The sequence below is a fragment of the Paracoccus actinidiae genome (genome assembly GCF_030863885.1).
GTDB lineage: Bacteria > Pseudomonadota > Alphaproteobacteria > Rhodobacterales > Rhodobacteraceae > Paracoccus > Paracoccus everestensis.
Window position 1 is genome coordinate 111,031 of sequence record NZ_CP132956.1, and the last position, 447,046, is coordinate 558,076.

Annotated in this window: 434 protein-coding genes, 1 tRNA gene, 4 pseudogenes and 1 riboswitch (2 of these 440 running past the window's edge); of the genes and pseudogenes, 193 read left to right on the forward strand and 246 right to left on the reverse strand. The window is 65.4% G+C overall.

Annotated elements, in window-relative coordinates:
* The 8 genes from acpS to recO all read left to right on the forward strand — a co-directional run.
* Positions 1 to 339 carry the 3' portion of a holo-ACP synthase gene (acpS, locus tag Q5701_RS00595; protein ID WP_306755484.1) on the forward strand. 72 nt of this gene lie to the left of the window's left edge, so only the last 339 of its 411 coding nucleotides appear in the window; its start codon lies off the left edge, out of view; it ends in the stop codon at positions 337 to 339.
* Between the two features lie 75 nt (positions 340 to 414).
* Entirely contained in the window at positions 415 to 1,209 is a 795-nt protein-coding gene (lepB, locus tag Q5701_RS00600) for a signal peptidase I (RefSeq protein ID WP_306753248.1), read from the forward strand.
* Positions 1,206 to 1,895 (forward strand): ribonuclease III, encoded by a 690-nt coding sequence (rnc, locus tag Q5701_RS00605; protein ID WP_306753249.1) that lies wholly within the window; start codon positions 1,206 to 1,208, stop codon positions 1,893 to 1,895. Before lepB ends, rnc begins: the two co-directional genes overlap by 4 nt.
* On the forward strand, positions 1,892 to 2,827 hold the full coding sequence (gene era, locus Q5701_RS00610; RefSeq protein WP_234854966.1) for a GTPase Era: 936 nt from the start codon (positions 1,892 to 1,894) through the stop codon (positions 2,825 to 2,827). The genes rnc and era overlap by 4 nt, the downstream gene beginning before the upstream one ends.
* Entirely contained in the window at positions 2,820 to 3,155 is a 336-nt protein-coding gene (locus Q5701_RS00615; protein WP_306753250.1) for a DUF1491 family protein, read from the forward strand. The genes era and Q5701_RS00615 overlap by 8 nt, the downstream gene beginning before the upstream one ends.
* A 22-nt stretch (positions 3,156 to 3,177) precedes the next feature.
* On the forward strand, positions 3,178 to 4,095 hold the full coding sequence (rarD, locus tag Q5701_RS00620) for an EamA family transporter RarD (protein WP_373568597.1): 918 nt from the start codon (positions 3,178 to 3,180) through the stop codon (positions 4,093 to 4,095).
* Between the two features lie 52 nt (positions 4,096 to 4,147).
* Positions 4,148 to 4,579, forward strand: a complete 432-nt coding sequence (locus Q5701_RS00625; protein ID WP_306755485.1) for a VOC family protein — start codon at positions 4,148 to 4,150, stop codon at positions 4,577 to 4,579.
* A complete protein-coding gene (gene recO, locus Q5701_RS00630) occupies positions 4,580 to 5,317 on the forward strand; it encodes a DNA repair protein RecO (RefSeq protein ID WP_306753252.1) in 738 nt (245 codons plus the stop codon).
* A gap of 9 nt (positions 5,318 to 5,326) precedes the next feature.
* Here the strand turns inward: recO and Q5701_RS00635 are convergent, their stop codons facing one another.
* The gene (locus Q5701_RS00635; protein WP_306753253.1) at positions 5,327 to 5,803 is read right to left on the reverse strand and encodes an META domain-containing protein; all 477 of its coding nucleotides are present in this window, start codon (positions 5,801 to 5,803) and stop codon (positions 5,327 to 5,329) included.
* A gap of 78 nt (positions 5,804 to 5,881) precedes the next feature.
* On the reverse strand, positions 5,882 to 7,489 hold the full coding sequence (locus Q5701_RS00640; protein WP_373568598.1) for an acyl-CoA dehydrogenase family protein: 1,608 nt from the start codon (positions 7,487 to 7,489) through the stop codon (positions 5,882 to 5,884).
* Between the two features lie 160 nt (positions 7,490 to 7,649).
* On the opposite strand from Q5701_RS00640, the gene Q5701_RS00645 reads away from it, so the two are divergent.
* Genes Q5701_RS00645 through rnr form a run of 4 tightly spaced genes read left to right on the forward strand, consistent with a single transcriptional unit; the run spans position 7,650 to position 12,220 of the window.
* Positions 7,650 to 8,414 (forward strand): sulfite exporter TauE/SafE family protein, encoded by a 765-nt coding sequence (locus Q5701_RS00645; protein ID WP_306755487.1) that lies wholly within the window; start codon positions 7,650 to 7,652, stop codon positions 8,412 to 8,414.
* 1 nt (position 8,415) lies between these two features.
* Entirely contained in the window at positions 8,416 to 9,552 is a 1,137-nt protein-coding gene (gene dapE / locus Q5701_RS00650; protein WP_306753254.1) for a succinyl-diaminopimelate desuccinylase, read from the forward strand.
* Positions 9,549 to 9,965 carry a GNAT family N-acetyltransferase gene (locus Q5701_RS00655; RefSeq protein WP_306753255.1) on the forward strand — a complete coding sequence of 139 codons (417 nt, stop codon included), beginning with the start codon at positions 9,549 to 9,551 and terminating at the stop codon, positions 9,963 to 9,965. Before dapE ends, Q5701_RS00655 begins: the two co-directional genes overlap by 4 nt.
* A gap of 11 nt (positions 9,966 to 9,976) precedes the next feature.
* The gene (gene rnr / locus Q5701_RS00660; protein ID WP_306753256.1) at positions 9,977 to 12,220 is read left to right on the forward strand and encodes a ribonuclease R; all 2,244 of its coding nucleotides are present in this window, start codon (positions 9,977 to 9,979) and stop codon (positions 12,218 to 12,220) included.
* 65 nt (positions 12,221 to 12,285) lie between these two features.
* On the opposite strand, the gene Q5701_RS00665 is transcribed toward rnr, so the two are convergent.
* Together Q5701_RS00665 and Q5701_RS00670 are read right to left on the reverse strand one after the other, a co-directional pair.
* Complete coding sequence (locus tag Q5701_RS00665; protein ID WP_373568599.1) at positions 12,286 to 13,791, reverse strand: HlyD family type I secretion periplasmic adaptor subunit; 1,506 nt, start codon at positions 13,789 to 13,791, stop codon at positions 12,286 to 12,288.
* Entirely contained in the window at positions 13,788 to 15,539 is a 1,752-nt protein-coding gene (locus Q5701_RS00670; RefSeq protein WP_306753257.1) for a type I secretion system permease/ATPase, read from the reverse strand. The genes Q5701_RS00665 and Q5701_RS00670 overlap by 4 nt, the downstream gene beginning before the upstream one ends.
* 131 nt (positions 15,540 to 15,670) lie before the next feature.
* Here Q5701_RS00670 and Q5701_RS00675 point away from each other — a divergent pair, with 131 nt between their 5' ends.
* Positions 15,671 to 16,438 carry an MlaA family lipoprotein gene (locus tag Q5701_RS00675; RefSeq protein WP_306753258.1) on the forward strand — a complete coding sequence of 256 codons (768 nt, stop codon included), beginning with the start codon at positions 15,671 to 15,673 and terminating at the stop codon, positions 16,436 to 16,438.
* Positions 16,428 to 17,027 carry an MlaC/ttg2D family ABC transporter substrate-binding protein gene (locus tag Q5701_RS00680; RefSeq protein WP_306753259.1) on the forward strand — a complete coding sequence of 200 codons (600 nt, stop codon included), beginning with the start codon at positions 16,428 to 16,430 and terminating at the stop codon, positions 17,025 to 17,027. Before Q5701_RS00675 ends, Q5701_RS00680 begins: the two co-directional genes overlap by 11 nt.
* 19 nt (positions 17,028 to 17,046) lie before the next feature.
* On the opposite strand, the gene Q5701_RS00685 is transcribed toward Q5701_RS00680, so the two are convergent.
* The 4 genes from Q5701_RS00685 to Q5701_RS00700 all read right to left on the reverse strand — a co-directional run bounded on the left by Q5701_RS00685 (position 17,047) and on the right by Q5701_RS00700 (position 23,889).
* Positions 17,047 to 18,501 carry a M10 family metallopeptidase C-terminal domain-containing protein gene (locus Q5701_RS00685; protein WP_306753260.1) on the reverse strand — a complete coding sequence of 485 codons (1,455 nt, stop codon included), beginning with the start codon at positions 18,499 to 18,501 and terminating at the stop codon, positions 17,047 to 17,049.
* Positions 18,502 to 18,881: 380 nt separating this feature from the next.
* A complete protein-coding gene (locus tag Q5701_RS00690; protein WP_306753261.1) occupies positions 18,882 to 21,134 on the reverse strand; it encodes a transglycosylase domain-containing protein in 2,253 nt (750 codons plus the stop codon).
* A gap of 161 nt (positions 21,135 to 21,295) precedes the next feature.
* Entirely contained in the window at positions 21,296 to 22,699 is a 1,404-nt protein-coding gene (locus Q5701_RS00695) for an ammonium transporter (RefSeq protein ID WP_444875303.1), read from the reverse strand.
* A gap of 188 nt (positions 22,700 to 22,887) precedes the next feature.
* A complete protein-coding gene (locus tag Q5701_RS00700; protein ID WP_306753263.1) occupies positions 22,888 to 23,889 on the reverse strand; it encodes a polyprenyl synthetase family protein in 1,002 nt (333 codons plus the stop codon).
* Positions 23,890 to 23,963: 74 nt separating this feature from the next.
* Here Q5701_RS00700 and Q5701_RS00705 point away from each other — a divergent pair, with 74 nt between their 5' ends.
* From Q5701_RS00705 to Q5701_RS00715, 3 genes are read left to right on the forward strand one after another with little or no spacing between them, the layout of a single operon-like run.
* A complete protein-coding gene (locus Q5701_RS00705) occupies positions 23,964 to 24,173 on the forward strand; it encodes a putative signal transducing protein (RefSeq protein WP_234854981.1) in 210 nt (69 codons plus the stop codon).
* Positions 24,166 to 24,924 carry a tRNA1(Val) (adenine(37)-N6)-methyltransferase gene (locus Q5701_RS00710; protein ID WP_306753264.1) on the forward strand — a complete coding sequence of 253 codons (759 nt, stop codon included), beginning with the start codon at positions 24,166 to 24,168 and terminating at the stop codon, positions 24,922 to 24,924. Before Q5701_RS00705 ends, Q5701_RS00710 begins: the two co-directional genes overlap by 8 nt.
* 60 nt (positions 24,925 to 24,984) lie before the next feature.
* Positions 24,985 to 25,149, forward strand: coding sequence for a YdcH family protein (locus tag Q5701_RS00715; RefSeq protein ID WP_234854983.1), 165 nt, complete (start codon positions 24,985 to 24,987; stop codon positions 25,147 to 25,149).
* A gap of 72 nt (positions 25,150 to 25,221) precedes the next feature.
* Here Q5701_RS00715 and Q5701_RS00720 read toward each other — a convergent pair whose 3' ends face one another.
* The 3 genes from Q5701_RS00720 to Q5701_RS00730 form a co-directional block, all read right to left on the reverse strand.
* A complete protein-coding gene (locus Q5701_RS00720; RefSeq protein WP_234854984.1) occupies positions 25,222 to 25,947 on the reverse strand; it encodes a beta-ketoacyl-ACP reductase in 726 nt (241 codons plus the stop codon).
* An 86-nt stretch (positions 25,948 to 26,033) separates the two neighbouring features.
* Positions 26,034 to 27,206 (reverse strand): acetyl-CoA C-acetyltransferase, encoded by a 1,173-nt coding sequence (locus tag Q5701_RS00725; protein ID WP_234854985.1) that lies wholly within the window; start codon positions 27,204 to 27,206, stop codon positions 26,034 to 26,036.
* 102 nt (positions 27,207 to 27,308) lie between these two features.
* The gene (locus Q5701_RS00730) at positions 27,309 to 28,079 is read right to left on the reverse strand and encodes an EAL domain-containing protein (RefSeq protein WP_306755489.1); all 771 of its coding nucleotides are present in this window, start codon (positions 28,077 to 28,079) and stop codon (positions 27,309 to 27,311) included.
* 149 nt (positions 28,080 to 28,228) lie between these two features.
* Here Q5701_RS00730 and Q5701_RS00735 point away from each other — a divergent pair, with 149 nt between their 5' ends.
* Positions 28,229 to 28,807, forward strand: coding sequence for a DNA-3-methyladenine glycosylase I (locus Q5701_RS00735; RefSeq protein WP_306753266.1), 579 nt, complete (start codon positions 28,229 to 28,231; stop codon positions 28,805 to 28,807).
* Here Q5701_RS00735 and Q5701_RS00740 read toward each other — a convergent pair.
* Positions 28,782 to 29,330, reverse strand: coding sequence for a TlpA disulfide reductase family protein (locus Q5701_RS00740; RefSeq protein ID WP_306753267.1), 549 nt, complete (start codon positions 29,328 to 29,330; stop codon positions 28,782 to 28,784). The two genes, Q5701_RS00735 and Q5701_RS00740, sit on opposite strands and share 26 nt — an antisense overlap.
* Before the next feature lie 23 nt (positions 29,331 to 29,353).
* Between Q5701_RS00740 and argH the strand changes: the two genes are divergently transcribed.
* From argH to Q5701_RS00760, 4 genes are read left to right on the forward strand one after another with little or no spacing between them, the layout of a single operon-like run.
* The gene (gene argH / locus Q5701_RS00745) at positions 29,354 to 30,757 is read left to right on the forward strand and encodes an argininosuccinate lyase (protein ID WP_306753269.1); all 1,404 of its coding nucleotides are present in this window, start codon (positions 29,354 to 29,356) and stop codon (positions 30,755 to 30,757) included.
* Complete coding sequence (locus Q5701_RS00750) at positions 30,754 to 30,903, forward strand: hypothetical protein (RefSeq protein WP_306753270.1); 150 nt, start codon at positions 30,754 to 30,756, stop codon at positions 30,901 to 30,903. The genes argH and Q5701_RS00750 overlap by 4 nt, the downstream gene beginning before the upstream one ends.
* A complete protein-coding gene (lysA, locus tag Q5701_RS00755) occupies positions 30,903 to 32,168 on the forward strand; it encodes a diaminopimelate decarboxylase (protein WP_306753271.1) in 1,266 nt (421 codons plus the stop codon). The genes Q5701_RS00750 and lysA overlap by 1 nt, the downstream gene beginning before the upstream one ends.
* Positions 32,159 to 34,699, forward strand: a complete 2,541-nt coding sequence (locus Q5701_RS00760) for a DUF4175 domain-containing protein (RefSeq protein WP_306753272.1) — start codon at positions 32,159 to 32,161, stop codon at positions 34,697 to 34,699. Before lysA ends, Q5701_RS00760 begins: the two co-directional genes overlap by 10 nt.
* On the opposite strand, the gene Q5701_RS00765 is transcribed toward Q5701_RS00760, so the two are convergent.
* Positions 34,700 to 35,410: a zinc-ribbon domain-containing protein gene (locus Q5701_RS00765; protein ID WP_306753273.1), complete on the reverse strand. Its 711-nt coding sequence runs from the start codon at positions 35,408 to 35,410 to the stop codon at positions 34,700 to 34,702.
* 85 nt (positions 35,411 to 35,495) lie between these two features.
* On the opposite strand from Q5701_RS00765, the gene Q5701_RS00770 reads away from it, so the two are divergent.
* Genes Q5701_RS00770 through Q5701_RS00780 form a run of 3 tightly spaced genes read left to right on the forward strand, consistent with a single transcriptional unit; the run spans position 35,496 to position 37,875 of the window.
* Positions 35,496 to 36,170, forward strand: a complete 675-nt coding sequence (locus Q5701_RS00770) for a cell division ATP-binding protein FtsE (protein ID WP_234854992.1) — start codon at positions 35,496 to 35,498, stop codon at positions 36,168 to 36,170.
* Positions 36,167 to 37,093, forward strand: a complete 927-nt coding sequence (locus Q5701_RS00775; RefSeq protein WP_306753274.1) for a cell division protein FtsX — start codon at positions 36,167 to 36,169, stop codon at positions 37,091 to 37,093. Before Q5701_RS00770 ends, Q5701_RS00775 begins: the two co-directional genes overlap by 4 nt.
* Positions 37,090 to 37,875, forward strand: coding sequence for a lysophospholipid acyltransferase family protein (locus Q5701_RS00780; RefSeq protein WP_306753275.1), 786 nt, complete (start codon positions 37,090 to 37,092; stop codon positions 37,873 to 37,875). Before Q5701_RS00775 ends, Q5701_RS00780 begins: the two co-directional genes overlap by 4 nt.
* A gap of 8 nt (positions 37,876 to 37,883) precedes the next feature.
* Here Q5701_RS00780 and Q5701_RS00785 read toward each other — a convergent pair whose 3' ends face one another.
* The 3 genes from Q5701_RS00785 to Q5701_RS00795 all read right to left on the reverse strand — a co-directional run bounded on the left by Q5701_RS00785 (position 37,884) and on the right by Q5701_RS00795 (position 40,688).
* A complete protein-coding gene (locus Q5701_RS00785; RefSeq protein WP_306753276.1) occupies positions 37,884 to 38,846 on the reverse strand; it encodes an acetyl-CoA carboxylase carboxyltransferase subunit alpha in 963 nt (320 codons plus the stop codon).
* A gap of 121 nt (positions 38,847 to 38,967) precedes the next feature.
* Positions 38,968 to 39,507 carry a L,D-transpeptidase family protein gene (locus tag Q5701_RS00790; protein ID WP_306753277.1) on the reverse strand — a complete coding sequence of 180 codons (540 nt, stop codon included), beginning with the start codon at positions 39,505 to 39,507 and terminating at the stop codon, positions 38,968 to 38,970.
* A complete protein-coding gene (locus Q5701_RS00795; RefSeq protein WP_306753278.1) occupies positions 39,504 to 40,688 on the reverse strand; it encodes a MalY/PatB family protein in 1,185 nt (394 codons plus the stop codon). Before Q5701_RS00795 ends, Q5701_RS00790 begins: the two co-directional genes overlap by 4 nt.
* 77 nt (positions 40,689 to 40,765) lie before the next feature.
* On the opposite strand from Q5701_RS00795, the gene def (Q5701_RS00800) reads away from it, so the two are divergent.
* The 3 genes from def (Q5701_RS00800) (at position 40,766) to fmt (ending at position 42,745) form a co-directional block, all read left to right on the forward strand.
* Positions 40,766 to 41,293, forward strand: a complete 528-nt coding sequence (gene def, locus Q5701_RS00800) for a peptide deformylase (RefSeq protein ID WP_306753279.1) — start codon at positions 40,766 to 40,768, stop codon at positions 41,291 to 41,293.
* Positions 41,290 to 41,790, forward strand: coding sequence for a peptide deformylase (def, locus tag Q5701_RS00805; protein ID WP_306753280.1), 501 nt, complete (start codon positions 41,290 to 41,292; stop codon positions 41,788 to 41,790). Before def (Q5701_RS00800) ends, def (Q5701_RS00805) begins: the two co-directional genes overlap by 4 nt.
* A gap of 61 nt (positions 41,791 to 41,851) precedes the next feature.
* Positions 41,852 to 42,745 carry a methionyl-tRNA formyltransferase gene (gene fmt, locus Q5701_RS00810; RefSeq protein WP_306753281.1) on the forward strand — a complete coding sequence of 298 codons (894 nt, stop codon included), beginning with the start codon at positions 41,852 to 41,854 and terminating at the stop codon, positions 42,743 to 42,745.
* A gap of 69 nt (positions 42,746 to 42,814) precedes the next feature.
* Here fmt and secA read toward each other — a convergent pair whose 3' ends face one another.
* Positions 42,815 to 45,532: a preprotein translocase subunit SecA gene (secA, locus tag Q5701_RS00815; RefSeq protein WP_306753282.1), complete on the reverse strand. Its 2,718-nt coding sequence runs from the start codon at positions 45,530 to 45,532 to the stop codon at positions 42,815 to 42,817.
* 198 nt (positions 45,533 to 45,730) lie between these two features.
* On the opposite strand from secA, the gene Q5701_RS00820 reads away from it, so the two are divergent.
* From Q5701_RS00820 to Q5701_RS00835, 4 genes are all read left to right on the forward strand, one after another.
* A complete protein-coding gene (locus Q5701_RS00820; protein ID WP_306753283.1) occupies positions 45,731 to 46,570 on the forward strand; it encodes a peptidylprolyl isomerase in 840 nt (279 codons plus the stop codon).
* On the forward strand, positions 46,570 to 47,823 hold the full coding sequence (gene argJ / locus Q5701_RS00825; protein ID WP_306755490.1) for a bifunctional glutamate N-acetyltransferase/amino-acid acetyltransferase ArgJ: 1,254 nt from the start codon (positions 46,570 to 46,572) through the stop codon (positions 47,821 to 47,823). The genes Q5701_RS00820 and argJ overlap by 1 nt, the downstream gene beginning before the upstream one ends.
* Positions 47,824 to 47,845: 22 nt before the next feature.
* Positions 47,846 to 48,244, forward strand: a complete 399-nt coding sequence (gene mutT / locus Q5701_RS00830; RefSeq protein ID WP_306753284.1) for an 8-oxo-dGTP diphosphatase MutT — start codon at positions 47,846 to 47,848, stop codon at positions 48,242 to 48,244.
* Positions 48,245 to 48,366: 122 nt separating this feature from the next.
* The gene (locus Q5701_RS00835) at positions 48,367 to 48,495 is read left to right on the forward strand and encodes a hypothetical protein (RefSeq protein WP_256445641.1); all 129 of its coding nucleotides are present in this window, start codon (positions 48,367 to 48,369) and stop codon (positions 48,493 to 48,495) included.
* Between the two features lie 88 nt (positions 48,496 to 48,583).
* Here the strand turns inward: Q5701_RS00835 and infB are convergent, their stop codons facing one another.
* From infB to pip, 6 genes are all read right to left on the reverse strand, one after another.
* The gene (gene infB / locus Q5701_RS00840; protein WP_234855004.1) at positions 48,584 to 51,166 is read right to left on the reverse strand and encodes a translation initiation factor IF-2; all 2,583 of its coding nucleotides are present in this window, start codon (positions 51,164 to 51,166) and stop codon (positions 48,584 to 48,586) included.
* Positions 51,167 to 51,174: 8 nt separating this feature from the next.
* The gene (locus tag Q5701_RS00845) at positions 51,175 to 51,795 is read right to left on the reverse strand and encodes an RNA-binding protein (RefSeq protein ID WP_306753285.1); all 621 of its coding nucleotides are present in this window, start codon (positions 51,793 to 51,795) and stop codon (positions 51,175 to 51,177) included.
* A gap of 18 nt (positions 51,796 to 51,813) precedes the next feature.
* Complete coding sequence (gene nusA, locus Q5701_RS00850) at positions 51,814 to 53,433, reverse strand: transcription termination factor NusA (protein ID WP_306753286.1); 1,620 nt, start codon at positions 53,431 to 53,433, stop codon at positions 51,814 to 51,816.
* Between the two features lie 3 nt (positions 53,434 to 53,436).
* Complete coding sequence (gene rimP, locus Q5701_RS00855) at positions 53,437 to 54,054, reverse strand: ribosome maturation factor RimP (RefSeq protein ID WP_306753287.1); 618 nt, start codon at positions 54,052 to 54,054, stop codon at positions 53,437 to 53,439.
* A gap of 128 nt (positions 54,055 to 54,182) precedes the next feature.
* A complete protein-coding gene (locus Q5701_RS00860) occupies positions 54,183 to 55,019 on the reverse strand; it encodes a glycosyltransferase 61 family protein (RefSeq protein WP_306753288.1) in 837 nt (278 codons plus the stop codon).
* Positions 55,020 to 55,327: 308 nt separating this feature from the next.
* Entirely contained in the window at positions 55,328 to 56,302 is a 975-nt protein-coding gene (gene pip, locus Q5701_RS00865; RefSeq protein WP_306753290.1) for a prolyl aminopeptidase, read from the reverse strand.
* A gap of 48 nt (positions 56,303 to 56,350) precedes the next feature.
* Between pip and ubiG the strand changes: the two genes are divergently transcribed.
* Positions 56,351 to 57,085, forward strand: coding sequence for a bifunctional 2-polyprenyl-6-hydroxyphenol methylase/3-demethylubiquinol 3-O-methyltransferase UbiG (gene ubiG, locus Q5701_RS00870; protein WP_306753291.1), 735 nt, complete (start codon positions 56,351 to 56,353; stop codon positions 57,083 to 57,085).
* On the opposite strand, the gene Q5701_RS00875 is transcribed toward ubiG, so the two are convergent.
* From Q5701_RS00875 to Q5701_RS00885, 3 genes are all read right to left on the reverse strand, one after another.
* Positions 57,082 to 57,555 (reverse strand): MarR family winged helix-turn-helix transcriptional regulator, encoded by a 474-nt coding sequence (locus Q5701_RS00875; protein ID WP_306753292.1) that lies wholly within the window; start codon positions 57,553 to 57,555, stop codon positions 57,082 to 57,084. The genes ubiG and Q5701_RS00875 overlap by 4 nt on opposite strands.
* Before the next feature lie 115 nt (positions 57,556 to 57,670).
* A complete protein-coding gene (gene grxC / locus Q5701_RS00880; RefSeq protein ID WP_234855012.1) occupies positions 57,671 to 57,940 on the reverse strand; it encodes a glutaredoxin 3 in 270 nt (89 codons plus the stop codon).
* Positions 57,941 to 57,968: 28 nt separating this feature from the next.
* Positions 57,969 to 58,706 (reverse strand): double zinc ribbon domain-containing protein, encoded by a 738-nt coding sequence (locus tag Q5701_RS00885; protein WP_306753293.1) that lies wholly within the window; start codon positions 58,704 to 58,706, stop codon positions 57,969 to 57,971.
* A 29-nt stretch (positions 58,707 to 58,735) separates the two neighbouring features.
* On the opposite strand from Q5701_RS00885, the gene Q5701_RS00890 reads away from it, so the two are divergent.
* Positions 58,736 to 59,575 carry a methyltransferase domain-containing protein gene (locus Q5701_RS00890; protein WP_306753294.1) on the forward strand — a complete coding sequence of 280 codons (840 nt, stop codon included), beginning with the start codon at positions 58,736 to 58,738 and terminating at the stop codon, positions 59,573 to 59,575.
* Positions 59,572 to 60,603, forward strand: a complete 1,032-nt coding sequence (hemH, locus tag Q5701_RS00895) for a ferrochelatase (RefSeq protein ID WP_306753295.1) — start codon at positions 59,572 to 59,574, stop codon at positions 60,601 to 60,603. The genes Q5701_RS00890 and hemH overlap by 4 nt, the downstream gene beginning before the upstream one ends.
* Positions 60,604 to 60,645: 42 nt before the next feature.
* Here hemH and Q5701_RS00900 read toward each other — a convergent pair whose 3' ends face one another.
* Together Q5701_RS00900 and Q5701_RS00905 are read right to left on the reverse strand one after the other, a co-directional pair.
* Positions 60,646 to 61,296 carry a VPLPA-CTERM sorting domain-containing protein gene (locus Q5701_RS00900; RefSeq protein WP_306753296.1) on the reverse strand — a complete coding sequence of 217 codons (651 nt, stop codon included), beginning with the start codon at positions 61,294 to 61,296 and terminating at the stop codon, positions 60,646 to 60,648.
* A gap of 261 nt (positions 61,297 to 61,557) precedes the next feature.
* The gene (locus Q5701_RS00905) at positions 61,558 to 62,211 is read right to left on the reverse strand and encodes a L,D-transpeptidase (protein WP_306753297.1); all 654 of its coding nucleotides are present in this window, start codon (positions 62,209 to 62,211) and stop codon (positions 61,558 to 61,560) included.
* 221 nt (positions 62,212 to 62,432) lie between these two features.
* On the opposite strand from Q5701_RS00905, the gene dalA reads away from it, so the two are divergent.
* A complete protein-coding gene (gene dalA / locus Q5701_RS00910) occupies positions 62,433 to 62,945 on the forward strand; it encodes a divisome-associated lipoprotein DalA (protein ID WP_306753298.1) in 513 nt (170 codons plus the stop codon).
* Positions 62,946 to 63,002: 57 nt separating this feature from the next.
* Here the strand turns inward: dalA and Q5701_RS00915 are convergent, their stop codons facing one another.
* The 6 genes from Q5701_RS00915 to hslO form a co-directional block, all read right to left on the reverse strand.
* The gene (locus Q5701_RS00915) at positions 63,003 to 63,518 is read right to left on the reverse strand and encodes a L,D-transpeptidase family protein (RefSeq protein ID WP_306753299.1); all 516 of its coding nucleotides are present in this window, start codon (positions 63,516 to 63,518) and stop codon (positions 63,003 to 63,005) included.
* A gap of 62 nt (positions 63,519 to 63,580) precedes the next feature.
* Entirely contained in the window at positions 63,581 to 64,819 is a 1,239-nt protein-coding gene (locus tag Q5701_RS00920) for a class I SAM-dependent RNA methyltransferase (protein ID WP_306753300.1), read from the reverse strand.
* Positions 64,816 to 66,660 carry an ABC transporter ATP-binding protein gene (locus Q5701_RS00925; RefSeq protein WP_306753301.1) on the reverse strand — a complete coding sequence of 615 codons (1,845 nt, stop codon included), beginning with the start codon at positions 66,658 to 66,660 and terminating at the stop codon, positions 64,816 to 64,818. Before Q5701_RS00925 ends, Q5701_RS00920 begins: the two co-directional genes overlap by 4 nt.
* Positions 66,657 to 67,796, reverse strand: a complete 1,140-nt coding sequence (locus Q5701_RS00930) for a CCA tRNA nucleotidyltransferase (RefSeq protein WP_306753302.1) — start codon at positions 67,794 to 67,796, stop codon at positions 66,657 to 66,659. The genes Q5701_RS00925 and Q5701_RS00930 overlap by 4 nt, the downstream gene beginning before the upstream one ends.
* Positions 67,793 to 68,338, reverse strand: a complete 546-nt coding sequence (locus Q5701_RS00935) for a CoA pyrophosphatase (RefSeq protein WP_306755491.1) — start codon at positions 68,336 to 68,338, stop codon at positions 67,793 to 67,795. The genes Q5701_RS00930 and Q5701_RS00935 overlap by 4 nt, the downstream gene beginning before the upstream one ends.
* Before the next feature lie 44 nt (positions 68,339 to 68,382).
* Entirely contained in the window at positions 68,383 to 69,396 is a 1,014-nt protein-coding gene (gene hslO, locus Q5701_RS00940) for an Hsp33 family molecular chaperone HslO (RefSeq protein ID WP_306753303.1), read from the reverse strand.
* Between the two features lie 143 nt (positions 69,397 to 69,539).
* Between hslO and Q5701_RS00945 the strand changes: the two genes are divergently transcribed.
* Entirely contained in the window at positions 69,540 to 69,983 is a 444-nt protein-coding gene (locus Q5701_RS00945) for an NUDIX domain-containing protein (RefSeq protein ID WP_306753305.1), read from the forward strand.
* On the opposite strand, the gene Q5701_RS00950 is transcribed toward Q5701_RS00945, so the two are convergent.
* Both Q5701_RS00950 and ilvA read right to left on the reverse strand, forming a co-directional pair.
* Positions 69,980 to 71,281, reverse strand: coding sequence for a PP2C family protein-serine/threonine phosphatase (locus Q5701_RS00950; RefSeq protein ID WP_306753306.1), 1,302 nt, complete (start codon positions 71,279 to 71,281; stop codon positions 69,980 to 69,982). The genes Q5701_RS00945 and Q5701_RS00950 overlap by 4 nt on opposite strands.
* Positions 71,282 to 71,342: 61 nt before the next feature.
* Positions 71,343 to 72,599, reverse strand: a complete 1,257-nt coding sequence (gene ilvA / locus Q5701_RS00955; RefSeq protein ID WP_306753308.1) for a threonine ammonia-lyase IlvA — start codon at positions 72,597 to 72,599, stop codon at positions 71,343 to 71,345.
* Positions 72,600 to 72,713: 114 nt separating this feature from the next.
* Here ilvA and Q5701_RS00960 point away from each other — a divergent pair, with 114 nt between their 5' ends.
* Both Q5701_RS00960 and mog read left to right on the forward strand, forming a co-directional pair.
* Complete coding sequence (locus Q5701_RS00960) at positions 72,714 to 73,940, forward strand: argininosuccinate synthase (protein WP_234855027.1); 1,227 nt, start codon at positions 72,714 to 72,716, stop codon at positions 73,938 to 73,940.
* A gap of 99 nt (positions 73,941 to 74,039) precedes the next feature.
* Complete coding sequence (mog, locus tag Q5701_RS00965; protein ID WP_306753309.1) at positions 74,040 to 74,585, forward strand: molybdopterin adenylyltransferase; 546 nt, start codon at positions 74,040 to 74,042, stop codon at positions 74,583 to 74,585.
* Between the two features lie 33 nt (positions 74,586 to 74,618).
* Here the strand turns inward: mog and Q5701_RS00970 are convergent.
* The 4 genes and pseudogenes from Q5701_RS00970 to Q5701_RS00985 all read right to left on the reverse strand — a co-directional run.
* Positions 74,619 to 74,777: pseudogene (locus tag Q5701_RS00970) on the reverse strand (hypothetical protein); the annotation flags it as partial.
* 43 nt (positions 74,778 to 74,820) lie between these two features.
* Positions 74,821 to 75,546 (reverse strand): restriction endonuclease, encoded by a 726-nt coding sequence (locus tag Q5701_RS00975; RefSeq protein ID WP_306753310.1) that lies wholly within the window; start codon positions 75,544 to 75,546, stop codon positions 74,821 to 74,823.
* A 97-nt stretch (positions 75,547 to 75,643) separates the two neighbouring features.
* The gene (locus tag Q5701_RS00980) at positions 75,644 to 76,360 is read right to left on the reverse strand and encodes an LrgB family protein (protein WP_306753311.1); all 717 of its coding nucleotides are present in this window, start codon (positions 76,358 to 76,360) and stop codon (positions 75,644 to 75,646) included.
* Positions 76,353 to 76,733: a CidA/LrgA family protein gene (locus Q5701_RS00985; RefSeq protein WP_306753312.1), complete on the reverse strand. Its 381-nt coding sequence runs from the start codon at positions 76,731 to 76,733 to the stop codon at positions 76,353 to 76,355. The genes Q5701_RS00980 and Q5701_RS00985 overlap by 8 nt, the downstream gene beginning before the upstream one ends.
* 142 nt (positions 76,734 to 76,875) lie before the next feature.
* On the opposite strand from Q5701_RS00985, the gene Q5701_RS00990 reads away from it, so the two are divergent.
* The 4 genes from Q5701_RS00990 (at position 76,876) to Q5701_RS01005 (ending at position 82,832) form a co-directional block, all read left to right on the forward strand.
* Positions 76,876 to 80,328, forward strand: coding sequence for a chromosome segregation SMC family protein (locus Q5701_RS00990; RefSeq protein WP_306753313.1), 3,453 nt, complete (start codon positions 76,876 to 76,878; stop codon positions 80,326 to 80,328).
* Positions 80,329 to 80,378: 50 nt separating this feature from the next.
* Positions 80,379 to 80,834, forward strand: coding sequence for a RidA family protein (locus Q5701_RS00995; protein WP_306753315.1), 456 nt, complete (start codon positions 80,379 to 80,381; stop codon positions 80,832 to 80,834).
* Positions 80,831 to 81,586 carry a glycerophosphodiester phosphodiesterase family protein gene (locus Q5701_RS01000; RefSeq protein ID WP_306753316.1) on the forward strand — a complete coding sequence of 252 codons (756 nt, stop codon included), beginning with the start codon at positions 80,831 to 80,833 and terminating at the stop codon, positions 81,584 to 81,586. Before Q5701_RS00995 ends, Q5701_RS01000 begins: the two co-directional genes overlap by 4 nt.
* Positions 81,587 to 81,701: 115 nt before the next feature.
* Positions 81,702 to 82,832 (forward strand): GNAT family N-acetyltransferase, encoded by a 1,131-nt coding sequence (locus Q5701_RS01005; RefSeq protein ID WP_306753317.1) that lies wholly within the window; start codon positions 81,702 to 81,704, stop codon positions 82,830 to 82,832.
* Between the two features lie 40 nt (positions 82,833 to 82,872).
* Here Q5701_RS01005 and Q5701_RS01010 read toward each other — a convergent pair whose 3' ends face one another.
* Positions 82,873 to 83,358, reverse strand: coding sequence for a peroxiredoxin (locus Q5701_RS01010; protein ID WP_306753318.1), 486 nt, complete (start codon positions 83,356 to 83,358; stop codon positions 82,873 to 82,875).
* Between the two features lie 80 nt (positions 83,359 to 83,438).
* Here Q5701_RS01010 and Q5701_RS01015 point away from each other — a divergent pair, with 80 nt between their 5' ends.
* The 3 genes from Q5701_RS01015 (at position 83,439) to copM (ending at position 85,730) form a co-directional block, all read left to right on the forward strand.
* The gene (locus tag Q5701_RS01015) at positions 83,439 to 84,641 is read left to right on the forward strand and encodes an NAD(P)/FAD-dependent oxidoreductase (RefSeq protein ID WP_306753319.1); all 1,203 of its coding nucleotides are present in this window, start codon (positions 83,439 to 83,441) and stop codon (positions 84,639 to 84,641) included.
* A 70-nt stretch (positions 84,642 to 84,711) separates the two neighbouring features.
* The gene (locus tag Q5701_RS01020) at positions 84,712 to 85,278 is read left to right on the forward strand and encodes an RsmD family RNA methyltransferase (RefSeq protein WP_306753320.1); all 567 of its coding nucleotides are present in this window, start codon (positions 84,712 to 84,714) and stop codon (positions 85,276 to 85,278) included.
* A gap of 80 nt (positions 85,279 to 85,358) precedes the next feature.
* Positions 85,359 to 85,730 (forward strand): CopM family metallochaperone, encoded by a 372-nt coding sequence (gene copM, locus Q5701_RS01025; protein WP_306753321.1) that lies wholly within the window; start codon positions 85,359 to 85,361, stop codon positions 85,728 to 85,730.
* 3 nt (positions 85,731 to 85,733) lie between these two features.
* Here the strand turns inward: copM and Q5701_RS01030 are convergent, their stop codons facing one another.
* A complete protein-coding gene (locus Q5701_RS01030; RefSeq protein ID WP_306755492.1) occupies positions 85,734 to 86,906 on the reverse strand; it encodes a pyridoxal-phosphate-dependent aminotransferase family protein in 1,173 nt (390 codons plus the stop codon).
* Between the two features lie 143 nt (positions 86,907 to 87,049).
* Here Q5701_RS01030 and Q5701_RS01035 point away from each other — a divergent pair, with 143 nt between their 5' ends.
* Positions 87,050 to 88,807, forward strand: a complete 1,758-nt coding sequence (locus Q5701_RS01035; protein ID WP_306755493.1) for an ABC transporter ATP-binding protein — start codon at positions 87,050 to 87,052, stop codon at positions 88,805 to 88,807.
* Positions 88,804 to 89,523 (forward strand): CAF17-like 4Fe-4S cluster assembly/insertion protein YgfZ, encoded by a 720-nt coding sequence (gene ygfZ / locus Q5701_RS01040; protein ID WP_306753322.1) that lies wholly within the window; start codon positions 88,804 to 88,806, stop codon positions 89,521 to 89,523. Before Q5701_RS01035 ends, ygfZ begins: the two co-directional genes overlap by 4 nt.
* Here ygfZ and Q5701_RS01045 read toward each other — a convergent pair.
* Both Q5701_RS01045 and efp read right to left on the reverse strand, forming a co-directional pair.
* A complete protein-coding gene (locus Q5701_RS01045; protein WP_306753324.1) occupies positions 89,515 to 90,069 on the reverse strand; it encodes an MOSC domain-containing protein in 555 nt (184 codons plus the stop codon). The genes ygfZ and Q5701_RS01045 overlap by 9 nt on opposite strands.
* A 60-nt stretch (positions 90,070 to 90,129) precedes the next feature.
* Positions 90,130 to 90,693, reverse strand: coding sequence for an elongation factor P (gene efp, locus Q5701_RS01050; RefSeq protein ID WP_234855043.1), 564 nt, complete (start codon positions 90,691 to 90,693; stop codon positions 90,130 to 90,132).
* A 350-nt stretch (positions 90,694 to 91,043) separates the two neighbouring features.
* Here efp and Q5701_RS01055 point away from each other — a divergent pair, with 350 nt between their 5' ends.
* On the forward strand, positions 91,044 to 91,370 hold the full coding sequence (locus Q5701_RS01055) for a DUF6280 family protein (protein ID WP_042251710.1): 327 nt from the start codon (positions 91,044 to 91,046) through the stop codon (positions 91,368 to 91,370).
* A gap of 51 nt (positions 91,371 to 91,421) precedes the next feature.
* On the opposite strand, the gene Q5701_RS01060 is transcribed toward Q5701_RS01055, so the two are convergent.
* Both Q5701_RS01060 and Q5701_RS01065 read right to left on the reverse strand, forming a co-directional pair.
* On the reverse strand, positions 91,422 to 92,390 hold the full coding sequence (locus Q5701_RS01060; protein ID WP_306753326.1) for a 1-phosphofructokinase family hexose kinase: 969 nt from the start codon (positions 92,388 to 92,390) through the stop codon (positions 91,422 to 91,424).
* Entirely contained in the window at positions 92,387 to 92,794 is a 408-nt protein-coding gene (locus Q5701_RS01065; RefSeq protein ID WP_234855045.1) for a metallopeptidase family protein, read from the reverse strand. The genes Q5701_RS01060 and Q5701_RS01065 overlap by 4 nt, the downstream gene beginning before the upstream one ends.
* A gap of 79 nt (positions 92,795 to 92,873) precedes the next feature.
* Between Q5701_RS01065 and gltX the strand changes: the two genes are divergently transcribed.
* From gltX to Q5701_RS01080, 3 genes are all read left to right on the forward strand, one after another.
* Positions 92,874 to 94,199 (forward strand): glutamate--tRNA ligase, encoded by a 1,326-nt coding sequence (gene gltX, locus Q5701_RS01070; protein ID WP_306753327.1) that lies wholly within the window; start codon positions 92,874 to 92,876, stop codon positions 94,197 to 94,199.
* Positions 94,200 to 94,311: 112 nt separating this feature from the next.
* Positions 94,312 to 94,388 (forward strand) — tRNA-Met (locus Q5701_RS01075).
* A 180-nt stretch (positions 94,389 to 94,568) separates the two neighbouring features.
* On the forward strand, positions 94,569 to 95,156 hold the full coding sequence (locus Q5701_RS01080) for an outer membrane protein (protein ID WP_306753328.1): 588 nt from the start codon (positions 94,569 to 94,571) through the stop codon (positions 95,154 to 95,156).
* Positions 95,157 to 95,213: 57 nt separating this feature from the next.
* On the opposite strand, the gene iscR is transcribed toward Q5701_RS01080, so the two are convergent.
* Positions 95,214 to 95,672 carry a Fe-S cluster assembly transcriptional regulator IscR gene (iscR, locus tag Q5701_RS01085; protein WP_234855048.1) on the reverse strand — a complete coding sequence of 153 codons (459 nt, stop codon included), beginning with the start codon at positions 95,670 to 95,672 and terminating at the stop codon, positions 95,214 to 95,216.
* Positions 95,673 to 95,836: 164 nt separating this feature from the next.
* Between iscR and Q5701_RS01090 the strand changes: the two genes are divergently transcribed.
* Together Q5701_RS01090 and Q5701_RS01095 are read left to right on the forward strand one after the other, a co-directional pair.
* Positions 95,837 to 96,499 carry an alpha/beta hydrolase gene (locus Q5701_RS01090; RefSeq protein ID WP_306753329.1) on the forward strand — a complete coding sequence of 221 codons (663 nt, stop codon included), beginning with the start codon at positions 95,837 to 95,839 and terminating at the stop codon, positions 96,497 to 96,499.
* 3 nt (positions 96,500 to 96,502) lie between these two features.
* The gene (locus Q5701_RS01095) at positions 96,503 to 97,630 is read left to right on the forward strand and encodes an HD domain-containing protein (protein ID WP_306753330.1); all 1,128 of its coding nucleotides are present in this window, start codon (positions 96,503 to 96,505) and stop codon (positions 97,628 to 97,630) included.
* Between the two features lie 3 nt (positions 97,631 to 97,633).
* On the opposite strand, the gene Q5701_RS01100 is transcribed toward Q5701_RS01095, so the two are convergent.
* Positions 97,634 to 98,779 carry a Hint domain-containing protein gene (locus Q5701_RS01100; protein WP_306753331.1) on the reverse strand — a complete coding sequence of 382 codons (1,146 nt, stop codon included), beginning with the start codon at positions 98,777 to 98,779 and terminating at the stop codon, positions 97,634 to 97,636.
* Positions 98,780 to 99,013: 234 nt separating this feature from the next.
* Here Q5701_RS01100 and Q5701_RS01105 point away from each other — a divergent pair, with 234 nt between their 5' ends.
* From Q5701_RS01105 to Q5701_RS01120, 4 genes are all read left to right on the forward strand, one after another.
* Positions 99,014 to 100,225 carry an NADP-dependent isocitrate dehydrogenase gene (locus Q5701_RS01105; protein WP_306753332.1) on the forward strand — a complete coding sequence of 404 codons (1,212 nt, stop codon included), beginning with the start codon at positions 99,014 to 99,016 and terminating at the stop codon, positions 100,223 to 100,225.
* Positions 100,226 to 100,371: 146 nt separating this feature from the next.
* Positions 100,372 to 101,040, forward strand: a complete 669-nt coding sequence (purQ, locus tag Q5701_RS01110) for a phosphoribosylformylglycinamidine synthase subunit PurQ (RefSeq protein WP_306753333.1) — start codon at positions 100,372 to 100,374, stop codon at positions 101,038 to 101,040.
* A gap of 168 nt (positions 101,041 to 101,208) precedes the next feature.
* Complete coding sequence (locus Q5701_RS01115; protein ID WP_306755494.1) at positions 101,209 to 102,894, forward strand: sensor histidine kinase; 1,686 nt, start codon at positions 101,209 to 101,211, stop codon at positions 102,892 to 102,894.
* 22 nt (positions 102,895 to 102,916) lie between these two features.
* The gene (locus Q5701_RS01120; RefSeq protein ID WP_306753334.1) at positions 102,917 to 104,242 is read left to right on the forward strand and encodes a sigma-54-dependent transcriptional regulator; all 1,326 of its coding nucleotides are present in this window, start codon (positions 102,917 to 102,919) and stop codon (positions 104,240 to 104,242) included.
* 129 nt (positions 104,243 to 104,371) lie between these two features.
* On the opposite strand, the gene Q5701_RS01125 is transcribed toward Q5701_RS01120, so the two are convergent.
* The gene (locus Q5701_RS01125; RefSeq protein ID WP_306753335.1) at positions 104,372 to 104,566 is read right to left on the reverse strand and encodes a hypothetical protein; all 195 of its coding nucleotides are present in this window, start codon (positions 104,564 to 104,566) and stop codon (positions 104,372 to 104,374) included.
* A 297-nt stretch (positions 104,567 to 104,863) separates the two neighbouring features.
* Here Q5701_RS01125 and metZ point away from each other — a divergent pair, with 297 nt between their 5' ends.
* A complete protein-coding gene (gene metZ / locus Q5701_RS01130) occupies positions 104,864 to 106,051 on the forward strand; it encodes an O-succinylhomoserine sulfhydrylase (RefSeq protein ID WP_306753336.1) in 1,188 nt (395 codons plus the stop codon).
* A gap of 99 nt (positions 106,052 to 106,150) precedes the next feature.
* Positions 106,151 to 107,113 (forward strand): GTP cyclohydrolase FolE2, encoded by a 963-nt coding sequence (gene folE2, locus Q5701_RS01135; RefSeq protein ID WP_234855056.1) that lies wholly within the window; start codon positions 106,151 to 106,153, stop codon positions 107,111 to 107,113.
* Here folE2 and Q5701_RS01140 read toward each other — a convergent pair.
* The 9 genes from Q5701_RS01140 to Q5701_RS01180 form a co-directional block, all read right to left on the reverse strand.
* Positions 107,110 to 109,437 (reverse strand): aldehyde dehydrogenase family protein, encoded by a 2,328-nt coding sequence (locus Q5701_RS01140; protein WP_306753337.1) that lies wholly within the window; start codon positions 109,435 to 109,437, stop codon positions 107,110 to 107,112. The genes folE2 and Q5701_RS01140 overlap by 4 nt on opposite strands.
* 8 nt (positions 109,438 to 109,445) lie before the next feature.
* Positions 109,446 to 110,387: a deoxyribose-phosphate aldolase gene (gene deoC / locus Q5701_RS01145; protein WP_306753338.1), complete on the reverse strand. Its 942-nt coding sequence runs from the start codon at positions 110,385 to 110,387 to the stop codon at positions 109,446 to 109,448.
* Positions 110,384 to 110,947, reverse strand: coding sequence for a DUF1523 family protein (locus Q5701_RS01150; RefSeq protein ID WP_306753339.1), 564 nt, complete (start codon positions 110,945 to 110,947; stop codon positions 110,384 to 110,386). Before Q5701_RS01150 ends, deoC begins: the two co-directional genes overlap by 4 nt.
* A 13-nt stretch (positions 110,948 to 110,960) precedes the next feature.
* Positions 110,961 to 111,242 (reverse strand): hypothetical protein, encoded by a 282-nt coding sequence (locus Q5701_RS01155; RefSeq protein WP_306753340.1) that lies wholly within the window; start codon positions 111,240 to 111,242, stop codon positions 110,961 to 110,963.
* 59 nt (positions 111,243 to 111,301) lie between these two features.
* Entirely contained in the window at positions 111,302 to 113,677 is a 2,376-nt protein-coding gene (locus Q5701_RS01160) for an ATP-dependent helicase (RefSeq protein WP_306755495.1), read from the reverse strand.
* A 69-nt stretch (positions 113,678 to 113,746) separates the two neighbouring features.
* Positions 113,747 to 114,742 carry an ABC transporter permease gene (locus tag Q5701_RS01165; RefSeq protein ID WP_306753342.1) on the reverse strand — a complete coding sequence of 332 codons (996 nt, stop codon included), beginning with the start codon at positions 114,740 to 114,742 and terminating at the stop codon, positions 113,747 to 113,749.
* On the reverse strand, positions 114,735 to 115,742 hold the full coding sequence (locus Q5701_RS01170; protein WP_234855063.1) for an ABC transporter permease: 1,008 nt from the start codon (positions 115,740 to 115,742) through the stop codon (positions 114,735 to 114,737). Before Q5701_RS01170 ends, Q5701_RS01165 begins: the two co-directional genes overlap by 8 nt.
* Positions 115,743 to 115,761: 19 nt before the next feature.
* Entirely contained in the window at positions 115,762 to 115,920 is a 159-nt protein-coding gene (locus Q5701_RS01175; RefSeq protein ID WP_306753343.1) for a hypothetical protein, read from the reverse strand.
* 107 nt (positions 115,921 to 116,027) lie between these two features.
* A complete protein-coding gene (locus tag Q5701_RS01180) occupies positions 116,028 to 117,728 on the reverse strand; it encodes a peptide ABC transporter substrate-binding protein (protein WP_306753344.1) in 1,701 nt (566 codons plus the stop codon).
* A gap of 255 nt (positions 117,729 to 117,983) precedes the next feature.
* On the opposite strand from Q5701_RS01180, the gene Q5701_RS01185 reads away from it, so the two are divergent.
* The 3 genes from Q5701_RS01185 (at position 117,984) to purU (ending at position 122,060) form a co-directional block, all read left to right on the forward strand.
* Positions 117,984 to 119,816: an ABC transporter ATP-binding protein gene (locus Q5701_RS01185; protein ID WP_234855066.1), complete on the forward strand. Its 1,833-nt coding sequence runs from the start codon at positions 117,984 to 117,986 to the stop codon at positions 119,814 to 119,816.
* 75 nt (positions 119,817 to 119,891) lie between these two features.
* Positions 119,892 to 121,058, forward strand: coding sequence for a M20 aminoacylase family protein (locus tag Q5701_RS01190; protein ID WP_306753345.1), 1,167 nt, complete (start codon positions 119,892 to 119,894; stop codon positions 121,056 to 121,058).
* 117 nt (positions 121,059 to 121,175) lie between these two features.
* Positions 121,176 to 122,060 (forward strand): formyltetrahydrofolate deformylase, encoded by an 885-nt coding sequence (purU, locus tag Q5701_RS01195; protein ID WP_306753346.1) that lies wholly within the window; start codon positions 121,176 to 121,178, stop codon positions 122,058 to 122,060.
* A gap of 242 nt (positions 122,061 to 122,302) precedes the next feature.
* On the opposite strand, the gene Q5701_RS01200 is transcribed toward purU, so the two are convergent.
* From Q5701_RS01200 to Q5701_RS01215, 4 genes are read right to left on the reverse strand one after another with little or no spacing between them, the layout of a single operon-like run.
* A complete protein-coding gene (locus tag Q5701_RS01200) occupies positions 122,303 to 123,382 on the reverse strand; it encodes a BMP family ABC transporter substrate-binding protein (protein ID WP_306753347.1) in 1,080 nt (359 codons plus the stop codon).
* Positions 123,383 to 123,410: 28 nt separating this feature from the next.
* On the reverse strand, positions 123,411 to 124,301 hold the full coding sequence (locus tag Q5701_RS01205; protein WP_306753349.1) for an ABC transporter permease: 891 nt from the start codon (positions 124,299 to 124,301) through the stop codon (positions 123,411 to 123,413).
* Entirely contained in the window at positions 124,298 to 125,374 is a 1,077-nt protein-coding gene (locus tag Q5701_RS01210) for an ABC transporter permease (protein ID WP_306753350.1), read from the reverse strand. The genes Q5701_RS01205 and Q5701_RS01210 overlap by 4 nt, the downstream gene beginning before the upstream one ends.
* Complete coding sequence (locus Q5701_RS01215; protein ID WP_306753351.1) at positions 125,371 to 126,891, reverse strand: ABC transporter ATP-binding protein; 1,521 nt, start codon at positions 126,889 to 126,891, stop codon at positions 125,371 to 125,373. Before Q5701_RS01215 ends, Q5701_RS01210 begins: the two co-directional genes overlap by 4 nt.
* 97 nt (positions 126,892 to 126,988) lie before the next feature.
* On the opposite strand from Q5701_RS01215, the gene dnaE reads away from it, so the two are divergent.
* From dnaE to ruvB, 5 genes are read left to right on the forward strand one after another with little or no spacing between them, the layout of a single operon-like run.
* On the forward strand, positions 126,989 to 130,459 hold the full coding sequence (gene dnaE, locus Q5701_RS01220; RefSeq protein WP_306753352.1) for a DNA polymerase III subunit alpha: 3,471 nt from the start codon (positions 126,989 to 126,991) through the stop codon (positions 130,457 to 130,459).
* Positions 130,460 to 130,518: 59 nt separating this feature from the next.
* Positions 130,519 to 131,016, forward strand: a complete 498-nt coding sequence (gene ruvC / locus Q5701_RS01225) for a crossover junction endodeoxyribonuclease RuvC (RefSeq protein WP_306753353.1) — start codon at positions 130,519 to 130,521, stop codon at positions 131,014 to 131,016.
* Entirely contained in the window at positions 131,013 to 131,699 is a 687-nt protein-coding gene (ruvA, locus tag Q5701_RS01230) for a Holliday junction branch migration protein RuvA (RefSeq protein WP_306753354.1), read from the forward strand. Before ruvC ends, ruvA begins: the two co-directional genes overlap by 4 nt.
* 10 nt (positions 131,700 to 131,709) lie before the next feature.
* A complete protein-coding gene (htpX, locus tag Q5701_RS01235) occupies positions 131,710 to 132,612 on the forward strand; it encodes a zinc metalloprotease HtpX (RefSeq protein ID WP_306753355.1) in 903 nt (300 codons plus the stop codon).
* Complete coding sequence (gene ruvB, locus Q5701_RS01240) at positions 132,609 to 133,640, forward strand: Holliday junction branch migration DNA helicase RuvB (RefSeq protein ID WP_306753357.1); 1,032 nt, start codon at positions 132,609 to 132,611, stop codon at positions 133,638 to 133,640. Before htpX ends, ruvB begins: the two co-directional genes overlap by 4 nt.
* 189 nt (positions 133,641 to 133,829) lie before the next feature.
* On the opposite strand, the gene folD is transcribed toward ruvB, so the two are convergent.
* From folD to tldD, 17 genes and pseudogenes are all read right to left on the reverse strand, one after another.
* Positions 133,830 to 134,705 carry a bifunctional methylenetetrahydrofolate dehydrogenase/methenyltetrahydrofolate cyclohydrolase FolD gene (folD, locus tag Q5701_RS01245; protein ID WP_306755496.1) on the reverse strand — a complete coding sequence of 292 codons (876 nt, stop codon included), beginning with the start codon at positions 134,703 to 134,705 and terminating at the stop codon, positions 133,830 to 133,832.
* 14 nt (positions 134,706 to 134,719) lie between these two features.
* Entirely contained in the window at positions 134,720 to 135,019 is a 300-nt protein-coding gene (locus tag Q5701_RS01250) for a chorismate mutase (protein WP_234855078.1), read from the reverse strand.
* Positions 135,020 to 135,114: 95 nt separating this feature from the next.
* Positions 135,115 to 137,004 (reverse strand): ATP-dependent zinc metalloprotease FtsH, encoded by a 1,890-nt coding sequence (ftsH, locus tag Q5701_RS01255; protein WP_256445644.1) that lies wholly within the window; start codon positions 137,002 to 137,004, stop codon positions 135,115 to 135,117.
* A gap of 56 nt (positions 137,005 to 137,060) precedes the next feature.
* Positions 137,061 to 138,296, reverse strand: coding sequence for a tRNA lysidine(34) synthetase TilS (tilS, locus tag Q5701_RS01260; protein ID WP_306753359.1), 1,236 nt, complete (start codon positions 138,294 to 138,296; stop codon positions 137,061 to 137,063).
* Between the two features lie 7 nt (positions 138,297 to 138,303).
* Positions 138,304 to 139,185: a tol-pal system YbgF family protein gene (locus Q5701_RS01265; protein ID WP_306753361.1), complete on the reverse strand. Its 882-nt coding sequence runs from the start codon at positions 139,183 to 139,185 to the stop codon at positions 138,304 to 138,306.
* Positions 139,182 to 139,718 (reverse strand): peptidoglycan-associated lipoprotein Pal, encoded by a 537-nt coding sequence (gene pal, locus Q5701_RS01270; RefSeq protein ID WP_306753363.1) that lies wholly within the window; start codon positions 139,716 to 139,718, stop codon positions 139,182 to 139,184. Before pal ends, Q5701_RS01265 begins: the two co-directional genes overlap by 4 nt.
* Before the next feature lie 25 nt (positions 139,719 to 139,743).
* Positions 139,744 to 141,060: a Tol-Pal system beta propeller repeat protein TolB gene (gene tolB / locus Q5701_RS01275; protein ID WP_306755497.1), complete on the reverse strand. Its 1,317-nt coding sequence runs from the start codon at positions 141,058 to 141,060 to the stop codon at positions 139,744 to 139,746.
* 41 nt (positions 141,061 to 141,101) lie between these two features.
* Positions 141,102 to 143,003, reverse strand: coding sequence for a cell envelope integrity protein TolA (gene tolA, locus Q5701_RS01280; RefSeq protein WP_306753364.1), 1,902 nt, complete (start codon positions 143,001 to 143,003; stop codon positions 141,102 to 141,104).
* Between the two features lie 4 nt (positions 143,004 to 143,007).
* On the reverse strand, positions 143,008 to 143,463 hold the full coding sequence (locus Q5701_RS01285; RefSeq protein WP_234855083.1) for an ExbD/TolR family protein: 456 nt from the start codon (positions 143,461 to 143,463) through the stop codon (positions 143,008 to 143,010).
* A 1-nt stretch (position 143,464) separates the two neighbouring features.
* The gene (gene tolQ, locus Q5701_RS01290; RefSeq protein WP_234855084.1) at positions 143,465 to 144,157 is read right to left on the reverse strand and encodes a protein TolQ; all 693 of its coding nucleotides are present in this window, start codon (positions 144,155 to 144,157) and stop codon (positions 143,465 to 143,467) included.
* A gap of 145 nt (positions 144,158 to 144,302) precedes the next feature.
* Positions 144,303 to 144,698, reverse strand: a pseudogene (ybgC, locus tag Q5701_RS01295) (tol-pal system-associated acyl-CoA thioesterase).
* The gene (locus tag Q5701_RS01300) at positions 144,695 to 145,270 is read right to left on the reverse strand and encodes a hypothetical protein (protein WP_306753365.1); all 576 of its coding nucleotides are present in this window, start codon (positions 145,268 to 145,270) and stop codon (positions 144,695 to 144,697) included. The pseudogene ybgC and the gene Q5701_RS01300 overlap by 4 nt, the downstream one beginning before the upstream one ends.
* A gap of 98 nt (positions 145,271 to 145,368) precedes the next feature.
* On the reverse strand, positions 145,369 to 145,995 hold the full coding sequence (locus Q5701_RS01305; RefSeq protein ID WP_306753366.1) for a CoA transferase subunit B: 627 nt from the start codon (positions 145,993 to 145,995) through the stop codon (positions 145,369 to 145,371).
* The gene (locus Q5701_RS01310; RefSeq protein ID WP_306755498.1) at positions 145,995 to 146,699 is read right to left on the reverse strand and encodes a CoA transferase subunit A; all 705 of its coding nucleotides are present in this window, start codon (positions 146,697 to 146,699) and stop codon (positions 145,995 to 145,997) included. The genes Q5701_RS01305 and Q5701_RS01310 overlap by 1 nt, the downstream gene beginning before the upstream one ends.
* A gap of 327 nt (positions 146,700 to 147,026) precedes the next feature.
* Positions 147,027 to 149,702, reverse strand: coding sequence for a type I DNA topoisomerase (gene topA, locus Q5701_RS01315; protein ID WP_306753367.1), 2,676 nt, complete (start codon positions 149,700 to 149,702; stop codon positions 147,027 to 147,029).
* Positions 149,703 to 149,796: 94 nt separating this feature from the next.
* A complete protein-coding gene (dprA, locus tag Q5701_RS01320; RefSeq protein WP_306753368.1) occupies positions 149,797 to 150,885 on the reverse strand; it encodes a DNA-processing protein DprA in 1,089 nt (362 codons plus the stop codon).
* Positions 150,886 to 150,991: 106 nt separating this feature from the next.
* The gene (gene tldD, locus Q5701_RS01325) at positions 150,992 to 152,413 is read right to left on the reverse strand and encodes a metalloprotease TldD (protein WP_306753369.1); all 1,422 of its coding nucleotides are present in this window, start codon (positions 152,411 to 152,413) and stop codon (positions 150,992 to 150,994) included.
* Positions 152,414 to 152,621: 208 nt separating this feature from the next.
* Here tldD and coxB point away from each other — a divergent pair, with 208 nt between their 5' ends.
* The 10 genes from coxB to Q5701_RS01375 all read left to right on the forward strand — a co-directional run bounded on the left by coxB (position 152,622) and on the right by Q5701_RS01375 (position 161,481).
* Positions 152,622 to 153,509 carry a cytochrome c oxidase subunit II gene (gene coxB, locus Q5701_RS01330; RefSeq protein WP_373568600.1) on the forward strand — a complete coding sequence of 296 codons (888 nt, stop codon included), beginning with the start codon at positions 152,622 to 152,624 and terminating at the stop codon, positions 153,507 to 153,509.
* 40 nt (positions 153,510 to 153,549) lie between these two features.
* Positions 153,550 to 154,470, forward strand: coding sequence for a heme o synthase (cyoE, locus tag Q5701_RS01335; protein ID WP_306753370.1), 921 nt, complete (start codon positions 153,550 to 153,552; stop codon positions 154,468 to 154,470).
* The gene (locus Q5701_RS01340) at positions 154,470 to 154,664 is read left to right on the forward strand and encodes a cytochrome c oxidase system small membrane protein (protein WP_306753371.1); all 195 of its coding nucleotides are present in this window, start codon (positions 154,470 to 154,472) and stop codon (positions 154,662 to 154,664) included. The genes cyoE and Q5701_RS01340 overlap by 1 nt, the downstream gene beginning before the upstream one ends.
* Complete coding sequence (locus tag Q5701_RS01345) at positions 154,661 to 155,233, forward strand: cytochrome c oxidase assembly protein (protein WP_306753372.1); 573 nt, start codon at positions 154,661 to 154,663, stop codon at positions 155,231 to 155,233. The genes Q5701_RS01340 and Q5701_RS01345 overlap by 4 nt, the downstream gene beginning before the upstream one ends.
* 26 nt (positions 155,234 to 155,259) lie before the next feature.
* A complete protein-coding gene (locus Q5701_RS01350; protein WP_306753373.1) occupies positions 155,260 to 156,090 on the forward strand; it encodes a cytochrome c oxidase subunit 3 in 831 nt (276 codons plus the stop codon).
* A 73-nt stretch (positions 156,091 to 156,163) separates the two neighbouring features.
* A complete protein-coding gene (locus tag Q5701_RS01355; protein WP_306755499.1) occupies positions 156,164 to 156,835 on the forward strand; it encodes an SURF1 family protein in 672 nt (223 codons plus the stop codon).
* 10 nt (positions 156,836 to 156,845) lie between these two features.
* On the forward strand, positions 156,846 to 158,222 hold the full coding sequence (gene thrC / locus Q5701_RS01360) for a threonine synthase (protein ID WP_306753374.1): 1,377 nt from the start codon (positions 156,846 to 156,848) through the stop codon (positions 158,220 to 158,222).
* The gene (locus Q5701_RS01365) at positions 158,219 to 159,493 is read left to right on the forward strand and encodes a M16 family metallopeptidase (RefSeq protein ID WP_306753376.1); all 1,275 of its coding nucleotides are present in this window, start codon (positions 158,219 to 158,221) and stop codon (positions 159,491 to 159,493) included. Before thrC ends, Q5701_RS01365 begins: the two co-directional genes overlap by 4 nt.
* Positions 159,493 to 160,074, forward strand: coding sequence for a GNAT family N-acetyltransferase (locus Q5701_RS01370; RefSeq protein ID WP_306753377.1), 582 nt, complete (start codon positions 159,493 to 159,495; stop codon positions 160,072 to 160,074). Before Q5701_RS01365 ends, Q5701_RS01370 begins: the two co-directional genes overlap by 1 nt.
* 9 nt (positions 160,075 to 160,083) lie before the next feature.
* Positions 160,084 to 161,481 carry an FAD-binding oxidoreductase gene (locus Q5701_RS01375; protein WP_306753378.1) on the forward strand — a complete coding sequence of 466 codons (1,398 nt, stop codon included), beginning with the start codon at positions 160,084 to 160,086 and terminating at the stop codon, positions 161,479 to 161,481.
* Between the two features lie 57 nt (positions 161,482 to 161,538).
* Here Q5701_RS01375 and Q5701_RS01380 read toward each other — a convergent pair whose 3' ends face one another.
* A complete protein-coding gene (locus tag Q5701_RS01380) occupies positions 161,539 to 162,072 on the reverse strand; it encodes an adenine phosphoribosyltransferase (RefSeq protein WP_234855100.1) in 534 nt (177 codons plus the stop codon).
* Entirely contained in the window at positions 162,069 to 162,671 is a 603-nt protein-coding gene (locus Q5701_RS01385) for a flavin reductase family protein (protein WP_234855101.1), read from the reverse strand. The genes Q5701_RS01380 and Q5701_RS01385 overlap by 4 nt, the downstream gene beginning before the upstream one ends.
* 123 nt (positions 162,672 to 162,794) lie before the next feature.
* On the opposite strand from Q5701_RS01385, the gene Q5701_RS01390 reads away from it, so the two are divergent.
* Entirely contained in the window at positions 162,795 to 163,400 is a 606-nt protein-coding gene (locus Q5701_RS01390; protein WP_306753379.1) for a GNAT family N-acetyltransferase, read from the forward strand.
* Positions 163,360 to 164,148 (forward strand): EcsC family protein, encoded by a 789-nt coding sequence (locus Q5701_RS01395; RefSeq protein WP_306753380.1) that lies wholly within the window; start codon positions 163,360 to 163,362, stop codon positions 164,146 to 164,148. Before Q5701_RS01390 ends, Q5701_RS01395 begins: the two co-directional genes overlap by 41 nt.
* Positions 164,149 to 164,232: 84 nt before the next feature.
* On the opposite strand, the gene Q5701_RS01400 is transcribed toward Q5701_RS01395, so the two are convergent.
* Positions 164,233 to 165,756, reverse strand: coding sequence for an ATP-dependent DNA helicase (locus tag Q5701_RS01400; RefSeq protein WP_306753381.1), 1,524 nt, complete (start codon positions 165,754 to 165,756; stop codon positions 164,233 to 164,235).
* Between the two features lie 70 nt (positions 165,757 to 165,826).
* Positions 165,827 to 167,188, reverse strand: coding sequence for an NADP-specific glutamate dehydrogenase (gene gdhA / locus Q5701_RS01405; protein WP_306753382.1), 1,362 nt, complete (start codon positions 167,186 to 167,188; stop codon positions 165,827 to 165,829).
* 175 nt (positions 167,189 to 167,363) lie between these two features.
* Here gdhA and Q5701_RS01410 point away from each other — a divergent pair, with 175 nt between their 5' ends.
* Together Q5701_RS01410 and Q5701_RS01415 are read left to right on the forward strand one after the other, a co-directional pair.
* Complete coding sequence (locus tag Q5701_RS01410) at positions 167,364 to 167,570, forward strand: hypothetical protein (RefSeq protein ID WP_306753383.1); 207 nt, start codon at positions 167,364 to 167,366, stop codon at positions 167,568 to 167,570.
* Between the two features lie 170 nt (positions 167,571 to 167,740).
* Positions 167,741 to 167,944 (forward strand): hypothetical protein, encoded by a 204-nt coding sequence (locus tag Q5701_RS01415; protein ID WP_306753384.1) that lies wholly within the window; start codon positions 167,741 to 167,743, stop codon positions 167,942 to 167,944.
* Positions 167,945 to 168,014: 70 nt separating this feature from the next.
* Here the strand turns inward: Q5701_RS01415 and ccrA are convergent, their stop codons facing one another.
* Positions 168,015 to 169,307, reverse strand: a complete 1,293-nt coding sequence (ccrA, locus tag Q5701_RS01420) for a crotonyl-CoA carboxylase/reductase (RefSeq protein ID WP_306753385.1) — start codon at positions 169,305 to 169,307, stop codon at positions 168,015 to 168,017.
* Between the two features lie 209 nt (positions 169,308 to 169,516).
* Here ccrA and Q5701_RS01425 point away from each other — a divergent pair, with 209 nt between their 5' ends.
* Positions 169,517 to 171,475: an ethylmalonyl-CoA mutase gene (locus Q5701_RS01425; protein ID WP_306753386.1), complete on the forward strand. Its 1,959-nt coding sequence runs from the start codon at positions 169,517 to 169,519 to the stop codon at positions 171,473 to 171,475.
* 133 nt (positions 171,476 to 171,608) lie between these two features.
* Here the strand turns inward: Q5701_RS01425 and rpmE are convergent, their stop codons facing one another.
* The 8 genes from rpmE to Q5701_RS01465 all read right to left on the reverse strand — a co-directional run bounded on the left by rpmE (position 171,609) and on the right by Q5701_RS01465 (position 176,621).
* The gene (gene rpmE, locus Q5701_RS01430; RefSeq protein WP_234855110.1) at positions 171,609 to 171,830 is read right to left on the reverse strand and encodes a 50S ribosomal protein L31; all 222 of its coding nucleotides are present in this window, start codon (positions 171,828 to 171,830) and stop codon (positions 171,609 to 171,611) included.
* 11 nt (positions 171,831 to 171,841) lie between these two features.
* Positions 171,842 to 172,225 carry a 50S ribosomal protein L19 gene (gene rplS, locus Q5701_RS01435; protein ID WP_234855111.1) on the reverse strand — a complete coding sequence of 128 codons (384 nt, stop codon included), beginning with the start codon at positions 172,223 to 172,225 and terminating at the stop codon, positions 171,842 to 171,844.
* Complete coding sequence (gene trmD, locus Q5701_RS01440) at positions 172,222 to 173,109, reverse strand: tRNA (guanosine(37)-N1)-methyltransferase TrmD (protein WP_306753387.1); 888 nt, start codon at positions 173,107 to 173,109, stop codon at positions 172,222 to 172,224. Before trmD ends, rplS begins: the two co-directional genes overlap by 4 nt.
* Positions 173,106 to 173,606 (reverse strand): ribosome maturation factor RimM, encoded by a 501-nt coding sequence (gene rimM, locus Q5701_RS01445; RefSeq protein ID WP_306753388.1) that lies wholly within the window; start codon positions 173,604 to 173,606, stop codon positions 173,106 to 173,108. Before rimM ends, trmD begins: the two co-directional genes overlap by 4 nt.
* A gap of 48 nt (positions 173,607 to 173,654) precedes the next feature.
* A complete protein-coding gene (gene rpsP, locus Q5701_RS01450) occupies positions 173,655 to 174,011 on the reverse strand; it encodes a 30S ribosomal protein S16 (RefSeq protein ID WP_234855114.1) in 357 nt (118 codons plus the stop codon).
* 43 nt (positions 174,012 to 174,054) lie between these two features.
* Complete coding sequence (locus tag Q5701_RS01455; RefSeq protein WP_234855115.1) at positions 174,055 to 174,363, reverse strand: chorismate mutase; 309 nt, start codon at positions 174,361 to 174,363, stop codon at positions 174,055 to 174,057.
* Positions 174,360 to 175,856, reverse strand: coding sequence for a signal recognition particle protein (gene ffh / locus Q5701_RS01460; protein WP_306753389.1), 1,497 nt, complete (start codon positions 175,854 to 175,856; stop codon positions 174,360 to 174,362). The genes Q5701_RS01455 and ffh overlap by 4 nt, the downstream gene beginning before the upstream one ends.
* A 177-nt stretch (positions 175,857 to 176,033) precedes the next feature.
* Positions 176,034 to 176,621 carry an FMN-dependent NADH-azoreductase gene (locus Q5701_RS01465; protein ID WP_306753390.1) on the reverse strand — a complete coding sequence of 196 codons (588 nt, stop codon included), beginning with the start codon at positions 176,619 to 176,621 and terminating at the stop codon, positions 176,034 to 176,036.
* A 101-nt stretch (positions 176,622 to 176,722) separates the two neighbouring features.
* On the opposite strand from Q5701_RS01465, the gene Q5701_RS01470 reads away from it, so the two are divergent.
* From Q5701_RS01470 to Q5701_RS01500, 7 genes are all read left to right on the forward strand, one after another.
* A complete protein-coding gene (locus Q5701_RS01470) occupies positions 176,723 to 177,568 on the forward strand; it encodes a LysR family transcriptional regulator (protein WP_306753392.1) in 846 nt (281 codons plus the stop codon).
* 55 nt (positions 177,569 to 177,623) lie between these two features.
* A complete protein-coding gene (locus Q5701_RS01475; protein WP_306753393.1) occupies positions 177,624 to 178,193 on the forward strand; it encodes a peroxidase-related enzyme in 570 nt (189 codons plus the stop codon).
* Between the two features lie 32 nt (positions 178,194 to 178,225).
* Positions 178,226 to 179,110, forward strand: a complete 885-nt coding sequence (locus Q5701_RS01480; protein ID WP_306755500.1) for a DMT family transporter — start codon at positions 178,226 to 178,228, stop codon at positions 179,108 to 179,110.
* A gap of 108 nt (positions 179,111 to 179,218) precedes the next feature.
* Complete coding sequence (locus Q5701_RS01485; protein WP_306753394.1) at positions 179,219 to 179,989, forward strand: division plane positioning ATPase MipZ; 771 nt, start codon at positions 179,219 to 179,221, stop codon at positions 179,987 to 179,989.
* An 81-nt stretch (positions 179,990 to 180,070) separates the two neighbouring features.
* Complete coding sequence (locus tag Q5701_RS01490) at positions 180,071 to 181,240, forward strand: efflux RND transporter periplasmic adaptor subunit (protein WP_306753395.1); 1,170 nt, start codon at positions 180,071 to 180,073, stop codon at positions 181,238 to 181,240.
* A complete protein-coding gene (locus Q5701_RS01495) occupies positions 181,237 to 184,290 on the forward strand; it encodes an efflux RND transporter permease subunit (RefSeq protein WP_306753396.1) in 3,054 nt (1,017 codons plus the stop codon). Before Q5701_RS01490 ends, Q5701_RS01495 begins: the two co-directional genes overlap by 4 nt.
* Positions 184,291 to 184,347: 57 nt before the next feature.
* Positions 184,348 to 184,866, forward strand: coding sequence for a type 1 glutamine amidotransferase domain-containing protein (locus Q5701_RS01500; protein WP_306753397.1), 519 nt, complete (start codon positions 184,348 to 184,350; stop codon positions 184,864 to 184,866).
* A 114-nt stretch (positions 184,867 to 184,980) separates the two neighbouring features.
* Here Q5701_RS01500 and Q5701_RS01505 read toward each other — a convergent pair whose 3' ends face one another.
* From Q5701_RS01505 to ubiE, 8 genes are all read right to left on the reverse strand, one after another.
* Positions 184,981 to 186,333, reverse strand: a complete 1,353-nt coding sequence (locus tag Q5701_RS01505) for a pyruvate dehydrogenase complex dihydrolipoamide acetyltransferase (protein ID WP_306753398.1) — start codon at positions 186,331 to 186,333, stop codon at positions 184,981 to 184,983.
* A gap of 12 nt (positions 186,334 to 186,345) precedes the next feature.
* Positions 186,346 to 187,716, reverse strand: coding sequence for a pyruvate dehydrogenase complex E1 component subunit beta (locus Q5701_RS01510; RefSeq protein WP_306753399.1), 1,371 nt, complete (start codon positions 187,714 to 187,716; stop codon positions 186,346 to 186,348).
* A 15-nt stretch (positions 187,717 to 187,731) separates the two neighbouring features.
* Positions 187,732 to 188,766 carry a pyruvate dehydrogenase (acetyl-transferring) E1 component subunit alpha gene (gene pdhA, locus Q5701_RS01515; protein ID WP_234855126.1) on the reverse strand — a complete coding sequence of 345 codons (1,035 nt, stop codon included), beginning with the start codon at positions 188,764 to 188,766 and terminating at the stop codon, positions 187,732 to 187,734.
* Positions 188,767 to 188,867: 101 nt separating this feature from the next.
* A complete protein-coding gene (locus Q5701_RS01520; RefSeq protein ID WP_306753400.1) occupies positions 188,868 to 189,161 on the reverse strand; it encodes an FtsB family cell division protein in 294 nt (97 codons plus the stop codon).
* A gap of 66 nt (positions 189,162 to 189,227) precedes the next feature.
* Positions 189,228 to 190,007, reverse strand: coding sequence for a 23S rRNA (adenine(2030)-N(6))-methyltransferase RlmJ (gene rlmJ / locus Q5701_RS01525; RefSeq protein ID WP_306753401.1), 780 nt, complete (start codon positions 190,005 to 190,007; stop codon positions 189,228 to 189,230).
* A gap of 38 nt (positions 190,008 to 190,045) precedes the next feature.
* Positions 190,046 to 190,264 (reverse strand): hypervirulence associated TUDOR domain-containing protein, encoded by a 219-nt coding sequence (locus Q5701_RS01530; RefSeq protein ID WP_306753402.1) that lies wholly within the window; start codon positions 190,262 to 190,264, stop codon positions 190,046 to 190,048.
* Between the two features lie 334 nt (positions 190,265 to 190,598).
* A complete protein-coding gene (gene ubiB, locus Q5701_RS01535) occupies positions 190,599 to 192,137 on the reverse strand; it encodes a 2-polyprenylphenol 6-hydroxylase (RefSeq protein WP_306753403.1) in 1,539 nt (512 codons plus the stop codon).
* Entirely contained in the window at positions 192,134 to 192,880 is a 747-nt protein-coding gene (ubiE, locus tag Q5701_RS01540) for a bifunctional demethylmenaquinone methyltransferase/2-methoxy-6-polyprenyl-1,4-benzoquinol methylase UbiE (protein ID WP_306753404.1), read from the reverse strand. Before ubiE ends, ubiB begins: the two co-directional genes overlap by 4 nt.
* Before the next feature lie 105 nt (positions 192,881 to 192,985).
* Here ubiE and mutM point away from each other — a divergent pair, with 105 nt between their 5' ends.
* The 8 genes from mutM (at position 192,986) to Q5701_RS01580 (ending at position 202,781) form a co-directional block, all read left to right on the forward strand.
* Positions 192,986 to 193,831, forward strand: coding sequence for a bifunctional DNA-formamidopyrimidine glycosylase/DNA-(apurinic or apyrimidinic site) lyase (mutM, locus tag Q5701_RS01545; protein ID WP_306753405.1), 846 nt, complete (start codon positions 192,986 to 192,988; stop codon positions 193,829 to 193,831).
* 68 nt (positions 193,832 to 193,899) lie between these two features.
* Positions 193,900 to 194,676, forward strand: coding sequence for an enoyl-CoA hydratase (locus Q5701_RS01550; RefSeq protein WP_306753406.1), 777 nt, complete (start codon positions 193,900 to 193,902; stop codon positions 194,674 to 194,676).
* Positions 194,677 to 194,832: 156 nt separating this feature from the next.
* On the forward strand, positions 194,833 to 195,102 hold the full coding sequence (gene rpsT, locus Q5701_RS01555) for a 30S ribosomal protein S20 (RefSeq protein WP_234854319.1): 270 nt from the start codon (positions 194,833 to 194,835) through the stop codon (positions 195,100 to 195,102).
* Between the two features lie 575 nt (positions 195,103 to 195,677).
* Positions 195,678 to 197,060 (forward strand): chromosomal replication initiator protein DnaA, encoded by a 1,383-nt coding sequence (gene dnaA, locus Q5701_RS01560; RefSeq protein WP_306753407.1) that lies wholly within the window; start codon positions 195,678 to 195,680, stop codon positions 197,058 to 197,060.
* 99 nt (positions 197,061 to 197,159) lie between these two features.
* Positions 197,160 to 198,278: a DNA polymerase III subunit beta gene (gene dnaN / locus Q5701_RS01565; protein ID WP_306753408.1), complete on the forward strand. Its 1,119-nt coding sequence runs from the start codon at positions 197,160 to 197,162 to the stop codon at positions 198,276 to 198,278.
* Positions 198,275 to 199,351, forward strand: coding sequence for a DNA replication/repair protein RecF (gene recF / locus Q5701_RS01570; protein WP_306753409.1), 1,077 nt, complete (start codon positions 198,275 to 198,277; stop codon positions 199,349 to 199,351). The genes dnaN and recF overlap by 4 nt, the downstream gene beginning before the upstream one ends.
* A gap of 94 nt (positions 199,352 to 199,445) precedes the next feature.
* Positions 199,446 to 201,884 carry a DNA topoisomerase (ATP-hydrolyzing) subunit B gene (gene gyrB, locus Q5701_RS01575; protein ID WP_306753410.1) on the forward strand — a complete coding sequence of 813 codons (2,439 nt, stop codon included), beginning with the start codon at positions 199,446 to 199,448 and terminating at the stop codon, positions 201,882 to 201,884.
* Positions 201,885 to 202,040: 156 nt separating this feature from the next.
* Positions 202,041 to 202,781 carry an outer membrane protein gene (locus Q5701_RS01580; protein WP_306753411.1) on the forward strand — a complete coding sequence of 247 codons (741 nt, stop codon included), beginning with the start codon at positions 202,041 to 202,043 and terminating at the stop codon, positions 202,779 to 202,781.
* Between the two features lie 48 nt (positions 202,782 to 202,829).
* Here Q5701_RS01580 and pdeM read toward each other — a convergent pair whose 3' ends face one another.
* The 7 genes from pdeM to Q5701_RS01615 form a co-directional block, all read right to left on the reverse strand.
* Positions 202,830 to 203,495, reverse strand: coding sequence for a ligase-associated DNA damage response endonuclease PdeM (gene pdeM, locus Q5701_RS01585; protein WP_306753412.1), 666 nt, complete (start codon positions 203,493 to 203,495; stop codon positions 202,830 to 202,832).
* A complete protein-coding gene (locus tag Q5701_RS01590; protein ID WP_306753413.1) occupies positions 203,492 to 205,864 on the reverse strand; it encodes a ligase-associated DNA damage response DEXH box helicase in 2,373 nt (790 codons plus the stop codon). The genes pdeM and Q5701_RS01590 overlap by 4 nt, the downstream gene beginning before the upstream one ends.
* Positions 205,861 to 207,411 (reverse strand): cisplatin damage response ATP-dependent DNA ligase, encoded by a 1,551-nt coding sequence (locus tag Q5701_RS01595; RefSeq protein WP_306753414.1) that lies wholly within the window; start codon positions 207,409 to 207,411, stop codon positions 205,861 to 205,863. Before Q5701_RS01595 ends, Q5701_RS01590 begins: the two co-directional genes overlap by 4 nt.
* Positions 207,408 to 208,400, reverse strand: coding sequence for a ligase-associated DNA damage response exonuclease (locus tag Q5701_RS01600; RefSeq protein ID WP_306753416.1), 993 nt, complete (start codon positions 208,398 to 208,400; stop codon positions 207,408 to 207,410). The genes Q5701_RS01595 and Q5701_RS01600 overlap by 4 nt, the downstream gene beginning before the upstream one ends.
* A 64-nt stretch (positions 208,401 to 208,464) precedes the next feature.
* Positions 208,465 to 209,370, reverse strand: coding sequence for a DMT family transporter (locus Q5701_RS01605; protein WP_234854332.1), 906 nt, complete (start codon positions 209,368 to 209,370; stop codon positions 208,465 to 208,467).
* A 122-nt stretch (positions 209,371 to 209,492) separates the two neighbouring features.
* Positions 209,493 to 209,792 carry an HU family DNA-binding protein gene (locus Q5701_RS01610; protein WP_089386943.1) on the reverse strand — a complete coding sequence of 100 codons (300 nt, stop codon included), beginning with the start codon at positions 209,790 to 209,792 and terminating at the stop codon, positions 209,493 to 209,495.
* A gap of 149 nt (positions 209,793 to 209,941) precedes the next feature.
* Positions 209,942 to 211,420 (reverse strand): AMP nucleosidase, encoded by a 1,479-nt coding sequence (locus tag Q5701_RS01615; RefSeq protein ID WP_306753417.1) that lies wholly within the window; start codon positions 211,418 to 211,420, stop codon positions 209,942 to 209,944.
* Positions 211,421 to 211,512: 92 nt separating this feature from the next.
* Here Q5701_RS01615 and Q5701_RS01620 point away from each other — a divergent pair, with 92 nt between their 5' ends.
* The gene (locus tag Q5701_RS01620; RefSeq protein ID WP_373568601.1) at positions 211,513 to 212,418 is read left to right on the forward strand and encodes an SDR family oxidoreductase; all 906 of its coding nucleotides are present in this window, start codon (positions 211,513 to 211,515) and stop codon (positions 212,416 to 212,418) included.
* Positions 212,372 to 213,631, forward strand: a complete 1,260-nt coding sequence (locus Q5701_RS01625) for a UbiH/UbiF/VisC/COQ6 family ubiquinone biosynthesis hydroxylase (protein WP_306755502.1) — start codon at positions 212,372 to 212,374, stop codon at positions 213,629 to 213,631. The genes Q5701_RS01620 and Q5701_RS01625 overlap by 47 nt, the downstream gene beginning before the upstream one ends.
* A gap of 65 nt (positions 213,632 to 213,696) precedes the next feature.
* Here Q5701_RS01625 and Q5701_RS01630 read toward each other — a convergent pair whose 3' ends face one another.
* Both Q5701_RS01630 and Q5701_RS01635 read right to left on the reverse strand, forming a co-directional pair.
* Positions 213,697 to 215,106 carry a UdgX family uracil-DNA binding protein gene (locus tag Q5701_RS01630; RefSeq protein WP_373568602.1) on the reverse strand — a complete coding sequence of 470 codons (1,410 nt, stop codon included), beginning with the start codon at positions 215,104 to 215,106 and terminating at the stop codon, positions 213,697 to 213,699.
* A complete protein-coding gene (locus Q5701_RS01635; protein WP_306753418.1) occupies positions 215,103 to 216,335 on the reverse strand; it encodes a putative DNA modification/repair radical SAM protein in 1,233 nt (410 codons plus the stop codon). Before Q5701_RS01635 ends, Q5701_RS01630 begins: the two co-directional genes overlap by 4 nt.
* A gap of 138 nt (positions 216,336 to 216,473) precedes the next feature.
* On the opposite strand from Q5701_RS01635, the gene Q5701_RS01640 reads away from it, so the two are divergent.
* The 3 genes from Q5701_RS01640 to Q5701_RS01650 all read left to right on the forward strand — a co-directional run bounded on the left by Q5701_RS01640 (position 216,474) and on the right by Q5701_RS01650 (position 219,173).
* On the forward strand, positions 216,474 to 217,067 hold the full coding sequence (locus Q5701_RS01640; RefSeq protein ID WP_306753419.1) for a LolA family protein: 594 nt from the start codon (positions 216,474 to 216,476) through the stop codon (positions 217,065 to 217,067).
* Positions 217,068 to 217,183: 116 nt separating this feature from the next.
* Positions 217,184 to 218,431: an MFS transporter gene (locus Q5701_RS01645; protein WP_306753420.1), complete on the forward strand. Its 1,248-nt coding sequence runs from the start codon at positions 217,184 to 217,186 to the stop codon at positions 218,429 to 218,431.
* Between the two features lie 52 nt (positions 218,432 to 218,483).
* A complete protein-coding gene (locus tag Q5701_RS01650; RefSeq protein WP_306753421.1) occupies positions 218,484 to 219,173 on the forward strand; it encodes an HAD family acid phosphatase in 690 nt (229 codons plus the stop codon).
* Here the strand turns inward: Q5701_RS01650 and Q5701_RS01655 are convergent.
* From Q5701_RS01655 to pedA1, 7 genes are read right to left on the reverse strand one after another with little or no spacing between them, the layout of a single operon-like run.
* Positions 219,170 to 219,763: a hypothetical protein gene (locus tag Q5701_RS01655; protein WP_306753423.1), complete on the reverse strand. Its 594-nt coding sequence runs from the start codon at positions 219,761 to 219,763 to the stop codon at positions 219,170 to 219,172. The genes Q5701_RS01650 and Q5701_RS01655 overlap by 4 nt on opposite strands.
* Positions 219,760 to 220,581 carry a lanthanide ABC transporter permease protein PedC gene (pedC, locus tag Q5701_RS01660; RefSeq protein ID WP_306753424.1) on the reverse strand — a complete coding sequence of 274 codons (822 nt, stop codon included), beginning with the start codon at positions 220,579 to 220,581 and terminating at the stop codon, positions 219,760 to 219,762. Before pedC ends, Q5701_RS01655 begins: the two co-directional genes overlap by 4 nt.
* On the reverse strand, positions 220,578 to 221,339 hold the full coding sequence (pedB, locus tag Q5701_RS01665) for a lanthanide ABC transporter ATP-binding protein PedB/LutE (RefSeq protein WP_306753425.1): 762 nt from the start codon (positions 221,337 to 221,339) through the stop codon (positions 220,578 to 220,580). The genes pedC and pedB overlap by 4 nt, the downstream gene beginning before the upstream one ends.
* A complete protein-coding gene (locus Q5701_RS01670; protein WP_234854347.1) occupies positions 221,332 to 221,592 on the reverse strand; it encodes a hypothetical protein in 261 nt (86 codons plus the stop codon). The genes pedB and Q5701_RS01670 overlap by 8 nt, the downstream gene beginning before the upstream one ends.
* An 11-nt stretch (positions 221,593 to 221,603) precedes the next feature.
* A complete protein-coding gene (locus Q5701_RS01675) occupies positions 221,604 to 222,173 on the reverse strand; it encodes a cupredoxin domain-containing protein (protein WP_306753426.1) in 570 nt (189 codons plus the stop codon).
* Between the two features lie 35 nt (positions 222,174 to 222,208).
* Positions 222,209 to 223,174 carry a YVTN family beta-propeller repeat protein gene (locus Q5701_RS01680; protein ID WP_234854350.1) on the reverse strand — a complete coding sequence of 322 codons (966 nt, stop codon included), beginning with the start codon at positions 223,172 to 223,174 and terminating at the stop codon, positions 222,209 to 222,211.
* Between the two features lie 8 nt (positions 223,175 to 223,182).
* Entirely contained in the window at positions 223,183 to 224,376 is a 1,194-nt protein-coding gene (gene pedA1, locus Q5701_RS01685) for a lanthanide ABC transporter ABC transporter substrate-binding protein PedA1 (protein ID WP_373568603.1), read from the reverse strand.
* 159 nt (positions 224,377 to 224,535) lie between these two features.
* Between pedA1 and Q5701_RS01690 the strand changes: the two genes are divergently transcribed.
* Both Q5701_RS01690 and Q5701_RS01695 read left to right on the forward strand, forming a co-directional pair.
* Positions 224,536 to 225,093 (forward strand): SRPBCC family protein, encoded by a 558-nt coding sequence (locus tag Q5701_RS01690; RefSeq protein WP_373568604.1) that lies wholly within the window; start codon positions 224,536 to 224,538, stop codon positions 225,091 to 225,093.
* A gap of 20 nt (positions 225,094 to 225,113) precedes the next feature.
* Positions 225,114 to 226,019 carry a Vgb family protein gene (locus Q5701_RS01695; RefSeq protein WP_306753427.1) on the forward strand — a complete coding sequence of 302 codons (906 nt, stop codon included), beginning with the start codon at positions 225,114 to 225,116 and terminating at the stop codon, positions 226,017 to 226,019.
* Here the strand turns inward: Q5701_RS01695 and Q5701_RS01700 are convergent.
* The 11 genes from Q5701_RS01700 to hrcA form a co-directional block, all read right to left on the reverse strand.
* Positions 225,994 to 226,524: a PQQ-dependent catabolism-associated CXXCW motif protein gene (locus Q5701_RS01700; protein WP_306753428.1), complete on the reverse strand. Its 531-nt coding sequence runs from the start codon at positions 226,522 to 226,524 to the stop codon at positions 225,994 to 225,996. The two genes, Q5701_RS01695 and Q5701_RS01700, sit on opposite strands and share 26 nt — an antisense overlap.
* A complete protein-coding gene (locus Q5701_RS01705) occupies positions 226,521 to 227,333 on the reverse strand; it encodes a quinoprotein dehydrogenase-associated putative ABC transporter substrate-binding protein (protein ID WP_306753429.1) in 813 nt (270 codons plus the stop codon). The genes Q5701_RS01700 and Q5701_RS01705 overlap by 4 nt, the downstream gene beginning before the upstream one ends.
* A gap of 1 nt (position 227,334) precedes the next feature.
* Positions 227,335 to 227,985 (reverse strand): c-type cytochrome, methanol metabolism-related, encoded by a 651-nt coding sequence (locus Q5701_RS01710; protein ID WP_306753430.1) that lies wholly within the window; start codon positions 227,983 to 227,985, stop codon positions 227,335 to 227,337.
* Positions 227,986 to 228,102: 117 nt separating this feature from the next.
* Positions 228,103 to 229,980 carry a methanol/ethanol family PQQ-dependent dehydrogenase gene (locus Q5701_RS01715; protein ID WP_306753431.1) on the reverse strand — a complete coding sequence of 626 codons (1,878 nt, stop codon included), beginning with the start codon at positions 229,978 to 229,980 and terminating at the stop codon, positions 228,103 to 228,105.
* Positions 229,981 to 230,148: 168 nt separating this feature from the next.
* On the reverse strand, positions 230,149 to 230,982 hold the full coding sequence (gene fghA / locus Q5701_RS01720; RefSeq protein ID WP_234854357.1) for an S-formylglutathione hydrolase: 834 nt from the start codon (positions 230,980 to 230,982) through the stop codon (positions 230,149 to 230,151).
* Entirely contained in the window at positions 230,972 to 231,487 is a 516-nt protein-coding gene (locus Q5701_RS01725; protein WP_306753432.1) for a GNAT family N-acetyltransferase, read from the reverse strand. Before Q5701_RS01725 ends, fghA begins: the two co-directional genes overlap by 11 nt.
* A complete protein-coding gene (locus Q5701_RS01730) occupies positions 231,484 to 232,125 on the reverse strand; it encodes an ATP-dependent Clp protease proteolytic subunit (RefSeq protein ID WP_234854360.1) in 642 nt (213 codons plus the stop codon). Before Q5701_RS01730 ends, Q5701_RS01725 begins: the two co-directional genes overlap by 4 nt.
* A 78-nt stretch (positions 232,126 to 232,203) precedes the next feature.
* Positions 232,204 to 233,334 carry an S-(hydroxymethyl)glutathione dehydrogenase/class III alcohol dehydrogenase gene (locus tag Q5701_RS01735; RefSeq protein WP_234855859.1) on the reverse strand — a complete coding sequence of 377 codons (1,131 nt, stop codon included), beginning with the start codon at positions 233,332 to 233,334 and terminating at the stop codon, positions 232,204 to 232,206.
* Positions 233,335 to 233,439: 105 nt separating this feature from the next.
* Positions 233,440 to 234,024: an S-(hydroxymethyl)glutathione synthase gene (gene gfa, locus Q5701_RS01740; RefSeq protein ID WP_306753433.1), complete on the reverse strand. Its 585-nt coding sequence runs from the start codon at positions 234,022 to 234,024 to the stop codon at positions 233,440 to 233,442.
* A 109-nt stretch (positions 234,025 to 234,133) separates the two neighbouring features.
* Positions 234,134 to 234,664 (reverse strand): nucleotide exchange factor GrpE, encoded by a 531-nt coding sequence (locus Q5701_RS01745; RefSeq protein WP_234854363.1) that lies wholly within the window; start codon positions 234,662 to 234,664, stop codon positions 234,134 to 234,136.
* A 7-nt stretch (positions 234,665 to 234,671) separates the two neighbouring features.
* Positions 234,672 to 235,727, reverse strand: coding sequence for a heat-inducible transcriptional repressor HrcA (gene hrcA / locus Q5701_RS01750; RefSeq protein WP_234854364.1), 1,056 nt, complete (start codon positions 235,725 to 235,727; stop codon positions 234,672 to 234,674).
* A gap of 71 nt (positions 235,728 to 235,798) precedes the next feature.
* On the opposite strand from hrcA, the gene rph reads away from it, so the two are divergent.
* Genes rph through Q5701_RS01780 form a run of 6 tightly spaced genes read left to right on the forward strand, consistent with a single transcriptional unit; the run spans position 235,799 to position 239,595 of the window.
* Positions 235,799 to 236,512: a ribonuclease PH gene (rph, locus tag Q5701_RS01755; RefSeq protein ID WP_306753434.1), complete on the forward strand. Its 714-nt coding sequence runs from the start codon at positions 235,799 to 235,801 to the stop codon at positions 236,510 to 236,512.
* Positions 236,509 to 237,117 carry an RdgB/HAM1 family non-canonical purine NTP pyrophosphatase gene (gene rdgB / locus Q5701_RS01760; protein WP_306753435.1) on the forward strand — a complete coding sequence of 203 codons (609 nt, stop codon included), beginning with the start codon at positions 236,509 to 236,511 and terminating at the stop codon, positions 237,115 to 237,117. Before rph ends, rdgB begins: the two co-directional genes overlap by 4 nt.
* The gene (locus Q5701_RS01765; protein ID WP_306753437.1) at positions 237,110 to 237,484 is read left to right on the forward strand and encodes a RidA family protein; all 375 of its coding nucleotides are present in this window, start codon (positions 237,110 to 237,112) and stop codon (positions 237,482 to 237,484) included. Before rdgB ends, Q5701_RS01765 begins: the two co-directional genes overlap by 8 nt.
* A complete protein-coding gene (gene hemW / locus Q5701_RS01770) occupies positions 237,481 to 238,680 on the forward strand; it encodes a radical SAM family heme chaperone HemW (RefSeq protein ID WP_306753438.1) in 1,200 nt (399 codons plus the stop codon). Before Q5701_RS01765 ends, hemW begins: the two co-directional genes overlap by 4 nt.
* Positions 238,680 to 239,033, forward strand: a complete 354-nt coding sequence (locus tag Q5701_RS01775) for a YbaN family protein (RefSeq protein WP_306753440.1) — start codon at positions 238,680 to 238,682, stop codon at positions 239,031 to 239,033. The genes hemW and Q5701_RS01775 overlap by 1 nt, the downstream gene beginning before the upstream one ends.
* A gap of 43 nt (positions 239,034 to 239,076) precedes the next feature.
* Positions 239,077 to 239,595: a DNA-3-methyladenine glycosylase gene (locus tag Q5701_RS01780; protein ID WP_306755506.1), complete on the forward strand. Its 519-nt coding sequence runs from the start codon at positions 239,077 to 239,079 to the stop codon at positions 239,593 to 239,595.
* Between the two features lie 75 nt (positions 239,596 to 239,670).
* Here the strand turns inward: Q5701_RS01780 and lhpI are convergent, their stop codons facing one another.
* The 9 genes from lhpI to Q5701_RS01825 all read right to left on the reverse strand — a co-directional run bounded on the left by lhpI (position 239,671) and on the right by Q5701_RS01825 (position 247,781).
* Positions 239,671 to 241,353 carry a cis-3-hydroxy-L-proline dehydratase gene (gene lhpI, locus Q5701_RS01785; RefSeq protein WP_306753441.1) on the reverse strand — a complete coding sequence of 561 codons (1,683 nt, stop codon included), beginning with the start codon at positions 241,351 to 241,353 and terminating at the stop codon, positions 239,671 to 239,673.
* Positions 241,350 to 242,390, reverse strand: a complete 1,041-nt coding sequence (locus Q5701_RS01790) for a proline racemase family protein (RefSeq protein WP_306753443.1) — start codon at positions 242,388 to 242,390, stop codon at positions 241,350 to 241,352. The genes lhpI and Q5701_RS01790 overlap by 4 nt, the downstream gene beginning before the upstream one ends.
* Before the next feature lie 3 nt (positions 242,391 to 242,393).
* Positions 242,394 to 242,600 (reverse strand): tautomerase family protein, encoded by a 207-nt coding sequence (locus Q5701_RS01795; protein WP_306753444.1) that lies wholly within the window; start codon positions 242,598 to 242,600, stop codon positions 242,394 to 242,396.
* 26 nt (positions 242,601 to 242,626) lie between these two features.
* Positions 242,627 to 243,631: a 4-hydroxyproline epimerase gene (locus Q5701_RS01800; RefSeq protein WP_306753446.1), complete on the reverse strand. Its 1,005-nt coding sequence runs from the start codon at positions 243,629 to 243,631 to the stop codon at positions 242,627 to 242,629.
* Complete coding sequence (locus Q5701_RS01805) at positions 243,628 to 244,857, reverse strand: NAD(P)/FAD-dependent oxidoreductase (RefSeq protein WP_373568605.1); 1,230 nt, start codon at positions 244,855 to 244,857, stop codon at positions 243,628 to 243,630. Before Q5701_RS01805 ends, Q5701_RS01800 begins: the two co-directional genes overlap by 4 nt.
* Complete coding sequence (locus Q5701_RS01810) at positions 244,857 to 245,579, reverse strand: amino acid ABC transporter ATP-binding protein (RefSeq protein ID WP_306753447.1); 723 nt, start codon at positions 245,577 to 245,579, stop codon at positions 244,857 to 244,859. Before Q5701_RS01810 ends, Q5701_RS01805 begins: the two co-directional genes overlap by 1 nt.
* Complete coding sequence (locus tag Q5701_RS01815) at positions 245,572 to 246,225, reverse strand: amino acid ABC transporter permease (protein WP_306753448.1); 654 nt, start codon at positions 246,223 to 246,225, stop codon at positions 245,572 to 245,574. The genes Q5701_RS01810 and Q5701_RS01815 overlap by 8 nt, the downstream gene beginning before the upstream one ends.
* A gap of 12 nt (positions 246,226 to 246,237) precedes the next feature.
* Positions 246,238 to 246,903 carry an amino acid ABC transporter permease gene (locus Q5701_RS01820; protein WP_306753449.1) on the reverse strand — a complete coding sequence of 222 codons (666 nt, stop codon included), beginning with the start codon at positions 246,901 to 246,903 and terminating at the stop codon, positions 246,238 to 246,240.
* A gap of 65 nt (positions 246,904 to 246,968) precedes the next feature.
* Entirely contained in the window at positions 246,969 to 247,781 is an 813-nt protein-coding gene (locus tag Q5701_RS01825; RefSeq protein WP_306753450.1) for an ABC transporter substrate-binding protein, read from the reverse strand.
* Between the two features lie 153 nt (positions 247,782 to 247,934).
* Between Q5701_RS01825 and Q5701_RS01830 the strand changes: the two genes are divergently transcribed.
* On the forward strand, positions 247,935 to 248,966 hold the full coding sequence (locus Q5701_RS01830) for an Ldh family oxidoreductase (RefSeq protein ID WP_306753451.1): 1,032 nt from the start codon (positions 247,935 to 247,937) through the stop codon (positions 248,964 to 248,966).
* A 37-nt stretch (positions 248,967 to 249,003) separates the two neighbouring features.
* Here the strand turns inward: Q5701_RS01830 and Q5701_RS01835 are convergent, their stop codons facing one another.
* From Q5701_RS01835 to Q5701_RS01845, 3 genes are all read right to left on the reverse strand, one after another.
* Positions 249,004 to 249,966: a dihydrodipicolinate synthase family protein gene (locus tag Q5701_RS01835; protein ID WP_306753452.1), complete on the reverse strand. Its 963-nt coding sequence runs from the start codon at positions 249,964 to 249,966 to the stop codon at positions 249,004 to 249,006.
* A gap of 99 nt (positions 249,967 to 250,065) precedes the next feature.
* Complete coding sequence (locus Q5701_RS01840) at positions 250,066 to 250,764, reverse strand: GntR family transcriptional regulator (RefSeq protein ID WP_306753453.1); 699 nt, start codon at positions 250,762 to 250,764, stop codon at positions 250,066 to 250,068.
* Positions 250,765 to 251,098: 334 nt separating this feature from the next.
* On the reverse strand, positions 251,099 to 251,479 hold the full coding sequence (locus tag Q5701_RS01845; RefSeq protein ID WP_306753454.1) for a hypothetical protein: 381 nt from the start codon (positions 251,477 to 251,479) through the stop codon (positions 251,099 to 251,101).
* 93 nt (positions 251,480 to 251,572) lie between these two features.
* Between Q5701_RS01845 and Q5701_RS01850 the strand changes: the two genes are divergently transcribed.
* A complete protein-coding gene (locus tag Q5701_RS01850) occupies positions 251,573 to 251,707 on the forward strand; it encodes a hypothetical protein (RefSeq protein ID WP_306753456.1) in 135 nt (44 codons plus the stop codon).
* Between the two features lie 31 nt (positions 251,708 to 251,738).
* Here the strand turns inward: Q5701_RS01850 and Q5701_RS01855 are convergent, their stop codons facing one another.
* The 6 genes from Q5701_RS01855 to Q5701_RS01880 all read right to left on the reverse strand — a co-directional run bounded on the left by Q5701_RS01855 (position 251,739) and on the right by Q5701_RS01880 (position 257,455).
* Positions 251,739 to 252,380 (reverse strand): response regulator, encoded by a 642-nt coding sequence (locus tag Q5701_RS01855; RefSeq protein WP_306753457.1) that lies wholly within the window; start codon positions 252,378 to 252,380, stop codon positions 251,739 to 251,741.
* Positions 252,377 to 253,741 carry a sensor histidine kinase gene (locus tag Q5701_RS01860; protein ID WP_306753458.1) on the reverse strand — a complete coding sequence of 455 codons (1,365 nt, stop codon included), beginning with the start codon at positions 253,739 to 253,741 and terminating at the stop codon, positions 252,377 to 252,379. Before Q5701_RS01860 ends, Q5701_RS01855 begins: the two co-directional genes overlap by 4 nt.
* Before the next feature lie 211 nt (positions 253,742 to 253,952).
* Positions 253,953 to 255,191, reverse strand: coding sequence for a cysteine desulfurase-like protein (locus Q5701_RS01865; protein ID WP_306753460.1), 1,239 nt, complete (start codon positions 255,189 to 255,191; stop codon positions 253,953 to 253,955).
* Between the two features lie 12 nt (positions 255,192 to 255,203).
* Entirely contained in the window at positions 255,204 to 255,941 is a 738-nt protein-coding gene (locus tag Q5701_RS01870; protein WP_306753461.1) for an amino acid ABC transporter ATP-binding protein, read from the reverse strand.
* 1 nt (position 255,942) lies between these two features.
* The gene (locus tag Q5701_RS01875) at positions 255,943 to 256,614 is read right to left on the reverse strand and encodes an amino acid ABC transporter permease (RefSeq protein ID WP_234854394.1); all 672 of its coding nucleotides are present in this window, start codon (positions 256,612 to 256,614) and stop codon (positions 255,943 to 255,945) included.
* Between the two features lie 61 nt (positions 256,615 to 256,675).
* Positions 256,676 to 257,455 carry a basic amino acid ABC transporter substrate-binding protein gene (locus Q5701_RS01880; protein ID WP_306753463.1) on the reverse strand — a complete coding sequence of 260 codons (780 nt, stop codon included), beginning with the start codon at positions 257,453 to 257,455 and terminating at the stop codon, positions 256,676 to 256,678.
* 146 nt (positions 257,456 to 257,601) lie between these two features.
* Between Q5701_RS01880 and Q5701_RS01885 the strand changes: the two genes are divergently transcribed.
* Complete coding sequence (locus tag Q5701_RS01885) at positions 257,602 to 258,297, forward strand: FadR/GntR family transcriptional regulator (protein WP_306753465.1); 696 nt, start codon at positions 257,602 to 257,604, stop codon at positions 258,295 to 258,297.
* A gap of 194 nt (positions 258,298 to 258,491) precedes the next feature.
* Here Q5701_RS01885 and tpa read toward each other — a convergent pair whose 3' ends face one another.
* On the reverse strand, positions 258,492 to 259,871 hold the full coding sequence (gene tpa, locus Q5701_RS01890; protein WP_306753466.1) for a hypotaurine--pyruvate aminotransferase Tpa: 1,380 nt from the start codon (positions 259,869 to 259,871) through the stop codon (positions 258,492 to 258,494).
* 161 nt (positions 259,872 to 260,032) lie between these two features.
* Between tpa and Q5701_RS01895 the strand changes: the two genes are divergently transcribed.
* On the forward strand, positions 260,033 to 260,233 hold the full coding sequence (locus Q5701_RS01895) for a hypothetical protein (protein WP_234854401.1): 201 nt from the start codon (positions 260,033 to 260,035) through the stop codon (positions 260,231 to 260,233).
* An 85-nt stretch (positions 260,234 to 260,318) separates the two neighbouring features.
* On the opposite strand, the gene Q5701_RS01900 is transcribed toward Q5701_RS01895, so the two are convergent.
* The 3 genes from Q5701_RS01900 to Q5701_RS01910 form a co-directional block, all read right to left on the reverse strand.
* Positions 260,319 to 260,468 (reverse strand): hypothetical protein, encoded by a 150-nt coding sequence (locus Q5701_RS01900; protein WP_306753467.1) that lies wholly within the window; start codon positions 260,466 to 260,468, stop codon positions 260,319 to 260,321.
* Between the two features lie 68 nt (positions 260,469 to 260,536).
* A complete protein-coding gene (locus Q5701_RS01905; protein ID WP_306753469.1) occupies positions 260,537 to 260,671 on the reverse strand; it encodes a hypothetical protein in 135 nt (44 codons plus the stop codon).
* 3 nt (positions 260,672 to 260,674) lie between these two features.
* A complete protein-coding gene (locus Q5701_RS01910) occupies positions 260,675 to 260,917 on the reverse strand; it encodes a hypothetical protein (RefSeq protein ID WP_234854405.1) in 243 nt (80 codons plus the stop codon).
* A gap of 109 nt (positions 260,918 to 261,026) precedes the next feature.
* Between Q5701_RS01910 and Q5701_RS01915 the strand changes: the two genes are divergently transcribed.
* The 7 genes from Q5701_RS01915 to Q5701_RS01945 all read left to right on the forward strand — a co-directional run bounded on the left by Q5701_RS01915 (position 261,027) and on the right by Q5701_RS01945 (position 267,164).
* Positions 261,027 to 261,650, forward strand: coding sequence for a phosphatase PAP2 family protein (locus tag Q5701_RS01915; RefSeq protein WP_306753470.1), 624 nt, complete (start codon positions 261,027 to 261,029; stop codon positions 261,648 to 261,650).
* Entirely contained in the window at positions 261,640 to 261,945 is a 306-nt protein-coding gene (locus Q5701_RS01920) for a hypothetical protein (protein WP_306753471.1), read from the forward strand. Before Q5701_RS01915 ends, Q5701_RS01920 begins: the two co-directional genes overlap by 11 nt.
* 108 nt (positions 261,946 to 262,053) lie before the next feature.
* The gene (locus Q5701_RS01925; RefSeq protein WP_234854409.1) at positions 262,054 to 262,578 is read left to right on the forward strand and encodes a 2Fe-2S iron-sulfur cluster-binding protein; all 525 of its coding nucleotides are present in this window, start codon (positions 262,054 to 262,056) and stop codon (positions 262,576 to 262,578) included.
* Positions 262,575 to 263,543, forward strand: a complete 969-nt coding sequence (locus tag Q5701_RS01930; RefSeq protein ID WP_306753472.1) for an FAD binding domain-containing protein — start codon at positions 262,575 to 262,577, stop codon at positions 263,541 to 263,543. The genes Q5701_RS01925 and Q5701_RS01930 overlap by 4 nt, the downstream gene beginning before the upstream one ends.
* The gene (locus Q5701_RS01935) at positions 263,540 to 265,720 is read left to right on the forward strand and encodes a xanthine dehydrogenase family protein molybdopterin-binding subunit (RefSeq protein WP_306753474.1); all 2,181 of its coding nucleotides are present in this window, start codon (positions 263,540 to 263,542) and stop codon (positions 265,718 to 265,720) included. The genes Q5701_RS01930 and Q5701_RS01935 overlap by 4 nt, the downstream gene beginning before the upstream one ends.
* The gene (locus Q5701_RS01940) at positions 265,717 to 266,640 is read left to right on the forward strand and encodes an XdhC family protein (RefSeq protein ID WP_306753476.1); all 924 of its coding nucleotides are present in this window, start codon (positions 265,717 to 265,719) and stop codon (positions 266,638 to 266,640) included. Before Q5701_RS01935 ends, Q5701_RS01940 begins: the two co-directional genes overlap by 4 nt.
* Entirely contained in the window at positions 266,637 to 267,164 is a 528-nt protein-coding gene (locus Q5701_RS01945) for a nucleotidyltransferase family protein (protein WP_306753477.1), read from the forward strand. The genes Q5701_RS01940 and Q5701_RS01945 overlap by 4 nt, the downstream gene beginning before the upstream one ends.
* Positions 267,165 to 267,176: 12 nt before the next feature.
* Here Q5701_RS01945 and Q5701_RS01950 read toward each other — a convergent pair whose 3' ends face one another.
* The 7 genes from Q5701_RS01950 to Q5701_RS01980 all read right to left on the reverse strand — a co-directional run bounded on the left by Q5701_RS01950 (position 267,177) and on the right by Q5701_RS01980 (position 274,410).
* Positions 267,177 to 268,061, reverse strand: coding sequence for a ParB/RepB/Spo0J family partition protein (locus Q5701_RS01950; RefSeq protein WP_306753478.1), 885 nt, complete (start codon positions 268,059 to 268,061; stop codon positions 267,177 to 267,179).
* On the reverse strand, positions 268,061 to 268,843 hold the full coding sequence (locus Q5701_RS01955; RefSeq protein WP_306753479.1) for a ParA family protein: 783 nt from the start codon (positions 268,841 to 268,843) through the stop codon (positions 268,061 to 268,063). Before Q5701_RS01955 ends, Q5701_RS01950 begins: the two co-directional genes overlap by 1 nt.
* A complete protein-coding gene (gene rsmG, locus Q5701_RS01960) occupies positions 268,833 to 269,426 on the reverse strand; it encodes a 16S rRNA (guanine(527)-N(7))-methyltransferase RsmG (protein ID WP_306753481.1) in 594 nt (197 codons plus the stop codon). Before rsmG ends, Q5701_RS01955 begins: the two co-directional genes overlap by 11 nt.
* The gene (gene mnmG, locus Q5701_RS01965) at positions 269,423 to 271,282 is read right to left on the reverse strand and encodes a tRNA uridine-5-carboxymethylaminomethyl(34) synthesis enzyme MnmG (protein WP_306753483.1); all 1,860 of its coding nucleotides are present in this window, start codon (positions 271,280 to 271,282) and stop codon (positions 269,423 to 269,425) included. Before mnmG ends, rsmG begins: the two co-directional genes overlap by 4 nt.
* 9 nt (positions 271,283 to 271,291) lie before the next feature.
* Entirely contained in the window at positions 271,292 to 272,557 is a 1,266-nt protein-coding gene (mnmE, locus tag Q5701_RS01970; protein WP_306753484.1) for a tRNA uridine-5-carboxymethylaminomethyl(34) synthesis GTPase MnmE, read from the reverse strand.
* Between the two features lie 10 nt (positions 272,558 to 272,567).
* Positions 272,568 to 273,839: a transcription termination factor Rho gene (gene rho / locus Q5701_RS01975; protein WP_234854424.1), complete on the reverse strand. Its 1,272-nt coding sequence runs from the start codon at positions 273,837 to 273,839 to the stop codon at positions 272,568 to 272,570.
* Between the two features lie 127 nt (positions 273,840 to 273,966).
* Positions 273,967 to 274,410, reverse strand: a complete 444-nt coding sequence (locus Q5701_RS01980; protein WP_306753485.1) for a CopD family protein — start codon at positions 274,408 to 274,410, stop codon at positions 273,967 to 273,969.
* A gap of 460 nt (positions 274,411 to 274,870) precedes the next feature.
* Between Q5701_RS01980 and Q5701_RS01985 the strand changes: the two genes are divergently transcribed.
* From Q5701_RS01985 to Q5701_RS02000, 4 genes are read left to right on the forward strand one after another with little or no spacing between them, the layout of a single operon-like run.
* Positions 274,871 to 275,722 (forward strand): shikimate dehydrogenase, encoded by an 852-nt coding sequence (locus Q5701_RS01985; RefSeq protein ID WP_306753486.1) that lies wholly within the window; start codon positions 274,871 to 274,873, stop codon positions 275,720 to 275,722.
* Entirely contained in the window at positions 275,719 to 276,306 is a 588-nt protein-coding gene (gene coaE, locus Q5701_RS01990; protein WP_306753487.1) for a dephospho-CoA kinase, read from the forward strand. Before Q5701_RS01985 ends, coaE begins: the two co-directional genes overlap by 4 nt.
* Positions 276,299 to 277,000 carry a DNA polymerase III subunit epsilon gene (gene dnaQ / locus Q5701_RS01995; RefSeq protein ID WP_306753488.1) on the forward strand — a complete coding sequence of 234 codons (702 nt, stop codon included), beginning with the start codon at positions 276,299 to 276,301 and terminating at the stop codon, positions 276,998 to 277,000. The genes coaE and dnaQ overlap by 8 nt, the downstream gene beginning before the upstream one ends.
* Positions 277,001 to 277,058: 58 nt before the next feature.
* Positions 277,059 to 277,949, forward strand: a complete 891-nt coding sequence (locus tag Q5701_RS02000) for a YihY/virulence factor BrkB family protein (protein ID WP_234855862.1) — start codon at positions 277,059 to 277,061, stop codon at positions 277,947 to 277,949.
* Between the two features lie 30 nt (positions 277,950 to 277,979).
* Here Q5701_RS02000 and Q5701_RS02005 read toward each other — a convergent pair whose 3' ends face one another.
* Positions 277,980 to 278,786, reverse strand: coding sequence for a response regulator (locus tag Q5701_RS02005; RefSeq protein ID WP_306753489.1), 807 nt, complete (start codon positions 278,784 to 278,786; stop codon positions 277,980 to 277,982).
* A 97-nt stretch (positions 278,787 to 278,883) separates the two neighbouring features.
* Between Q5701_RS02005 and Q5701_RS02010 the strand changes: the two genes are divergently transcribed.
* From Q5701_RS02010 to Q5701_RS02040, 7 genes are read left to right on the forward strand one after another with little or no spacing between them, the layout of a single operon-like run.
* On the forward strand, positions 278,884 to 279,030 hold the full coding sequence (locus Q5701_RS02010; protein WP_234854434.1) for a NepR family anti-sigma factor: 147 nt from the start codon (positions 278,884 to 278,886) through the stop codon (positions 279,028 to 279,030).
* Between the two features lie 44 nt (positions 279,031 to 279,074).
* A complete protein-coding gene (locus Q5701_RS02015) occupies positions 279,075 to 279,641 on the forward strand; it encodes an RNA polymerase sigma factor (protein ID WP_234854436.1) in 567 nt (188 codons plus the stop codon).
* Positions 279,642 to 279,650: 9 nt separating this feature from the next.
* A complete protein-coding gene (locus tag Q5701_RS02020) occupies positions 279,651 to 281,432 on the forward strand; it encodes a sensor histidine kinase (protein ID WP_306753490.1) in 1,782 nt (593 codons plus the stop codon).
* Positions 281,433 to 281,472: 40 nt separating this feature from the next.
* Positions 281,473 to 282,153, forward strand: a complete 681-nt coding sequence (locus Q5701_RS02025) for a paraquat-inducible protein A (protein WP_306755508.1) — start codon at positions 281,473 to 281,475, stop codon at positions 282,151 to 282,153.
* Positions 282,154 to 282,179: 26 nt separating this feature from the next.
* Positions 282,180 to 282,818 carry a paraquat-inducible protein A gene (locus Q5701_RS02030; RefSeq protein ID WP_306755509.1) on the forward strand — a complete coding sequence of 213 codons (639 nt, stop codon included), beginning with the start codon at positions 282,180 to 282,182 and terminating at the stop codon, positions 282,816 to 282,818.
* Positions 282,819 to 282,825: 7 nt separating this feature from the next.
* A complete protein-coding gene (locus tag Q5701_RS02035) occupies positions 282,826 to 284,868 on the forward strand; it encodes a PqiB family protein (protein ID WP_306753491.1) in 2,043 nt (680 codons plus the stop codon).
* Position 284,869: 1 nt separating this feature from the next.
* Positions 284,870 to 285,502 carry a PqiC family protein gene (locus tag Q5701_RS02040; protein WP_234854441.1) on the forward strand — a complete coding sequence of 211 codons (633 nt, stop codon included), beginning with the start codon at positions 284,870 to 284,872 and terminating at the stop codon, positions 285,500 to 285,502.
* A 66-nt stretch (positions 285,503 to 285,568) separates the two neighbouring features.
* On the opposite strand, the gene Q5701_RS02045 is transcribed toward Q5701_RS02040, so the two are convergent.
* The 4 genes from Q5701_RS02045 to Q5701_RS02060 all read right to left on the reverse strand — a co-directional run bounded on the left by Q5701_RS02045 (position 285,569) and on the right by Q5701_RS02060 (position 289,272).
* Positions 285,569 to 286,033, reverse strand: a complete 465-nt coding sequence (locus tag Q5701_RS02045; RefSeq protein WP_306753492.1) for a hypothetical protein — start codon at positions 286,031 to 286,033, stop codon at positions 285,569 to 285,571.
* Positions 286,034 to 286,187: 154 nt separating this feature from the next.
* Positions 286,188 to 287,951 (reverse strand): S8/S53 family peptidase, encoded by a 1,764-nt coding sequence (locus Q5701_RS02050; RefSeq protein WP_306753493.1) that lies wholly within the window; start codon positions 287,949 to 287,951, stop codon positions 286,188 to 286,190.
* Positions 287,948 to 288,166: a hypothetical protein gene (locus Q5701_RS02055; protein ID WP_306753494.1), complete on the reverse strand. Its 219-nt coding sequence runs from the start codon at positions 288,164 to 288,166 to the stop codon at positions 287,948 to 287,950. The genes Q5701_RS02050 and Q5701_RS02055 overlap by 4 nt, the downstream gene beginning before the upstream one ends.
* On the reverse strand, positions 288,163 to 289,272 hold the full coding sequence (locus Q5701_RS02060) for a phosphatase PAP2 family protein (protein WP_306753495.1): 1,110 nt from the start codon (positions 289,270 to 289,272) through the stop codon (positions 288,163 to 288,165). The genes Q5701_RS02055 and Q5701_RS02060 overlap by 4 nt, the downstream gene beginning before the upstream one ends.
* Before the next feature lie 123 nt (positions 289,273 to 289,395).
* On the opposite strand from Q5701_RS02060, the gene Q5701_RS02065 reads away from it, so the two are divergent.
* Positions 289,396 to 290,913: an SARP family transcriptional regulator gene (locus Q5701_RS02065; RefSeq protein WP_306753496.1), complete on the forward strand. Its 1,518-nt coding sequence runs from the start codon at positions 289,396 to 289,398 to the stop codon at positions 290,911 to 290,913.
* Here the strand turns inward: Q5701_RS02065 and Q5701_RS02070 are convergent.
* The 4 genes from Q5701_RS02070 to Q5701_RS02085 all read right to left on the reverse strand — a co-directional run bounded on the left by Q5701_RS02070 (position 290,910) and on the right by Q5701_RS02085 (position 295,881).
* Positions 290,910 to 291,974, reverse strand: a complete 1,065-nt coding sequence (locus Q5701_RS02070) for an endonuclease/exonuclease/phosphatase family protein (protein WP_306753497.1) — start codon at positions 291,972 to 291,974, stop codon at positions 290,910 to 290,912. The genes Q5701_RS02065 and Q5701_RS02070 overlap by 4 nt on opposite strands.
* Positions 291,975 to 292,084: 110 nt before the next feature.
* Positions 292,085 to 292,864: an inositol monophosphatase family protein gene (locus tag Q5701_RS02075; protein WP_306753498.1), complete on the reverse strand. Its 780-nt coding sequence runs from the start codon at positions 292,862 to 292,864 to the stop codon at positions 292,085 to 292,087.
* On the reverse strand, positions 292,851 to 294,200 hold the full coding sequence (locus tag Q5701_RS02080; RefSeq protein ID WP_306753499.1) for a TldD/PmbA family protein: 1,350 nt from the start codon (positions 294,198 to 294,200) through the stop codon (positions 292,851 to 292,853). Before Q5701_RS02080 ends, Q5701_RS02075 begins: the two co-directional genes overlap by 14 nt.
* Positions 294,201 to 294,270: 70 nt before the next feature.
* A complete protein-coding gene (locus Q5701_RS02085) occupies positions 294,271 to 295,881 on the reverse strand; it encodes a DUF2125 domain-containing protein (protein ID WP_306753500.1) in 1,611 nt (536 codons plus the stop codon).
* 76 nt (positions 295,882 to 295,957) lie between these two features.
* Between Q5701_RS02085 and Q5701_RS02090 the strand changes: the two genes are divergently transcribed.
* The 4 genes from Q5701_RS02090 to Q5701_RS02105 all read left to right on the forward strand — a co-directional run bounded on the left by Q5701_RS02090 (position 295,958) and on the right by Q5701_RS02105 (position 298,873).
* Positions 295,958 to 296,569 carry an enoyl-CoA hydratase/isomerase family protein gene (locus Q5701_RS02090; RefSeq protein ID WP_306753501.1) on the forward strand — a complete coding sequence of 204 codons (612 nt, stop codon included), beginning with the start codon at positions 295,958 to 295,960 and terminating at the stop codon, positions 296,567 to 296,569.
* A 134-nt stretch (positions 296,570 to 296,703) separates the two neighbouring features.
* Positions 296,704 to 297,465 (forward strand): amino acid ABC transporter substrate-binding protein, encoded by a 762-nt coding sequence (locus tag Q5701_RS02095; protein WP_306753502.1) that lies wholly within the window; start codon positions 296,704 to 296,706, stop codon positions 297,463 to 297,465.
* Positions 297,462 to 298,136 (forward strand): amino acid ABC transporter permease, encoded by a 675-nt coding sequence (locus Q5701_RS02100; RefSeq protein ID WP_234854459.1) that lies wholly within the window; start codon positions 297,462 to 297,464, stop codon positions 298,134 to 298,136. Before Q5701_RS02095 ends, Q5701_RS02100 begins: the two co-directional genes overlap by 4 nt.
* Positions 298,133 to 298,873 carry an amino acid ABC transporter ATP-binding protein gene (locus tag Q5701_RS02105; RefSeq protein WP_306753503.1) on the forward strand — a complete coding sequence of 247 codons (741 nt, stop codon included), beginning with the start codon at positions 298,133 to 298,135 and terminating at the stop codon, positions 298,871 to 298,873. Before Q5701_RS02100 ends, Q5701_RS02105 begins: the two co-directional genes overlap by 4 nt.
* A 199-nt stretch (positions 298,874 to 299,072) precedes the next feature.
* Here Q5701_RS02105 and Q5701_RS02110 read toward each other — a convergent pair whose 3' ends face one another.
* Positions 299,073 to 299,504, reverse strand: a complete 432-nt coding sequence (locus Q5701_RS02110) for a hypothetical protein (protein WP_306753504.1) — start codon at positions 299,502 to 299,504, stop codon at positions 299,073 to 299,075.
* Positions 299,505 to 299,660: 156 nt separating this feature from the next.
* Here Q5701_RS02110 and Q5701_RS02115 point away from each other — a divergent pair, with 156 nt between their 5' ends.
* The 5 genes from Q5701_RS02115 to Q5701_RS02135 all read left to right on the forward strand — a co-directional run bounded on the left by Q5701_RS02115 (position 299,661) and on the right by Q5701_RS02135 (position 309,488).
* The gene (locus tag Q5701_RS02115) at positions 299,661 to 300,587 is read left to right on the forward strand and encodes a glucokinase (RefSeq protein ID WP_306753505.1); all 927 of its coding nucleotides are present in this window, start codon (positions 299,661 to 299,663) and stop codon (positions 300,585 to 300,587) included.
* 115 nt (positions 300,588 to 300,702) lie between these two features.
* Complete coding sequence (locus Q5701_RS02120; protein ID WP_306753506.1) at positions 300,703 to 302,559, forward strand: autotransporter assembly complex protein TamA; 1,857 nt, start codon at positions 300,703 to 300,705, stop codon at positions 302,557 to 302,559.
* Positions 302,559 to 307,043 (forward strand): translocation/assembly module TamB domain-containing protein, encoded by a 4,485-nt coding sequence (locus tag Q5701_RS02125; protein WP_306753507.1) that lies wholly within the window; start codon positions 302,559 to 302,561, stop codon positions 307,041 to 307,043. The genes Q5701_RS02120 and Q5701_RS02125 overlap by 1 nt, the downstream gene beginning before the upstream one ends.
* A 335-nt stretch (positions 307,044 to 307,378) precedes the next feature.
* Entirely contained in the window at positions 307,379 to 308,638 is a 1,260-nt protein-coding gene (locus tag Q5701_RS02130; RefSeq protein ID WP_306753508.1) for a CAP domain-containing protein, read from the forward strand.
* Positions 308,639 to 309,014: 376 nt separating this feature from the next.
* A complete protein-coding gene (locus tag Q5701_RS02135) occupies positions 309,015 to 309,488 on the forward strand; it encodes a gluconokinase (RefSeq protein WP_306753509.1) in 474 nt (157 codons plus the stop codon).
* A 157-nt stretch (positions 309,489 to 309,645) separates the two neighbouring features.
* On the opposite strand, the gene cysN is transcribed toward Q5701_RS02135, so the two are convergent.
* The 3 genes from cysN to Q5701_RS02150 form a co-directional block, all read right to left on the reverse strand.
* Entirely contained in the window at positions 309,646 to 311,565 is a 1,920-nt protein-coding gene (cysN, locus tag Q5701_RS02140) for a sulfate adenylyltransferase subunit CysN (RefSeq protein ID WP_306753510.1), read from the reverse strand.
* The gene (gene cysD / locus Q5701_RS02145; RefSeq protein ID WP_306755510.1) at positions 311,565 to 312,494 is read right to left on the reverse strand and encodes a sulfate adenylyltransferase subunit CysD; all 930 of its coding nucleotides are present in this window, start codon (positions 312,492 to 312,494) and stop codon (positions 311,565 to 311,567) included. The genes cysN and cysD overlap by 1 nt, the downstream gene beginning before the upstream one ends.
* A gap of 118 nt (positions 312,495 to 312,612) precedes the next feature.
* On the reverse strand, positions 312,613 to 313,866 hold the full coding sequence (locus Q5701_RS02150; RefSeq protein ID WP_306753511.1) for an Hsp70 family protein: 1,254 nt from the start codon (positions 313,864 to 313,866) through the stop codon (positions 312,613 to 312,615).
* 148 nt (positions 313,867 to 314,014) lie between these two features.
* On the opposite strand from Q5701_RS02150, the gene Q5701_RS02155 reads away from it, so the two are divergent.
* Positions 314,015 to 315,148, forward strand: coding sequence for an AI-2E family transporter (locus Q5701_RS02155; protein WP_373568606.1), 1,134 nt, complete (start codon positions 314,015 to 314,017; stop codon positions 315,146 to 315,148).
* Positions 315,149 to 315,259: 111 nt separating this feature from the next.
* On the forward strand, positions 315,260 to 316,447 hold the full coding sequence (gene nhaA, locus Q5701_RS02160; protein WP_306753512.1) for a Na+/H+ antiporter NhaA: 1,188 nt from the start codon (positions 315,260 to 315,262) through the stop codon (positions 316,445 to 316,447).
* Here the strand turns inward: nhaA and Q5701_RS02165 are convergent, their stop codons facing one another.
* The 5 genes from Q5701_RS02165 to Q5701_RS02185 all read right to left on the reverse strand — a co-directional run bounded on the left by Q5701_RS02165 (position 316,448) and on the right by Q5701_RS02185 (position 322,420).
* Positions 316,448 to 318,223, reverse strand: a complete 1,776-nt coding sequence (locus tag Q5701_RS02165) for an SLC13 family permease (protein ID WP_306753514.1) — start codon at positions 318,221 to 318,223, stop codon at positions 316,448 to 316,450.
* Positions 318,224 to 318,568: 345 nt separating this feature from the next.
* Positions 318,569 to 319,372 (reverse strand): ABC transporter ATP-binding protein, encoded by an 804-nt coding sequence (locus Q5701_RS02170; RefSeq protein ID WP_234854478.1) that lies wholly within the window; start codon positions 319,370 to 319,372, stop codon positions 318,569 to 318,571.
* The gene (locus tag Q5701_RS02175; protein WP_306753516.1) at positions 319,369 to 320,397 is read right to left on the reverse strand and encodes a FecCD family ABC transporter permease; all 1,029 of its coding nucleotides are present in this window, start codon (positions 320,395 to 320,397) and stop codon (positions 319,369 to 319,371) included. Before Q5701_RS02175 ends, Q5701_RS02170 begins: the two co-directional genes overlap by 4 nt.
* Entirely contained in the window at positions 320,394 to 321,437 is a 1,044-nt protein-coding gene (locus Q5701_RS02180) for a FecCD family ABC transporter permease (RefSeq protein ID WP_373568607.1), read from the reverse strand. The genes Q5701_RS02175 and Q5701_RS02180 overlap by 4 nt, the downstream gene beginning before the upstream one ends.
* The gene (locus Q5701_RS02185) at positions 321,434 to 322,420 is read right to left on the reverse strand and encodes an iron-siderophore ABC transporter substrate-binding protein (RefSeq protein ID WP_306753517.1); all 987 of its coding nucleotides are present in this window, start codon (positions 322,418 to 322,420) and stop codon (positions 321,434 to 321,436) included. The genes Q5701_RS02180 and Q5701_RS02185 overlap by 4 nt, the downstream gene beginning before the upstream one ends.
* A 282-nt stretch (positions 322,421 to 322,702) precedes the next feature.
* Here Q5701_RS02185 and Q5701_RS02190 point away from each other — a divergent pair, with 282 nt between their 5' ends.
* Entirely contained in the window at positions 322,703 to 324,820 is a 2,118-nt protein-coding gene (locus Q5701_RS02190; RefSeq protein WP_306753518.1) for a TonB-dependent siderophore receptor, read from the forward strand.
* Positions 324,821 to 324,826: 6 nt separating this feature from the next.
* Here Q5701_RS02190 and Q5701_RS02195 read toward each other — a convergent pair whose 3' ends face one another.
* The gene (locus Q5701_RS02195) at positions 324,827 to 325,720 is read right to left on the reverse strand and encodes a helix-turn-helix domain-containing protein (protein WP_306753519.1); all 894 of its coding nucleotides are present in this window, start codon (positions 325,718 to 325,720) and stop codon (positions 324,827 to 324,829) included.
* Positions 325,721 to 325,791: 71 nt separating this feature from the next.
* Here Q5701_RS02195 and Q5701_RS02200 point away from each other — a divergent pair, with 71 nt between their 5' ends.
* Complete coding sequence (locus tag Q5701_RS02200) at positions 325,792 to 326,763, forward strand: siderophore-interacting protein (protein ID WP_306753520.1); 972 nt, start codon at positions 325,792 to 325,794, stop codon at positions 326,761 to 326,763.
* Here Q5701_RS02200 and Q5701_RS02205 read toward each other — a convergent pair.
* The 4 genes from Q5701_RS02205 to Q5701_RS02220 form a co-directional block, all read right to left on the reverse strand.
* A complete protein-coding gene (locus Q5701_RS02205) occupies positions 326,760 to 328,460 on the reverse strand; it encodes an ABC transporter ATP-binding protein (RefSeq protein ID WP_306753521.1) in 1,701 nt (566 codons plus the stop codon). The two genes, Q5701_RS02200 and Q5701_RS02205, sit on opposite strands and share 4 nt — an antisense overlap.
* A 115-nt stretch (positions 328,461 to 328,575) precedes the next feature.
* Entirely contained in the window at positions 328,576 to 329,874 is a 1,299-nt protein-coding gene (glcF, locus tag Q5701_RS02210) for a glycolate oxidase subunit GlcF (RefSeq protein ID WP_306753522.1), read from the reverse strand.
* A gap of 1 nt (position 329,875) precedes the next feature.
* Positions 329,876 to 330,970: an FAD-binding protein gene (locus tag Q5701_RS02215; RefSeq protein WP_306753523.1), complete on the reverse strand. Its 1,095-nt coding sequence runs from the start codon at positions 330,968 to 330,970 to the stop codon at positions 329,876 to 329,878.
* Entirely contained in the window at positions 330,967 to 332,409 is a 1,443-nt protein-coding gene (locus Q5701_RS02220) for an FAD-linked oxidase C-terminal domain-containing protein (RefSeq protein ID WP_306755513.1), read from the reverse strand. The genes Q5701_RS02215 and Q5701_RS02220 overlap by 4 nt, the downstream gene beginning before the upstream one ends.
* A 99-nt stretch (positions 332,410 to 332,508) precedes the next feature.
* Between Q5701_RS02220 and Q5701_RS02225 the strand changes: the two genes are divergently transcribed.
* The 3 genes from Q5701_RS02225 to Q5701_RS02235 all read left to right on the forward strand — a co-directional run bounded on the left by Q5701_RS02225 (position 332,509) and on the right by Q5701_RS02235 (position 334,567).
* Positions 332,509 to 333,285 carry a FadR/GntR family transcriptional regulator gene (locus tag Q5701_RS02225; RefSeq protein ID WP_306753524.1) on the forward strand — a complete coding sequence of 259 codons (777 nt, stop codon included), beginning with the start codon at positions 332,509 to 332,511 and terminating at the stop codon, positions 333,283 to 333,285.
* Positions 333,286 to 333,387: 102 nt separating this feature from the next.
* Complete coding sequence (locus tag Q5701_RS02230; RefSeq protein WP_306753525.1) at positions 333,388 to 333,627, forward strand: hypothetical protein; 240 nt, start codon at positions 333,388 to 333,390, stop codon at positions 333,625 to 333,627.
* A 268-nt stretch (positions 333,628 to 333,895) separates the two neighbouring features.
* Positions 333,896 to 334,567 (forward strand): Crp/Fnr family transcriptional regulator, encoded by a 672-nt coding sequence (locus Q5701_RS02235; RefSeq protein WP_306753526.1) that lies wholly within the window; start codon positions 333,896 to 333,898, stop codon positions 334,565 to 334,567.
* Here Q5701_RS02235 and Q5701_RS02240 read toward each other — a convergent pair whose 3' ends face one another.
* The 7 genes from Q5701_RS02240 to Q5701_RS02270 are packed head-to-tail and all read right to left on the reverse strand — an operon-like array spanning position 334,568 to position 342,499.
* Entirely contained in the window at positions 334,568 to 335,749 is a 1,182-nt protein-coding gene (locus Q5701_RS02240; protein WP_306753528.1) for a phenylacetate--CoA ligase family protein, read from the reverse strand.
* Between the two features lie 9 nt (positions 335,750 to 335,758).
* Positions 335,759 to 336,547, reverse strand: a complete 789-nt coding sequence (locus Q5701_RS02245) for an ABC transporter ATP-binding protein (protein WP_306753529.1) — start codon at positions 336,545 to 336,547, stop codon at positions 335,759 to 335,761.
* A gap of 4 nt (positions 336,548 to 336,551) precedes the next feature.
* Entirely contained in the window at positions 336,552 to 337,781 is a 1,230-nt protein-coding gene (locus tag Q5701_RS02250; RefSeq protein ID WP_306753530.1) for an ABC transporter substrate-binding protein, read from the reverse strand.
* A 39-nt stretch (positions 337,782 to 337,820) separates the two neighbouring features.
* Positions 337,821 to 338,894 carry a branched-chain amino acid ABC transporter permease gene (locus tag Q5701_RS02255; RefSeq protein ID WP_306753531.1) on the reverse strand — a complete coding sequence of 358 codons (1,074 nt, stop codon included), beginning with the start codon at positions 338,892 to 338,894 and terminating at the stop codon, positions 337,821 to 337,823.
* 4 nt (positions 338,895 to 338,898) lie between these two features.
* Positions 338,899 to 339,777 carry a branched-chain amino acid ABC transporter permease gene (locus Q5701_RS02260; RefSeq protein WP_234854499.1) on the reverse strand — a complete coding sequence of 293 codons (879 nt, stop codon included), beginning with the start codon at positions 339,775 to 339,777 and terminating at the stop codon, positions 338,899 to 338,901.
* Complete coding sequence (locus Q5701_RS02265) at positions 339,778 to 341,727, reverse strand: AMP-dependent synthetase/ligase (protein WP_306753532.1); 1,950 nt, start codon at positions 341,725 to 341,727, stop codon at positions 339,778 to 339,780.
* Entirely contained in the window at positions 341,717 to 342,499 is a 783-nt protein-coding gene (locus tag Q5701_RS02270; RefSeq protein ID WP_234854501.1) for an ABC transporter ATP-binding protein, read from the reverse strand. Before Q5701_RS02270 ends, Q5701_RS02265 begins: the two co-directional genes overlap by 11 nt.
* Before the next feature lie 154 nt (positions 342,500 to 342,653).
* Between Q5701_RS02270 and Q5701_RS02275 the strand changes: the two genes are divergently transcribed.
* Complete coding sequence (locus Q5701_RS02275) at positions 342,654 to 343,574, forward strand: LysR family transcriptional regulator (RefSeq protein ID WP_306753534.1); 921 nt, start codon at positions 342,654 to 342,656, stop codon at positions 343,572 to 343,574.
* On the opposite strand, the gene Q5701_RS02280 is transcribed toward Q5701_RS02275, so the two are convergent.
* From Q5701_RS02280 to Q5701_RS02340, 13 genes are all read right to left on the reverse strand, one after another.
* Positions 343,555 to 345,354, reverse strand: a complete 1,800-nt coding sequence (locus Q5701_RS02280; protein WP_306753535.1) for a peroxidase family protein — start codon at positions 345,352 to 345,354, stop codon at positions 343,555 to 343,557. The two genes, Q5701_RS02275 and Q5701_RS02280, sit on opposite strands and share 20 nt — an antisense overlap.
* A 256-nt stretch (positions 345,355 to 345,610) precedes the next feature.
* The gene (locus Q5701_RS02285) at positions 345,611 to 346,393 is read right to left on the reverse strand and encodes an SDR family NAD(P)-dependent oxidoreductase (RefSeq protein WP_306753536.1); all 783 of its coding nucleotides are present in this window, start codon (positions 346,391 to 346,393) and stop codon (positions 345,611 to 345,613) included.
* Positions 346,390 to 347,226 (reverse strand): PCC domain-containing protein, encoded by an 837-nt coding sequence (locus Q5701_RS02290; RefSeq protein ID WP_306753537.1) that lies wholly within the window; start codon positions 347,224 to 347,226, stop codon positions 346,390 to 346,392. The genes Q5701_RS02285 and Q5701_RS02290 overlap by 4 nt, the downstream gene beginning before the upstream one ends.
* Complete coding sequence (locus Q5701_RS02295; protein WP_306753538.1) at positions 347,223 to 348,800, reverse strand: acyl-CoA synthetase; 1,578 nt, start codon at positions 348,798 to 348,800, stop codon at positions 347,223 to 347,225. Before Q5701_RS02295 ends, Q5701_RS02290 begins: the two co-directional genes overlap by 4 nt.
* On the reverse strand, positions 348,797 to 349,966 hold the full coding sequence (locus Q5701_RS02300; RefSeq protein ID WP_306753539.1) for an acetyl-CoA acetyltransferase: 1,170 nt from the start codon (positions 349,964 to 349,966) through the stop codon (positions 348,797 to 348,799). The genes Q5701_RS02295 and Q5701_RS02300 overlap by 4 nt, the downstream gene beginning before the upstream one ends.
* A complete protein-coding gene (locus Q5701_RS02305; RefSeq protein ID WP_306753540.1) occupies positions 349,963 to 350,751 on the reverse strand; it encodes an IclR family transcriptional regulator in 789 nt (262 codons plus the stop codon). The genes Q5701_RS02300 and Q5701_RS02305 overlap by 4 nt, the downstream gene beginning before the upstream one ends.
* Complete coding sequence (locus Q5701_RS02310) at positions 350,751 to 351,767, reverse strand: TRAP transporter substrate-binding protein (protein WP_306753541.1); 1,017 nt, start codon at positions 351,765 to 351,767, stop codon at positions 350,751 to 350,753. Before Q5701_RS02310 ends, Q5701_RS02305 begins: the two co-directional genes overlap by 1 nt.
* 34 nt (positions 351,768 to 351,801) lie before the next feature.
* A complete protein-coding gene (locus tag Q5701_RS02315) occupies positions 351,802 to 353,676 on the reverse strand; it encodes a TRAP transporter large permease (RefSeq protein ID WP_306753542.1) in 1,875 nt (624 codons plus the stop codon).
* A 222-nt stretch (positions 353,677 to 353,898) separates the two neighbouring features.
* Complete coding sequence (locus Q5701_RS02320) at positions 353,899 to 355,671, reverse strand: acetyl/propionyl/methylcrotonyl-CoA carboxylase subunit alpha (protein WP_306753544.1); 1,773 nt, start codon at positions 355,669 to 355,671, stop codon at positions 353,899 to 353,901.
* Complete coding sequence (locus tag Q5701_RS02325; protein ID WP_306753545.1) at positions 355,668 to 357,209, reverse strand: 5-oxoprolinase subunit B/C family protein; 1,542 nt, start codon at positions 357,207 to 357,209, stop codon at positions 355,668 to 355,670. Before Q5701_RS02325 ends, Q5701_RS02320 begins: the two co-directional genes overlap by 4 nt.
* Before the next feature lie 2 nt (positions 357,210 to 357,211).
* Positions 357,212 to 357,994, reverse strand: a complete 783-nt coding sequence (locus tag Q5701_RS02330) for a putative hydro-lyase (RefSeq protein WP_306753546.1) — start codon at positions 357,992 to 357,994, stop codon at positions 357,212 to 357,214.
* Entirely contained in the window at positions 357,994 to 358,761 is a 768-nt protein-coding gene (locus Q5701_RS02335; RefSeq protein ID WP_306753547.1) for a LamB/YcsF family protein, read from the reverse strand. The genes Q5701_RS02330 and Q5701_RS02335 overlap by 1 nt, the downstream gene beginning before the upstream one ends.
* A gap of 10 nt (positions 358,762 to 358,771) precedes the next feature.
* Positions 358,772 to 360,004 (reverse strand): NRAMP family divalent metal transporter, encoded by a 1,233-nt coding sequence (locus Q5701_RS02340; protein WP_306753548.1) that lies wholly within the window; start codon positions 360,002 to 360,004, stop codon positions 358,772 to 358,774.
* A 265-nt stretch (positions 360,005 to 360,269) separates the two neighbouring features.
* On the opposite strand from Q5701_RS02340, the gene Q5701_RS02345 reads away from it, so the two are divergent.
* Entirely contained in the window at positions 360,270 to 360,917 is a 648-nt protein-coding gene (locus tag Q5701_RS02345) for a GntR family transcriptional regulator (protein WP_234854523.1), read from the forward strand.
* Between the two features lie 5 nt (positions 360,918 to 360,922).
* Here Q5701_RS02345 and Q5701_RS02350 read toward each other — a convergent pair whose 3' ends face one another.
* Positions 360,923 to 362,497 (reverse strand): PAS-domain containing protein, encoded by a 1,575-nt coding sequence (locus Q5701_RS02350; protein ID WP_306753551.1) that lies wholly within the window; start codon positions 362,495 to 362,497, stop codon positions 360,923 to 360,925.
* Positions 362,498 to 362,558: 61 nt separating this feature from the next.
* Positions 362,559 to 363,926, reverse strand: a complete 1,368-nt coding sequence (locus Q5701_RS02355; RefSeq protein WP_306753553.1) for an ActS/PrrB/RegB family redox-sensitive histidine kinase — start codon at positions 363,924 to 363,926, stop codon at positions 362,559 to 362,561.
* A gap of 36 nt (positions 363,927 to 363,962) precedes the next feature.
* On the opposite strand from Q5701_RS02355, the gene Q5701_RS02360 reads away from it, so the two are divergent.
* The 3 genes from Q5701_RS02360 (at position 363,963) to Q5701_RS02370 (ending at position 365,609) form a co-directional block, all read left to right on the forward strand.
* Positions 363,963 to 364,592: an SCO family protein gene (locus Q5701_RS02360; protein ID WP_306753554.1), complete on the forward strand. Its 630-nt coding sequence runs from the start codon at positions 363,963 to 363,965 to the stop codon at positions 364,590 to 364,592.
* Positions 364,593 to 364,660: 68 nt separating this feature from the next.
* On the forward strand, positions 364,661 to 365,221 hold the full coding sequence (locus Q5701_RS02365) for an ActR/PrrA/RegA family redox response regulator transcription factor (RefSeq protein ID WP_234854529.1): 561 nt from the start codon (positions 364,661 to 364,663) through the stop codon (positions 365,219 to 365,221).
* Between the two features lie 76 nt (positions 365,222 to 365,297).
* Positions 365,298 to 365,609: an H-NS histone family protein gene (locus Q5701_RS02370; protein ID WP_306755514.1), complete on the forward strand. Its 312-nt coding sequence runs from the start codon at positions 365,298 to 365,300 to the stop codon at positions 365,607 to 365,609.
* Between the two features lie 42 nt (positions 365,610 to 365,651).
* Here Q5701_RS02370 and Q5701_RS02375 read toward each other — a convergent pair whose 3' ends face one another.
* Genes Q5701_RS02375 through Q5701_RS02385 form a run of 3 tightly spaced genes read right to left on the reverse strand, consistent with a single transcriptional unit; the run spans position 365,652 to position 367,374 of the window.
* Positions 365,652 to 366,260: an HD domain-containing protein gene (locus tag Q5701_RS02375; RefSeq protein WP_306753557.1), complete on the reverse strand. Its 609-nt coding sequence runs from the start codon at positions 366,258 to 366,260 to the stop codon at positions 365,652 to 365,654.
* A gap of 6 nt (positions 366,261 to 366,266) precedes the next feature.
* Positions 366,267 to 366,782 carry a protein-export chaperone SecB gene (gene secB, locus Q5701_RS02380; protein WP_306753558.1) on the reverse strand — a complete coding sequence of 172 codons (516 nt, stop codon included), beginning with the start codon at positions 366,780 to 366,782 and terminating at the stop codon, positions 366,267 to 366,269.
* Positions 366,783 to 366,840: 58 nt separating this feature from the next.
* Positions 366,841 to 367,374 carry an FxsA family protein gene (locus tag Q5701_RS02385; RefSeq protein WP_306753559.1) on the reverse strand — a complete coding sequence of 178 codons (534 nt, stop codon included), beginning with the start codon at positions 367,372 to 367,374 and terminating at the stop codon, positions 366,841 to 366,843.
* Between the two features lie 108 nt (positions 367,375 to 367,482).
* Here Q5701_RS02385 and Q5701_RS02390 point away from each other — a divergent pair, with 108 nt between their 5' ends.
* Positions 367,483 to 368,139 carry a Tim44/TimA family putative adaptor protein gene (locus tag Q5701_RS02390; protein ID WP_234855870.1) on the forward strand — a complete coding sequence of 219 codons (657 nt, stop codon included), beginning with the start codon at positions 367,483 to 367,485 and terminating at the stop codon, positions 368,137 to 368,139.
* Positions 368,139 to 368,720, forward strand: a complete 582-nt coding sequence (locus tag Q5701_RS02395; RefSeq protein ID WP_306753560.1) for a Smr/MutS family protein — start codon at positions 368,139 to 368,141, stop codon at positions 368,718 to 368,720. Before Q5701_RS02390 ends, Q5701_RS02395 begins: the two co-directional genes overlap by 1 nt.
* 32 nt (positions 368,721 to 368,752) lie before the next feature.
* On the opposite strand, the gene Q5701_RS02400 is transcribed toward Q5701_RS02395, so the two are convergent.
* The 3 genes from Q5701_RS02400 to hslU form a co-directional block, all read right to left on the reverse strand.
* Complete coding sequence (locus Q5701_RS02400; protein ID WP_306753561.1) at positions 368,753 to 369,820, reverse strand: alpha/beta hydrolase; 1,068 nt, start codon at positions 369,818 to 369,820, stop codon at positions 368,753 to 368,755.
* Between the two features lie 74 nt (positions 369,821 to 369,894).
* Positions 369,895 to 370,071, reverse strand: coding sequence for a PLD nuclease N-terminal domain-containing protein (locus Q5701_RS02405; protein ID WP_234854539.1), 177 nt, complete (start codon positions 370,069 to 370,071; stop codon positions 369,895 to 369,897).
* Between the two features lie 54 nt (positions 370,072 to 370,125).
* Complete coding sequence (gene hslU / locus Q5701_RS02410; protein ID WP_234854541.1) at positions 370,126 to 371,433, reverse strand: ATP-dependent protease ATPase subunit HslU; 1,308 nt, start codon at positions 371,431 to 371,433, stop codon at positions 370,126 to 370,128.
* 147 nt (positions 371,434 to 371,580) lie between these two features.
* Here hslU and Q5701_RS22795 point away from each other — a divergent pair, with 147 nt between their 5' ends.
* Genes Q5701_RS22795 through Q5701_RS02425 form a run of 4 tightly spaced genes read left to right on the forward strand, consistent with a single transcriptional unit; the run spans position 371,581 to position 373,208 of the window.
* Positions 371,581 to 371,892, forward strand: coding sequence for a BrnT family toxin (locus Q5701_RS22795; RefSeq protein ID WP_373568608.1), 312 nt, complete (start codon positions 371,581 to 371,583; stop codon positions 371,890 to 371,892).
* Positions 371,828 to 372,115, forward strand: coding sequence for a BrnA antitoxin family protein (locus Q5701_RS02415; protein ID WP_306753562.1), 288 nt, complete (start codon positions 371,828 to 371,830; stop codon positions 372,113 to 372,115). Before Q5701_RS22795 ends, Q5701_RS02415 begins: the two co-directional genes overlap by 65 nt.
* 6 nt (positions 372,116 to 372,121) lie before the next feature.
* Positions 372,122 to 372,700, forward strand: a complete 579-nt coding sequence (locus tag Q5701_RS02420) for a GNAT family N-acetyltransferase (protein ID WP_306753564.1) — start codon at positions 372,122 to 372,124, stop codon at positions 372,698 to 372,700.
* Between the two features lie 16 nt (positions 372,701 to 372,716).
* Entirely contained in the window at positions 372,717 to 373,208 is a 492-nt protein-coding gene (locus Q5701_RS02425) for a pyridoxamine 5'-phosphate oxidase family protein (protein WP_234854545.1), read from the forward strand.
* A 49-nt stretch (positions 373,209 to 373,257) separates the two neighbouring features.
* Here the strand turns inward: Q5701_RS02425 and hslV are convergent, their stop codons facing one another.
* From hslV to tsaE, 6 genes are all read right to left on the reverse strand, one after another.
* Positions 373,258 to 373,815 (reverse strand): ATP-dependent protease subunit HslV, encoded by a 558-nt coding sequence (hslV, locus tag Q5701_RS02430; protein ID WP_306753565.1) that lies wholly within the window; start codon positions 373,813 to 373,815, stop codon positions 373,258 to 373,260.
* Between the two features lie 74 nt (positions 373,816 to 373,889).
* Entirely contained in the window at positions 373,890 to 374,210 is a 321-nt protein-coding gene (gene trxA, locus Q5701_RS02435) for a thioredoxin (RefSeq protein ID WP_234854548.1), read from the reverse strand.
* A gap of 54 nt (positions 374,211 to 374,264) precedes the next feature.
* Positions 374,265 to 377,636 (reverse strand): double-strand break repair helicase AddA, encoded by a 3,372-nt coding sequence (gene addA, locus Q5701_RS02440; RefSeq protein WP_306753566.1) that lies wholly within the window; start codon positions 377,634 to 377,636, stop codon positions 374,265 to 374,267.
* Positions 377,629 to 380,589, reverse strand: coding sequence for a double-strand break repair protein AddB (gene addB, locus Q5701_RS02445; RefSeq protein ID WP_306753567.1), 2,961 nt, complete (start codon positions 380,587 to 380,589; stop codon positions 377,629 to 377,631). The genes addA and addB overlap by 8 nt, the downstream gene beginning before the upstream one ends.
* Positions 380,582 to 381,250 (reverse strand): nucleotidyltransferase family protein, encoded by a 669-nt coding sequence (locus Q5701_RS02450; RefSeq protein ID WP_306753569.1) that lies wholly within the window; start codon positions 381,248 to 381,250, stop codon positions 380,582 to 380,584. The genes addB and Q5701_RS02450 overlap by 8 nt, the downstream gene beginning before the upstream one ends.
* Positions 381,238 to 382,638, reverse strand: a complete 1,401-nt coding sequence (gene tsaE / locus Q5701_RS02455) for a tRNA (adenosine(37)-N6)-threonylcarbamoyltransferase complex ATPase subunit type 1 TsaE (RefSeq protein WP_306753571.1) — start codon at positions 382,636 to 382,638, stop codon at positions 381,238 to 381,240. Before tsaE ends, Q5701_RS02450 begins: the two co-directional genes overlap by 13 nt.
* Before the next feature lie 103 nt (positions 382,639 to 382,741).
* Here tsaE and Q5701_RS02460 point away from each other — a divergent pair, with 103 nt between their 5' ends.
* On the forward strand, positions 382,742 to 383,344 hold the full coding sequence (locus tag Q5701_RS02460; protein WP_306753572.1) for a COG3650 family protein: 603 nt from the start codon (positions 382,742 to 382,744) through the stop codon (positions 383,342 to 383,344).
* Positions 383,345 to 383,373: 29 nt separating this feature from the next.
* Here the strand turns inward: Q5701_RS02460 and dapB are convergent, their stop codons facing one another.
* On the reverse strand, positions 383,374 to 384,210 hold the full coding sequence (gene dapB, locus Q5701_RS02465) for a 4-hydroxy-tetrahydrodipicolinate reductase (protein WP_306753574.1): 837 nt from the start codon (positions 384,208 to 384,210) through the stop codon (positions 383,374 to 383,376).
* Between the two features lie 72 nt (positions 384,211 to 384,282).
* Here dapB and rbfA point away from each other — a divergent pair, with 72 nt between their 5' ends.
* The 3 genes from rbfA to truB are packed head-to-tail and all read left to right on the forward strand — an operon-like array spanning position 384,283 to position 386,393.
* The gene (gene rbfA / locus Q5701_RS02470) at positions 384,283 to 384,702 is read left to right on the forward strand and encodes a 30S ribosome-binding factor RbfA (protein ID WP_306753575.1); all 420 of its coding nucleotides are present in this window, start codon (positions 384,283 to 384,285) and stop codon (positions 384,700 to 384,702) included.
* Entirely contained in the window at positions 384,692 to 385,447 is a 756-nt protein-coding gene (locus Q5701_RS02475) for a phosphodiester glycosidase family protein (RefSeq protein WP_373568609.1), read from the forward strand. The genes rbfA and Q5701_RS02475 overlap by 11 nt, the downstream gene beginning before the upstream one ends.
* 52 nt (positions 385,448 to 385,499) lie before the next feature.
* Positions 385,500 to 386,393 (forward strand): tRNA pseudouridine(55) synthase TruB, encoded by an 894-nt coding sequence (gene truB, locus Q5701_RS02480; protein WP_306753577.1) that lies wholly within the window; start codon positions 385,500 to 385,502, stop codon positions 386,391 to 386,393.
* Here the strand turns inward: truB and Q5701_RS02485 are convergent.
* Genes Q5701_RS02485 through Q5701_RS02495 form a run of 3 tightly spaced genes read right to left on the reverse strand, consistent with a single transcriptional unit; the run spans position 386,390 to position 389,578 of the window.
* Entirely contained in the window at positions 386,390 to 387,082 is a 693-nt protein-coding gene (locus tag Q5701_RS02485) for a thiamine ABC transporter ATP-binding protein (RefSeq protein ID WP_306753578.1), read from the reverse strand. The two genes, truB and Q5701_RS02485, sit on opposite strands and share 4 nt — an antisense overlap.
* The gene (locus tag Q5701_RS02490) at positions 387,075 to 388,622 is read right to left on the reverse strand and encodes a thiamine/thiamine pyrophosphate ABC transporter permease ThiP (protein ID WP_306753579.1); all 1,548 of its coding nucleotides are present in this window, start codon (positions 388,620 to 388,622) and stop codon (positions 387,075 to 387,077) included. The genes Q5701_RS02485 and Q5701_RS02490 overlap by 8 nt, the downstream gene beginning before the upstream one ends.
* Entirely contained in the window at positions 388,598 to 389,578 is a 981-nt protein-coding gene (locus tag Q5701_RS02495) for a thiamine ABC transporter substrate-binding protein (RefSeq protein WP_306753580.1), read from the reverse strand. Before Q5701_RS02495 ends, Q5701_RS02490 begins: the two co-directional genes overlap by 25 nt.
* A 31-nt stretch (positions 389,579 to 389,609) precedes the next feature.
* Positions 389,610 to 389,706, reverse strand: a riboswitch (TPP riboswitch).
* A gap of 59 nt (positions 389,707 to 389,765) precedes the next feature.
* Between Q5701_RS02495 and mutS the strand changes: the two genes are divergently transcribed.
* The 8 genes from mutS to phoB all read left to right on the forward strand — a co-directional run bounded on the left by mutS (position 389,766) and on the right by phoB (position 399,551).
* On the forward strand, positions 389,766 to 392,402 hold the full coding sequence (mutS, locus tag Q5701_RS02500; protein ID WP_306753581.1) for a DNA mismatch repair protein MutS: 2,637 nt from the start codon (positions 389,766 to 389,768) through the stop codon (positions 392,400 to 392,402).
* Positions 392,399 to 393,514: a chorismate synthase gene (gene aroC, locus Q5701_RS02505; RefSeq protein WP_306753583.1), complete on the forward strand. Its 1,116-nt coding sequence runs from the start codon at positions 392,399 to 392,401 to the stop codon at positions 393,512 to 393,514. Before mutS ends, aroC begins: the two co-directional genes overlap by 4 nt.
* 125 nt (positions 393,515 to 393,639) lie before the next feature.
* Entirely contained in the window at positions 393,640 to 394,668 is a 1,029-nt protein-coding gene (locus Q5701_RS02510; RefSeq protein ID WP_306753584.1) for a substrate-binding domain-containing protein, read from the forward strand.
* Positions 394,669 to 394,731: 63 nt separating this feature from the next.
* The gene (gene pstC, locus Q5701_RS02515; RefSeq protein WP_306753585.1) at positions 394,732 to 395,937 is read left to right on the forward strand and encodes a phosphate ABC transporter permease subunit PstC; all 1,206 of its coding nucleotides are present in this window, start codon (positions 394,732 to 394,734) and stop codon (positions 395,935 to 395,937) included.
* Positions 395,934 to 397,292 carry a phosphate ABC transporter permease PstA gene (pstA, locus tag Q5701_RS02520; protein WP_306753586.1) on the forward strand — a complete coding sequence of 453 codons (1,359 nt, stop codon included), beginning with the start codon at positions 395,934 to 395,936 and terminating at the stop codon, positions 397,290 to 397,292. Before pstC ends, pstA begins: the two co-directional genes overlap by 4 nt.
* A gap of 19 nt (positions 397,293 to 397,311) precedes the next feature.
* Entirely contained in the window at positions 397,312 to 398,112 is an 801-nt protein-coding gene (gene pstB, locus Q5701_RS02525; protein WP_234854577.1) for a phosphate ABC transporter ATP-binding protein PstB, read from the forward strand.
* A gap of 21 nt (positions 398,113 to 398,133) precedes the next feature.
* The gene (gene phoU, locus Q5701_RS02530) at positions 398,134 to 398,859 is read left to right on the forward strand and encodes a phosphate signaling complex protein PhoU (protein WP_306753587.1); all 726 of its coding nucleotides are present in this window, start codon (positions 398,134 to 398,136) and stop codon (positions 398,857 to 398,859) included.
* 2 nt (positions 398,860 to 398,861) lie between these two features.
* Positions 398,862 to 399,551 (forward strand): phosphate regulon transcriptional regulator PhoB, encoded by a 690-nt coding sequence (phoB, locus tag Q5701_RS02535; RefSeq protein WP_306753589.1) that lies wholly within the window; start codon positions 398,862 to 398,864, stop codon positions 399,549 to 399,551.
* Here phoB and Q5701_RS02540 read toward each other — a convergent pair.
* The 8 genes from Q5701_RS02540 to Q5701_RS02575 form a co-directional block, all read right to left on the reverse strand.
* Positions 399,548 to 400,438 (reverse strand): ribokinase, encoded by an 891-nt coding sequence (locus Q5701_RS02540; protein ID WP_306753590.1) that lies wholly within the window; start codon positions 400,436 to 400,438, stop codon positions 399,548 to 399,550. The two genes, phoB and Q5701_RS02540, sit on opposite strands and share 4 nt — an antisense overlap.
* Before the next feature lie 115 nt (positions 400,439 to 400,553).
* The gene (locus tag Q5701_RS22800; RefSeq protein WP_373568643.1) at positions 400,554 to 401,366 is read right to left on the reverse strand and encodes a cytochrome c1; all 813 of its coding nucleotides are present in this window, start codon (positions 401,364 to 401,366) and stop codon (positions 400,554 to 400,556) included.
* Between the two features lie 640 nt (positions 401,367 to 402,006).
* Positions 402,007 to 403,329 carry a cytochrome b gene (gene petB / locus Q5701_RS02550; protein WP_234854583.1) on the reverse strand — a complete coding sequence of 441 codons (1,323 nt, stop codon included), beginning with the start codon at positions 403,327 to 403,329 and terminating at the stop codon, positions 402,007 to 402,009.
* An 11-nt stretch (positions 403,330 to 403,340) separates the two neighbouring features.
* Entirely contained in the window at positions 403,341 to 403,904 is a 564-nt protein-coding gene (gene petA / locus Q5701_RS02555) for a ubiquinol-cytochrome c reductase iron-sulfur subunit (protein WP_306753594.1), read from the reverse strand.
* Between the two features lie 307 nt (positions 403,905 to 404,211).
* The gene (gene radC, locus Q5701_RS02560) at positions 404,212 to 404,979 is read right to left on the reverse strand and encodes a RadC family protein (RefSeq protein WP_306753595.1); all 768 of its coding nucleotides are present in this window, start codon (positions 404,977 to 404,979) and stop codon (positions 404,212 to 404,214) included.
* Between the two features lie 46 nt (positions 404,980 to 405,025).
* Positions 405,026 to 406,186 (reverse strand): molecular chaperone DnaJ, encoded by a 1,161-nt coding sequence (gene dnaJ / locus Q5701_RS02565; protein ID WP_234854588.1) that lies wholly within the window; start codon positions 406,184 to 406,186, stop codon positions 405,026 to 405,028.
* Between the two features lie 81 nt (positions 406,187 to 406,267).
* Positions 406,268 to 408,184 carry a molecular chaperone DnaK gene (gene dnaK, locus Q5701_RS02570; RefSeq protein WP_306753596.1) on the reverse strand — a complete coding sequence of 639 codons (1,917 nt, stop codon included), beginning with the start codon at positions 408,182 to 408,184 and terminating at the stop codon, positions 406,268 to 406,270.
* A gap of 164 nt (positions 408,185 to 408,348) precedes the next feature.
* The gene (locus Q5701_RS02575) at positions 408,349 to 409,233 is read right to left on the reverse strand and encodes an ABC transporter permease (RefSeq protein ID WP_306753597.1); all 885 of its coding nucleotides are present in this window, start codon (positions 409,231 to 409,233) and stop codon (positions 408,349 to 408,351) included.
* A 67-nt stretch (positions 409,234 to 409,300) separates the two neighbouring features.
* On the opposite strand from Q5701_RS02575, the gene cysQ reads away from it, so the two are divergent.
* The 8 genes from cysQ to Q5701_RS02615 all read left to right on the forward strand — a co-directional run bounded on the left by cysQ (position 409,301) and on the right by Q5701_RS02615 (position 418,229).
* Positions 409,301 to 410,098 carry a 3'(2'),5'-bisphosphate nucleotidase CysQ gene (cysQ, locus tag Q5701_RS02580; protein ID WP_306753598.1) on the forward strand — a complete coding sequence of 266 codons (798 nt, stop codon included), beginning with the start codon at positions 409,301 to 409,303 and terminating at the stop codon, positions 410,096 to 410,098.
* Positions 410,098 to 410,898 carry a 3-deoxy-manno-octulosonate cytidylyltransferase gene (locus tag Q5701_RS02585; protein WP_306753599.1) on the forward strand — a complete coding sequence of 267 codons (801 nt, stop codon included), beginning with the start codon at positions 410,098 to 410,100 and terminating at the stop codon, positions 410,896 to 410,898. The genes cysQ and Q5701_RS02585 overlap by 1 nt, the downstream gene beginning before the upstream one ends.
* 192 nt (positions 410,899 to 411,090) lie before the next feature.
* On the forward strand, positions 411,091 to 411,987 hold the full coding sequence (locus Q5701_RS02590; RefSeq protein WP_306753600.1) for a UTP--glucose-1-phosphate uridylyltransferase: 897 nt from the start codon (positions 411,091 to 411,093) through the stop codon (positions 411,985 to 411,987).
* Positions 411,988 to 411,990: 3 nt separating this feature from the next.
* Positions 411,991 to 412,977, forward strand: a complete 987-nt coding sequence (gene galE, locus Q5701_RS02595; protein WP_306753601.1) for a UDP-glucose 4-epimerase GalE — start codon at positions 411,991 to 411,993, stop codon at positions 412,975 to 412,977.
* Positions 412,974 to 414,023 (forward strand): glycosyltransferase family 2 protein, encoded by a 1,050-nt coding sequence (locus tag Q5701_RS02600; RefSeq protein WP_306753602.1) that lies wholly within the window; start codon positions 412,974 to 412,976, stop codon positions 414,021 to 414,023. The genes galE and Q5701_RS02600 overlap by 4 nt, the downstream gene beginning before the upstream one ends.
* Positions 414,024 to 414,115: 92 nt before the next feature.
* The gene (locus tag Q5701_RS02605) at positions 414,116 to 415,144 is read left to right on the forward strand and encodes a glycosyltransferase family 2 protein (RefSeq protein WP_306753603.1); all 1,029 of its coding nucleotides are present in this window, start codon (positions 414,116 to 414,118) and stop codon (positions 415,142 to 415,144) included.
* Entirely contained in the window at positions 415,141 to 416,835 is a 1,695-nt protein-coding gene (locus tag Q5701_RS02610; protein ID WP_306753604.1) for a DUF5927 domain-containing protein, read from the forward strand. The genes Q5701_RS02605 and Q5701_RS02610 overlap by 4 nt, the downstream gene beginning before the upstream one ends.
* The gene (locus tag Q5701_RS02615) at positions 416,832 to 418,229 is read left to right on the forward strand and encodes a hypothetical protein (RefSeq protein ID WP_306753605.1); all 1,398 of its coding nucleotides are present in this window, start codon (positions 416,832 to 416,834) and stop codon (positions 418,227 to 418,229) included. Before Q5701_RS02610 ends, Q5701_RS02615 begins: the two co-directional genes overlap by 4 nt.
* Here the strand turns inward: Q5701_RS02615 and Q5701_RS02620 are convergent.
* A complete protein-coding gene (locus tag Q5701_RS02620; RefSeq protein WP_306753606.1) occupies positions 418,226 to 419,614 on the reverse strand; it encodes a phosphohexomutase domain-containing protein in 1,389 nt (462 codons plus the stop codon). The two genes, Q5701_RS02615 and Q5701_RS02620, sit on opposite strands and share 4 nt — an antisense overlap.
* A gap of 137 nt (positions 419,615 to 419,751) precedes the next feature.
* Here Q5701_RS02620 and Q5701_RS02625 point away from each other — a divergent pair, with 137 nt between their 5' ends.
* From Q5701_RS02625 to Q5701_RS02650, 6 genes are all read left to right on the forward strand, one after another.
* Positions 419,752 to 420,153, forward strand: coding sequence for a ketosteroid isomerase-related protein (locus Q5701_RS02625; RefSeq protein ID WP_306753607.1), 402 nt, complete (start codon positions 419,752 to 419,754; stop codon positions 420,151 to 420,153).
* Positions 420,150 to 420,734, forward strand: coding sequence for a GNAT family N-acetyltransferase (locus Q5701_RS02630; protein ID WP_306753608.1), 585 nt, complete (start codon positions 420,150 to 420,152; stop codon positions 420,732 to 420,734). Before Q5701_RS02625 ends, Q5701_RS02630 begins: the two co-directional genes overlap by 4 nt.
* Complete coding sequence (locus Q5701_RS02635) at positions 420,731 to 421,603, forward strand: carbon-nitrogen hydrolase family protein (RefSeq protein WP_306753610.1); 873 nt, start codon at positions 420,731 to 420,733, stop codon at positions 421,601 to 421,603. The genes Q5701_RS02630 and Q5701_RS02635 overlap by 4 nt, the downstream gene beginning before the upstream one ends.
* A gap of 64 nt (positions 421,604 to 421,667) precedes the next feature.
* A complete protein-coding gene (gene arfB, locus Q5701_RS02640; RefSeq protein ID WP_306755327.1) occupies positions 421,668 to 422,090 on the forward strand; it encodes an alternative ribosome rescue aminoacyl-tRNA hydrolase ArfB in 423 nt (140 codons plus the stop codon).
* Positions 422,087 to 422,539 (forward strand): NUDIX hydrolase, encoded by a 453-nt coding sequence (locus Q5701_RS02645; RefSeq protein WP_306753611.1) that lies wholly within the window; start codon positions 422,087 to 422,089, stop codon positions 422,537 to 422,539. Before arfB ends, Q5701_RS02645 begins: the two co-directional genes overlap by 4 nt.
* A gap of 9 nt (positions 422,540 to 422,548) precedes the next feature.
* Positions 422,549 to 423,991 carry an inorganic phosphate transporter gene (locus tag Q5701_RS02650; RefSeq protein WP_306753612.1) on the forward strand — a complete coding sequence of 481 codons (1,443 nt, stop codon included), beginning with the start codon at positions 422,549 to 422,551 and terminating at the stop codon, positions 423,989 to 423,991.
* A 3-nt stretch (positions 423,992 to 423,994) separates the two neighbouring features.
* Here the strand turns inward: Q5701_RS02650 and pncB are convergent, their stop codons facing one another.
* On the reverse strand, positions 423,995 to 425,287 hold the full coding sequence (pncB, locus tag Q5701_RS02655; protein ID WP_234854618.1) for a nicotinate phosphoribosyltransferase: 1,293 nt from the start codon (positions 425,285 to 425,287) through the stop codon (positions 423,995 to 423,997).
* Between the two features lie 4 nt (positions 425,288 to 425,291).
* Positions 425,292 to 425,888 carry a bifunctional nicotinamidase/pyrazinamidase gene (gene pncA, locus Q5701_RS02660; protein ID WP_306753614.1) on the reverse strand — a complete coding sequence of 199 codons (597 nt, stop codon included), beginning with the start codon at positions 425,886 to 425,888 and terminating at the stop codon, positions 425,292 to 425,294.
* A gap of 95 nt (positions 425,889 to 425,983) precedes the next feature.
* On the opposite strand from pncA, the gene trhO reads away from it, so the two are divergent.
* Entirely contained in the window at positions 425,984 to 426,883 is a 900-nt protein-coding gene (gene trhO / locus Q5701_RS02665; RefSeq protein WP_306755328.1) for an oxygen-dependent tRNA uridine(34) hydroxylase TrhO, read from the forward strand.
* Between the two features lie 120 nt (positions 426,884 to 427,003).
* Here trhO and Q5701_RS02670 read toward each other — a convergent pair whose 3' ends face one another.
* From Q5701_RS02670 to Q5701_RS02690, 5 genes are all read right to left on the reverse strand, one after another.
* Entirely contained in the window at positions 427,004 to 429,283 is a 2,280-nt protein-coding gene (locus tag Q5701_RS02670; RefSeq protein ID WP_306753615.1) for an NADP-dependent malic enzyme, read from the reverse strand.
* A 105-nt stretch (positions 429,284 to 429,388) separates the two neighbouring features.
* Entirely contained in the window at positions 429,389 to 430,114 is a 726-nt protein-coding gene (locus Q5701_RS02675; protein ID WP_234854624.1) for a proteasome-type protease, read from the reverse strand.
* A gap of 162 nt (positions 430,115 to 430,276) precedes the next feature.
* Positions 430,277 to 431,119 carry a transglutaminase family protein gene (locus Q5701_RS02680; protein ID WP_306753616.1) on the reverse strand — a complete coding sequence of 281 codons (843 nt, stop codon included), beginning with the start codon at positions 431,117 to 431,119 and terminating at the stop codon, positions 430,277 to 430,279.
* The gene (locus Q5701_RS02685) at positions 431,119 to 432,075 is read right to left on the reverse strand and encodes an alpha-E domain-containing protein (protein WP_234854628.1); all 957 of its coding nucleotides are present in this window, start codon (positions 432,073 to 432,075) and stop codon (positions 431,119 to 431,121) included. Before Q5701_RS02685 ends, Q5701_RS02680 begins: the two co-directional genes overlap by 1 nt.
* Positions 432,076 to 432,085: 10 nt before the next feature.
* On the reverse strand, positions 432,086 to 433,495 hold the full coding sequence (locus Q5701_RS02690; RefSeq protein ID WP_234854629.1) for a circularly permuted type 2 ATP-grasp protein: 1,410 nt from the start codon (positions 433,493 to 433,495) through the stop codon (positions 432,086 to 432,088).
* A gap of 275 nt (positions 433,496 to 433,770) precedes the next feature.
* Here Q5701_RS02690 and Q5701_RS02695 point away from each other — a divergent pair, with 275 nt between their 5' ends.
* Both Q5701_RS02695 and Q5701_RS02700 read left to right on the forward strand, forming a co-directional pair.
* On the forward strand, positions 433,771 to 434,094 hold the full coding sequence (locus tag Q5701_RS02695) for an STAS domain-containing protein (RefSeq protein ID WP_234854630.1): 324 nt from the start codon (positions 433,771 to 433,773) through the stop codon (positions 434,092 to 434,094).
* Between the two features lie 30 nt (positions 434,095 to 434,124).
* The gene (locus Q5701_RS02700) at positions 434,125 to 434,643 is read left to right on the forward strand and encodes an ATP-binding protein (protein WP_306753617.1); all 519 of its coding nucleotides are present in this window, start codon (positions 434,125 to 434,127) and stop codon (positions 434,641 to 434,643) included.
* On the opposite strand, the gene hspQ is transcribed toward Q5701_RS02700, so the two are convergent.
* The 10 genes and pseudogenes from hspQ to Q5701_RS02745 form a co-directional block, all read right to left on the reverse strand.
* Positions 434,616 to 434,948 carry a heat shock protein HspQ gene (gene hspQ / locus Q5701_RS02705; RefSeq protein ID WP_234854638.1) on the reverse strand — a complete coding sequence of 111 codons (333 nt, stop codon included), beginning with the start codon at positions 434,946 to 434,948 and terminating at the stop codon, positions 434,616 to 434,618. The genes Q5701_RS02700 and hspQ overlap by 28 nt on opposite strands.
* A gap of 121 nt (positions 434,949 to 435,069) precedes the next feature.
* A complete protein-coding gene (locus Q5701_RS02710) occupies positions 435,070 to 435,534 on the reverse strand; it encodes a CreA family protein (protein WP_306753619.1) in 465 nt (154 codons plus the stop codon).
* Positions 435,525 to 436,262 (reverse strand): metallophosphoesterase, encoded by a 738-nt coding sequence (locus tag Q5701_RS02715; RefSeq protein WP_306753621.1) that lies wholly within the window; start codon positions 436,260 to 436,262, stop codon positions 435,525 to 435,527. The genes Q5701_RS02710 and Q5701_RS02715 overlap by 10 nt, the downstream gene beginning before the upstream one ends.
* A 56-nt stretch (positions 436,263 to 436,318) precedes the next feature.
* Positions 436,319 to 437,908, reverse strand: a complete 1,590-nt coding sequence (gene serA / locus Q5701_RS02720) for a phosphoglycerate dehydrogenase (protein WP_306753622.1) — start codon at positions 437,906 to 437,908, stop codon at positions 436,319 to 436,321.
* 103 nt (positions 437,909 to 438,011) lie between these two features.
* The gene (locus Q5701_RS02725) at positions 438,012 to 439,160 is read right to left on the reverse strand and encodes a phosphoserine transaminase (protein WP_306753624.1); all 1,149 of its coding nucleotides are present in this window, start codon (positions 439,158 to 439,160) and stop codon (positions 438,012 to 438,014) included.
* A gap of 760 nt (positions 439,161 to 439,920) precedes the next feature.
* Entirely contained in the window at positions 439,921 to 440,328 is a 408-nt protein-coding gene (locus Q5701_RS22805; protein ID WP_373568610.1) for a DNA methyltransferase, read from the reverse strand.
* The gene (locus tag Q5701_RS02730; RefSeq protein WP_306753625.1) at positions 440,249 to 440,704 is read right to left on the reverse strand and encodes a DNA methyltransferase; all 456 of its coding nucleotides are present in this window, start codon (positions 440,702 to 440,704) and stop codon (positions 440,249 to 440,251) included. The genes Q5701_RS22805 and Q5701_RS02730 overlap by 80 nt, the downstream gene beginning before the upstream one ends.
* A gap of 150 nt (positions 440,705 to 440,854) precedes the next feature.
* Positions 440,855 to 440,980, reverse strand: coding sequence for a hypothetical protein (locus Q5701_RS02735; RefSeq protein WP_306753626.1), 126 nt, complete (start codon positions 440,978 to 440,980; stop codon positions 440,855 to 440,857).
* A 38-nt stretch (positions 440,981 to 441,018) separates the two neighbouring features.
* Positions 441,019 to 441,781, reverse strand: a pseudogene (locus Q5701_RS02740) (IS5 family transposase).
* A 57-nt stretch (positions 441,782 to 441,838) separates the two neighbouring features.
* A complete protein-coding gene (locus Q5701_RS02745) occupies positions 441,839 to 442,291 on the reverse strand; it encodes a DUF2721 domain-containing protein (protein ID WP_306753628.1) in 453 nt (150 codons plus the stop codon).
* A 281-nt stretch (positions 442,292 to 442,572) separates the two neighbouring features.
* Between Q5701_RS02745 and Q5701_RS02750 the strand changes: the two are divergent.
* Positions 442,573 to 442,876: pseudogene (locus Q5701_RS02750) on the forward strand (DDE-type integrase/transposase/recombinase); the annotation flags it as partial.
* A 125-nt stretch (positions 442,877 to 443,001) separates the two neighbouring features.
* Here the strand turns inward: Q5701_RS02750 and Q5701_RS02755 are convergent.
* Together Q5701_RS02755 and Q5701_RS02760 are read right to left on the reverse strand one after the other, a co-directional pair.
* Positions 443,002 to 443,283: a hypothetical protein gene (locus Q5701_RS02755; RefSeq protein WP_306753630.1), complete on the reverse strand. Its 282-nt coding sequence runs from the start codon at positions 443,281 to 443,283 to the stop codon at positions 443,002 to 443,004.
* 225 nt (positions 443,284 to 443,508) lie between these two features.
* Positions 443,509 to 443,832, reverse strand: coding sequence for a COG3415 family protein (locus Q5701_RS02760; RefSeq protein WP_306753631.1), 324 nt, complete (start codon positions 443,830 to 443,832; stop codon positions 443,509 to 443,511).
* An 84-nt stretch (positions 443,833 to 443,916) separates the two neighbouring features.
* On the opposite strand from Q5701_RS02760, the gene Q5701_RS02765 reads away from it, so the two are divergent.
* Positions 443,917 to 444,306 (forward strand): ATPase, encoded by a 390-nt coding sequence (locus Q5701_RS02765; RefSeq protein ID WP_306753632.1) that lies wholly within the window; start codon positions 443,917 to 443,919, stop codon positions 444,304 to 444,306.
* Positions 444,307 to 444,525: 219 nt separating this feature from the next.
* On the opposite strand, the gene guaB is transcribed toward Q5701_RS02765, so the two are convergent.
* The gene (gene guaB, locus Q5701_RS02770) at positions 444,526 to 445,974 is read right to left on the reverse strand and encodes an IMP dehydrogenase (RefSeq protein ID WP_306753633.1); all 1,449 of its coding nucleotides are present in this window, start codon (positions 445,972 to 445,974) and stop codon (positions 444,526 to 444,528) included.
* 248 nt (positions 445,975 to 446,222) lie between these two features.
* On the opposite strand from guaB, the gene Q5701_RS02775 reads away from it, so the two are divergent.
* A protein-coding gene (locus Q5701_RS02775; protein ID WP_306753634.1) for an OmpP1/FadL family transporter crosses the window boundary here: on the forward strand, positions 446,223 to 447,046 show its 5' portion. 352 nt of this gene lie beyond the right edge of the window; only the first 824 of its 1,176 coding nucleotides appear in the window; the start codon lies at positions 446,223 to 446,225; its stop codon lies beyond the right edge, outside the window.

Below are 447,046 nucleotides of genomic sequence, written 5' to 3' on the forward strand. Positions count from 1 at the left end.
CGCTTCCGCACCCGCGTCTTCACGTCCACCGAACTGGCCAAGGCCGCGCGCCGCAGGGACGAGGCAGGCACCCTGGCGAAACGCTGGGCCGCGAAAGAGGCGTGCAGCAAGGCGCTGGGCACCGGGCTGGCCATGGGGATCAGCTGGCGCGACATGGCGGTCAGCAACCTGCGGTCCGGCCAGCCGGTGATGGAACTGACCGGCTGGGCCGCCGACCGGCTGGCGCGGATGACGCCGCCGGGCCACCATGCCGTCGTTCACGTCACCTTGACCGACGATCACCCCTGGGCGCAGGCTTTCGTGGTGATCGAGGCGCGGCCCGGGCCTGCCCAATCTTGACTTTTCCCCCCGCCGGGGACCATGAACACGCCGATGCGGCCATTCGCCCGCGCTTGATGACGAAGGACGACGCTTATGGCCGACAGCACGGCGGGCAAGAAAAAGGAAGGTGTGTGGGAAACGGTCAAGACCGTGTTCTGGGCGCTTGTCATCGCGGGCATTTTCCGCACGCTGTTCTTCCAGCCCTTCTGGATCCCGTCAGGCTCGATGAAGGACACGCTGCTGATCGGCGACTTCCTGTTCGTCAACAAGATGGCCTATGGCTACTCGCAGTATTCCTGCCCCTTCTCGATCTGCCCAATCAGCGGCCGGATCCTGGGGTCCGAACCCGAGCGCGGCGACGTGGTCGTGTTCCGCCACCCCACGCGCGGCGTCGATTTCATCAAGCGGCTGATCGGCCTGCCGGGCGACACGATCCAGATGCGCAATGGCCGGTTGTGGATCAACGACCAGGAAGTCCCCATCACGCCCGCCAGCGATTTCGTGGAAATCAAGCAACAGCAAGGGCCGCAAGGACTGATCCCGCGCTGCGTGAACGAGCCGGTGCCCGAAGGGGGCGAATGCATCAAGCAGCGCTTCACCGAAACCCTGCCGAACGGACGCAGCCACGACATCCTGAACATCCAGGACGGCGCCTTCGCGGACGACACGCCCACCTTTACCGTGCCAGAAGGCCAGTATTTCTTTATGGGCGACAACCGCGACAATTCCGAGGATTCGCGTTTCCCCCAGGAAATCGGCGGCCTGGGCTTCGTGCCCGCGCAGTACCTGATCGGGCGCGCCGACCGGATCATGTTCTCCTCGGCGGGGCGGTCGCTTCTGTATTTCTGGACCTGGCGGGCCGACCGCTTCTTCAAGGCGGTCGATTGAAACCCGGAGCCGACATCCGTGCCTTCATGGCCCGGCTGGGGCACGACTTCACGCGTCCCGAACTGCTGGTGCGCGCGCTGACGCATGGCTCCATCGCCTCCGCCACGCGGCCCGACAACCAGCGGCTGGAGTTCCTGGGCGACCGCGTCCTGGGCCTGGTCATGGCCGAGGCCTTGTTCGACGCCGACAAATCAGCCAGCGAGGGCCAGCTTGCGCCGCGATACAACGCGCTGGTCCGGGGCGAAACCTGCGCCGCCATTGCCCGAGAGATCGGTTTGGGCGATGTGCTGAAGCTGGGCCGGTCCGAGATGATGTCGGGGGGCCGCCGCAAGGAAGCCCTGCTGGCCGACGCGATAGAGGCCGTGCTGGCCGCCGTCTATCTGGACGCAGGTTTCGACGCCGCGCGCCGGATCGTGATGCGCTTGTGGGCGGGCCGCCTGGACAGCCTGGAGGACGATCCCCGCGATGCCAAGACGGCGTTGCAGGAATGGGCGCAGGCCAATGGAATGCCGCCCCCCGCTTATATCCAGACCGAACGCAGCGGCCCGGATCACGCGCCCATCTTCCTGATCACCGCACGCCTGGCCGATGGCCGCGAGGCGCAGGCCCAGGGCGCGGGCACCAAACGCAGCATCGAACAGGCGGCGGCGCAAACGCTGCTGGACCGGCTGGAGGGCCGCGCATGACCGATACCACACCAACCGCCACCGGTCCGACCCGCGCCGGTTTCGTCGCCCTGATCGGCGAACCCAATGCCGGAAAATCCACGCTGCTCAATCAGATGGTCGGCGCCAAGGTCAGCATTGTCACCCACAAGGTGCAGACGACACGCGCGCGCATCCGGGGCATCGCGATCCACGAGGCGGCGCAGATCGTCTTTGTGGACACGCCCGGCATCTTTCGCCCGCGCCGCCGGCTGGACCGGTCCATGGTCAAGGCCGCCTGGGGCGGGGCAGCCGACGCCGATATCGTCCTGCTGCTGGTCGAGGCGCATCGGGGGCTGACCGAAGGCGCCAAGGCGATCATCGAGTCGCTGAAGGCCTTGGATGGCCAGACTCCGGTGGGGCTGATCATCAACAAGATCGACCGCGTCAGGGCCGAAACGCTGCTGGCATTGTCGGCCGAACTGAACGCGGCCTATCCCTTTGTCAGCACCTTCATGATTTCCGCCGAAAAGGGCTATGGCTGCGACCAGTTGCGCGACTGGCTGGCCGCGACCCTGCCCGAAAGCCCCTGGCTGTATCCCGAAGACCAGATCGCGGACCTGCCGATGCGGATGATCGCGGCGGAAATCACCCGCGAAAAGCTGACCCTGCGCCTGCACGAGGAGATCCCCTATCAGTTGACGGTGGAAACCGAGGCTTGGGAAGAACGCAATGACGGATCCGCAAAGGTGGACCAGATCGTCTATGTGTCGCGTCCCGGCCACAAGGGCATCGTTCTGGGCAAGGGCGGAGAGACGATCAAGGCCGTGGGCCAGGCCGCCCGCGCCGAGCTTGAGGAGTTCATGGGCCGCCGCGTCCATCTGTTCCTGCAGGTGAAGGTCCGGGAAAACTGGCTGGACGAGGCCGAGCGCTATAACGAAATGGGCCTCGATTTCCGCGACGGCGATGCCTGAACCAAGGCTTGCGTCGGGCATCTGGGTTTCGGCCTATCTGGCGCGTCTGGGACTTGCCAATATCCCCGCCTATGTGACCGCGCGCGGCGACGCGACCGCCGGTGCGGTGCTGGTGAAATGCGCCTTGCTGGACGGGACCGCCATGCTTTACGGGCGCGAATGGGATATGGATACCGACAGCCGCCCCTGGCAGGTGCTGGCCCAAGGGCCGGAACGCGATGTGGACGGGGCCATTGCCCGGCAGCGTGGCTTCGACCCCGACCTGTGGGTGATCGAGATCGAGAGCCGCGATGGCCGCACCTTGCTGGACAAGCCGGGACTGGCGTGATCCCGGTTTGCAGCCTATGCAAATGGGCATGAGCAACACGCCCCCTTCCGGTGATTCCCTGCGCGGCCTGATCCTGGCCACCGCGACCTATGTGTTGTGGGGCTTTCTGCCCTTGTTCATGAAGGAACTGGCCCATGTCCCCCCGTCCGAGGTGATCGCGCATCGCGTGCTGTGGTCGCTGCCTATCGCGCTTGCCGTCCTGATGCTGCAGCGACGCTGGGCCGAGGTGGCGGGCGCCCTGCGCCAGCCGCGCCTTCTGGGCATGGCGATGGTGACGGCGGCGCTGATTTCCGTGAACTGGATGATCTATGTCTGGGCAGTGGGCAACAACCACGCGCTTGACGCCGCGCTTGGATATTACATCAACCCGCTGTTCAGCATCCTGATGGGCGCCACCCTGCTGCGCGAAAAGATGAGCCGGGCGCAGATGGCGGCAGTCGCGCTTGCTGCGCTGGCGGTGGTGGTGCTGACGGTGCAGCTTGGGCGGCTGCCGCTGGTCGCGATCGGGCTGATGCTGACCTGGGGCTTTTATGCCTATTGCAAGAAAAGCCTGCCGCTGGGTCCGACCCAGGGCTTCACGCTCGAGGTGCTGCTGCTGACGCCGCCGGCCCTGGCCTATGTGATCTGGCTGACAGCCAGCGGCGGGTCGCATTTCGCCACCGGCAATGCCTGGGACACGGTCCTGCTGATCGGCTGCGGTCCTGTCACTGCCGTGCCGCTGATCTGCTATGCCACCGCGGCCAAGCAGTTGCGGCTGTCCACCATCGGCATCCTTCAATATATCGCGCCGACGATGATCTTTTTGACCGCCGTCTTGGTCTTTGGCGAGTCCTTCGGGGCGGCGCAGATGATCGCCTTTCCGATGATCTGGGCGGCCCTTGTCATCTATACCTTGTCGATGCTGCGCGGGGCAGGGGCGCGGCGCCGGGCCATGTCCTGACTTGGCAGCGCCCCGGCCCCGTGCCAATCTGCCCGCCGGAGGTGCCATGTCCCTGTCCCGTCAGCGCATCACGCTTGTCACCCTTGGCGTGGCCGACATGGACCGCGCACGGGCCTTTTACGAAGCCTGGGGATGGTCGCCCCATGCCGGTTCGCAGCCGGGCGTGACATTCTATCAGATGAACGGCGCGGTGCTGGCCCTGTTCGGGCTGGCCGATCTGGCCGCCGATCAGGGCAGGCCGGGCGCGGGCCTGGGAACCGGGGCGGTCACGCTGGCGCAGAACTGCGCCGATGACAGGGAAACCGACACGGTGTTCCAGGCAGCCCTCGACGCCGGCGCCACGGTTCTGAAGCAGCCCGAAAAGGTCTTCTGGGGCGGCTATTCGGGATATTTCGCCGATCCCGATGGCCATGTCTGGGAGATCGCCACCAACCCCTTTTGGCCGCTGGCCCCCGACGGGTCGCTGGCCCTGCCGGATGCGTGAATGGAGTGGCAGGCCGAGGGCACCGTCCTGGCGCGGCGCCAGCATGGCGAGACGGCGGTGATCCTGGACGTGCTGACCGACCTGCATGGCCGCCATTCCGGGCTGGTGCCGGGGGGCGTATCCCAGAAACGGGCGGCGATGCTGCAACCGGGATCACGGCTGGATCTGCGGTGGCGGGCGCGGCGGGACGACCAGCTTGGCACATTCGCGGTCGAACCGGTGCGGCTTCGGTCAGGGCTGATGGCCGATCCGCTGGCCTTGGCGGGGCTGAACGCGGTCTGTGCGCTGCTGGTCTTTGCCCTGCCCGAACGCGACCCGCATCCGGCACTGGTGGCCGATACGGAACGCCTGCTGGACCTGATGGAAACCGGCACCGATTGGGGCGCCGATTACCTGCACTGGGAAATGCGCCTGCTGGAGGAGATGGGCTTTGGCCTGGATCTGTCCGCCTGCGCCGTGACGGGCGGGCAGGAAGGCCTGGCCTATGTCAGCCCGAAATCGGGCCGCGCCGTCAGCCGCGAAGGGGCGGGGGAATGGGCTGACCGGCTGCTGCCCCTGCCAGGCATCCTGGGCGGGGCGGGCGACAATCGCGGGCATGGCCTGGCCGAAGGGCTGGCGATCACCGGGCATTTCCTGACCGCGCGCATCGCGGGCGAACTGGTGGGCCGCGCGGTTCCGGCCGCCCGCCAGCGTCTTGTGGACCGCCTGACGCGCGGCCAGCCGAAGAACGGTTACTGACCCGCCTCTTTATTGGCCGGCTCGTGCCTGATCGACCGCCGTGACCTGGGCCTGCGCCCCGGTCACGCCGCGTTCGAAGATCAGCCAGGTTTGGGGGGATTTCACCTTCAGCACGCCGCCGTAATACTCCATCTCGGTCGCCGATTGCAGGACCGAAAAGAAGCGGTTCTCGATCGTGGTGTTCTTGCCGCAGGGGACGTTGGTCTTTTGCAGCGGCGACAAGGCGACCAATGGCAGTTCCGCGTTGTTCTTGGCGCCATAACCGTTGCAGGGGCCGCGGCCCGACACGGTGGTCTCGGCAATGGTCAGCGTCATGTTGCGCAAGGGCACGGTCGCGCCATCCATGCCGACCAGGGCATAATCGCCCCCCGGGATGAAGCCCCGGTCGTTGACCGGATCCACGGCGGGCGCGGGTTCGCAGGCGGCAAGAACAAGGGCTGCGGCGGTCAGCGCGCCGAATGTGCCAAGTCGGGCAAGGCGGGGCATGAGGGAAACTCCTGTGGGCGATCGTCGAAGGGAATGCGGCAAAACCGCTTTGGTTGCAGCACCCTAGACGAAATGCGATCAGCCTAACAGACGCCGGGCGATCACTTGCGCCTGAATCTCCGCTGCACCTTCGAAAATATTGAGGATGCGTGCATCGCACAACACCCGGCTGATCTGGTATTCCAGCGCAAAGCCGTTGCCGCCATGGATTTGCAGCGCATTGTCGGCACTGGCCCAGGCCACGCGGGCACCCAGCAGCTTGGCCATCCCGGCCTCCAGGTCGCAGCGGTGGCCGTGGTCCTTTTCCCAGGCGCTGAAATAGGTCAACTGCCGCGCGACCATGATTTCCACCGCCATCATCGCCAGCTTGTCGGCCACACGCGGAAAGGCGATCAGGGGCTTGCCGAACTGCTTGCGGTCAAGCGCATATTGCAGGCCCAGTTCCAGGGCGTTCTGCGCGACCCCGATGGCCCGCGCCGCTGTCTGGATCCGCGCGGATTCAAAGGTCTGCATCAACTGCTTGAAGCCCTGGCCGGTGACGCCGCCCAGCAGGTTTTCTGCCCGAACGGCAAAGCCGTCAAAGCCAAGCTCGTATTCCTTCATGCCGCGATAGCCCAGCACCTCGATTTCCCCGCCCGTCATGCCGGGGGTGGGGAAGGGATCGGCGTCCGTGCCCGGCGTCTTTTCGGCCAGGAACATCGACAGCCCTCGATAATCGGTGGTGTCGGGATCGGTCCGCGCCAGCAGCGTCATCACATGGGTGCGCGCGGCATGGGTGATCCAGGTCTTGTTGCCGGTGATGGTCCAGGTATCGCCATCCAGAACCGCCCGCGTGCGCAGGCTGCCCAGGTCGCTGCCGGTGTTTGGTTCGGTAAACACCGCCGTGGGCAGGATTTCACCGGACGCAAGGCGGGGCAGCCAATAGGCCTTCTGCGCCTCGGTGCCGCCGCCCCCGATCAGTTCGGCCGCAATTTCGCTGCGCGTTCCCAGCGAACCCACACCGATATAGCCGCGGGACAGTTCCTCGGACACGACAACCATCGCCGCCTTGGACAGGCCCAAGCCGCCGAACTCCTCGGGGATGGTCAGGCCGAAGACGCCCAGCTCGGCCAATTCCGCGATGATCTCCATCGGGATCAGCTCGTCCCTCAGGTGCCATCCATGGGCGTGCGGGACCACCTTGTCGTCGGTCCAGCGGCGGAACTGGTCGCGGATCATCTCCAGATCCTCATCCAAGCCCGAGGCGCCGAAGGTGGCGCTGCCCTTGTTTTCCGCAATCAGCGCGGCCAGCCGGGCGCGGGCCTCGCGGGTGTTCCCCCCCATCAGGGCGCGGGCCGCCTCTGACGGCTCCCACTCCACCCCCAGGTCGGACAGCCGGGCGAATTCCGTCTGGCTCATCGGGATGCCGCCTGCGATCTGGGTCAGGTATTCGCCAAATCCGATCTGGGTGATCAGGCCTTCGATTTCGCCACCCACGCGGGCGGACCAGGCGGCAAGCTGGCGCAGCGCCTCGACATAGGTTGCCAGCCAGGACAGCGCATGGGCTGCGTGCTGGTGCGTTTCCATCGCCTCGGCATCGAGCTTGCCGTTGACGGTAACCAGGCCGCGCAAGGATTCGGTGGCGCGCGATTGCAGTTGGGCCAAGTCGGACAGGACAGAGTCGGTCTGGTGCGGCATGTCTTTCATGGTCTGAACCCCTTTTGCGGCATTGCGGCATGGGTAGCGCCTTCGCAGGCGCAGCGCAACAATTATGCGCAGGAAACCCTCAACAGGAACGAAAGTGTCCGTGCGGGAATGGCGCCAAGCGGCATTTTCATTTCCTGCCGGGGCGTTTAGCGTGGCCCGGATGTTTGGATTGGATCCCTGGCAGTTCTGGACGATCTTTGCCGTCACGGCCTTTGCAGGCTTTGTGAAGGGCGCCATCGGATTCGCCATGCCGCTGATCATGGCCTCGGCCTTCGCCTCTATCCTGCCGCCGCAAACGGCGCTTGCGGCATTGATCCTGCCAGTGCTGACGACGAACCTTCACCAGGCCCTGCGGCAGGGATCTGCAGCGGCGATCCAGTCCATCGGCAACTTCCGCTGGCACATCGCCATGGTGCTGGTGGCGATGGCGATTTCGGCAGGATTGGCGCGGTCGATTCCGCAAGGGCTGATGTATGCGCTGCTGGGCGGGCCGATCCTGGCCTTTGCCTTGTGGCAACTGGCGGGCAAGCCCCTGGCCCTGTCCATCCATCACCGCCGCCGGGTCGAGATCCTGACCGGCATCATCGGCGGGCTTTACGGCGGCATCTCGGGCATCTGGGGACCGCCGCTGATCGTGCTGCTGCTTTCCCTGGGCGTGCCGAAGCAGGAACAGGTGCGGGTGCAGGGCGTCGTCTTTCTGCTGGGCGCGATGGGGCTGACGGTGGCACATCTTCTGTCCGGCATCCTGAACGCGCAAACGATCCCCCTTTCGGCGGCGCTGTGCATCCCGGCCTTCGCGGGGATGCTGGCGGGCTTTGCCTTGCAGGACCGCATGGATGCCGCACAATTCCGCCGCTGGACGCTGGTCCTGCTGGTCATCACCGGCCTGAACCTTGTCCGCCGCGCCCTTTCAGACTGGATTTGACATGATCGACGCCGCCGACCTGACCGCCCGCCTGATCCGCTGCCCGTCGGTGACGCCCAATGAAGCGGGCGCCCTTGTCCTGCTGGGCGACCTGCTGGCGGAAGCGGGGTTCGAGGTTCACCGGGTGGACCGCAACGGCACGCCCAACCTGTTCGCCCGCTGGGGCCGCAAGGGGGCGCGCGCCCTGGGCTTCAACGGCCATACCGACGTGGTCCCGCCCGGCGACCTGGGATCCTGGACCCATCCCCCCTTCAGCGGCCATGTCGAGGACGGCATCATCTGGGGACGCGGCGCGACCGACATGAAGTCCGGCGTCGCGGGTTTTGTCGCCGCCGCCATCGACTTCGTGCGCGAGACGCCCCCCGACGGCGCGGTGATCCTGACCATCACCGGGGACGAGGAAGGCCCGTCCCGCGACGGCACCATCGCCATCCTCGACTGGATGGAGGCGAACGGCGAACGCATGGATGCCTGCATCGTCGGCGAACCCTCGAACCCGGAAATCATGGGCGAGATGATGAAGATCGGCCGGCGCGGATCGGCCACCTATACGGTCACCGCCAAGGGGGTGCAGGGCCATGCCGCCTATCCGCACCGGGCGAAAAACCCGCTGCACGCGCTGACGGCATACCTGAACGACCTGATCGCCGCGCCGCTGGACGGGGGGACCGATCATTTCGACCCGACCGGCTTGCAGATCACCAGCATCGACTGCGGCAATCCGGCGTCCAACGTGATCCCGGAAACCGCGCGGGCGGTGGTCAACATCCGCTTCAACGACCTGCATACCGGCGCCAGCCTGGAAGCCGAGTTGAAATCCCGCGCCGCCCGGGTGACCCAGGCCACCGGCGTCGCCCTGACCATCGACAGCCAGATCAGCGGCGAGGCCTTCCTGACCCAGCCCGGCCCCTTCGTGGATCTGGTCCGCAGCGTGGTCACGCAGGAAACCAACCGCCAGCCGGTCCTATCCACCACGGGCGGCACTTCGGACGCGAGGTTCATCAAGAACCATTGCCCGGTGGTCGAATTCGGCCTGGTCGGCGCCTATATGCACCAGGTGGACGAACGCGTGCCGGTGGCGCAGGTCCAGCAGCTCAAGACCATCTACCAGCGGATTCTGGAAAAATATTTCGAATGAAGATCGAACAGACCAACGACCTTGCCGCCTGCCTTGCCCTGCGCCGCACCGTGTTCATCGAGGAACAGCGCGTTCCCGAGGATCGAGAGATCGACGACCTGGACGGCGGCGCCATCCACCTGCTGGCCACTCACGAAAACGAGCCGATCGGCAGCGCCCGCATCCTGCTGGACGGCGACACGGGCAAGATCGGCCGCGTCTGCGTGCTGCCCCGGGCGCGCGGTACCGGCCTGGGCGCGGCGCTGATCCGGGCGGCGCTTGACGTGCTGCGCGTACAGCCGGGCATCACCCGCGCCAAGCTGGGGGCGCAGACCCACGCGCTCGGATTTTACGAAAAGCTGGGCTTTACCGCATATGGTCCCGTTTACGACGATGCCGGAATCCCGCATCGTGACATGACCCGCGACCTTTGAAGGACCGACACATGGCCCAGATTCCCAGCAAGGAACAGATCATGGAATGGGTCGCGGAGCATCCCGACGCCAATTCCAAGCGCGACATCGCCAAGGCCTTTGGCATCAAGGGCGCCGAACGGATCGAGCTGAAGCGCCTGCTCAAGGAGCTTGAAGCCGAAGGTCAGCTTGAACGCCGCCGCCGTCATTATCAGGACGCCGAGCGTCTGCCCCCCGTCACGGTTCTGGAACTGCTGCCCCCTGACGGGTCCGGCGACCTGTTCGCCCGGCCCCTGGAATGGCAGGGTGAAGGCCCGATGCCGCGCATCCATTACGCCCCCCGCGACACCGATCCGGCCCTTGGTCGGGGCGACCGCTTCCTGGGCCGCCTGGTCGAGGTGCAGGGCGAGGATTACCAATACCAGGCCCGCCTGATCCGCCGCATCACCGCCGCGCCCCACCGCATCACCGGCATCTTCCGCAAGGAGGCCGAGGGCGGCCGCATCGTCCCCATCGACAAGGGTCAGGACCGCGAATGGCGCGTCCGCCCCGACGCCACCCAGGGCGCGCAGAATGGCGAACTGGTTCAGGCCGAACAGGTCGGACCCAAGGGCCGGCTGGGCCTGCCGATGGCGCGGATCATCGACCGGCTGGGCGACCCGTCCGCCCCCCGCGCGGTCAGCCTGATCGCCATCCACCAGCACGGCATCCCCGACGATTTCCCCGATGCCGTGATCGCCGAGGCCGAGGGCGCCAAGCCCGCCACCATGAAGGGCCGCGAGGATCTGCGCGACCTGCCCTTGGTGACCATCGACCCGTCAGACGCGCGCGACCACGACGACGCGGTCGCCGCCCATATCGAGGAGGACGGCGGCGCGACCATCTGGGTCGCTATCGCCGATGTCGCCCATTACGTCACCCCCGGTTCGGCCCTGGACCGCGAAGCCTGGCTGCGGGGCAATTCCACTTATTTCCCCGACCGCGTTGTCCCCATGCTGCCCGAGGCGCTGTCGGCCGACCTGTGTTCGCTGCACGAGGGCGTGGATCGCCCGGTAATTGCCGTCCGGATGCGGCTGGACGCGCAGGGCAACAAGATCGGCCATAACTTCCACCGCGGCATGATGAACAGCCGCGCCAGCCTTGCCTATGAACAGGCGCAGGCGGCGGCGGACGGCAACCCGGATGCGCAGACCGAACCGCTGCTGGACAGCGTGATCCGTCCCCTGTGGCACGCTTACGCCCTGCTCAAGGACGCGCGCGCGCGCCGGCAGCCGCTGGACCTGGACCTGCCGGAACGCCGGATCGAACTGACCCCGGACGGGCGCGTCAAGGCGGTCAATTTCCGCGAACGCTTCGACGCCCATCGTCTGATCGAGGAGTTCATGGTCCTGGCCAATGTTGCCGCGGCCGAGGAACTGACCCGCCGCCAGCGCCCGCTGCTGTTCCGCGTCCACGAGGAACCGAGCCTCGCCAAGATCGACGCGCTGCGGGAGGTGGCCCAAGCATCAGGCTTCACGCTGGCCAAGGGGCAGGTGCTGCATACCAGCCACCTGAACCGCCTGCTGGCCCAGTCGGAAGGCACCGATTTCGACGAGCTGATCAACATCAGCACGCTGCGGTCGATGACCCAGGCCTATTACCACCCGGAAAACTTCGGTCATTTCGGGCTGGCATTGAAAAGCTATGCGCATTTCACCTCGCCCATCCGGCGCTATTCGGACCTGGTGGTGCACCGCGCGCTGATCAGCGGGCATGGCTGGGGCAAGGACGGATTGTCGGGCCAGGATCTGGACCGTTTGTCCGAAACGGCCACCCATATCAGCGAAACCGAACGCCGCAGCATGGCGGCCGAGCGTGACACGACCGACCGCTATCTTGCGGCATACCTCTCCGAACGCGTGGGGACCGAGATGACGGGCCGCATCAGCGGCGTCCAGAAATTCGGCGCCTTTATCAAGCTGGACGAAACCGGAGCCGACGGCCTTCTGCCGATCCGCGCCATCGGGCAGGAATATTTCCACTTCGATCCCGACGCGCAGATGCTGATCGGCAGCGATACGGGTCTGGAAATCGGCTTGGGCCAGCGCGTCACCGTGCGCCTGGCCGAGGCGATCCCGATGACCGGCGGCTTGACGCTGGATCTGCTGGAACTGGACGGCCAGCCGCTGCCGCGCGGCCCGCAAAAGGGGCGGCGCGGCCGTGGTCCCCGGCCCATGTCCACCAAGTCCCGGCTGGCCGAAATCAAGCGCGCCACCAAGCGGCGCCGCAAGCGCTGACCTTGTCGGCATCCATCCTGGCCTAACTGTCCCGCAGGGTGTGGGGGCGCGAAGCCCCCACCGTCTCAGCTTTCGCGGAACGCCCGGTTGAAGTAATCCGTCAAGGGCTTCATCAGATAGGCCATCGGGCTGCGCTCGCCTGTCTGAATAAAGACCTCGACCGGCATCCCCGGGATCAGGGCCAGGTCGCCCAGCTTGGCCAACTGGTCGGCCGGGATGGTTACTTCGGCCCGGTAATAGGGCATCTGCGTTGCCTCGTCCATCATGGCATCGGCCGATACCCGGCCCAGCACGCCGTCGATTTCCGGCGTGGTGCGAGAGGAAAAGGCCGAAAACCGCAGCACGACCGGCTGGCCTGCCTGCACTTCGTCCACGTTGATCGTGGCCAGGCGCGCGCTGACGACCAGCGGGCGATCCTGCGGGATCACATACAGGACCGGATCGGCGGGGCGGACCACCGACCGGGGCGTCGTGACCTGCATGTTATAGACGATCCCCGCGGCGGGCGACCGAATGTCCAGGCGGTTGATCTGCTCGATCAGCCCCCGGCGGCGTTCGGCCAGTTCCAACTCGCGATAGCCCAGGTCGCGCAGTTCAGTTTCCGCCTCCTCGCGCCGTTCGGCGCCAAGGCGCAGGCGCTGAATATCCAGTTCGGTCTGGCGCGTCTCGGCGGCAGCGCGGCTGGCCTGCAATTCGCCAACTTGGCCGTCGAGGCTGGCCGCCTCGCGCTGCAGGGCCAGGACGCGGGACGCCTGTGCCAGGCCACGATCCAGCAAGGATTGCTGGTCTTCCAGTTCCTCGGCGATCAGGTCGCGCTGCCGGTTCAGGGCCGCGATCTGCGCGTCGATGCCATCGACCTGCTGGCGGACCTGTTCGGATTGCTTTTCCAATTGCTGGATCGACTGGCGCAGTGTGTCGCGGCGGGTTTCGAACAGGCTGCGCTGTCCCGCGATCAAGGCTTGCAGATCGTCATTCCCTTCGGCGGCAGTCAGCAATTCCTGCGGGATCTGCATCGTTCCTGAATCGCCGCGTTCAGCTTCCAACCGGCCACGACGGGCGAGGATTTCGAAATATTGCCCTTCGACGATGGCGTGTTCCGTGCGCAGCAGGCTGCCGTCCAGGCGGATCAGGGGCTGGCCTGACTCGACCGATTGGCCGTCCTTGACCAGGATGTCCTCGACCACGCCGCCATCGGGATGCTGGACGATCTGGCGCTGTTGTTCGACCTCGACCTGGCCCGATGCGACGACCGCCCCTGCAATCCGGCTTTGCATCGCCCAGACGGTAAAGCCGCCCAGCAGCACAACAACGGCCAGCAGCCCGGTCAGCAAGGTGCCGCGCACCGACCAGCGGGATGGATCGGGGGGCGCGATGGGCCGGGGCGGTGCGGGGGGCGAGGGCGGCTGCACCGGGGGATTCGGCTGGGCCGGGGTCGTCTGCCGTGGGGCGGAGCCGGGAACGGCCGCACCTGCCGGGGGTGCGATGCGGCTGGACAGGATGCCGGTCTGGATCCCCGACGGCCGCGGCGCGGGGTTCCCGTCGCCTTCGGGCTTTTTCGGATCGTCGCTCATGATACGCCCCCTGTGCGTCCGGTTTCCTGCGATTTCAGGATCTGCGCGGAATTCTGCACCATTTCCTGCAACACCTTGTCGCGTGGCCCGAAGGCGCGGCGGATGCCCTGTTCCATGACCAGCAGCAGGTCGCATTCGTTGATGGCCGCAGGCCGGTGCGCCATGATGATCACGCAGCCGTTCTGCGCCTTGATCCGCCGGATCGCCACGTTCAGCGCCATCGACCCTTCGTTGTCGAGGTTCGAGTTCGGTTCATCCAGAACCAGCAGCACCGGATCGGGATAAAGCGCGCGCGCCAGCCCGACCCGCTGGATCTGCCCGCCCGACAGCCGTCCCGTCGCCTGGCTGATGCGGGTGTCATAGCCTTGCGGCAGGTCCAGGATCATCTGGTGCGCCGCAGCAGCCTGCGCTGCGCGCACCACGCGGGCCGGATCCATGTCGGGCGACAGGCGGGCGATGTTTTCGGCAATGGTGCCGTCGAACAGCGTCACCTGCTGGGGAAGATAGCCGATCATGTTGCCCAGCACGTCGGGGTCGTATTGATCCAGCGTCGCTCCCCCCAGCCGGATTGACCCGGCACCTACCGGCCACGCACCGATCAACGCCTTGGCGAGCGTTGATTTTCCCGCGCCCGACGGCCCGATCACGCCAAGCGCCTGGCCCGGCGCCACGGCAAAGGACACGCCGCGCACGGTTGCCACGTTCTGGCCCGGAGGGGCGACGGACAGTTGGCGAACCTCCAGCACGGCATCGGGCCGGGGCAGGGGGGTGTGGCTCACCTGCGCAGGCTGCCGGGACAAGAGCCGGGCCAGCCGCTCCCACGCGTCCTGGGCGGATTGCACCATGGGCCAGCCTCCGACCAGTTGTTCGACCGGGGCAAGCGCCCGGCCCATCATGATCGAACTGGCGATCATCCCGCCCGGTGTCATCGCCTGCTGCAAGACCAGCCAGGCCCCCGCGGCCAGCATCGCGCTTTGCAGGAACAGGCGAAAGCTTTTGGAAAACACCGTGAAGCCCGAGGACAGGTCGGCGCCCTTGACGGATTGCTCCTGCGCCTCGGCCCGCGCCTTGCGCCAGCGGGCATAGGTGGCGCCGCGCATCCCCAAGGCCCCGATCACCTCGCCCTCGTCCCGATACAAGTCCGCCATGCGCTGCGCCTGGGCCGAGGCGACGTTGGCTTGTTGCAGGGGCGTCCTGGTCAGCGTCCGGTTGGCCAGGGTGGCGACCACCAGGATCGCCCCGCCGATGGTCGCGACCACGCCCAGCAGCGGATGAAAGATGTAAACCGCCGCCAGGAACAGCGGTGCCCAGGGCAGGTCGAATGCCGCCAGAAGCACGGGCGAGGCGATCAGCCGCTGGACCCCGTCCAGATCGCGCATCCCGCTGGCCGCTGCTGCCGATTCGTCGCCAGAGATGGCGCCTTCGCGAAGGGCCGCGGTAAAGACCCGCCCCTCCATCCGGTCCTGGAACCGCGCGGCGATCCGCCCCATCACGCGGGCACGGATGAAATCCACGAAACCCATTAGCAGGAACAGGAACACCACCAGTACGAACAGCGCCGTCAGCGTTTCCACCGAACGGGATGCCAGCACCCGGTCATAGACCTGCAACATGAACAGCGGTCCGGTCAGCATCAGCAGATTCACGACTGCCGAAAACAACGCGACCGCGCCGAACAAGGGCAGGCCGGCTGCACGCGCCCTGCGCAGTTCCTTGGCGCCTTCCTGGAAAGCGGGCGACTTGCTCATTCATTCATCCTTCATCGTTCAGCCATCGTGGCGGCCTTGCCGCAGGCCCCGCGCGCCAGTATGCGATGATCGCTGGCTGCCGTCATGCGTCCTGTTTTATCCCGAAAAGGTTAGGAGATCCTTTGCGTCCCTTGTCCCTTGTCGTTCCGCTGGCCCTGGGCGTGATTCTGGCGGGCTGCGCGTCGGAACCTGTGATGCAGGACGGCATTCGCGTCAACGACCCGTTCGAGGCAGAGAACCGCCGCGTTCATGCCTTCAACAAGGGATTTGATCGACGGGTGGTCGCCCCCGTGGCCAGGCTCGCCTCGTCTGGCAACGATACGGGGGACGGACCGGGCGCGATGGATCTGGTCATCAATGCCGGGTCGAACCTGTCGCTGCCCGGCAAGGTGGTGAACAGTGTCCTGCAAGGCCGCCCCGAACCCGCGATCAAGAACTTTTTCCGCTTTGCGGTCAATACGACGCTGGGAATAGGGGGTCTGCTCGATCCTGCCGGCCAGGATTTCGGGCTGCCCGAACAGGATACGGATTTCGGCGAAACGCTGGCCGTCTGGGGCGTGCCCGAAGGAGCCTATTTGGAGCTGCCGATCCTGGGGCCTTCGACCCAGCGGGACGCGGTGGGCAAGGTCGTGGATCTGGTCATCGATCCGCTGAATCACCTGTTGCACCGGGATGGAGCATGGGCGGCATTTGGCCTACGCGCCGCCTCAAAAGCCGGTGATCGGGCGCGATTCGGCGACACGGTGGATAGCGTTCTGCAAGACAGTGCGGATAGCTATGCCCAATTGCGGCTGATCTATCTGATGCACCGCCGCCATGAACTGAACGAAGGAGGGACCGACATTGACCCCTATGCCGACGCAGCCGCAGTTGATGCCATCGACCCCTATGACCCGTGACCGCCGCGGCGTCCTGGCGCTGTTCGGATGCGCGGCGGCGCTGTCCGTGGTCCCCATGCATGGCTGGGCTCTCGACTCGGGCCAGGCCCGCGCCTTGATCGATACCGCCTTGGGCGAGGTGTACCAGGTCATCAATTCAGGCCAGCAGCCCGCCCGGCTGTATCGCGATTTCGAGGCGATCTTCGTGCGTTACGCCGATGTCGATGTGATCGCCCGGTCCGCCCTCGGGCCCGCCGCGCGGCAGGCGGACCCCCGCGCCTTGTCGGATTATACGCAGGCTTTCCAAGGCTATATCGGCCGCAAGTACGGCAAGCGGTTCCGCGAGTTCGTCGGATCCAGGATCGAGGTGACGGATGCGCGGCCGCTGAAAAGTTTCTATGCCGTCACCTCGGTCGCCTATCTGAACGGCCGCGCCCCGATGGAGGTCGAATGGCACGTATCGAACAAGTCCGGCCAGGACAGGTTCTTCAACATCATCATCGAGGGCGTGAACATGCTGGCCAGCGAACGCGCCGAGATCAGCGCCATGCTGACCGCGCGGCGCGGCGATCTGGCGGCGCTGACGGCGGATTTGCAGGCGGCGGGCTAAGGGCCGCCTGCAACGGACATCACAGCAGGAAATCGCCCGCACTCAGGGCGTTCTGCCCCAGAACCACGATTTCGAAATCCGCCACCTTGTCGCCGGTGACATCGGCTCGGACCATCAGATTCGCCCCCGTCTTGAGATACCAGACCGAATTGGCGGCAGCCGTCGTGCCCGAGAAGTCAAACACCTGATTACCCGCGGTCCGCGTATTGGCGTCCAGGGCGCGCAGGTCGATGTCGTCCACCCCCGTGCTGAAGTCCGCGATGCGGTCGCGGCCCGCGCCAGCGGTGCTGTCGGACAGGGCGTTGAAGATGAACACGTCTCGTGCTGGATCCAGACCGCCGGCAAGTCGATCAGCGCCCGTGCCGCCGTTGAGCGTGTCCCGCCCGGCCCCGCCGTTCAGGATGTCGTTCCCCGCCCCACCCATCAACAGGTTGGCTGCGGCATTGCCTGTCAGGCTGTTGTTCAGCGCGTTTCCTGTTCCGCTGATCGCGGCCTTGCCGGTCAGGATCAGGTTCTCGACCTCGCCCCGCAATTTGAACGATGCGCTGGCCTGCACAAGGTCGATGCCCCGTCCCGCGGTCTCGGCCACCTGGTCCCCGGTATTGTCGGCGATATAGATGTCATTGCCAGCGCCGCCGCGCAGCAGGTCAATGCCCGTGCCGCCGTCCAGCCAATCCGCGCCCTCGCCGCCTGTCAGGGTGTCGTTGCCCGCCCCGCCCTCCAGCCGGTTCGCGCCCGCAGTTCCGGTCAGGATGTTGTTCAGGCCATTGCCCTTGGCATTGAGATTGTCGGTGCCCACCAAGATCAGGTTTTCAAGCTGGTATCCAAGGATCGTGCTGAACGTGGCGCGGACCGTGTCGGTGCCTTGGCCCATCGCTTCGGCAATCGCATCCGCCGCGTTGTCCAGGACATAGACATCATCGCCCGCCCCGCCGCGCAGGGTATCGGCCCCGGCGGCGCCATCCAGCCAGTCATTGCCGATTCCCCCGTCAAGCAGGTCATTGTCGATCCCGCCCAGCAAGGTGTCGCTGCCGCCGTTCCCGAACAGGCTGTCGGCGCCGGTGCCGCCCACCAACTGGTTGGCCGCGCCGTTTCCGGTCAGGCGGTTCGCAAGCAGGTTGCCGGTCCCGTTGATCGCGGCACTGCCGGTGAGGGTGAGGTTTTCGACGTTCGAGGCGAGAGTGTGTGTGAAACTGGCGTTGACGGTATCACTGCCGCCGCCCGCAAGCTCAGCCACCGTGTCGCCCAAGGTGAGGTGATAAGTATCGTTGCCTGCCCCGCCGGTCAGGACTTCAGCCGCGCCTGTACCGCGGAGAATGTCGTTCTCGCTGCCGCCCGTGGTCAGGTTGTCGTCAAGGATACGGATTTCTATTGTCTTGTAGTTACTTCCATCCTCGAATGAAAAGCCCCCCGTGCCGTTGACTTGAACGACCAGATACGCAGTTTCGACAGCTTCCTGGATGTCGTCCTGCATTGCAGAAATTGAAAAAGGCTCTCTCTCTGTTTGGGGGAAGTTGCTGACGATCATCATCGAGCCGCTGCCTGACGCTCCGCCGATATCAGAGTTCTGTGCCGTTCCTCCGGTAACCGTCGTGTAATAGGACCAAGTGATCTGATGATTGAACAACTCTAGAAGTTCGAGGCTTATCGAACGTGTCTGACCTTCGCGAATTGTGATAGTGTCAGGAACTGTAAGTCTGGCATATGCCACGGGAAGCCCTCATTAAATATCGCGCTTGAACATTGTCGCGGAATATTCAGTAAGGACCTCCCGGCATGAAGCAACTCTTTGCGCGCATCTTGGATTCAGTACTGCAAGATGTACCGCATCCGCCACAGGCAGGCCAAAGGGGATCAATTTCCCCCCAAGATCCCGTTCAACGCCCGGCTCAGCGCATCGTCTGAACTGGCAGTGCTGCTGTCGCCCGGTGTCTGGGGGGCCGTGACCTGCGTCGGCGTACCTGCCGCAGGATTGGCCGAGTTCACCGCACCGGCCAATGCCGCCGCCAGCGGGTCGTCGGCGGAACCGGAGGTCACGACCTTGGGCGCGCCGTCGTTCGACAGCAGGATGCCGCTGCCGTCCGGGGACACCGTGGACAGGGGCAGTTCCGGCAAGCCCTCGTGGATGTCGGTCATCACCGCCTGCCAGATCTCGGCGGGCAAACCGCCGCCGGTGACCCCCTTCAGGGGCGTGTTGTCGTCATAGCCCATCCAGACGCCAACCACGTATTGTTCGGAAAAGCCCACGAACCAAGCATCGCGATAGCTGCTGGTGGTGCCGGTCTTGCCCGCGACCGGGCGTGAGCCCATCTTGGCGCGCCCGCCGGTGCCGCTTTCGATCACCTGCTGCATCATGTAGATCAGCTGTCCTGCGGCGCGCTGGCTGATGACGCGGCCGCCCAGGCCGCCCGACTGGCCCATCAGCGGCTGGTCGTCGCCCGCGATGCGCAGTTCCACCAGGCCGTAGGGCGCGACCGAGGTGCCGCCGTTGCGGATGCCCGCATAGGCGCCGGTCAGTTCCATCAGCGTGGCCTCGGACGCGCCAAGGCCCAGCGAGGGGCTGGTGGTCAGGTTGCTGACGATGCCGAAGTCATGGGCGATGCGGCGGACCTCGTTGCGGCCCACCGCCTCTTGCAAGCGGATCGTCGCGGTGTTCAGCGATTGCTTCAGCGCGGTCGTCAGCGTCACTGCCCCGGAATAGCGGCGGGTATAGTTCTGGGGCGACCAGGGTTTGCCGCCGGGGATGCGGATGGTCAAAGGCCCGTCCTCGACCCGGTCGCCGGGACCGTAGCCTGCTTCAAGGGCTGCGGCGAAGACAAAGGGCTTGAAGCTGGACCCGGTCTGGCGCTTGGCCTGGACGGCGCGGTTGAAGGCGCCGTTCACGATGCTGTCGCGCCCGCCGATGATGGCACGCACGGCGCCGTCGGCGGACATCACCACGACCGCAGCCTCGGCCTTGCTGTTGTCGCTGACCTTTTCGTCGAAGATCCGTTTCAGCGCCCGTTCGGCGGCCGTCTGGATGCGCGGGTCGAAGGTGGTGCGGATCGTCACGTCCTCGGTCGTTTCGCTGGTCAGGAAGCCGGGACCGGACTCCATCACCCAGTCGGCGAAGTAACCGCCTGCCCGCGCCTCGGCCGCCTGCGACAGGCGCGCGGGGTTGGCGCGGGCCTGGGCGACCTCGTCGGCGGTCAGATAACCTTCCTCGGCCATCAGGCCCAAGACGACATTGGCGCGTTCCTGGCTGCGCTTGAGGTTCGCGGTCGGGGCGAAATAGCTGGGCGCCTGCAAAAGCCCGGCCAGCATCGCGGATTCGGCGGCGTTCACATCAGAGGCGGGCTTGTTGAAATACCGCTGGCTTGCCGCCTGGAACCCACGAGAGCCGCCCCCCATGTAGGAGCGGTTCATGTAGATATTGAGGATGTCGTCCTTGGAATACTTGGCTTCCAGGGCCAGCGAATAGGGGACTTCCTTGATCTTGCGCCACAGCGAACCGACGCGGCAGTCCTGTTCGAACGCGGCCTCGTTCTTCCAGCGGATCGGATCGAAGGTCTCGCCCAGGCACAAGAGCTTGGCGACCTGCTGGGTGATGGTCGATCCGCCATGGCCCTCCAGCGGGCCGCGCCCCTCGGCCAGGTTGATGCGCACGGCACTGGCGATGCCGCGCGGGCTGATGCCCAGATGGCCGTAGAAGCGGCGATCCTCGGTCGCGATCACGGCTTCCTTCAGCACCGGGGCGATCTTGTCGCTGGTCACGGCGCCATAGGTTTCGCCACGCCAGGCAAAGACCTTGCCGTCATTGTCCAGCATGGTGACGGACCCGCGTGCGCGGGCGTCGAACAACGCCTCGGGCGCGGGCAGGCCGGCATAGAAATAGGCGGTGGCGGCCCCCACGATGAGGGCCAGGACCATGGCCAGGCGCCAGGCCGATCCCCACAGGATGCGCCAGATCAGGCTGACCGTGCCGGCAATGGTGCGCACCACCACATTGCCGCGCCGGACGCGGCCCTTATGGCGGCGGACGGCCGGCTTCGCCTCGGCCTCGGCCGCGCGTTTGTCGGCAACGGGGCTGCGGCCCGTGCGCTTCGGGGTGCCGGTCGGTCGTTTCATGCGTCAGGGTGCCCGCGTTCTGCCAAGGCCATTTTTCGGCCAAATTGCGCGTCACCCTATACCAAGAATTGTCTGGGGGGAATTGGCCTGACCAATCCGTGATTTGCACAAGGAAAAGGCCCGGCAGGGGTGCCGGGCCTTTGCGATGCTGCGGGATGCCTTCAGTTATAGGCGTTTTCCCCGTGGGTCGTGATGTCCAGGCCCTGGCGTTCGTCATTGACGGTGACGCGCAGCCCGATCAGCGCCTTGACGACATGGATCGCGACAAAGGACACGACGCCCGACCAGACGATGGCGATCACCACGCCCAGGGTCTGGTTCCAGACCTGCCCGCCCATCGAGAATTCCGCCACCGCATTGGCGCCGTAGTCGAAGACGCCCGTCCCGCCCAGCGACGGGGCCGCAAAGACGCCCGTCAGGATCGCCCCCACGATGCCGCCGATGCCGTGGATGCCGAACACGTCCAGGCTGTCGTCGATGCCCATGCGCGGCTTCATGCTGATGACGAACCACATGCACAGCAGGCCCGCGATCAGGCCAATGGCGATGGCGCCCATCGGGCCTACGAAACCGGCCGCCGGGGTGATGCCCACCAGGCCTGCGATGGCACCCGAGATGCCGCCCAGAAGGCTCGGATGGCCGCGGAACGCCCATTCGCCAAAGGACCAGGCCAGCACGCCTGCAGCGGTGGCGACGGCGGTGTTGACCATGGCAAGCGCAGTCAACCCGTTGGCCTCGAGGTTGGAACCGGCGTTGAAGCCGAACCAGCCGATCCACAGCAGGCAGCCGCCAATCAGCGTGAAGGTCAGGTTGTGCGGGGCCAGCAGTTCCTTTTTATAGCCGATGCGGGGACCGGCGACCATGGCGGCGACAAGGCCCGCCACGCCTGCGTTGATGTGAATGACCGTGCCGCCCGCGAAATCCAGGGCGCCATGGCCGAACAGCAGGCCCGAAGGCGCGTCATAGGCCGACGGCCCGCCCCACCACCAGACCATGTGGGCCATGGGCAGATAGGACAGGAAGAACCAGATCACGATAAACAGCAGGATGGCGCTGAACTTCAGCCGCTCTGCCGTCGCCCCCACGATCAGGGCGGATGCGATGCAGGCGAAGGCCATCTGGAAGATCACGAAGGACAATTCCGGGATCACGACGCCTGCCGAAAACCCTTCGATGTTGGACCCGGTTGTCACGCCCGACAGGAACATCTTGGACAGCCCGCCGATATAGGGGGTGAAGACTGTCACGTCCTCGGCGGTGCCTGCGCCGGTAAAGGCCAGCGAATATCCAAAGGCCACCCACAGGATCGCCATCACGCTGAACACGGTCAGCACCTGCATCAGCACCGACAGCATATTCTTGGCGCGCACCAGCCCGCCATAAAACAGCGCCAGCCCCGGCAGCGTCATCATCATCACCAGGATGGCCGAGATCAGCATCCAGGCCGTGTCGCCCTTGTCGGGCACGGGGGCGGCGGCCTCGACCGCGACCACGGCGTCCTGCGCGAATGTGGGTGCCGCGAGCAAAATCGCGGCACCGGCAATAAAGGGAGCAGCCCTTGTCATCATCATATCCCCTTCCATGCGGCGCCGGCGCGCCGCGACGCCCTTTCATGGGGCGGCGTGCCAGGGCTTGCACAGATATCGGACAGGCACGGGACGGGTTCAGACAGCGATTGCCCGTTTCATGGGCGGAATGGGCAGGCTGCGCCCGAAAGTCAGGCAGGTTCGGTTCAGGGTTGCCAACCGCAGGGTCAGGCGACGCGGCTAACGACGAAATCGGCCAGGTCGGACAGCATATCGCGGATGAGATGCGGCGGCAGCTTGGTCAGCGCCGCCTTGGCGGTGGCCGACCAGCGAAGCGCGTCGGCCCGCGCGGCGTCCATCGCGCCGTGGCGGGCCAGCAGCGACAAGGCCTGCTCCAGATCGCCGTCGCGCTGGTCGCCCGCCTCGATGGTACGCGACCAGAAGGCGCGTTCCTCGGGCGTGGCAAGGGCCACGGCCTTGATGACCGGCAGGGTCAGCTTGCGTTCGCGGAAATCGTCGCCCACGTTCTTGCCGATGGCTTCCGTGGCGCCGCCATAATCCAGCAGGTCATCGACGATCTGAAAGGCGATCCCCAAGGCATCGCCATAATCGAACAACGCCTGCACCTGATCGGCAGGCGCGCCCGCGATGACGCCCCCCACCTCGGTCGCGGCGGAAAACAGGGCGGCGGTCTTGCCGCGCACGACTTGCAGATAGATGCCTTCGTCGGTGCGCAGATCCTGGGCGGCGGTCAGTTGCAGAACTTCGCCCTCGGCAATGGTGGCGCTGGCATTGGCCAGAATCTCCAGCGTGCGCAGGTTGCCGGGTTCCACCATCAACTGGAAACTGCGCGCGAACAGGTAATCGCCCACCAGCACGCTGGACTTGTTGTCCCACAGCAGGTTCGCGGTGGGGCGCCCGCGCCGCTGGCGGCTTTCGTCCACCACGTCGTCGTGCAACAGCGTGGCGGTGTGGATGAATTCGACCGTCGCGGCCAGGTGGATGTGATAAGGACCGGAGTAATCCAGCATCCGGGCCGCAGCCAGCGTCAGCATCGGACGCAGGCGCTTGCCCCCGGCCTCGATCAGGTGGGCCGTCACCTCGGGGATGCGGGGGGCGTGCCTGCTGGCCATGCGGTCGCGGATCAGGGCGGCCACCGCCTCCATCTCGGCGCTCAGCGCCTCGGACAGCCGGTCCAGCGGTTTCTGGACGTTTTCCTGCACACCCATGGCCTTATCCTTCTGAAGCGCCCGACCCTTGCCACGCCCTCGACAATTGCGCAACCGCCGCCTAGCGTTTCCCCATGAAAGAGCTTTTCCGCAGCAACGATCCCGTCCGTATGTCCCGTGCCCTTGGATTGCTGGAAGACGAGGGGATCCCGGCCTTCCACCTGGACCAGCACACAAGCATTCTGGAAGGATCGCTGGGCATCCTGCCGCAACGGCTGATGGTGGCGGACCGCGACGAATTCATGGCCCGCGCCATCCTGCGCGACGCCGGCCTGGATGAGTGATCTGTCAGACGACGGCTTTTTGGACGGCCGATTGCGGATCGCCCAACCCCGGCGGGGCTTCCGGTCGGGCGCCGATGCGGTGATGCTGGCTGCGGCCTGCGCAGCCGCGCCGGGGCAGTCGGTTCTGGAACTGGGATGCGGGGCGGGGGTTGCCAGCCTGTGCCTGGGCTGGCGCGTTCCCGGCCTGCGGCTGGTCGGGCTGGAAGCCCAGGCGGATTATGCGGAACTGGCGCGCGGGAATGCGGCGGCGAATGGCATTCCCATGCAGGTGCTGACGGGGAACGTGGCCTTTCCGCCTGCCAGGCTGCGCGGCATGGCCTTCGATCATGTCATTGCCAATCCGCCCTATTTCCTGGACGGAACGCCTGCGCCCGATGGAGGCAGGGACATGGCGCGGCGCGAGGATACACCCCTGGCCGCCTGGATCGACGCGGGCCTGCGCCGCTTGCGGCCCGGCGGCATTTTGACGCTGATCCAGCGGGCCGACCGGCTGGACGCGATACTGGCCGCGCTGGGGGGGCGTGCCGGATCGGTCGCGATCCTGCCTTTGGCGGCACGGGCCGGGCGCGAGGCCGGGCGGGTGATCCTGCGCGCGCAAAAGGGCGGGCGGGGGCCGCTGCGATTACTGGCCCCTTTCGTCATGCACCACGAGCCGGCCCATGCGGGCGACCGCGAGGATCTGACCGATGCGGCATCGGGGGTGCTGCGCAAGGGTCTGCCGCTTGAAGCGTTCTTTGCAAAAGTCCCGTGACAGAATCGAATGCCTGTGCTGCAATCGCCCTGTTCGACTCAACCTATACAGGAGGACGCGATGTCGGTTGCTTCCCACGTCGAGGAACTGCGCAAGAAACACCAAGTGCTTTCGGATGCTGTTGAAAAGGAACAAAGAAGTCCCGGATCCAGTGATACTCAGATCAAGGCCATGAAGCGCGAGAAACTTCGAATCAAGGAAGAGATTTCCCGACTGTCCCACTGACCCGTTGAACGGTGACGGATTTGAAACGGCCCGCGCGATTTGCGCGGGCCGTGTTCTTTTGCCGCAGGCGGTTCAGACGAAATACTGCCCGCCGTTTGCGCTGATGGTCGATCCGGTGATGAAGCCCGCATCGTCGGATGCCAGGAACACGACGGTCCGGGCGATCTCCTCGGGTTCGCCCAGGCGGCCGACGGGGATCTGCGGGATGATCTTTTCGCTCAGCACCTTTTCGTCGATCGCCTTGACCATCTCGGTCGCGATATAGCCGGGACAGATCGCGTTGACGGTGATGCCCGCCCGTGCGCCTTCCTGGGCAAGCGCCTTGGTGAATCCCAGGTCGCCCGCCTTGGCCGCGCTGTAGTTCGCCTGGCCCGCCTGGCCCTTTTGCCCGTTGATCGAGCTGATGTTGATGATCCGCCCGAACTTGCGGTCGCGCATCCCCGACCAGACGGGATGGGTCATGTTGAAGACGCCGGTCAGGTTGGTGTCGATGACCTCTTTCCACTGCTGGGGCGTCATCTTGTGGAACATTGCGTCGCGCGTGATGCCCGCGTTGTTGACCAGGACGGCGATCGGACCCAGGTCTTCCTCGATCTGCTTGATACCCGCCGCGCAGGCATCGTAATCTGCGACCGACCATTTATAGGTCTTGATCCCGGTTTCTTCCGTGAACGCCTTTGCCGCATCGTCATTGCCCGCATAAGTGGCGGCGACGGTATAGCCAGCATCCTGAAGCGCCTTGGAAATTGCCGCGCCGATGCCGCGCGACCCGCCGGTGACAAGTGCTACCTTGGACATTGATCCTCCCCCTTGAAAATGATCGGCTCTGAAATATTGCTACAAGGCAAGTTTGTGGCGCGCAACATCATTGCGCGCCATTCCGCCTAGCGTTCGACACACAAGGCAACGCCCATGCCGCCGCCGATGCACAGCGTGGCCAGCCCTTTTTTCGCGTCGCGTCGCGCCATTTCGAACAGCAGGGTGTTCAGCACGCGCGCGCCGGATGCGCCGATGGGATGGCCGATGGCAATCGCTCCGCCGTTCACGTTCACAATGTCGGGGTTCCAGCCCATGTCCTTGTTAACGGCGCAGGCCTGGGCGGCAAAGGCTTCGTTCGCCTCGACCAGATCCAGATCCTGGACGGACCAGCCCGCCTTTTCCAAGGCCTTGCGGCTGGCCGGAATCGGGCCAGTGCCCATGATCGCCGGATCCAGTCCCGCCGTCGCATAAGAGGCGATGCGCGCCAGCGGCGTCAGGCCGCGGCGGTTCGCCTCGTCCTCGGTCATGACCATGACCGCCGCCGCACCGTCGTTCAGGCCCGATGCGTTGGCCGCGGTGACCGAGCCTTCCTTGGAAAATGCGGGCCGCAGCTTCTGCATGGCCTCCATGGTGGCGCCGTGGCGGATGTATTCGTCCTTGTCCACCACCGTGTCCCCCTTGCGGGTCTTCACCGTGAAACCCACGATTTCGTCGTCAAAGCGGCCTGCCTTTTGCGCGGCTTCGGCCTTGTTCTGCGAGCCCAGCGCGAATTCGTCCTGCTGGTCGCGGCTGATCTGCCATTTCTGCGCGACGTTTTCCGCCGTGGTGCCCATATGGTAATTGTTGAAGGCGTCCCACAGCCCGTCGCGGATCATCGTGTCAATGAACTGCATGTCGCCCATCTTCTGCCCGGCGCGCAGAAAGGTCGCGTGCATGGACATCGACATGCTTTCCTGGCCGCCCGCCAGCACGACCTTGGCATCGCCCCCGATCACCTGCTGGGCTGCAAGCGCCACCGCGCGCAAGCCCGATCCGCAGACCTGGTTGAGCAGCCAGGCTGACGATTCCTGCGGCAGGCCTGCCTTGATATGCGCTTGGCGGCCGGGGTTCTGGCCCTGGCCTGCGGTCAGAACCTGGCCCAGGATCGTCTCATCGACCTCGGCGGGGTCGATGCCCGCGCGGGCCACGACCTCCTTCAGAACGGCGGCACCCAGGTCATGGGCCGGGATATTGGCGAATGATCCCATGAAACTGCCGACCGGGGTGCGGGCGGCGGAAACGATTACGGCTTTGGTCATGACGGGTTCCTTCCCTCGAAGCCAGACAAGTGGCGAATCGTGGACAGGATGCGGGTTCATGCCGTGGCGTCAAGCACATCGCCCAAAAGTATGGCACGACATCTAGCGCAAAACGGCCGAAGGCGGTGATTTCCACGGTGGCGCAATGGTCGGTGCCCCGAAGTAATAGCCCTGCAGGCAGTCGATGCCGCTGTCGATCAGGAAACTGGCGTCGTCCGCCGTTTCGACCATTTCCGCCACCGTGAACATATCGAAATGCTGGGCGATGGACATCAGCGCCTGCGTCAGCACCTGATTGTCGGGATGGATCGAGATTTCGCGGATGAACTGGCCGTCGATCTTGATCATGTCGAAGCAGAAATCCCGCAGATACCGGAAAGATGTATAGCCCGCGCCAAAATCGTCAAGCGCAAGGCTGATCCCGTATCGCTGCACTTCCCGCATGAACGTCTTGACCTCGTCCGGCAGGCCCATGGCCGAGCTTTCGGTGATTTCCAGGATCAGCCGTTCGCCCGCCTGCGGATCGTCAGCCACCCCCCGGCGCAGGGTATCCATCCAGGCGGGATAGCCGATGGACCGCGCCGACATGTTGATGGACAGCCGCAGCGACGGCTCCTCGGACAGCGCCTTCAGGCCCAGCGACAGCGACAGGCAGTCGATCTGCCGGCCCAGTTCGGTGGTTTCGGCCACCGGCATGAAGTCGCGCAAGGGCACCATGCGGCCCGATTCGTCGATGATGCGGATCAGCCCCTCGTAAAAGGCCGGGCGGTTGGTCCGCTGCGCCTGAACGACAGGCTGGAAGGCCAGCACCCCGTTGCCCTTTTCGACCGCAAGCCTGACCAAGGGCATGGTCAGCCTGCTTTGCCGGTCCATCGCATATTCCAGCGGAGAGCCTTTTCCAGGCGGGTTCGCGTTGGTCACGTCAGCCCCTTGTCACGCAATCATTCCGTGTTCAGTGATAATGATAATCGCCTAATTTGCGGTAAACAGGCAGGGATTTCTGGGTAAAGGGTTAACAGGTGATGACCGACCGCTGTTCCTGGTGCGGGACCGACCCGCTTTATGTCGCCTATCACGACAGAGAATGGGGCGTTCCCGAACGCGACCCCCGCGCCTTGTGGGAAAAGCTGGTGCTGGACGGCTTTCAGGCAGGGCTGTCCTGGATCACCATCCTGCGCAAGCGCGACGCCTTCCGCGAGGAGTTCGAGGGCTTCGACCCCGAACGCGTGGCCCGCTGGGACGATGCGCGCATCGACCGCGCGTTGCAAAACCCCGGCATCATCCGCCATCGCGGCAAGATCGAATCAGCCGTGCGCGGCGCGCGGCGGTTCCAGGAGATCGAGGGGCAGGAGGGTTTCACCCCCTTCCTGTGGTCCTTCGTGGGCGGCGGGCCGATCCAGAACCGCTTCGCCAGCATGGCCGAAGTGCCGACCGCCACCCCGGAATCAACCGCCATGTCGAAGGCGTTGAAAAAGCGCGGCTTCAACTTTTGCGGGCCGGTCATCACCTATGCCTTCATGGAGGCGACGGGGATGGTGAACGACCATGTCACCACCTGCCATCGTCACGCGGCACTCAGTCGGCCACAAGCTGCCGGATGACGTCCTTGGCGGGCTCGCTGCTCCAGTCGGCCTCACCCAGCAGGCGGGCGACCTCGCGGCCCTCGCGGTCGATCAGGACGGTCACGGGCAGGCCCACGACGCCCATGTCGCGGGCCAGTTGCTGGCGCGGGTCCAGCAGGACGGGCAGGTTCTGCAACCCGGTCTCGTCATAGAACTTGTCGATGCGGTCAGGGGCGTTGCGGCCCGTCGCCACGGCCACGACCTCGAAATCCTCGCCCCCCATTTCGGACTGCAGGGCGTCCAGCGACGGCATCTCCTCGCGGCAGGGGGCGCACCAGGTGGCCCAGAAGTTCAGCAGCACGACCTTGCCCTTGTAATCGGCAAGTGTATGCGTGCCGCCCTTGGGGTCGGTGAATTTGACATCTGACACCGGCGCCGGTTCCTCGGTCGGGACCAGCTTGACCAGGCCCGCGTCCTTGGCGGCTTGCCAGTCCACCGCGCCCGCGAAGGCGGCGTTTGCACCGAAAAGCAGTGCCGTATAAAGCAGGGCGGAACGCAGCATGAAGACCTCCGAAGGACGCGCCTATGACCGACCGGCCGCAACAGGATTCCGCCAACAGCATGTGGGGCGGGCGCTTTGCCGCAGGTCCCGACGCGATCATGGAGGCGATCAACGCCTCGATCGGCTTCGACCGGCGGCTCTACGCCCAGGACATCCGGGGCAGCCGTGCCCATGCCGCCATGCTGGCTGCACAAGGCATCATCAGCACTAGCGATGCCGAGGCGATCAGGGAAGGCCTGCTCACCGTCTTGTCAGAGATCGAAGCGGGCGATTTCCCCTTTCGCACCGAACTTGAAGACATTCACATGAATGTCGAGGCGCGCCTGAAAGAGATCATCGGAGAGCCTGCGGGCCGTCTGCACACGGGCCGGTCCAGGAATGACCAGGTGGCGACGGATTTTCGCCTGTGGGTGCGCGACCAGTGCGACGGGGCCATCGAGGCTTTGCAGACCCTGATCCGCGCCGCCTTGTCGCAGGCCGAGGCGGGCGCGGATTGGGTCATGCCAGGCTTTACCCATCTGCAGACCGCGCAACCGGTGACCTGGGGCCATCACATGATGGCCTATGTGGAAATGTTCGGCCGGGACCTGTCGCGGTTCCAGGACGCTCGCAAGCGGATGAACGAATCGCCCTTGGGTGCCGCGGCACTTGCCGGGACCGGCTATCCCATCGACCGCCATGCGACCGCGCAGGCCCTGGGCTTTGACGCCCCCATGGCCAACAGCCTGGACGCCGTGTCGGATCGCGACTTCGCGCTGGAGTTCCTGTCGGCCGGCAGCATCTGCGCCGTCCACCTGTCGCGTCTGGCCGAGGAGCTGGTGATCTGGTCGTCGGCCCAGTTTCGCTTCGTGTCGATGTCTGATAAGTGGTCCACCGGGTCGTCGATCATGCCGCAGAAGCGCAACCCCGACGCGGCCGAGTTGATCCGCGCCAAGATCGGCCGCATCCTGGGGGCGACCGTCGCGCTGTTCACGGTGATGAAGGGCCTGCCGCTGGCCTATTCCAAGGACATGCAGGAAGACAAGGAACAGGTCTTCGACGCCGCCGACAGCCTGATGCTGGCCTTGGCCGCAATGGCGGGGATGCTGTCCGACCTGACCGCCAACCGCGACAGGATGGAGACTGCGGCGGCCTCGGGCTTCTCGACCGCGACGGATCTGGCCGACTGGCTGGTCCGCGAACTGGGCCTGCCCTTCCGCGACGCCCATCACGTCACCGGATCGCTGGTGGCCCTGGCCGAGAAGAAGGGCTGCGACCTGCCCGACCTGACGCTGGATGATATGCAAGGGGTCCACGCGGGCATTACCGATAAAGTCTTTGGCGTGTTGGGCGTTCACAATTCCGTCGCCTCGCGGCAAAGCTATGGCGGCACGGCGCCCGATCAGGTGCGCGCGCAAATCACCCGCTGGAAAGGAAAACTGGCATGAAATGGATTGCAATTCTGGCGGTGGCAGCCGTGACGGCCTGCGGCGTTGACGGCCCGCCCGAGCGTCCGGCGGCGCCCAAGACCGCGCCGAAGTCCAACGTCTCGATTTCCGGCCATGCCACGATGGGCGTCATTACGGAACTGTAATGGATCATTTCAACTATCACGGCGGAGAGCTTTGTGCCGAAGATGTGCCCTTGTCGCGCATCGCCGCGCAGGTGGGGACGCCCGTCTATGTCTATTCGGCGGCGACCCTGACGCGGCATTTCGGGCTGTTCCGCCAAGCGCTTGACTGGACGGATCACCTGGTCTGCTTTGCCGTGAAGGCCAACAGCAACCTGGCGGTGCTGAAGCTGCTGGGCGGTCTGGGCGCGGGAATGGACGTGGTGTCGGGCGGCGAATACGCGCGCGCCAAGGCGGCGGGCGTTCCGGGCGACCGGATCGTCTTTTCCGGCGTGGGCAAGACCCTGGCCGAGATGCGCATGGCCATCGAAGGCGGCATCCGCCAGTTCAACCTGGAATCCGAGCCCGAGATGCGCGCGCTGTCGGCCCTTGCCTCCAGCATGGGCGCGACGGTTCCGGTGGCGGTGCGCGTGAACCCCGACGTGGACGCCAAGACGCACGAGAAGATCGCGACCGGCAAGTCCGAGAACAAGTTCGGCATCCCCATCGCCCGCGCGCGCGAGGTCTATGCCGAGGCGGCGTCGCTGCCGGGCCTGCAAGTGGTCGGCGTCGATGTGCATATCGGCAGCCAGTTGACCGACCTGGACCCCTATCGCGCGGCCTATGCCAAGGTCGCCGACCTGACCCGCGCCTTGCGCGCGGACGGCCATGCCATCATCCGGCTGGATCTGGGTGGCGGCCTGGGCATCCCCTATCGCCGCGACAACAACGCGCCCCCCTTGCCCATCGAATACGGCCAGGTGATCCGCGACACGGTGGGCGACCTGGGCTGCGAGATCGAGATCGAGCCGGGCCGCAACATCGTCGGCAATGCCGGGGTGCTGTTGTCGCAGGTGATCTATGTGAAAGAGGGCGAGGGGCGCGACTTCCTGATCGTGGACGCGGCCATGAACGACTTGGCGCGTCCGGCGATGTATGGTGCGCATCACGACATCGTGCCGGTAAAGGAAGCGGCGGTGGGCGGGCCGGTCCGCCCCTTTGACGTGGTGGGTCCGGTCTGCGAATCGGGCGACACGTTCCAGAAGGGGGCCGAACTGCCTGCGATGGCGGCGGGCGACCTGATCGCCTTCCGGTCGGCGGGGGCCTATGGGGCGGTCATGGCCTCGGAATACAACTCGCGTCCCCTGGTGCCCGAGGTTCTAGTGCAAGGCGATCACTTCGCCGTCATCAGGGCACGCCCGACATATGAGGATATGCTGGCCCGGGATAGCATCCCGGAATGGCTTTGACGCGGCACCAGTCCGATCCGTCGCAGCCGGGGGTCTTCCACCCCCGGACCCCCGAGGATATTTTCGTGAAGAAGACAGGGCCGGTCGCACGCGCCCTGCACCTGACCCGCTGGGGGATGGTGTGGGAACAGGCGGCGCGCGCCTTTTGGCCGCTGGCGACGGTGCTGGCACTGGTCTTTGCCGCCTTCTCGCTTGGCGTGGTGGCCCTGGTGCCGGGTCCGGTCCTGCCCTGGCTGGCGGGCGCGGTGCTGCTGGCACTGATGGGGGCGGCGATCCGGGGCGGGATGCGATTCCGCCGGGTGCGCGTGACCGATGCCGTGGACCGGCTGGACAGGACCCTGCCCGGGCGTCCGTTGGCCGCGCTGACCGACAGCGCGGCAATAGGCGGCGAGGGCGCCTTGTGGCAGGCCCATCTGGCACAGATGCAGGCCCGTGCGGCGCTTGCCCGGCCGGTGCGTCCCGATGCGGACCTGACACGGCGCGATCCCTTTGCCCTGCGACTGGCGGGGCTGGTGGCCCTGGTCATGGCGCTGATCTTTGGCGGCGCGGCGCAGATGGGCCAGGGGATCGAGGCGCTTGCCGCGACCGTGTCCCGCCCCGTCGCGACCGATGCCGTGCCGACGGGACCAAGCTGGGAGGGCTGGGCCGAACCCCCCGCCTATACCCGCCGCCCGACGATCTATCTGAACGCCCTGGCCGAGGGGCAGGTGCTGGAACTGCCCAAGGGCAGCGCCGTCACGTTTCGACTGTATGGCGATGGCGCCGCCGTCACGCAGGACATCGGCCCGGAAATAGGCGAGGATCCGCAGGCGCCGGGTTTTCGTGCCGAAACCTCGGGGGTTATCGAGGTGGCCGGGCGGCGTTTCGACGTGACGGTCCTGCCCGACAATTCCCCTGTCATCCGTGCGGGCGCCCAACCCGTGCGGCGCGCCGATGGCAAGATGGTGCAGGACTTCAGCGCCGGGGACGATCACGGCATTGCCTCTGGCCAGGCGGTGATCGCGCTTGACCTGCCGTCCGTGGACCGCCGCTTTGGCCTGGCCATCGACCCGGAGCCACGCCCCCTGGTCGAACTTGCGCTGCCCCTGCCGCGCGGCGACCGGCGGATGGTTCAGGGACAACTGACCGAGGATCTGTCGCGCCATCCTTGGGCGAACCTGCCGGTTAACGTCAGCCTGCGCGCCCTGGACGGGATCGAGCAGGTGGGCGAAGCGCAGCCGATGCAGACCGTCCTGCCGGGGCGGCGTTTCTTCAACCCCCTGGCTGCTGCATTGATCGAGATGCGGCGCGATCTGCTGTGGTCGCGTCAGAACGCGGGCCGCAGCGCCGAGATCCTGCGGGCGGTGACCTGGCAGCCGCAGGGATTCGTCGAACAGCCGCTGTATCTGGAGTTACGCGGCGCCGTGACCCTGCTGGAAGGCGATCCCCTGACCGACAAGGCCCGCGACGACTTGGCCGAGGCACTGTGGCAGGCGGCGATCCAGTTGGAGGACGGCGGCCTGTCCGATGCCTTGGAACGGATGCGCCAAGCCCAGGAGAAGCTGTCCGAAGCGATCCGCAACGGCGCCAGTCCCGATGAAATCCAGCGGCTGATGGACGAGTTGAAGGCGGCGACGGACGCCTATACCGAGATGCTGGCACAGCAGGGGGAACAGCAGGATCCCTCTGAACGGTTTGCCGAAGGTCAGCCGGGCCAGCAGATCACCAGCGACCAGATCCAGCAGATGATGGACGAAATCCAGCGGCTGATGAACGAGGGCCGCATGGCCGAGGCCCAGGAATTGCTGGAACAGTTCAACCGCATGATGGAGAATCTGCAGGTCCGCCAGTCCCAGGGCGGGCAGGGCCAGGAAGGCAGCAGCGGCAACCAGCCGATGAACCGCCTGGCCGATACCCTGCGCGAACAACAGCAACTGTCGGACGAGGCGTTCCGCGATATGCAGGATCAGTTCGGCCAGGGGCAGATGGGCCAGCCTTCGCCCAATGCGGAAGGCCTGGCCCAACGCCAGCAGCAGTTGCGCAATGAACTGGGCCAGCAGCAAGGCCTGTTGCCTGGCCAGGGATCGCCCGGCGGTGATCAGGCGCGCCGTCAACTGGACGAGGCAGGCCGCGCGATGGAGGATGCCGAACAGGCACTGCGCGACGGCGATACCGGCGGCGCGCTGCAACGCCAGGCCGATGCGATCGAGGCCATGCGCGAAGGGATGCGCGCGCTTGGCGACATGATGGCCCAGCAGCAGGGGCAGCAAGGACAGCAAGGCCAGCAGCAGGGACAGGAAGGCCAGCAGCCCGGCGGCGGCGACCGGGCCGGGGAAGGTCAGACCATGGGCCAGCGTCCCGCCCTGGATCCCCTGGGCCGTCAGCGCAGCGGCAATGGCAACGTCATCGCCGGGGGCGATCCCCTGGCCGAGGGCGTTGATCCGGCCCAACGCGCCCGCGACCTGCTGGATGAAATCCGCCGACGCAGCGGCCAGGCCGAGCGGCCCCAGGACGAACGCGATTACCTAGGCCGGCTGCTGGATCGGTTCTGATCAGCGGATCAGGCCGCCCGCACGGTCCTGTAACCAAAACCGCGCCCCGTCCAGGTCGGCGCGGAATTGCATCAGGCCATCGCCCCAGGCACCCCTGTTGGCCAGCATGGGGGCCAGCAGATACAGCGCCACGATCCCCGCAGCCAGCATCACGGCCAGGCCAAAGCCCGCCCCATAGCCGCCCCGCTTGCGACTGGTCCCGGCCCTGGCGGGGGGGGCGTCCTGCCTGTCAGGCGCCGGGGCCGGTTCGTTGACGACTGCTGCCGGGACGAGTGTTGCCCGGGCGTGCCGCGCGGGGGCAGGCGGCACCGGTGCGGGTTCCGGCGGGGCGGGATCGACGGGCCGGGGATCCTGATGCCGGGTGATGGTCGTGGCGGGCCATTCGGGATCGGTGGCGGGACGCTGCGCCGGGGCAGGTTTGGCAGGCGTGGGTTCGCCGTCATCGGCCGCACGGGCGCGACGTTCGTGTTCGACCTCATCCCTCAGGATGTCCAGCACGCTGGCGGGCAGGCGGCGGTTCAGCGGGGGCGGGTCTGCGGGCAGTTCCGCAGCCGCGCGGACCTGGGGATTGGACAAGGCCAGTCGCGGCGTGGCGTGCCAGACATTGCCGCAGGCGCTGCACTCGACCTCTCGCCCCTGCGCAGGGATGGCGTTGTCGGGAATGCGGTATTCCGCGGCACATCCGGGACAGATCAACCGTATTTCCGCCATTCCGACCCCTCGCATTCGCCTTGTGGCTGTTCTATCAAGCGCGGGGCCGGCTTCCAAGCCAGGCTGGAAAGAACGGGGGTTGCGCGTGATCGAGATGCGGGATGTCGGCTTCGGCTATCACGGGGGGGCCGAGCTGCTGTCGAACATGACGCTGACCCTGCAGCCGGGTATGTTTCATTTCCTGACCGGCCCCTCTGGGTCGGGCAAGACGACGCTGCTGCGGCTGTGCTATGCTGATCTGCTGCCCACGTCGGGGCAGATGACGGCCTTTGGCGACGATGTGCGGCAACTCACGCGCGACGGCATCGCCGACCTGCGCCGCCGGGTAGGGGTGGTTCACCAGGACACGCAGTTCCTGGATCACCTACCGGTGGCGGAAAACGTCGCCCTGCCGCTTTCGGTGTCGGGGCAGGCGGTGGATATGGACGCACTGCGCGACCTGCTGGGCTGGGTGGGGCTGACCCAGCACGCCCGCGCCATGCCGCCCTCCCTGTCGGGGGGCGAACGCCAGCGCGCGGCACTTGCCCGCGCGGTGATCCTGTCGCCGGACCTGGTGCTGGCGGACGAACCCACGGGCAACCTGGATTGGGATATGTCGGTCCGGCTGATGCAGTTGCTGATCGAGTTGAACAAGTCGGGCAAGACCGTTCTGGTCGCAACCCATGACCTGAACCTGATCCGCGCGGCCAAGGCGCAGGTTGCGGCGCGCGTGTTGCGGATCGCGAACGGGGCATTGCATCTGGCGGGGGCCGATCTGTGAAGCGGACTGATTTTCGGACATTGAACCTGCGCGCCTTGTGGCAAGGCCTGATGCGCGACGGCGGGACCGGCGACCGGATCGTGCCGCCCACCGGCTTTACCGCGCAACTGACGCTGTTCGCAGCCGCCGCCATGGCCTTTCTGGCGGTCTTTGCCCTGGCCCTGGCCTTGGCAACGGGGCGGCTGTCCGACCGCTGGGCCAGCGAACTGGCGGGATCCGTGACGGTGCGGGTCAGCGCGCCCCTGGATGAACAGGCCACGGCGACCCAGGCGACCATGCAGATCCTGGCGACAACACCCGGGGCTGGCCAGCCGCGCCTGCTGCCTGCGGATGAGGTCGCGGCCCTGCTGACCCCCTGGTTCGGCCCCGATATGCCGGTCGATGCCCTTCCGGTGCCGTCCCTGATCGAACTGCCCATCGCGGGCGAGGATTTCAACCCCCAGGGCCTGCGCCTGCGGCTGGAGGCCGAGGCGCCGGGTGCGACCCTTGACGATCACACCGAATGGCGCCGTCCCCTGGTCACGGCGGCCAACCGGCTGCGGATGATGGGCATCGTGTCGCTGCTGCTGATCGGGGCGGCCTCGGCATCCATGATCACGTTGGCTGCCAAGGCGGCCCTGGCCGCGAACGGGCAGGTGATCCGGGTGCTGCGCCTGATCGGGGCGCGCGACATCACCATTGCCACCGCCTTTGTGCGCCGGTTCACCAAGCGCGCGGCGGTGGGGGCGACCGTTGGCACCCTGTTCGGCATGGCGGGCATCGCCATGCTGCCGGGCATGGACGCGGCGGGCGGGTTCCTGACCGGGCTTGGCTTTCAAGGCTGGGGCTGGCTGCTGCCCCTGCTGATCCCGGTGGTGGCCGCCGCCGTCGGCTTCTTCGCCACCCGCTGGGCGGCGCTGAAGATGCTGGGGGCGGTGCGATGACGGTCCGGGCGGCATCGCCCACCCCCGGTCCGCTGACGCCCTGGCAATATGTGCAGAACGTGCTTTATTACATCCATGTCGCCCTGGCGACGGTGGTGATCGGACTGCTGGGCCTGCCCGCGCTTTTGCGCGATGGCCGCGCCGGGGCGAACCGGGTCGCGACGCGCTGGATCGGATATATGCTGTGGGCCGCGCGGCTGCATCTGGGCATCAGTTGCGAAGTGCGCGGCACCCCGCCCACCGAAGATTGCATCATCGCCGCCAAGCACCAGTGCTTCCTGGATATCCTGGTCATTGCCCATGCGGTTCCCCGCCGCGCCTTCATCATGAAGCGAGAGGTGATGCGCGTGCCGATCATGGGCTGGTATGCCTGGAAGGTCGGCTGCATCCCCATCGACCGGACCAAGGGCCGCGACGCCATGCGCGCCATTTCCAGCGAGATCAACCGGCGGATCACGGGCGAAGGGCTGGGCCAGTTGATCATCTATCCCGAGGGCACGCGCACCAAGCCGGGCGAACGGCGCCCCTATAAGCACGGGGTCAGCACGATCCGGGCGGGCACCGGCCTGCCGGTGGTGCCGGTGGCGGTCAATACCGGCCTGTTCTGGCCGCGCAAGGGATGGGGTATCCGCCCCGGCCGCGCGGTGGTGGAATTCCTGCCCGTCGTTCCCTCCGAGGTTCCCGCCGAAGGCTTCGTCCCCCGCCTGGAAGCCGAGCTCGAGACCCATTCCGACCGCCTGATGGCCGAGGCGGGGTTCGTCCATCAGGTCGATGCTGCCTGACCGCGCGCTCAGGCGGCCAAGCTTTTGGACCCCATGTCCAGGAATTTCTGACGCCGGTCCCGGATCAGGTCAGCGGGCTTCTTGCCGTCCAGTTCGGCCAGCATTGCGGCGATCTCCTCGCCGACGGCCTTGATGACGGCGGCGGGGTCGCGCTGCGCGCCGCCCACGGGTTCGCCGATGATGCGGTCGATCACGCCCAGCTTTTTCAGATCCTGCGCGGTCAGGCGCAGTGCCTCGGCCGCGTCGCGCATCCGTTCGGCATCCTTCCACAGGATCGAGGCGCAGCCCTCGGGCGAGATCACCGAATAGATCGAATGTTCCAGCATGGCGATGCGGTTGGCCGTGGCGAATGCCACCGCACCGCCCGACCCGCCTTCGCCGATGATGACGCTGACCAGCGGCACGCCGATCTCCAGGCATTTCTGTGTTGAGCGGGCGATGGCCTCGGACTGGCCGCGTTCCTCGGCGCCCTTGCCGGGATAGGCGCCCGGGGTATCCACCAGCGTGATGACCGGTAGCCTGAAGCGATGCGCCAGATCCATCAGCCGGATCGCCTTGCGGTATCCCTCGGGGCGCGCCATGCCGAAGTTGTGGTGGATGCGCGTCTTGGTGTCGTTGCCCTTTTCGTGGCCGATCACCACGCAGGGCGCGTCGTTGAAGCGCGCAAGGCCACCCATCACCGCGTGATCGTCGCCAAAGACGCGGTCGCCTGCCAGGGGCGTGTATTCGGTGAAAAGCGCATCAATGTAATCGCGGCAATGGGGACGGTCGGGATGGCGCGCAACCTGCGTCTTGCGCCAGGGATCCAGCGATTTGTAGAGATCGCGCAGCAGGTCGCCGGATTTCCGGTCAAGCGCCGCCGCTTCTTTTTCGACATCCACGGTGTTTTCGGATTTGCGGGCCAAGGCGCGAAGCTCCTCGGCCTTGCCCTCGATGTCGGCAAGCGGCTTTTCGAAATCCAGATAGACCATGCGGGGTGTGCCTTTGGGCTGTTCGGTTTGCGCTCCTATATGATCGCAGGGGCGTGGGATTGCAACGGAGGCCGGGGGTTTCACACCCCCGGACCCCCGTGGGATATTTTCGTGAAGAAGATCAGGGAAGGATCTCGACCGTCGTGCCAATGCGGGCAGCGGCGTAAAGTTCGCCGATTTCGGCGTCCGAGATGGCGATGCAGCCTGCCGTCCAGTCGCCGGGCAGGATTTCGCCGCCGGGCCGCTGATTGGGCTGGCCGTGGATGAAGATGTCGCCGCCGGGATCGACACCCAGGGCCGCGGCGCGCGCCCGGTCCTGTGGTCGGGGGTAATCCAGGCCCAGTGACAGATGATAGGCGCTGCCCGGGTTCATCCGGTCGATGGTGAACGTTCCCTCGGGCGTTTTGCCATCGCCCTGCTGGCGCTTGTCTCCGTTCGGCGCGAAGCCAAGGGCGATGCGATAGGTCTTCAGCGGCCGGCCGTCGCGGAAGGCGGTCATGCGGCGGTCGGATTTCCGGATCACGATATGATCCACCGGCCCGGCCAGCCGCGTCGTCAGCGGCGGGACGGGGAGGGGGCGCGGGGGCGCCAGCATGATCCATGTCGCCGCCAGCAGGAACAGTGCCATCAGGGCCGAAAAGAGGCGGGCCAGCCCCCTCATTGCAGGTCGGCGAAGGCGTCTTGCAGGCGCGCCACAGCCTCGGTCACGCGGGCGCGAGGGGTGGCGATGTTGAAGCGCAGGAAGGTCTCGCCCCCCAAGCCGAAGGTGGCGCCGTGGTTGGCGGCGATGCGGGCGGCCTTTTCGACGCGGGCGGTGAATTCGGCAGGCGCCATGCCCGTGCCCGAGAAATCGACCCAGGACAGGTATGTTGCCTGCAAGGGCATGGACCGCAGGCCGGGGATCGCGCTGATGCCGTCGTCGAAGATCCGCCGGTTGCCGTCGATGTAATCCACAAGCCCGTCGACCCAGGCCGCGCCCTCGGGCGAATAGGCGGCGGCCACCATGTCCATTCCGAACAGGCCCGGAGAGATGCCGCGCGCCATCAACGCCGCCTTGAAGCGGTCCCGCAGCGCCTTGTCCGCGATGATCGCGTTGCCGATATGGGCGCCGGCGATGTTGAAGGTCTTGGTGGCAGCAGTCAGCGTGACCAGCCGGTCCGCGATGTCCGGGCAGACGGTTGCGGTGACGCTGTGCTTGTGGCCGGGCATCACCAGGTCGCAATGGATTTCGTCCGACACCAGGATCAGGTCGTGGCGGATGCAGAAATCGGCCACCTGGCGCAGTTCCCCGGGCGTCCAGACACGGCCGCCGGGATTGTGGGGGGAACACAGGATCAACAGTTTTTCCTTGCCCGTCAGACGGCGTTCCCAGGCGTCCCAGTCCATGCGGTAAAGGCCGCCATCCTGCGCCAGGGGCAGTTCCACCAGATCCCGCCCCGCTGCGCGGATTACGCGGGCAAAGGCGTGATAGACAGGCGACATCACGATCACGCCGTCGCCGGGCTGCGTATAGGTGTCCAGTGCCATCGCCACCCCGTTGACCAGACCGGCACAGGTCAGAATCCAGCCGGTCTCGATCTGCCAGCCGTGGCGGTGTGCCATCCACCACTGGATCGCGTCCAGATATCCGGGGTTCGTGCCGGGATAGCCATAAACGCCGTGAGCCGCGACGGCCTCGACCGCGCGCTGCACGGCGGCCGGCGGGCGAAAGTCCATGTCGGCCACCCACATCGCCAGCCCGCCGTCATCGGGCGATACGCCGTAAGCCGCCTGCATGTCGTCCCACTTGGAACATTGCGTGCCCACGCGGTCGATGATCTGGTCGAAATTGGGTCTGGTCATGGTCCTGCCTGTGCGCTGTTTTCCCCTGCATACGCCGCTTGTTGCTTATGGTGAAGCCTTGCCCTAAATCGCGAAGGATGAGCAGCCTGCGTCCTATCCTGATCCATCCCGACCCGCGCCTGAAGAAGGTCTGCGACCCCGTGGCCCGCATCACCCCGGATATCGAGGCCCTGGCTGCCGATATGCTGGCCACGATGTATGACGCGCCGGGCGTAGGGCTGGCCGCGCCGCAGGTGGGGATCATGTCGCGTATCTTCGTGATGGACGCGACCCGCGATCCCGAGGCCGAGCGCCGCCCCCTGGTGCTGGTCAACCCCGAGGTGACATGGGAATCCGAGGAACTGAACACCTATGAGGAAGGCTGCCTGTCGATCCCCGAGCAATACGGCGATGTGACGCGCCCCAAGCAGGTGCGGCTGCAATGGCTGGGCTTGGACGGCAAGACGCATGAGGAGGAGTTCGACGGGCTGTGGGCCACCTGCGCCCAGCACGAATTGGACCATCTGAACGGGATCCTGTTCATCGACCACCTGTCCGCCATCAAGCGCCAGATGATCACTCGCAGGATGGTCAAGCTGAAGCGGGAAAAGGGCCGGGCTTCTTGACCGTACGTGCCTTTCTTCCTTATGCCGACCGGCGCCTGCATATCCCCGCCGATTCGGTCGAGGCCGTGACCGAGACGGTGCGGATGATCTGGGACGACATGGTGGACACGATGGAGGCCATGCCGGGAGTGGGCCTGGCCGCGCCGCAGATCGGCATCATGCTGCGGCTGGCGGTGGTGGATGCGTCTGACAAGCGCGGGCAGGCGGTCAGGATGGCCAATCCCGAAGTGCTGCATTCCAGCGTTCAGTTCCGCAGCCATGAAGAAGCCAGCCCCAACCTGCCCGGCGTATCCGCCCCGATCAGCCGCCCGCGTGCGGTGACGGTGCGGTTCGTGAACGAGGCGGGCGAAGTCGAGGATCGCGACTTCGTGGGCCTGTGGGCAACAAGCGTGCAGCACCAGATCGACCATCTGGACGGGCGGATGTATGTCGATCACTTGTCGCCCCTGCGGCGCAAGATGCTGGTCGCGAAATCGGCCAAGCTGGCGCGGCGGTGAAAGACCGGGGGCCAGCCCCCGGGCCCCCGGGATATTTGACACCAAGCTGAAAGGGCTGCCGATGCGGGTGATTTTCATGGGAACGCCCGAGTTTTCGGTGCCTGCGCTGCGGGCGATTGCTGCGCGGCACGAGGTCGTGGCTGTCTATTCGCAACCGCCCCGCGCCGCCGGGCGGGGGCAGAAGTCGCGCCTTTCGGCGGTTCATGGGGCTGCCGAAGAGTTGGGCATCGACGTTCGCACGCCGCTGCGGTTGCGCGACTCCGCAGATCAGCAGGCCTTTGCGGCGCTTGAGGCGGATGTGGCGGTGGTGGTTGCTTACGGCCTGATCTTGCCGCAGGCGGTGCTGGATGCGCCACGGTTGGGTTGCCTGAACATCCACGCCTCGCTTTTGCCGCGATGGCGGGGGGCGGCGCCGATCCATCGGGCGGTGATGGCGGGCGATGCGGAAACCGGGGTGGCGATCATGCAGATGGAGGCGGGGCTGGATACCGGGCCGGTGCTGGCCGAGGCGCGCACGGCCATCGGGGCCGAGGAGACGACCGCAGACCTGCATGACCGGCTGTCGGTCATGGGTGCGGATCTGATCGTCGACGTGCTGGCCCGGCTGCCGCTGCCGGCGGTGCCTCAAGCGGCGGAAGGCGTGACCTATGCCGCCAAGATCGACAAGGCCGAGGCGCGGGTGGACTGGACCCGCCCCGCAGCCGAGGTGGATCGGCTGATCCGGGGTCTGTCGCCCTTTCCGGGCGCCTGGTGCGAGATTGCGGGCGAACGGGTCAAGCTGCTGCGCAGTCGGGTTGCTCCAGGGCAGGGGGCGCCGGGCAAGGTTCTGGAGGGATTTACGATCGCTTGTGGCAATGGCGCGGTCGAGGTGCTGGAAGCCCAGCGGTCGGGAAGGAAGCCTATGGCAGCGCAGGAGTTGCTGCGCGGGTGGGAGCTTCCCGGGCGGCTGGAATAGCGGCCTGAAGGGGCGGACCCCCATCAGGCCGACTTTCTCATGCGGCCCGCTTTAACCAAGCGGCGCGCGTCAGATCGCGCCGTGGCAGTGCTTGAACTTGTTGCCCGATCCGCAGGGGCAGGGGTCGTTCCGTGACGGGTTGCCCCAGGTGCTCACATCGTTTTCGTCAAAACCCTGGACCAGCGGTTCGGGCTTTCCCGCGTCATCGTCGGACTGGCGGTCGGCGCCATGTTCCATGGTCAGGTGTTCCTGCGACGCCTTTTGCTGCTGGGCCATCTGGCGCAGCATATCCTCGCGTTCCGCCTCGGTCAGGGGGCGGATTTGCGCAAGGCGCTGTGTCACGTCAAGGCGCAGCCCGTCCAGCATGGTTTCGAACAGCTGGAAGGCCTCGGTCTTGTATTCCGACAAGGGGTCGCGCTGCGCATAGCCGCGAAAGCCCACGACCGAGCGCAGGTGTTCCAGCGTCAGCAGGTGGTCGCGCCATTTCCCGTCGATCATCTGCAACAGCACCTGCTTTTCGATGTTGCGCATGTTTTCCGGCCCGAAGGCCTGGGCCTTGTCCGCCTGATAGGTATCAGTCGCCTTTTCGATGCGCTCGCGGATCGCGTCCTGGTCCACGCCTTCCTCGGCCGCCCAGTCGGCGACGGGCAGGTTCATGTTAAGCCGTTCGCGGACGGCGGTCTTCAACCCCTCCAGATCCCATTGCTCGGGATAGGATTTCGGCGGCATGAATTCGTCGATCAAGTCATCGATCACCTGATGGCGCATGTCGGCGGTGATCTCTCCGACCTCGGTGCTGTCCATGATCTCGCGGCGCTGGCTGAAGATCGCCTTGCGCTGATCGTTCATCACATCGTCGAATTTCAGCAATTGCTTGCGGATGTCGAAGTTGCGGCCCTCGACCTTGGCCTGGGCGCGTTCCAGCGACTTGTTGACCCAAGGGTGGACGATGGCCTCGCCTTCCTTCATGCCCAGGGTGGACAGGACCTTGTCCAGCCGTTCCGACCCGAAGATGCGCATCAGGTCGTCGTCCAGAGACAGGAAGAACAGCGACCGGCCCGGATCGCCCTGGCGCCCGGAACGGCCGCGCAACTGGTTGTCGATCCGGCGGCTTTCGTGGCGTTCGGTGCCCAGCACGAACAGCCCGCCCGAGGCCAGCACCTTTTCCTTGTCGGCGGCGTGTTCGGCCTCGATCCGGGCGCGGATTTCGTCGGGGTTCGCCTCGGGGTCGGCCGCAAGCGCAGCCAGCACCTTCATTTCCACATTGCCGCCCAACTGGATGTCGGTCCCGCGACCGGCCATGTTGGTGGCGATGGTGACGGCGCCCGGCTTGCCTGCGTCGGCCACGATCTGCGCCTCGGCCTCGTGCTGGCGGGCGTTCAGGACGTTGTGGGGGATGTTCTGCTTCTTGAGCAGATCGGACAGCATTTCCGATTTCTCGATGCTGGTGGTGCCGACCAGGGTGGGCTGGCCCTTGGCATAGGCTTCCTTGATCGCCTCGATCACGGCGGCGTACTTTTCCTGCGCCGTGCGATAAACCCGGTCATGTTCGTCGATACGCGCGATGTTGCGGTTGGTCGGAACCTCGACCACGCCCAGCTTATAGATTTCGGCGAATTCCTCGGCCTCGGTCGCGGCGGTGCCGGTCATCCCGGCCAGCTTGCTGTAAAGGCGGAAATAGTTCTGGAATGTGACGCTGGCCAGGGTCACGTTTTCGGGCTGGATCGTCACGCCTTCCTTGGCCTCGATTGCCTGGTGCAACCCGTCGGACAGGCGGCGGCCCTTCATCATGCGGCCGGTGAATTCGTCGATCAGCATCACCTCGCCGTCGCGGACCATGTAATGCTGGTCCTTGTTGAACAGCTTCCAGGCGCGAAGGGCCTGGTTGGCGTGATGGACGATGGTCGTCGATTCCGGATCATAAAGCGTCTGCCCCTCGGGCAGGATGCCGTCGGCCTGCAGGCGACGTTCCAGGAATTCGTTGCCTTCCTCGGTAAAGGTGGCGTTGCGGGCTTTTTCGTCCAGCTTGTAATGCTCTTCGGTCAGCAGCGGGATGTACTGGTTCAGCGTCACATACAGCTCGCTGCGGTCCTGGCTGGGGCCAGAGATGATCAAGGGCGTGCGCGCCTCGTCAATCAGAATCGAGTCCACCTCGTCCACGATGGCGAAGTTGTGGCCGCGCTGGACCATTTCCTCGACGCTGCCCTTCATGTTGTCGCGAAGGTAATCGAAGCCCAGTTCGTTGTTCGTGGCATAGGTCACGTCGGCGGCATAGGCGGCGCGCTTTTCCGGTTCCGCCTGGAAGGGATAAACGACGCCCGTGGTCATGCCCAGCTGGCGGAACACCTTGCCCATCCAGTCGGCGTCGCGTTTTGCCAGGTAATCGTTGACGGTGACGATGTGGACGCCCTTGCCGGTCAGCGCGTTCAAATAGGCGGGAAAGGTCGCGACCAGGGTCTTGCCTTCGCCCGTCTTCATTTCGGCGATATTGCCCTGGTGCAGGAAGATGCCGCCCATCACCTGCGTATCGAAGGCCCGCAGGCCAAGGGCGCGGCGGGCACCCTCGCGGCAGTTGGCAAAGGCTTCGGGCAGGATGTCGTCCAGGCTTTCGCCCGCCGCCACGCGTCCCTGGAATTCGCGGGTCTTGTCGATCAGTTGCTGATCGGTCAACGGGCGGAACTGATCCTCCAATGCGCTGACCCGGGCCACCAGCCCGCGCGTTCCCTTGACCTTGCGGTCATTGGGGCTTCCAAAGACCTTCTTCGCCAGATTACCGATGCCGAGCATACAAACCTTCGCAATCACGTTGTTGGGAAAGGCGGACGCGGCCGGGCCTACTTGCCGCGACCTGCCGCATTGCCGTATCAGGGGCCTGAACGAAAGCGGCGGCGGCGCCTTCCACGGAGTTGGACCGGGATCTATGCCTCGCCCGCGCGACTGTCAACGCTGGCCCGCCCCCTGGGCCGCACGAGCAAAGGGATCCCCATGCTGAAATCGTCTATTCTGGCCGCCCTGCTGGCCACGGCCCTGCCTTTTGCGGCTTATGCCCAGGACAAGGGTGCCGATACGGTCGTCGCCACCGTCAACGGCACCCCCATCACCCTGGGCGAGATGATCGTGATGAAGGAAGCCGCGTCCCAGGATCCGCAGATGGCCGATATGCCGGATTCCGCGCTGTATGAAATGATGCTGGACCAGTTGATCCAGCAGACCGCGGTGGCCGCCGCCGGCAAGGAAAGCGCGGGCGTGCGTGCGCAGCTGGAAATCCAGCGCCGCAACACCCTGGCCGCCGCCGCCATCACCGAGGTGACCAGGGCGCAGCCGACCGACCAGGAAATCCAGGCGGCCTATGACGGGCTGTTCGCGGCACAGGAGCCGGCCACCGAATATTCCGCCGCCCATATCCTGGTCGATACCGAGGAAAAAGCCAAGGAGATCAAGGCCCAACTGGACGGCGGCGCGGAATTCGGGGCCTTGGCCGAACAGAACTCGACCGGTCCCAGCGGGCCGAACAAGGGCGATCTTGGCTGGTTCGCAGCCGACCAGATGGTCAAGCCCTTTGCCGATGCCGTCAGCGCCATGGAAAAGGGCCAGATCTCGGACCCTGTGCAGACGGAATTCGGCTGGCACGTGATCAAGCTGAACGACACCCGCCTGCGCGAGGCCCCTCCGCTTGACGAGGTGCGCGAGCAGATCAGCCAGATGGTCCTGCGCGACAAGGTGCAGGCGGAAATCGAGCGCCTGACAGCCGAAGCGACGGTCGAGAAGACCGAGGGCATCGACCCCGCCCTTCTGAACAAGACCGAACTGCTGGAGACGGAATGATGGGCAAGGCCGGGCTTCCCGTATCGCCCTTGGCGCCCGCCCGCTTTCCCGACCTGCCGGTGATCGCGGGCATCGAATTCGCCAGCGGTGCCGCAGGTGTGAAATACCAAGGCCGCACGGATGTGACGCTGATCCGCATCGCGCCGGGATCCACCCTGGCGGGCGCGTTCACCAAATCCTCGACCCGCGCGGCCTGCGTGCTGGACAACCAGGCCAAGCTGGCGATGGGCGGCGATGCACCCGACGGGGCGGCGATCATCGTCAATTCCGGCAACGCCAACGCCTTTACCGGCGCGCGGGGCCAGGAATCGGTCGATGCCGTGACGGGTGCGGTGGCGCAAGCCACGGGCGTTCCGGGAACCCGCGTGTTTTCATCCTCGACCGGCGTGATCGGCGAGCCGCTGCCGCATGACCGGATCATCGCCATCGTGGGCGATCTGGCAGCATCGCTGGACGCAGGCGGGATCGCGGATGCGGCGCGCGCGATCATGACGACCGACACCTTTCCCAAGGGTGCGCAGGCCGTGGTGGCGGGCGAGGGCGGGGATATCCGCATTGCCGGCATCGCCAAGGGATCGGGCATGATCGCACCGGACATGGCGACGATGCTGGTCTATGTCTTCACCGACGCGACCATCCCCGCGTCGTTGTTGCAGCAGGCATTGTCGTCGGGGCTGGATGCGACCTTCAACGCGATCACGGTGGACAGCGACACATCGACATCTGACGCGTTGATCCTGGCCGCGACTGGGCGCAGCACGGCGGCGGCGATCACGTCGCTGGAGGATGGCACGGGGGCCGCCTTCGTGACCGCGCTGCACGGCGTGATGCGCGAGTTGGCGCAGCTTGTCGTGCGCGACGGCGAGGGGGCGACGAAATTCGTCGAGGTTCGGGTGACCAGGGCTGCGTCGGATGCCGATGCCCACAAGGTCGCCATGTCCATTGCCAATTCGCCGCTGGTCAAGACTGCCATCGCGGGCCAGGACGCCAACTGGGGCCGCATTGTCGCCGCCGTCGGCAAGTCGGGCGCCGAGGCTGATCGCGATCGCCTGACGATCCGCTTTGGCGACATGGTGCTGGCCGAGAACGGCTGGCGTTCGCCCAGCTATGACGAGGCAGCGGCAAGCGCCTATATGAAGCAACAGGATCTGGTGATCGGGGTCGATCTGGGGCTGGGGCAGGGCGCGCGCACCGTGTGGACCTGCGACCTGACCCATGGCTATATCGACATCAACGCCGACTACCGGTCGTGAAGGTCGTGTCGGAGACGCGCAGGTGAAGACCGTTCTTGTCGCCGCCGTGGCGCTGATCGACGCCGACGGGCGCGTGCTTCTGGCGCAGCGCCCCGAAGGCAAGTCGATGGCCGGGCTGTGGGAGTTTCCGGGCGGCAAGGTCGAATCCGGCGAAACGCCCGAGGCAGCCCTGATCCGGGAACTGCACGAAGAACTGGGCATCGACACCTGGACATCCTGCCTGGCGCCGCTGACATTCGCCAGCCACGCTTATCCTGACTTCCATCTGCTGATGCCGGTATTCGCCTGTCGCCGGTGGAAGGGAATCGCCCAGCCTCGGGAAGGGCAGCAACTGGCTTGGGTCCGTGCCAGGGATTTGCACAATTACCCCATGCCGCCGGCGGATGTGCCCCTGATCCCGATGTTGCAGATGTGGCTTTGAGGACGCATTTGGGGGACAGTCTTTTCCAAACTGCCCCCCAAATGTCCTAGATCGCCGCATCGTTAATACTCTGTGAACGGTTTCATGACAGGCTGGTGGCAGAGGGAACAGGAGGGCTTGACATGATTCGCACGATTTCGATCGGCAGCCATATTCTCATCCAGGGGCTTTTCGAATGTCTCGCCCCGAACGGGAAAATGGTTGTCCGCATCGGCGCACGCACTTTCGAGGGAACGCCGGTCACGCGCTGACCCGGAACACGACGCACCACGACGAATGCAGAAGGGGCGGCCATGCAAGGCCGCCCCTTTTTGTCGCCGCAGGGATCGATGCGCCGCCTTACAGCGTGCGCTCGACTTCCTCGCGTTCAAAGATTTCGATGACATCGCCCTTGCGGATGTCGTCATAGTTTTCGAACGCCATGCCGCATTCCTGGCCGGAAATGACTTCCTTGACCTCGTCCTTGAAGCGCTTGAGCGTCTTCAACGTGCCTTCGTGGATCACCACGTTGTCGCGCAGCAGGCGCACGCCTGCCGAACGGCGTGCCACGCCTTCGGTGATCAGGCAGCCTGCGACATTGCCCACGCCGGTGACGCGGAACACTTCGCGGATTTCGGCATAGCCGATGAAGTTTTCGCGCACTTCGTTGGACAGCAGGCCCGATGCCGCCGCCTTGATGTCGTCCACCAGGTCATAGATGATCGAGTAGTACCGGATCTCGACACCCTTCTGGTTGGCCGAATTGCGGGCCGGGGCGTTGGCGCGGACGTTGAAGCCGATAACGGGGGCATTGCTGGCCTCGGCCAGACCGATATCGGATTCGGTGATTGCACCCACGCCGTAATGAAGGACACGGACGCGAACCTCGTCGTTGCCGATCTTTTCCAGGGCCTGCACGATGGCCTCGGCGGAACCCTGCACGTCGGCCTTCACGACCACCGGCAGTTCGGACACGCTTTCATCCGCCTTAGCCTTGGCCATCAGCTGTTCCAGCGTGGTCGCGGCACCGGCGGCAGCGCGTTTGTCCTTGGTCTGCTGGATGCGGTAATTCGCGATCTCGCGCGCCTGGGCTTCGGTTTCCACCACGTTCAGCACGTCGCCTGCGGCAGGGGTGCCGTCCAAGCCCAGAACCTCGACCGGGACCGAGGGTCCGGCCTCGTCCACACGTTCGCCCTTGTCGTTGATCAGCGCGCGGACCTTGCCCCACTGTTCGCCCACGACAAAGATGTCGCCGCGCTTCAGCGTTCCGTTCTGAACCAGAACGGTGGCAACAGGACCGCGACCCACGTCCAGCTTGGCCTCGATCACGGCGCCCTGGGCGGCACGGTCGGGGTTGGCCTGCAGCTCGAGGATCTCGGATTGCAGGGCAATGGCTTCCAGCAGTTCGTCCAGGCCCTGGCCGGTCTTGGCCGATACTTCGACATCCTGCACGTCGCCGGACATCTTCTCGACCACGACTTCCTGGTGCAGCAGCGAGGTGCGCACGCGGTCGGGATCGGCCGAGGGCTTGTCGATCTTGTTGATCGCCACGATCATCGGCACCTTGGCGGCCTTGGCGTGGTTAATCGCCTCGACCGTCTGCGGCATCACCGCATCATCGGCGGCAACCACCAGCACGACGATATCGGTGACTTGCGCGCCGCGCGCCCGCATCGAGGTGAAGGCCGCGTGGCCCGGCGTGTCCAGGAAGGTCAGAACCGCGCCGGATTCGGTTTTCACCTGATAGGCGCCGATATGCTGGGTGATCCCGCCTGCTTCGCCAGACACGACATTGGCCTTGCGCAACGCGTCCAGAAGCGAGGTCTTGCCGTGGTCCACATGGCCCATGATCGTGATGATCGGCGGACGCGACTGCAGATCCTCGGCCTTGTCCTGGACCGTGTCGATGACCTGTTCCACATCGGAATCCGACACGCGAACCGCCTTGTGGCCGAATTCCTCGATCACCAGTTCGGCGGTATCGGCGTCGATGGGCTGGTTGATGGATACCATCATGCCCATCTTCATCAGCGACTTGACGACATCGGCGGCGCGTTCCGCCATGCGGTTGGCCAGTTCTGACACCACGATCGTTTCCGGCAGCTGAACGTCACGCACCTGCTTTTCCGGGCGCACATTGCCCATGGCTTTCTGGCGGGCACGATCCTGCTTGCGCTTCATCGCGGCCATCGACCGCTGGCGGCCACCTTCGCCGTTGAGCGCCTGGGTCAGCGACAGGCGGCCTGTGCGGCGGCTGTCCTCGGCCTTGGCCTTGGCTTTCGCATCGCTGTCGCCGCCGCTGTCGCGACGGTCGCGGTCGGTGCGGCGCGGACCCGTGGCAATGCCGGGCTTTTCGGCGCGCGAGGCTGCGGCCTCTATCGCAGCACGGTCCGGGGCGGCGGGACGCGCACCTGCCGGGCGGGCCGCGGCGGGGGCGGCTGCACGGGCCGGGCGTTCCGCGGCTTTCGTTTCTTCCGTACGCTTGGCCAGTTCCTCGGCCTCGCGGGCAAGGCGTGCTTCTTCCTCGGCCTTGAGGCGGCGGGCTTCCTCGCGCTCGCGTTCCTCGCGCTCCTTGGCCTCGATCTCGGCACGGCGGCGCTCGCGTTCTTCCTCGCGCGCCTTTTCATCGATCAGACGCTGGGCAGCTTCCTCGACTTCGCGCGACTTGGCGGCGGCAAGCGCCTTCAGCCGGCGCTCCATCTCGGCGTCGGAAATGCCTGCGGGGCGTTTCGAGGGATCGCCCGCCATGCGCGCCGTCAGCGGGTTCTTTTCTTTCTGGGCATCCGTCATCTGGGTGGCGCCCGGCTTGGGCACCACGACGCGCTTGCGTTTGGTTTCCACGACAACGCTCTTGGTGCGGCCATGGCTGAAGCTTTGCTTGACCTGGCCCGAACGGCCGCTGCCGCCGAACCCCAGAGTCGATTTTCCGTCTTTGTCGCTCATCTGCGTCTTCATTCCTTCCCGGCCGCCGTATTGCCGCCGTCATGCCCGCGCAGACCCGTCAGTCTGCCGGCTTCCAAGATCACCTTGTCCGTCAGTCCACCCGCCGCAAGCGCGCCGTGTATGACATGATCGCGCCCGAAGGACAAACCCAATTCTGATGCGGTCAGGCAGCCAAACCAGCGTCCGCCGGTCGGCGTCCACAGCTTGCCCTTGCCGCGTTCCGATCCGTCGCTGGCTTGAAGAAGCACCTTTGCGCGCCCCTCGGCCAGCCACCCCTTCACCTTCTCGAACCCGGCGACCGCGCGGCCCGACTTGCGCGCCAGCGAGACCAGTTCGACCAGCCGCCGGGCCACGCCCGCCTCGACCATGTCGGCCAAGCCTTCGGGTGCCTTGACCGGCGCCTTGGCGGCGCGGGAAAACAAGCCCTTCCCCGCAGCCTTGTCGATGACCGCACGATCCGCGCTGACCCAAATGCCACGGCCCGGCAGCTTTTCAGCCAGGTCCGGCACGACCGTGCCATCCGGCCCGACCACGAAACGGATCAGTCCAGCCTTGGGCTGGACTTCCCCGGTGACGATGCAGCGCCTTTCGGGCTGATCATGATCCTTGATGCGACCACCGCGACTCAAGCGGACAAATCCGGGGCATCACGCCCCGGCCTCCTCGGTCGTGTCGTCGCCGTCTTCGACCTCGGCGGCGCCGTCCAGTTCCGTCGGATCGACCCAGCCCAGCATCACTCGGGCAGTCATCACCATGGTTTGGGCTTCTTCCAGCGACACTTCGTACGGTTCCAGCAAGCCTTCATCCTTGACGCGTTGGCCATTCACCGTGGTCCAGCCACCGGCCAGTTCCCAGTCGGCGCAGGTGGCGAAATCTTCCAGCGTCTTCACGCCGTCCTTGGCCAGTGCCTCCACCATCTGGGGGGTCAGGCCCTCGAATTCAATAAGGCTGTCCTCGGCCCCAAGCGCGCGGGCGTTTTCAAGCGCGGCCTTGTTCTTGGCTTCCAGGACGTCGCGGGCGCGGGCCTGCAGTTCCGATGCCGTGCCGTCGTCCACCCCTTCGATGGACAGCAGCTCGTCCAGATCGACATAGGCCACTTCCTCCAGATCGGTGAAGCCTTCGGCGACCAGCAGTTGCGCAAAGAATTCGTCCAGATCCAGGGCATCCATGAACAACTGGGTGCGGGCGTTGAATTCGGCCTGGCGGCGCTTGGATTCCTCCTCCTCGGTCAGGATGTCGATATCCATGCCGGTCAGCTGGCTGGCAAGACGCACGTTCTGGCCGCGACGCCCGATGGCCAGCGACAACTGTTCGTCGGGAACCACGACCTCGATCTTGCCGGCTTCCTCGTCAAAGACGACCTTGCTCACCTCGGCGGGCTGCAGGGCGTTGACCAGGAAGGTCGCCTGGTCGTCGTTCCAGGGAATGATGTCGATCTTTTCGCCCTGCAACTCGCCCACGACGGCCTGGACGCGGCTGCCGCGCATACCCACGCAGGCGCCGACCGGGTCGATGCTGTTGTCATAGGAAATCACGGCGATTTTCGCACGGCTGCCCGGATCGCGGGCTACGGCCTTGATCTCGATGATGCCGTCATAGATTTCGGGCACTTCCATCTTGAACAATTCGGCCATGAACTGCGGGTCGGTGCGCGACAGGAAGATCTGCGGCCCGCGCGTTTCGCGGCGCACATCCTTGACATAGGCACGGATGCGGTCGTTCGGGCGATAGCTTTCGCGGCCGATCTTTTCGTTGCGGCGCAAGATCGCCTCGCCCCGGCCCACATCGACGATGATGTTGCCGTATTCCTCGCGCTTGACGATGCCGTTGATGATGGATCCGGCGCGGTCCTTGAATTCCTCGTACTGGCGGTCGCGCTCGGCCTCGCGAACGCGCTGCAGGATCACCTGCTTGGCCGATTGCGCGGCGATGCGGCCCAGTTCCACGGGGGGAACCTGGTCCACGATCTCGTCGCCGACCTTGGGATCGTCCAGATAGGGACGGGCCTGCTCCACGGTCAGCTGCGCCTGGTAATTCTCGACCGCATCATCCTCGACCACGGTGCGGATGCGGGTAAAGCTGGCGTTGCCGGTCTTGCGGTCGATCTTGACGCGGATGTCCATTTCCGCCCCATAGCGCGACTTGGCGGCCCGGGCGAGGCTGTCCTCCATCGCCTCGATGACCAACTCGGGCTCGATCATCTTTTCGCGCGCGACGGCTTCGGCAGTTTGCAGCAGTTCAAGCTGGTTGGCAGAGGTGATTGCCATCACTCACTCCTTGGCATTGGCGCTGTCGGCGCCGTCGGTGTCTTCGGTTTCGATCTCGTCAAAGGCGGTTTCGTCCAGGTTTTCGATCTGGACGCCGGCTTCTTTTTTCTGGCGCAGCATCTCGCGGATCAGGTCGTCGGTCAGGACCAGCTTGGCGTCCGACAGCCAGTCGAACTGCAGCCCGACGGTCTGCGTTTCGCCCGCCTCGTCGATGTTCAGCAGAACCTCGTCGCCTTCGACACCTGCCAGGACGCCCTTGAAGCGCTTGCGTCCGTCAATGGCCTGGTTCGTTTCCAGCCGCGCCTCGTACCCCTCGAATGCCTCGAAATCCTTCATCCGGGTCAAGGGGCGGTCGATGCCCGGGCTGCTGACTTCCAGGTGATAGTTGTCCTCGATCGGATCCTCGACATCCAGGGTGGCGCTGACCGCGACCGAGATGTCGCCGCAGTCGTCCACGTTGATGCCGCCTTCGGGACGGTCGGCCATGATCTGCAAGGTCGCGGTCTTGCCGCCTTGCAGGCGGATGCGCACCAGTTCGAATCCAAGATCCTCGATCACCGGGGCGATGATCTCGGCCAGACGCCGGTCGATGGCCGTCTTGGCAATCAGATCGTTCGACATGAGATCCTTTCGGATATGAAAAAGGGCCCTCAGCGGGCCCATGCGAATGTGTCCGGTGGGCAGGGTTTGGACGCCTGCACCGCTGTTGAGCGCGGTATAGGGCAATTTGCCCTGCGACGCAAGAGACCTCAGACCGCCTCGCGATTTTCCGTCAGCGCCAGCAGCCGATCCACCGTGGACAGCACCTCATCGGGGTCGATGCTGAATCCATCCTGTTCAGTGCGCCCGATGACCATGCCGCAGTGCAACTCGAGAGAGCGCATCCACTCTTGCGCCGCCGTATGAAGCTGAAAGGGCGGCTGCAACACAAGAAGCCCGCCTCCCTCCCGCAGGGCATATATCGCATGACAAGCCTGGCTTCCCTCGACCGTTATTACAAGCGAGGCATCAAGGATATTCTGGACGAAGGAAGCCGTATCCCCTTCCGGGGTGACGATACTGATGCCGCGATCTTCAAGCCTTTGGCGCAGTTCGTCCCAATTGATGATCTCTCTTTTCTTGGCGCTTGCCCCACGCCGGATGAAAACGATCTTCCCTGAAGCCTGCCTGTCACGCACGTGCTCCCGCAGGCGTCCGCGCAGCGTGCGATAGCGCTCGGTCTTGCGCCTGCCAAAGCCCAGATCCCTGAGAAGAATCAGGTTATCGGTCTGCATGACATCCTGTTCTTGCCAGTCTTGACGAAAGGCACCTTCATAATAGGCCATGTCCGACCACGCATGACGCCGCACGGACCATAAGGCGGGATGGTCCCGAAAGGCCTCAAACGCGGTGCAGTCGTCCCCAAGCCAATGTCCAAAGAACTTGAGCCCTTGCAACGAGTTCGCAAGCACGATCTCGGGCTGTCGGACGCTGCCCTTCAGCGCGCGACGGAAGCCAACATGGTCGTCGCGAAGCCTGTGACGGGCTTGCGGGGTGATTACGGTGCCCCCCAGAACGACCGCAGGACCAAGGCGATAGATGCTCATCGGCGCTTCTGTCCAGCGGGTGTCGGTCCATAGCCGCATCATGAAATCCAGGCTGCGGTTGAGGTTGCACCTCGTGACCCGTCAAGTTGCTCAGGTTCGTAGAGGGCAGGCCGGGATGTGACCTGACCCGGCGTATACTCGGCTTCGGGTTCTGGCAGCGGCGCAAACAGACTGGGGCGGTTGTTGAACCTTGCCGTCATCTTGGCGACATTCGTGGCGATCCACGCTGCGGCTGGCGTTGTCACAATTACTTCCTATCGCAATGAATATCTACAGCCGAGCGTTGGCAGATTTTGATGAAAGAGTGCTTAACCCTGCTTGTCCCGCCAGGCATCCATCACCTGCACCAGTTCTGCGGCAATCCGCGGTTCTGACAAGGCGTGGCCCGATGCCGGCACCAGCCGCAGGTCGCAGCCATCCCAGCCTTCCGCCAGGCGCCAGGCCGACAGCGGCGGGCAGACCATGTCGTATCGCCCTTGCACGATCGCGGCGGGCAGGTGTTCGATGCGATGGCGGTCGCGCAGCAACTGCCCCTCGTCCAGGAAGCAGCGGTTGGTGAAATAGTGATTCTCAAGCCGGGCAAAGGCACGGGCGTAATCCGAAGGCGCATGGCTTATTGCCGCCGATTGCAGCCCGGCAAGCGCGTTTTCCCACATCAGCCAGGGCTGGGCATAGCGGCCCTGGCGGCCCGCATCGTCGGAAAACAGCCGCTTGTGATAGGCGGCGATCAAATCGCCGCGTTCGGATTCGGGAATGGGGTCGCAGAACTGCGCCCAAAGGTCCGGGAAGAACCGCCCCGCCCCGCCGCCATAAAACCAGTCAAGCTCGCCTTGCGTGCCCAGGAAGACGCCGCGCAGGATCAGGCCGGTCACGCGGTCCGGGTGCGCCTCGGCATAGGCAAGGGCCAGCGTCGCGCCCCAGCTGCCACCGAACAGCAGCATCGAATCCAGGCCCAGCGTCTGGCGGATCACCTCGATGTCGGCGATCAGGTGCTGCGTGGTGTTTGCATGGACGGATGCCTGGGGGCGGGACCGCCCGCAGCCCCGCTGGTCAAACAGGATCGCCCGGTAATGCGCGGGATCGAAGAAGCGCCGCATGAAGGGGCTGCAGCCGCCACCGGGGCCGCCATGCAGGACCACGACCGGGCGGCCCTGGGGATTGCCGCTTTCCTCGACATAGATCTGATGGCCGTCGCCCACCTCCAGCATATGCCGGGCGAAGGGTTCGACGGCCGGATGAAGGCGGCCATGCGATGCGGCGATTTGTCCTGCCAATCGGTCCATTCCCTTAATATAAGCGCAGATGAACCCGCCCGCCAGAAGGACAAGTCCATGACAAGCATCGACCCCACCGAGATCGCCAAGTTCGAGGCGATGGCTGCCGAATGGTGGGATCCCAAGGGCAAGTTCCGGCCTCTGCACCTGATGAACCCGGTGCGGCTGGATTACATTGGCACGCAGATCGCCGCCGAATTTGGACGCGACCGGCGCAGCCTGCGGCCGTTCGAGGGGCTTCGCGTGCTGGACATCGGCTGCGGCGGCGGGCTGGTGGCGGAACCGATGGCGCGGCTGGGGGCGGATGTCATGGGGGCCGATGCGGCAGAAGGCAACATCGCCGTGGCCCGGGTCCATGCCGAAGGGCAGGGCCTTGCCATTGACTATCGCGCCACCACGGCCGAGGCCCTGGCGGCGGACGGCCAGCGTTTCGATATTGTCCTGGCATTGGAAATCATCGAGCACGTGGCCGATCCCGCCGCCTTCGTCGCCACCTGCCGCGATCTGCTGCGGCCGGGCGGGCTGGTGATCCTGTCCACGCTGAACCGCACGGCGAAAAGCTTTGGCGCGGCGATCCTGGGGGCGGAATGGATCCTGCGATGGCTGCCGCGCGGCACGCATGACTGGTCCCGATTCATCACGCCCGACGAACTGGCCGGCATGGCCAGGGGCGCGGGCCTGACGGTTGCGGACCGGCAAGGCATGGTCTTCAACCCGATCAGCTTTGGCTGGGGCTTGTCGGATCGGGATCTGTCGGTGAACTACGTCCTGACCGCCCGGCGCGAGGGTTAGGCGTCGTCGCCTTCCAGCCGGATGCGCAATTCCCGCAACACCGGCAGGGCGACTCGCACCTTGTCCGCGCCGATGTCGCGCACGACTTCGGCGATCAGGGGCATGAAGGCGGCGATGGCGGCATTGCGCGCCGCCCGGCCCGCCGGGCTGATCGACACGAACTTGCGCCGCGCATCGTCCCAGTCAGGCCGAATATGGACATGGCCCGCCCATTCCAGCCGCGACAGGGTGTTGGTCATGGCCCCGCGCGTGACATGGAACGCCTGGGCCAGTTGCGCGGGGGTGCGCTCCTCGTTCACATGGGCCAGCAGGTTCAGGACCGAGAAATGAGAGATCTGCATTCCGCGCGGCAAGGCCTTGCCGATCAGGTTGCGCGACAGTTGCTCGGCGATCAATACCTCGGCGAACAGGCTTGCGGCAAGCCTGTCATTGGCCCGGGGGCGGTTGGTATCGGTCGCAGGCAAGGTCATGGATCCAAAGGCGAAAGAAGGTGATGTCGCGGCGCGGGGCGAAGCCGAGACCGTGCCCCGCCCACCGCCTCCGGGTCAAGCCCGACAATGGCCGGACCTTGCGTCACGGGCCGCGTCAGGCGGCGCCTGCCAGCAATGCGTCCAGCTTGCCCTGGCGTTCCAGATCGAACAGGTCGTCGCAGCCGCCCACGTGCCGGTCGCCGATGAAGATCTGCGGCACCGTGCGGCGGCCCCCGGCGCGCTGCGTCATCTGCGCGCGCACCGACGGATCGGCGCCCACGTCGATTTCGTCATAGGGGGCGTTCTTGTCGCGCAGCAATCCTTTGGCGCGGATGCAGAAGGGGCAACTGCGGGTGGTATAGATGGTGATCGGGGCTTGGGTCATGGGTGGTTCCTTTCCTGTGACCCCGTATCTAGTCATCCTTGACCGCTCTTGCCAGAACCGCGACCGAAACCGGTCCCGATCCCGCTGCCAGCAGCGCGTCCGCCGCGGCGCTCAGCGTGGCGCCCGAGGCCATCACGTCATCGACAAGCAGCACGGGCCGCCCTGCCAGGGCCGCCATGCGCCGGGGGTTTACCCCGAGCGCGCCGGCGACATTGGCGAAACGGTCGCCGACCCCGCGATGATCCTGGCCGGGCGTATGACGCCGCCGTATCAGCAGGTCGGGCAGGTGCAAGGCCCCGTGCGCTTGCGCTACGCGCCCCGAAATCAGCGCAGCCTGGTTATACCTCCGCTTCAGCAGCCGTCGCAGGTGCAGCGGCACGGGCGCCACGATGGTGTCAGGCTGCATCAAGGGTGCGGCCGTGCGTGCCAGCCAACCCGCAAGGGCGGGCGCCAGGTCGGGCCTGTCGCCGTGCTTCAGCGCCAGCACCAGCCGCCGCCCCGTGCCCGCGTAAACCATGGCCGCCCGGCCTTGGCCCCAGGGCCGGGCCATCACCATGCAATCGTCGCAGGTCAGGGTGGGATCGGGCAGGCTGGTCCCGTCATCGGGCAGGGGAACCCCGCAGCGCGTGCAGGCCGCCCCGGTGATGAAGCGCGTGTCGGGAAAGCAGGCCGGGCACAGCTGTCCCGGACCCTCGGTCCCGCCCGCCACGGGCGCGCCGCAGGCCACGCATTGCGGCGGATACAGCAGGCGCAACGCGCCTTTCATCGCCCCTTGAAGCACCCTATGTTCCCTTCATGAAAATGCCCGAACCCAACCATCGTCCCGCGCTGACCGACCGTCCTGCGCTGCTGCGCCAGCGGGACCGCGCGATCGGGCAGGGCCTTGTCGATGTCCTGCACCGGCTTGCCGCCGACGAGATCCAGGATAGGCTGGCCGAGATTAACAGAAGGTTTACCGCCCCCGCCCTGGTCACCGGATTTCCCGATCTGTGGGGCCGGGCCTTTCCCGATGCCCGCGTCATCCGCGACGATCCCGTGCTGGATCTGCAGCCCGGCGCGCATGACCTGGTCATTCACGCCATGGCGCTGCATTGGGCCGACGATCCTGTGGGCCAGATCGCCCAGTGCGCACGGGCCTTGCGTGAAGACGGGCTGTTCATCGCCGTCTGTTTCGGCGGCCAGACCTTGCACGAGTTGCGGGGCGCCCTGGCCCAGGCCGAGGTGGAGCTGACCGGCGGCCTGTCCCCCCGCATCCTGCCCATGGGCGAGATCCGCGACATGGGCGGGCTGATCGGCCGCGCCGGGCTGGCCCTGCCGGTGGCCGATCTGCTGCCGCAGAAGGCCAGCTATCGCGACCTGATCCACCTGGCCCATGACCTGCGCGCCATGGGCGAGGGCAATGCAATGGCCGCCCGCCTGCGCCGCCCGACCGATCGCGCGGTCTTTGCCCGCGCTGCCGCCATCCTGGCCGAACACCACGCCGACCGCGACGATCCGTCCCGTATCGCCGTGACCTTTGATCTGGTCTTTTTGACCGGATGGTCGCCCTCGGACACGCAGCCCAAGCCCCTGCGGCGGGGATCGGCCACCACACGACTTGAAGACGCGCTGAAAGAAATCAGGACCAAGACATGAAGCCAGCCCACGCGCCCGCCGACCATCCCTCGATCCCGAAGAAGAAGAAGACGGGAATCCTGATCGCCAACCTGGGCACGCCCGACGGCTATGACTATTGGTCCATGCGCCGCTATCTGAACGAGTTTCTGTCCGACAGGCGGGTGATCGACTATCCGGCCTGGAAATGGCAGCCGCTGCTGCAGGGGATCATCCTGACCAAGCGGCCCTTCACCTCGGGCAAGAACTACAAGCTGATCTGGAACAAGGAAAAGAACGAAAGCCCGCTGATGACCATCACCCGGTCCCAGACCGAGGCGCTGCGCGAACGTGCCCAGGCGGAATGGGGCGACAGCGTGATGGTCGAGTTCTGTATGCGTTACGGCAACCCGTCCACGCAGGACGTGCTGGACCGGATGGTCAAGGCGGGTTGCCAGCGGATCGTGTTCCTGCCGCTTTACCCGCAATATGCGGGGGCGACCTCGGCCACGGCCAACGATCAGCTGTTCCGGGCGCTGATGGCGCAGAAATGGCAGCCTGCGGTGCGCACCTGCGAGCCTTATTTCGACCGGCCCGATTACATCTCGGCCCTGGCCGCATCGGTGCGCCGCACCCTGGGCGACAAGGTGCCCGCCAAGCTGGTCGCCAGCTATCACGGGATGCCCAGACGCTATCTGCTGGAGGGCGATCCCTATCACTGCCAGTGCCAGAAGACCTCGCGCCTGCTGAAAGAGGCTTTGGGCTGGCCCGACGGCGTGATCGACACGACCTTCCAGTCCGTCTTCGGAACCGAGGAATGGTTGCGCCCTTATACCGTCGAACACGTGGCCGAACTGGCGAAACGCGGCATCACCGACATCGCGGTGATCTCTCCCGCTTTCTCCTCGGACTGCATCGAGACGCTGGAGGAGATCAACGGCGAGATCCGCGAAAGCTTCGAACACGCGGGCGGCAAGGAATTCACCTACATCCCCTGCCTGAACGACGACCCTGCGCATGTTGAGGTGATGTTGAACGTGGTGCGCGACAATATCGGAGGCTGGGTATAGTCAAAAAAGAAACGGCCCCAATTTGGGGCCGTTCCTTACTATTCAGGCTGCGGCCTTGCGGCGGCGCATTGCAGCCAAACCGCCAAGCGCGCCGACCAGCAGGAAACCAGCGGCGGGCAGCGGCACCGGGGCGGGGGCTTCGGCTTGGCCTTCGATAGTCACACTGGCCGAGAACAGTTTGAAATCATTCTCTACACCCCCTTTATCGCCGAACCAGAAAGCCATTTTTCCGGCCGCAAGTGCCTGAGTCAGCACCGACCCCGATGTCAGTGTCATGGACCAGTCATTGCCAGTGATCTTGCTGCCAAGTTCGCTGCGATCCTGCTCGTTCGTACCGCCGTTGTTCGATCCGTAAACACGCCAATCCTCTACCGGGAAGATCCAGGCGCTTCTGTACGCCGCATCCGCAACTTTCAGCGTCAGCGTCAGGCTGCTGATCGTCTCATAGACCAGATCGCCAAAGCTGATCTCGTGATAGAAGCGGTTGCCGGTGGTATCCAGCCTGTCCAAGACCGTCACGTAATTGTCAGCCAAGCCGCCCTTGCCATAGACCGGTTCAACATGGCCGGCATTTTTGCCGAAGTTCTGCGTGATGGTTTCCGAGAAGGGGATGGTTGCCGCCTGGGCGACAGGGGCGGCGCTGATCGCCACGGCAGTGGCTATGGCAGCAAGGCCGAGTTTATGGGTATTCATGCGTTAACCTGCAACAAGTCGAATTGGGAATGGGAAGTCTGATGACGGCCGCCCATCAAAGACCTATTCGCTGCAAGGCTGCCGGGCAAACGACATATCACGTTTACGTTAAAATAAGCTGTTTTCAAAAAGAGCTGCCCTGGGGGAATTTCATTTTTGGTTTGTAAATGCCGTTCCTTTCCAAGGCTTGGTTGGTAGGCAGGGCAGATGCGCATATTGCCGGATCGAATCACGGAAAAGGGGGCCTTTCCGCCCCCTTTGTCAGATCACCAGAACCTGCGTGCCGATCTTGGTCAGGTTGTACAGTTCCAGGATATGTTCGTTATACAGCCCGATGCAGCCGTTCGACGACTTGCGCCCGATCTTGCGCGTGTCGTGCGTGCCGTGGATGCGGTAATATTGCCAGGACAGCCACAGCGCATGGGTTCCCAGGGGATTGTCCGGGCCCGGCGGCACGAAATCCGGCCATTCCGGATTGCGGGCCTTCATTTCAGGCGTGGGCGACCAGCTTGGGCCTTCGACCTTCTTGATGATCTCGGTCCGGCCGGTGCGGGTCAGTTCCGTGCTGACCGGGATGGACGAGGGATAGACCCGATAGGTGCTGCCGTCCTCGGACCAGAAATGCACCGCGCGCGAGGTCAGGTCGCACAGGATTGCGCCATTCGCCAGCGTCTGGAAATGAGGCTGCCAGCTTTGGCCCGAAAAGCTGGAAATGTTATGGCGTCCATCGGCGTTCGGATCGAACTGCACCGCCCCTGCATCGGGCGTTGCGCCGGGGACCGGCACGCCCTGGATCGGCTGGCCCGTATAGGGGTCGTATTGCTGGGCAAGCGCCGGAATCGCCAGGCCGGCGGCACCCAATGCTGCGGCCGAACCCAGGAAGGCCCGGCGGCTGATCGTGGATGATTTGCTCATCTTCCCATGTCCTTCGAAGGATGGCCGTTCTTGCTGGACGGCCTTGACCACTCCGCCTCATGCGGCAGGAACGACCTATACGACCGGGCAGCGATTCCAGCAATTCAAACTGCTGTGGGACCAAGATGCCACAACGCCGCCGGTTCACGAATTCGTGGGTTTGATCGGGTCATGGTCCTTCGATAGATCTGCGCCATAAAAACACGAGGGATGGCGAAAACATGCCGAATTACAAGGTGATCGCGATGCTGTCGCTGATGGCGCTTGCCGCCTGCCAGCCGCGCAGTTTGCCGCCGGTCGGGCCCGGCGGGCAGGCGATGCCCACGGGCAACCAGATCAGCGCCGCCGAGGAACAGCAAATTCCCATCCGCGTGTTGCAGCAAATCAACACGCTGCGGGGAAACATCGCCGCCCTGCCATTGACGCTGAACCCGCAATTGTCGGCCGCCGCCCTGGCCCATTCGCGCGACATGTCTGCCCAGAACCGGGCGTGGCATTGGGGATCGGACGGATCCTCGCCGCTGGACCGGGCGCGCCGGGCCGGATATTTTGGCACGGTCATCGGGGAGAATATCTCGGAATCCTACGAAAACGACGTCCAGACACTGACTGCCTGGATGGGGACACGGGACACGCGCGACGTGATCATGGATCCGGCCGCCACGAGCCTGGGGATTGCCTGGTATCAGGAACCATCCGGCAAGCTGTGGTGGACGCTGCTGACCGGCAGCTGATCGCCGGAATGCAAAAGGCCCCGGGCGTCCGGGGCCTTGTTCCATGGGCGGCGGGGATCAGGGGTTGATCACGATGGGAACCCCGGGGCGCAGCATCGCATAGACCTCCTCGATCTCCTCGTCCTTGACGGCGATGCAGCCTGCGGTCCAGTCGCGATTGCTTTGGGCGAAACGGTTGCCCTCGGGGCCGCGGCCATGGATGAAGATGTCGCCGCCAGCGTGACGGCCCAGTGCGGTTGCCAGGGCGGCATCCTGCGGGTTGGGATAGGACACGCCAACCGACAGGTGATACCGGCTGCGCGGGTTGAAGCGGTCTATGAAGTAAACCCCCTCGGGCGTCTTGCCGTCGCCTTCGAACTGCTTGTGGCCCACGGGCACGTTGCCCAGGCCCACGTCATAGGATTTCAGCACGGTCGTGCCGTGCAGAAGATACATCTTGCGGGCGCCCTTGTTGACCACGACCTGGGTCACGGCGGGGCCGTTATAGCCCTTGAACTTGCTTTCCGGCTTGCCGCAAGCCGCCACAAAGGCGAGCAAGGAAAATGCGACGGCGCGGCGCGTTGGCTTGAACATCACTGCCTCTGGCGTTTTTGATTTTTTATGGATGTTTCTTATCACAAGGCAATGTGATCTGGCTAGGTTCTGACAAATTCTGCCACGGTTTCGACGTGGGGCGACCAGCGGAACTGATCAACCACGATCAGCCGATCCAGCACAAATCCACCTTCGGCAAGAAGTTGCGCATCCCTTGAGAAATTGACCGGATCGCAAGCGACGAAGGCCAGGCGATTCACCCGGGATGTCGCGATTTCCCGGACCTGGGCCTCGGCCCCGCCCCGAGGGGGGTCGATCACGATTGCGTCAAACCGGTTCAGCTCGTCGATCATCAGCGGGCGTCGGGCCAGGTCGCGAATCTCGGTTGTGACGCGGTTGAGGCCTGGCGCGCCCCGCCAACCGGCATCCAGCGCGGCAAGGGGCGCGGCCAAACCCTCGACCGCGTGGACCGATGCGGTTTCCGCCAGGGGCAGGGAAAACGTCCCGCAGCCAGAAAACAGATCGACGATCCGGGTGGCCCCTGCCGTGAAATTCCGCACCGCCGCCAGCAGCGCCGCCTGGCCCTCGGCTGTTGCTTGCAAAAAGCCGCCGGGCGGAGGGACAACCCGCGCCCGGCCCATGGGCAGGGGGGGCGGACGGCGGGTGATTGGCTGTGCGTCCCCCGTCTGATCCTGCCACGTCAGCCGGGCCAGGTCGCCTTCCTCCGCCAAGGCGGCGAGGGTCTGGAACAGACCGGGATCCAGGGGCTTTCCGCCCGTCACGGTCAGGTCCAGCCCGGCAGGGCCATGGATCACGGTCATGGACAACTCGCCGCCGCGAGAGGCGCCGGCGGCGGTGATCCGCCGCAGCAAGGGCAGGGCGGCGGTGATCTCGGGGCGCATGACGTGGCATTCCGCCAGATCCACGATCACGTCGGATGCGCGGGCGTGAAAGCCGACAAGGGCGCCCTTTTTCGTGCGCCTGCCCGACAGCACCGCCCGCCGCCGCGACTGGGGGGGCGAGACATGGATCCCTGCAATGGGCGCGGGCAATCCGCGCGCGGCCAAGGCTGCGGTCACCACCTGCTGTTTCCAGGCGGTCGTAAAGCCTTCGGTCGCGTGCATCAGCGAACAGCCCCCGCAGGCGCGGTAATGCGCGCAAACTGGCCGCACCCGGTCGGGCGAGGGGGTGACGATGCGCGGGGCGGCGATGCGGCCGCCCTGGGCCTCGCCCTCGATTTCCTCGCCTGGCAGGGTCAGGGCGGCAAGGGCGCGGCCCGCGTTGCCCACGGCCACCCCGTCGCCGCGCCGGCCCAGGCGTTCGACGTTCCACAGGGTCATTCCGCCGCTTCCTCGGTCCCCAGGAAGCCGCCCGACTGACGGTTCCAGTAACGGGCGTAAAGCCCGCCGCGCGCCAGCAGTTGCGCATGGCTGCCCTGTTCGACGATCTGCCCGTCGTCCATGACGACGATCCGGTCCAGTTCCGCGATGGTGGACAGGCGGTGCGCGATGGCCAGCACGGTCTTGCCCTTCATGGCGCGCACCAGGGCGTCCTGGACCTGGGCCTCGACCTCGCTGTCCAGGGCGCTTGTGGCCTCGTCCAGGACCAGGATCGGGGCGTCCTTGAGGAAGGCGCGGGCAAGCGCGATCCGCTGGCGCTGTCCGCCCGACAGCTTGACCCCGCGTTCGCCCAGATGCGCGTCATAGCCTTTGCGCCCCGCGTGATCCTGAAGGTTCAGGATGAAGTCATGCGCCTCGGCTGCCCTTGCGGCAGCCTCGATCTCGGGCTGGGTGGCGCCGGGGCGTCCATACAGGATGTTGTCGCGGGCCGAGCGGTTGAACATCGCCGTTTCCTGCGTGACCATGCCGATCTGGCGGCGCAGGCTTTCCTGGGTCACATGGCGAAGATCCTGCCCGTCGATGCGGATCGCGCCCTTTTCCACGTCGTAAAGACGCAGCAGCAGCGCGACCATGGTGGACTTGCCCGCGCCCGAGGCGCCGACAATGCCGACCTTTTCGCCCGCGCGGATATGCAGGTCCACCTCCTGCAATCCGCCCGCGTCGCGGCCATAGGCAAAGCCCACATGATCGAAGTCGACGCGCCCCGCAACGCGGTCCAAAGGCACGGCGTCGGGCGCATCGGTCAGGGCATGGGGCGGGGACAGGGTCTTCATGCCGTCCTCGACCTCGCCCACGCTGCCCCAGATGCCCATCAGCGCCATGCTGACCCAGCCGGTCATCTGGCTCAGGCGCATGGCGATGGCGCCTGCCGCCGCCACGTCGCCCGGCGTGGCCTGGCCCTGCCGCCACAGCATGATCGACCCGCCCACCAGGATCACGGGCAACACGCCCGCGATCACCATCAGCGACATCCGAAAGGTGCTGCTGACCACACCGAAATCCAGCGCCCGGTCGCGGAATCCGGCCATGGCGCCCAAGGCGGCGCGATCCTCGTGTTCGGCATGGGCAAACAGCTTGACGGTCTTGATGTTGGTGATGGTATCGACAACCTGGCCCGTGATCATCGCGCGGGCCGATGCGCGGGCACCCGATTTCGCCCGGATGCGCGGCAGGAAGAACTTGATCAGCACCAGATAGGACAACAGCCACAGGATCAGGGCCACCGCCCCCCAGGCATCGACGGACACCAGAAACGCCGCCGATCCCAGGATCGAGGCCAGGGCAAAGGCCACCACGTTCACCATCTCGGATGCGACATCGGTGACGGCGCGGGCGGTCTGCATCTGCTTTTGCGCCAGGCGGCCCGCGAAGTCGTTGTCGAAGAAGGCGACCGAATGGCCCATCGTCCAGCGATGGATCCGCGACAACACAAGGGGCAACACGTTCGGGCCGATGATCACGCTGGATGTGGCCGTGGACAGGCCGAAGATCACGGGACGCAGCAACAGGAAAAATCCTGCAAATGCCGCCACTAGCAGTCCGTTCTGGGACCAGAAGGCACCCGGATCGCCCGTGGCGATGGCATCGACCACCCAGCCCAGCAGCACCGCCGCCACGACATCCGCGACCCCGCCCAGGGCCGAGGCGATGGCGGCCAGTGTCAGCCCGCCGCCGGCCCCCGCCAGGCACCAGCGGAAAAAGGCCAGCAGCGTCGCGGGCGGCGGGCCGTCGGCGGGGCGAAAAGCGTCGATCAGGCGGCCAAGGCGGTGGTGCAGGGTCATGGGGCCTCTCCGGCCAAAAGGGCGATGTCGATCAAGGCAGGGGCGGGCATGGCGAAGCCCGCGTCGATCCAGGCATCTTCGGCAGCTTTCAGGCCCCGGCCCAGGGCGGGGCCTTGCAGATGCGGTTGCAGGTCGGCGGCGGCGATGGGCAGGGGGCGGACAGCCTCCTGCGCGGCGGGCCAGCCGGGACGGGGGCCGGACGGGCCGGTCTGCACCAGCAGCGCGGCGCCATGGGCCAGATCGCCGTGCAGGAGATAGGCGATGCGGCCAAAGGACCAGTCGTTGGCCAAGGCGGTGACAAGGGTGCGATGGTCGCGCGCCTCGGACCGCGACAAGCGCAGGGGATGGGCCAAGTCTGCTTGCGACAACGCCGCAAGGCGCGCCAGCCAGGGGGCGGGGGATTGAAGCGCATAAAGCCGATCCGGCGTCGCATCCGGCAAGACCTTGTCCAGCACGCCCGTATCCTGCATCAGCCGGACGGCGGGCACCGGATCGGGGGCCATCAGCAGCTTGCGCAGTTCCTGCCCAATGCGTTCGCGCGAAATTCCGTCCAAGCCATCGCGCAAGCTTTGGCAGGCCGCCACGGCCGCAGGATCGGCGTCGCGGCCATACCAGGCGAGAAAGCGGAAAAACCGCAGGATGCGCAGGTAATCCTCGGCAATGCGGCGGGCGGGATTGCCCACAAAGCGCAACCGGCGGGCGCGCAGGTCGTCAAGGCCCGCAATCGGGTCGATGACCATGCCATGCCGGTCGGCGTAAAGCGCGTTCATGGTGAAATCGCGGCGCCGGGCGTCCCCGTCCAGATCGTCCGAAAAGGCCACGACTGCATGGCGTCCATCGGTTTCGACATCACGGCGCAGGGTCGTCACCTCGAACCCGCGCCCGTCGCCCACGACCGTCACCGTGCCATGGTCGATGCCGGTCGGCACAGGCTTCAATCCTGCCCGTTCTGCAAGGCGCATCACGGCATCGGGCGGCGCATCGGTGGCCAGGTCCAGGTCGCCCACTGGTTCGCCCAGCAACGCGTTCCTGACTGCGCCCCCCACCAGCCAGGCGCGATGCCCGCCGGCCTCGATGGCGTCGAAAACCGATTGCAGGGCAGGATCCCCCGTGACCTGGGCTGGAAGTTGCGTCACGCCCCCATCCTCTTGGCCAGGCCCAGCAGGATCCGCGCGGTCGCGCCCCACAGGTAGTATGGGCCAAAGGGCGCCGCGTGATAGCTGCGCCAGCCTTCGCGCCAGCGCCGGCGTTCCACGCGATAGCGAGAGGGATCGGCGACATGGGCAAAGGGCAGGGTAAAGGCCTCGTCCACCTCGCCCGGTTCGGGGCGGGGGTCGAAAGGGCCGCGGATGATGCCGATGACGGGGGTCACGGCAAAGCCTGTCACGGTTCGGTGGGGGGGCAGGGTGCCCAGCAGATCGACCTGCGCGGGATCCAGCCCCACTTCCTCCTGCGCCTCGCGCAGGGCGGCGGCAATGACGTCGGCATCCGTCGGATCGACCTTGCCGCCCGGCAGGGCGATCTGGCCGGGATGGTGGCGCAGCCCCGATGCGCGCTTGGTCAGGACCAGCCTGCCGTTGTCCTGATGGAACGCCGCCAGCACCCCCGCCGGACGCAGGTTGCCCGCAGGAGGTGCCACGTCCGGGTTCAGGTCGTAATCCGATGTCGGCCCCGCCATGACGGACAGGGCCTGGCGCAGGCGATCCTCGGACCAGTCCGGGATCACTCGGCCGCCCTGTCGGACAGGGGCTGGCCGTCGGCATCCACCGTGGCTTCGAAGCCCAGGCTTTGCGGGTCGAATTCGTAATGCGCGCCGCAGAACTGGCAGTCGGCGGTGACGATGCCCGCATCCGTGGTCATATGCGCGATGTCCTTGGCCGAATAGATCGACAGCGTGTTGCGCACCCGGTCGGCAGTGCAGGAACAGCCGAATTCCACCCGCTGCGTGTCGAAGACGCGCGGTTCCTCCTCGTGGAACAGGCGCAGCAGCAGATCCGTGGGCCCGACCGAGGGGCCGATCAGTTCCAGCACCTCGACCGTGTCCAGCAACAGGTTGGCGCGGTTCCAATCCTCGGATTCCACACCTTGCAGGATGTCGGCGGCCTGGATCAGCCCGCCCTCGCCGCTGCCGCCTTCGCCTTGCATGGAGGTAGCGGGCAGGGTTTGCAGCATTACGCCCCCGGCGCGCCAGTGGCTGTCCTGGCCTGTCAGGCGCGACATTCCGCTGGCCAGCTGGAACCGGGTCGGCAACTGCTCGGATTGCGCGAAATAGGTTTGGGCGCAGGCCGACAGCGACCCGCCGGCAAGCGGCGTGATCCCCTGATAGGGCAGCGAGCCTTGGCCCTGGTCGATCAGGATCGCGAAATACCCCTCGCCCACCTGCTGAAAGGGCGGACGGTCGTCCAGGCGGTCGGCGTCAAAGCTGGCCCAGGCCCGGATGCGGGCGGGTGCGCCGTCGTGTTCGGGGGCATAATAATCGGCGGCCAGCGTGCGGATCGCGCCATTGCCGCGGACCTGCATGCTCAGCTTCCAGCGCAGCTTGACGGTCGGGCCGACCAGGGCCGCCAACAGCGCCAGTTCGGCCACCATGGCACCCACGGGCGCGGGGTAATCGTGGCGCGACAGGATGTGGTCCAGCACCCCGTCCAGGCGCGCGACACGTCCGCGAATGTCCGAACGGTCCAGCTGGAACGGCAAAACCGTGTCGTCCCATGCGATCTGGTTGATCTTGCTCATGCGTTATTCCTGAAATCCTGGGCAGGCCCGCTCAGGGCGGGCCGGGTCGCGCCCAATATAGGATGTTTGCCGACAATCCCAAGGGGGCGGCTTTCGCCCGTCCCATAGCTGCGCTAGAGGGGCGCGAACGACCGGAGACCCCGATGATCCGCCGATACGGCCATCCCCCGCAACCCGGCCAGCGCCACAAGTTGCGCCCCGGCGCCTATGCCCTGCTGGTTCGCGACGGACGGCTGCTGCTGACCCACCAGTCCGCGCCGGAAGCCGAATTCCAACTGCCCGGCGGCGGCATCGATCCCGGCGAATCCGGGTTGCGCGCCCTGCACCGCGAGGTGTTCGAGGAAACCGGCTGGACCATCGGCAACGCCCGCAGGCTGGGCGCCTATCGCCGGTTCGCCTTCATGCCGAATTATGGGCAATACGCCGAAAAGCTGTGCCACATCTGGATCGCCCGCCCGATCCTGCGCCTGTCCGCCCCGACAGAACTGCATCACAGCGCCCGTTGGGCCAGCCCACGTGCTGCCATGGACCTGCTGGCCGACCCGGGCGTGCGGGCCTTCCTGGCCCGGTTCCGGCACGTGATCTAGCGGCCGGGCAGGGGCAGGGCTTCGGCGGGGGCCAGATATTCGATCAGCACCGCGGACATATCGTCCTGACGTTCGCCCCGGCAATATTCCGACACCGACCAGGCCATGGATTCCAGGAACACATGGCCGCCCAGAAAGGCGTTGGTGCGCAGGATGGCCTCGACCCCGTCGTCGCCCAGCAGGCGGCCTGCGGGGCTCGTGGCCTCGGTAATGCCGTCCGAACAGATCAGCAGCCGGTCGCCCGGTTCCAGCATCAGGTCGATCTCGTCGAAGATCGGATTTTCGAAGACGCCGATGGGCATTCCGCCATTGCCCAAGGGACGGACGGTCCCGTCCGCGCGTTGCAGAACCGGATGGGGATGTCCCGCCTGCACCATCCGCAACCGCCCCGTCGCATGGTTCAGATCGGCATAGATCATCGTGTAATAGGTGTCGGTCGCCATCTCCTCGAGCATCATGTTGTTGAAGAAATGCGCCAGGGCGGCCGGGCTGACCGCATCGGTCCCGGTTTGTGCCGCGCGCAGGGCGACGTTCTGGTCGGAAGATCCCGACAGATGCACCGACAACTGCGCCGTCAGCAGCGCCGCCGTCACCCCATGGCCCGACACGTCCAGGGCGTATATGCCCACCCGGTCCTCTCCGATGGGGAAAAACCCTACCAGGTCGCCGCCGATATGGCCCGCAGGGCGCAGCAACAGCGACAGCTGGATCGACCCGAAACGGCCCGACCGCTGCTTGACAAGGCCTTGCTGCAGCTTGCGCGCCTCGGTCAGGTCGCGGTCGATGGCGGCCTGGGTGTCGCGCAACTGGTCCAGGGCCGTGCGAAGCTGGGCATTGCTGGCGCGCAAATCCTCCTCGACCCGCAGGATGCGTTCGCCGGCGGCCAGGCGCACCAGCAATTCCTGTTGGGTGACGGGCTTGGTCAGGAAATCGTCCGCCCCGGCCTCCAACCCTCGGGCGATATCCTCGTTGTCCTGGGCCGAGGTCAGCAGCACGAAATAGCCGTAGTTGCGCCGTTCACCGGCCCGGAAAGCCCGGCACAGATCCAGCCCGGATTCCATTCCCGCCCGGCCGGGAAGGGACCAGTCGGACAGGATGATGTCGGGTTCGTTCCGCTGGCATAGTTGCAGCGCGTCGGCGACCGACCCCGCCTCCATCACCTCGTAATGGGCGCGCTTCAGCTGGATCGCGAAGATGCGCCGTTGGGCGGCATTGGGGCTGACAACCAGGACGCGCCGCGTCAGCCGGTTCGTGGACGGCTTGGCAAGAACAGGTGTCTGGCGATTCGCGCGTTTCATGCCAAGGTGATAACCCCTTGGCGGTAAAGGCCCCGTTAAGCGCCAAGTCGAAAGCCGAAGATCAGACCAGCAGTTCGGCCAGAATTTCGTCGTTGGTGATGTCGCGGTAAACAAAGCCCGCGTGATCCAGCCGCGTCTTCAGCGCGGTCAGGTTCTGGGGCGCCGATGTTTCGATGCCGATCAGGATCGAGCCGAAGTTGCGCGCCGATTTCTTGAGATACTCGAACCGTGCCACGTCGTCGTCGGGACCAAGCAGTTCCAGGAAATCGCGCAGCGCGCCGGGACGTTGCGGCAGGCGCAGCACGAAATACTTCTTCACCCCGGCGAAACGCAGGGCGCGTTCCTTGACCTCGGGCAGGCGCTCGAAGTCGAAGTTCCCGCCCGAGCAGACGCAGACCACGCGCTTGCCGGTCAGATCGCCCAGATCGCCCAGCACGTCGATGGCAAGCGCGCCTGCGGGTTCCAGCACCACGCCCTCGGTGTTCAGCATCTCCAGCATGGTGATGCAGATGCGGTCCTCGGGCGCCAGATACACGTCTTGGGGGCTGAAGCGGCGCAGCGCCACGAAGGGCAGGGCGCCGATGCGGGCCACGGCGGCACCATCGACGAAATTGTCCACGGCAGGCAGGGCCACCGGCGCGCCTTGTTGCAGCGCGGCTTGCAGGCTGGCCCCGCCCAGCGGTTCTGCAAAGGCAAAGGACACATCCGGGGCCATGTCGGCAAAGTATCGCGTGATCCCGGCCGACAGTCCGCCCCCGCCCACGGGCAGCACCACCAGGTCGGGCGCGCCGCCCAGTTGTTCCAGGATTTCAAGGCCCACGGTCGCCTGCCCTTCGATCACGTCGGCCGAATCGAAGGGGGGCAGGAACTGCGCATCCTGCTGTGCAGCAAAGGCCTGGGATGCGGCCAGCGTCTGGTCGAAGTAATCCCCGGTCAGCACGATCTCAATCGCGTCGCCGCCAAAAATCTTGGTCTTGTCGATCTTCTGCCTGGGCGTCGTCACCGGCATGAAGATCGTGCCCCTGGCCCCGAAATGACGGCAGGCAAAGGCCACGCCCTGCGCGTGATTGCCCGCGCTGGCGCAAACGAAATGCGCATTCGTCGCCTGGCCCGGCACGACCCGCTTGCGCATCGCATTGAACGCGCCCCGCAGCTTGTAGCTGCGCACGGGGGTCAGGTCCTCTCGCTTGAGCCAGATCTCTGCCCCGAACTTGGCTGAAAGGTAGTCGTTGCGCTGCAGGGGCGTCGGCTCGAACAGGTCACGAATTGCGATTTCGGCGTTGCGGACCAGGGCGGCAAAGGAGGCAAGGTTTTCCATGCGCCTGCGCATGACGCGAAAGCGGGCGTTTGGCAAGGGGACGCGGTCTGCGGCCCTTGTGACACCGCGCCATCTGCCTTATGGCCCCGGAAACTTTGCCGAAGGGTTAACCGCATGTCTGACGCGCCGAAAAAAGTCGTCCTTGCCTATTCGGGCGGGCTGGATACCTCGATCATCCTGAAATGGCTGCAGACCGAATACGGCTGCGAGGTGATCACCTTCACCGCCGACCTGGGCCAGGGCGAGGAACTTGAACCGGCGCGCGCCAAGGCCGAACTGCTGGGCATCGCGCCGGAAAGCATTCACATCGAGGATCTGCGCGAGGAATTCGTGCGCGACTTCGTGTTCCCCATGTTCCGGGCCAATGCGCTGTACGAGGGGCTGTACCTGCTGGGCACCTCGATCGCGCGTCCGCTGATTTCCAAGAGGCTGGTGGAACTGGCCCACCAGCACGGCGCGGATGCGGTGGCCCATGGCGCGACCGGCAAGGGCAACGACCAGGTGCGGTTCGAACTGTCGGCCTATGCGCTGGATCCGTCGATCAAGGTCATTGCGCCCTGGCGTCTGTGGGATCTGACCAGCCGCACCAAGCTGATCGAGTTCGCCGAACAGAACCAGATCCCCATCGCCAAGGACAAGCGCGGCGAGGCGCCCTTCAGCGTGGACGCGAACCTGCTGCACACCTCCAGCGAGGGCAAGGCGCTGGAAAACCCCGCCGAGGCCGCCCCCGATTACGTTTATCAGCGCACCGTGAACCCCGAGGATGCGCCGGACCAGCCGGAATTCGTGGAAATCACCTTCGAACGCGGCGATGCGGTGGCGATCGACGGTCAGGCGCTGTCGCCCGCCACGATCCTGACACGGTTGAACGAGTTGGGTGGCAAGCATGGCATCGGCCGGCTGGACTTCGTGGAAAACCGCTTCGTCGGCATGAAGTCTCGCGGAATCTATGAAACGCCGGGCGGCACGATCCTGCTGGAAGCCCATCGCGGGATCGAGCAGATCACGCTGGACAGCGGGTCGGGCCATCTCAAAGACAGCCTGATGCCGCGCTATGCCGAGCTGATCTATAACGGCTTCTGGTTCAGCCCCGAACGCGAGATGCTGCAGGCGCTGATCGACAAGTCGCAGGAACACGTCTCGGGCACGGTGCGGCTGAAGCTCTACAAGGGGCTTGCCACCTGCGTCGGCCGCTGGTCGGACCAGTCGCTTTATTCCGAGGCCCATGTCACCTTCGAGGACGACGCGGGCGCCTATGACCAGAAGGACGCGGCGGGCTTCATCCGCCTGAACGCGCTGCGCCTGAAGCTGGTCGCGAACCGCAACGCGCGGAACAGGTAAACCGCCCGCCTCACGGACCAAGGGCCGCGGCACCCCCGCGGCCTTTTCTTTTGCACATGCCTGTCCCACAGTGGCCCGGTCCAGCAGAAGGCCCGCCGCATGACCGCCCTCGCAACCGATCGTCCCGCCCGCATCAGCATCGTCACCGTCAGCGACCGCGCCGCCCGCGGCGAATACGAGGACAAGGGCGGCCCCGGCGCTGAGGCCTGGCTGCGCGACGTGGTAACCTCGCCCATGGAGATCAGCCGGGTGATCGTCCCCGACGGGCGCGAGGGCGTGGCCGCGACCCTGCGCGAACTGGTCGAGGGCAGGGCCGACCTGATCCTGGTCACCGGCGGCACCGGCCCCGCCCCCCGCGACCAAACGCCCGAGGCGGTGATGGACGTGGCGGAAAAGGAACTAGAAGGCTTTGGAGAGGAAATGCGCCGCGCGTCCTTGCGCGAGGTGCCGACGGCGATCCTGTCGCGGCAGACGGCGGTGATCCGGGACGCGACGCTGATCATCACCCTGCCGGGGAAGCCTGCGGCGATTGCGACCTGCTTGAACGCGGTCTTTGCGGCGGTGCCTTATTGTCTGGACCTGATTGGGGCGGCGCGGATCGAGACGGATGCGGGGAAGGTGAAGGCGTTTCGGCCAGGGGAATGATCCAAGCTTTTCGCAGGCCAGAAATGCTCCGAGCTACTCAAAGAAATCTTCGTCAAGATTCTTGAGCAAGATCGTCTGCTCAATCCGGCAGCCGACGTTGTAGCGGATCATAAGGCGCGCCAATGCTGTGCCTTCGATCAAGACAATCCGCTTGCTTAAGAATTCTGCCGTTTCGCGTGCGCTGGCAGTAAAGCTTGATGTCGTGACGAAGAGACCTTTGCTGGCCTTGTGCCGGTCAAGACTCCAAAAAAGTCGCGAACTGCGCCTGAGCCGACAGGGTTATATGGGCCATATCTCTTTGCCTGAATATAACCCTATCGAGACCTAGAGGGTCCTGGTCGATCACACCGTCGATGCCGTTGTCCCCACTGGCGCCCAGTGCTCTTCCTGCGTCAGTCACAGATCCTCCATAACCCATTGCCAGCAACAGGTTGACGATCAAACGTTCAAAAAACTCTGGAGAGGACGCAGCTATTCGATCAAGGAGGTCCTGAGCGAGCGTTGCCTCCAGCTGCTGGTGGGTAAGCCGAATAAGTTCATCGGGAGTGAGGGCCTTTCCGTCAGCGGCCCCAAGTTCAATGTTCATATCATCGCCTTGGGCGTCATCCGATCTACCTTGGAAATTCCGGAACTCTTCGAATTGAGAGAGATAGCCGTTGTTCAATTGATCTGGCGAAACCTGTAATGCAGCCCGACCCCGCTCTGTGATCTGGAAAAACCCCCGCCGCGTATTCTGGATAAGACCTGCTTTTGCGAGATAAGTCTTGGCCCAATGGACACGATTGGCGAATAGCGTCTGACGCCCCGACGGAAGCAGAGTTGCACGAGCCTGAGCGTCCAACTTCAAGGTTTCTGCGAGTTCTTGGACTGCATCCCGGATACGGACCTCACCACGGGCTGCCAACCGCAATACCATAGGCATTAGGCTTTGATAATCTGGAACTATGTTGTTGGAATGCATGGGTTTGACAATCAAATTCCTGTTGTCGCCCAGTCGAGCAAGAATCTGGCGTCAATTGCAACAGTCCTTTCTTAGTGCTGTGGCTAAAATGTCAGCGTCACCCCAACCACCCCACCACAATCGGCGCAATAACCGCTGTCAGCACCGCGTTCAGCCCCATCCCGATCCCCGAGAACGCGCCTGCCGTCTCGTTCACCTGAAACGCTCGCGCGGTGCCGATCCCGTGCGCGGCGACGCCCACGGCGAAGCCACGCGCGCGCCAATCCCGCACGCGCAGCACGTTCAGCAGGGGCGTCACCACCACCGCCCCGAAGATGCCGGTCAGCAGGACCAAGGCAGCGGTCAGGGTGGGCTGGCCGCCGATCCGCTCAGCGATGCCGATGGCGACGGGGGCGGTGGTGGACTTGGGCGCGAGCGAGGCGAGGACCGGGCCGCTGATTCCGAAGGCGCGGGCGATCAGCAGGGCCGACACGATCGCCACGCTCGATCCCACGACCAGACCTGCCAGCATCGGCCAGGCGGCGCGGCGGACGCGGGGCAGGTTGTCGTAAAGCGGCAGCGCCAGGCAGACGGTCGCCGGCCCCAGCATGAAATGGACGAACTGCGCGCCCTCGAAATAGGTGGCGTAGTCGGTGCGCGTCGCGCCCAGCAGCGCCGCCAGCAGGATCACCGCGATCAGCACCGGATTGGCCCAGCTTTGCCGCCCCGCTGCGCGAAACAGCGCGTCGCCGATCACATAGGCCACCAGCGTCGCGGTCAGCCACAGCAGCGGCCCTTGGGCCAGATAAGACCAGATCAGCGCCGGGTCAGTCATCCCTCGCCCCCTTGAGTGCCGAAGGATCGACCGTCCCCGTCCACCGTGCCACCGACTGGAAGGCCAGCGCCCCCGCCGCGATCGCCAGCACCGTAGACCCCATGATCGCAAGCGCAAGCCCGATGCCATGTTCCTGCAGCACCGGCAGGTGGGCTACGACACCCACCCCCGCAGGCACGAAGAACAGCGACAGATGCGACAGCAGGCCCTGGGCAGTCGGCCTCAGCCGCGCGGCAAGCGCCGGGCGCAGGATGCAGGCCGCGACCAGCAGGCACAGTCCCACGACCGGGCCGGGCAGGGGCAGGTCGAGGGCGCGGGACAGGATCTCTCCGACCAGTTCAAAGGCCAGAATCAGGGACAGGGCGGTGATCATGGGCCAATGGTAGCAAGAAACCGCCCGTCGACTAGGCCGATCTTGTGGAAAGTGTGTTGCCTTGCGCCAGATATAGCGCGGACAGGTTGACTCGGACCCCTGTCATGCGACAATCGGCATAAGAACAAAAAGGAACCACTGCTTGCGCTTCGACCGTCTGCGACTGAACGGCTTCAAAAGCTTCGTGGACCCGACCGACCTGGTCATCCGCGAGGGGCTGACCGGCGTGGTCGGCCCGAACGGCTGCGGCAAGTCGAACCTGCTAGAGGCGCTCCGCTGGGTCATGGGCGAGAACCGCCCCACCGCCATGCGCGGTGAGGGGATGGAGGATGTGATCTTCGCCGGCACCGCCCGCCGGTCGGCCCGCGCCCACGCCGAGGTCGTGCTGACGGTGGACAACCGCGACCGGCTGGCCCCTGCGGGCTTCAACGACAATGACCAGTTCGACATCGTGCGCCGGATCACACGGGACGCGGGGTCGGCCTACAAGATCGGCGGCAAGGACGTGCGGGCGCGCGACGTGCAGATGCTGTTCGCCGATGCCTCGACCGGGGCGCACAGCCCGGCCCTGGTGCGGCAGGGCCAGATCAGCGAGCTGATCAGCGCCAAGCCCCGGTCCCGCCGCCGGATCCTGGAGGAGGCGGCGGGGATCAGCGGGCTTTATCAACGCCGCCACGAGGCTGAACTGAAGCTGAACGGGGCGGAAGCGAACCTGACGCGCGTCGATGACACGCTGGACCAGTTGTCCACCCAGGTCGTGTCGCTGACCCGGCAGGCCCGCACCGCCGCGCGATACCGCGACATCGGCGCGGCGCTGCGCCTGGCCGAGGGGGCGCTGCTCTATCGCCGCTGGTCCGAGGCCGAGGCGGCGCGGCTGGCCGCAGCCGAGGCGCTGACAACGGCGATCCGCGATGCGGGCGCGGCCGAGGCGGCATCGCGTGAGGCGGCTGCGCGGCGGGAGGCGGCGGACGCGGCCCTGCCCGCGTTGCGCGAGGAAGAACAGGTCGCCGCAGCCATCCTGTCGCGCATCCTGGTCGAACGCGAGGCCCTGGATGACGCCGATGCGCGTGCCGCGCAGGCCGTCATTGGCCTGCAGGCGCGCATCGCCCAGCTTGCCCATGACATCGACCGGGAAGAATCGCTGAACCGCGATGCGGGCGAGGTGGTCGAACGGCTGGCCGCCGAGAAAGCCGCGTTGGAGCACGCCGCCCAGGGCCATGACGACCGCCTGGACGCTGCCGCCCATGCTGCCGAAGAGGCTGCCGAGGCGCTGCGCGAGATCGAGGCGCGGCTGGCGGAACTGACCGACGAGGCCGCCCGGCTGGCGGCGCAACATCAATCGGCGGAACGGCTGGTGGCGGATTTGCGCGCCATGCTGGCCCGGTCCGAACGCGCCGCCGCCGACGCACAGGCCGGTGCCGACCGCGCGGCCGAGGCCGGCGCCGCAGCCGAAGACGCACTTGCCGTTGCGGAACAGGCGCAGGAAGCGGCCGCCGGGCGCGCGGAAGCCGCCGAGGACGCACTGGCCGCCGCCGAGGCCGCCCGCACCGAGGCCGAGGCAGTCGAATCCGCCGCCCGCATCGCGCGGGCCGAGGCAGAGGGTGAGGCCGGTGCGCTTGCCGCTGAAATGGCCGCGTTGCGGCGGCTAGTGGAACGCGGCGGCTCCGGGGGCAGGGCGATCCTGGACAAGGTCGCGGTCGCCAGGGGCTACGAGCTTGCCCTTGGCGCAGCGCTTGGTGACGATCTGCGGATGGGATTGGCCGGAATGGGCGAAAGCGGCTGGCATCTGCTGGCGGCCTGGGACGATCCGCAGCCCTTGCCCGACGGCGCGGACGCCCTTTCGCTTCATGTCGATGGTCCCGATGTTCTGGCGCGACGGTTGTCTCAGGTGGGGCTTGTTGCGGATGCCGCTGCGGCCGAGGTCTTGCAATCCGCGTTGCAGCCTGGCCAGCGTCTGGTCACGCCTGCGGGCGATCTGTTCCGCTGGGACGGGATGCGGGTCATGGCCAGCGAGGCCTCGTCCACCGCTGCGCTGCATCTGCAAAAGGTGAACCAGCTTGCGGAATTGGCGGAACAGGCCGCCGAGGCCGAGGCCCGGGCCGATGTCGCCATCCAGGCGCATGAGGATGCGCGGGCCATCCTGTCGGACGCCACGGCGACCGAGAAATCCGCCCGCGATGCCCGGCGCGACGCCGAACGGAGCCTGTCGGATGCGGCCCGCGCCCTGACGCGAACGGAATCGGATCTGTCGATGGCCCGCAGCCGTGCTGAATCGGCACGCGCGGAACTGGCCCGGCATGGGGCCGATGCCGATGACGCGCGCGGCCGTTTGTCCCAGGCCTGCGCGGCATTGGCGGAATTGCCTGATCGGGACGACGCGGCCGCAGCCCTGGACCATGCCCGCACCGGGGTCGAGGCCGCGCGGATCGCCACCATGGCGCGCCGCGCGGCCCTTGACGAATTGCGCCGCGAGGGCAGCGACCGTTCCCGGCGCCTGCACCAGATCGCCAAGGACCAGGCCGGCTGGACGCAGCGGCTGGAACAGGCCGGGACGCGCGCCGCCGAACTGATCGCCCGGCGCGACGCCGCGACGGACGACCTGGCCCATGCGCAGGCACAGCCCGCCTTGCTGGCCCAACGCCGTTCCAGCCTGGCGGAACAGGAAGCGCAGGCGACGGCGCGATTGTCCGAAGCCCGCGATGCCCTGTCTGCCGCCGAGGATGGGGCCCGCAGTGCCGCCCATGCCGAACGGGAAGCCGAGCGTGCCGCATCCGAGGCCCGCGAAGCCCGCGCCATGCGCGAGGCCCGAACCGAGGCCGCCCGCGACGCGGAAGCCGCCGCCCGCCAACGCATTCAGGAAGAGGCCGAAACGACGCCGCAGGCGCTGCTGGCCTCGCTGGGGCAGATCGACCCGGATACGCCCGCCGCCGCACTTGACGACCGGATCGCCCGGTTGCGCACGCAGCGCGACGGATTGGGCGCGGTCAACCTGCGCGCCGAGGAAGACAAGCGAGAACTGGAAGCCGAGCGCGACCGGCTTGCGACTGAGAAGACGGATCTGGAAGACGCGATCCGCACGCTGCGCGCGGGCATCACCAGCCTGAACCGCGAAGGGCGCGAACGGCTGCTGGCAGCCTTTGATGCGGTGAACGCAAATTTCACCACGCTGTTCACCACCCTGTTCGGCGGCGGAGAGGCGCGGCTGGTGCTGGTCGAATCCGACGATCCGCTGGATGCGGGACTGGAAATCCTGTGCCAGCCTCCGGGCAAGAAGCTGTCCACCTTGTCGTTGCTGTCCGGGGGCGAGCAGACCCTGACCGCGATGGCGCTGATCTTTGCGGTGTTCCTGGCCAACCCCGCCCCCATCTGCGTGCTGGACGAGGTGGACGCGCCGCTGGACGACGCCAATGTCAGCCGCTTCTGCGACCTGCTGGATGCGATGACGCGGCGCACCGATACGCGTTTCCTGATCATCACCCACCATGCCGTCACGATGGCACGCATGGACCGGCTGTTCGGCGTGACCATGGTCGAACAGGGCGTCAGCCAGCTTGTCAGCGTGGACCTGAAGCGCGCCGAGGCTCTGGTCGCGTGACGGATGCCTTGCTAGGCTGCCGCGCGAATCCGAGCCATACGAGGGACATCATGAGCATCGAAGCGATCCTGGCCGACAAGGGCATCACCCTTCCCGCAGCCCCTGCGCCCGCCGCGAATTATGTACCCTTTGTGCAGACCGGCAACCTGGTCTTCGTGTCCGGCCAGATCAGCCAGGACGAGGGCGGATTGATCAAGGGCCGCCTGGGCGACGGCATGACGGTCGAGGAGGGCGCCGCCGCTGCGCGCCGCTGCGGGCTGTCGCTGATCGCGCAACTCAAGGCCGCCGTGGGCGATCTGGACCGGGTGAAGCGCGTGGTCAAGCTGACGGGCTTTGTGAATTCCACCCCGGATTTCACCGACCAGCCCAAGGTGATCAACGGCTGTTCCGACCTGATGGTCGAGGTGTTCGGCGACGCCGGCCGCCATGCCCGCGCCGCCGTGTCCGCCGCAGCCCTGCCCCTGGGCGTCGCGGTCGAGGTCGAAGCCATCTTCGAGGTGGCATGATGGTGCTGCCCGCCGCCTTTCTGACCACGCCGATCGCCCATCGTGGCCTGCACGGCCTTGGCATTCCCGAAAACAGCCTTGCCGCCGCGCAGGCTGCCATTGACGCGGGCTATGGGATCGAACTGGACATCCAGCCCGCCCGCGACGGCACGCCGATGGTGTTTCACGATTACGACCTCGCGCGGCTCACGGGCAGCCAGGGCCTTGTCACGGATTTCGCCCCCGATTCCCTGGCGATCCGGCGTCTGCTGGGGACCGACCACCCCATCCCGACCCTGCGGCAGTTCCTGGATCTTGTCGCGGGGCGCGTGCCCCTGCTGATCGAGATCAAGGACCAGGATATGTCGCTTGGCCCTGATATCGGGCGGTTGCACGAAAGGGTGGCGGATGTCCTGCAAGGCTATGGCGGGCCGGTTGCCGTGATGTCCTTCAACCCCCATGTGGTCGCGGCCTTTCACAAGCTGGCCCCTGCCATCCCTGTCGGCCTGACGACCTGCGGCTACGCCGAGCAGGACTGGCCCGGCATCCCCGAGGAAACCCGCAGCCACCTGGCCGGGATCAACGATTTCGACCAGTCGGGCGCCTGCTTCGTGTCCCATGACAAGCACGACCTTGCCAATTCGCGCCTTGACGCGCTGAAGGCGCAAGGGGTGCCGGTCTTGTGCTGGACGATCCGCAGCGCAGCCGAGGAGGCATTGGCCCGTCGCGTCGCGGAGAACATCACCTTCGAGGGCTATCGGGCCGCGTTCTAGCCGGGGGTTTCACACCCCCGGACCCCCGTGGGATATTTGGGCCAAGATGAAAGTCCCCGGCTTTTCTGAACAGGCAGCCGCTGACAAACCTGTCCCGAGCGCCTAGCTTTGCCCCATGAACGCGCTGACCCTGAACACCCATCCCGCTATCGCCGCGATCCCGCCCGACACCTGGGACGCGCTTGGCGACGGCAATCCCTTTACCACGCATCGCTTTCTGCTGGCTTTGGAGGAATCGGGCTCGGTGGGGCGGGGGACCGGCTGGCAACCCTTGCACGTCACGCTCGAGGCAGAGGGCAAGGTGGTGGGTGCGGCGCCGCTCTATGCCAAGTCCCACAGCCAGGGCGAATACATCTTCGACCACGCCTGGGCCGAGGCTTATGCACGCGCGGGCGGGCGCTATTACCCGAAATTGCAGGCGGCGGTGCCATTCACCCCCGTCACCGGCGCCCGGCTGCTGACGCGCGATCCTGCCATGCGCCAATCGCTGCTGGCGGGTCTGACGCGGGTCGCGGAACGGGGCGGGGCGTCGGGGGTCCATGTGACCTTTTGCACCGAAGCCGAAGCAGAGGCGGGGGCCGGGATCGGCTTTCTGCCTCGCGTTACCCAGCAGTTTCATTGGCTGAATCGAGGTTACGGCAGCTATGACGATTTCCTGGCCGCGCTGTCGTCCCGCAAGCGCAAGGATTTGCGCAAGGAACGCAGCAAGGCGCAGGCGTTCGGCGGCACGATCCGGCACCTGACGGGCGACGACCTGCGGCCCCGTCATTGGGATGCCTTCTGGGCCTTCTACCAGGATACCGGCAGCCGCAAATGGGGGCGGCCTTATCTGACGCGCGCGTTTTTCGACCACCTGCACCAGACGATGCGAAACGACATCCTGCTGGTCCTGGCAGAACGCGACGGACAGCCGATTGCCGGGGCGCTGAACTTTCTGGGGCCGGACGCCATCTATGGCCGCTATTGGGGCTGCGTCGAGGATCACCCGTTCCTGCATTTTGAACTGTGCTATCACCAGGCCATCGACGTGGCCATCGCGCGCGGCCTGTCGCGGGTCGAGGCCGGCGCCCAGGGCGAACACAAGCTGGCGCGCGGATATGAACCGGTCGCCACCCATTCCCTGCACTGGGTTGCCGACGAAGGCTTTGGGCGTGCCCTGGCCGATTATCTGGACCGCGAACGCGACGCCATGGGCGATGAGATCGAGGCCCTGGCCGGGTTCACCCCCTTCCGCAAGGAAGGCTAGACCGGCAGGCTGCCCCGCCGGTCCCGAATGGATCGGGTGATCAGGCCTTTTCCAGCAGCGCCTCGCCCGCGCTGACGGTGCATTGGCCGGGGCTGTCTTCGACCTGCAGGACCTCGATCTCTCCGTCCTTCAGCAGCGCGGCAAAGCGTTTGCAGCGGCCGTGAAGTCCGGCGGGAGGAGCGTCGAAATTCAGCCCAAGCGCCTTCGTCAGGCTGCCGTCGGCATCCGCCAGAACCTCGATCCCGGCCGTATCGGCACCAGTGGATTTGGCCCAGGCATCGGCCACGAAGGGGTCGTTCACGGTCATGCAGACGATCCGGTCAACCCCCTTGGCCCGGAAGGCGTCGGCATTGCGCACGAAGCTGGGCATATGGGCATTGGTGCAGGTGCCGGTAAAGGCGCCCGGCACGCCGAACAGGGCGATGCGGCCCCGGGACAGATCGGCGCTGTCCACGGCTTCGGGACCATTCACGCCCACGCGCAGCATCTTGCCCTGCGGCAGCTTGTCTCCGACGGTGATGGTCATTCCTGTTCCTCCTGAATTGCAACGGATTCGCGGCGACTATAGGGTGCCGCCCCAAGACAGGCCAGCGGGCGGGGACCGGCATGAAGATCGTGATCGTGGGGGCAGGACAGGCGGCGGCGTCCATGGCTGCGCGGCTGCGCGCCAAGGGCCACGGGGACGAGATCGTCGTGGTCGGTGCCGAGCCTTCGCCCCCTTATCAGCGCCCGCCCTTGTCCAAGGCCTATCTGCTGGGACAGATGGGGTTGGACCGCCTGGCGTTGCGGTCACCGGAATGGTGGGACGACCAGCGGATCACCCTGCGCCCGGGCAAGACCGCGACGGCGGTCGATCCGGCACGACGCATCGTCACGACCGGCACGGGTGAGATCGGCTATGACGCCCTGGCCCTGACCACCGGCGCGTCGGCCCGCCGCCTGCCCGCAGCCATGGGGGGCGATCTGCCCGGCGTTCATGTGATCCGCAACCTGGCCGATGTGGATGCGCTTGCCCCGCAGATGCAGCCGGGCCGCCACCTGGTCGTGATCGGCGGCGGCTATATCGGGCTGGAGGCTGCGGCCGTTGCCCGCAAGCTGGACCTGGAGGTGACGGTGATCGAGGCCGCGCCGCGCATCTTGGGCCGGGTTGCTGCCGTCGAAACGGCGGACATGATCCGCGCCTTGCATCTGGGCCACGGGGTGCAGATCCTGGAAAACACCGGCATCTCGCATATCACTGGCACGGACCGCGCAACGGGGGTGGCATTGAACGACGGCCGCGAACTGCCTTGTGACCTGATCGTCACGGGCATCGGCGTGCTGCCGGAAACGGACCTGGCCCAGACCGCCGGGCTGGTGCTGGACAACGGGATCGCCACCGATGCCTTGGGCCGGACATCGGATCCGGCGATCTGGGCTGCGGGCGATTGCGCAAGCTTTCCCTGGCAGGGTGGACGCCTGCGCCTGGAAAGCGTGGGCAATGCCATCGACATGGCCGAGGCCGTGGCCGACAATATCCTGGGGGCTGACGAACCTTATCACCCCAAGCCATGGTTCTGGTCGGACCAGTTCGACGCCAAGCTGCAGATCGCGGGCCTGGGAACCGGCCATGACAGGATCGTCACAAGGGCGGGGGATGGCCAGCACGGCGGGTCGGTCTGGTATTTCCGCGACGGATCCCTGATCGCCGTGGATGCGCTGAACGACGCTCGCGCCTTTATGATCGGCAAGCGCCTGATCGAAGCGGGCCGCAGCCCGGATCCCGACGCCATTGCCACGGCGGCCGACATCAAGACGCTGCTTGCCTGATGCCTCTTCTTTACGGAAATATCCTGGGGGGCACGGGGGGCAAGGCCCCCCGCCATCGCGGGACGCAAGCATGAGGATTGTCGGCGGCACCTTGCGCGGGTTGAAGCTGGCCGATGTTGGCACGGGCGATGCAGCCGCCCGTCTGCGTCCCACGACCGACCGCGTGCGCGAGGCAATCTTCAACCTGCTGGTCAACGGCAGCCATGGCAATCCGGTCCCCGGCGCACGGGTTCTGGACCTGTTCGCAGGCACGGGCGCCCTGGGGCTGGAGGCGCTTTCGCGCGGGGCGGCCTGGACCAGCTTTGTCGAGGATGGCGCCAGGGCGCAGGCGTTGATCCGCAGCAACATCGCCAAGGCCCGCGCGGTGGATGCGACCGCGTTGCTGCGCCACGATGCCACGCGGCTGGGCGTCAATCGCGAGGCGGCCTTTGGACTGGTGTTCCTTGATCCCCCTTACGCGCAGGGCTTGGGGGAACGGGCCGTCGCCTCGGCCCTGACCGGGGGCTGGATCGCCCCCGGCGCGGTCGTGGTGTGGGAGGAAAGCCGACCCCCCCTGGTCCCCAGCCCGCTGATCCCCATCGACCAGCGGCGGTATGGCGACACGGTGGTCACGCTGGCCCGGATGCCCGGGGCCTAGCGCGGATGTGATTCCGCCCGCGCTTTCCCTGGCTGCCCGATTGCGCCAGTCTGCCCAGGCAAGCCGCAAAGGAGGTTTCGATGACCGCATCCATCCGCCGGGGCCTTGGCCTCAGCCCCGTCCTGTTCGCCTTGGCCTTTGGTGCCTATGCCCAGGATCCAGGACATGATCACGCGGGCCATGGCGCGCCGGACGATGCCGCAGCGGCCTATGAGGCCGTGATGCAGAAGATGCATGGCGACATGGCTATGGAATCCTCTGGCGACGCGGATGTCGATTTCGTGCGCGGCATGATTCCGCATCACCAAGGCGCCATCGACATGGCCAAGGTTGCCCTGGAACATGGCGACGACCCGGAAATCCGCGCCCTGGCCGAAGAAGTCATCGCCGCACAGGAAGCCGAGATCAAGATGATGCAGGAGTGGCTGAAGAAAAACGGCCACTCCCAATAGGCATCACGCCGGCTCCGCCAGCACCCGCGCGGCCGCGGCCAGTCCCCCCGGCCCGTGCGGGATGCCAAGCGCCGCCATGCCCGCCTGCATCGCGCCAAGCGCGGCCAGGATCATCCCGGCATTGGCATGGCCCATATGGGCCACCCGCAGCGCGTTTTCCGGCTGATCGGCCCCCAGGCCCACGCCCAGCGTCACGCCGCAATGCGCCGCCGTCCAGGCCCGCAGCCCGTCCGCCCCCGGCAGAACCATCGCCGTGACCGAGGATGCGCGCGCCGCCGGGTCGCCGACCGACAAGCGGATACCCGTATCCCCCTCGGCCCATTCGTCGGCCGCCGCCCAGACGGCGCGGGCCAGGGCCGCGTGGCGGGCCCAGACGGCGAACAGGCCTTCCTCGTCCAGGATCATCCGCATCGCCTCGTCCAGAGCGAAGATCTGCTGGACCGGCGGCGTGCCGCCCCAGAACCGCCACAGCGCCTCGGCATTGGCGCGGGCGTGCCAGTCCCAGTAAGGGGTCGTCAGGCGGGTGCGCCCGCGCGCGGCCGCCTTGTCGGAATACCACACGAAGCAGGTGCCGGGCGGGCACATCATGCCCTTCTGGCTGGCCGCGATCAGCACATCGACGCCCCAGTCGTCCATCATCATCGGCGCGCAGCCCAGCGATGCGATGGCATCCACCACCAGCAAGGCAGGGTGGTCGCCCATGGCGTCGCGCAGGGCGGGAATGTCGGCCATGATCCCGGTCGCGGTGTCGATCTGGCAGACCATCACCGCCTTGATCGCGCCGGCCCTGTCCTCGGCCAGCCTGCTTGCCAGCAGGTCCGGGTCGGCGGGCAGGCTGCCGAAATCCAGCCGCTCTACCGCGACGCCCATCGCCTCCATCTGCTGCGCCCAGGACCGCCCGAAATGGCCCGAGGTCAGCGCCAAGGCCTGGTCGCCGGGGTTGAACAGGTTGGCGCCCGCAGCCTCCCATGCGGCATGGCCGTTGCCGATATAGGGGGCCAGATGCGCCTGCGTCCCCGCCAGCCGCTTCAACTGCGCCATAACGGCGAGGTTCAGGTCGGCCAGTTCGTCGCCATAGATATCGGGCGAGGCGCGATGGGCTGCGCGCAGCACCCGGTCGGGGACGGGCGAGGGGCCGGGAATGGCGATCACGGGGCGACCTGCGGCAAGGCTCATGGCGTTCATCTGTCCTTCACATCCTGCAAAATCGCTAGTGCCCGCGCGGGCGAAGGTCAACGCCCCTTGGCGCCCCGCCTTGCCGCCGGGGCCTGGGTCGGGCTAAGGCTGGAACCAACCCGGACCGGTAACGAAAGGCGCGCCTGCCCGTGACCCCATCCCCGACCCAACCAAGCGCCACCGGCCTTTTGCGCCGGTTCTGGACCGATTACCTGCGCATCCACCGCGCCAGCATGGCGGGGGCATTCGCGCTGATGACGCTGGAAGGGTCCACGCTTGCGCTGATTTCCTGGATGCTGAAGCCCTTGTTCGACCGGGTCTTCGTGGGCAAGGAAGCGGGCGCGATCTGGTGGGTCGGCAGCGCGATCATGGGGATTTTCCTGGTGCGCGCGGTGACGCTGATCGCCAGCCGGTCGCTGCTGTCGCGCATCTCGCTGGGGATTTCCACGGCCATGCAGCGCGATCTGCTGGCCCATGTCATGACGCTGGACGGGCGGTTCTTCCAGGCAAACCCGCCCGGCGCGATGATTGAACGCATTCAGGGCGACACCATCGCCGTTCAGGGCGTCTGGGCCACGATCCTGACCAGTGCTACGCGGGATGCGATATCCTTGGTCATGCTGTTCGCGGTGGCGGTCAGCATTGACCCGCAATGGACGCTGGCCGCCCTGATCGGCGCGCCCATCCTGATCCTGCCCGCCGCCATGGTGCAGCGTTATATCCGCCGCAAGGTGCGCCAGAACCGCGCCAATGCCAGCGCCCGCGCCACCCGACTGGACGAGGTGATGCACGGCATCGCCTCCATCAAGCTGAACCGGGCCGAGGACGACCAGATCCGCCGTTTCGCTGACATCGTCGCCCGCATCCGCCAGGCCCAGGTCAAGGTCGCCGCGATGGGCAGCGTCGTCCCCGCCCTGACCGACATCGTCACGGGCTTGGGCTTTGTCGCCGTTCTGGCCCTGGGCGGGCGCGAGGTGATGGCGGGCGAACGCAGCATTGGCGATTTCATGTCCTTTTTCACCGCGCTTGCGCTTGCCTTTCAGCCCATGCGGCGGCTGGGCGGGCTGGCAGGCACCTGGCAAACGGCCGCGGCCAGCCTGGAGCGGATTTACCAGGTGTTCGACATCCAGCCACGAATCCGGTCGGGCGCGCGCCTTCAGCCGCCCGCCGAGACGACGATTCGATTCCAGGATGTCTGGCTGTCCTATGACGACAAGCCAGTCTTGCAGGGTCTGGACTTCACCGCCGAAGCGGGCAGGACCACGGCGCTTGTGGGGCCGTCGGGCGCGGGAAAATCGACCACGTTCAACCTGCTGACCCGGATGGTGGATCCCGACCGTGGCCAAGTCACGATTGGCGGAGTCGCGGTGCAGGATTTCGACCTCTGTGTGCTGCGCGACCAGTTTTCGACCGTAGCGCAGGATTCCGCGCTGTTTGATGAATCGCTGCGCGACAATATCCTGATGGGGCGCCCCGGTGCCGACGATGCCGCCTTGTCGCGGGCCATGGACGCGGCCCATGTCAGCGATTTCGTGGGCGCCTTGCCCAGGGGACTGGACAGCCCGGCAGGTCCGCGCGGATCGGCCCTGTCGGGGGGGCAGCGCCAGCGCATCGGCATCGCCCGCGCCATCCTGCGCGACGCGCCCGTGCTGCTGCTGGACGAGGCGACGAGCGCCCTGGATACCGCCAGCGAACGGCTGGTGCAGGCGGCGCTGGAAACGCTGTCTGAGGGGCGCACGACGCTGGTCATCGCGCACCGCCTGTCCACCATCCGCAACGCCGACAAGATCGTGGTGATCGAGCAGGGCCGGGTTGTGGAACAGGGCGATCATGCCCAGTTGATGGCCCAAGGCGGCGCCTATGCCCGCCTTGTCGCCCTGCAATTCGGAGAAAGCCAATGACCCGCCAGATCATCCGCGTCACAGGCGACGACCGCGTGGCCTTTCTGCAAGGGCTGGTCAGCAACGACGTGAATCGCGCGCCATGCTGGGCCGCGCTGCTGACGCCGCAGGGCAAGTATCTGGCCGATTTCCTGATCCTGCCCGATGGCGATGCGCTGCTGATCGACGTGGACGCCCGCTTGGCCGATGACCTGATCCGCCGCCTGGGGATGTACAAGCTGCGGTCCAGGGTTGCCATCGAGCCTGTCGCCCTGACGGTCGCACGCGGCACGGGGCCTGCGCCAGAAGGGGCCATCGCCGATCCCCGGCACCCGGCGCTTGGCTGGCGGTTCTATGGCGGCACGGGCGACGACGGCACCGATTTCGATGCCATCCGCGTGGAACAGGTGATCCCTGAAACCCTGGTCGAACTGATCCCGAACGAGACCTTTATCCTAGAGGCAGGGTTCGAACGCCTGCACGGCGTCGATTTCCGCAAGGGCTGCTATGTCGGCCAGGAGGTCACGGCCCGGATGAAGCACAAGACCGAGCTGCGCAAGGGCCTGACCCGCTTGCGGATCGAGGGCGAGGCACCGGTCGGCACGCCGATCATGGCGGATGGAAAAGAGGTCGGGACGCTGTTCACCCAATCGGGCGGCCATGCCCTGGCGCATGTGCGGTTCGACCGCCTGGGGCCGGATATGCAGGCAGGGTCGGCGCGGCTGTTGTCAGACTAGCTTGCGGACCGGATCGCCCAGGACGACCTCTCCGTCCTGTTGGACCGAACACAGGATGCCGCGCAGGCGCAACTGGGGGTGGCCGGGCGCGGTGATCCAGTCCTTCGCCGCCTTGCCGTAACGCACCTTCCATTTGACGCAGCCGTCGTTGAACACGTCAGACACCCGCAGCACTGCCGAGCCTGCGCGCAGCAGGGTGCCCACAGGCAGGTTCGCGTGGCTCGTGTCCAGGTCGCAGACGATCGTGTCGCCGGGGTGGGGCGTATTGTCCCGGTCCAGCCAGACCGCATCCATCACCCGGCGCGGCAGGATCGACACCTGGATACGCGGATCGGGCGATCCGTCGGCCAGCCGGAGCCAGGGCGCCGTCTGCCACCGTTCGCCGGGAATGCCGTCGGCGCGCGTCAGGGTCAGCCGATCCGGAAAACTCCGCTGGTTGAAGCCGGGGCGGAAGCACAGGCATTCGGCCCGCGCATCGTCCCTGGGCGCAGACAGCACATGGGGCAGGGCGCGGGACAGGTCGTCGGCAGTGACGTGGGGCATCATCTGGAACCGGGTGCGGACAGAAAAACGCCCCGGACCGGCCGGGACGCCAAGAAGAACGGCTCAGGCCCGTTCGCTGTACTCGAAGACCTCGGTGTTCACGATGATCTTCTCGCCCTCGCCCACGAAGGGCGGGATCATGATGCGCACGCCGTTGTCCAGGATCGCGGGCTTGTAGCTGTTGGCAGCGGTCTGGCCCTTCACCACTGGTTCGGTTTCCGTCACGGTGCAGGTCACTTTCTGCGGGATCGACACCGACAGGGCTTCCTCGCCGTAATATTCGATGGTGGCGGTCATGCCGTCCTGCAGGAACGGACGGCGGTCACCCAGCAGATCGGCGTCCAGTTCCGTCTGCTCAAAGGTTTCGCTGTCCATGAAGACCAGCTTGCCGTCGGATTCATACAGGAACTGCTGATCCTTCTGTTCCAGGCGGACCTGTTCAACCTTGTCTTCGCTGCGGAAACGCTCGTTCAGCTTGCGGCCGTCGCGGAGATTCTTCAGTTCGACCTGGGCGAATGCGCCGCCCTTGCCAGGCTTCACATGGCTGACCTTCACGGCGGCCCAAAGGCCTCCGTCATGCTCCAGCACGTTGCCGGGGCGGATTTCATTGCCGTTGATCTTGGGCATGGAATGCTCTTTGCGGTTCGGGAAAATCGGGCCGTCCGTGTTGAACGGCGCTGTGGCGCCCCTATATCGAGGCCTTCGGCAGGAGGCAACCAAAACGGTTTTGCGGTGTTGTCAAGGCGCGGACCCGTGCCCAGGGGCGCCACTCGCAGGCTGTAATTGCAGATCTCACCTGTTTTTTACACGACATGCATTATGTGCATGGGAGATATGCGGCCAGAGGAATACCGAATCGGCGTCGTTCCGCGTTAAGCACCGACACCGTCAGAGAAACGGAAACAATAACGATGGGTTGGCATGATGCCGCCCACATGGCTGTTTTGCCCTTGCAGCCCAGAAGATGGACGAATGGTATGCGCGATTTTGTCGACGGATCGGCTTTCAATTTTGAGCAGGGCCAGCGTGCCCGCAAGCTTTTTGCCGCAGTGGTTCTGGCGGCGCTTGATGATGCCATTGCCGATGACAAGAAATATGGCAACGGTCCAGAACAGATTGCCCGTTGGGCGCGGTCGCGGGACGGCCGCGAGGTGTTGTCCTGCGCAGGCATCGACCCCAACGAACGCGTGGTAAAGGGCTTGATGGAATTCGTGTCCAAGGGCGTGCGTACCTCGGTCGCGTTGTCGCGCGAGGAAAGCGAACGCCGCATGGCCGCCGAGGCCGAGGAAGCCGAAGCCGCGTGAAGGCGCTGCCACGGCACCGGAAAGCCGCCCAGTGGGGCGGCTTTTTTCATTTCAAAGCCGCGTGACGATGCGTTCGCCATAGAACCGCTCCACGTCGGCGGCGTGGCACAGTTCGGTGGCGGGCGTCATCACTGCCGCCGATGCGGCCGCCGCACCCAGGGCCAGGGCCTCTTGGACGGGCCAGTCGCGCGCCATCGCCATGACAAAGCCCGCGACAAAGCTGTCGCCTGCGCCGACCGCGCTGACCACCTTGACCCGTGCCGCCGCCGCGTGCCAGGCGGCGTCCGGCCCCGCGATGACCGATCCATCGGCCCCGCGCGCCACGATCACCGACCGCGCCGCACCGTCCTTGACCAGGCCCGCCGCGAAAGCCGCGCTGTCTTCGCGCGAGGGCAAGGGGCGGCCCGCCAGTTCCTCGGCCTCGTGGCTGTCCATGCGCAGCACGTCGACCGGCGTCGAGGATCCCGCCAGCACCTGCAAGGCCTCGCCGGAGGTATCGACCAGCAGCTTCGCGCCGCTGTTCTTCAACCGCACGGTCAGCATCTGTTCGAACCCCGCAGGCACGCCGGGAGGGTTGGACCCCGACACCACGACCCAGCCCCCGGCGCGCGCCCCTTCGGCAATGGCCTGGGTCATGTCGGCCACATGGGCCTTGTGCCATTCGGGACCGGGCAGGACAAAGCGGTATTGCCCGCCGGTGGACCGGTCGGTGACGGCCAGCGATTGCCGCGTCTCGCCCGGGGCGGTCAGGCGGACCAGCGACAGGCCATCCGCCTTCAGCATATCCGCGATGCGCGTCCCCGTGGCCCCGCCAAGCGCCACCATGGCGGTCGATTGGCCGCCCATATGCTTGATCGCGCGGCTGACATTGATGCCGCCGCCGCCGGGATCCACCACCGGCTTTTCGCAGCGCAGCTTCAGTTCCGGGCGCACCTCGTCCGCTGCCGTGGACAGATCCAGCGCCGGGTTCAGCGTGACCGTCAGGATCGGCGCCTGCCCCTCCGCTGCCTGCACGATCATTCCCACCACCTGTCGATGCCGGCGATGTCGTCGTCGGACCAGCCGAAATGGTGCGCCATCTCGTGCATGACGACATGGGCGACCAGTTCGCCCAGCGTGACGTTCCCGCGCGAGGCCCATTCGTCCAGCAGCGGCCGGCGGTAAAGCCAGATGATGTCGGGCTGTGCCGGCTGGTCGGATACCGATTTTTCCGTCAAGGGCACGCCGTCATAGATGCCGGTCAGTTCGAACGGGTCGTCGATCTGCAATTCGTCCAGCACGTCCTCGGGCGGGAATTCGGCCACATGAATGGTGATGTCCTGGGCGTGGGTGGCGAATTCGGGGGGCAGGGCGGCCAGTGCATCACGCGCCATCGCCTCCATCCGGGCCGCGTCGGGCGCGGTCAGGTCCTTCCAGTCGGTCATCCGCTTCTCCTGCATACCGCCCTGATATGGACAAGAATCACCGCATATGAAAGAGCAAGGCCAACAGGAGAGTTGTGCCATGACCACCACCCGCTTCGCCCCGTCCCCCACCGGCCACATCCATGTCGGCAACCTGCGGACCGCGCTGTTCAATTACCTGATCGCGAAAAAGGCCGGGGGAACCTTCATCCTGCGGCTGGACGACACCGACCAGGAACGGTCAAAGGAAGAATATGCCGACGGCATCAAGCGCGACCTGGACTGGCTGGGCCTGCACTGGGACCGGGTGGAGCGTCAGTCGCTGCGTCTTGACCGCTATGCCGAGGCCGCAGACCAGTTGCGCGGGGCAGGGCGGCTGTATGAAGTCTTCGAATCTCCGACCGAACTGGACCTGAAGCGCAAGAAGCAACTGAACATGGGCCGTCCGCCGGTCTATGACCGCGCCGGGCTGAACCTGTCAGACGCCGACAAGGACCGCCTGCGGGCCGAGGGGCGCGAGGGTTACTGGCGCTTCAAGCTGGACCAGGAACGCATCGAATGGCCCGATGGCATCCTGGGCGACATTTCCATCGACGCGGCCAGCGTGTCGGATCCGGTGCTGATCCGGCATGACGGGCAGGTGCTGTATACCTTTGCGTCCTCGGTCGATGACACGGATATGGCGGTGACCCATATCGTGCGCGGCGCGGATCATGTGACCAACACCGCCACCCAGATCCAGATCATTCGCGCACTGGGCGGAACGCCGCCCTTCTTCGCCCATCACAGCCTTCTGACCGGCGCGCAGGGCGAGGAATTGTCCAAGCGCATCGGTGCCCTGTCGATCCGCGACCTGCGCGAAGCAGGCGTCGCGCCCGAGGCGCTGCTCTCGATGATGGCACGCCTGGGATCCAGCCAGCCGGTCGAACTTAAGATGACCCTGGACGACCTGTCCGATGGTTTCGACCTGTCGCACTTCGGTGCCTCGCCCACGAAATTCGACGCCGAGGATTTGTGGCCGCTGACCCGCGAACGCAACCAGGCGCTGCCCTTCGACGCCGTGCAGGACCGGATCAAGGCACTTGGCGTGCCCGATGAGCTGGCCGAACGGTTCTGGCGCGTTGCCTCGCAGAACATCACCAGGCTGGAGGATCTGGCCCAGTGGTGGACGATCTTCGCCCAAGGCGCCGAGCCGCAGATCGACCCAGAGGATGCCGATTTCATCGCCCAGGCCATGCCCCTGCTGCCGCCCCCGCCCTATACGGACGCAACCTGGGGCGAGTGGACGGCCGCCGTCAAGGACGCCACGGGCCGCAAGGGCAAGGGACTTTTCATGCCGCTGCGCAAGGCCGTTACGGGCCAGGCCCATGGCCCCGACATGGCGCAGGTGATGCCGTTGTTGCAGGTAGTCAAGGCGCGCCGCTGATCCCATCCTAGCCCCGAAACCTACGCCGCCCCGCCACGGGCGGCGTTTTCATTTCCGGTCGCGAAAACCGCTTGACGCCCCCCGCCCCCTCGCTTACATCGCGCCCATCTGTGGCGGAGTAGCTCAGCTGGTTAGAGCAGCGGAATCATAATCCGCGTGTCGGGGGTTCAAATCCCTCCTCCGCTACCATTTTCCTGATATTATCCAATAAGCCTGAACCAACGCCCTCGGGCGTTTCATGTTTTGTATCAATCACTTTTTCGCTGGTGTCGCCCTTCTGCAACAGTTTTTGCACAGTGTGCAAGTTTGCTCTGGCAAAGCCCCCGGCGTGGCCTATCTAGAGGTCACTGACTTAGAAGGAGACCACCCATGAAATTCGTTACCCTTACAGTTGCTGCCTCGCTGGCCGCCTCGGCTTCTTTCGCTGGCGGCTATGTCGCCCCCGTGGTCGATACCGCGCCCGTTGTGACCCCCGTCGTTCCGGTCCAAGCTGGCCCCGACTGGTCCGGCTTCTATGCCGGTCTGCAGTATGGCCAAGGCAATGCCGAACTGTCCGATGGCCTGGGTGACACCGACTATGACGGCTACGGCGCCCATGCCGGCTATCTGTTCGACTTCGGCCAGGTGATTGCGGGTGCCGAACTGGACTATAACAAGGCCGATCTGGACGACGTGGACGGCGATGCCGACCTGTGGCGCCTGCGTGGCCGCGTGGGCTATGACATGGGCCGGTTCCAGCCCTATGCGACCCTGGGCGCCGCCCGCATCTCGACCGATGATGATGCCGGGGATATTTCGGAAACCGGGATCACCTATGGCCTGGGCGCTGAATACCTGGTCACCGAGAAATTCTCGGTCGGCGCGGAATACAGCCGCAGCGACTTCTCGGACGTCATTGCCGACGGCATCGACCTGGACACCGATCTGGTGCAGGTCCGCGCGTCCTATCGCTTCTGAGACGGCTGAACCTTGTGCCACGACGCGGTCCCGAAAGGGGCCGCGTTTTCCATTGGCTCAGTCGTCAACCACGCTGAGAATGCGGGGCAGCGCGGGGCAGGGCAGCAACTGGTTCTTGGCCACGTCCGCCAGCGAATGGTTGTGCAGGAACACATAGACATGGGCCGACAGGCTTTCCCACAGCCGGTTCGACAAGGTCTGCGCCCGCGATCCCGACACGCCGCCCGACGCGCCCGCGCCGATATGCATGGCGCTGACGGTTTCATCGACCGCTTCCAGGATTTCGGAAATCCGGATGGTTTCGGCTGCCCGGGCCAGCCGGTATCCGCCCCCCGGACCCCGGACCGACGCCACCAGGCCCGCCCGGCGCAGGCGGACGAACAGTTGTTCCAGATAGGGCAGCGAGATGTCCTGGCGGCCCGAAATCTCGGCCAGCGAGGTCAGGTCGTCCCCCTTGGCGGTGGCCAGGTCGACAAGCGCGATGATCGCATAGCGCCCCTTGGTGGACAGTTTCATCTGCTGGCTCCCCTCTTGCGGCCGGGTCGGATTGACGACGCGCGCACTGGCGCGCTATGCCCCCATGGCGCGTTTCTTGCGCATTCCGGACCGGCATCCCAGATAGCGGTCTAAGAGCGCCACGCAGATGCGTCAAGAAACCACCGTCATGTCGAAGGAAGACGATGCCAGAGTTGATTTTTCCCGGTCCCGAAGGCCGGCTCGAGGGCCGATATCACCCGCAACCGGGCAAGCCCGACGCCCCCCTTGCCATCGTCCTGCACCCGCACCCGCAATATGGCGGGACGATGAACAACCGCGTCGTCTATAACCTCCATTACGCATTCCACAAGCTGGGCTTCACCGTGATGCGCTTCAACTTTCGCGGGGTGGGGCGCAGCCAGGGCGAGTTCGACCAGGGGATCGGCGAATTGTCGGATGCGGCATCGGCCCTGGATTACCTGCAGGCGATGAATCCCAACAGCAAGCATTGCTGGGTCGCGGGCTTTAGCTTCGGCGCCTGGATCGGGATGCAGCTGCTGATGCGCCGCCCGGAAATCACCGGCTTCATCAGCGTGGCGCCCCCCGCCAATATGTATGATTTCAGCTTCCTTGCGCCTTGCCCGTCGTCCGGGCTGATCGTGAACGGCACCGCCGACCGCGTGGCCCCGCCCAAGGACACGCATACCCTGGTCAGCAAGCTGCGCGAGCAGAAGGGGATCACCATCACCCACGAGGAAATCGAGGGCGCGGACCATTTCTTCCGCGACGATGAAACCCACATGAAGCCGATGATCGACCTGGTGCAGGGCTATGTCCGCCGCCGCCTGACCGAAACCACGCGCTGAGCCGTGCCGGACCGCATCGCCCGCCAGTTCGACTTTCTGGTCGAGGCCGACCGGCTGAAATCGGTCGACCGGGCGAATGTGCTAATGGATCTGTCGCGGCCGGAAAACAGCGCCGAACACAGCTGGCACGTCGCACTGCAAGCCATGACCTTCGGCGCATCCGACCGCGCCATCCAGATGCTGATGGTCCATGACCTTGTGGAAATCGACGTGGGCGACCAGCCGATCCATCTGGACCATGATGCAGCCGCCCTGGCCGGGGCCGAGGCGCAGGCGGCGGATCGCATCTTCGGCCTGTCGCCCGACCGCGATCGCCTGATGGATTTGTGGCAGGAATTCGAGGCCGGGGCGTCGCCTGATGCCATCATGGCCCGGCGCATGGATCACAGCCAGCCGTTGTTCCAGGTGCTGTCGGCGCCGCGACCGCTGGCCGACCATGTGGTCATTGTCCGCAACAACATGGATGGCGGGCGGGCCGCACGGCTGCGGGACGAATGGCCCGAGATGATGGCCTGGGCCGAGGCCATGCTGGCCGGGAAACCGCACCCGGGCAACGATCTGTCCCGCCGCCTGCGTTTCCTGGCCGAGGCGGATGCGCTGAAGTCGGTTCTGCGGGCCAACCTGCTGATCGACGGGTCACGCCGGGAAAACAGCGCCGAACACAGTTGGCACCTGGCGCTCTATGCCCTGGCCTTTGCCGATCTGGCGGGGCCGGGCGTCGATATCGGCCGGGTGATCCGCATGATGCTGATCCACGATCTGGTGGAAATAGACGTGGGCGATGTGCCGCTGCATTCTGCGGCGGGCCAGGCGCATGGGTCGCCTGAAATCCAGGCGGCCGAGGCACGGGCCGCCCTGCGCATCTTCGGCCTTCTGCCCGATGCTTGGGCGCAGGAGTTTCTGGCGCTGTGGCAGGAATTCGAGGCCGCAGCCAGCCCCGATGCGGTCTTTGCCAAGTCGCTGGACCGCTGCCAGCCGGTGATCCAGAACCTGCTGTCGGGCGGGATCGGCTGGGTGGATTACGGCGTGACCTTTGGCGACATCGAGGCTCGGGTGGGCCGAAAGATCACCCAAGGGGCGCCAGACCTGTGGCACTGGCTGCGTCCCCGGGTGCAGGCCTTCTTCGCCTGAAGGTCAGCTTGCCAGCGGCTTCTGGTTGGCCGCGTGACGCGAGGCCAGTTGCCGCGCCTTCTTGCCGGCGACAAAGGGCCGGGCGCCCGGGAAAGCATCGACGGCATCGCGAAGCTGCGGAAACAGCGTGAAAATCTCATGCGCGGCATCGCCAAGGGCCAGCAGCGCCTGCGGTCCCGGATAAAGCGATTCGGTTTCCGCCCCGTTCGACACCAGGATCTGATGGGCCTCGAACATCAGGTGGACATAGGTGACGCCGGGGGCATCCGTCAGGATGTCGATCCCCTTGACCTCGGTCAGGTGCTTGGCGGCGACCAGCAGTTCGCGGGCCCCGAACATCCGTGCGGCGATGGCCGACCGGACCAGGACGCGGTGCTGCTGGGACACCAGCAGATCCTGCGTGGGCAGGTTCGGGCCAAGGGAGCCTGCGGCGATGCGCACGGGGGCCAGGGCGGGGTTGGCTGAAATTTCCGGCCCGGTGACAGGACGGGCGCCGATCCAGCGGACGGCCTGCAATCCGTTGTCACGCGTCATCACCAGATCGCCGACCCGGATATCCTCGACCAGGGATTCACCGGCGGCGGTGCGGATCAGCGTCCCGCTGGTAAAGCAGTTGATCGGCAGGTCGAAGATCGTCGGCCGGAACGAGATCGTCGCCACATAGGTGTTCTGGCTCAGCGGATCGGCCGACAGGATCTTGACCCCGCGCAGGGCGTCGATGCCGTCCCATTCGCGCAAGGCATCTTTCGAGGGACGAAAGAACATGTCGCCGTTCTTCATCTGGATCAGCACGCCGTCCTGTTCCGACAGGCCGCCATCGGGAAAGGTCAGTTGATAGCGGACCGACAGAAAGCCGGTGATGGTGGTGTTGACTGCCTGGCCCGAATGGGGGGCCTGATACGTCATCCGGGAATCCGCGACATCCCGGCCAATGCTGTCGTCGTTATAGGAGGTCGCGAAGGCCTCGACCCGCTTGCCATCGACGGTGATCGTGCGCGTGTCGCCCTTGATCGTTACCGGCTTGATCTGCGCGGTGCCCACGGCGCCATAGCCCGCCATCCGGTCCGCTTCCGCCTCGGACGAGGGCGTGGCGTTGGTTGCATTGACCTGCGCATGATTGCCAAGCCACATCCATGTGACTGATGCCATGAAAACACCTGATACTCGTAAACACTACCAGGGGTTGATAACACGCCTAGGCTGTAAATGCATCTGCCATTTGCAGCGCGTTTTTATCAAATGTTGCACAAAGCAGTTGCCTGTCCCGGATCTGCAACACCCCCCTTGTCACGCGACACAATTGCATACCGCTGCATACATTCTTTCCATCCCGATTGTTCCCGGCTATGACGGCAGCCGAATCCAACGCCAAAGGGAATGCCCATGTCGAAGATCAAGGTAGCCAACCCTGTCGTCGAGCTTGACGGCGACGAGATGACCCGGATCATCTGGGACTTCATCAAGCAAAAGCTGATCCTGCCCTATCTGGACGTGGATCTGAAATATTACGACCTGGGGATCGAGGAGCGCGACCGCACCGAGGACCAGATCACCATCGACGCCGCCAACGCCATCAAGCAATACGGCGTCGGCGTGAAATGCGCGACCATCACCCCCGACGAACAGCGCGTCGAGGAGTTCGGCCTGAAGAAGATGTGGAAGTCGCCCAACGGCACGATCCGCAACATCCTGGGCGGCGTGATCTTCCGCGAGCCGATCATCTGCCAGAACGTGCCGCGCCTGGTGCCGCACTGGACCAAGCCCGTGATCGTCGGCCGCCATGCCTTTGGCGACCAGTACAAGGCCACCGACTTCCGCTTCCCGGGCAAGGGCAAGCTGACCATCAAGTTCGTGGGCGAGGATGGCGAGACGATCGAGCACGAGGTCTTCCAGGCGCCGTCGTCGGGCGTGGCGATGGCCATGTACAACCTGGACGACTCGATCCGCGATTTCGCCCGCGCGTCGATGAACTATGGCCTGCAGCGCGGCTTCCCGGTTTACCTGTCCACCAAGAACACCATCCTGAAAGCCTATGACGGCCGCTTCAAGGATATCTTCCAAGAGGTGTTCGACGCGGAATTCGCCGATCAGTTCAAGAAGGCCGGGATCACCTATGAACACCGCCTGATCGACGACATGGTGGCGTCGAACCTGAAATGGTCGGGCGGCTATGTCTGGGCCTGCAAGAACTATGACGGCGACGTGCAGTCCGACACCGTGGCGCAGGGCTTTGGCAGCTTGGGCCTGATGACCAGCGTGCTGATGACGCCCGATGGCAAGACGGTCGAGGCCGAGGCGGCGCATGGCACCGTGACGCGCCATTACCGCGAACACCAGAAGGGTAACCAGACCTCGACCAACTCGATCGCGTCGATCTTTGCCTGGACGGGCGGGCTGAAGCACCGTGCCAAGCTGGATGACAACACCGCGCTGCTGAATTTCGCGCAGACGCTGGAGAAGGTGACGGTCCAGGCGGTGGAGGACGGTCACATGACCAAGGATCTGGCGCTGCTGGTCGGGCCTGACCAAAAATGGCTGACCACCATGGGCTATCTGGAAAAGGTGGACGAATACCTCAACAAGGCGCTGAACTGAGGCGTCATTGCTGAAAAGGGGGCCGGGCATTCGCCCGGCCTTTTGCCTCCGGCGGAGGATATTTGGACCAGGATGAAAGCGCGCCGGTCTTTCAATGAACAACGCGCTGCGCTATGTCGCCCCCATCCCTGGACAGGAGTCGCCCCATGAAAGCCGTTGTCATCACCTTTCCCGGATCGAACTGCGACCGAGACCTGGCCGTGGCTTTGGAACAGGCAGGCGCCCAGGTGACGCGCGTCTGGCACAAGGACGACGCCTTACCCGACGGCACCGATCTGGTGGGCGTGCCGGGCGGCTTTTCCTTTGGCGATTACCTGCGTTGCGGCGCGATCGCCGCGCATTCGCCGATTGCGGGGGCGCTGCGGCGCCATGCCGAACGGGGCGGTTTCATGCTGGGGATCTGCAACGGCTTTCAGGTCCTGACCGAACTGGGCCTGCTGCCTGGCGCCCTGATGCGCAACACCGGGCTGACATTCCTGTGCAAGCCCGCGGTCCTGAATGTCGTGACAACCGACAGCGCCTTCACCGCCGGCTATGACAAGGGTCAGCGGATCGGCATCCCGGTCGCCCATCACGACGGCAATTACCAGATCACCCCCGACGGGCTGGCCCGGTTGCAGGACAGGGACCGCATCGCCTTTACCTATGCCCCCGCGATGAACGGGTCGGTCGGCGACATTGCAGGCATCTTGTCGGAAAACCGCCGCGTGCTGGGCATGATGCCGCATCCCGAACGCGCAGCCGATCCGGCGCTTGGCGGCACCGATGGGGCGGCGCTGTTCCGCTGTTTGGTTGACGGGACTGTCAACGCCTGACTTGAGCATGACCGCTTCTGCGCCTAGAGTGCGGCAGTTGTGCAACAGGACCGGGCTTCACAGGTGATCGAGGACAGGGACAGCGTCAGCGCGTCAGAGCGTTCGCGGCCGCGGCTGACCCAACCCGGCAATCCGTGGTGGCTGCGCCTTGCCGTCGCGCTGATCTTCATGCTGGCGATTGTTTCAATCTGGACGACGAATGCCTGGCTGACCACGCGTTTTTCCGAAAACACCCGCGTCCGGTCCGAACTGCGGCTGGCGCTTTACACCGGCAACCTGCTGTCGGAATTGCAGCGCACGGCGGTGGTGCCGCTGCTGCTGGCACGCGATCCGGCCTTGATCGGATCACTGAACAGCAACGATTTTTCCACCACCTCGGCCCGGCTGATCGCGGCGCAAAAGGAAATCGGCGCGGCCTCGATCCGGCTTCTGGATGCGTCGGGGCGCACGGTGGGGGCCACCGACCGATATCAGCTTGGCAGCAACAACGTGCTGTCGCCCTTTTACGTCGAGGCGCTGCGGTCGCGCGACACGGTCTTTACCTTCGCCAACCAGGGCAGCGGAGGATACGAATTCACCTATTCCCGCGCGGTGGTCGCCGACGGCAGGACGTTGGGGGTGATCGTCGTGGGCGCGGACCTGTCGCGGCTGGAACGGTCCTGGGCGGGCATTTCAGACGCCGTGGCCGTGACCGACAGCGAAGGCCGCATCATCCTGGCGACCGAACCCCGCTGGCGTGGGTTGACCATGCCCGAGGCCCTGGCGGTTCGCGACGCCCCATCCGCCATCCAGCGGGCCTTTCAGGTCACGGCCGACTGGACCGCGCTTCCCATCGACGCCTATGTCCAGGGCCGCGCCGTCATGCAGGCCGAGGCGCGCATCCCCTTTCGCGGCTGGCGCATGATCAGCTTTACCACCTATGCATCCGTCCGCGAACAGGTGAACGCGGTCCTGGCGCTGGAGATCATGGGATTCGCCATCCTGCTGGCAGGGACATTCTATGCCCTGTCGCGCCGGGCACGCAGCCAGTCGGTCGCCTATATGCGCGAATCCGCAGACCTGCGGGCGCTGAACATGCGCCTGACCCGCGAAATCGCCGAACGCGAGCGGATGCAAAAGGAACTGCGGGTCGCCGAACAGACCGTGCAGCAAAGTTCCAAGCTGGCCGCCTTGGGCGAGATGTCTGCGGGCGTCAGCCACGAACTCAACCAGCCGCTGGCCGCGATGAAGACCTATCTGGCAGGTGCGCGGCTGCTGCTGCAGCGCGGCCGGGCCGAGGAGGCGCTGTCCAGTTTCCAGCGGATCGACGATCTGATCGAACGGATGGGCGCGATCACCCGGCAGCTCAAATCCTATGCCCGCAAGGGGGGCGAGGCGGTGGAACCCGTGGACCTGCGCGCCGCCGTCAGCAGCGCCCTGACCATGATGGAGCCGCAGTTGCGCGGCCGCACCATCCGCGTGACCCGCAACCTGCCGCGCCGCCCGGTCATGGTGATGGCCGACCGCATCCGGCTGGAGCAGGTGATCATCAACCTGTTGCGCAACGCGGTCGATGCCGTCCGCGACCGTCGCGATGCCCGGATCGAGATCACGGTGGAAACCGGCGCCCATGCCCATGTGCTGGTGCGCGACAACGGGCCGGGCATCGCCGATCTGGAAAAGCTGTTCGAGCCGTTCTGGACCACCAAGAAACCGGGCGAGGGGACGGGGCTGGGCCTTGCCATCTCGTCCAGCATCGTGGCCGATTTCGGCGGCCGCCTGACCGCCCATAACGAAGAAGAAGGCGCCGTGTTTGCCGTCGAACTGCCCCTGCTGAAGCAGCGGCAGGGCACGCAGCCGCTGGCCGCCGAATGAATGTTCGAGAGAGGAACACACAATGTCCCGCAAATTGAAGATTGCGATTGTCGATGATGAACCAGACATGCGGGAATCCATCAGTCAGTGGCTGGTGCTGTCCGGGTTCGAGACCGAGACCTATCCCAGTGCGGAAGATGCGCTGAAGGTCATCGGGTCTGACTGGCCCGGCATCGTGGTCTCGGATATCCGGATGCCCGGCATGGATGGGATCGCCTTCCTCAAGCGCCTGATGGGGCTGGATTCCGGCCTGCCCGTGATCCTGATCACCGGCCATGGCGACGTGCCCATGGCGGTCGAGGCGATGCGGATCGGCGCCATGGACTTCATGGAAAAGCCCTTCAATCCCGACAAGATGACCGCGCTTGCCAAGAAGGCCACGCAGATGCGGCGCATGACGCTGGACAACCGCGCGCTGCGCCGCGACCTGTCGGAAGGCCAGCAGGTCATGTCCAAGCTGATCGGCACCAGCCCGGTGATGGAACGCCTGCGCGAGGACATTCTGGATCTGGGCCAGGCCGACGGCCATGTGCTGATCGACGGTGAAACGGGCACCGGCAAGACGCTGGTGGCCCATGCCCTGCACGCGGTCGGCCCCCGCGCGTCGCGCAAGTTCGTGCCCGTATCCTGCGCCGCCTACAGCGACGAGGCGCTGTCGGCCCGCCTGTTCGGCCCGCTGGAGGACGGCATCCCCGCGGTCGAGGAGGCGCGCGGCGGCACCCTGTGTCTGGAGGATATCGAGGCGCTGTCCGAATCGCTGCAAGCGCGCCTGCTGGCCTTTATCAGCGAAGGCGGCAGCCCGGCCGAAACCCGCATCATCGCCATTTCCAATGCCCGGGGCGAGGGCCGCAAGGCCGAGGATTCGCTGCGCCCCGACCTGTTCTATCGCCTGTCCGCGCTGAAGATCACCCTGCCGCCGCTGCGCGCGCGGGGCGAGGATATCCTGTCGCTGTTCACCCGCATGACCGACCAGTTCTCCGAGGAATACGGCTGCGAGCCGCCGCAGGTTTCGGCGCAGGAAGCCGCCCAGCTTTTGCAGGCCCCCTGGCCCGGCAATATCCGTCAGTTGATCAACGTGGCCGAACGCGCCGTCCTGCAGAACCGGCGCGGGTCGGGATCCATTGCCTCGCTTCTGATGGCGGACGGGGACGACAACCAGCAGGCCACCACGACCGAGGGCAAGCCGCTCAAGGAATATGTCGAGAGCTTTGAAAAGATGCTGATCGACAACACCATGCGCCGCCACAAGGGCAGCATCTCCGGGGTCATGGACGAATTGTGCCTGCCGCGCCGGACGTTGAACGAGAAGATGGCCAAATACGGCCTGCAGCGCGGCGACTATCTTTGAATGTAACAGGGGGCGGATTTCTCCGCCCCCCTGTAGCATTACGGGCCATTACAAAAACAGAAACCGAAATACTCGGCCCAATATTCCCGATCCAAAGGACGACCGGTCAGGTCAGCAAGCTTGTCACCTTTACACGCAAGCGCAGTCGTCCACCGGGTCCGTCGCCGGACCTGCGGGGACTGCGCCGCCACACACCCAATCGGACTTGCCGTCCTGCTTCGTCAATGCCGCACCCTGCACAAGGGTGCGTTCGGAAAGGCTGGAGCCACCAGATGAACGCAACACGGTGTCGGGATATTCGGTTGCATATTCCAACATCGACATCGCGATTTCCAGTCCTTGGTCCAGATCTTTTCCTGTTGCAGTCCAATCGTTGACTACCCGATCAACTTACTCGTGCGTCATCTATGGCTCAACCTGTCCATTTGGTCAGTTAAGCATATGCTTATTGATATGCATTTGATTTTTCATGAAAATTGAATGGCCTGCAAATATGGATGGACAAAACGGCGTCTTCACTCGTTGCGCCTGCATCGGGTCTATGCCAGCACGTCTGGGGCTTCACCCTTGCGCCGCAAGCCCTTGGGCGCTAACCCGCTGGCGTCAGCACAGGGGCATTTCATGAGCGACAGTTCCGCCAAGGCACCTCACCCGCGCACGCAGGCCGTCCATCACGGCATCCGCCGCAGCCAGTATGGCGAGATGGCCGAGGCGATCTTCCTGACGCAGGGCTTCGTCTATGACAGCGCCGAACAGGCCGAGGCGCGCTTCAAGGGCACCGGCCCGGACGAATTCATCTATGCCCGCTATGGCAACCCCACCAGCCGCATGTTCGAGGATCGCATCGCCGCCCTGGAAGGGACCGAGGATGCCTTTGCCACGGCCAGCGGCATGGCCGCGGTCAACGGCGCGCTGTTTTCCATGTGCAAGCCCGGCGATCACATCGTTGCGGCCCGCGCGCTGTTCGGATCCTGCCTTTATGTCCTTGATCTGCTCGCCCGTTTCGGGGTCGAGGTCACCTATGTCGACGGCACCGACCTGGACCAGTGGCGCGCGGCCCTGCGCCCCGGCACCAGGGCGGCCTTCTTCGAGACCATGTCGAACCCCACGCTGGAGGTGATCGACATTGCCGCCGTCGCCGATCTGGTGCACAAGGTCGGCGCCCTGGTCGTCGCCGACAACGTCTTTGCCACCCCGGTTTTTTCCCGCGCCGCCGATCTGGGCGCCGATGTGATCGTCTATTCCGCGACCAAGCATATCGACGGGGGCGGGCGCGCGCTTGCGGGCGTGATCTGCGGCACCCGCCAGTTCGTGCGAGAGGTGGCCGAGCCTTACCTGAAGCATACCGGCGGCTCGATCAGCCCGTTTCACAGCTGGATCATGCTGAACGGACTGACGACGATGGATCTGCGCGTCCGTGCCCAGGCCGACAGCGCCCTGGCAATCGCCCAGGCGCTGCAAGGCCATCCGGCCCTGTCGCGCGTGATCTATCCGGGCCTGGCCAACCATCCCCAGCACGATTTGGCGATGCGCCAGATGGGGTCGGGCGGCACCATGATCGCGTTCGAGGTCGCGGGCGGCAAGGACGCGGCCTTCGCCGTGCTGAACCGGCTGGGGATCGTCAGCATTTCAAACAACCTGGGCGATGCGAAATCCATCGTGACCCATCCCGCGACGACCACCCATCAGCGCCTGTCCGAGGATGACCGCGCCTATCTGGGCATCACGCCCGGTTTGCTGCGGCTGTCCGTCGGCTTGGAAGATGCGCAGGATCTGATCGGCGACCTACACCAGGCCCTTGGCGCATAAGGACTGGTCGGCCCCGTGGGCCCGGATGCCGGATTAACGCTTTGGAATCCGCGCCCGAACCCCCATATTATGGCGCGATCCCGCAACAAGGATGCCCACATGACCGAAGCCCGCCCGATGATCCCTGCCTATCCGGCCTTGGCGCGCAGCTATGATGCGGGGTTCCGGGTGGATGACGCCTACAAGGCCGGGCTGCCCGATCTGCAGAACGGGCCTGCCAGCCTGATCATTGGCGCCCGCAAGCCGATCCAGCACGTGGGCATCTCGAACTTTCGCCTGCCGATCCGGTACCAGACCCGCGACGGGGGCGAGCTGGCGCTGGAAACCAGCGTGACCGGCACCGTCAGCCTGGAGGCCGACCGCAAGGGCATCAACATGTCGCGGATCATGCGGTCCTTTTATGCCCATTCCGAACATGCCTTCAGCCTCAAGGTGCTAGAGGCCGCGCTGGACGATTATCAGGCCGATCTGGACGCCTATGACGCGCGGATCCAGATGAAGTTCTCTTATCCGATCCGGGTGGATTCGCTGCGATCCGGCCTGTCGGGCTGGCAATATTACGACATCGCGATGGAGGTGCTGGACTTCCATGGTCAGCGCCTGCGGATCATGCATTTCGATTATGTCTATTCCTCGACCTGCCCCTGTTCGCTGGAACTGTCCGAACACGCTCGCGAAACCCGGTCGCGGCTGGCAACGCCGCATTCGCAGCGGTCGATCGCCCGCATTTCGGCGGTGATGCTTGGCCCGGACAAGATCTGGTTCGAGGATATGGTGGAACTCTGCCGCCGCGCCGTGCCGACCGAGACGCAGGTGATGGTCAAGCGCGAGGATGAACAGGCCTTCGCCGAACTCAACGCCTCGAACCCGATCTTTGTCGAGGATGCGGTGCGCGCCTTTGCCCAGCAGATGCTGGCCGATCCGCGCTTTGGCGATTTCCGGGTGGTTGCCAGCCACCAGGAATCGCTGCATTCCCATGACGCGGTCAGCCTGATGACCAGCGGGCCGACCTTTGCCCAGGCATCCCTGGACCCGATGACCTTCGCGGGCCTGCGCGCCTAATAGGCCGCAGACCCGGTGCCTTCGGGCAGCGCGCCATAGGGCAGCCAGATCGTCTTGGCCTGCGTGGCGTGGCGCAGGAAGACCTCTCCCTGCGCCTGCTGGCCGGTCCAGTCCCGATGCGCGGGCGCCCAGGCGGGCTTGAGGTTGCCGCCTGCTGCCCGTTCCACTGCCGCCAGATCGCCGCCGACCATCCACATCGCCGCCACCTCGTCATGCGCGGCCAGAACCTTGGCCAGATCGTCGCGCGGACCGGTGACGATGTTGACCACGCCCCCCGGCAGATCCGAGGTGTCGAAGACCTGATACAGATCCGTCACCGCCAGCGGATCGTCGGGCGCGGCGATGGCGATGACGCGGTTGCCTATCGCGATGGCGGGCATGACCAGCGACATGAACGCCGCCAAGGGCTGACTGTTGGGGCAGGCAATGCCCATCACGCCGAAGGGTTCGTTGACGATGTTCAGCAGGTGGCCGGGCTTGGCCTGCACAGTCGCACCGTCGAACTTGTCGGCCCAGGCGGCATAGTGGAAGGCGCGGTCGATGGCTGCATCGACCTCGGCCCGGCTGGTGCGGGTGGCGAATTCATCGGCGCGCGCGGACAGGTTCTCGGCGATGTAATACAGCACCTGCGCGCGGGCATGGCCGCCCATGGCCGCCCATTTGCCCGCCTTGGCGGCTGCCTCGACTGCGTTGCGGATGTCCTTGCGGCTGCCCAGGGGCGCAAGGCCGCCCGGCACGGCATAGCTTGCACCGCCGTCGGGCCGCTTTTGCGCGCCGCCGATATACAGCTTGGCCGTGCGGTCCAGACCTGAGGCATGGCCCGTCCCGGTGGTCGCGGCGACCGGGGCTGCGGGGGCCGGTTCGTCCGCCACATCGACCGCTGGTTCGGCCAGATAGTCCCCCATCCCCACGCGCCCGCCCTCGCGGCCGAAGCCGCTTTCGCGATAGCCGCCAAAGGGGGCGGCGGCGTCGAACAGGTTGGCGCAGTTGATCCAGACCACGCCCGCCTTCACCTTGGCCGCAATATCCGTGGACACCGCCGCGCTTTCCGACCAGATCGAGGCGGCGAGGCCATAGCGCGTGTTGTTCGCAAGCTCGACCGCCTCATCCGCCGTGCGGAAGGTGGACAGCGTGGCGATGGGGCCGAAGATCTCCTGCTCGAAGCCCGGATTGGCAGGGCTGATGTTGCGAAGATAGCCCGGCGCGATGAAGCAACCGTCCTGCGCCATGCCGCCGACCAGTTCGGCACCCGCGTCGGTTGCCGCGCGGCAGATCGACAGGATGCGGTCCTTCTGGATGGGATCCACGATGGCGCCCACGTCGGTGGATTTGTCCAGCGGCGGGCCGACCCGCAGCCGCGCCATGCGGGCCGACAGCAGGGACTCGAACCGATCCGCCACCGCCTCGGCCACAAGGATCCGCGATCCCGCGCAGCAGACTTGGCCGCCGTTGAACCAGATCGAATCCACCACGCCTTCCACCGCCGCATCCAGGTCGGCGTCGGGCATGACCACGAAGGGCGACTTGCCGCCCAGTTCCAGCGTCAGCCGCTTTCCCGTGCCGGCAAGCTGGCCCGCAATGGCGCGGCCCACTTCGGTGGATCCGGTGAAGGCGATCTTGTCCACCTCGGCCGCGACAAGGGCCGCGCCCGTGTCGCCATCGCCGGTGACGATGTTGACCACGCCGGCAGGCAGGCCGATTTCCTGGCAGATCTCGGCAAAGGCAAGCGCGATCAGCGGCGTGTATTCGGCAGGCTTCAGCACTACTGCATTGCCCGCCGCAAGGGCAGGGGCGATCTTCCAGGCCAGCATCAGCAGCGGAAAGTTCCAAGGGATGATCTGGCCGCAGACGCCAATCGGCTGATGCCCCGGAAAGGCGCTGTCGCGCAGTTCCGCCCAACCCGCGTGGTGGTAAAAATGCCGCGCGACCAGCGGCACGTCGATGTCGCGCGATTCCCGGATCGGCTTGCCGTTATCCAGCGTCTCCAGCACCGACAGGAAGCGTTCGCGTTTCTGGATATGCCGGGCAAGGGCGTAAAGATGCCGCGCCCGCTGCGTCCCGGTCAGCGCCGCCCATGCGGGCTGTGCCTGCCGCGCCGCAGCGACCGCCGCCGCCACGTCATCTGCTGTGCCTTGCGTCACCTGCGCCAGAACCTCGCCCGTCGCCGGGTCGCGCGTGTCGAACAGCGCGCCGGGTTCGGTGAAGCTGCCGTTGATGAAATGGCCGAACGCACCGCGCCGCGCCAGCCAGTCGCGCACGGCGGCGCTGTCCTCGACCGAGGGGCCGTATTCCATCGTTTCCATCAATTCGCTCACGCTGGTCATGCGAAACCTCAGGCAATCGCTTGGCGGTAACCGGCGGCATAGCGGCCCGTCACATGGTGGCTGATCTGGCGCTCGATATCGCCCAGAAGGCTGCTGGCACCGATGCGGAACAGGTCGGGGCGCAGCCAGTCGCGGCCCAGTTCCTCGGCCATCAGCACCTGCCAGTTCAGCGCGTCCTTGGCAGTGCGCAACCCGCCTGCGGGCTTGAAGCCCACGACATAGCCGGTCTGGTCGCGATAGTCGCGGATCGCGCGGCACATCACCAGGCTGACGGGCAGGGTGGCGTTCACCCCTTCCTTGCCGGTCGAGGTCTTGATCCAGTCCGCCCCTGCCTGCATCGCGACATGGCTGGCACGCGCCACATTCTCCAGCGATTTCAGGTCGCCCGTGGCCAGAATCGCCTTCATCTTCGCGTCCCCGCAAGCCTCGCGCATGGCGCGAAGCTCGTCGTAAAGCGCCGGCCATTCGCCGCGCAGCACATGGGCGCGGGTGATGACGATGTCGATCTCGTCCGCGCCATGCTCGACCGCATAAAGGATCTCGGCCAGCCGCAGGTTCAGGGGCATCAGCCCCGCAGGAAAGCCGGTGGCGACGCTGGCGACCGGGATGCCGGAATTGCCAAGCGCGCGCTTGGCAGGCGCCACCATCGTGGGATAGACGCAGACCGCGCCCGTGGTCAGGCCGGTGACGCCCATGGCATCAAGCAGGTCGGGTGCGATCGGCTGGCGCGCCTTGGCGCAGAGCCGCGCCACCCGGTCGGGCGTGTCGTCGCCCGCCAGCGTCGTCAGGTCGATGCAGCGCACCGCGTTCAGCAGCCATGCCGCCTGGTGATCCTTCTTCAGGCTGCGCCGGGCGGGCAGGCTGGCCGCGCGGCGTTCGACGGCGGGGGTGTTGATGCGGATGTCCGCAAACCCGTCGGTGCGCAGGGCGGTGCCGGGGTTTCGGGTCATGGCTTTTTCCGACGGCCAAAACCGCGGTCCTGGAACTGCGCCCACATCCGCCAAAGCAGCGCCAGCAGCATCAGCAGGACGATGCAGACAATGGACGCGGCCCAGTTGCGCGGGCGTTCGTCCGGGCCTGCCAGCGTGTCGATGCTGACCGCGTTGGGATAGGTGGACAGGAACGCCATCCGCCAGCCATAGGCGGTGACGCTGACCCATTGCGGGTTGTCGCGGCCCGATTGCAGGTTCGTCGCCTCGGCCTGCAAATTGGCGCTGTCGTACTTGAAATAGGGCGGCCAGATCCAGCCGGTATCCTCGTTGCGGTAAACGAAGACCTTGCCGTTGGGGCGCACCGTTTCGATGAAACGCACATCGCGCTGTCCCGCCGCATTTTCGACCGTGCCGGTGTTGTCAGAGGCATAGAAGATCGCGTTCGATGCCGTGACCGAGGTCAGGCGGTTATAGGTGTTGGTGATGCGCACCGTGTTCTTGGACGGCAGCGCATAGTCCAGGAACAGGAACACCACCACGCCAAGCAGCACGCCCATCGCGACCTTGAGATAATGCATGAATGTCGCGCCCTTATTGCCAGTTGACCCAATAGATGATGCCCATGATTGCCAGATTGGGCAGAACAAAGACCAGAAGCAACAACCGCGATTTCAGCGTCTTGTCAAAGCCGGTCATGGACCTGCGGACGAACGCGCGGCGCGCAGGGGTGTTCCCCGGCATGGCGGGATGACGGCTGTCCCAGGTTTCCTCCAGCCGTTCGCGGCGCAATGACCGCAAATAGATCCGCAGCAGCAGATAAAACGCCGTTTCGGCGATCAGCAGGAACAGGATCAGGCGGAACAAGGCGGCCAAGGGGGCGGTCCGATATGATTTCCGGCACGCTAACACCCTGCCGGGCAGGGGACCAGCCGTCAGAACGGAACGTCGTCTGCGCCCACGGGCTGCACATAGGCCGCCTTGATGTTCTTGAAGCCCGCGCCGAATTGCACGGTCAGCGTATCCTCGGCAATGCCCACGATTGTGCCTTCGCCGAACTTGGCATGGGTCACGCGGTCGCCGACGGTGAACTTCGCGGCCGGTTCGGCGTCGATGATGATGGGCGTGCGGTGAACCGGCGCCTTGCGTTCGCCCGCCCGTGTCTGCATCCGCTTCCAGCCGGGCGAGTTATAGACATCGGCCTTGGCCGCGCGTTCGTGCAGCGCGTTGACGGGCCCGCCTGCCGCGAATGCCATGGCCGCGCCATATCCGCCGCCGTAAAGGCCGGGCGGGGTCAGCACCTCGATATGTTCGGGCGGCAGTTCATCGACAAAGCGCGACGGCATGGAGCTTTGCCATTGCCCATACAGCCGCCGGTTGCCCGCAAAGCTGATCGTCGCCAGCCGTTCGGCACGCGTGATGCCGACATAGGCCAAGCGGCGTTCCTCCTCCAGCCCCTTGGTGCCGTTCTCGTCCATCGCGCGCTGGCTGGGAAACAGGCCGTCTTCCCAGCCCGGCAGGAAGACAATGGGAAATTCCAGGCCCTTGGCCGCGTGCAGGGTCATGATGCTGACCTGTTCGGCCGCGTCCCCGTCGTCGCGATCCATGACAAGGGCCACGTGTTCCAGGAAGCCTTGCAGGTTCTCGAATTCCTCGAGCGCCTTGACCAGCTCCTTGAGGTTGTCCAGGCGTCCCGGCGCATCGGGGGTCTTGTCGGCCTGCCACATGGCGGTATAGCCGGATTCGTCCAGAATCCGCTCGGCCAGTTCGACATGGCTGACCCGGTCGTCCAGCGCGTCGGCGTGCCAGCGGCCCATGCTTTCCGTGAACTGGCGCATCTGGGCTGCGGCCTTGCCGGACAGATCGCCCGCGGTCAGGGCAGCAACGGTGCCCTCCAGCAGGGACAGGCCCCGCGCCCGCGCCATGTGTTGAATGGCCTGCAAGCCCTTTTCGCCCAAGCCGCGCTTGGGCGTGTTGGCGATGCGTTCGAAAGCCAGGTCGTCGGCGGGGCTGACCACCAGCCGGAAATAGGCCATGGCATCGCGGATTTCAGCGCGTTCATAGAAACGCGGGCCGCCGATCACGCGATAGGGCAGGCCGATCGACATGAAGCGATCCTCGAAGGCGCGCATCTGGTGGGATGCGCGGACCAGGATCGCGATGTCGTTCAGGCTGGTGCGGCCGATGCTGGCGCGGTGGCCGCCGTGGAAGGCCTCGATTTCTTCGCCGATCCAGCGGGCCTCGGCCTCGCTGTCCCAATGGCCGATCAGGCGCACCGGCTCTCCGGTCTCGGCATCGGTCCACAGGGTCTTGCCCAGGCGGCCCTGGTTGGCGGAAATCAGGCCCGATGCGGCAGCCAGGATCTGCGGGGTGGACCGATAGTTCTGTTCCAGCCGCACCACCTGCGCACCCGGAAAGTCGTGTTCGAAGCGCAGGATGTTGCCGACCTCGGCCCCCCGCCAGCCATAGATCGACTGGTCGTCGTCACCCACGCAGCAGATGTTGCGGTGCCCCTGCGCCAGCAGCCGCAGCCAGAGGTATTGGGCCACGTTTGTGTCCTGGTATTCATCCACCAGGATATAGCGGAACCGGTCCTGCCAGCCGCGCAGCACGTCGGGATGCGCCTGAAACAGCGTCACGCAATGCATCAGCAGATCGCCGAAATCGACGGCGTTCAGCGTCAGCAGCCGATCCTGATAGGCCTTGTAAAGCCGTCCGCCCCAGCCGTCGAAGCTGGCGGTTTCGCCCTTGGGCAGGTTCGCCGGGGTCAGGCAGCGGTTCTTCCAGCCGTCGATCAACCCGGCAAGCTGGCGGGCGGGCCAGCGTTTCTCGTCCAGGTTCTCGGCCTGGATCAGCTGTTTCATCAGACGGATCTGGTCGTCGGTGTCCAGGATGGTGAAGGAGGGCTTCAGATGCACGTCGCCATTGCCGATCAATTCGGCATGGCGGCGCAGGATCTTGACGCTGATGGAATGAAAGGTCCCAAGCCAGGGCATTCCTTCGACAGTCTCGCCCAGCAGGCGGGCGATGCGGTTCCTCATTTCCCGCGCGGCCTTGTTGGTGAAGGTCACGGCCAGGATCTGCCCCGGCCGCGCACGGCCCAGCATCAGCAGATGCGCAATCCGCGTGGTCAGCGCACGGGTCTTGCCGGTGCCCGCGCCCGCCAGCATCAGCACCGGGCCGTCCAGCGTTTCCACCGCCGCCCGCTGCGCCGGGTTCAACCCGTCCAGATAGGGGGCAGGGCGCGTGGCCATTGCGCGGCGGGACAGCGGGACATCGCCCATGTCGTCGGAATCGTCCAAAAGCTCCATCCCGCCAACATAGGCGCAAGGGCAGGGCATGGAAAGCCCGTGTTCTGCCTTCGTTCGTGGCCCTTTGAATTACCGCCCCCGGATCCGCGGATCCATGGCGTCGCGCAGCCCGTCGCCGATATAGTTCACGCACAACACCGTCAAAGAGATGAACAGCCCCGGCAGGATCACCCGCCACGGATACATGATCATCTGGTCCACCGCGTCATAGAGCAGCCGCCCCCAGGTCGGGAAATCCGGCGGAAAGCCCAAGCCCAGGAAGGACAGCGCGCTTTCCGTGATGATCGCCGTGGCGATGCCCAGGGTGCCTGCGACCATGATCGGCGACAGGACATTGGGCAGCACATGGCGCAGGATCATCCGGTGGGCAGGCGTGCCGATGGACTTGGCGGCCAGGATGAATTCGCGTTCCTTCAGGCCCAGAACGTCGCCGCGCACGATGCGGGCGGCCTGCATCCAGCTTGTCGCGCCGATGGCGGACACGATCAGGATGAAGGTGCCCATGGCGGGGCCGAAGGATTGCGACAAGGGTTCGCGGAACAGCGTCACCATCAGCAGCAGCAAGGGCAGCAGGGGCAGGGCCAGGAACAGTTCAGTCAGTCGCATCAGGGGTGCGTCCATGCGCCGGAAATATCCCGACACCAGGCCGATCAGGCTTCCCAGGGTGATGGCGATGATCATCGCGGTCAGGCCCACGGCGATGGACACCCGCCCCCCGGCCATCAGCCGTGCCAGCATGTCGCGACCCAGCTGATCCGTGCCCAGCGGATGGGCGGCGGAAAAGCCTGAATTGCGCGCGCGGATGTCCACATAGGTCGGGTCTAGGGTCCAGATGTAAGGACCGACGGTCACGAACAGGATGGTCCCCACGAACAGCACCAGGGCCACCATGGCGCCGCGATGGCTGCGGAACTGGCGCCAGATGTCGCGCCACTGGCTGCGCGTCTCGCCCCCTGCCTGGTGGGGGTCGGCCGGGGGCAGGCCCGCGACCACGCCGGCCGAGGCCGCGGTGGCATCCACCGCTTCGGCGGTATCAAGGGCGTGCTGGCGTTCCGGGTCAGTCATAGCGGATCCTCGGGTCAAGGATGCCGTAAAGGATGTCGGCAATCAGGGTGAACAGCACGATCAGGATCGCGAAGATGAAGGTCAGCGTCAGCACCATGGGGATGTCGTTGCCGTGGATCGCGGTGATCAGCAACTGGCCCAGCCCGTTCACCTTAAACACCTGTTCGGTGATGATCGCGCCGCCGAAGACGGCGGGCAGGCCAAGCGCGATCACGGTGATGACCGGGATTAGGCTGTTCCTCAGCACGTGCTTCAGCACCACGGTCCTTTCCGACAATCCCTTGGCGCGGGCGGTGCGGACGTAATCCTGGCTCAGGTTGTCCAGCATGGAGGCGCGCATGAAGCGGCTGATCTGGGCCGCGTTATACAGCGCCAGCACCGTCACCGGCATGACCATCTGCCGGACCTGCGCCCAGAAGCTGTCCCAGTCGCGGACCTGCAAGGTGGTGTCATAGACGGACGGGAACCATTGCAGCTTGACCCCGAAGATGATGATCAGCACCACGCCCGTGAAGAAGGTGGGCATGGAAAAGCCGATCATCGACACAAAGGTGCCAAGCTGGTCGAACCAGGAATACTGCTTGTAGGCCGAGATGATGCCGATGGGCAGCGCGATCAGGATCCCCACCAGATAGCTGAATCCCACCACCGTCAGCGTCTGAGGCACGCGCTGCGCGATCACGTCAAAGACCGGGCTGCGCGACTGGAAGCTGATGATCCGCTGCATCCCGGCGCTGAACTGGGTGCCGAACACGCTGTCGAACCAATACAGCGGCTCGACCCAGAAGAACTGCTTCAGCCACAGGACATAGCGGATGTACCAGGCCTGCCCCAGGCCAAGCGCCTCTCGCATCCGTTCCTTGACCTCGGGCGGGACGGTCAGCGGCACGTCGCCCAGGGGATCGCCGGGCGATGCTTCCAGCAGCATGAAGATCACGAACGAGATGAACAACAGCGTCGGGATCGCCAGCAGCAGGCGGCGGATGGTGAATGTCAGCATCGCAGGCCTCCAGGAAATGTCATTCGGCGCGGCACGGATCGGCGATGGCCCACTGGCTGCCTTTCCACCCATGGGGCGGGACGCCCGCCAGAAAACCGGATGTGGGATCCACGTCCCTGGCACCCGTGGACAGATACGGGTTCAGCACCGACGCGCCCTGCCGAAACAGCAAGCGCAATCCGGGGCGGGCGCGGCCATCGTCAGCGCCGGGACCAGAGCTTTCTTCACGTTCAACCCTTGCCTTGATGAATTCGGCCCCGCGACGGATCGCGGGGCCGGTCGGGATTACTGGACGCGGGTCCAGTCGGCAACGTTCCACAGTTCCGAATCCCAGGCGTTCATGACGACTCCGCCCAGGCTGTTGGAATGGGCCGAGGCCGTGCCGCGATAGATCAGCGGAATGATCGCGTTGCTGTCCTTGGTCAGCATGTCGTTCAGCCGCCGGCCCATCTCGGCGCGCGCTGCCGGATCAACGGTCCGGCTCAGCTCGGCCATCAACTCGTCATAGGCCGGGTCGCAATAGCGGCTGATGTTTTCGCCCTGCCACTGGTTCGCGGGGCTGGGGGCCTTGTCGCAGGTCCATTTGGCCAGATAGGGCGCGGGGTTCCCGCCCTCGAAGTTGTCGGCATACATCTCCACGTCGGCATAGAATTTCTGCAGCGTGTCGGGCGAGCCGGGGTCGGTCCCGAAGAAGACCGAGGCATCGACGGTCTTCAGTTCCGTCTCGATCCCGATTTCCGACCACCACTGCTTGATCAGCGCCTGAAAATCCTGACGCACCGCGTTGACCGAGGTCTGGAACACCATCTTCAACTGCACGCCGTCCTTTTCGCGCACGCCGCTGCCGCCCACGGTCCAGCCCGCTTCCTCCAGTAGCGCCTTGGCACCCTCGATGTCCTGGGTCAGGCATTCCTCGTTGGTCGAGGCCCAGGCCTCGGGTGCCGGGACATAGTTGCAGGTGGGCTGGCCTGCCGCGCCATAGCCGATTTCCGTCAGAAGCTGGCGGTCGATGGCCATCGACAGCGCCTTGCGCACCGCCGGGTCGGTCAGGAAGGGATGGGGATGGGCATTCGTCGAACGCTCGCCTTCGGGATGGGACGGCGAGGGGTCCGTCAGGTTCACGTGGATCCGTTCCACCAGGCTGCCAAAGGCCGCGCTGACCTTGCCCCGGCCCATCTGCTCCATCCCGGCGATCACGTCGGGGGCAAGCTGGGTGTTCCAGGCGTAATCGTATTCGCCGGTTTCGAGAACCGCCCGTGCCGCCGCCGCCGCATCGCCGCCGCCCTTGATGGTGGCGCTCGCGAAGGCGGGCTTCATCGCGTCGCGGTATTCGGGGTTCGCCTCGAAGGTGATCACGTCATTGGTCAGGAACTGCGTGACGCGGAACGGGCCGGTGCCGATCGGATTGAAGTTCTGGTCCGTGCAGGTCGGCGCGTTGGCGCCCATGCAGTTTTCGAACTGCGCCTTCTGGATGATCGGCCCGTTCGCGCCGACAAAGGCCGAATAGGGATCGGGCATCGCTTCCTTGAAGGTGATCTTGACCGTCAGGTCATCGACTGCCTCGATCTTGTCGATCCCCTCGAACTTGGCAAGCTGCGAACAGCCACCCTCGGGGTCCATGCAGTACTGGCCTGAAAACACCACGTCGGCGGCCGTGACGGGCGTGCCGTCGGACCATTTCAGCCCGTCCTGCAGTTTCCAGGTGACCGATTTCAGATCCTCGGCGATGCCGCCGTTTTCCAGCGTCGGGATTTCGGCTGCCAGGCGGGGGACATGCTCGCCCTCGGGGCTCATGCTGGCCAGCGGCTCCAGCACCATGCTGGACGCGATCAGTTCCTTGGTGCCCCCCGAAAGATAGGGGTTCATCGTGGACGGCGCCTGCCACATGATGATGTTCAGCGCACCGTCGTTGCCCCGTTCGGCCATGGCGGCGGGCGCCAGGGCCAGGGTGGCGGCCGCGCTCATCAGCATTGTCTTCAGCTTCATCAATCTCTCCTGTCGGAAGGTGCAACCGCGGGCGCGGCCGGGGATCTCTGTTGCCCTTGTCAGGCTTATGTCGTTGTTTCCCTTGGTATGCCGGGGGATCGTTGCGGTCCCCGGGCCCTGCGGAATGGCATCAGTTTCAATCGAAGCCCCTTTGGAAAGCAAGTCCCATCGCGTGACGGCGCGGCGGTTCTTTCGCCTTTGACTTTCCGGCGAGGGTGACTAGCCTTGCCCGGTGACCATGCCGGGGGCGATCTGATGCTGGATGACAAGCCGCTTGTTTCCATTGAGAAACTTCGGGTCGAGTTCGAAACCGGCGATGGCGTCGTGGTGGGCGTCAAGGATATCAGCTTTGCCATCAACCCGGGCGAATGCGTCTGCGTCGTGGGCGAGTCCGGGTCGGGCAAGTCGGTCAGTTCGCTGTCCCTGATGCGGCTGGTGGAATTCGGCGGCGGCACGATCACGGGCGGGCGGCTGATGTTCGACAGCGGCGACGGGCGCCAGATCGACCTGGCCCAACAATCATCCCCCGCGATGCGCGACATTCGCGGCAACCAGATCGGCATGATCTTCCAGGAACCCATGACCGCGCTGAACCCGGTCTTTACCGTGGGCGACCAGCTGACCGAAGGGCTGATGGTCCATCGCAATATGACCAAGGCCCAGGCCCGTGCCCGCGCCCTGGAAATCCTGCGCCAAGTCCGCATCCCCGAACCCGAGCGCCGGCTGGACCAGTATCCCCACGAATTGTCGGGCGGGATGCGCCAGCGGGTCGTGATCGCCATCGCCATGGCCTGCGAGCCGCGCTTGCTGATCTGCGACGAACCCACGACCGCCCTGGACGTGACCATCCAGGCCGAGATCCTGGCGCTGATCGACCGGCTGAAGCGCGAAAAGCAGATCGCGGTGCTATTCATCACCCATGACATGGCGGTGGTGGCACAGATGGCCGACCGCGTGGTCGTCATGTATCGCGGCCAGAAGGTCGAGGAAGGCCCCGTCGCCGAGGTCTTCGAGAACCCCAGGGAAGATTATACCAGGATGCTGCTGGCCGCCGTGCCGCGCCTGGGGGAAATGACCGGCAAGCCCGCCCCCGAACGGATGCGCCTGATGCGCGACGGCACCCTGTCGGCGCCCGAGCCGATCATCGTCAAGGATCCCAAGCCCCTGCTGACGGTGAGGAACCTGACCACGCGCTTTGCCGTCAAGGGTGGGCTTTTGCGCCGCACCACAGCCCGCGTCCACGCGGTCGAGGATGTCAGCTTTACCATCAACGCGGGCGAAACCCTGTCGCTGGTTGGCGAATCCGGCTGCGGGAAATCCACCTGCGGGCGGTCTCTCTTGCGGCTGGTCGAACCGGATTCGGGAAAGGTCGATCTGGGCGGCACCGACATCCTGGCCCTGTCCCCGCGCGACCTGCGCCGCGCGCGCCGCGATATGCAGATGATCTTCCAGGATCCCTTTGCCAGCCTCGATCCGCACATGAAGCTCTATGACCAGGTGGCAGAGCCGTTGGAGAATTACGGCATCGGCAGCCGGTCCGAACGCCGCGACAAGATTGCCGCATTGTTCGACCGGGTGGAACTGCCCCGCAGCTTCATGCGCCGTTACCCGCACGAGATGTCGGGCGGCCAGCGCCAGCGCATCGCCATCGCCCGCGCGCTTGCCCTGAACCCCAAGCTGATCATCGCGGACGAGGCCGTGTCGGCGCTGGACGTGTCGGTGCAGGCGCAGGTGCTGAACCTGCTTATGGAGTTGCAGCAGGATCTGGGCATCTCGATGCTGTTCATCAGCCATGACATGGCTGTGGTGGAACGCGTCAGCCACCATGTCGGCGTGATGTATCTGGGCCGCATCGTGGAAATGGGCACCCGTGCCCAGGTGTTCGAGAACCCGCAACACAATTACACCCGGCAGTTGATGGCCGCCGTGCCGGTGGCTGATCCGCGCCAGAAGAAGATCAGCGAGGATCTGAACTTCAAGCCGATCCCCTCGCCCATCCATCCCGTCGATTACCAGGCAGCGCCCTCGGTGTATCGCGAGGTCGCGCCAGGTCACAAGGTTCTGGTCGAACCGGCGACCCATCACTAGGGTCAACCGCCCGAAACCGGCGCTTGCAGATCATGCAGAATGGGTTCACCCTGTCCCCGCTGAAGGAGACCGTTCATGCCTGTCAAAAACCGATTTGCCGAACTTCTGCCTGAAATCACCGCATGGCGCCGCGATTTCCACGAACATCCCGAACTGCTGTATGACGTTCACCGCACTGCGGGCCGCGTGGCCGAATTGCTGCGTGGCTTCGGTTGCGACGAGGTGGTCGAGGGCGTGGGCCGGACCGGCGTCGTGGGCGTCATCAAGGGCCGAACCGACAGCCGGGGCCGCGTGATCGGCCTGCGCGCCGACATGGACGCCTTGCCGATCATCGAGCAGACGGGATTGGGTTACGCGTCCAAGACGCCGGGCAAGATGCACGCCTGCGGCCATGACGGCCATACTGCGATGCTGCTGGGCGCCGCGAAATACCTGGCCGAGACGCGCAACTTCGACGGAACCGCCGTGGTGATCTTCCAGCCCGCCGAGGAAGGCGGGGCAGGGGGCGAGGCGATGGTGCTGGACGGTCTGGTCAGCCGCTGGAACATCCAGGAATTCTATGGGATGCACAATATGCCGGGAATGCCGGTGGGCAGCTTCTCGATCAAGCCGGGGGCCATGATGGCGGCGGCGGACCAGTTCGACATCATCGTGACGGGCAAGGGCGGCCATGCGGCCAAGCCCCATGAATGCATCGACACCACGCTGACCGCCGCCCAGATCATCGTGGCCCTGCAATCGGTGGTCGCGCGCAACATCGATCCGCTGAAGAACGCGGTGATCTCGGTCTGCGTCGTGTCCACGGATTCGACCGCCCATAACGTGATCCCGCAGGTGGTCAAGCTGAAGGGCACCGCCCGCAGCCTGGATCCGGGCGTCCGCGACCAGTTGGAGGAGGGCATCATCCGCGTTGCCACCAACATCGCCGCCGCCATGGGAGCCACGGCGCAGGTGGATTATCAGCGCGGCTATCCGGTCACGATGAACGACGACCAGGCGACCGTCTGGGCCGCCGACGTAGCGCGAGAGATCGCGGGCGACGTGAACATGGATATGCAGCCGATGATGGGCGGAGAGGATTTCAGCTATATGCTGAACGAAAAGCCCGGCGCCTATATCTTTGTGGGCAATGGCGACACGGCAATGGTCCACCACCCCGCCTATAACTTCAACGACGACGCGATCCCGGCGGGATCAAGCTGGTATGCAGGCATGGTCGAACAGCGGATGCCCGCCGCCTGATCGTTCCTTGCTGCCGGGGATGTCGCAGCTATCCCCGGCAGTGTCGGAAATGCGATTGTCATTCCGCTGCAATCGTCCGAAATGCTGTCAATCCTGACAGCCGAGAAAGCGGACCCCATGAAAAGCTATACGCTGCGCGTCACCTGCGCCTCGACCCGCGGGATCGTGGCGGCCATCTCGGGCTATCTGGCCGGGCACGACTGCAACATCACCGACAGCGCGCAGTTCGATGACACGGAAACCGGCCGTTTCTTCATGCGCGTCAGCTTCCGATCCGAAGGGACGGCAGCCCTGGGCCAGTTGCAGCAGGGCATCGCGCCCATCGTCGAACGCTTCGGGATAGAGGCCGAGTTCAGCGACGACGCTGTGAAGAAGAAAGTCGTCATCATGGTCAGCCGTTTCGGGCACTGCCTGAACGACCTTTTGTATCGCTGGCGGATCGGCGCGCTGCCCATCGACATCGTGGCGGTGATTTCCAACCACATGGATTACCAAAAGGTCGTGGTGAACCACGACCTGCCCTATTACTGCGTGAACGTGACCAAGGAAAACAAGGCTCAGGCCGAGGCCGAGCAGATGCGCATCGTCCGCGACGCTGGCGCGGAGCTGATCGTGCTGGCGCGATATATGCAGGTGCTGTCGGATCAGATGTGCCAGGCCATGTCGGGGCGGATCATCAACATCCACCATTCGTTCCTGCCGTCGTTCAAGGGCGCCAATCCCTATAAGCAGGCCTATGAACGCGGCGTGAAGCTGATCGGGGCGACCAGCCATTACGTGACCGCCGACCTAGACGAAGGCCCGATCATCGAACAGGACACCGTGCGCGTCACACACGCCCAGTCGCCGGGCGACTATGTGTCGCTGGGCCGCGATGTCGAGGCGCAGGTTCTGGCCCGCGCCGTCCACGCCCATATCCACAGCCGCGTCTTCCTGAACGGCGACAAGACCGTGGTCTTCCCCCCGTCGCCCGGCAGCTATGTCAGCGAACGGATGGGATAAGTTGAAGGGGGCTTTGCGCCCCCGTCACGCTGACGCGCGACTCCCCCGCAGGATATTTCAGCCAAGGCGATAAGGCGAAACCTTTTCTTAACCCGTCTGCGTTATGACAGGCTTACGGTACAGGCGGGGACGCCGATGACCGTCCAAGGCAAAGCGCCCCGGTTCCTTTCGGAATCGGGGCGTCATGGCTTTTGCCTTGGTCGAAATATCCCGGGGGACCGGGGGCAGCGCCCCCGGCTTTCTTATTGCGGCAGTTCCGCCGTGATGCCTTCCACGAAGAAGTTCATCCCCGACAGTTCCTCGTCCGTGGCCGTCTGGCCCTCGGCCAGCCAGGCCGAACCGTCGGCCTTGTTCAGCGGGCCGGTGAAGGGGTGGTATTCGCCCGCGCCGATCTTGTCGCGCAGGGCCTCGGCCTCGGCCTTCACTTCGGCCGGGACGGCGTCCGTGATCTCGCCGATGGCCACGATACCGTCGCCGATGCCGCCCCAGACGGCTTCTGGCTGCCATGTGCCGTCCAGGACGCGGCCCACGCTTTGGACGTAATGCGCAGCCCAGTTGTTATAGACCGAGGACACGCGCGGCGAAGGCGCGAAGGATGCCATGTCGGCGGCCTGGCCGAAGCCGATCTTGCCCTGCTGCTGCAACTGCGCCAGCGGCGCGGTCGAGTTGGTGTGCTGCAGGATCACGTCAACGCCTTCGGCCATCAGGGCGTTGGCGGCATCGGCCTCCTTGGCAGGGTCGAACCAGGTATAGGCCCAGACCACCCGCATCTCGACATCCGGGTTCACCTTCTTGGCGTGGATATAGGCCGAATTGATACCCTGGATCACCTCGGGGATCGGAAAGGTCGCGATATAGCCGATCTTGTTCGACTGGGTCATGCGGCCCGCGATGGTGCCGGTGACGGCCCGGCCTTCATAGAAGCGGCCGTCATAGGTGCCCACGTTCTCGGTGCGCTTGTAGCCGGTGTTGTGTTCGAACTTGATGTCGGGGAACTTGGCCGCGACGTTGATGACCGCGTCCATATAGCCGAAGCTGGTCGCATAGATCACGTCGTTGCCCGCAAGCGCCAGCTGGGTCAGCGCGCGTTCGGCATCGACGCCCTCGGGGACGCTTTCCAGATAGGTGGTTTCGACCCGGTCGCCGAATTCCTCCTCGACCGCAAGGCGGCCCTGGTCGTGCTGATAGGTCCAGCCGCCGTCGCTGACCGGGCCGACATAGATGAAGCCGACCTTCAGCGGCTCGTCCTGCGCCCAGGCGGGCAGGGCAAGGCTGATCGTCGTGATGGCGGCGACGCTGGCGATAAGCTGTCTGCGGTTCATGTGTTCCCTCTCTGATGAACCCGGCGCATCAGCGCAGGGCGTGAAAATCCTGCCCCAGCGATCCGGGGGCGGTGCCGCCCGCGCGGCGGCTGAATTTCTGGCGCGCCGAAATCGCCACCAGCACGATGATCGTCGCCAGATAGGGCGCCATCGACAGCAGTTGCACCGGCACCCGCACGCCTGCCGCCTGCAGCCGCAGTTGCAGCACGGTGACGCCGCCGAAAAGCCAGGCTCCGGCCAGAACGCCCGGTGCCGTCCAGTTGGAAAAGACTACGATGGCAAGCGCGATCCAGCCCGCGCCGGCGGTCATCCCTTCGGTCCATTGCAGCACGGTCGCGACCGAGATGAAGGCCCCGCCGATCCCCGCCATGGCCCCGCCAAAGGCGATTGCGGCAAGGCGCACCCGCCGCACGTCATAGCCAAGCGCATGGGCCGCGTCGTGATTTTCCCCCACGCCGCGCAGGATCAGGCCCGCGCGCGACCGGTTCAGGAACCACCAGATCGCGGGCACCATCGCCAGACCCAGCCAGACGATCCAGTTGAGGCCCAGCGGCCCGGCGGTCATCGTGGGTGCCCTCACCCCCTCGACCGGCTTGCCGAACAGCGCGGCGAGGCCCAGGCCGAACAGGGTCAGCGCCAGGCCGGATGCGACCTGGTTCGACATCAGGACCTGGGTCAGGATCGCGAAGGGCAGGGCGACCAGTGCCCCTGCCAGCGCCGCCACGGCAAAGCCCAGGAAGGCGTTACCGCTGTAATAGGCGGTGGCAAAGCCCGACAGGGCGCCCACGATCATCATCCCCTCGACCCCGAGGTTCAGGACGCCCGCGCGTTCCACGACCAGTTCGCCCAGGGCCGCGAACAGGATCGGGGTCGATGCGGACAGAAGCAGCAGGAACAGGGCTATGGGGTCGATCATCATGCCGTGACCCTACTGGTGATGCGGTAACGGGTCAGCAGGTCGAAGCCCAGAAGGAAGAACAGAAGCATCCCCTGGAAGACCTGCACGGTCGCGGCGGGCAGGTTCATCGTCAGCTGCGCCAGTTCCCCGCCGATATAGGTCAATGCCAGCAGCAGCCCCGCCAGCAGGATGCCCACGGGGTGCAACCGGCCCAGGAAGGCCACGATGATCGCGGTGAAGCCATAGCCGACGCCGACCTTGTCGGTGATCTGGCCCGCCGGGCCTGCGACCTCGAACAGGCCCGCCATCCCGGCAAGCGCGCCAGAAAGGCCCAGGCAGAAGGCCACCAGCGTCTGGGGCTTCACGCCCGCAAAGCGCGCGGCGCGGGGGGCGATGCCTGCCGCGCGGATATGGAAGCCGCGGATATGGCGCGACATCAGGAACCATGTCGCCAGCACGGCTGCGGCTGCCGCGACCACGCCCCAATGTGCGCCGGTCCCGGCGATCAGTTCCGGGTTCGAGGCGGCGGGATATTGCTGCAGGTTGCGCGATCCGGGCATCCCGAAGCCCTCGGGGTTCTTCATCGGGCCAAAGGCCATCCAGGCGGCGATGCGCTGCGCGACATAGACCAGCATCAGCGACACCAGGATCTCGGACGCGCCGAACCAGTTGCGCAGCAGGGCCGGGATCATGCCCCAGGCCCAGCCGCCCAGTGCGCCCGCGATCACCATGGCGGGGAAGATCCACATTTCCTGCGCGGGATAGGCGGCAAGGGCGACGGCGGCGCCGGTGATGGCGCCGATGATGTATTGCCCCTCGGCCCCGATGTTCCAGATGCCTGCGCGAAAGCCCACTGCAAGGCCCGAGGCGATCAGGATCAGGGGCGCCGCCTTGACCAGAAGCTGGGGACGGGAATAGCCGGCGGCAGGCCCGAACAGCGGATCCCAGAAGATCGTGCGGATCGCGGCCACCGGGTCATAGCCCATGATCGCGAACAAAAGCCCGCCGGCCAGCATTGTGGCCACCACCGCCATGAACGGAGTCGCGATCTGCCAGAGGGCCGAGGTTTCAGTGCGCGGGACAAGGCGGATCATAGGTGGGCCACCTCCATCCCGTGGGCGCCGCCCAGCATCAGGCCGACCTGGTCCAGCGTCAGCCCATCTGTCGGGACGGGGGCGGAAAGGCGGCCTTCGTTCAGCGCGCAGAAATGGTCGGAAAGTTCCAAGATCTCGTCCAGGTCCTGTGAAATCACGATCACGCCCGCGCCCTGGCCCGCCAGATCCAGCAGCGACTGGCGCACGGCTGCGGCGGCGCCCGCATCGACGCCCCAGGTGGGCTGGTTCACCACCAGCACGCGGGGGGCCTGCATCACCTCTCGGCCGATGACGAATTTCTGCAGGTTGCCGCCGGAAAGGGCCTTGGCGGCGGTGCCGGGGCCGGGGGTGCGCACGTCGAAGGCGCGGATCACGTCCTGCGCGAAGGCACGGGCGGCGGCGCGGTCGATCAGGCCCTTGCGGACCAACCCCTTGCGCGCGCCTGCCGTCAGCAGGGTGTTGTCGGTCAGGCTGAAGTCGGGAACGGCGGCGTGGCCCAACCGATCCTCGGGTGCGGCCAGAAGGCCCGCACAGCGCCGCGCCTCGGGGCCGAGGCGGGACAGGTCGGCCCCTTCCAGCAGGATCGTGCCGGGGGCGCTGCGCATTTCGCCCGAAAGGGCGGCAAGGAGTTCGTCCTGTCCGTTGCCCGCGACGCCGCCGATGCCCAGGATCTCGCCCGCGCGCAGGTTCAGGGCAACGGATTTGAGCGCCGTGCCTTCCGCCGTGGGGGCGGGCAGGGACAAGCCCTTGACCTGCAACAAGACCTCGCCCGCTTGCCGTCCGCTGCGATCGATGGGGCGCATTTCACCGCCCACCATCATCGCGGCCAAGGTCCGGGCCGAATGGGCGCGCGGATCGCAACTGTCCACCACCCGGCCATGGCGCAGGATCGTGGCGCGGTCGCAATGGGTGCGGATTTCTTCCAGCTTGTGGCTGATGTACAGGATCGCGGTGCCCTGGTCCGCCAGCTTGCGCAGGGTCGCGAACAGCAGTTCGGCCTCTTGGGGGGTCAGGACGCTGGTCGGTTCGTCCATGATCAGCAGGCGCGGGTTCTGAAGCAGGCAGCGGATGATTTCCACCCGCTGGCGTTCGCCCGCCGACAGGGTGACGACGCGGCGCGCGGGGTTCAGCGGCAGGCCGAAGTCGTGGCTGACCTGCGCGATCCGGGCGGACAGTTCGCGCCGGGGCGGCGGGTTCTCCATCCCCAGGGCGATGTTTTCCGCGACCGTCAGGGCATCGAACAGCGAAAAGTGCTGGAACACCATCGCGACGCCGGCCGACCGTGCGGCGCGGGGGTCAGTCGGCTGGTGCGGCTGGCCATTCAGCAGCATTTCCCCATCGTCCGGGCGTACCAGGCCATAGATCATCTTGACCAGCGTCGATTTGCCTGCGCCGTTTTCGCCCAGCAGGGCGTGGATTTCCCCCGCTGCGACCGCAAAGGAGACATCGTCATTGGCGCGGACGCCGGGATAGGATTTGCCGATCCCCCTGGCCCGGAAAACTGCCGCGTCGGTCAAACTTTGTCCCCTTGGTCAAATCCTTACCCATGCTTATCGCGCAAGTGACGCCCAGGGCAATTGCGCTGTTTCGGCAGGTTGCGATAGATATCTGACCATGCCCGCGAAAAATCCCCGATTCATCCATCTCCGCACACATTCCGAACATTCGCTGCTGGAAGGTGCCATTCCCGTGGGCAAGCTGCCCGGCCTGGCCGCGGATGCGGGGATGCCCGCCGTGGCGCTGACCGACACGAACGCCATGTTCGCCGCCTTGGAATTCAGCGTGAAGGCGATGGACAAGGGCGTCCAGCCGATCATCGGCTGCCAGATCACCCTGCAGGACGGGGCGACGGGGCCGGTGGTCCTTCTGGTGCAGAATCAGTCAGGCTGGCTGAACCTGATGGCGCTGTCGTCCTGTCTTTACCTGCGCGACGGCGGCGCGCTGCCCCATGTCACCGTCGATGAACTGTGCAAGCACGCCGAGGGCCTGATCTGCCTGACCGGCGGTCCGACCGGGCCGCTGGCGTGCCTGATCGCCCAGGGGCAGCGCGACAAGGCCAATGCCCTGGCCGACCGGCTGGCCGCGGCCTTTCCGACCCGGCTTTATGTCGAACTCCAGCGCCACCCCGGCGAGAACGGCCAGTTGATGCCCGCCGAGGCCGCGTCCGAGGCCGGGCTGATCGACCTGGCCTATGCGAAGTCGCTGCCGCTGGTCGCCACGAACGACGTCTATTTCCCCAAGGCCTCGATGTTCGAGGCCCATGACGCGCTGATCTGCATCGCCGAAAAGGCCTATGTGGACCAGTCCCAGCCCCGCCGCCGCCTGACGCCGCAGCATTACTTCAAGTCGGCCGAGGAAATGGCCGTGCTGTTCGCCGACCTGCCCGAAGCCCTGGACAACACCGTCGAGATCGCCCGCCGCTGCGCCTTTGCCGTCAAGAAGCACGCCCCGATCCTGCCCAGATTCGCCGATGACGAGGTCAGCGAATTGCGCCGCCAGGCCCGCGAAGGGCTGGAACGGCGGCTGAAGGTCATTTCCCATGCAGTAAGCGTCCAGGAATACCACGACCGCCTGGATTTCGAACTGGGCATCATCGAGCAGATGGGCTTCCCCGGCTATTTCCTGATCGTGGCGGACTTCATCGGCTGGGCGAAGAAGCACGACATTCCGGTGGGCCCGGGGCGGGGGTCGGGCGCGGGGTCGCTGGTGGCCTATGCCTTGTCGATCACCGACCTGGATCCGCTGCGCTATTCGCTGCTGTTCGAACGCTTCCTGAACCCGGAACGCGTCTCGATGCCGGATTTCGACATCGACTTCTGCATGGACCGGCGCGAGGAAGTGATCCGCTATGTCCAGGGCAAATACGGGGCCGACAAGGTGGGCCAGATCATCACCTTTGGTGCGCTGCTGTCCAAGGCTGCCGTGCGCGACGTGGGCCGCGTGTTGCAGATGCCCTTCGGCCAGGTGGACCGCCTGTCCAAGATGATCCCCTTGGAAGGCGTGAAGCCCGTCAGCATCGCCAAGGCCCGCGCGGACGAACCCCGCCTGCGCGAGGCCGCCAAGGAGGAGGTCGTCAAGCGCCTGCTGGACTATGCCGAGCAGCTTGAAGGGCTGTACCGCAACGCGTCCACCCATGCGGCGGGCGTGGTGATCGGCGACCGGCCACTGGACCAGCTTGTGCCGCTGTATCGCGACCCGGCCTCGGACATGCCGGCCACGCAGTTCAACATGAAATGGGTCGAGGCCGCCGGGCTGGTCAAGTTCGACTTCCTGGGCCTCAAGACGCTGACGGTGATCCAGAATGCGGTGGACCTGATCAACGGCGGCGGGCGTCCGCTGCACGTCGCGGCGGACGGGCGGGTGCTTTACGATCCGGCGCCGGGGACGGAAAACCAGATCAACCTGATCCCGCTGGACGACAAGGCGACCTATGACCTGTTCGCCAGTGCCAAGACGGTCGCGGTGTTCCAGGTAGAATCGAGCGGCATGATGGACGCGCTGCGGCGCATGAAGCCCACCTGCATCGAGGATATCGTGGCGCTTGTGGCGCTGTATCGTCCCGGCCCGATGGAGAACATCCCGACCTATTGCGAGGTCAAGAACGGGCTGCGGGAACTGGAATCGCTCCATCCCAGCATCGACCCCATCCTGGCGGAAACCCAGGGCATCATCGTCTATCAGGAACAGGTGATGCAGATCGCGCAGGTCATGGCGGGATACAGCCTTGGCGGCGCCGACCTGTTGCGCCGTGCCATGGGCAAGAAGATCGCCAGCGAGATGGCCAAGGAGCGTCCGAAGTTCGTCGATGGCGCGGTGGCGAACGGGGTGGATCCCAAGAAGGCGGGCGAGGTTTTCGACCTGCTGGAGAAATTCGCCAACTACGGCTTCAACAAGTCGCACGCGGCGGCCTATGCCGTGGTCAGCTATCAGACCGCCTGGCTGAAGGCGAACCACCCGGTCGAATTCATGGCCGCGGTGATGAACTGCGACATCCACCTGACCGACAAGCTGGCGATCTACAAGCGCGAATGCGACCGCATGGGCATTGCCATCGTGCCGCCCTGCGTGAATCGGTCCGCCCCCACCTTCAGCGTGCGCGAAGGCCGCATCCATTACGCGCTGGGCGCGCTGAAGGGCGTCGGCGTCGAGGCGATGAAGCTGATCCATGACGCGCGGGGCGACACGCCCTTCCGCGACATCCACGATTTCGCCCGCCGCGTGGACATGAAGCGCGTGGGCAAGCGCCCGCTGGAGATGCTGGCCCGCGCGGGCGCCTTCGACGTGCTGGACGACAACCGTGCCCGCGTGGTCAAGGGCTTGGACGCGCTGTGCGCCTGGTCGGCGGCGGTGCAGGACCAGGCGGCCTCCAGCCAGACATCGCTGTTCGGCGGGGGCGAGGATCTTCCGCCGCCGCGCGCACCCATCACGGGGGTCTGGCTGCCCACCGAAAAGCTGGCCGAGGAACACAAGGCCGTGGGATTCTATCTGTCGGGCCATCCGCTGGACGATTACCTGCCTGCGCTGAAGCGCAAGAAGGTGATGACCCTGGCCGAGATCAGCCAGGAGGCCTTGGGCGGCCCATTGGTCGCCAGCATCGCGGGCACGGTCGCCGCGCGCATGGAACGCAAGTCCGCCAAGGGCACGCCATACGCCTTTGTCAGCCTGTCCGACCCGACCGGACTTTACGAGGTGACTGTATTCTCCGACCTGCTGACCGCCTCCCGCGACCGGCTGGAGCCGGGACAGAACGTGGTGTTGCAGGTCAAGGTCGAACCCTCGGGCGACGGGGTCAAGATGCTGGCGAATTCGGTCGCAGCGATGGAGGACGTGGTGGCCGACGCGGGCGCCGGCTGCCTTGCGGTCGAGATGCAGGGCGCCGACACCATCGCGCGCATCGCCGAAACCCTGGCCCGCATCCGGACCGAGATCACCGTTCCCGCGCGGTCGCGCGGCCCCATCCTGTTGCGCATCCGCGAAGGCGACGAGGTGATCGAGATCGAGGTGGCGAACGACGCCCCCCTGACCACGCCCGCCCGGCAGGCATTGCGCGCGGTCCCCGGCGTTCTGGACGTGGTCGAGGAATAGGCCACTAGGCAAATGTTCGCCTTTCGTGCTAGTCCTTTGAAAACGAGAATGAGGCGGGCATGAGGGTTCTGGGCATTGATCCGGGTTTGCGGAACATGGGCTGGGGCGTGATCCAGGTCGACGGATCGCGCCTGCGCCACGTGGCGAACGGGGTGATCCAGACCGATGCGGGCGATCTGGGGGTGCGGCTGTTGCAGCTTTACCGCGGATTGACGGCAGTGATCGCAGCCCATGCCCCGGACGCCGCGGCGGTCGAGCAGACTTTCGTCAACAAGGATGCCGTGGGCACGCTGAAGCTGGGCCAGGCGCGCGGCATCGCCCTGTTGGCCCCGGCCGAGGCCGGGCTGGCGATCGGCGAATATGCCCCGAATGCGGTCAAGAAGACCGTGGTCGGCGTGGGCCATGCGGGCAAGGAACAGGTGCAGCACATGGTCAAGGTCCAGCTTCCCGGCGTCACCTTCGACAGCGCGGATGCCGCCGACGCGCTTGCCATCGCCATCTGCCATGCCCGCCACCTGCAGGGCCGGACCCTTCGCATTGTGGAGCGGTCCGCATGATCGGGCGCATCGCTGGGATCATCCTGCACCGGGCGCGCGATCATGTCCTGATCGACGTGCGCGGCGTGGGCTATATCGTCCATGTCAGCGACCGCACCGCCGCCAGCCTGCCGCCGGTAGGGCAGGCGGTGGCCCTTTATACCGACCTGATGGTACGAGAGGATCTGCTGCAACTGTTCGGCTTTCCCTCGATGCTGGAAAAGGAATGGCACCGTCTGCTGACGGGCGTGCAGGGGGTCGGCGCCAAGGTGTCGCTGGCGATCCTCAGCACGCTGGGGGCCGAGGGACTGGGCCGGGCCATTGCCTTGGGCGACTGGGCCTCGGTCCGGCGGGCGAACGGGGTGGGACCAAAGCTTGCCCAGCGGGTGGTGTTGGAACTGAAGGACAAGGCGCCCTCGATCATGGCGCTTGGCGGGACGCTGAGCGTGGACATGGGCGTGCCGGCGGTCGATACCGATGCCGTCATCGAACCCACAGGCGCCCCCGCCGCCAAGCCTGCCGCGCCGTCCGATGCAGTGCTTGCCGCCCGCGCCACCGCCGACGCGCTGTCGGCCCTTGCCAATCTGGGCTATGCTGCCAGCGAGGCGGCCCAGGCCGTGGCCGAGGCGCAGGCGCGGGAACCCACGGCCCAAACCCCTGCGTTGATCCGCGCGGCGCTGCGTCTGCTGGCGCCAAAGGAATAAGGGGGCGCTGATGCACGGGAACGCAAAGGTCTTCATGCTGATGGCCGCCATGACCGCGCTGGTCATGGCGCTTGGCTGGATGCTGGGCGGGCAGGGGGGCGCGGTGATCGCGCTGCTACTGGCCGGCGGGATGAACGTTTTTTCCTGGTGGAACAGCGACAAGATGGTCCTGCGCCAGCAGGGCGCGGTCGAACTGTCGCCGGGGCAGGGCGGCGATCTGTACCGCATGACCGCCGAACTGGCCCGACGGGCGGACCTGCCCATGCCCAAGCTGTATCTGCTGCCGACCGACCAGCCGAACGCCTTTGCCACCGGCCGCAATCCCGAGAATTCGGCTGTCGCGGTGACCCAAGGGTTGGTCCGCGCCTTGTCGCGCGATGAAATCGCGGGCGTGATCGCGCATGAACTGGCCCATATCAAGCACCGCGACACGCTGACGATGACCGTCACGGCGACCATGGCAGGGGCCATCGCGATGATGGGCAACATGATGCTGTTCACCGGCGGGCGCGACGACCGGGGCGGGGGCCTGGGCGCTATCCTGGCGATGATCTTTGCGCCTATGGCCGCGATGATGGTGCAGATGGCGATTTCGCGCGCGCGGGAATTCGAGGCCGATGCCACGGGTGCGCAGATCAGCGGCCAGCCGCAGGCGCTGGCCTCGGCGCTTGCGAAGATCTCGCAGATGGCGGGGCGCACGCTGAACATCCCTGCGGAAAAGAATCCGGCGGCGGCGTCCATGTTCATCGTCAACCCGCTGGGCGGGCTGCGCATGGACCGCCTGTTCGCCACTCATCCCGCGACCGAGGATCGGATCGCCCGGCTGATGGCGATTGATGGCGGCACCCGCGAACGCCCCTCGCCCCTCCCGCGCAGCGGGGGGCAGGACGACGGCCCCTGGGGGCGCGGATGATCCAGCCCGACCCGACCCTGCGCCCCGAACCGATGGACGGCGAATCGGAAGACCGCGCGCTGCGGCCGCAGATGCTGTCCGAATTCGTGGGCCAGGCCGAGGCGCGTGCCAACCTGCGCGTCTTCATCGAAAGCGCCAAGATGCGCGGCAAGGCGATGGACCACACGCTGTTCTTCGGCCCGCCGGGATTGGGCAAGACCACCCTTGCGCAGATCATGGCGCGCGAACTGGGCGTGAACTTCCGCATGACATCCGGGCCGGTCTTGGCGCGGGCAGGGGATCTGGCGGCGATCCTGACCAACCTGGAAGCCCGCGACGTGCTGTTCATCGACGAAATCCACCGCATGAACCCGGCGGTCGAGGAGATCCTGTATCCGGCGCTGGAAGATTTCGAACTGGATCTGGTGATCGGCGAAGGCCCTGCGGCGCGAACCGTGCGGATCGAGTTGCAGCCCTTTACCCTGGTGGGCGCCACGACGCGGCTGGGCCTGCTGACCACGCCGCTGCGCGACCGTTTCGGCATCCCGACGCGGCTGGAGTTCTATACCATCGCCGAACTGGATCTGATCGTGCAGCGCGGCGCGCGGTTGATGGGCATCCAGGCCGACCCCGAAGGGACGCGCGAAATCGCCCGTCGCGCGCGCGGGACGCCGCGGATTGCTGGACGGCTGCTGCGCCGGGTCGTGGACTTCGCCCTGGTCGAAGGCGACGGCCGGTTGACGCGAGAGATCGCGGATACGGCGCTGACCCGGCTTGGTGTGGACGACCTGGGCCTGGATGGTGCGGACCGGCGTTACCTGATGCAGATGGCCGACCATTATGGCGGCGGTCCGGTGGGGGTCGAGACGCTGTCGGCAGCCCTGTCCGAAAGCCGCGACGCGATCGAGGAGGTGATCGAGCCTTACCTGCTGCAGCAAGGCCTGATCGCCCGAACCCCGCGCGGGCGGCAGTTGACGGCAGGCGCCTGGCGGCATCTGGGGCTGGCCGCCCCGGCATCGCCTTCGCAGGCCAGCCTGTTCGACGGCTGACATGGCAAGGGGGCTTTGCCCCCGTCCCTGCGGGACTCCCCCAGGATATTTCCGGTCCAATGCAAAACGAACACGCCCCATCCCGGACAGGGTCATGGGCGTCCCCGCCTGTACCGTAAGGCCGGGATGCCGCCGAAGAATTGAGAAATCGCTTGCGCGGCTGCTAGGGACAGAAAATATCCTGCTGCCTCAGGGCGTCAATCCGTCGGGGTCGGCAAGGCCGTTGGCGCGGGCGGTTGCGGTCAGGGTGTTTGCCAGCAGGCAGGCGATGGTCATCGGGCCGACACCGCCCGGAACCGGGGTGATCGCGCCTGCAACCTGGCTTGCGGCATCGAAATCCACATCGCCCACCAGGCCGTCATCGGTGCGGTTGATGCCCACGTCGATGACGGTGGCGCCGCGCTTGATCCAGTCGCCCGCCACAAACTTTGCACGCCCCACTGCCGCCACCACGATGTCTGCCTGACGGCACAGGTCGGGCAGGTTTGCCGTGCCCGAATGAGCCACCGTCACAGTTGCGCTGTCGCGCAAAAGCAGTTGGGCCATGGGCTTGCCGACAATGTTGCTGCGCCCGATCACAAGGGCGTTCTTGCCCGCCAGGCTGCCCAGGTGATCGCGCAGCAACATCAGGCAGCCCAGCGGCGTGCAGGGCACCATCGCCTTTTGCCCTGTCGCCAGACGCCCGACATTCAGGATATGGAAGCCGTCCACGTCCTTGGCAGGGTCGATCGCGTTGATGACCGCCGCCTCGTCCATGTGCCGGGGCAGGGGCAACTGGACCAGGATGCCGTTCACGGCCGGATCGGCATTCAGACGGGCGATCAGCGCCAGCAGGTCGGTTTGCGCCGTTTCCGCAGGAAGGCGGTGTTCCCAGGAATTCATGCCGAGTTCGTGGGTCATCTTGCCCTTGGACCGGACATAAACCTGGCTTGCCGGATCCTCGCCCACCAGCACTACGGCCAAGCCGGGGGTGATGCCCCGGGCCTTCATGGCCGTCACCTGCGCTGCGATGCGGCTGCGCAGGTCGGCTGCAAAGGCCTTGCCGTCGATCAGTTTGGCGGTGATGGGCAGGGATGCGGTCACGGGCGGTCTCCGTTCAGAAAGCGATCTTCCTGCGCGATGGCAGCTTCGACCAGTTGCCGCCAGATATTCTGGATCAGCGCGGGATCCAGTCCGCGCGATGCGGCATGGCGGCCTGCATTTGCGACAACTTCCTCGACCCGGTCGTCGATGCGGGCGGGAAGGCCGATCCGTTCCTTGATCCGGGCCGCCTGGGCGATCAGGGCGTGGCGCCGCGCCAGAAGCGTGATCAGCTGTTCGTCCACCGCGTCGATATGGCTGCGCAGCGTTGCCATGTCCGAAATGTCGTCGATCTGCATCGGACCCTCCATTCAATGGGCAGGGGGATGCACCGGGCCGCATCGAGGTGCAAGACGTAAAGAAAACCCCGGCGCGTTGGCCGGGGCTTTGGGTGTCATGCGGGGGCGGGATCGCCGCCCGGGGCAGGCTTGCCCGCCTTGGGGATCGCCGTGACCGAGGGGATCAGGCTGCTGGGCGTGTCGTCGTCGCCGCCAAGCGGTTCGCCCCGCAGGATCTTGCCGATCTCCTCGCCCGTCAGGGTTTCGTATTCCAGAAGGCCCTGGGCCATGCGTTCGAATTCGGCCTCTTTCTCGACCAGGATGCGATAGGCTTCCTGATAGGCTTCCTCGATCAGGTCGCGGACCTCCTGTTCGATCAGCTCCTTTGTCGCCGCCGAAATCGAGAAGCCCCCGGTCGAGCCGTTATAGCCCTCGTGAGCCTCGGCATAGTCGATATTGCCGACCTTGTCGGACATACCCCACCGCATCACCATGGCACGGGCCAACTGGCTGGCCTGCTGGATGTCCCCGGCGGGGCCGTTCGACACGCCTTCCTCGCCATATTTGATAATCTCGGCGGCCTTGCCGGCCATGGTCATGGTCAGCTTCTGCTTGGCCTCGTCCTTGTGGAAGTTCAGGCGGTCCATTTCGGGCAGGGACACCACCATCCCCAGGGCGCCGCCGCGTGGGATGATCGTCGCCTTGTAGACCGGGTCGCACTTGGGCAGCGACAGGCCGACCACGGCGTGACCGGCCTCGTGATAGGCGGTCTTTTCCTTCTGCTCGGGCGTCAGGACCATGCTGCGGCGTTCGACGCCCAGCATCACCTTGTCCTTGGCATTCTCGAAATCTTCCATGCTGACAAAGCGGCGGCCGATCCGGGCGGCAGTCAAGGCGGCCTCGTTCACCAAGTTCATCAGGTCGGCACCCGAAAAGCCAGGCGTGCCGCGCGCGATGATTCGCAGGTCCACGTCGGGGCCGACGGGCACCTTGCGGGCATGGACCGACAGGATCTTCTCGCGACCCTTGATGTCGGGGTTGGGAACGTGGATCTGGCGGTCGAAGCGACCGGGACGCAGCAGGGCCGGGTCCAGCACGTCGCGGCGGTTGGTCGCGGCGACGATGATGATGCCTTCGTTCGCCTCGAACCCGTCCATTTCGACCAGCAACTGGTTCAGCGTCTGTTCGCGTTCGTCATTGCCGCCGCCGATGCCCACGCCGCGCGCGCGGCCCACGGCGTCGATCTCGTCGATGAAGACAATGCAGGGGGCGGATTTCTTGGCCTGCTCGAACATATCGCGGACGCGGGACGCACCGACGCCCACGAACATTTCCACGAAATCGGACCCCGAGATGGTGAAGAATGGCACGCCAGCCTCGCCCGCGATGGCACGGGCCAGCAGCGTTTTACCCGTGCCCGGAGGGCCGACCAGAAGCGCGCCTTTCGGGATCTTGCCGCCCAGGCGGCTGAATTTCTGCGGATTGCGCAGGAATTCGACGATTTCCTCCAGTTCCTCCTTGGCCTCGTCGATGCCCGCAACGTCGTCAAAGGTGACGCGGCCATGCTTTTCGGTCAGCAGCTTGGCGCGCGACTTGCCAAAGCCCATCGCGCCGCCTTTGCCGCCGCCCTGCATCCGGTTCATGAAGAAGATCCAGACCCCGATCAGCAGGATAAAGGGCAGCCAGACGCCCAGCAGCGACATGAAGCCCGATTGCTGCTGGGGCGTGACCTTCACATCGACGCTTTTGGCAATCAGGCGGTCGGCGATATCCTCGCCCTGGGGGCGGATGGTGGCATACTGGTTGCCATCCGTGCCGGTGACGGCCAGTTCCTCGCCATCGATGGTGACGGCGGCGATCTGGTCGTTGTCGACCCGCTGGATGAAGTCGGAATAGCTGATCTGCCGGCTGTTCATGGTCGTCGCGCCGTCGCTGAACAGATTGAACAGCGCCAGGATCATCAGAAACAGGACGACCCAAAAGGCCAGGTTGCGTGCATTGCCCAAATTGGACCTCCGGCGGAAAGCGGTTTGGCTTGAAAATAGGGATTATCGGCGCAGGTTCAATGCGCCATGACAAGCCTGCGGAAATCTGACGCATCCCGGACCGGACGCAGGTCATAGGGCGCCATCGGTCGGATCAGGGGTGCGGCTACCAGACGGTCGCCTTCCCAGACGGCAGGGCTGGCGGCAGCCTCGTCCCGGGCAAGGCCCGCCAGGCGCCACTTGACCCGGGCAACCTGGCCCAGGCCAAGTGCCGCGACGTGCTGCCCGGGCTTCAGGCCGCTGATCTGCCAGCGATTGTCCCAGATGCCGTCAAGGGCGTCGGGCGCGCGCAGGGCGGCAGCGGTTTCCCGAAACAAGCGGATACGGTCGCCTGACGGTTCGATCAGCGCACCGTCCAGCGTGACCCGGTGTCCCGTGGCAATGGCCTTCAGGGCGTGCAGCACGGTATTGCGGCGGGCCGGGTAATCGGCCCCGGTGATCCAGCGGCAGGCTGCCACGATCAGGCGGCGCCGAATTTCGGACGGGGCATCGCCATAAGCGCGGCGAGGCAGGGTCAGGCTGCCGTCCCGGGCCACTGCTTCGCGCGCCGCATGGGCCGCGTAGTGGGACAGGGCGTCCCGCGCCTCGTGGATATGATTGGCAGCACGGGCCAGGGCAGGGACATCCAGGCCCATGGCGTCGATGGCCTTGCGAATGCGGATGCGGTCGAAGTCGTCGTTGTCATTGCTGGGATCGTCGATCCAGCCGATGTCGCGCGCGCGCAGCCAGTCGCGCAGATCCTTGCGTCCCGCCCCCAGCATCGGGCGAAGCCAGCGGATGCCGAAGCGGTCGCGCCATTCCGCCATGGAGGCAAGCCCGTCAATGCCCGATCCCCGCGCCAGCCGCATCAGCAAGGTTTCAGCCTGGTCGTCCGCCGTATGGCCAAGCGCCACGGCAGAAAGGTTGTTGCGCTTCGCCCAGCCTGACAAAAGCCGCAGCCGGGCGTCGCGGGCATTGGCCATCAGATTGCCGGTTTCCGTGCCGCGCTGCCACAGCAGCGTGGCATGGGGCAGACCCAGAGCACGCGCGGCCCGCGAAACCTGCCGCGCCTCGGCGGCGCTTTCCGGCCGAAGACCGTGATCGACGGTGGCGACCATGATCCGGCGGCCACGCGCCCATTCGGCGACCATGTGCATCAGGGCAACAGAATCGCCTCCTCCCGAGACCGCGATACCCATGGAGGGCAAGTCGCCCGCCAACCGGTCCAGCGCGGCGTGAATGCAAAAGGCCGGATCGGCGGGGGGCAGGGTCATGGCCGCGCTATTGGTATTCGGCCAGATCGCCCCCGGGATCGGCGGCATCGGCGGACGGCAGGGCGCCCAGGTCATTACTGCCGCAAGCAAGCCGGCTCAGCCGGGTCTCGGCCTCGGTCGTAAAGGGGGATCCGGGAAAGCGGGCAGGGATCTCGGCCAGATACAGGCAGGCCGCAGTTGCGTCCCCGTTGCCCTCGATCATCCGGGCGATGCCCAACAGGCTTTCGGCAGCGCGCGGGCCATCGGGATCGGCTGCAAAGCCTTCCAGCCAGGCGGCCGCGGCGCCCTGGGTGTCGCCTGCGCTGTCCAGGGCCGCGCCTCGCAGGAACAACGCCTCGGCGGTCAGGGTGCCGCCGGCATGGGTCTGGGCGACCGCGCCGAACATATCGGCGGCCCGGCGGAAATCGCCGCTGGCCATGACCTGGCGGGCGGCATCGAAATCGGCCTGTTCGCCCGCGGATGCGGGCTTGCCGCTCTGGGGGGGCGTCTGTGGCGGGGTCGGCCCACCCGTCACGCGCCCGGGCTGCGGCGTGGTCAGGGCGGACAGGTCGCAGGTTTCGTCCATCTCGCACAGGCGGAATTCAAGGTCGGCGATGCGGCGCTGGCTATCGGCCGTGATGCGGTCGATACGATTTCCCAACTGCTCGGTCCGGTCTGTCAGCCGCGCCAGGCGCTGTTCCATCGCGTTCATGCGGTCGATGGCGGCATCCCCGCCCGCCGCCTGAAAGCCCTCTGCCCCCGATGCGACCAGTTCGGACCGCAGCGATTGCAACTGGCCGCGAACCTCGGTCAGTTCGGCCCGCAGATCGGCCAGCGTCGGCTCCTCGGCAAAGGCAGGCCAGGCCACCGTCACGGCCAGGGCGGCTGCGGCGATGGCGCGGATGATCACGATCCGGCCCCCGTGGCGCTGACCACAGTCACGGCGCGGCGGTTGTTGGCATAGCAGGCCTCGTCCGAGCAGACCTCTCGGGGGCGTTCCTTGCCAAAGCTCAGCGTGCGCAACCGGTCCGAGGCCACGCCCTGCGCGATCAGGTATTCCTGGACCGAACTGGCCCGGCGCGCGCCAAGGGCCAGGTTGTATTCGCGGGTGCCGGTTTCCTCGGCATGGCCCTGGACCACGGCGGTGAAATTCGTGTGGCGGTTCAGCCACTCGGCCTGGCGGGCAAGGATGCCGCGCGCCTCGGCCGTCAGGGCGGTCTGGTTCGCCGCGAACAGCACCGTATTGCCGACGGTGGTGTTGAAATACTGCGCCGTCGCCTCGACCCCCAGGGTGCCGCCGGCCAGATCGCCCTGATACAGCGCGCCCCCGCCGGCGCTGGCATAGGGGTCCATCACGGTCTGCGTGACCGGCGGCGCGGGCTGCGCGCAGGCGGCAAGGGACAGCAGCAGAACAACGGCAGCGGGCTTTTTCCAGGCGATCATCGGGCTATCCTTCCGGCGCGGTGCTTCAAGGCATCAACGGACCCCAAGAGGGATCCGAGGCGGCAAAGTCAAGGTTCAGCGGTCGCATATTGCGCCCGGTGATGTCCACCGAATGCAGCTTGGGCTGGCCGTTCCCGCCCGGCGCGACCCGCGTGAACATGACGACGCGGCCATTGGGCGCCCAGGTCGGGGACTCGTCAAGGAAAGATCCGGTCAAGGTCTTTTCGCCCGACCCATCTGTCCGCATCGTGGCGATGTGGAACTGGTTGCCGACCTGCTTGGTGAATGCGATCAGGTCGCCCTTGGGCGACCAGGCGGGCGATCCGTAACGCCCGTCGCCAAAGCTGATCCGTGTCGGCTCGCCTCCGTTCACGCCCACGACATACAGCTGCGGATTGCCCGAGCGGTCGGATTCGAACACGATCCGCTGCCCGTCGGGGCTGAAGCTGGGGGCGGTGTCGATGGCGGGCGACTGCACCAGCGGCCGTTGCGCGCCCGATGCCGCATCCATCAGCCAGATGTCGGTATTGCCGCCCTGTTCGCGGGAATAAGCGATCCAGCGTCCGTCCGGGCTGAACCGGGGCGAGAACGCCATGCTGTTTGCGTCCTGCGTCAGCGCGCGGGACGCAACCGTCGCCACCTCCATCACGCGGATTTGCGGAAAGCCGCTGTCAAAGCTGGTGTAAACCAGCCGCCGCCCGTCGCGCGAAAATTGCGGCGCCAGCACCAGGGACGAACTGTCGGTCATCCACAGAATGTTCTGGCCGTCGTAATCCATCACCCCGATGCGCTTGATCCGCGCGTCCTTGGGACCGGTTTCCTGCACAAAGGCCACGCGGCTGTCGAAATAGGGCTGTTCCCCGGTCAGCCGGGCATAGATCTGGTCGGCGATCTTGTGCGCGGCGCGGCGCCAATCGCCCGCACGGGCGTCGAACTGCATCCCGTCGCCCTGCGCCTGGCCTGCATAAACGTCGAACAGCCGGAACTTGACGCTGATCGCATCGCCCGCCTGCGTCACCTCGGCCGCGACAAGCGCCTGAGCGTTGACCGCGCGCCAGTCCTCGTAGGCGATTGCCTCGCCAAAGCTGCCAGGGCGGGCGACCTGCGCATCGCGCGGGATTTCGCGGAACAGGCCCGTGCCGGTCAGGTCGGCCGCCACCACGTCGCGGATACGCCCCGCCACCTCGGCATCGCCGTGAAAGGCAGGGATGGCGATCGCCATTGGTTCGGTCACGCCGTCGGTGATCTCGATCTTCAAGGGTCCGTCCTGAGCCAGGGCGGGCAGGGCGGTCGATGCGGCGGCAAGAGCCATCGACAGAGTCAGGGTCAGCGTCCGAAGCATCATATCCTCATCATCCTTGCGACGGGGCCGGGAATCCGGCCTCAGTCAAATCCGATTCCGTCGGGGCGAAACTCGACCACGACATCGCGCCACCGGCTGTATTTGTCCAAGGGCAGCGGAAAGCCCGCGCCCCCGCACATCATGATCGCGCGCCGGGCCACTTGAAAGGCATGGTCCGCCCCGGCCTCGGATCCGCCGTGGTGACCCGCGACCCGCAGGCTGGCCTCGATGGGGCGGCCATCGGCGGTCATGCTGAAGGCGACCGAGACGGACATCCCCGAGGCCTCGACCGACAGCGCGCCCTCGTTCCAGCATTGGCGCAGCGCCGTGCGAAAGGCGTCCTGTTCGGCCAGCGACAAGGGCTGGGCCTGGGACAGGCCGGACATATCGATGCCGTCCAGCGGCGTCGGGCGAATGGTGGACGGGGCAAGCTGCATCGGTTCGGCAAGATTGCCTTGCGTGGCATCAGCGCCGTCGCCTGCACCCGCCATCGCCCCCGCCAGGGCCGCGGCCAGGGGATCCTGCGTGGCCGAGGCGCCGGAGCCGCCGTCGATCATCTGGCTGTTGCCACCCACGGCATCCCCGGTCGAGGCGGTATCGGTCCCGTCCGCCCCGGCCGTGCCATCCTGCGCCTCGCGCAGCGCATCTTCCAGGGCCTGCTGGCGCGCGGCCTCGGCAGCGGCCTGTTCCCGGGCCTCGCGGTCGGCGGCGGCGCGTTCCTCGGCCTCGCGCTCGGCTGCAAGCCGGCGCTGCTCTGCTTCCCGTTCTGCTTCCCGTTCTGCTTCCCGTTCTGCGGCCTCGGCAGCGGCGCGGCGTTCTTCCTCGGCCTCGCGCTCCGCTTCGGCCCGACGTTCTTCCTCGGCCGCCCGTTCCGCCTCGGCCTGGCGCTCGGCCTCGGCCTGCCGCGCCTCCTCGGCCAGACGCTCGGCTTCCCGTTCTTCTGCTGCACGCCGTTCGGCTTGCTCTGCCTCCCGGGCCGCAGCCTCACGGCGTTCTTCGGCCTCGCGTTCGGCATTGGCCGCGCGGCGTTCTTCCTCGGCGCGGGCCTCCGCCGCGCGCTGTTCCTGCGCGTCGCGTTCAGCCTGTTCCGCAGCTTCACGACGTTCGGCCGCCGCGCGGCGCCGAGCCTCGGCCTGCTCGGCATCGGCTTGCCTTTCCGCCTCGGCCTGCCGCTCGGCTTCCTCGGCTGCGGCCTGTTCAGCCCGCCGCGCTTCTTCTGCGGCCTCGCGTTCTGCGGTCAGGCGGCGTTCAGCGGCCTCGGCCGCGGCTTCGGCAGCAGTCTCGACGGCACGGGCAGCCTCGGCGGCGGCCTGGCGTTCAGCCTCTTGCCGGGCCAGACGGGCGTTGCGCTGTTCGATCAATCCTTCGGGCCGCAGGCGGGGCAGGGCCGACCGGTCCAAGGCCAGTTCGGATCGCGGCGCAACCGGTTGGGCGGCCTGATCGGCCGCTGGCGCATCGGGGCGGGCCGGTTGCGTATTCGTCACCGGCACATCCGGTGCAGCCGGCGAGTCAGGGGCGGCATCGTCGGACGCCTGGCTGCCGGCAAGCGCGCCAAGATCGGTGGCCACGGCCACGGGATCACGGCGGGCGAAATCGGACAGGTCGGGCTGGTCTTCCGACCGATCGGGCAGGGCCAGATCCTGCGCGGCAGCCTCGGCATCGGGGGGGCTGGCGGCGGCAGGCGCCTGGGCGGCGTCCCCGTCAGCCACGGGCGCGGGCAACGCGGCCACAGCCGTCGCCTCGCGTCCGACCGGGCCTGCACCCCGTGACGCCGCGGCAAGCGCTTCGAACTCGGCGCCGCTCATGGTGGCCACCTCGGTCGTGCGCAGGGGGGTCGAGGGTTGGGGGCGCAAGAACACCCCGCCCAGGATCGCCCACAGGATCAAGGCGCCATGCGCCGATCCCGAAACCCACCACCCGATGCGGCCCTCGCGGTCCTCCATCGCCCTATCCGTCCATCCTTGGCCCGCCGGTATCCGTCACCAGCACGATATCGGACAGCCCCGCCGCGTTCAGCGCGCCCATCACCTGCACCACCCGGGCATAGGGGATCGCGCCATCCGCGCGCAGGAACACCCGCTGGCTTTCGCGCCCGGCCAGGATTTCGCGCAGCCGGGTGACGATCTGATCTTGCGCCACCGGCGCATCCATCAGCATCACGTCGCCATCGGCGGGGATCGAGATGACCAGCGGTTCCTCGGGCTCCGTGGGCACGGCGGTGGCGGCGGTCTGAGGCAGGTTCAGCGGCACGCCCGCCGTCATCAGGGGCGCGGCCACCATGAAGATCACCAGCAGCACCAGCATCACGTCCACAAAGGGCGTGACGTTGATTTCCGACATCGGCGCATTGCGCCTGCGTCCCCGGCCCTTGCGGCTGACCCGCTTGACGACGGCGCCCGACATCCTAGGCCTCGTCCATCTGGCGCGAGAGCAGGGTCGAGAATTCGTCGGCGAAGGCTTCCCAGTTCCCGGTCACGCGTTCCGCGTCGCCCGACAGCTTGTTATAGAAAACGACCGCCGGGATCGCGGCCAGCAGGCCCAGGGCGGTTGCCAGCAGCGCCTCGGCAATGCCGGGGGCCACGACGGCCAGGCTGGTGTCCTGGGACATGGCGATGCCCTCGAACGCCGTCTTGATGCCCCAGACGGTGCCGAACAGCCCGATGAAGGGCGCGGTGGATCCAACGGTCGCGAGGAAGGACAGGCCTCGAAACAGACGCGATTCCTCGCGCTGGATGGCGACGTTCATGGCGCGGTCGATGCGGGCCGTGCCGCCGGGGATCAGCGCGCCATCGTCGCGGTGGCTGCGCCGCCATTCGGTCATGCCCGCGGCGAAGATGCGTTCAGACGCGCCCGAGGGCCGGTCGCCAAGGCGGTCATACAGGTCGTCCAAGGGTTCGCCCGACCAAAAGCTGCGATCGAAGCGGGCGGCTTCCTTTCGGGCCTGCGCAAAGGCCAGGAACTTCTGGATGATGATTGCCCAGGCCCAGACCGACGCGACGATCAGCAGCACCATCACCACCTGCACCGTCAGCGAGGCGCGCGCAAACAGCGCCATCAACGAGAAATCAAGGGCCTGCGCGGCCTGGATCGGTTCCATCTTCACTGCCTTTTCGTCGTGATCCATTGCGGACCTGACCGGCTTCCCGGTCGGTTTGCAGGCCTTCTAGCGCCTTCCTAGCAAAGGTTGCAGCCCCTTGCCGCAACACAATGCCGTCACTTTCAGACAGTGCGGCCCATACGCCTCACCCGGCCACCAAGGCAGCCGCCAAGGTCCTTGGCAGCCGTGCGGGACGGCCCGCGGCGTCCAGGCAGGCCAGCGTCACCCGCGCCGTGAACAGCAGATCATCGCCGCGCCGGACGGCCTGTTCCACGACGATCCGCGCGGCGGTCATATGCTAAAGCGCCGTTTCCACTGTCAGAAGGTCGTCGAAACGGGCAGGGCGCAGATAGTCCGCTTCGACCCGGCGAACGGCAAAGACATGGCCGCTGGCAACCTTCAGCGCAACCTGGTCGATGCCCCTGTCGCGCAGCCATTCCGACCGTCCGCGCTCGATGAATTTCAGGTAATTCGCATAATAGACGATCCCGGCAAGGTCGGTATCCTCGTAATAAACGCGGACGGACAATGCGTGCATCAAGCGTCCCCCATCCTTGCCGCCAGCCGCAAAGCATGGACCCGGTCCGCTGCCGCAACCGGCAGGACCGGATCATAGGCCCCCCGGATCAGCGCCGCCATGGCGGGCGAAGGCGCGATGTCGCGCGCGAATGTCAGCGCGCAGCGCATGAACAGCGCTTCGGCCAACTGCCCCGGATGACTTTCCGCCAGCCGGCCGCCCATGCGCAGGAACCCCAGGCAGGCGCGGATGCCGCCGTCGGCATCAAAGCGGAACATCCGGTATTGATCGGCATCGGCACGGGTCAGGCGGTCGGGCAGCTCCGGCGCATCGGTCAGCCGGCCCAGGTCGGGAACGTCCGCCAGATCCGGCCAGTCGCGGACAAAGAACAGCATCAAGTTCGCGCCCATGTCAGGATCGGCATCCGTCAACGGATGCCGCGCATGGGCAAAGCCCGCCCGGATCGCACCGCGAAAGATGTCCAGGCTTTCATCGGCCAGGCCAAAGATCACCGGCGCCACCGGCCGCCCCCAGCGGGCGCAAAGGAATGTTCCGTCAGGACGCGTGAACAGCGCGGCGATTTCATCACTGGTCATGCCTCGCCCTTCATCTTCTTCATGCAAATATCCTAGGGGAGTCGCCGGAACGGCGACGGGGGCAAGGCCCCCGGCGACATTTCCCAAAGGGCGGCGGTTCAGTCGACGATCGTTGCTTCGGTGGCTTTGCGCAGTTCGTCCTCGGTCACCCCATCGGCGCATTCGACGATCTTCAGTCCACCGGGCACCACGTCCAGCACGCCTAGGTTGGTGATGATGCGGTCCACCACGCCCTTGCCGGTCAGGGGCAGGGTGCATTCGCGCAGCACCTTCGACTCGCCGGCCTTGTTGGTGTGGTCCATGACCACGATCACCCGTCCCACGCCCGCGACCAGATCCATGGCGCCGCCCATGCCCTTGACCAGCTTGCCGGGGATCATCCAGTTGGCCAGGTCGCCATTCTCGGCCACCTCCATGGCGCCCAGGATCGCGGCCGCGATCTTGCCGCCCCGGATCATGCCAAAGCTGGTCGCGCTGTCGAAATAGGCGGTGCGGTTCAGTTCGGTGATGGTCTGCTTGCCCGCATTGATCAGGTCGGGATCTTCGTCGCCCTCGAACGGGAAGGGTCCCATCCCCAGCATCCCGTTTTCGGATTGCAGCGTGATGTCCTTGTCGCCCACATAGTTGGCGACCAGCGTTGGGATGCCGATGCCGAGGTTCACATACCAGCCGTCTTCCAGTTCCTGCGCCGCCCGGGCGGCCATCTGGTTGCGGTCCCAAGCCATCACGCGGTCTCCTTCTTGCGGGTGGTGCGCTGCTCGATGCGCTTTTCATGCTGGCCCTGCACGACCCGGTGGACATAGATGCCGGGCAGGTGGATCATGTCGGGGTCCAGCGATCCCCGGGGGACGATCTCCTCGACCTCGGCCACGCAGACGCGGCCGCACATCGCGGCGGGCGGGTTGAAGTTGCGCGCGGTCTTGCGGAACACCAGGTTGCCGGTGTCGTCGGCCTTCCAGGCCTTCACGATGGACAGATCCGCCACGATGCCGCGTTCCAGGATATAGTCCTGCCCGTCGAAGGTCTTGACCTCCTTGCCTTCGGCAATGACGGTGCCGACACCGGTCTTGGTGTAAAAGCCGGGAATGCCGCAGCCGCCGGCGCGCATCCGTTCGGCCAGCGTGCCCTGGGGATTGAATTCCAGTTCCAGTTCGCCCGACAGGTACTGGCGCATGAATTCGGCGTTTTCGCCCACATAGGAGGAGATCATCTTCCTGATCTGCCGGGTTTGCAGCAGCACCCCCAGGCCGAAGTCATCGACGCCGCAGTTGTTGGATGCGACCGTCAGATCCTTGGTGCCCGCATCCCTGATGGCCGCGATCAGCAGTTCGGGTATCCCGCAAAGGCCAAAGCCCCCGGCGGCGATTAACATCCCATCATGCAGCAGCCCCTCCAGTGCGTCGCTTGCCGTGGCATAGACCTTTTTCATCATCCCTCCCCCAAAATGACCGTGCTGCAGATTTGTCGCTTGCGTATCGGGCCAAGTCAATGCGGCGGTGCAGCATGACCGACCTTGCGCCTTTACCCCGTTGACCGCCGAGGTTTCATCCTGGCAAACGACCAACCACAGGTAGACCCGGCGGCTGCGTCAGATGCAATATCGTCGGGGCTGCCTTTCCCTTGTCGCAGACGGAAGGCGTGCTGCACGCCACAGGCCCGCAATTGCAGGCGGCTGCACTGGCAGCAATGTTCCTGCCCGGCAACCTTCATGGCCGGGGCAAGGCCGCCAGCGGTTTTTGGCCAAAGCAGCCAAGGTCTAGCCCCCGGCAGCCTTTTTCGTCGCCTTCTTGGCGGGGGCCTTCTTTGCCGCAGGCTTCTTCGCGGCAGCCTTGGCCTTGGGCGCGGCCTTCTTCTTGGCGGGCGACTTGCCGGCCTTGGCCGCGATCAGTTCAAGCGCCTGTTCAACCGTCAGATCCTCGGGCGACACATCGCGGGGCAGGGTGGCGTTCACCTTTTCCCATTTCACATAAGGACCATAGCGCCCGTTCATCACCTGGATCGCGCCGCCGCCCGGATGATCGCCCAACTCGCGCAAGGGTGCCGCGGCAGCGGCGCGGCCACGCGTCTGCTTGGCGGCCAGAACCTCGACCGCGCGGTTCATGCCGATGGTGAACACCTCGTCCACATCGGGCAGGTTCGCGTATTTCGACCCGTGCTTTACATAAGGGCCAAACCTGCCGATCCCGGCCTCGATCAACTCGCCGTCCTCGGGATGGGGGCCAATCGGGCGGGGCAGCGACAAAAGCTGCACCGCGCGGTCCAGATCCAGCGTCGCCGGGTTCCAGCCCTTGGGGATCGAGGAGCGGGCGGGCTTGGGGTTATCCTCGGTCGCCTCGCCCCGCTGGACATAGGGACCAAAGCGCCCGGTCTTGAGGCTGATCAGGACACCGTCATCCTCGCCCAAGATGCGGTCGCCCACGGCCTCCTCTCCGTCGGGGGCCGAAATGGGTCGGGTATATCGGCATTCGGGATAATTGGTGCAGCCGATAAAGGCGCCGCCCGACCGCGCGGTCTTGAGGTTCAGCCGTCCCTTGCCGCAAAGCGGACATTCGCGCGGATCGCCGCCATCCGCCCGCGGAGGGTAGAGATGCGGGGCGAGCGCGTCGTCGATGGCGTCCAGAACCTCGGTGATGCGCAGTTCCGACGTGCCTTCAAGCGCCTTTGAAAAATCTTTCCAGAACCGCCCCAGCACCTCGCGCCACAACAGGTCACCCGCGCTGATCTCGTCCAGTTCGTTTTCCAGATTTGCGGTGAAATCATGGCTGACATAGCGCGGGAAATACTTGGTCAGGAAAACCGTGACCAAGCGGCCCTTGTCCTCGGGGATCAGGCGGTTCTTGTCCTTGCGGACATATTCACGGTCCTGGATCGTGGTGACGATGCTGGCATAGGTGGACGGGCGCCCGATGCCCAGCTCCTCCATGCGCTTGACCAGCGTCGCCTCGGTATAGCGGGGGGGCGGCTGGGTGAAGTGCTGTCGGGCGACCACGGCGGCGCTGTCGTTCAGCAGCAACCCCGGCGCGGATCGCTGTCCGGCAGGGGCGACGGGAACCGGATCGTCCTTTTCGCGGGCCTTGGCGAAATCGGCCTCGAAGGCCTTGCCGACCAGCCGGGCCGTCTCGCCCTGCTGGATCGCGGGCAGGCGGGCGCTATCCTCGCCGTCATCGTCGTCGCGGCCTTGGTCATAAACGCGCAGGAAGCCGTCGAACAGGATCACCTGGCCGGTCGCGCGCAGGCCGACCTGGTTGTCGGGGCTGGCGATGTCCACCGTGGTGCGCTCCATGCGTGCGGCTTCCATCTGGCTGGCGATAGTGCGCTTCCAGATCAGGTCATAAAGCTTGCGCTGATCGTCAGCCGAAACCTTCAGCCGGTCGGGCGACAGCATCATGTCGGTGGGCCGGATGCATTCATGCGCTTCCTGCGCGTTCTTGGCCTTGTTCTTGTACATCCGCGGGCTGGAGGGGACGTATTTGTCGCCGAATTTGGCGCGGATCGCGTCGCGCGCGGCATGGACCGCCTCGGGCGCCATGTCGATGCCGTCGGTGCGCATATAGGTGATCAGCCCTGCCTCATACAGCCGCTGGGCCGCCGACATACAGGCCTTGGCGCCCATGCCCAGCTTGCGGCTGGCTTCCTGCTGCAGGGTCGAGGTCATGAAGGGCGGCCAGGGGTTCCGCGTCGCGGGCTTGGCGGCAACGCCCGTCACGCGCAGGTCGCGGCTGGCCACGGCGCTGACCGCCATTGCGGCCTTTTCCGCCGTAGGCAGGTCGAAGCGGTCCAGCTTCGCACCCGCCAGCGATGCCAGCGTCGCATCGTATTCCGCACCGCCCGGCGTCGCGAGGCGCGCATGGACCGACCAGTATTCGCGGGCCTTGAAGGCCTCGATCTCCATCTCGCGGTCAACGATCAGGCGCAGGCAGACCGACTGCACCCGGCCCGCCGATTTCGCGCCCGGCAACTTGCGCCACAGGACCGGGGACAGGTTGAAGCCCACCAGGTAATCCAACGCGCGCCGGGCCAGATAGGCATCGACCAACGGCTGGTCGATCTGGCGCGGATTCGCCATCGCCTCGGTCACGGCGGATTTGGTGATGGCGTTAAAGGTGACGCGGCTGACCCCGCTGCCTTTTTTCAGTGCGGGTTGCAAGGCTTCCAGAAGATGCCATGAAATCGCCTCGCCCTCTCGGTCGGGGTCGGTGGCCAGGATCAGGTTCTGGTCGTCCTTCAGCGCGTCCTTGATGGCCTTGAGGTGCTTGCGGCTGTCGGCCGCGACCTCCCATTTCATGGCGAAATCGTCGTTGGGATCGACGCTGCCGTCCTTGGGCGGCAGGTCGCGGACATGGCCGAACGAGGCCAGGACGCGATAGTCGCCGCCGAGGTATTTTTCTATGGTCTTGGCCTTGGCCGGGGATTCCACGACGACGACGGGCATTGTTACCTCAGGGGACCTTGCGATGGGGCGGCAACATGGGTTCGGTCCCTGCCAGTGTCAACCGGGCGCCTTCATCCGCCGCGTGTGCCGATCATCAGCCAAGCGCCAGCCGTCCGCCCGGCACGCGCAGCAGGCGGCCCTGTAATTCCAGCGACAGGATCGCCGCATTGGCCGCAGCGGCGGGCAGGCCCAAGTCGCGGATCACGTCGTTTTCATCCGAAGGCGAGGGGCTGAGACGAGAGATGATCCGCGCCTCGATCTCTCCGGGCTCGGCGGGTTCGGGTGGTGTCGCGGGGCCGGGGGCAGGGGGGGCATCCGCCATGCCCATGGGTTCCCCCTCGCGGCCAAGGGCGGTGCAGACATCGGCCGAATTGCGCACCAGAACCGCGCCGTCGCGGATCAACTGGTTGCAGCCGCCGGCACGGGCGTCCATCGGGTGACCGGGAACGGCCATCACCTCGCGCCCCTGATCCAGCGCGTTCTTGGCGGTGATCAAGGTGCCCGACCGATGCGCGGCCTCGATCACGACAACCGCCTGCGACAGACCGGACACGATGCGGTTGCGGGTGGGGAAATGGCGGGCCTGGGGTTCGGTGCCGGGCGGCTGTTCGGATACAAGCGCACCCATTTCCGCAATCTGCGCGGCCAGGACGACGTTCTCGGCGGGATAGATCACGTCCACGCCCCCCGCCATCACGGCGATGGTTCCCGTGGGCAAGGCGGCGTTGTGGGCGGCGGTGTCGATGCCGCGCGCCAGGCCCGCAACGATGGTATGCCCGGCCTCTCCCAGGCCCGCCGCCATGCCGCGCGCCATGCGCAGCCCCAGGGACAAGGCGTTGCGCGCGCCGATCACGGCCACGGGGTTGCGCGACAGCCATGCCGGATCGCCGCGCAGCCACAGGATCGGTGGAGCGCCGTCGATGTCCAGCAATGCCGTGGGGTACAGTGGCGAATCGCAGCGGATCAGGCGGGCACCTGCCTTGCGGCCTGCCGCCAGCTCGGCCGCGGCCACGCCTTCGGGGCAGGCTTCGTAACCAGCGATGCCCGCTGCCGCCGCGATGTCGGGCAGCGCAACCAGGGCCGCCCGCGCGCTGCCATGTTCGGCAACCAGCCGGTGATAGGTTGCCGGTCCCACGCGCCGGGACCGGATCAGGCGCAGGACGGTCAGGTCGTCGTCCGCCATCTGGCTGCGCCTGTCAAAAGGAAGATGCCCGGTATCCATGCTGCCTCCGGCCCTTGTCCGGGAATCAGCATAGCCCCGAAGGCGTTAACAACTGGTTAGCGGTCCTTTACGCAGCCGAGCCGCCGACCGTCAGCCCGCCGATCAGCAGCGTCGGCTGACCCACGCCCACCGGCACCCACTGGCCCTGCTTGCCGCAGTTCCCGATCCCGGGATCCAGGGCCATGTCATTGCCGATGGCGCGGATTTGCTGCAGCGCGGTCGCCCCGTCGCCGATCAGCGTGGCGCCCCGGATGGGATCGCCGACAACACCGTTCTTGACGCTGTAAGCCTCGGTGCAACTGAACACGAACTTGCCGTTGGTGATGTCCACCTGGCCCCCGCCAAAGCCCACCGCATAGATGCCCTCGCGCAGATCGGCCAGGATCGCCGCCGGATCAGCCTCGCCGCCGGGCATGAAGGTGTTGGTCATGCGCGGCATCGGCGCATGGGCAAAGCTTTGACGCCGCCCGTTGCCCGTGGGTTCGACCCCCATCAGCCGCGCGTTCTGGCGGTCCTGCAAATAGCCCACGAGGATCCCGTCCTCGATCAACACGTTGCGCGCGGGAGGCATTCCTTCGTCGTCCACGCTGATGGATCCGCGCCGGTCGGGGATGGTGCCGTCGTCGATGACCGTCACACCCGGCGCTGCGACACGTTGTCCCATCAGCCCGGCAAAGGCCGAGGCCTTCTTGCGGTTGAAATCGCCTTCCAGACCATGGCCCACGGCCTCGTGCAGCAGGATGCCGGGCCAGCCGGGGCCAAGAACCACGTCCATCACGCCCGCAGGCGCAGGGACAGAGCGCAGGTTAACCAGGGCGATGCGCAGCGCCTCGTCCACGGCGGGCTGCCAGTGGGCCGGATCCATCAGCCCGGCCAGGGACACGCGTCCACCGCCGCCATGACCGCCGGATTCGCGGCGGTCGTTGTTTTCCACGATCACGCTGACGTTCAGCCGCGCCATCGGACGGATATCGGTGACAAGCCTGCCTTCGGGCCGCAGGATCGCCACCTGCTGCAAGGACGACCCCAGGGCAACCGTTACCTGGACCACGCGCGGATCGCGGGACCAGGCGTAATGGTCGATCTCGCGCAGCAAGGCGATCCGGGTGGCGAAGGGGATCCCCTCGGCGGGGTCGGCGGCCATGTACAGCGGCTGGACCTGCATGGGCGCGGCGGGGGCCAGGATGCCGCCGCCCTGTCCCACGGCCAAGCGCGCGGTTTCGGCCGCGCGGCGCAGCGCGGGTTCCGAAATCTCGGTCGAATGGGCATAGCCCGTCACCTCGCCCCGGACAGCGCGCAGGCCGAAGCCCTGTTCGGCGGTATAGCCGGAATTGCGCAGCCGCCCGTCGTCGAAGACCAGCGATTCAGACACGGAATGTTCCAGGAACAGTTCCCCGTCCTCGGCCCCTGCGGTGGCATCGCGCAGGATCGCCAGGGCACGGTCGCGGTCCAGGTGGGTGGCGAAAGGATCAAAGGGGGTTCGGGTCATGGCGGGGCGTCGTCTTTCTGTCAGCGGCGCAAGGGCCGGGACCGCCCGAACCTTGGGATTTTGCGAAGGCAAGCTTATGTATCACTTGCCCGTAGGGACGAGATATGGTCATAGAACGGTCAGTGTTAAAGGAAAAGGGGCGGTCTTGGGGCGCCCCTGCGGTCGCGCGGCCGCGCCAGGATAACGGGATGGGATGATGGCAAAAGCGATGATTCGCCGTGCAGTCGCGGCAGCGTCCGGGCTTGCGTTGGCAGGAATGACAGCCGGTTCGGCCTTGGCGCAGGACGTTCTGGGGGAACTGCCGGTGATCGGCAAGCCCGAGGCACGCGGCGTGAATTTCCAGCCCGCCGCGACCGAGCTTGCGCGGGACCAGCAATGGCTGGACCATTTCGTGCTGATCATCATCACCGTGGTCACGGTCGTGGTATGCGGGCTGCTGTTGTTCGCGATCCTGCGGTTCAACCGCCGCGCGAACCCGGTCCCGGCCAAGTTCACCCACAATACCCCGCTGGAGGTTGCCTGGACGCTGGTGCCGGTGCTGATCCTGGTGGCCATTGGCGCCTTTTCGCTGCCGGTGCTGTTCCGCAGCCAGGAAATGCCGGCCGATCCCGACGTGGTGATCAAGGCGATCGGGAACCAGTGGTACTGGTCCTATGAATATCCCGAAAACGGCATCAGCTTCGATTCGATCATGCTGACCAAGGAAGAACTGCCCGAATACGGCTATGCCGAGGATGAATACCTGCTGGCCACCGATACCGCCGTGGTTGTTCCCGTGGGGCAGACCGTGCTGTTGCAGGTGACCGCGAACGACGTGATCCACAGCTGGACGATCCCGGCCTTTGCCGTAAAGCAGGACGCCGTCCCGGGCCGGATCGCGCAGGCCTGGTTCAACGTCGAACAAGAGGGCGTTTACTTCGGCCAGTGCAGCGAATTGTGCGGCATCAACCACGCCTATATGCCGATCGTCGTGAAGGCGGTCAGCCCCGAAGTATATGCCGCCTGGGTCGCCGAACAGGGCGGCACCCTGGAAGGGGTTGCGGAAACCGCCGCAGCCGATCCTGCAACGTCCGTGACGCTGGCCAAGGCCGACTGAACGTCGGCCGGACCAGCAACACAGCCAGACTGAAGAAGCGATGACCGACATCAACGCATACGAAGGCACTGCCCCCGAGGCCGAGTTCCGCGATTTCGTCGCGCTGCTCAAGCCGCGGGTGATGTCGCTGGTCGTCTTTACGGCCTTTGTGGGCTTGTGGGTCGCGCCGGTCGATGTGCATCCCTTTATCGCTTTCTGCTCGGTCCTGTTCATCGCGCTTGGCGGCGGTGCGTCCGGCGCGCTGAATATGTGGTATGATGCCGATATCGACGCAGTGATGCGCCGCACCCAGGGCCGCCCCATCCCCGCGGGCCGGATCGAGGGTGGGGCGGCGCTGTCGCTGGGCCTGATCCTGTCGGGCTTTGCGGTGATGATGCTGGGGCTGGCGGCGAACTGGTTCGCGGCAGCCTTCCTGGCCTTCACGATCTTCTTCTATGCCGTGGTTTATACGATCTGGCTGAAACGCTGGACGCCGCAGAATATCGTCATCGGCGGCGCGGCGGGGGCTTTTCCTCCGATGATCGGCTGGGCCTGCGCCACCGGCGGGATCAGCATCGAATCCTTGCTGATGTTCGCGCTGATCTTCTTCTGGACGCCGCCGCATTTCTGGGCGCTCGCGCTGTTCATGAAGTCCGACTATCACGAGGCCAAGGTGCCGATGCTGACGGTCACGCATGGCCGCCCGGCCACGCGGCGCCACATCTTTGCCTATACGCTGGTGCTGGCGCCCTTTGCGATCTGGCTGGGTCTGACCTCGATCGGCGGGCCGGTCTATCTGGCCGCATCGGTCGTGCTGAACGCGTTGTTCATCCGGGGCGGCTGGCTGATCCTGAGACGCGATGAAGCCGCAGCCGTGGCGGATGGATATGCTGTCGAAAAGCGCGTCTTCAAGCTGTCGCTTTATTACCTGTTCCTGCATTTCGTGGCGTTGCTGGTCCAGAACGCAATGGGGGGCTGGTAATGGCGCTGAACACCGAACACGAAATTCACAAGCGGCGCCGGTCCCGCAATGTCGGGCTGGGGCTGGTCCTGGTCGCCTTTGTCGCCCTTGTCTTTGGCCTTACTGTGGTCAAGGTCCAGCAGGGCGACCTGATGGAGGCCTATGACCACCAGCCGCGCGTATCCGAGCTGCCGCTTGAGGAGCCGGTGAAATGAGCCGGATGTCCCCCGAAAAGAAGACCGTTGTCGGGTTGCTGGGCGTCGTCGTGACGATGGGCGCGCTCGCCTGGGCTGCGGTGCCGTTCTATGACTGGTTCTGCCGCGTCACCGGCTTTGGCGGCACCACCCAGGTCGCTCAGGCCGCGCCGGGCCAGGCCTTGGATGAAACCGTCCGCATCCGCTTTGACGCCAATGTGGACAAGGATCTGGGGTGGACCTTCCGTCCCATGCAGACCAGCATGGAACTGAAGATCGGCGAAAACGGCCTCGCCTTCTACGAGGCGGTCAATAATTCGGATGTGCCCGTCACCGGCACCGCCAGCTATAACGTCGCGCCGGAAGTGTCGGGCTATTACTTCAGCAAGATCGAGTGTTTCTGCTTTACCGAGCAAACCTTGCAGCCGGGCGAACGGATCGAGATGCCGGTCAGCTTTTATGTTGATCCCGAACTGGTCAACGACCGCGACGCAAGCTGGGTCAGGGACATCACCCTGTCCTATACCTTCCACCGGACCGAGCCTGTGCAGGCGGCGCTTGACGCTGCACCGGCCGATAACGTCAACTGAATACAAGAAGCCGACGGGGACCGCTCATGGCGCACGCAAAGAACCACGATTACCACATCCTTCCGCCGTCGATCTGGCCCTTCGTCGCCGCCATCTCGGCCTTCCTGATGCTGTACGGCGCGGTTGGCTGGATGCACGCGGGCGAAGTGCACCTGCTGGGCATTCCGGTCAACGGTCCCTGGCTGGCCCTGATCGGATTGGCGGGGGTGCTGTATGTCATGTACAGCTGGTGGGCGGATGTGGTTCGCGAAAGCCAGTCGGGCGATCACACGCCGGTGGTGCGGATCGGCCTGCAATACGGCTTCATCCTGTTCATCATTTCCGAGGCGATGTTCTTCGTCGCCTGGTTCTGGAACTTCATCAAGAATGCGATGTATCCCATGGGGCCGGAAAGCCCGATCAAGGACGGCGTCTGGCCGCCCGAGGGTATCGTCACCTTTGATCCCTGGCACCTGCCCTTCATCAACACGCTGATCCTGCTGCTGTCGGGTGTGGCCGTGACCTGGGCGCACCATGCGCTTGTCCATGACAACGACCGCAAGACGACCATCAACGGTCTGATCGTTGCGGTGATCCTGGGCGTCGTCTTTTCGATCCTGCAAGCCTATGAATACAGCCACGCGGCCTTTGGGCTGGCCGATACGTCCTATGCCAGCGCCTTTTATCTGGCGACGGGGTTCCACGGCTTTCACGTCATCATCGGGACGATCTTCCTGGCTGTCTGCCTGCTGCGCATGATGAACGGCCAGATGAGCCAGGAAAAGCACGTCGGCTTCGAGGCGGCGGCCTGGTACTGGCACTTCGTCGACGTGGTCTGGCTGTTCCTGTTCGCCGTGATCTATGTCTGGGGCAGCTGATCCCCGCCTGACCTGACAAACAGCGCGCGGGGGGATGGCCCCGCGCGTTTTTCTTTGCCTTGGCTTTATCCTCATGCGCCGCATCCTGTTTCCCCTGATCCTTGGCATCGTCGGCTGTGCGATCCTGATCCAGCTTGGCCTGTGGCAGTTGCGCCGGATGGAGTGGAAGGAAGGCCTGCTGGACCAGGTCGAGGCGGGCATCCAGGCCGACCCCGTGCCCTTGCCCGCCGCAATCGACCCGTCGATGAAATACTTGCCCGTCACCGTCACCGGCACCACGACGGGGGCGGAAATCGACGTGCTGTCCCATACCAAGGAACAGGGCGGCGGCTATCAGGTCGTGTCGCGCTTCATCACCGATGATGGCCGTGCGATCATGCTGGACCGGGGCTTCGTTCCGCAGGAATTGCGCCATGTCGAACGCGGCCCCGTGCGGCTGGCCGTTCGCGGCAATCTGCACTGGCCCGACGAAAAGGGCAGCGCCACGCCCGAACCGAACCTGGACGAGAACATCTGGTTTGCCCGCGACGTGCCCGCGATGGCCGAGGTGCTGGAAACCGAACCCGTCCTGGTCGTCGCAAACTTTGTCGAGGGCGACGCGCAGGGGATCGAACCCATCCCCGTCGCCGTCGAGGGGATCCCCAACAACCATCTGTCCTATGCCGTCCAGTGGTTCCTGATCGCGGCAACCTGGGCAGGGATGACACTCGGCCTGATCTGGCGTATCAGGCAGCGGAAATACTGAGGGAATACGGATGCGCTACGTCTCGACGCGGGGTCAGGCCCCGGTTCTGAACTTCGAAGGGGCGATGCTGTCCGGTCTTGCCCGCGACGGCGGATTGTACCTGCCCGAGACGATTCCGGCCTTCGGCGGCCTGAACGAACTGGACGGCCTGCCTTACGACGAAGTCGCTTTCCGCGTAATCCGTCCCTTTACCGGCGACAGTTTCACGGACGCCGAATTGCGCGGCGCCATCGACCGCGCCTATGCGCGCATCGAACACACCGCCAAGGCGCCGCTGCGCCAGCTTGCCCCCGGCCATTATCTGCTGGAACTGTTCCACGGGCCAACGCTGGCCTTCAAGGACTTCGCGATGCAGTTGATCGCGCAACTGTTCGAGATTGCGTTGAAGCGGTCGGGACAGCGCATCACCATTGTCGGCGCGACATCGGGCGACACGGGATCTGCGGCCATCGAGGCCTTCAAGGGCATCGACAACGTGGACGTGTTCATCATGTTCCCCCACGGCCGCGTCAGCGAGGTGCAGCGCCGCCAGATGACCACGCCCGATGCCGCCAACATCCACGCGCTTGCCGTGACGGGTCATTTCGACGACTGCCAGGCGCGGCTGAAGGATCTGTTCAACGACCACGCCTTCCGCGACCAGGTGGGGCTTTCGGGCGTCAACAGCATCAACTGGGCGCGCGTGGTGGCCCAGATCGTCTATTACTTCACGGCCTGCGCCAGCCTGGGAATGCGCGATACCGATTTCACCGTGCCCACTGGCAATTTCGGCGACATCTTCGCGGGATCCATTGCCCGGGCCATGGGCCTGCCGATCCGCCGGCTGATCGTGGCCACGAACCAGAACGACATCCTGCACCGCGCGCTGACCACGGGCGAATACCGGGTGGGCACGGTCGAGCCTTCGATCAGCCCGTCCATGGACATCCAGGTCAGTTCCAACTTCGAACGCGCGCTGTATCTGGCCTATGGCGGCGACACGGCGGCAGTTTCGCAACTGATGGACGAACTGCGCCAAGGCGGCTTCACCATCAGCCAGGGCGCGTTGCAAGCGCTGCGCGAGCAATACCTGTCGGGCTGCGTGTCCGAGGATGAAACCCTGGCGATGATCCGCACCATCCGCGCGGAAACGGGCGAGATCCTGTGCCCCCACAGCGCCGTGGGTGTGGCCGTCGCGCGCCAGCATATCGAACCCGGCGTGCCCATGGTAACGCTGGCCACGGCCCATCCGGCCAAGTTCCCCGATGCGGTGGAAGCCGCGATCGGGGTCCGGCCCCCCTTGCCGCCGCATATGGCGACCCTCTTCGATCTGCCCGAACGCGTCACGCGGGTTGAAAACGACGCACAGGCGCTTAAGTCGCTGATCCTTGACCGGAGAACCCAGTGAACCAAGACCCGACCCCGCAGATCACCACCCTGCCCAACGGATTGCGCGTTGCCACGCGCCTGATGCCGGGGCTGCATTCCACCGCCCTGGGCATCTGGGTCAATGCCGGCGGCCGCAACGAACGCCCCGAACAGAACGGCATCGCGCATTTCCTGGAACACATGGCCTTCAAGGGCACTGCGACGCGCACGGCCTTGCAGATCGCTGAGGCCATCGAGGATGTGGGCGGCTATATCAACGCCTATACCTCCCGCGATGCGACGGCCTATTACGTCCGGGTGCTGGAAGACGATGTCGACCTGGCCTTTGACGTGATGTCCGACATCGTGCTGAACCCGGTCTTCGACGAACGCGAGATCGAGGTCGAGCGCGGCGTGATCCTGCAAGAGATCGGGCAGTCCATGGATACGCCCGACGACATCATCTTCGACTGGCTGCAAGAGGCCGCCTATCCCAACCAGCCGATGGGCCGCACGATCCTTGGCCCCGCCGAACGGGTCAGCAGCTTTGGCCGCGCCGATCTGGCAGGCTTTGTCGCCGAAAACTATGGTCCCGGCCAGATGATCGTGGCGGCGGCGGGTGCCATCGATCACGACCGCATCGTCCGGCTGGCCGAGCGCGCCTTCGGCCATCTGTCGCCGGTGGTTCAGGCGCCGCGAGAGGCTGCGCGCTGGCAGGGGCTGGAAACCCGCAAGATCAAGAAGCTGGAACAGGCCCATTTCGCCCTGGCGCTTGAAGGGCCGGGCTATCTGGCGCCCGATTTCTATGCCGCGCAGATCTTTTCCTCGGCGCTTGGCGGGGGAATGTCGTCCCGCCTGTTCCAGAAGATTCGCGAGGAGCGGGGCTTATGCTATACCATCTTCGCGCAGTCGGGATTCCATGACGACACCGGGATGCTGACCATCTATGCCGGGACGGGTGCCGAGGATCTGGCCGATCTGTCCACCCTGACCATCGACGAGGTGAAGCGCGCCGCCGAAGATATGTCCGAGGCCGAGGTGGCCCGCGCCAAGGCGCAATTGCGCGCAAGCCTGCTGATGTCGCTGGAAAGCCCGTCTTCCCAGGCCGAGCGCATGGCCCGGACGCTGGCCATCTGGGGCCGGGTGCCCGACGCGGCCGAGGTCGCCGACCGCATCGCCGCCGTCACGGTGGCCGAGGTGCGCGCCCATGCCGAAGCCCTGATCGGGCAGGCCAGGCCTGCGCTTGCGCTTTACGGCCCGGTCAAGGCCGCGCCCGCGCGGGACGCCCTGGCCGAAAGGCTTGCCGCCTGATGTTCCTGCGTGCGCGGCCCGTAAGGTTGGAAACCGAACGGATCGTGCTGCGCTTGCCTGCCCATGGCGATTTTCATGCCTGGACATCCCTGCGCCAATCCAGCCGCGATTTCCTGACGCGGTGGGAACCGGTCTGGTCCCCCGACCACCTGACGCGCAAAAGCTTCGTGAACCGCGTTTATTGGGCGGCCCGCGCCAGCCGGGGCGGCACCGCGCTGCCCTTGTTCCTGGTCCGCCGCGACGGCGTGCTGCTGGGCGCGATCACGCTGGACAATATCCGCCGCGGCCCCGCGCAATCGGGCACCATCGGTTACTGGATCGGCCAGGATTTTGCCCGGCAGGGATACATGAGAGAGGCGATCGGCGTCCTGGTCCACCACGCCTTCACCGCCCTTGACCTAAGCCGCATCGAAGCTGCCTGCCTGCCGGAGAACGTCGCATCCCGGGGCGTTCTGGAAGGATCCGGCTTCAAATACGAAGGCGTCGCCCAAAGCTATCTCCAGATCGACGGGCGGTGGCGCAACCATGTGCTTTACGCCAACCTGCGCGGCGACCGGCGCGGCCGCACCGATGCCCGATGAGGGAACACCATGCTGAATGACGCGACCGAGTCGCTTGCCCGTCTGCTGCCCCAGGGGGTGGTGCGCGAAACCGCGCCGGCCTATCTGGAAGAACCGCGCGGACGCTACAAGGGCCGGGCGGGGCTGGTCGCCGCCCCCCGCACGGTCGAGGAGGTCGCGGCCATCATCCGCGCCTGCGCCGAGGCTCGGGTGCCCATCGTCCCGCGCGGCGGCGGCACGGGCCTTGTGGGCGGGCAGGTCATGCCTGACGGCGCCATGCCCCTGCTTCTGTCACTCGAACGCATGAACCGGATCCGGGCCATTTACCCCGAGGAAGGCGTGATCCTGGCCGAGGCGGGCGCCACCCTGCAACAGGTCCGCGAGGCTGCCGCAGGAGTGGGACGGCAGTTCCCGCTGGCCCTTGCCTCGCAAGGATCGGCTCAGATCGGCGGGGTGCTGGCGACCAATGCGGGCGGGGTGAACGTGCTGCGATACGGCAATGCCCGCACCCTCTGCCTGGGGGTCGAGGCGGTCCTGCCGCAGGGCCAGGTCATGCACGACCTCAAGCGGCTGCGAAAGGACAACACCGGCTATGACATCCGCGACCTGCTGATCGGGGCGGAAGGCACATTGGGCATCATCACCGCCGCGTCGCTGGTCCTGGCCCCCGTGCCTGCGGAAAGCGGCGTTGCCATGCTGGTCGTGAAATCGCCCGAAGCCGCGCTGACCCTGCTGTCCCTGGCGCAGGCGCGCATGGCGGGGGGTGTGACGGCCTTTGAACTGATCGCAGGCCAGGGGCTGCGCTTTCTGGATGCGGCATTCCCGGACCTGCGTCAGCCCTTCGCGGACCGCCCCGACTGGCTCGTCCTGATCGAGGTGGGCCTGCCGGCTGGACTTTCGGCCGATGACGCGCTTGAAGGCCTGTTCACCGGCGCCGCCGAGGCGGGCCTTGTCAGCGACGGCGTGATCGCGCAATCCGGCCAGCAGGCCGCCGATCTGTGGACCATCCGTGAGACGATCCCGGACGCCAACCGCCACATCGGCGCCATCGCCAGCCACGACATCAGCCTGCCCTTGTCGGAAATCGCCCGCTTCATCCACGATGCCACGGCCATGCTGGCGGACCGGGCAGACCTGCGCATCAACTGCTTCGGCCACCTGGGCGATGGCAACCTGCACTTCAACCTGTTTCCTGCGGCGGGGAAAACGCGCGACGCCTATGACGGCATTCGCACCGGCCTGTCGCGCGCGGTCCACGAGATGGTAGTCGCGCGCGGCGGGTCGTTCTCGGCGGAACACGGGGTCGGGCGGCTAAAGGCGGCGGAACTGGGGGAATGGGGCGATCCCGCACGCCTGGCGGCGATGCGGGCGATCAAGGATGCCCTCGACCCGGCGGGAATCATGAATCCAGGTGTGATCCTGGCGTAGGGTGCGTGCTTGCACGCACCGCCTGAAGGTCAACAAAGATGCGTGAAATCACGCACCCTACGTCCCTTCGAAGGCACAAAGCGCATGAACTTCATGCCCCATCCCTTCCAGAACCTTTCGCCCGCCCAGGTCCGGCAGGTCGATCACAAAGGCGCAACCCACCACCTTGGCCCCCATTCTTTCGCACAGGCTGATCCCCGCCGCCGCCGTGCCGCCGGTGGCCAGCAGGTCGTCCACGATCAGCACCCGCTCGCCCGGCTTCAAGGCGTCGTCATGGACCTCGACCACCGCCTCGCCATATTCCAGTTGATAGGCTTGGCTGATCACCGCGCCCGGCAGCTTGCCTTTTTTGCGGATCGGAACAAAGCCGGTGGAGAGTTGGTGCGCCACCGCGCCCCCCAGGATAAAGCCCCGCGCCTCCAGCCCCACGACCTTGTCGATCCGCGCGCCCGCATAGGGGGCCAGCAACTGGTCGACGGCGATGCGAAACCCGCGGGCGTCGGCGAACAGCGTGGTCACGTCGCGGAACAGGATCCCTTCATGCGGGAAATCGGCGATGGTGCGGATATAATCCTTGACGTTCAGGCTCATGCAGGGCGTTCCATTTCGAACAACTCGGTCACGGCGGCATAATCGCGATAGCCCAGCCGCGCAATCCAGCCGCCTGCCGCGCGCGGATCGAAGCGGCCGTCCACCACGCAATCGTCGCGGATATGCACGCCTGTCACCACGCCCAAGACGACGAAATTCGCCTCGCCCGCCAAGGGAACCACACGGGTCAGGCGGCATTCCAGGGCGGCGGCGGCACCCGCCACGCGCGGGCAGGCGATCGTTTCGCATTCCGCGGCCTCGATCCCGGCGGCCTGAAATTCGTCGATCCCGGCGGGCAGGGGGGCCGAGGACGCGTTCACCTGGTCGCGCAAATCGCCTGTCGCGATGTTCACGCAGAACACCCCCGTTTCGATGATCTGCGCCACGCTGTCCTTGGTGCCGTTGCGGTCGGGTTTCGCACTGGTGGACGCAAACATCACCTGCGGCGGAACATAGGCCACGGCATTGAAAAAGGAATAGGGCGCCAGATTGTCGCCCGCCGTTCCGCGCGTGGAAATCCAGCCGATCGGACGGGGCGCGACAAGGGCGTTGAAAGGGTTATGGGGCAGCCCGTGGCCGTTTTCGGGGCGGTAGAACATCGCGGGCCTCCTGTGATTTGCGCCCATAACCTGCCATCAGCTGGGTCGCGCCGCAATGGCCCGAGGATTGTTTCATCATCTGCAAGCCCATGCTAAGGGGCGCAAAGACCCCCAGGAGGCGCGATGTACGAAATCTGCCCCGAGACACCCGCCGACGAAGCCGAGGTCGAGGGGCTTTACGACCTGTGCTTCGCGCCGGGGCGGACCGCGCTGTCGTCATACCGGCTGCGGGACGGGGTGCCCAGGGTTTCTGACCTGTGCCTGGTGCTGCGCGACGGATCGAACACGCTGATGGCGGCAATCCGGTTCTGGCCGGCGCGGGTGGGGGAATGGCCCGTGCTGCTGCTGGGGCCGATCGCCGTGCATCCGACCGCCCAGGGCGAGGGGCTGGGGGGCCTGCTGATGCGCGACAGCCTGGCGCGGGCGCGCACCCTGGGCTGGGACCGGGTACTGCTGGTGGGCGACGCGCCTTATTACAGCCGCTTCGGTTTCGCGCGGCTGGACGATGTGGTCATGCCGCCGCCGACCAACCCCGCGCGCGTGCTTGGGCTGGAACTTCGTCCCGGCGCCTGGGTTGATGTGACAGGGCCGGCGACGCGCGAAACCACGCCCGATATCGGGAAAATGTCGCGCGGCGCCAATGCCCTGTCGGCCTGCGTCACGGTCGACCACCCCAGAGAGGATACCGATGCCCACCAATCAGCAACTGGTGCTTCCGCCGATCAATGATCCCTCGGTCCATGCCCAGGTCGACCGCCTGGCGCGGCGTTACCTGGATGCGGGCGGGCTGGGGATGGAGGTGATGACCGTCGTCGGCAACAGCGCCGAGGGGCTGATCGAAAAGCTGCCGGGCTTTGTGCGCAACCGGATGGACCGCATCACCCGCGCGGCGCTGAACCGGGCCTTTGCGGCGGCCACGACCTCGCGCCGCATGGTGCGCGACCGGGGCGACTGGTTCAACCGCATGGCCTCGACCGTCAGCGGTGCGGCTGGAGGGGTGGGCGGCTTTGCAGGAGCGATGATCGAACTGCCCTTCACGATCACGCTGCTGCTGCGCGCGATGCTGGACATCGCCGTCGAACATGGCCTTGACCCCGACAGCGAGGAGGTGCGGATGGAATGCCTGCGCATCTTCGCCGCCGCCGGCCCCATGGCCGAGGATGACACGACCGACCTGGGTCTGCTGGCCGCACGGATGTCGGTTACCGGCCAGACGGTGCAGGGCCTGATCAGCAAGGTCGCGCCGCGCTTGTCGGTGTCGATGGGGCAGAAGCTGGCCGCCCAAGCCGCGCCGATCTTTGGCGCCGTGGTGGGGGCCTCGATCAACTATACCTTCACGCGCTATTACCAGGAACTGGCCCGCGTGCATTTCGGCATCATGCGCCTGTCCCACGAAACCGGCATCCCCAGGGAAGCCCTGGTCGAGGCATTGCGCCTGTCCATCGAACGCCTGGATCACCGCCGGGCGGCACGCTGATCCGGCTTTTGCCTTGTAGAAAATATCCTCGGGGGGTCCGGGGGGCGAAGCGCCCCCGGCCATCGCGGGACGCAAAATCCAGCGTCAGTCTTCCTCGGCCGCCAGTTCCATCGCGACTGGCGCGTCCAGGTCGTCCGTTCCCAGCGGCGCCGATGGACGGGCCAGCCGGGCCTTCGTGATCCAGAACAACCGTTCCTGCGCCCGCGTGATCGCGACATAGGCCAGGCGCTTCCACAAGGGAATCCCTGCCTCGTTGCGGTTCGACCAGGCGGCCGCGCTGATGTCGGGACCAAAGACCTGGACTTCGGGCCATTGCGAACCTTGCGACTTGTGGATCGTCACCGCAGCACCATGCAGGAAGGTCGCGCCCATTCGGGCGGCAAAGGGGATAAAGGGCTCTTCCTCGTCCGGCAGCTCGATCTTGACGATGCTGGCGGCAGACAGGCGCGGATCCTCGGCACCGATGACGTGCAGGCGCGAAAAGCCGGGCTTGCGGCCAGGGCCGAGGTATACCACCTGCGCACCCTTGATCAGCCCGCGCGCCTCCAGGTCGATGCGCTTCTTCCGGTGCTTCAGGGGCAGTTCCAGCCCGTCGCAGATCAGCGGCTCTCCCGGCAGCAGCGCATCGCCGGGCGCGCCAAAGGCCGCGCGAAATGCCGTGATCAGCCGGATGCGCGTGGCATTGCGCCAGACCAGGACCGGGCTGCGCGCCATCAGGTCGCTTTCCGCGCGTTCGGCCCAGACCACCCGGTCGTCATGGCGTGCCGCGGCGCGGATCAGGCTTTCAAAACCGTCAAAGGACAGGGCGTCGTCAGACAGCGCATGGGCCAGATCCAGGATCGGGCTGTCGTCGGCCTGGCGGTGGACGCGGTTGAGAACCAGCCGTTGCGACGGGGCCAGCTTCTCGAACACCATCTCGCCCGACTGGCCCACGGGGGCAAGCTGCGCCGGATCGCCGAACAGCACCAGCAGCGGAAAGATCTCTCGCAGATCGTCGAACTGCTTTTCGTCCAGCATGGACGCCTCGTCGATCAGCCCCACGTCCAGGGCATCCTCGCGCCGTTTCCAGCCGCGGATGAAATCCGATCCGCGCAGCCCCGCCGCCGCAAGGGCGCCGGGGATCGAGGCGTGCTGGTCGTGAAACGCCTTGGCCCGGTCCAGGGCCAGATCGGTCATGCCCTCGACAACGGGGCGGTCGCCGGTGCCGGTCAGCCATTCCGCCAGCTTTTCGTATTCGGGATCGTAAACGGGGGTGTAAAGGATCCGATGGATCGTCGTCGCGGGAACGCCGCGCATCCGCAGCACGAAGGCCGCCTTGTTGGTGGGCGCCAGGATCGCCACGCTGCGCCGGTCCTTGCGGCGGCGGCCTTCGTAATCGCCGCTGACGACCTCGACCCCGGCATTGCGCAGGGCCTTGGTCATCTGCGACAAAAGCAGCGTCTTGCCCGATCCGGCCTTGCCGATCACGGCCAGGACGCGACCCTTGCCGGGCTGGGGCGGATGCAGTTCCCTGGCGATCATGTCGATGCCTGCCGCACCAAAGGCGTCGGTCAGGGCATCCCAGGCATCGGCCTGATCGGCGGACAGGATGGGGGCGGGCACGGTCATGGCCCGGTCATAGCCCGCCCTTGGGGAAAAGCGAAGGCACCATGACGGCGCCCTCGCGGTTTGCATCCAGTCAGATCACCCCAAAGGCCAGCATCGGTTCGGCCACGCGCACAAAGCCCGCGATGTTCGCCCCGATCACATAGTCGCCCGGCGCGCCGTATTCGTCCGCCGTGACATAGCAGGCATCGTGGATGTCGCGCATGATTTCGGCCAGCCTTGCCTCGGTCTTTTCGAAGGACCAACGGTCGCGCGATGCGTTCTGCTGCATTTCCAGGGCCGAGGTGGCGACGCCGCCCGCGTTTGCCGCCTTGCCCGGGCCGAAGCAGACGCCCGCCTGCTGAAAGGCGCGGATCGCCTCGGGGGTCGAGGGCATGTTGGCGCCTTCGCCCACGGCCATGACGCCGTTCTGGATCAGCTTTCTTGCGTCCCGGCCGGTCAGTTCGTTCTGAGTGGCCGAGGGCATGGCGACCTGGCAAGGCACGTCCCAAATCACGCCGTCGCCGGATTTTACGAAGTAGACCCCGTTTCCATCGCCCTTCAGGCGTAGGTAATCAGAAATGCGGCCACGGCGGATTTCCTTGATTTCCTTGACCAGGGCCAGATCCAATCCGCTTTCGTCCACGATATAGCCGCTGCTGTCGGAGCAGGCGATCACCTTGCCGCCATAGGATTGGACCTTTTCGATGGTGTAAACGGCGACATTGCCCGAACCGGACACCACAACCGTCTTGCCGTCGAAATCCTCGCCCTTGGTTTGCAGCATGGCGCGAGTGAAATAGGTGTTGCCGTAACCCGTCGCCTCTTTCCGGGCCAGCGATCCGCCATAGAACAGACCCTTGCCGGTCAGCACGCCCGCCTCGTACCGGTTGGTCAGGCGCTTGTACTGGCCGAACATATAGCCGATCTCTCGGGCGCCGACGCCGATGTCGCCTGCGGGCACGTCGGTGTATTCGCCCAAGTGGCGATACAGTTCGGTCATGAAGGACTGGCAGAACCGCATGATTTCCGTGTCCGACCGGCCCTTGGGGTCAAAGTCGGATCCACCCTTGCCGCCGCCGATGGGCAGGCCGGTCAGCGCGTTCTTGAAGGTCTGCTCGAAGCCCAGGAACTTGATGATCCCGACATTCACCGACGGATGGAACCGCAAGCCGCCCTTGTAGGGACCCATGGCGGAATTGAACTGGACGCGGAAGCCGCGGTTGATCTGGACGCGGTTCTGGTCGTCGGTCCAGGGCACGCGGAAGATGATCTGGCGTTCGGGTTCGCAAATCCGCTCGATCAGGGCATTGTCCAGGTATTCGGGATGCTTTGCCACCACCCGTCCCAGGCTTTCCAGCACCTCGCGCACGGCTTGGTGGAACTCGGCCTCACCGGCATTGCGCCGGACGACCTCGTCATAGATGGGGGTCAGCTTGTCGTCGATCTGGACCATGTCCACTGTCCTTTCGTCATTCCGACAGCGGGGTTAGCCGTAATCTTGTGCAAGTTGAATGGGCAGGCGCGACATAAACAGGCAAAATATGCACGGTTCAGGCAAAAACAGGAAAGCCCCTGCAACTTTTCGCGCAGTGTCGCGTGTATGAAGGATCGTCGAAAAGGAACGCGCGATGATCGAACTGTTCTTTGTGACCTGCCTGATCAGCGACCCGCAGCGCTGCGCTGAACACAGCCTGCTGTTCGAGGAACGCAACGGGGTGCATACCTGCATGCTGGAGAGCCAGAACGAATTGGCGCGGTGGGTCGCCGCCCATCCCGACGACCATGTGGTCGAATGGAAATGCCGCAAGCCCGAGGCAGGCGATACCCGGATCTGACTGACGTTCGGATTGCCAGGATCTTTATGGATCGCCTGATGCGCATCCAAATTTTTCATGATGTCAGAACGATATCCTCGATTCACGGCGCAATCACGCCGGGATGAGAATCATATCCTCAGCCCGTATGTCAACGGGCGCCTCGTGGCAGAGTGGAAAAGGAGGATGTGATGATTGAACTGCTGTTTGTAAGTTGCCTGTCAGCCGATCCTGCCAGTTGCCAGAATCGCAGCCTGGTCTTTGTCGAGACGAACCTGATGGCCTGCATGGTGCATGGCCAGCAGGTCATGGCGCGATGGATCGACAGCCATCCCAAGGAAACCGTGCAGGAATGGGAATGCCGCATGGTCGACCGGCGCAAGGCCGAGATCTGATCGCCGCGCCGCGCCGCGGCAGAACAGGACAAAGGGGCCGACCAGCAGCCCCTTTGTCCCAACAGCAAGTCTACAGGCTGCGCCGGGCTTCCAACGCATCCTCGAAGGTGCGCAGGCCCGTGGTGGGCGCCTGGACCAGCACGGACATATTGCCCGGCTTGTGCTGGTTCCTCATCATCTTCACATGGGCCTGCGGGATCTCTGCCCAGGGGAAGACCTCGGACATGCAGGGATCCAGGCGACGTTCCAGCATCAGCTTGTTGGCGGCGCTTGCCTGTTTCAGATGCGCGAAATGGCTGCCCTGGATACGCTTCTGGTGCATCCACAGGTAACGCACGTCGAAGGTGCAGTTGAAGCCCGTGGTGCCCGCGCAGATCACCACCATGCCGCCCTTCTTGCAGACAAAGGTGCTGACGGGGAAGGTCGCCTCGCCGGGGTGTTCGAAGACGATATCGACATTGTTGCCCTTGCCGGTGATGTCCCAGATGGCCTTGCCGAACTTGCGGACCTCATTGAACCAGTCCTTGTATTCGGGCGTGTTCACGGTGGGCAACTGGCCCCAGCAGTTGAATTCCTTGCGGTTGATGACGCCCTTGGCGCCCAGGCCCATCACGAAGTCGCGCTTGTCTTCCTCGGAGATGACGCCAATGGCATTGCCGCCCGCCGCGTTGATCAGCTGGATCGCATAGGATCCGAGACCCCCGGACGCGCCCCAGACCAGCACGTTCATGCCGGGCTTCAGCTCATGCGGTTCATGCCCGAACAGCATCCGGTATGCGGTGGCCAGCGTCAGAGTATAGCAGGCCGATTCTTCCCATGTCAGGTGTTTGGGACGGGGCATCAACTGCTGGGACTGGACGCGGGTGAACTGGGCAAAGCTGCCGTCGGGGGTCTCGTAGCCCCAGATGCGCTGCGTGGGCGAATACATCGGGTCGCCGCCGTTGCATTCCTCGTCGTCGCCGTCGTCCTGGTTGCAGTGGATCACGACCTCGTCGCCGACCTTCCACCGCTTGACCTTGTCGCCCACGGCCCAGACGATCCCCGAGGCATCGGATCCCGCGATATGATACGGCTGCTTGTGAACGTCGAACATGCTGATCGGCACGCCCAGGCCCGCCCAGATGCCGTTATAGTTGACGCCAGCCGCCATCACCAGGACCAGCACCTCGTTGCTGTCGATGGCGGGGGTGTCCACGACCTCCAGCTGCATGGCCTGGTCCGGTTCGCCCTGGCGTTCGCGGCGTATTGCCCAGGCGTGCATCTTTGCCGGCACATGGCCCAAGGGCGGCATCTCTCCGATGTCGTAGAGATCCTTCACAGCGGCATCATAAGGTGCGATCGGGGTGGGGGAGTCGAGGGCCATCAGCTTCTCCTTCACATCTGCTGCGGCGCAGAATCGCCGCCTGTCTGCCGCAATTGGTAAGATCGGATGCGCAACATTGCAATAAGCTGAACCAGAAATCAGCAATAAAATGTCTGAACCACTGCATCATTGCCGCGCTGCGGCGAATTGACGGCGCATATTTGTTTCGGTATCGCTTTCAGGACCGAAAGATTGTTGCGAGGTGCCGCATGGCTCAGAAAGACAAACCCTGGCTGTTCCGCACCTATGCAGGGCATTCCACGGCGGAAAAGTCGAACGCACTGTATCGCGGCAATCTGGCCAAGGGGCAGACGGGCCTGTCGGTGGCCTTCGATCTGCCGACCCAGACCGGATATGACAGCGATCATGTGCTGGCGCGGGGCGAGGTCGGCAAGGTCGGCGTGCCGATCTGTCATCTGGGCGATATGCGGGCGCTGTTCGACCAGATCCCGCTGGAGCAGATGAACACCTCGATGACGATCAACGCGACGGCGCCCTGGCTGTTGTCGCTGTATATCGCGGTGGCCGAGGAACAGGGCGCGGACATCGCGGCCTTGCAGGGCACCGTCCAGAACGACCTGATCAAGGAATACCTGTCGCGTGGCACCTATATCTGCCCGCCAAAGCCCTCGTTGGCGATGATCACGGATGTGGCAGCCTATACCCGGGAACACCTGCCAAGGTGGAACCCGATGAATGTCTGTTCCTATCACCTCCAGGAAGCCGGGGCGACGCCGCAGCAGGAACTGGCCTATGCCCTGGCGACCGCCATTGCCGTGCTGGACGATCTGAAAGGCAAGGTTCCCTCCGAGAGTTTCCCGGACATGGTGGGCCGCATCAGCTTTTTCGTGAACGCAGGCATCCGCTTCGTGACCGAGATGTGCAAGATGCGGGCGTTTACGGAACTGTGGGACGAGATCACGCAAGATCGGTATGGCATCGCGGATGAGAAATACCGCCGCTTCCGCTATGGCGTGCAGGTCAACAGCCTGGGGCTGACCGAACAGCAGCCTGAAAACAACGTGTATCGCATCCTGCTGGAAATGCTGGCCGTCACGCTGTCGAAGAACGCCCGGGCGCGGGCCGTACAGTTGCCTGCCTGGAACGAGGCCTTGGGCCTGCCGCGCCCCTGGGACCAGCAATGGTCGCTGCGGATGCAGCAGATCGTCGCCTATGAAACCGACCTGCTGGAATATGGCGACCTGTTCGACGGCAATCCGGTCATTGCCGCCAAGGTCGAGGAACTGAAGGCAGGCGCGCGGGATGAATTGCGCCTGCTGGACGACATGGGCGGGGCGATCGCGGCCATCGACTACATGAAGGCGCGGCTGGTCGAATCGAACGCGGAACGGCTGGGCCGGATCGAGAGCAACGAAACCGTCGTGGTCGGCGTGAACCGCTGGCAACAGGGAGAGCCTTCGCCGCTGGTGGCAGGAGACGGCGGCATCATGGTGGTCGATCCCGCGGTGGAACAGGACCAGATCGCCCGGCTGCAAGCTTGGCGCGCGGTGCGGGACGAAGGCGCGGTGCAACTGGCGCTTGGCGCCTTGCGCGATGCGGCGCGGCGGGGCGAGAACGTGATGCCCCATTCCATCGCTGCCGCCAAGGCAGGGGCCACGACCGGCGAATGGGCGGGCATCATGCGGCAGGTCCATGGTGAATATCGCGGTCCGACCGGGGTATCGGCAAGCCCGTCGAACCGGACCGAGGGACTGGAGGATATTCGCGACGCCGTGGATGCCGTCAGCGCCCGCCTGGGCCGGCGGCTGAAATTCGTGGTCGGCAAGCCGGGGTTGGACGGTCATTCCAACGGCGCCGAACAGATCGCCTTCCGCGCCCGCGACTGCGGCATGGACATCACCTATGAAGGCATCCGGCTGACGCCCGAGCAGATCGTGGCGCGCGCGCAAGAGGAGGACGCCCATGTCGTCGGCCTGTCTATCCTGTCGGGCAGCCACCTGCCGCTGATCGAGGATCTGATGGCCCGCATCCGCGCGGCGGGATTGGACCATGTTCCGGTAATCGTGGGCGGCATCATCCCGGATGAGGATGCAGCGCGCCTGCGGGCGATGGGCGTGGCGCGGGTCTATACGCCCAAGGATTTCCAGTTGAACGCGATCATGATGGATATTGTCGCGCTGGTGGAGCCAAGCGTCGAGGCTGCGTGACGCCAAGCTTTCATTTTGGTCTAAATATCCCGGGGGAGTCCCGCAGGGACGGGGGCAGCGCCCCCGCTTTCATGGGAAAACAAAAACGCCGCCCGGTGGGGGCGGCGTTTCGCAATTCCGGGGGCAGGGCTGATCAGAAGCCCAGGCCCGCGTATTTCGACTTGAACTTCGACACGCGGCCGCCGGTGTCCATCAGCTTGGCCGAACCGCCGGTCCAGGCCGGGTGCACCGTGGGGTCGATGTCCAGCGTCATGGTCTGGCCTTCCGCACCCCAGGTCGAACGGGTTTGATAGGTGGTGCCATCGGTCATCTTGATCTCGATGGCGTGGTAATCGGGATGGATATCTTTTTTCATCGGAAGGATCCTCAGGCTTTCGCGTCGGACAGCGGACGATAGTTGGTTTTCTCGACGATACGGGCCGATTTGCCGCGACGGTCGCGCAGGTAATACAGCTTGGCGCGGCGGACCTTGCCCCGGCGCACGACCTCGATCGAATCGATGTTGGTCGAATACAGCGGGAAGACGCGCTCCACGCCTTCGCCAAAGCTGATCTTGCGTACGGTAAAGCTGGCCGCGATCGTGGCGCCGCCCTTGCGCGAGATGCAGACGCCTTCATACATCTGGACGCGCGACCGCGTGCCTTCGGTCACTTTGTAGCCGACGCGAATGGTGTCGCCGGCCCGGAAATCCGGGATAGATTTGCCAAGCTGGGCGATTTGCTCGGCTTCGAGTTCTGCGATCAGGTTCATCGCCTGGGTTCCTTGTCATGCTCGCGGTGGTTCCGCGATTGGTCTGATGCGCCCGAGAGCTGTCGGTCCTTTGCCGGGTCCATACCGTCCTGGTATGCCCGCCACAGGTCGGGGCGGCGTTGCTTTGTCAGCCTTTCGGCCTCACCGGCCCGCCAACGATGAATGGCCGCGTGATTGCCGGACAGCAGAACCTCCGGTATCTCGCGGCCTTCCCATTGGGCAGGCTTCGTGAACTGGGGGGCCTCAAGCAGACCCCTGTTGCCGATGGAAAAGGATTCCTCGGCCAGAGAGTCGTGATTCCCCAGCACGCGCGGTATAAGGCGAACCGTCGCGTCGATCAAGACCTGAGCGGCGATCTCTCCTCCGGTCAGGACATAGTCGCCGATGCTGATTTCCTCGATGTCATGGGCATCCAGCACGCGCTGGTCCACGCCCTCGAACCGCCCGCAGATCAGGGTGACGCCGTTGCCCTGGGCCAAGTCGCGGGCGCGGGCCTGGGTCAGGGGCGCGCCGCGCGGGGACATATAGATCACCGGACGCGACGGGCCCTGGCGCGCTTCGCGCAGGGCGGCGTCCATCACGTCGGCGCGGATCACCATGCCCGCGCCGCCGCCTGTGGGCGTGTCATCGACATTGCGGTGGCGGCCAATGCCGAAGTCGCGCAGGGGAATGGTGCGCAGGTTCCACAACCCTTGCGCCAAGGCCTTGCCGGTCAGCGACAGGCCCAGGATGCCGGGAAAGGCTTCGGGGAACAGGGTAACGATGCTGGCGGTCCAAGCACCCTGCACCTGCGGCTCTGCCATCAACTCGCGCGGGCGCAGGCTGGCGGTAATGGACAGGCGGCCATGGGATTTCGGTTCGGGGGATTTGGGGGCGTCGGTCATTCGTCGTCGGCCGGGGGATCGGCCACGATGCGCCGCGCGGTCAGATCGACCGTGGGGACGACGGCGCGGGTGAAGGGCAGCAGCAGCACATCCTTGCCGCCCACGACCTCCAAAATGTCGCCCGCGCCGTGGTCGAAGATCGCGCGGACCCGGCCCAGCACGACGCCGCCGGTATCGACGACCTCAAGCCCGATCAGGTCGGCATGGTAGAATTCATCATCGGGAAGCGAGGGCAGGGCGGATCGCGGTGCCCAGAGGGTAACGCCCCGCAAGGCCTCGGCATCCTCCCGGGTGGCCACGCCTGACAGGCGCGCGCCAAGACCGCCGGTGACGGGGTGGGTCAGCTTGACGGAAAAGCTGCGCTTGCCGTCTTCGGTCGTCAGGGGACCATAGGTCGCGACATCGGCGGGTTCGGAACAAAAGCTTTTCAGCCGCACCTCGCCCCGGACCCCGAAGGCCCCGGCGATTGCGCCGACGCAGATGCGGTCTTGTGTCATGCGGCCCTCGTGGAAAGCAAAGGGCGGGGTTGCCCCCGCCCGTCGTGATTACTCGGCCTCGGCCGGGGCAGCGGCTTTCGCGGCCTTTTCGTCGGCACGCGCCTTGGCTTTCTTGCCAGGCTCGCCCTTCTTCAGGTTGGAACGGTCGGCTTTCTCGCGGACGCCGGCGGCTTCCAGGAAGCGGGCCACGCGGTCGGTCGGTTGCGCGCCCTGGTCCAGCCAATGCTTGGCGCGGTCCAGATCCAGCTTGATACGGTCTTCGCTGTCTTTCGCCAGCAGCGGGTTATAGGTGCCCAGCTTTTCCAGGAAGCGGCCGTCGCGCGGCATCCGCGAATCGGACACGACGATGGCGTAATGCGGGCGCTTTTTGCTGCCGCCACGGGCCAGACGGATTTTCGTTGCCATTGGGTTTCTCCTTGTAATGGCGGGTTTGGCGGGGATCCCGCCGTCAGGATTGAAAGGTCTCGTGATGCCGGATCACTTCGGCAATCACGAAGTTCAGCAGTTTGCGCGCAAAGTCCGGGTCCAGGTCGGCCTCGCGCGCGAGGCGTTCCAGCCGCTCGATCTGCTGCGCTTCGCGGGCAGGGTCGGACGGCGGAAGATCGTGTTCGGCCTTGAGGCGGCCGACGGATTGGGTGTGCTTGAAGCGTTCGGCCAGCGTATAGACCAGGATCGCGTCCAGCCGGTCGATGCTGGCGCGGTGGTCGCGCAACAGGGCCGCGGCACGGGCGACGGGATCGGCGGGGGTGTCCATCATTTCTTCCCGAACATTCCCGACAAGCCGCCCGGCAGCCCGGCCTTGCCCAGCTGACCGCCAAGGCCGCGCGGATCCTGCAGCATCTTCTGCGCCTCGGCCATCTTGGCGGGGTCGAAGTTTTCCAGGTCGGGCAGCCCGCCGCCCCTGCCGGTCATGGCGCGCATGGCCTGCTTCAGCATCCCGCCCTTGCCCATCTTGCCCAGCTTCTTCATCGTGTCGGCCATCTGCTTCTGCATCTTCAGCAGCTTGTTCAGTTCCGACACTTCCATGCCCGCACCCGCCGCGATCCGCTTCTTGCGGCTGGCCTGCAGCATATCGGGATTGGCGCGTTCCTTTTTGGTCATCGAATTGATCAGCGCGATCTGGCGGGTGATCGCCTTGTCGTCCATGCCTGCGGCCTCGGCCTGCTTGGCCATCTTGGCCATGCCGGGCATCATGCCCATGATGGACTGCATCCCGCCCATCTTCTGCATCTGTTCAAGCTGGCCTTTCAGGTCGTTCATGTTGAACAAACCCTTCTGGAAGCGCTTCATCATGCGCTCGGCCTGCTCGACCTCCAGCACCTGCTGGGCCTTCTCGACCAGGGCCACGATGTCGCCCATGCCCAGGATCCGGCCCGCGACGCGCTGCGCGTCGAAGGTTTCGAGCGCGTCCATCTTTTCGCCCAGGCCCACGAAGCGGATCGGCTTGCCGGTGATGGCGCGCATCGACAGGGCCGCACCGCCGCGCCCGTCGCCGTCCATCCGGGTCAGGACCACGCCCGAGATGCCGACCTTGCCGTCGAACTCGGTCGCGACGTTCACCGCGTCCTGGCCGGTCAGGCCATCGACGACCAGCAGCGTCTCGCGCGGCTGGGCGATGTCGCGGACGGCCTGAACCTCGTCCATCAGCTGCTGGTCGATATGCAGGCGGCCTGCGGTGTCCAGCATCACCACGTCATAGCCGCCAAGCGACGCCTGCTGCTTGGCGCGGCTTGCGATCTGGGTCGCGGTCTGGCCCGGCACGATAGGCAGGGTATCGACGCCGATCTGGCTGCCCAGGATCGCCAACTGCTCCATCGCGGCGGGACGGTTGGTGTCGAGCGACGCCATCAGCACGCGCTTCTTCTCGCGGTCCTTCAGGCGCAGCGCCAGCTTCGCGGTCGTGGTGGTTTTCCCCGAACCCTGCAGGCCGACCATCAGGATCGGCGCGGGCGGGTTGTCGATGCGGAGCGCGTCGGGCGCGTCGTCGCCCTGCAGGGTCTTGATCAGCTCGTCATGGACGATCTTGACGACCTGCTGGCCCGGCGTGATCGACTTGGTGACGGAAGACCCGGTGGCCTTGGATGTGACGGCCTTGACGAAGTTGCGCGCGACGGGCAGCGAAACGTCAGCCTCCAGCAGGGCCACGCGGACCTCGCGCATGGCGGCGGTCACGTCATCCTCGGTCAGCGCCCCCTGCTTGGTCAGCCGGTCGAAGACGCCGCCCAAACGGTCGGAAAGGTTCTCGAACATCGCCGGGCCTCCTTCGGTCCAAAGCACATTTGCCCCCGTGGGCGCGACGCGCTGACGGGGGGCGATCCCCGCGCGTGACGGGGACCGGAAGGTCAATCCTTCCGGGAATCCAGGGGCTGATACGAAAAAACGGCCCGCGAGTCAACGCAGGCCGTGGAACTTGTTACAGGGACAGTCTCAGGCGGCCAGCTTTTCCAGCGCCTCCTGTGCGCGGGCCATGCCCGCGTCGCGATCCATTGCCAGCCGGTCGGCGGCGACGAACTCGACATCGGTGATGCCCATGAAGCCCAGAATGAAGCGCAGATACCCCGAGGCATGGTCGAATTCAGACCCGATGGGCGTGCCCGCCGCGCTGTAGGCGACGATGGCGCGCTTGCCCTTCAGCAGGCCTTCGGGGCCTTCGGCGGTATAGCGGAAGGATTTTCCGGCCCGCGCGATCTGGTCGAGCCAGTTCTTCAGTTGCGCGGTCAGGGTGAAGTTATAGATCGGCAGGCCGATCACCAGGACATCGGCCGCCTGAACCTCGGCCAGATAGGCGTCCGAGGTGGCGATCAGCGCCTGCTGATCCGGCGTGGGGTTTTCCGGAGCCATGCGAACGGCTGCGAACCAGTCGGTGTCGATGGCGGGCACGCCCTTGTTCAGGTCGCGATAGGTAACGGTCGCGCCGGGATTTGCGGCTGTCAGCTTGGCCACGATGTCGGCGGTCAGCTTGCGAGACACGGAAGCCTCGCCGGTAATGGCGCTGTCGATGTGCAGGATGTTCATGGGGGAGGGTCCGTTCAGGTTTGGTGCGTTGATGTTGATTTAGGGCTGGCCCGGGACGATTGAAATGGCGATAAGCGCGCAATGTCTGTGCGGGGATGCACATGAGCATCGACAGTTGGGACGACCTTCGCATCGCGCTTGCCGTGGCGCGCGCCGGCACGGTCAGCGCGGCCGCCGAGGCCCTGGGCGTCCACCACGCCACCGTCATCCGCCGCATCGACGGGCTGGAAGGACAGCTTGGCGTCAAGCTGTTCCAGCGTCACCCGCGCGGCTATGCCCTGACCGAGCCGGGGCAGGCCATGCTGAAGGTCGCGGGCGATGCCGATGAACGCTTTGCCCAGCTTGCCGCGCAGATCGCGGGCGGGGGCGACCGGATCGAAGGCGAACTGGTTGTCACATCCCTGCCGGAACTGGCCGATCTGGTCATGCCCCGGCTGATCCGGCTGATGCGCCAGCATCCGGGCCTTCGCATCAACTATGCCACCGATACGCGCCTGTTCCGCCTGGACGCCGGAGAGGCGCACGTGGCGATCCGCGCAGGCAGCCAGCCGACCGAGCCGGATTATGTCGTCCGCCCCATGGGCACGTTGCGCCACCCGATCTATGCCGCGCCCGAATATCTCGCCATGCATGGCGAGGTGACGGACATCGCGGGACACCCGCTTGCCCTGATGGGTCCGCAGGCCCGCAACGCGCCACTGATGGTCTGGCTGCGCGACAGGATCGACCCCGCGCAGGTCGTCCTGACCGCCAGCGACGAGACCGCGCGCGAGGCGGCGATCCGTGCGGGCCTGGCCATCGGTCCCCTGTCGCCGTCGCGGGCGGAGGGGTTGGTCGAGGTGATGGCCTTGCCCGAATGGGAATCGCGGCTGTGGCTGGTCACCCATGTCGATCTGAATCGTAGCCCCAAGGTGCAGGCGGCGATTGCCGCCTTGCGCGACCCGTGACCCCTTCACAGTCTGCAAGCGGTCAGCCAAGGTGCCGGGCAAGGAGGAACCTGCCATGAGCCATCCCATCAGCCGCTTTGCCGTGCCCGACCTTGCGACCCTGCCCCAGGATATGCAGGACGCGATCGCCAAGGTCGCCGAAAAGTCGGGCTTCGTGCCGAACGTGTTTCTGGCGCTTGCCCATCGGCCCGACGAATTCCGGGCCTTCTTCGCCTATCACCAGGCACTGATGGACAAGGATGTGGGCCTGACCAAGGCAGAGCGGGAAATGATCGTGGTCGCGGTCAGCGGCTTCAACAACTGCCAGTATTGCGTGGTGGCCCATGGCGCGATCCTGCGCATCCGGGCCAAGGATCCGCTGATCGCCGATCAGGTCGCCGTCAACTGGCGCAAGGCGGATCTGACCGACCGGCAGCGGGCGATGCTGGCCTATGCCGAAAAGGTGACGATGGCGGCCTTTCAGATCGGGGATGCGGACCATCAGGCGCTGCGTGATGCGGGCTTCGATGCAGACGAGATCTGGGATATCGGCGCCATCGCGGCCTTTTTCGGTATGTCGAACCGGATGGCCAATGCCGGGGATTTTCGCGCCAACGACGAATTCTATATGCTGGGCCGCGGGTGACGCGATCCGATGCCCTGCGCGGCCATGCGGCCATGCTGCTGTTCTCGGCCCTGGTCGCGGGGTCATTTTCGCTGGGCGTCCGGGCCGCGAACCTGATCGACCCGGCGGCGATCACGGTGGCGCGCTTTGTCATCGCGGCGGGCGTCCTGGCCGGGATCGCGGTCCTGGCGCCGGGGCGGGGCAGGCCGCGCGCGCTGTTGCAGGCGCCTTGGCGATACCTTCTGCTGGGCGGGGCCTTTGCCGGATATTTCGTGCTGATGTTCGAAGGGCTGAAGACCGCCCCGGCCGTTTCGGCAAGCGCGGTCTTCACGCTGACCCCGATCATGGCGGCGGGCTTTGGCTGGTGGCTGTTGCGCCAGCAGATGACCGGCCATCTGGCTGCGGCCCTGGCGCTTGGCGGGGCGGGGGCGTTGTGGGTGATCTTTCGCGGCGACCTTGATGCCCTGATGCGGCTGGACATCGGGCGGGGCGAGGCGATCTATTTCGCGGGCTGCGCGCTGCACGCCCTTTACACGCCGCTGGTCCGCAAGCTGAACCGGGGCGAGGGGCCGCTGATCTCGAGCCTCGGCACGCTGATCGCGGGCGGGATGCTGACCGCCGTCTGGGGATGGGGGGCGCTGACTGCGACCGCCTGGGGCCAATTGCCCGGCATCGTCTGGATCACCATCTTCTATGTCGCGGTCTTTGCCAGTGCCTTCACCACCATGCTGGTCCAATACGCGGCCCTGCGCCTGCCCTCGGCCAAGGTCATGGCCTATACCTATCTGACGCCCTTGTGGGTGATCCTGCTGGAGGCCGCGCTTGGCAAGGGAATGCCCGGCGTCGTGGTGGTGCCGGGGATCGCCGCCACGCTGGGGGCCTTGGCGCTGCTTTTGAAATCGGATGAACCGGCACGCGGTCCGGTGCGCGCAAGCTGACCCGCGGCCTTCGCGCACCACTGCCGCGATGATTGCGGGGCGGCGCTTTTCTTCGCATGGCGACCCCGCTAGGTTTTGCGCGACCGAGGTGACCGGCAAGGGGCGGCTGTGGCGCATATCATCGTTGTGGGCAACGAAAAGGGCGGGTCGGGCAAGTCCACCACCTCGATGCATGTGGCGACGGCGCTGGCTCGCATGGGCCACCGCGTGGGCGGGCTGGATCTGGACGTGCGCCAGCGCAGCTTTGGCCGCTACCTGGAAAACCGCGCCCACTTTCTGCAACGCGAAGGGCTGGATCTGCCCATGCCGGTCATCGGCACCCTGGCGGAAGGCAGCGACCCCTTGTCCCCCGCCCTGACCGCGCTTGAAACCGATTGCGATTTCATCCTGCTGGACTGTCCTGGATCGCATACCAAGCTCAGCCAGATGGCCCATACGCTGGCCGATACGCTTATCACCCCGATGAACGACAGCTTTGTCGATTTCGACCTGCTGGCGCGGCTGTCGCCCGAGGGCAAGATCCTTGGACCCTCGATCTATGCCGAAATGGTCTGGGCCGCCCGGCAGATGCGCGCCCAGGCGGGAGCGGGGCCGATCGACTGGCTGGTGCTGCGCAACCGGCTGGGCACGCAGCAGATGCACAACAAGCGCAAGGTGGGCGGCGCGTTGCAGGCGTTGTCCAAGCGCATCGGCTTTCGCGTGGCGCCCGGGTTTTCCGAACGGGTGATCTTTCGCGAACTGTTCCCGCGCGGCCTGACGCTGCTGGATCTGAAGGACATCGGCACCGAACAGCTGTCCATGTCCAACATCGCCGCGCGCCAGGAACTGCGCGACCTGATCGCGGAACTGAAGTTGCCAGGGGTGGCGGTCAACTTCTAGGCAGGGGCGACGGGACGCGTTGTTGCCGCAGGATTCCGTGACTATGTTGTGCTGCCAGCCATCGGGATAGCAGCCAGACCCATGCGCCTTATTGCCGTTTTTCTTGTTGCCATCGCCTTTCCGCTGGCCGCTTCGGCCAACGAACCCGCATCCGCTTCCGAAGCCCCCATGCGCGTCGCGCCATCCGTCACCGTCGACGCCGCGACCGTGACCGAGGTTCAGGCCCGCGTGCCCGTGTCGGGCAGCATCGTCGCGCGGCAACTGGTGCAGGTCTTTCCCCAGGTCTCGGGCTATGAGATCACCGAAATCCTGGCCGAGGCGGGCGACACCGTGTCCAAGGGCCAGGTGCTGGCCCGGCTGTCCGCTGATACGCTGTCGGCGCAGCGCGAACAGGCCGAGGCGGAATATCTGCGGGCTGAGGCGGGCGTCGGCCAGGCGCAAAGCATCATCGACAGCGCAGCGGCCTCTCTGACGCAGGCCCGGTCCATCTTGCAGCGGGTGCAGCAGTTGCGCGAAGGCGGCACGGCCGCGCAATCCAGCCTGGATGATGCCATCGCGGCCGAGGCGAATGCCCGGGCGCAGGCGGCATCCGCGGCCGACGGGCTGGCAGTCGCGCGCGCCGCCCTGGCGCAGGCCGGGGCCGCGCGGCGCATCGCCCAACTGAACCTGGACCGCGCGCAGATCACCGCCCCGGTGGCGGGCGTGGTCGTCGCCCGCAATGCCGAACTGGGCGCCTTGGCCGGTGGAGGGGGCGATCCGCTGTTCACCCTGCTTGCCGACGGCGCGGTCGAGATGTCGGCCGAGGTGATCGAAACCGCGCTGGCCCGCCTGAAGGTCGGCGATCCGGCTGAAATCACTGTCGCGGGCACGGGCATGGTGGCCGGAACGGTGCGGCTGACGCCCGCCTCGGTCGATCCGGCGACGCGGCTGGGGGTGATGCGGATCACGCTGGACAAGGCGGACGGCGTGAGGATCGGCCAGTTCGCCAGCGGCTGGGTCGTCACCGACCGGCGTCAGGCCGTGACGGTGCCTGCCGGCGCGGTTCTGGCGGACAGCACCGGCGAACGCGTGCAGGTTGTCCGGGACGGCGTGGTCGAAACCCGCCCCGTCCGCGCGGGCCTGTTGTGGGATGGACGGCGCGAGATCGCCGAAGGACTGGTTCCCGGCGAACAGGTGATCGTCCAGGCGGGGGCATTCTTCCGCACCGGCGATCAGGTCCGGCCGGTCGTGGCACAGGGGGAAGGACCGTGAATTTTTCCACCCTGTCGATCCGCCATCCGGTCCCGCCCATCGCGGTCTTTCTGGTGCTGGTGATCGTCGGGCTGTACAGCTTCAGCCGCCTGCCGGTCACGGCCATGCCCAATATCGACCTGCCCATCGTGCAGGTCACCATCGACCAGCCGGGCGCGGCGCCGTCCGAACTGACCACCCAGGTCATCCAGCCGGTCGAGGACAGCATCGCATCCGTCACCGGCGTCCGGCACATCACATCCACGGCGACGGACAGCACGGCGGCGATCGTCGTGGAATTCGAACTGGAAACCGACAGCGACCGCGCCGTCAACGACGTGAAGGACGCGGTGTCCAACGTCCGCCAGCAACTGCCCGAAAGCATCAGCGAACCGCTGGTGCGGCGGCTGGACGTGACGGGGATGCCGATCCTGACCTATGCCGTCAGCGATCCCACGCAATCCATCGAGGCCTTGTCGAAATTTGTCGATGACGTGATCGGGCGCGAACTGTCCACCGTTCCCGGCGTCGGTCAGACGACGCGGATCGGCGGGGCCGCGCGCGAGATCAAGGTGGAACTGGATCCCGACCGGCTGCTGGCCCATGGTCTGACGGCGGCCGACGTGTCGAACCAGTTGCGGGCGCGCAATATCGACCTGGGCGGCGGGCGCGGCGATCTGGCGGGACGCGAATATTCGATCCGCGCCCTGGGCGGGGCGGACACCGTCGCGCAGCTTGCCGCCACGCCCATTTCCATTGCCGACGGGCGCACGATCCGGCTGGACCAGTTGGGGCAGGTGATCGACGGTCCGGCCGAGGAACGCAGCTTTGCCCTGCTGGACGGCCAGCCGGTCGTGGCCTTCGGCATCTATCGCACGACCGGGGCCTCTGACCTGGCGGCGGGGGACGGGGCCAAGGAACGGCTGGCCCAGATCGGCGAACGGTTCCCGAACGCCCGGATCACCCTGATCGACGACGCCACGACCTATACCGAGGCCAGCTATCACAGCGCGATGGAAACGCTGTACGAAGGCGCCGCCCTGGCGGTGGTCGTGGTCTTTCTGTTCCTGAGGAACTGGCGCGCCACGCTGGTGGCCGCCGTGGCGCTGCCCTTGTCGATCATCCCGACCTTTTTCGTCATGCAGTGGCTGGGCTTCACGCTGAACGGCATCAGCCTGCTGGGCATCACCCTTGTCACCGGCATCCTGGTCGATGACGCCATTGTCGAGATCGAGAACATCGTCCGCCATATCGGCATGGGCGTGCCGCCCTACGAGGCCAGCGAGGAAGCCGCGAACGAGATCGGCCTGACCGTGATCGCGATCAGCTTTTCCATTGTCGCGGTCTTTGCGCCGGTCAGCTTCATGGGCGGCATACCGGGGCAGTATTTCAAGCAGTTCGGGCTGACGGTCGCGGTGTCGGTCCTGTTTTCGCTGCTGGTGGCGCGGATCATCACACCGATGATGGCGGCCTATCTGATGCGCGGCACGGTCCACGGCACGGATGAACGCGACGGCTTCGTGATGCGCGCCCTGATGCGCGTGGTGGGCTGGACCATGCGTCATCGCGGGCTGACGCTGTTGACCGGCGGGGCGATCTTCGCAGGCTCGATCTATTCCGCGACGCTGCTGCCGACCGAATTCATTCCTGTCTCGGACATCGGCCGCAGCCAGATCGAGGTCGAACTGCCCCCTGGCGCCACGATCGACAACACCGAGGACGCTGCCCGCAGCCTGTCCGCCCGCATCGACGAGGTGCCCGAGGTGCAGTCGGTCTTTGTCTATAGCGACGGGTCAGACGTGACCGAGGCGCGGGTGATGATCAACTATGGCAAGAAGGAAACCCGCGAGCGGTCCCAGTTCGTGCTGGAGGAGGAGTTGAAGAACCGCCTGTCGGACACGCCCGATATGCGGATCAATTTCCAGAATGAAAACGGCCAGAACGACCTGACCATCAACGTCCTGGGCACGACCGAAGACGGCGCGGCGCTGGCCGCCGAACGGCTGGCGGCGGCGATGTCGGAATTGCCCTTGCTGGAAAGCGTCTCCACCACGGCCAGCCTGCAACGCCCCGAAATCCAGATCACGCCGCGCGCGGATGTGGCGGCGCAACTGGGGGTATCGGCCAGCGACATGGCGACGACGCTGCGCGTGGCGACGCTGGGCGATGTCGAATCGAACCTGGCCAAGTTCAACGCGGGGGACGAACAGATCCCCATCGTCGTGCGCCTGAACCCTGACGCACGCGCCGACCTGATGGTAGTGCAGAACCTGCGCGTGAATTCATCGTCGGGGCAGGTGCCGCTGGGGGCCGTGGCCGATGTGAAGCTATCCGCCGGCGCGACCGAAATCGGGCGATACGACCGCCAGTTCCAGACCACGGTCAGCGCGAACCTGGCCGATGGGCAACTGCTTGGCCCCGTCAGCGCCCAGGTGACGCAGTTGCAGGAACGGATCGAACTGCCACCCGGCACACAGATCCAGCCATCCGGCGATGCCGAGATCATGGGAGAGGTCTTTGGCGCCTTCGGCATCGCCATGGGTGCGGGGGTGATGCTGGTCTATGTCGTGCTGGTGCTGCTGTTCCACAACTTCATCACGCCGGTGACGATCCTGATGTCCCTGCCGCTGGCCATCGGGGGCGCGATCCTGGCGCTGTTCATCACCGGCAATTCGATCAGCATGGCGGTTGTCATCGGCTTTCTGATGCTGATGGGGATCGTCACCAAGAACTCCATCATGCTGGTGGAGTTCGCGCTGTCCGCAATCGAACGCGGCGTGGTCAAGCGCGACGCGATCCTGGATGCGGTCCACAAGCGCGCACGCCCCATCGTCATGACCACCATCGCCATGAGCGCGGGGATGATCCCCTCGGCGCTGGCGACCGGCGAGGGCGGCGAATTCCGCGCGCCCATGGCAATTGCGGTGATCGGGGGGCTTTTGCTGTCCACCATCCTGTCTCTGCTGTTCGTGCCCGCGCTGTTCTCGTTGATCCATGGCGCAGAGGGGCGGCTGTCCGGGTGGGTAAGTCGGCGGATCGGGCTGAACCGGCCCCGCCAGCAGGCGGAATAGGGCGGAACTTCACCGGGCGCATCGCATTGGGTGGGCTGATGCGAAAGGAGGCCATTCATGGCAAAGGTTCTGATCATGGCGTCGGACGGGTTCGAACAGTCCGAACTGTTCGTGCCACTTGAAAAGCTGAAGAATGGGGGCCACCACGTCGATATCGCCGCACCCGAGGCAGGCGAGATCACTGCCTGGGACAAGGACGACTGGGGCAAGTCCGTGACCGCGAACATGGCGATTTCGGACGTGGATGCAGCAGATTACGATGCCTTGGTGCTGCCCGGCGGCGTGATCAACCCCGACAACCTGCGCACCGACAAGGCGGCCATTGCCCTGATCCGCAGCTTCGCCGATGCCGGAAAGCCTGTCGCTGCGATCTGCCACGCCCCTTGGCTGCTGGCCGAAGCCGGTCTGGCGCAGGGGCGGCGGCTGACCAGCTTTGAGTCGATCCGCACCGACATGAAGAATGCCGGGGCCGAGGTGGTGGAGGAAAAGGTCGTGGTGGACCGGGGCATCATCACCAGTCGCAAGCCGGATGACCTGGACGCATTCGTGGGCGCCATCGAGGATGCGTTGCGCTGAATTGCGTCCCGCGAGCGCCGGGGGCGCTTCGCCCCCCCGGACCCCCCGAGGATATTTTTCTGAAGAAGAAAGGGCGCCTTGCCGAGCGACCCTTCGATGTGTCCGGTCTAGGATTTAGGCCAGCATCCCCATCGGGTTTTCCAGATGGTTGACGATGGCCTCCAACAGTTGTGCGCCGAGGGCACCATCAATGACCCGGTGATCGACGGACAGGGTCATGGACATGACGTTGCGCACCACGACCTCGCCCTTTTCCACGACAGGGGTCTGGATGCCCGCGCCCACGGCCAGGATCGCGCCGTGAGGCGGGTTGATCACGGCATCGAAGTTCTCGATCCCGAACATCCCGAGGTTCGAGATCGCAAAGCTGCCGCCCTGGTATTCATGGGGGGCAAGCTTTTTCGTCTTGGCGCGGTTTGCCAGATCCTTCATCTCGGCCGACAAGGCTGACAGGGTTTTCTGGTGCGCGTCCTTCAGGACGGGCGTGAACAGCCCTCCTTCGATCGCGACGGCCACGGCCACGTCCGACGGCTTCAGCTTCAGGATCCGGTCCCCGGCCCAGACGGCATTGGCATCGGGCACCTGTTGCAGCGCCAGGGCGCAAGCCTTGATGATGAAGTCGTTGACCGACAGCTTCACGCCCCGCGATTCAAGCTGCTTGTTCAGCATGGCGCGGAACGACATCAACTCGTCCAGCTTGGCAGACCGGCGCAGATAGAAATGCGGGATGGTCTGCTTGGCTTCGGACAGGCGGGCGGCGATGGTGCGGCGCATCCCGTCCAGCGGCATTTCCGTCGTCTCGCGGTCCGCATACATCTTGAGGATGGTGTCGGCGGAGGGTGCTTTTGGTGCCTGAGCCGCAGGGGCTGCGGTCGGGGCCGCAGTAGGCGCGGCGGCGGAAACTGCGGCGGGCTTGGCGGCGCCGGGCTTTGCCCCCTCAACATCGGCTTTCACGATCCGGCCGCGTGGGCCGGTGCCGGTGATGCCCGACAGGTCGATGCCCTTTTCGGCGGCGATGCGACGGGCCAGAGGCGATGCGAAGACGCGGTCCCCGCTGGCTGCCTTGTCGGGCGCGGCCTTTGCGGGCGATGCGTCGCCTGCAACCGGCGCGCCGATGGGACCGCCATAGCCTTTTTCGGCGGCAGCCTTTTCCTCGGCAGCAATGGGCGCGGCGGCAGGGGCCGTAGCAGCAGGGGCAGGGCTGGACGCGGCTGAGGCGTCCTCGCCTTCCTCCAGCAGCACGGCGATGGGGGTGTTGACCTTGACCCCCGCGCTGCCCTCGGTGATCAGCAGCTTGCCGATGGTGCCTTCATCGACGGCCTCGAATTCCATCGTGGCCTTGTCGGTCTCGATCTCGGCGATGATGTCGCCGGACTTGACGGCATCGCCTTCCTTCACCAGCCATTTGGCCAGCGTCCCTTCCTCCATCGTGGGGGACAGCGCGGGCATCAGGATTTCTGTCGGCATAACGCGTTCCCCTTAGCGGTAGGTGACTTTCTTGACTGCCTCGACGACCTCGGCAGAGGTGATCAGGGCCAGTTTTTCCAGGTTGGCGGCGTAAGGCATGGGCACGTCCTTGCCGGTGCAGTTGATCACCGGCGCGTCCAGGTAATCGAAGGCGTTTTCCATGATATAGGCCGACAGGTGGTTGCCGATGGACCCCACGGGGAAACCTTCCTCGACCGTCACCACGCGGTTGGTCTTCTTCACCGATTCGATGATCGTGGCATAGTCGATGGGGCGCAGGGTGCGCAGGTCGATCACCTCGGCCTCGATCCCCTCCTGGGCCAGCTTGTCGGCGGCTTCAAGCGAATGGGCCATGCCGATGCCGAAGCTGATGATCGTCACGTCCTTGCCGGTGCGCGCGATGCGGGCCTTGCCGAAGGGGATGGTGAAGTCCGGCAGGTCCGGCACTTCGAAGGACCGGCCATAGAGGATCTCGTTTTCCAGGAAGATGACCGGGTTCGGATCGCGGATCGCCTGTTTCATCAACCCTTTCGCATCCGCTGCGCTGTAGGGCATCACCACCTTGAGGCCGGGGATCGAGGAATACCAGGCCGCGTAATCCTGACTGTGCTGGGCGCCGACGCGGGCGGCGGCGCCGTTCGGACCGCGGAACACGATGGGGCAGCCCATCTGGCCGCCCGACATATACAGGGTCTTGGCGGCCGAGTTGATGATGTGATCCATTGCCTGCATGGAGAAGTTGAAGGTCATGAACTCGACAATGGGGCGCAGGCCGGCCAGGGCGGCGCCGGTGCCGATGCCCGCAAAACCGATCTCGCTGATGGGGGTGTCGACGACGCGGCGCGGACCGAAGCGGTCCAGCAGGCCCTGGCTGATCTTGTAGGCGCCCTGGTATTCGCCGACTTCCTCGCCCATCAGGAAGACGGTCTCGTCGCGCTCCATTTCCTCGGCCATGGCCTCGCGCAGGGCTTCCCGCACGGTCATGGTCTTCATCTTGGTGCCTTCGGGCCAGTCCGGGCTGCGGTCGGGTTCCGGGGTCTTGACCTGTTCGACGGCAGAGGCGGCGGGGGCTTCGGATTTCGCCTCGGCCGGGGCGGCCTCGGCCTTGGGCGCTTCGGTCTTCACGTCATCGGCGGATTCGCCTTCCTCGACCAGGACGGCGATGGGGGTGTTCACCTTGACCCCTTGCGAGCCTTCGGCGATCAGGATCTTGCCCAGGATGCCTTCATCCACGGCCTCGAATTCCATGGTCGCCTTGTCGGTCTCGATCTCGGCGATGATGTCGCCGGATTTGACCGCGTCGCCTTCCTTCTTCAGCCATTTCGCCAGCGTGCCTTCCTCCATCGTGGGGGACAGGGCGGGCATCAGGATTTCAGTAGCCATTCGTTCAACCCTCCCTCAGGCAACTTCTTCGGCGCTGCCCTGGGGCAGGTCTTCGGCGTAAATGTCGGTCCACAGTTCTTCCAGCGCCGGTTCCGGGCTTTCCTTCGCGAACTCGGCGGAATCGTTCACGATGTCCTTGATGTCCTTGTCGATGGCCTTCAGGTCGTCTTCGGACACATGGCGCCCTTGCAGCAGCAGTTCGCGGACGTGTTCAATGGCATCGCGTTCGTCGCGCATCTTCTGGACTTCCTCGCGCGTACGGTACTTCGCCGGATCCGACATCGAATGGCCGCGATAGCGATAGGTCATCACCTCAAGGATATAAGGCCCCTTGCCCGCCCGGCAGTGGGCCACGGCCTTTTCGCCCGCCGCCTTGACCGCCAGCACGTCCATGCCATCCACCTGTTCGCCCGGGATGCCAAAGGCCTCGCCCCGACCGAACAGCGTGTTGGACCGGGTGGACCGCTTCATCGAGGTGCCCATGGCATACTGGTTGTTCTCGATCACGAAGATCACCGGCAGATCCCACAGCACGGCCATGTTGTAGGTTTCGTAAACCTGGCCCTGATTCGCGGCGCCATCGCCGAAATAGGCGAATGTCACATTGTCATTGCCCAGGTATTTGTCGGCGAACGCCAGGCCCGCGCCCAGCGGCACCTGGGCTGCCACGATGCCGTGGCCGCCATAGAAATGCTTTTCGCGGCTGAACATATGCATCGAGCCGCCCTTGCCCTTGGAGTATCCCCCCTCGCGCCCGGTCAGTTCGGCCATCACGCCGCGCGCTTCCATCCCGCAGGCAAGCATATGCCCGTGATCGCGATACGAGGTGATGCGCTTGTCGCCTTCCTTCGTGGCCGCTTCCAGGCCGACGACGACCGCTTCCTGGCCGATATAGAGGTGGCAGAATCCGCCGATCAGGCCCATGCCGTAAAGCTGGCCTGCTTTTTCCTCGAACCGGCGGATCAGCAGCATGTCGCGGTAATATTGCAGCAGTTCGTCGCGGGACACGTTGGGTTGCGTCTCGGCGGCGGAAGCAGGCTTCCTGGCCATGCGGGGGTTCCTTCCTTGGATGCGCGGTCAGAATAGTTCAGCGTTAAACTATCCGTAGCGCATCGAAATGGGGCGTGCAATCCGCGAACGAAACGTGTTGTTCAGCGCAGGATCACCTCGTCCGCGCGGATCAGGCCCAGCATTTCGCGGGCACGTTCGTCCAGAAGATCGAGGTCCAGATACTCATCCGACATCCGCCGGGTCAGGTTCTGCATCTCGTGCACCTCTGCCTTCAGCCGGTCGCGCTCGGCGGCCAGTTCCAGGGTTTCCGCCTCGACCTGGATGCGGCGCAGGATGCCCGAGGGGCCTTGCACGGCGGCAAAGGCGAAATACAGGCCCAGGGCGACGGCCAGGGCCAGAAGAACAGTGGCGCTGATGGAAAGACGCTGCGACATGGAAAGGCCGTTTCGGTTGGACGGGTGGATCATGCCACAGCGCCGGGGGCGGGGGAATCCCCCCGGTTACGCATTGCGGCAGAAGATGGCGTCCAGGCGCGAGGCTTCGTCCACCAGGCCAAAGGGGGCGTTCAGCATCCACAGGCCCGACCCGATCATCCAATGGCCGGGACGGGCGGGTGGAAACCTCACCTCGGATCGCAGGGCACCGGGATGGGCGGCGGTCAGCGCGTCCAGCATCGGCAGGTGGCGTTCATCGGTCAGGATCGGATACCACAGCGCAATGACGCCCACGTTCCATTTGCGCGCGATCAACCCGATCTGACGGGGGATCGTCGTGTAATCCGTCTTCACCTCGTAACTGGGGTCGATCAGGATCAGCCCGCGTCGGGGGGTCGGCGGGCAGATCGCCTGCGCCATCTGGAACCCGTCCTGCCGATGCAGAGCGGCAAAGCCCGCCACATGGGTCAAGGCGTCGTATTCGCCAGGGTGCAGTTCCGCCAGATGCGCGGAATCCCCCCGGCGCAGGAAATGCGCGGCGATCAGCGGCGAGCCTGGATAGGCCTGTGGGCCGTAACTGCGCCGGACCTGTGCCAAGGCGCCCAGAAGGGGGTGATCGGGGGGCAGCCAGCCTTCGGCCTCGGCCCGCTGGATGCCGGCGCGGGCTTCGCCTGTCTTGGCGGCCTGGGCCCCGTCCAGCCGGTAAAGCCCGCGTCCGGCATGGGTTTCCAGATAGGACAGCGGCTTGTCCTTGCGGGTCAGGTAATCCAGGGCGACGGCCAGCAGCGCGTGCTTGTGCAGGTCCGCCAGGTTTCCCGCGTGATAGGCGTGTTGGTAACTGAGCATGGACGGGCCTTAGCCCGCCGGGGTTGGCGGGAAAAGGCTTATGTCGCCTTGCGCAGTTCGGAATGGCTTTTCAGCACCCGGTCACCGTCATCCTGTTCGATCAGGTAGGCGGGGTTTTCCGTGTCGGCGTTCCGCTTGACCGTGGCGCCCTTGATGGTGCGCTCGACCGGGTCGCTGAAGGATTTGGCAACCTTGCCCGTGGCGGTTCCCTTGCCCCAATCCCATTCGACCTTTGATCCGACACGGAATTTGGTCATGGCCGTCTCCCTTTTCACTGCCGCGACAACGCGGGCTTGGGGGCGGGGTTCCGATGGCTGAAATGAAAAGCGGCGGCGCCCAGGGAGGAGGAGGGGCGCCGCCGCGGAACGCTGGCCCAGGGAGGAGGGAGGGCCGCGTTTGGGGTGCGGCACGGCCAGGGAGGAGAAGGGCCGTTGCCGCCAACGACCGGACCAAGGGGAGGAGGGGTCCGTCGCGCGTCCGAAGCTCCATTGGATGTGGCTTGCCCATCAACTCCCCCATACCTGCCTCAGCAGAAGGGAAGCACATCATAGGCAAGCTGGGAATCCTGAATCTCGATGCCCGCGACACGCTCTAGACCAGCACAATTCCTGCCGCCGCCCCCGCGCCAAGCGCCAGCACCACTGCCAGCCAGACCGGCGCGCCGCGCTTGACAAGCACCGGCTGGACCAGGCGTGCCTGTTCGGGATGGGCGCGGTCCCACAAGGCCTGTTCAACGATGCGCGGCAGCAGGGGTCCGTATCGCCCGACTGTTTGCGCAACCCGTGCCATGTCGCCCGCAAGCGCCTTGGGCCCTATGTTGGACCGGATGTAATCCGATACCACCGGCTTGGCCGCGTCCCAGATGTTCAGTTGCGGATCGACCGACCGGGCTACGCCTTCCACCACCACCATGGTGCGTTGCAGCAGGATCAGTTGCGTCTGGGTCTGCATCCCGAAGCGTTCCGTCACCTCGAACAGATAGGCAAGCAGGTTCGCCATGGAAATCCGGCTGGCATTGGCGCCGAAGATGGGTTCGCCGACGGCGCGGAGCGCGCGGGCAAAGGCGGCCTCGTCCCGGTCGCGGGGAACGTATCCCGCCTCGAAATGGACGCGGGCCACGCGGCGGTAATCCCGCTGGATGAAGCCGTACAGAATCTCGGCATAGATGCGGCGGGTATATTCGTCGATCTCGCCCATGATGCCGAAGTCATAGGCCAGGACGTCGCCATTGGCCCCGACCTTGAGGTTGCCGTGGTGCATATCGGCATGAAAGAACCCGTCGCGCAGCGCGTGCTGCAGGAACAACTGGATCACCCGCGTGGCGATGCGGCTGACATCGTGCCCCGCCGCCACCAGGGCCGCGCGATCGCCCATCGGCAGCCCCTCTACCCAGTCCGCAGTCAGCACCCGGCGCGATGACAATTCCCAATGCGGAACAGGCAGGGCAAAGCCCGCGTCACCCTTGGTGTTTTCGGCAAATTCCGACGCATTGGCCGCTTCCAGCCGCATGTCCTGCTCGCCGGTGACGGTGGCTTCGAAATGGCGCACCACGTCGCGCGGGCGCAAACGGCGGCTGCCGGGCGACAGGAACTCGATGATGCCAGCGGCGAAATGGAACGCGTCGATGTCGCGGCGAAAGGCGGCAGCGATGCCGGGGCGCAGCACCTTGACCGCTACCTCTCGGCCCGTTTCGCGCACCCGCGCGCGGTGAACCTGGGCAATGGAGGCCGCCGCCACGGGTTCGGAAAATTCGGAAAACAGCTGATCGACCGGCTGGCGCAGGTCGGCCAGGATGATGTCCTTGGCGATGTCAGTGGGAAAGGGCGGCAGGCGATCTTGCAGCATCCGCAACTGGTTTGCCATCTCGATGCCCACCACATCGGCGCGCGTGGACAGGATCTGGCCGAACTTGATATAGGCGGGGCCAAGCGCGGTGATTGCCCGGGTGATCGGCGGCAGGTCCGGATCGCCCTTGTAGCCTAGCCAGCGGAACGGCCAGCCCATCACGCGCGCCGCGATACGCAGGCGGGGCGGCGCATCAACCGCGTCCAGGACCGCGCGCATGGCGCCGGTGCGTTCGAATGTGGCGCCGGTGCGGATCAGGCGCAAAAGATTGTGCGGCCCTCTCAAAGCTTCCAGCCCGAATGCAGCGCGGCAATTCCCATCGAAAGGTTGCGGTATTGCACGCGGCCAAAGCCCGCGGCCCGGATCATGTCGGCGAATGCGTCCTGGTCGGGGAACTTGCGGATCGATTCGACCAGGTATTGATAGCTGTCGCGATCCCCCGTCACCGCCTGCCCCATGGCCGGGATGACGTTGAAGCTGTAACGGTCATAGGCCCATTGCATCGCAGGCACCGGGATCTGGCTGAACTCCAGCACCATCAGCCGCCCGCCGGGTTTCAGGACGCGATACGCCTCGGCCAGGGCGTCGGGGATGCGGGTGACGTTGCGGATGCCGAAGCTGATCGTATAGCGGTCGAAGCTGTTGTCCGCGAAAGGCAGCGCCATCGCATCGCCCGTGACCCAAGCCAGCCGGTCGCCCTTTTCCACGGCATCAGCGCGCTTGCGCCCCTCGACCAGCATGGATTCGGTCATGTCGCAAACGGTGACCCGCCCGCCCGGCGCGCGGTCTAGGAAGCGGAAGGCGACATCGCCCGTGCCGCCCGCCACGTCCAGCAGGTGCTGGCCGTCGCGCGGGGCCAGCCAGTCCATCATGGCGTTCTTCCAGACGCGGTGGACGCCCGCGCTCATCAAGTCGTTCATCAGGTCGTAACGGCTGGCGACACTGGAAAAGACCTCGTGGACCATGCCGGCCTTGGCATCCTCGTCCACGGTCTGGAATCCAAAATGGGTCTGCTTCTTGTCGCTCATCCGCTTGCCGATCCGCTGTTTCATCGCCAGATAAGCCCGGCCTGCGCGGCGCACAATGGCCCGGTGCGCTGTGTCGCACCATACAAAACCTCGAAAGGGACCGGATTGCCAGAACTGCCCGAAGTCGAAACCGTCCGCCGCGGCCTGTTGCCGCATCTGGAAGGCCAACGCATCGCGCGGGCCGAAGTTCGCCGCCCCGACCTGCGATGGCCCATGCCGGTCGATCTTGTGCAGGTGCTGACGGGGGCCAGGGTGACGGCGCTGCGGCGGCGGTCGAAATACCTGCTGGCGGATCTGGACCGGGGCGGCACGCTGCTGATGCACCTGGGCATGTCGGGACGGATGCTGGTCCAAGGCGGCAGTCTGGGGGATTTCAACCGCGATCCGGCGATCCTGCCGCGCCACGACCATGTGGTGCTGGTGATGGACGGGGGCACCACCGTCACCTTCAACGACGCACGCCGCTTTGGCATGGTCGATCTGATCCGCGAAGGGGTGTCCCATCCACTGCTGGATCATCTTGGCCCGGAACCCTTCGACGACGCCTTCACGCCTGCCTATCTGGCCACGGCCTTTGGGGGACGGCGCGTGCCGGTGAAACAGGCGCTGCTGGACCAGCGGATCGTCGCGGGCCTGGGCAACATCTATGTGTCCGAGGCGTTGCACCGCGCGGGCATCGATCCGCGGCGGGCGGCGGGGCGCATCGGGGCCGCGCGGATCGCCGCGCTTGTGGGCCATATCCGCGACGTGCTGACAGACGCCATTGCGGCAGGCGGGTCGTCTCTGCGCGACCATCGGCAGGCCAGCGGGGAACTAGGCTATTTCCAGCACAGCTTCCGCGTTTACGACCGCGAGGGCGCGCCCTGCCCCACCCACGGTTGCGCGGGCATCATCCGCCGGATCGTGCAGGGGGGGCGGTCCAGCTTTTACTGCCCCATGTGTCAGCGCTAGCCCGCTTGGCTTTCCGCCGCCGCTTTTGATAGGGTCCGGCGAAACGTTTTTGCAACGGGACGCCGCACATGGCCTATGACACCATCATCGTCGAGATCGAGGACAGCGTTGCCCTGATCCGCCTGAACCGCCCCGAGGCGCTGAACGCGCTGAACACCGTGCTAATCACGGAACTGGGCCAGGCCCTGGCCGAAGCTGATCGCAACGACAAGATCCGCTGCGTGGTGCTGACCGGCAGCGAAAAGGCCTTCGCCGCAGGGGCCGACATCAAGGAAATGTCCACCAAGACCTTTGTGGACGCCTATGACGAGGATCTGTTCGGCGCCAGGATCGACGCCATCACCCGCATCCGCAAGCCCATCATCGCCGCCGTCAGCGGCTATGCCCTGGGCGGGGGATGCGAACTGGCGATGATCTGCGATTTCATCATCGCCTCCGATACCGCCAAGTTCGGCCAGCCGGAAATCAACCTGGGCGTCATTGCGGGCATCGGCGGCACGCAGCGGCTCACGCGCTTCGTGGGCAAGTCCAAGGCCATGGACATGCACCTGACCGGGCGCTTCATGGACGCGGCCGAGGCCGAACGGTCGGGCCTTGTCAGCCGCGTGGTGCCCACAGCCAAGCTGATCCCCGAGGCCATGGCCGCCGCCCGCAAGATCGCGGAAAAGTCCCAGGTTTCCGTCAAGGCCGCGAAAGAGACCGTCAACCGCGCCTATGAGACGACCATGACCGAAGGCATCCTGTTCGAGCGGCGCAACTTCCAGGCGCTGTTTTCGACCGAGGACCAGAAGGAAGGCATGGCGGCCTTTCTGGAAAAGCGCGAACCGCAGTTCCGCGACCGCTGATTTCGGGCTTTCCTTTCGGGCCGGCTTGCCTTATATGCCCCGGCTTACATGCGCGTGGGCCCGCTTAGGCAAGAATCATGACCGCTTTCCCCGGGAAGCGGTGCTTTGGGTCTTTTGCGCACTTGAACCGCTGAAGACCTGAACAGGACAAGACCCATGGCCAATACGCCCCAATCCAAGAAACGCGCCCGCCAGATCGAGCGCCGCACCGATGTGAACAAGGCCCGCCGTTCGCGCATCCGTACCTTTATCCGCAAGGTCGAGGAAGCGATTGCCTCGGGCAATGCCGAGGCGGCAAAGGCAGCCCTCCAGGCGGCTCAGCCCGAACTGATGCGCGGCGTGACCAAGGGCGTGGTCCACAAGAATACTGCATCGCGGAAAATCTCGCGTCTGGCATCGCGCGTGAAGGCGCTTTCGGCAGTCTGATCCTGCCCTGATTTCCGCATCGGTTCCGGTGCGGATTTCCTTGAAATCACGGCCCCGAGGGGCCTGAAACCCCGGCCGGGCGCGGATGCAAATCCGTGCCCGATTTGCGTTTCTGCGCCTGCGAATGTTGCAAAAATGACTACATATCAAGGTGTTCAGGATTCTTTCCTTTCGAGTCAAGGGTCTCGCAGATTCGATTTGGCAAAGCCCCTGTCAAGCAGATAGTTCGGTTGCAGCATGGGGTGCGCCATTGCTAACCTCATGGGGCGATTCACGTCGCTGTGTTGGGGGACGGGCCGGGCCCTAGGCGAATCCGAAAGGGTCGCGGGCATCGGTCGGGCCAAAAGGCTTCAGGCGCCTTTGTCAGCCCTCGGGTTGTTCTTGCAGACGGCTGCCACCGGCTGCGCGAAACCCGTGTCTTGGATTGGGATTTCGGGCGAAAGCCCCGTCATGTGACCCGTCTTGGGCCGCAGGGTGGGGTATTGCCGCAGTTCCGCCTTCCCGATGCGCGTCGCGGATCCTGTTTCGCCGGAAGGTCCGGCGAAGGCTGGGGACAGGATAGATAGGGCAAGACCATGGACGAGATCTGGGGCCAGGCATGCGCCGCGCTTGAAACAAGCGTGGGACCGAACAATTTCAACCATTGGATCAAGCCCCTGCGCCTGACCGGCGTGGATGCGGGCATTGCCCATTTCGCCAGTCCGACCCGCTTCATCTCGGACTGGGTGAACCGCCACTTTGCCAAGGACATCCTGGGCGAGCTCAGCCGCCATGGCGCCCCCGTGGAACGCCTGCGCTTCGAGGTCGTGCCCCAGCAGGCCCCTGGCCGCGCCCGTCCTGCTGCTGCCGCCCCGGCCAAGCCAGCCCGCCCCGTCGCATCCGCCGCAGCCCCTGCATCCGTTCGCGTGGCGCGCGCCGATCTGGGCGCGCCGCTGGATCCGCGATACACATTCGGCAATTTCGTCGTCGGCAAACCCAACGAACTGGCCCATGCCGCCGCGCGCCGCGTGGCCGAGGGCGGGCCGGTGGGCTTCAACCCCCTGTTCCTGTATGGCGGCGTAGGCTTGGGCAAGACGCACCTGATGCACGCCATCGCCCATGACTATCAGGTCAATCATCCGGCCGCGCAGGTTCTGTATCTGTCGGCGGAACAGTTCATGTACCGCTTCGTGCAGGCCTTGCGCGAAAGTTCCATCATGGATTTCAAGAGCATGTTCCGCAACGTGAACATGCTGATGGTGGACGACGTGCAGTTCATCGCCGGCAAGGACAGCACCCAGGAAGAATTCTTCCACACCTTCAACGCCCTGGTCGACCAGGGCAAGCAGATCGTGATTTCCGCCGACCGCGCCCCGGCCGAGATCAAGGGCCTTGAGGAACGCATCAAGTCGCGCCTGTCCTGCGGGCTGATCGTGGACCTGCATCCCACGACCTATGAATTGCGCCTGGGCATCCTGCAATCCAAGACCGAGGGCTTCCGCGCCCAGCAGCCGGATCTGGAAATCGGCACCGGCGTTCTGGAATTCTTGGCGCATCGGATCACCACCAACGTCCGCGTGCTGGAAGGCGCGTTGCAGCGCCTGTTTGCCCATGCCAGTCTGCTGCGTCGCGAAATCACGCTGGAAGTGGCCCAGGAATGCCTGGCCGACATCTTGCGCACCAACGACCGCAAGATCTCGATCGACGACATCCAGCGCAAGGTGGCGGAACATTACAACATCCGCCTGGCCGACATGATCGGTCCGAAACGCGCCCGCAACGTCGCCCGTCCGCGCCAGATCGCCATGTATCTGTCCAAGCAGCTGACCAGCCGGTCACTGCCGGAAATCGGACGCCGCTTCGGCGGGCGCGACCACACCACGATCATGCACGGCATCCGCAAGGTCGAGGAACTGGCCGTCGAGGATCATGCCCTGGCCGAGGACGTGGCGCTGCTGAAACGCCTGCTGGAAGCCTGATCCCCAAAAGCCTCACGAAACCCTTGTGACCGCCCTCATGGCTGGTTACAAATCAGGTCCGCAGACGGGCCGGGTTGGCCATATTCACAGGGAAACGTGATGAAATTCTCGATCGAGCGCGCCGTTCTGGTCAAGGCCGTCTCTCAGGCCCAATCGGTTGTGGAACGTCGCAACACCATTCCGATTCTGGCCAACGTGCTGATCGAGGCCGCGCCCGAGGGCGTCAGTTTCCGCGCCACCGACCTGGATACCGAGGTCGTGGACCAGGCCCCGGCCCAGGTCGAACGCCCTGGCGCCACCACCGTCAGCGCAGTCATGCTGAACGAGATCGCGCGGAAACTGCCCGACGGCGCCTTGGTGCAGATCAGCAGCGACGATGCGACAGGGCGGCTGGCGGTTCAGGCGGGGCGATCCTCCTTCAGCCTGGCCACGCTGCCGCGCGAGGATTTCCCGGTCATGGCCTCGTCCGAATACAGCGCCAATTTCAAGGCCAAGGCCGACATGCTGCGACGCCTGTTCGACAAGGCGAAATTCGCCATCTCGACCGAGGAAACGCGTTACTATCTGAACGGCGTCTATATGCACGTGGCGCAGGTCGATGGTCAGCCGATGCTGCGCTGCGTGGCGACCGACGGACATCGGCTGGCGCGGATCGACGCGCCCCTGCCGGTTGGCGCGGACGAGATGCCGGGCGTGATCGTGCCGCGCAAGACGGTTGCCGAACTGCGCAAGCTGCTGGACGACGGCGACGTCGACATCGCGGTGTCTGTCAGCGAGACCAAGGTGCGGTTCGCCACGCCCACGCTGACGCTGACATCAAAGGTGATCGACGGGACGTTCCCGGATTACTCGCGCGTGATCCCCCAGAACAATGCCCGCAAGCTCGAGGTTGACGCCGCCGATTTCGCCCGTGCCGTGGACCGGGTCGCCACCGTCAGCAGCGAACGGTCCCGCGCGGTCAAGCTGGCCCTGGACCAGGACCGGCTGATCCTGTCGGTGAACGCCCCTGACGCGGGCGCGGCCGAGGAGGAGCTGATCGTCGCCTATGCCGACGAGCCGCTGGAAATCGGTTTCAACGCCAAGTATTTGCAGGAAATCGCATCCCAAGTGGATCGCGACAACGCGGTCTTCATGTTCAACGGTTCGGGCGACGCCGCATTAATCCGCGAAGGCGGCGACCAGAGCGCGGTTTATGTCGTCATGCCGATGCGGGTGTGACGCTAGGCCACATCTCGCTGGCGCAATTCCGGTCCTGGTCGCGGCTAGAGCTGGATCTGGACCAAAGACCCTTGGCGATCTTCGGTCCGAACGGGTCCGGCAAGACCAATATCCTGGAAGCGGTATCCATGCTGGCCCCGGGCCGTGGTTTGCGGTCCGCACCCGCGCCCGACCAGGCCCGCCAGGGCAAGGATGCGGGCTGGCGGATCACGGCAAGGATCGACGATCATCCGGTGGAAACCGTGGCCCCGCCGGGCCAGCCCCGCAGCGTCGCCATCGACGACAAGATCGTGGCCCAGACCGCGCTTGGGCGCCTGTTGCGGATCATCTGGCTGGTGCCTGCGATGGACCGCCTGTGGTCCGACCCGCCCGAGGCACGGCGGCGATTCCTAGACCGCGTGACCCTCAGCCTTTATCCCGATCATGCGGATCTGGCGCTGACCTATGACAAGGCGATGCGGGAACGCAACCGGCTGTTGAAGGACCAGATCAGCGACCCCGGCTGGTATCGCGCGCTAGAGGCGCAAATGGGGGATGCGGGCGGCGCGCTGACCCGCAACCGTCAGGCGGCGCTGTCGGCCATCAGCGCCGCGCAGGATGGTGGCGATTTCCCTGCAGCCACCCTGACCCTGCTGCCCGGAGAAGGAGTGGCGGACGATCCCGACCCGGACAGCATCGCCGCCCGCCTGGCCGCCATGCGTCCGCGCGATCTGGCGGCGGGGCGCACGCTGACCGGCCCGCACCGGGCCGATCTGGGGGCAACCTGGGGGCCGCAGGATATGCCTGCCGCCCTGTCCTCGACCGGAGAGCAGAAGGCCTTGCTGTTGTCGCTGATCCTGGCCAATGCCCGCGCCTTGCCGGACCAGCCGGTGGTCCTGCTGCTGGACGAAGTCGCGGCCCATCTGGACGCCGACCGCCGCGCGGCCCTGTATGACCGCATCTGCGGCCTGCCCGCGCAAAGCCTGCTGACCGGCACCGGAGCCGAGCTTTTCGACAGCCTTGCCGCCCGCGCCCGGCGCCTGTCTGTGGCGAAAACGGCCGGCCTGTCGCAAGCCAGCGAAACGACCGGCTGAACCCCGCCGGAAACACAGAAAAATCCCGTCTTTCCCGTGACTTTCACTGTCGGAACCCTTATATCGACAGCACAGGAACAGGACACCATCACCCATGACCGCACCCGCCGCGCAGACCGCCGAATACGGCGCTGATTCCATCAAGGTTCTCAAGGGCTTGGAAGCCGTGAGGAAGCGGCCCGGCATGTATATCGGCGATACCGACGACGGGTCCGGCCTTCATCACATGGTCTACGAGGTCGTGGACAACGGCATTGACGAGGCTTTGGCCGGTCACGCCGACTATGTGAAGGTGAAAATCCACGCCGACAGCAGCGTCAGCGTCCGCGACAACGGCCGGGGCATTCCCACCGACATCCACGCGGGCGAAGGCGTCAGCGCGGCCGAGGTCATCATGACCCAGCTTCATGCGGGCGGAAAGTTCGACCAGAACAGCTACAAGGTTTCGGGCGGCCTGCACGGCGTCGGCGTGTCGGTCGTGAACGCCCTGTCGGACTGGCTGGAACTGCGGGTCTGGCGCAACGGCCGCGAACATTACGCCCGTTTCGAACGCGGGGACACCGTGGAACACCTGCGCGTCGTGGGCGATGCGGAGCCCGGGGAAAAGGGAACCGAGGTGCGCTTTCTCGCCTCGGTCAAGTCCGATGGTTCCGAGGGCACGTTCAGCAATCTCGATTACGTCTACAAGACGCTGGAAAACCGGTTGCGGGAACTGGCCTTCCTGAACAGCGGCGTCCGCATCATCCTGGAAGACGAACGTCATGCCGAGGTGCAGCGGACTGAGCTGTTCTATGAAGGCGGCGTGCGGGAGTTCGTGAAATACCTGGACCGCTCCAAGGCCGCCGTCATGCCGGAACCGATCTTCATGACTGGCGAACGGAACGGCATCGGGGTCGAGGTCGCGATGTGGTGGAACGACAGCTATCACGAAACGGTGCTGCCCTTTACCAACAACATCCCGCAACGCGACGGCGGCACGCATCTGGCGGGCTTTCGCGGCGCGCTGACCCGCATGATCACGAAATATGCCCAGGACAGCGGCATCGCCAAGCGTGAAAAGGTCGATTTCACGGGCGATGACGCGCGCGAGGGGCTGACCTGCGTGCTGTCGGTCAAGGTGCCCGATCCCAAATTCTCCAGCCAGACCAAGGACAAGCTGGTCAGCAGCGAAGTTCGTCCGGCAGTGGAAAACCTGGTCGGCGAAAAGCTGGCCGAATGGTTCGAGGAAAACCCCTCCGAGGCCAAGGCCATCACCGGCAAGATCGTCGAGGCAGCCCTTGCCCGCGAAGCCGCGCGCAAGGCCCGCGAACTGACGCGCCGCAAGACGGCGATGGACGTGGCCTCGCTGCCCGGCAAGCTGGCCGACTGCCAGGAAAAGGATCCCGCGCTGTCGGAACTGTTCATCGTCGAGGGGGATTCCGCGGGCGGGTCCGCAAAACAGGGCCGGTCGCGCCAGAACCAGGCGGTGCTGCCGCTACGCGGCAAGATCCTGAACGTGGAACGGGCGCGCTTTGACCGGATGCTGTCGTCGGAAATGATCGGCACGCTGATTACCGCGCTTGGCACCGGCATCGGGCGCGACGAATTCAACCTGAACAAGCTGCGCTACCACAAGATCGTCATCATGACCGACGCCGACGTGGACGGCGCGCATATCCGCACGCTGCTGCTGACCTTCTTCTTCCGCCAGATGCCCGACCTGATCGACGCGGGCCACCTGTATATCGCGCAGCCGCCGCTTTATAAGGTGTCGCGCGGCCGGTCCGAGGTTTACCTGAAGGACGAAGCCGCCCTGGAAGACTACCTGATCCAGCAAGGGGTCGAGGGCGCGGCGCTGCGCCTCGGCTCGGGCGAGGAAATCGTGGGCGCGGATCTGGCGCGTGTCGTGGACGAGGCGCGGACCGCGCGGCGCGTGCTGCGTGCCTATCCCACCCATTACCCGCCTCATGTCACCGAACAGGCAGCCATTGCCGGGGCGCTGATGGCGGGCCGGATCGACGGGGATGCCCAGGGCGTGGCAGATGCCATTGCCGCGCGCCTCGACATGATCGCAGAGGAATATGAACGCGGCTGGACCGGTCGCCCGACCCAGGACGCAGGCATCCGCCTGACCCGCACCCTGCGCGGGGTCGAGGAAAACCGGACCCTGGACGGGCAGATGCTGCGCAGCGCCGAAAGCCGCCGTTTGGGCGAGATGACGCAAGCCTTGCAGGATGTCTATGCCCGGCCCGCGCGGCTGGTGCGAAAGGACCGCGACCAGCCGATCTTCGGGCCGCTGGGGCTGTTGCAGGCGATCTTCCTGGAAGGCGAAAAGGGCCTGTCGCTGCAACGCTACAAGGGTCTGGGCGAGATGAACCCGGAACAGTTGTGGGAAACCACGCTGGACCCCGTTGCGCGCACCATGTTGCAGGTGCGCGTCGAGGACGTGGCCGAGGCCGAGGATCTGTTCACCAAGCTGATGGGCGACGTGGTGGAACCCCGCCGCGAATTCATCCAGCAGAACGCGCTGAACGTCGAGAACCTGGATACCTGATGCTGTGGCGGAAATGCCGCGCCCAAGTGTCAGGCGCGGGGTTTCCGTTTACACGCACAGGATGTATCATCGGTGCGCAGACAAATGGCGCTTATCTCCAATGCGAACAGGAAGATCCGCGCTTCGGTTGAATTATCCTATGTAAAGGAGCTCTAGATGCGTTATTCCTCGTTTCTGGCGATATGCGCCTTTGGCCTTGTCCCCAGTGCATCCGGCGCCCTTGCAGGGGGATATGTCGCCCCGGTCGCCGACCCTGTGGTAGTCACGCCGGTGATCGAAGCCGCCCCTGCCGGCACCTGGTCCGGCGGATATGCGGGTGGCTCGATCGGCTATGCCTTTGGCGGGGACGACGAGATCGGGCTGGACCTGATCGAAGGGGGAACCCTTGTGGAGCGGGCGAATGACCTGGGCAGCGTCGATCTTAAAGGCCTGAACGCAGGGCTTCACGCAGGCTATCGCTGGCAGCGCGGGAACTGGGTCTTTGGCCCCGAGCTGTGGATCGAGGGCGGCAGCATCGACGCCACGGACCGGATCAGCGTGGCGGGTGCCACGGACGTCGAGGTTGAATCATCGGTCAATTACATCGCCGGTCTGCAATTCAAGACGGGCTATACGGTCGATCCGCAGACCCTGGTCTATGGCACCGCCGGCGTCACCCATGGCGATTTCGACTATAAGCTGGCGGACATGACCGAAAGCTATTCCGATACCGGCTATTCGCTGGGCCTTGGCGTTGAACGGAAGATGCGCGACAACCTTTCGGTCTTTGCGGAATGGCAGTACCGCAATTTCGGCAAGTCCGAAGTGACCTATGACCTGGGCGATGGCGATGCAGTCCTGACCCGTTCCACGCCCGAACATCACAACATCAAGGTCGGCGTGAACTTCAGCTTCTAAGCCGATCCAGCCGTACCGGGGCCGGGCCGCTTGCGGGCCCGGCCTTTTTCATGCCCGCCGCCCGGGCCGCCGGGAAGCGCCCACCGGCAGGGGCAGGGCGCGCGCGCCGCACGCAATGGCAAGGCCCTGCGGGACAAGCGCCGCCAGCACCGGGCTGTCGATGGCAAGCCCGCCGGTATAGGCGCCGAAGGCGGGCAGGATCAGGTGATCGCGCCCGACCAGGAAACAGCGCCGACGATCCCCCGCCAGCCTGACGCAGGGATGGAAATGACCCGACACATCCGGTCCCTGCCCCGCCTGGTGGCGCAAGACCAGCCCCTCGGTCAGCGCGTCCACCGTCTTGCCGGGGAGGCGCGGGCAAACCGGGGAAGGATCGTGGTTGCCGCTGACCCAGATCCACTGCCGTCCCCAGGCCATGTCGCGCAGCCGGTCGCACAGCATATCGGGCAGGGCCAAGGCCGCCGCATCGTCGTCGAAGCCGTCGCCCAGGCTGATGACGGCAGCGGGATCGGTGGCGGTGATCTCGGCTTCCAGCCGATCCAGCGTCGCCAGAACCTCGTAAGGCGGCAACAGCGATCCGCCGCGCCGGGCCATGCGTTCGGACTTGCCCAAATGCAGGTCGGCCACGATCAGCCAGCGGCGTTCCGGCCAGAACAGCGCGCCCGACGGCCGCGCCTCAAGCGCGTAGCCCGCAAAGTCGAAGGCATAGGTCATGCCAGGCCTGCTTCGGCCATCAGGGCGGCAGCCTCGGCTTCGGCCAGGCGTTCGCGGGCCTGGCCGGTGATGGGCACCCGGCCGTATTCCAGCAGCAAGGGCGCGGACAGGGGGGTCACGCGGCCTGTCATGCGGTGGTCGCTTTGGGGTGAATGGTTCAGCATATCCTCGATCCGGTCGAAATCGACAAGGCCCCGCCGCGCCTCGTCCGCGGTGATCCGCAACAGCAGATGGTCGGGGTCGTAACGGCGCAAGGTATCGTAAAGGATATCGCTGGAAAAGGTCGCCTGCTTGCCGGTCTTGCGCGCGCCCGGCATATTCCGCTGGATCAGGCCGGAAATGACCGCGACATTCTTGAACGTCCGCTTCATCACCGCATTGCCCGCCAACCAGTCGCCCAGGCCCGCGCGCAAGCCTTCGCGGTCCAGCAGCGGCGCGGGATCGGTGACGGGATCCAGCGACCAGATCAGCAGCGCATAGTCCGTTGCGATAAAGCCCAAGGGTCCAAGTCCCGCTTCCTCCATCATGCGGGTCATCAACAGGCCCAGGGTTTGCAGCGCATTGCGCCCCGCGAACCCATAGAGCGCGAAATGCCATTTGCCCTGAAAGGGGAAACTCTCGCTCAGCAGCACGCCGGGCTGCGGCAGGGTGCTGATCCGGGCCTGCATGGCCAGCCAGTCGGCGGTGTCCGGGGGCAGCACCCAGTGGCGCGTGGAATCCCCGATCAGCGCCTGCACCCGGTGCGACAGTTGCGTCGATGTCGCAAGCTTCATCCCGGAGTAAAGCGCGATCCGCGGCTGCTTGGTGGGCTGCTTCGTCACCTCGACCACCATCTCGCGCAGGGCGTCGTAACGGACGGTCTGCCCGCCGATCAGGAAGGTGTCGCCGGGCACCAGGGTCGCGGCAAAGCCTTCCTCGACCTCTCCCAGCAGGCCGCCGCCCCGGCGAAAGCGGACCTTCAGCATCTCGGCCTCGACGATGGTGCCCACGTTCATGCGCAGATCGCGGGCGGCCCGAGGGTCGCGCAGGCGCCACAACCCGTCGCGCAGCATCAGCCGCTGCCAGCGGTCATAAGCGCGCAGGGCGTATCCGCCGGTCGCGGCGAAATCCAGGCAATCGTCGAACTGCGCGCGGCTCAGCCCGCGATAGGGTCCGGCGGTCCGCGCCTCGCGGAACAGGGCGTCGGCATCGAAGGGGCCGGCGCAGGCTGTCAACAGGATATGCTGGCACAGCACGTCCAGCGGGCCGGGGCCGCGCGGGTCGCCGTCCAGGTCATGTTCATGCACGGCTTCCAGGGCGGCGATGCATTCGACCACCTCAAAGCGGTTGGCGGGCACGATCCGGGCACGGCTTGGCGCCTTATAGCGGTGGTTGGCCCGACCGATCCGCTGGACCAGCCGCTTGACGTTCTTGGGCGCGCCGACCTGGATCACCAGATCGACCGCGCCCCAGTCGATGCCCAGATCCAGGCTGCCCGTCGCCACCACGGCGCGCAACTCGCCCGCCGCCATCGCGGCCTCGACCCGCTGGCGGGCTTCGCGCGACAGGCTGCCGTGATGCAACCCGATGGGCAGGTTGTCGTCGTTGGCGGCCCAGATGGCCTGGAAGAACAGCTCGGCCTGGGCGCGGGTGTTGATGAAGATGATGGTGGTACGCGCCTGCCGGATCTCGGCCAGAACCTCGGGCACGGCGTAGTGGCCGCCGCCGCCCGACCAAGGCGCAGGACGGGCGGTGGCCAGCATGGCGATGTCGGGTTCCGGGCCGGGATCGGCATTGATGACCGTGGCGCCGCCCATGAAGCGGGCCAATGCCTGCGGATCCTCGACCGTGGCGGACAGGCCGGTTGCGACCAGGCCGGGGGAAAGCGTGCGCAGCCGCGCAACGCACAGCATCAACTGGTCGCCGCGCTTGTTTTCCGCCAACGCGTGCAGTTCGTCCAACACCACGCGCCGCAGGTTGCCAAAGATCTGCGGCGCCTGTTCATAGGACAGCATCAAGGCCAGCGATTCCGGCGTGGTCAGCAGGATCTGCGGCGGATCGACCCGCTGGCGCGCACGCTGCGAGGACCGCGTGTCCCCCGTCCGGTCCTCGACCCGGATGGGCAGGTTCAGGTCCGCCACGGGGCGGGCCAGGTTTCGGGCGATATCCGCCGTCAGCGCCTTGAGCGGAGAGACATAAAGGGTATGCAGCCCCTTGTGCCCGTCCTTCAGATCGACCAGCGACGGCAAGAAGCCCGCCAGCGTCTTGCCGCCCCCCGTGGGCGCGATCAGCAGCGTGTCGCCCTTTGCTGCCAGCAGGTCCAACTGGTGGGGATGGGGCTGCCAGCCCTGCCGGGCGAACCAGTCCTTGAACGCGGGCGGCAGGGTCACGGGATCATGGCCTTCAGCGTGGACAGGCGGTCAGCCTCGGCCACGGGCTTGTCCCAGCGGATGCGGCTGATGCGGGGAAAGCGCATGGCGACGCCGGCCTTGTGGCGCCCCGAGGCGTTCAGGCCTTCGAACGCGACCTCCAATACCAGTTTCGGCGCGACCGACCGGACCGGGCCAAAGCGTTCGATGGTGTTGTTGCGGACAAAGCGGTCCAGTTCGCGCAGCTCCTCGTCCGTGAAGCCGAAATAGGCCTTGCCGACCGGGACAAGCTGATCCGCGTCCCACAGGCCAAAGGTAAAGTCGCTGTAAAACCCCGACCGCTTGCCATGCCCGCGTTGCGCATAAAGCAGAACGGCATCTACCACATGGGGATCGCGCTTCCACTTGAACCACGGCCCGCGCGGGCGCCCGCCGACGTAAGGACTGTTGCGGCGCTTGATCATCACGCCCTCGATCACCTGGGCCGGGGGATCGGCGCGCAGGGCGGCCAAGTCGTCCCAGGTGGCAAAATCCAGCAAGGGCGAGACATCGATTCGATCGCTGCCGAAATCCGCGCCCTCCAGCACGGCGCGACGATCCATCAGCGGCAATTCCCGCAGGTCGCGGCCCTGCCAGATCATCAGGTCATAGACGCGCAGGCCGGCCGGATGGCTGTCCAGCATCCCCCGCCCCACCTGCTTGCGGCCAAGGCGTTTCTGCAGGTCGCCAAAAACCGCCACGTCATCGCCCCGCCGCACCAGCAGTTCGCCATCCACCGCGCCGTCGAAATTCAGAGCCTCGATCAGGTCGGGAAAGCTGTTGCTGATATCCTCGCCCGTGCGGCTGTAAAGCCTGCGCACGCCGCCGTCGTTGATCGCCTGCACACGGATGCCGTCCCATTTCCATTCCGCGATGTAGTCGGCGGGGGGAAAGGCGGCCAACTGGTCCAGATCGACGGGCGTGGACAGCATCACCGGGCGGAACGGGGCGCGGGCGGCATTTTCAGGCCGCAGGCCACCCGCGATCCAGTCGAACAAGGGTTGATAGGGGGGCTTCAGCCCGTGCCAGATCTCCTCGATCTGGGCCACATCCGGCTCTCCCATGTCGGCCAGTGCCATGCGGGCCATGCGGGCGGACAGGCCGATGCGCATATTGCCCGTGGCAAGCTTCAGAAAGGCCAGCCGCTGCGACGGGCCCAGCCGGTCCAGCATCCCGGCGATGGCCGTGGGCAGGGCCGCCTTACCCGTTTCAGATAACAAGGCCACGGCCTGATGGAGGGGCACATCCTCGTCCCGGTCGGTTTCCCACAACAGCGCAATGGTCTCGGCCAGATCACCCACGAAATCATAGGACAGCGCGAACAACTGTTCGTCCACCCGTTCCACCATCAGCCCGCGCAAAAGGCCCGGCGTCACGGTGCGCAGCTTCAGGTCGCCCGTCAGCGCGGCCAGGGCAAAGCCGCGATCCGGGTCGGGCGTGGCCTCCAGGTAATGGCGCAGGATCCGCAGCTTGGCATTGCGCGCGGGCGTAAAGGCCAGGCGTTCCAGAAGGGTCGCGAAGGCCTTCATTCCGGCTCGTCCTCGTATCCGACCAGCCGCAACGGACGGGCGGGGATGCCCTGGAGTTCGCACCACCGCATCAGCCCGTCCTCGGTTCCGTGGGTGATCCAGACTTCCTGGGGACCAAGTTCCGCGATGGTCTGCGTGACCTGCGGCCAGTCCACATGGTCGCTGATGACCAGAGGCAGTTCCACCCCGCGCTGCCGCGCCCGTGCCCGCACTGCCATCCAGCCGGATGCAAAGCCGATCACGGGATCGCGGAACCGCTGCACCCAGGCGGATGCAAAGGCAGAGGGCGGCGCGATCACCAGTTGCGCATCGACCTGTTTCGCGGTCGCGGGCACCAGCGGGCCAAGGTCGATCCCCTGTTCCACATGGTAATCGCACAACCGTTGCAGCGCGCCATGGATGGCGATGGGGCCGTCGATGCCTGCGGCGCGGGCCAGCATGATCAGCCGCTGCGCCTTGCCCAAGGCATAGGCGCCGATCAGGTGATGGCGTTCGGGAAATTCGGCCATGCTGGCGGTCAGGCGGGTCATTTCGCCCGCCGGGTCCGGGTGCTTGAAGACCGGCAGGCCAAAGGTCGCCTCGGTCACGAAGATATCGCAGGGGACGGGTTCATACGCCGCGCTGACCGGGTTCGGATGGCGGCAGTAATCGCCCGACACCACGATCTTCGGACCCCGGTCGGGTTGCACGGCGATCTGTGCCGAGCCCAGGATATGGCCCGCCGGATGAAAGCTGACGGTGGTATCGCCGACGCGGATCGGACCATCCGCCGCCTGACGCTGGCCCGCGAAATCGGTCCCATAGCGGATTGCCATGATCTCCAGCGTCTGGCGCGTGGCCATGACCGCGCCGTGGCCGGACCGGGCGTGATCGCCATGGCCATGGGTGATCAGCGCGCGGGGCACCGGGCGGATCGGGTCGATGAAGAAATCGCCGGGGGGACAGTAAAGCCCGGCCGGCGTGGGATGCAGGATCTGATCGGCGCGCATGGGATCCAAGATGGCAAGGATTTCATGGATTTCAACGCCGCCCCGATGTCCCCCGTTCCCGCCGTCAGGCCGGGGGCGGGCGGCGGGCCGGCACCGCGGCCGCCGGCGCCTTGGACAGTTGCACGGCCAGGATGCCTGCCATGATCACCCCCACGCCGATCACATCGCCTGCGGCAAGCTGTTCGCCCAGCAAAAGCGCCCCGGTGGCGACCCCGAAAAAGGGCGTCAGGAAATGAAACGTCGCGGCCCGCACCGCCCCGATCCGGCCCACCAGCTTGAACCAGACCCAGGTCGCCACCAGCCCCGGCACGATCACGGTGTAAAGAAAGGCCCAGACCAGCCGGGGATTGGGATCGACCTGCCAATCCTCCAGCAGGGGGGCAAGGATCCACAGGGTCGCCGATCCGACCAGCATTTGCAGGCTGACGATCATCATCACATTGCCGCCCGAGCTTGCCCCGCGCACTGTCAGCGTGGCAACCGCCAAGGCCAGGGCCGCGGCAAAGCACATCGCGATACCCAGCGGATCGCTGCCCCCGCCTTGCAGCCGCGCGCCCATGATGATCGCCACCCCGATCAAGCCCAGGGCCAGCCCGGCGATCCCCAAGGGGCGCAACCTTTCCCCCATCAGCATCCAGCCCAGCAGCGCCACGATCAGCGGCATGGTGGCCGCGATGATCGAAGCCAGCCCCGCCTCGATCCACTGCATGGCTGTCCAGTTCAGGCCCAGGTACAGCGCGTTCTGGCACAGGCCCAGGATCACCACCGCCCGCCATTGCACCCGCGTCAGCGCCCGCCAGGTTTCTCCCATCATCAGGGCGATGACGAACGCCGCCGCCCCCGACAGGGCAAAGCGCAGGGCCAGGGCGAACAAGGGCGGCACCTCGGTCACGATCATCCGGGTCGAGGTGAAGGCCGAGGCCCACATCACCGCAAAGAACACCCCCATCCCGATCGCGCGAATGTCCATGCGGAAAGCCCCGTTTGCAGATGATGCAGGAACGGCTAGCAGCAAGGCCGGGCAGCGGGAAGGCCAAAATGGAAAAGGCCGCGCCCATCGGCACGGCCCCGTCATCCGGCAAAGCGGAAGGATCAGCTGTTGACGCTGTCCTTCAGGGACTTGGCGACCGTCACCTTGACCTGCTTGTCGGCGGGCTTGGTCATCATTTCCTGGGTCTGCGGGTTGCGGACCTGGCGTTCCGGGCGGGCGCGGCAGGCGATCTTGCCGATGCCGGGGATCGTGACCGAACCGCCTGCGGCGACTTCACGCGACACAACGGCGGCGATCGCGTCCAGGGCGGCCGTGGCCGATTTCTTGTCCGAACCCATTTCCTCGGCCAGGGTGGCGACGAGTTGGGTCTTCGTCATCGGTTTCGCGGATGGCGTTGCCATGGATCTGTCTCCTCTTGCCCTGTTCTGCGGGGCCTGCGAATAGCGCCGTTTGCGGCATATCGCCTGCTACACACGGTTTTGCCCAACAGATCAAGCGTTTTTCGCCACTTCTTGCAAAAGCGGGCACCGTCCGGCCTGTTGACGCAGGGTCAAAGGAACGCCGTTTCGTTGAAGGACCGCAATTTGCGCGAATGGATCCGCTCGAGCGGCATCTCTCGCAGCTTTTCCATGGCCCGGATGCCGATCAGCAGGTGATTGGCGACCTGGGTCCGATAGAAATCGGTGGCCATCCCCGGCAGCTTCAATTCGCCATGCAGCGGCTTGTCGCTGACGCAGAGCAGCGTGCCATAGGGCACCCGGAACCGGAAGCCGTTCGCGGCGATCGTGGCGCTTTCCATGTCAAGCGCCACCGCCCGTGCCAGCGACAGCCGGTGGATCGGCGTATCGCGCAGTTCCCAGTTGCGGTTGTCGATGGTGGCGACCGTGCCGGTGCGCATGATGCGCTTCAGCTCGTATCCTTCCAGTTGCGTGACCTCGGCCACGGCTTCCTGCAAGGCCACCTGCACCTCGGACAGGGTCGGCAGCGGGATCCAGACAGGCAGGTCGGCATCCAGGACGTGGTCTTCACGCAGATAGGCATGGGCCAGGACGAAATCGCCCAGCCGCTGGCTGTTGCGCAGGCCCGCGCAATGGCCGACCATCAGCCAGGAATGGGGACGCAGGACCGCGATATGGTCGGTCGCGGTCTTGGCGTTCGACGGGCCGACGCCGATATTGACCAGCGTGATTCCCTGCCCGTTTGGGCGCTTGAGATGATAGGCGGGCATCTGCGGCATCTTTGTCAGCACCGCCAGGGGCGCGCCGGCGTCGTCGATCACCTGGTTTCCCGGCGCGACAAAGCTGTCATAGCCAAGCGATGCGTCGCCCAGGACGCAGCGGGCATAGGCCTCGAATTCGTCAACATAGAACTGATAGTTGGTGAACAGGATGAAGTTCTGGAAATGTTCCGCCGCCGTTGCGGTGTAATGCTGCAGCCGCGCTAGGGAATAATCGATGCGCTGCGCCGTGAAGGCCGCCAGATGCAGCGACCCGTCCGGCATCGGCCCTGCCACGCCGTTCACGATGTCGTCGTTCATGGTGTTCAGGTCCGGCACGTCGAAAATGTCGCGCAAGCTGAAATCCAGCACCCCTTCCTGCGGCACCGCCAGGTCGCTTTGGGCGGCGACGGCGAAATGGACCGGCATAGGCGTGTCGCTGACGCCCACCGTGACCGGCACGCCGTGGTTGCGGATCAGCAGGCCTATCTGTTCGCGCAGGTAATTGCCGAACAGGTCGGGCCGGGTGACTGTCGCGGAATAGCTGCCGGGGGCGACCACATGGCCAAAGGACAGGCGCGAATCGACCGAAGGATGGGTCGGCACGGTCAGGCGCAATTCGGGATAATAGGCGCGATACCGGGCGGCAGGCTTGTCGCCCTCCAATGCCTTGGTGAAACGGTCCAGCAGAAAGCCCGTCGATTGCGCATAAAGATCCTGCAATTGCGCGACGGCGGCACCGGCATCGGTGAATTGCCGGCGGCCCGGCGCCTCGGGGCTTTCGACCGGCAGGTAACGGGAATCCGTGTCCATTCTTGTTATCCTTCTTTCCCCTGACCCTGCCAGCGGGACCGGGCGCAGGCAAGCGTCTGGCGCCGGGGAACGCGTGCCGTTACGGTGTCGTCATGAAGATGCTTGTTTTCGGTCACGGCTATTGCGCGGGCTTCCTGACGCCCCTCTTGCGCGCACGGGGCTGGCAGGTTCTGGGCACCACGCGCGGCGATCCCGACCGGGTGGCCCAGGCGGGCGCCTTGCCCCTGATCTGGCCCGGCGAGGATGCGCGCCTGCACAAGGAGATCGCCACGGCAGATGCGATCCTGGTATCCGCCGCGCCTGGCCCGGGGGGCGATCCGGTTCTGGCCGCCTTTCACGACGATCTGGTGGGCGCCAAGCCCCGCTGGCTGGGCTATCTGTCCACGACCGGGGTCTACGGCGACCGGAACGGCGGTTGGGTGGACGAGGACAGCCCCCTGGACGCCACCGGCCCACGCGGCCAGACCCGCATCCGGGCCGAGGGGGACTGGCGGTCCCTGGCGGATCGTGCGGGGCTGCCGCTGCACATCTTCCGGCTGGCCGGGATCTATGGTCCCGGGCGCGGGCCGTTCGAAAAGGTGCGCAATGGCACCGCCCGGCAGATCATCAAGCCGGGCCAGGTCTTTTCCCGCATCCATGCCGAAGACATCGCCCAGGTGCTGCTGGCATCGCTGGATCGGCCCGCGCCCGGAACCGCCTATAACCTTTGCGACGATGACCCTGCGCCCCCGCAGGATGTGCTGGCCCATGCCGCCGAACTGCTGGGCCTGCCGCCCCCGCCCCAGGTGGCGTTCGAGGATGCCCAGATGACGCCCATGGCGCGGTCGTTCTATGCCGACAGCAAGCGGGTATCAAACCGGCGGATCAAGGAGGATCTGGGGATCGTCCTGCGTCATCCCGATTACCGCAGCGGGTTGGCCGCGATCCTGGCAGGTGACGACGCTTCGCCGCATGGACTTCGCCCCGCGCCCGTGCATGATCGCGGCGATGGAACTTGATGCCGATATCCTGATCGCCGGGGGCGGGCTGAACGGCCCCACCCTAGCGCTTGCCCTGGCCCAGGCGGGGCTGCGCGTGATCGTGGTCGATCCCCGTCCGGCCGATGCGCGGGCGGGCGACAACTTCGACGGGCGGGCCTATGCGCTTGCCGTGTCCTCTCAGCGGTTGCTGAAGGCGCTTGGGTTGTGGGCGGGGCTGGCAGGCGACAGCCAGCCGATCGGCCAGGTCAAGGCGTCCCAAGGCCGCCCCGGCGAAGGGGCCTTGCCCTTTTTCCTGCATTTTGACAGCGCCGAGATCGAGGAAGGCCCAGTCGGCTTTATGCTGGAGGACCGGTTTTTGTATCGCGCGCTGCTGGCGGCGATGCGGGATCGGGTGCAGAACCTGCCGGGGCTTTCGGTCGTGGACCAGCAGGCCACGTCAGGCGGGATCCAGGCCACGCTGTCGGATGGCCGCAGCTTGCGCGCCCGGCTGCTGGTGGCCGCGGATGGGCGTGGATCCGGGGTGGCCGCCCGCGCCGGGATTCGGCGGCAAGGCTGGGATTACGGCCAGACCGCCCTGGTGGCGGCCATCGCGCATGACCACCCCCATCACGGCATCGCGCAACAGTATTTCATGGAAACCGGGCCGCTGGCGATCCTGCCCCTGCCCGGCAACCGCAGCAGCGTCGTCTGGTCGGAAACCCATGACAACGCCCGCGCCATCGCCGCCCTGCCCGATGATGCCTTCCTGGACGTGCTGCGCCCGCGCTTTGGCGATTACCTGGGCAACATTTCCCTGGCAGGTGCGCGCTTCACCTATCCGTTGAGCCTGTCGCTGGCCGACCGCTATGTCGCGGACCGGGTGGCCCTGGTGGGGGACGCGGCGCATGGCGTGCATCCCATCGCGGGCCAGGGGCTGAACTTGGGACTGCGCGACGTGGCGGCGCTTGCCGAGGTTCTGGTCGATGCGGCGCGCCGGGGCGAGGAGATTGGGACGGATCTGGTCTTGGAACGATACCAGGGCTGGCGGCGGTTCGATGCCACCAGCCTGGCGCTTGGCATGGACGGGGTGAACCGGCTGTTTGGCAGCAGCAATCCGGTCCTGTCCGCCGCGCGCGGCATCGGCATGGGTCTGGTCAGCGCGATTCCCGCCCTGCGGCGCGGCTTCATACGGCAGGCAGCAGGGCTGTCGGTCGATCCGATGCCGCGGCTGCTTCTGGGGCAGGCTTTGTAGGGGGCTGCCGCCCCCCTCCCTGCGGGACTCCCCCGCGGATATTTGAACCAAGATGAAAAGCCCGTTCAGGCGGCCATCATCTGCGCAGCTTGCGTCAGGTCGGCCGCGAACTGGTGGCGCGCTTCCTCGGCCCGGGTTGGATCCAGCCGCAGGATAAGGCTGGGATGCCAGGTCAGCAGGACCGGGCCGCCGTCCAGCGTGGTTTCCACCATGCCGCGCCGGGGGGTCAGGGGGCGGTTGTCGCCCGTCAAGGCAAAAGCCGCCGTGGCGCCCATTGCCAGCGTCAGCTTCGGCTGGACAAGGCGACGCTCCAAATCCAGCCACCAGCGACACTGCTTGACCTCGGTGGCATTGGGGGTCTGGTGGATGCGGCGCTTGCCGCGGGGGGTGAACTTGAAATGCTTCACCGCATTGGTCATCCAGACACGGGCCGGGTCCAGTCCAGCCTGATCCATGACCCGATGCAGCAACTGCCCGGCGGGACCGACAAATGGGCGGCCTTGCAGATCTTCCTGATCGCCCGGCGCCTCGCCCACGATCATCAGGGGCGCTGCGGGATCACCCTTGCCCCAGACGGTCTGGGTTGCGGCATGGCACAGGTCGCAGCGGGTGCAGCGGCTGGCCTGCCCTGCGGCGGTGTCCAGATCCTGCGGCAGGGTCTCGTCCGGGGCCTGTCGGATCCGTGCCGTGACCTTGGCGGCAAAACCGGGCGCGGTGCTGGCGCCGGCGTCGCGCATGGCTTGCACCCGGCGGGGCGCGTCCGCCAGCATCTGCGCGATCAGCCCGGTTTCCGGCAGGTTCTTCCAGTATTTCACCGGCATTTCCGACCGCATGGCATTGGTCTTGATCCGCGCCGGGTTGAAGATGTTGGCGAAATAGGTTTGCCACAATTCATGGCTGGCATCGGGGGGCAGGTTGGGACGCGGCGCGGGCGGTTCAAATCGCAGACTGCCGTCAAAGCGGGCCGTGCCTTCGGGCGTGGCGATCAGCCAGTCCATGTCGGAGAAGCGTTTCGCAAAGAACGGCGACGCGGCTTCCAGAATGGGATGCTCGGGTTCGAACCAGGCGCCAAACCGGCGGCGCGGGCCGTCGCCCGGCATTTCGTTGAAACGGACAAAAGCGTGCATCTTGTGGATGTCGCGGCGCACGGATTTCGCCATGCGACCCAGCCGGTCTGTCAGGGGGTCGGCAGGATTGGCGATGAAACCCCGGTCATCCTGCAGCCGGATCAGCGCGGCATACAGCAAGGCCCAGCGTTCCGGGTCGGAATGGCTGGCCACGGTCCCGGCCAGGTTCAGAAAATCCCTGGTCGCCACCACCGGGTGCAAGCTGGGGGGCGGGACAGGATCGGCGCCGAACAACCCGGTATCGCCCCAGATCACCTCGTCAGGCGCCACGCGGCTGCTGGCAAGCTGGCGGGCCGTGTCGCGCCAAGCCTCGAAACGTCCGAAATGGGGCAGATCGACGCCGATCACAGCAATTGCAGCTGTTCGGCCTTGGGCGCGAATCGCGCGCGCAGGCTGTCGCTGTCGGTCAGCGTGCCCGGATGCCAGTCGGGCAGCGTCACAAAAGCGCGCGCCTTCGACATGATCGCCCCCATGCGCAGCAGATCGCCATAGCGCACCGGCCCGTTGCGCCGCGCGGCCAGGATCCGGGTCACCGTCTTGGTGCCGAAGCCCGGGACGCGCAGCAGCATTTCCTTGGTCGCGGTCGCCACATCGACGGGAAACTGCGCCCGGTTGGACAAGGCCCAGGCCAGCTTGGGGTCAATGGCCAAATCCAGGAACCCCGACGGGTGGGCCGCGCCGATCTCATCGGCATCAAACCCGTAAAAGCGCATCAGCCAGTCGGCCTGATACAGCCGGTGTTCGCGCATCAAGGGCGGCTTGATCAGCGGCAGGGCGGCGGATGCGTCGGGAATCGGGCTGAAGGCCGAATAATAAACCCGCTTCAGGTCATAGCCGGAATACAGGTTGGCCGAGGTCGCCAGGATGTCCCGGTCCGTCGCCGCATCCGCGCCGACGATCATCTGCGTGGACTGGCCTGCCGGGGCGAAACGCGGCGGGCGCTTGCCGGTATGGGTCTTTTCCTTGGCGGCTTCCCGGGACAGGCGCACGTCGGCCATGGCGGCGCGGATCGTCTCGGGGCGCTTTTCGGGGGCCAGTTCCCGGATGCTGGCATCCTGGGGCAGTTCGATGTTGACCGACAGGCGGTCGGCATACAGACCAGCCTCGGCCACCAGGGCGGGGGATGCATCGGGAATGGTCTTGAGGTGGATGTAACCCTTGAAGCCATGTTCGACGCGCAAGGTCCGGGCGATGCGGACCATCTGGCTCATCGTCTCATCGGGGCTGCGGATGATGCCGGACGACAGGAACAACCCCTCGATCATGTTGCGGCGATAGAATTCCAGCGTCAGCGTCACGACCTCCTCGGGCGTGAAGCGGGCGCGTTCGACATTGCTGCTGACGCGGTTGATGCAATAGGCGCAATCATAGATGCAGAAGTTCGTCATCAGGACCTTCAACAGGCTGATGCAGCGCCCGTCCGGCGTATAGGCATGGCAGATGCCCATGCCCCCCGACGATCCCAGGCCGCCATCCCGGGAATCACGCCGCGTCGTGCCGCTGCTGGCGCAGGAGGCGTCGTATTTCGCCGCGTCCGACAGGATCGCCAGCTTCTGGTGAAGGGTGGGTTGTGCCATGCGTGGAATATATGTTCCCGATGCGTTCCATTCAACGGCCTGTGGGCCGGAACCCTCACAACGATGCGAGCGTTCGCCGCCCGTGCCATCCTCCAGACGTGATGTGCATCCGGTTTTGGAAAGGATATGATCGGCGCCATGAACATCAGATCGCTCGCCCTTGCGCCCGCCCTTGTCCTTGGCCTCGCCTTTCCGGCCCTGGCCGAGAAGATTCCCTTGAACGAATTGTCGCGCTATCTGAACCGGATGACGACTGCGACCTCCGAGTTCACGCAGGTCAACCCGGACGGTTCGATCTCGACCGGGACGGTCTATATCCAGCGGCCCGGACGGGTGCGTTTCGAATACAACAACGACAACACGCTGGTGATGGCATCGGGCGGAAACGTGGCGGTGTTCGATCCGAAATCCAGTGGGCCGCAGCAATATCCGCTGTCGCAAACGCCGCTGTCGATCATCCTGGACGCCAACGTGAACCTGGGCCGCGCGAACATGGTGACCGCCCATACCGAATCGAAGAACGCGACCGTGGTGACCGCCCAGGATCCGCAGAACCCGCAATATGGCAATATCCAGATGGTCTTCACCGCCGGGCCGACGCAGTTGCGTCAATGGGTCGTGACCGATGACAGCGGCCAGAAGACCACCGTGATCCTGGGCGAGATGCGCGAGGGCGGGTCGATCCCGGCATCGAAATTCTCGATCAACAACGAGGTAGCGCGGCGCAATTGATCGGTGCCGGTGATCGCATCAACGACGTTGATGGGTCACATCACACCGCCGGGGCTTGATCTTCGGACGGGACAGGTTCAACGCTGACCGCGACCTTATGCCGCGCAGGTTCAGCCATGACCACGTCCCGTTTGTTCACGCCCATCCTGATCGGCGGATCGTTGATCCTGCTGATCAACTTTGCCCTGCGGGCCAGCTTCGGCGTCTTCCAGATCCCCATCGCCGCCGATTTCGGCTGGCCGCGCGCGGAATTCTCGTTGGCCATTGCCATCCAGAACCTGGCCTGGGGGATCGGGCAGCCGATCTTTGGCGCGCTTGCCGAACGCTGGGGCGACCGCTGGGCGATCATCCTGGGCGCGATCCTGTATTCGGCGGGGCTGATCCTGACATCCCTTGCGACCACGCCCGCCACGATGCAGCTGCTGGAGGTGATGGTCGGTTTCGGCATTGCCGGCACGGGCTTTGGCGTCATCCTGGCCGTCGTGGGCCGGGCTGCCAGCGACGACAACCGCAGCCTTGCCCTGGGCGTCGCCACCGCAGCCGGATCCGCAGGTCAGGTCTTTGGCGCGCCCCTGGCCGAGGTTCTGCTGGGCTTTTATGCCTGGCAGACCGTTTTCGTGATCTTCGGCGTGATCGTGCTGTCCTGCCTGCTGTTCCTGCCGATGCTGGGCGATGGCAAGCCCGCCACCCGGTCCGAGCTTGAGGAAAGCCTGGGCAGCGTGCTGAAGCGCGCCTTCCGCGACCCGTCCTTTCTGATGATCTTCGTGGGCTTCTTTTCCTGCGGCTATCAGCTTGGCTTCATCACCGCGCATTTCCCCGCGATGGTGACGGAAATGTGCGGCCCGATCAGCCCGATGGGAACGCTGGCCAGCATGGGGATCACCACCACATCCGCCCTAGGCGCGGCGGCGATCAGCCTGATCGGGATGGCCAATATCGCCGGGTCGATCTTTGCGGGCTGGCTGGGCAAGCGTTACACCAAGAAATACCTGCTGGCGGGCATCTATACCCTGCGCACCATCGCGGCGGCGGCCTTTATCCTGTTGCCGATCACGCCCACAAGCGTTGTCGTCTTTTCGCTGGTGATGGGGGCCTTGTGGCTGGCAACGGTGCCGCTGACCTCGGGGCTGGTCGCCTATATCTATGGGTTGCGCTACATGGGAACGCTGTATGGCTTCGTGTTCCTGTCCCACCAGATCGGATCCTTCCTGGGGGTCTGGCTGGGCGGCGCGCTGTATGACGCTTACGGCGACTATACCCTTGTCTGGTGGGTCGGTGTGGGCGTGGGCGCAATCAGCGCACTGATCCATCTGCCGGTGCGCGAAGCCCCGTCCCGCCTGCCGGCTGCGGTTCCGGCGGTTTGACGACGGCGGGCGGGGGTTCTAGGGTCCGGTCCTCGTCTTGCAGGATTCGCCCATGACCAGCCCGACCCGCCACCATCCTTCGGAACGCGCCATCGCGATCCGCTATCAGCAGCGGTCAGCCGAGGTGAAGGCCTTGCAGCGGCAATGCTATGCCCTGGCCACGCTGCGGCTGCGCGCGGCGGTCGAGGCGAACGGCACCGGCAAGGGGCTGGCCGTGGTCAGCGACATCGACGAGACGATCCTGGACAACACCGCCGTCATGGCGCACGCGATGAGCCTGGGCGAGGCCCTGGAGGGGTTCGAGACCTGGAAGCTGTGGGAACGCGAAGGGGCGCCGCATCTGCTGCCGGGGGCTGCGGATTTCTTTCACCTGGCGGACCGCTTGGGTGTCACGATCTTCTACGTCTCGGACCGGTTCGAGGAAAACAAGCTGGCGACCATCGCCACCCTGTCCCGCCTGGGCCTGCCCCAGGTTCATGCGGACCAGGTGCTGCTGTTCGGCCCGCCCAAATCCGAACGCCGCGCGGCCGTTGAACGGGACCACCGCATCATCCTGCAACTGGGCGACACGCTGCACGATTTCCACGGCTGCTTTGCCGGGGCGACGTTGGATATCCAGCACCAACTGGCCGAAGATCACGCAGACCGCTTCGGCGAGGATTGGATCGTCTTTCCCAACGCCGCCCATGGCACCTGGATGGAGGCCGAACTGCGTCCCTGGGAAGCGCCCAAGCCCCGCTAGTCGCCCAGGTGGCTGGCAATCGCCCGGCCAAGGGCAAAGGCCCGTTGTTCCAGGATCACCGGCGTTTCGCAGACATAGGTCAGCGATTGCTGGCGCTCGGTAAAGATGCGCTGATCCCAGTCAAGCGCCTCCTCGGCCGCATCAATGGCGTCGAAATCTGGATCGGTTGCGCTCTCCAGTTCGGCCATGGCGGCGCGGCGTTCCTCGATCCGGCGGGCCATGTCCACCTGGCTGCGGCCATACCGGGCGATGCCGTCAATCAGCGCCGTCCGATCCGGTTCGATCTTGCCGAACACCGCCACCATCAGCGCAGTCAGTTCCGCATCGTCAGCCTGCGCCGCGAAATCCGCGATCTCGACCTCGGCGTCTTCCAGCGGCAGGCGGCGTTGTTCCAGCCGGGCGGCAAGGGCCTCGATCCGGGGATCGCGGGCCAGTTCGGCAATGCGGTCGTCGGGCGCGGGCCCGGTCCAGACCTGACCCAGCGACAGGTGCGGCTGCTTGCGCTGGATGCAGGGCCAGTCGGGATCAATTCCGGCAGCCGGCCATGCAGGCCCGGCGGCGATGATCAGCGCCACGATGATGCGTTTCATCCTCTTTCCTTCCGTCTGGCCCACAGGCCCTTGGCGGGATCATACATGAACACGGCCCCGCCGAAAAAGACCGCAAGGCAGCCCGCCACAACGCCGAAGGCCTGCCAGTTCATCTCAAGGTAAAGCGCGAAGCGGATCAGTTCCACCGCATAGGTAAAGGGATTGGCCGCGCAGATGTCGTGCAAAAGGGGCGAGCTTTCGTTCATCCGCCACAGCGGATAAAGCGCCGAGGACGCAAAGAACATCGGGAAGATCACGAAGTTCATCACGCCCGCGAAATTCTCCAACTGTCGGATGGCCGATGACAGGAACAACCCCAGCGCCCCCAGCATCAGCCCCGACAGAACCAGCGCGGGAAAGACCGCGACATAGCCCCAGGCGGGCGGCCGGATGTCCCAGAACCAGGCGATCGCCAGAAATGTATAGGCCTGGATGATCGACACGATCACCCCTGCCATCAGCTTGGATCCCAGCAGGAACCAACGAGGAAAGGGGCTGACCAGCAGCGTGCGCATCGCGCCCGTTTCGCGGTCATAGACCATCGACAGCGACGACTGCATGCCGTTGAACAACTGGATCATCGCAACAAGGCCGGGGGTCACATAGACCTCGTAAAGGACATAGGTCTGATAGGGCGGCGTGATCGACAGGCCCAGCACGGCCCTGAAGCCTGCCGCAAAGATGAACAGCCAGACCAGCGGGCGCACCAGGGCGGCCATGAAGCGACCGCGTTGCTGGACGAAGCGCAGCGTTTCGCGCCAGGCGATGCCGCGAAAGGCGGTGGCCCAGGCGGCCGCGGGAAAACGACGTTCGCTCATGCGGCGGCCCCGGTCAGCGACAGAAAGGTCTGGGTCAGCCCCGAAGGCCCGGCAATGGCAGCCGTCTTTCCCTGGCTGAGAACGCGGCCCTTGTGCAGGATCACCAGGTCGTCGTCGGGCTGGATTTCATCCATGATATGCGTGGCCCACAGCGCCGATACGCCTTCCGAGGCGATCAGGCGGCGCGTCAGGGCCAGAACCTCGGCCCGGGATTTCACGTCCAGCCCCACCGTCGCCTCGTCCAGCAGCAAAAGATCGGGGCTGTGGATCAGGGCGCGGGCGATTTCCGCGCGCCGTTGCTGGCCCCCCGACAAGGCGGACACCCGGTCATGCGCGCGGCTTTCCAGCCCCACCTGGTCCAGCACCTGGTCGATGCGCGGTCGGGCCTTGGCGCGCGGTATTCCATGCAGCGCGGCATGATAGGCCAGGTTCTGCGCCACCGACAAATCCGCGTCCAGGGCGCGGCTTTGGAACACCACGCCTAGGCGCGCCATGGCCTGGGCGGGATGGCGGCGCAGGTCGTATCCCGCCACCTCGATGCTGCCCGAGACATTGCTGTAAAGCCGCGTCACCAGCGAAAACAGTGTGGTCTTGCCTGCGCCGTTGACGCCCAGAAGGGCAGTAAAGCTGCCACGCGGGACGGCCAGCGACACATCGGCCAGCGCCTGGACCGAACCAAAGCGATGCGACAGGCCGGTGATCCGCAGGGCATCGGCGGATGGGGGCAAAGCGCCCGCCCCCTGCGTGGAATCAGTCAAGGGTCATGCTGGTGATGGTGAAATCGCCAGACAGCTTGATGTCGTACTGGCCAATCTCGCATTCAGCATCGTCCACCTCGAACAGGTCGGCGCGTTCCTTTTCCACCCCTTCCGGGCCAGGCTGACATCCGATCTTGGCCAGGGCTTCGGTTATGCTGGCCAGTTCCTGATCTGATGCCATGTCATTGTCCTGCGCAAGCACAGGGGTGACGGCGCTGGCGATGATCGCGGCGCAAAGGACGGATTTCAGCATGGCATTTCCCTTTACTGGACGTTGAACACGGCCTGCTGGCTTTCGCCCGAAGATCCCGGCACCGACAATGTATAGCGTCCCGGCGTGACTGCAATGAAACTGATCACCGCCGTGCCGGCATTGTCGAATTCGATGCTGTGGACACCCATCGGGCGGATCTCGATGTCGTTGATGACGATCTCATTGATCCAGATCGACCGAAAGAAATCGCCGCCCGACAAGGCCAGTTCCTGGCTGCCATCGGCATTGATGGCGATACGATAGAAGCCGCCCGACTTCAGGGCGTATTCCCCGCCCGCGACCGGCTGCCCCGAAGCCAGCGTCAGCGGCGCCAGGTCGGTGCGGTTGTCGCGCGCCATGATGCCCGAGAAGCCATAGTCGAACTTGCCCTTGGCGTCATAGGTCGCCGCAGCTTCGCCGCCTGCTTCTTCCTCGTCGTCGTCGTCGTCTTCTTCGGTCGCGGCAGCGGCCTCGGGGGCCGCCTCAGACGCAGCGGCGTCTTCGGTGGCGGCAGCGTCCTGTGCTGCGGCGGGAACCGACAGGCCGGCCATGATCATCAGAACGGTCAGCAAACGGGTCATGGGTTTTCCTTCTTTGGTGAATAGGGTGGGCCGCATCAATTGGGCGCGACGACGACGCCCCAGGGCTGCTGGCCTACGGGCACGGACTTGACGACTTCCTCGGATGCCACGTCGATCACGGACACGTCGTTGGAATTGCCGTTGGTGGTGAACAGGTATTTCTCGTCAGGCGTGAAGGCCATCTGCCAGACCCGCTGGCCGACCAGCAGGTAATCCTTGACCTCGTCCGTTTCGCCGTCGATCACGGCCACGCGGTTCGACGGCCCGAGCGCCACGAAGACCTTCTTGCCGTCATTCGTCACGCGCACACCGACGGGCTGGATCGCCTCGGGCAGGACGCCCGGAACCTCGAAGGTGATCTTGTTGGTGATCTGCTGGGTCGCGGGGTCGATCACGCTGATCGTGCCGCCGATCTCGGCGCTGACATACAGTTTCGTGCCGTCGTGGTTGTATTCGGCAAAGCGGGGGCGCGAATCGACCAGGACGTTGGCGACGATCTCGAAGGTGTCGGTATCGATGAAATGCGCCATGTTCGTCGTTTCCGACGTGTTGATGACGATCTTGCCGTCCGGGCTGACGCCCATGCCCTCGGGTTCAACGCCCACGGGGATTTCGGCCAGCACCTGCTTGGTCTTCACGTCGACCACGGTGACAAGGTTGTCATCCTCGTTCGCGACATACAGAGGATTGCCGGACGGATGCAGCACGAACAGTTCGGGATCGGGGCCGGACGGCAGGGTATGCAATTCCTCCATCGTGTTCGGATCGAAGACCCGGACCAGGTTGTCGTCGGAGGCACAAACGTAAAGCTCGGTCCCGTCGGGGGAAATGGTGATGCCGCGCGGACGGTTGCCCACCGGATAGGTGCCGATCACCTCCAGCGTGTCGCTGTCCAGGACCGTGACATCGTTGCCTTTTTCATTGGTGACGAAGACGCGGTTGGCAAGCGCCGGTTCCGCCAAAAGGGCAAATGCGGGGGCCAGGGCGAGGATATGCTTCATGGAACCTCTCAAAAGGAACATTCGGTTTCGGGACGGTCGATGCCCAGCGTATCCAGGGCACTGGTCTGGTGCAGATACTGGTCCTGCGGACTGACCGAGGTGGTCAGCAGTCCGGTGGTCAGCAGGATCGGCTGGCGGACCTGGTGGTCCCAGTCGCGCACTGTCAGTTTCTGGCCCTTGAAGCCCGCCACGTCGAACCCGTCCGACAGGATGAATTCGCGCAATTCCACCGGATCGGCGGACTGGGTGCGGGTTGCGGCCTCGCCAACGATGCGCAGGGCCAGCCAGGCCTGGTAATCTTCCTCTCGGATGGGTCGGTTCGCCAGGCGTTCGAAACGGTTCTGGTACTGCGTCCCGCCCCAGGCCTCCATCGCCGGGTGCCAGCTTCGCGGGACTAGGCCGGCCGATCCTGCCACGGGACGCGGATCCCAGGTCAGATAGGGCAGGTAAGGGGCAAAGATGTCGCTTTCGTCCGCCGCGATCAGGATGTCGTAATCGGGCGCACGCTGCGTGAATACCGGCATCTGTGCCTGGACCTGAACATGGCCCGAATCGGTGCTGCGGGCGCCGCCGGTATCTTCGTAAACGCGCTCCTCGACGATCTTGGCGCCGAACTTGGCGGCGGAACGGCGAAAGGCGGCGGCCAGGTTTTCATCCTCGGGGTGGCTGCCCTTGACCAGCAGCCAGTCGGGCCAGTTCTTCCACATCAGGAACTGCGCCAGCCCGTCGGCCAGCATGGCGTGGCTGGGCGCGACATGGATGGTGTTCGCGCGGCAATCGGTCCCCCGCAAGGCATCGCCCCGCGCCCGGGCATTCAGCAGCATGGCGCGGTCACCTGCCTGGTCGGCCAGGGCCAGGGTCGTGGCGTCGTCGGCCAGGACCACGACGAACTGGATCCCCTCGGCCAGGATCTTGTCCAGTTCCGCGCCCGCCGTTTCGGGCGTGGCGGTGATCTCGAGCGCCTCGAAATCCTGGTTCATGAAGCGCCCGGTTGTGTCGTTGTCCTCGATCGCCAGGCGCGCGCCTGCGAATCCCAGATCCTCGACCGGCAGATCCAGCCGGGAAATGGGGGGCAATCTTTCCTCGTCCACGCGCAGCACGGCCGCGCGGATCTGCTGCATCTCGGGCTGAGGCTGCTGGGCCATGGCAGGCCCGGCCAGCACAGCGGCACCAGCCAAAAGTCCTATGATTCCCTTGAACATTTTTCGTCTCCCTGCCTGTCATGTTGGGTCGCGGCGGGGCGTGGGACAAGACGGTTTATGTTCCCGGCGCGATCGGGAAGATTTGGATCAATCTTATGTCGTATGGACGCCCTGGCCCCGACGTCGCATGGTGGTGGACATTTGGAGGAAAGCGGACAGATGATGCAGAAGATCCTGGGCCTTGCCGTCGCCGCGACGCTGGCCCTGCCCCTTGGTGCCCAAGCCCATGGGCCCGCGCGCCTGAAGACCGAACAATCGGTTGTCCTGGACGCCACCCCGGACGAGGTCTGGCAGGTGATCGGCAAGTTCGACGACATGGGCTGGCATCCCGCCGTGGCCCGTACCGAAATGACGCCCGAAGGCGCGCCTGCCGATGTCCCCGAGGAATCGACGCGCGTCCTGCACCTGAAGGCGGAAAGCGGCGATCCGACCATCACCGAGCAGTTGATGTCCATCGACCCGGACAAGCGCCAATACAAATACATGATCACCGACGTCGCGGTCGAGGTTCTGCCGGTCACGAACTACTCGTCCACGATACAGGTCAAGGACAAGGACGGCCGTGCCGAGGTGGTCTGGAAGGCCGGGTTCTATCGCGGCTTTCCCAACAACGATCCCCCGGCCAACCTGAATGACGACGCCGCCATGGCGGCGGTCAACGGCATCTATCAGGCGGGCATCGACGCCCTGGTCGAACGATTCGGCAAGGCCGAGTGAGGCTTGCCGCACTGGCATTGATGCTGGCATCCCCCGCAATAGCGGGGGATTTGGCTTTCGTGACAAGCCAGAACGCGGACATGGTCACGCTTGTCGATCTGGAATCGGGCAAGGTGCTGGCCCAGACGCCGATTGCGGGCAAGCCCGCGCCCGTGGCCTATGATCCGGCAGCGGGCCGCGCCTATGTGATCGCGGCGGATACCGGGCAGCTTTACATCCTGGACGAGGCAGGGGGCGTCACGGCCAGCCACGCCTTGGGCGAGGGCGCATTCGGCCTGGCCGCGGCGCCGGGGGGCGGTCTGTTCGTGACAGACTGGTTCGGGGCGCGGCTTGTGCATCTGGACCGCAGCCTGCAGGTGGTCTGGGACGTGCCCACGGGCGCTGCCCCTGCCGGGGTGGCGGTCAGCACTGACGGGCAATGGGTGGCAACGGCGGATCGCGACAACGACGGGGTCAGCATCTTTGACGCCGGAACGGGCGCGCTGCTGCACAAGGTCAAGACAGCGGGCGCGCATCCCTTCGGGATCACCTTCCATGACGGGCGGTTCTGGACAGCGGATGTTCAGGGCGACAGCGTTTCCGTGATCGACCCCCGGACAGGGACGCTGGCGGGCCACGTCCCGACCGGCAGCCACCCTTATGCCGTGGCTTTCGCGGGGGGCCGGGGGTTCGTCACCAACCAGTACGCAGGCACGCTGACGGTGTTCGACCCCGGCAGCCTGGCCGTATTGGCCGAGGTGCCAGTCGGCGATTACCCGGAGGGCATCGGCACCCTGCCCGGCGGCGATGCGGTTGCGGTGGCAAACTGGGAATCGGACACGCTTGTCGTCATGGACGCGGCCAGCCTGACCATCACGGCAGAGATCGAGATGCCCTCTGGTCCCCGCGCCTTTGGCCAGTTCACGGGCCGACAGGCACAGCCTTGACCAGGGGCGCGCCGCCCGCCGCCAGCCAGCCTTCGATCCCGCCGGGAAACCAGTGGACGCCGCTGTAGCCCAGGGCAACCGCACGGCGGGCGGCATTCCAGCTCATCCAGCAGTCGCTGCGGCAGAAGATCACCATGGGCGCCGCCCGGTCGCCCTTCGACACCTGCTCCAGGCCCCGTTCCAACCGCGCCTGTTCGGCAGGGGCCAGGTTTTCCCAGCCGGTATCCCACAGCCAGACCGCACCGGGGATGGTTTCATGGGGCGGTTCGCGCCAGATCGTGCCCTCGGGCAGGCCTTCGGGCCGTGTCTTGCGGGGCAGCACGTCCAGGAACGGGACGTTTTCGCCATGCAGCCGGATGGCATCACCCGCATCGACAACCGTGGCACCGCGCAGCGTCGCGGGCACCGGCGCGCGATAAGGCTCGCCCCGATAGGCGTCAGGTTCAGGCACCTGGGCCGTTGCCGGTCCTGCCAGCAGCAGCGCCAGCAAGACCGCGCGGATCACTGGACCAGCTCCTTGCCGTAGTCGTCGACCAGGGGCACGCCTGCGTCACGCAGGATGGCGTTGATGTCGTCCTGGTGGCGGCGGATCAGGCTGTTCAGTTCCCGCTTCCATTCCTGTTCAGACAGCCGCACCCCCATGGTGATGCGATAGAACATCTTCGGCCCCGCTGTTTCCTTCAACAGCGGCGTGAACTGCAGATCGGGATCGTCCTTGACCCGAGGGCCGGACAGCGGTCCCCACAAAACGGCCGCATCGAGCGTGCCGTCCTTGACGCCCCCGATCAGGTCGCCAACGGGATCCTTGACGCGGCGGTCCACGAACAGGTCGGCCCCGCGCATATCCTTGGCCAGCCCCGCCCGCGCCATGATCGTTGCAGGCGGCGATCCGGCAATCACACCGATCGGATGGCCCTTCAAGGCCGGATCGGAAAGGTAATCGACCCCAGCCAGGTCGCCGTCCTTTCGCGTCACGATCCCGAACACCGAGGTATAGTAATGGTTGGTGTTCTGCACCAGCTCATCACCCTGGGCATAGCCCATCACCACGTCGCAATCCCCTGTCCGCAGCGTCCTGGCGATGAAGCCCATGCCCGAGGGGAACCAGGTATAGGTGACAGGCACGCCCAGCCATTCCCCGAATGCATCTGCCAGCTTGTTTTCAAAGCCCGATCCGTCGCGCATCGACATGGGGGCGTTGGCCGGATCCGCGCAGACCCGAAACTGCGTGGTGGACCGCAGATCCGCCACCTGGGCCGTGGCGGGCAGCCCGCCCAGAACGACCGCCGCCATCAGCCAGCGAAGGATGCCCATGTTACATCGACATGCAGGAATCTTCCTGCGCCGTGTATTCGTCGGACTTGTCTGCGCGTTCCGCAGGACGGCCGCGCGGAATCTCTCCGGTCCCGTGGGCCAGCAGATAGACATAAATGTCATCGACATAGCACCAGACGTTCTTGTTCGTCCCGAACGCAGGCATGACCGAGTTCGTGCCCTGGCGTCCTGACGCCACGACTTCCTGGAATTCATAGTAGTCCATGCGCAGGACTGAATTCTTCAAGGCCGGGGCATAGGTGGACCCTTCGCCGTCAGGACCGTGGCAGACATGGCATTCCGCATGATAGCGGCGGAACCCGTTGAAGGTCGCGAAATCGACGACATTGTTGTCGATCTTGAAGGTCGGAATGCCCTCGGCATTGTACCAGCGGCCGTTTTCCTCGGTGACAGGGGTGATGTCCATGCCATTGGGAAGGGTGGTTGCCCCCTCGGCCATCTCGACGGGCGCATCGTCCCCCCCGGCGGGTGCTGCGGGTTCGGCTGCTGCTGCCGCGCCGGATGTGGCGGCTGCCGCGCCTGCGCCGGCCTCGGCGGGCGGGGGGGTCTGGGTTGTCGCTTCCTGCGCGAATGCAGTCGTTGCCACGGTCGCGGCAAGCGCCAGGGACGCAAGGCTGGTGATGGCTTTCATTGTCTCATTCCTCCCGAAATTCAATTTACCCGGTCCTCCTCAGGTAAAACTCCCCCCGGAGATTATCCTCGGGGGGAGCGTTGGATAGCGCAACTTTACGTTAGCGGGCCGAAAGTATTAGCCGCTGGTGCCGCCTTCGGCAGGCGCCGGTTCCGCCGCAGGGTCGGCAGCCGGCTCGGCCGAGGCCGAGGCCTCGCCCGGCAGCTCGAACACGGTCAGCTGGCCGCCCAGTTCGGTGTAATCCGACAGGGCCGCATAGCCGCCCACGGCGCCCAGGCCTTCGTTCGGGTTGGTCAGGCCTGCTGCCAGACCGATCCCGGCCCAGCCGCCGACGCCCGACAGGATGCCGATGTACTGCTTGCCCGCGTGTTCATAGGTCATCACGTTGCCGATGATCCCGGACGGGGTCTTGAACTTGTACAGTTCGTCGCCCGTGTCGGCATCCACCGCCTTCAGATAACCTTCCAGCGTGCCATAGAAGACCACGTCGCCAGCCGTCGCCAAGGCGCCAGACCAGACCGAGAACTGCTCGGGCAGCGACCACTTGATCTTGCCCTCGACGTTGTCCCAGGCGATGAAGTTGCCCATGCCGCCATGGCTGTCAGGGGCCGGATACATCGACAAGGTGGCGCCGACATAGGGCTGGCCTGCCGTATAGGCAACGCGGAACGGTTCATAGTCCATGCAGACGTGGTTCGTCGGCACATAGAAGGTCTGGGTCTTGGGCGAATAGGCCGCCGGCTGCTGGTCCTTGGTGCCAAGGGCCGCAGGGCAGATGCCGGTGGTGTTCTCGTCCTCGCCATTCTGGGCGGTCGAGTATTCGGCCACGACCTGCGGGCGGCCGTATTGGTCGCTGTTGGGGTCCATTTCCACATGGGTGGCCCAGTTCACGGCCGGATCGAACTTTTCGGCCACCAGCAATTCGCCGGTTTCACGGTCAAGCGTATAGCCAAAGCCGTTACGATCGAAGTGGGTCAGCAGCTTGCGCGGCTGGCCGTCGATCTCCTGGTCGGTCAGGATGTTCTCATTGACGCCGTCAAAGTCCCATTCGTCATGGGGCGTCATCTGATAGAACCACTTGGCCATGCCGGTATCGGCGTCGCGGGCCATGATGGTCATCGACCACTTGTTGTCGCCCGGACGCTGCGACGGGTTCCAGGTCGAGGGGTTGCCGGTGCCGTAGTAAACCAGGTTCAGATCCGGGTCATAGGAGAACCAGCCCCAGATCGAGCCGCCGCCGATCTTCCACTGATCGCCTTCCCAGCTGTTCAGGCTGCTGTCGGCGCCGACCGGCTTGCCCAGATGGGTGGTCTTTTCGGGATCGACCAGCATTTCGTCGTCGGGACCGGTCGAATAGGCTTTCCATGCCTCGGTCCCGTCGGCCAGGTTCAGGGCGGTCAGGCGACCGCGCACCCCGTATTCACCGCCCGAGACACCGACCATCACCTTGTCCTTGACCGGCATCACGGTCGCGGTCAGGGTTTCGCCGATCGCCGGATCGCCGATCTTGGTGGACCACTTCACTTCACCGCTCTTGGCATCCAGCGCCACCACGGTGGTGTCGGCCTGCGACAGAAGGATCATCCCGTCGGCATAGGCCACACCGCGGTTGACGGTGTCGCAGCACATGACCGCGATGACTTCCGGATCCTGCTGAGGTTCATAGCGCCACAGGATCTTGCCGTCGTTGGCCAGATCCAGGGCGAAGACATTGTTGGGGAACGGCGTGTGGACATACATGATGTCCCCGATCACCAGGGGGCTGCCCTCGTGACCGCGCAGAACGCCGGTCGAGAAGGTCCAGGCCACCCGCAGATCGCCCACGTTTTCGCGATTGATCTGGTCCAGTTCGGAATAACGATGGTTGGCGTAATCGCCGGTCTGGATTGCCCATTGTTCGGGCTTGGCCGTCTCGGTCAGGACGCTTTCGTTGGCATAGCCCGCCGCGCCCGTCAGAAGCAGCACGGCGACCGTGCTGTTCAGCAATCTTTTCATGGATTTATTCCTCCGCTGTTGGAAGCGTGCGACAGGTTCCCTCCTCCTGTCGCAGTCCTGGAGGTAGTCTTTGGCGGACAATGCCTTGCGTCAATCTGCCGTCCCGGCAATTGCCCCTAAAGTCTTAGGGCGAAATGCCAGAACGGACGGGAAAGTTCGGCAATGTCCTTACAGCAATCTTTCGGCGTGCCACATCACATGATCGGCCATGAAGGACTGGACGAAGAAATAGCTGTGGTCATAGCCGGGCTGCATCCTGAATTGGCCGGGCTGGCGGCGCGCCATCATCGCCTGGGCCAGCGATTCGGGGCGCAGCTTGTCCAGGAACTGATCCGCGCTGCCCTGGTCGATCAGCACCTCTCCGGGAAAGCCGCGCTCCGTCATCAGGATCGTCGCGTCATGGGCGCGCCAGGTCGACCGGTCATCCCCCAGATAGGCCGACAGCTGTTTCTGCCCCCAGTCGGATTCGGTCGGGTTGGCGATGGGCGCAAAGGCTGACACGGACTTGTATCGCTCGGGATGGGTCATGGCGATGGTCAGCGCGCCATGCCCGCCCATGGAATGGCCCGTGATCCCCATCGCCTCGCGGTCGATGGCGAAATTGTCGGCCACCAGTTCGGGCAGTTCGTGGACGATATATTGCCACATCTGGAAATGCGGCTTCCACGGATCCTGGGTCGCGTTGACATAGAAGCCCGCGCCCTTGCCCAGATCATAGGCCTCGTCGTCGGCCACGTCGTCGCCGCGCGGAGAGGTGTCTGGAAAGACGATGGCGATGCCCGCCTCGGCGCACCATTGCTGGGCTGCGGCCTTGGTCATGGCGTTGTCGTGGGTGCAGGTCAGCCCGGACAGGTACCACAGGACCGGCACCCGTTCCTGGGCCACCAGTTCGGGCATGAAGACCGCAAAGGTCATGTCGGTCCCGGTGGATTGCGATCTGTGGCGGTAAACGCCCTGCGTGCCGCCAAAGCTGCGGTTTTCGGAAAGGGTTTCAAGCGTCATCCGACACCTCCAGTTTTTGAAACATGACCAGTCCGTCGACCGGCCCAAGCCGGGGGTGACGAAACGCCCCCGGCAACCTGCCGACAATGGCAAATCCGGCCTTCTGCCACAAATGGACGGCATCGGCATTGGTCGAAACGACAAAGTTGAACTGCATCGCCGCAAATCCCTGCGCCGCCGCCCAGGTTTTCGCATGGTCCACCAGGGCACGGGCGATCCCCCTGCCCCGCGCATCGGGATGGGTGGCAAAGGACGCATTGGCCACATGGGATCCGCCGCCGGGACGATTCGCGCCAACATGGCTGGTGCCCAGGATGCGGCCATCGGCGATTGCCACAAAGGCCGTGAAGGGAGGGGCGAACCAGTCCGCCAGGGCATCGCACCTGGAAATGTCTTGGGGAATGCAATAGGTTTCGCCCGCGCGATAGACGGGTTTCAGGATGGCCCAGATGGCGTCGTGATCGGCCGGGGTCGCGGGGCGGATTTCCACCCCGCCGCCGGTCATTTCAACTCGTCCACGCTGCGGATCACCTGTCCCAGCAAGCCATAGTCCAGCGCCTCCTGGGTGTTCAGCCAGAAATCGCGCTGCGTGTCCTTCTCGATACGCTCGACGCTCTGGCCGGTGGCATCGGCAAAGATCTGGTTCAGACGGTCGCGCATCAGCCGCACCTGTTCCGCCTGGATCATCATGTCAGACGACGTGCCGCCGATCCCGCCCGAGGGCTGGTGGATCAGGAAGCGCGTGTTGGGCAGGCAGTAGCGGTTTTCCTTTTTCGCCGCGACAAAGATCAACGCACCCGCCGACGCCACCCAGCCCGAGCCGATGGTGCGCACGTTGGGTCGGATGAACTTGATCACGTCATGGATCATGTCGCCCGATTCCACGTGCCCGCCGGGCGAGGAGATCAGCATGTTGATCGGCTTGTCGCTGTCCTCGGCCAAGGCCAGCAGATGCGCCACGGTGCGCTGCGCCAGCTTGTCGTTGATGGTGCCCGCGACAATCACCGTGCGCGACTTGAAGTACAGCTTGCCGATCTTGTCGCCTTCGGGAAGGCCCAGGCCGCCATCCTTTTCGCCGTCGTGGCGCCGGTCGTCTTCTTCCGGTTCATCGTCGTCGTCATCGTCCAGCCACTGGTGACGCATCGGCCTGCTCCTTTTTATCTCATGGCGACGGCGGGACCAGCGGCCCCGCCGTTCTTTTACCTATGCAGCCGTGAAGGATCAGTAAAGGACGACCGAGCGGATCGATTCACCGCGATGGGCCAGTTCGAACCCCTCGTTGATGTCTTCCAGCGGCATGGTGTGGGTGATCATCGGGTCGATCTCGATTTTGCCGTCCATGTACCAGTCAACGATCTTCGGCACATCCGTGCGCCCGCGCGCGCCACCAAAGGCCGTGCCTTTCCAGACCCGGCCGGTCACCAGTTGGAACGGCCGGGTGCTGATTTCCGCGCCCGCCGCCGCCACGCCGATGATGACCGAGACGCCCCAGCCGCGATGGGTGCATTCCAGCGCGTCGCGCATCACCTTGGTGCTGCCGGTCGCATCAAAGGAATAATCCGCGCCGCCGATCTGGTCAAAGGGGGTTTTCGTCAGGTTGACGATTTCCTGCACGACCGAGCCGTCGATTTCCTTGGGGTTGATGAAATGCGTCATGCCGAAATGCTCGGCCATCGGCTTCTTGTCGTTGTTCAGGTCGACGCCGATGATCTTGTCGGCCCCTGCAAGGCGCAAGCCCTGGATCACGTTCAGACCGATGCCGCCCAGGCCGAACACCACGGCCGTGGCGCCGATTTCCACCTTGGCGGTGTTGATCACCGCGCCGATTCCGGTGGTGACCCCGCAGCCGATATAGCAAATCTTGTCGAAGGGCGCGTCCTCGCGGACCTTGGCCACCGCGATTTCAGGCAGCACCGTATAGTTCGAGAAGGTCGAGCAGCCCATGTAGTGATAGATCGGGGTACCATCCAGCATGGAAAACCGGGTGGTGCCGTCGGGCATCAGTCCCTGGCCCTGCGTGGCGCGGATCGCAGTGCAAAGGTTCGTCTTGCCCGAAAGGCAGGACGCGCACTGGCGGCATTCGGGGGTGTAAAGCGGGATGACATGATCGCCGGGCTTCACGCTGGTGACGCCGGGTCCGACCTCGACCACGATGCCTGCGCCCTCATGGCCCAGGATCGAGGGGAAGATGCCTTCAGGGTCGGCGCCCGACCGGGTGAATTCGTCGGTGTGGCAGATGCCGGTGGCCTTGATCTCGACCATCACCTCGCCCGCTTTCGGGCCTTCCAGGTTGACCTCCATCACTTCCAGGGGTCGGCCAGCTTCCAGGGCTACGGCGGCACGGGTTCTCATCATGGATCTCCTAGTTCGTTCGAGCGTCCCGCAAGGGTCACGGGCGGTCAAGGCCAAAGGGGCCGCGACGCGGCCCCCGGATTTCATGCAGGGATCAGCGTCCCGTCAAGCAGCCAGGGCGCCGGAACGCTTGGCGATATGGGTGGCAATGGCGTCCATCAGGGGCGGCGACAGCGCGTCACAGGGTTCCAGACCCAGTTCGCGCAGCCGCGCCCGGATGCCGTCCATCTGTGCCGGATCCACGCCCGACTCGATGACCGAACTGACAAAGGCCGCGAACTCGGGGGCCGACCAGCCGGCTTCGGTCGACAGTTCCGTATGGACAAAGTCCAATCCATAGAACGGATGGTCCTTGTTCTCGATCCGGCCATACATATGAACGCCGCAGCCGATGCAGGCGTAGCGCTGGATCGGCGCGTCCTTGTTGACGATCTGCAGCTTGTCGCCGTTTTCCAGAACCTGGACCGCGTCGCGCGACACGACGGCCACCTGGCTGAAGACCGCCCCGTCGGGCTTCCAGCATTTCGTGCAGCCGCAAACGTGGTTATGCGCGGTCTGCGCGCCGACCCGGACCTTGACCGGCTTCGTCGCGCATTTGCAGGTAAGCGTGCCACCCCCGAAACTGGAATTGCCTGCCTTTATGCCGTTATCTACGGCGGGGTGGATCTTTACCCCCTCGGTGCTGGCCATGGTTCTTCCCTCCCGATGAACCGATTGTGAACCCAGCGTCGCGCCATTGGGAACATTCGGCAAGTCAGCGGAAGGTTGTAGCGCCCCGACGAACCGGGGCGCCGTGCGGTCAGCTTGCGGGCGTCGAGGACACGCCGACCTTGGCCGGACGCAGCAGCCGGTCGTGCAGCCGGAAACCATTGTCCATCACCTGGATGATTTCCCCCGCAATGGTGCCGGGAACGGCGGCTTCGAACATCGCCTCGTGTTCGCTGGGGTCGAACTTGTCCCCGGGCCGAGGGGTGATCACGGCAATGCCATGCTTGGCAAAGACGTTGGACAGTTCGCGCAGGGTCAATTCCACGCCTTCGATCAGGGCGCTTGCGGCGGCACGCTGTTCGTCGCCCGCCGCATCCAGCGCACGGGTCAGCGCGTCATGGACCGGCAGCAGGTCGCGCGCCAGGCGGGATCCGCCATACTGTTCCGCGTCCCGGCGGTCCTTTTCGGCCCGCTTGCGCGAGTTTTCGGCGTCGGCCAATGCCCGCATGAACCTGTCGCGGAATTCGTCGCGTTCAGCCGTCAGGGCGGCGATTTCGCCTGCCGGGTCAGTCAGGGGATCCGCCAGGATATCGTCAAGGGGCTGTTCGTTTTGCTCGTTCATCGTCTTTTCATCCTTTCCGGCCGGACAGCACCCGCCCGACCAGCTGCGCGGTGTAGTCGACGATCGGCACGATCCGGCCATAGTTCAGCCGTGTCGGTCCGATGACGCCAACCGCGCCTACAATCTTTCGATCGGCATTCATATAGGGTGAAACCACCAGAGCGGAACCCGAAAGCGAAAAAAGCTTGTTTTCCGACCCGATGAAGATGCGGACCCCCTCGCCTTTCTCGGTCAATTCCAAGAATTCCACGATGTCGCGCTTGCGTTCCAGGTCGTCGAACAACACGCGGATGCGGTCCAGATCCGCGGCCTCCTGGTCCAGAAGGTTGGCCCGGCCCCGCACGATCAGGCGCGGATCGCTGGACCCGGCATCCCATTGGGCCATTCCCGATTGCACCAGTTCGGCGGCCAGCACGTCCAGTTCCTGACGCCGCGCCGCGATTTCCCGACCGATATGGCCACGCAGTTCGGACAGGGTCTTTCCCTCGGCCATGGCGTTCAGGAAATTTCCCGCCTCTCGCATCGACGAGGGCGTCTGGCCCACGGGCGGCGTGAACAGGCGGTTTTCCACATGGCCGTCGGCAAAGACCAGCACCACCAGTGCCCGGTCGGGACCAAGGCTGACGAATTCGATATGCCGGATCGGCGCCTCGTGCTTGGGCATCAGCACCAGGGATGCGCCGCGGGTGATGGATGACAGCGCCGTGCTGACCCGGTCCAGCAGCACGCCCGTATCGGGATCGTCGTTGCCCAGCGTCTGGTCGATGGCCGCGCGGTCGGTGGCGGTGACGGCGTCCACCTCCATCATGCCGTCCACGAACAGCCGCAGCCCCTGCTGGGACGGCATCCGGCCGGCCGAGGTATGTGGGCTGTCCAGCAGCCCCATGAATTCCAAATCTTGCATCACGTTGCGCACGGTCGCCGCGCTCAGCTTTTCGGACAAGGCGCGGGTCAGCGTGCGCGAACCCACAGGCTCGCCTGTTTCTAGATAGGTCTCGACCACGCGGCGAAAGATTTCGCGCGACCGGTCGTTCAAATCCTGCAGCGGCGTTTTCCGGTCCATGTCCCTCGAAGGGTTGCGTGATGGCCCGTTGGGGCGGTATTGGGCAGCCAATCTCTCGAAAAGGAATGACCATGCGCCCGTCTGGCCGGAATCTAAGCCAAATGCGTCCGATTTCAATCGAAACCGGCGTGATGGCCCATGCCGAAGGGTCATGCCTGATCCGTGTCGGCAACACCCATGTGCTGTGCACGGCATCGCTGGAGGAAACGCCGCCGCGTTTCCTGAAAGGCACCGGCTTGGGCTGGGTCACGGCGGAATACGGGATGCTGCCGCGCGCCACCAACACCCGCAATCGGCGCGAGGCAGCCCAGGGCAAGCAATCGGGCCGCACCCAGGAAATCCAGCGCCTGATCGGGCGCAGCCTGCGGGCTGGCGTGGATCGCAGTGCCTTGGGCGAACGGCAGATCACCATCGACTGCGACGTGATCCAGGCCGATGGCGGCACCCGCTGCGCATCCATCACGGGCGGCTGGGTCGCGCTGCGGCTGGCCGTGAACAAGCTGCTGAAGGCAGGCGCGATCACAAGCGACCCGATCATGGACCATGTGGCGGCGGTGTCCTGCGGACTTTATGCGGGCCAGGTGGTTCTGGATCTGGACTATGCCGAGGACAGCGAGGCAGGCACCGACGGCAATTTTGTCCTGACAGGCGCAGGCCGCCTGATCGAGGTGCAGATGTCGGCCGAGGGCGCGACCTTCTCGCGCGACCAGATGGGACAGTTGCTGGATCTGGCCGAAGGCGGCATGGCCGAACTGGTCGCCGCCCAGAAGGCCGCCACCGCATGAGGCATTTTGAGGGCACCCGCCTGCTGGTGGCGACCCATAACGCGGGCAAACTGGACGAGATGCGCGCCCTGCTGGCCCCTTTTGGCGTCGAGGTCACGGGTTCGGCCCAGGCGGGTCTGCCCGAGCCTGAGGAAACCGAAACAACCTTCGTCGGCAATGCCCGCATCAAGGCCCGCGCCGCTGTAGAGGCAACCGGCCTGCCCGCGCTGTCCGACGACAGCGGGATCTGCGTCGATGCGCTTGACGGCGCGCCCGGCGTCCACACCGCCGACTGGGCCGAGACCGGCCAGGGCCGTGACTTCCGCATGGCCATGCAGCGCACCTGGGACGAACTGGAAGCCAGAGGCGCCCCCGCCCCGCGCGCCGCCCAGTTCCGCTGCACCCTGGTGCTGATGTGGCCCGACGGCCATGACGAGGTGTTCGAGGGCGTGCTGCCCGGCCAGGTCGTCTGGCCGCCGCGCGGGGTTGAAGGCCACGGTTACGACCCCATCTTCATGCCGGACGGCCACGATGTGACCCTGGGGGAGATGTCGCCCGAGATGAAGAACAGCCTCAGCCACCGGGCACGGGCGGTGGAGCGGATGATAAGGGGCAGCTTTGCATAGGATATCCACCGGATCGCCCTTCGAGGCCGCCATGGGTTACAGCCGCGCCGTTGTGAAGGGCGACTGGTGCTTCGTGTCCGGCACAACGGGGTATGACTATGCCACGATGACCATGCCGGACGATCCCTGCCAGCAGGCCCGCAACTGCTTTGCCACGATCTTTTCCGTGCTGAAGGAGGCAGGCTTTGCCCCCGAAGACATCGTGCGCGTGCAATACACCGTCACCGACGCCGCCGTGATGGAGGCGATCGCCCCTGCCCTGGGCGAGGCCATGGGCACCATCCGCCCCGCCGCCACCATGGTTATCGCAGGGCTTATCCGGCCCGAGATGAAGGTCGAGGTGGAAGTCACGGCGATGCGCGGATGATGATGCCGGGGCAGGACGGCTTTGCAGAGGCGGACTGGCGGGCGGGGGGCTTTGGCCTTTACGTCCATTGGCCCTTTTGCCAGGCGAAATGCCCTTATTGCGATTTCAACAGCCATGTGTTGCCTGCCGTGGACCAAGCCCGCTGGGCCGATGCGCTGTCGTCCGAAATCGCCCGGCTTGGCGCGGAACTGCCCGGCCGTCACCTGGGCAGCATCTTCTTCGGCGGCGGCACGCCATCGCTGATGGAACCCGAAACCGTCGATACGGTCCTGCGCGCCGCCCGCGCCGCCTGGGGGTTCGCCAACGACATCGAGATCACGCTGGAGGCCAACCCCACAAGCGTCGAACGCGGCCGTTTCCGGGGATTTGCCGATGCAGGCGTCAACCGCCTGTCCATGGGCATCCAGGCGCTGAACGACGCCGATCTGCGCGCCCTAGGCCGGATGCATTCTGTGGCCGAGGCGCGCGAGGCCCTTGACGTGGCGCGCGCCTGCTTCGACCGGGTCAGCTTTGACCTGATCTATGCCCGGCAGAACCAGACGCCCCAGGCCTGGAGGGCTGAACTGACCGAAGCCCTGGCGATGGCCGTGGATCACCTGTCGCTGTATCAGTTGACCATCGAACCCGGCACGGCCTTTGGCGCACGGGCGGCGGCGGGCAAGCTGCGCGACCTGCCTGACGACGATCTGGCCGCCGATATGTATCTGGAAACCCAGGACATCTGCGAAGCAGCGGGGATGGCGGGATACGAGACATCCAACCATGCCCGTCCCGGTTCGGAAAGTCGCCACAATCAGGTCTATTGGCGCCAGGGCGATTGGGCGGCGGTCGGACCCGGCGCCCATGGCCGCATCACCCTGCCCTCCATCGGCGAACCTGGCGGCCGCCTTGCCACCGAGGCGCATCGCGCCCCCGGCGCCTGGCTTCACGCCGTCGAGCGCCAGGGATCGGGCGAATCGCTGCGCGAGGCGGTGCCATTGGACGAACAGGCGACCGAATACCTGCTGATGTCGTTGCGGCTGGCCGAAGGACTGGACGAGGCCCGTTATGCCCGGCTGGCAGGCGCCCCCCTGGACAAGGACGCGGTCAGCCGGCTGGCAGACCTGGGCATGGTCGAACGCAGCGGCGGGCGGCTGCGCACCACCCGCGCGGGGCGCCCCCTGCTGAATGCCATCCTGCGGGAATTGGCGGCCTGATGCGTCCCTTGTGGTATGCCGCCGGACTGCTGTCCCTGGCCCTGGGCATCGTGGGGATCGCCCTGCCCGTGGTGCCGACCGTGCCCTTTCTGCTGCTGGCCGCAGCAGCCTTTGCGCGCAGCAGCCCGCAACTGGAACGGCGGATCCTGAACCATCCGACCTATGGCCCGCCTGTCCGGGCCTGGCGCGAACGCGGGGCGATCAGCCGCCTGGCCAAGATCTGGGCGACGCTGGCCATGGGCTGCGGGGTGGGCTTCAGCCTGTTCGTCGGAATGCCCGTCTGGGTCGTCGCGACGCAGGCCGCGATCTGCACCGCCATCGCCGCCTATCTCGTGTCCCGGCCCGAAACCTGATCCCATGACGGCTGCCCTTTCCTTTGCCGAGCGGATTTCCGGGATGAATGCGGTCGATCTTGCCCGGCGGCTGATCGGGGCGACCCTTCTGGTCCGTGGCGCGGGCGGGACCATCATCGAGACCGAAGCTTACAGCCGCGACGATCCCGCATCGCACAGCTTTCGCGGCCCGACCGCGCGCAATGCGTCGATGTTCGGACCAGCGGGGCACGCCTATGTCTATCGGTCCTATGGCATCCACCTGTGCCTGAACGTGGTCGCCCGCCCGGGCGAGGCGGTCCTGATCCGCGCCTTGGACCCCACCACAGGGATCGAGGCAATGGCCGCGCGCCGCAACAGTCCCATGCTGTGCAACGGGCCGGGGCGGCTGACCCAGGCGCTTGGCGTCCGGTCCGACGATGACGGTATGCCCCTGGATGGCCCGGAACTGTTTATCGGCCTGTCCCCGGACCGGCCCGACCTGCTGGTGGGGCCGCGTATCGGCATCAGTCGGGCGCAGGATCTGCCCTGGCGTTTCGGCATGGCTGGCGTTCGCGGCCACAGCCGCCCCTTTCCCCCTTGAGCCATCGCCCTTGTCAACGCCGCGTTGATCGCGTCAGTGATCGATGTTCCAGGAAGGGGTTCAGGCTGTCTTCGGCTAAATCTGCGGTCTGGTCAGCCACATCGGCAGGGCATGGCCCGCCCGGCCCGTCAGGGATGCTTCGATACATCGGCCCAGGTTGCCGAACCTGACCCTGCAGCCGGACAGGCCGGGGCCGTAATGGGCGTATTTTCCCGAATTCGTCATCAGCGTGCGGGTCTTGACGGGGAAAACCGGGCGAGAGATCGAACACCAGCACAGGTCGGGGATCACCTGCACCCCCGCCTGTTCCAGCAGCGCCAGCGTTCCTTCGGCACGCGCCTGCGCAATCGTGTCGCGGCCCACCGTCAGGATGGTGGGGATCAGCACCCGGCGCCCATCAAGGCCTGCAGCCAGCGCGCGGCATTCGCCTGGCGAGGCATGGGGGCTGCCCAGGGCGACAAGGTCGATGTCCTCCGGCCCCTCGTTCAACAGCTGCCAGCCTTGTTCCATATCGGCCAGGGTGATCCGGCGATGATCGGCATCCTTGCCGATTTGCCCGGCTTCGGGTGTCACCCCCTCCAGATGCAGCATCGGCGCGGCGGAAGTCGTGCCAAAGGCCGCGCACAGGGCCTTCAATTCGTCCGTTCCGGGACTTGCATCCGCAAGCCCGCGCAGAACGGGAATGCGGTCGGGCGACAGCTTCCCGGCCAGATAGCCGATCAGCGGCCAGAAGGCATCATCGGCGCCCTGGGGCAGGACCACGTCGATGATGCGCCGGGCCTTGCGCTGTTCGTCCAGATAGACGCCCGACAAGGGCGCCCGCCCCGTGATCGCAATGCACAGGTCCAGGAAATCGGGGTGCTTGGCGGTGCGTGCCCCCAGAACGCTGTTGGCATAGATCACCGCGTTCGATTCCGCCCAGGCAACCGCCTCGCCCATGCCCGGCGCGCTGTCCAGAAGATAGGGCGAGCAGGTGAAGGTCGGGCGGCATCCCATCGCCACATAGGCATCGGCCAGCCGCTGCGCAGGCCCGCCAAAGCTGGGCGGCACGCCCTGGGCGCGCCAGTTGTCGCGGTCGACGGAAATCGCATTCATCGTCGTCGGCACCCTGACCCTGGCACCCATCGCCACCATCTTTTCAGCAAAGGTCAGGTTTGCGGGACTGGCATAGATGCAGCCGTCGATATGGGCCTGGGTCACGTCCACCAGCCCCCTGGCCCCCTGCTGGGCGGCCATGGCGCAGATGATCCGCATGGCCTGCGCCCTGGCCGCGCCCCCCTCGCCCGCCAGCATCGCGCGGTCGCCGGCAGTCAGGTCCAGCGATGCCGTGGCAGGCGGCAGGACCGGGATCGACAGCACGCCAGCGGTGATCCGATCCAGTCCGATCGCTGCATGGCTTTCGTTGGACATGACCGTGAAATCCCGGTCTGACAGGCGCAGGACCGGCAGGGACTTTCCGAACATCTCGACCGCAATCAGGGCGCCCAGGGTCACGACATCCTCGGGTTCGGAAAAAACCAGCGCCGCCGGGCCGCGCCCAGACAGGACCAGATCAAGCAGCACCCCCGACCCCGTGCAGGATCCGCGCGTAGAGGGCATCATCAGCACGCTGCCGGTGATCGCCCGCCCATGCAGCGGGTGATGCACGTCGATGACCGTGCCGGTCGCGGGATCCACCCCGCCCCAGAAGCTGAGCGGCTCGTCGGACGCAATGACCGGCCCCTCTGCGATGCCGGGCAGGATGGACAGCGCCGTCATTGCTTCAGCGTCGGCGTGACGCCCCATGTGTCGGACAGCATATAGCCCGCCTGCCACGGGTCGTCGGGATCCAGGTAATAGTTGTGCTGCCCCGTGATCCAAGCCCGCCCGGTGATCTGCGGGATGATCGTGGTCCGTCCGAAGCTATCCCGCACCTCGAGGATCTGGCCGGTGAAACGCGAACCGATGATGGATTCATGGATCAGCACGTCGCCCTGACCCATCGATCCCCGCGCCTGCAGGACCGCCATGCGGGCCGAGGTGCCGGTCCCGGTGGGCGAACGGTCCGACCGGCCGGGCGCCACGATGCAGGTGTTGCGCGTGACGTTTCCCGGACCCTGGAAAGGCATCGCGAATTGCACGATGGATACGCCGCGCACGTTCGGGAAATCGGGATGGACCACATCGAATTGCTCGCGCGCGGCGTGGCGGATCTTCTCGCCTAGGGTGGCCAGGTCGCGGGCCTCGTCGGGGCGGATCTGGAAACCGAGGGCTTGGGCATCCACGATACCGAAGAACATCCCGCCATAGGCGATGTCCAGCGGGATGGTGCCATGGCCCTCGACCTCCAGCGCGCAATCCAGGACGGCGGCAAAGGCGGGGGCGTTGCGAAAGGTGACGGATCGGCACTTGCCGTTTTCGCAATCCGCCGTCACCTCAATCACGCCGCCGGGCATATCCAGCTTGAAGCGGGTGACAGGCTCGACCATCGGCACCATGCCGGTTTCCAGCAGCACGGTCGCCACGCAGATCGTGTTCGACCCGGACATGGGGACGTATTCCGTAGGCTCCATCACGATGGCGCCCGCAGCGCAGCCGGGGGTGATCGGCGGGACGATCAGGTTGACATGGCGCGCGACCGATCCGCGCGGCTCGCAGATCAGCAGGCGGCGGATGTGGTCGTGGTCACGCTCCATCGCGATCATGCGCTCCATCATGGTGGCGCCTGCAGGGGGCAGCACGCCGCCGATGATGACATCGCCGATCTCGCCCTCGGCATGGCAGCCGATCACGGAAATCGAAAGACGAGAGCGCATGGCTTATTCCTTTTGGTCGTTCGCCGGCGGTGCTGCATATGACCGGCCCGCATTGAACCAGTCCTGCGGCGAGGTTTCCTGGAAAATGACGGTGGTGGCCTCTGCCGGAATGCCCGCCATCTCGGTCAGCATCCGGGTGATGCCGGCGGCGATATCGGCTTTCATGTCCGGAGATCGGCCGGGGAACAGTTCGATGCGGACGATGGGCATGGACAGCCTTTCGGGGAAATGAACGGTCACTTGACGACAAAGCCGTAGGCAAAGGGATCGCGCTCGGCATCGATGAAGATGGTGTTCAGCCCGGTCTGGCGCGCCCAGCCGGCAATCGAGGGGATGATCGCGCCGCGTCCCGCCACGGTGGTCGCGGCCTCGACTCGGCCCTTGAAGATGCTGCCGATGATGGATTCGTGGCGGAATTCGTCGCCCACGGCCAGCTTGCCCCTGGCCGCCAACTGCGCCATCCGGGCCGAGGTGCCGGTGCCGCAAGGGCTGCGGTCGATGGCCTTGTCGCCATAAAAGACGGCGTTGCGCGCGTGTGCCCCGGGCTGGGTCGGTTGCCCGGTCCACAGGATGTGGGACAGCCCGTTGATCGCCGGATGTTCGGGATGGACGAAGTCGTATTTCGCGTTCAGCGCCGCGCGCAGCTTCGGCGACCAGCCGATCAGTTCGCCCGCCGTGTGGTCGGCCATGTCGCGAAAGTTCTTCTGCGGCTCGACGATGGCATAGAAATTGCCGCCATAGGCCACGTCCACGACGATTTCGCCCAGTCCCTCGACCTCGGCCGTCAGGGCTTCGGCGTGAAGAAAGCCGGGCACGTTGGTCAGGCGCACTTCCTCGACAAAGCGGCCTTCCTGGCGGTATTCGATATCGACCTTGCCGGCGGGGGTCTCGATCGCCAGGCGGCCGGGGGTGCGGGGGGTGATCAGCCCGTTCTCGATTCCCATGGTGATGGTGCCGATGGTGCCGTGGCCGCACATCGGCAGGCAGCCCGAAGTCTCGATATACAGCACCGCCACGTCGCAATCCGCCCGCGTCGGGGGATAGAGGATCGATCCCGACATCATGTCATGGCCGCGCGGCTCGAACATCAGGCCGGTGCGGATCCAGTCGAAGTCGCTCAGGAAATGGGCGCGCCTTTCCAGCATGGTCGCGCCCTCCAGCCGGGGGGCGCCGCCTGCGACCAGGCGGACCGGGTTGCCGCAGGTATGGCCGTCGATGCAGGGGAAGATGTATTGGGTCATGTCCGTTTTCCGAAACGCGCCGGGGAAAAGGGCGCAAGGTCGATGGGGGGCGTGGCCCCGGTCACAAGGTCAGCGACGATCCGCGCCGTGCCTGCCGATTGCGTCAGGCCCAGATGGCCATGGCCAAAGGCGCAGGTGACATTGGGATGACCGGGCAGCGGGCCGATGGCGGGAAGGCTGTCGGGCAGGGACGGACGGAAGCCCATCCATTGCGTGCCGCCGGTGGTGCGCAATCCCGGCAGGAAGGCTGCGGCCTTGTCCAGCATCGCCCGAGACCGCTTGAAGTTCGGGGGCAGGTCAAGCCCGCCTAGTTCCACCGCCCCGCCGACACGGATGCCCGAGGACAGCTTTGTGACGACAAATCCGTGCCCGCCGAAGGTGACCTGGGTGCGCAGGTCGAAGGCGTCCCCGGGCAGCGTGGTGTTATAGCCGCGTTCGGTTTCCAGCGGGATGCGCACGCCCAGGCTGCGTGCCAGCCTGTGCGAAAAGGCCCCCGCCGCCAGAACCACCCGGCCCCGCATCGTCCCGCTGGCAGTGACGACGCCGTCATCGGTCAGGGCAGTCGCCTCGGCAATGACGATCCGCCCGCCACCCGTGAGGAAACGGTCAGCCAGGGCGACGGTATAGTCGCGTGGGTCGGCGATGGAATACCAGCCGGGCGTGAATGTCCCATGGGTAAAGCGCGGTGCCAGGCCGGGCTGAACCTCGGCCATCTCCTCGGGTGTCATGTGCCGAAAGGCAATGCCGTGATCCGCGCGCGCCTGCCAGCCGGGCAGGGACGCGTCGAACTCCCGCTGGCCTTCATAAACCTGAAGATTGCCGTCCTTGCGCAACATCGCCTGGGTGCCGCTTGCCGCCAGGAACGGTTCCAGTTCGGCCCGGGACAGATCCATCAGGGCCGTCTGGCCCTTGGTCGAGGCTGCGACGCGGGCGGGCGAACAGGCGCGCCAGAACCGCATCATCCAGGGCGCGATCCGCAACGCGTAGGCCGGCGGCACAGACAGCGGCCCGAGCGGGTCCAGCAGCCAGCGGGGCGCCTTGCGCATGATCCCGGGCGAGGCCAAAGGCAGGATGTCGGTAAAGGCAAATGCCCCCGCATTCCCGGCGGATGCCCCCGCGGCCGCGCCTTCGCGGTCGATCACCATGACGGGCACGCCGCGCGCCTGCAAGGCCAGGGCGGCGGACAGACCGACAACGCCCGCCCCGACAACGATCACATTCGACATCAGTGCGTGGCCGACAGGAATTTCTGCAATTCGGGATCCTTGGGCGCATTGAACAACTGTTCGGGGGGCGCGATTTCCGCCATGACGCCCTTGTGGAAAAAGGCCACGCGGTCGGATACCTCGCGCGCGAATTTCATCTCGTGGGTGACGCAGATCATCGTCATCCCTTCGCGCGCCAGCATCCGCAAGGTGTCCAGAACCTCGCCCACCAACTGCGGGTCAAGGGCCGATGTCACCTCGTCGAACAGCATATAGTCGGGCGACATGGCAAGCGCCCGGGCAATCGCCATGCGCTGCTGCTGGCCGCCCGACAGGCGCGAGGGATAGACCTTCAGCTTGTCGCCCAGGCCCACATGATCCAACTGCTTGACCGCCTCGGCCTCGGCTTCCGCCCTGGACCGTTTCAGCACCTTGACCTGGGCCAGCATGACGTTTTCCAGCACGGTCAGATGCGGAAAGGCGTTGAACTGCTGGAAGACGATGCCGATCTTGCGGCGCAGCTTGTTCAGGTCGGTGGACCTGGCGTGAACAACGGTCCCGTCCACGGCGATCTTGCCGGAATCGATGGGTTCCAGCCCATTGATGCAGGTCAGCAATGTCGATTTGCCCGACCCCGATCCGCCGATGATCGTCACCACCTCGCCCTTCTCGACGGTTAGGTCGATGCCCTTGAGGACTTCCAGCGCGCCGAAGGACTTGCGGACGTTTTCGATCTCAATCATTGGACCACCGTTTTTCCAGATAGCCGCCGAACCGGGCCAGCGGGAACGAGATGACAAAATAGAAGGCCCCGCAGATCATCAGAAGCAGCAGTGGTTCTTGCAGGCGGGTGATCAGGATCTGGGTCGATTTCAGCAGTTCCGTCACCTGCACGATATAGACCAGCGCGGAATCCTTCATCACCCCAAGCGCCAGCCCGATCCAGGACGGCAAGGCCACGCGGGTTGCCAATGGCAACACGATGTTGCGCATATCCTGGCCCCAGGTCATGCCCAGGGACCGCGCCGCACGCCGCGTCGTCACCGGCACCGCGTCGATCCCGCCGCGCACGATTTCCGAACAAAAGGCCGCCGTGTACAGCGACAGGATGATGCAGGCGACCGTGAAGCCCGACATGTTCAGCCGCAGGATCGTGCCCAGGAACGCATTGGCCAGAACAAGCTGGATCAACAGCGGGATCGACCGGAAGATGTCCAGCACAAAGGTCAGCGGCGCCGCCCAGATCGGGCCGACCTGATAGCGGAAGACGCCAAAGACGATGCCCAGAATGGTCCCCGCGATCACCGAGACCAGCGTGACCACGATCGTGATGCCAGCGCCACGGGCCAGAAAGGCGAAATCGGCGGCGGTCAGTGCGGTATCGAACATGGCCAGACCCCTTCAATACCGGAACAGCCGGGCGGCGATCAGCCGCGCGCCAAGGGTGATGACCTTTGTGATCACGTAAAAGATCACGGCGGCCAGGGCGAACAACTCGAAGGTGCGGAAGGTCAGCGCGTTCAGATCTTGCGTCACGCCATACAGGTCGCTGTTCATGCCGACCGTGACGCCCAGGGACGTCATCAGGATTGCCCAGACCATCTGGTTGGTCATCGGCAGAAAGGCGATGCGCAGCATCTGCGGCAGCACGACATAGCGGAAGGCCCCCCCCTGGCCAAAGCCCAGCGACCGCGCGGCGCGGGCCTGGGTGTCGGGAATGGCCTTCAGCGCGCCGCGAAAATTCTCGGTCAGATAGCCTGCGTTGTTGAAGGTGATGCCCAGCAGGATCGAGGCAAAAGGCGAAAGGTGGATGCCGAAGCTGCCCAGCCCGAAATGCGCCATGTAGATCTGGAACAGGGCGGGGGTGTTGCGCGCAACCTCGACCCAGGTCTTCGAGACAGCGGACAGAACCCGCACGCCCGACAGCCGGAACATGGTCAGCACGATCGCAAGCCCGATGCCGATCACCATCGACAGGATGGCGATCTGCATGGTCACAAGCGCGCCATCCAGCATCTGCGGAAGCCTGGCAAGCGCCTGTTTCCATTGGAAGGTATAGTTGAACATGGGCCGTCCCGCGGCTGCTGCAAGGTGTCAGGGCGGTGCGGCACCTGCGCCGCCCTGACGGGTTTTCAGCGATAGATGCCGGGAACGGTCAGATCGGCAGGCTCGCCCTCGCCCACCCATTTTGCATAAAGTTCGGCATAGCGTCCGGTGCGGACCTGCTGGTTCACGAACAGGTTCAGGTAATTGATAAGCCCGTATTCCTCGCGCATCGTGAACAGCGCCACATAGTCGGGGACCATCGGCGCCTTGTCGACGATCTTGATGCCGGGGAAATTGCCCGAAGCGACGTTGGCATTGGCGACCTCGACCGTAGAAACCGTCGCGTCAAGCTGCCCCTGGCTCAGCGCCAGGAAAACGTCGGCTTGCGTTTGATACGGACGGAAGGTGCCCTCGCCCCATTCGGTGATCTGCTTTTCCAGCCAGATCGCCTCATAGGTGCCGGCGGTGGCCCCGACGGTCTTGCCCTTCATGTCTTCCCAGGTCGACATCTCGACGCCCTCGTTCCCGACGACGGCGTTTTCAAAGGCATAGTAGGGGATCGACATACCGACCGTCTTGGCCCGCTCCAGCGTGTCCGAGGTCGAGGCGACGCCCACGTCCACGCGGCCCGACATCAGCGCGGGGATCCGTTCAGGAAAGGGGGTTTCCACGATCTCGGCCGTGACGCCCAGGGCGGCGGCCAGGTCGTTGCAATAATCCACGTCGAAGCCGATGGGATTGTTGCTGTCGTCGCGCATCCCCATCGGCGGGAAATCCAGCACCACGGCGCAGCGCAGCGTGCCCGACGAGATGATGTCGTCCAGCTTGTCGGCATAGGCCGGCGCGGCAAGGGCGGCCGTTGTCGCCAGCAGGCCAAGGGCCAGTGTGGTCTTTGTCATGGTTTTCTCCTGTCGGTGATGGGCCGGCCTATGCTGGCCGATTCCTTGACTGCCACTATTCATAGGATGGAAGGGCATGGCAAATTAAAAATACAAACAGTATACAAATATTGCGCAAGGACATCACGGTCTGGAGTCATGCAGGAGGATGCGATGGACAAAACAGTATCGATCGAAACGCTGCGTCAAAGGATCGAACGGATCTTTCTGCGCGCGGGAATGCATGAGGGCCAGGCCGCGCCCTTGTCCCGTGTCATTGCGGCGGGCGAACGCGACGGCTGCAAGTCGCATGGCATCTATCGGATCGAAGGCATCTTGCGCACCTTGAAGGCGGGCAAGGTATCGGGTTCGGCGGAACCTGTGCTGCAGGCGGCGGCTGGCGATGCCATTGTCCGCGTGAATGCCGGGGGCGGGTTTTCGAACGCGGCTTTCGAACTGGGCCTGCCGGTCCTGGCGGATCGCGCGAAAGACCTGGGGCTTGCCGCCCTGGTGGTGAATGATTGCGTCCATTTCGCGGCCCTTTGGCCCGAGGTCGAGGCCGTGACCGCCCACGGGCTTGCGGTTCTTGTGATGTGCCCCAGCTATGCCAGCGTGGCGCCTGCCGGGGGCAACCAGCCGTTGCTGGGCACGAACCCGCTTGCCTTTGGCTGGCCCCGGACGGGCCGCCATCCCTATGTCTTTGACTTCGCCACCTCGGTTGCGGCACGCGGAGAGATCGAACTGCACCGCCGCGCCGGAAAGCCCCTGCCCGATGGCTGGGCCATCGACCTGCAAGGCCAGCCCACAACCGATCCCGATGCGGCCCTGGCGGGCGCGATGCTGCCTTTTGGCGGACACAAGGGGTCGGCCATCGGCACGATGATCGAATTGCTGGCAGGGATCATGATCGGCGACCTGACCAGCCCCGAGGTGCTGGATTTCCTGGGCACGACGGCGCTTGCGCCTTTTCATGGCGAACTGATCCTGGCGATGTGCCCTGACAAATTCGCCGCCGGCCGGACAGGCGACCCCTTTGCGCGGGCCGAGGTGCTGTTCGAGGCGATCCAGGGCCAGGGCGCCCGCTTGCCCTCGCAACGCCGTTTCGCGGCTCGTGCCAGGGCGGAAGCCCAGGGGATCGACCTGACCGGCGCAGAGGTCGCGCAGATGGACCGCTTTCTGGCGCTTGGACTGGACGCGGTCGCCTGACGAATAAGGCCCCCGGAAGCCGGGGGCCTTGAGCAGGTCAGGGCTTGCAGGCCTGGACCGCGCCGGGAAGCGCGCTCCATTCCCCGTACCAGGCCTTGAACTGATGGAGCTGCCGTTCGGCCCAGCCCCGCTGGCTGGGGGTCAATTCATCCGTTTCGTTGAAGTGCAGCGCGTATTCGGCGTCGCCCTGCAGCACCATCATATGCTTGTAATACAGGACCAGGTCGGTCCCTTCGTCCCAGGACGACAGGACCTCCAGCGCCTCGCCCATTTCCTTGGCGCGGGCACGGGCGTCCAGATCGCCCCCGGCCGCCGCCTTGGCAAGCGCCACGAAATGCAGGATCTCGCGCGGGATGACGTTGCCGATGCCGGTGATCGTGCCGGTGGCGCCGCATTTGACATAGCCGTGGTAAACGCCGGTATCGACCCCTGCCATCAGGATCACGCCGTCATCCGCACTGGTGATGTGTTCGGCCGCATAGGTCATGGCGCGGGCACCGCCGAATTCCTTGAAACCCACCAGGTTCGGATGATCGGCCCGCAGGGCAAAGAACAGGTCTGCCTTGGTTTCAAAGCCGTAGTAAGGGCTGTTATAGATGACGGCGGGAAGGTCGGGCGCAGCCGCCAGGATCGCCTTGAAATGATGGCGCTGCGCGGTGGCCGACAGGCCGCGCGACAGCACCCGCGGGATCACCATCAGCCCCGCCGCGCCGACTTTCTGTGCATGGGCCGCATGGGCCACTGCCAGGGCGGAATTGACCGCGCCCGTGCCCACGATCACCGGGACCCCCGCGCCGACCAGACGTTCCACCCCCTCCATCCGCTGCGCATCGGTCAGCAGCGGCCAGTCGCCCATGGACCCGCAGTAAACGACCGCCGACATTCCCGCCGCGATCAGTTCCCGGGCCTTGCGCACAAGCGCGTCGTAATCGGGGCTGCGATCGGGGGTGCAGGGCGTCATCAGCGCGGGAATGACGCCGGTGAAGATCTGGGTGTGCATGGGAAATCCTTTTCGACGGACAGGCAGACGGCATCGCGGCCGATTCTCTCGACGGCAATCTAGCATTTGCATTTTATTTGTCGACAAGAATCCGGCGACCTAAAGGCTGACGGTCTGCCGTTCGTCCCGTGCCAGGAAATGCTGGATTTGCCGGATGATCTGGTCGGCGTGTGTCTTGGCTAGCCGGTCGCACAGTTCGGTATCGCGGGCGGTGATGGCGTCGATGATGTCTTCGTGTTCTTGGACGATTTCGGGGGGCAGGCGATCGTTGAAGGACTGGTAATACAGCCGCAGCAAGCGCCGTCCTTCGTCCAGGATGCGCAGGAACAGGCTGGAATAATATGGATTGCGTCCAGCCTCGGCGATGGCCGCGTGGAAATCGCGGTTGGAGGCGATCATTCCCAGCGCGTCCTGGGCCGCCACGGCAGCGGCAAAGCGGGCCTGATGCGTGCGGATCGTCTTGAGATCGGCAGGGCGGTGATAGGTCGCGGCAAGCCGCGTGGTCACGCGGTACATCAGCGTCATCGCATCGAAAAAGGTGTGCAGGTTCAGGAAGTCGATATTGGCGACCATGGTGGAGCGGTTGGGAAGGGTTTCCACCAGCCCCTCGCCCGCCAACCGCACCAAGGCTTCCCGGATGGGGGTGCGCGACATGCCAAAGCGCTCGGCCAGCTGCACCTCGTCGATAGGACTGCCGGGCAGCAGCACCAGATCTAGGATCTCGTCGCGCAGCTGGTCATAGACCAGCTTGACGCCCGACCCACGCCTGCGTTCGGGAAAGCCGCCGGTTTCTGCCATCGATCCGTTCTCCGAAATGCGCCATCAGGATTGTCGACATCATAAATACACTTTGTGCTTTTGCAGATCAATCAGGATGGTTCGGTGATCGGGACGATCCGGGTCGGATCACCATGTCGGCGACCCCTTTTGATAAGTGTCATAGGCCTTGGGTGCCACCGATGCATGGACTTCTGCGCCGAACGGACTGGACATTGGTCCGATCCGCCAGAAGGCGATCCGTGGTTCAATTCAGGGGTGTCTCCGGGCCTTTGGCCCATCATGAAAGGATATGTCCATGCGTACGCAACCATCTTTCCCGTCTCGTCCGGCTGGATCGCGGCTGATGCTGCTGTTACTTGCCGGGGCGGCAATAGCCATGCCGGTCGCCCCTGATTTCAACCATGGTGCCTTTCCGACGCTTTCCCCGGCTTTCGCCCATGCCCGTGGAGGGGATGACAGCGGGGGCGACAACGGCGGGCATGGCCGCGGGGGGGATGACAATGGGGGCGATGGTGGCGGACATGGCCGTGGCGGTGACGACAGCGGCGGACGCGGCAGAGGCGGCGATGATCGTGGCGGCGACGACAACGGCGGGCGCGGCAGGGGCGGCGATGACCGGGGCGGCGACGACAACGGCGGACGCGGCAGGGGCGGCGATGACAAGGGCAGCGATGACCAAGGCGGCGATCGGGGACGCGGCCGGGGCAGTGACGATGCCAGGAACGACGATCATGGCCGGGGACGCGGGCGGGACGATGGGCGCAATCCCGGCACTGTCGGCGACCGCACGCCTGCGCGCGCCGAAAGCTCGTCGCGGGGGATCGAGGTGACCTATGCGGACGGCTGGAAGGAAGAAGTCGAAAACGGCCGGTACGAGTTGAAGGACGCCCGGAACCGCACCGTGGTCGAGCGTGCGGCGACCCGGCAGGACTATGACCGTCTGGGCGCCATCGCCCGCTGAACGTCCTGAAACATGACGCCAAGGGCGACGGTCAGCCGTCGCCCCATCGTTTTTGCGCCAGCAAGGCGGCTTCGGTCCGGTTACGCAGATGCAGCTTTTGCAGGATCTGGGTCATGTGGTGCTTGACGGTCCGTTCCTGCACATCCAGCAGGCGGGCGACCTCCTTGTTGGCCAGGCCCGAGGATACGAGGCGCAGGATCTCCTCCTCGCGCGCGGTCAGCGAGGCCAGGGGATCGGGTTCGGCGGGTTGCGCCCTGCCCATCCGGGTCAGCAACCGGGCGGCCAGGGCCGGGGCGACATGACTTTCCCCCGCCATCAGCCGTTCCAGGATCGTGACCAGTTCGGCGCCGCCGATGCCCTTCAGAAGATAACCCCGCGCGCCGCCTTCCAGGGCCGCGAATACGGCGTCGCTGTCCTCGGACACGGTCAGCATCACTGCCACCGGGGCCGGGTCCATCCGCATGATCCGCTCCAATGCCCATAATCCACCCTGCGGCATCGACAGATCCAGCAGGACCATGTCCGGGGCCAGCCGCCTTGCCTGGTCAACCGCCTCGGCGCCCGAGGCCGCCGTGCCCGCCACTTGGAAATGGCCGCTTTCCCCCAGGGTCCGTGCGACCCCTTCGCGAAACAGCGGATGATCGTCCGCCACCAGAACGCGGTGCATGGTCATGGCGTCACCTCCATCCACAATTCGGTATGCCCGTCCTTGCGGTCAAGTCCGAACCGCCCGCCCAAGGCCTCGACCCGGTCGCGCAGGCCGCCAAGGCCAAGGCCTGGCACGCTGCCCTCTGCCAGGCCCGGCCCGTCGTCGCGCACCGCCAGCCGCAAACCCGCCGAACAGATCAGAACGACCCATTGGTTCGACCCGGCGGCATGGCGGCTGGCATTGTTGAGCCCTTCCTGGACAAAGCGGAACAGGCATATTCGCAGGGCGGGCGTCAACAGCATCGGGCAATCGTCGTCGATCCTTAAGGAAACCGGCTGGCCGGACCGGACCTGATGGGACTGGGCTGCCAGGCGGATAATCTGCTGCGCGGAAAGATCGGCGACCTCGGGCAGAACCAGCCCGCGCGAGATCGCCCGGATTTCCGTCATGGCCTGGCCCAGGGCGTCGCGCAGGCAGGTCAGTTCCTCGGGCGGATGATCCATCGCCTGCCCCAGAGCATCGACGCGCAGGCTGGCATAGGCCAGATACTGCGCCGGGCCGTCATGCAGATCCGCCCCGATGCGGCGCAGCGCGCCTTCGGCGGACATGGCGGCGCGGCCCGCTGCCTGCTGGACGCGCAGGCGCAGGGCCTGGTTGCGATCGGACAGATCGCGCAGTTCGGCCAGACGGCGGTCCAGGTCGCGACGCTGCGCCTCGATGGTGCGGCTGCCCCCATAGGCGATGGCATAAAGCAGCGAACCAAGCGCCAGCCCGATGCCCCCCACCGCCCCAAGCGCCATGTTGCGCGAAGCTGTCAGGTCGGCCTTCAGCTTGGGGTCGGCCACGTAAACCTCGGCCACGGCGATGATCTCTCCGGTCCAGTCGGCGCGGATGGGGCTGTAGATTTCCAGCAAGGGCACGCCCAAGGCGTGTTCGGCCCTGTCTTCTTCCTCGGCCTCGTCCTCGAAGGTGGCGGCGATGCGGCCCGCCCAGGCTTGCTGCAATTCGGCCGAGGGGGGAAAGGTCCGGCCGATCAGGTCAGGGTCCGAAGCCTCGATCACGATGCCGCCGGGGCGCCAGATCTTGTAGGACAGGATGCGGTCGCCCATCGGGGTCGCAGGCAGAACCTCCTCCAGGGCGCGGCGCATCGCGGGCGAGGGGGTGTCATTGCCGACATAGCTTTCGACCAGGGGATGCAGGAAGCTGTCCATGTACAGCGCGGCGGCTGTGGCGGTGTTGCGGACCACGATCTGCTGGATCCGCTGCGCCACAAGACTGCCCACCAGAAGCGCGAAGACCAACAACACCAGCCCGCCCGCCAAGCCAAAGCGGGTGGCCAGCGACGCCCTGTTCCATGACCTGCAAAGCCGTTCCAACCGTAACATGACGCATGATCCCCCCAATGCCTTCGGGTTGATACTGGACTGAAGTCCGGCCCCCGCAGGCCGGGATCACCACCGGCGTTGTCCTGGCCGCCCGTTCTCAATCCGGCTCCTGCCGAGCCAAGCGGGAAACCTTGTCGCCCTTGGCTCTGGCAGGGGGGTCTGAACGGACTCCGGGCCAGCCGCGCTTGTCATATCTGGCGGGCCTGTCGCCTCATGCCGCCTTGGCCAGGATCGAGCCCAGCGCCTCGGTCAGCCGGTCCACCTGTTCCACCGTGTTGTAATGCACCATCGAGACGCGCAAAACGCCGCCTGCGTGATCCTGGCCCAGATGCTCGACCAGGCGGCGGGAATGGAAATCGCCAAAGCGCATGGCGATGCCATGGCCGTCCATGGCACGGACGAGGTTGCCGGAATCCACGGAGTCGAACTTGAACGCGATGGTGGGGACGCGGGTGCTGTCGCGGTTCGTTCCCTCACCAACGATGCGGCAATCGTTGCGGCCCCCCAGCCAAGACAGCAGCCGGTCGGTCAGCAGATCCTCGTGCGCGGTGATGCGGTCATAGGCGGCGGCAACCAAGGCGCGGCGGTCGCCGGTGGCGCCATGGTGGCGCGCAAGGCCGGTCAGGTAATCCACGATCCCGTCGGTGCTATAGGCGGATTCATAGCTGGGGTTGCCCGGTTCCAGCTTTCCGGGGACTTTGTCCTTGCCATAGAAATAATGGTAAAGTCCGTCCAGGTCGGCCAGCAGGTCGTATTTGCCGTACATCAGCGCGCCATGCGGGCCATAGGCCTTGTAAAGGCTGAAGACATAGTAATCGACATCCCAGGCCCGCACATCGATCAGCCGGTGGGGGGCGTATGCCACCGCATCCACGCAGATCAGCGCGCCATGGTCATGCACGAAACGAGCAAAATCCGCGACGGGATGCACCTTGCCCAGGATGTTGGACACATGGGTCACACAAACCAGGCGCGTGCGGTCGGTCATCAGGGGGGCCAGATCCGACAGCTGCAAATCCTGGGTCTGCGGGTTCAGGGGCCAGACCTTCACCGTCACGCCGAAATCGGCCAGCCGCATCCAGGGACCGATATTGCTTTCATGATCGGCCATGGTCACGATCACCTCGTCGCCGGGGCGGAACTGGCTGCGCATCGCGGTTGCCAGGTTCTGCAACAGCACCGTGGTCGAGGGACCGAAGACGATCTCCTCGGGGCGGGCGGCGTTGACCAGCGTCTGGGCCGCCTTGCGGCCCAGCATCAGCGCCTCGGCCGCGGCCTGGGACACGGCATAGCTGCCGCCGATCTGGACGTTGCGATGGGTCAGGAATTCGACCACGCGGTCCAGCGCAGGCTGGCAGATCTGCGACCCGCCCGCATTGTCGAAGAACACCCAGTCGTTCGTCAGGCCGGGAAACCGGGACTGCACATGGGCCATGTCGAGAGCTGTCATTGTCATCTGCTTTCAGTGGTTCAGTACGGCGCCCAGGAAATTCCGGGTGCGCGGGTGGGCGGGATTGGCCAGCACCTGCGCGGGCGGGCCTTGTTCGACAATCTGGCCCGCGTCCATGAAGATCACGCGGTCGGCGACCTGGGACGCGAAGCCCATCTCGTGAGTGACGACGATCATGGTCACGCCGGTTCGGGCCAGGTCGCGCATCACGTCCAGAACCTCGCCCACCATCTCGGGGTCAAGGGCACTGGTCGGTTCGTCGAACAGCATCACCTGCGGGTCCATGGCAAGGGCGCGGGCAATCGCCACGCGCTGCTGCTGCCCGCCCGACAGGTGTTCGGGATATTTGTCGGCCTGGTTGGCGATGCCCACGCGTGCCAGCAGCTCGTCGGCCCGTTGCGCGGCATCGGTGCGCGACGCCCCACGCACCTTGCGGGGGGCCAGCATGACGTTTTCGCGCACCGTCAGGTGCGGGAACAGGTTGAAGGACTGGAAGACCATGCCGACCTCGGCCCGGACACGCGCCAAGGCGCGGCCGGTGGCAACGGGGATTCCGTCCACACGGATCTCGCTTTCGGGCGAAAAGCTTTCCAGCCGGTTGATGCAGCGGATCAGGGTGGACTTGCCCGACCCCGATGGGCCGATGATGCAGACCACCTCTCCCTTGGCGACATCCAGGTCGATGCCCCGCAGCGCCTCGAAGCTGCCATAGGACTTGTGAAGGTTTCGGATGCTGACAAAGCCCGTCATCTCAGCGCCTCCTGGCTGCAAAGCGGCGTTCCATCCGCGACACGGCGGCGACCAGCGGCCACAGGAAAGCCACATAGATCACGGCCGCGACGATCAAGGGCGTGGGGTTGGCGGCCAGGGCCTGCGCCTGCGTCGCCTGCTTCAGCAGGTCGGGCATCGCCACAACGGAAGCCAGCGCTGTGTCCTTGACCACGTTGATCGAATTGTTGGTCAAGGGCGGGATGACGATCTTGACCGCCTGCGGCAGGATCACCTCTTTCATCGTCTGCGGCCCGCTGAGGCCCAGGGCGGCGGACGCCTCGAACTGGCCTTTCGGGATGGCCTCGATCCCCGCGCGAAAGATCTCGGCCGTGTAGGCCCCCGATACCAGGGTCAGAGCGGTCATTGCCGACACGAAGGGCGACAAGCGCAGGCCCACGAATGGCAGGGCGTAATACACGATGATCAGCAGCACCAGCAGGGGAATGGACCGGAACACGTCGATATAGACCCGTGTCAGCAGGCGCAGCGGCGCCGCGGCGTAAAGCCGTGTCATCGCAAGGGCCAGCCCCAGGGCCAGCCCCGCGACGATGCTGGCCGCGCCCAGTTGGAGCGTGATCCACAGCCCCTGCATCAGCATGGGCAGGCTGCGCCGCATGATCTCGGCGTTCAGGAAGGTGTCGAAGATATCCATGGCCGTCCTTTGCCGGTGGATCGCAGAACCGGACCAGGGGCGTCCCCCGGCCCGGTCCCGATCAGTTCAGCCTGGGCATCGGCAGGACGGTCACGGTCGACGATCCGGCGTCAGGCGCCACGCCGAACCATTTTTCGTGCAACTGGGCCATGACCCCCTCGGTCTTGAGGTCGTCCAGCACCGCGTTCACCTGCGTTGCCAACTCGGCATCCTTGGCGAACATCATCGAGTATTTCTCGCCGGTCTCGATCCGCGCCACGACCTTCAGTTCCGGCTTGTCCTTGACGTAATACAGCAACGCCGGAATGTCCGAGATATAGCCGTCGATGCGTCCTGCGTTCAGGTCCAGCATGGCGGGGGCAAGGCCTTCATAGCGGCGGATTTCGGCAAAGCCATAGGCGGCCTGCTGGTCGCTGGCCCACATATCGCCGGTCGATCCGGTATCGACGCCGACCACCTTGCCCTTCAATTCCTCAAGCGAGGCGGGACCGCCCTCGGCAACCGTCAGCGACTGGTCGCTGTCATAATAAGGCTGGGCGAAGCTGACCGACTTCAACCGCTCGTCCGTGATGGTGATGGACGAGGTGGCAATGTTGATCCGCCCCGATTGCACGGCGGAAAACAGGCCGTTGAAGGGGATGTTCACCGTCTCGACCTCGGCCCCCAGACGTTCGGCGACGGCGGCGACCAGGTCGATCTCGAAGCCCACAAACTGACCGGTTTCGTCCTGGAACTCCCATGGCACGTTGCCGATGTTTGCCCCGACCGTCAGCTTGTCCTGCGCGGCAGCGGACCATGCCGTTCCGGCCAGCACCGCCAAGGCCAGGCCCAGGCGTCGCATTCCACTTTTTCTCATGATACATCCCCGTTGTCTTGTTTTTGGTTTGACCGGTCAAACCGGTCTGACCAGTATTGAGGCATGGGAACCTGTTCTTTGCAACATCTATGTTCGCGGAAAGCAGGGGGCGGTAGACAGGGGGTGAAACGATGAGCAGGCTGATTTGCGACAAGGGGCCGGTCGCACAAACCATCGCGCGCCGTTTGCAGGACATGATCCGGTCGGGGGAATTGCGTCCGGGCCAGAAGCTGCCGTCGCAACGCATTCTCGCGGAACAGTTGAACGTGTCCCGACCGTCGCTGCGCGAGGCCCTGCTGACGCTGGAAACCCTGGGCCTGGTGCAGACCCTGCCCGCGCGCGGCAGCTTTGTGACCGATCCTGCCTCGCGCCCCGCATCGCTGCCCTGGCGGTACGACAATGCCCATGATTTGCGCCACGTGTTCCAGACGCGTGTCCTGATCGAGGCCGAACTGTGCCGCTTGGCAGCCACCGCCATGACGCCCCCTCTCCTGGAAGGCCTGAAGAACGCCGCCCAGGCCTTCGAGGATGCCTGGCAGTCCGGCGACCTGGTGGCCCATGTCGAGGCCGATCTGGCGCTTCACCTGGGCATCGCGATGGCTTGCCCCAACCGGATGCTGACCGACCTGTATCGCACGGTTCAGCAACTGCTGACGGAAACGCAGCGCCAGCCCATTCCGAACACCGACCCGGACCGAATGCGCCAATCGATTGCCGAGCATTGGCGGATCCTTGACGCCCTGGAGCGGGGCAATGGCAAGGCGGCAGGAAAAAGAATGCGCCTCCATGTGCAGAACACTGCCGGATCCGCCGGGGTGAAGCTGTGATTCTGGCGGGCGATGGGTGCCGTGTCAGTTTACCGCCCGCCCGCATGATCGCGGCCGGGCGGCATGATGATCCCAGACATGACGGAAATCATGCCTCATGCCGACAACAAGGCGGCGCGAGGCGAGGACAGCATGGTCAATGAAGCAATATCGTCAAAGGCCGGCAGGATGCTTCACACGGAACCCGCTGCTTCTTAGGTCATCACCCGCGTCAACGCCGCGTCGATGGCATCAGTGATCCGGTCGATGTCGTCCTTTGTGGCGATCAGCGCGGGCGACAGGCACAGCGTGTTGTTCAGGCCCGGCAAGCTGCGGTTGGTCGCGCCGATGATCACGCCTTGGCTCAGGCAATCGGCCACCACGGCCTGAACACGGCGTTCGTCCAGCGGCTCCTTTGTGGTGCGGTCGGCGACCAGTTCGGCACCGCAGAACAGCCCCTTGCCACGCACGTCGCCGATCACCGGATGACGCTCTTGCAGCGCCCGCAGGTTGGCCAGCACCCGCTCTCCCATCGCCACGGTATTCTCCAGCAGTCCCTCGTCCTCGATGATGCGCATATTTTCCAGCGCGGCCACCGGACCCGCCGTGCAGCCGCCAAAGGTCGAGATGTCGCGGAAATGGCTCATCGTGTCCTCGGGAGCGTCCTTGAACATCTCGAAGACGGCTTCCGTTGTTACCGTGCAACTGATCGCCGCATAGCCCGAGGCCACCCCCTTGGCCATGGTGACGAAGTCGGGCTGGATGCCGTAATGCTGGTATCCGAACCAGGTGCCGGTGCGGCCCAGCCCGCAGACTACCTCGTCGATGTGCAGAAGGATATCGTACTTGCGGCAGATCTCCTGGACCCGCGGCCAGTATCCCTCGGGCGGCACGATCACCCCTCCGCCCGCGGTGATCGGCTCCAGCACGATGGCGCCCACGGTGTCTGGGCCTTCGCGCAGGATCGCTTCCTCAATGGCGTCCGCCGCGCGCTGCCCATAGTTTTCCACGTCCCACTGGGCACGGTATTCCAGGCAATGCGGCACGCGGACGAAGCCGTCGGGATAGGGACCGTATTGGGCGGCCCGCTGGTCCTGACCGCTGGTCGCAAGCGTGCCGATGGTGGTACCGTGATAATCGCGGTCACGATAAAGGATCTTCCATTTTCTGCCGCCATGCTGCCTGTGGGCGATCTGGCGGACCATCTTGTAGACCTTCTCGTTGGCCTCGGACCCCGAGTTCGAATAATAGACCCGGCTCATCCCCGGCATCTTGGCGATCAGCCGTTCTGCAAACAGCGCCGCCGGGACGTTGCCCGCCGCCCCCGCATAATAGTTCAGCTTGACCAGTTGGTCGCGCACCGCATTGGCAATGCTTTCCCGACCATAGCCCACGTTGACCGTCCACACGCCGCCAGACACCGCGTCCAGATATTCGCGCCCGTTGGTGTCCCAAAGCCGCATCCCCTTGCCTTCCACGAAGACACGCGGGTCGGTGGTTTCATAGGGTTTGTGCTGGGACAGGTGATGCCAGACATGAGCGCGGTCGGCAGACACCACATGGGACAGGTCGTTCTGGTTCAGGTCAAGAGACATGGCATTCGTTCCCAAGAAGGTTGTGTCCGGCGGATTGGAAGGGCCGGCACAGGCTGGACCCCACGAAACCAAATCCCCCGCAAAAGGCAAGAGAAAGCCGCAGCCGGGAACGGACCCTGAGGTCGCGGGTTGATCCTTGCACCCTTGGAAAGGAGCAGACCATGTCAGAGAAATTCGACCCCAAGGCCGAGAACGAGAAATACGCCACCAAGCAATCCGCCCAGCAGGCCAAGATGGACCATGCGGACCTGAACCCCAAGCAGATCCACCAGTCCCATGAACCGAATGCCGGAGGCCAGAACCGAGAGGCTGGCGACCGATCGGCCAGGCAGAACGACCGCGCCACGAATGGCGGGGAATAGGATCAGAATACCAACCGATCCTGGCCGGTGCCGGATGACATCCGGCATCGGCCATGCTGGACCGCGATCAGGCGGCCGGCCCCCCTCATTTCTCGGACTGATCATCCTTGCGCGCCTCGCGCCGTTCTGACGCCTTCAGATCGGGGCGCGGATCGAAATCAGGATCGGCATTGGTCGTATCGACCTTCTTTTCGATGATCCGCTGTTGCTGGTCATGGGTTTTCTTTCCGACCATGGCTGCCTCCTATGGGTTGGTGCGGTCGCGCTGATCGGGATCGACGCCGCCTTGCGGGGTGGTGTCGTTCAGCACGTCGCCTTCAAAGGTATTGTCGCGCCGATTTCTGGATCGTCGCGGCCAGCACCCTTGGATCCGCCGATACCGGGATCCTCGCGCAGATCCTTGTCGGTCGGATCATCGGACTTGGGATGCTTGCCCATGGCCTAATCCTGACCGTCGCCAGTGGCATCGGACTGGCGGTTCGCAACATGGTCTTGATGCTGCTCGGTCTGGACATGACGGGAATCCAGGCCTCGCTGGTCCGAATGCCGGGACTTGTCCCGGTTGGACAGAACCTCGTTTTCCGGCAGCTCGTCCATCGTATCGGGTGACATCCCGCCGCTGCCGTCGCCCTTGCCCTGGTCCTGTTGACCGGCACCGAACTTCTTGCTGCTTGCATTTGCCATTCTCGATTCTCCTGTCTGTCTCGGTGGTGGCATTGGAGAAACCGGCGCGCGAGGCGATTTGTTCCGTTCCCGCCCCGGAACCGCCCCTCGTTCCCGCCGTTACGAAGGCATGTCACACACAACCGATCCCCCGGACCATCCCGCCCCCCAAACCGAGGGGTTGGAGCGGATGGATGTCGAGGCAGCGGCATCGGCCGCCCGGCACCGCCATCATCCCGTGGTCCAAACCCTTGGCACGGCCAGCGAACTGGCCGATCAGATCCCGTTGGCCCTGGTCTGCGGCGCGGTCATCGCGGGCGGGCTGGTCAGCGGGCGGCCCCATATCGCGCGCACGGGAATGCGGATGATGGCGGCCCATATCCTGGCGAATGTCGTCAAGCGCCGGATCAAGAACCGCCTGCGCCGCACCCGCCCCGAGGAAATCGTCAAGGACCGCGATTATGCTTTCGAGGTGGGGGAAAGCGAGGGCGGGCATGACACATCCTTCCCGTCGGGCCATACCGCCGGGGCAGTCGCGGTGGCGGCGGTTGTGGTGCGCGACGTGCCGCCCCTGGCCCTGCCCGCAAGCATTGCCGCGGCACTGGCATCCGGCGTGCAGATCCCGCGCGCCAGACATTACCCGGTCGACGTGGTCGCCGGTGCGGCGCTTGGCCTGACCGCCGCTCGCCTGGTCGATCTGCTGCTGCCGGACGCCCCCAACCCCCGATCACAGGAAAAACATCATGTCGGATAATGCCACAACGACCATCTCGGCCGTCTTTCAGACCCGCGAAGCCGCCGATTACGCCATCGAACATCTGGTGCAGCAGCATGGCCTGAACCGCGCCGACATCTTTGCCGAGGCGCAGGGTGACGATAACACCGCCGGCACCCGCCCTTCCGGCGGGGATGCGAACAAGGGTGACACGCCATCCGAACCGGCGCTGCAAGGGGCGGTGAAGGTGTCCGCCGATGCAAGCCGGGACACCGCGGATCTGGTGCGGGCCACGTTCCAGGAAATGGGCGGCCAGGACATCACCGCGCGTTGATCGCCCCAAACCGCCTGCCGGGAAAGCGACGGACGCATGGAACGTCCGGCCCGGCTGGCGGTTGAGGCCTGCCACCAGCCAGCCCAGATGCCAGCAACCGGGGGATTCATGCAGATAACACTTCACCTCAACGGCGCCGCCCATGCCCTGGACGTGGATCCGCGCACCACGCTTTTAGACGCATTGCGCCATCACCTGGGGCTGACCGGCACCAAGAAGGGCTGCGACCATGGGCAATGCGGCGCCTGCACGGTGCTGATGGACGGGCGCCGCGTCAATTCCTGCCTGACGCTGGCCTGCATGGCGGAAGACGCGCAGATCACCACCATCGAGGGTCTGGGCAGCCCGGATCGCCTGTCGCCCTTGCAGCAGCAGTTCCTGGACCACGACGGCTTCCAGTGCGGCTATTGCACGCCGGGGCAGATCTGTTCGGCCACGGCAATGCTCGAGGAGATCGCGGCAGGCTGGCCCAGCCACGCGTCGGAAACGCTGGACGGGCCCTTTGACCTGTCCCATGCCGAGATCGCCGAGCGGATGAGCGGCAACCTGTGCCGCTGCGCGGCCTATTCCAACATCGTCGCCGCCATCCGGCAGGCGGCAGGCACGACCGACCGGCGCGAGGACGCGGCATGAGGGAATTCACCTTTCACCGCGCGGCATCGGTGGCGGACCTGCCCGCCGGTGCCACGATCATCGCGGGCGGCACCAACCTGCTGGATCTGATGAAGCTTGAAGTGATGGCGCCGAACGCCATCGTGGATATCACCCGGCTGGATCTGGATCGGGTGGAATCAGATGGGCCAGGGCTGCGCATCGGCGCCCTTGTGAAAAACAGCGACCTGGCCGCGCATCCGGCGGTGCGGCGCGATTATCCGGTCCTGTCGCGCGCCCTGCTGGCAGGGGCCAGCGGGCAGTTGCGCAACATGGCGACCACCGGCGGCAACCTGATGCAGCGCACGCGCTGTCCGTATTTCTATGACCGCCGCATGGCCTGCAACAAGCGCGACCCCGGCGCGGGCTGTTCGGCCATTGGCGGGGTGACGCGCAACCATGCGATCCTGGGGGCGTCGGAACATTGCATCGCTACATATCCCGGCGACATGGCCGTAGCCCTGCGCGCGCTTGACGCCGTTGTGGACATTGACGGCCCCGCGCCGCGCCAGGTGCCGCTGGCCGATTTCCACCTGCTGCCGGGCGACACGCCGCATATCGAAACCGTGCTGCGCCCGGGCGAGATCATCACCGGCGTCACCCTGCCCGCCCCCATGGGCGGTCAACAGCGCTACCGCAAGGTGCGGGATCGGGCATCCTATGCCTTTGCCCTGGTGTCGGTCGCGGCGGTGATTGTCATGGACGGAAACCGCATCGGCCATGCCGCCCTGGCCTTTGGCGGGGTCGCCGCAAAGCCGTGGCGCGACCCGGATGTCGAGGCGATGCTGGTGGGCCAGGAACCCTCGGACGCGCTGTTCGCGCAGGCGGCGGACATCCTGCTGCGTCCTGCGAAAGCCTGGGGCGAGAACCAATTCAAGATACCCTTGCTACGCCGCACCCTGATCGCCACGCTGCGCGACGCCTCCGGACTGGAGGCCACGGCATGACCGCCACACGTCACCTGCGGGTCGATGGCCCGAACCATGACAACCGCTTGGACCACATGGCCCAAGGCGTGCTGGGCCAGCCCCTGAACCGGCTGGAAGGGCCGTTGAAGGTAACAGGCCGTGCCGCCTATGCCGCCGAGGCCCGTCCCGAAAGCATGGCTTACGGCGTGCTGGTCCAGGCCGCCATCCCGGCAGGCAAGGTGCTGGACATCGGCGATGCCCCCGGCGCTCTTGCTGTGATCCAAGACAAGCGCATGGTCCGCTATGCCGCGCAGGGCATGGACGAAAAAGGTCCGACATCCGGGCCCGATCAGGTCGAATACATGGGCCAGGCCATCGCCCTGGTCGTGGCCGACACGTTCGAGGCTGCACGCCACGCCGCCCAGAACATCGCCATCCGCTATGCCCCCGAGACAGTGCCGGTCATCCCGGAATCGGTCACGCCGGAACTGCCGCCGAAAAAGCAGTCGGCTGCGGGCAACGTGGACAAGGCCATGCGGGACGCGGCCCATACCCTGGACCAGATCTGGCACACACCCTCGCAGATGTCAGCCGCTATGGAGCCCCACGCCGCCATTGCCGAATGGGACGGGAACAGCGTCACCATTCGGGCGGGCCTGCAAATGCTGTCGTCGAACCGCAAGCAGATGGCTGATGCCCTTGGAATCCGGGAAAGTCGCGTGCGGTTGCTGGCCCCTTATGTCGGCGGCGGCTTCGGATCCAAGCTGGGCATCAATGCCGAGGCCGTGGCAGCCGCAATCGCCGCCAAGCAATTGGGCCGGCCCGTAATGGTCGCGATGACCCGCCAGCAGGTCTTCGACCTGGCCCATCGCCGGTCGGAAACGCGCCAGCGGATCCGTCTGGCCTGCGATGCCGACGGCCATCTGACCGGCATCGGCCACGACGTCCTGGTATCGACCTTGCCCAGCAGCGAGTTTACCGAACCTGTTGCACAGGCGACGCCCTTTACCTATGAGGCGGCGCATCGCCAGGTCGTTCATGCCGTGGCCCGCATTCATCGCGGATCCGCCGGATCGGTGCGCGCGCCAGGCGAGGCAGTGGGCGTCACTATTTTCGAATGCGCCATGGACGAACTGGCCGAAACCGTTGGCATCGACCCGGTGGACCTGCGCCTGCGCAACATCCCCGATGTCGAACCCACCACGGATCGACCCTTTTCCAGCCACAAGCTGGCCGAAGCCCTGCGCGACGGCGCCCAACGGTTTGGTTGGTCCGCCCGCAAGCCCATGGGGCAGCGGGTGGACGGCGAATGGTGTATCGGCATGGGCATGGCCGCGGCGGTGCGGGTGAATATGCTGGTGGAATCCCGCGCACGCGTCACCCTGATGCAGGACGGCCATGCCATTGTCGAAACCGACATGACCGATATCGGAACCGGCACCTATACGATCCTGGGCCAGCTTGCCGCCGAGATGCTGGGCCTGCCCCCCGACCGGGTCGAGGTCCGGTTGGGCGATACGGATTTCCCGCCGGCCTCGGGGTCGGGCGGATCCTTTGGCGCGGCGTCCAGCGGAAATTCGGTGTATCTTGCCTGCGAGGAGATCCGCACGAAAATCGCCAAGGCGATGCGCTGCGACGAAGGTGATCTGACCCTGCACAATGGCATGGCCCGGGCAGGGAACGTATCAAAGCCCCTGTCCGACCTGGTCAAGGGCCAGATCGTCGCCGAGGGTCACCTGCAGCCCGGCAAGACCGAAAAGTCCCATCGTCAGGCCACCTGGGGCAGCCACTGGGCCGAGGTGGCCGTGAACCGCTGGACCGGAGAGGTGCGGGTCCGCCGCATGATGGGCGTCTTTGCCTGCGGGCGGGTGCTGAACGAAAAGACCGCCCGGTCGCAATGCCTGGGCGGCATGACCTTCGGCATCGGCATCGCCCTGACCGAGGCCCTTGAACACGACCCCCGCGACGGCCATGCCGTAAGCCGCGACCTGGCGGAATACCACATCCCCACCCATGCGGACGTCCCCGCGCTGGAGGTGCATTTCCTGCCGGAACGCGATGCCTATGTCGGGCCGCTGCAGGCCAAGGGCTTGGGGGAACTGGGCATCTGCGGGGCGGGTGCTGCGGTGCTGAACGCCATCCACAACGCTTGTGGCGTCCGGGTGCGCCAGCTTCCGGCAACACCGGACAAGATCATCGCGGGGCTGGAGGGATGATGCAGACCGCAGCCTTTTCTGCGGCAGATGATGCGGTCGGCGATCCGCTGGCCGCAGCACTGGGTTGCGACCATCCGGTTCTGGCGATCATTACCGCAATCACCGGACCCTCCTATCGCCCACTGGGCGAGATAATGGCTTTTTGCGGCGACCGGCATATCGGATCGCTAAGTTCCGGCTGTATCGAGACGGACGTGGCCCGCCATGCCCGCGCGGCGCTGCGTGACGGCCCCACCCGTCTGCATTATGGCGAGGGTTCGCCCTGGTTCGACCTGCGCCTGCCCTGCGGCGGCGGGCTGGAGGTCACCTTGATCCCCCGTCCCTGCCCTGCCCTTCTTGCCGATGTTGCCGCGGCGCGTGCGGCCCGGCGACATATCGCGCTATGCATCACCCCGGATCTGCACCTGCAACGCTGCGACCCAGGGCCGACGGGTCCGATGCCGAACGGTTTCCGTATCGCCCTGACGCCTCCGCCGCGCTTCCTGATCTTCGGCCAAGGCCCCGAGGCGTCGATCTTTGCCAATCTGGTCCGGGCGGCAGGCTATCCTCATCTGGTCCTGGCCCCTGACCGCCAAACCCTGTCGCAGGCCGAGGCTCAGGGTTCCCCCACCCGCCTGCTGCATTGGCCTGCCCTGCCCGCGGACCTGGACATCGACGACCGCAGCGCCGTCGTGCTGTTCTTCCACGATCACGACTGGGAACCACCGATCTTGGCCCGCGCGCTGAATTCCCCTGCCTTTTATATCGGCGCCCAAGGGTCGCGGCGCGCCCGCGAAATCCGCATGGACCGCTTGCGTCAGCTTGGCGTCACAAACGGCTTGGATCGCCTGCACGGTCCGATTGGCCTGATCGGGTCGGCTCGCGATCCCCGCGTGCTGGCGGTGTCTGTCCTGGCCGAGGTTCTGGGACAGGCGTCTTGACCACGGTCGTGCTGCTGGCCGCAGGGGCATCGCGCCGGTTCGGCAGCGCCTGCAAATTGCAGTCCCTGTACCGCGGAAAGCCTTTGGTCCGTCATGCAGCGGAAGCTATCCTTGCAACCGGTTTTCCAGCCCTGGCTGTAACCGCAGATCCGGCAGTCGAGGCTTTGTTACCAGAATTTCGGATTATCCGCAGCATCGGTCCCCAATCACACTCTTTGCAAGCAGGCTTGGCCGAGGTAAGGGATGATTGCGCCTTGGTGGTCTTGGGCGATATGCCCCATGTCGATGCTGCTCTGTTGCGCCGCATTGCCGCATCACCCGCGCCTGCTGCGGCAAGCGATGATGACCGCATCACACCGCCAGCCAGCATCCCGCGATCCTTGTTTGCCGATATCGCACGTTTGTCAGGCGACCAAGGTGCCGCATCGGTCCTACGAACCCGAAGCGACCTTTATCGCATCCCGGTCCCCAAGGGAACTTTGGCGGATATAGATACCCAAGAAGATATCTATTTACTTCAATAGCTTGCCCTGATCCTATCGACCCAGAAGCTGGCAAAGCCGGTCAAGTTCCTCAAGGTCTCGATACCCGATCGTGACGGTTCCGCCCCCATTGGATCCGTGGTCGATGGTCACCGACATTTTCAACTGGGCAGACAGATCCGCTTCCAAGGCCCGGGTGTCGGCATCCTTGCTGGTTTTCCTGCCCACTTTAGGGCTATCCGTAGTGGCCTTGCCTTGCTTTCGCACAAGATCTTCGGTTTCACGCACAGACAATGTGTTGTCGATCACCCGCCGAGCCAAGGCCAAGGGATTATCCGCTGTAATCAAGGCGCGGGCATGACCCGCCGTCAGCTTGCCATCCTTGACATAGTCCTGGATCTGATCAGGCAGGCTCAGCAGCCGCAGCAAATTGGCGATATGGCTGCGGCTTTTGTTCAAGGCCTCGGCCAGTTTCTCCTGCGTGTGGCCGAACCGGTCCATCAGCTGGCGAAAGGAGGCGGCTTCCTCGATGGCGTTCAGATCCGCACGCTGGATGTTTTCGATAATGGCGACTTCCAGAACCTCGGTGTCCGACAGATCTCGGATGATGACCGGCAGTTCGTGCAGTTGCGCCATCTGAGCCGCACGCCAGCGGCGTTCACCGGCGACGATCTGAAAAAGGCCGTCATCCTGGGGGTGCTTGCGCACGATCAACGGCTGCAAAACCCCTCGCTGACGCAATGAGTCCGCAAGTTCCTGCAGGGCCCCATTGTCGAAGTGTCGCCGAGGCTGGTCAGGGTTTGCAGTGATCTGCTCGATAGGAACCATCGTGCGGTCCTTGACCGGCTTCGCCTCGGCCGGTCCGTCCAAGTCCAGATCGGCCATCAGGGCGGACAAACCGCGGCCCAGACCACGCTTGGCAAGTTTGCTGTCGGACATCAGGCTTCCTCCTTTGCCAGTTTCAGGCGCACTGCGAATTCAGTCGCGAATTGACGATAGGCGGCGCTTCCCTTGGATGAGGGATCGTACAACAACACCGGCTGCGCGAAGGAAGGCGCCTCGGACACACGCACATTGCGCGGAATAACCGTGGTAAAAACAAGATCACCCAAGGTGGCGCGAGCATCAGCCTCGACTTGTTGCGACAGGTTGTTGCGGTAATCAGACATGGTCAACAGGACGCCATTCACGCGGAGGTTTGGATTGCCGCCTTGCCGGACGTGCTTGACCGTGGACAGCAGCTGGGAAAGACCTTCAAGAGCATAGAATTCCGCCTGCAACGGCACCAGCACGGCATCGGCGGCAACCATGGCATTGACGGTCAACAAACCCAAAGCCGGCGGGCAGTCGATCAGAACAATGCTGTCACTTGCTGCCTGATCCAACTTGCGCTTCAAAAGACGCGTGCGATCCTTGACCTGCGACAAGTCTACATCTGCCGATGACAGATCCGAGGTGGCAGGCACTATGGACAGGTTCGGAATGTCGCTGTCGATAATGCAGTCAGTCAGCAGATCCGTGCCAGCCAGCAGATCATACACTGTTTTGCGTCGTTGCTCGACATTGATCCCCAACCCGGTTGAGGCATTGCCCTGCGGATCCAAGTCGATCAGGATGGTCCGATGGCCATCCATAGCCAAGGCCGCGCCCAAATTGATGGCTGTTGTGGTCTTCCCTACCCCACCTTTCTGGTTTGCAATGGCAACGACGCTATGCGCCATGTTTGACCCCGCTTATTTCCAGTATCGCCGCACCATCCTGCGTCTTGCTCGGGTGGGCAGTATAGTCGAAGGACGAAGCCTTCATGGCTTCTTCTACCTCTGTCCGCCATTGACGGCCTTTCATGAGAAAAGCTGTTCCAGACGGTGCAAGGTGAAGATCAAGATATGCCATAAGCTCACTCAAAGGAGCAAGAGCGCGCGCACTGACATATTCAGCGTTCAACGGCGGCACCGCATCGATTCTTTGAGACAGAACGGTTACCTTGGTCAACTCGGTTTCACGAACAACGGCACGCAAAAACGCAGCCTTTCGTTGATCACTCTCAACCAGAATAAATGTGGTCGCCCTGTCTGCGAAGGCAATTGCTATGATCAACCCGGGCAGGCCCCCACCACTTCCCAAGTCGGCCCAAACGCCTCCTTCAGGATTTGCGAGATGTGTCAGTTGCAATGAGTCCTTGATGTGTCGAGCTTCAAGATCATTTAGAGTTGAAGGGGCTACCAAATTGATGCGAGGATTCCACCGCTGCAGCATGGATTTGTAAACTTCCAAGCGCCCGGTTGTTTCACGTGAAACAGTCATGCCTGCTTCCTGGCCGATATGCGAGTAGCAGTAAGCAGCAGGGTCAAGGCGGCGGGTGTCATACCTTCAATTTTTGCAGCAGCAGCCAGGGTCGCTGGTCGGATTGCCATCAGCTTAGCGGTAAGTTCACCAGACAACCCAGATAATATAGAGTAATCAAAGTCATACGGAAGGTGAACTCCTTCGTCGTTGCGGAGCAACTCCGCATCCCTCGCCTGCCTGTCCGTATATCTATGATACAAGGCATCGTTTCTGATTTGCTGCAGGGTCTCCGGTTGAATCCGGGACAATGGCGGGAAAACCGCCACTAACTTTTCCAAAGAAATGTCAGTCTGACCCAAAAGACTGAAAACAGACCGCTGTTGTCCATCCTGGCTGACCGTGATGCCAGCTTTCGTTAATGCAGTAGGCGCGAAGGTTGCTGCCTCCAATTCTGATCTTGCTGAGTCGTAGCGAGCTTGGCCTTCTTCAAAGGCAAGGCGCCTTTCCTCCCCCACGCACCCAAGTCTAAGACCAAGCGGCGTCAGCCTCTGATCGGCATTGTCTGCGCGCAGCGTCAGCCTGAATTCTGCACGTGACGTAAACATCCGGTACGGCTCAGTCACGCCCTTGGATGTCAGATCATCAATCATGACTCCGATATAGCTTCCGGTACGGCTAAAAACTGCAAGCTCCCGGTCTTGCGCCGCATATGCAGCATTTAGCCCTGCGATCAAGCCCTGTGCAGCGGCTTCTTCATATCCGGTGGTGCCATTGATTTGCCCCGCAAGATAAAGGCCGTCGACATTCTTCACGCCTAGAGTCGCTGCCAAGGCGCGTGGATCGACATAATCATACTCGACAGCGTAGCCTGGCTGGAGGATATCTGTATGCTCCAACCCTTTTATTGAACGAACATAATCCAATTGCACATCGGCAGGAAGCGAAGTTGAAATCCCGTTGGGATATACCGTATCGTCACTCAGTCCTTCAGGTTCAAGAAAGATCTGATGTGAATCTTTTTCTGCGAAGCGAACCACCTTGTCTTCTATTGAAGGACAGTAGCGAGGCCCCTTGCCAGAGATGTGTCCACCGTACATTGCGGAACGAGACAAGTTTCTGGTAATGATGTCGTGGGTGCGCTGATTGGTGTGCGTAATTCCGCAAGCAATTTGGGGCGCTGCTACAGTTCGGCTTAGATAAGAAAAAAGTACAGGGTCACTGTCTCCCCACTGTTTTTCAAGACTAATCCAGTCAATTGTCCGACCAGCCAAGCGTGGGGGCGTGCCAGTCTTGAGGCGGCCAAGAGGCAGGTCAAAGCGCATCAAGGACTTTGCCAGGCTGTTTGACGCCTGATCACCCCAACGGCCCGCCGGTCGGGTGACATCTCCAATGTGGATTGTTCCATTCAAGAAAGTACCCGTTGTAAGGACCACCGAACGTGCAGAGAGAACAGTGCCGTCTGCCAGTTCAATACCAGTAACTTTGTCATCTGGCCCAACAAGCGACGCAACCTCCGAAAAAACCAATTCAAGATTTGGCTGGCGCGATATAGTCGCGAAAGCAGCTCTACGATATAGATGACGATCCATCTGGGCACGCGGCCCCTGAACCGCAGGTCCTTTTTTCCGATTAAGAAGTCTGAACTGAATTCCCGCTTGATCAGCCAATCGCCCCATCAAACCGTCCAAGGCGTCGACTTCCCTGACCAAATGACCCTTGCCAAGGCCACCAATAGCCGGGTTGCAGGATAAGGTGCCGATGTCTTCACGGCGCATCGTAACGAGAACTGTGCTTGCGCCGACTCGTGCCGAGGCGGCCGCTGCTTCCAAGCCAGCGTGCCCTGCACCAATAACTAGCACGTCGTATTGTTTCACGTGAAACACCTATTTTCCAATGCAGAAGGACGTAAAGATAACATCCAAGTAGTCCTCAGCACCGATTCTGCCAAGTAAACGATTCAACGAAACAGCAGATTGTCGGATGTTTTCCGCCAAAAACTCAGGCGGAAGGTCCTCAATGCCTGTCAATGCTGTGACTGCCTCCATCAAGGCAGTAACCTGTCGTTGATGACTAACCAAAGCAGCGTTAGAAGTGCGATCAGAAAGTGTTTCAAAGATCTGGTCAAGCAACAAGTCCAGACCCTGGCCTGTCAGAGCAGATACGCTCAGACCCTTCCTGGTTGCATTCAAATCAGATTTACTGGCGACTGCCAGGTCGCCGTCTTGCCACAATATCGTGTCAATTACCCCACTTGGAGACAGATGCACCCGCAGATCCGCCGCACTCGCTCTGTCGCGCGCGCGGACAATTCCGAGACTTTCGACGTAATCCTGAACATCTCGAAGTCCGGCTGTATCCAACAAGGTCACTGCCAGGCCGCGCAGATCAATCCGCAGTTCAATGATATCGCGAGTCGTCCCGGCAACATCCGACACCAAAGCTACCTCTCGCCGGGCAATACGATTGATTAGGCTGGATTTTCCAGCGTTCGGCGGACCAATGATTGCCACCTCGAAGCCATTGCGGATACGTTCTGCAGCGGAATAGCCTTGGATCTGCTCCTCAAGTTCCCGCCGGAAGGTGGCAAGCAGATCGAACACCTCGACTGGGACGTCTTCAGGAACGTCTTCATCGGCAAAATCAACGCTGCTTTCGACCAAGGCACCAGCCCGGATCAGCAAGGAACGCCATCCATCCGCCTTACGGGCCAGCTCGCCTTGGCTCATCCGAAGTGCCAGACGACGCTGCGATTCAGTTTCGGCGGCAAGAAGATCGCCCAGACCCTCGACTTCGGACAGATCCATCTTGCCATTCAGGAAGGCTCGGCGTGTGAATTCTCCCGCTTCTGCCAAGCGTAATCCCTGGCTTGCAAGGACGTGACCCAAGCGTCTGACAATGACCGGTGCACCGTGCAAATGAATCTCGGCCACTTCTTCGCCGGTATAACTATGTCCCGCTTCGAACCACATCACCAGGGCGCGATCCAGAATCTCGCTTTCCTCGCAGATGTTACGCAGGTAAGAATAACGCGAGCGCGGCAAGGGTCCTGCCAAGCGTTCGGCCGCCAACTTCGCGCCATCCCCGCTGATCCGAATAATGGAAACGCCACCCCGCCCGGGCGGAGTGGCTTCGGCAAAGATCAAGTCCATGGCTGCCTCGTCAGGCGTTCATTGAATCGAAGAATTCCGCGTTGGATTTCGTCTGCTTCAGTTTCGAGATCAGGAATTCGATGGCGTCCGTCGTGCCCATCGGGTTCAGGATTCGCCTCAGCAGATAGGTTTTCTGCAAGTCCTTCGAATCGACCAGTAATTCTTCCTTGCGGGTGCCAGACTTGAGGATATCCATCGCCGGGAAGACGCGCTTGTCGGCCACCTTGCGGTCAAGGACGATCTCGCTGTTACCGGTGCCTTTGAACTCCTCGAAGATCACCTCGTCCATGCGCGATCCAGTATCGATCAGCGCCGTCGCGATGATGGTCAGCGATCCGCCTTCCTCGATATTGCGCGCCGCGCCAAAGAACCGCTTGGGCCGCTGCAAGGCGTTCGCATCCACGCCCCCCGTCAGAACCTTGCCCGAACTGGGGACAACGGTATTGAACGCCCTACCAAGTCTTGTGATAGAATCAAGCAAGATAACAACATCTCGTTTATGCTCGACAAGGCGCTTGGCTTTTTCGATCACCATTTCCGATACCGCGACGTGGCGGCTGGCCGGTTCGTCAAAGGTCGAGGACACGACCTCACCCTTGACCGACCGCTGCATGTCGGTCACCTCTTCGGGACGCTCGTCGATCAGCAGCACGATCAGATAGCATTCCGGATGGTTGCGCGCGATGGAATGGGCGATGTTCTGCAACAGCACCGTCTTGCCGGTACGAGGAGGAGCCACGATCAGCGACCGCTGCCCCTTGCCGATTGGCGATACCAGGTCAATGATCCGGGCCGAGCGGTCCTTGGTCGTCGGATCCTCGATTTCCATCTTCAACCGCTCGTCGGGGTAAAGCGGCGTCAGGTTGTCGAAGGCGACCTTGTGGCGGGCCTTTTCGGGATCTTCGAAATTGATCCGCTCGACCTTGGTCAGCGCGAAATAGCGTTCGTTTTCGCCAGGCGCGCGGATCACGCCCTCGACCGTGTCGCCGGTGCGCAGGGCGTGCTGGCGGATCATGTCGGGGCTGACATAGATGTCATCGGGACCGGGCAGATAGTTGGCGGCGGTGGACCGCAGGAAGCCAAAACCGTCCTGCACGACCTCCAGCACGCCGTCGCCGCCGATGTCGAACCCTTCCTCGGCGTGCTCCTTGAGGATCGAGAACATCATCTCGCCCTTGCGCATGGTCGAGGCGTTCTCGATCTCCCATTCCTCGGCCAGGGACAGGAGTTCGGCCGGGCTTTTGGCCTTGAGTTCGGACAGGTTCAGGCGTTCTTCGGACATGATGGCACCGCAATCCCGCGCAGCATGGCCACACGGCTGGTCAGATGGGAATCGGGAAACCCCGGGCCGGACGGCCGGGCTTGTGCGTCACATAGACAGGCCCGCCGCCTGAGTCAATCTTTGCAGGTCAGAACTTGACGATCACAGACAGCACGATCACTGCCATCAGCAGCGTCGGCACCTCGTTCATCATGCGATAGCGCCGTCCCAGGTGGCCCCTGCCCGCCACCAGGGCACGCCGCTGACCCGCGCACCACATATGAAACCAGGTCATGCCCAGGACACCGGCGGCCTTGGTCCAGGGCCAGACCATCGACCAGTCGACGATGCCGGGTGTCAGGACCAGTGTCAGTCCGCTGAGCCAAGTGGCGATCATCGCCGGGTTCATGATCAGGCGCAGCAGCTTGTCTTCCATGATGGTGAAGCTGCCTGCAGGTTCGGGCGTCCCGCCCCGTTCCGCGTGATAGACGAACAACCGTGGCAGATAGAACAACCCTGCCATCCAGGAAATCACCGCCATGACGTGAAACGCCTTGGCATAGGGATAGATCACCAAAAGCCAATCCAGCATCGCTGTTCTTCTTCTTAAATAGAAAGAAAGATAAAGGATGATGTTGATGTAGGGCCTGTGGACAGTGGGATAAAGCAGAAATCCCAAGATTCGCCCCCGGATCTGCCGGATGTGGATAATTCCGGGACGAAGGTGTCAAAAAAAGAAATAGTCATTATTTGTCAGCGTTATAAGATGTGGATAAATCTGTGGAGACAGTTGTTGTTGCGTGTTTTTCCACAGATCCGCCGGCGCAGATCCGGCAGTTATGCACCTGGGGGCGTATCGCGGCTGTTCGACGGATGTTCCGGTCCGGTTTTGGCCACCTGCCCCTGCCCCGGATCCTGCCCCCATGATTCGACCCGATTCCCCCCGGCTGTTATCCACAGCCCTGCTGGCGCACTGGCCATCTTGTTGCAAAAGGGCGCTTTTTTTCATGGCCGCCAGGATTTAGGGTGAAGCGAGCCAAGGGATGCCCGCCATGACCGACGATCAGCCAAGCCACCCTGCCCCTGTTCCACTTGCCGGGGTGATCGGAATGCCAATTGCCCATTCCCGGTCGCCCCGCCTGCACGGCCACTGGCTGCGCCGCTATGGCATTGCCGGTCACTACATCCCCATGCCCGTCATGCCCGAACACCTGGCCGAGGTTCTGCGCGCCTTGCCCCGGCTGGGCTTCGTGGGGATCAACGTCACCATTCCCCATAAGCAGGCCGTGCTGACCCTGGCCGATGCCGTGACTGATCGTGCGGCGCTGATCGGGGCGGCCAATACGCTGATCTTCCGACCGGACGGCAAGATCCATGCGGACAATACCGACGGCTATGGCTTCGTGGCCAACCTGCGCCAGAACGCGCCCGGCTGGCAGGCTGATGCCGGACCCGCCGCCGTGATCGGCGCGGGGGGCGCCGCACGGGCAGTTGTGGCCTCGCTTCTGGACAGCGGCGTCAAGGAACTGCGGATCACCAACCGGACCCGCATCCGGTCGGAACAGATCAAGGCCGAGTTCGGTGCGCGCCTGATTGTCTATGACTGGGCACAGGCGGGCAATATGCTGCAAGGCGCCGCCACTGTCGTGAACGCCACATCCCTGGGGATGGAGGGAAAGCAGCCCCTGCGCGTGCCGCTGGACGCCTTGTCGCCGGACGCCTTAGTCACGGATCTGGTCTATACGCCGTTGATGACGCCCTTTCTGCTAGAGGCGCAGGCGCGGGGATGCCGGGTGGTCGATGGGTTGGGAATGCTGCTGCATCAAGCAGCCCCCGGGTTCGAACGCTGGTTCGGCCGCCGGCCAGAGGTTGATGACGAAACCCGCCGGGTGGTTCTGGAATGACCTTTCGCCTGGGCCTGACCGGCAGCATCGGCATGGGCAAATCCACGACCGCGCAAATCTTTCACGACCTGGGACATCCGGTCTGGGACGCCGATGCCGCGGTCCATCGCCTTTATGCGCCGGGCGGCGCGGCGGTCGGCCCGGTAGCCGTGGCCTTTCCGGCGGCCCTGCGGGATGGCGGCATCGACCGTGCCGCGCTGAAATCCGCGATTGCTGACGACCCGGCGGCACTGGACCACCTGTCGGCCATCGTTCATCCCCTTGTCGCGGCGGATCGCGAGGCCCATGTCGCCTGCCATGCGGACGCGCCCTTGGTCGTTCTGGATATTCCGCTGCTGTTCGAAAACGGGTATCAGGCGCAGATGGACGGCGTGGCGGTGGTGTCCACCGATGCGCAAACCCAGCGGCGGCGGGTGATGGCCCGACCGGGGATGACAGAAGATCTGCTGGCCCTGATCCTGTCGCGGCAGATGCCCGATGCGGAAAAACGGGCGCGGGCCGATTGGATCATTCCAACCGACAGCCCAGAAGGCGCCCGCCAGGCCGTCGAGGACATTGTGAAGGAGATCGCCGCCCGTGCGTGAGATCGTGATGGATACCGAAACCACGGGTTTCGACGCGGACAAGGACGACCGCATCGTCGAAATCGGCGGGATCGAGCTGGTGAACCACTTGCCCACTGGACGGGTTTTCCATGTCTATATCAACCCCGAACGCCCCATGCCCAAGGACGCATTCGAAGTGCATGGCCTGGGCGATGACTTCCTGCGCGACAAGCCGAAATTCGCCGATATTGTCCAAGGCTTCGTGGATTTCATCCGCGACGACGCGCGCTTGGTGATCCACAATGCCAGCTTCGACATGAAATTCCTGAATGCCGAATTCCGCCGCCTGGGCCGCCCTGCCCTGCCCTGGTCGCGTGCCTTGGACACCTTGGCCCTGGCGCGGGAAAAATTTCCCGGCTCGCCCGCGTCGCTGGACGCGCTGTGCCGCCGCTTTGGCGTGGACAACTCCAACCGGCAGCGGCACGGGGCGCTGCTGGACAGCGAATTGCTGGCCGAGGTTTATCTGGAACTGATCGGCGGCAGGCAGCCCGACCTGGTGCTGGACCAGCCCCGCGACAGCGTTGCCAGCGCCGGGCCGCAAGGTGGCACCGGCACCCGCGCCGCGCGCCGCGCGCCATTGCCTCCGCGCCTGACCCCGGCCGAGTCCGCGGCCCATGCCGAATTTGTCGCAGGGCTGGGCGAAAGCGCGATCTGGGCACGCTATACAGGTTGACAGATCCGCTTGCCGGTGACGCCATGGTGCTGGGCCGATCACAAGGGCGAAGGTGCCGATGCTGACCATGCTGCGCGAGATCTGGGCCTTTGTGGCGGCGGTTCTGGAACGCATGGACAAGATCCACATGGGCCTGATCGCCGCAGGCGTGGCTTTCTACGCCATGTTCGCGGTCTTTCCGGGCCTCGCCGCCATTATCGCCCTGTGGAGCCTTTGGTTCGATCCGAACGTGATCACGGCCTATCTGGATGTGGCGCATGAATTCCTGCCCGATGGCGCCGCAGATCTGATTGACGCGCAGATTATGTCGCTGACCTCGGCGGGCAGCACCTCGGTCGGGTGGGCATCTTTCGTGTCCTTCATGGTGGCCACCATTGCCGCCCGTGCCGGGGTCGAGGCTGTGGTGGGCGGCCTCAATGCGGCCTATGGGGTGCGGTCCCATTCAACGGTCTTCGGCTTTGTGCTGGCCTATGGGCTGACGCTGGCCATCGTGGGCATATCGCTGGCGGGACTGGCGACCATCGTCCTTGTGCCCATCCTGCTGAATTTCCAGGTTTTCGAACAGGTGCGCGGCTGGCTGGTGGCCGGCCTGCCCTGGGGCGCGATGTTCATCCTGGTGATCCTGGGGATCGGCATCCTGTATCGCTATGGGCCGAACGTGAAAACGCCGCGCACGCCGGTCTTTACCTGGGGGGCGGTCTTTGCGGCCTTCTTATGGGCCGTGGCCTCGGTCGCCTTTTCGGCCTATCTGAGCAGCTTCAACAGCTATAACCGGATCTATGGCTCGATCGGCACGGTGGTGGCCCTGCTGATGTGGTTCTATCTGGCCGGGTTTTCGGTCTTGCTGGGGGCGTTGATCAATGTCGAACTGGCCCGCCGCCGCCGCGTCCGCGCCGCCCGAGAGGCGCGCGCATCCCTGCTGGCGGATGTGAAAAAGGCGGCGGAATGATCCGCCGCCCTTGGTCGAAGGATCGCCCCTTCAGGCCGCGTCCAGCCCCTCGGTCGAGGCGAAGAACATCGCCTGGCTGACGGCGGACCGCACCTGCTCCTCGGAATAGGGCTTCGAGATCAGGAAGGCCGGTTCTGGCCGTTCGCCGGTCAGCAGCCGTTCAGGGAAGGCGGTGATGAAGATCACCGGGATGTCGCCCAGGTCGCGCAGCAGTTCGTTGACCGCGTCGATGCCGGAGGATCCGTCGGCCAGCTGGATATCGGCCAGGATCAGATCTGGGCGGCTCTGGGCGGCCAGCTCGATGGCGGCGGTATGGGTGCGCGCCACGCCCGTGACCTCGTGGCCCATGGACTGGACGATGCCCTTCAGGTCCATGGCGATGATCATCTCGTCCTCGATCACCATGACCTTGCCGCGCAAGGTCGCGCTCATTTCCGACAGGGCGATCCCGACCAGTTCCTCAGCCTCGGCCTGGTCGATCTGCATGACGCGGGCGATCTGGTCGTAACGCAGTTCCTCGATCGTGCGCAGCAGCAAGGCCTCGCGGGAATTGGCGGTCAGGCCGCGCAGATGATCCTGCGCACGCGACTCGCGCGCGGTGCGGTCGCCGTCCTCGATCGGTTGGCCGGAACTCTGCCAGATGGCATGAAAGGTGCGGAACAGGCCGAGGCGGGTATCGTCCTCGGCCTCCAGCACCGAGCGATCCGACAAGATCGCCTCCAGGGTGGCTGCGGCATAGTTGTCACCAGCACGCTGGCTGCCGGTCAGCGCACGCGCGTAACGCCGCAGGTAGGGCAGCTCGCGCCCGATCGACTGGGCAAGGTCGGCAGACGACATGTTTCACATCCTTCGAATTTCACATATTGCGCGGAACCTATCCCAACCCCTACAGGTTGGACAACGTGCGCACAAGATTTCCGGGACTAACAAAATAATGACACCGAAGCGAGATGACCGTCGCAAGGCGGCAGTCGAAAAGCAGATTGACGAGAATTTGCGTCGGGCCTTTGAACAGGACACGACCGAACAGATTCCCGACCGTTTTCTGGCCCTTCTTGAACAATTGCGCGACCAGAAGTGACTCATTTGCAAAAGCGACAAAGCGCGGCGGTGGACGGTGACAGAATGAAGACTCCTGCAACGACGGATCCGCGCGACCAGTTGGTGGACCATTTGCCCGCCCTGCGCGCCTTTGCCTTGTCGTTGACGCGCGAAGGCGCAGGCGCCGACGACCTGGTCCAGGACACCATCGTCAAGGCCTGGACCAACATGGACAAGTTCCAGGCCGGCACAAACCTGCGGGCATGGCTGTTCACCATCCTGCGCAACACCTTCTATTCCGCGCGCCGCAAGACCAAGCGAGAGGTCAGTGACACCGACGGCATCCATGCCGCGCGCCAGGCCACGCGTCCCGATCACGACGGGCGCCTGGCGCTCAAGGATTTCCGCGCGGCCTTCCAGCAACTGCCCGACGAGCAGCGGGAAGCGCTGATCCTAGTCGGTGCGTCCGGCTTTTCCTATGAGGAAGCGGCAGACATGACCGGCGTGGCCATCGGCACCGTCAAGTCACGGGCCAATCGCGGGCGGCGTAAGCTGGCCGAACTGCTGCACATGGAAAACGGTGAGGATCTGGACATGACCGATCAGGCGACCCTGGCCGTGATGGCCTCCAGCCACACCATCGCCCGCTAGGATACGCCGGTGCTCCGGCGGATCAGCGATCGGCTGGATTTCACGCGCAAGCTGGGGTTCCGGCTGGGTGCCCTTTTGTCGGTCGCGATCCTTCCGCTTGGCCTGATCTCGCTGATCCAGAACTTCAACCTGGTTCGAGAGGCCGAGCGTGGGGTTGAACTGGCCCTTCTGGGTCGCACGTCATCGGCTGCGGCGGGGGAACGGGCGTTGCTGCAAAGCGCCCTTGGCTCGGCCGACGCGCTTGGTCCGGCGGTGCTGGAATCGCTGGACCGACCGCAGCTTTGCGCCGATCTGATGCGCAATTTCATCGAACGCAGCGCGACCTATGTTTTTGCGGGCTTTGTGCCGCTGGACGGGATCAGTTCCTGCACCTCGTCCCCCCAGGACGCGCCTGTCGATTTCACCCCCTCGGAAGGCTATAAAAGGTTCATCGCCGCACCGGGCACGCTGGTCACGTCGCTGGACAGGGGAACAGTCACCCAGCGGTCCGTCGTCTTGGTCATGCAACCCTTGTATCGCAACGGGCAGTTGCTGGGCTATATCGGCCTTTCCCTGACGAACGAGCTTTTGCGCTCCACCCACAATACCACCTTCGGCACCGAAGGCGCGCGGATCGTGACCTTCAACCAACGGGGCGAAATCCTGACATCGGACAGCGATGCCCAGGTTTCGACCCAGGATATCCTGCCGCAGAACATGGACTTGGCCGACCTTCTGTCCCGGACAGAGACGACCTTCAAGGCGCGTGCGGGCAACGGGCAGACGCGAATGTTCGCCGTGGTTCCCGCCGTGCCGGGCCTGGTTTACGCGCTTGGAAGCTGGTCGCCCAAGACCGCCAGCGTGGGGCTGTTCCAGATTTCCCGACTGGGCGCGGTGACGATCCCCATGGCCTTGTGGCTGGTGTCGCTTGCCGTCGCCTATTTTGCGGTGTTCCGCATGGTCTTGCGCCATATCAGCGTTCTGCGCAGCCAGATGCGCCGCTTTGCCATCGGCAACCGGTCCGAACCACCCCCCGTCCTGACCGATGCCCCGACCGAGATTTGCGATGTCAGCCAGACCTTTCACAACATGGCCCGCATCCTGATCCGCGACGAGGAAGCGATGGAGGAAGCGGTCGCCGAAAAGACCGTCCTGCTGAAAGAGGTTCACCACCGGGTCAAGAACAACCTCCAGCTGATCGCCTCGATCATCAACATGCAAAGCCGGGTGATCGACGATCCCGATGCCAAGCGTGTCCTGCGCTCGGTCCAGGACCGGGTGGCGGCCTTGGCGACGATCTATCGCAACCTGTATCAGGCCGAGCACCTGGATGCGGTCGAGGCCGGGCGGCTGATCCAGGACATCGTCAACCAGATGGTCAGCGCATCCATGGAACCGGGCAGCGGCTTGCGGATCGAAACGCAGATCGAGACGCTGGTCCTGTTGCCCGATCAGGCCGTGCCCTTGTCGCTTCTGGCGACCGAGGCTTTCACCAATGCGCTGAAATATGCAGGTGCCGCCCCTGGCCAGGGCGCGCCCTGGGTCAGGATCAGCCTGACCTCGCCCGCGCCGCGCCGGGGCGTTCTGGAAATCGCCAACTCCATCGACGAAACCGATAAGTCGGGGGGGACCGGGCTGGGCAGCCAGCTGATCGATGCCTTTACGACGCAGCTCGAAGGTCAGGCGACTGCCGGGATGGAAGGCAACAGCTTCCGGCTGCGGCTGGAATTCGCGGTCGAGACCGGGGATGTCGCGGCCGATGGACGCAATGTCGTCCTGACTTCGGCCGCACGGGCCGGGGCCCGGCATTAGGGCGCTTGTGCAAGGCGGCCGGGGCATTATCTTGGAACGCATGGATGCACCCGACACCTTTGATCTGACGACCGGCCGAGGGCTGATGGCCTGTCCGCGCTGCGATGCCCTGCACGTCGAGGAAGAACTGGAACCGGGCGAAACCGTCCGCTGCATCCGCTGCGGCGGGGTGCTGGCCAAGCCGCGCGGGGGGGCGTTCACGCAACTGATCGCCCTGGCATTCACATCGATGGTGCTGATGATGGGGGCAGTGTTCTTTCCGTTTCTGGAAATATCGCGCATGGGATTTGGCAACGCGACATCGCTGTTTGGGGTGGGCATGGCCTTTGCCGACGGGGTGCTGCTGCCCCTGGTGCTGGCGGTCATGGCGATGATCGTCGGCCTGCCGGTCCTGCGGTCCTTTTTGCTGGTCTATACGCTGGCGCCGCTGGCGCAGGGCCGTGCGCCTTATCGCCACGCCGCACGGGCGTTTCGCTGGTCCGAACTGATGCGGCCCTGGTCCATGGCGGAAATCTTCGTGATCGGAACCGCGGTGGCCCTGGTCAAGGTGGCGGGACTTGCGACCGTCCATCTTGGTCCCGCCTTCTGGGCCTTCTGCGCGCTGATCCTGGTCAACCTCGCCTCGCGCGGGTTCATGTGCCAGACGACCATCTGGGATGCGATCGAGGACGCGGGCCTGCATACCGATGGCCGGGAAATGGCCCGGGGGCGCGCCTCGTGACTGTTGACGCGCCGGACGCGCCGATCATGACCGCGCATCGCGCCGGGCTGCTGGGCTGCCGGTCCTGTGGCCGCGTCTGGCCCGAGGGTCAGGAGACCTGCGACCGCTGCGGCGCGGATCTGGTGCCGCCCGACCGGCGCGGCCTGCAAAAGGTCTGGGCCTGGTGGGCGGCGGGACTGATCATGTATGTCCCGGCCAACCTGTTCCCGATGATGCGCACCCAGACATTCGCAGGCCTGCAAGGCAGTTCCGAGGCGACGATCCTGCAAGGCGTGGTCGAACTGATGCATTACGGCAATTACGACATCGCCATCATCGTCTTTGTCGCATCCGTCATCGTGCCCGGGGCCAAGTTCCTGGCGATCGCCTGGCTGGCGACGGTTGCCGGGCGGCCCGCGACCGTGGAACAGGCCCATACCCGCCTAAAAATCTATGAGGTGGTGGAATTCATCGGCCGATGGTCGATGATCGACGTGTTCGTGGTGGCGATCCTGTCGGCGCTTGTGCAACTGGGCTTTGTCGCCTCCATCCATCCCGGTCCTGCCGCCGTGTCCTTCGCGCTGTCTGTTGCCTTCACCATGCTTTCTGCGCAAAGCTTTGATCCAAGACTGATCTGGCGCGGCTTGCCGCTGCGAAGCCGGACGGGGACCGAGGGGCAGGACTGACATCGCGATGACCGACACGCCGCCGCCCCCAAGACCGGCAAGCCCCGTGCGCAAGACGGCCGCGCGCGCCGCCCAGGCCGGGATCAACGTGATCTGGCTTGTTCCGATCATTGCCCTGGTGGTGACGCTGGGCATTGCCTGGAACGCCTATGCCGACCGGGGCGCCGTGATCGAGGTCGAATTTGCCGATGCCACCGGCGTGACGCCCGGCGAAACGGCCCTGCGCTTTCGTGAAATCACCGTGGGCCAGGTCGAATCCGTAAGCTTTACCGCGGATCTGTCCCGCGTGGTGGTCAAGATTCGGGTGGACAAGGACGTCGCCCCTTATATCGACGCCGACGCCTCGTTCTGGATTGTCCGCCCGCAGGTCACGGCCCAGGGGGTCACGCGCCTGGACACGGTCCTGACCGGATCCTTTATCGAGGGATACTGGGACGCAAACGTGGCCGCGCCCCAGGATCGTTTTGTGGGCCAGGATCGCGCGCCCCTGATCCGCGAGGATACACCCGGTACCCAGGTGACGCTGGCGATGGAGAATGCAGACGGCATCAGCGAAGGCGCGCCGGTCCTGTATCGCGGGGTCCAGGTCGGTCGGATGGAAAACATCCGCCTGGCCGGAAGCGAGGATCAGGTCATTGCCGACGCCTTTATCGAGGCGCCCCATGACAAGCGCCTGACCACATCGACCGTGTTCTGGGACACTTCGGGCTTTTCGCTGTCGCTGGGCGCGTCGGGGGTGTCCTTCAGCGTCAATTCGCTGTCTTCGGTCCTGCAGGGGGGCGTGGCTTTCGACACCCTGGTCAGCGGCGGGCGGCCGGTCGAGGGCGGCCATGTCTATACCTTGCAGCCGGACGAGGAAACGGCGCGCAACGACATCCTAGCCAGCGACAATGCCGAACCCCTGCGCATCGCCATGCTGATTGACGATTCCCTGGAAGGCCTGGCCAAGGGCGCGGATGTGCAGTTCCAGGGCCTGCGCGTGGGCCAGGTCACCGATCTGGCCGTGTCGGTGGACGAACCGAGGGGCGAAATCCGACAGATCGTGACCATGGCAATCTCGCCCGCGCGCCTGGGCCTTGCCCAGGATTCCACGCCCGAGGATGCCCTTGCCTTCCTGCAACAGGCCGTGGCCGATGGCTTGCGCGCGCGCGTCGCCAGTGCCGGGTTCCTGGGGACATCGCTGATGGTCGAGCTGGTGGAAATCCCGAATGCCGAACCAGCCAGCTTCAACTTGGACGCCGAACCGAATCCGATCATGCCCTCGGTCCCCGGCGATCTGGACGATTTCAGTGCAAGCGCCCAAAGCTTCTTGTCGCGCATGGGCAGCCTGCCGCTTGAAGACGTGCTGCAATCGGCCACCGACATGATGAACAGCATCACTGCCCTTGCCAGCTCCGACGACACCCGCGCCATTCCCGAAAGCCTGCGGCAGACATTGGACCAGACCCGCGATGCGGCCACCGATATCGGCGGCATGGCCCGCGACCTGCGCGAGGCGGGCACGGCGGAAAACATCGCCCGCCTGGTCGAGGAAGCCGCCGCCGCAGCCGAGGCCGTCAAGCTGGCCGCAACCGATGCCCCCGAGATGGTTGAAAGCATCGACGCCGCCGCCGCTGCGGTCGAGGAGTTCAACTTTTCGGAAATCAGCGCCCAGGCCGAAGGAATCCTGGCCGACCTGCGCGCCATGCTGGGCAGCGAGGATGCCGAGCAACTGCCACGCAATCTGTCAAACACGCTGGAAGCGGCATCGGGCCTGCTGAACGACCTGCGCGACGGCGATGCGGCGGGCAGCCTGAACAATGCCCTGGACAGCGCCAGCACCGCCGCGGATGAAATCGCCACCTCGGTCCAGCGGCTGCCGCAGTTGATCCAGCGTCTCGAGGCGACGGCGGCGCGGGCCGACGGGGTGCTGGCCTCCTATGGCGACCGGTCGGCCTTCAACACCGAGGCGGTCAACATGCTGCGCGAACTGCGCCGCGCGACCGAGGCCTTCGGGTCGCTGGCTCGGCTGATCGAACGCAACCCCCGCGCCTTCATTCTGGGACGATGACATGACCCACAGCCTGCCCCTTGCCCTTGCCTGCCTTGGCCTTCTGGGACTGTCGGCCTGTTCCAACCCGGAAAAGACCGCGCGCTACATCATCGACCCGCCGGTGACGGGGGACCAGGTTCCAAACCGCCTGGGCAGCGCGGAACTGAAGGACGTGTCGCTGCCCGAATATGCGTCGGGGCAAGAGGTGGCCTTCCAGACCGAGGACGGCGCCGTGCGGTCGAACCCGCGCAACCTGTGGGCCGACAACCCGGAACGGGCATTCACCCTGTCGCTGGCCCGCGCGATTTCCGACGCATCCGGTGCGACCGTGATCAGCGAACCCTGGCCCCTGGCCGAACCCCCGCAGCGACGGCTGGAGGTTCGGGTCGAACGCGCCCTCGCCCAGGCCAATGGCACCTATCGCCTGTCCGGGCGCTATTTCGTGTCGGACGAAGGCAGCGGCGGGGCGAACCACGCCCGCAGCTTCGACATTTCCGTGCCCTTGGGAACCACCGGGCCAGAGGCCTCGGCTGCGGCGGCGTCATCGGCCATTGCCATCCTGGCCCGGCAGATCGCCACCCTGTCCGGTCCCGGCCGCACGATTGCCACCTCGGCCGCCGTGGATCCCTTCGCCCTTGATCCGTTGTTCTAGGGCAAGAAATTTGGCGGATGGTGCAAAAACCATCCGCCAAACAACCCGCAAGGGACAGGACACTGGTTACACGGGGGAACTTGGCGGGTTGTCCCGATCCCGGTAATCGCCGGGACGGGGTTCAGGGTTGTCGTGCAGATCGGCCCGCCCCATGACGCGGACGATGACCGGCAGCACGAACTGGTCGAAACAGCTTCGGTCGGGGGCAAAGGCACCGGGACGACCGACGCCTCCGCAGTCTTCGCAATCCTCGATCCTGCCCCAGCAATTTGGGCAGGCACCCAGGGCGCAGGCCAGCATCTCGACATGATCGACAAGAAGCTGGTTTTCCTGCTCGAGCCGGCGAAACGCGGCCCAGGTCGGGCGGTCGGGTTCGGCGAGAGGAGCACCGTTCCCTGACCGCCCTGGCATCACCGTTTCCAGATCGTCGGACAGATGGACCGGCGCATTCCGCGCACCCCCCGGTCCACCGCCCAAAAGCTGAAGCGCGGCGATTACGTTGTTGAAATTCGGAATTGTGTCACCCGGCATGTCGTTCTTCCCTCTTGCTGCTGCCTAGCGAGGCGTCACCCCGTGCGACCGATCATCGGTTACAATGGAAGCAGTATTGGCCCGGGCCGTGAAACGGACGTGAAAGCAAGCCGAGGAAATCGCCTGAAAGCCGTGAAATCCGACCGGGCGGGCGTTAATAATCCTTAAAACGCGCCGAAAGACCGATGACCGGCGTGGCCGTGGAGGGGAGGATCTGATTCGGGGTTGTCTCGTTCCAGGCCAACCGGCGAATCGCCGTCCGGCCGGCCGGGGTCTTGCCCTCGGACAGTTGCCGTGCCAGCCAGCGGGTCAACTGCGGAGCCGCCAGAGATGTCCCCGAGGCGAGGGTGAAGCTGCCGCTGTCGCGACCGCACACGATCATGCCGGGGCTGTTTCTTGCGCGGTCCACAGGCACCATGCAATCGCCGGGCCTGATGTCGCCGCCAAGGCTGTCGGCATCCAGCAGCGCCGTATAGATTGCCGCATCGTTCCCCTGTCCGCAAACCGCCCCCGCCCGCAGCGGCCAGTCGCCTGTGGCATAGGTATTGATCGTATCCTGGCGGATCACCAGGGAAGGCCCGCCATTCTTGTCGTCGGAGGGGATCGGAAATCCCGACGGATCTTGGCTTCGATAGGGGGGGTCGTGAAACCAGCTTTGCCGGGCTCCCCGGCGGAACCCCCGGATCACCGCGTCGCGCTGCACGGACAGGTCATGGCGGGCGCCGGGCAAGCCCTTGGCGATCCCCACCCGCCATTCGCCGGGCGGCGCAAAGGGATCCCCCAGGCGTTCGGGACAGGTCGGCGTGGCGATCACCGCGATCCCGTCGCGCCATTTGCCGCCGCGGGTCTGCTGCGGCGTGTAATAAGCCCGCGCCAGGGGGATCCCGTCCGGGCCGCTCAGGATCGAGCATTGGCCAGGCTTCGTGAAGGCGGTCGTGGCAGGCCCCAGTCCCGGCACCGTCAGGGTGATCTGCAAACCGCCGCACGGGGGGTCGTTTTGGGGCGGACCCCAGATTTCGATGGCATTGATGGTCGTGTCGTCAGGGGGCAGGCGCCAGCCCACCGATTGGCCCGGCAGCAGGCGGGCACGCAGCCGGTCCTGCCGGTGATTGCCCGCTGGCAGCACGAAATGCACCGGACCCAGATCCGCAACCTGTTGCGCGGAAACGGCATCCATGAACCGTTCCAAAAGGCTGGATCCGTCGCGCGACCCGGCGGTCAGTCCAAGGCTGATGTTGATCACCACCGGCAGATGGGCCGGACCATGGCCCTGCCGTTCGATGAATCGGCACAGGCGCCTGGCGCGATTGATGATGAAAAGGATCCCGGCAAGGATCGGGACAGGCGCCAGGGCACCCGTCGAATCGGCCGTGATCCTGGGCGGCAGGCAGACCGCGATGACCGGATGGTTCCTCGCCCGGCGGCAGGACGGATCGAAACCGGCGGCCAGGGGCGCCACTGCCGCGCCATGTCCTGTCTCGAACGCGCCGGAGGGGGTGGCAGGACGGGTCATGTCCACCGCCCCCGTGTGGCGATAGATCGCATCCTCCCCGCCCGTGTCGCCGGCCAGCAGGGCAGACAGTTCAGCCCCCCGCCATTCCGCGCCGAATGGAAGGTCTGTGGTCCGGCCGGCCCGAGGCCTCGCGTCCTGCAGCCAGACCGCGGCCATGCGCGACAGGATGCCGGGCAGCGTGAACCGCTGATGAACAAAGGGGATCGCGTCGTCGATCACCCCGATGATGCAGCCGGTCTTTGGATCGGGCAGGGCGCCGGGGGACATCCAGGCCAGGGCCGGATTCCCGCAATCATCCTGGTCCCCTTTTGCAGGATGGGCGTTCAATGCATCGGACGACAGGAAGCCTTTGTGATCCTTCAGAAAATCCCGAAAGGCCCCCAGGATGTTCTCGGTCTCGATCATCTTTCGAACGTCCGGCAGATCAGATCGTGCAACGCCTCTTCAAGCTGCACCAACAGATCTGCATCGGCCCTTTGCCCGGGTGGTTCACCCGAGGAAACCTCGGTCCGATGCGCCTGCAGGTCATGATGGTAATGCAGATAGGACGACAGCCCGGGCTGAGACATATGAGCCGCGCAGGGTTCGGACCAGTGGACCGGGGGCGGGTCTTCCTTCATGACCACCGGTCCCCCCATTCCTTTGCCGCGCGCTGGCACAGCGATGTCCACAAGGGCGCCGGGCGTGCCGTGGTCGCGTCATCATTGAACCGGGTCGAGGGGTCCTGGTTCGTCACCATCTGGTTCAGGATGGCGTAATGAAAATCGCGGGGCGTCCCCGCACCCCCGTTGAACGCGGCGCCGTCGAAGGTCGCCGACCCCACCTGGCCGTTCGATCCGCGCGCCATCAGGTAACGCCCCAACTGGATGCCCAGCACCGCCCCTGCCGCGCTGTCGATGGGGAAATGCACCCCCGCAACCGTCCGGTTGATCGCGATGCGGCAGGCCAGGCGATAGATCTGGCTGTCGCTGACCACCTTGGCTGCCCGGTCATCCAGAAGCGACAGCATCGTCGCCAGGGTGAACATCTGCGTCGCATGGCCGCTGGGCAGCGTGGGATGGGCCGGTTCGGAGATCATCGGCTGGATACGGTCGCTGAACTGGTTGGGCCGGGGGCAGCCAAGCGCCAGCTTGACCCGCATCACCACGGGCGTGACCAGGGCCAGCCCCACTTCCAGCATCTCGGCCAGGGCCGGGTTGCGGACAGGGTCAAGGGGCAAGATGCTGGCCAGGAAGGGGATCAGGTATTGCTGCTGGGCCAGGATCTCGGCCATGCGATCGGACCGCAGTTCGGCATAGTTGACAACCAGGGGCGCGGCGTTGGCGAAATCCGCGACATCCGGACGGGTGATCTTGGCAAGGGGGACATATGCGACCGCCCCGCCATCGGCCAGGCGCCGCTCCACGGCAATCGCTTGCGATGTATCCTGCGTCGGGCTGTAATCCTCGGCGACGAAGGCAAGGTCTTCCAGCAACTCGGACATCAGGACGGCATTGCGATAGTCACGCGGCAAGCGGCACAACCGGTCGGCGATGTTCAACCTGCTTGGCTCAGTCTGCGGAAGGGCGATGGTTTCCGTGCCGACAATGGCATCGCGAGATCGCATCAGGGCGGCGGCAAGCAGGCCGTCATGGGCGGATCCGCCTGCGCCCTGGCCCTGTTGTCCCTGCTGGCCTTGTTGCCCTTGCTGGCCCTGCTGGCCTTGTTGACCTTGTTGCAAGGACATGGCGCAACCTCATGAACCGACGTGAATCGAAAACACTGTATCTTTGCCGTAAGGGAAAGCGTAACAACGACCCTGGATTTCTCCTAAGCATTTTTGTGCATGCAACCGCTTACGCTTCGCCTCATGGGGCCGGTTGATCTGATCGGCCCAGGAAACCTGCGCCTGACGCCGCGCGGGATGCGCGCGCGCGGAGGCCTTGCAGTAATGGGCAGCGCGACGGCCATGCGCGTGCTGCGCGCGAGACTGCAGGATCTTCTGTTCAGCACGCGCGATCCCGATCATGCCAATGCAAGCTTGCGCCAGGTGCTGCGCGAAATCCGCATCACCTTGGGCGATTACCGCGAGGCCCTGGTCAGCGGGCCGGGATGGGTGGGCCTGGACGGCCGCATCGTCCGGGTGGACATGACGGCCCGGCCCGGGCCGGATGGGCAGATGCCGGAATTTGCGTCCGACCTGGATATCGACGATCCGGAGTTCGAAGACTGGCTGCGCGACGCCCGGATGCATGCTGAACAGGCGGTCACGCCCTCCGCGCCCGAAGCGCCGGTTTTGCCGGTCCTGCTGACGGCTGATCCTGTGACAAACGATCCCGAAAGCGGTGTCATTGCCGCCATGGTGATCGGCGAGGCTGCGGGCCGGGTCTGCGATCTGGTACCTATGATCACCATGCCCGACCGCGCCGATCCCGGCCAGACCGCAATCGTCCTGTCCGCAATGGCCAAGCGGATGGGCGCGGGGACACACCTGCTGGTCAAGCTGAGCCATCGGCCCAGCGACCGGCTGTTCTGGTCCCACAAGTTCGTGCTGGATGCGGACAACCTGACCCCTTCGATGAACGATTGCACGGCCCAGATCTGCGTGGGAATCCTGCGCGTGCTGGAAGCCCTTCGTACGATCGATGCCGCACTTGGCGTGTCCCTTACCGATGTCTTCAGCTATAACGAGGCGCGCCTGCACCGCGCCGAGCAAGCGCTGGCGGGAATGGACGGAAAGATCAATGCGTCCCTGACCTTGGCGTTGCGGGCCTGGGTGCTGATCACGCAGGTTGTTGAACGCCTGGTTCGCGATCCCAAAGTCAGCATCCAGGAAGCACAGGAACTTGCCCTGAAGGCACGCGAGGCCGATCCCTACAGCGCCACTGCGCTTGCTGTGGGTTCGGTGATCGAGGGACATCTGAACCATGGCCAAGTCAGCTTCTGGCTGGCCCAGCAGGCCGTGCAGATGGATGCACGCAATTTCCTGGCGCGATTTGCCTATTCCCAGGCGCTGACCGAAGTGGGTCGCCACAAGGAGGCGTATCGCGAAGCGCAGGCGGGGCTGGCCGAGGCGCTGCCGGTCCTGAACCCCGCCACCTTGCAGATGCGCCTGGGTATCGCACTGACGCGACTTGGCCGCTTCGACGAGGCCGAACAGCGGTTCGAGACGGTTCAGCAGTTCGCCCCGGAAAATCGTCCCTCGCTGCGGTTCCTTGCGGCCCTGCGGTACCACCGCCATGACGAGGCAGGCGCGCTGGCGGCGCTGGAATCCCTGCGCAGGGTCGAGCCTGGCTTTACCCTGGATCTGATGCGCAGCGACGGCTATCCGGTCGCCACCCTACGCCAGGGAGGATTGCTGGGCGTCACCCGGTCGGGACTGATCTAGCGGCCCTCGTCGGCCAGGATCCTTTCCGCTTCCTCGACCATCGGGTTCCAGTCGAACCGCGCGACGATGATGCCATGGTCGTTGTATCCAAGGCGCTTGCGGTCGGCATCCGTTGCGGTCAGGTGATCGTTAAGAACCCGCATTTCCCTGAACGACCATGAACGGATCGCCGAATGGTCGTAAAAGGAATCCGACACCAGGATGTGATCCAGCGATTCCATCTGGTTCTGGAAAACATAGGTGTAATACACGTGCCGGAACGACCGGAGCTGTTGCAGCTTTTCGACCGTGTAAAGGCCCGTGTCCGACTTGTTTCCCGCCGTGCTTTTGGCAAAGAACCGATATCCCGGATTCCCCGTCAGCAATTCGGTCGAGACCGAGGTGGTGGCATCGTTCAGATCGCCAAGGACCACCACCGGCTTGTCGTTCCTGCGCATTTCGTCGTTCAGGATGGCGCGGAAGGCCCCGGCCTCGACCATGCGGCGGACATGGGACACCACGGTCTGCGCGATGAACTTGTGTCGCCGCAGCACCGGATTGTCATCGTCGGCGCGCAGGGATGTCGGCCCCTTGGATTTCAGATGGGCGACAAAGACCGTGATGTCGGGCGTCCCGTCGGCCTTGTTCACCAGAACCCGCAGCAGGGGACGAGAGAACTTGCGGATCGTGACGCTGACCGATTCCTCGGCGTCGCGGGATTCCTGCAGGTCGGTGAAGCGCGCATCCTCGGGCAGGTCCGCGATCCATTCGGGCGGGCCTTGCAGCATCCCCTTGCGCACCGCAAGCGCCACCTGGATGCCGGGCGGTTCGGTGGTTCGGGCCACCAGGTCATAGCGGCCCTTCAGCGCCGGACGCTCAAAGATCTCGGCCAAAGCCCTTGCATCCCAGCATTCCTGGAAACCGATGATATCGGCGTCGATATCGTCCAGGATCCGTTCGGAAAAGGCGATCTTCGCGTCGTATTGAGCATCAGACCAGCCGTCGTCGTCATAGATCGGCTGGCCCGGCAGGTTGAGGTTCAACAGGTTGAAATTGGCGATGCTGATGTCTTTGCGGGCCATTGCGACACCTGTTCGATCAAAGGAATACCCCGATCATAGCACGAATGGCGGCCGCAGGATCCGTGCTTGCACGCACCATCGGCCGTTGCGGTGCGTGCAAAGCACGCACCCTAGGCCATCCCGGCGCGCATTTCCCCATGCAGCCTTGGCCCCGCAACGATCATTCCGTCCACCGTGGCGCGCGGGCTGTTGAAGCGCATGGGATAGCCATGCCGGTCAGTCGCCAGTGCGCCCGCGCGCTGCGCAATCAGGCTGCCTGCGGCGATGTCCCATTCCCAGACATGGCGCACCGACAGGGCGGCGTCGAACCGTCCCTCGGCCACCAGGCACAGCCGCCATGCGAGCGAGGGGCGGAATTCGCGGCGAAAGGGCGGGGTCTGGCCGTTCTTCCAGTATTCGGGGTCGGTCGCGGATTTATAGGTCAGCACGCGCGCGCCGTTGATGCCCGCCACGCTGGGGCGGATCGGCTGACCGTTCAGCAGCGCCGGACCATCCGCATGGGCGGCGAAGGTCAGATCCATCGCGGGCAGATGCACGACCGCCGCGATGATCCGGTCCCCTTCGGCAATTGCCAGCGAATGGGCGAAACCGGCCTGACCGGCGATAAAGGCACGGGTGCCGTCGATGGGGTCGATGATGAAGCAGTGGCGCGCATCCAGGCGGGATGCATCGGCCTCGCTTTCCTCGGACAGCCAGCCGTAGTCGGGCCGCGCGCCCGTCAGCATCGTTTGCAGGGCGTCGTTGACGGCCAGGTCGGCCTCGGTCACGGGACCGGCGTCGTCGGGCTTGTCCCAGGCCTTCGGTTCGGCCTTCCAGAAGGACAAGGCGATCGGCCCCACCTGCCGGGCGGCCCTGACCAGCAGGGCCAGGTCGTCCTCAGGCCCCGGCAACGGTCATCCCCCGGACCAGCAGGCTGGGCACCTCGGCCCCGCGCCAGGGCAGGGCGTCGTTCGCCGCCTCCAGCGTCATCAGCATGTCGCGCAGATTACCCGCGATGGTGCATTCGTTGACCGGCCAGGCGATGCGGCCCCCCTCCACCCAAAACCCCGCGGCGCCCCGCGAATAATCGCCGGTCGTCCCGTTGATCGACGCCCCCAGCATCGAGGTGACGACCAGTCCCGTCTCCATCCGGGCGATCAGGTCGTCCTGTGTCGCCGTTCCAGGCGTCAGGATCACGTTGCTGTTGGTGGGCGAGGGCGCCGACGACATGCCGCGTGCGGCCGACGCCGTGCTGTCCATGCCCAGTTTGCGGGCCGTTGCAAGATCCAGCGTCCAGCCTTGCAGCACGCCGTCTTCCACGATCTTGCGGGCCTTGGTCGCCAAGCCTTCCGCATCGAAGGGGCGGGATGAAGGATAGCGGGGACGCAGCGGATCCTCGGTCAGGTCGAAACCTTCGGGCAGGACCGGCTGGCCCAGATCCTTGCGCAGCCAGCTTGCGCCGCGCGCGATGGCCGCGCCATTCACCGCCGACAGCAGGTGCCCGATCAGCGACGATGCGACCCGGCGGTCATACAGGATCGGAAAGGCCCCTGTCGGTGGCTTTCGTGACCCGGCGCGTGCCAGCGTGCGTTCCGCGGCCAAGCGGCCGATGTCTTCGGGTGCGGGCAGGTCGGCGGCCCAAACGCGCGATTCTCCGGCATAATCGCGTTCCATCCCCAAGCCTTCGCCGGTGATGGCGACGGTGGAAATGGCATGGGTCGTGCGCCCGTATCCACCCGAGAACCCGTTCGAGGCCGCAAGCCACAGGAACCGGCGGCTGAATCCGGCATTGGCAGATTCGACCTGGGAAATGCCCGGCATATCCCGCGCCGCGGCCTCGGCCCGCAGGGCCATGTCCTGCAGCGCGTCGGGGGTGGGGTCGGGCTGGTCGTCGGCAATCTGCAAATCGCCCGCATCGCGGTGGCGGGCCAGTTGGCCCGGATGGGCGAGGCCCAGCAAATCATCGACCGGCGCCTCTCGGGCCATGGCCACCGCGCGTTCGGCCATTTCCGCAAGGGTGGCCGGGCTGTGGTCCGAGGCCGAGACGCTGGCCTGCCGGCCGCCCAGCAGCACGCGCAGGCCGATTTCCACCCCCTCGGCCCGGTCGGCCTGTTCCAGGGTGCCGCCGCGCATGTCGATGCTGATGGACTGCCCGCTGCTGGTCAGCGCGTCGGCCCCATCCGCGCCCGCGCGCAGCGCCGCATCGACCAGCTGTTCGGCCAGCGACTGCAAATCCACGGGTGCCATCGCGTTTCTCCTTTGGTGCGAACGAAAAGGCCGGGACCGTGGCCCCGGCCCCTGTTCCTGCAGGGGTGCCTTACTTGACCTGCTGGCCGTTGGCAAAGATTTGCCCGCCTTCGCGGAACTCAATTTCCGAGGTGAGCTGGTCGGGATTGCCCTCGGCCGGTTTGGCGAACATCGCCATCATCATGCGCATTCCCATCATCTGTTCCTGCGGCACCAGTCCCATGGCGACCAGCTTGTCCATCAAGCCGTTCACGCCTTCGAAGGTGCCGTTCAGCGTGCCTACCGGTTCGTTCGGATTGTCGCCGAATTCTAGGGCGCCGGTGATGTCGGCCTTGGCGCCCACCGCGTCCAGGGCGATCCTGTTGACGGTCAGCGTTTCGGGAAGGAAGGGGCTTTCCGAGACTGGCATCCCGTCGGCATCCGTCTGCGGCTGGCCCATGGCCGGGTCGAACAGATCCTGGGTGACGACCACATCGCCGGACAGATCGACGATCAGGCTGGCGGGGTCGCGGGGCAACTGGCTGGTCGGATCGAACAGGTTCCAGATCGCATCCGCAAAGGTCAGCCCTTCAAGCGCATAGGCCAGCTTGAAGGGTTGCGCCGCATCGCCCTTGGTCACGGGGATCAGCATCTCGCCCGAAATCTGATCCAACGCATAGCTGATCGGAAAGGGCAGGGTGCTGATGGTCATTTCGGCCTTGGCATCGGCGGTCGTGGCCTTGTAGCCCAAGCCCCCGCCCGACATCTGGAAGGCGATGTCGCTGGCCCCGGTCGCGAAGCTGCCGGTGCCGGTCTGGTCCTGCCCGTTCTCGTCGCGGCCCGCGACATCGAAGCTGCCTTCCAGGGTGTCATAGGTCACGGTCGTGTCCAGGGTCAGGCCCGCCGCCAGGGCCTGGGCCATCTGGCTGCCCAGGTCAAAGGCCTGGCCGGGGGTCTTGCCCGTGCCCTGGCTGGCCAGATTGGTCAAGGCAAGCTGGAAATCCAGCGTGCCGCCCTCTGCATCCGCATCCTCGGCAGGCATCTGGGCCACGATCTGCATCGCCGCCTGGGCGGCCTTCAGGTCGAAGCTAGAGGTCATGCCCCCGTCCGACGCCACATTGCGCTGCGATCCGGCCAGGCCGGTCACGGTGCCCGTGACGGGGATCGTCGCATCCTGTCCCGGTTCCGTCGGCAGCGTGAAATCGAAGGCCAGCGTGGGATAGCTGTATTCGTACAGCATATCCTCGGGCGTGCCGGACACCACCATCTCGTTGCCGGGCACCTTGATCGTGCCGGTCATGGTCATGTCGACCGTTTCCGCAGGGGCGGGTTCCGAAGGGGCCTCGGCACCTGCATCGGGCGCATCCTCGGGCAGGTCTTCGGTGGGGGCAGGGACGGTGAACCGGCTGTTCAGGGCCACGTCGCCCTCGACCACGACGCGGACGCGGGCATCGCCGGTTTCCTGAAAGGTCATCTTGGGAAAGGTGACGGAACTGTTGTCGGTCTCGCCGGCCATGGTGAAGACGGCGTCGGTCACGATCAGGGTATTGCCCGCATCCTCGACCGTGCCGGTGACCTGATAGCCGTAATCGGCGCTGTAGTCTTGCAGGTTTTGCCAGACTTGGGCCGGGGTGACATCTGCCAGGGCGGATCCCGCCCCCAGGGTCAGCGCAAGGACTGATGTTGCAAGGGGGCGGACCATGCCTGATACCTTTCGGAAAATCGTTGCTTGCAGGATTTGTCGCACAGCGGCCCGCCCGCGCCAAGGGAGCAATCGCGTGATCCGTTTCGTGAACCAGGACGGCCTGGCCATTGTCACCATCGACCGTCCCGGCAAGGCCAATTCGCTGACCGGCCAGATGCTGCGCGACCTGACGGCGGCCTTTGACCGGATCGCGGACAGCGATTGCCGGGCCGCCGTGCTGACCGGGGCGGGCACGGTCTTTTCCGCAGGGGCCGACCTGGAGGAGGCCCGGGCGGGCCTTGCCACCTCGCCCGAATGGGAATGCCTGTCGGGCCGCATCGCCGCCCTTCCCTGCCTGACAGTCGCAGCGCTGAACGGCACGCTGGCCGGCGGCGCCTTTGGCATGGCCCTGGCCTGCGACCTGCGCATCGCCGTGCAGGATGCGCGGTTCTTTTATCCGGTGATGCGCCTGGGATTTCTGCCCCAACCTTCGGATCCCCCGCGGTTGTCGGCTCTGGTCGGGCCTGCGCGGGCCAGGATGATCCTGATGGCGGGCCAGCGGATCGACGCCCAGGAAGCCCTGGCCTGGGGCCTGATCGACCGCATCGCCGCGCCGGGCGGCCTGATGGAGGCAGCCCGCGCCTTGGCGGCCGATGCCCTTGGTGCCGCGCCGGGCCATGTCGCCGCGATCAAGGCGATGATCTGACGGGCCGGGCTGCGGAACATTGTCCTGCCTTGGCCGTTTCCCAGCACCTGTTGTCCCGGACGCTTTCCGGCAGGCGCTTGCGCGGACCGCACGCCCGGCGCATCATGAAGGCCATGAAGATAAAGGAGTTTTCCATGCGCAGCATTATCCTGTCCGCTGTCCTTGCCGCCACCATCGCCCTGCCCGTCGCCGCCGACACGATCCGCGTCGGGATGTCTGGCGGGTATTTCCCCTTTACCTTCACCCGCGCCGACGAATTGCAGGGCTTCGAGGTGGACCTGATGAACGCGGTGGGCGAGATCACCGGCGATGACATCGAATTCGTCACCATGTCCTTTTCCGGCCTGATCGGCGCGCTGGAATCGGGCCGCATCGACACGATCGCCAACCAGATCACCATTACCCCGGAACGACAGGCAAAATTCGCCTTCACCCAGCCATATGTCTATGACGGCGCACAGGTGGTGGTGAAGGCCGGAAACGAAGGCGACATCACTGGCCCGGAAAGCCTGAAGGGCAAGTCGGTCGCCGTGAACCTGGGATCGAACTACGAGGAACTGCTGCACGCGCTGCCCTATGCCTCGGAAATCGACATCCGCACATACGAATCCAACATCGAACAGGACACCGCCCTGGGCCGGGTCGATGCCTTTGTGATGGACCGGGTGTCGTCGGCCCAGGTGATCAAGGAAAGCCCGCTGCCCCTGGCCCTGGCAGGCCAGCCCTTCAGCGAGATCCAGAACGCGCTGCCCTTCCGCAACGACGAGGCCGGGCTGGCCCTGCGCGACAAGGTCGATGGGGCGATCACGCAGCTCAAGGAAAACGGCCAGCTTGCCGAGATCTCGCAGAAATGGCTGGATGCCGACGTGACAAAGCCCCTGGCCGCCGCTGAATGAGGGGGCTGGACACCGCCTATATGTGGGATCTGGTTCCGATCATCCTCGGCTATGTCCCTCTGACCTTGGGCATGGCGCTGATCGCGATGATGGCGGCGCTGATCCTGGCGGCGGCTCTTGCCATTGTGCGCGTGTTGCGCGTGCCGGTGGCGGACAGCATCGTGGCGGTGTTCATCAGCTTCTTTCGCGGCACGCCGCTGCTGGTGCAGTTGTTCCTGTTCTATTACGGCCTGCCGCAACTGGTCCCGGCGCTGACCAGCATTGACGGGGTCACGGCGGCGGTGATCGGCCTGACGCTGCATTTCGCGGCCTATATGGCCGAAAGCATCCGTGGCGCGATCCTTGGCGTGGACCGCAGCCAGTGGGAAGCCGCGCAGTCGATCGGCATGACCCCCGGCCAAGTGCTGCGCCGTATCGTCCTGCCGCAGGCGTCGCGGGTGGCCGCGCCCACGTTGATGAACTACTTCATCGACCTGATCAAAAGCACCTCGCTGGCCTTCACCCTTGGCGTGACCGAGATGATGGGCGCCACGCAAAAGGAAGCGGCGGGCAGTTTCCTGTATCTGGAAGCCTTCCTTGTGGTCGCGGTGATCTATTGGATCATGGTCGAGGTTCTGTCGGTCGGGCAACGCTGGATGGAACGGCATCTGGGAAAGGCTGTGGCGCGATGAAGTGCGAAATCGACATCGCGGGCCTGGTCAAGCGCTTCGGCGCGAACACGGTCCTTGACGGCATCGACCTGTGCCTGAAACCGGGCGAACGCGTGGCGATCATCGGCCCGTCGGGAACGGGCAAATCGACGCTGCTGCGCTGCCTGAACTGGCTGGACGCGCCCGATGCCGGACGGATCACGGTGGGCGATCTGTCGGTCGATGCTGCGCGCGCCACGCGAACCGAGATCCTGGCCTTGCGGCGCAGGACGGGTTTCGTGTTCCAGAACTATGCGCTGTTCGCCAACAAGACCGCGCGCCAGAACCTTATGGAAGGGCTGACCACCGTGCGCGGCTGGCCCAAGGCCAAGGCCGCGGCGCGGGCCGACGAGATCCTGGCCCAGATCGGGCTGGCCGACCGGGGCGACAGCTATCCCTCGGCCATGTCGGGGGGCCAGCAGCAGCGCGTGGGCATCGGCCGGGCCATGGCGTTGGACGCCGACCTGCTGCTGTTCGACGAACCGACCAGTGCGCTTGATCCCGAATGGGTCGGAGAGGTGCTGGATCTGATCCGCAGCATCGCCGACGGACGGCAAACCATGCTGATCGTCACGCACGAGATGCAGTTCGCCCGCGAAATCGCCGACCGGATCGTCTTCATGGAAGGCGGGCGGATCGTCGAGCAAGGACCGCCTGCGCAGATTTTCGGCGATCCGCAGGACGACCGCACGCGCGCCTTTCTGCGCCGCGTGGTCTGAAAGGACGTAAATCCCTCTCGCGGGTCAAGTTTGAAAGATACACGGCGGACGGTGCAGATTATCCATAGTAGAGTCGCAGACTGTTGCCATGACTGGATACGCCCCCTGCATGGACCGCATTTCCGCGGCTGAACACCAAGGCGGTCCACGCCGTGAAGGCCTTCCGGATCGGGCTTGTGGTCCTGGCCTTTCAGGTGGTTCAGCGCAGCCCGGCCGTCTGGTAATAGACATCCACGTTGCGTGCCATGTCATAGCCGATGCCCGATGCGATGATGCAGCTGGTATCGTCGGGGCGCGGGGCGACCAGGGTCCAGGTGCCCATCTGGTCCGAGGCCCACAACTCGGTTGCGGCATGGCCGTCGCCCGGCACCGGGGCCTCGTTGAAATCGTCCTGCAGGGTTTGGTGAATCTCGGAATCCGCCGCACAATAGGGCTGGTCGCCCACGGCCATGTCGGATGTGGGCAGATCCTGGGCTTGTTCCAGCAGCGTGGCGGTCTCGACGCCCGCCATGGCGGGCCAAGCCTGGACCGGCTGGTCGGGGCGGGTGGCAGACAGGGCGGGCATGGCCATCAAGGCCGCGACGCTGCCAGCCATCCCGACGCGGGCGATGCGGGTTGCGATGCGGGTCATGGTTTCTGCCTTTCGTTCAGTATTTGCTGGAGGAAAACGTGCCATCATCGCCATGGGTTCCACCCTTTGCCGTGACGCGGCGTTGCGCCGCCCCTGGAAACCGGGCAATTCTGTCGGGGAATGAAGGACTAAGGCGACAGGAAGGACGGTCACCGAATGGCGATACTTCTGGGCGATGTGGGGGGCACGAACGCCCGATTGGCGATCGCGCGCAATGGCAGCATCGACCGGGACACGGTGACGCGCTTTCGCGGCGACGACTACCTGACCTTTGACGACGTGGTGCGGCAGTTCCTGCAGGAACAGGACCAGCCGCGCATCAGCGCCGTCTGTGTGGCGGTGGCGGGGCCTGTCAGCGGAGGACGGGCGCGATTGACCAATCGGAACTGGGATTTCGACCAGGACCGGCTGGCCCGGCTGACCGATGCCGATCATGTCCGGCTGATCAACGACCTGACCGCGATGGGATATGCCACACCGGTCCTGGGGGGCGACGGGCTGGCCACGCTGCGCCTTGCACCTGCGGACCGGGCGCGCAACGGACAAGCCCTGGTCGTGAACCTGGGCACCGGCTTCAACGTCTGCGCGGTGCGCAGCCTGCCCGGCGGCTCCATCACCGCGATGGAGGCCGAGGAAGGCCACACCAACCTGCCCGTCAACATCCATCAGCGGTTGCTGGAGGCCGTGGGTCCAGAGGCCATCAAGGGCTTCATCTCGACCGAGGAGGCCTTTGCCGGGCGCGGGCTGTCGCGCCTGCACGCGGCCCTGACCGGCACCGCCCCCGTGCGCAGCGAACAGATCGACGCGGCAGCCGATGCGGGCGACCCGGCGGCCAATGCGACCTATGACCTGTTCACTGAATTGGTCGGATTGCTGTGCCGGGAACTGGCGCTGCGCTTCATGCCGCTGGAAGGGCTGTTCCTGGCAGGCAGCGTCGGCCGCAGCATCGCCGACCGGATGGATCTGTTCGAGAAGTCCTTCCTGGCCGAGCCTTACATGCGCCACATCCCTGAAAACACGCCGATCTTCCTGATCCGGGACGACATGGCCGCGCTGCATGGCTGCCTGGCCGCGCTGTCCTGACCGCAACAGATCACGGAAAGCTGACCGCCGGCGGTTTTTTGGCCCATGAATCGCTGGATTCGCCGGAACGATCCTGTTCAAATGCCCCAAAGCAAGAACACACGGGGCAGGAACAATGCGGGCATATCTGCGGGCGGTGCTGGTTGCCGCAGCCACGGCAGGCTTGGGCGGCGCGGTATGGGCGCAATCGTCCAACCCTTTTTCGGGGCTGTTCGGCGGCGACCAGGCCGAAGGCCCCGTGTCCCTGCGGTTCGAGGTTCAGGGCGACGACGATCTGGACCAGCGGCTGCGCAACAGCTCTCTGATCTCGGGCGCCCTGTCCGAGGGGCGCACCACCGGCCAGGACGTGCTGGCCGCGGCCCGGGGCGATTACGCGCGCATCCTGGGCAACCTGTATGACCAGGGCTATTATTCTGCGATCATCAACATCACCCTGGACGGGGTCGAGGCGGCGGAAATCGCGCCGCTCGACGCGCCCGACATCGTGCGCACGGTCGTGGTCAGCGTCCAGACCGGACCGCGCTTCCGCTTTTCCCGCGCGGCCATTGCCCCCGTGGCACCAGGAACGGAACTGCCCGACGAATACCGGCAAGGAGAGGTCGCGGGCACCGGCACGATCCGGGGCGCGGCGCGTGCGGGCGTGGAAGGCTGGCGTGAGGTGGGCCATGCCAAGGCCGAGGTCGCGGGCCAGGAAATCACCGCCGATCACATCGCCAATGTCGTGGACAGCCGGATCGGCCTGGCCCCCGGCCCGGCCGTCACCTTTGGCCGGTTGAACATGCGCGGCTACGACCGCCTGGATCCCCGCCGCCTGCACAAGATCGCGGGCCTGCCCGAGGGCGAACGCTTCGACCCCGAGGAGGTCGAGGATGTGCGCAAGCGCCTGCGCCGGTCGGGGGTCTTTTCCGCCATCACGCTGGAAGAAGCGGAAACCCTGAACCCCGACGGCAGCATGGACATCAACCTGACCGTGGTCGAACAGAAACCCCGGCGCATCGGGGCGGGATTCGAGATCTCGTCCACCGACGGGGCGATGGTTTCGGCCTACTGGATGCACCGTAACCTGCTGGGCGGCGGCGAACGGCTGCGGATCGAGGGCGAGGTCAAGGACGTCGGATCCGACACCAGCGGCAAGGACGAACGGATCACCCTGCGCATCGACCGCCCGGCGACCGTCACGCCCGACACCACCGCTTATGTGCTGACAAGCCTGTCCCGGATGCGGGAAGAAGATTACGACGAGGATACGGGCAGCATCGCCCTGGGCTTCAACCACATCTTCAGCGACCGCTTCACCTTTGACACGGCGATCCAGTACCAGGTCTCGCGGGTTTATGACGAGGGCGGCGAGGAAACCGATTTCAAGACGCTGGCCTTTCCGACCAGTGTGATGTGGGACGCGCGCGACAATGAAAACAACGCCAAGCGCGGTTATTACCTGCAAGGCGACGCCACCCCCTTCAAGGGCTTCGACGGGACCGATACCGGGGTCCGCCTGTTGGGCGAAGGCCGCGCCTTTTATTCCCTGGGGGACGAGGATCGGTTCACCTTCGCAGGCCGCGCCCGCATTGGCAGCGTCCTGGGCAGCGAGATCGAGAACACGCCGCGCAATTACCTGTTCTTCTCGGGCGGCGGCGGCACCGTGCGCGGACAGCCCTACCAGTCGCTGGGGGTCGAGGAGATCACCGGTCCCAACGGTCCGATCAAGACCGGCGGGATGAGCGTGGCCAACCTGTCCGCCGAGGTCCGCTTTCAGGTGCGCGAACGCATCGGCGTCGTGGCATTCGCCGATTACGGCGAGGTTTGGGCGGAAGATGGCTGGAATGGCGGCAGCGAATGGCACTCGGGGGCGGGCATCGGCGTTAGGTACGACACGCCCATCGGGCCGCTGCGTTTCGACGTGGCCGGACCTACCGGGGGGGACACCGGCGAGGGCGTGCAACTGTATCTTGGACTGGGGCAGGCTTTCTGATGCGCAAGATCTGGCTGATCGTCTTTGCAATGCTGTTTCCGCTGTCGGTCATGGCGCAGACCGCCGCCGAGATTTCCCAGCAGGAAAGCGACGACCGGGGCTTTCTGACCCGGCTTCTGGAACGCAACCTGTCGGGTGCGGGCCGCGAGGTCGTGATCGACGGGTTCGAGGGTGCGCTGTCGTCCCGCGCGACCTTCGAGCGGATCAGCATCGCCGATGCGGACGGCGTCTGGCTGACACTGAACGACGGCGCAATCCAATGGAACCGGTCTGCCCTGCTGCGCGGCCGGATCGAAATCGCGGAACTGTCGGCCCGCGAGATCCTGCTGCCCCGCCTGCCCATGGGCGAAGAACAGGCCCCGACCGCCGAAGCGCGCGAATTCGAATTCGCCCTGCCTGAACTGCCGGTGGCGATTAACATCGAGCAGATCCGGGCCGAGCGAGTGGAACTGGGGGAACCCGTGATCGGCGTTGCCGCCGCGATTTCCCTGGCTGGCAGCATGAGCCTTGAAGGCGGCGAGGGCCAGGCCAAGCTGGCGATCCAGCGGCTGGATGGCCCGCGCGGCAGCTTCAACCTGGATGCGGGGTTTTCCAACCAAACGCAGGTTCTGCGCGTAAACCTGACGCTTGACGAGGCCGAGGACGGGCTGCTGGTCAACCTGATCGACCTTTACGACAAGCCATCCGTGGTGGCCGAGATCAGCGGCGAAGGCCAGATCAAGGACTTCGGCGTCGATATCAAGCTGGCGACCGATGGGTTGCCGCGGGTGACGGGCCGGGTCAGCGCATCGGGCGCCCCCGGCCCTGCCGGAACGCCCGGCACGAATTTCACGCTGCAATTGGGCGGCGACGTGGCCTCCTTGCTGGCGCCGGAAAACCGCGCCTTCTTCGGCAATGAGGTGCAGCTTCGCGCCGAAGGCTGGCGGGGCGACGATGGGCGGCTGGCCATCCCGACGCTGAATCTGGTGACGGAGGCGCTGTCGTTGGACGGATCGCTGGCCGTCAATGCCCAGGGCGCCCCCCAGAACGCCGAATTGCGGATCGCGCTTGGATCGGATGCGGGCGCGGCGCAGGTGCCGGTCCCCCTGCCCTTTGCGGGCGAAAACTCGACCGTCGAATCGGGGCGGCTGGAACTGCAATACGATGCGGCGGAAGGGCAGGGCTGGACGTTGAACGGGCGTATCGGCGCCTTGGATCTGGGCGATGTGCGACTGGGCGAGTTGCAACTGGACGGATCCGGCGCCGTGGTTCTGGACGGCGGCAGCCTGCAGTCGCTGAACGGCGCCATCCGTTTCGGGTCGCGGCAGATGGTCTTTGCCGATGCGGGCCTGGCCCAGGCCATCGGGTCCGAGATCACGGGCAGCACCCGCTTTGATTTCACCCCCGGCAACGTCGTGGAGTTTTCCGACCTGACGGTCAGTGGTCCCGACTATGGTCTTGACGGCCTGGTCCTGCTGTCGGGCCTGGGCAGCGGCTTTGTCCTGTCGGTCGATGCCGATGCCCGATACGAGGACTTGGCCCGCCTCTCGACCCTTGCGGGGCGGGATGTCCAGGGCCAGGCCCAGGCAAGCCTGCGCGGTTATTACCGCTTCCTGACCCGCAGCTTCGACATCGACGCCAGCGTGACCGGCACCGATATCGCGGTGGACCAGCCGCAGCTGGATCGGCTGCTGGAAGGCCAGTCCACGATCACCCTTGACGCCCGCCGCGATGAAACCGGGATCGAGATCGAGAGCCTGTCCGTCAACGCGCAGCGGCTGACAGCCCAAGCCCAGGGCTATGTCAACAGCCTGTCCAGCGATGTGACCGCGACGATCTCGATGCCTTCGTTGCAGGATGCGGATCCCGATTTCTCGGGCGCACTTCAGGCGGATGTCAAGCTGTCGGGGCCGTCCGGCGCCCGGCAACTGACCGTCAGCGGAGAAGCCGAGGATCTGCGCATCGACATGGAGGCACTGGACAACGCGCTTGCAGGCCAGACCACCCTGACCGTACTGGCGGCCGAGAAGCCCGATGGTTACGAGGTCGAGGTCTTCCGCCTGGCGAACCCCCAGATCCGCGCCGAAGGGCGGGGCAGCTTTGCCCAAGGCGCGCTTGACGCGACCGTCGATCTGTCGGTGCCCGACCTGTCGGCCATCCGCAGCGGCTGGACCGGCGGCTTCGATGCCATGGCGCGGCTGACCGAACAGGACGGGACACGCTTTGTCGACCTGACCGGATCGGGGCAGAACCTGTCCTTCGGAGTCCAGAACGCCGATGCTGCCCTGACCGGCACCACCCGCCTGCGCGTTCAGGCCGAGGAAAAGGACGGCACCGTCACCCTGCGCGACGTGGAACTGGTCAACGATCAGATGAACGCAACCGCGCAAGGTACCTATGGTCCCGGCGTCACGGATATTTCCGCCGATGTCGCAGTGGCCTCGCTTGCGCCATTCGGTCCCGGTTGGCGCGGCGCCCTGGATCTGACCGGCAGCTTTCGCGAGGCAGGCGACGGCGTCCGGCGGCTGGAGGTCACGGGCACCGGGCGCGACCTGGCCTTTGGCCAGGCCCAAGTCGATGGCGCGCTTGCGGGCGAAACCCGGCTGGCGGTCACCGGCACCGAGCAAAACGGCGTCTTCACCATCGAGCAGGCGCAGATCGACAACCCGCGCCTGAACGCCACGGCTGCTGGCACCCTGGGCGGCGAGCAGACCGACGTGTCGGCCCAGGTCAACGCGCAGGATTTGCGTTTCCTGGGCAATGGCATCAGTGGCGCGATGAACACGGATGCACGGCTGGTCCAGGACGGTGCGGTCCGCCGCATCACTGCGACCGGCTCGGCATCGGGCCTGTCGGTCGGTCAGCCGCGTGTCGATCCTCTGTTGCGGGGGCAGACCAGCTTTGACATCGCCGCGACGCAGGCAGAGGCCGGGATTTCGGTCCAGCGGCTGAATGTCCAGAACCCGCAACTTCAAATCCAGGCCGAAGGCGACACCGCCAGCGGCATGACCGTCACGGCCAGGCTGGCCGACCTGGGCCTGCTGCAGCCCGAATTCCCCGGCCCGGTGCAGGTGAACGGCAGCGTCCGCGAGGAGGGCGCGAATTTCGCCTTGGACCTGTCGGCCACGGCCCCCGGCAACACCCGGATGCAGGTCGCGGGCAGCGTGGCGCGCAACTTCTCGACCCTGGATCTGGCGATCAATGGCAACAGCGATGCCTCGATCGCCAATACCTTTATCCGCACCCGCAGCATCGAGGGGCCGTTGTCCTTTGATCTGGCGGTCAACGGCCCGCCTTCCTTGCAATCGGTCAGCGGGCGGGTGCAACTGACCGACGGCCGCATTTCCGACCCCGGCGTCGGCATCAGGCTGGAAGGGGTGAATGCCACCGCCGACTTGGCGGGCGGGCGGATCAACCTGGATGCGGATGCCGCCGTGGCCGCTGGCGGGCGCGTCAGCGTAACCGGGCCGATCGATCTGCAAGGCGGCACGCTGGATCTGGCGATCCTGCTGGACCGGGTCGTCGTGCGCGATCCCAACCTGTATGAAACCGAAATCAGCGGCAATCTGCGGATGTCGGGCCGCAATGCCGACGGTCCGCTGATTTCCGGCACCATCGATCTGGGCGAAACGGAAATCCGCATCCCCTCGACCGGGCTTGGCGGGGCAAAGGCGATCCCCGACATCAACCATGTCGGCGACACCCGGCCCGTCCGGTCCACCCGCGCCAAGGCGGGGCTGGAACCTTATCCCAGCGATGCATCCCGCGAGGCGGGCCTAGCCGGGCCGCCGTCCACTCCGCCATCGGCCCCGCCGCGGCTGGATTTGGTGATCAATGCCCCGAACCAAGTCTTCGTGCGGGGGCGTGGCGTGGACGCCGAACTGGGCGGGTCGCTGCGGGTCCAGGGCACCACGCGAAACGCCATTCCCATCGGCTTTCTGGAACTGATCCGGGGCCGGGTCGATCTGCTAGGCAGGCGCTTCGACCTGACCGAGGGGCTGGTCGAACTGCAAGGCAGCCTGATCCCGGTGATCCGGCTGGTGGCCGAAACCGAACAGGACGGCATCACCACCCGCGTCATCATCGACGGAGAGGTGCGCGACCCCGAGATCACCTTCGAATCCTCGCCCGAACTGCCCGAGGAGGAGGTCTTGTCCCAATTGCTGTTCGGTCAAGGGCTGGACAATATCAGTCCCTTGCAGGCAGCCCAGCTTGCAAATGCCATTGCCGTCCTGGCCGGGCGCGGGGGCGAGGGGATCATCGGCAACCTGCGCAACCAGGTGGGTTTGGATGATCTGGATCTGGCGACCGACGACGACGGCAATGTCCAGGTCCGGGCGGGCAAATACCTGTCCGACAATCTTTATACCGATGTCGCGGTGGGGGCGGACGGCAAAAGCAGCCTGAACCTGAACCTGGATGTGACAGAATCGCTGACCGCGCGCGGATCGGTGGGAACTGAAGGGGACAGCACCCTGGGGATCTATTTCGAACGGGATTACTAGGGCTGGACAGCGAAGTCCCGGTCTGCGCCTTCTGCGGCACCCGGGGCCTGCGCTGGAACAAGACCCAAGGACAGCCTGACGCGGGATTTCGGCAAGGCTGTAGAGCAGGTTATGTCCCGCTTTTTCTACCCATGCTACCAACACGGTGACGCCGGTTTAGGATAAGCCGGTGCCGCGGCCTGCATAGGGGGTGCCGTCTCGGGCGGCGTGGTTTGGAAAAAACCTGCCGGTGCAATCGCCTGATCGGCGGTATTCCGCATTTGACATTTCATAATCGATCTTTTTCTGAAAATGCACGTTATGGTTGAGGATTATCACTCTTCCAAGGCGTGTCCATGTCCTATGCCAATGCGAACGAACGCTATTTCGCCAGCCTGATCAATCAGTCCCGCAAGACCGATGGGCTGGCGGCCCTGACCCTGGAAAAGCGCCTGAACGACTCGGCCGATGCCCACAGCCGCTGGATGCTGGATACGGATGTGTTTTCCCATACGGGGCAGGGGGGGTCATCCTCGCGCCAGCGTATGGAAAAGGCGGGCTTCGATCTGGCCGGGGCATGGAGGACGGCAGAAAACATCGCCTATGTCAGCGTCCAGGGCGAAAGCGACCTGCGGGACGAGATTCGGGCACTGCACCAGAACCTGATGAATAGCCCCGGCCATTACGCCAATATCATGGGCAATTCGGCCTATGTCGGCATCGGGCTTCAGATTGGAACCATGACCGTCGGCGGCAAGGATTACCGGGTGCTGATGGCGACGCAGAACTTTGCCGATACCGATGGGCTGGTTCGGGTGGATACCGGAACGTTCCAACGTGTCGCGCAGCCTGCGGTGAGCGGCGCCATGCAGGTCCGCGCCGACTGGCTGGACGTCTTTAACGGAAAAGGCTTCGTCACGGCTGCCAGTGGCACGGCGTTGAACGACGATTACCGCTTGGGCGGCCATCATGACAGCGTATCCGCCGGGGCGGGCCATGACTGGATCGCAGGCGGCGGCGGCAATGACCGGCTGCTGGGCGAGGCAGGCGATGACCGATTGGTCGGGGATGTGGGGGCCGACGCGCTGAACGGCGGGACGGGCCATGACATGCTGCAAGGCGGCACCGCCAATGATACGCTGTCGGGCGAGGACGGCAATGATCGGCTGCGCGGTGACGCGGGCAACGACAGGCTGTGGGGCGGGACAGGATCCGATCGCCTGTTCGGGGGCGACGGGCGTGACAGACTGGCAGGGGATGCCGGCAATGACTGGCTGGCCGGGGATGCGCTGAACGACACCCTGTCAGGCGGCGACGGCAACAATACCTTGCATGGTGGCGCAGGAAACGACCTGCTGAACGGCGGTGCAGGGATAGATACCTTCCTGTTTGCGCCGGGCGGCGGATCCGACACGATCCAGTCCTATGAACAGGGGATAGACCGTTTGCTGATCCCCCAGGCCCGGCTGGATTCGAATCCTGCGGCCTTTAAGCGCGATCACATGGAAAAGACATCTGCTGGTGTGGTGATAGACCTTGGCGGAGGCGACCGCATCGTCGTGGCTGGCGCCACCCTGACGATCACCCAAATTGCGGATGATATTTTCGGATATTGAACGGCGGATCAACCCCAGGGTGTAAGATGACACGAAAATGCCCGCCAAAATAGGCGGGCACACTCGCTAAGCCATTGCAATAACGCAATTCTACTACCCGCACTCAACAAATCTTGGCGTGAGGGGTTCCTTGGTTTTCGTCAAATTCGACCGCTTGGTCAGGATTTTTGCTTCACATTCTTGCGCATTGACAAACCGGGTAGACCGGACATCACCTAGGCAGGGATGAGATCAGAACAGCGTGGCGCCCATGATCGTCGATCTTATCGGACCGGTGCGGGATATTACCAGCCGCCCTCCGGCGCGCCTTGCCTTGGGTAGGGGGCCGGCCAGCAGGGGTTGGTCGCCTGCGGCTTGACCGATGCACCGCTGCATCATGGTCATGGGTCCAAGCGGGGTGGGCAAGTCCACAGTGGCCGAAGGCATCGCCCGCCACCTGGACGCCGCCCTGATCGAGGGTGACGATTACCATCCCTCGGAAAATCGCGCCGCTATGGCGGCAGGACGCCCGCTGGACGACGCGATGCGCCGCCCTTGGCTTTTGGCGCTTGCCGAGGCGGTACGCCAATCGGCCAGGACGCGCGAGACCGTCTTCGCCTGCTCCGCCCTGCGCCGCAGTTATCGCGACCTGCTGCGCGACCGCATCGGGCCGCTGGTGCTGGTTTATCCCCATGCTCCGCGCGACCTGATCCTGTCGCGGATGAAGAACCGAAATCATTTCATGCCGCCTGCGCTTCTGGCGTCGCAGCTTGCCACGCTTGAAGAACCGGGAACGGACGAAGACCCCATCCGGCTGGACACCGCCCGCCCCCTGGATCAAGTGTTGGCTGCGGCCTTGGAACACCTATAGCCCTCTGCTGCGCCAGGGTTGCAGCGGATCAGCATCATACAGCCAGCACCGGGAAAACGTGCGTCACTGGTCCAGCCGGGACACAGGAATCCTGCGGCCTATGGCGCAGTGCTGGTGCCGGATGCCCTTGGCGATGCCGTCGGCCGGGATCGCCGGCTCAGCCTTGGGACAGGATCGCCTGGATCACCCGGTCTGCGGCATCTTCGGGGGACAGCGACGCCGTGTTGACGACCAGTTCGGCCTGTTCGGGGGCCTCATAGGGGCTGTCGATGCCGGTGAAGTTCTTCAGCTGGCCCGCCCGCGCCTTTTTATAAAGGCCCTTCACGTCACGCGCTTCGGCCACCTCCAGGGGGGTATCGACATAAACCTCGATGAACTCGCCCGCCGCCATCATGTCGCGCACCATCCGCCGTTCGGACCGGAAGGGCGAAATGAAGGCCGTCAGCACGATCAGTCCTGCGTCGGACATCAGTTTTGCAACCTCCCCCACGCGGCGGACGTTTTCGACGCGGTCGGCATCGGTGAAGCCCAGGTCGCGGTTCAGCCCGTGGCGCACGTTGTCGCCGTCCAGCAGGAAGGTATGCTTGCCCATCGCGTGCAGCTTGCGTTCGACGATATTGGCGATGGTCGATTTGCCCGACCCCGACAGGCCGGTGAACCAGACGACCTTGGCCCGCTGGTTCTTCTGGGCGGCATGGGCGTCGCGGTTGATGTCGGTCGATTGCCAGTGGATGTTCTGCGACCGGCGCAGCGCGAAATGCAGCATCCCGGCGGCGATGGTGGCATTGGTCATCCGGTCGATCAGGATAAAGCCGCCCAGGTCGGGGTTGTCGCCATAAGCCTCGAACGGGACGGGCCGGTCGGTCGAGATGTTGACCACGCCGATGGCATTCAGGCCCAGCGTCTTGCTGGCCAGATGCTCGGTCGTGTTGACGTTCACCTCGTATTTCGGCTCGGTGATGGTGGCGCTGACGGTCTGCGTCCCGATCTTGAGCAGATAGGGGCGGCCCGGCAGCATCTCGGCCTCGTCCATCCAGACCAGGGTTGCCTCGAACTGGTCTGCGACCTCGCAGGGCGCGTCGGCGCGCACGATCACATCGCCGCGCGAACAGTCGATCTCGTCGGCAAAGGTCAGGGTCACGGATTGGCCTGCGACGGCCTGGGTCAGGTCGCCGTCAAAGGTGGCGATGGACTTGACGGTCGTGGTCTTGCCCGAGGGCAGGACGCGGACCGGATCGCCCGGATGGACAAGGCCCGCGCTGATCTGGCCCGCAAAGCCGCGGAAATCCAGATGCGGGCGGTTCACCCATTGCACCGCCATGCGGAAGGGTGCGTCCTGCATCCGGGTGTCGCTGATCGGCGCGTCTTCCAGATGGCCCAGCAGGGTCGGGCCCTGGTACCAGGCCATTTCGGGGCTTTGCGTGACGATGTTGTCGCCCTTCAGGCCCGAAATCGGGATCGGCAGAAAGCTCTCCAAGCCGATCTGCTTGGCGAAGTGGCTGTAGTCACCGACGATTTCATAGAACCGCTCGGCCGAGTAGTCGACCAGGTCCATCTTGTTGACGGCCAGCACCACGTTGCGGATGCCCAGCAGGTTCACCAGATAGCTGTGCCGCCGCGTCTGGGTCAGCACGCCCTGGCGCGCGTCGATCAGAATTACCGCCAGATCGGCGGTGGATGCGCCGGTGACCATGTTGCGGGTGTATTGTTCATGGCCCGGGGTGTCGGCCACGATGAACTTGCGCTTGTCGGTGGCGAAGAAGCGATAGGCCACGTCAATGGTGATGCCCTGTTCGCGTTCGGCCGCCAATCCATCGACCAGCAGGGCAAAGTCGATGTCCCCGCCCTGGGTGCCCGATACCTTGCTGTCGTATTCCAGCGACGCCAGTTGATCCTCGAAGATCATCTTGCTGTCGTAAAGCAGCCGCCCGATCAGCGTCGATTTGCCGTCATCGACCGATCCGCAGGTGATGAAGCGCAGCATGGTCTTGTGCTGGTGCTTCACAAGATAGGCGTCGATGTCCTGAGCGATCAGGGCATCGGTGACATAGACGGGATCCTGGGCGTGCGCGGTCATCAGAAATACCCCTCTTGCTTCTTCTTCTCCATGGACGCTGCCTGGTCCTTGTCGATGGCGCGGCCCTGGCGTTCGGACGTGGTGGTCAGCAGCATTTCCTGGATCACCTCGGGCAGGGTGCGGGCATTGGATTCCACCGCCCCGGTCAAGGGATAGCAGCCCAGCGTGCGGAACCGGACCGAGCGCATCTGCGGCTGTTCCCCATCCTTCAGGGGCATACGGTCGTCATCGACCATGATCAGCAGCCCGTCGCGTTCCACGACCGGGCGTGGTTCGCTGAAATACAGCGGAACGATGTCGATATTCTCCAGGTGGATGTATTGCCAGATATCCAGTTCGGTCCAGTTCGACAGCGGGAACACCCGGATGGATTCGTCCTTGGCCTTGCGGGTGTTGAACAGCTTCCACAGTTCCGGCCGCTGGTTCTTGGGATCCCAGCGGTGGTTGGCAGAGCGGAAGGAAAAGATGCGTTCCTTGGCGCGCGATTTTTCCTCGTCCCGGCGCGCCCCGCCGAAGGCCACGTCGAAATTGTATTTCGTCAGCGCCTGCTTCAGCCCCTCGGTCTTCCACATATCGGTATGCAGGGGGCCGTGGTCAAAGGGGTTGATGCCTTGCGCCAATGCCTCGGGATTCTGGTGGACGATCAGGTCCATGCCTGCCGCCTTGGCCGCCTTGTCGCGCAGGTCGTACATCGCGCGGAATTTCCAGGTCGTGTCCACGTGCAGCAGCGGAAAGGGCGGGGGGGCCGGAAAAAAGGCCTTGCGCGCCAGATGCAGCATACAGGCCGAATCCTTGCCCACCGAATACAGCATCACCGGGTTTTCGGCGGTCGCCACAACCTCTCGCATGATATGGATGCTTTCGGCTTCCAGGCGTTGCAAATGCGTCAGGGTTGCCGGGGCGATCGGGGTATCTGATTGGCTGTTCATGGCATCGGCTTTCGGTTCGTCACGGGCAGGCATCTGCCAGGTTAGGCTGATCCGCTATCCTTCAGCAGGGGGCAAGATGCAAGTTTGGAATGCGGAAAAACCCAAGTTTCCTGCGGATTCAACCTTCCCCGGAACGCTGTTCCGCCGTCGTGGCCAAGGCCAGGCCATCGACCACGGCGGTAAAGGCCTCGGACCGGTGCAGGCGGGCATCGGGCAGGCAGCGCGCCGTCAGATTCGTGACCAGGCGCATCAGGCTGGACCCGCCCACCAGCACCACATCGCCGATGTCGCGCCCGGCGATCCCCGCCCGGTCCAGCGTTTCCGCGACGGCCTTTTCCAGTTCCGCGCCGAACCCCTGCAATGCGTCCGCCAGCGACCGGGCGCAGATCGGCGCTGCCAGGCGCGGCTGGATGAAGCCCATGCCGATCTGCGCGTCGTCCCCCCCGTTCGCGGCAATCTTGCCGCGTTCCACGGCAAAGGCCAGGTCGTGGCCCGTTTCGTCCGTCAGCACCGTGACCAGCCGGTCCATTTGCTCCGGTTGCACCGCCAGCCGCGCCATCTGTGCGGCCAGCCTGCGGTTTTCCGGGGTATAGACAAAGGGAATATGCGCCCAAGTCGCCAGATCGGCATAGATCGCGTTGGGCACCGGCAGCAGGCCGGGTCCCATCTCGCGCCGCAACTGCGATCCGTGGCCCAGCAGCGGCATGGCATGGCTCAGCGACAAGGCGCCGTCGAAATCCGTCCCGCCCAGGCGGATGCCGTGGCTGGCGAGGATCCGCATCCCGTCCCCTTCTGTGCGATACACCGAAAAGTCCGAGGTGCCGCCGCCGATATCCACGATCAGGCCGGTTCGGCCCGCAGCCCCCATGCCGTGGCAGGCCAGGGCCGCAGCCTCGGGTTCGGGGATGAAGCCCACATGATCGAAGCCCGCCGCATGATAGCAGGCACGCAGATCGGATTCCGCCTGGGCGTTGCGGACAGGATCGGCATGGAAACGCACCGGACGCCCTGACAAGGCGCGGGTCTGCGGCTGGCCGGTCGCGGCTTCGGCCCGCGCGCGCAATTCGGCCAGGAAGGCGGCGATCACCTCGGCCAGCGTCTGCCGCTTGCCGCTGATGAGCCGCGATTCATGCAGCAAGGGCGTGCCCAGAACGCTTTTGAGCGCCCGCATGTAACGGCCTTCCTCGCCGCCGATCAAAGCCTGTGCGGCGGCGTCGCCAATGCGCATGGCGCCGCCGCGCGCGGGAAAGAAGACGGCGGTGGGCAGGGTATCGGATGCCCCCTCGATCGGCACGCGCCGCACCGTCCCGCCCTCCAGGATCGCCACGGCGGTGTTCGAGGTTCCAAAGTCGATGGCAAGCGTGCTGGTCATGGCTGGACCTTCCGGCTGAAAGGCAGGCTGGCTATCCGATGCGACACAAGCCCGCAAGCAGAAGCCCGAAAGACGGGTTGACGCCGCGATCAACAATGCAACAGTCAGGGGACGCAAGGCGAACCACCCGGAAGGCAGGCGCGACGGCATGATCGACCCACAGCACGCAACGCCCCGGCCTCACGCCCCGGTCCCTGACGATCCGGCGACAATGCCCTTTCCGCTGATCAGCGACATATCCGCCGCACGTTGGCTGCTGGTCTTCATCATCGCCGCCGCGATCTATTTCTTTCACGGCTTTCTGGTGCCCGTGCTGGCGGCGACGATCATCGCATTCGCCAGTTGGCCCCTGTCGCGCAGCGTGCAGCGTGCCTTGGGGATCGACCGCACCGCCACGGCGGCGCTGTTCGTTCTGGTGATCGTGCTGTTTCTGGTGGTGCCCGTCACGATGGCGCTGCTTTATGCGTTCCGCGAATTGCAGCAATGGATTTACTGGGTGTTCGAGGTGAATGCCAATGGCGCCCCCGCACCCCTGTGGATGACCGGCCTGCCCCGCATTGGCGACTGGATCGACGAACAATGGACGCGCCATATCGGCCAGCCCGGCGCCATCGCGGAGTTGGTGCAACTGACCAGCGGAAACACCATCGCTTCCATCTATCGCAGCGTGCTGGCGGCGGGAAACCTCGCCTTTCACCTGGCGCTGAATTTGCTGTTCATGCTGATCGCGTTGTTCGTGTTCTATCGCGACGGCCACAAGATCGCGGGCCAGATCGACATCATCGGCGCGCGCATCCTGCCGCGCCGCTGGGAACGGCTGTCGCGCGTGGTGCCGCTGACGATCAGCGCCACCGTCACCGGCATGACCCTGATCGCCATCGGCGAGGGGGTGGTGCTGGGCATCGCCTATTGGATCGCGGGCGTACCCTCGCCGGTGACGCTGGGCGTCATCACGGGCATCATGGCACTGATCCCCGGCGGCGCGCCATTGTGTTTCACGCTGGTGTCGATCTATCTTGTGGCCAGCGGATCGGCGCTGGCGGGCGTCTTGCTGTTCGTCTGGGGAGCGGTCGAACTGTTCATCGTGGACAAGACCATCCGCCCGGTGCTGGTCGGCGGGCCGGTCAAGATGCCGTTCCTGCCCACGTTCTTCGGGCTGGTGGGGGGCGTCAAGACCATGGGCATCGTGGGCCTGTTCGTGGGTCCGGTGCTGATGGCCCTGCTGGTCGCGATCTGGCGCGAATGGCTGCGAGAGATCAGCGAACATCCGCAAACCCCTTGATCGGCCGCCCGGGCTGAATATGATCCCGCCATGGCGTGTGCTGCGTGCGCCCAGGGACGACCCCTGAATACGGAGACTGGTTGCAACCGTTTCTGACAAGGGGGGCCATTCATGGCGGGCCGCATTCAAAACACCATCCGCAAGTTTCTTGACAACGGGTCATCGGGGGGACTGCTGCTGATGGCCTCGGCGGCGCTTGCGCTGATCGTTGCCAACTCGCCGCTGTCAGAGGCCTATTTCGACATCCTTCACGCCTATGTCGGGCCGCTGTCGGTGGCGCACTGGATCAACGACGCGTTGATGGCGCTGTTCTTCCTGATGGTGGGGCTGGAGATCAAACGGGAAATGGTGGACGGTCACCTGTCGTCTTGGCCCCGGCGCATCCTGCCCGGTGTCGCGGCGGCGGCGGGGATGGCGGTTCCGGCCCTGGTCTATCTGTTCTTTACCACAGGCACTGGGGCGACGCATGGCTGGGCGATCCCGTCGGCCACTGACATCGCCTTTGCGCTGGGCGTGCTTTCGCTGCTGGGACCGCGGGTGCCGACCTCGCTCAAGGTGTTTCTGGCGGCCTTGGCGATCATCGACGATCTGGGTGCGGTGATCGTGATCGGGCTGTTCTATACCGCCGACGTGTCGCCTGTTTATCTAGGCCTTTCGGCGATTGTAGTGGCCGCCTTGGCCGGGTTGAACCTTTCCGGCGTGATGCGGCTTTCGCCCTATCTGATCCTGGGCGCAGTCCTGTGGTTTTTCGTCTTGCAGTCGGGGATCCATGCCACAATCGCAGGTGTCATGCTGGCGCTGACCATCCCGTTGAAGCGCACCCCCACCACGCCAGAGGCGCATGGATCAGAAAGCCCGCTGCACCGGCTGGAACATGCCCTGATCGTGCCGATATCATTCGTCATCATCCCGATCTTCGGCTTTGCCAATGCCGGGGTCAGCTTCGCGGGACTGGGGATGGAGGCACTTGTGGCCCCTGTAACCCTGGGCGTTGCCGCTGGCCTGTCCATCGGAAAGCTGGTCGGGATCTTCGGGGCCGTCACCATCCTGGTCAAGCTGGACTGGGCCGACCTGCCGGTCGGGGCCAGTTGGATGCAGATGCTGGGCACCACGCTTTTGTGCGGCATCGGCTTTACCATGAGCCTGTTCATCTCGCTTCTGGCCTTCAACGAGCCGCTTCTGCAAGACGAGGCCAAGATCGGCATCCTGATCGGGTCTCTGATCTCGGGCCTTGCGGGCTATACGGTCCTGCGCTTTGCCAAACGCGAGGCGCCGCGCCGGATGCAGTCGGCCCGCTGATCACATGGGCCAGACGGACAGGATCAGCGGCACTCCGGTCAGCACGACCAGGATCGACAGCGGCAGGCCCAGCCGGGGATAGTCGCTGAACCGGTATCCCCCCGGTCCCATGACCAGGGTGTTGCACTGATGCCCGATGGGCGTCAGGAAATCGCAGCCCGCGCCCACGGCGACGGCCATCAGGAATGCCTCGGGCGCGTAACCCAGCGTGCCCGCAAAGGTCACGGCGATGGGGGCCATCACCAGGACGGTGGCCGCGTTGTTCAGGAACGGCGTCACCGCCATGGCCGCGACCATGATCAGCGCCACCGCCCCCCAGACCGGCAGCCCGGTCGCGACATCCGACAGCCAGGCGCCGATCAGGTCGGTACCGCCGGTGGTCTGCAGGGCCTCGCTGACGGGGATCAGCGATCCCAGCATGATCAGCAGCGGCCATTCAATCGCGTCATAGGCGCCTTCCGGGCTGATCGCCCCGGACAGGATCATCAGAACCGCCGCGCCGAAAAAGGCGATGGCAACGGGCAGGATTCCGGCGGCGGTCAGTCCCATTGCCGAACCCAGGATCAGGATCGGCATCAGTTCCTTTCTGACGCTGCCGATGCGCAGGAGGCGTTCGGCCAGGGGCAGCAGGCCCAGCGACCGGATGCGTTCGGGCAACAGCTCTACCGGGCCTTGCAGCAACAGCACATCGCCCGCCTGCAACCGGGTCTTGGACAGCCGTTCGGTCATCCGATGGCCCGACCGCGACACCGCCAGCAGGCTGATGCCTTGTTCATCGAACAGCCGGATGCTGCCCACGCTCTTGCCGATCAGGCTGGAGGTTACGGTCGTCACCGCCTCGATCACCCCGATCTTGCTGGCGGGCAGTTCCAGCTTCGAGGCCGCGTCATGGCCTGTCAGTTCAAGCCCGCCCTGGGCGACGGCGCGTTCGATCCCGTCGGGTTCGCCCCGCAACAGCAGGATGTCGCCGTCTTCGATCACGGTGTCGAACAGCACCACCTTGCGCCGTTCGCCGCCCCGGATCAGGCCGGTGATGGTGATCTCGCCGTCCGCCATGCCGATCAGCGCGCCGATGGTGCGGCCGGCTGCGGCGGATCCCTCGGGAACCGTGGCCTCGGTGTTATAGTCGCTGATCTTGACCGCCTCGCCCAGGGATGCGGTGGCACGGCGGTCGGATGGCAGCAGCCGCCAGGCAAACATCAGGAAGATGACGCCCACCGCGGACAGGCCCAGCCCCACCGGGGCGAAATCGAACATCCGGAACGGCTGGCCGGTCATCTCCTCGCGCACCCCCGATACGATGATGTTGGGCGATGTGCCGACCAGGGTGATGAGTCCCCCCAGCAGCGATCCAAAGGACATGGGCATCAGGTAAAGCGAGGGCGACTGGCCGGATTTCTTGGCCATCTTCAAGGCGGCGGGCATCATCATCGCCAGGGCGCCGATGTTCTTGACCAGCGACGACAACAGCGTGACCGTGCCGACCAGCACCAGAAGCTGCACCCCCATGGTCGTGAACTTGCGCACCAGCCAGCGCAGCACGGCCTCGATGATGCCGGACCGGGACACGGCGGCGCTGACCACCAGGGCGCTGCCCACGATGATGACGATGTCGTCGCTGAACCCGGTGAATGCTTCGTCGGGCGAAACCGTTCCCGCCAGCAGGGATGCCAGCAATGCCAGCATCGCCACCACGTCATAGCGAAGCCTGCCCCAGATGAACAACACCATCATCACGCCGACGATGGCGAAGGCAAGCATCTGCAGTAGTGTCATGAAAAGCCCTTCCCTGCGCCCCTGCGCAAGGGGACCGTCGCAAAACAGACGCCGCGGGGATTTGGTTGCCAGCCGCCCCGCTGCGGACAGCAAGAATTTTCGCTTGGGATCATGCTGGCTTGGCCTGGACTGGGGTGGGGCGGTTCCTGTGACAGACTCTGAAATTGCAAGCGGGGAAGCGCGTGCCTTTCCCGTTTTCCGCAGTGACCAGGCTGCCATTCCCGGCAATGAAGCAGTCAAAGCCCTTCGCCGCCCCTTCGATTGCGTCAGAGCCGTTGGCGGCGGGTTCGGCTTAGCTGTTGCTGGAAAGGCCGTGCCCCTGCGCGCAAGCCCTCCGCCCTCGCGCTATTCCGCCGCCATCCGATGCCGCCCAATGGGCAGCATCATCGGCCGTCCCGAGGTGGGGTCGGGGATGATCCGGCTGTCTAGGCCGAAGACCGCGCGAACGGTGTTCTCGGTCAGCACATCCTCGGGGGCGCCCTGGGCGTGCAGGGTGCCGCCCGCCATGGCGACCAGTTGGTCGGCGTATCGCGCGGCCAGGTTCAGGTCGTGCAGCACCATCACGACCGTGGTCCCGCGCCGGTGGTTGAGGTCGGTCAGCAGATCCAGAACCTCGACCTGGTGGCTGATGTCCAGGAATGTCGTGGGTTCGTCCAGCAGCAGCAGATCCGTTTCCTGGGCAAGCGCCATGGCGATCCAGACCCGCTGGCGCTGCCCGCCCGACAACTCGTCCACAGCGCGTTCGGCCAGGTCCAGGGTCTTGGTGGCCTCCAAGGCGGTGGCCACGGCCTGGTCGTCCTCGCGCGTCCAGCGCGACAGGATCCCGTGATGGGGATGGCGGCCCCGGCTGACCAGATCGGCCACGGTGATGCCCTCGGGGGCGATGGGCGATTGCGGCAACAGGCCCATGACCTGCGCCACGCGGCGGGGGGCCATGCGGTGGATCGCCTTGCCGTCCAGAAGCACCCGGCCCGCCCGCGGGAACAGCAGCCGCGACATGGTGCGCAGCAGGGTCGATTTCCCGCAGGCATTGGCGCCGACAATGGCGGTGATCCGTCCCGGCAGAACCTCCAGGTCCAGATCCTGCAGGATCGTCCGATCGCCATAACCCGCGGAAAGCCGATGGACGGAAAGGGAATGATTGCTCACAAGGATCCTCCGGCGCGGTTCACGCGCACGATCAGCCAGATCAGGTAGGGCGCGCCCAGGGCGCCGGTGACGACGCCCACGGGAAAGCGCGTGGGCAGCAGGAACTGGCCGATGTAATCGCCGCCCAGCACCAGAAGCGCCCCGACAAGGCCCGAGGGGATCAGGACCGATCCGTTCGGGCCCAGGATGCGCGCGGCGATCGGGCCGGACAGAAAGGCCACAAAGGCCACAGGGCCGGTGATGGCGGTGGCGACTGCGATCAGGCCCACGGCGGACAGGATCACCAGCATCCGCGTGGCGGCGACATTCGTGCCAAGCGCGGCCGCCGTATCGTCGCCCAGGCGCAGCGATTCCAGGTCGCGGCTGCGGCGGACCAGAAGCCCGCCGAAGACCGCCAGCGATGCCAGCATCGGCAGGGCCTGGGACAGTTGCGCGCCGTTCACGCTGCCTGTCAGCCACCGCATCGCCTCGGCCAGATCCCAGGACGGCGCGCGCGTCAGTACATAGGCGATGAAGCTGTCCAGCATGGCCGAGACGCCGATGCCGACCAGGATCAGGCGCGTGCCTGCCACGCCCCCCTGGAAGGACAGCCCATAGATCAGCAGCGCCACGCCCAACCCGGCGATGACCGCGAAGATCGACACCACCGGCCCCTCGAGTCCCAGGACCACGATGGCAAGAACCGCCGCAGCACTTGCCCCCCGGCTGATGCCGATGATGTCGGGACTGGCCAGCGGGTTGCGCAGCATGATCTGGAAAGCGGCGCCCCCCAGGCCGAAGGACAGGCCCGCAAGCACCGCCACGACCGCGCGAGGCAGCCGCAACTGGCCCACGGTGAAGGATTGGCCGGGCACGTCCTCGCCTGCCAGCACCCGCAGCACGGTTTGCGGGGAAACAAAGGACTGGCCCAGCATCAGCGTCAGCGCAAACCCCGCCAGCAGCAAGATCAGCGCCCCGCCGATGACCGCCTTGCGGCGCCTGGCGCGGCGCAGGCGGCCAGAGGCGATCAGGTCGATAAAGGTCATAATTCCCGCACCCGGGCGCGGCGCACGATCCAGATGAAGAAGGGCGCGCCGACAAAGGCGGTGACGATGCCCACATCCAGTTCGCCAGGGCGGGCGATCAGGCGGCCCGCGATATCCGACGCGATCAGCAGGCACGCCCCCACCAGGGCCGAGAACGGCAGCAGCCAGCGGTGATCCACCCCCACCAGAACGCGGCACAGATGCGGCACGATCAGGCCCACGAAGGCGATCGGCCCGCAGACCGCCGTGATCGCCCCGCATAACAGGATCGCGCCCAGGGCGGCCAGCGCGCGTGCAACCGCCACGCGTTCACCCAGGCCAGCTGCCATCTCGTCCCCCAGGGCCAGCGAGTTCAGCTTGCGCGCGCAGGCGAGGCTGATGGCAAGACCTGCCGCCAGGAAAGGCAGCACCGGAACCAGGCGCGCAAAGGTCGCGCCGCCCACGCCGCCCACCTGCCAGGATTGTAATCCCCCCGCGACATCGCCCCGCGACAGCATGATCGCCAGCACCAGCGACAGGAACGCGACCGAGGTCGCGACCCCCGCAAGCGCCAGCTTCAACGGCGTCGGCCCCCCGCGTCCCAGAGACCCGATGGCATAGACAAAGACCGCCGTGGCCCCCGCGCCCCCGATGGCCACCCAGATATAGGCCTGGGCGGACGCGATCCCGAAAAAGGCCACCGCCACGGCGACGGCCAGGGACGCGCCCAGGTTCACCCCCAGAATCCCCGGATCGGCCAGCGGATTGCGCGTCACGCCCTGCATGATCGACCCCGCAAGGCCAAGCGACGCTCCGGCAAGCGCGGCCAGAACCGTGCGCGGGATCCGCGCCGCCACCGCCGCCTGGCCGATGGTGTCCACTTGCCCCCGCAATGCGGCGGCGATGTCGTCCAAGCCTACGTCCCGCGTGCCAATGGCCACCGACAGCGCGCACAGCATCGCCAGCAGCCCCAGCATCGCGGCCAGCCAGACCGCGCGGACGGGGTTCGACCGGGGCGCAACGGCGGCGCGCGGCAAGGGGCTGGCGGTGCCGGTCATCATTCGGATTTCTGCGCGGCCCCGGCCAGCAGGGCGGCGTAATCGTCAAGCACCCAGGGCAAGCCCAGCGGCGTGGGGTTGGCGGCATTGCCTGCGGGGTCGTTCTTCAGCATCACGATGGCGCCATTGGCAACGGCGGGCATATGCCTGAACAGGGGATCGGCGCGCATCGCCTCCAGCAACGGCTGGCCGCCATAGGTCACGACGATGTCCACGTCGTCAAAGGCGTCGATCCGTTCCGCGCTGATGGATCCGAAGAACTGCCCGGGCTGCGTCGCCTGCGTCACGCTTGCCGGCATCGACAGGCCCAGATCCTCGAAGAACTTCACCCGCGTGTCATGGGCGCTGTAGAAATTGATGACGGACAGGTTCGTGGTGTCCAGATGCGTCACGAACATCGCGGTCTTGCCCGCCAACTGCGGGTGGCGGGCGACCGCCTCGGCGATCCGGGCATCCATGCGGGCGATCAGGGCATCGCCTTGCGCCGCCATGCCCATGCCCGCGCTGTTCATGCGGATCATCTGCCGCCATTCGGTCGTCCATGCCCCGTCGGGATAGGCCACCACCGGCGCGATCTGTGACAGGGTGTCGTAATCGGCTTGGCTCAGGCCGGAATAGGCGGCCAGGATCACGTCGGGCCGGGTCGCCGCAACCCCTTCAAAGTCGATGCCGTCGCCTTCGTCGAACAGGACAGGAGTGTCGGCGCCCAGCTCGGCCAGCCTTTCCTCGACCCAGGGAAGGACGCCGTCGCCATCGTCATCGCCGTAATTCGCCGCGGCCATGCCCACCGGCACGATGCCAAGCGCCAGAGGAACCTCGTGGTTGCCGGAATTGACGGTCGCCACCCGCTGCGGCCTTTCCGTGATCGTGGTGGTGCCGAAGGCATGGGGGATGGTGACGGGAAAGGCCGCCTCCTGGGCCGGGGCGATGCCCGCGCCAAGACACCAGGCCAAGGGAAAGGCAAGCGGACGAAGATGGGTGGGCATCGGATCTCCAATCGCGGTCAGGTGCGGATTGCCCGGCGCCGCCCCGGTCCGTCAAGGCGTTTGGGCACCGGCCGCGGGCGCGTCCCGGCACATTTCCATGGATTCTGACAAAAACCGTAGGAATCTACAAGACGGGCTTTGCCCCGTGGATTAAGACGCGCGCCAACGCAACCAAGCGGCATCCTGCGGCCAGCTGCCAAGGGGGCCGCAGGTCTGCCCCATCGCAAGCCACCGGTATCCCCGGAAGCCAACAGCAAAAACAAGAACGCGGGACTTCGAACCTTGGCACATGACGTTTCTTATGGCGGCCGCAATCTGATTGCCCTTCTGCTGGGCTGCACGGCGCTGATCGCATCCCCGGCCGGGGCGCAGGACACCGGAACCGGGACCGAGGATGCGCCTTATCGCCTGTCCCCGATCCTGATCAATGCCGACGGCCAGGCAGACGACGACGCGAATTCGATTGTCGCGCAGGAGCTGTGGGCCGGCGGCAAGGTGGCGACCAGCATCCTGGACACCCCTGCATCGGTGTCCGTCATCACCGAAAAGGAAGTCCGCGACCGCGACGCCGACACGCTGGAGGAAGTGCTGAGCTATTCGGCCGGCATCCACACCGACTTTTACGGGACGGACGACCGGAATGAATACTTCCTGGTCCGCGGGTTCCAGGCCACGACCTATCGCGATGGGCTGACCCTGGGCTCCATGCGCAGCGTGCGCGAGGAACCCTATGCCTTCGAGCGGACCGAGGTGATCCGCGGCGGCAACTCGACGCTGTTCGGCACATCCGATCCGGGCGGCACGATCAATTTCGTGACCAAGCAGCCGCGCTTCGAGCGGTTCGGAGAGGTGTATGGATCCGTGGGATCGCCGCGCAATGCGGAATACGGGTTCGACGCGGGCGACGTGCTGAACGCGGAAGGGACGCTGGCCTATCGCGTGACAGGCAAGGTGCAGGACGGCGAACGGGACTATGACCATTCGCGGAACGACAGCCGCTTTCTAATGGGCGGCCTGTCCTGGCAGCCCAGCACCGCCACGACGCTGAGCGTGATCGCTGATTACCTCAAGCGCGAGAACACCCCCAACAGCGGCGGCTATCCGCTGGACCGCGAATACGACCGCGACCTGTTCTTCGGCGAGCCTGACTTCAACTATCAGAACGTCGAGCGCGCCAGCCTCACTGGCCTGTTCGAACATGACTTTGACAATGGCCTGAATCTGCGCGCGAACCTGCGCTATAGCGATCTGAAAAGCGACTTTGGCTATGTCTACCTGTCGGACAGCCCGGCACGGACAGGCACGGTCGTGGACCGCTGGTATTTCGGCGGCGACAACACTGCCGAGGAACTGATCGGCAACGTCATCCTGCAATATGACCGCAGCTTTGACCGTTTCGACAGCAGCACCGTGGCCGGACTGGAATTCCGGGACGCGTCGACCACCAGCGCGCCGTTCTTCGGGGCCTATACCCCGATCGACATCGCAAATCCGGTCTATTCGGGTGCGCCGGGCAGTCTGGCAGCGCCTTACGAATTGCGAGACAACGATTACAGCACGCAATCGCTGTTCTTGCAGCAGAACCTGTCCTTCGACGACCGCTTCATCGCGATCGTCGGTTTGCGCCACGACTGGCTGGACATCGAGGAAACGCTGAACGGCGTGAACGCCAGCGACGATTTCTCGGAAACCTCGATCCGTGGCGCGCTGACTTACAAGATCAACAGCGAGATCTCGACCTATGCCAGCTATGTCGAATCCGTGGCCCCTCCGGGCATCGGCGTCGAACCGGAACGGGGCGAGCAATACGAATTGGGCATTAAGTATCAGCCCCTTGGAACGAATGCGCTGTTCTCGGCCTCGGTCTATGACCTGCGCAAGAACAACGTCACCGTGGCCGTGGTCCAGCCAGACGGCAACATCACGCGCGAACTGGTAGGCGAACAGCGCGTGCGCGGGATAGACCTGGAAGGCAAGGCGGAAGTGGCAAACAACCTGGACGTGATCGCGTCCTATTCCTACATGAAATCAGAAGTGCTGCGGTCGGACCCGATCCGGGGCATAGATGTGGAAGGAAACGAGTTTTCCGAGGTGCCGAACCACATGGCATCCCTGTGGGTGAACTATACCCTGCCGGGCACCGAAACCCGCGGCGACATGACCTTCGGCCTGGGCGCGCGCTACATCGGGTCGTATTACTTCGCGATCTCGAACGCCACGGGCAAGGCCGATTCGTCTGTCACGCTGGATGCAGCCTTCAGTTACCAGGTGCAGGACAATACCAGCCTGGCCGTCAATGTCAGCAACCTGCTGGACGACCAGCACGTCGTCGGGCGTGGCACGGCGGATTACTACAACTCCGGCCGCGAGATTTCCGCGACCCTGCGCCACAGTTTCTAAGGCCCCTTACCTCGGCGCCTGCATCCGCCGCCACGCGGCGGGTGTTTCGCCCGCGACCTGCCGGAAGGCGCGTGTCAGGTGCGCCTGGTCCGAAAACCCAAGTTGCGCCGCGACATCGGCCACGGTCAGGTCGCTTTGCGCAAGCAGGTGTTGGGCAAGGGTGATCCGCTGGCCCAACTGCCATTGCAGGGGCGTCTGCCCGGTGGTCTGCTTGAAGACCGCCGCGAACCAGCTTTCCGACAGACCGACGGTCGCGGCCATCTCTGCCACGGTCATGCGGCGGTCCTGCCGGTCCTTCAGCGCCGCTGCCAGCTTGCGCATCTGCGCAGGCGCCAGCCCGCCCGAGGCGCGGTCATGGCGTTCGGCGGGGATCTCCAGCAGACCCGTGGCGATGCTGCCCACCAGGTTTTCGGCAAACACCGGATGGCGGCTGGGCTGCGACACCTCGTCAACAAGCAGCCGGGCCAAGGTCGCTAGGGCGGGCACGTCCTGGGTTTCGACCGGGCGGCGCAGGACGGACAGCGCATCCGATGCGCCGATGGAGGGGCCCAGGAAGCGCAGCAGCCGGTCGCGGTGGATATGCAAATCCAGATGCGAAAAGCGATGCGCGGCGGTGAAGCTGGACCAGATCGGCACGCCCGCCGGGACATACAGGGCGCGCACCATCGGTCGGGCATGGGCCGCCACCCCGCCATCGCGGTTCGACATCAGGATATGGGACGACACGTCATTCAGGAAGAACACGATGCGCGGGTCGGGCGATAGGTAATATCCCCTTGCGTCCGCCGCGCCCTCGGCCTGCCAATAAACGCCGACCATGCCGTCCAGGCCCCGCCAGCGGACCGGAACCGTGGGCCGGATGCCCTGGGTGCAGCAGGTCATGGTATGGCGATAGCCCATCTATCCGTTTTCGTATTGTTGACTGAATTTGTTCAGTATATGAAAATCGGAATCATGGAAAGGGGCGCGCCATGTCGCATCTGCGCAACCACCGGAATTCCGGCATCATTCCCATGGCCTCGGGCGCGGCTGCAGCGGCCTTGAAGGCCCGCGCCGCCGCCTGGGACGTGCCGCTTGTGGAAACTGCCGAGGCGCTGAGCCTGTTTGTCTGGGGCTGCGAATTGCGCCTGGTGCCGGGCGGCAACGATGTCCGCATCGAACTGGCCGCCCCCGAGGCCCGGCTGATCGGCAGCCTGCAGGACAGCGCGACCGAACTCTTTGCCGAAGCGGGGCTTGAGGTCCGCTGGGACCGTGTCGATGCGGGCGCCCTGGCGCCGGGCCTGTCGCTGATGCGCGTCCTGTCGGTGACGCAGCGGTCCCCGGGCTTTGTCCGGGTCCGCCTGACAGGACCGGATGCGGCGCGATTCGGCCTCGGCAGCCTGCATTTCCGCCTGCTGCTGCCGCCTGCCGGGCGGGTGGCGGTCTGGCCGCGCATCGGGGCTTCGGGCCGGACGGAATGGCCGGCCGGCGCGGACGCGCTGCACTGGCCGGTCTATACCGTGGCAGACCAAGGGAACGACTGGCTGGCTTTCGACATCTTCCGCCATGCCGGCAGCCCGACCTGCGACTGGGCGCTGTCCGGCCCGCAAGGCAGCACGGTCGGCATCATCGGGCCTGGCGGCGGATGGTGTCCGGACGCGGAACGCCTGCACCTGTTCGGCGATGAAACCGCGCTGCCGGCCATGGCCCGGATGCTGGATCTGGCCCAGGGCGAGGTCACGGCCCATATCCGGGCCGCTTGCCACGACCTGGGACCGCTGGCCGACGACCCGCGCGTCGCGCGCTGCGACGATCTGTTGGCCGCCTTGGCCGGGGCCGACTTGGGTTCGGGCAGCTTTGTCTGGTTCGCGGCCAAGGCGGCGCAGGCACGCCAGGCCCGCAAGCACCTGATCGAACGCGGCATCGACCGCAAGGATTTCCTGTCCGCTGCCTATTGGGGCTAAGCCGCCAGCCGGGCATAGATCCCGCCCTGGGCGATCAGGTCCGCATGGCTGCCGATTTCCGCGATGCGGCCCCCGTTCATCACCACGATGCGGTCGGCATTGCGGATCGTGCCCAGCCGGTGCGCGATGACCAGGGTCGTGCGCCCCACCGCAAGCGCATCAAGGGCCTGCTGGATCTCGCGTTCGGTCTGGCTGTCGAGCGCGCTTGTCGCCTCGTCCAGGATCAGGATGGGGGGGTTCTTCAGAAAGGCGCGCGCAATGGCCACGCGTTGTTTCTGCCCGCCCGACAGCATCACGCCGCGTTCGCCCACGACCGTGTCCAGCCCGTCGGGCAGCGATTCGATCATCGTTGTCAGCTGCGCCTGGGCTGCAGCCTGACGCACGTCGTCGTCGGTCGCGCCAAGCCGGCCATAGGCGATGTTCTCGCGCAGGGTGCCGCCGAACAGGAACACGTCCTGGCTGACCAGCCCGATCTGGCGGCGCAGGCTGTTCAGCCGCAGGGCGGGCAGCGCCAGCCTGTCCACGGTGATCCGGCCCCGCGTGGGTTCGTAAAATCGCGGCAGCAGCGCCAGAAGCGTGGTCTTGCCCGCGCCCGACGGGCCGACAAAGGCCACCGTTTCCCCGGCACGCACGTCCAGGTCAATGCCGTCCAGGATCGTGCGGCCTTCGTCATAGGCAAAACCCACGCCCTCGAACCGGATATCGCCGCGAAGGGCCGGGGCCTCGACGGCGTCCGGCGCATCGGTGATTTCGGGATCCGTCGCCAGCAGTTCCTGATACCGGCGAAACCCCGCGATGCCGCGCGGATAGGTTTCGATCACGGCGGCGATCTTTTCCAGGGGACGGTAAAAGACACCGACCAGCAGAAGGAAACCCACGAAGCCGCCGGTGGTCAGATCGCCCGACAGCACGAAGCCCGCGCCCATCACCATCACGATCACCTGCACCAGCCGCAGGCCCATGTATTGCAAGGCGTTCGACGCAGCCATCACGCGATAGGCGTCCAGCTTGGCCTGGCGATAGCGGGCGTTGTCGGCGGCGAAAAGGTGGTTCTCGTGCGCCTCGTTGCCGAAGGCTTGGACGACGCGGACGCCGCCCAGGGCTTCCTCCAGCCGGACGTTGAAATCGCCCACGCGGGAATAGATGGCCCGCCAGGTCTGCGTCATCCGCCCGCCATAGACGATCACCAGGGCCAGCATCGCGGGCACGATCAGCGCCACGATCACCGCAAGCTGCGGGTTGATCCAGAACATCAGCGCGAAAGCCCCGACAAAGGTCATCAGCGCGATAAAGGCATCCTCGGGTCCGTGATGGGCAACCTCGCCGATTTCTTCCAGGTCGCGGGTCACGCGCGCGATCAGCTTGCCGGTGCGGGCGCGGTCGTACCACCGCCAGGACAGGCGCGTCAGGTGGTCGAAGGCGCGGGCGCGCATTTCCGTCTCGATGTTGATGCCCAGCTGGTGGCCCCAATAGATCACCACCGTCAGCAGGCCCGCATTGGCCGCATACAAGGCCAGCAGGCCCACGGCGGCTGCCACGGTCAGCGTCCAGTTGCCCTGTGGCAGCAGGTGGTCGATAAAGGCGGTCACGGCCAGCGGAAAGGCCAGTTCCAGAAGGCCCGAAAGCACCGCGCAGCCGAAATCCAGCCAGAACAGTCCCATGAAGGGCCGGTAATAGGAAAAGAACTGGCGCAGCATGGGGCGATTCCTTCAGGCGGGTCTTGCCCGGACGCGGCGGCGGATTGTCATGCCCGGCGCCCGGGCGTCGATCCGCCTCTTGCCACAATGGCCCGCCAAGCGCCAGAACCCGGCCTCAGGCGAAGTCCTCGGGCAGAGCCCGCGGCCTAGGACCGCCGGTCGCCCAGTCCAGCAGTTCCGCCGTATGGACAACCGGAACCCCCGTGCCCGATCCGATCTGCATCATGCAGCCGATGTTGCCCGCGCTGATGACCTGGGGACGGGTGGCCTCCAGGGTGGCGACCTTGCGGGCCTTGAGTTCGGCCGAGATCGCGGGCTGCATCAGGTTATAGGTGCCCGCCGATCCGCAGCAGATATGGCTGTCCCTGGGTTCCAGCACGGAAAAGCCCGCATCCGCCAGCAACTCCTTGGGCGTGGCCTTGATCCCCTGGCCGTGCTGCAACGAACAGGCGGCGTGATAGCCGACCCGCAGGGGCGGGGCATGGGTGGCGTCCTGCAGCCCCAGGTCGGCCATGACCTCGGTGATGTCCCGGGCCAGGGCTGCCACGCGGGCGGCGTCGGCTTCCAGCGGGTCGCCTGCGAACATATGGCCGTAATCCTTGACCGTGGTCCCGCAGCCCGAGGTGTTGATGACCACCGCGTCCAGGCCGTCGCCGTCGATTTCCGCTTTCAGAGCGCGGATATTGGCCGCGGCAAAGCCATGGCTTTCGGTTGTGCGGCCCATGTGGTGGGTCAGCGCGCCGCAGCAGCCGAGGCCCTTGGGAATGACGACTTCGCAGCCATGGCGGCGCAGCAGGCGGATGGTGGCGTCGTTGATGTCGGTGTTCAGCGCCCGTTGCGCGCAGCCCACCAGCAGCGCCACGCGCTTGCGGCGCGTGCCTTGGGCCGAAAAGACCTGCGGGCGGTCGTTCAGGCTGGGCGGCGGGATGTCGCGGGGCGCCATGTCCAGCATCGCCCGCAGCCGGGGGTCTGGCATCAGGCGCCGGAACGGGCGGCCCAGTTTCGCGCCACGCAGCGCCAGCCGGAATCGGCCGGGATAGGGCAGGATTTTCGCCAGCATCCACCGCAGCAGCCGGTCGGGCAGGGGGCGGCGATAGTTTTCCTCGATATAGTCCCGCGCATGATCGACTAGGTGCATATAATGGACACCCGACGGGCAGGTGGTCATGCAGGACAGGCAGGACAGGCAGCGGTCGATGTGCTGGACGGTCTTCGGATCCGGCACCCGGCTGTTTTCCAGCATGTCCTTGATCAGGTAGATCCGTCCGCGCGGGCTGTCCAGTTCGTCGCCCAGAACCTTGTAGGTGGGGCAAGTGGCGGTGCAGAAGCCGCAATGGACGCAGGTGCGCAGGATGTCATTGCTGCGCGCGGTCAGCGGGTCGGCCAATTGCTGGGCTGTAAAGGTTGTCTGCATGTCACGCGTCCATCAGGCCGGGGTTGAGGATGCCCGCCGGATCAAAGGTCCGCCGCAGCCCGTCTTGCAGGCGCGCAACCGTGGCTGGCAAAGGCGGAAAGGCCGGGCCTTCGACGCCTGCGCGGCGGATCAGGGTGGCATGGGGCGCAAGGCCGCGCGGATTGCCGGGACCGCGATACCAGATCAGCCCGCCCCCCCAGTCCAACGAGCAGTCGCCGCCACCTGCCCGCAGCCCGGTGCAGATGCCGGGCGCATCGGTGGGCTTGCACAGGATCCGCCACAACGGCCCGCCTGTCGCGAAATGCGCCGCGTCGCGGATGTCGTCCCAGGGCGCGTCGTCCACCACCTCGGGGCGGTGTTCCGCCAGCAGCGCCAGCAGCCGGTCCCGGCGATAGGCAAGCTGGCCTTCCAACCCTTCGAGGCGCAAAAAGGCCGTGCCGCCCACATGAACGGCGCCGGAAACCTCGAACGGGGTGGACAGCGCCGTCGTGAAGATGCGCAGGGCGGTGGTTTCGGTCACGCCGGGAAAGGCCAGCGTGGTGCGTGCAGGCAGCAGGGGCAGGGTCTTCAGCACGACCTCGGTCAGGACGGCCAGCGTGCCATGCGATCCGGCCAGCAGCTTGGACAGATCCAGGCCGGTGACGTTCTTCATCACCCGCCCGCCGTTCTTCAGAACGCGGCCGCGCCCATCGACAAAGCGCACCCCAAGAAGGTGGTCGCGGCAGGCTCCGGCCAGCAACCGGCGCGGGCCGCTGGCATTGGCGGCGACCATTCCGCCCAGGGTGGGCGTGCCGTTCCGGCCCAGGATGCGGCCCGGATCCGGCGGATCAAAGGCCAGCGCCTGTCCTTCGGCAGCCAGCATGGCCCGGATCTCCGGCAGGGGGGTGCCGGGACGGGCGATCAGGGTCATTTCGGCGGGGGAATAGGTCACGACGCCGGACAGGCGCGCCAAGGACAAGGGTTCGCCGGGACCGGGGTTTTCGACCCGCGTGCCGCCACCCGCAATGCGTAGGGGGGTGCGGCGGGCATGGCTGTCGGCCAATATCTCCGAAACTTCAGCCTCGGTGGTGGGGGCAAGATCCAGGGCGATGCTCATTCCGCAGCCCTCGCGCGGTGGGTGGCGCTTGCGTCCAGCGGAAAGACCTTGGCCGGATTCAGCAGCCAGTCGGGATCGAACACGTCCTTGACCTGCATCTGGATCGTCAGGTCATCGGGCGCATATTGATCGCCCATCAGATCGCGCTTTTCCACGCCCACGCCATGTTCGCCGGTCAGGCAGCCGCCCACCTGAACGCACAGGCGCAGGATGTCCGCGCCAAAGGCCTCGGCCCGGGCCAGATCGCCGGGGGTGTTGGCATCGAACAGGATCAGCGGGTGCATATTGCCATCGCCCGCGTGAAAGACATTGGCAACCTCCAGCCCGTGCTGGCGCGACAGTTCCCCGATCCGGCGCAACGTATAGGGCAGTTGGCCCACCGGCACCGTGCCGTCGAGGCAGATGTAATCGCCCAAGCGCCCCATGGCACCAAAGGCCGACTTGCGGCCCTTCCAGATCGCCAGCGCCTCGTCCGCGTTGCGGCTTTCGCGGAACTCGACCGGGTTCAGCGCGTCCGCGATGGCGCGGATGCGGGCGATCTGGTCGTCGATCTCGGCGCGCGATCCTTCGACCTCGACGATCAGGACGGCGGGACAGTCGGGGTATCCGGCCTTGGCGAATGCCTCGACCGCGCGCAGGCAGGGTTCGTCCATGTATTCGATGGCGACCGGCAGCACGCCCGACCGGATGATGTTGGCCACGCATTCGCCCGCAACCTCGGGGGAATCAAAGCCGATCAGCACAGGCCGGGCGCCTTCGGGGCGGGGCAGGATGCGCAAGGTGGCCTCGGTCACGACGCCAAGCTGGCCTTCGGATCCGCAAAGGATGCCCAGCAGATCCAGGCCAGCCGGTCCCATCTCTGGCCCGCCCAGTTCCACGACCTCTCCGGTCGTCAGCACAACGGTCGCGCCCAGCAGGTTGTTGGTCGTCACCCCGTATTTCAGGCAATGCGCCCCGCCCGAGTTCATGGCAATGTTGCCGGCGATGGTGCAGGCCAGTTGCGACGAGGGGTCGGGCGCATAAAAGAAGCCCAAGGGTTCCAGTTCGGCGCTGACCGACAGGTTGGTCACGCCCGTCTGTACCCGGACATATCGGTTGTCGGTGTCGATCTCCAGCACCTCGCGCAGGCGCATGGTGCCCAGGATCACGCAATCGGCCGTGGGCAGCGCCCCCCCCGCCAGCGATGTCCCGGCACCGCGCGGCACCACCGGCACGCCCATGCCGCCGCACACACGCATCACCGCCGCGACCTCTGCCGTCGTGCGGGGCAGGACCACGGCCAGCGGCGGGCAGCGATAGGCGGTCAGCGCGTCGCATTCATAGGCGCGGGTTTCCTGGGGATCGTCGATCACCGCATCGGGCGGCAACACCGTGCGCAACGCTGCCACGATCTGCGGGCCACGAGCAATGATGCGCTGATCGGGCGCTGGCATGGCAATGGACATGGCTTTGCCTTTCTGTTCCCCATGCTGTGGTAAAATAATTTGACCAAGCCTGTCAATTGCGATGGAATGGGCGCGACAACAAGGCTCCGCACCATGACCGAACTGACCATCCGCCCCCAACGCGCGGCCGAGGCCGTGGCCCGCCATATCGAGACGCTGATCCTGGAAGGATCCCTGACCCCGGACGAGGCGTTGTTGCCGGAACGCGATCTGGCACTGCGGCTGAACGTGTCGCGGCCCACGCTGCGCGACGGCTTGAAGCTGTTGCAGGATCGCGGGCTGCTGGTGGGGGAAAGGGGACGCGGATTGCGGGTCGCGGCCCTGGGCCGGGCCGCCATCACCGATCCGCTGGTCGCGCTTCTGGCCGACCACCCCGAGGTCGAGGATGATTACCTGGATTTCCGCGACGTGGTGGAAAGCCACGCGGCAGGGCTTGCCGCCGCCCGCGCCACCCCCCTGGACCGTGATCGCATCACCGCCGCCCTGGACGCGATCGAGGCCGCCCATGCCGCCGCCACCCCGGAAGACGAGGCCGAGGCCGATGCCGCCCTGCACCAGGCGATCTATGAGGCGAGCCACAACCTGGTCCTGCTTCAGATCATGCGGGCCTTGTCCGGCAGCCTGCGCAGCAACGTGGCGGCGAACCGGGGGCGGATGTTCACCCTGCCGCAGGTTCGCGACCATCTGCGCAGCCAGCATCGCGCCATCGCGGTCGCGATCCTGGACCGCGATCCGCAAGGCGCGCGGGCTGCAGCCCATGCCCATCTGGCCTATGTCCGCCAGGCTGCCCGCGACATCGCCCAGGCACAGGTCCATGGTGAAACCGCCCGCCGCCGTCACTCAAGCGGCGGCCTGGGCCAGGGGCGATGAACCCCGCAGCCGATCCCCTGCGGATGCCGTCGGATGGCGAACTGACCGTAATCCGGTGCGGGAATCGGCGGGCCGAACGCCCGATACTGCCTAGCCCTTGCGTTGGACGGCCTCCAAGGATTCATGCCCTTGCCTGCGACACGGACGGCGTCGACGGCGCGGCCGAGGTGGCGGGGGGCGGTGATCGGACCCGGCATCTTGTCGGGCATCCCGGCCGGGCGAGCAGAACAAGCCTTGGACGACAACGACGCCCGCGGCTTCTTTGCCTCGCTGAATGCCCAGGTCGTGATCGGCCTCACCCTGACAAACGTCAACAATTTCAGGGCAATCCTGATTTCCTGACGCCAATCCGGCACCGATTTTCCTTTGGATTGCGATTTGTTAGGCGGAATGTCGGCTGGTTGACACTCTGGCTGGGACAAAAGGTCTATTTGTCATAAGGCGCAATCGTGGTGCGCTGCAAATTCTGGGTTGAGTGCGAGTTTCAGGCTATCCCGTCGCATCGCAGGATGCGGTGCCCTTGCGGGCCGGGATAGCCATTTTCCTGTTTGATTGATATCGTTTTGTGGTTCACGGGCGGTCAGCCCATTTGTCGATGGACCCGATTTCGATGATCGACCCGGATGATTTTGCCCATCTGTTCCAAGCCCCGATCCTGACAGGGCTGACGCGCAATCAGAAACACGCGCTTCTTTCGGCCTGCACCTCTCGCCTGCTGAAACCCTCGACCTATGTCCTGCGCCAGGGCGAGACGACGCAGGGCAGCTATTTCATCGCCTCGGGCCGGGTCGAGGTTTGTTATGTGGACAGTTCGGGCAACCAGGTGATCGTCCACATCGGCACCCCGGGCGAGATGCTGGGCGAGGTCGAGGCCCTGTCTGGCCGCCCTTGCGCGGCCAGTTGCCAGACCCTGACGGAGGCGACGGTGCTGTTCTGTCCGGCCAAGGCGCTTTACACCCATGTCCCCCCGCAGATCCTAATCCCGAACCTGTGCACCTTGCTGCATGACCGGCTGATGCGCGAAAACCGCAACAGGACGGCGGATCATTATTACAGCGCCGACCAGCGGATCCGGCTGTACCTGCGCGACCTGACCAGCGAAGCCGACGACTCCGTGCGAATCAGCCAGTCGCAACTGGGCGTCGTGATCGGCTGCTCGCGACAGACGGTGAACAAGATGCTGGGCGAATTGCGTGACGAGGGCGTTATTGAACTGGGGCGCAACGCGGTCCGGGTGCTGGACCGCGCCCGGCTGGCCGATGGCGCCCCGGTGATCGAATGATCAGCGCAGATCGGCGATGACGCGGCCATCGTTGGGCAGGGTGCCGGGGGCCACCACCTCGACTGATCCTTTCAAGCGGGTAATCTCGGCCAGTTTGTCGGCCAGGGTTGCGGCCAGGGTGCTGTCGGAATGCTCGGCCAGCAGATGCATCCGGTCCTGTTCGCCCGCACGGCTGATTTCCAGCCGCAGGCGTTGGCAGCCCGGAACGGCCCGCCCGATGGCCGCGATCTGTTCGGGGCGCACGAACATTCCCTTGACCTTGGCCGCCTGATCCGCACGGCCCATCCAGCCCTTGATGCGGCGCGCGCCCGTGCCGCCCGCGATGATCGCCGACATATCGCCCGTGGCAAAGCGCAGCAGCGGGTAATCGGCATTCAGGCGCGTCACCACGATCTCGCCCACCTCTCCGTCCGGCACCGGATCGCCCGTGCCGGGGCGGACGATTTCCACGATGACTCCGTCGTTCAGCACCATGCCCGGCCCGCCATCCTCGAAGGCGACGATGCCCAGGTCGGCGGTGCCATAGCACTGGCTGACCGCCATCCCGCGCTCCGACAGTTCGGCGCGCAAGGAATCGGGCAGGGCCGCCCCCGTGACCATGCCCACCTGAAGGCAGGAACGATCCACGCCGGATTCGTCGGCCTTGTCCAGGATGATCTTGAGGAAATCCGGAACGCCCACATAGACGCGCGGGCGATACTGGGCGATGGCCGTCATCTGGTCGGCGGTGTTGCCCGGCCCGGCCGGGATGACGGGGCAGCCCAGGGCTTCGGCGCCTGCCTCGAAGATGAACGCGGCGGGCGTCAGGTGATAGGAGAAGGTGTTGAGGATCACGTCACCCCCCTGCACCCCGGCGGCGGTCAGGGCGGCAGCCGATCCCCACCAGTCCCGCCCGCGCCCCTCGGGGTCGAAGATCGGCCCGGGCGACACGAACAGGCGGCGAAGTCCGCTGATGGGGTTGCCGTTGAGACCGCCAAAGGGCGCCCCTTTGGCCTGCAGTTCCAGCAGATCGGACTTGCGCAGCACCGGCAGGCGCGCGAGGTCGGCAAGGCTCTCCAAGGGCGCATCGGGCAGGTTGGCCCAATGGGATTGCGTCGCACGCATCCGCGCCAGTTGCGCGTTCAGGCGGTCAAGCGTGTCCTGCCCGCGCGTGTCGCGGGCGTGGTCAGGATCGGCGGTCATGGGATGCCCTCAAGCAAGCCAGCGCTTGCGCCGGCGATAGTGTTTGACGTTGCGGTAATCGGTATGTTCGGCCCCGCCCAGATAAAAGTCCTGCACGTCGGGGTTCGATTTCAGAACCTCGGCCGCGCCCGACATGACTACCTGCCCTTGTTCGATCAGATAGGCGCGGGAAACGATGTCCAGCGTCGCCGCGGCGTTCTGTTCGACCAGCAGCACAGACATGCCCTGTTCGGCGTTGATCGTGCCGATGATGCCGAAAATTTCCTGCACCAGCAGCGGCGACAAGCCCAGGGACGGCTCGTCCAGCATGATCAGCTTGGGTTCGGTCATCAGCGCCCGGCCGATGGCCAGCATCTGCTGTTCGCCGCCCGACAGATAGCCTGCCTTGGACTTGATGCGTTCCTTGAGGCGCGGGAAATAGGCATAGACCTGTTCGCGAAGCTCGTTGAAGCGCGCCATGCTGCGCCCGCGATAGGCGGCAACCAGGTTTTCGTCCGGGGTCAGGTGGCCGAAGATGCGGCGGCCTTCCAGCACATGGACCAGCCCGCCCGCCACGCGCTCGGGCGCGCCCATGTTCAGGATCGACCGGTCGCCCCAGCGGATCTCGCCCCGGGTGACCAGCCCGCGCTCGGGGCCAAGCAGCCCCGAGATGGATTTCAGCGTCGTCGATTTGCCCGCGCCGTTCGATCCCAGCAGGGCGACCATCTCGCCCTCGCCGACCTCAAGCGAGACGCCCTTAATGGCAAGGAAGACCTTGTCATAGATCACCTCGACGTTTTCCAGAACAAGCGCGGGCATGGCGTCAGTGCTCGGCTGCGTATTTGGCGGCCGATTCCTCGATCACCTGGCGGATCAGGTCGGGATAGGCGGCGTGCCATTCGCTGACGGGCACCCATTTCTCGCCGTCCCATTCCGACACCCGGCCAGCGCCGCCGCCCTGGTGGTCCTCGGCGGTATAGGTGACGGGCGGCATCAGCCCTTCGGCGTCATATCCCGCGATCTTCTCGAAGCCGGCCTTCAGCGTTTCGCCGGTCAGCGGCTGCCCGCCTTCCAGGCCCAGGCGCGCGGCCTCGACCGCCACCGCCATCGTGGCGACGCCCAGGTTGTAATAGCTGGTGCCGACATTGGCGCCTTCGCCCGACCCCTTGCCCGCGTCGATGACCTTTTCCTGGATCCGCTGGATGATCGGATGGTCGGTGCCCGAGGCCGTGGCCTCGAACCGCTTCACGCCCTTCATCTGCGGGCCCACGTTGGCCGCATCGGTTTCGGCCAGCCAGATCACCGAATGGATCTGTTCGGGCGCGATGCCGTTCTGGATGGCGGTGCGCACCGACACGGCCTGCCCGCCGCCCGCGCCCCAGATCAGGACGTAATCGGGGCGATAGCGCCGAACCTCGGACCAGGCGGCGGATTGTTCGTTGCCGGGGCTGGCATAGGGGAAGGCCTGGAATTCGAACTTCTCCTGTTCGGCCAGGGCTTCCAGGATCGGGCCGGGTTCGCGGCCGAAGGGGCTGTCGATATGGACGATGGCGATCTTCTTGCCTTCAAGGCCACCGGTTTCCTTCATGTGTTCGATCAGGGCGGCGGCCTGCGCCCAATAGGTGGCGAACATCGGGAAGACATAGGGGAAGACCGTGCCGTCGGATGCGTCGCCGCGCCCATGGGCGGGGGTGATGACCACGTTCTTGTCCGCGCTTGCCTGGTCCAGGATCGCGGCGGAAACCGGCGTGGACAGGAAATCGAAGAGAACCGCACCTTCCTCCTTGGCGCGGTTATAGGCCTCGATCCCCCGCTGGGGCTGGTTGCCGGTGTCGCGCACGATGGCGGTGACGGTATTGCCGTCGCCCAGGGTGCCTTCGGCATTCACAAGGGCCAGGTAATCTTGCTGGCCTTGGTTATACTGCCCGGTCACGAAGGTATAAACCGCCGTGAAATCCTGCAGCAGGCCGAACTTGATATCCTCGGCGGCGACGGGGGCGGACAGCCCGGCCACAAGGGCCGTCGTCAGCGCCAGCTTGCGCAGAAAGGTCATGTGTTTTCCTCCCATGTTGTGCGTTCCCCCTCCCAAGGGTCAGCTTCTGGCGTGGCGGAAAGGCCAGACCAGGAAATACTTGCGGATGTTGTCATAGATCTTTGCCAGGCCCAGCGGCTCCAGCAGCAGAAAGCCGATGATCATGGCGCCATAGATCATCAGGGGCAGGTGCGACAGGAAGTTCTGGCTGACCGGAACCCAGCCATTCGCGGCAAGACCGGATATGATATTCGTCAGGAAGATCGGCGCTAGCAGCACGAAGCCCGCGCCCAGCCAGGATCCGATCACTGACCCCAGGCCGCCCACCAGCACCATGGCGACAAGCTGGATCGAGACGTTGAAGCCGAACTGTTCCGGCGTCACCGCGCGATAGAAGCAGAAGGCCAGGATCGCGCCCGTCACCCCGCCCATGAAGGACGATGTGAAGAAGGCCATCAGCTTGGTCTTGAACGGATCGACCCCGATCACGGCGGCGGCGAAGTCCTTGTCGCGGATCGCCACAAGGGCGCGCCCGAATGACGTGCGCTTGACGTTCATGAAGAACACCGTCAGCAGCACCGCCCAGCCAAGCGCCAGCCAATAACGCGAGGCGAGGCTTTCGATGGGGAAGAACAGGAAGCTGACGGCGGGCGTGCGCAGGGTGGCGTGGGCACCGCCTGAAATGGCAGGCACGTTCACCACGACCCAATCGACCAGATACTGCATCGCCAGCGTGGCCATGACCAGGTAAAGCCCCTTCACCCGCAGCGCGGCCCCCCCGAAGATCGCGCCGATCACCGCCGAGATCAGCCCGGACAGCAGCAACGCCAGTTCGAAGGGGATGCCCGCGCGGACCAGGTGGATGGACGCATAGGCGCCGATCGCCATCACGGCGGCAAAGCCGAAATGCAACTGCCCCGCCAGCCCCATCAGCAGCGTCAGCGACAGGGCGGCGGCCGACCAGATCACCCAGGGCAGGACATAGCTGCCCAGATAAAGCGGCGAGACATAAAGCGGCGCCAGCAGCGCCAGCACCAGCAGCGCGATCACCAGCCAGCGGTCTGTGGGGATTTTCCACAGCCTGCGGTCGGCCTCGTAGCTGGTGTGATACGTCCCCGAGAGGCGATAGAACATGGCGTTAGATCCTCTCGATGTCTTCGCGGCCGAATATGCCGAAGGGGCGAACCATGATGGTCAGCAGGATGATCAGCGAGGTGACCACATCGCGCGTCGATCCGCCCGCGATGCTGTCCAGATAGCCGGGGATCACCGTGCCCAGCACGCCCACCAGGATGCCGCCCACGACCACGCCCGGAACCGAATCCACGCCGCCCAGGATCACCACGGCCACAGCCGGGAACAGCAGCGTGGACAGCGTCCAGTCCACCCCTTGGGACGATCCCCACAGCGCGCCCGCGACCACGGCGGCGATGCCCGCCAGGCCCCAGGAAATGCCGATGGCGCGTTCCACGGAAATGCCCACGGCCCAGCTTGACACATGGTCGTCCGACACGGCCCGCAGCTTAGTGCCCGTCCGGGTGCGGAAGAACAGCAGCGAGGCGCCGACCAGCAGCAGCGCGATGATGCCGCCGTAAAGCGAGGTGCGGTTGATGAACACGTCGCCGATGATGATGGGGGCGAAGCCGATGCCCAGGTCGATGGGCTTGGGCGCGGATCCCAGGATGCCCGGCACCATGCCGCGCAGCAGGATTTCAAGGCCCAGCGTCAGCATCACCACCATGATGACCGGCTGGCCCACCATGCGGCGCAGCAGCAGCCGTTCGACCACAAGGCCGAAGCCGAACATGATCGCGGCGGCAATGGGAATGGCGATCCAGACGTTCAGTCCCCAGGCCATGACCATCCAGACCGCATAGCCCGCCGTCATCACCAGGGCGCCCTGCGCCAGGTTCGGCACGCCCGCGGATTTGTAGATCAGCACGAAGCCCAGGGCGACCAGCGAATACATCAGCCCGGTCAGCGCGCCGGAAATCAGCAGTTCCAGGAAATAAGCCATTCAACCGGCCCCCTTCACGTCGGACAGCCGCAGTTCCCGGTCCAAGGATCCGGTCTGGCCGTTTTCATAGGTGATCCGCGCCTTGAAATCGATCTTGTCATGGCCCGCGTTCAACGCCTCGATGATCGGGCCATAGCGGTCGTCGATCACGTTGCGCTTGAGCTTGCGGGTCCGCGTGACCTCTCCGTCGTCGGGGTCGAATTCCTTGTGCAGGTTCACGAAGCGGTCGATGGACAGCCCGTGCGGCAGATGGGCGTTCACCGCCGCGATCTCGCCCGAAATCAGGTCATAGATGCGCGGCTGCTGGGACAGTTCGGCATAGGAGGTATAGGGCACGCCATGTTCCTGCGCCCACTGGCCCACCGCCTGAAAGTCGATGCAGACGATCGCCACCAGCATGTCGCGGCCCTGGCCGATCACCGCCGCGTCCTTGATATAGGCGGAAAATTTCAGCCGGTTCTCGATATAGGTGGCGATGAAGCGGGTGCCGTCGCGTTTCTCCACCACCTCGGACACGCGGCCGAGGACGACCAGTTGCCCGTCGGGTTCGATCTGGCCCGCGTCGCCCGTGTGCAGCCAGCCGTCCTGCAAAGCCTCGGCGCTGGCCTTGGGGTTCTGGAAATAGCCGTCGAAGATATTGTCGCCGCGCAGCAGGATCTCGCCATGCTCGTCGATCTTCATCTCCACGCCGGGGAAGGGGCGGCCGACCGTGGTCAGCGAGATGTCCTCGGGCTTTTGCGCCACAGCCAGGGCGCAGTTTTCGGTCTGGCCATAGAACTGGCGCAGGTTCAACCCGATGGCGCGGAACCACAGGAACACGTCCTCGCCGATCGCCTCTCCGGCCGTATAGGCACGCTTCACGCGGCCCAGGCCAAGCTGGTCGCGGATCGGGCCATAGATCAGCCATTCGCCCAGGAAACGCGACAAGCCGGCGCCCGCAGGCTTGCCGTCCAGGCGCGCGCGTTCGGCAGCCATCGCGCGGGGCATGAAATAGTCATACAGCCGCCGTTTGATCCCGGTGGTTTCCGCGATCCCCACCTGCACGCGGGTCAGCATGGCCGACCAGGCGCGGGGGGATGCAAAATACAGCGTCGGCGCCATTTCCCGCAGGTCGTGCAGCGCCGTTTCGTTCGCTTCGGGGATGTTGACGGTAAAGCGCAACTCCATCGCCGCGCCGATGGAAAAGATGAAATCGCCGACCCAGGCCATCGGCAGATAAGCCATGTGAACTTCGCCCGCGCCGAAATATCCGGCGGCGGCGGCATTGCGGACGCCTGACAGGATATGGCCGTGCTTCAGCGGAATGCCCTTGGGCGCGCCGGTGGTGCCGGACGAATGCATCAGGACCACGATGTCGTGGATGGTGGAACGTGCAATCAGGGACTTGGCAAGGTTCGGATCGGCAGCCAGACGCGCGGCGCCCTCGGCCCGGATGGCGTCGAAACCGGCCACGCCTTCCGGTTCCTGCCCCGCCAGCCCGCGCGGATCGTCATAGATGATCAGGCCCAGATGCGACCAGCGGCCCCTGGCCTCCAGCATCTTGTCCACCTGTTCCTGATCCTCGGCCACGGCCACGCGAATATCCTCGCGCTCCATCTGCGCGGCCAGTTCCTCTGTCGGCGCATCGGCATAGGCGGGGGACGGGATCGCCCGCAGGCAGGCCGCACCCAGCATCGCGAAATAGAGGTTGGGCCGGTTGTCGCCGATCACCATGACCGCGTCGCCGGGCTTCACGCCGCGCGCTTCAAGGCCTGCCGCGAATTCCACCACGGCGCGCAGATAGTCGGCCCAGGTATATTCCTGCCAGATGCCGTGGTCGCGTTCGCGCATGGCGACCTGGTTCGGAACCTCGGCCGCGTTTCGGGCCAGCCGCGCCAGGATCGTGTCCTCCGACCGCCAGTTCGGGTGCAGCGCCTGGGCCTGCGCCATGTTCACCGGATCATGCTGCATGGCGGGGCTTTCCGATATAGGCCTCGACCACGCGGGGATCGGCAATGGCCTCGCGCGCCGGTCCCTGGGCGATTTCCTGGCCGTTGTTCAGCACCAGTACCCGGTCGCAAAGCGCGGTCACGACATCCATGTGATGTTCGATGATCAGCACGGTCAGGCCCAGGGCCTCCTGGGCATCCAGGATGAAGCGGACCATGTATTCCTTTTCTTCCTGGTTCATCCCCGCCATCGGCTCGTCCAGAACCAGCAGCTTGGGTTCGGCGCACAGCGCGCGGGCCAGTTCGACCCGCTTTTGCAGGCCCAAAGGGATGACATCGACGTGTTCGTCGCGCGCGGGTGCCAGTTGCAGAAGGTCGATCACCTCCTCGACATGGCGGCGGTGGGCGACTTCTTCCTTGCGCGCCCACCAGGGATAAAAGAACGAGGCTAGCGGATTGGGCTTCATGAAGATGTGACGGCCCATCAGGATGTTGTCCAGGACCGACATCCCGTGGAACAGCGCGACGTTTTGGAAGGTGCGCGCCACGCCCATGGACGCGATGCGGAACGGCTTCAGCCCGTTGATCTGCTGGCCGTCCAGCGTGATGCGGCCTTCCTGCGGCGGATAGAAGCCGGTGATGGCATTGACCAGCGTGGTCTTGCCCGAACCGTTGGGGCCGACCAGGCCGAAGATCTCGCCCCGGTTCACGGCGACCGAGACATTCTTCAGCGCGACCACCCCGCCGAACCGGCGGACGATGTTGTCGCAGACAAGGGTGTGATCGCCGCTCATGCGGGCGGGCGTCCGTTCAGTCCGCGCATAGCCTGTCCTCCCAAACAGTCCTGCAGACCGGTTCCTCCTCCGGTCCTGGATCAGGAAAGGCTATCATCGGTTTGGTTTTTGGGTAAACCGAAAAGAATGGCAAAACTGTTTCGGGATTCTTGAAGTGCATCCGAATCTGGTCGATCACCTGCGGGCCTTTTGCGCCATCGCCGACCACGGCAGCCTGACGGCGGCAGCCCGGGAATTGCGGCGGCCGATCTCCTCGGTCAGCTATTCCCTGGCGCAACTGGAACAACAATGCGGCTTTCCGCTGCTGGGACGCGGCACCAACCGGGCCGAGCTGACGGAACGGGGCCGCGTGCTGCTGGCCGAAGCGCGCAGCGTCGTGGACCGCGCCCGAAGTTTCACCACCCATGCCGAGTCACTGGAAAAGGGCGAGGAAACGCGCCTGCGGGTCTTGGTCGACGTGCTGTTTCCCCGCGCGGACCTGAATGACGCGCTGCGCGCCTTTGCGACGCATCATCCCCATGCCCAGTTCCAGTTCTTCAACTCGTCGCTGGCGACGCTGTGGGACGACCTGCGGGACGGCAATGTCGATTTCGCCCTGACGCTGGCCGCCGCGATCCCGTCCGACATCGCGGCCCGGCACCTGGGAACCGAAACCCTGGGTCCGGTCTGCGCAGCAGGGCATCGGCTGGCGGGATTGCCGCAGCCCTTGGCCATGCGCGCCTTCGACCGGGAACGGCAGATATACTATGTCGGATCCCCGCAGATCGACATGGAACGGGTGGGGCGGCTGTTTTCGACGGATGTATGGACGGTGAACGATGTGGAATCCATCAAGTCGATGGTCACGGCGGGCCTTGGCTGGTGCTTTTCCGCCAGCCGCACCTTCGAGGCCGAAATCGCGCGGGGCGAGGTCGTGGCCCTGACCTGCGAGGATATGCAGTTCCACCCTGTCCGCACCGTGGTCGTGGCCTGGCCCGCGCATCGCAGGCCCGGCCCCTTGGGCAGGCGGATGGTGCAGGCCCTGGCCGATCAGTTCGGCCAGGGCACCGTGGATATCAGGCCAGAAGCCCGGTGAACCGCAGCATCGCCTTGAGGCTGTCGATGGGCTGCGAGGGCTGGAACAGATGCGGCGACCAGCGGTGCCCGCCGATCTTGGCGTTCCAGTATGAACCGGCGTCGTTGACAACCAGCCCGATCAGCGTGTTGGCGACCAGGTGGCTGCCCAGGGCGCCAAGGTGGTTGCCGCCGACCAGTTCGGCTTCGCGCAGCACATAGAACCACAAGGGCGTGGCGGCATCCAGGCCGGGGGCGGTCAGGAAATCGCGCCCTTCGGATACCTGTTCCGGTGTCAGCACGGGAATCGGGCGGTAAAGGCCGGTCGCATTGATCCCCTCGATCACCCCTTGGGCCGAGGGGATGTTCAGCCGGTATCCGCGCCGCAGGTTGCGGCTGGCAAGGCGCTTCATCACCGCAGGGTTGGCGGGTTGGTTGATCATGTCATCCAGCGGCGGGGCCAGATGCGTGTCGATCCTGCGGGCCGAGCGCAGCGGAGTTTCGGCATGGACGAAACGGTCCCATTCGATCACCCAGTTGCCGGGCAGGGACGTCTTGGGATCGGCGGTCAGGGGCGAGGGCATCTTGCCGCTGCCGGTGAACTGGAACAACTGGACAAAGCTGGCAAAGGGCGCAATTTGCCCCGATCCCGCCACGGCCCGCCCGAAGAAGCGGTTGTGGTCATAGCCGCCGCGCACCATCGAATGCCCGAAGCGGAAGCCCGCCACGGAAAATTCCAACGGCATTGGCATCTTGGCCGGATCCGCAGGCGGATTGTCCGCCAGGAATTCCGCATAAAGCGGGGCGCCGGTTGCCAGAACCTCGTCCACCACGTCGCCCGCGCAGATCGACGGCAGGAAGGCGTTCAGCACCAGCCATTGGTAATGAAAGCGGGTCAGGCGGCGGGCTTCCTCGAAATCGTTGCCCAGATCCACCATCCGGTTGTGCAGGCGCAAAAAGGCCACGTGCAGCTGGGCCACCAGCAGGTTTTCGTCGTTCCGCCCGTCGCCGATGATGGCGCGTGTGCGGATCGGCCCGTCGGCATCGACGAAATTGGCGCGCAGATCCGCCGGCAGGGCGTTCAGTTCCGCCGCCGTGATATCGCCCCGGTCCATCAGAAAGCCCAGCCGCAGGAGGTCGGCGGCAGGATCGGCGGGCAGGGGCGGGCGTCCGTCGCCAGAATCGGCGGTCACGCCCAGGCGCATCTTGTCGGTAAAGGTCGGATGGCGCATCAGCCCCGCCAGCTTGGTGGCAAAGGCCCCTTGGCCCGGCGAATCGCCGTAAAGGCTGTCCAGCGCCAGCGTCCCTTCGCGCAGGTTGTCCAACTTGTCCTCGACTTGGACACGGTCCATGGGGGCGATGTCGCCTGCGATTTCCGAAATGGTCGCGACCTCCCGGTCGGTGTTTGCGGTGATGTCGTGGTCGATGAACTGGCCGAAATAGGTCAGGATCGGCGCCAGCGAAGCGTCTCCGGGGCCGGTGACCTCGGTGGCCATGCTGTCGGCAAGCTGGTCCAGGGCTGCCAGCGTGGCGGGGCTTTCGGGCAGGCCGGGCGCGTCGCGGAACAGATATCGGAAAGCCCCCGGCGCGGTGGACATGGACCGCAGGCTGCCCGCCTCGGGTCCAAGATCGGTCGCACCGTCCACCACGGCGGACAAGGGCTTTACATCCAGGCGTTCCAGTTGGGCGGCGGGGTTTTCCAGGACCGCCGCGCCGCCGGCACGGGCGGCTTCAAGGGCGGCAGGCTGCGGGACGGCGGCATCTTGGACGATCCGCGTTCCGTGGCTGAGCGAGAACAGCATCTTGAACTCCAGGCAATCGTGATCACACCGGCGCAAAGGCTTTGCACCGAACATACGGGCCGCGGCAGTGCTGCGGTTTGACGGGATATTCAAGGGAGTGTTTTGTTTCAACCCGGAAAGACTATCCCGGGTTAAATGAATAACATTAAACTTTATTTAAATCTACGAATAAATGATAAGAATATATCGCCCTTGAAGACGATATATTCTATATTGCTTTGTGAATAATTTCAGGCGCTTCCGATATGCGGCAGGTTTATACCGCGCGCGTTGTCCCATCCTCGCGCCGCAGGGCAGGCAGGCCAACGCCCGTCGCGTCGAACCCGCCATCCACGGCCAGGGTCTGGCCGCTGACAAAGCTGGCCTTGTCGGAACACAGGAAGACAATGGCCTCGGCGATTTCCCGCGCCTCGCCGTAACGGTTCAGCGGGATGGCGTCATAATAGGCGCTGATGATTTCGGGCGCGTGGACGGCCATGGCCAGCTTGGTCCTGACCGGGCCGGGGGCCACGCAGTTGACGCGGATCCCGTGTTCGCCCAGTTCGGCCGCGAATTGCTTGGTCAGGTGGATCACGGCGGCCTTCGACGTGCCATAGGCCACCCGCAGCGTGGACGCCCGCAGCCCTGAAATCGAGGCGATGTTGACAATGGCGCCCCGGGTTTTCGTCAGTTCCGGGATCGCCGCCTGGGTGCAAAGGAACACCCCGTCCAGGTTCGTGGCCATGACCTCGCGCCATTGTTCGAAGCTGGTCTGATTCGCGCGGGAAAACAGCGCGACGCCCGCGTTGTTGACCAGGGCATCGACGCGGTCCCATTGGCCGACAACCGTGCGGATCACGCCATCGACGCTTTGCGGGTCGGAAATGTCGGCTTCCAACGGCAGGACGTTGTCCATGGGGTCGCAGGTGCGGTGCAGTTCCTCGGCATCGCGGTCGACGACGGCGACGCGCCAGCCCTGTTCCAGGAAAATCTCGGTCGCGGCCAGGCCGATGCCCCGGCAACCCCCGGTCACGATGGCGACTTTGGCGTCCTGCGTCATTCTTCCGTTCCTTCGATATCGACGATCAGTTCCAGCGTCACGCCGACGGGGTTCAGGCCCCTTTCCAGCGTGCCGCGCATGATGGTGCCTGCAATGTCCACGACCTCGATAGGAACATGGGCGCGGCCTTGGGCCAGCATAGCCCCGTCCAGCCGCAGTTCGGTGGCATGGCAGTCCATTCGGCTGCCACCGGTGAAACGGATATGATCGATGCTGCCCACGCCATGTAGGCGGGCGTCTGCGATGCCATGGCGGGCGCACAAGGTTTCAATCGCCGTGACCACATCCTCGCCAGGCCCGATCCGGGCCAGCAGGCCGGTGCCGGTGCCGGTGCCCTGCGGGGTGAACAGGGTAAAGGCGGTTTCCGCGTCCGGCAGCGCCTCGAACCAGGCATCGGGGGCGCCGATGCCGCTGACCCGCGCATCTGCCGCCAGCACCGAATCCAAGGGCAGAAGATGGCCCATCGTCCCGCCCCAGGTGCCGTGACAATGCAGGAAGGGGGCGCCGTCCTTCCAGCCGACCGTGGCCGTGGCCCTTTCGATGGTCACGGGGCCGTCAGGGGCGTGGGTGTCCGAATACCAGGCCGCATGGATCCCGTCGGTCGAAGGCGCGGGCAGGACATATCGCATCGGATCGCAGATTGCGCCGTCCAGCCAGACCACGCCGCCCTTGCAGCCCGCATCCGCGAACAGCCGCGCCACCGCTGTCATCACCGTCCGCCCGGCCGACAGCACGCCCCCAATCCGCCGCAGGGACGCAGGCACCGCCACCGCGCGTTCCGCCGCGCGAGGGCCGGGATGGATCATCCGCCCAGAAACCTTGGTATCGCTCATGCGATCATGCCGCGGGCTTCCAGTTCCTCGCGGATCATCTTCTTGGTGATCTTGCCATAGGCCGATTTCGGCAGGCTGTCCCAAAACAGGAACCGCTTGGGCATCTTGTATCGCGACAGCTTGCCGTCCAGGAAGATGGCCAGATCCTCCTCGGCCACGGGGGCGTTGGCCACGCAGACCGCCCAGCCGATTTCCCCCCACAGGGGGTCGGGGACGCCCAGCACCGCGACCTCGGAGATGGCGGGATGGGTGAGGATCTTTTCCTCGATTTCTCGCGGATAGACGTTGGACCCGCCCGAGATGAACATATCCGACTGCCGCCCGGTGATATAGACGAAGCCCTGTTCATCCATGTGGCCCAGATCGCCCGTGCGGAACCAGCCGTCGCGAAAGGATTTCGCGTTGGCGTCCGGGTTGTTGTAATAGCCCGCGAAGACGGCGGGGCCGATGCAGCAGATCTCGCCCGTCTCGCCCGGCGCGACTTCATGGCCCCCATCGTTCTGAATCTGGATCTCGATCCCGGTGCGGGCATGGCCGCAGGTGCCGATGCGGGCCGTGGGGCCGTCCTCGGCCTGGTGCAGGTGGGCGGGCAGGACGGTGATGTTGCCCGTGACCTCGCCCAGGCCGAAATACTGGACCAGCACCGGGCCAAGTGTCCGCAGCGCCTTCTGCTGGTCAACCCGGTACATCGGCGCGCCTGCATAGATGACATAGCGCAGCGAGGACGTGTCGGCCTGCGCGGTCGAGGGATGTTCCACCAGCAGCTTCAGGATTGTGGGCACGGTGAACATGGTGGAAACGCGCCATTCGCGCACCAGATCCCAGACCTGCGCCACGTCGAAGCGTTCGCTGGGCAGCAGGACGGTCTTTACCCCCCGGGCCACCTGGGTCAGTTGATGCACCCCCGCGCCATGCGACAAGGGCGCCACCACCAGTGATGCGTCCTCGGCCGTCAGCCCCGGCATCAGGTCGGCCAAGTGGTTCGTGACCACGAAAGCCATCTGGCCGTGGGTCAGGACGGACGCCTTGGGTCGCCCTGTGGTGCCGGACGTGAAGAAGAACCAGCAGGGATCGTCACGGTTCACCGGGGCCACCTGCGGGCGTTGGCCCATGTGTTCGGCGGTGATCGCTGTCACGTCCGGCCCGAAATCCGCCTGCCCGAAGGCCAGCGTCGTCACGCCGCAGGCCACCGCGTGATCCGGGAAGCCCGCGTTGCAGAACATGAGCGTCGCGCCGGATGCCTGCGTCAGATAGGCCACCTCATCCGGCGTCTGACGGAAGTTGGCGGGCACCCACACCCCGCCCGCCCGCCAGACGGCGAACATCGCCTGCATCATTTCCATGCAGTTCTGCGACTGGCACATCACCCGGTCGCCCTTTTGCAACCCGAACCGCGTTTGCAGCGCGTGGGCCAGGGCGTCGGTGCGGGCATTCCATTCCGCCCAAGTCCAGCGGGTATCGCCCATCACCAGGGCCACGCCGTCCGGATCGCGCCGCGCGGCTTGGGCCAGGAAGGTCGCAAGGTTCATCACGCGGGTGGAGACAGGCGCCAGCCCGCTAGCGGGATCGGTCATTTCTCTCGTTCCAGGATCGAGCAGTAATTGGCGACGGCGGTGCCGCCCATGTTGAAGACGCCCGCCAGTTCGGCGCCCGGCACCTGCATCGCGCCCGCGTCCCCGGTCAGCTGCATCGCGGCCATCACGTGCTGCGACACGCCGGTCGCCCCGATGGGATGGCCGCGCGATTTCAGCCCGCCCGAAGGGTTCACGGGCAGCGTGCCGTCCATGCGGGTCGTGCCTTCGCGGATCACCCGCCAGCCCTGGCCGCGCGGGGCAAGGCCCATCGCCTCGTACTCGATCATCTCGGCGGTGGTGAAGCAGTCGTGGGTCTCGACCAGCGACAGGTCGGTGATCGCCAGTCCCGCCTGATCCAGCGCCTTGCCCCAGGCGCGATGCGCGCCCGCGAACTCGGTCGGGTCGCGGCGCGACAGGGCAAGCATATCGCCCACCTGCGCACGGGCGCGGAAGCGGATGGCGCGGGCCAGGGTCTCGGCCACCTCGGGCGCGGCCAGCACGATCGCCGCCGCCCCGTCCGAGACAAGCGAACAATCGGTGCGCCGCAGCGGCCCCGCGACCAGCGGGTTCTTGTCGGACGGCGTGTTGCAGAACGCGATGTCGAAGGCCTTCTGCATATGCGCGTAAGGATTGCGCGTGCCGTTGTCGTGGTTCTTGGCGGCGATCATGGCCAGTTCCTCGGACCGGTCGCCGTTTCGCTGGAAATAGCTGTCGGTGATCCGCCCGAAGACGCCCGCGAAGCCGCCGGGGGTGTCGCCTTCCTCGGCCACGAAGCTGGCCGACAACAGCACGCCGCCGACATCGGCGATGGGAATGGCGGTCATCTTTTCCGCCCCGATCACCAGGGCCACCTTGCCGCGCCCGGATGCGATGAAGTCGGCGGCAGCGTAGAGCGCGGCGGAACCGGTGGCGCAGGCGTTTTCCGTGCGCATGAAGGGCACGCCCGCCAGTTCCGGGCTGCCCATCGCGACCAACGCGCCCTGGAAGTCCTGGCGCTGGAAGCCGTTGTTATAGACGCCGGTGAAGATGCCATCCACGGCATCGGGCGCCAGCCCTGCGTGTTCCAGGGCGGGCAGGGCCACCTCGGCCATCAGGGCCATGGTGTCGGGCGCCTCGGCCTTGCCGAATTTGGTATGCGCCCAGCCGACGATCAGGGGATCGGTCATGCGGTGTTCCTTTCAAGGTCGGCAAGGCTGGCGGCAATCACCGCCGCCTCGCGGTGCAACGCGGCGGCAAGATCGGCCTGCCGCGCCGGGGTCATGCGGTTTTCGATGGCGGCAATGGAGAGTGCCCCCGCAGGCCGCCCGTCTGGCCAGGGTATCGCAACCCCCAGGCCCCAGGAACCCGCCACGATGCGGCCTGGATTCAGTGCGTGGCCCTGGGCACGGGCATGGGCCAGATCCTCTTGCAGGCCGGACATCCACTCGCCCACCAGCGGCGCCACGCGGTCCAGCAGCGCCGCCGCCTCCGCCTTTGGCAGGGCGGCCAGCATCGCAAGCGCCCCCGCGCCGACGCCCGCAGGCTTGCGGTCGCCCCGCATCAGGGCATGGGTGCGGACCGGGAAATCGCCTTCGATCCGTTCCAGGCACAGGGTATGGTCGTCCTGCGGCACGGTCAGCAGGACCGTGTCGCCGGTGTCCCGCGCCAGCCTGACCATGCTGTCGCGGGCGTGATGCAGGATGCCGTGACGTTCCGTGGCAAAGCCCGCCAACAGATAGGTTTCGGGCCCCAGGTGATAGCGGCGCGTGTCCCGATCCTGTTCGACCATCCGCGCCGCGCCAAGCGCCAGCAGCAGCCGCCGCGCCGTGGGCCGTGCAAGACCCGAGGCTGCCGCGATCTGCGCCAGCCCCAAGCCTTGCGCGCCGCCCCGCCCGACCAGCGACAACAGCGACAGCGCACGCGCCACCGCCTGCGTCCCGCCGGTATCCGGGGGGGCCGCGCCGTCACGCATCAGGCCAAGGTCCGCCCGATCGCGGCTTCCAGGATGGCCCAGGCCTCGTCGCCATAGGTCTTCTTCCATTCGGCATAGAAGCCTGCTTCGCGCAGCTTGTCCTCGAAGGCCTTGGGATCGGCGTCGTTGAAGACGAAGCCGTTGGCTTCCAGCTCGCCGCGCAGCGAACCGTTCATCTGGGCGATGTCCTCGCGCTGCTTCATGGCGGCGGCGTTGAAGTTGTCGGCCACGGCCTGCTGCACGTCCTCGGGCAGGGCGCCCCAGGACCGGCGGTTGCCCAGCATCCAGAAGCCGTCCCACATATGGTTGGTCATGGAACAGTACTTCTGCACCTCCCACAATTTCGCGACCTTCATGATCGCCAGCGGGTTTTCCTGACCGTCCACGATGCCGGTCTGCAGGGCTGTATAAACCTCGGCAAAGTTGATCGACGCGGGGGCGGACCCGAAGGCCGTGAACAGCGATGTCCACAGCGGGCTGACCGGCACGCGGATTTTGAAGCCTTCCAGGTCGGCCGGCGTCGCGATGGGTTTCGTGGACGAGGTGATCTGGCGGAAGCCGTTGTCCCAGATCTTCTCCATCACCACCAGGCCCGCGCCTTCGATCTGGCCGCGCTCATAGGCGCCCAGCTCGCCGTCCATGGCCTTCCAGACGGTGTCGTAATCGGGGAAGGCAAAGCCCACGCCGTTGATGGATGCGTTGGGGACCAGCGTGGACAGGATGATCGGCGACAGCTGGAAGAAGTCCACCCCGCCCGAGCGCAACTGGCCCAGCACGTCCGTATCCGCGCCCAACTGGTTCGACGGGAAGATCTGCAGGTCGAACCGGCCGCCGGTGGCTTCCAGGATGGCCTTCTGCGCCTCGGCCAAGCGGATGTTGCTGGGGTGGTCCAGTGGCTGGTTGTTGGCCAGCTTATAGCTGAATTCGGCGGCCATGGCCGGGCGGACCCGGATGAACGGCGTGGCAAGCGCGCCTGCGGCGGCGCCCAGCAGGATCGTGCGGCGGGTAATGCTCATGAAATTCCTCCTCCCTGAGGTATCAAGCAACGGTTTACAGCAATGCGGTCGAGAACCAGGGCACGGCAGCGATGGCCAGCAGGCCCACCATCAGCGCGGCCAGATAGGGCCAGATCTTCGCCATGACCTGTTCGGCGGGCACATTGGCGATCTTGCAGGCGATATAGAAGCCGATGCCGATCGGCGGGGCCATCAGCCCGATGTTCATCGCCGTGACGATCACCATGGCGTAATGGATGTCGTGGATCCCTAGGCCGCGCGCGATGGGGAACATGATCGGCGCCAGCAGCACGATGGCGGGCAGGCCTTCCAGCACGCAGCCCAGGATCAGGAAGATCGCGATGGATGCCAGCATGAAGACCACCCAGCCGCCCGGCAGGCCGGTCACAAGCGTCATCAGGTCGCGTGCAAAGCCCGATTGCGTCAGCGCCCAGGCCATGGACGACGCTGCCCCCAGGATCAGCAGGATCGCCCCCGACATGGCGGCGGTTTCCACCAGCATCCCGCCCACCCGCTTCAGGGGAATGCCGCCATAAAGGATCGCGCCGATGATAAAGGCGTAAAGCGTGGCGATGGTGGACACTTCGGTCGCGGTGGCGACGCCGCCGCCGACCAAGCTGCGGATCATGAAGGGCAGCACCAGGGCGGGGGCCGCGATCAGGGCGGTCTTGCCGATCACGTTCAGCGGCGCGCGGCGCACCCCCTCCATCCGCTCGCCCCGCGCCTTCCAGCGCGCCAGCACGGCCAGCACCACCAGCAGCACCATGGCGATGGCAAAGCCGCTGGTGAACAGCCCGGCGATGGACACGCCCGCGACCGATCCCAGCACGATCAGCACGATGGACGGCGGCACGGTATCGGCCATCGCCGCGCCGGTTGCCAACAAGGCGGTCATTTCGGGGGCGGAATGGCCCCGGCGGCGCATTTCAGGAAACAGCGCGGGCGCCACGGTCGCCATGTCCGACACTTTCGACCCGGAAATCCCGGACACCAGGAACATCGACCCCAGCAGGACATAGCTCATCCCGGCCTTCACATGGCCGAACAGCGAGGCCAGAAAGCCCACGATGGCCCGGCCCATTCCGGTCGCATCCAGGATGCAGCCCAGCAGTACGAAGACCGGCACCGACAGCAGGATCAGCGACGACATTCCCTCGTCGATGCGGCCCATCATCACGAAGATCGGGGCATTGGTGGCAAAGGTCAGGTATCCCAGCGTGGCAAGCGCAAAGCAGAAGGCGATGGGCACGCCTACGGCCAGCAGCCCGCCCGCGAACAGGCCCAGGAACAGTGGCAGGTTCCAGTTGCCAAAGGCGAGGATGCTTGGCTTGGCGAACCACAGTGCCGCAACCAGCAGCCCCGCCACGGCCAGCGTGCCAAGGATCACCGCCCATTCGCGGGTGCGCACGACCGACAGCACCATCAACAGCGCCATCAGCCCGATGCCCGCAGGCAAGGCCGATGCGCGCCAGGACATCGGCAGTTGCAAGGCGGGCGAGGTGACGAAGGATTCCTCATAGGCATATTCGACAGCCACGGGAAACAGCCGGACCAGCAGCACGCAGACCAGCACGCTGCCGGCGATTTCCAGGGTGCGGGCCAGCCGGTCGGGCAGCAGCGGCAGAAACACCGTCAGGCGCATATGTTCGTGCCGGTCCACCGCCAGGGCCGCGCCCAGCATCGCCATCCAGATGAAGCTGATCGATGCGACCTCGTCCCCCCAGATCAGGGGTTTCGCCAGGACATAGCGGAAAAAGACATTGGCCAGAACCGTGACGATCATCGCCACCAGCAAGCCCGCGGCGGCGATTTCCACCGGGCGCATCCAGCGTTCCGCGCGCTTGGGCTCGGACAGCGCCTCGATCCCGCCAAGCGCAAGTTCGGCGTCCTGCGCCTCGGTATGGTGCATCCGTCGTCCCCCGGTCCCTTGGCGAAACGGCCCCTCCACCGTTGCACGTCCACGATGTGGATGCGCTGTCGCCCTTTTGGAATCAGGGATAAAGTGATCTTTGCATGGCTGGCAACAAAAAAATACCTTGTGGACAAGCTATCTTCTACAGCCGATTTTCCAGTCATTCCATATTACGGAACTGTCTTTCTTCAAACGCAGACATCGCCGCAGAACCTTGGTTCAGTCGATCCGGGCCAGAGGGGCGCCAAAGGCCAGCACGTCGCCCGGGGCGGCGATCTGGCTGATGCGGCCCGTCCGATGAGCCTCGACGCGGGTTTCCATCTTCATCGCCTCCATCACGGCAATGACTTGACCGGGTTCGACGGTTGCGCCGTCATCGACCTGCCAGGCGGTCAGGGTGCCGGGAACGGGGGCGGTCACGGTGGCATCGTCCGCTTCTGGCGCGGCATCGGGCGCGGGGCCGGGCGCAAGACCGAGGGAGGTTGCCGCCATGATCCCGGCAGGCAGGCCCAGTTCGTGGCGCTTGCCGTCGATTTCGATGGCAAGGCGCAGCAGGGGTGCGCCACCCGCCGGGGTCACGCGGGCATGAGGGGCGGCGACCTGGGCCAAGCGGTCGGCGAAGTCGGTTTCAATCCAGCGGGTATGGACGCCGAATGCGCCCCCCTCGGCCAGGAATTCGTCGGCCTCGACCACCGCACGGTGGAAGGGCAGGACGGATGCCACGCCCTCGATGCGGAACTCGGCCAAGGCGCGGCGGGCGCGGCCGACGGCCTCGGCGCGGGTGGCGCCGGTCACGATCAGCTTGGCCATCATCGAATCAAAGCTGCCGGGGATCACCGATCCCGCGACCACGCCGCTGTCCAGGCGAATGCCGGGACCAGCGGGCGTGTCGAAGCGGTCCACGGGGCCGGGCGTGGGCAGGAAACCGCGGCCCACATCCTCGGCATTGATGCGGAATTCGATGGAATGACCGCGCGGGACGGGCACCGTGTCGTCGGCCAGCTTCGCGCCCCGCGCGACCGCGATCATGCCGCGCACCAGGTCGATGGCGGTGGTTTCCTCGGTCACGGGATGTTCGACCTGAAGGCGCGTGTTCACCTCGAGGAAGGAAATCGTGCCGTTGGCCGACAGCAGGTATTCCACCGTTCCCGCGCCGCTGTATCCCGCATGGGCGCAGATCGCCCGCGCGCTGTCATGGATGCGCTGGCGCTGTTCGTCGGTCAGGAAGGGCGCGGGCGCTTCCTCGACCAGCTTCTGGTTGCGGCGCTGCAGGGAACAGTCCCGCGTGCCGATCACCTTGACGGTGCCGTGTTTGTCGGCCAGCACCTGCGCCTCGACATGGCGGGGACGGTCCAGGAACTGCTCGATGAAGCATTCGCCGCGACCGAAGGCGGTCAGCGCCTCGCGCGTGGCGGATTGGAACAACTCCTCCACTTCCTCCAGCCGCCAGGCGACCTTCATGCCGCGCCCGCCGCCGCCGAAGGCCGCCTTGATGGCGATGGGCAACCCGTGTTCGCGCGCAAAGGCCAGGGCGTCGGCGGGCGTTTCCACCGGGCCGGGGGTGCCCGCGACCAAGGGGGCGCCCACGGCTTCGGCGATGCGGCGGGCCTCGATCTTGTCGCCAAGGGCGGTGATGACAGCGGGGTCGGGGCCGATCCAGATCAGGCCCGCATCCTGCACAGCTTGGGCAAAGCCCGCGTTTTCCGACAGGAACCCATAGCCGGGGTGGATCGCATGGGCACCGGCTCGCTGCGCAATGGCGATGATCTTGCCGCCGTCCAGATAGGTTTCCGCCGGGCTGTTCCCTCCAAGCGCAAAGGCCTGGTCGGCCATCGCCACGAAGGGCGCATCGCGGTCGGCATCGGCATAGACGGCGACGGTCTGGATGCCTTCGTCGCGGCAGGCGCGGATGATGCGGACGGCGATTTCCCCCCGATTGGCGATCAGGAGGCGGTCCAGGGGCAGGGTCGGGCCGGTGGCGAAAAGGGTCATGGCTGGACCTTTATGTCGTGAAAGGGGGTGGCGGCGGTAAATCGGACGCGCGCGCCATGGGGGATCTGGCCTGCCAAATCCAGCGCGGACGGCAGCAGGGTCGCGATCACCGGATAGCCGCCGGTCAGCGGATGGTCGGCCAGGAATAGCACCGGCTGGCCGGAATGGGGGATCTGGATGGCGCCGGTTTCCGTGCCCTCGGACGGCAGTTCGCGCGCGTCGCTGCGGGTCACCGGGGTGCCTTCCAGGCGGATGCCCACGCGGGACGATTGCGGCGTGACCAGCCAGTCCTGCGACAGGAAATGCTGGATCATCCCGGGCGTGAACCAGTCCGCGCGGGGGCCAAGCGTCACGGGCAGTTCCACGATGTCACCCGGCTTGGGCAGCAAGGGCTGATCCTCGGGCGCGGCAATAGCGATGGCGGGTTTGTTCGCGGCATAAAAGCGTGCGCCATTGGTCAGCGCCTCGGGGCCGACGAAGGCCAGCGTATCGGTCGCAGCCGATCCCAGCACCGGGGCCACGTCAAATCCGCCCCGCAGCGCCAGATAGCTGCGCATCCCAAAGGCGGGGGGCGGGATCAGAACCTCGTCCCCGCGATCCAGCGCAAAGGTCGTGGGCATGGGATGCCCCGCCACCACCGCCTGCGCGGCGCCGGTCAGCGCCAGCGTCACCGGCTGTTCCGCCCGCAGCCGCACCGGGCCAAGGGTGATTTCCAGCACCGGCGCGTCCGAAGGGTTTCCGACCGCGCGATTGGCCCGGCGCAGCGCGCCCATGTCCAAGGCCCCGGATGCCGAGACCCCCTGTCCGCCCTGTCCCGGACGGCCTTCGTCCTGGAAGACGATGGGAAAGGCCGTTTGCACAACGGTCAGCGCGGGGCGCCCCTGGGGCTCTGGGACCGCGACCGAGGGGTGGACCTGGGCTACGCCTTCCACAAAGCGCGCGCGGACACCGGGGCGCAGCAGGGCGGGCGGGTCGCGGGACAGATCCCACATCGGCACCCGTGTCGTGCCGATCAGTTGCCAGCCGCCCGGCGTGTCCTGCGGATAGATGCCGCAGAACCGCGCCGCAAGCGCCACGGATCCCGCCGGGATCCGCGTGCGCGGCGCGGGGCGGCGGGGCAGGTCGAAGCGCGGGTCGTCGCCCGTCATATAGGCAAAGCCCGGCGCGAAGCCGCAAAAGGCCACGGCCCAGGTGGCGGACTGATGGGCGGCGATCACCTCGGCCACGGTCAGGTCCATGTGCGCCGCTACATCGGCCAGATCCTGGCCGTCATATGTCATGGGAATCTCGACCGTCTCGACCGGGCCTTCCTGGCGGATCGTGCCGGGTGCAGGCTGGCGCGCCATGATCTGCCCGGCAAGGGCGCCGTCGGCGGCATATCCGGGTGCCACGCGGACCATCAGCGTGCGCGCGGCGGGGATGATCTCGGCCACGCCATCCACCGGATCGGCCCCCAACGCGTCGAACAGCGCCAGCGTTTCGTCCAGATCGGCCAGTTCGACCAGCAGCGTGCGCGGCCCGACGGGAAGAAAGCGCATCGTCACACCTGCCACTGGCTGTCGGGGATGTCGGTGACGAACATATGCCCCGGCGCATGGGTGATCGCGAAAGGCGGTTTCGAGGCCATCACCGCCGCCTGCGGCGTCACCCCGCAGGCCCAGAAGACCGGAACCTCGCCGTCGCGGATTTCCACCGGATCGCCGAAATCGGGCCGCGACAGATCGGCGATACCAAGCGCCTCGGGGGCGCCGATATGCACTGGCGCGCCGTGGACCGCCGGGAAGCGGCCGGTGATCATCGCGGCATCCGCCACCCGGTCCGCCGGGATGGGGCGCATCGACACCACCATCTGCCCGTGCAACCGGCCTGCCTCGCGGCAGGGGCGGTTCGTCAGGAACATCGGCACGTTGCAGCCCTGCGCGATATGGCGCACCTCGATCCCCGCCGCCTGCAAGGGCGTCTCGAAGGTGAAGGAACAGCCGATCAGGAAGGTCACGAGGTCGGGACGCTCGGCCCAGGTCTGGGTCGCATCCGCGACCTCATCCGTCAGCACGCCGTTGCGCCAGACGCGATACAGCGGAATGTCGGTGCGCAGATCCGCGCCAGGGGCAAGCGCGGTGTGGTGGCTGCCGGGGTCGGTCACGTCCAGGACCGGGCAAGGCTTGGGGTTGCGCTGCGCGAACAGCAGGAAATCCCAGGCCCAGTCGCGGGGCAGAGAGATCATGTTGCACTGGGTAAAGCCCGGCGCCATGCCCGCCGTTGGCGCGACCGTTTCGCGGCAGGCCAGCCGGGCGGCGCGGGCGGTTTCCACGTCGGGACGCATCAGGCAGCCCCCGCGAAGGGGGCGATGGTGACGCCGCCCGCGACCAGTTCCTCGCGGATGCGCCGCGCCATGTCCACCGCACCGGCGCTGTCGCCATGCACGCAGATGCTGTCGGCCTGCAGATGCAGGACCGATCCGTCGATGGCCTGGATCACGCCTTCGGTGGCCAGCCGCAGCATCCGGGCGGCCACGGCATCGGCGTCATGCAGCACCGCGCCCTTTTCCCGGCGCGACACAAGCTGGCCGTCCGGCGTATAGGCGCGGTCGCCGAAAGCCTCGGCCACGGTGGCAAGACCTGCATCGGCGGCGCGGGCCAGGATCGGCGCCCCGGCAAGCGCCATCAGCACCAGCGAGGGGTCGATTTCCCTGATCGCCGCGATCACGGCGTCAGCCTGGCGGGCGTCGTTGGCGATGGTGTTATACAGCGCGCCATGCGGCTTTACATAGGTGACCCGCGTTCCCGCCGCCCGCGCAATGCCCTGCAACGCGCCGATCTGATAGATCACGTCGGCGGTCAGTTCCGCCGGGGTCACGTCCATCGGACGGCGTCCAAACCCCACCCGGTCAGGGTAGGACACATGCGCCCCCACCGCCACGCCCTGCGCCGCCGCCGCATCGACGGTGGCGCGGATGGTCAGCGGATCGCCCGCATGGAAGCCGCAGGCGACATTGGCGGAACTGACGATGCCCAGCATCGCGGTGTCGTCGCCCATGGTCCAGGCGCCATAGCCCTCGCCCAGGTCGCTGTTCAGGTCGATAGTGCGCATGGGTTCCCCCTCAAAGGCTCAGGAAGGCGAAGATCGGGCCGATGGATCTGTAGCCCATGTACCAGGTCAGCGCGCAGACAATGGCGCTGAGGATCAGCAGCGGACGGTTATAGTGGTGCCCGCCCATCAGATCCGACCGCGCAAATCCCACATAGGTGAAGATCGTCAGACCGATGGGCAGGATCAAGCCGTTGAAGCCGCCTACGAAGACCAGCAGGGCTGCGGGTGCGGTGCCTATGGTGATGAACACCGCCAGCGACACGGCGATGAAGATCACTGTGGCGATGTTGCGGCTGCGGTCGGTCATCTCCATGAAGGCCACAAGGAAGCTGACCGAGGTATAGGCCGCCCCGATGACCGACGTGATCGCCGCAGCCCACAGGACCACGCCGAAGATCCGCATCCCCCAGTTGCCAAGCGACGCGGCAAAGGCCTGACCGGCGGGGTTCGCCGCCTGGCTGGACAGATCCAGCGTCACGCCCGAGGCGACGACGCCCAGGATCGCCAGGAACAGCACGAAGCGCATGACGCCCGTGACGGCGATCCCGGTCAGCGAGGCCTTTGTGACGGCGGCCAGGTTTTCCTCGCCCACCAAGCCCTTGTCCAGCAAACGGTGCGCGCCGGAATAGGTGATGTATCCGCCCACGGTTCCGCCGACGATAGTGGTGATGGTGGGAAAGTCGATCACATCGGGAAAGATCGTCTGGCGCATCGCATCGCCCACCGGCGGGTTCGAGGTGACGGCCACGATCAGCGTCATCACGATCATCAGGATGCCCAGACCGATCAGCGACCGGTCCAGCAGCAGGCCGGCGCGTTTAGACAGGAACACGCCGATGGCCAGCAGGGCGGAAATCGCGCCGCCGATCTTGGGGTCCAGGCCGAACATGGCGTTCATCCCCAGGCCCGCGCCCGCGATGTTGCCCACGTTAAAGGCCAGGCCGCCGACCATCACCAGCACCGCCAGCAGATAGCCCGAACCGGGGATGGCGGCATTGGCGGTTTCCGACGCATTCCTGCGGGTCAGGGCGGTGATGCGCCAGATGTTCAACTGCACCACGAAGTCGATCAGGATCGAGGCCAGGATCGCAAAGGCGAAGGCCGCCCCCAGCTTGGCGGTGAAGGTCGCGGTCTGCGTGATGAAGCCCGGCCCGATGGCCGATGTCGCCATCAGGAAGATCGCCGCCAGCAACCCGCCCCGCAGGGTGGCATTGGCGGCCGAGGGAACGGCTGTTGCACTCATCAGTCATGCTCCTGCTGCAAGCGAGGGTCGGTGTCGGAATGAAGAAAAGGTGAATGCAGTGTGACAAGCTGTCAACGATTAATTGACATTTTGCAGGTAATTGTTGAACAAAAAACCATTGTAAAAGGTTGTAATTGCCTGATGGCTCGGCAGAAGTCCTGGATGTTGTTCTTTCAAAGGCATGGGAAAGACCGCGATCGGTTCCTGTCCGGCTTGCCTGTCACGTCCTGCCCGGCCATCCTGCGGCAATGAACAGGGACAGACAATGATCACGGACCCGCTGGGCCTGGCCGAGGAAACGGCATCGCGTTTGCGAAACGACATCACCGGGGGCGCCTTGCCGCCGGGCCAGCGGCTGTCGGAAACCCGGCTGGCCGCCGATCTGGGCGTGTCCCGCAATACCCTGCGCGAGGTTTTCCGCCTGCTGACGCGCGAAGGCTTGTTGCGCCATGAACCCAACCGGGGCGTCTTCGTGGCCGTGCCGTCCATGGCAAGCATTGTCGATATCTATCGCGTCCGCCGCCTGATCGAGGTGCCTGCCCTGGCCCATGCCTGGCCCCGGCACGAGGCGGTGGCACAGATGCACAGTGCCGTCGAAAAGGCCCGCGCCGCGCGCGAGGCGCAGGATTGGCGCGCTGTGGGCAGCGCGAACATGGAATTCCATGCCGCCATCGTGGCCCTGACCGACAGCGCCCGCCTGCAAGGCTTTTTTGCCCGGATCATCGCCGAAATGCGGTTGGCCTTTGGCCTGCTGGACAGCCCCGAACGGCTGCACGAACCCTATATCGACCGGAACCGCCAGATCCTGGACCTGCTGATGCAGGGGGAACAGGCACAGGCGGCGGCAATGCTGGCGGCTTATCTGGACGAATCGGAACGCGTGGTCCTGGCAGCCTTTGCGCGGTTGGGCTGAGTGCGTCAGCCTGCGCTTGCCAGCAATGGCTGATCATCCGCCTGCGACGGGGCGGCGGGATCGGGCAGGCGGAAACGCACCATCTGCCGTCCGGCACCCAGCTTCGTCACCGTCCAGCCAAGCAGCTGCCCTTGCGGACCGGCCATCAGGCCGCTGTCGCGCAGGCCGGATTCGGGCTGGGTCAGCCGGGCGCCAAGTGCCTCGACCCCCGCGCTGGGTTCCCCCTGGGGCTGCCAGCAGGAAACCGCATCGGACAAGCTGCTGGAACCGTTGGGCCACAAGTCGCGATAAGCGCGGTTGCACATGACCACCTGCCCCTCGGGACCAAAGACCGCCACGGCGTCACCCAGGTTGTCCAGGATGGCATGGCCCAGGGTCAGTTCGGCCCGGAACTTGCGGGTCAGGCTCATCTCGGAGGTGATATCCTCGAACAGGAAGGCCACCGCGCCGTCGGGATGCGGCCTGCCCGTCACGCGATAGGTCTGGCCGCCCGGCAAGGACCATTCCTCGACATGATGGCCGGTGGCGGCCGAGCTTTCCAGATTGCTCATCCGCTGGCGCCAGCTTCGGAAATCCTTGGGTTCGGGGACCATCCGCAATTCGCGCAGCTTGTCCAGCAGGTCGAACAACGTGGGCCGCGCGGTCAGGAAGCCCGTGGGCAGGTTGGTCAGGTCGATCAGCGCCGGGTTGAACAATTGCAGATGCCGCTGCCGGTCGAAGATCGCCAGGCCGATGGGCAGGTCGGCGAATGTCTTGGTCAGGGTCTGGACGAATTCGCGCAAGGATCGTTCGGCGCGCACCGCGGCATCGGCGGGCAGGGCGAACATCATCGTCTGGTCGCCCACCTGGTGGCTGTGGCAGTCGTACCAGGACACCGCGCCGTTCTGGTTCAGCGATGCCCGCCGGGTCCGCGTGCCGGCGCCGGGAACCGGGCGCGGCGAATCCAGCAGGCGCGGCAGGGGCCAGCCGATGGGTTCGTCCGACTGCCCCTCGGCCCGGCGCAGATAGGCGGCATTTGCCCAGGTCACCCGTTCCTCTGCGTCCTGGCGCCAGACCAGCATGGGCGTCTGGTCCAGGGACCGGCGCAGCAGGTCCAGTTCCTCCTCCATCGCCTGCTGGGACATGGAATCGACGATGATGCCCGCATATTCGGCCTGGGGATCGGTGATGGTGATGCGCAGCAGGCCCGGATCGATCTGTTCCACCAGCAGGCGCAGGGTCGCGCTGCCGGTGCCGGACTGTCCCAGACATTCGAACCGCCCCGCCCGGTCGATCCGCCCCAGCCCATCGATGGCCTCGGGAAAGCGGGGGCCGATCCATTGCAACAGGCGCGTCCATTCGCCCTCGGGCGCGGAAATGCGGTCCAGCAGCGCGCGCGCGGGCGGCGTCGCATCGACCAGCTGCTGATCGCGGAACAACAGCACCATCGGCTTCAGGCTGCTGTCCAGGCCCTGCGGCAGGCGCGGCCCGCGCCGCCCCGGGCCACAGTCCCACCACCGCAAGGCCGCGATCGCCAGCAGGACCGAGACGGTGCCCGTCAGGACCGCCAGCAAGACCAGCCCGATACCGTGCAGGGACATCCACAGCTCCTTCGCGTTTGGACAACCATAAAGCGAACGGGCTTAACGAACAGTTAAAACGTCACGGCACCCATGCGGGATTGTCGCCCAAGGGCGCGCGCGCGTCGGCGGCGATCCGGTCCAGCGGCCATCGGACGGTGACGACCGCGCCCGGACCGCCGTTGTTGAAATCCAGCCGCGCGCCCGACCGTTCCAGCAGGGTCTTGGCGATGAACAGGCCCAAGCCCATGCCATCATAGCCTTCGCGCTGCGCCCCGCCACGCTTGCTGGTCAGATAAGGATCGCCGATCCGCGCCAGCAGGGTAGGCGGATAGCCGGGACCGTCGTCACGGATCGTCACCGCCAGCCAGCCGTTGCCGGTTTGCGATTCGATCACAACCCGATGGGCCGCGAAATCGACTGCGTTCTGGATCAGGTTGCGCAATGCGTGGATGATTGCCGGGTCGCGCCGGATTTCCGGTCCCTCGGCGCGGATTTCCACCGCCGGGCCGCGTCCCGCATGGGGTTCGGCCGCATCCTCCAGCACGGTGCGCAGGGGGGCTGCGCGCAGGTGCAGGTCGTCCTTGCCCGCCCGCCCCATGCTGCGCAGGATTTCCCCGCAACGCACCGCCGAATCGCGCAGCGCGATGGCATCGGCCTGCAATTCGGGGCGGTCGTCCAGCTCGTCCGCAAGCTCGGCCGCGATCAGCTTGATGGTGGCCAGCGGCGTGCCCATTTCATGCGCGGCCGCCGCGACGACGCCGCCCAGGTGTTGCAGGCGCTGTTCGCGCGCCAAGGCCATCTGCGTCGCGAACAGTGCGTTCGAGGTTGCCTGCAATTCCGCCGTGACCCGGTGGGCGTATCCCGCAAAGAACACCACCCCGATCACCAGTGCCGCCCAATGCCCCAGCGCCAGGATCGGCGCCAGCACCAGTTCCCGCCCCGTGCTGTCCAGCAAGGGCAGCCCGAACAGCGATGCCAGTGAAATCAGGATCACCGTTGCCGTGCCCAGCATGACCGTCTGGCGCGAGTCCAGCGATGTTGCGGCCACCGTCACCGGCGCCAGGACCAGCAGGGCAAAGGGATTGGCCAGACCCCCGGTCAGCGCCATCAGCGCGGAAATCTGGATCACGTCGAATGTCAGATGCACCACCGCCAACCGGGCCGAGGTGCGGCGCGGCGGCGACAGCCCCTGCCACAGGTTCATGGCAATGGCGGCGGCAATCAGCGCCAGGACCGGCAGGATCGCGAAACCGATGCCCATCAGATACGCGACCACCACCGCCGCCATCTGCCCGGCAATGGCGAACCACCGCAGCAGGACAAGGGTCCGCATCCGGATCGGCTCGGCCTGAGAAACGGGACCGGAGGGAGGAAAGATCGGGTCGGGCATGGGAAACCGGGGTGCGACGATGCGGACCTTGATACGCGGGGCCGGATGGGCGATCAATGCGCCGCATTTGCGCGCGATGAATGGAGTTTGATCATGGCCGACCGCAAGATCCTGCTGATCGGAACCGTGGCAGCCCTGGCCCTGCTGGGAACGGGGGGCGCCTGGCTGGCCACGCGCCAGGCGGGTGACCAGTTCGCCGGATGCGGCGGCAGCGCGGTGGCGGGCGGCATGGACGCATTTGGCACCGATTTTACCCTGACTCGTCAGGATGGGCAGCGCGTCACAGCCCAGCAGGTCTTCGCCAAGCCGTCGCTTTTGTATTTCGGCTATACCTTCTGCCCCGATGTCTGCCCGATGGACAGCGCCCGCAATGCCGAGGCCGCGACCTTGCTGGCCGAACAAGGCAAGGACGTGCAGACGGTCTTCGTCACCGTCGATCCCAAGCGCGATACGCCCGAAGTGGTCGCCGATTTCACCAGCCTGTTTTCCGACGACATGATCGGCCTGACCGGATCCGAGGAGGAAATCGCCGCCGTCAACAAGGGCTGGCGGAATTACTACAAGGCCAATGACGAGGAAGACGAGGACTATTACCTGGTCGATCACATGACCAACACCTATCTGGTCCTGCCCGGAAACAAGACCGTCGATTTCTTCAACCGCGACACCCCGCCCGAGATCATGGCGGAACGCGTCGGCTGCTTCGTGGACGCGCTTGGCTGAGAAGTGATTGCCCCCGTCCCCGGCTTGCGGCACTGTTGCCGTTTACGCAAACTGGGACGAGCCGCGTCATGGAAGACGAAACCACTGCCCGGATCAATCCAGGCCCCGATCCGTCGCTGCTTCTGGTGGATGACGACGAAATCTTCGTGACCCGGCTGGCCCGCGCGATGGAAAAGCGCGGCTTTGCCACGCGAACCGCCGTCAGCGTGGCCGATGCCCTGTCGATGATCCGCAGCCAGCCGCCCGCTTATGCGGTGATCGATCTGCGGCTGGAAGACGGCAACGGCCTGGACGTGGTCGAGGCACTGCGGGATTTGCGGGAAGACGCGCGCATTATCGTGCTGACGGGATATGGCGCTATTGCCACCGCAGTGGCTGCCGTGAAAATGGGCGCGACCGATTATCTGGCAAAGCCTGCCGACGCAAATGACGTAACGTCTGCGTTACTGTCCAGTGGGGAATCCCTGCCCCCGCCACCCGATAATCCGATGTCCGCGGACCGAGTAAGATGGGAACATATTCAACGCGTTTACGAACAATGCGACCGCAATGTCAGCGAAACGGCCCGCCGGTTGCATATGCATCGCCGCACCCTTCAGCGTATTCTTGCCAAAAGAGGGCCGCGTTAAGACATTTGGCTATCTTGTAATTGAAACTGAATTGCATCAAATTGCGATTTAGTAATTCAATGTGGATGCAAACAAAATGAACTTAGATCTCGACACGATGACGCTTAAGGATCTGCGTGATCTTCGGGGAAAACTGGACCGCGCGATTAATTCTTATGAAGATCGGAAACGCCGCGAGGCATTGGCCGCCATCGAAGGAGCCGCGCGCGAGCATGGTTTCAATCTGGCCGAACTGACTGGCGCAAAGCCCCGCCGTTCCGGCACAGTTGCTCCGAAATACGCCAATCCCAGCGATCCGACGATGACCTGGACCGGGCGGGGACGCAAACCCCGTTGGGTTCAAGAGAACCTGGAAGGCGGCAAGCAGTTGGACGACCTGCTGATCTGACCGTTGTTTTGAAAAAGGCCGCCCCGAATCGGGCGGCCTTTGTCAGGCCGGGCTGCCGGCTGTCTCCATCAGCACGCTGAAGCGGTCCAGGAAAGCCGCCCTTGCCTGGGCAGGGGGCCTTAATCGAATGTGCAATACGGACATAATCGCGTCATTTTGCAGCGGAAATAAACGCCGCGCCTCGGATTCGGTGAAACCGGCGATTTGAACGGCCTCCAACCGGGCTGAAATCCGGTCGGCTGCCTTTATTTTCTTCTTTATTGTTCCTGGCAAGACCGCAGGCAGGCCGAAGCGGCGATGGATGGCGGCGGCCAGCCGTTCGTCCATCCGGCCATATTCCGCGCCAAGCGCGGCCTTGACCGGGGAAATCATGTCCCCGATCACATATTCGGGCGCATCGTGCAAAAGCGCGGCCAGCCGCCAGCAGGTTTCAATGTCTGGATTAAGCCGGGCCAGAATGTCTTCCACCAGCAGCGAATGTTCGGCGACCGAATAAGGCCAGTCGCCGATTGTCTGGCCGTTCCAGCGGGCCACGAAGGCCAGGCCATGCGCGATGTCGGTGATCTCGATGTCCAGGGGCGTCGGATCCAGCAGATCCAGACGCCGGCCCGACAGCATCCGCTGCCAGGCCCGGCGCGGTCGGGCGGCCATGGCCCGTCAGGACAGCCGCTGATCCGCAGGCGCGCCCGTTTGCTGGCTTTGCGCCCGGCGCGCCAGTTCCTGGCGATACAGCGCCACGAAATCGACCGGATCCATGTTGAAGGGCGGAAAGCCGCCGTCGCGCGTCACGTCCGAAATGATGCGCCGCACAAAGGGGAACAGCATCCGCGGACATTCGATCATCAGGAAGGGATGCATCTGATCCTCGGGCACGCCCTCGATCAGGAAAACCCCGCAATAGTCCAGCTCGGCCAGGAACAAGGTGGAGTTATCGCCCTTGTTGGTCGAGGTGATGCGGAACTTGGAAATCACCTCGTACTGGTTGTCGCCCGCGCGCTTGCGGGCATCCAGGCTGACCTGAACGGTGATCTCGGGCTGAACCTCGCCCTGGGGGGCGCCCTTGGTCGCCACCGCGTTCTCGAAGGACAGGTCGCGAATATATTGCGCCAGGATCTGCATTTTCACCTGGGGCGCTGCGGGCGCCGCGCCGTTGGGGGTGGTTTCGTCGGCCATGGGTTTTCCTTGAAGGATGGGATCCTGATCCGCGTTCTATCAGGCGCGGGCCACGGCCTCAATGCCGCGTCCAGCCGGAATTGCCGGGCCGCGACGGGCCATCGCCCGACAGATCCTCGGGCAAATCCAGGGGCGGGCGCGGGCTGCGGGCGGGGGGCGTGTCCTCGACCACGTAATCCGCGTCGATCACCCCGTCGGCATAAGGCGGGCGATGCGTTTCGCGCCGGGCCATGTGAACGGTCCCGGCACGCACCCGCCGGGTGGCGCGACGCATGATCAGATCACGCACCGGCGGGATCAAAAGCAGCAGCGCAACGAAATCGGTGAAGAAACCCGGCACGATCAACAGCGCACCCGCCAGGATCTGCATCATGCCATGGGCCAGGGGACGGGACGGATCGCGCATTTCGGCCAGGCTGCGCTGCGCCCGGATCCAGGCCTGGGTGCCCTGGCTGCGGATCACCGCCACGCCCGCGACCGCCGCCAGCACCACCAGACCCAGCGTTGCCCAAACCCCGATCCAACCGCCCACCTGGATGAACAGCGCGATCTCGACGATCGGCAGCAACGCGAACAGCCACAACATCCTCATGCGGATTCCCCCTTCCAGGTCCGGGGACAACTGGACTTGCCCCGGTCCGGTCCCTACATAATGACCCAGATCGCAGATACCAGCCAAGATGGATATGAGGCCAATCGTATGAACAACCCGCTGTTGCAGTTGCTTGTCCTGGCCGGGATCGCGATTTTCCTTATCCTAAGGCTGCGCAATGTCCTGGGCACGCGCGGCGGATACGAGCCTCCCCAGGTCGATGCGCCCGACGCGCCCCGCCCGCGCTTCGACGTGATCGAGGGTACGCCCGACGAAGCCGACCACGACATTCTGGACCATGCCGAGGCAGGCAGCCAGACGGCCCGTGCCCTGGCGGCGATGAAGACGGCCGAGCCGTCCTTTGGCGTGATGGATTTCCTCAACGGCGCCAAATCGGCCTATGAGATGATCCTGATGGCCTTTGAACGCGGCGATCTGTCCGATGTCAGGATGTTTCTGGCCGAACCCGTGGCGCAGGCCTTCCAGTCGGTCATCGACGCCCGCGCCGCCAATGGCCACACGGTGACGGCGCAATATATCGGCACCCGCGAAACTGCCCTGACGGGGGCGGAATACGATCCGGCCACCGGCATGGCCGAGGTTTCTGTGCGCTTCGTGGGCGAATTGATCGCCGCGACGCGCGATGCAGCGGGCAATGTCGTCGAGGGCGATCCCAAGGCCGCGCGCAAGCAGCGCGACACCTGGACCTTTGCCCGCCGCATGGGCCAGGACGACCCGAACTGGCAATTGGTCGCGACCGGCTGATGGCCAGGCGCCGGGGCCTGACCCCCGAGGACCGCGAACTGTGGTCGCGCGTCGCCCGCAGCGCCGCGCCGATGCATCCCGAACGTCCCAAGCCCATCGACCCCGAACTGCGCCCGGTCCCCAAGCCCGTCATGCTGCGCGCGCCCTTGCCGGATTTCACCATCGGCCAGATGGCTGCGGCGCGGCCTGCGCCTTTGCCGCATTCCCCAAGTCCCGCGCAGCGCCTGACCCAGCAACCGCTGCGCATGGATCACAAGACCCACCGCCGCATGGCGCAGGGCAAGCTGGCACCCGAGGCGCGGCTGGATCTGCACGGAATGACGCTGGCTGCTGCCCATCCCCAGTTGATCGGCTTTATCCTGTCCAGCCATGTCCAGGGGCGGCGGCTGGTCCTGGTGATTACCGGCAAGGGGCGGGGCGATCACGGTCCGCTGCCCACCCGTCCCGGCGCCCTGCGCCACCAGGTGCCGCACTGGCTGCATATGCAGCCCCTGGCCCCCGTCGTCCAGCAGGTCACGGCAGCCCATTACCGCCATGGCGGCGAGGGCGCCTATTACGTCTATCTGCGCCGCAGCCCCTAGGACGGGATTGCACCCCGCCATGTCCCCGAAGCCTAGAACGCCGGGGACAGCACCACTTGCACGGCCTGTTCGACCCGGCTGACCGCCCCGCCGATCAGGCCGGGTGCCGTGCCCCCCTGGTCGGGCAGGATCCGGTCCAGATCCCGTATTCGCGTCAGGATCTGCTGCAGGGCCGGGGAATCCGCGACATTGAAATGGCCGTATCCCGTGTCGAACGCCCCGGTATCCACCACGATCACATCCAGATCCGCCACCGGGCGGGCATCGGGGATATTGCCCAGCCGCAGCGGCTCGTCCGACAGCAGTGCCGACAATTGCAGCGCCCGGTCGCGGGGCGAGGTCATGATGACAAAGGGCCGGGGCAGCGGCCCGATGGCGCGTACCTGCGACCGGAACAGCCGCAGGTCCAGGTCGGGCGACATCAGGACCACGCCGTCGATCCGGTCGATCAGGTCGCGCCGCCCGGACAGGGCCATCTGGCGCAAGCCTTCCATCAGCAACTGCCCGCCCATGGAATGGGCCATCAGCACGATCTTGCCCCGGCCCTGTGTCCGCGCCAGCAGGTCGATGGTCTGCACCAGGCCGTCGCGGGAATACAGGGCCGCGTCGCGGTCACCCGCATAGGCATAGGGCTTCATCCGCGAGGGCCAGGAAAAATGCGCATGGACCCCCGGCAGTTGCAGGTCATGGGCCAGTTGGGCGGTGCGATAGACCCCTTCGGCGAAGCTGTAGTTATAGCCGTGGACGAACAGGATGATGTCGCGGTCGTCAGGCGCACGGCGGGCCAGATCCTGTTCGATGGCGCGGCGAAAGGCATCGGCATTCGCAAGACGGCCACCGCCGCTGACCAGGAACTGCCGGTCAGGATTCCCGTCCGGGCGGGGGTAAGCCAGATTGCCCGCCGCACGGTCCACGGGAACCGACACGTCGATGCGCGAATACCATGGCTGCGGCAGATGATCGCCCGACAGGCTGCGTTGCGAGGCGATCCAGACAGTTTCGACGATGCCTGGCTGGTATCCATCGGGCGCCAGCATCAACGCGCCGCGCGGGGCGCAGCCCGACAGGATCAGGACAAGACAAAGAAAGATATGCCGCAAGCGTCACCTTTACGGAAACGGTTGCGGCAACCTGCCCCAGAAATCCGGGCCGGACCAGATCCAATGGGGATGGATCAGCCGTAATTGGCCTTGGGTCCGGCGAAATACCAGATGATCAGTCCGACCACCGGCAGGATCGCGATCAGGGCGATCCACAGGATCTTGGTGCCCATGCTGGTATTCGTGTTGATGACAGAGGCGATGGCCCAGACATCCAGCACGAAGATGATGATCCCGAAAACGTAACCCATGATCAGTCCCCTGTGTTCTGCATCGCCAACCCGCAGCCGCGCGGGTCGGTTCCGTTACAGCACATAGCGCGACAAATCCGTGGACCGCGCCAGATCGCCCAAGTGGCGCTCGACATAGGCGGCATCCACCTCGACCGTCTCGCCGCCCTTGTCGGGGGCGCTGAAGGACAGTTCCTCGAACACCCGTTCGATCACGGTGTAAAGCCTGCGGGCGCCAATGTTTTCCACCGCCGCGTTCACCTCGGCCGCGATGCGCGCAAGGGCCGCGATGCCGTCGTCGGCAAAGCCCACGGTCACGCCCTCGGTCGCCATCAGGGCGGTGTATTGGCGGGTCAGGGCGTTGTCGGTTTCGGTCAGGATGCGGATGAAGTCGTCTTCCGTCAAAGCCCGCAGCTCGACCCGGATCGGCAGGCGGCCCTGCAATTCCGGCAACAGGTCGCTGGGCTTGGCCACGTGAAAGGCGCCCGAGGCGATGAACAGGATATGGTCGGTTTTCACGGGCCCGTATTTGGTGGAAACCGTCGTGCCCTCGATCAAGGGCAGCAGGTCGCGCTGCACGCCCTCGCGGCTGACATCGCCGCCGCGCGCGTCCGACCGGGTGCAGACCTTGTCGATCTCGTCGATGAAGACGATGCCGTTCTGCTGCACGGCGTCCAAGGCGGCGGCCTTGACGGCGTCGTCTTCCAACAGCTTGTCGGCTTCCTCGGCGATCAGCAAGTCATAGCTTTCGGATACGGTCATCTTGCGCCGCACCCGCCGCCCGCCAAAGGCCTTCATCAGCCCCGACAAATCCATCATGCCGCCCAGGGGCTGCCCCGGCTGGCCCGGAATTTCCATCGCACCCAGAGGATTCGAGGTATCCTGCACCTCCAGCTCGATCACGGTGTCGTCCAGTTCACCGCGTTTCAGCTTGTCGCGGAACATCTGGCGGGTGCCGTCGCGGGCGTCCTTGCCGGCAAGCGCCTCGATCACGCGATCCTCGGCCGACTTGTGGGCGCGGGCCTTGACCGCCTCGCGCATCCGCTCGCGCGTGTCGATCATCGCGGCGTCGGTCAGGTCGCGGATGATCTGTTCCACGTCGCGGCCGACATAGCCCACCTCGGTGAACTTGGTCGCCTCGACCTTGATGAAGGGGGCGTTGGCCAGTTTCGCCAGACGGCGGCTGATCTCGGTCTTGCCGACGCCGGTCGGGCCGATCATCAGGATGTTCTTGGGATATACCTCGTCGCGCAGGTCGTCGCCCAGTTGCTTGCGGCGCCAGCGGTTGCGCAGCGCCACCGCAACGGCGCGCTTGGCGTCCTTCTGTCCGATGATGAAGCGGTCCAGTTCGGAAACGATCTCGCGCGGGGTCAGGTCGGTCATGGGTCAGCCTTCTTGGTTTGATGGGCAGATATACAGTCCGGGCGCGGTTTTGAAGGGTTGCAAAGTGAAGATACATTCTGTATATACAAACTTGAACAACGCATAGGATGTGCTTCGTTCTCCACAAGTAGGATTTGGAGATCGGTCATGTCCGGCGATGAGAACCTTTACGAATGGGACGACGCTAAGCGTCTCAAGACGATTGAAAAGCACGGGATCGACTTCACGAGCGCCAGGCAAATCTTTGACGGACCGCATCTGGAAATAGATGCGCGCAGCGTGGACGAGGTGCGCCGGACAGCCATAGGCAGGGTCGGTGGGCATATGATTGCGGTCGTCTTCACACGGCGGGGCGATCTCATCAGGATCATCACGGCCCGGAGGGCACGGAGAAATGAACGAGAAAATTTCCGGTCCTTTTACGGCGACTCAGATACGGCAGATGGAAGACCGGACTGACTGGGACCGGCTTGCTCGCGAGGGCGATTTTGAAGGTGAGGACGAAGACGATTTCGAGGTGGACTGGTCCACCGCGCGTCTGGTGATCCCCGAGGCGAAGAAGGCCGTGTCGATCCGCCTCGACCCTGATGTGCTGGATTTTTTCAAGTCGCAGGGTAAGGGCTATCAAACCCGTATAAACGCAGTGCTGCGCGCCTTCATGGAGGCGAATAAGGCGGGCTGAAATTGCATGATCCGACCAACGCTGTCCTTTGTCCCGGTTGCCGCTGCCGACCTGCCGCTGCTGGCGCGCTGGATGGACCAGCCGCATTGGCGGGAATGGTGGAGCGACGAGGTCGAAACCGAGCTTAGCTATATCCGCAACATGATCGAAGGGCGCGACAGCACGCGGGCCTTTCTGTTCTGCCTGGACGGCCAGCCCGCCGGTTACATCCAGGTCTGGCGGATCGCCGATGCGCGGGTCGAGCCCTGGTTGACCGAAGCTCCCTGGCTGATGGCCCTGCCCGACGATTCGGTGGGCGTCGACTTGTCCATCGGCCCGCCGGACCTGCTGTCGCAGGGGATCGGATCCCGGGCCTTGGCCGAATTCGTCGCCATGCTGCGGGCGGAAGGGCATGACAACATCGTCATCGATCCCGACATCTCGAACCAGCGGGCGATCCGGGCCTATCAGAAGGCCGGGTTTCGCAAGATTGCGGGCCTGGCGGGGCGGACGGGTGACGTTCTTCTGATGCGCCATGACGGACCCGGCGACGCAACGCCCGGTGCGGAACAATCGGGCAGGCCCCACGTTGGCCCGGACATCTGATACCGGAGGATCCGAGATGCCCACGCCCGAAGACCTGAAAGCCCGCCTTTGGAAAGCCCTGCGCTCTGACATGACCGTGATGCTGGGCCTTGTGGGCGGCGAACACGGCCATGCCCGGCCCATGACCTCGCAGATCGAGGAAGGGGATCACGGGCCGCTGTGGTTCTTTACCTCCAAGGACAATGCCCTGGTGGAAAAGCTGGCGGGCGGCTCGCAGGACAGCGCGGCGCAGTTCGTGTCCAAGGGGCACGATCTGTGGGCCTCGATCGAAGGCACGCTGACCGAAAACACCGACCCGGCGGTCGTGGACCGGTTGTGGAACGCCCATGTCGCGGCCTGGTATGAGCACGGCAAGGACGACCCCAAGCTGGCCTTGCTGCGATTCGATCCGCAAAAGGCCGAAATCTGGCTTGATGCATCCAGCATCGTGGCCGGCGCCATGGTGGCCCTTGGCATCAGCGATCCCAAGGAAAGCTACAAGGACAACGTGGCTACCGTCCGGCTGTAACCCCTTTGCGCCGCAACACCGGACCGGGCCTCGGCCCGGTGTTGCGCGTTCAGGCGCCGATAACCTCGACCGTCAGGTTGCCGTTGGTGTAGACGCAGATATCCGCCGCGATGGCCATGGCCCTGCGGGCCACGGTCTCGGCGTCGCCTTCGCCTTCCATCAGCCCCCGCGCGGCGGCCAGGGCGAAGTTGCCGCCCGATCCAATCGCCGCCACGTCATGTTCGGGTTCCAAAACGTCGCCCGCCCCGGTCACCACATACAGTTCCTGCCCGTCGGTGACGATCAGCATGGCCTCCAGGTTGCGCAGGTACTTGTCCATGCGCCAGTCCTTTGCCAGATCGACGCAGGCGCGCTGCAACTGTCCGGGGGCGGCTTCCAGTTTCTTTTCCAGCCGTTCCAGCAGGGTAAAGGCATCCGCAGTCGATCCGGCAAAGCCCACCACCACGTCACGCCCACCCGGCGTCAAGCGCCGCACCTTGCGGGCCGTGCCCTTCATCACCGTCTGGCCGACGCTGACCTGGCCGTCGCCCGCCACCACCACGCGGCCGCCGCGCCGGACCGCCAGGATCGTGGTGCCGTGCCAGCCGGGAAATCTGTCATCCGCCATAAGGGGTCTCCGTCGTTCTCAATGAAAAAGGGCGGCCGCCCGCTGGCCGCCGCCCCATGTGGCCCGGGGGCCGGTCAGATGGATTCGTCGATCCAGGTCTTCAAGGCGGCCTTGGGCGCGGCGCCCATGCGGTTCGACACGACCTCGCCGCCCTTGAACAGGAACAAGGCCGGGATGCCGCGAACGCCAAGGGCCGCCGCCTGTTCGGGATTTTCGTCCACGTTGACCTTCACAATCTTCACGCGGCCCGCGTATTCGTTGGACAGTTCTTCCAGGGCCGGGCCGATCTGCTTGCAGGGGCCGCACCATTCCGCCCAGAAGTCCACCACGACCGGGGTGTCGGATTGGCGGACTTCGCTGTCGAACTGGGTGTCGTTGACGTGCACGGTGGCCATGCTTTCGCTCCTTGATGGGGATGCCGGCGGGATGCGGCAAAGCTGATCTTACAGCTATGAAGCCATGGCCCGCCGGTCAAGGGCAGCCATGGCGCGGTCCAGAACCGGATCGGGAATGGGCATCAGGCTGCGCGCGGCGGTCCACAGGATCGCGATCTGGACGGGCCGGGCGGGCCAGATCATCCGCAGCGCGGCGCGATAGGCGGCCATCTGGCGCAGGATCCCCTCGGGCGTATCCTCGGGGCGGTCGGGAACGACGATGTTGGACTTGTAGTCCACGGCCAGGATCCGGTCGTCCGTGACGATCAGCCGGTCGATGGCGCCATGGACCATGCCAAGGCCCGGCAAAGGAGCGGTCAGCGCCACCTCGGCCAAGACCTGGGCCTTGGGATCGGGCGTCATGACCTGGGCCAGGTCGGGCGCGGTGATGACCGCCGCCGCCTCGGCCAGAAGCTCGGCCAGTTCGGCAGCATCGGGCAGGCCCCCCTCGGCCCCCGCCAGCAGGGCGCGCGCGGCGCGCGGCCAGTCGAGCGGGGGCAGGTGAGGCAACCGTTCCAGCAGAAGATGCAGCCTTGTGCCGCGCAGCATGGCGGCGGTGGGATCGCCGTCGTCGCCCTGGGCGCCGATCACCTTGGCGCCCCCCAGGCCGGTCGCTGCAATGGCCTGGATGCGCGGCGGCGGCGGGGGGGCGGGCCGGTCCGACCAGGCAGGGCGCCGGACCATGGGCGCGGCCTTGCGTTCCAGGCTTACGGCCAAGTCGGGCCAGTCGCCAAAGGACAGGCGCTGCGCGGTGCCGATGCCCTGGATCTCGATGCTGGTCTGGGGCAGGGCGCTGCGCGCGGCGCCCATGGCGATCATCGAATGCCATGAGTCCAGCAACTCGCCCGTGGGGCCGGCCGCCGCCACGATCAGCCAGCTTTCCGCCCGCGTCATCGCGACATACAAAAGCCGACGCCGTTCCTGTTCCTGGCGCAATTCGTGATCGGCCACTGCCTCGGCCACCGGGTCGGGGCGGTCGGCGGCAATGCCGCGCCAGGCGGGCAGGTCGTCCAGGCGGATCAGCGGCTGGCCGCGACCGGGCCTGCGCTTGCGGGTTTCGGGCAGGATCACCACCGGGCTTTCCAGCCCCTTGGATCCGTGGACCGTCATCACCCGGATCAGGCCGCCCCCGCCGCCCGGCAACTGGCGCTTCACCTGCACGTCGTCGCGGCCGAGCCAGACCAGAAAGCCCGTCAGCGACGGCGTCTCTACCGTGTCATAGGCCAAGGCCTGCGACAGAAGTTCGTCGATGCCGTCCTCGGCCTCCGGTCCCAGGCGGGCCAGCAGCGCCGCGCGGCCCCCGTGGCGCACCAGCAGGCGCGAGATCAGTTCATAGGGACGCAACTGGTCCGTCCGGCCCATCAGGTCGCTCAAGACCTCATAGGCCCGGCGGTGGGGCGAGGCGCGCAGCCGTTCCCACAGGTAATGCCGTCCCCGGCCCGCAGCCATGCGGTAAAGGTCGTCCTCGGTCAGGCCGAACAGCGGGGACCGCAGGATCGCGGCCAGGCACAGGTCGTCCTCGGGGGTGGACACCACCGACAGCGTCGCGGTGATGTCGCGCACGGCCAGTTCGGCCGCAAGCTTCAGCCGGTCGGCGCCCGCCACGGGCAGGCCCGCGGCCTTCAGTTCGCGGATCAGGTCGTCGAACAGCCCGGCCCGCCGCTGGACAAGGATCTGGATATCGCCCGGCCCGATCGCGCGGACCTGGCCGGTCTTGGCGTCGGTGATGGGCGTGCCGATGATGCCCTTGACCTCTCGCGCCACGGCGCGGGCCAGTTGCGTGTCGGCGGCGTTTTCGGCCGGCGCATCGACCGGCGTGGTCCAGTCGCCGCGCTCGGGCTTTTCAGGTTCCGGCAGGGCCGGCCAGATGTCCACGCGGCCGGGCAGTCCGTCGCGAAAGGCGATGTGGCGGGGCGGGTCGCCCAAGCCTTCGGCCGCGTCCCCCTGAAAGACGGTATCGACCAGCGACAAGATCGCGGGCGAGGAGCGGAACGAATGGGACAGGCCGCGCTGCTGCATGGGCTGGGCGACCGCCTCGAAATCCTGGCGGAAGCGGTCGCGGACCGATTCAAAGACCGCGATGTCGGCACCCTGGAAGGAATAGATCGACTGTTTCGGATCGCCCACCACGAACAGCGTCCGGGGCCGGTCATGCGCACCTTCCCCGCTGGTGAATTCATCCGTCAGCCGCCGGATCACCCGCCATTGCTCGGGGCTGGTGTCCTGGGCTTCATCGACCAGGATATGGTCGATGCCCCCGTCCAGGCGCCACAGGACCCATTGCGCCATGCTGGATTCCTCCAGCAACTCAGCGGTGCGGCGGATCAGGTCGTCGAAATCCAGCCAGCCCTGGGCGGATTTCTCGACCGCCACCTGCCGGGTGAAATGATGGGCAAAGCGGTGCAGCGCCAAGGTCTTTTGCGCCAGATGCAGGCCCAGGGCCAGGCACCGGGCATCGGCCACGCGCTGCATCAACCCGTTCAGGGCGGCCATGTATTGCGCGCAGGCGCCCTGGCGCAGCGCCTTGGTGGGGATGTCGCCGATCTTGGGACCGAAGGGAACGCGCGCCGTGGCGCCAAACAGCAGGCATTTGCACAAAAGATGCAGGTCGGCCTGGCCGGGATTGTGCCAGTTGCCCTTGGACAGGTATTCGGCCAGCTTGCCGTCCTTGGCCCCGCTGCCGCTGAGGATCGGGATCAGGGCGTCGAACAGATCGCCTTCGTTGCCGTCGAAGACACGCGCCAGAAGCGCGGTTTCGTCCATGCCGGGGGGCAGCCCCATCGACTGCCAGATCGGCGCGGGATCGGGATCGCGGGTGAAATCCGCTTCCGACAGCCCCCCCAGAAAGGCGTCCAGGTCGTCGCCCGACACAAGCGCCGTCAGGTCGCGGATCGCGGGATCGTTCCCGGCTGCCATCTGGTCGAGGATCTGGGCGCGCAGCACGCGGGCCGACCGGTCGTCCAGTTCCCGGAACCCCATCGGGACGCCTGCCTCCAGCGGAAAGCGCCGCAGCAGGGCCGCGCAGAAGCTGTGGATGGTCTGGACCTTCAGCCCGCCCGGCGTCTCGATGGCGCGCGCAAACAGGCGCCGCGCCTCGGCCAAGTCGGGATCGCCGCCCTCGCCCAGTTCGGCCAATTCGCGCCGCAGGTCGGCTTCGGGCAGCATCGCCCATTGGCCCAGGCGGCGCAAAAGGCGGTTCTGCATCTCGGTCGCGGCGGCCTTGGTATAGGTCAGGCACAGGATGCGTTCGGGCGCGGTCCCGGCCAGCAGCAGGCGGGCCACCCGGTCGGTCAGCACGCGGGTCTTGCCCGACCCGGCATTGGCCGTCAGCCAGGTGGACCGCAGGGGATCGGCAGCGGCGATCTGGTTGAGGCTGGCTTCATCCATGCCCGTTTCCCTTTTCCAATCCGACCTTTTCCACGTGCGGCGCGTCGGCCAGCGACCATTCGCCGAACCGCGCCAGGTGATCGTAGTCGCCCGCGTAGCTGGTCTGTTCGGGCGCCCGCATGGAGGCAAATCCCGTGTCCCCCGCAAAATAGGAGGCGACCAGCCGCAGGAAGCCGTTCCAGTTCTCGTCCTCGAGTTCGGGGGAATAGTCGCGGACCTGCGTTTCCCCCTCTCCTCCCAGCTGGATATAGCGGATGCCCGCGACATCGACCGGGCCAAGCGCGTCGAAGCCGCCGCGCCGGGCCATCGCGGCTTCCAGGATCAGCTGCTTGTCAAAGGCCGCGATCTGCTTGTCGGTGGGCGGCGTGCCGGACTTGTAGTCATAGATCATCACGCATCCGTCATGCAGAAGGTCGATCCGGTCAGGCTTGGCGGACAGGGTGAAATCCAGTCCCGGCAGGGTCACCTTGCCGCGCTTTTCCACGATCACCGGGCGACCCTCGGCCAGGCGGGCAAGTTCGTCTGCCACGATCCGGTCGGCGATCCGTTCCATTCGCGCGGCCCAGAAGGCGCGGGCGGCGGGCCAAGGCACGTCGCGGGCCAGGATTTCCGCCGTCAAGGCCAGGAACCGGGCCTTCAGCGCCGCATGGGGCATATCGGGTTCGGGCCGGGTGCCAAGCCACGCCTCGACAATGGAATGCAGCGTCTGGCCGCGCAGGGCGGCATCGGGTTCGGGCCGCAGCGCGGGCAGCGGGCGCAAGCCCAGCACGCGCTTGGCGTAAACCGCATAAGGATCGCGGATCAGCAGCGACACATCCGTCACCGGCAATTCGCGGAACGGGGGGCCGGGCGGGACCGGCGCGGGACGGGGGCTGGGCGGCACCGTTCTTGCCGGATGAGAGACCGCCGTGGCAAGGGCCAGCCAGGCATGGCCCCGCGCCCGCATCGCCGCAAGCGCGGCGGGACCGCTGCGTTCGGGCAGGCCACCCATCAGGTTGGTCAGCCGGTTCAGCCAGCGGGATGGGATCGTTTCCGCCTCGGCATCGCGTCGCGCGCGGGTCAGGATCACCTGCTCCACGCCCATCACCTGCTGGAAATCATGCGCGGCCAGCCCGATCTGGCGTTCCGGCAACGGCAGCTCGGCCGCCAGGCGCATCTGCCGCGACAGCCAGGGGTCGGGCTTCAACTGCTGGGGCCAGCCGCCTTCGTTCAGGCCCGACAGGATCACGATGCCCTGGCCCACGATCCGCGCCTCGCGCGGGCCGCGGATATGCAGGTAATGGGCGTCGCCTTCCACCCGGACGGATTGCTGGCCCAGTTCGTCCAGAAGCAGGGCGCAGAAATCCTGCGGGACCAGATCCGGCCCATGGCCCGCGTGTTCGGCCAGGTGATCCATCGTCGCGCGCAGAAGCGAGCCTACATGGTCCTGCCACAGCTTGGACGCCGCGGCATTGCCGCCCGGACCTGCGGCAATTCCCTCGGCCAGGGCGATCAGGTCGCGCAGGCGGTCGGGCAGGGGGCGGGGCAGGCGGTCCCGGACCAGCGGCGTGATCCGGTCCAGCCCGTCGGCCAACCATTCCGCCCAGGTCTTGCGCAGCGCGTCCCCCCTTGAACCCCAGGTCCGCAGGCATTCGCCGTCCGGAAAGGCCGGGCCGTTGCGGCGCAGTTCCAGCTCCAGGTCGCGCGCCAGAAGCCGCGCCTCGTTCGCGCCGATCAGGGGCGATCCGGTCAGGGCCAGAGGATGCTTCAGCAGCACCAGCAGGCGGTCGATGCTCAGCGCCTCGCCGAACAGGGCGGCGATATGGCGCATGAACAATCCGTGTCCCGTCAGCGACAAGGGCTGGCCCGCGCTTTCGTCGGGGCACAGGCGCCAGCGGTCAAGCGCGGCGTTCACCCGCCGGATCAGGTTGCCGTCCGCCGCGATCAGCGTGGCGGGGGCGTGGCGTTCGGCGCAATCGCGCAGGATCAGGGCAATGACCTCGGCTTCCTGGCCGGGCTGCTCGGTCTCGATCAGGGTCAGGCCTTCGGTCGGCGCCATAAGGTCGGGCAGGCGCGGGCCTTCGGCGATCCACTGGTCGGTGACGGGCGCGGGCCGCAGCGCCAGCGACACCAGCCGGTTGCGCCCCGGCACCGAGGGGGGCGTATGGGTCCAGCGGGCGGGGCGTCCCAGGGCGTGGATCAAGGGGGCGAAGCGGGCCTGGGGATGATCTTCGGCCTTGTGGTCAAGGCTGTCCCAGACCGATTGGGGCTGGTCGAAGTCAAAGCCCGGCAGCACAACCGCGCCTTCGGGCAGCCGTGCGACGGCCTCCATGAACAGCCGCGTCGCGCCATGCGATCCCGTCGATCCCACGACGATCACCGGGCCGTCGGGCAGGTTCCGGCCCTTTGACCAGTCGTCGCACAGGATTTCGGCCGCCAGCCGTTGCCGTGCGCCCCGGTCCATGGGCGGGCCGTCCAGGTGAAAGCGCGCGGCGATGCGCAGGAAGACCAGGGCGTTCTGCCAATGCCGGGCATGATCGCCGGTGTCGATGCCTTCAAGCGCGTCCGGCCCCAGCCCTTCGGTCTGCATTTCCTGCATCAGGTCCGACAGCGACCGGGCAAGCGCCGCGATGGAATGGCCCGATGCCAGGTCGGGCCGCGTCGCCAGCAGCCCCGCCACCAGCCGGGCCAGTTGCAGCCGCCGTGCCAGAGGGGCGGATTCGACCTGGCCCAGCATCGCGGGGCTTTCCAGGTTCGTGACCGGCAAAAGCCGCGGCAGCAGCAGCGGCCCGCGCAGGTCGAAGCCGCATTTCAGTTCCGCCAGCGTGCGCGCGGCATTGGCATAGATGGTGACGCGGGCCATCGCCTCGGGCGGCTGGCCCGCCATGCGGTCCAGGAATCCGGCCACGAATTCATGGGCGAAGTCGATGCCCGGCGGCAGGGCGTAAAGGCCGCGAAAGCAGGGTTCAGCCATGCAGCACCTGTTCTGCCAGGGGGATCGCCTGGGGATAGCCCACGTCGCACCAGCCGCCCCGATGAACGATGCCATGGGCGCGCCCGTCCGCGATCAGCAGATCCCACAGGCGGTTCAGGGAAAACACCCGGTCCGGGATATCGGCCAACCGGTCGGGGCGGATGATCTGCGCGCCGCCATAGACCAAATCGCCTTGCCGCGCGATGCGGCCTTGCGCATCCATTGCGAAATCCCCCGTCCCCTGCCGTGCGGCAGCCCGGTCCAGCGGGATCAGCATCAAAAGCGCGTCCATGTCGTCGCGCCAGGCGGCGTCCAGCGCGGCCAGCGGGTTCGGCCCGGTCCAGACCACATCGGGGTTCAGCGTCATCACCGGCCTCGCCCCCAGCAGGGGAAGGGCCTGGCGCAATCCGCCGCCGGTGTCCAGGATCGCGCCTGCCTCACTGCTGATGGCCACGTCTTGGCCTGCCAGATGCGCGGCGATCTGGTCGCCCAGGTAATGGGTATTCACGACCACCGGCCCCGCTCCGGCATCCCGGCCCAGATCAAGCGCGCGATCCAGCAGCGTTCGGCCGCCCACGGGGATGAGGGGTTTCGGCAGTCTGTCGGTCAGCGGGCGCATCCGCGTGCCCAGCCCCGCGGCAAAGATCATCAGCGGGCGCATCGAGCACGGATCCTTTCGATGACGGCGGCGTCGGGGGCCGGCAGGGCAGCGACAACATCGGCCAAGGGCGCAAGCGCCGGATGGGCCAGGTTGCGCTGCACATAGCCCCAGACGCGCGGCATGAAATCCAGGTATCGCGCCTTGCCGTCGCGAAGGCACAGCCGCGTGAAGATGCCCAGGATCCGCAGGTTCCGCTGTGCGCCCAGCAAGGCATAGGCCGCGCGGAAGCGGTCTGCGTCCAACCCGGAGGCCGCCAGATAACGGGTGACGCAGGCGGCCTCGATGGCCGGGTCCACGTCGCGGCGCGCGTCCTGCAGGGCGGATACCAAGTCATAGGCCGGATGGCAGGCCACCGCGTCCTGATAGTCGATCAGGCCCAAAGGTGCCTCGCCCCGCCAGATCAGGTTTTCGGCATGAAAGTCGCGCAAGGACAGCACCGGCGGCACATCCGTGGCCAGATCGGCATGAAGCCGGGCGATCACGGGCGCGATCTCCTGGCCGCCCGCCGCGCCCGCCGCCTGCGGATACCAGTCGGCGAACAGTCCCACCTGATCGGCCAGGGTCGGCCCGTCCAAGGGGGCCACGAAATCCGGGACCGGGCAGCGGTGCAGCTCGGCCAGGAAATCCGTGATCCGGTCATAAACCCCCGGCGCCATGCCTGGGTCGCGTTCCAGCACGCGGGCCACCAGGTCGTCGCCCAGATCCTGCACCAGCAGCAGCCCCGCGTCTTGATCCTGCGCTAGGATTTCGGGCGCCCCGAAGCCATGCCCGCGCAGCCAGTCCGTCATCCTTGCGAAAGGCGCGCAAGCCCCCGTGGGATCGTCCATCAGCACCGCGCTGCCCCTTGCGCCCGTCAGCCGGAAATACTGCCGGGCCGAGGCATCGCCCGCCAGCGGCAGCACCCGCGCATCCCCCCATCCCGCGCCTGCCGCAAAGGCTGCGCGCGCCGCGATCCGGGCGGCGTCAGGGGCGATCAGGGTGATTTCCCGCACGTCAGGATCGGCATGGGCAGCGATCGCCACCGTGATCGCACCGTCGGGCAGGCGGTCCAGCCGGTCAGGCCATTCGATCAGGCAGATGGCGTCCGTCAGCGCCTCCTCCAGGCCCAGTTCGGCCAGTTCCGACGGATCGGTCAGGCGATACAGGTCGGCGTGCCAGATCTCGGTGCCCATGGGGTCGTCATAGGTCTGGACCAGGGTGAATGTCGGGCTGGGCACGTCCTCGGCCGCATCGCCCTGGCGGGCACGGATGAAGGCCCGGGCGAAATGGGTCTTGCCTGCCCCCACCGGCCCGTCCAGCAGGATCGTCTGGCCGGGCCGCAGCGTGGCGGCCAGCATCCGCGCCAGGGCGGCGGTCAGGGTTTCATCTGCGGTCAGGCGCGTGGTCATGGGATGTTTCTAGCGGCTTCGTCCTGCGGGGGGAACCATCCGTGAACGGATCGCGTGCCTTGTGGCACCAAAGCCGCTAGACTGGCCGGCAAAGGAGGCCTCCATGTTCCGCACCGCTTTCATCCTGACCCTGGCCTTTGCCGGGCCTGCCGCCGCCACGCAGGAATATATCCTGCCCACGCTGTTCGACGTGGCGGGGGTGGCATCCGACGACGTGCTGAACATCCGGGCCGAGCCGACCGCCTCGTCCGCGATCATCGGCACCCTGGCACCCGACGCCCAGCGGATCGAGGTGGTCGAGGAACGCCGGGGCTGGGCGCGCATCAACACGGCCGAGGGGACAGGCTGGGTCTCGGCGCGATACCTGTCCTATCGCGTCGATGTCTGGGAGCCGGGCGAACTGCCGCCCGCTTTCCGCTGCCTGGGAACCGAGCCGTTCTGGGACGCCAAGGTGGAAGGCGGCGATCTGGTCCTGCGCAGTCCTGATGATCAGGGGGGCGACCGCCGTCCCGTGCAGGCGGTGCTGGACACCGGCGTCTTCCGCGATCCGGCGCGGGTGGTCGTGGCGCGGGACATGACGCTGTTCTCGCATCCGCAGATCTGTTCGGACGGGATGTCCGACCGGCTGTTCGGGTTGGCGGCAACGCTGGTGCTGCATGGCGACCAGCCAAGGCTGCTGTCGGGGTGCTGCACGATCCAGCCCTAGGTCCGGGGTTCGCGCCGCTACCCTGCCGGTCAGTTCAACCCCAGCACGTCCTGCATGTCGTATTCGCCCGGCCCCTTGTCCTGGCCCCAGATCGCCGCGCGGATGGCGCCGCGCGCGAAGATCGCCCGGTCGGTCGCCAGGTGGCGCAGCACGATCCGTTCGCCCTCGCCTGCGAAGACCACGTCATGTTCGCCCACCACATCGCCGCCGCGAATGGCGGCAAAGCCGATGGAACCCGGCAGCCGCGCCCCGGTGATCCCCTCGCGCGCCGGGGTGCGCAGTTCGGCAAGCGTCCCCCCGCGCCCCTCGGCGGCGGCCTCGCCCAGCATCAGGGCGGTGCCCGACGGCGCATCGACCTTCATGCGGTGATGGGCCTCGACCACCTCGATGTCCCAATCCTCCCCCAGGACGGCGGCGACCTTGCGGGTCAGGCCGGTCAGCAGGTTCACCCCCAGGCTCATGTTGCCCGCACGGATGATCGGCGCGTGGCGGGCGGCGGCCTTGAGGCAGTCCAGATGCGATTGTTCAAGACCCGTGGTGCCGATGACATGGACCGCACGCGCCTGCGCGGTCAGTTCCGCGAAGGCCACGGTCGCCGCCGGTGCGGTAAAGTCGATCACCGCCTGGGCCTTCGCGATCACCGCGACCGCATCGTCGCTGACCGTCACGCCGACCGGTGCCGCTCCCATCGCCTCGCCCACGTCGCGCCCGATCCAGGGATGGCCGGGGCGTTCCAGGGCGCCAACCAGCCGCACATGGGGGTTTTCCCCCAGCAGCCGGATCAGCATCTGCCCCATCCGCCCCGATGCGCCGGTAACGACGATCCCCGGCAGGGCGGGCGCGTCCGTGTTCTGCAAGTCGCTCATGAGGGCCTCCGGCTGTCTTTCCCGCGTCATATCCCGTTGCGGCGCGGCCCGCGACCCCCTACATCGGGACGCATGGCACAGAACCGTTATTCCCATGGCTCCGGCCCCTCGCAGCGCCAGCTTCGCGTGGGCGAGCTGATCCGCCGCACCTTGTCCGACGTGCTGGCGCGCGCCGACGTGCATGACCCGGACCTCAACCGCCATTCGATCACCGTGGGCGAGGTTCGGATGTCCACCGACCTGAAGGTCGCGACCGCCTTTGTCCTGCCCCTGGGCGGGCAGGGGGCCGAGGACGCCCTGGCCGCGCTGCGTCGCAATACGCCCGAATTGCGGCATCTGGTCGCCAAGGCGATGACGCTGAAATACGCGCCTCAACTGAAGTTCCACCTGGACGAGACCTTTGACCGGATGGACGACACCCGCCGCCTGTTCGCCGACGAACGCGTCCGCCGCGACGTGGAAGCCGTGGACAAGGATGGCGATGAGGATTGACCTGCGGCCCCTGGGCGTGGCGTTCGGGATGCTGCTTGCCTGGGCGATCCCGGCGGCGGCGGATGGCTGCGGGCGCATGACCCATGACGGCCAGGGCTATGTCGTCTGCGAGGTGTCGGCCGACCGGGAACCCGCGCTGCGGCTGTGGCAGGACGATGCCAAGGGCAAGCCGCTGCGCAACTTCAACAATGTCCGCGCGACCTTGGGCCAGGGCGAAAGCCTGGCCTTCGCGATGAACGCGGGAATGTATCACGCCGATTATCGCCCTGTGGGCCTGTTGGTCATCGACGGGGTGGAATTGCAACCCATCGTCACGGGCGCCAGCCGCGACAATTTCGGGATGCTGCCCAATGGCGTCTTCTGCACTGGCGGCGCGCGTCCCTTCCAGGTGATCGAAAGCCGCGCCTTTGCCGATGCGCGCCCCGACTGCCGCCTTGCCACGCAATCCGGGCCGATGCTGGTCATCGACGGCGACCTGCATCCGCGCTTTCTGGTTGATTCGGACAGCCGCCATGTCAGGAACGGCGTGGGCGTCTCGCCCGACGGCCAGACGGCCTGGTTCGCGATTTCCGACCGGGCGGTGACCTTCCACGAATTCGGGCGGCTGTTCCGCGACGGCCTGGGCGTGCGCGACGCGCTGTATTTCGACGGATCCATCAGCCGGCTTTACGCACCGGGGGTCAACCGAGCGGATTTCGGGCGTTCGCTGGGACCGATCATTGGGCTGGTGGACAGCGCCGGTTGACCTTGCGCCAGTGGCTGGCTATGCCGCCGCCTTCCGTTTGCAAGGGGATCCCATGGCACGCAAGAAGGGCCGCGACATCAATGGCTGGCTGATCGTGGACAAGCCCGCGGGCGTCGGCTCGACGGCGGTGGTGGCCAAGGTCCGCTGGGCACTGGATGCGAAAAAGGCAGGCCATGCCGGCACGCTGGATCCCGACGCGACCGGCGTCCTGGCCGTGGCCCTGGGCGAGGCGACCAAGACCGTCGCGGCCGTGACGGACGCGCTGAAATGCTATGACTTCACGGTCAACTGGGGGGTCGAGACCGCGACCGACGATGCCTCGGGCGAGGTTGTCCGCAGGTCCGATTCCCGCCCGGACCGCGCCGCGATCGAGGCTGCGCTGCCCGCCTTTACCGGCAATATCATGCAGGTTCCCCCGGCCTTTTCCGCCGTCAAGGTCGATGGCGAGCGTGCCTATGACCTGGCGCGCGAGGGCGAGGATCTGGATCTGGCCGCGCGTCCCCTGTGGGTCCAAAGCCTGACGCTGCTGGATTGCGATACCGACACCGCGCGGCTGGAGATGATCTGCGGCAAGGGCGGCTATGTGCGGTCCATCGCGCGCGACCTGGGCCGGGCGCTGGGCTGCCTGGGCCATGTGGCGCATCTGCGCCGCACCTGGTCGGGGCCGTTCGAGGCCAGCGAGGGCGTTGCCTTCGACAAGATCGACCGAAGCGCGCAGGACTGGCTGGACAGCCAGCTTCTGCCTTTGGAAATCGCGCTGGGCGACCTGCCCATGCTGCGCGCCACGCCCGAAGGGGCGGTCCGCATCCGCAACGGCAATCCGGGCCAGGTGACGGGATCGGCGGAATGGGGCGATCTGGTCTGGGTCGCGGATGCCAAGGGGCCGGTCTGCATCGGGCGGTATCAAGGCGGGCTGGTGCAGCCCGAACGGGTCTTCAACCTTTAGCCCAGATAGGCACGCAGCCCCGGCGGCGGGTTGTCCAGCAGCGGCCCGGTCGGCACCGGCGGATGAGCCATGCCGCCATCGACCAGGATCGTCTGCGGCGCGAAGCTGCGGGCATCGCCGGGATCATGCGTGACCATCAGGACCGTGGCCTCGGTTTCATCGGCGATCCGCGCCAGCAGGGCCAGCATTTCCCCTTTCAAGGCGGGTCCAAGCGCCGCGAAGGGTTCGTCCAGCAGCAGCACGGGACGCGCGCGCAGCAGCACGCGGGCCAAGGCCACGCGCCCTTGCTGGCCGCCCGACAGGTTGGCGGGGCGGCGCGTCTCCATCCCCTCCAACCCGACTTCGGCCAGCACCTGCGCCACGCGGGCGCGCTGCGGATCGGACAAGCGCAGGTCCGGGCGCAGGCCAAGGCCCACGTTCTGCGCGACCGTCAGATGCGGAAACAGGTTCTGGTCCTGGAACAGCGTCGATACCGGGCGCCGACCGGGCGAAAGGGTGGTGATGTCCTGCCCCTCCACGCGGATCCTTCCCCGATCCGGGGCCAGGAATCCCCCCACCAGCGACAGCAGCGTGGATTTGCCCGACCCGGATGGACCGATCACCGCGATCCGCGCGCCCTTGGGTATCGACAGATCGGCGGACAGGGCAAAGCTGCCGCGCGTGACGTGGACGGCGTCGAATTCAAGCAAGGCGGCCCCCCCGGTCGAAGATCCAGAACAGGCCGAAGCTGATCGCCATCAGCAGCACCGCGCAGGCCGAGGCGTCCGCCATGCGATAGGAGTTCATCAACTGATACATCTGCAATGGCAGCGTTGGCCGGTCGCCCGCGAACAATGTGATCACACCCAGATCCCCCATGGCAAGTGCCGCCGCCAGCCCGCCCGCGAAGCCCAGCGGCCGGGCCAAGCGCGGCAAGGTTAGGTAGCGCAGCCGTGCAAGCCCCCCCATCTCCAGCGAATCGGCCAGCCGTCCATAATCCCTCTGCAAAGTCCGCGCGGCCGGGATCAGCGCCCGCAATCCGAAGGGCAGGGCCATGATCGCGTTGACCCCCACGGTCAGCGGCAAGGCCAGCGATTGGGGGTCAACCCATGGGCGCAGCAGGATGAACAGCCCCGTTCCCAGCACCAGGGGCGAGGCGATCAGCGGCAGCATCCCCGCGGTTTCCGCCCACCGCATCCGCCCGCGCGCCAGCGACAAGGCCAGCATCAGCGTCAGGATCAAGGCCAAGGTGGCCGAAATCAGCGCCATGACCATGGATCGCAGCGCAGCCTCCCAAACCTCGGGCGGCAGGGCGGGGATCGTCGGCAAACCGCGCGCCGTCACCGCGCCCATGGGCCAGATCAGGAATCCTGCTGCGGCTGTGATCACAAGGGCATCGCTGATCCGGCGCCAGCCGCCAGGCGCTGCGGGCATATGCGCGGCATCAAGCCCCGCCCCGAAGGCTGCAGGAATCGCAATCCACCATGCCAGCATCATCGCGCAGACGCAGATGCCGATCTGAATCAGCCCCAGGCTGGCCGCCCGGCCCAGGTCGAAGTCGAAGCGGAAGGCCTGATAGATCGCCAGTTCCACCGTGGTCGCGCGCGGCCCGCCGCCCAGGGCCAGCGCCACCGTGAAGCTGGTCAGGCAGACCAGGAACACCGCCAGCCAGACCCCCGGCAGCACCGCCCGCAGCATCGGCCGTTCCAGATGCCGCGCCACGTCGCGGGGGCCGAAGCCCAGCGATGCGGCCAGCCGGAAGCGTTCGGCCGGGATTGCCTGCCAGCCTTGCAGGATCAGCCGCACGGACAAGGGCAGGTTGAAGAACACGTGCGCCAGGATCACGCCCTGCCAGCCATAGATGCTGACCTCGGGCAATCCGGCAATCCGCAAGGCATCGTTGATCGCGCCGTTGCGGCCAAAGACCGAAATCAACCCCATGATCGCCACGATCACCGGCAGGATGAAGGGCGCGCCCAACAGCGTGACCAGGGCCGACCGTCCGGGAAAGCGCCGCCGGGCCAGGGCGCGGGCCACAGGAATTGCCAGCGCGGACGACAGGGCGGCGGACAAGGCCGCCTGCCACAGCGTGAACCAGACCGCCTGCCAGTCCCAGGGGCCAAGCCCGGACAGTCCCTGCGCCTGCCACATGACTGCGGCAAGCGTCCCCCCGATCAGCAGGGCCAGTCCGGTTGCGGCGACCGCTCCCCCGGCCTCGGCCCGCGTCAGCCGGAAAATGCCCGCAGCCATTCGTCTAGCGCGGGCTGACGCAGTGCCTCGGCCTCGTCCTCGGAATAGAACAGGGTCTTTTCGGGGCGCGGCAGGTCGCGCATGACCTGCGGCCAGTCATCCTGGGGCAGCTTGGCGGGCAGCGACCAGTTGGCCAGCGGGATCACCGTCTGGAACTCGGGCGTCAGGATCCAGTCCATGAAGGCTTGCGCCAGTTCCGGCTGGTCGGTGGTGCGAAGCTGGGCTGCGACCTCGGTCATGAAGTAGTGGCCTTCGGGGAAGATGGCGGCCTTCTTGGTCGTGTCGTCCTCCTCGGCGATGTGATAGGCGGGCGAGGTGGTATAGGACAGGACCATGTCGGCCTCGCCCTCGGTGAACATCCCATAAGATTCCGACCAGCCCTTGGTCACGGTCAGCACCTTGGGCGCCAGCTTGGCCCAGGCGTCGGGCGCCTGGTCGCCATAAACCGATTTCACCCACAAAAGCAGCGCCAGCCCTGACACGGACGACCGCGGATCCTGGATCACGATCTTCAGGTCGTCGGGAGCCTCCAGCAATTCGGCGAAACTGGCGGGCGGGTTCTGCAACCGGGTTTCGTCATAGACAAAGGCGGTCTCACCCCAGTTGTAGGGCAGGAAAATCTCATCCGTCCATTCGATGGGCAGCGACAGATCGCCCGTGTCCTGCCCATGCGGCGCGAAAAGGCCGGATGCACGGGCGCGGGCGGTCACGTCGGTGTTCAGGCCGAAGACGATGTCGGCCTCGGTCCGCTCGCCCTCCATCAGCACGCGGGACAACTCGTCCCCGGTGACAAAGCGCAGGTCGCAGTTGCAAAAGGCCTCGAACCCTTCCTCGATCTTCGGGCCGGGGCCCCATTCGCTGGTGATGGATTCGCCCGCATAGACGGTCAGGACGGGCTTGTCCTGCGCCATGGCCGGGGTCGCCGCCAGCAGAACAAGCATCAGGGGCAGTTTCATCGCTGTCTCCTTTCCAAAAGGGTTCCGAAAGAAAGGACAGCGTCACCTTCCCTCCGCCGGTGTTAGCCGGATCAGGTTCAACGGGTCCGCTTTCGCGTCTCAGCCACATGGCCCCCCGAGGTAGGCCCGAATGTAGGGATTTCGCGCGCCCGCGCAAGCGGCTAGAACAGCGGCCATGACGAAGGACATGACCGATCAGCCCACCCCGATGATGGCGCAGTACCTGGCGATCCGGGACGCCAATCCCGGTGCGCTGCTGTTCTATCGCATGGGCGATTTCTACGAGATGTTCTTCGACGACGCGGTGGCCGCCGCAAGCGCCCTGGATATCGCGCTGACGAAACGCGGCACCCATGCGGGGGAACCCATCCCGATGTGCGGCGTGCCGGTCCATGCGGCCGAGGGCTATCTGCTGACGCTGATCCGCAAGGGCTTCCGCGTGGCGATTGCCGAGCAGATGGAGGATCCGGCCGAGGCCAGGAAGCGGGGGTCGAAATCGGTTGTGGCCCGCGACGTGGTGCGGCTGGTGACGCCCGGCACCCTGACCGAGGAATCGCTGCTGGAAGCGCGGCGCCACAACTATCTGGCCGCCTTCGCCCAGGTGCGGGAGGATTGCGCGCTGGCTTGGGTGGATATTTCCACCGGCGCCTTCCAGGTGATGGACTGCCCGCTGCCGCGCCTGGCGCCCGAACTCGCGCGTCTGGCGCCGCGCGAATTGCTGGCCTGCGACGGATCGGGCCTGGACGATCTGGCGGCTGATGCCGGTGCGGCGCTGACCGACCTGCACGCGTCCGCCTTTGACAGCGCGGCGGGGCAGCGGCGGTTGTGCGCGCTGTATGGCGTGGAGACGCTGGACGGGTTTGGGTCCTTCACCCGTGCCGAACTGGCGGCCATGGGGGCCATCGTCGATTACCTGGACCTGACGCAGAAGGGAAAGCTGCCCCTGCTGCGCCCGCCGGTTCGCGAACGCGCAGGCGGGGCGATGGGGATCGACGGGGCGACCCGGCGCAACCTGGAACTGACGCAGGCGCTGTCCGGTGGACGCGAGGGGTCGCTGCTGTCGGCCATCGACCGGACGGTGACGGCTGCGGGCGCCCGTTTGCTGGAACGTCGCATCGGCGCGCCATCGCGCGATCTGGCGCTGATCCATGCGCGGCATGACGCGGTGGCGATGCTGGTCGATGATCCCCGCCTGACGGGCGATCTGCGAACGGCGCTGGCCCGTGTGCCCGACATGGACCGGGCGCTGTCGCGGCTGGCGCTGGACCGGGGCGGGCCGCGCGATCTGGCCGCGATCCGGGCGGGCTTGACGCAGGGCGCGGCCATCGCGGTGCGGCTGCCCGCCGAGGCGGCGCCGGTGCTGGCGGATGCCGCGCGCGACCTGACTGGGCACGACGACCTGATCGGTCTGCTGGACGATGCGCTTGTGGCCGAACCGCCGCTGCTGGCCCGCGACGGCGGCTTTGTGGCGGCCGGTTACGACGCCGATCTGGACCAGACCCGCCGTCTGCGCGACGAAGGCCGGGGGGTGATCGCCGGGATGCAGGCGGAATACGCGGCGCTTGCCGGGGTGCAGAGCCTCAAGATCAAGCACAACAACGTGCTGGGCTATTTCATCGAGACGACGACGACCCATGCCGAACGCATGATGGCCCCGCCGCTGAACGCGACCTTCATCCACCGCCAGACCACCGCCAACCAGATCCGCTTCACCACCGTCGATCTGTCGGAACTGGAAACGCGGATCCTCAACGCCCGCGACCGCGCGCTGGAGATCGAGCGGGGCATCTTCGACCGGCTGCGGGCGGCGGTGCTGGACCGCGCGGCCCCCATCGGCCAGGCGGCCCGCGCTTTGGCCGAGATCGACCTGTCAGCCGCCTTCGCCGACATCGCCACGGGCGAAGGCTGGACGCGGCCCATGGTCGATGAAAGCCGCGCCTTCGTGATCGAAGGGGGACGCCACCCGGTCGTGGAACGCGCCCTGAAGCGCAAGGCGGAAAGCTTTGTCGCCAATGACTGCGCGCTGACCGAAGGCGACACCCCCGCGATCTGGCTGCTGACCGGGCCGAACATGGCGGGCAAGTCCACCTTTCTGCGCCAGAATGCGCTGATCTCCGTGCTGGCCCAGGCTGGTGCCTTCGTGCCCGCCCGCAGCGCGCATATCGGCCTTGTCAGCCAGCTTTTCAGCCGCGTGGGCGCCGCCGACGACCTGGCGCGGGGCCGGTCCACCTTCATGGTCGAAATGGTGGAAACCGCCGCGATCCTGAACCAGGCCGATGACCGGGCGCTGGTGATCCTGGACGAGATCGGGCGCGGCACCGCGACCTGGGACGGGCTGTCCATCGCCTGGGCGGTGATGGAGCATCTGCACGAAACGAACCGCTGCCGCGCGCTCTTCGCCACCCATTACCACGAGATGACGGCGCTTTCCGCCAAGCTGGACGGCGTGGAAAATGCCACCGTTGCGGTGCGCGAATGGGAAGGCGAGGTGATCTTCCTCCACGAGGTTCGCAAGGGCGCCGCCGACCGCAGCTATGGCGTGCAGGTCGCGCGTCTGGCGGGGCTGCCCGCATCCGTCGTGGACCGTGCCCGCGCCGTGCTGGACGCGCTGGAATCGGGCGAACGCGAGGGCGCAGCCCGCCCCGCCGCCCTGATCGACGACCTGCCGCTGTTCCGCGCCGTGCCGCCTGCGCCGCCGCCTGCCAAGGCCAAATCCAGTCTGTTGGATACGCGGATGAAGGACATCCATCCCGACGCCCTGACCCCGCGCGAGGCGCTGGATCTGATCTACGAACTCAAGTCCCTGACCGGAGATTCTGCATGAGCTATAACACCTTTGGCCGCGAATTCCGGTTCACCACCTGGGGCGAAAGCCACGGTCCCGCCCTTGGCGCCACCGTCGATGGCGTGCCCCCCGGCATGGCCCTGGACGAGGGTTGGATCCAGCAGTTCCTGGACCGCCGCCGCCCCGGCACCTCGAAGCACACCACCCAGCGGCGCGAACCCGACCAGGTCCGCATCATGTCCGGCGTCTTCGAGGGCCGCACCACCGGCACCGCGATCCAGCTGATGATCGAGAACACCGACCAGCGGTCCAAGGATTACGGGGAAATCGCGCAGGCCTTCCGCCCCGGACATGCCGATATCACCTATCACCTGAAATACGGCCACCGCGATTATCGCGGGGGGGGCCGGTCCAGCGCCCGCGAAACGGCGGCGCGGGTCGCGGCGGGGGGCGTCGCGCAGGCGGTGCTGCGCGAGTTGCTGCCCGATCTGCGGATCACTGGATACATGGTGCAGATGGGAACGCTGCACCTGGACCGTGCGAAATTCGACGCGAATGCGATCAACGACAACCCGTTCTTCCTGCCTGATGCGACTGCGGTGGACCAGTGGTCCGATTATCTGGACACCATCCGCAAGGACCAGAACAGCGTCGGCGCCGCCATCGAGGTTTTGGTCGAGGGCTGCCCGCCGGGCCTTGGCGCGCCGGTCTATGCGAAGCTGGACACCGACCTTGCCGCCGCGATGATGTCGATCAACGCCGTCAAGGGCGTCGAGATCGGCGAGGGGATGGGTGCCGCCGCCCTGACCGGAACCGACAATGCCGACGAGATCCGCATGGGCAATGACGGGCCGATCTATCTTTCGAACCACGCGGGCGGCATCCTGGGCGGCATCAGCACCGGCCAGCCGATCGTGCTGCGCTTTTCGGTCAAGCCGACCAGTTCCATCACCACGCCGCGCCGCACCATCGACCGCCACGGCAAGGAAATCGACCTGATCACCAAGGGCCGCCACGATCCCTGCGTGGGGATTCGCGCGGTTCCCGTGGCCGAGGCGATGGCGGCTTGCGTCATCCTGGACCACCTGCTGATGGACCGGGCGCAGACGGGGGGCCAGCGAGGCCGGATCGGCGAATTGCCGCAAAACTGACGCAAAACTTTCAAAAATCCGGTGCCTGTCATAAAAGGGTCATGCTTCTTTCGCACAAGCGTCACCACGGGCGCTTAGGTCACGCACAGGCCCAGCCTTGGGCGTGAAGAAAACAGGAGAGATCCATGTCCACCGTGAAATTCACCGTCTCGGCCCTTGCCGTGATCGCCGCCTCGGCCACAGCCGCGGCCGCCCGCGACCAGATCCAGGTCTCGGGGTCGTCCACCGTGCTTCCCTATTCCACCATCGTGGCCGAAGTCTTCGGCGAGAACATGGACTTTCCCGTTCCGGTCGTCGAATCCGGCGGCACGGGCAGCGGGTTGCAGAAATTCTGCGAGGGCGTGGGCGCCAACACCATCGACATCGCCAATGCCAGCCGTCCCATTCGTGACGCCGAACGCGAAACCTGCACCACCAATGGCGTGACCGACATCATGGAAGTCCGCATCGGCTATGACGGGATCGTCTTCGCCAGCGCCGCCAATGGCCCGGATTTCGCCTATACTCCTGCCGACTGGTTCAACGCCCTGTCCGCCAAGGTGGTTCGTGACGGCCAGGTCGTGGACAACACGGCCGCCAACTGGAACGAGGTGAACCCGGATCTGCCCGCGCAGGAAATCCTGGCCTTCGTCCCCGGCACCAAGCACGGCACCCGCGAGGTCTTCGAGGAAAAGGTGATCCTGGCAGGCTGCGAGGAATCGGGCGCCATGGAAGCCTTTGTCGCATCCGGCATGGACGAGGACGCGGCCGAGGAAGCCTGCACCACGCTGCGCACCGATGGCCGCGCGGTCGATATCGACGGCGACTACACCGAAACGCTGGCGCGCATCGAGTCCTCGCCCAACGGCATCGGCGTGTTCGGCCTGTCCTTTTATGAAAACAACACCGACAAGCTGAAGGTCGGCACCATCGGTGGTGTCACTCCGTCCACCGAGACCATCGCCTCGGGCGAATATCCGGTGTCGCGCCCGCTGTTCTTCTATGCGAAGGCCGCGCATATAGGCGAAATTCAGGGCCTCAAGGAATTCCTGGAATTCTTCGTGTCCGATGAGATCGCCGGTCCCGACGGCCCGCTGGCCCAATACGGGCTGGTGTCGGATCCCGAACTGGCAGCGACCCAGCAAGCCGTCGCCAACGGGACGGTGATGCAATAACGCCAAGCGGGCGGCCCGGAAAAACCGCGCCGCCCGCCGCTTTCTCGTAAAGGATTGCCCCGAATGCCGCTGTCATGGGCGTTGTTTGCAAGTTTCCTGCTGGCCGCTGCCGGTTACATCGTCGGCCGCAGCCGCGCCTTTGCGACTGCGGGACCGGACGTGCGCAAGCTGCACAGCCGCCCCATCTATCACGGCACCAGCGTCGCGCTGGCCGCGTTGCTGCCCGCCGTGGCGGTGCTGGGCCTTGCGTCCGTCCTGCGCCTGACGGGTGTGGTGACGCCCGAATCCGGGCTGGTTGCGGGGGCCATCGCCCTGATCGCCGCCGTGCTGGGACTGGGCGTGGGCGTGATGCGGATCGGCCAGGAATACCAGGCCCGCAACGTGGTCGAGCGGATGGTCCTGGGCCTTCTGATGCTGTGTTCGCTGATCGCCATCGTGACCACCGCCGGGATCGTGCTGTCCCTGGTCTTCGAGACCGGGCATTTCTTCCAGCTTTACGACTGGAAGGCCTTTTTCTTCGGCACCGAATGGACGCCGCGCTTCCAGGGCAATTCTCGTCTGGGGATAGTGCCATTGCTGTGGGGCACGATGTATGTATCGGCCATCGCGCTTCTGGTGGCGGTCCCCATCGGACTGTTCGCCGCCGTCTATATGTCGGAATACGCGTCGCGCCGGGTGCGCGGCTTCGTGAAACCGGCCATCGAGGTTCTGGCCGGGATTCCCACCATCGTCTATGGCCTGTTCGCGCTGATCACCGTCGGCCCCCTGCTGCGCGATTACTTTGCGCAACCGCTGGGCCTGGGCAATTCCGGCACCTCGGTCCTGACGGCCGGACTGGTGATGGGGATCATGCTGATCCCCTTCGTCAGTTCGCTGTCCGACGACATCATCAACGCCGTGCCGCAATCCCTGCGCGACGGGGCGCTTGGGCTGGGATCGACGCCTTCGGAAACCGTGCGCCAGGTGGTGCTGCCCGCAGCCCTTCCGGGCATCGTGGGCGCGGTCCTGCTGGCCGCCAGCCGCGCCATCGGTGAAACCATGATCGTGGTCCTGGGCGCGGGCGCCGCAGCCCAGATGAGCCTGAACCCGCTAGAGGCGATGACCACCATCACCGTCAAGATCGTCAGCCAGCTGACCGGCGACAGCGACTTCAATTCGCCGGAAACGCTGGTGGCTTTCGCCCTGGGGCTGACGCTGTTCGTCATCACCCTGGCCCTGAACGTCGTCGCGCTGATCATCGTGCGCAAATACCGCGAGCAATACGAATGACCGATATGCCGCTGTCCCAGCCCGTCGCCGTGCCCGACCGCAAGTCCGCCTCGTTGCTGCAACAGGATGCGCGCACCAAGGCCCGCAATGCCGCCGAGAAGCGCTTTCGCCTGTATGGCGTCGCTGCCATCGCCATTTCCATGATCGCGCTTGTGGTGCTGCTGGCCACGATCCTGACCGGCGGCGCGGGCGCGTTCCGCCAAACCTATCTGAGCATCCCCGTGACGCTTGACGCTGCCGTCCTGGACCCCAAGGGCAACCGCGATCCGGCGGAAATGGCCAAGGTGCTGACGCTGTCCTATGGCAAGGTTCTGGACGCCGCGGTCGAGGCCACGGTCGCGCGCCACGGCATCCAGATCGAGGGACTGTCTGACAAGGACATCGACGGCCTGATTTCCAAGGAAGCCTCGGCCCAGGTGCGCAACCGCGTTCTGGCCGAACCCGACCTGATCGGCCAGACAGCCGAATTCGACGTGCTGACGGGGGGCCGCATCGACGGTTTCTTCAAGGGCCGCGTGACCATGGAAAGCGCGGCACGCGACAGCAACACCTCGCCCCAGCAGTTGCAACTGGCGCAGGAACTGGCCGACCGGGGCGAGATCGTGACCCGCTTCAACTGGAACTTCCTGAGGCTTGCCGACGCATCCGACCAACGCCCCGAGGCGGCTGGCGTGGGCGCGGCAATCGTGGGGTCGTTCTACATGATGCTGGTGGTGCTGGTCTTGGCCGTGCCCATCGGCATAGCGGCCAGCATCTATCTGGAAGAATTCGCCCCCAAGAACCGCATCACCGACATCATCGAGGTCAACATCTCGAACCTGGCGGCGGTGCCGTCGATCGTCTTCGGGATCCTGGGGCTGGCGGCCTTCATCAACTTTGCGGGCCTGCCGCAATCGGCGCCCATCGTGGGCGGGCTGGTGCTGACGCTGATGACGTTGCCGCGCATCATCATCCCGACGCGCGCCGCGCTGAAGGCTGTGCCGCCCTCGATCCGCGATGCGGCCCTGGGGGTGGGCGCGTCCAAGATGCAATCGGTGTTCCACCATGTCCTGCCCCTGGCCACGCCCGGCATCCTGACCGGCATGATCCTGGGCCTGGCCCAAGCCCTGGGGGAAACCGCGCCGCTGCTGCTGATCGGCATGGTGGCATTCATCCGCGACATCCCCGGCGGTCTTCCCCAGGGGTTGTTCGACCCGGCATCCGCCCTGCCGGTGCAGGTCTATAACTGGACGCAGCGGTCGGACCCGGCCTTTATCGAACGGGCATCCGGGGCGATCATCGTGCTGCTGGTCTTTTTGCTGTGCATGAACGTGCTGGCCATCTGGTTGCGCCGCAAGTTCGAACGCCGTTGGTAAACGGCCCCGAGGAGCCAATATGTACGATACGAGCCACCGCTTGGAGAACGCCGTGACCCCCAAGGACATCAAGATCCAGGCCCGCCAGGTGCAGGTCTTTTATGGCGACAAGCAGGCGCTGAAGGATGTCGATGTGGACATCCTGGACAAGACCGTGACCGCCTTCATCGGCCCGTCGGGCTGCGGCAAGTCCACCTTCCTGCGCTGCATCAACCGCATGAACGACACCATCCCCATCGCCCGGGTCGAGGGCGAGATCCTGCTGGACGGCGAGGATGTGTATGACCGCCGCGTCGATCCGGTGCAGTTGCGCGCCAAGGTCGGCATGGTCTTCCAGAAGCCGAACCCCTTCCCCAAGTCGATCTATGACAACGTGGCCTATGGTCCCCGCATCCACGGGCTTGCCCGCAACCGTGCGGAACTGGACGATGTCGTGGAAAAGGCCCTGCGCGGCGCCGCCTTGTGGAACGAGGTCAAGGACCGCCTGTCCGAACCCGGCACCGGCCTGTCGGGCGGCCAGCAGCAGCGGCTGTGCATCGCCCGGGCGGTCGCCACATCGCCCGAGGTTCTGCTGATGGACGAACCCTGCAGCGCGCTGGATCCGATCGCCACCGCCCAGGTCGAGGAACTGATCGAGGAATTGCGCACCCGATTCTCGGTCGTGATCGTGACCCATTCCATGCAGCAGGCCGCGCGCGTCAGCCAGAAGACGGCCTTTTTCCACCTGGGCAACCTGGTCGAATATGGCGACACCGACGACATCTTCACCAAGCCGCAGGACAGCCGAACCGAGGCCTATATCTCGGGCCGGATCGGCTGAGGCAACAGAAGGGCAGGACACATGAACCGCGAAAAGCATATCTCGTCGGCCTTCGACCGCGACCTGGAAACGATCCAGGCCCTTGCCGTCAAGATGGGCGGCATGGTCGAGGCCGCCATCAGCGACGCCGCCACGGCGCTGGAAACCAGCGACGTGGAACTGGCCGAACAGGTTCGCCGCCGCGACAAGGCCATCGACGCCCTGGAGGTGCAGTTGAACGAGGATGCCGCCCGGCTGATCGCCCTGCGCGCGCCCACGGCCACCGACCTGCGCATGGTTCTGGCGGTGATGAAGATCGCCCATTCGCTGGAACGGGTGGGCGATTACGCCAAGAACATGGCCAAGCGCACCCATGTCCTGTCGCAGATGTCGCCCATCGACGGGGCGGGCCTGGCCCTGCGCCGGATGAGCACCGCGGTGGGCAGGATGGTCCAGGACGCGCTTGACAGCTATATCCGCCGCGACGCCGGGCTGGCCGAGGACGTGCGCCAGCGCGACCTGGAAGTGGACCAGATGTACAACGCGCTGTTCCGCGAGTTCCTGACCCACATGATGGAAGACCCGCGCAACATCACCGCCTGCATGCACCTGCATTTCATCGCCAAGAACGTCGAACGCATGGGCGATCTGGCGACTGCCATCGCCGAACAGGTGATCTATCTGGTCACGGGCGAGTTGCCTGACGACAGCCGTCCCAAGGACAACAGCGTGCCGGGCATGGTTTCGGACCAGCCGGCAGGGGGCTGACCATGACGCGGCAAGCCCCTTGCGTTCTGGTGGTCGAGGACGAAGGCGCGCAGCGCGAAGTCCTGCAATACAACCTGGAGGCCGAGGGTTTCGCGGTCGTGGTCGCCGACAACGGCGAGGACGCGCTGCTGCTGGTCCAGGAAGAACAGCCAGACCTGATGGTTCTGGACTGGATGCTGCCCAAGGTGTCGGGCATCGAGGTCTGCCGCCAGGTCAAGGCCGATCCCGCGACGCGCGGCATCCCGATCATCATGCTGTCCGCGCGCAGCGAGGAGACCGACCGGGTGCGCGGCCTGGAAACAGGGGCCGACGATTATGTCGTGAAGCCCTATTCCGTGGTGGAACTGATGGCCCGGCTGCGCACGCAACTGCGGCGCACGCGGCCCGCCAGCATGGGCGAGCGGCTGTCGTTCGCCGACATCATCCTGGACGCCGCAGAACACCGCGTTTTCCGGGCGGGCCAGACCCTGCATCTGGGACCGACCGAATTTCGGCTGCTGTCCGCCTTGATGGAAAGGCCGGGCCGGGTCTGGACGCGCGAACAGCTGCTGGACCGGGTCTGGGGGCGCGACATCTATGTCGATACGCGCACCATCGACGTTCATGTTGGCCGCTTGCGCAAGGCGCTGATGCAGAACGGCGGCGCCGATCCGATCCGCACGGTGCGCGGGACGGGGTATTCGCTGGGCTAGGCGTTCTTGTCCCAGGACGGGTTGGCGATAAAGCCGATCACCTCCTCGATCCCCGGAATGGCGTCGCCCGCGCCTGGCCGCGTCACCTTCAGCGCCGCTGCGCCTGCGGCCAGGCGCAGGGCTGCGGGGACCGGATCACCCCGGTCCAGGGCCGCCGCGAAATAACCTGCGAACGTGTCGCCCGCCCCCGTCGTATCGACCGGTTTGACGGGAAACGCGGCTTGGCGGTGAACGGTCCCCGTGGTCAGGTCGCGGTATTCCGCGCCATCGCCCCCGCGGGTGATCAACAGGCCCTGGACCGGCAGATCGCCCGGCATTGCCGCAAACAACTCATCGGCCTCGCCCGCGTTCATCGCTAGGATGGTCGCAAAGGGCAGCATGGCGCGCACCGCCCCGATGTCGAAGGGCGCGGCGGAATAGATCACCCGGGCGCCCGCCTTCCGTGCGATCCGCGCGGCATCCACCTGGCAGGCCGTCTCGTTCTGGATCAGCAGGGTATCCTGGGGCTTGAGGGCCGTCAGGGACTTTTCCAGCATGGTCCGGGTGATCGCCCGGTTTGCGCCCGGATGAATGACGATGGCGTTTTCCGCCTGGCTGTCCAGCAGGATGATCGCATGGCCTGTCGCCTGCCCCGGCAGGCGCCCGATATCGGCGGTGCAGACCCCGGCGTTCTTCAACCGGTCCACTACCCAGTCATCGCCCGTGCCCATGGCCCCGATGTGATGGGTGATCGCACCCGCGCGGGCGGCGGCAATGGACTGGTTCGCGCCCTTGCCCCCCAGGCCCTGGACATAGCTGCGGGCGGCCAGCGTCTCGCCCGGGCGGGGCAGGTGATCCAGCCGATAAACATGGTCGATATTGATCGACCCCAGGTTCCAGATCGCCATGTGTTCCCTTTCGATATTCGATGCGGCCATGGTGGCGGGGGGCCGCGTGGCTTGTCCAGTAACGAAAGACGCGCCCCGAAAAGGGGCGCGTCAGGGTGTTTCATCGGCGATCGGATCAGCGATGCAGCTTCTTGCCCTTGTGCGGCGCCCAGATCCGCTTGTTGGTCAGATACAGAAGCGAGGTCAGCACGATCAGCAACAACACCGCCACCAGGCCCACCTGCTTGCGGTCGGTCAGCTTGGGCTCGGCGGTCCACATCATGAAGGCCGCCACGTCGCGGGCCATCTGGTCGGCCGTGGCGGGGGTGCCGTCCTCATAGGTGACCAGATCGTCCGACAGCGGCGGCGGCATACCGATCAGGCCGCCTGCGAAGGCGGTGTTTTCGTACAGGACGCTGCCCGCCTGCTCGACTTCCTCGCCCGTATAGCCGGTCAGCAGGGCATGGATGTATTCCGGCCCGCCGATACCGTTGACCAACTGGCTGATTCCGGTGCCGTAAGGGCCATGGAAGGCCGCGCGCGCCTTGGCCATCAGCGACAGATCCGGTCCCATGCCTTCGCCCGTGACCGTGGGCAAGTGGTCGGTCGGCAGGCGCGGACGCTCTTCTCCGGTTTCGGGATCCAGGACCGCCGTCAGGTTTGCCGCATAGGCGCGGACCTGATCCTCGGGCAGGCCGGGGCCGCCGTCGTCATGCAGCGTGCGGATCGGCACGAACTTCATGCCGTGGCAGGCCGAACACACCTCGGTATAGACCTGCAGTCCGCGTTGCAGCTGGAACTGGTCGTATTTGCCGAACGGACCTTCGAAGCTGAAGGCGATGTCTTCGATATGGGCCGCGCCGTGGCTGGCCGCGGCGTGTTCCTCGCCTGCGGCTTCCGCGTGACCGCCTTCTGCCGCGCTGGCATCGTCTTCGCCCGCGCCCTCGATGTCGTCATGGCCTTCCTCGGCCACAACGGTGCCGGTGGTTTCGGCCGGAGCGGCGGCTTCGTCCCCTTCGGTCACCTGGACGGCGTCCCCGGCTTCCTGGCCCGCGCCTTGCTCGGCTTCGGCAGGTTCAGCAGCCGCAGGTTCCTCTGCTGCCGGTTCAGCGGCGGTGGCCTCGGCTGCGGGTTCTTCCGCAGCCGGTTCCGCGGCAGCGTCCGCCGGAGCGGCGTCCGCTTCGGCAGCCGGGGCTTCCTCGGCCGGGGCTTCAGCGGGGGTTTCCCCCTCGGTTGCCGTCACCGATGGCACTTCCGGCGCCTCCATCGGGGTCTGCTCGGCCCCGGCGGGGGTCGAGGTCGGCTCGGACGACTGGGTGGGCGCGGTCGCGGATTCGCCGGCGGGGGTTTCCCCCGATCCGGCTTCGACCGGGTCGGCAGGCGCCTGGGCCGGGGTTGCCTGGCCCACATCCGTTTGATCGGCGGGGGCCGGGGCGGCGGCGGGTTCGGACGACTGCTGCGTTCCGGCCGGTTGCTGGGCCGGGGCGGGCGTGGCGGCGTCCTGCGCAAGGGCAGGGCCACCGACACAGACCGCCAGGGCCAGAGCGGCCGTGAGCGTCTTGTTTCTCAGGGTCATTGTCCGGCTCTCCTTACTCGGCCATGCGCGTGGGGGAATTGTGATGCGCAAGGTAGTCTTCCTCGATGGTCGCAGGCATGGGCTCGGGCTTCTCGATCACGCCCAGCAGCGGCAGGATGATGAGGAAATAGGCGAACCAATAGGCCGAGGCGATCAGCGAGATCGACGCATAGGGTTCTTCGGCAGGCATCGCCCCACACCACATCAGCAGCATGAAGTCGAAGGCCAGCAGCCAGAACCACCACTTGAACTGCGGGCGATAGCGGCCCGAGCGGACGCGGCTGGTGTCCAGCCAGGGCACAAGCGCCATGACTAGGATCGCGCCGAACATCGCCAGCACGCCGAAGAACTTGGCGTCGATGATGCCGAAGGACAGGAACTGGACGATCTGCACGACCCAGACATCCGCCGTGAAGGCGCGCAGGATGGCGTAAAAGGGCAGGAAGTACCATTCCGGCACGATATGGGCGGGCGTCACCAGCGGGTTCGCCTCGATATAGTTATCGGGGTGGCCCAGATAGTTCGGCATGAAGCCCACGACCGCGAAGAACACGACCAGCACCACGCCAAGCGCGAACAGATCCTTCATCACGAAATAGGGCCAGAAGGGCAGGGTGTCCTTTTGGGCGTCTTCCTTGCTGGTCCGGCGCACCTCGACCCCGGTCGGGTTGTTGTTGCCGGTGGTGTGGAAGGCCCAGACGTGGACAACGGCCAGGCCCAGGATCACGAAGGGCAGCAAGTAGTGCAGCGAGAAGAAGCGGTTCAGCGTGGCGTTGTCCACGGCCGGTCCGCCCAGCAGCCATTGCTGGATCGCGCCGCCGACGCCCGGGATCGCGCCGAACAGGCCGGTGATCACCGTGGCACCCCAGAAGGACATCTGGCCCCAAGGCAGCACATAGCCCATGAACGCGGTCGCCATCATCGCCAGATAGATCAGCATGCCGATGATCCAGGTGACCTCGCGCGGCGCCTTGTAGCTGCCGTAGTAGAGGTTGCGGAAGATGTGCAGATAGACCGCCACGAAGAACAGTGATGCGCCGTTCGCGTGCAGATAGCGCAGCATATAGCCGCCGTTCACGTTGCGCATGATGTGTTCGACCGATGCGAAGGCCATGTCGACATGCGGCGTATAGTGCATCACCAGGACGATGCCGGTGACGATCTGCAGAACCAGGCAGAACATCAGGACAATGCCCCAGATCCACATCCAGTTCAGGTTCTTGGGCGTGGGGATCATGATCGTGTCATAGATCACCCCCGCGATCGGCAGGCGGCGGTGAAGCCATTTTTCGAAGCCTGTCTTAGGCTCGTAATGGTCGTGCGGAATTCCGGCCATGCGAAGCCTCCTCAGCCCAACTGGATGGTTGTGTCGCTGATGAACTCAGCGACGGGAATGTGCAGGTTCTGCGGTGCGGGGCCGCGGCGGATGCGTCCGGCGGTGTCGTAATGCGAACCGTGGCAGGGGCAGAACCAGCCGCCGAAATCGCCCGCGCCGTCGCCGATGGGGACGCAGCCCAGGTGGGTGCAGACGCCAATCTGGACCAGCCATTCGCCGGCCTCGTCCAGGGTGCGGTTCTGGTCGGTGGCGGGTTCGGTCCCGCTCAGATTGGCATTCTGTGCGGTGGGGTCGATCAGTTCCCCCAGATCGACCGCGCGGCCGGCCTCGATCTCCTCGGGGGTGCGGCGGCGGATGAACACGGGCTTGCCCAGCCATTTGACAGTCAGCTGGGTGCCTTCCGCGATCCCGCTGACGTCGACTTGGATCGAGGCAAGCGCCTGCACGTCGGCCGAGGGGTTCATCTGGTTCACAAGCGTCCAGGCGGCGGCACCGGCGGCCACCGTGCCTGCGCCCGCCGTGGCATAATAGAGGAAATCCCTCCGGGTGCCTACGTGGTCATCTGCGTGGGACACGGGTCATTCTCCAATTCGGGCCGAAGGACCGGCCGATACGACAATCCGGGCCGCGTATCGTCGCAGCCTTCGCGCGGCGGTTCTAGCCTTCAATTATCTGTCAGTCCAGCCGGTAAGCCCGCCTGACCGGGGCCATGGACCAGCCTATGTTGGAAAATTGTCGCGGGCATTTCGTCGCAGGGAGACAGTCACGGGGCTTTCCGCCCTCATGGCCGCTGTTGCGGCCCGTCGTTGCCGGAAAAGGTCCGCCAGGCATCCTTGCCGGGGGCGCCAATGGCCCAAGGCTATTTGACGTGAACGAAGACGGTTACAAAAGACCCTGGCTGCGAAAGGAAAGCTCTCGCGACTTGCCGATGATCAGGTGGTCGTGGATGGTGATTCCCATGCTGTCGGCGGCCTGGGCGATGCGGGCTGTCATGGTGATGTCGGCATCCGAAGGCGTGGGATCGCCCGAAGGATGGTTATGGACCAGGATCAATGCCGAGGCGTTCAGTTCAAGCGCGCGGCGGATGATTTCACGCGGATAGACCGGGACATGGTCGACGGTTCCCCGTGCCTGTTCCTCGTCCGCGATCAGGACGTTCTTGCGGTCGAGGTAAAGGACGCGAAACTGTTCGATCTCGCGATGCGCCATGGCAGTGTGGCAGTAATCCAGAAGCGCGTCCCAGCCTGACAGAACGGGGCGGTGCATGACACGGGCACGCGCCATGCGCTGTGCCGCAGCCTCGACGATCCTGAGTTCGGTGATCACGGCGGGGCCAACGCCATCCATCTGTTCCAGGCGCGTAGCGGGCGCGGTCAATACCCGGTTGAAATCGCCAAAGGCTTCGATCAGGCGGCGGGCCAGGGGCTTTACGTCCTGGCGCGGGATGGCGCGGAACAGGACCAGTTCAAGAAGTTCGTAGTCAGGCATCGCCGCCGCGCCGCCCGCCATGAAGCGTTCGCGCAATCGGGCGCGGTGGTCTGCCAGATAGGACGGCGCCTTGCCACCGGGCAGCGGGATCGGCGCGGCCTCGTCAGTGGCGGGCTGGAACAAGGGCAGGGGCATTTCGCCAAAGGTGCGATTCGGGTCCATGGCGACAGCATGGACCCGTGCCGGTGAATAAAGGGTTAACGCACCATCAGCGCGTCATGCCGTCCCAGAAACTCTTGACCTTGTTGAAGAAGCTGTCCGACTGAGGGCTGTTGTCAGCCTTCTGTTCCTCGAATTCGCGCAGCAACTCGCGCTGGCGCGGGGTCAGGTTCACGGGGGTTTCGACCGTCAGTTCGATCAGCATATCGCCCGGTTCGCCCGCAGCGCCGGGGCCATGGCGCAAGGGTGGCATCCCCTTGGCGCGAAGGCGCATCTGGCGACCGGACTGGCTGCCCGCCGGAACCTTGACCCGGGCACGGCCACCGTCGATGGTCGGCACCTCGACCTCGCCCCCAAGGGCGGCGGTGGCCATGCTGACCGGAACCTGGCAGGCCAGGATCTTGCCGTCGCGCAGGAAGATCGCGTGTTCCTGAACCTCGATGAAGATATACAGATCTCCGGCAGGGCCGCCGCGCAGCCCGGCCTCGCCTTCCCCGGCCAGACGGATGCGGGTGCCGGTTTCGACGCCTGCGGGGATGTTGACCGACAAGGTGCGCTCGCGTTCGGTCCGGCCCGCGCCGTGGCAGGCCTTGCACGGATTCTTGACGATCTGGCCCTGACCGCCGCAGGTGGGGCAGGTGCGTTCAACCGTGAAAAAGCCCTGTTGCGCCCGGACCTTGCCCATGCCCGCGCAGGTGGGGCAGGTGGCGGGCTGGGTCGCGCCCTCGGCCCCGGTGCCCTCGCATTCCTCGCAGGCAATGGAGCCGGGAACGGTTATGGATTTCTTGAGGCCCGTATAGGCCTCTTCCAGGCTGACACGCAGGTTGTAGCGCAGATCCTGGCCGCGTTGCGCGCGGGACCGGCCACCGCCGCCGCCGCCGCGACGCCCCATCATGTCGCCGAACAGATCCTCGAACACGTCGGCAAAGGCGGTGCCGAAATCGCCCGGATGAGCGCCGCGCCCGTTGAAACCGCCACCGCCGCCTTCAAAGGCCGCGTGACCGAATCGATCATAGGCCGCCTTCTTCTGGTCGTCCTTGAGGCAGTCATACGCCTCGTTGGCTTCCTTGAAATGCGATTCGGCCTGTGGATTGTCTTGATTGCGGTCGGGATGCAGTTCCTTCGCCTTCTGGCGATAGGCCTTCTTGATTTCCTCGGCCGATGCCCCGCGCGTCACGCCCAGAACCTCGTAATAGCAACGCTTGGCCATTTTTTGTCCTGTCTGGTTCCCCAACGAAATGGCCGGCCCGCGTTTCTCGCACGGACCGGCCCAGAAAGGGTGCGGCCCGGATCAGCCGCGCTTCTTGTCTTCGCCGAGGTCTTCGAAATCGGCATCCACGATGTCGTCATCGACGTTGCGCGGCTGATCGCCATCCTCGTCGCCGCCGTCAGCGGTGGCCTGGGACGACTTGTAGATGGCCTCGCCCAGCTTCATCGATGCATCCATCACGTTCTGGATGCCGCCGCGGATCTTGCCCGCGTCGTCGGATTTCAGCGATTCCTCCAAGGCGCCCATCGCCAATTCGATCGCCTCGACGGTCGAGCTGTCCACCTTGTCCCCATGCTCTTCCAGCGACTTCTTGGTGGAATGCATCAGGCTTTCGGCCTGGTTGCGAGCCTCGACCAGTTCGCGGCGGGACTTGTCGGCGTCGGCATTGGCCTCGGCATCCTTGACCATCCGGTCGATATCCTCGTCGGTCAAACCGCCCGAGGCCTGGATGGTGATGTTCTGGGTCTTGCCGGTGCCCTTGTCCTTGGCGGAAACCGACACGATGCCGTTGGCGTCGATGTCGAAGGTCACCTCGATCTGCGGCAAGCCGCGCGGCGCGGGCGGGATGTCTTCCAGGTTGAACTGACCCAGCAGCTTGTTGTCCGCCGCCATTTCGCGTTCGCCCTGGAACACCCGAATCGTCACGGCGTTCTGGTTGTCTTCCGCGGTCGAGAAGATCTGCGACTTCTTGGTCGGGATCGTGGTGTTGCGGTCGATCAGGCGGGTGAACACGCCGCCCAGGGTCTCGATGCCCAGCGACAAGGGCGTCACGTCCAGCAGGACCACGTCCTTGACGTCGCCTTGCAGCACGCCCGCCTGGATGGCCGCGCCAAGCGCCACGACCTCGTCGGGGTTGACGCCCTTGTGGGGTTCCTTGCCGAAGAACTCGGTCACGGCCTCGATCACCTTGGGCATCCGGGTCATGCCGCCGACCAGGACGATCTCGTCGATGTCGGATTTCGACACGCCCGCGTCCTTGATGGCATCGGCCACCGGCTTCATGGTGCGCTTGATCAGGTCGCCCACCAGGCTTTCAAGTTTCGCACGGGTCAGCTTGATGACCAGGTGCAGCGGCGTGCCGCTGTTCTTGTCCATCGAGATGAACGGCTGGTTGATCTCGGTCTGCGACGAGGAGGACAGTTCGATCTTGGCCTTTTCGGCGGCTTCCTTCAGGCGCTGAAGGGCCATCTTGTCCTTGGTCAGGTCGACGCCGTGTTCCTTTTTGAACTCGTCGGCCAGATAGTTGACGATGCGCATGTCGAAGTCCTCGCCGCCGAGGAACGTATCCCCGTTGGTCGATTTCACTTCGAACAGCCCGTCGTCGATTTCCAGGATGGTGATGTCGAAGGTGCCGCCGCCAAGGTCATAGACCGCGATGGTCTTGCTGTCCTTCTTGTCCAAGCCGTAGGCCAAGGCGGCCGCGGTCGGCTCGTTGATGATGCGCAGGACTTCCAAGCCCGCGATCTTGCCCGCGTCCTTGGTCGCCTGACGCTGCGCGTCGTTGAAATAGGCGGGAACCGTGATGACCGCCTGCGTGACGGTTTCCCCCAGATAGGATTCGGCGGTTTCCTTCATCTTCTGAAGGATCATCGCGCTGACCTGGGCAGGGGAATATTTCTCATCCCGCACCTTGACCCAGGCGTCGCCGTTGCCGCCGTCCACGATGTCGTAGGGAACCAGCTTGCGGTCCTTTTCGACGGCCTCGTCGCCGACCCGGCGGCCGATCAGGCGTTTCACGGCAAACACGGTATTGGTGGGGTTCGTGACGGCCTGGCGCTTGGCAGGCTGGCCGACCAGGCGCTCGCCTTCCGTGAAGCCCACGATCGAGGGCGTGGTGCGGGCGCCTTCGCTGTTCTCGATGACCTTGGGCTGGCTGCCGTCCATGATCGCGACGCAGCTGTTCGTGGTGCCGAGGTCGATGCCGATGACTTTTGACATGCTTGTTTCCTTCTTGCGGCGATTGTCTGGACTTCAGGTCCGTTATGGCCCCCGAGGCCCGATCCCAAATACGTTTTCAGCTCCGGCGGGCCGGACGCTTCGGGGGTGTATATAGGGATGGTTTCAAGCCCCGCAAGCGCCGGATGCGGGCAATTTGCGCCTGCTCAATCAGCCGCGCTCCAGCTGAGGGATTCGTATTTGCGGGTGGTGAAGTTGATCAGCAAGCCGATCATCATCGCGGCCAGCGAAAACCAAAGCGCATAAAGCGGATCCGATTTCAGGGGCGTATAGTTGATGAAGATGTATCCGCGCTGCTGGTCGATGATGTGGAACAGGGGGTTCCAGATGAACCAGGGCAGCAGGGCGTTGGGCACCACATTGCCCACGAACATCTTGCCCGACGCGAACATGTTGATGCGCTGATAGGCCGTGGTGAACAGCTTGGACGCACGGGGCGACCAAGGCCGGATGCCCAGAAACACCAGGCCGATGCAACCCCCTGAAAACCAGGCCAGCAGATACATCCCCAGGCTGCCGGGCCAGAAGTCGAAACGGATGGGCGTCATCAGCACGTGATACAGCCACAGGATTGCGATGCAGCTGATGGTCTGGCGATACAGCACCGCAAGGGCCGCCGAGGCGATCAGGATCGCGGGGTTCAGGGGTTCGTGCTTGACCAGTCCGCCCGTCACCGAATGGCTGCCCGCCACTGCGCCCGATGCCTGGACATGGACCATGAACATGAAGATGCCCGACATCAGGTACAGCATGAAGTCGCCGCGAATGGGCGAATTGCGCACCCCCATGACCAGATAGATCAGCAGAAACGCCATCATGAAGATCGCCGACTGCAGGATCGTCAGCAGCAGCCCGACGACCGCGTTGCGATGGTCGTTGCGCAGGTTATAGACGGTCTGGTGATAGATCAGGCCCAGGGTCGTGCCCGCCGCCCCGATGATCGTGCTGTTCTTTCGCTGGTTGAACAAAGCCTGTGCCGCCCCTGCTGCCCGGTCCCGCGGGCGCTTGCCCAAGCCGTCTGCCCCGATCATAAGGGGATCCGGTGCCCGTCACAATCGGCGGGACCGCGACAGGCGGGCCGTCCGGGAGGGAAACTAGATGGAATTTGAACGACTGATCGCCCAGATGCGGCGCCTGGCGTTGCAGGCCGGAACGCGGATCCTGGAGATCTATGATGCCGATGACTTCGACGTGCGGGCCAAATCCGACGATTCGCCCGTCACCGCCGCCGACGAGGCGGCCGATGCGCTGATCTCGGCCGGGCTGCGCGAGGCTTTCCCGGACATTCCCCTGATCACCGAGGAACAGGCCGCCAGCCATGCGCAGACGGCCCGGACCTTCCTGATCGTCGATCCCCTGGACGGAACCAAGGAATTCGTCCAGCGGCGCGGCGACTTCACCGTCAACATCGCCTATGTCGAAAACGGCGTGCCCCTGCGCGGCGTGGTCTATGCCCCCGCCAAGGGACGGCTGTTCTATACCACCGCCGACGGACGCTCGGTCGAGGAGCAGGGGCCGTTCGGCGACACTCCCGGCCAGACCGTTCCCATCGGCGTCAATCCGGTTCCCGACAATCGGGGGTTGATGGTGGTCGCGTCGAAATCACACCGGGATGCCGCGACCGACGATTACATCGCGCAATATGCGGCGCGCGACATGACCAGCGCCGGATCGTCGCTGAAGTTCTGCCTTGTCGCGACCGGAGAGGCGGATCTGTATCCCCGCCTGGGCCGCACAATGGAATGGGACACGGCGGCGGGCGATGCCGTGCTGCGCGGCGCGGGGGGCGAGGTCGTGCGCTTTGACGACCACACGCCCCTGACCTATGGCAAGCCGGGATTCGAGAACCCGTTCTTCATCGCCTTCGCGCCGGGCGTGCTGCTGGTCCGGGCCTGATGTCGGTCCTGATCGTCATTCCCGCCCGCCACGCCTCGACCCGCTATCCGGGCAAGCCGCTGGTGGAACTGCGCGGCGCCTCGGGCCAGGCGCGCAGCCTGATCCGGCGCAGCTGGGATGCGGCCATGGCCGTGTCCGGCGTGGACCGGGTGGTGGTCGCCACCGACGACACCCGCATCCGGGACCACGCCGCGGGCTTCGGAGCCGAGGTCGTGATGACCGGCACCGCCTGCCGCAACGGCACCGAACGCTGCGCCGAAGCCCTGTCCAATCTGGGGATCGCGCCCGAGGTCGTGGTCAACCTGCAAGGCGACGCGCCCCTGACGCCCCCCTGGTTCGTCGAGGATCTGGTCGCGGGCCTGCGTGCGGATGCGGGCGCCGATGTGGCGACCCCGGTCTTGCGCTGCACCGGCCGGATGCGCGCCGACCTGATCGCCGACCGCCATGCCGGCCGCGTGGGCGGGACGACGGCGGTCTTTGGCCATGACCGCCAGGCGCTGTATTTCTCCAAGGAAGTGATTCCCTTCGCGGCGGGCGATTTCGGCGACGCCGAACCCAGCCCGGTTTTCCACCACGTCGGCGTTTACGCCTATCGGCCCAATGCCCTGGCGGAATATGCGTCCTGGGACGAAGGCCCCCTGGAGCGGCTGGAAGGACTGGAACAGTTGCGCTTTCTTGAACGCGGCCGCCGGATCCTGTGCGTCGAGGTCGAATCGCGTGGCCGCCAGTTCTGGGAACTGAACAATCCCGAGGACGTTTCTCGTCTGGAAGCCATGATGCAGGCCATGGATCTGGACTGACCGGGTGCCGGCGGCGGAACAATTTAATCAAAGACGCAGAAAATACTTGGTTGTTTTCTGCAATTGCATTGGCACCATTCCGCCGTCCCGGATATTATCCTGCTTGATGACGCAGCCTTTGCGGCTGATGAGCGTTGTGATGCGTTCGGCCGACCGGCCGCCGCAAATGATCGAACAAGGGTGTCACAGCACATGACTCGTAAGGTAACCAAGGCCATCTTTCCCGTCGCTGGTCTGGGCACGCGCTTTCTTCCGGCGACCAAAAGCATCCCCAAGGAGATCATGACCCTCGTCGATCGCCCGCTGATCCAGTATGCGATCGACGAAGCGCGGGCTGCAGGCATCACCGAGTTCATCTTTGTCACCTCGCGCGGCAAGGGTGCGTTGGAAGATTACTTCGACCACGCCCATGAACTGGAAAGCAGCCTTAAGAAATCCGGCAAGACCGACTTGCTGGAATCCCTGCGCGGCACGAACATGGAATCGGGGGCCATCGCCTATATCCGGCAGCACAAGGCGCTTGGCCTGGGCCATGCGGTCTGGTGCGCGCGCCGCCTGCTGGCCGATGACGAACCCTTCGCGGTGGTGCTGACCGACGATGTGATCATGGGCGACCCGCCCTGCCTGCAGCAGATGATCGAGGCTTATGGCGAAACCGGCGGCAGCATGGTTGCCACGATGGAGGTCGCGCCCGAAAAGGCCCAGGCCTATGGCGTGCTGGACGTGGCCGAGGACATGGGCGCCATCGTCAAAGTGCGCGGCATGGTGGAAAAGCCCCCCATGGGCACCGCCCCGTCGAACCTGGCGGTGATTGGACGCTATATCCTGGCGCCGACTGTCATGCAGAACCTGAACAAGCTGAAGGCCGGATCGGGCGGGGAAATCCAGTTGACCGATGCCATCGCCGACGACATTGCGGCGGGGCGCGATGTGTTCGGCCTGCGCTTCCGGGGCCAGCGTTTCGACTGCGGATCCAAGGCAGGCTTCCTACAGGCCACCGTGGCATTCGGCCTGGAACGCGACGAACTGAAGGAAGAATTTGCCGAATACCTGCACGACATCATGTCGATGCGCCGGGCGGCCGAATAATCCATGGCGCCCAATGTTCTGGTGACGGGGGGTGCGGGCTATATCGGCTCGCACGCCTGCAAGGCCCTGGCTGCGGCGGGATATATCCCAGTCACGCTGGACAATCTGTCCACCGGCTGGCGCGATGCGGTCCAGTTCGGACCCTTCGTGCAGGCCGATCTGCTGGACCGCACAGCCCTGGACGCGGCCTTTGCCGAATACCGTCCGATGGCCGTGCTGCACTTCGCCGCCCTCAGCCAGGTGGGCGAGGCGATGGCGGAACCCGGCAAATACTGGCGCAACAATGTCAGCGGATCGCTGAACCTGATCGAGGCCGCCATTGACGCGGGCTGCCTGGATTTCGTCTTCAGTTCCACCTGCGCCACCTATGGCGATCGCGACGGAGAGGTTCTGGACGAGCATACCCCCCAGGCTCCGCTGAACGCCTATGGGGCGTCCAAGCGCGCGATCGAGGATATGCTGGCCGATTTCGGTGCATCCCATGGGCTGCGCTCGGTGATCTTCCGCTATTTCAACGTGGCGGGCGCCGATCCTGACGGCGAGGTCGGCGAGCATCATCGTCCGGAAACGCATCTGATCCCGCTGATCCTGGATGCGGTGGATGGCAAGCGTGCGGCCCTGACCGTGCATGGGACCGATTACCCCACCCCGGACGGCACCTGCATCCGCGACTATGTTCATGTGATGGATCTGGTGGATGCCCATGTGAAAGGCCTGGAATGGCTGCGCGCTGGACGCGGCAGCCGGGTGTTCTGCCTGGGCACCGGATCGGGCTTTTCCGTGCGAGAGGTCGTGGACGCCACCCGCCATGTCACCAACCGCCCTGTGCCCATGGTCGATGGCCCGCGCAGGGGCGGGGACGCGGTCAAGCTGGTCTGCGGCAGCACACGCGCCAAGGCGGAATTGGGCTGGCATCCCGGCCGGTCCACCATGCAGCAGATGATCGCCGATGCCTGGCGGTGGCATCAGAACGGCACCTATCAGGCGTGACCGGCGACCGTGCCCCGGCGTTCCGGCGGGCTTGGTCGGCCTGGCGCCAAGGCTGGAAACGCCGAGAACTGCTGTGGCGCTGCCTGCGGGCGGGCCGGGATCTGGCCCCACTGGCCGACCGCACGGCGGCGATCCGGCCCGACAGCATCCTTTGCTTCGCAACCCTGCGGAACGAGATGCTGCGCCTGCCCGAATTCCTGGATCATTATCGCCGGCTGGGCGTCGGAAGCTTCCTGATCGTCGATAACGCCAGCACCGACGGGACCGGGGATTTCCTGCGTGGCCAGCCCGATGTTTCGTTGTGGCAGGCGCCGGGCAGCTACCGAAGCGCGCGTTTCGGGATGGACTGGCTGGGCGCGCTGCTGTTCCGCCATGGGCACGGCCATTGGTGCGTCACGGTCGATGCCGACGAACTGCTGATCTATCCCGAATGGGACCGCCATCCGTTGCCGCGCCTGACCGCCCATCTGGACGCCGCCGGTTGCCCGGCCATGGGGGCGATGATGCTGGATCTGTATCCGCGCGGTCCGCTGGGCCAGGCCGATGCCGGACCGGGGGCGCCCTTGACCGAACGCCTGCCCTGGTTCGATGCCTCCCCTTATCGGTGCCGGATGGTGCCGCCCAAACGCAACCGGATCCTGCATGGGGGCGTCCGCGAACGGGTCTTCTTTCCGGGCGATCCCGACCGTGGCCCGACGCTGAACAAGCTGCCCCTGCTGCGGTGGAACCGGCGATACGTTTACGTCAATTCCACCCATTTGGCTTTGCCCCCCCGGCTGAACGACCATTACGACGGTCCCGGCGACCCGCGCCTGTCAGGGGTGCTGCTGCACGGCAAGTTCCTGCCCGACAGCACCGCCCGCGCGTCCGAGGAACTGGTCCGAGGTCAGCATTTCATCGACCCCCAGGACTATCGCGCCTATCACGGTGCAATTGCCCAGGCGCCCGTCCTGTGGCACGAGGGATCGGTCCGATACCGGGATTGGCGGCAACTGGTCGATCTGGGGCTGATGGGCGGGGGCGACTGGTTGTCATCCAAAGGTTGACTGCGGATTAACCATCTTGCCAAATGCGTGCATCCAACGCATTCGGGCATCATGACAATCAGGCGAAACGGTATGGATCGGAGGGCGCGGCAATGCGGGGCATAGGCGCGCATCCGATCGCCGCCCGCTTGCGCCGGAGGGTTGAACGCCAGCGCCTGATCCTGCGCGGGATCCGGCGTCGCGGTTCCCTGCGCTCCTTGGCTGATCGTACCAGGCAGATCGGGCAGGGTGATATCCTGTGCCTTGTGACATTGCGCGACGAACGCTCGCGGCTGCCGTGGTTCCTGGATTATTACCGGGCCATGGGGGTGCGCCACTTCCTGATGGTGGACAACGACAGCGGGGACGGCAGCGGAGATTACCTGCGCGACCAGCCGGATGTGTCCTTGTGGTGGACGGACGCCAGCTACAAGGGCTCGCGCTTTGGCATGGACTGGATGAACTGGCTGCTGCTGCGCCACGGCCGGGGGCATTGGTGCCTGACGGTCGATCCCGACGAATTCCTGGTTTATCCGCATATGGGCCATCGTCCCCTGGCGGCGCTGACCAGCTGGCTGGACGCGACCGGACGGCGGTCCTTTCCGGCGATGCTGCTGGATATGTATCCCGAAGGCCCCATCGAGGATGCGATCTGCGCCGAGGGCGAGAACCCCTTCGACATCGCCTGCTGGTTCGACCCGGCCAATTACTCGATCCAGAAGAACCCCCATTTCGGCAATCTGTGGATCCAGGGCGGGCCGCGCACGCGAGCGTTCTTCACCCACGATCCCCTGTCCGGGCCTGCCCTGAACAAGATCCCCCTGGTGAAATGGGACGCGCGCTACGCCTATGTCAGTTCGACCCATATGCTGCTGCCGCGCGGGTTGAACCTGGTCTACGACGAAGACGGCGGCGAACAGATTTCGGGCTGTCTGCTGCACGCCAAGTTCCTGTCGTCCTTTGCCGCCAAATCGGCCGAGGAACTGGACCGCAGGCAGCATTACGGGGGCAGCGGGGAATACCGCGCCTATCACGCGGGCCTGCACCGGGGCGTGCAACTGTGGTGCAGCGAATCGCGCCGGTACCGCGATTGGCAGCAGTTGGAGGATCTGGGCCTGATTTCCCGGGGGAACTGGGCATGAAGGCGCCCGCGACCGTGCGGCTGGGCGTGGTGTTGCTGTGCCATGGCGATCTGGGCATGGCGGCACGGCTGGCACGGATCTGGACGGATGGCGGGGCGCGGGTGGCAATCCATGTGGATGCCAAGGTGTCGGGCGCGCGGGCGGCCGGACTGCGCCAGGCATTGAAGGATTGCGACAGGGTCATCTTCAGCAAGCGCCATCGGTGTTCCTGGGGCCGCTTCAGCCTTGTGCGCGCCACCCAGGATGCGGCGGCGGAACTGCTGGCGCGCTTTCCCGACACGACCCATGTCTATCTTGCCTCGGGTGCCTGCCTGCCGCTGCGGCCGGTTGGCGAACTGGCCGCCTATCTGGCCGCCGATCCTGACCGCGACCATATCGAGAGCGTCAGCAGCCATGACGTGGGCTGGACTGTCGGCGGGTTGAACGAAGAACGATTCACCCTGTTCTTTCCCTTTGACTGGAAGCGGCACCGCTGGCTGTTCGACCGTTTCGTGACCTGGCAACGCAGGCGCGGCATTCGCCGAAGGATGCCCGCCGGGCTGATCCCGCATCTGGGGTCGCAATGGTGGTGCCTGACGGCGCGCACCCTGCGCGCCATTCTGGACGATCCGCAACGGCCCGCCTTTGACCGGTTTTTCCGGTTCACCTGGATCCCCGACGAAAGCTATTTCCAGACCCTGGTGCGGCGCCATTCCACCAAGCTGGAAAGCTGGTCATTGACCATGGCCAAGTTCGATCACACCGGACGGCCTTATTCGCTTTATGACGACCATATCGACATGCTGGCCGAATCGCGCTGTTTCGTGGCGCGCAAGGTCTGGCCGGGGGCATCGCGGCTATTGTCGCATTTCCCGCTGCCCGACCAGGGCCAGCCCCAGGTCGATCCGCCCCAGCCCGCGCGGATTTCGCGCATCATCAACCAGACGGTGCATCGCCGCGTGCTTGGCCGGCCGGGCCTGTATATGCAAAGCCGCTTTCCCCGCAAGGACGCCGAGAACGGCAAGACCTCGGCCCCTTATGCGGTAATCCAGGGCCTGTCGGACATCTATCCGGGGTTCGAGGATTGGCTGCGCGGGCATCTGTCCTGCCAGGTCCACGGCCATTTGCTGGGACCGGAAGGGGTGGAATTCGCAGGGCGTGCCCGCATCGGTCCGGGGGCGATCTCGGCGGATCCGCTGATCCGCGACCGCGATCCGCAGGGGTTCCTGACATCCCTGATCCGCATCACCGACCGGATGCAGGCGTTCCAGTTCAGCCCGCGCGACAATCAGGCGCTGAACTGGTTCATCGCCACCGATCCCAATGCCCATATGCTGGTCGTGTCCGGCGCATGGAAGCTGCCCCTGCTGCATTCGGGGATGCCCTTCGACGACGTGCGCCGGGTCTTTGCCCAGCTGCAGCGGACCGAGCTTGAGCAGCTGGAGGTGCTGAATTCCGTCTGGGTCCGCGCGCGCCTGCATCATCACGACCTGGGCGAATTCCTGTTGAACCCCCGACCGATCCTTCAGGATTTCCTGTTGCAGATCGACCCGCATTCCGCGCCCGTGACCATGCTGCCCGCGATGCGCGACCTGACGGGGCTGGACGGGATGCTGCGGCGGTTGCGCAATTCCGGCCTGCGCCCGCGCCTGACGGGCGAGGATCTGCCCCCCATCGAACTGCTGACCACTGAAAGGGCGGCTGCCGAATGACCCAGGGGTTCCGCAGCTTTGTCATCTTTGCCGGGATGCGCACCGGGTCCAACCTGCTGGAGGCGACCCTGAACGCCGTCAAGCGCGTCACCTGCTTTGGCGAGGCGTTCAATCCCTACATGATGGGCTGGCCCGGCAAGGACGAGATGCTGGGGATCACCCGCGCCGCGCGCGAGGCGGACCCCCTGTCCCTGCTGGCGAAGCTGACCGACAAGCCGGGGCATCTGCCGGGGTTCCGCTATTTCCACGACCACGATCCCCGCGTGCTGGAACCCATCATCCAGGACCGGGGCTGCGCCAAGATCATCCTGACGCGCAACCCGCTGGACAGCTATGTCTCGACGCGGCTGGCCTGGGAAACGAACCAATGGAAGCTGAACGAGTCGGAAACGCCGATTCCGGCCCGCATCACCTATGACGGCGAGGAATTCCGCCGGACCCTGTCCGAAGCCGAGGAGTTTCGCCGCCATGTCGTCAGCCGCTTGCAGGCAACGGGGCAGACGGCGTTCCATCTGGGCTTCGACGATCTGCGCGACGGCGATGTGATCACGGGCCTGCTGCACTGGCTGGGCCGCACCGATCTGGCGCGCGTGGAACCGGCCCGCGACCAGGTGCCCCAGAACCCGCAGGAACTGGCGCAGAAGGTCGCCAATTTCGACGCGATGCAGGCCGATCTGCGCGACATGGATCCGTTCCTGCTGCACCGCCTGCCCGTGTTCGAACCCCGGCGCGGGCCTGCTGTGCCCAGTTTCCTGGGAGCGGACGCGGGACGGGGCCTGCTGTTCATGCCGGTCAAGGGCGGGCCGGAACAGGCGATCCGGGATTGGCTGGACAGGCTGGGCCCAGTCGCGGACGGCTTTACCCAGTCGACCCTGCGCCAATGGAAACGCGCCCGTTCCGGCCATCGCAGCTTTACGGTCCTGCGCCACCCCCTTTCGCGGGCATGGGATGCCTTCGACCACCTGCTGGCCCGGGGCAATCCCGAACAGCGCGAGGTTCTGCGCCGTCTCCACCGCGTGGCCCTGCCGCCAGACGATGCGCTTGCGGCCCTGACGGGCGACGCGCGCATCGCCGTATTCGCCGATTTCCTTGGATTCCTGCGGCGAAACCTGAATGGCCAGACATCGCTGCCCACCCATCCGACATGGGCCAGCCAGACCGAGGTTCTGTCGGGCTTTGCCCGCTTTGCCACCCCTGACATGGTGGTCAGGGAAGACCGCCTGACCGAGGATCTGGACCATTTGTCCCGCATGGCAGGCATTGCCGATGCAAAGCTGGAAACGGTTGCGCCTGCCCCCGTGCCGGACGCGCTGCGCGACAAGTCCCTGATTGACGCCGCGCAGGCTGCATACCTGCGCGACTATGTCACTTTCGGCTTTGACCCGATGCCCTAGCCCTTCAGCAGCGCGGCCAGTTCCGCCTGCTTTTCGCGCACCAGATCCGCATCGCCATCGGACTCCAGGTTCAGCCGCACCACCGGCTCGGTGTTGGACTTGCGCAGGTTGAAGCGCCAGTTTCCGAAATCCAGAGACACGCCGTCCAGGTCGTCGCGGCTGTCGGCCTGGGGCTCGTATTTCTCGATCAGCCGGGCAATCGCCGCGTCGGGGTCATCGATGTGATAGTTCGTCTCACCGGATGACGGGTAAAGACGCATCCGCTCCTCCAGCAGTTCGGCCAGCGTCTTGCCCTTGCGCGACAGCAGCTCGATCATCAGCAGCCAGGGGATCATGCCGCTGTCGCAGTAATAGAAGTCGCGGAAATAATGATGCGCCGACATCTCTCCGCCATAGATCGCGCCCACGTCGCGCATCTTGCGCTTGATGAAGGCATGGCCGGTCTTGCTGACGACTGCCTGCCCGCCCGCTTCCTCGATCATGGCGCGGGTGTTCATGATGACGCGGGGATCGTGGACGATCTTTTCGCCGGGTGATTTTTCCAGGAAGGCCGCGCCCAGCAGGCCGACGATATATTCGCCGGGAATGAAGCGGCCGTTTTCGTCGAAAAAGAAGCAGCGGTCGAAATCGCCGTCCCAAGCCACGCCCAGATCGGCCTTTTCCGCCTTCATCCGCTCGACCGTGGGGGGCTGGTTCTCGTCCAGAAGCGGATTGGGGATTCCGTTGGGAAAGCTGGAATCGACATCATGGTGCATCCGCACGAAGGTCAGCGGTGCGCCGCGCCGTTCCAGTTCATCGGCAATGGCGTCAAAGGTCGGCCCGGCAGTGCCGTTCCCGGCGTTGACCAGGATCTTCATCGGCTTCAAGGCCTGCACATCCACGAAATCCGCCATGGCCTTGGCATAATCCGCCCGGGCATGGCTGAAATCGGTGACGCTGCCCTTGGTTGCGGGGGCAAAGCTGCCGGATGTCGCCAATTCGATGATCGGCGGCAGTTCGGTCGCCGGATCCAGCGGCGCGGAGCCCCGGCCCACGATCTTCATGCCGTTGTAGTTGATCGGGTTGTGGGACGCCGTGACCTCGATCCCGCCATCGGTGTCGTGGAAGCCGGTGTGGAAATAGACCTCCTCGGTCCCGGCCAGGCCCAGGTCCAGCACGTCTGCCCCGCCGTCGGTCAGCCCCTCGATCAGCGCCGCCGCCAGTTCGGGCGAGGTGGCGCGGCTGTCGCGGCCCACCACGACGCGTTTCGCCTGGCGGGCCTGCGCAAAGGCGCGCCCGATGCGGTAGGCCACGTCGGCGTCCAGGTTCTTGCCCAATTCCCCCCGCACGTCGTAGGCTTTGAAACAGGTGATCTCTCGGGGTCCGAGGTTGCTGCGGTCGGTCATGGGCGCGGATCCTTTATGCGCGAGGTTGGTTCAATCGCTAACAGCTTGGCCCGGATTTTCAAGGCAATGGTCCTTTCGGATCAAGTGACGCCGGGCACTGGCCGCGATAATGGATGGCAAACGCACGGAAGGGCAAAATGGACACAAAATCTTTGATCGCCGCCTATTACGATGCCTTCAACGCGGGCCGCACCGACGACATGCTGGCCCTGCTGCATGACGAGATCGAGCATCATGTGAACGAAGGCGGCATTCGCCGGGGCAAGGCGCTGTTTGCCGAATTCAACGCGCATATGACGGAAAGCTACAAGGAAACCCTGACCGACATGGTGATCTTCGCCAACGAGGCAGGCGACCGGGCAGCGGCGGAATTCGTGGTCAACGGCACCTATCTGAAGACTGACGAGGGTTTGCCGGAAGCCAAGGGCCAGACCTATCGCCTGCCTGCGGGCACCTTCTTCACCATTCGCGACGACAAGATCGCGCGGGTGACGACCTATTACAACCTGTCCGACTGGATGCGGCAGGTCGGCCAATGACCGTCACGACGCGCGTCCTGACAGGCGAGGCGCTGGCCGCCGCGCTGGAGGATGTCGCGCGTCTGCGCATCCGGGTATTCCGGGATTTCCCCTATCTCTACGACGGGGACGCCGATTACGAACGCGATTACCTGCGCGCCTATCAGTCGCCGGGCGCGGTGGTCGCGGTGGCGATGGACGGCGAAAAGGTCGTGGGGGCGGCGACCGGCGCGCCCATGGCCGATCATGCCGCCGATTTCGGGGCGGCCTTTGCGGACCGGCCCGAGCCGATGGAACAGATCTTCTATTGCGCCGAATCGGTGCTGCTGCGCGACTATCGCGGCCTAGGCATAGGGCACGCCTTTTTCGACGCGCGCGAGGCCCATGCCCGCAAGCTCGGCCTGGCCTTCAGCGCCTTTTGCAGCGTGATCCGCCCTGCCGATCATCCGGCCCGGCCGGGCAATTACCGGCCGTTGGACGATTTCTGGCGCAAGCGCGGATATGAGCCGCTGCCCGGCGTCACGGCGCGTTTTTCCTGGAAGGATCTGGGCGAGGTGACTGATACCGAAAAAACCCTTCAATTCTGGATGCGCCGCCTGTGAAGATCGCCGCCGCCGCTTATCCCATAGACTGGTTCGACAGCTTCGCGGACTACGAGGCCAAGCTGACCGCCTGGGTCGCCGATGCCGCAGGCGCGGACCTGCTGGTGTTCCCCGAATACGGCGCGATGGAACTTGCCTCCTTGGGCGGGCGCAAGGTGGCCGGCGATCTGGAGGCTTCCCTGCACGAGGTCGCCCGGCATTGGCCACAGGTTCAGGCGCTGCATCAGCGGCTGGCGGCGGCCCATGGCTGCCATATCCTGGGCGCGTCAGGTCCGGTGTTCGAGGGTCCGCGCCCGGTCAATCGCGCGGTGCTGTATGGTCCCGAGGGCATCATCGGCCATCAGGACAAGCAGATCATGACCCGATTCGAGCGCGAGGAGTGGCACGTGACCGGCGCTTCCGGCCTGCGGGTGTTCGACACGACCCTGGGGCGGATCGGCATCCTGATCTGCTATGACAGCGAATTTCCCCTGTTGGGCCGGGTGCTGGCGCAAGCGGGGGTGGAACTGCTGCTGGTGCCAAGCTGCACGGATGCGGTGGCGGGTTTTTCCCGCGTGCGCATCGGCGCCATGGCCCGTGCCCTGGAAAGCCAATGCGTCGTGGTCCAGGCGCCCACGGTCGGGGCCTGCGACTGGATGCCCGCCCTGGATGAAAACCGGGGACGCGCGGCGATCTATGGCCCGCCCGATGGCTTCTGGCCGGAAACCGGCATCATCGCGGAAGGCCCGATGGACCAGCCAGGCTGGGTTTTCGCCCAGGTCGATCTGGCCCGGGTGGGGGACAGCCGCCGCAATGGCGCGGTCCTGCCCTTTGCCCATTGGCCCGAAAGCGAGGGCGCGAGGCTGACGGGCACGGAAACCATTTCTTAACCATTCGCGTTTTATTGGTCATTGGCGCTGTTCATGGCGTCTTTCCGTGCCATATTCCACGGCCATGCTGCATATCACGAACACCATCACCATTGAGGAGTGGGAACTGACCGAACAGTTCACCAGATCCCAGGGACCGGGCGGGCAGAACGTCAACAAGGTCGAAACCGCGGTCGAACTGCGGTTCGAGGCCGCGCGGTCCCCGAACCTGCCCGATGCCGTGAAGCGCCGCCTGGAACGGCTGGCGGGGCGGCGATGGACGCGCGACGGCGCGGTGGTGATCCTGTCCCAGGAAACCCGCAGCCAGGCCCGAAACCGCGACATCGCCCGCGAAAGGCTGGCCGAGCTGATCGGCCGCGCCGCCGAACCCGTCAAGCGCCGGGTTGCCACCAAGCCCACCTGGGGCAGCCAGTTGCGGCGTCTCAAGGCCAAGTCCACGAGGGGAGAGGTCAAGGCCCTGCGCAACCGGGTCGAGGACGGCGAATGACCGCGCTGCGCCATTCGCTGGGAATGCTGTTCGGGCGCCGTCCCCCCGCGATGCAGGTTGGCGCCATCTGCCGCTGCGTCAGAACGGGCGAGGTGGTCCTGGTCACAAGCCGGGGTACGGGCCGCTGGGTGATCCCCAAAGGCTGGCCGATGGAGGGCAAGACCCTGCCCGCCGCCGCTGCCACCGAGGCGTGGGAGGAAGCGGGCATCGAAGGGCGAATGCACGACACCGAACTGGGCCGCTATCGTTACAACAAGGAACAGGACCGGGGCTATTCCGTCCCGGTCGAGGTGCGCGTCTTTCTGATGGATGCCGACAGCCTGCGCGCCGATTTTCCCGAGGCGAAACAACGCAAGCGCCGCTGGTTCAGCCCCCAGGACGCAGCGCGGCACGTCGCCGAACCGGGCCTGCGGGAAATCCTGCTTGCATTGCCGCCCCTGCGCGGCTGACATCGGGGCATGACGCCGCCGCCCGACCGCCAATTTGATGTTCTGGACAAGGATTTGCGGCGCATCACCGTCGCGGAATCGGCTCAGTTCCACGCCGTCCGTCCGGTTTTGCGATTGGGCGCCGGCATCCTGCTGGGCGTGGCGCTGATCTTTCTGGCCCTGGGCGTCACCGGGCAGCAGCCCGGCCTGATCGCCATCGGCGCAGGGGCCATCGTGGCGGGCTGGCTGGGCTTGTCGATCGGGGCAAACGACATCGCCAACTCGCTTGGTCCCGCCGTGGGCGCGGGGGCGATTGCCATCGGTCCGGGGTTGATCCTGGTGGGCCTGGCGGAAATCGCCGGGGCAACGCTGGCCGGTCATGCGGTCACGCACCGGCTTGCCGACGGGATCGTCCAGATCGCCGTTCTGGAAAGCGGCGCGCGGGGGCAGGTGATGATGCTGGCTGCCCTGATAGGCGCAGCGGCCTGGATCACCATCGCCACGGGGGCCAGCCTGCCCGTCTCGACCTCTCATTCCATCGTCGGTGCGATTGCCGGGGCGGGACTGGCGGCGGCAGGGGCCTCGGCCCTGTCCTGGGGCGGCATCCTGGCCATCGCGCTTGCCTGGGTGGTGACCCCCTTTGCGGCGGCGCTGCTTGCGGGGGCCTTGCTGGCCCTGCTGCGCATCCGCGTGGCCGAGGCGCCGGATCGCGGCCGGGCTGCAAAGGCCTGGTTGCCCCCCCTGATCGGCACGATGGTCGGCCTGTTCGTGGCCTATGTCGCGACCCTGTTGCCGGTCTTGCCCCTTCGCCTGCCCGTGGCGCTGCTGCCGGGCGCAGTCGCGGGCCTTGCGGTGGCCCTTGTGATGCGCCGCCGCCTGGATCAGGCAATAGCGAAGGGAGAAGGCAAGCCCGGCATGAAGCGCATCCTGCGCCAGCCTCTGTTGTTCGCCGCCGTGATGATGGGTTTCGCCCATGGCGCGGGCGATGCGGGCAATGTCGCGGGTCCGCTGCTGGTGATCCTGACGCCTGCGCAGGCGGGGGCCTTGCAGGTGCCGCTGTTCATGCTGGCACTGGCCGGGGGGATCATCGCGCTTGGGGCGTTTCTGTTCGGGCGCCGCCTTGTCGGCATGGTCAGCGAGGGGATCACCCGCCTGAATGCGGTCCGCGCCTTTTGCATCACGCTGGCCACGGCGATGATCGTGCTGGCGGCGTCTGCGCGCGGGCTGCCGGTGTCATCGACCCATGTGGCCGTAGGCGGGGTCTTTGGCGTGGGCTTTGTGCGGGAAATGCTGGACCGGCGCGGCAACGCCACGCGCGCCGCCCCCCTGCCGGCCGAGGAGCGCCGCCGCCGGATGCTGATCCGCCGCAGCCATGTTGCCACGATCACCCTGGCCTGGGTGGTCACGGTGCCGATCACGGCGACTTTGGGCGGGTTGTGCTGCCTGGCGATGTTGTGGGTATCGGGGGTCTGACGATCAGACCACGACATCCATTCGGGCCTGCTGGCCCACGTCGAAGACGCGGCGGTAACGCGCGATCTCGTCTGCGGGGCCGGTCGCCTTGGCGGGATTGTCCGACAGCTTGACGGTCGGGCGTCCATCGGCGGACACCGCCTTGCAGACCAGACTGAAGGGTGCCAGCCCATCGCCCGCGACAAGGCCACGGAAATCGTTGGTCAGCAGCGTGCCCCAGCCGAAGCTGACCTTGACCCGGCCATGGAACTGATGGTGCAGTTCCACGATCTTCTGGACGTCCAGCCCGTCCGAGAAGATCACCAGCTTCTGGCGCGGATCCTCGCCCCGCTCGCGCCACCAGCGGATCGCGGTTTCCGCCCCCGTCGCCGGGTCGCCGCTGTCGATGCGGATGCCGGTCCAGCCCGCCAGCCAGTCCGGGGCGCCCGCCAGGAAGCCTTCGGTCCCATAGGTATCGGGCAGGATCAGCCGCAGGTTCCCGTCATGTTCCTCGTGCCAGTCGGCCAGAACCTCGTAGGGGGCGCGGCGCAATTCCTCGTCCGTGTCGGCCAAGGCGGCATAGACCATCGGCAGTTCATGGGCATTGGTGCCGATGGCCTCGATGTCGCGGCGCATGGCGATCAGGCAGTTCGAGGTGCCGGTGAAGCGTTCGCCCAAGCCCTCGATCATGGCCTGGACCGCCCAGTCCTGCCACAGGAAGCTGTGGCGTCTGCGCGTGCCGAAATCGGCGATCAGCAGGTCGGGCAGGGTGCGCAACACCTCGATCTTTTCCCACAGGCGGGTCATGGCGCGGGCGTAAAGCACCTGCAATTCGAACCGGCCCAGGGTTTCCAGGACGGCGCGGGACCGCAATTCCATCAGGATGGCCAGAGCGGGGATTTCCCACAGCATCACCTCGGGCCAGCGGCCTTCGAAGGTCAGTTCATACTGTCCGTCGCGCTTTTCCAGGTGATAGGGGGGCAGGCGCAGGTTCTCCAGGAACTCCATGAAGTCAGGGCGGAACATCTGGCGCTTGCCGTAAAAGGTGTTGCCGCGCAGCCAGGTGCCTTCGCCCCGGGTCAGCGACAGGCCGCGGACGTGATCCAGTTGTTCGCGCAACTCGCCTTCGTCGATCAGGTCGGCCAGGCGGATGTCGGTCGAACGGTTGATCAGGCGGAACCGGACCACCGTGTCGGGTCGGTTGCGAAAGATCGACTGGCACATCAGCAGCTTGTAGAAATCCGTGTCGATCAGCGACCGCACGATGGGGTCGATCTTCCATTTGTGGTTATAGACGCGGGTGGCGATATCGGCCATCGGCTTACTCCAGGGTGACGCCTGCGGCACGCATATCGGTGCGGGCGCGGTCAAGGCTGCCGTTCAGGTCGATGGCCCGGGTGGCGGATTCGATCACGGTGGCCGCAAAGCCCCCCCTGGCCGCGTCCATCGCGCTCCAGGCGACGCAGAAGTCATGGGCAAGGCCCACAAAGGTCAGGTCCAGCAGACCCCTGTCGCGCAGGTATCCGGCAAGGCCCGTGGGCGTCTGATGGTCGTTTTCGAAAAACGCGGAATAGCTGTCGATCTGCGGGCGGAATCCCTTGCGGATCACCAGATCAACGCGCGACAGATCCAGGTCCGGGTGGAAATCCGCGCCCTTTGTGCCGATCACGCAATGGGCGGGCCACAGCACCTGGGGGCCATAGGGCATCTGCGCCACGCTGAACGGTTCCGCCCCCGGATGGTTGGCGGCGAAGCTGGCATGGTTCGCCGGATGCCAGTCCTGCGTCAGGACAACCGCGTCATGATCGGCCATGAGCGCGTTGATGGGACCGACGATCCCGTCCCCGTCCGCTACGGCCAAGGCGCCGCCGGGGCAAAAATCAGCCTGCATGTCGATGACGATCAGCGCGCGCGGCATTGCCTTCCCCTTTCCAAGGATGACCATGCCTAGAAACTGCCGGGCACAGGGTCAATGGCTTGCAGAACCGGGCGTTGCTGGCTAAGGCCGCCGATATGCTGACCGTTGCCGCCCTTTATCACTTTACCCGCTTTCCCGATCCCGCCGCCCTCAAGGGGCCGCTGGCCTTGGTCGCCTGCGCGAACGGCGTGCGCGGCACGCTGCTGCTGGCGGCCGAAGGGATCAACGGCACCATCGCCGGGACGCGGGGCGGCATCGACGCGGTGCTGGCCCATATCCGCGCGCTGCCCGGATGCGGGGCGCTTTCGTGGAAGGAAAGCACGGCGGAGGCGATGCCCTTTGGCAAGATGAAAGTGCGGTTGAAACGCGAGATCGTGTCGATGGGCCAGCCCGACGTCGATCCCCGTGCCGCGGTGGGCCATTATGTCGAGCCTGCTGCCTGGAACACCTTGATCAGCGCCCCCGATGTGGCCGTGATCGACACCCGCAACGATTACGAGGTAGCCATCGGCACCTTTGCGGGCGCCGTGGATCCCGGCACGCGCAGCTTTCGCGACTTTCCCGCCTGGTGGCAGGCCAATGCGGACCGCTTTGCAGGCAAGCGCGTGGCGATGTTCTGCACCGGCGGCATCCGCTGCGAGAAATCGACGAACTATCTGCTGTCGCAGGGCGTCACCGACGTGTTCCACCTGAAGGGCGGAATCCTGAAATATCTGGAAGACGTGCCCGAAGACGACAGCCTGTGGCAGGGCGACTGCTTCGTTTTTGATCAACGGGTCAGCCTGACCCATGGCCTGCAACAAGGCCGCCATGTCCTTTGCCACGCCTGCCGCCGGCCACTTGCCCCCGAGGATCGGGCGCGGCCCGAATACGAGGACGGCGTCTGCTGCCACCGCTGCGTGCATGAATATGACGACGCCGACCGGGAACGGTTCCGGGAACGGCAGCGTCAGTTCCGTCTGGCCGAGGATCGGAAAACCCTGGGCCCCGCTTAGCGGGGGTTTTGCACCCCCACACCCCCGCAGGATACTTCCACCAGGCAAAGAGCCGCTGTTTCCCCGGCCTTTGGCCTGCACATCATGAAAAAACCGCCGCAGGCGACTTGGGCAGCGCCCTTATCGCCCCGTCCCCAGGCCCCCCGCTGAAATCGCGGCCATGTTGAGGATGTCGTTCACCGTCGAGGTGGTCGAGCAAAGCTGAATCGATTGCGGCACGCCGGTCAGGATCGGGCCGATCACGGTGGCCCCGGCCATTTCCTGCATCAGCTTCACGCTGATCGATGCAGAGTGGCGGGCGGGTACGACCAGGACGTTGGCAGGCCCGGTCAACCGGCTGAAGGGATAGCGCGCCATGGAGTCCGCGTTCAGCGCCACGTCCACAGTCATTTCCCCTTCGTATTCGAAATCGACGCCGCGGCGGTCCAGAACCTTGGGAGCCTCGGCCATCTTGATGGCGCGTTCGCTGACGGGATAGCCGAAGTTGGAAAACGACAGAAAGGCCACGCGCGGCTCCAGCCCCAGGCCGCGCGCGACGGCGGCCCCGCGCGTGGCGATGTCGGCCAGATCCTCGGCCTCGGGCCATTCATGGACCAGGGTATCGCCGATCAGCACGATCCGGCCCTTGTGCAGCACGGCGGTGATGCCGACTGCCCCGTCCTGCGGGCGCAGGTCGAAGACGGTGCCCAGTTGCGCCAGCACCGGCGCGTTCTTGCGGGTAGCACCCGTGACAAGCCCGTCGCCATGCCCATGCGCCAGCATCAGCGCGGCAAAGACGTGGCGGTCGCGGTTGGCCAGCTTGTGCGCGTCTTCCCGGTCCACGCCCTTGCGTTGCAGTCGGGCATAAAGGAATTCGTGATAGGCATCGAGGTGGCGGGAGTTCGCCGCATTGACCACGGACAGCTCTCGCACCGCATCAGCGAGGCCCACGGCTTCCAGCTTTTCCTTTACATCGGCCTCGCGGCCCACGACCAGGGCCTGGCCCATGCCGCCGCGCTGCCAGGCGACGGCGGCGCGCAACACGCGCGGATCGTCGCCCTCGGCGAAGATCATGCGGGCCTGGCTTTGACGAGCGCGGGCGTGGATGCCTTGCAGGATCGCCGCAGTCGGATCCATGCGGTTCTTCAGCGACTGGACATAGCCGTCCATGTCGATGATCGGGCGCCGTGCAACGCCCGTGTCCATGCCTGCCCTGGCAACCGCGGGCGGGATCACATGGATCAGGCGCGGATCGAAGGGCGTCGGGATGATGTAGTCGCGCCCGAATTGCAGCTTGCGGCCATAGGCCACGGCGACCTCGTCCGGGACATCTTCTCGTGCGAGCTTCGCCAAGGCCTCGGCGCAGGCGATCTTCATCTCGTCGTTGATGGCGCGGGCGTGGATGTCCAGGGCGCCCCGGAACAGATAGGGAAAGCCCAGGACGTTGTTCACCTGGTTCGGGTAATCGCTGCGGCCCGTGGCTACGATGGCGTCAGGGCGGACGGCATGGGCATCCTCGGGCGTGATCTCGGGGTCGGGGTTGGCCATGGCGAAGATGACCGGGTTGTCGGCCATCGAGGCCACCATGTCCTGCGTGACCGCGCCCTTGGCGCTGACGCCCAGGAAAACGTCGGCGCCACGCATCGCCTCCTCCAGCGTGCGGGCATCGGTCACGACCGCATGGGCCGATTTCCACTGGTTCATCCCCTCGGTCCGGCCCTGGTAGATGACGCCCTTGGTGTCGGCCATGATGCAATTGTCATGCCGCGCGCCCATGGATTTAAGCAGCTCCAGGCAGGCGATCCCGGCGGCGCCCGCGCCGTTCAGGACGATCTTCACGTCCTCGATCCTCTTGCCCGACAATTCCAGCGCGTTCAGCAGGCCCGCCGCGCAGATCACCGCCGTGCCGTGCTGGTCGTCGTGAAAGACCGGGATGTCCATCATCTCTTTCAGGCGTTGCTCGATGATGAAGCATTCGGGCGCCTTGATGTCTTCCAGGTTGATGCCCCCGAAGGTCGGACCCATCAGCTTGACGGCATTGATGAACTCGTCCGCGTCCTCTGTGTCCAGTTCGATGTCGATGGCGTTCACGTCGGCGAAGCGCTTGAACAGGACCGCCTTGCCTTCCATCACGGGCTTGGAGGCAAGCGCGCCAAGGTTCCCCATCCCCAGGATGGCGGTGCCGTTGGAAATCACCGCGACCATGTTGCCCTTGGTGGTATAGTCATAGGCGGTTTCAGGTCGGTCGGCGATGGCCTGGACGGGCACCGCGACGCCGGGCGAATAGGCCAGCGACAGGTCGCGCTGCGTCGCCATGGGAGTGGAGGCGACGATGTCGAATTTTCCCGGACGCGGCTCCAGGTGATAGGCCAAGGCCTCCTCGGGGGTGATGCGGGCGCTGCGGGGGGACTTGTCGGTCATCGGGATCCTCCGGGGGGACGGTGGTCCCGTTTAACGTTACGTCACCGCTGGCTCAACAGGCTTTGCAGGCAAATCTGTGTCGCGGGAACCGTGAAAATGCCCGGATCAGACCGAAATATTGACAAAGCTGTCGCGCAGCGCGGCGGACCAGGCCGCGCTCATCCTTGCAAAATCGGCGTCACCTTCCAGAATGCGGCGGCGATGCGTGACGGCGCAGGCGTCCCGTCCGATGATCGCCAAGTCCAAGGGCATTCCGACCGACAGGTTGGACCGCAGCGTCGAATCCATCGAGAGCAGCACGGCTTTCTGCGCATCGGCCAGATTGGTCGCGGGCGTCACCACGCGGTCGAGGATGGGCTTGCCATATTTGTGTTCGCCGATCTGCAGAAAGGGCGTGTCCTCGGTCGCCTCGATGAAATTCCCCTCGGGATAGATAAGGAACAGGCGCATATCGCCGCCGCACCGCTGGCCCGCGACGATCATGCTGGCCGACGCCTGCTGGCGCAGGTCGCGATGTTGCTCGGCGATTTCCCGACGTGTGCGCGACAGCGTGTCGCCGATGATCGTGGCGACCTGCAACATCGTCTGCGCCTTCATGATCGAGGTGGTCTCGTCTGCCATCTCGTCATGGATGGCCTCGTTCAGGCGCGCCAGGGTGGTTTGCGTCACCGACAGGGATCCGGCAGTCATCACCACGATGCTGCGTTCGCCCGGCTGTTCGAAAAAGAACATCTTTCGATAACAGGCGATATTGTCCAAGCCTGCATTGGTGCGCGTGTCCGACAACAGCACAAGTCCGGCATTCAGCTTCAAGCCGACGCAATAGGTCATGGCTGCGTCTTTCCCGTCATGATCGCGCTGCAATCTAGTCGTCGCGGGGACAGGTCGCAATCCGTCCTTTCCGTTCCCTCTGGCTTAAATATCCGCAGGGCTTCGGAACGCCCGGAAAGGTCCAGTGGATCTTTTCAGCAGAGAAGGGGCCGGCAGGCCTTTTCAACTTTGCGTCTGGCTTTGACTTTGGGTCTGGAAGCGTTCCACTTCCTCGACATTGACCGCGACATCCATCGTCTCGATGCCCTGGCCCGCGGCGATCCCGCGGATGGGGGCCGCGTCGGACGCATCCAGCCCTGACCCCAGGCGGACATAGCGTTCGTCGGGACAGCACTGGTTTGCCGGATCAAAGCCGATCCAGCCCAGACCGGGAACGTGGATCTCGGCCCAGGCATGGGCGGCCTCGTGCGCCTCGCCCTCGGTCGTGCTGTGCAGATAGCCCGACACATAGCGCGCGGACAGGTCACGCAGGCGCGCGACGGCGACCAAGGCATGGGCATGGTCCTGGCAGACGCCTTTGCCCTGTTCCAGGGCCTCGGCCGCGGTGGTGTGGAACTCCGTCTGGCCGGGGACATAGGCGATGGCGCCCGATACCGCCCCCGACAGCTTATGTGCAAGGTCCAGCGAATCCGATGGGTCGGTGACTGCCGCCGCCAATTCGCGCAGCCCTGCCTCGGGCTGGGTCGCGGGCGTGTCGCGCAGATATGCAAGCGGGTGGATCAGTTCGCGATGCCCGCGCAGCACGCCGGCGGTGTCGCGTGTCTCGACCCGGCCCGTCACGGTGACGGTGACTTCCCCGGTTGGCCCGCGCACGGTCCAGCCTTCGATCCAGTCGCCGGCCCCATCGCGGAAACCGGGGCCGCGAATGCCGCCCTCCACCTCGATCGCCCAGTCATGCGTCCGCTGGCCTTCGGAAACCGAGGGGGTCAGCCGCAGGCTTTGCACCAGGTTCCTGACCGGCCGGTCATAGCGGTAAACCGTCCGATGAAAGATGCGCAGCTTCATCACGATCCCCCCAAAAGATAATCCTCGTGCACCAGGGACGAGATCGTGCCGATCTCGGTGATGAACCAGGTCAGGAATTCATGCAGCCCTTCGTCGAAGATCATGTCGATGTCATGGGCCTGCAGGCGGGACAGCACCTCTCGTGCCTTGTCCCGCGCATTGGTCGGCACCGTTTCGCCATATCGCTTGGCAAGCCCTTCCAGGTTCCAGACCGCCTCGTAAAGCGAGGTGATCAGCGACCGGGGGCTTTCGCCGTTCAGGATCAGGAAATCCGCAACCCGCCCTGCCGTGATGTCGCCCCCATAGGCCCAGTGATAGGACCGGTGCGCCGACAGCGCCCGCAGGATCACCTGCCATTGATAGGTGTCCAGGCCCGATCCGACGAATTCGATCCGGGGCAAAAGCACATAATACTTTACATCCAGCAGCCGGGCGGTCGCGTCCGCCCGTTCCAGGCCATAGCCGAGATTCATGAAATGCCAGCCGTCGTTGCGCAACTGCGTGGCATTGATCGCGCCCCGCACGGTCGAGGTATAGCTGGTCGTCACATCCGTCAAAGAGGCCATGTCCAGCTTGTCGCGGGGCGTCTTCTCGATCTTGCGCAGATCCTGATAGGCCATGTTCAGCGCGTCCCAGACCTGGCTGGTCAGCGCGGTCCGCACGATCCGCCCCGCTTCGCGCGCCTTTTCGGTGCAGGACATCACCGATGACGGATTTTCCCGGTCGAAGAAGATGAATTCCTCGATGTTTTCCTGGCTGATCTCGCCATATTTGCGGGCGAACAGGTTGGCCGAACCCGATGCCTGCAACAGCGAGTTCCATTCGTTCTGATACCCCGAGGCGGTGTTCGGCAGCAGCGTGATGCGCTGGCCCACGTCCAGCAGGCGGGCGGCGGTGTCGGCGCGTTCCAGGTGCCGGCCCATCCAGAACAGGTTCGCGGCGGTGCGGCTGAGCATATACGTCCCCTTATTCCGACAAGACCCAGGTGTCCTTGACGCCCCCGCCCTGCGACGAGTTGACGACAAGGCTTCCCTCGCGCAGCGCCACGCGCGTCAGGCCGCCCGGCACCAGCTCGATCCGGTCGCCGCACAGGCAATAGGGGCGCAGGTCCACGTGGCGCGGGGCCAGCCCTTCGGCGACAAAGGTGGGGCAGGTGGACAAGGCCAGGGTCGGCTGGGCAATATAGTTGCCGGGATCGGCCTTTATCTTGGCACGGAAGGTCTCGATCTCCTCCTTGGTGGACCGGGGACCGACCAGCATTCCGTAACCGCCCGATCCATGGACCTCTTTCACGACAAGGTCGGGCAGGTGTTCCATGACATATTTGTAATCGTCGTCTTTCCACAGGGTCCAGGTCTGGACGTTCTGCAGCAACGGCTCCTCTCCCAAATAAAAGCGGACCATTTCCGGCACAAAGGTATAGATCGCCTTGTCGTCGGCCACGCCCGCGCCCGGCGCCGAACAGATCGACACCCCGCCCGAGCGATAGACATCCATCAGCCCCGGAATGCCCAGCATCGAATCGGGGCGGAAGCACAGCGGATCCAGGAAGGGATCGTCGATCCGGCGATAGATCACATCGACGCGCCTGGGCCCCTGGGTGGTGCGCATATAGACGAATTCGCCGTCCACGAACAAATCCGCGCCTTCGACCAGTTCGACGCCCATCAGGTTGGCCAGGAAGCTGTGTTCGTAATAGGCGCTGTTGAAATGGCCCGGCGTCAGGACGACGCAGGTCGGACGGTCGTGGCATTTGGCGGGCGCCACCGATTCCAGCGTGCGGCGCAACAGGTCGGGATACTGGTCCACGGGTTCGATCCGATTGCCGCGGAACAGGCCGGGGAACATCCGCATCATGATCTCGCGGTTTTCCAGCATATAGCTGACCCCGGACGGGGTGCGGCAGTTGTCCTCGAGGACATAGAACTCGTCCTTAGCGGTGCGCACCAGGTCGATGCCGATGACATGGGAATAAACGCCGCGCGGCGGCACCACGCCCACCACGGCCTTTTCATAGGCGTCGTTCTGGTAAACCAGCCGGGCGGGAATGCGGCCCGCGCGCACGATCTCGGCCCGGCCATAGACATCGCGCAGGAATGCGTTCAGCGCCCGCGCGCGCTGCTTGATGCCGCGTTCCAGGCGGCGCCACTCGGCCTGTTCGAAAACGCGCGGCATCATGTCAAAGGGGATCAGCCGGTCGGGATCGCCCCCCTCGCCATAGACAGCGAAGGTGATGCCGATGCGGCGGAACAGGGCCTCGGCCTCGGCCTGCTTCATCTGCCGGAAATCCGCCGGCATTGTTTCGACCCATTGGCTCAGCCGTGCATAGGGTTCGCGAACCTGCGATCCCTCGAACATCTCGTTGTAATAGGTCATGTCTTCACCCGCTGACACCGGACCCTTCGCGGGTCTTCTTCCCCCGATGATCGGAGACGGCCTTGCCCAAGTCCACACAGGAATGGTGGTTCCTGCATGAAAGTTCCGCAAGACAGTGTCGTCGGCGGGGAAAGCTTTGCCGAAATGTCAGGCGTTTGCCAAAGATTCGGGCGCTGCAGGTGCGGTGGGGAATCCGTTCCTCCGGCGTGGGCGTCGCTTACCGGATGGTAACCTTTCGGAGGTAAGGCTGATCCCTGGAAGCGCAGGGGAACAAGATGCAGCTAATCGTCACCGAAACCGAAACCCAACTGACCGTCACCGTGGACGAAACACGCATCGACGCCGCCATCGCCACAAGGTTCAAGGACCGGCTGCGAGAGATCGTGTTGCGGGGCCGCAAGCCCGTCCGCCTGGATATGCGCCGCGTCGATTTCATGGACAGTTCCGGCCTTGGCGCGATGATCGCGGTCCGCAAGGCCTTGCCGGAATCGTTGCCGCTGGTGCTGGAAGGACTGACGCCCAACGTGGAACGCGTGTTCCGCCTGACCCGGATGGACAGCGTGTTCGACATCAGGCCCGCCGCCGCCCCGCAGGAATAGTGACAACGATCCCAGACAGGAGTTTGTGTAATGAGTTCCACCGAACGGCAGAATGCCGGTCACACCCTGCGCCCCCTGGCCCGGACGCAGCCGATGTTCCATCGCGTGCTGCAGGCCGAACCCCATGACGTGCGCCGGACGCTGAAGGATCTGCGCACGCGCTTTGCGTCACAGGTCAGCGCTGATGCCATGGGCCGGCTGGAACTGGTCTTGGCCGAGGTGATGAACAACGTCGTCGAACACGCCGACCTTGCCCCCCAGCCCCTGCCGGGGTCGATGTCACGGTCGATGCATCTGTGCGTGGTGATGCACGACAATGGCCTGTCCTGCGCGATCACAGATGACGGCGGCCACCTGCCGGCCGACTGCCTGCTTCCCCGCAGCCTTCCCGCCCTTGATCCGCTCGATCTGCCGGAAGGCGGCTTTGGCTGGTGCCTGATCCAGGGGCTGACGCAATCGCTGTGCTATTACCGCGAAGGCCAGCGCAATTGCCTGGCCTTCATGGTGCCTTATCACCAATCTCAGTTCAGCGGGCCCATCAGCGGGTAACGCCCGTCCTCGAAGTCGCCGAACATCTCCTCGACCTCGGGGTGGTCCAGCGGCTCTCCCGAATGGTCGGGCACCAGGTTCTGTTCCGAGACATAGGCGACGTAATAGGTCGCCTCGGTTTCGGCATACAGGTGATAGAAGGGCTGATCCTTGGCCGGGCGCACGTCTTCAGGGATCGAATCATACCATTCCTGGGTATTGGCGAATTCAGGATCGACATCGAAGATCACCCCGCGAAAAGGCCTGTTGCGGTGGCGAACCACCTGGCCCAGGCCGTATTTGGCGATGCGATGCTGTCCGTACATGGATCTTCCATAAGGCTTCAGGGCCGGTCTGACTGGCGTTTTAATCCGATACGCCGATTCTGTCCATCGGATCGCCAGCATTTGCACGATTTCCTGGGGCAAGCGCGCCACAGGGCCAGGCCTACCGGGCGGGATTGCCCGTCATGTCCCCGGCCAGCAGCGGCACGGTGGACATCGACATCTTGGCCGAGCCTTCGTTCAACTCGCTCGCATGGGCCAGATAGACCAGCACCCGGTTTTCCGCATCATAGATGCGCTTGACCCGCAAGGACTTGAACAACAACGACCGCCCTTCGCTGAACACGTCCTCGGGCCTGCCCGGGCGCAGGGCGCTGAGATCGACCGGACCGGTGCGGGCGCATTGGATGGCGCTGTTCGAGGGATCCTCGAACCAGTTGCCCTGGCTGAGGCGGTCCAGGACCGAACGTTCAAAATAGGCCAGGTGGCAGGTTACGCCGCCCACATCGGGATCGGCAATCGCCTCGATCACGATGTCGTTCCCGACCCAGTCGACGCCGACCTGAGCGATCTCCCGGGCCTGGGCCAGAGCCGGCATCATCAGCAGGGCGGCGGCGATCATTCGCATGGCAGATCTTTCGGTTCCAGGGGGATGCGGCCCGCATCGGTCAGCAGATGCACCGCGTCCTTTTCGATCACCACCGCGCAAAGCGGCCGGCCGTAAGCCGCGCCCCCATCCACGTTCAGGCGGTTGCCGTAATGGGTGGCGGTCTGGATTGCGGTATGGCCATGAACCACCAGCGGCCCGTGGTCCTGCGGGCTGTTCAGGAAACCCTGCCGGATCCAGACCAGATCCTCCTCGGCCTGGTCTTGCAGGTCGACGCCGGGCCGGATGCCCGCATGGACGACCAAGGCCAACGGATGCAGAAAATACAGCGGCAGCGACGCCAGATAGGCGATATGACCCGCAGGCACCGCACGCCTGGCCTGGTCCAGCATCCGGTCCGGGGACACCGCTGTGTCCACTCCATAGGATTGCAGCGTTTCCGGCGCCCCCAGACCTGAATGCAGGGTCCAGTGCAGCCTGGAACTCAGCCCCGGATCGACCCAATCGGGCTGCAGCAGATATTGCGGCAAAAAGCGGTCGTGGTTGCCGCGCGTGACGATCCAGGGACGTCCCCGGTCCCGGCCCGTCATCAGGTAGTCAACGACACCGCGCGAATCCGGTCCCCGGTCGATCAGGTCGCCCACATGGGCGATAAGCGCATCGGACCCGCCATCGCGGAAGATGCGGTCATGAGCGGCCCTGAGTTGGTCCAGATGCCCATGGACATCGCCAATGACGTAAAGCCGCATTCACCGCCCCGCTGCAAGAAAGCCGCGCCCCTGACTAAGGGGACGCGGCGGGATCGTCAAACCTCGAACTGCAGGCGGCGTGCTTGCAGGAACTTGCCGGTGTTCTGCAAACCGGCCAGGGCCTCGTCGCTGATGGGTTCGTCCAGATACAGGATCGCGATGGCGTCATTGCCCTCGGCCGACCGGCCCAGGGTAAAGTTCGCGATGTTCACGCCCAGATCGCCCAAGGTCATGCCAAGCGCGCCGATCACGCCCGGCACGTCCTTGTTGCGGGTATAAAGCATATGCCGCCCGACCTCGGCATCGATGGTGATGCCGCGGATCTGGATAAAGCGCGGCTTGCCATCGCTGAAGACCGTGCCCGCGATGGACCTTTCGCGCGTGTCGGTGACGACTGTCAGCTTGATATAGCCCTCGAAGACGCCCGCCTTGTCCTGGGTGGTGGTGGCCACCTGCACGCCGCGTTCCTTGGCCATCACCGGGGCCGAAACCATGTTCACGTCCGGGTTCGTGGCCTTCATCACGCCAGCAATGACCGAGGCGTTCAGTGCGTTCAGGTTCATCGTGGACGCAACGCCGTCATACAGCACGTTGATCGCCTTGATCGGCTCGTCCGTCATCTGGCCCACAAAGGCGCCCAGATGGCCCGCCAGCTTGATCCACGGCCCCATGACGGCGGCTTCCTCGGCCGTGACCGAAGGCATGTTCAGCGCGTTCTGCACCGCGCCGGTCAGCAGGTAATCCGACATTTGTTCGGCCACTTGCAGAGCCACGTTTTCCTGCGCCTCGGTGGTGGAGGCGCCCAGATGCGGGGTGACGACCACGTTGGGCAGGTTGAACAGCGGGCTTTCGGTTGCCGGTTCCACGGCGAACACATCGAAGGCGGCCCCCGCGACGCGACCGTCCTTCAGCGCCTCGGCCAAGGCTTCCTCATCGACCAGGCCGCCACGGGCGCAGTTGATGACGCGGACGCCGGGCTTCAGCTTTGCAATGGCCTCGCGCGACAGGATGTTCTTCGTCTTTTCGGTCAGCGGCACATGGAAGGTGATGAAGTCCGCACGGCCCAGCAGATCGTCCAAGTCGACCTTGGTCACACCGATCTCCTTGGCGCGCTCGGGCGACAGGAAGGGGTCATAGGCCAGCACCTTCATGTGCAGCCCCAGGGCGCGGTCGATCACAATGGACCCGATATTCCCCGCGCCGATCACGCCCAGGGTCTTGTTGAACAGCTCGACCCCCATGAAGCGGTTCTTTTCCCACTTCCCGGCATGGGTGCTGGCCGATGCCTCGGGCAACTGCCGGGCCACGGCGAACATCATGGCAATGGCGTGTTCGGCGGTGGTCACGCTGTTTCCGAAAGGCGTGTTCATCACGATCACGCCCTTTTTCGACGCCGCCGGAATGTCCACATTGTCGACCCCGATCCCGGCCCGGCCGATCACCTTGAGGTTGGGCGCAGTTTGCAACAGCTTTTCGGTGACCTTTGTCGCGGACCGGATCGCCAGCCCGTCATATTGCCCGATCACTTCGGCCAGCTTTTCCTTGTCCTTGCCCAGGTCGGGCAGGTAATCGACCTCGACGCCGCGGTCGCGAAAGATCTGAACGGCGGTTTCCGACAGCTTGTCGGACACAAGAACCTTCGGCATGTCATTTATCCTTGCAGGGGCGCCCGGGCAAAGCCGCGCCGACGCCATGTTTCTTCTTCAGAAAAATATCCCGGGGGTCCGGGGGCAGCGCCCCCGGCTCAGCCTAGGCTTGCGCAGCCAACTCGGCGCGATAAGCCCATTCGATCCAAGGCATCAGTGCCGCGACATCGGATGCCTCGACCGTCGATCCGCACCAGATCCGCAAGCCCGCCGGTGCGTCGCGATAGGCACCCGCATCCAGGGCGACGCCTTCCTTTTCCAGCCGCTTGGCCACGGCCTTTGCGAAAGCCGCGCCGTCCCTGATGGCCGGATCGGTAAAGCGCAGGCAGACGCTAGTGTTGGACGCCGTTGCCGGATCGGCGGCAAGATCGGCGATCCAGTCCTTGTCCGCGATGAAATCGCGCACGGCGGCGGCATTGGCATCGGCCCGGGCGATCAGCGCCTTGACGCCGCCCAAGGACTGCGCCCATTTCAGCGCGACCAGGTAATCCTCGACCGCCAGCATGGATGGCGTGTTGATCGTCTCGCCCTTGAAGATGCCCTCGATCAGCTTGCCGCCCTTGGTCAGGCGGAAGATCTTGGGCAGCGGCCAGGCAGGGGTATAGGTTTCCAGCCGTTCCACCGCGCGGGGCGACAGGATCAGCATCCCATGCGCACCCTCGCCGCCCAAAACCTTCTGCCAGCTGAAGGTCACGACATCCAGCTTGTCAAAGGGCAGGTCCATGGCGAAGGCGGCGCTTGTCGCGTCGCAGATGGTCAGGCCGGCGCGGTCGGCCGGGATCGCATCGCCATTCGGGACGCGCACGCCGCTGGTGGTGCCGTTCCAGGTGAAGACGACATCCTTGTCGAAATCGACCTGCGCAAAATCGACGATCCTGCCATAATCGGCCTTGCGGACCGTTGCATCCAGCTTCAGCTGCTTGACAGCATCGGTGACCCAGCCTTCGCCAAAGCTTTCCCAGGCCAGCATCTCGACCGGGCGGGCGCCCAGCAGGGACCACATCGCCATCTCGACCGCGCCGGTGTCGGAACCGGGGACGATGCCGATGCGGTAATCGGCGGGAACGCCCAAGACCTCGCGCGTGAGGTCAATCGCCTCGGCCAACTTCGCCTTGCCAACGGCGGCACGATGCGAGCGGCCCAGGGGAGCGTCCGACAGAAGGTCCAAATTGTAATGGGGGATCTTGGCGCAAGGGCCAGAAGAAAAGCGCGGGTTTGCCGGGCGCGCCACCGGGGTCGTCAGATCTTTCATGACTAGCCTTCCAGCTAAAAGCCCTTCGTTGGGGAAGGGTGTCCCGCCGCCGGGAATACTTCCCCCCTGCAAATATTGCAACAGAAAAAGAAACTTGCGCGCTGGGCTCACATTCGCCGGGAGGTCTGGGAAGGCGGTGCTGCCGGAACTCGCGTATGGTCATCCCCCGCAGGTGACGCGATAAGAACGTGATCGGCGCCATGGTGCGATGGGGAGGGCAGCGTCCAGATCGCCCCTGTCATCGGGAGATCATATGCCCAAGAACATGTGACGTGCAGGCTTTTGTCGTTGGATGAGGATTTCGGTTCCAGATGAAAACCCAAGTTGTGGGCTTCTGAGGCACCATCATCGGCATGAGATGTCGTTGGACCGATTGGATGGCCACTGGGGGACGATGGCAACGACGCTGCAAATCTGCACGGTCCGTTCAAGATCAAGGTCGTTGAGTTCGCCGGCCCTAGGAAGCCATCAGATAATGTTGGACAGGGTCGACCGGTAGAAGAACATGCCTGCCAAGCGGTCGAATAGGTCACTCCAACTGGAACTGAGGACGCCATTCTCTCAGCTTGAACGCTGGCGAAAAAGCAACCCTGACCGGTGAAGACAATCTCTCCGGTAAACTCGGGCGGATCATAACCTCGTCCTCTTCAGGGGCCAGAGCATCAGACGAAGCTGGCGGTGCTGCATCGGGGTGCGATCTCTTGGGCACCGGCCTCCTCTTCGAGCCGGAAGTCCATGGAGAGATGGCCATGGCAGGAGGTCACATAGGGCAGGACGCTTCCCAGTGCGGGTAAGGGCCCCAAGAGGAGCTTCCAGCCTGGAGATCATCGGCTAGGTCAGACCGGACGCTTCGCCGACCTGCTCTTGCATCATGCCCCGCGCTTTGCGTAGCTCGCGCAGGGACGGTGCAATGTTGGTCTTGGCCGCGTTCCGCTTCAGCAGACCCGCACCGGCAGGCTCCAGACCCCTCCGCTACCGCAATCCGCGCCCGTGCCATGCCCGCATAGTTTGGATCGAGTTCGATCCCGATGCCGTGCCATCCGAGCTCCCGCGCGGGGACGAGCGTGGTCCTTGAGCCCAGGAAAGGATCAAGCACGACGCCTTGGCCGCCATGCATCCGGAGGCAGCGGTGCGGCAGTTCGAGCGGAAAGGCGGCCGGATGGCGCATCGCGCCGACGGACTTCCCGGCCGTCTCGTAGGGAACGAACCAAGTGTTGCCGCCACAGCGCAGATCCTTGGGCCGCCGCTTTCCAACGCCGCAGGTTCCTCTTGTCGGGATAGGGCACGCCGATCGCCAGGCGGTTGATCGGGACGTCGCTGCCTTTGGTGAGGTGGTAGATGCACTCGTGCGACCTGTTCAGATAGCGACGGCTGTTCACAGGCCGGACATGCCCCCGCGTCCCACCTTCCACGGTTACCGACTTGACCCAGGTGATGGTGTTCTGCAGCACCAGATGCCGGCGGAATTCGTTTGCGACGTCCATGGGCTGCCAGGGATCGGCGCTGGCGCGGAGATTGAGGAAGGCGGCGCCATCGTCAGCCACGACCCGCGCGACCTACGCGGCGGTTTCCCCCATCCAGTCCAGATAAGCCGGCTGGGGCAGGCAGTCATCGTAACTGCGATAGGACACGCCGATGTTGTAGGGCGGCGATGTCACCGCGACGTCAACGCTGCCGGCAGGCAGTGCCGCCATTCAGGCAGGGGCATCGCCGCAGATCACCGCGTGATCGAAGGCTGCTGGCGCGGTCGGGAAGGAGGGCACGGAAGAGGCAGGAAAAACAATGCTCCCTTGGATGTCCCTGGGATCGAAGGTCGTCATGTCGTCGGCAATCCTCTAGGATCCAGACTGATTGATATTCACAGCCAGAAGATGACGGTTGCGGCGAGGGCGACGGCGGAGAGGAAGGCCTTTGGGCACCTGTCGGGAGCCGGGTTGCAACGCGCCGCCAGTCCTTGAGCCTGCCGAACATGATCTCGATTCGGTTGCGCCCCTTGTGGCGGCGCTTGTCGTATTTGACGGACGTGCCACATGACTTCCGGCCCGGAATGCAGGGTGTGATACCCTTGTCTTGCAAGGCTTCACGATACCAGTCGGCGTCTTATCCCCGGTCGGCAAGCAGCCAGTCGGCTCCAGGCAGACTGCTCGCGCCGATGCAGCTGCACCGATGTAATCGCCGTTTCTGGCCGACGGTCATGAAAAACTTGATCGGGCGGCCCTTGGCGTCAGTGACAGCATGCAACTTGGTGTTCATGCCGCCTTTTGTTCGGCCAATCAGCCTGCCACGCCCCGCCTTTTCCAACCGCAGGCTCGAAGCTTGCGATGAGCTTTCAAATAGGTTGCATCAATCATGCTGGTCTTCTGTTTGGTGCCGTAGGAGGCGAGCCCCTCCATGATCCGTGCGAAGACCCCCATGTCACTCCACCGCTTCCAGCGATTGTAGAGCGTCTTCGCCGGCCCATACGCGCCGGGCGCATCGGACCACCGCAAACGGTTGCGATTGATGAAGAATATCCCGCTCAGGACGCGCCGGTCATCAACGCTCGGCTTGCCATGGCTTTCCGGAAAGAACGACCGCAACCGCGCCATCTGCTCGTCCGTCAGCCAGAAAAGATTGCTCACTTCGCGAGCGTGAATCATGCGGCCAAAGGGGCGCAAGCCGATTAACGGGTCCAGACCCTAATTCTGTTCTAAGGCAGTTCCGTCCATTCGTATCTGCCGCAATAGGTTCTGCCAAGTGAGCAGCAACTCGAATAAGAACGCGAGGAGGGACAATATCAGAGAGACTATGGCACCACCGAAGAACCAAAACAAGTTTTCCTGGCGTAGTCCGATAGCAAGGGCCCCAGCAAGAAGGTTCAACGTGGCCGCACCCGTGCAAATACCTGCTAGCACGCCCAGAACCATTGCGATGTTGAGCGCAAGTGTACGCCGCCGCAGGTATGCGAGCTGCATGCGGAAATGCTCGCTTTGTTTGTTCTTATCCGCCAGCGCGTTCAACCGATCCGAGACTCTCCCCAGACGGGCGGCATAAATGTTTACAAACGCCCCTGTGCCAGTCAACAGAAAGACAGGCGCAAGAGATATCTGGATGACTGCGGCAAAATCATAAACGATAGGCGGCGTATCCATGAGCTATCCTTCAGTGAACTTGGTCCCGTTCCACGCCCCTGGGGCGTAAACCGTTCAGTTGCGACAAAACTGGTTTCCGAATATGTTGCCAATCCCCCCAAGGCTCGCGACCTAGGTTTTAGAGATCACTCTTGAAGGACAGGCGGCTGGTGATTCCGCGTCATCCTCAGGATAACTTCCCACGCAGGCTCAAGAACGTCGATTAACAGGTCAGAAAAGACGACTTTCGTACTTTCTTGGGGCCTTATCGGGCACGATATCTACCCTGTCAGCATTGTAGGGTGTTTTACCGAGACCTTGAGAAGCTCATAGCCGAGCAAGGCCTGAAGGTCGACCATGGTACGCTGAACAGAGTAGGGCGCTAGGCCGGGCAGGTCGCGGAGGACCCACGCCGACGCAAGCAGCTGTTCAACATCCCTTGGTGGATGGACGAGATCTAAATCAGGGTGAAGAGACAGTGGGTCTATCTCTATCCCGCAGCCGACAAGTTCGGAAGGATTTTGGACTTCATGCTTGTCGAAGCGCCGTAAAAAGCCAGCAGCCATCGACTCTTGCGCAGGACCGCCTGGCCGCTTGCCCCGTAAAACTGGAACACAGTCTCCGCCGGATCGAACCCGACGGCGCAGATCAATCGTCAAAGCGGATTATGGCCGGTGCGGCTGGCCTCGTCGTATGAGGCCAGCAGCGGAATTGGACTGGGATGCGCGTCGTCAGTTCTGACTAACTTGCATCTTCGCCGTGACCTGAGCACCAGACGGCATTGTGACTGTCACGTCTGTCGGCTCGGTATACGCCGAGGCATCGACTTGCCTGAAGATATCGCACGTGCGGGCTGCGATCTCTTCTGCGGTCAAATCGGTATTCTCCTTTATGACCACCGCTGTATCCGCGCTCATGATCACGTCGGTCGCGCCACAATCGATCCGCAGCTCACGATCTTGAGCCTGTGCTGAAACAACCGACATCAAAGCGATCCCGCTTGCGACGATCAAGGTCTGTTTTGATATTTCCAACTCCTACAATGCAGACGGCGTCATCCTCCCGGCTATCTGGAATTCTAAGAGTTGCGGAAGTATGCCTCCATTGCAGCTATGTAAGTTACTGTTAACCTCAAACACCTCGCTCGCAGCATCATGCTGCCCAATCGCCGGGAAATTGATCCACCAGATCAATTTCTGGCCCGGCTCAGACGCGGAAAATCCACCTATCCCAGCCGTTCAGATTTCCTGAACCACCTCTGAATGGTGAGCTTCGACACCTTCTGTCACCGCCAGGGCGTCGCGCAGTTCGAAGAGCGTGATGTCAGGATCCTGGGTGACCAGTTCCTCGAAAAACGCCTGGAAGGGCGCGAGCTTGCCTCGCCCAAGAGGGCGCCCCTGAGGCGCGGGATGAGCGTGACCGCGTGTCCGGATCAACTGTGCCCACCGTGCTCCTGTCGCAGGTGACAACTTCAGGCGCATGGCTGCAGCACGGCCGCTCAGGCCCTCTTCGATAGACCGCTGAAACCGCGTCCGAAGTGCATTCGTCAAAGGTGCTGACATGATCCATCCTCCCCGAACAAGAGGAGCAAAGACTGCACCGTATCGAAATCCCTTGGCAATTCACGTTTTTACCGAAACGCCTTAGTGGCGGGCCAGAGCTTCGCGACCGAAACGGTCTTCTCGCACCCCTCGAAGCTGGAGATCGTGGACGCCGCTAGGGCGCGGGGATGCCTTGTCGTCGTCATGCACGTGGGCGTCGATGGCCCCGACCTTTCCGTCGGGCGCGTCATGGCCCGGACCGAGGAAGGGGGCCATGATGTCCCCGAGGAGAAAATCCGCGCCCGCTACGAACGCGGCCAGCCGCTGATCCGAGATGCCGTGTTGCGGGCGGATCGGGGGATGGTGTTCGACAACTCGCGCCTAAATGCGCCCCAGCAGCAGATGCTTGTCTTTGCCGGTGGCCGCCTGATCAAGGCCGCGCCAGTCCTGCCACGGTGGATTCTAACGGCATATGCCGCCGACCTCGTGATCTGATCGGCCGGTTGATGAGGCGGTCCTGCTATCCGGGCCCCAATCGTCGGGTGCGCCGGACGGGATCCCACGATGCAGTGGAGACTGCATCAGTACATCGGCAACCCTATCGTTTCAGCATCAGTTTGCATCAGTTGCGCGCGCTAATGTCTGCGTAAGTCTTTGATTTCTAGTACCCGAACCATCAGCCGGGCATCAAGCAGGAAAGCGTTTACCCGTTGATTATCCAAGGCGATAATTCGGGCTTTCCCGCGTGATCTGCACGTCGTGGACGTGGCTTTCCTTCAGCCCCGCGCCGGTGATGCGGACGAACTGGCAGTTCTGGCGCATCTCCTCGACCGTGGCGCAGCCGGTATAGCCCATGGCCGCCCGCAGGCCGCCCACAAGCTGGTGGATCACCGCATTGGCGGAACCCTTGTAGGCTACCTGCCCCTCGATCCCTTCGGGAACCAGCTTGTCGGTCGCGGCATCCTTCTGGAAATAACGGTCCGCGCTGCCCCGCGCCATGGCACCCAGGGATCCCATGCCGCGATAGGACTTGAAGCTGCGGCCCTGGTACAGGATCACCTCGCCCGGCGCCTCGTCGGTGCCTGCGATGGCGCTGCCGACCATGGCGCAGCTTGCGCCCGCCGCGATCGCCTTGGCGAAATCGCCGGAAAACTTGATGCCGCCATCCGCGATGATCGGCACGTCGCCCGCAGCGGATGCCGCGTCCATGATCGCCGTCAGCTGCGGCACGCCCACGCCCGCCACGATCCGCGTCGTGCAGATCGACCCAGGCCCGATGCCCACCTTGACCGCATCGGCGCCCGCGTCGATCAGGGCACGCGTGGCTTCGGCCGTGGCGACGTTGCCCGCGACCACCTGCACCTGGTTGGAAAACATCTTGACGCGCTCGACCGCCTTGGCGACGCCCGCCGAATGGCCATGGGCGGTGTCGATCACGACCATGTCCACGCCCGCCTCGATCAGGGCCTGGCTGCGCTCAAAGCCCTCGTCGCCCACGGTGGAGGCCGCAGCCACCCGCAGGCGGCCCAGGTCGTCCTTGCAGGCCAGCGGGTTCAGGACCGACTTCTCGGTATCCTTCAGGGTCAAGAGGCCTGTCAGCTTGCCCTGGCTGTCGGCGATCAGCAGCTTTTCGATCCGGCGTTCCTTCATCAGGTCGATGGCCTGCTGGCGGTCCGCCGGTTCATTCAGCATCGCCAGATTGTCCGTGGTCATCACGGCACGCACCGGCGTCCGGTTGTCGCTGGCGAAACGCATGTCGCGGTTGGTCACGATGCCGACGATGCGCCCCTCGTCGTCCACCACCGGAAAGCCGGTGACGTTGAAGCGTTCCTGGAAGGCCCGCGCGTCGCCCACGGTCTGGTCGGCCCGCAGCGTGATCGGGTTATAGACGATGCCCGATTCAAACCGCTTGACGCGCCGAACTTCGTCGGCCTGCTGTTCGGCGGTCAGGTTGCGATGGATCACGCCCATGCCGCCCGCCTGCGCCATCGCGATGGCCATGCGGCTTTCGGTGACGGTGTCCATGGCGGACGACAGCAACGGGATGTTCATGGCGATGCTTCGGGTCACGCGCGTCGTCACATCGGCGGTCGAGGGCATGACCGTGGATGCGGCGGGCACCAGAAGAACATCGTCAAAGGTAAGCGCCTCACGAATCTGCATGGGAGTGTCCTTGCGGCAACATCGTTTGGCAGTTTCCCCTTTCACGCGTCGGGGTCTTTGTCCAGTGCGTTGGCGCGGATTTCTTGCGCGAACGGCCTGGGCTCGGACAACCGAAAGTTGCCCCAATGCCACGGACCCCACACGCATTCCGGGCGGACGCCGCGTCATATTGCACCGTCAATTGATTCGTAGAACATCGGCGGTAAGTTGCGAATCCAGCGGTCCCATGACTGCCAAGGGAGGAACCTATGAAAAAAATCATGACGGGCGGTGCGGTTCTGCTGATATCCGCATCACCGCTCATCGCGGGCGGGATCGAGCGCGCGCCGCAGTCCCTTTCGGTGCTGTTCGAGGAAGGCAATTACGCTGAATTGAGCTTCGGCGGCGTCGATCCGACGGTCAAGGGCCAAGACAGAACGCCAGCCGCTTTTGGCGGACCCTACCGGACCGGTGACGTGGCACAGGGCTATGGTTTCGTGGGCCTGGCCTACAAGCACCAATTCAACAACAACCTATCGGCCGCCGTCATCATCGAGCAGCCCTTCGGGGCAGACCTTCTTTATCCGACGCAGCCTGGACCCATACCCGATCCTGCGGTCGAGGCGTCGGTCCTGCTGGGCGGAACACGGGTCGAAGTAAATTCGACCACCTACACGGCCCTGGCGCGCTACAAGTTCGACAACAACTTTTCAGTCCATGGTGGTCTTCGTGGTTCCTATGCCGATGGGCGCGTCCGGCTGGCAGGACAGGGTTATTCCAGCCTTGGACGGCCATATGACCTGACAATCGACGGTGAGTGGGGGGTGGGCTATGTTCTGGGCGCTGCATACGAGGTCCCCGAGATCGCGGCCCGTGTATCGCTCACCTACAACTCGGAGATCGAACACGACTTCGAAATGACTGAAAGCGGGGCCTTCCTGCCAAGCGAGGTGACCGGTGATTACACCGTCAAGACGCCGCGCAGCTGGACCCTGGAGGGGCAGACCGGAATTGCCGAGGGTACGTTGCTCTTCGGCTCCATACGCTGGGTGAAATGGTCAGAGTTCGTGGTGGACAACTTTGTCTTTCCGAT

What these genes read in the sequence shown, in the direction of transcription:
- lepB (WP_306753248.1), top strand. Translation starts at nt 415, where the DNA reads ATGGCCGACAGCACGGCGGGCAAGAAAAAGGAAGGTGTGTGGGAAACG.
- era (WP_234854966.1), top strand. Translation starts at nt 1,892, where the DNA reads ATGACCGATACCACACCAACCGCCACCGGTCCGACCCGCGCCGGTTTC.
- Q5701_RS00615 (WP_306753250.1), top strand. Translation starts at nt 2,820, where the DNA reads ATGCCTGAACCAAGGCTTGCGTCGGGCATCTGGGTTTCGGCCTATCTG.
- rarD (WP_373568597.1), top strand. Translation starts at nt 3,178, where the DNA reads ATGGGCATGAGCAACACGCCCCCTTCCGGTGATTCCCTGCGCGGCCTG.
- recO (WP_306753252.1), top strand. Translation starts at nt 4,580, where the DNA reads ATGGAGTGGCAGGCCGAGGGCACCGTCCTGGCGCGGCGCCAGCATGGC.
- Q5701_RS00635 (WP_306753253.1), bottom strand. Translation starts at nt 5,803, where the DNA reads ATGCCCCGCCTTGCCCGACTTGGCACATTCGGCGCGCTGACCGCCGCA.
- Q5701_RS00640 (WP_373568598.1), bottom strand. Translation starts at nt 7,489, where the DNA reads ATGAAAGACATGCCGCACCAGACCGACTCTGTCCTGTCCGACTTGGCC.
- Q5701_RS00645 (WP_306755487.1), top strand. Translation starts at nt 7,650, where the DNA reads ATGTTTGGATTGGATCCCTGGCAGTTCTGGACGATCTTTGCCGTCACG.
- dapE (WP_306753254.1), top strand. Translation starts at nt 8,416, where the DNA reads ATGATCGACGCCGCCGACCTGACCGCCCGCCTGATCCGCTGCCCGTCG.
- Q5701_RS00655 (WP_306753255.1), top strand. Translation starts at nt 9,549, where the DNA reads ATGAAGATCGAACAGACCAACGACCTTGCCGCCTGCCTTGCCCTGCGC.
- rnr (WP_306753256.1), top strand. Translation starts at nt 9,977, where the DNA reads ATGGCCCAGATTCCCAGCAAGGAACAGATCATGGAATGGGTCGCGGAG.
- Q5701_RS00665 (WP_373568599.1), bottom strand. Translation starts at nt 13,791, where the DNA reads ATGAGCGACGATCCGAAAAAGCCCGAAGGCGACGGGAACCCCGCGCCG.
- Q5701_RS00670 (WP_306753257.1), bottom strand. Translation starts at nt 15,539, where the DNA reads ATGAGCAAGTCGCCCGCTTTCCAGGAAGGCGCCAAGGAACTGCGCAGG.
- Q5701_RS00680 (WP_306753259.1), top strand. Translation starts at nt 16,428, where the DNA reads ATGACCCGTGACCGCCGCGGCGTCCTGGCGCTGTTCGGATGCGCGGCG.
- Q5701_RS00685 (WP_306753260.1), bottom strand. Translation starts at nt 18,501, where the DNA reads ATGCAGGACGACATCCAGGAAGCTGTCGAAACTGCGTATCTGGTCGTT.
- Q5701_RS00690 (WP_306753261.1), bottom strand. Translation starts at nt 21,134, where the DNA reads ATGAAACGACCGACCGGCACCCCGAAGCGCACGGGCCGCAGCCCCGTT.
- Q5701_RS00695 (WP_444875303.1), bottom strand. Translation starts at nt 22,699, where the DNA reads ATGACAAGGGCTGCTCCCTTTATTGCCGGTGCCGCGATTTTGCTCGCG.
- Q5701_RS00700 (WP_306753263.1), bottom strand. Translation starts at nt 23,889, where the DNA reads ATGGGTGTGCAGGAAAACGTCCAGAAACCGCTGGACCGGCTGTCCGAG.
- Q5701_RS00705 (WP_234854981.1), top strand. Translation starts at nt 23,964, where the DNA reads ATGAAAGAGCTTTTCCGCAGCAACGATCCCGTCCGTATGTCCCGTGCC.
- Q5701_RS00710 (WP_306753264.1), top strand. Translation starts at nt 24,166, where the DNA reads ATGAGTGATCTGTCAGACGACGGCTTTTTGGACGGCCGATTGCGGATC.
- Q5701_RS00715 (WP_234854983.1), top strand. Translation starts at nt 24,985, where the DNA reads ATGTCGGTTGCTTCCCACGTCGAGGAACTGCGCAAGAAACACCAAGTG.
- Q5701_RS00720 (WP_234854984.1), bottom strand. Translation starts at nt 25,947, where the DNA reads ATGTCCAAGGTAGCACTTGTCACCGGCGGGTCGCGCGGCATCGGCGCG.
- Q5701_RS00725 (WP_234854985.1), bottom strand. Translation starts at nt 27,206, where the DNA reads ATGACCAAAGCCGTAATCGTTTCCGCCGCCCGCACCCCGGTCGGCAGT.
- Q5701_RS00730 (WP_306755489.1), bottom strand. Translation starts at nt 28,079, where the DNA reads ATGGACCGGCAAAGCAGGCTGACCATGCCCTTGGTCAGGCTTGCGGTC.
- Q5701_RS00735 (WP_306753266.1), top strand. Translation starts at nt 28,229, where the DNA reads ATGACCGACCGCTGTTCCTGGTGCGGGACCGACCCGCTTTATGTCGCC.
- Q5701_RS00740 (WP_306753267.1), bottom strand. Translation starts at nt 29,330, where the DNA reads ATGCTGCGTTCCGCCCTGCTTTATACGGCACTGCTTTTCGGTGCAAAC.
- argH (WP_306753269.1), top strand. Translation starts at nt 29,354, where the DNA reads ATGACCGACCGGCCGCAACAGGATTCCGCCAACAGCATGTGGGGCGGG.
- Q5701_RS00750 (WP_306753270.1), top strand. Translation starts at nt 30,754, where the DNA reads ATGAAATGGATTGCAATTCTGGCGGTGGCAGCCGTGACGGCCTGCGGC.
- lysA (WP_306753271.1), top strand. Translation starts at nt 30,903, where the DNA reads ATGGATCATTTCAACTATCACGGCGGAGAGCTTTGTGCCGAAGATGTG.
- Q5701_RS00760 (WP_306753272.1), top strand. Translation starts at nt 32,159, where the DNA reads ATGGCTTTGACGCGGCACCAGTCCGATCCGTCGCAGCCGGGGGTCTTC.
- Q5701_RS00765 (WP_306753273.1), bottom strand. Translation starts at nt 35,410, where the DNA reads ATGGCGGAAATACGGTTGATCTGTCCCGGATGTGCCGCGGAATACCGC.
- Q5701_RS00780 (WP_306753275.1), top strand. Translation starts at nt 37,090, where the DNA reads ATGACGGTCCGGGCGGCATCGCCCACCCCCGGTCCGCTGACGCCCTGG.
- Q5701_RS00785 (WP_306753276.1), bottom strand. Translation starts at nt 38,846, where the DNA reads ATGGTCTATCTGGATTTCGAAAAGCCGCTTGCCGACATCGAGGGCAAG.
- Q5701_RS00790 (WP_306753277.1), bottom strand. Translation starts at nt 39,507, where the DNA reads ATGAGGGGGCTGGCCCGCCTCTTTTCGGCCCTGATGGCACTGTTCCTG.
- Q5701_RS00795 (WP_306753278.1), bottom strand. Translation starts at nt 40,688, where the DNA reads ATGACCAGACCCAATTTCGACCAGATCATCGACCGCGTGGGCACGCAA.
- def (WP_306753279.1), top strand. Translation starts at nt 40,766, where the DNA reads ATGAGCAGCCTGCGTCCTATCCTGATCCATCCCGACCCGCGCCTGAAG.
- fmt (WP_306753281.1), top strand. Translation starts at nt 41,852, where the DNA reads ATGCGGGTGATTTTCATGGGAACGCCCGAGTTTTCGGTGCCTGCGCTG.
- secA (WP_306753282.1), bottom strand. Translation starts at nt 45,532, where the DNA reads ATGCTCGGCATCGGTAATCTGGCGAAGAAGGTCTTTGGAAGCCCCAAT.
- Q5701_RS00820 (WP_306753283.1), top strand. Translation starts at nt 45,731, where the DNA reads ATGCTGAAATCGTCTATTCTGGCCGCCCTGCTGGCCACGGCCCTGCCT.
- argJ (WP_306755490.1), top strand. Translation starts at nt 46,570, where the DNA reads ATGGGCAAGGCCGGGCTTCCCGTATCGCCCTTGGCGCCCGCCCGCTTT.
- Q5701_RS00835 (WP_256445641.1), top strand. Translation starts at nt 48,367, where the DNA reads ATGATTCGCACGATTTCGATCGGCAGCCATATTCTCATCCAGGGGCTT.
- infB (WP_234855004.1), bottom strand. Translation starts at nt 51,166, where the DNA reads ATGAGCGACAAAGACGGAAAATCGACTCTGGGGTTCGGCGGCAGCGGC.
- nusA (WP_306753286.1), bottom strand. Translation starts at nt 53,433, where the DNA reads ATGGCAATCACCTCTGCCAACCAGCTTGAACTGCTGCAAACTGCCGAA.
- rimP (WP_306753287.1), bottom strand. Translation starts at nt 54,054, where the DNA reads ATGTCGAACGATCTGATTGCCAAGACGGCCATCGACCGGCGTCTGGCC.
- Q5701_RS00860 (WP_306753288.1), bottom strand. Translation starts at nt 55,019, where the DNA reads ATGAGCATCTATCGCCTTGGTCCTGCGGTCGTTCTGGGGGGCACCGTA.
- pip (WP_306753290.1), bottom strand. Translation starts at nt 56,302, where the DNA reads ATGGACCGATTGGCAGGACAAATCGCCGCATCGCATGGCCGCCTTCAT.
- ubiG (WP_306753291.1), top strand. Translation starts at nt 56,351, where the DNA reads ATGACAAGCATCGACCCCACCGAGATCGCCAAGTTCGAGGCGATGGCT.
- Q5701_RS00875 (WP_306753292.1), bottom strand. Translation starts at nt 57,555, where the DNA reads ATGACCTTGCCTGCGACCGATACCAACCGCCCCCGGGCCAATGACAGG.
- grxC (WP_234855012.1), bottom strand. Translation starts at nt 57,940, where the DNA reads ATGACCCAAGCCCCGATCACCATCTATACCACCCGCAGTTGCCCCTTC.
- Q5701_RS00885 (WP_306753293.1), bottom strand. Translation starts at nt 58,706, where the DNA reads ATGAAAGGCGCGTTGCGCCTGCTGTATCCGCCGCAATGCGTGGCCTGC.
- Q5701_RS00890 (WP_306753294.1), top strand. Translation starts at nt 58,736, where the DNA reads ATGAAAATGCCCGAACCCAACCATCGTCCCGCGCTGACCGACCGTCCT.
- hemH (WP_306753295.1), top strand. Translation starts at nt 59,572, where the DNA reads ATGAAGCCAGCCCACGCGCCCGCCGACCATCCCTCGATCCCGAAGAAG.
- Q5701_RS00900 (WP_306753296.1), bottom strand. Translation starts at nt 61,296, where the DNA reads ATGAATACCCATAAACTCGGCCTTGCTGCCATAGCCACTGCCGTGGCG.
- Q5701_RS00905 (WP_306753297.1), bottom strand. Translation starts at nt 62,211, where the DNA reads ATGAGCAAATCATCCACGATCAGCCGCCGGGCCTTCCTGGGTTCGGCC.
- dalA (WP_306753298.1), top strand. Translation starts at nt 62,433, where the DNA reads ATGCCGAATTACAAGGTGATCGCGATGCTGTCGCTGATGGCGCTTGCC.
- Q5701_RS00915 (WP_306753299.1), bottom strand. Translation starts at nt 63,518, where the DNA reads ATGTTCAAGCCAACGCGCCGCGCCGTCGCATTTTCCTTGCTCGCCTTT.
- Q5701_RS00920 (WP_306753300.1), bottom strand. Translation starts at nt 64,819, where the DNA reads ATGACCCTGTGGAACGTCGAACGCCTGGGCCGGCGCGGCGACGGGGTG.
- Q5701_RS00925 (WP_306753301.1), bottom strand. Translation starts at nt 66,660, where the DNA reads ATGACCCTGCACCACCGCCTTGGCCGCCTGATCGACGCTTTTCGCCCC.
- Q5701_RS00935 (WP_306755491.1), bottom strand. Translation starts at nt 68,338, where the DNA reads ATGGCGGGGCCGACATCGGATTACGACCTGAACCCGGACGTGGCACCT.
- hslO (WP_306753303.1), bottom strand. Translation starts at nt 69,396, where the DNA reads ATGAGCAAGATCAACCAGATCGCATGGGACGACACGGTTTTGCCGTTC.
- Q5701_RS00945 (WP_306753305.1), top strand. Translation starts at nt 69,540, where the DNA reads ATGATCCGCCGATACGGCCATCCCCCGCAACCCGGCCAGCGCCACAAG.
- Q5701_RS00950 (WP_306753306.1), bottom strand. Translation starts at nt 71,281, where the DNA reads ATGAAACGCGCGAATCGCCAGACACCTGTTCTTGCCAAGCCGTCCACG.
- ilvA (WP_306753308.1), bottom strand. Translation starts at nt 72,599, where the DNA reads ATGGAAAACCTTGCCTCCTTTGCCGCCCTGGTCCGCAACGCCGAAATC.
- Q5701_RS00960 (WP_234855027.1), top strand. Translation starts at nt 72,714, where the DNA reads ATGTCTGACGCGCCGAAAAAAGTCGTCCTTGCCTATTCGGGCGGGCTG.
- mog (WP_306753309.1), top strand. Translation starts at nt 74,040, where the DNA reads ATGACCGCCCTCGCAACCGATCGTCCCGCCCGCATCAGCATCGTCACC.
- Q5701_RS00975 (WP_306753310.1), bottom strand. Translation starts at nt 75,546, where the DNA reads ATGCATTCCAACAACATAGTTCCAGATTATCAAAGCCTAATGCCTATG.
- Q5701_RS00980 (WP_306753311.1), bottom strand. Translation starts at nt 76,360, where the DNA reads ATGACTGACCCGGCGCTGATCTGGTCTTATCTGGCCCAAGGGCCGCTG.
- Q5701_RS00985 (WP_306753312.1), bottom strand. Translation starts at nt 76,733, where the DNA reads ATGATCACCGCCCTGTCCCTGATTCTGGCCTTTGAACTGGTCGGAGAG.
- Q5701_RS00995 (WP_306753315.1), top strand. Translation starts at nt 80,379, where the DNA reads ATGAGCATCGAAGCGATCCTGGCCGACAAGGGCATCACCCTTCCCGCA.
- Q5701_RS01000 (WP_306753316.1), top strand. Translation starts at nt 80,831, where the DNA reads ATGATGGTGCTGCCCGCCGCCTTTCTGACCACGCCGATCGCCCATCGT.
- Q5701_RS01005 (WP_306753317.1), top strand. Translation starts at nt 81,702, where the DNA reads ATGAACGCGCTGACCCTGAACACCCATCCCGCTATCGCCGCGATCCCG.
- Q5701_RS01010 (WP_306753318.1), bottom strand. Translation starts at nt 83,358, where the DNA reads ATGACCATCACCGTCGGAGACAAGCTGCCGCAGGGCAAGATGCTGCGC.
- Q5701_RS01015 (WP_306753319.1), top strand. Translation starts at nt 83,439, where the DNA reads ATGAAGATCGTGATCGTGGGGGCAGGACAGGCGGCGGCGTCCATGGCT.
- Q5701_RS01020 (WP_306753320.1), top strand. Translation starts at nt 84,712, where the DNA reads ATGAGGATTGTCGGCGGCACCTTGCGCGGGTTGAAGCTGGCCGATGTT.
- copM (WP_306753321.1), top strand. Translation starts at nt 85,359, where the DNA reads ATGACCGCATCCATCCGCCGGGGCCTTGGCCTCAGCCCCGTCCTGTTC.
- Q5701_RS01030 (WP_306755492.1), bottom strand. Translation starts at nt 86,906, where the DNA reads ATGAGCCTTGCCGCAGGTCGCCCCGTGATCGCCATTCCCGGCCCCTCG.
- ygfZ (WP_306753322.1), top strand. Translation starts at nt 88,804, where the DNA reads ATGACCCGCCAGATCATCCGCGTCACAGGCGACGACCGCGTGGCCTTT.
- Q5701_RS01045 (WP_306753324.1), bottom strand. Translation starts at nt 90,069, where the DNA reads ATGATGCCCCACGTCACTGCCGACGACCTGTCCCGCGCCCTGCCCCAT.
- efp (WP_234855043.1), bottom strand. Translation starts at nt 90,693, where the DNA reads ATGCCCAAGATCAACGGCAATGAAATCCGCCCCGGCAACGTGCTGGAG.
- Q5701_RS01055 (WP_042251710.1), top strand. Translation starts at nt 91,044, where the DNA reads ATGCGCGATTTTGTCGACGGATCGGCTTTCAATTTTGAGCAGGGCCAG.
- Q5701_RS01060 (WP_306753326.1), bottom strand. Translation starts at nt 92,390, where the DNA reads ATGATCGTGCAGGCAGCGGAGGGGCAGGCGCCGATCCTGACGGTCACG.
- Q5701_RS01065 (WP_234855045.1), bottom strand. Translation starts at nt 92,794, where the DNA reads ATGACCGACTGGAAGGACCTGACCGCGCCCGACGCGGCCCGGATGGAG.
- gltX (WP_306753327.1), top strand. Translation starts at nt 92,874, where the DNA reads ATGACCACCACCCGCTTCGCCCCGTCCCCCACCGGCCACATCCATGTC.
- Q5701_RS01080 (WP_306753328.1), top strand. Translation starts at nt 94,569, where the DNA reads ATGAAATTCGTTACCCTTACAGTTGCTGCCTCGCTGGCCGCCTCGGCT.
- iscR (WP_234855048.1), bottom strand. Translation starts at nt 95,672, where the DNA reads ATGAAACTGTCCACCAAGGGGCGCTATGCGATCATCGCGCTTGTCGAC.
- Q5701_RS01090 (WP_306753329.1), top strand. Translation starts at nt 95,837, where the DNA reads ATGCCAGAGTTGATTTTTCCCGGTCCCGAAGGCCGGCTCGAGGGCCGA.
- Q5701_RS01100 (WP_306753331.1), bottom strand. Translation starts at nt 98,779, where the DNA reads ATGGCATCAGTCACATGGATGTGGCTTGGCAATCATGCGCAGGTCAAT.
- Q5701_RS01105 (WP_306753332.1), top strand. Translation starts at nt 99,014, where the DNA reads ATGTCGAAGATCAAGGTAGCCAACCCTGTCGTCGAGCTTGACGGCGAC.
- purQ (WP_306753333.1), top strand. Translation starts at nt 100,372, where the DNA reads ATGAAAGCCGTTGTCATCACCTTTCCCGGATCGAACTGCGACCGAGAC.
- Q5701_RS01115 (WP_306755494.1), top strand. Translation starts at nt 101,209, where the DNA reads ATGCTGGCGATTGTTTCAATCTGGACGACGAATGCCTGGCTGACCACG.
- Q5701_RS01120 (WP_306753334.1), top strand. Translation starts at nt 102,917, where the DNA reads ATGTCCCGCAAATTGAAGATTGCGATTGTCGATGATGAACCAGACATG.
- Q5701_RS01125 (WP_306753335.1), bottom strand. Translation starts at nt 104,566, where the DNA reads ATGTCGATGTTGGAATATGCAACCGAATATCCCGACACCGTGTTGCGT.
- metZ (WP_306753336.1), top strand. Translation starts at nt 104,864, where the DNA reads ATGAGCGACAGTTCCGCCAAGGCACCTCACCCGCGCACGCAGGCCGTC.
- folE2 (WP_234855056.1), top strand. Translation starts at nt 106,151, where the DNA reads ATGACCGAAGCCCGCCCGATGATCCCTGCCTATCCGGCCTTGGCGCGC.
- Q5701_RS01140 (WP_306753337.1), bottom strand. Translation starts at nt 109,437, where the DNA reads ATGACCAGCGTGAGCGAATTGATGGAAACGATGGAATACGGCCCCTCG.
- deoC (WP_306753338.1), bottom strand. Translation starts at nt 110,387, where the DNA reads ATGACCCGAAACCCCGGCACCGCCCTGCGCACCGACGGGTTTGCGGAC.
- Q5701_RS01150 (WP_306753339.1), bottom strand. Translation starts at nt 110,947, where the DNA reads ATGCATTATCTCAAGGTCGCGATGGGCGTGCTGCTTGGCGTGGTGGTG.
- Q5701_RS01160 (WP_306755495.1), bottom strand. Translation starts at nt 113,677, where the DNA reads ATGGAGCTTTTGGACGATTCCGACGACATGGGCGATGTCCCGCTGTCC.
- Q5701_RS01165 (WP_306753342.1), bottom strand. Translation starts at nt 114,742, where the DNA reads ATGACTGACCCGGAACGCCAGCACGCCCTTGATACCGCCGAAGCGGTG.
- Q5701_RS01170 (WP_234855063.1), bottom strand. Translation starts at nt 115,742, where the DNA reads ATGCTGACATTCACCATCCGCCGCCTGCTGCTGGCGATCCCGACGCTG.
- Q5701_RS01180 (WP_306753344.1), bottom strand. Translation starts at nt 117,728, where the DNA reads ATGAAGCTGAAGACAATGCTGATGAGCGCGGCCGCCACCCTGGCCCTG.
- Q5701_RS01185 (WP_234855066.1), top strand. Translation starts at nt 117,984, where the DNA reads ATGCTGGATGACAAGCCGCTTGTTTCCATTGAGAAACTTCGGGTCGAG.
- Q5701_RS01190 (WP_306753345.1), top strand. Translation starts at nt 119,892, where the DNA reads ATGCCTGTCAAAAACCGATTTGCCGAACTTCTGCCTGAAATCACCGCA.
- purU (WP_306753346.1), top strand. Translation starts at nt 121,176, where the DNA reads ATGAAAAGCTATACGCTGCGCGTCACCTGCGCCTCGACCCGCGGGATC.
- Q5701_RS01200 (WP_306753347.1), bottom strand. Translation starts at nt 123,382, where the DNA reads ATGAACCGCAGACAGCTTATCGCCAGCGTCGCCGCCATCACGACGATC.
- Q5701_RS01205 (WP_306753349.1), bottom strand. Translation starts at nt 124,301, where the DNA reads ATGATGATCGACCCCATAGCCCTGTTCCTGCTGCTTCTGTCCGCATCG.
- Q5701_RS01210 (WP_306753350.1), bottom strand. Translation starts at nt 125,374, where the DNA reads ATGATCCGCCTTGTCCCGCGCACTGAAACCTCGGCCCTCTGGCAGATC.
- dnaE (WP_306753352.1), top strand. Translation starts at nt 126,989, where the DNA reads ATGCCCGCGAAAAATCCCCGATTCATCCATCTCCGCACACATTCCGAA.
- ruvC (WP_306753353.1), top strand. Translation starts at nt 130,519, where the DNA reads ATGAGGGTTCTGGGCATTGATCCGGGTTTGCGGAACATGGGCTGGGGC.
- ruvA (WP_306753354.1), top strand. Translation starts at nt 131,013, where the DNA reads ATGATCGGGCGCATCGCTGGGATCATCCTGCACCGGGCGCGCGATCAT.
- htpX (WP_306753355.1), top strand. Translation starts at nt 131,710, where the DNA reads ATGCACGGGAACGCAAAGGTCTTCATGCTGATGGCCGCCATGACCGCG.
- ruvB (WP_306753357.1), top strand. Translation starts at nt 132,609, where the DNA reads ATGATCCAGCCCGACCCGACCCTGCGCCCCGAACCGATGGACGGCGAA.
- Q5701_RS01250 (WP_234855078.1), bottom strand. Translation starts at nt 135,019, where the DNA reads ATGCAGATCGACGACATTTCGGACATGGCAACGCTGCGCAGCCATATC.
- tilS (WP_306753359.1), bottom strand. Translation starts at nt 138,296, where the DNA reads ATGACCCTGCCCCCCGCCGATCCGGCCTTTTGCATTCACGCCGCGCTG.
- pal (WP_306753363.1), bottom strand. Translation starts at nt 139,718, where the DNA reads ATGATCGCCTGGAAAAAGCCCGCTGCCGTTGTTCTGCTGCTGTCCCTT.
- tolB (WP_306755497.1), bottom strand. Translation starts at nt 141,060, where the DNA reads ATGCTTCGGACGCTGACCCTGACTCTGTCGATGGCTCTTGCCGCCGCA.
- tolA (WP_306753364.1), bottom strand. Translation starts at nt 143,003, where the DNA reads ATGGAGGACCGCGAGGGCCGCATCGGGTGGTGGGTTTCGGGATCGGCG.
- Q5701_RS01285 (WP_234855083.1), bottom strand. Translation starts at nt 143,463, where the DNA reads ATGTCGGGCGCCGTCGTCAAGCGGGTCAGCCGCAAGGGCCGGGGACGC.
- tolQ (WP_234855084.1), bottom strand. Translation starts at nt 144,157, where the DNA reads ATGGAACCGATCCAGGCCGCGCAGGCCCTTGATTTCTCGTTGATGGCG.
- Q5701_RS01300 (WP_306753365.1), bottom strand. Translation starts at nt 145,270, where the DNA reads ATGACCAGTGATGAAATCGCCGCGCTGTTCACGCGTCCTGACGGAACA.
- Q5701_RS01305 (WP_306753366.1), bottom strand. Translation starts at nt 145,995, where the DNA reads ATGGCTTGGGACCGCAACCAGATGGCCGCCCGGGCGGCGCAGGAACTG.
- Q5701_RS01310 (WP_306755498.1), bottom strand. Translation starts at nt 146,699, where the DNA reads ATGAAAAAGGTCTATGCCACGGCAAGCGACGCACTGGAGGGGCTGCTG.
- topA (WP_306753367.1), bottom strand. Translation starts at nt 149,702, where the DNA reads ATGCCCGTCGTCGTCGTGGAATCCCCGGCCAAGGCCAAGACCATAGAA.
- dprA (WP_306753368.1), bottom strand. Translation starts at nt 150,885, where the DNA reads ATGGCGGACGACGACCTGACCGTCCTGCGCCTGATCCGGTCCCGGCGC.
- tldD (WP_306753369.1), bottom strand. Translation starts at nt 152,413, where the DNA reads ATGACCCGAACCCCCTTTGATCCTTTCGCCACCCACCTGGACCGCGAC.
- coxB (WP_373568600.1), top strand. Translation starts at nt 152,622, where the DNA reads ATGATTCGCCGTGCAGTCGCGGCAGCGTCCGGGCTTGCGTTGGCAGGA.
- cyoE (WP_306753370.1), top strand. Translation starts at nt 153,550, where the DNA reads ATGACCGACATCAACGCATACGAAGGCACTGCCCCCGAGGCCGAGTTC.
- Q5701_RS01340 (WP_306753371.1), top strand. Translation starts at nt 154,470, where the DNA reads ATGGCGCTGAACACCGAACACGAAATTCACAAGCGGCGCCGGTCCCGC.
- Q5701_RS01345 (WP_306753372.1), top strand. Translation starts at nt 154,661, where the DNA reads ATGAGCCGGATGTCCCCCGAAAAGAAGACCGTTGTCGGGTTGCTGGGC.
- Q5701_RS01350 (WP_306753373.1), top strand. Translation starts at nt 155,260, where the DNA reads ATGGCGCACGCAAAGAACCACGATTACCACATCCTTCCGCCGTCGATC.
- Q5701_RS01355 (WP_306755499.1), top strand. Translation starts at nt 156,164, where the DNA reads ATGCGCCGCATCCTGTTTCCCCTGATCCTTGGCATCGTCGGCTGTGCG.
- thrC (WP_306753374.1), top strand. Translation starts at nt 156,846, where the DNA reads ATGCGCTACGTCTCGACGCGGGGTCAGGCCCCGGTTCTGAACTTCGAA.
- Q5701_RS01370 (WP_306753377.1), top strand. Translation starts at nt 159,493, where the DNA reads ATGTTCCTGCGTGCGCGGCCCGTAAGGTTGGAAACCGAACGGATCGTG.
- Q5701_RS01375 (WP_306753378.1), top strand. Translation starts at nt 160,084, where the DNA reads ATGCTGAATGACGCGACCGAGTCGCTTGCCCGTCTGCTGCCCCAGGGG.
- Q5701_RS01380 (WP_234855100.1), bottom strand. Translation starts at nt 162,072, where the DNA reads ATGAGCCTGAACGTCAAGGATTATATCCGCACCATCGCCGATTTCCCG.
- Q5701_RS01385 (WP_234855101.1), bottom strand. Translation starts at nt 162,671, where the DNA reads ATGTTCTACCGCCCCGAAAACGGCCACGGGCTGCCCCATAACCCTTTC.
- Q5701_RS01390 (WP_306753379.1), top strand. Translation starts at nt 162,795, where the DNA reads ATGTACGAAATCTGCCCCGAGACACCCGCCGACGAAGCCGAGGTCGAG.
- Q5701_RS01395 (WP_306753380.1), top strand. Translation starts at nt 163,360, where the DNA reads ATGCCCACCAATCAGCAACTGGTGCTTCCGCCGATCAATGATCCCTCG.
- Q5701_RS01400 (WP_306753381.1), bottom strand. Translation starts at nt 165,756, where the DNA reads ATGACCGTGCCCGCCCCCATCCTGTCCGCCGATCAGGCCGATGCCTGG.
- gdhA (WP_306753382.1), bottom strand. Translation starts at nt 167,188, where the DNA reads ATGGTCCAGATCGACGACAAGCTGACCCCCATCTATGACGAGGTCGTC.
- Q5701_RS01410 (WP_306753383.1), top strand. Translation starts at nt 167,364, where the DNA reads ATGATCGAACTGTTCTTTGTGACCTGCCTGATCAGCGACCCGCAGCGC.
- Q5701_RS01415 (WP_306753384.1), top strand. Translation starts at nt 167,741, where the DNA reads ATGATTGAACTGCTGTTTGTAAGTTGCCTGTCAGCCGATCCTGCCAGT.
- ccrA (WP_306753385.1), bottom strand. Translation starts at nt 169,307, where the DNA reads ATGGCCCTCGACTCCCCCACCCCGATCGCACCTTATGATGCCGCTGTG.
- Q5701_RS01425 (WP_306753386.1), top strand. Translation starts at nt 169,517, where the DNA reads ATGGCTCAGAAAGACAAACCCTGGCTGTTCCGCACCTATGCAGGGCAT.
- rpmE (WP_234855110.1), bottom strand. Translation starts at nt 171,830, where the DNA reads ATGAAAAAAGATATCCATCCCGATTACCACGCCATCGAGATCAAGATG.
- rplS (WP_234855111.1), bottom strand. Translation starts at nt 172,225, where the DNA reads ATGAACCTGATCGCAGAACTCGAAGCCGAGCAAATCGCCCAGCTTGGC.
- trmD (WP_306753387.1), bottom strand. Translation starts at nt 173,109, where the DNA reads ATGACCGACGCCCCCAAATCCCCCGAACCGAAATCCCATGGCCGCCTG.
- rimM (WP_306753388.1), bottom strand. Translation starts at nt 173,606, where the DNA reads ATGACACAAGACCGCATCTGCGTCGGCGCAATCGCCGGGGCCTTCGGG.
- rpsP (WP_234855114.1), bottom strand. Translation starts at nt 174,011, where the DNA reads ATGGCAACGAAAATCCGTCTGGCCCGTGGCGGCAGCAAAAAGCGCCCG.
- Q5701_RS01455 (WP_234855115.1), bottom strand. Translation starts at nt 174,363, where the DNA reads ATGATGGACACCCCCGCCGATCCCGTCGCCCGTGCCGCGGCCCTGTTG.
- ffh (WP_306753389.1), bottom strand. Translation starts at nt 175,856, where the DNA reads ATGTTCGAGAACCTTTCCGACCGTTTGGGCGGCGTCTTCGACCGGCTG.
- Q5701_RS01465 (WP_306753390.1), bottom strand. Translation starts at nt 176,621, where the DNA reads ATGAACATCCTGCACATCGACAGCGCCATTACCGGCGAGGCTTCCGTG.
- Q5701_RS01470 (WP_306753392.1), top strand. Translation starts at nt 176,723, where the DNA reads ATGAGCATCGACAGTTGGGACGACCTTCGCATCGCGCTTGCCGTGGCG.
- Q5701_RS01475 (WP_306753393.1), top strand. Translation starts at nt 177,624, where the DNA reads ATGAGCCATCCCATCAGCCGCTTTGCCGTGCCCGACCTTGCGACCCTG.
- Q5701_RS01480 (WP_306755500.1), top strand. Translation starts at nt 178,226, where the DNA reads ATGCTGCTGTTCTCGGCCCTGGTCGCGGGGTCATTTTCGCTGGGCGTC.
- Q5701_RS01490 (WP_306753395.1), top strand. Translation starts at nt 180,071, where the DNA reads ATGCGCCTTATTGCCGTTTTTCTTGTTGCCATCGCCTTTCCGCTGGCC.
- Q5701_RS01500 (WP_306753397.1), top strand. Translation starts at nt 184,348, where the DNA reads ATGGCAAAGGTTCTGATCATGGCGTCGGACGGGTTCGAACAGTCCGAA.
- Q5701_RS01505 (WP_306753398.1), bottom strand. Translation starts at nt 186,333, where the DNA reads ATGCCGACAGAAATCCTGATGCCCGCGCTGTCCCCCACGATGGAGGAA.
- Q5701_RS01510 (WP_306753399.1), bottom strand. Translation starts at nt 187,716, where the DNA reads ATGGCTACTGAAATCCTGATGCCCGCCCTGTCCCCCACGATGGAGGAA.
- pdhA (WP_234855126.1), bottom strand. Translation starts at nt 188,766, where the DNA reads ATGGCCAGGAAGCCTGCTTCCGCCGCCGAGACGCAACCCAACGTGTCC.
- Q5701_RS01520 (WP_306753400.1), bottom strand. Translation starts at nt 189,161, where the DNA reads ATGTCGCAGCGTCTTTCCATCAGCGCCACTGTTCTTCTGGCCCTGGCC.
- rlmJ (WP_306753401.1), bottom strand. Translation starts at nt 190,007, where the DNA reads ATGCTCAGTTACCAACACGCCTATCACGCGGGAAACCTGGCGGACCTG.
- Q5701_RS01530 (WP_306753402.1), bottom strand. Translation starts at nt 190,264, where the DNA reads ATGACCAAATTCCGTGTCGGATCAAAGGTCGAATGGGATTGGGGCAAG.
- ubiE (WP_306753404.1), bottom strand. Translation starts at nt 192,880, where the DNA reads ATGAGCGACAAGAAGCAGACCCATTTTGGATTCCAGACCGTGGACGAG.
- Q5701_RS01550 (WP_306753406.1), top strand. Translation starts at nt 193,900, where the DNA reads ATGGCCTATGACACCATCATCGTCGAGATCGAGGACAGCGTTGCCCTG.
- rpsT (WP_234854319.1), top strand. Translation starts at nt 194,833, where the DNA reads ATGGCCAATACGCCCCAATCCAAGAAACGCGCCCGCCAGATCGAGCGC.
- dnaA (WP_306753407.1), top strand. Translation starts at nt 195,678, where the DNA reads ATGGACGAGATCTGGGGCCAGGCATGCGCCGCGCTTGAAACAAGCGTG.
- dnaN (WP_306753408.1), top strand. Translation starts at nt 197,160, where the DNA reads ATGAAATTCTCGATCGAGCGCGCCGTTCTGGTCAAGGCCGTCTCTCAG.
- gyrB (WP_306753410.1), top strand. Translation starts at nt 199,446, where the DNA reads ATGACCGCACCCGCCGCGCAGACCGCCGAATACGGCGCTGATTCCATC.
- Q5701_RS01580 (WP_306753411.1), top strand. Translation starts at nt 202,041, where the DNA reads ATGCGTTATTCCTCGTTTCTGGCGATATGCGCCTTTGGCCTTGTCCCC.
- pdeM (WP_306753412.1), bottom strand. Translation starts at nt 203,495, where the DNA reads ATGACCTATGCCTTCGACTTTGCGGGCTACGCGCTTGAGGCGCGGCCG.
- Q5701_RS01595 (WP_306753414.1), bottom strand. Translation starts at nt 207,411, where the DNA reads ATGAAGGCCTTCGCGACCCTTCTGGAACGCCTGGCCTTTACGCCCGCG.
- Q5701_RS01600 (WP_306753416.1), bottom strand. Translation starts at nt 208,400, where the DNA reads ATGCGCGCCGATCAGATCCTGCATCCCACGCCGGCCGGGCTTTACTGT.
- Q5701_RS01605 (WP_234854332.1), bottom strand. Translation starts at nt 209,370, where the DNA reads ATGGACATTCGCGCGATCGGGATGGGGGTGTTCTTTGCGGTGATGTGG.
- Q5701_RS01610 (WP_089386943.1), bottom strand. Translation starts at nt 209,792, where the DNA reads ATGGCAACGCCATCCGCGAAACCGATGACGAAGACCCAACTCGTCGCC.
- Q5701_RS01615 (WP_306753417.1), bottom strand. Translation starts at nt 211,420, where the DNA reads ATGGACACGGATTCCCGTTACCTGCCGGTCGAAAGCCCCGAGGCGCCG.
- Q5701_RS01620 (WP_373568601.1), top strand. Translation starts at nt 211,513, where the DNA reads ATGAAGATGCTTGTTTTCGGTCACGGCTATTGCGCGGGCTTCCTGACG.
- Q5701_RS01625 (WP_306755502.1), top strand. Translation starts at nt 212,372, where the DNA reads ATGGACTTCGCCCCGCGCCCGTGCATGATCGCGGCGATGGAACTTGAT.
- Q5701_RS01635 (WP_306753418.1), bottom strand. Translation starts at nt 216,335, where the DNA reads ATGGCACAACCCACCCTTCACCAGAAGCTGGCGATCCTGTCGGACGCG.
- Q5701_RS01640 (WP_306753419.1), top strand. Translation starts at nt 216,474, where the DNA reads ATGAACATCAGATCGCTCGCCCTTGCGCCCGCCCTTGTCCTTGGCCTC.
- Q5701_RS01645 (WP_306753420.1), top strand. Translation starts at nt 217,184, where the DNA reads ATGACCACGTCCCGTTTGTTCACGCCCATCCTGATCGGCGGATCGTTG.
- Q5701_RS01650 (WP_306753421.1), top strand. Translation starts at nt 218,484, where the DNA reads ATGACCAGCCCGACCCGCCACCATCCTTCGGAACGCGCCATCGCGATC.
- Q5701_RS01655 (WP_306753423.1), bottom strand. Translation starts at nt 219,763, where the DNA reads ATGAAACGCATCATCGTGGCGCTGATCATCGCCGCCGGGCCTGCATGG.
- pedC (WP_306753424.1), bottom strand. Translation starts at nt 220,581, where the DNA reads ATGAGCGAACGTCGTTTTCCCGCGGCCGCCTGGGCCACCGCCTTTCGC.
- Q5701_RS01670 (WP_234854347.1), bottom strand. Translation starts at nt 221,592, where the DNA reads ATGCTGAAATCCGTCCTTTGCGCCGCGATCATCGCCAGCGCCGTCACC.
- Q5701_RS01675 (WP_306753426.1), bottom strand. Translation starts at nt 222,173, where the DNA reads ATGACCCGTTTGCTGACCGTTCTGATGATCATGGCCGGCCTGTCGGTT.
- Q5701_RS01680 (WP_234854350.1), bottom strand. Translation starts at nt 223,174, where the DNA reads ATGAAGCATATCCTCGCCCTGGCCCCCGCATTTGCCCTTTTGGCGGAA.
- pedA1 (WP_373568603.1), bottom strand. Translation starts at nt 224,376, where the DNA reads ATGTTCAAGGGAATCATAGGACTTTTGGCTGGTGCCGCTGTGCTGGCC.
- Q5701_RS01690 (WP_373568604.1), top strand. Translation starts at nt 224,536, where the DNA reads ATGATGCAGAAGATCCTGGGCCTTGCCGTCGCCGCGACGCTGGCCCTG.
- Q5701_RS01695 (WP_306753427.1), top strand. Translation starts at nt 225,114, where the DNA reads ATGCTGGCATCCCCCGCAATAGCGGGGGATTTGGCTTTCGTGACAAGC.
- Q5701_RS01705 (WP_306753429.1), bottom strand. Translation starts at nt 227,333, where the DNA reads ATGGGCATCCTTCGCTGGCTGATGGCGGCGGTCGTTCTGGGCGGGCTG.
- Q5701_RS01710 (WP_306753430.1), bottom strand. Translation starts at nt 227,985, where the DNA reads ATGAAAGCCATCACCAGCCTTGCGTCCCTGGCGCTTGCCGCGACCGTG.
- Q5701_RS01715 (WP_306753431.1), bottom strand. Translation starts at nt 229,980, where the DNA reads ATGAAAAGATTGCTGAACAGCACGGTCGCCGTGCTGCTTCTGACGGGC.
- fghA (WP_234854357.1), bottom strand. Translation starts at nt 230,982, where the DNA reads ATGACGCTTGAAACCCTTTCCGAAAACCGCAGCTTTGGCGGCACGCAG.
- Q5701_RS01725 (WP_306753432.1), bottom strand. Translation starts at nt 231,487, where the DNA reads ATGACCGGCGGCGGGGTGGAAATCCGCCCCGCGACCCCGGCCGATCAC.
- Q5701_RS01730 (WP_234854360.1), bottom strand. Translation starts at nt 232,125, where the DNA reads ATGCGTCACCAGTGGCTGGACGATGACGACGACGATGAACCGGAAGAA.
- Q5701_RS01735 (WP_234855859.1), bottom strand. Translation starts at nt 233,334, where the DNA reads ATGAGAACCCGTGCCGCCGTAGCCCTGGAAGCTGGCCGACCCCTGGAA.
- gfa (WP_306753433.1), bottom strand. Translation starts at nt 234,024, where the DNA reads ATGGCCAGCACCGAGGGGGTAAAGATCCACCCCGCCGTAGATAACGGC.
- Q5701_RS01745 (WP_234854363.1), bottom strand. Translation starts at nt 234,664, where the DNA reads ATGAACGAGCAAAACGAACAGCCCCTTGACGATATCCTGGCGGATCCC.
- hrcA (WP_234854364.1), bottom strand. Translation starts at nt 235,727, where the DNA reads ATGGACCGGAAAACGCCGCTGCAGGATTTGAACGACCGGTCGCGCGAA.
- rph (WP_306753434.1), top strand. Translation starts at nt 235,799, where the DNA reads ATGCGCCCGTCTGGCCGGAATCTAAGCCAAATGCGTCCGATTTCAATC.
- rdgB (WP_306753435.1), top strand. Translation starts at nt 236,509, where the DNA reads ATGAGGCATTTTGAGGGCACCCGCCTGCTGGTGGCGACCCATAACGCG.
- hemW (WP_306753438.1), top strand. Translation starts at nt 237,481, where the DNA reads ATGATGATGCCGGGGCAGGACGGCTTTGCAGAGGCGGACTGGCGGGCG.
- Q5701_RS01775 (WP_306753440.1), top strand. Translation starts at nt 238,680, where the DNA reads ATGCGTCCCTTGTGGTATGCCGCCGGACTGCTGTCCCTGGCCCTGGGC.
- Q5701_RS01780 (WP_306755506.1), top strand. Translation starts at nt 239,077, where the DNA reads ATGAATGCGGTCGATCTTGCCCGGCGGCTGATCGGGGCGACCCTTCTG.
- lhpI (WP_306753441.1), bottom strand. Translation starts at nt 241,353, where the DNA reads ATGACGGCGCTGTCCATCCTGCCCGGCATCGCAGAGGGGCCGGTCATT.
- Q5701_RS01790 (WP_306753443.1), bottom strand. Translation starts at nt 242,390, where the DNA reads ATGCGCTCTCGTCTTTCGATTTCCGTGATCGGCTGCCATGCCGAGGGC.
- Q5701_RS01795 (WP_306753444.1), bottom strand. Translation starts at nt 242,600, where the DNA reads ATGCCCATCGTCCGCATCGAACTGTTCCCCGGCCGATCTCCGGACATG.
- Q5701_RS01800 (WP_306753446.1), bottom strand. Translation starts at nt 243,631, where the DNA reads ATGACCCAATACATCTTCCCCTGCATCGACGGCCATACCTGCGGCAAC.
- Q5701_RS01805 (WP_373568605.1), bottom strand. Translation starts at nt 244,857, where the DNA reads ATGTCGAATGTGATCGTTGTCGGGGCGGGCGTTGTCGGTCTGTCCGCC.
- Q5701_RS01810 (WP_306753447.1), bottom strand. Translation starts at nt 245,579, where the DNA reads ATGATTGAGATCGAAAACGTCCGCAAGTCCTTCGGCGCGCTGGAAGTC.
- Q5701_RS01815 (WP_306753448.1), bottom strand. Translation starts at nt 246,225, where the DNA reads ATGTTCGATACCGCACTGACCGCCGCCGATTTCGCCTTTCTGGCCCGT.
- Q5701_RS01820 (WP_306753449.1), bottom strand. Translation starts at nt 246,903, where the DNA reads ATGTTCAACTATACCTTCCAATGGAAACAGGCGCTTGCCAGGCTTCCG.
- Q5701_RS01825 (WP_306753450.1), bottom strand. Translation starts at nt 247,781, where the DNA reads ATGACAAAGACCACACTGGCCCTTGGCCTGCTGGCGACAACGGCCGCC.
- Q5701_RS01830 (WP_306753451.1), top strand. Translation starts at nt 247,935, where the DNA reads ATGGACAAAACAGTATCGATCGAAACGCTGCGTCAAAGGATCGAACGG.
- Q5701_RS01835 (WP_306753452.1), bottom strand. Translation starts at nt 249,966, where the DNA reads ATGCACACCCAGATCTTCACCGGCGTCATTCCCGCGCTGATGACGCCC.
- Q5701_RS01840 (WP_306753453.1), bottom strand. Translation starts at nt 250,764, where the DNA reads ATGGCAGAAACCGGCGGCTTTCCCGAACGCAGGCGTGGGTCGGGCGTC.
- Q5701_RS01845 (WP_306753454.1), bottom strand. Translation starts at nt 251,479, where the DNA reads ATGATCGTCGTTCCTGGCATCGTCACTGCCCCGGCCGCGTCCCCGATC.
- Q5701_RS01855 (WP_306753457.1), bottom strand. Translation starts at nt 252,380, where the DNA reads ATGACCATGCACCGCGTTCTGGTGGCGGACGATCATCCGCTGTTTCGC.
- Q5701_RS01860 (WP_306753458.1), bottom strand. Translation starts at nt 253,741, where the DNA reads ATGTTACGGTTGGAACGGCTTTGCAGGTCATGGAACAGGGCGTCGCTG.
- Q5701_RS01865 (WP_306753460.1), bottom strand. Translation starts at nt 255,191, where the DNA reads ATGACAGCTCTCGACATGGCCCATGTGCAGTCCCGGTTTCCCGGCCTG.
- Q5701_RS01870 (WP_306753461.1), bottom strand. Translation starts at nt 255,941, where the DNA reads ATGACGGGCTTTGTCAGCATCCGAAACCTTCACAAGTCCTATGGCAGC.
- Q5701_RS01875 (WP_234854394.1), bottom strand. Translation starts at nt 256,614, where the DNA reads ATGGATATCTTCGACACCTTCCTGAACGCCGAGATCATGCGGCGCAGC.
- Q5701_RS01880 (WP_306753463.1), bottom strand. Translation starts at nt 257,455, where the DNA reads ATGCGACGCCTGGGCCTGGCCTTGGCGGTGCTGGCCGGAACGGCATGG.
- Q5701_RS01885 (WP_306753465.1), top strand. Translation starts at nt 257,602, where the DNA reads ATGAGCAGGCTGATTTGCGACAAGGGGCCGGTCGCACAAACCATCGCG.
- tpa (WP_306753466.1), bottom strand. Translation starts at nt 259,871, where the DNA reads ATGTCTCTTGACCTGAACCAGAACGACCTGTCCCATGTGGTGTCTGCC.
- Q5701_RS01895 (WP_234854401.1), top strand. Translation starts at nt 260,033, where the DNA reads ATGTCAGAGAAATTCGACCCCAAGGCCGAGAACGAGAAATACGCCACC.
- Q5701_RS01900 (WP_306753467.1), bottom strand. Translation starts at nt 260,468, where the DNA reads ATGGTCGGAAAGAAAACCCATGACCAGCAACAGCGGATCATCGAAAAG.
- Q5701_RS01905 (WP_306753469.1), bottom strand. Translation starts at nt 260,671, where the DNA reads ATGGGCAAGCATCCCAAGTCCGATGATCCGACCGACAAGGATCTGCGC.
- Q5701_RS01910 (WP_234854405.1), bottom strand. Translation starts at nt 260,917, where the DNA reads ATGGCAAATGCAAGCAGCAAGAAGTTCGGTGCCGGTCAACAGGACCAG.
- Q5701_RS01915 (WP_306753470.1), top strand. Translation starts at nt 261,027, where the DNA reads ATGTCACACACAACCGATCCCCCGGACCATCCCGCCCCCCAAACCGAG.
- Q5701_RS01920 (WP_306753471.1), top strand. Translation starts at nt 261,640, where the DNA reads ATGTCGGATAATGCCACAACGACCATCTCGGCCGTCTTTCAGACCCGC.
- Q5701_RS01925 (WP_234854409.1), top strand. Translation starts at nt 262,054, where the DNA reads ATGCAGATAACACTTCACCTCAACGGCGCCGCCCATGCCCTGGACGTG.
- Q5701_RS01930 (WP_306753472.1), top strand. Translation starts at nt 262,575, where the DNA reads ATGAGGGAATTCACCTTTCACCGCGCGGCATCGGTGGCGGACCTGCCC.
- Q5701_RS01935 (WP_306753474.1), top strand. Translation starts at nt 263,540, where the DNA reads ATGACCGCCACACGTCACCTGCGGGTCGATGGCCCGAACCATGACAAC.
- Q5701_RS01940 (WP_306753476.1), top strand. Translation starts at nt 265,717, where the DNA reads ATGATGCAGACCGCAGCCTTTTCTGCGGCAGATGATGCGGTCGGCGAT.
- Q5701_RS01950 (WP_306753478.1), bottom strand. Translation starts at nt 268,061, where the DNA reads ATGTCCGACAGCAAACTTGCCAAGCGTGGTCTGGGCCGCGGTTTGTCC.
- Q5701_RS01955 (WP_306753479.1), bottom strand. Translation starts at nt 268,843, where the DNA reads ATGGCGCATAGCGTCGTTGCCATTGCAAACCAGAAAGGTGGGGTAGGG.
- rsmG (WP_306753481.1), bottom strand. Translation starts at nt 269,426, where the DNA reads ATGACTGTTTCACGTGAAACAACCGGGCGCTTGGAAGTTTACAAATCC.
- mnmE (WP_306753484.1), bottom strand. Translation starts at nt 272,557, where the DNA reads ATGGACTTGATCTTTGCCGAAGCCACTCCGCCCGGGCGGGGTGGCGTT.
- rho (WP_234854424.1), bottom strand. Translation starts at nt 273,839, where the DNA reads ATGTCCGAAGAACGCCTGAACCTGTCCGAACTCAAGGCCAAAAGCCCG.
- Q5701_RS01980 (WP_306753485.1), bottom strand. Translation starts at nt 274,410, where the DNA reads ATGCTGGATTGGCTTTTGGTGATCTATCCCTATGCCAAGGCGTTTCAC.
- Q5701_RS01985 (WP_306753486.1), top strand. Translation starts at nt 274,871, where the DNA reads ATGACCGACGATCAGCCAAGCCACCCTGCCCCTGTTCCACTTGCCGGG.
- coaE (WP_306753487.1), top strand. Translation starts at nt 275,719, where the DNA reads ATGACCTTTCGCCTGGGCCTGACCGGCAGCATCGGCATGGGCAAATCC.
- Q5701_RS02000 (WP_234855862.1), top strand. Translation starts at nt 277,059, where the DNA reads ATGCTGACCATGCTGCGCGAGATCTGGGCCTTTGTGGCGGCGGTTCTG.
- Q5701_RS02005 (WP_306753489.1), bottom strand. Translation starts at nt 278,786, where the DNA reads ATGTCGTCTGCCGACCTTGCCCAGTCGATCGGGCGCGAGCTGCCCTAC.
- Q5701_RS02010 (WP_234854434.1), top strand. Translation starts at nt 278,884, where the DNA reads ATGACACCGAAGCGAGATGACCGTCGCAAGGCGGCAGTCGAAAAGCAG.
- Q5701_RS02015 (WP_234854436.1), top strand. Translation starts at nt 279,075, where the DNA reads ATGAAGACTCCTGCAACGACGGATCCGCGCGACCAGTTGGTGGACCAT.
- Q5701_RS02025 (WP_306755508.1), top strand. Translation starts at nt 281,473, where the DNA reads ATGGATGCACCCGACACCTTTGATCTGACGACCGGCCGAGGGCTGATG.
- Q5701_RS02030 (WP_306755509.1), top strand. Translation starts at nt 282,180, where the DNA reads ATGACCGCGCATCGCGCCGGGCTGCTGGGCTGCCGGTCCTGTGGCCGC.
- Q5701_RS02035 (WP_306753491.1), top strand. Translation starts at nt 282,826, where the DNA reads ATGACCGACACGCCGCCGCCCCCAAGACCGGCAAGCCCCGTGCGCAAG.
- Q5701_RS02040 (WP_234854441.1), top strand. Translation starts at nt 284,870, where the DNA reads ATGACCCACAGCCTGCCCCTTGCCCTTGCCTGCCTTGGCCTTCTGGGA.
- Q5701_RS02045 (WP_306753492.1), bottom strand. Translation starts at nt 286,033, where the DNA reads ATGCCGGGTGACACAATTCCGAATTTCAACAACGTAATCGCCGCGCTT.
- Q5701_RS02050 (WP_306753493.1), bottom strand. Translation starts at nt 287,951, where the DNA reads ATGATCGAGACCGAGAACATCCTGGGGGCCTTTCGGGATTTTCTGAAG.
- Q5701_RS02055 (WP_306753494.1), bottom strand. Translation starts at nt 288,166, where the DNA reads ATGAAGGAAGACCCGCCCCCGGTCCACTGGTCCGAACCCTGCGCGGCT.
- Q5701_RS02060 (WP_306753495.1), bottom strand. Translation starts at nt 289,272, where the DNA reads ATGTCCTTGCAACAAGGTCAACAAGGCCAGCAGGGCCAGCAAGGGCAA.
- Q5701_RS02065 (WP_306753496.1), top strand. Translation starts at nt 289,396, where the DNA reads ATGGGGCCGGTTGATCTGATCGGCCCAGGAAACCTGCGCCTGACGCCG.
- Q5701_RS02070 (WP_306753497.1), bottom strand. Translation starts at nt 291,974, where the DNA reads ATGGCCCGCAAAGACATCAGCATCGCCAATTTCAACCTGTTGAACCTC.
- Q5701_RS02080 (WP_306753499.1), bottom strand. Translation starts at nt 294,200, where the DNA reads ATGGCACCCGTGGATTTGCAGTCGCTGGCCGAACAGCTGGTCGATGCG.
- Q5701_RS02085 (WP_306753500.1), bottom strand. Translation starts at nt 295,881, where the DNA reads ATGGTCCGCCCCCTTGCAACATCAGTCCTTGCGCTGACCCTGGGGGCG.
- Q5701_RS02095 (WP_306753502.1), top strand. Translation starts at nt 296,704, where the DNA reads ATGCGCAGCATTATCCTGTCCGCTGTCCTTGCCGCCACCATCGCCCTG.
- Q5701_RS02100 (WP_234854459.1), top strand. Translation starts at nt 297,462, where the DNA reads ATGAGGGGGCTGGACACCGCCTATATGTGGGATCTGGTTCCGATCATC.
- Q5701_RS02105 (WP_306753503.1), top strand. Translation starts at nt 298,133, where the DNA reads ATGAAGTGCGAAATCGACATCGCGGGCCTGGTCAAGCGCTTCGGCGCG.
- Q5701_RS02110 (WP_306753504.1), bottom strand. Translation starts at nt 299,504, where the DNA reads ATGACCCGCATCGCAACCCGCATCGCCCGCGTCGGGATGGCTGGCAGC.
- Q5701_RS02115 (WP_306753505.1), top strand. Translation starts at nt 299,661, where the DNA reads ATGGCGATACTTCTGGGCGATGTGGGGGGCACGAACGCCCGATTGGCG.
- Q5701_RS02120 (WP_306753506.1), top strand. Translation starts at nt 300,703, where the DNA reads ATGCGGGCATATCTGCGGGCGGTGCTGGTTGCCGCAGCCACGGCAGGC.
- Q5701_RS02125 (WP_306753507.1), top strand. Translation starts at nt 302,559, where the DNA reads ATGCGCAAGATCTGGCTGATCGTCTTTGCAATGCTGTTTCCGCTGTCG.
- Q5701_RS02130 (WP_306753508.1), top strand. Translation starts at nt 307,379, where the DNA reads ATGTCCTATGCCAATGCGAACGAACGCTATTTCGCCAGCCTGATCAAT.
- Q5701_RS02135 (WP_306753509.1), top strand. Translation starts at nt 309,015, where the DNA reads ATGGTCATGGGTCCAAGCGGGGTGGGCAAGTCCACAGTGGCCGAAGGC.
- cysN (WP_306753510.1), bottom strand. Translation starts at nt 311,565, where the DNA reads ATGACCGCGCACGCCCAGGATCCCGTCTATGTCACCGATGCCCTGATC.
- cysD (WP_306755510.1), bottom strand. Translation starts at nt 312,494, where the DNA reads ATGAACAGCCAATCAGATACCCCGATCGCCCCGGCAACCCTGACGCAT.
- Q5701_RS02150 (WP_306753511.1), bottom strand. Translation starts at nt 313,866, where the DNA reads ATGACCAGCACGCTTGCCATCGACTTTGGAACCTCGAACACCGCCGTG.
- Q5701_RS02155 (WP_373568606.1), top strand. Translation starts at nt 314,015, where the DNA reads ATGATCGACCCACAGCACGCAACGCCCCGGCCTCACGCCCCGGTCCCT.
- nhaA (WP_306753512.1), top strand. Translation starts at nt 315,260, where the DNA reads ATGGCGGGCCGCATTCAAAACACCATCCGCAAGTTTCTTGACAACGGG.
- Q5701_RS02165 (WP_306753514.1), bottom strand. Translation starts at nt 318,223, where the DNA reads ATGACACTACTGCAGATGCTTGCCTTCGCCATCGTCGGCGTGATGATG.
- Q5701_RS02175 (WP_306753516.1), bottom strand. Translation starts at nt 320,397, where the DNA reads ATGACCTTTATCGACCTGATCGCCTCTGGCCGCCTGCGCCGCGCCAGG.
- Q5701_RS02180 (WP_373568607.1), bottom strand. Translation starts at nt 321,437, where the DNA reads ATGATGACCGGCACCGCCAGCCCCTTGCCGCGCGCCGCCGTTGCGCCC.
- Q5701_RS02185 (WP_306753517.1), bottom strand. Translation starts at nt 322,420, where the DNA reads ATGCCCACCCATCTTCGTCCGCTTGCCTTTCCCTTGGCCTGGTGTCTT.
- Q5701_RS02195 (WP_306753519.1), bottom strand. Translation starts at nt 325,720, where the DNA reads ATGGGCTATCGCCATACCATGACCTGCTGCACCCAGGGCATCCGGCCC.
- Q5701_RS02200 (WP_306753520.1), top strand. Translation starts at nt 325,792, where the DNA reads ATGTCGCATCTGCGCAACCACCGGAATTCCGGCATCATTCCCATGGCC.
- Q5701_RS02205 (WP_306753521.1), bottom strand. Translation starts at nt 328,460, where the DNA reads ATGCTGCGCCAGTTCTTTTCCTATTACCGGCCCTTCATGGGACTGTTC.
- glcF (WP_306753522.1), bottom strand. Translation starts at nt 329,874, where the DNA reads ATGCAGACAACCTTTACAGCCCAGCAATTGGCCGACCCGCTGACCGCG.
- Q5701_RS02215 (WP_306753523.1), bottom strand. Translation starts at nt 330,970, where the DNA reads ATGAGCATCGCCCTGGATCTTGCCCCCACCACCGAGGCTGAAGTTTCG.
- Q5701_RS02225 (WP_306753524.1), top strand. Translation starts at nt 332,509, where the DNA reads ATGACCGAACTGACCATCCGCCCCCAACGCGCGGCCGAGGCCGTGGCC.
- Q5701_RS02235 (WP_306753526.1), top strand. Translation starts at nt 333,896, where the DNA reads ATGATCGACCCGGATGATTTTGCCCATCTGTTCCAAGCCCCGATCCTG.
- Q5701_RS02240 (WP_306753528.1), bottom strand. Translation starts at nt 335,749, where the DNA reads ATGACCGCCGATCCTGACCACGCCCGCGACACGCGCGGGCAGGACACG.
- Q5701_RS02245 (WP_306753529.1), bottom strand. Translation starts at nt 336,547, where the DNA reads ATGCCCGCGCTTGTTCTGGAAAACGTCGAGGTGATCTATGACAAGGTC.
- Q5701_RS02250 (WP_306753530.1), bottom strand. Translation starts at nt 337,781, where the DNA reads ATGACCTTTCTGCGCAAGCTGGCGCTGACGACGGCCCTTGTGGCCGGG.
- Q5701_RS02255 (WP_306753531.1), bottom strand. Translation starts at nt 338,894, where the DNA reads ATGTTCTATCGCCTCTCGGGGACGTATCACACCAGCTACGAGGCCGAC.
- Q5701_RS02260 (WP_234854499.1), bottom strand. Translation starts at nt 339,777, where the DNA reads ATGGCTTATTTCCTGGAACTGCTGATTTCCGGCGCGCTGACCGGGCTG.
- Q5701_RS02265 (WP_306753532.1), bottom strand. Translation starts at nt 341,727, where the DNA reads ATGCAGCATGATCCGGTGAACATGGCGCAGGCCCAGGCGCTGCACCCG.
- Q5701_RS02270 (WP_234854501.1), bottom strand. Translation starts at nt 342,499, where the DNA reads ATGAGCGGCGATCACACCCTTGTCTGCGACAACATCGTCCGCCGGTTC.
- Q5701_RS02280 (WP_306753535.1), bottom strand. Translation starts at nt 345,354, where the DNA reads ATGCTGTTCTCGCTCAGCCACGGAACGCGGATCGTCCAAGATGCCGCC.
- Q5701_RS02285 (WP_306753536.1), bottom strand. Translation starts at nt 346,393, where the DNA reads ATGACGCAGGACGCCAAAGTCGCCATCGTGACCGGGGGTTGCCGGGGC.
- Q5701_RS02290 (WP_306753537.1), bottom strand. Translation starts at nt 347,226, where the DNA reads ATGAGCGATACCAAGGTTTCTGGGCGGATGATCCATCCCGGCCCTCGC.
- Q5701_RS02295 (WP_306753538.1), bottom strand. Translation starts at nt 348,800, where the DNA reads ATGACCGATCCCGCTAGCGGGCTGGCGCCTGTCTCCACCCGCGTGATG.
- Q5701_RS02300 (WP_306753539.1), bottom strand. Translation starts at nt 349,966, where the DNA reads ATGACCGATCCCCTGATCGTCGGCTGGGCGCATACCAAATTCGGCAAG.
- Q5701_RS02305 (WP_306753540.1), bottom strand. Translation starts at nt 350,751, where the DNA reads ATGCGTGACGGCGCGGCCCCCCCGGATACCGGCGGGACGCAGGCGGTG.
- Q5701_RS02310 (WP_306753541.1), bottom strand. Translation starts at nt 351,767, where the DNA reads ATGAGCATTACCCGCCGCACGATCCTGCTGGGCGCCGCCGCAGGCGCG.
- Q5701_RS02315 (WP_306753542.1), bottom strand. Translation starts at nt 353,676, where the DNA reads ATGCACCATACCGAGGCGCAGGACGCCGAACTTGCGCTTGGCGGGATC.
- Q5701_RS02320 (WP_306753544.1), bottom strand. Translation starts at nt 355,671, where the DNA reads ATGACCCTTTTCGCCACCGGCCCGACCCTGCCCCTGGACCGCCTCCTG.
- Q5701_RS02325 (WP_306753545.1), bottom strand. Translation starts at nt 357,209, where the DNA reads ATGCGCTTTCTTCCCGTCGGGCCGCGCACGCTGCTGGTCGAACTGGCC.
- Q5701_RS02330 (WP_306753546.1), bottom strand. Translation starts at nt 357,994, where the DNA reads ATGCGTCCCGACGTGGAAACCGCCCGCGCCGCCCGGCTGGCCTGCCGC.
- Q5701_RS02335 (WP_306753547.1), bottom strand. Translation starts at nt 358,761, where the DNA reads ATGCGCACTATCGACCTGAACAGCGACCTGGGCGAGGGCTATGGCGCC.
- Q5701_RS02340 (WP_306753548.1), bottom strand. Translation starts at nt 360,004, where the DNA reads ATGAGTGCAACAGCCGTTCCCTCGGCCGCCAATGCCACCCTGCGGGGC.
- Q5701_RS02345 (WP_234854523.1), top strand. Translation starts at nt 360,270, where the DNA reads ATGATCACGGACCCGCTGGGCCTGGCCGAGGAAACGGCATCGCGTTTG.
- Q5701_RS02350 (WP_306753551.1), bottom strand. Translation starts at nt 362,497, where the DNA reads ATGTCCCTGCACGGTATCGGGCTGGTCTTGCTGGCGGTCCTGACGGGC.
- Q5701_RS02360 (WP_306753554.1), top strand. Translation starts at nt 363,963, where the DNA reads ATGGCCGACCGCAAGATCCTGCTGATCGGAACCGTGGCAGCCCTGGCC.
- Q5701_RS02365 (WP_234854529.1), top strand. Translation starts at nt 364,661, where the DNA reads ATGGAAGACGAAACCACTGCCCGGATCAATCCAGGCCCCGATCCGTCG.
- Q5701_RS02370 (WP_306755514.1), top strand. Translation starts at nt 365,298, where the DNA reads ATGAACTTAGATCTCGACACGATGACGCTTAAGGATCTGCGTGATCTT.
- Q5701_RS02375 (WP_306753557.1), bottom strand. Translation starts at nt 366,260, where the DNA reads ATGGCCGCCCGACCGCGCCGGGCCTGGCAGCGGATGCTGTCGGGCCGG.
- secB (WP_306753558.1), bottom strand. Translation starts at nt 366,782, where the DNA reads ATGGCCGACGAAACCACCCCCAACGGCGCGGCGCCCGCAGCGCCCCAG.
- Q5701_RS02385 (WP_306753559.1), bottom strand. Translation starts at nt 367,374, where the DNA reads ATGAGGATGTTGTGGCTGTTCGCGTTGCTGCCGATCGTCGAGATCGCG.
- Q5701_RS02390 (WP_234855870.1), top strand. Translation starts at nt 367,483, where the DNA reads ATGAACAACCCGCTGTTGCAGTTGCTTGTCCTGGCCGGGATCGCGATT.
- Q5701_RS02395 (WP_306753560.1), top strand. Translation starts at nt 368,139, where the DNA reads ATGGCCAGGCGCCGGGGCCTGACCCCCGAGGACCGCGAACTGTGGTCG.
- Q5701_RS02405 (WP_234854539.1), bottom strand. Translation starts at nt 370,071, where the DNA reads ATGGGTTACGTTTTCGGGATCATCATCTTCGTGCTGGATGTCTGGGCC.
- hslU (WP_234854541.1), bottom strand. Translation starts at nt 371,433, where the DNA reads ATGACCGACCTGACCCCGCGCGAGATCGTTTCCGAACTGGACCGCTTC.
- Q5701_RS22795 (WP_373568608.1), top strand. Translation starts at nt 371,581, where the DNA reads ATGTCCGGCGATGAGAACCTTTACGAATGGGACGACGCTAAGCGTCTC.
- Q5701_RS02415 (WP_306753562.1), top strand. Translation starts at nt 371,828, where the DNA reads ATGAACGAGAAAATTTCCGGTCCTTTTACGGCGACTCAGATACGGCAG.
- Q5701_RS02420 (WP_306753564.1), top strand. Translation starts at nt 372,122, where the DNA reads ATGATCCGACCAACGCTGTCCTTTGTCCCGGTTGCCGCTGCCGACCTG.
- Q5701_RS02425 (WP_234854545.1), top strand. Translation starts at nt 372,717, where the DNA reads ATGCCCACGCCCGAAGACCTGAAAGCCCGCCTTTGGAAAGCCCTGCGC.
- hslV (WP_306753565.1), bottom strand. Translation starts at nt 373,815, where the DNA reads ATGGCGGATGACAGATTTCCCGGCTGGCACGGCACCACGATCCTGGCG.
- trxA (WP_234854548.1), bottom strand. Translation starts at nt 374,210, where the DNA reads ATGGCCACCGTGCACGTCAACGACACCCAGTTCGACAGCGAAGTCCGC.
- addA (WP_306753566.1), bottom strand. Translation starts at nt 377,636, where the DNA reads ATGGATGAAGCCAGCCTCAACCAGATCGCCGCTGCCGATCCCCTGCGG.
- addB (WP_306753567.1), bottom strand. Translation starts at nt 380,589, where the DNA reads ATGGCTGAACCCTGCTTTCGCGGCCTTTACGCCCTGCCGCCGGGCATC.
- Q5701_RS02450 (WP_306753569.1), bottom strand. Translation starts at nt 381,250, where the DNA reads ATGCGCCCGCTGATGATCTTTGCCGCGGGGCTGGGCACGCGGATGCGC.
- tsaE (WP_306753571.1), bottom strand. Translation starts at nt 382,638, where the DNA reads ATGACCACGCGCCTGACCGCAGATGAAACCCTGACCGCCGCCCTGGCG.
- Q5701_RS02460 (WP_306753572.1), top strand. Translation starts at nt 382,742, where the DNA reads ATGTTCCGCACCGCTTTCATCCTGACCCTGGCCTTTGCCGGGCCTGCC.
- dapB (WP_306753574.1), bottom strand. Translation starts at nt 384,210, where the DNA reads ATGAGCGACTTGCAGAACACGGACGCGCCCGCCCTGCCGGGGATCGTC.
- rbfA (WP_306753575.1), top strand. Translation starts at nt 384,283, where the DNA reads ATGGCACAGAACCGTTATTCCCATGGCTCCGGCCCCTCGCAGCGCCAG.
- Q5701_RS02475 (WP_373568609.1), top strand. Translation starts at nt 384,692, where the DNA reads ATGAGGATTGACCTGCGGCCCCTGGGCGTGGCGTTCGGGATGCTGCTT.
- truB (WP_306753577.1), top strand. Translation starts at nt 385,500, where the DNA reads ATGGCACGCAAGAAGGGCCGCGACATCAATGGCTGGCTGATCGTGGAC.
- Q5701_RS02490 (WP_306753579.1), bottom strand. Translation starts at nt 388,622, where the DNA reads ATGGCTGCGGGCATTTTCCGGCTGACGCGGGCCGAGGCCGGGGGAGCG.
- Q5701_RS02495 (WP_306753580.1), bottom strand. Translation starts at nt 389,578, where the DNA reads ATGAAACTGCCCCTGATGCTTGTTCTGCTGGCGGCGACCCCGGCCATG.
- mutS (WP_306753581.1), top strand. Translation starts at nt 389,766, where the DNA reads ATGACCGATCAGCCCACCCCGATGATGGCGCAGTACCTGGCGATCCGG.
- aroC (WP_306753583.1), top strand. Translation starts at nt 392,399, where the DNA reads ATGAGCTATAACACCTTTGGCCGCGAATTCCGGTTCACCACCTGGGGC.
- Q5701_RS02510 (WP_306753584.1), top strand. Translation starts at nt 393,640, where the DNA reads ATGTCCACCGTGAAATTCACCGTCTCGGCCCTTGCCGTGATCGCCGCC.
- pstC (WP_306753585.1), top strand. Translation starts at nt 394,732, where the DNA reads ATGCCGCTGTCATGGGCGTTGTTTGCAAGTTTCCTGCTGGCCGCTGCC.
- pstA (WP_306753586.1), top strand. Translation starts at nt 395,934, where the DNA reads ATGACCGATATGCCGCTGTCCCAGCCCGTCGCCGTGCCCGACCGCAAG.
- pstB (WP_234854577.1), top strand. Translation starts at nt 397,312, where the DNA reads ATGTACGATACGAGCCACCGCTTGGAGAACGCCGTGACCCCCAAGGAC.
- phoU (WP_306753587.1), top strand. Translation starts at nt 398,134, where the DNA reads ATGAACCGCGAAAAGCATATCTCGTCGGCCTTCGACCGCGACCTGGAA.
- phoB (WP_306753589.1), top strand. Translation starts at nt 398,862, where the DNA reads ATGACGCGGCAAGCCCCTTGCGTTCTGGTGGTCGAGGACGAAGGCGCG.
- Q5701_RS02540 (WP_306753590.1), bottom strand. Translation starts at nt 400,438, where the DNA reads ATGGCGATCTGGAACCTGGGGTCGATCAATATCGACCATGTTTATCGG.
- petB (WP_234854583.1), bottom strand. Translation starts at nt 403,329, where the DNA reads ATGGCCGGAATTCCGCACGACCATTACGAGCCTAAGACAGGCTTCGAA.
- radC (WP_306753595.1), bottom strand. Translation starts at nt 404,979, where the DNA reads ATGGACCCGAATCGCACCTTTGGCGAAATGCCCCTGCCCTTGTTCCAG.
- dnaJ (WP_234854588.1), bottom strand. Translation starts at nt 406,186, where the DNA reads ATGGCCAAGCGTTGCTATTACGAGGTTCTGGGCGTGACGCGCGGGGCA.
- dnaK (WP_306753596.1), bottom strand. Translation starts at nt 408,184, where the DNA reads ATGTCAAAAGTCATCGGCATCGACCTCGGCACCACGAACAGCTGCGTC.
- Q5701_RS02575 (WP_306753597.1), bottom strand. Translation starts at nt 409,233, where the DNA reads ATGATCGGGGCAGACGGCTTGGGCAAGCGCCCGCGGGACCGGGCAGCA.
- cysQ (WP_306753598.1), top strand. Translation starts at nt 409,301, where the DNA reads ATGGAATTTGAACGACTGATCGCCCAGATGCGGCGCCTGGCGTTGCAG.
- Q5701_RS02585 (WP_306753599.1), top strand. Translation starts at nt 410,098, where the DNA reads ATGTCGGTCCTGATCGTCATTCCCGCCCGCCACGCCTCGACCCGCTAT.
- Q5701_RS02590 (WP_306753600.1), top strand. Translation starts at nt 411,091, where the DNA reads ATGACTCGTAAGGTAACCAAGGCCATCTTTCCCGTCGCTGGTCTGGGC.
- galE (WP_306753601.1), top strand. Translation starts at nt 411,991, where the DNA reads ATGGCGCCCAATGTTCTGGTGACGGGGGGTGCGGGCTATATCGGCTCG.
- Q5701_RS02605 (WP_306753603.1), top strand. Translation starts at nt 414,116, where the DNA reads ATGCGGGGCATAGGCGCGCATCCGATCGCCGCCCGCTTGCGCCGGAGG.
- Q5701_RS02610 (WP_306753604.1), top strand. Translation starts at nt 415,141, where the DNA reads ATGAAGGCGCCCGCGACCGTGCGGCTGGGCGTGGTGTTGCTGTGCCAT.
- Q5701_RS02615 (WP_306753605.1), top strand. Translation starts at nt 416,832, where the DNA reads ATGACCCAGGGGTTCCGCAGCTTTGTCATCTTTGCCGGGATGCGCACC.
- Q5701_RS02620 (WP_306753606.1), bottom strand. Translation starts at nt 419,614, where the DNA reads ATGACCGACCGCAGCAACCTCGGACCCCGAGAGATCACCTGTTTCAAA.
- Q5701_RS02625 (WP_306753607.1), top strand. Translation starts at nt 419,752, where the DNA reads ATGGACACAAAATCTTTGATCGCCGCCTATTACGATGCCTTCAACGCG.
- Q5701_RS02630 (WP_306753608.1), top strand. Translation starts at nt 420,150, where the DNA reads ATGACCGTCACGACGCGCGTCCTGACAGGCGAGGCGCTGGCCGCCGCG.
- arfB (WP_306755327.1), top strand. Translation starts at nt 421,668, where the DNA reads ATGCTGCATATCACGAACACCATCACCATTGAGGAGTGGGAACTGACC.
- Q5701_RS02645 (WP_306753611.1), top strand. Translation starts at nt 422,087, where the DNA reads ATGACCGCGCTGCGCCATTCGCTGGGAATGCTGTTCGGGCGCCGTCCC.
- Q5701_RS02650 (WP_306753612.1), top strand. Translation starts at nt 422,549, where the DNA reads ATGACGCCGCCGCCCGACCGCCAATTTGATGTTCTGGACAAGGATTTG.
- pncB (WP_234854618.1), bottom strand. Translation starts at nt 425,287, where the DNA reads ATGGCCGATATCGCCACCCGCGTCTATAACCACAAATGGAAGATCGAC.
- pncA (WP_306753614.1), bottom strand. Translation starts at nt 425,888, where the DNA reads ATGCCGCGCGCGCTGATCGTCATCGACATGCAGGCTGATTTTTGCCCC.
- trhO (WP_306755328.1), top strand. Translation starts at nt 425,984, where the DNA reads ATGCTGACCGTTGCCGCCCTTTATCACTTTACCCGCTTTCCCGATCCC.
- Q5701_RS02670 (WP_306753615.1), bottom strand. Translation starts at nt 429,283, where the DNA reads ATGACCGACAAGTCCCCCCGCAGCGCCCGCATCACCCCCGAGGAGGCC.
- Q5701_RS02675 (WP_234854624.1), bottom strand. Translation starts at nt 430,114, where the DNA reads ATGACCTATTGCGTCGGCTTGAAGCTGAATGCCGGACTTGTGCTGTTG.
- Q5701_RS02680 (WP_306753616.1), bottom strand. Translation starts at nt 431,119, where the DNA reads ATGAAGCTGCGCATCTTTCATCGGACGGTTTACCGCTATGACCGGCCG.
- Q5701_RS02685 (WP_234854628.1), bottom strand. Translation starts at nt 432,075, where the DNA reads ATGCTCAGCCGCACCGCCGCGAACCTGTTCTGGATGGGCCGGCACCTG.
- Q5701_RS02690 (WP_234854629.1), bottom strand. Translation starts at nt 433,495, where the DNA reads ATGACCTATTACAACGAGATGTTCGAGGGATCGCAGGTTCGCGAACCC.
- Q5701_RS02695 (WP_234854630.1), top strand. Translation starts at nt 433,771, where the DNA reads ATGCAGCTAATCGTCACCGAAACCGAAACCCAACTGACCGTCACCGTG.
- Q5701_RS02700 (WP_306753617.1), top strand. Translation starts at nt 434,125, where the DNA reads ATGAGTTCCACCGAACGGCAGAATGCCGGTCACACCCTGCGCCCCCTG.
- hspQ (WP_234854638.1), bottom strand. Translation starts at nt 434,948, where the DNA reads ATGTACGGACAGCATCGCATCGCCAAATACGGCCTGGGCCAGGTGGTT.
- Q5701_RS02710 (WP_306753619.1), bottom strand. Translation starts at nt 435,534, where the DNA reads ATGCGAATGATCGCCGCCGCCCTGCTGATGATGCCGGCTCTGGCCCAG.
- Q5701_RS02715 (WP_306753621.1), bottom strand. Translation starts at nt 436,262, where the DNA reads ATGCGGCTTTACGTCATTGGCGATGTCCATGGGCATCTGGACCAACTC.
- serA (WP_306753622.1), bottom strand. Translation starts at nt 437,908, where the DNA reads ATGCCGAAGGTTCTTGTGTCCGACAAGCTGTCGGAAACCGCCGTTCAG.
- Q5701_RS02725 (WP_306753624.1), bottom strand. Translation starts at nt 439,160, where the DNA reads ATGAAAGATCTGACGACCCCGGTGGCGCGCCCGGCAAACCCGCGCTTT.
- Q5701_RS22805 (WP_373568610.1), bottom strand. Translation starts at nt 440,328, where the DNA reads ATGCGCCATCCGGCCGCCTTTCCGCTCGAACTGCCGCACCGCTGCCTC.
- Q5701_RS02735 (WP_306753626.1), bottom strand. Translation starts at nt 440,980, where the DNA reads ATGACGACCTTCGATCCCAGGGACATCCAAGGGAGCATTGTTTTTCCT.
- Q5701_RS02745 (WP_306753628.1), bottom strand. Translation starts at nt 442,291, where the DNA reads ATGGATACGCCGCCTATCGTTTATGATTTTGCCGCAGTCATCCAGATA.
- Q5701_RS02760 (WP_306753631.1), bottom strand. Translation starts at nt 443,832, where the DNA reads ATGTCAGCACCTTTGACGAATGCACTTCGGACGCGGTTTCAGCGGTCT.
- guaB (WP_306753633.1), bottom strand. Translation starts at nt 445,974, where the DNA reads ATGCAGATTCGTGAGGCGCTTACCTTTGACGATGTTCTTCTGGTGCCC.